This is a genomic window from Paenibacillus sp. FSL H7-689, assembly GCF_000517905.1.
Lineage (GTDB): Bacteria > Bacillota > Bacilli > Paenibacillales > Paenibacillaceae > Paenibacillus > Paenibacillus amylolyticus.
This window is the reverse complement of sequence record NZ_ASPU01000054.1, coordinates 1-371,150: the sequence shown is the minus strand read 5'-3', so window position 1 is coordinate 371,150 and position 371,150 is coordinate 1. Positions and strand designations below refer to the sequence as shown.

Sequence of the window (371,150 nt, the reverse complement as noted above, 5' to 3'; positions counted from 1 at the left end):
CAGGTATGACGGGTTTTTAGTTTGGTGTTTTTGTTCTATTATAGATAATAGAAGAGAAACTACTGAAGCGGAGAGGAGTGCATCATATGATCATTGACATCGTAGGAGCGGGAGCACTTGGTCTTTTGTATGGCGGGAAACTGCTGGCGTCAGGTAACCAGGTCAGGTTTTGGACGAGAACAGCAGCTCAGGCAGACCTCCTCAGCCATAATGGAGTAATCATTGTGGAACAAGACGAGGAAATACATATTCTACCGGATCAATTACAGGCGAAACCAATAAGTAAGCTGACTGACACATGGAAGAAAAAACCAGGAGAATGGTTATTGCTCATGGTTAAGCAGACAAGCATTGATGATTTCATTCATGAGATTAGTCCATTACAAGATCATGTGCTGAATGTCGCTTGTTTTCAGAATGGGATGGGCCATCTTACAAAACTTCAAGCAGCTTTGCCAAAGTCGCTTCTGTGTAGTGCGGTTACAACAGAAGGTGCGAAGCGAACACAAAGTCAGGTGACTCGTGCAGGTACAGGTGAAACTAGGCTGGGGAGGTACAACATACATATAGGAGCTTCTACCTCTATAGAGGAGAAGAGAACATTTACTCTGTCGGGATCGTTGCAGCAGGCAGGATTTGACTGTACAGTGTCGAATGAAATCGATAAGCTGATATACAGGAAACTATTGATTAATTCAGTCATTAACCCGCTCACGGCACTATGGCGAATCCCTAATGGAGAATTGATCGTCAAGGAAGAACGAAAGAGGCTAATGCGCCAGTTATATGATGAAGTATTGTTAATCTACTCTGCAAGTGGAATATGTTTGGATCAGGATATGTGGGATCAACTGATATCGGTCTGTCGTTCTACTGCCACGAATACTTCCTCCATGCTTGCAGATGTTCTCGCTGGACGTGGTACAGAAGTGAGGTCAATTAACGGTCATATTGTAAGAATGGCACAGAAGTTGGACCTTTTTGCACCTACACATGAAATACTGCTTCATCTGATTGAAGGAATGCAACCGGAAGGAGTGAATTAATGGGACTTTTTATTGTGTTGAGCATTTTGCCCTTTTTTCCGTTCTTTCTTGTCTATTGGGGCATGTACGTATGGAAAAAAGACAAACGTAAAGCATTGCGAATGGCAATGGATGTAACCACTTTTTTTCTTGTATTTTCAGTTTCAGCGTTATTCAACTTAACATTTGATTCGAATTTTGGTTTTTATCTGACATTAATACTCATACTAGTAGCACTTGGATTCATCGGGGGTGCGCAAAATCGACTAAAAGGGAAGGTCGATAGGGGTAGAATGTTCCGGGCCGTATGGCGCATGTCTTTCGTCATCATGAGTTTCGGGTATGTTTTGTTTACTTTATTTGGATTATTTAGATACTTCATGCAACAGATGTAAGGTTACATAACGCATAAGAGGCAAAAAATGTGTCGATTTTGTCGAAAACTGAAAAAAACATTACTTTCTGAAAAAGTAATGTAGATTTTTTTGACCGGTGGTTGTATAATCTATAAACATATAAACCATATCAATTTAGGGGGAACGTGTTAGATGAAAAGGAAAAGTCTATTAGTCCTTTTGACGCTGATTTTGGCGTTCGGTACCGTACTTGCAGCGTGCGGATCGAAAAACGAAGGCACAGGTAACACCGATACTGGTTCTGCAAACGAAGGAAATGGTCTTGCTAAAGATCAAATTCTGAAAATCAACCTGTCAGCTGAACCTCCTACGTTGGACCCGGCTCAAGCAAAAGACAGCCAAACCAACACAGTTCTGAAATTCTTGTATGAAGGTCTTGTACGCATCGATGCTGATGGTAAAGAACAAGCGGGCGTAGCTAAAGACTGGACAATCTCCGAAGATGGTTTGAAATATGTTTTCAACCTGAACCCGGAAGCTAAATGGAGCAACGGTGATGCAATCACTGCCGAAGACTTTGTTCGTTCTTGGGAACGTGCTTTGAAACCGGAAACAGCTTCTCCATATGCATACCAATTGTACTATATTAAAGGCGCTGAAGGTTACAACCTCAGCAAAGATGAAACATACAAAGGTACTAAAGTCACAGATTTCTCACAAGTAGGCGTTAAAGCTACTGATGAGCACACATTGGAAGTAACGTTGGAAAACCCAACACCTTACTTCTTGGGTCTGACAGCATTCTACACGTACTACCCAGTACATGCATCTGCAGACACAAATGACAAATTCTTCACAGACTACAAAAACATGATCGTTAACGGACCATTTGTAATGGATCAATACTCTAAAGGTCAAAAAATTGTTGTGAAGAAAAACGATGGTTACCATGCAGCTGCCGATATTAAATTGGCTGAAATCGATATGTCTCTGACAAACAGCAGTGCTTCCGAACTGCAAGCTTACAAATCAGGACAATTGGACTACACTGGTGCACCTAACGGTGAAATTCCATCCGACCAAATTCCTTCTGTAAAAGCGGAATTGCCGGACGAGTTCAAAGCTACTGGTATTGCAAGTACGTACTACTATCAGTTCAACGTAAACGAAGCACCATTTAACAACGTTAAAATCCGTAAAGCATTTGCAATGGCAATTCAGCGTCAGCTGATTGTTGACAAAGTTACACAAGGTGGACAAATTCCAGCATTCGGCTTTGTACCTCCAGGTATCCGTGGTGAAAACGGCGAATTCCGTGATGAGCACAAAGACGATTACTTCACTGAAAATGTTGAAGAAGCTAAAGCATTGCTTGCTGAAGGTATGAAAGAAGAAGGTTACACAACATTGCCAGCTGTTACGTTGATCTACAACACTAGTGATGGCCACGCAAAAATCGCTTTGGCGGTTGCTGACATGTGGAAACAAAATCTTGGTGTTGATGTGAAAACAGAAAACCAAGAGTGGGGCGTATTCCTTGAGAACCGTCAAAACCAAAACTTCCAAGTAGCTCGTGCAGGTTGGTCTGCTGACTACAACGATCCATACAACTTCTTGGAAATGTGGACTACTGGAAACACAAACAATGATTCCAAATTCAGCAACGAACAGTATGACAAAGATGTTAAAGAAACTGTAAAATCTGCTGATCCAGCTGCACGTATGGCTGCATTTGCTGACGCTGAGAAAATCCTGATTCAAGATGAAATGGGCGTTATGCCAATCTATTATTACACTAACGTATCTTTGACTAAGCCTTACCTGAAAGGTGTACAACTTGATTTCAGTGGAGCTATTGACTACACTCGTGCATATCTGGAAGAGAAATAAGTTGTTCTGAAGTCTAATATGAATACTTCGGGATATATATGTGGAATTCCATATATATCCCGATTTTTTGTATGTGCACCGATTTTCCTTATAATTCTTGAAATTTCCGATAAATGGATTGGACTTTATTTCTGTCTAATTCTACAATCGATTTGTATACAAAATATTGTTTGTGGAGGTGTGCAAGGGTTGGTTAAGTATGTGTTGAAAAAACTATTATTTATGCTGCTATCGCTTTTCATACTCGCATCTGCAACCTTCTTCCTGATGAAGGCTATTCCGGGTGACCCTTTTACATCTGAGAAAAAAGTATCGCCTGAAATTCGGGTCTTGCTGGAACAGAAGTATGGATTGGACAAACCGATGTATGAACAATACCTGAAGTATATGGGTGGAATCATTAAGGGAGATTTCGGAGTCTCAATGAAATATCTCAATCGAGATGTAGCCGGAATGATCGGCGAAACATTCACCGCTTCACTGAAGCTTGGAGTGTTTGCAATTGTTATCTCCATTATCGTGGGTGTTCTGCTGGGCCTTATTGCTGCAGTTTACCATCGTAAACTCATTGATGATATCACGATGATCCTGGCAGTCATAGGGATAGCTGTTCCGAGCTTCTTGCTTGCGTCACTATTGCAGTATCTCTTTGCTACTAAATTAGGCTGGTTTAACGTTATGGGCTTTGATGGTCCATTGGATTACGTTCTTCCGGTTGCAGCGCTATCTGCATCTCCGATTGCTTTTATCGCTCGTTTGACGCGTTCGAGCATGCTTGAAGTCTTACATGCAGATTATATCAAAACAGCTAAAGCCAAAGGTCTGAAATGGCCTGCAATTATGTTTAAACACGTTGTAAGAAACGGTATTCTACCAGTAGTAACTTATGTTGGTCCAATGACAGCGAATATCATCACAGGTTCCGTTGTAATTGAACAGATCTTTAACATCGGGGGAATTGGTAAAGTATTCGTAGAGAGTATCACAAACCGTGATTACACTATGATCATGGGGATCACAATTTTCTATGGTATCCTCCTGATGTTGGCTCGTTTCTTTACGGATATCGCTTACGTGCTGATTGATCCTAGAATTAAGCTGGAAAGCCGGAAGGGGGCATAACGTTGTCTGGCACGAATAATAAAAAGAATGAAACGGCGAACACGAACCTGACTAGTCAGGCAGCGGTTAAACCGCAAGAAAGTGTATCCCTTTTTAAAGATGCCATGTACAGACTTGCAACCAATAAGGCTGCAATGATCAGTCTGAGCGTGTTAGTTCTTGTCGTGATTTTCTCTTTGATTGGTCCAACTTCTTTGTTTACAAGTTATAATTATTATTCCAATGATTTGTTGAATGCCAATGCAGCACCGAGTGCGGAGCACTGGTTCGGCACGGACGAGCTTGGTCGCGACGTGTGGGTAAGAACTTGGGTAGGAGCACGTGTATCCCTTACTGTAGGTTTGGCCGCAGCCTTGATTGACCTTGTTATCGGGGTTATTTATGGAGCGATCATGGGTTTCTACGGTGGACGTGTAGATGGAATTATGAACAAGTTTTCCGAAATTCTCTACTCCTTGCCGTACATGCTTGTTGTAATTTTGTTGCTGGTTGTACTGGAACCAAGTCTGACAACGATTATCATTGCCCTCACCATCACAGGCTGGATCAGCATGTCATGGATTGTGCGTGGTGAAATTATGCAACTCAAAAACAGAGACTTTATTCTTGCTGCAAGGTCCATGGGAGCAAGCACAGGGCGTCAATTGTTCCGTCATTTGTTGCCCAATGCAATAGGACCGATTCTTGTAACATTGACGTTGTCCATTCCAAATGCAATCTTTGCTGAAGCGTTCCTGAGCTTCCTTGGATTGGGTGTATCAGCACCAAGATCTTCACTTGGTTCTATGATCAATGATGCACTTACAGGCTGGACGCTATTCCCGTGGCGGATGTGGTTCCCAGCAGGTCTAATGGTTCTTACAATGCTTGCATTTAACTTGCTCGGAGACGGTCTGCGTGACGCACTCGATCCGAAATTACGTAAATAGAAACAGGAGGTGGGATTATGGAGCCGATTTTAACTGTCAAAGACCTGAGTGTGTCGTTCTCAACACGTTCTGGTGAATTTGATGCCGTTAAACATGTGAGTTTTGAACTTGGCAAAGGAGAGACGCTGGGGATCGTAGGTGAATCGGGTAGTGGTAAGAGTGTTACCGCCCAAACCATCATGAAATTGATTCCCTCCCCGCCTTCGAAGGTCAAAAGCGGAGAAATTACTTTTCACGGGCAAGACCTGCTGAATAAGACAGACAAACAAATGGAAGCGATTCGTGGTAAAGATATCGGTATGATCTTCCAAGATCCAATGACTTCATTGAATCCTACCATTAAAATTGGTAAACAAATTACCGAAGTATTGCGCAAGCATCAGAACATGTCCAAACAAGCGGCGAATAAAGCGGCTTTGGAGATGCTTGAACTTGTAGGTATTAAAAATGCGGCTATTCGCATGAATCATTATCCTCACCAATTCTCTGGTGGTATGCGTCAGCGTGCCATGATTGCGATCGCGCTTGCATGTCGTCCATCCCTTCTGATTGCGGATGAACCGACAACTGCACTTGACGTTACAATTCAGGCTCAAATTCTGGATGTCATGAAAGACATGCAGCAAAAGCTAGGAACATCGATCATGCTGATTACACATGACCTTGGTGTCGTAGCGGGTATGTGTGACCGTGTTGTTGTTATGAAGGAAGGCGAAGTTGTTGAAACAGGAACAACTGCTGAAATCTTTAGTAACCCTCAACATCCATACACGATTAAATTGCTGAATGCTTTGCCACGTCTGGACGAGCCCAAAAAGGAAAAACCAGCTCCGGCTGGTATTATCAAAGGCAGCAATAAGCCTCTGGTACAAGTGAAAAACTTGAAACAGTACTTTAATTTGGGTAAAGGTAACATTCTCAAAGCGGTCAATGACGTAAGCTTTGATATCTTTGAAGGTGAAACACTTGGCGTTGTAGGCGAGTCTGGCTGTGGTAAATCCACAACAGGTCGCACCATTCTGCGTCTTTATGAGCCAACTGGCGGAAATGTTAACTTCAACGGAACGGATATCTACAAGTTGTCTCCGCGTAAAATGAAAGAAATGCGTAAAGATATGCAGATGATCTTCCAAGATCCATATGCATCTCTTAACCCGCGTTTCAATGTTATGGATATTATCGGGGAGTCACTCGATATTCATGGTCTGGCTTCCAGCTCTAAAGAGCGCAAGAGACGAGTGGAGGAACTGCTTGATCTGGTAGGTTTGAATCCAAGTCATGCACTTCGTTATCCACATGAATTCTCCGGTGGTCAAAGACAACGGATCGGGATTGCGCGTGCGCTTGCTGTAGACCCTAAATTCATCATCTGTGATGAGCCATTGTCTGCACTGGATGTATCCATTCAGGCGCAGGTCGTTAAATTGCTTGAAGAACTTCAGCAACGTCTCGGCTTGACATACCTGTTTATTGCGCATGACTTGTCAATGGTTAAACATATCAGTGACCGTGTAGCTGTAATGTACATGGGTAAAGTGGTTGAGCTCGCAGAAAGTGAAGAACTATATGCGAACCCTGTCCACCCTTACACCAAAACATTGCTTTCCGCGATCCCTGTACCTGATCCGGAAGTGGAAGCGAACAAACGTCGCATCTTGCTGCCGGAAGAGCATATGAGCCCGATTCAGAACGGATCTGGCGGTCCTGCAAATGATCCGTACAACCTGGAAAATTCTCAATTGATTGAGGTTTCCAAAGGTCACTGGGTTGCAGAACCTTACGTATAATAGGAATATTAAAGCGATATGCTATTATTGATGTATTAAATGCCGCCGACTCGTTCGGCGGTTTTTTTCGTATTTTAATTACTTTCTTTTGACGAAGCGGCCCTGAATTCGGTACAATCAAGAAAGGCTCTTTGAAGCAGAATAGGAGGCAGACCTCATGAACGGTATTACCGAGGCACTCCGCAGCGGATCAAGACTTGCAGAAGATTATATCTGTTCAAGAGATGCTGCGCGTGGCCTTTACGATTATGACATTCGCTGGGAATCAGGACTTCAGGCGCGTGCCGAGTGGCTGGACCAATCGGAAAACACACGTATTGATCGTCGTGATCTGGCAGAGTATTTACGTATATATAATAAGCGGGTGAACGACCATGGAGAGGTTCATACGTCCATCACACGTCTTGCAGAACAAGATGCACTAGTGGTTACAGGAGGACAGCAGAGCGGTCTGCTCACCGGACCACTGTTCGTCATATACAAAGCCGCTAGCGTAGTGGCAGCTGCGCGTGAAGCGGAAGAAAGACTTCAACGCCCGGTAGTCCCAGTATTTTGGATTGCCGGTGAAGACCATGACTGGGATGAGGTTAACCACACATATCTACCTGATTATCAGGGAGACATGAAGAAGGTTAAGTTACAAGGACGATTCGCAGGAAGGGATTCTGTGAGTAATGTTCATGTGGATTCGCAGCAGTGGGTGAATGTACTCGAACAGGTGGAACATCTTTTACCTGATACGATACATAAACCAGGACTGATGAAATGCATCTCAGAGATCCATCAATCCAGTTCAAATCTGAGTGATGCATTTGCCCGCATGATATCTGCCTTGTTTGCCAGTAGTGGACTTGTTCTAATGGATGCATCGGATCCAGATTTACGCAGGTTGGAACAGCCCGTGTTTGAGCGGTTGATACGAAAAAATGAAGTACTGCGCAGCGCATACACACAAGGTGCTGCGCTGGTACAACAAGCTGGTTATGTTATGCCTGCCGAAGTGGCGGAGGATGGAGCCAATCTGTTCTACATTCATGAAGGTACGCGTCTACTCTTGTTGTTGAAGGACGGTTTATATAGTGATCGCAAAGGTTTGGTTTCTTTCTCAGAGGAACGTTTGCTTCAGGAACTGGGAGAACATCCGGAGCGCTTCAGTAACAACGTATTGACACGACCATTAATGCAAGATTCCGTGTTGCCTGTAGCCGCTGTTATTTTGGGGCAAGGTGAAATTGCATATTGGGGTTTGACTCGGGAAGCATTCCGTCAGTTCGGCCTGCAAATGCCCATTTTGTTGCCGCGGTTGTCTTTCACCATCATGGAAGATATTCATCACAAACATATGAAACAATATGGACTTTCTTTTCAGGATGTTCAATATCATATGGAAGAAAAGAAGGAGCAATGGCTCGCACAGCAGGAGACGTTCAAGGTAGATGAACAGTTTGACAAGGTTCAGGAAGCGTTTCTTGATCTGTATGGACCGTTGCTAGATGAGATTGCGGAGATTCATCCTGGGCTGGAACGAATTGGTGACACCAATTTGAGTAAAATCAACGAGCAAATGCAGTATCTGAAACAGCAGACTCACAAAGCTATCGAAGATAAACATAATGTGAGTCTAAGGCACTGGAATGGCATTCAGAACTCCTTATTCCCAACGGGCAAACCACAGGAACGAGTACATAATGCACTCTTTTACCTGAATCGTTATGGCACCGAGTGGATCGATGAACTGATTAAGGCCTCAAGTGAATTCCTTGGAGAGCACAAGGTTATTGCACTATAGAGCCCTTTATAATAGAAGAAACACATAAACGAGGAGGATATGAAATGACTACACCTGCATTGCAAAACAGTATTGTTAAAGATATGGGACTCGCTTCAGAGGGTCACCTGAAAATTGATTGGGTAGAAGCGCATATGCCGGTACTAAACCGCATTCGTCGCCAGTTCGAACAGGATCTGCCCTTCAAAGGTTTGAAGGTTGCCATTTGTCTTCATCTGGAAGCGAAAACAGCTTACTTGGCAAAAGTGATCCAAGCGGGTGGTGCAGAAGTAACCATTACGCATAGCAATCCATTGTCTACACAAGATGATGTTTGCGCAGCATTGGTGGAAGACGGTGTTACGGTGTATGCGAAGTACAATCCGGAGCCTGCGGAATTCAAATCACTGCAACTGCGTGCGCTTGAGGTGAAGCCTGATCTCATTATTGATGATGGTGGAGACTTTGCAACCATTATTGCATCCGAGCGCCCTGACCTCGCAGCAACCATTCGCGGAGGAGCAGAAGAAACGACAACGGGTATTATTCGTTTGAAAGCATTGGCGAAAGAAGGCCAATTGAAGTTTCCGATGGTTGCGGTTAATGACGCATACTGCAAGTATCTGTTTGACAATCGCTACGGTACTGGACAATCTGCATTCGACGGGATTATTCGTACAACTAACTTGGTTATCGCTGGTAAAAACGTAGTGGTAGCAGGTTATGGCTGGTGTGGTAAAGGTGTAGCCATGCGCGCCAAAGGTCTTGGTGCCAATGTGATCGTAACCGAGATCGATCCAATCAAAGCGGTAGAAGCACACATGGATGGGTTCCGAGTCATGACGATGGTGGAAGCCGCCAAATTGGGAGATTTCTTTATCGCAGTTACAGGCAATAAGGATGTTATCACAGGTGAGCATTACGATGTGATGAAGGACGGAGCGATCCTGAGTAATGCAGGTCACTTTGATGTTGAAGTGAATAAACCTGAACTGGCTAAACGTTCCGAATCGATTCGCACAGTTCGTCGCAACATTGAGGAATATCGTTTCAAAGACGGTCGTAAAATGTATCTTCTTGCAGAAGGTCGTCTTGTGAACCTGGGTGCAGCAGATGGTCACCCTGCCGAAATCATGGATACGACGTTTGCTCTGCAGGCGCTTGGTCTGCGTTATGTAAGTGAGAATTATGAAAACTTGGGTAAAAACGTTGTTAATGTACCTTATGATATTGACCAGCAGGTTGCCAGCTATAAACTTGAAAGCCTGAATATTGGCATCGACTCCTTGTCAGCTGAGCAAGTGAAATACCTGGATAGCTGGAAATTTTAAGCACTATCCAATAATTACAAGCTGATGAAATGATTCAATAGGTATAGAATGGTTTATTGATGATATGGCTCATGTGCGGGTAGACATACGATTGCCCGTTTAAGGGAAGCGTCTTTGATCCTGAGTGACAGGATCAAGGACGTTTTTTTTATGCTGAAAAATTAAAAAATCAAGTCATGCAAGAAGGGTTTTGATTTTTTTGTGCGAATCTATTATGCTTAGGTGGTGGAAAGTGGGGCAAAGTGGGAGAAACGGGTGAGGAGTGAGTGGGCCAATGTTTATGGGGGAGTTCCAACATAGCATTGATGATAAGGGTCGGGTGATCATTCCGGCTAAATTCCGCGAATCTCTGGGACCGTCTTTCGTTGTCACACGGGGTTTGGACCAGTGTCTTTTCGTGTACCCCATGGAGGAGTGGGGGGTCATGGAACAGAAGCTCAAAGCACTGCCATTGATGAAATCTGATGCACGTGCGTTTACCCGGTTTTTTTTCTCGGGTGCAACCGAATGTGAACTGGACAAACAGGGCAGGGTAAATCTGCCGGGCAATTTAAGAGAGTATGCCAAGCTGGACAAGGATTGTGTTGTTCTTGGCGTGTCGAACCGGGTGGAGATTTGGAGCAAAGGCATATGGGAGAGTTATTTCAATCAATCCGAAGAAGCATTCAACGACATTGCCGAAAAGCTGGTCGATTTTAATTTTGATTTATAAAGTCAGGAGGGGTGCAGGTTGTTTCACCACATAACCGTACTCAAAGAAGAGGCAACAGAGGGATTAAACATCAAGCAGGACGGTATATACGTGGACTGCACTTTAGGCGGTGGCGGACATAGCTCCGTGATTGCTTCCAAGCTCGGTCCAGGGGGACGTCTGATCGCACTTGATCAGGATGATTGGGCTTTGGATAATGCTCGCGAGAAGCTCGCAGCTTATGGAGAACGTGTAACATTGGTGAAAACCAATTTTCGGGATCTGGAACAGGTACTCAAGGATCTGGATGTACCAATGAAGGATGGTGCACCACAGGTCGACGGTATTTTGTACGACTTGGGTGTGTCATCTCCGCAATTTGATGAAGGAGAACGTGGATTCAGTTACAATCACGATGCTCCGCTCGATATGCGAATGGACCAGGATGCAATGCTGACGGCCAAAGAGATTGTGAATGAGTGGCCAGAAGAAGAGATTGCTCGAATTTTGTATCGCTATGGTGAAGAGAAGTTTTCGAGAAGAATTGCCCGTGTTATCGTCGGAAAACGAGCGCAGTCTACCATTGAGACGACAGGTGAACTCGTGGAACTGATCAAGGAAGGCATCCCGGCGGCAGCTCGACGTACTGGTGGACATCCTGCCAAACGCAGCTTCCAGGCATTACGCATTGCCGTCAACGATGAGTTGGGTGCCTTTGAAGAAGGCTTGCATCAGGCTGTTCGTTGTCTGGCACCAGGAGGACGTGTATCTGTTATTACCTTCCACTCCCTTGAGGATCGGATATGTAAACAGATTTTCAGTAGTTATCTGGAAAAATGTACATGTCCACCCGATTTTCCGTTGTGTGTATGCGGCGGCAAGGGGACCCTGCGTTTAGTTAACAGAAAACCGTTGATTCCAACGGAAACGGAATTGACCGAAAATTCACGTGCTCGTTCAGCCAAGCTGCGCGTAGCCGAGAAATTGTAGATCAAGAGTGGAGGAGAGAATCGGAGTATGGCATATACACGTGGTAATCTCGCTGTAAAAGAAAAAGCGTCCCAGGAACGTGTGACCCAGCAACGATACAAAGAAACCACCAAAGTGGTGACCCGTCGTACGGGTCTTCCGGCACGCGAGAAGATTTTGTATCTGATTACCCTGGTTGCAGTTATCCTTGTTGGAGGAGCCTTGATGTCTCGTTATGCTCATATCTATGATCTGAACAAGCAGGCGCAGTCTACTATTTCGGATATCAAGGTGTATGAAAAGACGATTGCAGACCTGCAAGTGGAAAAAGAAACATTGAACAACCAGGTCATCGAAAATGCAAAACAACTTGGTTACGTTGAAGCTTCCGGTAAGGATGTCATTTATGTACCTCGCTCAACAAGTACGAAATCAACTGGCACTGAGTCGTCCTCGAATACAGCAAGCAGTAAGTAAAGAGGTGTTCCGATGATAAAAAGAATAAAGATGCGCACGTTGCTTATAGGGGGATGTATTACCCTCTTTTTTCTTGTACTCGTAACCCGAATCTTTTTCATTCAGGTTGTGAATGGCGGTGAATGGCAGGAACGGGCAGCCGGTTTGGTAGAGCGGGAACAGACGATTAAGGCTGCACGTGGAACGATTACGGATCGAAATGGTAATATTTTGGCTACCGATGCCCCTGCGTATACGGTTTCTGTTAATCCGTTATTAATTAATGAACTCGGAATTCAGGATGTTGTTACGGAGAAGCTCTCTGCCCTTCTTGGGAAAAATGAGAGTGAGATGCGTGCTCTAGTCACAGCGAAGAAAGAAAATGGCGATTTTTTTCAGCAACGTGAAGTACGCAGTGAAGGATATAAGATAAGTCCAGAGCTTGCGGAAAAAGTCAACGAACTGCGTGAGGAATTACAAGAAGAGTACAAGGCTCGTAATGCAATTGTGATGGCTCAGGAGTCGAAGCGTTTTTACCCTGAAGAAACACTTGCTTCTCACCTCTTGGGATATATGAGCCGGGATGGGAAAGCTGTCAATGGACTTGAAGTCTCATATGATGAAGCACTGACAGGTACAGATGGATATTTGAATTATCAGAAGGATGCCAAAGGCATTAAACTTCCGGATTCACAGGATAACTATCTGCCACCTCAGAACGGTAAGAACCTTACGCTGACCATCGATGATACGATCCAGTTCTACATTGAGGATGCAATGAAAGAAGCCGTTGCCAAGTATAACCCACTGAGCATGACGGTCATTGCCGCGGACCCAAACACGATGGAGATTCTAGGGATGGCGAACTGGCCAACCTTTAACCCGAATACGTATGGGAGTACACCTGATCAAAAGAATTTTATCAACCATGCTACTCAATCCATCTATGAGCCAGGTAGTACATTCAAAATAGTTACGCTAGCAGGGGCTGTTGAAGAAAAACTCTTCGATCCCAATGCAAGTTTTGAATCCAAACGCATGTATATCGGTGGTTTCCCGATTAGTGATAATGGTCATTCCTATGGTTGGATCTCGTATCTCGAAGGTGTCAAACGGTCAAGTAACATTGCTTTTGTTAACTTGGGTTACAACATGCTTGGCGGCGAACGTCTGCGTCATTACATAGACGAATTCGGCTTCGGCAAAAAGACGGGTATTGATCTGCCAAATGAGGCAGCCTCCCCGATCAAGCCACTGGTTTACAAATCCGAGATTGCTACTGCTGCTTACGGTCACGGTCTTGTACAGGTAACACCAATTCAACAGGTCGCAGCCATCTCTGCGATTGCCAACGGCGGCAAATTGCTGGAGCCACATCTAGTGAAGGAGATCAAGAACCCGAATGATGGAACAACGGAAGTCATCAAACCCAAAGTTGTTCGTCAGGTGATTTCCAAGGAATCTTCCAAACTGGTGAGCGGTTATCTGGAACAAGTGGTTGCAGACCAAACGATTGGTACCGGTCGTAACGCCTATATTGAAGGTTACCGTGTAGCTGGTAAGACAGGTACAGCAAGAAAGGTTGTTAACGGAGCATACAGCAAGTCAAAAGACGTTGTATCGTTTATTGGATTCGCGCCCGTGAATAATCCGAAGATTGCTATACTTGTTGTCATTGACCAACCGGATGGAACCAACATTGGGGGAGGAACCGCAGCTGCGCCGGTGTTCAAAAAGATTGTCAGCCAGACTCTTCAATACATGGGAATACCCAAAGATACAGCCAAAACTCCTGACAAAAAGTCAAAAGAAGTCTCTGTCGTGCAAGCCAAGGCGCCTGACTTAAGTGGCAAGACAGCCAAACAAGCCAGAAGCCAGCTTCTAAGCGCAGGTATTGCTTATGTGACTCTTGGTCAAGGTGATAATGTAATTCGGCAGTATCCGGTTGCTGGCGCCTCTATGAATCCAGGCCAACGAATCTATCTGCTAACGGAAGAAAGCAGCAAGATGAAGATTCCCGATCTAACAGGTGAATCTCTCCGGGATGCCCTAGAAGTACTTTCTCTCATGAAAGTGGGGGTTACGGTCAAGGGCGAGGGTTATGTCGTGAAGCAAACCGAGCAGGTCGCAGGTGAGCAGAGAACTGTGCAGTTGAACTTGCAAACTGCTAAAGCTGCAGTGACAGGTATAGCCGATGAGGCTCCAATCTCTTCTGATCCGTCATCAGAAGCTGAAGTGAAGGAACAAGAGGCTTCGGCCGGAGAAGCTAAAACCGACGAAACAGACGAAACAGATAACAGCAAGGCTCCTGCCAATGAATCCGAATCCTCTGACGATCCAGCAACAAACGGAGCTACGCTTCCTTAGGGAGCTCTGACAGCTTGTTCTAACCCCCGGTTGTCCTGAATATTCATGAATGGAACGAATGTCATGATTTTGGGACGAGTGGGGGGATCTTTTCGTGAAGGGATCAAGCGTAAATCTGCGGCGCAGGTTGCTATGGAGTTTAATGATTTTAGTTTTGTTATTTTCGGCTCTGATGATCAGGCTTGCTTATGTACAGCTCGGGGAAGGCCCTGAATTGTCAGCAAAAGCAGAAGAATCCTGGCGGCGTAATATTCCTTACTCAGCCAAGCGAGGGGAGATCCTGGATCGAAATGGAACCTCTCTGGCCTATAATGTGACAACACCAACCATTATGGCCATTCCGGCTCAGGTGAAAGAAGCTGAAACGACGGCTAAAGCGCTGGCCCCATTGCTTGGGATGACGGAAGAAAAAGTGCTCGCAACCATCAAGAAACGAGAACTCATTGTACGACTACAACCCGGCGGCCGCAAAATTACGATGGAGAAAGCTCAGCGCATCCGTGATTTGAAGCTTCCGGGTATCGTTGTTGCTGAAGACAATAAACGTTTTTATCCTTATGATGATTTGGCTGCCCATATTCTTGGTTTTACGGGCATTGATAATCAGGGCTTAACGGGTGTCGAGAAGAAATATGATGATAAGCTGAATGGTTTGAATGGCAGTGTGTCCTACTTGTCCGATGCGGCCGGAAGGCTAATGCCGGGCTCATCCGAGAAGTATGTGGAACCGAAGGACGGCCTTAACCTCAAGCTGACCATTGATAAATCCATTCAGTCCATCATGGAGAGAGAACTGGATCAGGCCATGGTGAAGTTCCAGGCGAACTCAGCATTGGCCATAGCGATGAATCCCAAAACGGGTGAAATTTTGGGGATGTCCAGCAGGCCGGGATACGAACCTGCCGATTATCAGCAATATCCCGCGGAGATATACAATCGAAATTTACCGATCTGGATGACCTACGAGCCGGGCTCCACATTTAAGATCATTACTTTGGCAGCAGCGCTTGAAGAGAAAAAGGTCAATCTGCAACAGGATCAATTTTTTGATCCCGGATATGTTGAGGTGGGTGGGGCCCGTCTGCGTTGCTGGAAAAAGGGCGGCCACGGAAGTCAGACCTTCTTACAAGTTGTGGAGAACTCATGTAACCCGGGCTTTGTGGCTTTGGGGCAGAGGCTGGGCAAAGAATCGCTCTTCTCCTATATTAAAGACTTTGGTTTCGGTACCAAGACAGGGATCGACCTTAGCGGAGAAGCCAGTGGAATTCTGTTCAAACTGTCCAGAGTGGGACCTGTCGAGCTTGCAACGACGGCTTTTGGTCAAGGTGTATCCGTAACGCCCATTCAGCAAGTAGCAGCTGTGTCAGCGGCCATCAATGGGGGGAAACTTTACAAGCCTTATGTTACGAAAGCGTGGGTCCATCCGGTCACAGGAGAAGTCATGGAAGAAGCCAAGCCGGAACTGGTTCGTCAGGTGATCTCGGAGAATACATCCAAACAAGTACGTGAAGCACTCGAGAGTGTTGTCGCAAAAGGTACCGGGCGTCCGGCATTCATTGATGGATACCGGGTCGGTGGCAAAACAGGTACAGCCCAGAAGGTTATCAACGGACGTTATTCCTCGACCGAGCATATCGTATCCTTTATCGGATTTGCACCAGCAGATGATCCACAGATTGTGGTCTATACCGCAGTTGATAATCCCAAAGGAATTCAGTTCGGAGGTGTGGTTGCCGCCCCGATTGTACAGAACATCCTTGAAGATGCTTTGCACTATATGAATGTACCTGTTCGGAAGGATCAGGTCGCCAAAGAATACAAGTATGGTGAAACCAAAATCGTGACAGTCCCAGACCTGACAGGAGCTACTGTTGAAGATCTGTACGAAGACCTGAACATGAATTTTATGCTGGCGAAGTCTGGCAGTGGTAAATACGTGATTAATCAGGCACCCAAACCTGGGGCGAGGGTAGATCAGGGATCAACTATCCGCATTTATATGGGGAATGTACTGAACGATGCACATGATCACACAAAGGATGAATAACGGGGCTTAGGGGTAGTTTGAGGCTTCTAGCGCAACAAAATTCATCCAAGTGCGTTTCATTATTGGGTTGTATTGACGATATTAATAAATACAGACATATGTTAAAACAGAAGTATAATTGGAAAAGTGAGGTTATTCATGTGCTTTTAAAACAATTTGCATCGATGCTGACCACCGCCCGCCTCGTGGGCGAATCAAATACAGAATGCCAAAACCTTCAGACAGATTCCCGGCAGGTAAAACCGGGTGATCTGTTTATCTGTCTTCCGGGACATACGGTAGATGGTCATGATTATGCAGAAAAAGCTGTAAATGCCGGTGCAGTTGCATTGGTGGTTGAACGGCAGCTGGATCTGCCTGTACCACAATTGCTGGTGAAGGACAGCCGATTTGCGATGGCTGTTCTGGCAGATTTCTTTTTTGACTCGCCAAGCCAGAAAATGAATATGATTGGTGTAACGGGAACGAACGGAAAAACAACGACCACCTATTTGATTGAAAAAATCATGAGTGATTACGGACGCAAGACGGGATTGATCGGTACTATTCAAATGCGGTATGACGGTCGCACCTACCCGATGTCAGGAACAACACCAGAGGCGCTTGATCTGCAGCGTAGTCTGCATGATATGGTTCAGAAGGGTACGGACTGCTGTGTTATGGAAGTTTCTTCTCACGCATTGGAACAAGGGCGAGTAAAGGGAACGAATTTCCGTACTGCGGTATTTACTAACCTGACGCAAGATCATCTGGACTACCACCATTCCATGGAGGAATATCGCGGGGCCAAAGGATTGTTCTTTGCACGTCTGGGTAACGGTTATACGGAAGATGTTACACAGCGTAAATATGCTGTCATCAATGCAGATGATCCGGCTGCGGCTTATTTCATCTCTGTGACTGCGGCTGAAGTGATTACATATGGCATGGGTGAAAAGGCGGATGTACGCGCATCCCAAATCTCAATCACGTCTCAGGGAACTTCTTTCCATGTGGATACATTTGCAGGTAGCACAGATATTCGCTTGCGCATGGTAGGCAAATTCAATGTGTACAATGCAATGGCAGCAATATCTGCAGCGCTGGTGGAAGGTATTCCGCTGGAAGAGATCAAGCGCAGTCTGGAGACGGTTCCGGGCGTGGATGGACGTGTTGAAGGAGTGGACGAAGGACAGCCATTTGCTGTTATTGTCGATTATGCCCATACACCGGATGGACTGGAGAATGTGTTGCGGACGGTGAAAGAATTTGCCGAAGGGCGTGTAATCTGCGTGTTTGGCTGTGGTGGTGACAGGGACCGTACCAAACGTCCTCTCATGGGGAAAATTGCTGCGAATTATAGTGATTTTGTACTGGTTACTTCCGATAATCCACGGACAGAAGATCCGGATCTCATTCTCAAAGACATTGAACAGGGCCTGATTGAAGAATCCGTTCCTGCTGAACGTTATACGATGATTGTGGATCGACGCCAGGCCATTCATGAAGCTATTGAAATGGCAAGCCCAGCCGATGTAGTATTGATTGCGGGTAAGGGTCACGAGACCTATCAGATTATCGGCACAACCAAAACCGATTTTGATGACCGAATCATAGCCAAAGAAGCGATAAGGGGCAAATCCAATTGATAAAAAGAACATTGGCACAATTGGCCGAGATGTGTGGAGGAACATTAAGTGACGTTGCCGCTCATGGCAATGTAATGGTCGAAGGGGTGTTTACCGATTCGCGTAAACCTCTGGAAGGCAGTTTGTTTATCCCGCTAGTGGGTGAAAGGTTTGACGGACACGAATTTGTGCAAGCCTGTCTAGAGAAGGGGGCTGCAGGGGCGATCTGGCAAAAGGATCATGGTATTCCGCCACAAGGAGCTGTCATTGTTGTTGACGACACACTTGTCGCACTGCAAGCACTCGCATCTGCTTATCTAACGGAGAATAAAGCGTCTGTGGTTGGCATTACAGGCAGCAACGGCAAGACAACAACAAAGGACATCGTGGATGCCATTCTCTCAACGACGTTCAAAGTGCATAAGACGCAAGGCAACTTCAATAATCACATTGGTTTACCGCTGACTGTACTAAGCATGGACCCGGATACCGAGATTATCATTTTGGAGATGGGTATGAGTGGTCGCGGGGAAATTAACGATTTGTCGGTTATTGCGCAGCCTGATGTAGCGGTCATTACCAATATTGGTGAATCACATCTGCTTCAGCTGGGGTCCAGACTGGAGATAGCCAGAGCCAAAGCCGAGATTGCTGCGGGATTGAAGCCTGGCGGGTTACTGATCTACAACGGAGACGAGCCTTTAATTGCACAAGTCCTTGAAGAACCCGCAACGAAACAACCCGATGGATTGCAGCGGTTTACATTTGGTCTGCAAACCGATAATGATGACTATCCTACCGGACTTATGAATGCGCAGAACGGGGTAGTTTTCACTACCAAACAGTCTGGAGAACATGCTTTTACGCTACCTCTGCTAGGAACGCATAATGTCGTTAACTGTCTGGCTGCTTTGGCAGTAGCCCGTCATTTTAAAGTGACGACGGAACAGATTGCCGCGGGATTGTCTCGCTTGAAACTGACAGGCATGCGTATTGAGGTTACGCAAGGCGTTAGTGGTCTAACCCTGCTGAATGATGCATACAATGCAAGTCCAACCTCCATGAAGGCCGCAATCGATGTACTAGAAGGTCTGAAAGGATACCGCATGAAAGTGGCTGTGCTTGGTGATATGCTTGAACTCGGTCCCCAAGAGCAGGATCTGCATTACGGAATCGGAGAGTATATCACATCGGCCAAAATGGACATGGTGCTGGTATATGGTCCGCTATCAGCCAAGATTGCTGAAGGAGCAAGCAAGCATATGCCTACAGAGGCTGTGCATGCTTTTATAGATAAAGAAGAAATGACCCGTTATCTACTGGAGAAACTACATCCCAGAGACGTTGTCTTGTTCAAAGCCTCAAGAGGCATGAAGCTGGAAGACGTGGTCGAAGCACTACAAATAGCACCATTACAGAATCGAGTAGACTAGAGGGGTGAACCCATGGATTTTCAGGTATTACTGTTAACAATCGGCGTTTCATTTATTCTGGCGGTGATTGCCGCACCGCTCCTGATTCCGCTGTTACGCCGGATGAAATTCGGACAGCAAGTTAGGGAAGATGGGCCTCAGAGCCATTTGAAAAAAAGCGGAACACCTACAATGGGTGGAGTCGTCATTTTAGTTGCGTTCACATTGGCCTTTTTGAAATTTTCGGCAGTCAAGAATACAGACTTTTATGTCTTGCTTGTGGCTACGCTGGGATTCGGGCTGATTGGCTTCCTGGATGATTACATCAAAATTGTGTTCAAACGTTCGCTGGGACTGACGGCCAGACAAAAAATGCTGGGCCAATTGTTCTTCAGTGCAGTGATGTGTTTCTTGCTGATCCAGAATGGACACAGCACAGCCATCTCTATTCCGGGAATGTCATTCTCGTTTGACTGGACCGGATGGTTCTATTATCCGTTTGTTGTATTCATGATGCTTGCCATTACCAATGCGGTTAACTTTACCGACGGTCTGGATGGTTTGCTGTCAGGGGTAAGTGCGATTGCCTTTGGCGCGTTTGCCATTGTGGCGATGCAAGCCACGTCGATGCCGGCAGCAGTGTGTGCAGCAGCGATGATCGGGGCCGTACTCGGTTTTCTGGTATATAACGCACATCCGGCCAAAGTGTTTATGGGAGACACCGGTTCTCTGGGGATTGGCGGTGCGATTGGTGCGGTAGCCATTGTAACCAAAACAGAGCTTCTATTTGTCATCATTGGCGGTATTTTTGTTATCGAGATCCTGTCTGTCATCATTCAAGTGGTATCATTCAAGACTCGTGGCAAGCGTGTATTCAAAATGAGCCCCATTCACCATCACTTTGAATTAAGTGGTTGGTCAGAATGGCGGGTTGTTATTACCTTTTGGGCGGTAGGCGCAATTTTGGCCGCTCTTGGACTTTATCTCAACAAGGGGTTGTAGATCATGAACCATCCTGAATCATATCGCGGACAACAAGTAGTCGTGCTCGGATTGGCCAAAAGCGGCGTACAGGTCGCCAAAGTGCTGGATCGCGCCGGAGCGAAGGTTACAGTAAATGATAAAAAAGAGAGAGATCAATGTCCCGAAGCTTCCGAATTGGAGGCTTTGGGAATTTCTGTTGTATGCGGAGGGCATCCGGATGATCTGATTCACAGTGGTGTGAAGCTGGTTGTCAAAAACCCGGGTATCCCCTACCATGCAGCTCCTGTGCAGCAAGCTTTGGCATTGGGCATTGAAGTGGTGACCGAAGTAGAGGTTGCTTATCATCTATGTGCTGCACCCATGATCGGGATTACGGGCTCCAACGGCAAAACAACAACCACCACTTGGGTGGGTAAAATGTTGGAGCATGCCGGCCTCAACCCGATCGTTGCCGGTAATATCGGAACACCTCTATGTGAAGCGGCAGAGCAAGCTTCTCCAGATAACTGGATGGTTGTTGAGCTTAGCAGTTTCCAGCTCAAAGGAACGGTTGATTTTCGTCCTCGGATTGCCAGCTTGCTTAACGTTGCAGAGACGCATCTGGATTATCACGGGAACATGGATGATTATGTGGCTTCCAAAGCCAAACTGTTCGCCAATCAGCAGCCTGACGACGTAGCCATCTTGAATTGGGATGATGCGGTATGTCGTGGTCTGGTTCCTTACATCAAAGGCAGATTGATCCCCTTCTCCGTGACAGAGAAATTGGATACAGGTGTGTATGCAGATCCTCCTTATGTGGATGGAGAAGAGGATGATGTGAAGCGTCAGATTATCTACGCGGATGAAAAGGGAAATCACCACACCATTATTGACATCGAGAACATTGGCATCGCTGGACGATTCAATGTGGAAAATGCAATGGCCGCTGTGGCCATTGCCGTAGCGGCAGGAGCTGATCCAGCAGTGCTGGCTGCTCCGCTTGCAGATTTCAAGGCGGTTGAACACCGACTTGAATATGTTCTAGAGCATAATGGTTCTGCGTACTACAACAACTCCAAAGCGACCAATTCAAAGGCTACGGTCATGGCCCTGAATTCGTTCAAGGAACCGGTCGTATTGATTGCAGGAGGGCTGGATCGTGGATCAGACATGATGGAGTTGTTACCCTTGTTCCAGGAACGGGTAAAAGCTGTCGTTGCAATTGGAGAGACACGGACAAAAATTGCCAAGGTCGCGGAACTTGCCGGATTAAAGCAAATTAAGGTCGTCGATAATGAGGAGGACGCTGCCCGGACGTTAACCGTTGCTGTGCAGGAAGCATCGAAGTTTGCCAGTGCCGGTGATGTCGTTTTGTTATCCCCGGCATGTGCAAGTTGGGACATGTTTCCTTCCTATGAAGAGCGGGGACGCATTTTTAAAGAGGCGGCGCATAACTTGTAAGTAGGGGGGTGGAAAAGCCCCTACTTACATGCAAGGGGTGGCCTCCTGATGAAACAGACGCGACCAGCACCAGATATTTGGTTGCTGATTTGTATTTTGGCATTGCTTGCCATCGGCATTATTATGGTATATAGTGCGGGCTCGGTGCTTGCCTTTCATGACTATGGCGATTCATTTTATTTTGTAAAAAGACAGGCCCTGTTTGCGGTGCTTGGGCTTGTAGCCATGTTCGTAACTGCTAATGTAGACTACCGGGTGTGGAGGAAATATGCCAAGCCTATATTGATTGCCTGTTTTATTATGCTCATTGCGGTGCTCATTCCAGGAATTGGTGTGGTTCGCGGTGGTGCACGAAGTTGGCTGGGCATTGGTTCGTTCGGTATTCAGCCCTCAGAATTCATGAAGCTGGGCATGATTCTGTTTCTCGCTCACTGGCTGAGCAAGGAACCGGGTAAAATCAAAACCTTCACAACGGGGCTTCTGCCACCGCTGGGATTGATCGGTTTGGCTTTTGGGATTATTATGCTGCAACCTGATTTGGGGACTGGCACCGTGATGATGGGCGCATCGATGCTTATTATTTTCACAGCCGGAGCGCGAATGAAACATCTGAGCTTGCTTGCTCTTGGCGGCGTAGCCGGGTTTGCAGCTTTGATTGCAGCAGCACCCTATCGGCTGCAGCGTATCACAGCGTTTTTGGACCCGTGGTCCGATCCGCTGGGTGCCGGATATCAGATCATTCAATCCTTATACGCAATTGGTCCTGGTGGACTGGCGGGATTGGGACTGGGTATGAGCCGGCAGAAGTACAGTTATGTACCTGAACCGCAAACGGACTTTATTTTTAGTATTTTGGCCGAAGAACTCGGCTTTATAGGTGGAATGATTGTATTATTGTTGTTTCTGGTGCTGGTGTGGAGAGGGATGCGTGTAGCCATGACCATTCCGGATGCCTTCGGCAGTCTGCTTGGTGTTGGTATCGTAGGTATGGTCGCCGTACAGGTCATTATTAACATTGGTGTTGTCATTGGCATGATGCCTGTTACGGGCATTACATTGCCTCTGATCAGTTACGGCGGGTCATCATTGACCCTCATGCTCACAGCACTGGGCATTTTAGTGAATTTATCCCGTTATGCGAGGTGACTATGCGATGCGAGTCGTTCTAAGCGGTGGCGGTACGGGTGGACATATCTATCCGGCCGTTGCCATAGCAAGACAATGCGAGGCGGAGAATCCGGACTCGACATTTCTATACATCGGAGGAACCAGAGGGCTGGAAAGTAAGCTGGTTCCCCAAGAAAATATTCCTTTTAAATCCATTGATATTACGGGCTTTCGACGGAAATTGTCCATCGAAAACCTGAAGACGGTCATGCGTTTCATTCAAGGAGTACGCAAGTCCAAAAAAATGCTGAAGGAATTCAAACCGGATGTTGTGATTGGTACAGGTGGATATGTGTGTGGACCTGTGGTATATGCAGCAACAAAACTGGGGATTCCGAGTATAATTCATGAACAGAACGCCATCCCTGGTCTGACGAACAAATTTTTGATGCGTTATGTGGACACGGTTGCCGTTAGCTTTGAAGGTTCTGAAAAATCGTTTTCCGGCGCAAAAAAGGTGATCTACACTGGTAATCCGCGAGCGACTACGGTAGCCCAAGCTAGCCGTGATCGTGGTTTTGCCACGTTAGGTGTACCGATGAACAGCCGTGTTGTTCTTGTGGTTGGTGGCAGTCGCGGGGCAAAAGCAATCAATCAGGCCATGGTGGACATGGCTCCATTGCTGGAACAACTGGATGATGTACATGTAGTTTACGTTACAGGGGATACCTATTTTGATGAAACGCGTGAAGCCATTCGCAGCTCATTGGGTACGATGCCAAACCACCTGCATGTCCTGCCTTACGTGCATAATATGCCTGAGGTGCTTGCCTGCACATCCTTGATTGTAAACCGCGCAGGTGCATCATTCCTTGCGGAGATTACATCACTGGGTATTCCTTCGATCCTGATTCCGTCACCTAACGTGACTAATAATCATCAGGAAGCCAATGCACGCACGCTTGAAGGTGGAGGCGCATCACTCACGATGCTGGAGAAGGATCTTACAGGCAAAGTCCTGTATGAAGCCATCGCCAAGATTATGAATGATGAATCGGGACGTAAACGAATGGCTGAAGCCTCCCGAAAACTGGGGAAACCCGATGCAGCTGAAGTGCTTGTTCATGAAATTCAGCGTCTTGCTGCACACCGATAAAGTGTGATTGTGGGCGATTGTCACACACGAGACGGGGCTGACATAAGATACCGTATAAATCGTGACCATCGTTCCATGGCGCCAGAACACGGTCTGTAACAACAGAACATACCGTGCTCATCGGTTTTGAAGCAAAGGAGGAAGCAAACATGCATCAGTGGATATCGTTACTATCCCAGAATAATGTTGGCAGAGTTCTTGAAAACGAATGGCTAGCCAAATACACCACATGGAAGATCGGCGGTCCTGCGGATGCACTGGTCATTCCGGAGAATAAAGAGCAGATGATGAATCTCGTTCAATTGCTTCACACGTATCAGATTCCGTGGATGCAACTAGGACGGGGCTCAAACATGCTGGTGTCAGACAAAGGAATACGTGGTGTTGTGGTGAAACCAGGCGAGGGCTTTGATTATGCCGAATTTCACGAAGGCGGTGTAACCGCCGGAGCGGCGCATTCTTTTGTTAAACTCAGTGTGGTTGCTGCCAAAAAGGAATGGACCGGTCTGGAATTCGGCAGCGGTATCCCCGGCACTGTCGGTGGAGCCGTATACATGAATGCAGGCGCGCATGGATCGGATGTGTCACGGATATTCAAATTCGCTGAGATTGTACTGGAGACAGGGGAATTGGTACGTTACAGCAAGGAGGACATGGATTTTGCCTACCGCCACTCTGTTCTGCATGATCGGAGAGGCATCGTGCTGGAAGCTACGTTTGAACTCCAGCATGGAGAGCGCAACGTCATTTCGGAAACGATGGCGGCTTACAAAGATCGCCGACGCCGCACACAGCCACTGCAGATGGCATGTGCAGGTAGTGTATTCCGAAATCCACCGGGTGATCATGCAGCCCGCCTGATTGAAGCAGCAGGGCTGAAAGGAATGACCCAGGGAGGCGCACAGGTATCCACCATGCATGCCAATTTCATTGTTAATACAGGCCAAGCAACAGCAGAGGACGTTATCACCCTAATGCAGCAGATACAGAGCACTATATCATCTCAAAACGGTATTAACCTGGTACCGGAAGTCTTCGTAGTGGGTGAGCGGTAAACCCCGGAGGTGATACATTGGACAAATTGGTGATTGAAGGCGGGAAACCCCTCTCAGGATCCATACGCATCCATGGAGCAAAAAATGCCGCTTTACCGATTATGGCCGCAAGTTTGTTGGCAGATGGAGAAGTTACACTGCATAACGTTCCACACTTGCTGGACATTGAAGTGATGCTGTATATCCTGGAACGGCTTGGATGCACGTGTCGGCATGAACAGGGAACAGTGACGATTAATACCTCGTCTATCCGGTCATATGATGTGCCAGAAGATCTAATGAAGCAGATGCGCTCTTCCATTTTTTTGATGGGACCATTGCTGGCTAAGTTTGGGCAAGTGTCAGTGTATCAGCCAGGCGGCTGTGCCATTGGAGAACGCAAAATTGATCTTCACCTCCGGGGCCTGGAAGCGCTCGGAGCTTTGATTGAAGAGCAGGACCAACAGATTATCTGTCATGGGCACAATCTGGTGGGTACAGATATTCATTTGGATTTCCCGAGTGTGGGAGCGACGGAGAATATCATGATGGCAGCCGTTATGGCTAAAGGGACGACAACCATCTGCAACGCCGCAAGAGAACCTGAAATCCAGGACCTGCAACACTTTTTGAATGCTATGGGTGCAAGCATTATTGGTGCAGGAACGGATACAATCACGATCAATGGCGTTGAGAAACTGAAACCTTGTTCCTATGAGATTATACCGGATCGAATCGTTGCCGGAACCGTGATGATTGCAGCAGCAGCAACACGAGGCAATGTTACGCTTACACACTGCAATCCTGCTCATCTTACTTCACTTATACATGTATTGAAGCGCACTGGTGTTCAAATCACAGTCTGCAATGATATAATGACGGTGAGCTGTATGAGCCGTCCCAAATCAGTAGACCGTATTGTGACTTCTCCGTATCCTTCGTTTCCGACAGATTTGCAATCGCAAATCATGGTGCTGCTCAGTTTGGCAGACGGATTCAGTGTGATGAAGGAAACGGTATTCGAGGGCCGGTTCAAACATGTGGATGAACTGAATGTGATGGGGGCTGATATTTCAGTCGATCTGAACGCAGCATTTATCCGTGGTGTTCCCCGTCTGTACGGGGCTACAGTAGAAGCAACCGATCTTCGTGCAGGTGCAGCTCTGGTCATTGCTGGTCTGGCTGCTCAAGGCAAAACGGTTGTGGAGCAAGTGCATCATATTGACCGGGGCTACGATCAGATCGAGAAGTTATTCCAAAGTCTTGGAGCATCGGTTGAGCGACAGTCGCCCGTTTCGAAACAGTTGGATTTTGCCAATTAACGTCCTTGGAGTCCCCTTCTTGAAGGGAGGGGACCTGAGGCTTTGTGGAGCGCTACTTATGCCTAAAAGTCAAATTCCGGTTCTGAAGAAGAATCGGCCAAAAGGAAACACAAGCCGCAAAATTGTAATTATTCTCTTATTATTATTTATTGTATTGCTGGCTGTATTATTCTTTCGTTCTTCCATGAGTCGGATTTCGGCAATTGAAATTACGGGTAATGTATATACAGCAACTTCAGAACTGCTGGAGAAAAGCGGGCTGAAAGAAGGCGAACAATTTTTTGGGACAAGTACTGCCGAGGTTATTGAGCGTCTCAAGACCATCAAGGCGATTTCCACCGTTACCGTGGACAAAAAGTTTCCGGGGATTATCCATATCAAGGTTCAGGAATATGCCACGGTTGCTTATGAGCTTGGTTCTGACGGTACGCTAAAAGCGATATTAGCCAGTGGGACAAGCTTGACGGTTCCGGCAACAATTGGTGTTGCTGTGGAGAAGCCCATATTGACCCAATGGAAGGCTGATGATCCACTCAAAGCCAAACTGAGCCAGACACTGGCTAAAATTCCGAATGAATTGACGACGGATATTTCGGAAATTATTCCGAATCCAACGCCTTCATTTCCGGATCAGATTCGGATGTATACCAAATCGCAGTTTGAAGTGATTACAACCGTCTCTCTTTTATCGGATAAAGTGGAGTATCTGAATCAGGTGATTGAGACCGAACGGCCTGGGAAAATCACCATGCTTGAGGCAGATACCTATGTCCCTTTCATCCCGGATGACCCGGAAGATGATGCTGAACCAGGAGCAAGCCCCTGATCTTTGCCATGATGAGGCTGGACTGAATATGAAAGCCTAGGCAGGTCGGGGTTTGACCCCGTCAGAGCAATGAAACTTGTTCTTTCTGAGATGAAGAAAAAATGATACACTTGAACTTATGGCACATGAGTTGCCTCCTTCTTTTTTCTTCAATGTTTTATGTCTGGCAACCAGATTTTGACACCCAAAAACATTGTAGAAAAAAGAGGGAAAGCCTGAAGTGTGTTGAATATGTTTTAAGAGTGTTTAAATTCGAACGTAATTTACTATTGGAGTCAGGAGGTGCCACAGACTTGAGCAACAATGACATCATTGTTAGTTTGGACATCGGTACATCCAAAATTCGCGCTATTATTGGGGAAATGAATAATGGAACCTTTAATATTATAGGAGTTGGATCTGCCGACTCGGAGGGAATTCGCAAAGGTGTAATCGTAGATATCGATCAGACGGTGCAGTCGATTCGCAACGCAGTGGATCATGCAGAACGTATGGTAGGTATTCAAATATCCGAAGTGTATGTTGGAATCTCGGGAAATCATATCGGACTGATGAGCAGTCACGGCGTCGTGGCTGTGTCTAACGAGGATCGTGAAATCGGAGAAGAAGACATGGAACGGGTGTTGAAAGCAGCCGAAGTCATTGCAGTTCCGCCGGAACGGGAAATTATTGATGTTGTCGCCAAGCAATATGTTGTGGATGGCTTGGAGGGCATACAGGACCCCCGTGGTATGATTGGTGTTCGTCTGGAAGTTGAAGCAACGATCATAACGGGTGCAAAAACCGCGATACATAATCTTTTGCGCTGCGTGGAAAAAGCGGGTCTGAAAGTAAGCGATCTGGTTCTCATGTCGCTTGGAGCGGGTCAACTGGCTTTGTCCAAAGATGAAAAAACGATGGGTTCAGTGCTTGTTGATATTGGAGCAGGTGCAACAACCATCGCCATTTTTGAAGAAGACAGTCTTGTTGCAACATCAACGTTGCCTATAGGTGGGGAATTCGTAACAAATGATATCGCCTATGGCTTACGCACGTTAACGGATCAGGCGGAGAAGGTGAAACTGAAATATGGCTGTGCCTGGTTGGATGATGCTGCTGCGGATGTGATGTTCAAAGTCACCCGAATTGGCAGTAATGTAGACAAGGAGTTTTCACAGGAGGATCTGGCAGCAATTATTGAACCTAGGGTTCAAGAAATATTCCAGATGATATCCCAAGAAGTGAAGCGTCTTGGTTACAACGAGCTTCCTGGAGGTTATATACTAACGGGAGGTACGGTCTCTATGCCGGGGGTTCTGCAGGTCGCTCAGCATGAGCTTGCTGCTTCGGTACGAGTTGCAGTTCCGGATTATATTGGTGTGCGTGACCCCGGGTTTACAAGCGGAGTCGGCATATTGCACAGTGTAATTCGCAGTTTGCGCATTCGTCCCTCGATCAATAACGGCGGTGGAAATAACAATAACAATAATAACAACAAGAAACCGACCAACCGTCCGAAGCCAAATACGGCACAGGAATCGGAGCAAAAACCCGGTCTGTTCGAGCGGCTGAAGAATATGTTCAGCGAATTTATATAACAGGTTGGATCCATTTCATACATTCTTGAAGCCGTCTGAATGCGCCGGTACTAAAATAAACGCTTTCGTTCGTCGATATATGAAATTGATTCGGTTCAAATCAAAAATTGGACGGGCCATCCATGCACATTGAGGGGGAGATGGAATAATATGTTGGAATTTGATTTCGAGATGGAGAGCTTGGCTCAAATTAAAGTCATCGGTGTAGGCGGCGGCGGAAGCAATGCAGTCAACCGTATGATTGAAAATGGTGTACAAGGTGTTGAATTTATTACGGTGAATACGGATGCTCAGGCGTTACACCTGGCGAAATCCGAGCATAAATTGCAAATCGGTGATAAATTGACTCGTGGTCTTGGTGCTGGCGCCAACCCGGATGTAGGTAAAAAAGCAGCGGAAGAGTCCCGCGATCTGATCATGAACACGTTGAAAGGTGCAGACATGGTATTTGTTACAGCCGGTATGGGCGGTGGTACAGGTACAGGTGCGGCTCCGGTTATTGCCGAAATCGCTAAAGAGTGTGGTGCACTTACCGTTGGTGTCGTAACTCGTCCATTTACATTTGAAGGACGCAAGCGTTCCAGCCATGCAGAGCAAGGTATTGAAGCTCTCAAGGAAAAAGTCGACACACTGATCGTGATTCCTAATGATCGTTTGCTCGAAATCGTAGACAAAAAGACTCCTATGCTTGAAGCATTCCGTCAAGCGGATAACGTACTTCGTCAAGCTGTACAAGGTATCTCTGATTTGATCGCTGTACCGGGTCTAATCAACCTTGACTTTGCTGACGTCAAAACGATTATGCACGAACGTGGTTCAGCCCTTATGGGGATTGGTGAATCAACTGGTGAGAATCGTGCCGCAGAAGCAGCACGGAAAGCCATTATGAGTCCTTTGCTGGAAACTTCTATTGAAGGTGCTCGCGGCGTAATCATGAATATTACGGGTGGCGTTAATCTGTCCCTGTATGAAGTGAACGAAGCGGCAGAGATCGTAACTTCTGCTTCCGACCCGGAAGTGAATATGATCTTTGGTGCCATCATTGACGAAGACCTGAAAGAGGAGATTAAGGTTACGGTTATTGCAACCGGTTTTGAAGATAAACCTGCTCCACCACCACCAGGACGTAAGCCAGCTCCAGCAACAGCGGAGACGACGGATACACGTTCGCCGAACCTGCGTCCTTTCGGAAATCAGCCGAGCAATGATCAGCTGGACATTCCGACATTTTTACGCAATCGTTCACGCAATAATAACAACGATTAATACGCAAATCAATTTATTGGAAACCCGGTACTCCTTATGGAGCGACCGGGTTTTTTCTGTTTATTTAGATATCATAGCATACAGCAATGAACAAATTCTGAACAAAGGGCCTGAGCAATTCCGACAAAAAAAGTTGGAACCACACCCCCATGATTAGACAGACTTTGAACAGGGGGCTCCGTATACTTGTGAATATGCTCATGAATATCAGGATATCGGGTACCGGTATTTCGATATGTTGCGCGCAGGCAGGTGAAGACTTTGGTTGTCTATGTGGATCTAATTTTTTTGACAAACCTGTGTATTGACGGTGCACTCATCGGAATGACCGCCTGGATGCGCAAGACAAAGCTGGTTTGGTGGCGATGGTTGCTGTCAGCCATTGTGGGTGCATTATACGTGGTCATGATGTTTGTACCGGAGTTTGATTTTATGTTCACCTTTCTGATCAAGTTCGGGTTTTCGCTGGTCATGCTTACGATTGCTTTTGGTTTTAAAGGTCTGCAGGCTTTTGCGAGGACGCTAGGTACCTTCTATGTGATTAATTTTGTCGCTGCCGGAGGTATTCTGGGTGTGCATTACATGCTTCAGAGCTCCGGTGAGTTGTTTAACGGCATTTGGTTCACGGCTTCTGGCGGTATGTCATTTGATCTGAAAATTGCTTTCTGGTTCACGTTTATCGTATTTTTTTCTGTCCTGTTTTTATTCAAAGCTGTGCAGAGCTCAAAACGGAAAACGGATCGCATGACGACCTATTTGGGTAAAGTTGAGGTCTGCATCGATGAGGTAGTCATTTCTTGTACAGGCCTTCTGGATACGGGCAATCAACTTACAGATCCCTTATCGCGCATGCCGGTCATGGTGATGGAGGTTTCGTTATGGCAAGACATGTTACCCGCTTCATGGAAGGGTAGACTCAAGGACGAGGCGCCGGACAACCTTATTCTGGAGCTTGATCAGGAAAGTTTTCAGTGGCAGGATCGACTGCGGCTGGTGCCTTATCGGGGCATTAACAAAGGGACTGCGTTTATGCTGGCAATGAAGCCGGACCGGGTGAAGGTGACGATGGAGGAAACATGTTATGAGACGACAAGGGTACTTATTGGGCTGGATGGAGGTGTTTTGTCGTCGGATGGGAAATACCAGGCCGTGATTCATCCTGAACTTGTGCAAGACGCTGCTTCTGCGCAGTCTACGGCTCTCTCTGCGGGAGCAACAGAAAAGCCGCTGAATGTGGTATAGGAGGAACGTACATGCTTGTGAAATGGAAACTGGTGGTGCAGCTGCAATATTACCGTCTGTTATTTTTATTGGGACTCAAAAGCGAAGAGATCTATTATATTGGGGGAAGTGAGGCACTTCCGCCGCCTTTGACAAGGGAAGAGGAGGAATTTTTGCTGCAAAAATTATCCTCGGGAGACTCGGCCATTCGCGCGATGCTCATTGAGCGCAACCTGCGTCTGGTGGTGTACATTGCACGAAAGTTTGAAAACACAGGAATCAATATTGAGGATTTGGTCTCCATTGGAGCGATCGGATTGATCAAGGCAGTTAATACATTTGACCCGGAAAAGAAAATCAAACTGGCAACCTATGCTTCACGTTGTATCGAAAATGAAATTTTGATGTACCTGAGACGTAATAGTAAGATCCGAACTGAAGTTTCTTTTGATGAACCGCTCAACATTGATTGGGATGGAAATGAACTATTATTATCCGATGTATTGGGTACAGAAAACGATACAATCTATCGGAATATTGAAGAGCAGGTAGACCGGAAACTTTTGCACAAGGCACTGGAGAAATTAACGGAGCGCGAGCGAATGATTATGGAGCTTCGTTTTGGCCTGACGGATGGGGAAGAAAAGACACAAAAAGATGTAGCCGATCTCCTCGGAATCTCCCAATCCTACATCTCTCGACTCGAAAAAAGAATCATTAAAAGACTTCGCAAGGAGTTCAATAAAATGGTCTGAAATACATCATTGGTCAGAATGGGTATTACTGGCAAGGGTGCCAAGTACGAATAAAAAAGCCTGCCCCGGAGATAATGTACATTAATGTTTCTCCTTGGGAGGTAAATCACGATGACCCGAAACAAAGTCGAGATTTGTGGCGTGGACACCGCAAAATTGCCTGTCCTCACCAACACTGAAATGCGGGAATTGTTTCATTCCCTTCAGCAACACCATGATCGCTCAGCAAGAGAGAAATTAGTGAATGGCAACCTGCGTCTGGTACTCAGTGTCATTCAGCGTTTTAACAATCGGGGGGAGTTTGTCGATGATCTGTTCCAGGTTGGTTGCATCGGCCTGATGAAAGCCATTGATAATTTTGATTTATCCCAGAATGTCAAATTTTCAACCTACGCGGTGCCGATGATTATCGGTGAAATCCGTCGATACCTGCGTGATAATAACCCAATTCGGGTATCTCGCTCCTTGAGGGACATTGCTTATAAAGCACTTCAGGTCCGTGACAGCCTGACGAATAAAAACTCCCGGGAACCGACGATATTCGAAATTGCGGAAGTGCTGAATGTGCCGAAGGAGGATGTTGTTTTTGCATTGGACGCCATTCAGGACCCGGTCTCGCTCTTCGAACCGATTTATCATGATGGTGGAGATCCGATCTATGTTATGGATCAGATCAGCGATGACAGAAACAAAGATGTGTCATGGATCGAGGAAATTGCACTTCGTGAAGCGATGCATCGTCTTGGTCAGCGGGAAAAAATGATTCTATCGATGCGGTTTTTCGAAGGGAAAACCCAGATGGAAGTGGCTGATGAAATTGGCATTTCCCAGGCTCAGGTATCACGTCTGGAGAAATCAGCGATACAGCAGATGCAAAAACATGTAAAGTCATAACACGATGCAAAGGCAGAAGGACGATCAATCGGGGCAGTGTATACCGTTGGTCGTCTTTTTGTTTTGGACCGTTTCCACATTCGATGAAAAACAGGACATTTTTCGCCCCTGAAACATATATTGTATAGAAGCGTGAAGAACGGGCAGAAGAGGAATAACAGGGGGCGGGAATGAATGAAAGTAAATACGAGCGAAGTAGCGGCACGAGGCATGAAAATCTCGGACTTTCAGACAAAGGATGTCATTAACATTACGGATGGTAAACGCCTCGGTCAGATCAGTGATTTGGAGTTAGATCTGAAGCAGGGACGAATTGAAGCGATTGTTGTGCCAGGGTACAGCCGTTTTATGGGTCTTTTTGGCGGGGGAACGGATCTGGTGATTCCCTGGAGAAACATTGTGAAGATTGGTTCAGATGTGATACTGGTGAAGATGGATGAGGTGAAGGAAAATACGTATGACGAGCGTGATCGCGAAGCGCGCCTGTATGATGAACAGCAGCATAACCGTACAGAGCGAGTGGAACGCATTGAACGGTCGGAACGTAATCAGCGTCGAACGATATAAATGAGACAGAATGTGGCTCATTTGGTACACTGGAAGTGGTGAGGTGAGATAATGGAACCCTTTGTATTGGATAAAGAATTACTTGAACGGACCAAAAAACCAAATCCAGATTTCGGTCCTGATCCGTTATTATTATATGTTGAGCCCTGGACACAACAATTTGAACAGTTGTCAGTCGGGTTTACAACGAGGCATGGTGGAGTTGGAAAAGTTCCGTATGCTACGCTCAATTGTGCTTATCATGTGGGGGATGACCCTGAAGTTGTACTTAACAACCGCAGGCTTGTAACCGAGAAGCTTGGCTTTGCAGCAGAAGCATGGACCTGTGGAGAGCAGGTGCATGGCAAACATGTGGCTGTAATTACCGCTGAAGATCGGAGCAGAGGATTACTTGATCGTCAATCTGCGTTGCAGGATACGGATGGCTTGGTCACGAATGCGCCTGGTGTGCTGTTGACTTCTTTCTACGCAGACTGTGTTCCGCTTTATTTCTATGACCCTGTGCAGCAGGCGGTAGGTCTTGCTCATGCCGGCTGGAAAGGTACAGTCGCGGGTATCGCTGTATCCATGGTGGAGACGATGGAACGGGAGTATGGCAGCCGTAGGCAGGACATTCGAGCTGCAATCGGTCCGTCGATCGGGGATTGCTGTTATGAAGTGGATGAGGCGGTCATGCAGCATGTACGGGTTTGGTTTGATGATTCCCCGGTTAATGATAAATACGAGGATTCTGCTTCTAAACAAGCATATCGAGCCGTGAATAACGGTAAAACGATGTTAAACTTGAAAGAATGTAATCGACACATTATGATGAAAGCAGGAATAATGCCGGATCATATCGAATGTACAACATGGTGTACAAGTTGTTATCCCGAACTATTTTTCTCCTATCGGAAGGAAAATGGTGTTACGGGGCGGATGGCGAGCTGGATTGGGCTGGAAGAGAGGTGACCCTCTGTGTCATTGGAGGAGCGTATTCAACAGGTAAATCAGAAGATCGAGGACGCATGTCGGCGCAGTAACCGTCATCGTGATGATGTGAATGTGATTGCGGTCACGAAATATGTCTCACTTGAAACAACGGGATCGGTGCTGGATCATGGTCTTGAGCATATTGGAGAAAACCGGTGGCAGGATGCACAGGCCAAATGGGAAGCTTTTGGTCAGCAGGGTACCTGGCACTTTATCGGTCATTTGCAGACAAACAAGGTGAAAGACGTGATTGGCAAGTTTCGTTACATACATTCACTGGATCGTTTGTCATTGGCGAAGGAGTTGGATAAAAAAGCAGCTTCACTTGGCATCCAAGTGGAAACGTTTTTGCAGGTGAATATTTCGGGTGAAGAGAGCAAGTATGGCTTACAGCCTGAACAGGCAAGTTCTTTTTTGCGTGATATTCGTTCGTTCAACAATCTCAAGGTCGTTGGCCTGATGACCATGGCACCTCATGAGGAAGATCCGGAGCTGACGCGTCCCGTATTTCGTGGATTGCGTGAGCTGAGAGATCAACTGAATGGACAAGCCCTTACAGCAGAACCATTGACTGAACTGTCGATGGGGATGTCCAATGATTTTGAAGTGGCCATTGAAGAAGGTGCAACCTGGGTACGGCTAGGATCGATTCTCGTAGGAAAAGAGGAGGGTTCACGATGGGCGTAATGAATAAATTTATGAATTTCCTCGGACTTCAGGAAGAGGAAGAGATTGTGGAACGTGAACGAATGGCTGCGCAGGAGGAAAATGAGGCTGAACATCAGGAAGCTGAAACCTCCAGTCTCGATAAACGTAGAAACCAAAGGGGGAATAATGTGGTGAGCATTCATTCCCAGAAAAATGTTAAAGTTGTCCTGTATGAACCGCGTTCTTATGACGAGGCTCAGGAAATTGCCGACCATCTGCGTTCGCATCGTACCGTTGTGGTGAACTTGCAACGAATTCGCCAGGACCAAGCGCTGCGCGTTATTGATTTTTTGAGTGGCACGGTATATGCATTGGGTGGCGGTATTTCCAAAATCGGCGGAAACATTTTTCTCTGTACGCCAGATACGGTTGAAATTCAGGGATCAATTACGGAAATACTGGCTGACAGCGAGCAAGATTATAACAGAATGAGGTGAGCCGTTTTTGGAGTCGTTAGTTAATATTTTGGGTTTTGCATATCAAATTTACTTTTACATGGTCATCGTCTACATATTGATGTCATGGCTTCCCAACGCACGGGAAAGCTTTATCGGTGAATGGCTGGGCAAATTAGTGGAACCATATCTAAGTCCGTTTCGCCGATTTATACCGCCTTTGTTCGGTGTGCTGGATATTTCCCCGATTGTGGCGTTGCTTGTTCTTCGACTTGCGCTTGTTGGGTTGATCTCTATACTTGGATATTTTGCATAATAGGGTAGGGTGACATAGATGAGCGGTGAAATTTACGAACATTTTAGCCATGATGAGCGGGATTTTGTAGATAAGGCTTCGGATTGGGTTGAGCAGGCGGGTAAGTATCATGACATGAAGCTAACTGACTTTCTTGATCCAAGACAGGTTTTTATATTACAGACTCTTGCCAATCGCCGTAACGACGTTCAGATTCGTCTGGATGGTGGTTACGAGGCTGCTGAACGCAAGCGTGCGCTGGTTGCACCTGATTATATGTATCTGGATGATGAGGATATGGGTATGCAGGTGCTCAGTATTACGTCTGATGATCAGAAAATCTCGGAGCTGGAGCATGGGGACTATATGGGTTCCCTGCTCGGGCTTGGGATGAAACGTGGAAAGATCGGGGATATCCAAGTGCTGGAGGACGGTTGCCATACAGTGGTGGCGGCGGAAACCGGCGCTTTTTTATCGCTTCAACTGAATCAGGTGCATCGGTTACATGTGTTCACAGAGTTACTTCCTTTGGATCAGATGCGATGGTCAGAGAGTAAACTGGAGACGATGGACATTACGGTCGCTTCGCTTCGTTTGGATGGAATCTGCGCAGATGTGTATCGGCTTAGTCGCAGTAAAGTGCTGGCTCCGATCAAAGCTGGTCGCTGCCGTGTGAACTGGAAAGTTGAGGAAGATCCCTCCAAATCGCTAAAAGCGGGTGATGTCGTATCCATTCAGGGATTTGGCCGCTTCAAGGTTATGGAACAGGATGGGATGACCAAAAAAGGGCGTTGCCGAGTGAAAATCGGCAAATTTGCCTGAGTCTGTTGCAGGAAAATCCGCTTTCTTGTCGAAATGTTTATCATAAAGGTGTAGAAAATACGCGGTGTATCCGATAAACATTAAGTCAAAGCTTTACATGAACGTTGGAGGATGCAATTCTGATCCTGCATTCCGTATACGTTGCCAAGGTTAGGCATCAACGATACGGCCCCTTGGGTGGTACCCATATGCTGCAAACCTTCTCTGGACGGGAAGGAACTTTAACAGGAGGTGGACAGCATGCCATTAACGCCGCTGGACATACACAACAAGGAATTTTCCCGACGTTTGCGCGGGTATGACGAGGATGAAGTCAATGAATTCCTGGATCAAGTCATCAAAGATTACGAAGGCGTCATTCGCGAGAACAAAGAGCTGAGCAATCAGTTGCTGTCCGTTCAGGAGAAACTGGATCATTTTTCTACAATTGAAGAGACGCTTAGCAAAACGATTATCATTGCGCAGGAAGCTGCTGATGATGTGAAGGGTAATGCGAAGAAAGAAGCGCAGTTGATCGTGAAGGAAGCAGAGAAAAATGCAGACCGGATCGTGAACGAATCGTTGGGCAAATCTCGCAAAATTGCTTTGGAAGTGGAAGAACTGAAAAAGCAGGCCTCGATTTATCGTGCCCGTTTCCGCACGCTTGTTGAAGCGCAGCTTGAACTGTTGACTCAGGATGGTTGGGAAGTGCTGGAGAGCCGGGAGCAGGAAGTGCGTGACCGTGAGCGGGAGATGAAAGAAATTTATTAGTCTGTCGCCTGGTTGACTTTTGTCTGCAAAGAGGCTATAACTATATTCATAATGAATAGTGATTCCATGACGGGTTCAGTACGTTATGATCTCATCCCTCAGAGAGTTGGTGGTTGGTGCAAACCAATGGATGAGTTATAGCCGAATATCTCCCCGGAGAAGTGACGCTGAAGCGGTGATTATGATTGCCGTGTGTAAGCCGAACCGTAAGCCGTACGTTATAACGGCACCCTGCAGTAGTTTAGCGGGGCATAAGCGCTGTTGATGACAGAGCATACCCAGGTTTGCCTGGATGTGGTTTGTGATGAACAGAATTAGGGTGGTAACGCGAGTATAGCCTCGTCCCTTTCCAGGGACGGGGCTTTTTTGTGTCCAAAAAAGGCGAACGTCCATGAGGCCCGAAGGGACCTCAAGGAGAGAGCCGCTCGCCGGGAAAGCGAAGCACCCGGCACACGGATTCGCTAAGGCGAACGTTCGTGAGGCCCGAAGGGACCTCAGGGAGAGAGCCGCCCGCCCGGGAAAGCAAAGCGCCCGGCACACGGGTTTCGCTAAGGCGAACGTCCATGAGGCCCGAAGGGACCTCAAGGAGAGAGCCGCCCGCCCGGGAAAGCAAAGCGCCCGGCAACACCCGCCTCGCGGTAAGGCCATGCGGCGTTCGCGCAGGGAACAGCCGCAAAATGGCCGCCACTACGCACATCCACCCCTCGCCCATAAGCGCCACCGTTCCCCCAACGACAACCCATCCCGGGTGTCCAGAGGGCGGAGCGCCTATGGGGTCCCCCTTGGCAAGGGGGATTTAGGGGGATTGAAACGCTTTTGTGGACGGTCCACAATCCAACCAAAGAAAGGGAAGTTGATCATCATGCAACGAGTTGACGTCAAAGAGAAGGCACGCGCCAGAGAATTACGCGTGTTAGATAAATGGAAAACGGAGAATACATTCAAAAGATCCATCGAAAACCGGGAGGGCAAGCCAAACTTCGTATTTTATGAAGGGCCGCCTACAGCAAACGGTAAACCGCATATCGGTCACGTGCTGGGACGGGTAATTAAGGATTTTGTTGGACGGTATAACACGATGAAGGGTTACCGTGTCGTTCGTAAAGCAGGTTGGGATACACATGGTCTGCCTGTAGAACTGGGTGTACAGAAGAAGCTTGGTATCTCCCACAAGTGGGAAATCGAAGATTACGGCGTGGAGAAATTCATCAACGAATGTAAAGCGAGCGTATTCGAGTATGAGCAACAATGGCGTGATTTGACAGAAGGCATCGGATATTGGACGGATATGGATAACCCGTATATCACCCTTGATAACAACTACATCGAGAGTGTATGGAACATCCTGGCGACGATCCACGAGAAAGGCCTGTTGTATCGTGGTCACCGTGTGAGCCCGTATTGTCCATCTTGTCAGACAACACTGAGTTCCCATGAAGTTGCACAAGGGTACAAAGACGTCAAAGATCTGAGTGCTACAGCGAAATTCAAACTGAATGACAGCGGAGAATTCGTACTGGCTTGGACGACAACACCTTGGACACTGCCTTCACACGTTGCACTTGCCGTGAATCCGGATATGGACTACTCCCGTGTTCGTCAAGGTGATGAAGTGTACATCATGGCAACCAATCTGGTGGAGAAAGTGATGAAAGATACCAAGGGTGAGTATGAGATCATCGGTGCACTGAAAGGTGCCGATCTGGTTGGCAAAACGTATGATCCTCCGTTCAACTACGTACAGGCTGAGAAAGCCAACATCATCCTGGGCGCAGGCTTTGTAACGGATGCAAGTGGTACGGGTATCGTACACATGGCTCCTGCCCATGGTGAAGATGACTACCGTGTATGCCGTGAGAATGGGATCAGCTTTGTGAACATGGTGGACCTGGAAGGTAAATTTGTCGCTGAGGTTACTGACTTTGCGGGACGTTTCGTGAAGGATTGTGACATTGATATCGTGAGATATCTGTCTGAGCATGGACGGTTGTTCAGCAAAGAAAAATATGAGCACAGCTATCCATTTTGCTGGCGTTGTGATACACCACTTCTGTACTATGCAATGGACAGCTGGTTTATCCAAACAACAGCCATCAAGGACCAACTGATTGCCAACAACAGTGAAGTGGATTGGTACCCGGGTCACGTTCGTGAAGGTCGCTTCGGGAAATTCCTTGAGGATCTGGTGGATTGGAACATCAGCCGTGATCGTTATTGGGGAACTCCGCTGAACATCTGGGTTTGCGAGGAGACTGGCGAACAATTTGCTCCACACAGCATTGCAGAATTGCGTGCTCGTGCGGTAGGTGATGTGCCTGAGAATCTTGAATTGCATAAACCATACGTGGATGACGTTAAAGTCATGAGCTCTTGTGGCAAATATGAAATGAAACGTACACCGGAAGTGATCGATGTCTGGTTCGACAGCGGCTCCATGCCGTTTGCCCAGCAGCACCATCCATTTGAAAATAAAGAAGTATTCGAACAGCAGTATCCTGCAGATATGATCTGTGAAGGGATTGACCAGACACGTGGCTGGTTCTACAGCTTGCTGGCGGTTTCCACCCTTTTGACAGGCAAAGCGCCTTACAAAGCGGTTATGGCTACAGGACACGTTCTTGACGAGAACGGACAGAAGATGTCCAAATCCAAAGGTAACGTTATCGATCCTTGGGAAGTGATTGAAGAATACGGTACAGATGCATTCCGCTGGGCTTTGTTGTCTGACAGTGCACCGTGGAACAGCAAACGTTTCTCCAAAGGTATCGTAGGCGAAGCAAAATCCAAAATGGTGGATACGCTGGTCAACACCCATGCATTCCTGACGCTTTATGCTACCATTGATGGATTTGATCCACAGGAGCACCCGTTCCAACTGTCCGCACACAAGCTGGATCGCTGGATTCTGTCGAGACTGAACAGCCTGATCCTGGTTGTAGAAAAAGCATTGCTGGTTAACGACTATCTGAACTCTTCCAAAGCGATTGAAGCATTTGTTGATGAGTTGAGTAACTGGTACATCCGTCGTTCCCGTGACCGGTTCTGGGGAAGTGGCCTGACAGAGGATAAACTGGACGCTTACCGCACATTGACTGAGGTGCTGGTGACTACCGCGAAGTTGGTTGCTCCGTTCACACCGATGCTGGCAGAAGACATCTATCTGAACCTTGCAACAGGTGAGAGTGTGCACATGGAAGACTATCCGGTAGCTAACGAAGCGCTGATTGATGCAGGACTGGAACAGGATATGGAGACGGCTCGCCGCGTGGTCGAACTTGCCCGTAACGTTCGTAACGAAACAGGCATCAAGACACGTCAGCCACTGTCCGAATTGATCGTTTCTCTGGATAAAGGGTTTGACCTGGCAAGTTATGAAGAGATCATCAAGGAAGAGATCAATGTAAAAGGAATCCGTACGGAGCATAATGACGCGGAATTCGTTGACTTTACATTGAAGCTGAACCTGAAGGTCGCAGGTAAAAAATACGGCAAAAACGTAGGATTCCTGCAAAACTTCTTCAAGGGAATGTCAGCCGATGAGACGCGTAAAGTGGTTTCGGAAGGTGTACTGAACATCGTTTCACCGGAAGGCGAAGAGCTGCAAGTAACGAGCGAAGAATTATTGGTTGATAAACAGGCCAAATCAGGCTTTGCTTCAGCATCAGGTTACGGTCTGACGGTTGCGCTCAATACCGAAATCACGCCAGCATTGGAACAGGAAGGCTGGGTCCGTGAAGTGGTTCGTGCTGTGCAGGATACCCGGAAACGACTGGATCTGCCAATTGAGAAAAGAGTACGTTTGACACTGGATGTGGATGCATCCCTTCAGGAAGCTATTCAGGCGTTTGATGATGTGTTGCGTGAAAATGTTCTCGTAACCGAAGTTACATTTGGTTCGAATGAGTCGATGGAACGTGTTGAAGCCGGAGGCAAATCGATCGGTATTTACATCGAAGCGTAATTCGGAGCATGTCCCATTCAACAGGGATAGAATATAGAGTATAAACAAACGAGCCGCAGAGGCAGGGACATATTCCCTGTATCTGGGCTCGTTTGTTTTTTAGGCAATAAGGCAATGATTCTATAGTGCAGTCAATCTATATTGATCAAAGGAACTGACCAAAACATGAGCGAACATGACAAGCAAACCGCATCCACTTCACAACAATCAACGTCAGATAATCTGAATTCGCATGACAAAATCGAAGAGTTACATACCCTGACGAACCGTCTGGCGAATGAACTCGAACGTTCACGAATAGCGCAATACACAGAATTGCTGAACAGGCCATGGAAATTGATAGGATTGAACCTGTTGTCTGGAGCCGCACGAGGTGTGGGGATTGCGATTGGGTTTACCTTTTTCGCAGCAACGATCATTTACGTTTTACAGCTACTTGGGGCGCTCAATCTTCCCATTGTTGGAGACTACATCGCTGATATTGTGCGCATTGTCCAGCGCCAGCTTGATATGAACACATACTAAGCGATTAGCAGCGATTAAAGGTGAAAGATATCAAAGTGCATTTAGTAAATGTCATCCGTCTCCATATCCGGTTCTAACAGACCCTCGCCCTCACGGTTCTCCAGGTACTGGCGATATTGCCGATTACGCACGATGGAGACGTCATGACCATAGATGTCCGTGGCAACAAAGCTTTCGTACGCTTCAACGCAGCCTTCCACTTCATCGGTGGCTTCAATCGCCATAACATCATAGCTGTCGATATCGCGTCCTTCAGCCATGGCTGGTGAGTTCGATGTGCCCCAGCTTTCAACAATCTGCCAAGTGTCTTCACCATCGAAGCCATTTTGATCATCACGCTCGTCCAGACTGGTTCGACCAAATGCCGGGGCGAGGAATTCTTCCTCTACAGGACGGTTCTCAGAGACAACGGTTTCCGGTTGATGTTTTTTGCAGTATTTGGTGTAGGGAACAGCTTCCATGCGTTCATAAGGGATGGGTTGCTGGCAGACCGCACATGTACCGTAATGTCCTTCTTCGATGGAGTGCAGTGCAGAATCGATTCGTTCCAATTGGAATTCATCATGTTCCAGCAGGGAAATATCTTTCTCGCGTTCATACACCTCCGTAGCTATGTCGCCAGGATGGTTATCAATTGGTGATAATTCACCTGTCTGTAGTTTAAGGGAATCTCCAAGGCCATAATGCTCGTTTTCCGAAAGTCTATGTTCAATATCGCGCTTATCGGACATCAGTTGGGAACGTAGAAATTGTAGTTGTTCGTTAGTAAAATGTGACATGATTTTCCCCTTTCTGCTTTCATGCTGGAATCCGGATTTTGACTCTATTGTAGGATGTGCCATTGAGGGCAAGATTACAGAAGGGAAATGTTATCGTTTTTGCCATAAGCATTGCGATGTAGCGCGTCGTGGACGATTTCCAAACAGCTGTGCTACAATAAACAAGTCTGGCGTAAGCCTGGTATCGTTTGGAAAAGACAAGAACGGAGTGACAAACAAACGTGGTGTATTATATCCTTGCTTTTATCGTATTTTTATTGGATCAGGGAACCAAGTATCTGATTGCAACCCGGATGGAACTCAGAGAAGAAATTCCGGTCATCGGCAATTTCTTTGTCATCACATCACATCGTAACTCAGGAGCAGCATTTGGCATTCTGCAAGACCAGCGTTGGTTCTTTATTGTGGTTACGTTGATTGTGGTCGTTGCCTTGATTTGGTATTTGCAAAAGGTAAAAGATACCCCGCACAAATTGCTGCCTGTGGCGCTTAGTTTGGTGCTTGGTGGAGCAATTGGCAACTTCCTTGACCGGGCATTGACCGGAGAAGTTGTAGATTTTGTACAACTTAATTTTGGAAGTTATACGTTTCCCATTTTTAACATCGCCGATTCGGCAATCTGCATCGGTGTAGGGTTGATCATAGTGGAGACATTGCTTGAAGGACGGCGCGAAAAAGCAGCCGCGAAGATTGAAGGGAATGAACATCATGAGTAATCCGAATAAGGAACAGATTAACGACGAAGAACTAATGAATGGCAATGAACGTATGGAATGGACCGTTGCCGCTGAACATAAAAAAGAACGAATTGACAAATATATTACGGAAGCCGTGGATAACGTATCTCGCTCCCAAGTTCAATTGTGGATCGGAGACGGAATGGTTACGGTAAATGGTGCTGTAGTCAAAGCCAATGCCAAGTTATCCGAAGGGGATCTGGTTGAGTTACAGATTCCAGAACCAGCTGCTGTAGAGATCATTGCCGAAGATATTCCGCTGGAAGTGGTATATGAAGATAGCGACCTGATCGTGATCAACAAACAGCGTGGTCTTGTGGTGCATCCGGCACCAGGACACACGTCGGGTACCCTCGTTAATGCACTTATGCATCACTGCAAAGACCTCTCGGGTATTAATGGGGAGTTGCGTCCTGGTATTGTGCATCGTATCGATAAGGATACATCTGGCCTGATTATGGCTGCCAAGAACGATCGTGCGCATGCATCACTGGCTGCTCAGTTGAAGGAACATACGGTGAATAGACGGTATATTGCGCTTGTTCATGGTCATCTTAATCATGATCAAGGGACCATTGATGCACCGATTGGACGGGATACCAATGACCGCAAAATGTATACGGTCACAGAACGTAACAGTAAACTTGCCGTTACGCATTTTACCGTTACAGAGCGGATTAATGATTACACCTTGCTGGAATTGAAACTGGAGACAGGACGTACTCACCAGATTCGGGTTCACATGAAATTTATTGGTCACCCGCTTGTAGGAGATCCAACTTATGGACGGAATAAAGGCATCAAAATGCAAGGACAGGCTCTTCATGCGGCCATTCTTGGATTTGTGCATCCAACAACGGGAGAATACCTTGAATTTTCAGCTCCGATTCCGCAAGATATGGAAGACGTGCTTGCCTCGCTGCGCAGTCGTTAACAGCTCCAAGAAAGTACAAATGTTCGGATACTTTGTCCATGGCTTTGATCACGCAAATGCTTCATATTAAAGTGTAGAAATTTGCGTCAAATGAGGAGATGAACAACGTTATGAGTATCGATAAATACCAAGAAACTTACATTCAGACTAATTTTGCCGACCGTATCGGTGGCTCCAACTATGGTAAAGACACGAACATTTATAAATTCGAGAAAATCAAACGTGCCAAAGCTTCGGCCAAAAAAGATTTTCCCGATGTGGAACTGATTGACCTTGGTGTAGGTGAACCGGACGAAATGGCTGATGCAGGCATTGTAACTGCACTTGCAGAAGAAGCTTCCAGACCTGAGAATCGTGGTTATGCTGACAATGGTATTCCTGAATTCAAAGCTGCTGCTGCTTCCTACCTGAAAAACGTATTCAACGTAGAAGGTATCGATGCAGATACTGAGATCGTACACTCCATTGGTTCAAAACCGGCTTTGGCGATGATGCCTTCATGCTTCATCAATCCAGGTGATGTGACAATCATGACCGTTCCAGGTTACCCGGTTATGGGAACACATACGAAGTATCTGGGTGGAGAAGTGTTCAACATCCAATTGACGAAAGAAAACAACTTCCTGCCTGATCTGACGGCTATCCCGGAAGACATCGCAAAACGTGCGAAGTTGCTCTACCTGAACTATCCGAACAACCCAACAGGCGCAAGCGCGACGGTGGAGTTCTTCACTGAAGTTGTGGAATGGGCTAAGAAATACAATGTTGTGGTTGTACATGATGCTCCATACGCAGCATTGACGTATGATGGCAAAAAACCGTTCAGCTTCCTGTCGGTACCTGGTGCAAAGGATGTCGGCGTAGAGCTACACTCTCTGTCCAAGTCCTACAACATGACGGGTTGGAGAATCGGATTTGTAGCGGGTAACCCGCTTGTAGTCAAAGCATTCAGTGATGTGAAGGACAACAATGACTCCGGTCAGTTCATCGCGATTCAAAAGGCTGCTGCTTATGGATTGAATCACCCTGAGATCACGGAAAAAATTGCAGAGAAATATTCCCGTCGTCACGACATGCTCGTTGCCGCATTGAACGAACTGGGCTTCCAGGCTGAAAAACCTAAAGGTTCATTCTTCCTGTATGTAGAAGCACCAAAAGGTGTCGTTGGCGGACGTCGCTTCGAATCAGGCGAAGATTTCTCCCAATTCCTGATCCGTGAGAAACTGATCTCATCCGTACCTTGGGATGATGCCGGTAACTTTGTTCGTTTCTCCGTAACCTTTGAAGCGAAGGGTGAAGAGGAAGAGAAACGTGTTATTGCTGAGATCAAACGTCGTCTGAGCGACGTACAATTTGAATTTTAATCGCATCACCCAATAGTTAAATCATGTACTAACGAAGAGACCGGAAACGGTCTCTTTTTTTATGCCCATATTAGATTTTTTTCATTTACTCCCTTTACAAAATTATACAAGCAACATATGATTAGATCTTTACGTTATTTGTTATATACAGAAGTTGTTGTTGAAGGGAGTTATTACAATTGTTATCATCACGAACAAGTACGGTGTCCTCACCGGCTACAGGAACAGGCAGTACAGTGTCAGGATTATTCAGATTGTTAAGACCCAAACAGTGGACTAAAAATCTGCTGTTATTTGCTGCGTTACTATTTTCTTTTGAGGAGATTCGGACTGAAACCATTCTTGCGACGTTGCTTGGTTTTATTCTATTTAGCCTTGTTGCAGGCTGTGTGTATATTTTAAATGACTTTGTAGACCGAGACAGGGATCGACAGCATCCGGTGAAAAGGTATCGTCCTATGGCTTCTGGGCAGGTGAATCCGAGTCATGCTTTGTTGTTTGGCATTATTCTATTAATCCTTTCCGTAGGAACGGCCTTCATGATGAACCCTCTATTCGGGGTGTTATGTATCGTCTATTTCCTGTTGAATGTATCTTATTCATTTGTGCTGAAACATCTCGTTATCCTGGATATGATGACCATTGCAGCCGGCTTTGTACTTCGTGCCATTGCAGGTGGTGTGCTGATCCATGTGCCATTCACGCCGTGGTTTTTGATCTGTACCATGCTGTTGTCGTTGTTTTTGGCCATTGGAAAACGTAGAAATGAACTCACGTTGCTTGAGGGAAATACGGGATCACATCGTAAGGTTTTGGATAACTACTCCATTACATTACTGGATCAATTCAATACAATTGTGACGACAGCTACGATTATCAGTTATTCCCTGTTCACATTCACTTCAGATCGAACCATTCATCTCATGTGGACGATTCCATTGGTCATTTACGGCATGTTCCGTTACCTGTATCTGATCCACATGAAGAACCAGGGAGGTTCGCCCGATCGTGTGCTGTTTGAGGACAAGCCTATATTAATTACGGTTATGTTGTATGTGATAAGTGTTGTTACAATCTTTGCAATCTTTGAATAAAGGCTGAGGGGGATCAGGGTGAAAAGCACGAAAGTCGCAATTTTTGATATTGATAAAACGATCATACGCAGTGATTCCATGTTTCAATTTGTGCATTACGGTGTTCGCCGTTACCCGTGGCAGGTATGGAGATTACCTGTCATTGCATTACATACCGTGTTATTCAAGGCAGGCTTCATGACGGTTGAACAAGTCAAACGATCCTACTTTCAAGAAATTGAGCGTATGTCTGAAAAAGATCTCGAACATTTCTTTGATACTCGCTTGCGTACGTCCATTTTTGCCGAGGCCAGTGTAGAGATGCAACATCGCAAAGAAGCAGGGTATCATGTCTTGCTGGTAACTGCATCTCCGCATGCCTATATGAAATACTTTAATAATTTTCCCTGGGTGGATCATGTAATTGGAACTGAACTTGTCCGTCATGAGAATGGTTACACATGCAGAGTTGACGGCAGCAACTGCAAAGGGGAAGAGAAGGTACGCCGAATTCAGGCTTATCTGAGTGAAAAGAATATGGTCATTGATTATGACCAGTCATGTTCCTACTCTGACTCCTTATCCGACCTTCCCGTCATGCAACTTGTGAGTCAACGATACTTTATTAACAAGCGTGTTCCGGACATGGAGGCATTAACGTGGGGGAAATAAAATCGCGTCATACTGGTAAATGGTTAATGCTCGTTTCCGCTTTTCTGACAGCAACGGGTCAATTGTTCTGGAAATGGGGACTAACCGAGTGGATTTACCTGGGTGTAGGTTTTCTGTGTTATGGACTTGGAGCGATTTTGATGATTAAAGCTTTTGCTCTGGAAAAACTCTCAGTTGCTTATCCTCTGATGTGTGCCAGCTATGTATTTGCCTTAATCTATGGGTATTTTTTGCTTGGGGAAGAAATTACGATGCAGAAGCTGGCAGCAGTTGTGTTGCTTGGAATCGGGGTGACACTAACCAGTGTTGATCGATAGCTGGATGGTTGCCGTATTAATTGTCATGACGTTGTGTGGTGCACTGGGTGGGGCCGGACTGAAAGCTTATGCTTCCAGTCGCAATCGTCTGCATGTACTCATGGGACTTGGATTCTACGGAACGGGCGCGTTGCTGAATATTGTATTGCTGAAGTTTCTTCCATTAACCGTAGTGTTGCCTGCAAACGCATTAACATATGTGTGGACTCTTATCATAGCTCGGCTGGTATTTAAAGAGACCGTGGGCCCTTTACGCTGGATAGGTGTGGCATGTATTATGGGTGGCCTATGTTTATTGGTATTTTAGAACTTAATTAATCAGGATGTGAAATGAAAGCATGAAATTTTTAGATCACTTATTTTATAATCGCAGAGCCAACTGGACAGCCTTTTACCTGTTTGCGGGATTTGCTCTGTTCTATGGTTTAATGAACGGCTCGTATGTTCTGTACATTGAAAATAATGCAGAGATGCTTGGGGCGTATACCCCATTTAATACAACGCTGTTTCCAATCAATTTATTCAACTTTGATCCTTCAATGTATTATGGGGACAACAGTTCTTCCGTGATCCATCCGCTGATTTCCTTTCTCGCAGTCACCCTTGCGGCTGTAGCGAAACTTCTGGGAGGCAACTGGTTCTTTCTAATTTTGCAATCGCTGGTGAATGCGGGTTCGGTGGTGCTGGCGTATCTGTTCCTGAGTCAAAAAGAAGATAAACCGACCATCGTACCGCTGCTGTTTACCTTACTGTTTGGTTTCAGTTCATACCTGATGTATACCGCGTTGATCCCGGATTCGTATCCTTATGTACAGTTCGTTATTCTGTTGTCTGTGGTTTACATGCAGTATACTCGTGAGCGTCAGGACGTACGTTATGTACCCAATGCATTGCTTGCATCGATTAACTTTGGACTAACCTCGACCAATATCGTACCATTTGCTGCTGCCACATTCTTTAATATGAATACATGGCGCAATAAGGCGAATTTGAAAAAATACATCGGCATCATGGCACTGGCGGTTCTGATCATCGTTGTATTAACTGGCATTCAGTATGTTGCCTTTGGGGGCCGTAGCTGGGTTAGTAACTGGCTGTTGGGCATTCAAAATGGTGGAACAAGCTATGCAACACCATTCCAGTTCGCTGTTCATTGGAAAGCATTGAACATGTTAACCATTAATCCGATGCTGACACCGAAGATGCATTTACTGGACCCGGGCATGGCAGCCTTTGTTACGGATCTATCACGTTCCAATCCAATCTATGTGCAGATGACAGGTATCTTTGTTTTACTACTGGCATTCATGGGCTTCATTAAGGGCATTCGTGAACGTGAAGTGTGGACCATTGTGCCATATATTCTGTTTGCCTTTTTGCTTCATGTCGTCGTGGGCTTTGGTCTGGCTGTATTTCAATATGATATGTACCTGTATGCGGGACATTATCTGTTTGCGTTCTTCCTGTTGGGTGGAGGTTTCGTCATCAGCCTTCGTCCGGGATTGGGGAAAAAAGTGGTTATAGGCTTGATCATGTTATGTGTTATCGTTACGGCAAGTAACAACATCTATCGCCATGTAGAAACATTAACAACAATCAAACAATCCTATAATCAGTTGGAACAGGAACGCTCAGTGAAATAGTCAAATAGTAAATGTATCGATTCATATAATGAAATAAGAAAAGGCTATTGGATGTAAAGTCCAATGGCCTTTTCTTAATTAGTGTTGAGCAAAGTGAGTTAAGCAATAATTTTGGTCTTCTTGGCATTCTCGGCTGAACGTTTGGTGAGACTGCTGAGTGGACGTTTCAAAGCGAGAGCAACAATGAGACTCAGCGCGATGAACATACATAACCACAGAATATCCTTGATGGCAGTAGACCACAATATGCCGCCGACCGACTCACGCAGCAGACTGATCGCATACGTGAAGGGCATGAACGGATTCAATGCTTGGAAAAAGGGTGATGTCATGCTGATTGGGAACGTACCGCCAGAGCTGGAGAACTGGAACACCATGAAGATAATGGCGATCCCTTTTCCGATATTTCCAAATACGGACAGCAGGGTGTACGTTATGGTGACAAATACGGCACTCACCAGCATGGCAAACAGGACAAACCACAGTTTATCTGCAACATAGGTACCCAGGATTAAGATATCTCCCAGGGTGACACATATCGCCTGAAGTAACCCAATGGTCAGAAAAGTAGCGAGACGTCCAAGATATAACTCATATCCCCGGAACTTGCCCCCTGGATTTTCAGCTTCGGCACGAAGCAGAGAAATCAACAGTGTTGAGCCAACCCACAGAGACAGCACGCCATAAAATGGTGACATGGCCGATCCATAATTCGGAATTGGGTAAAGCTGTTTTTCCTTAATTTGCACCGGACTTGCAAGGAAAGCACTCTCTTCTTCAATATCGCCGCGCAAAAGTTTGGCGAGCTCCGCAAACTGTTTATTACCTTCGACCTCCCGAAGTTTGTCAGCAGCCTTGCTGATGGCACTTTCCAATGCTGGCAGATCATCACGTACAAGCGCGGCAACACGGTGAACTCCTTTTTCGACCTCCGGCAGCTGATTCTGTACAAAATCGGATGCCTTGCCTATCTGTTTCTCGGCAGTAGGCAGATCATTACGAACAAAATCAGCTGCTTCGTTCAGTTTGTTTCCCAGCTTGGGCAGATCGTTTCGAATTAATGAAGACACTGTGTTCAGAGCTTGGATAAAACCTTCACTTTTGTTCGCGAGTGTTTCTGATATCTCATGGATCTTAGATTGTATTTGAGGCAGTTCGCTCTGGATTTTTGTCAACTCGGCCTGCCCAAACGTAATTCCTTCTTTGGCTGATGCAAGAATGTCCGCAATATCCGGAATACGATCTTTTGCTCCTTGCAGAGTTTCTGCTGAAGTGGAGAGGGTAGACCTGAGCTTATCCGCACCAGCTGCAAGTGCAGGCGATATTTCACTTTCATAGGTGTTTAAGATATTGCCAATCCCGCTGCTGATGTCCTTCGAGAGAGTATTTAACTGAGCGATGACCTCTGTTGGTGGAGTTGTATTACGACGCATGGCATCACTGATGATGCCAGCCAAGCGGATCTGCAACTGAAGTTTATCTGAAATGGAGTTCAGTTGTGTGATTTTATCGGCAAGTGGTTGGCTTGGAAGCAAGTTATTGATGTTGCCCAGTAGTTCTGCCATACTGTCCACGAGTTTTACCGCAACCCCTAAACGTGAAGCAATCCGGTCGAGATCTTCTACTGTAGGAAGGTTATTAAGATCCGAATTTTGCAATTGTGCAATTACGTCTCCTGCAGCGTTAGTAATCTGCTGCACCAGCAGCAGATTTTGGCGGATCGTCGGGCCAATTGTCTGAAACGCTTCTTCACTGGAATCCACGAACTGATTTAATCCCTCTGCAAGCTCAATCCCGTTGCCAGCGATTTGTGATACTTTGTCCAAATCTTGTTCTGCGGCCGTTACGATAGACAGAGCTTTGTTCGTTTTATCCAGCGCCGTTTGGATAACATCTGATACCTGTCCAAAGTTTTCATCCACTTCTCGAATGCGATCTACCGCTTTTTGTATATCCGGTATTCGCCCTTGAATAGCCAGCACTTCGGAAGCCGCCTCATTAATTTGTGGCCAATACTCCTGCACCTTGAGCACATACTGTGCTGCTTCATTGATTTCAGGCAGTTTTTTCTCGATTTCAACGATCTTTTGAGCATCTTTTACAATCTCGGGCATGGCTTTTTCTACTCCCAGAACCTTTTGACCTGCGGCTTGAATAGCCGGAAGATTTTTCTCCAGTGTAAAAATGCCTTTCTCCATTTTGCGTAATGTTGGAAGCTGGGAATTAATCTCAACCCCGGCTTCATTCAGCTTGGTTAGAACGGCCTCACTGACGGCTTCAGTGAAATTTTCATTGATTTGCGTTGTTATGGCAGATACACCAGAGCCTGTGATTTTAGGAGCAATGGCATTCACCTTCTCATTGACGGTATAGATTACTTCCGGTCGCTCCAGCTTCCCATCAACGATGCCTGTAATTTTGGATGAAAAGTCCCCCGGAATGAGCAGGCTTGCATAATACTCTCCAGTTTGCACACCCCGATTAGCCTCAGCCTGGTCCACAAAAGTCCAGCCCAGCTTTTCGTTGTGTTTGAGGCTGGATACCAGTTCGTCTCCGATATTAACATGGGTTCCTTCAACAGTCGCACCCTTGTCCTCAGTTGTCACCGCAATTTTGATCTCCTGGGTATTACTGTATGGGTCCCAGACGGACTTCACGTTGACCCAGTCATACACCCCGGGCAGTAGAATAATAGCCACAATTAGAAATATACCTGTGGGAACCTTCAGAATATGCAACCAGTCTGTTTTGTAAACGTGCCAAATGTGACGCATGACTTCCTCCTAAATGTACATAAATGTAGGGCGTAACTTATTTCTATGTCGTAAATTTGTGAATCTTATGTATATCGGCATTATTGCAGTATCTAATAATGGGTTCATGTTTATAAACTGTACCCATTTCACTTGGTACTAATTCAGAGCCTTCATATATTGCGTAAAATGAAACTCACCGTTTGTTCTAAAAAGAAGTGTTTTGTCTCTACTTGAGTACAGTAAGAGGTTTATTTTGGTTATATCAAATTTCTCATTTGCCTATGGATAAATATGCAGAAATGTTGTATAATTATGAATAACCAATGAGATGTATTGTGCATGGATGTTTTTCAGCCTAACTGCTGATTCTAAGAAGAACGTAGCAGAGGGTTTTCACCTGCGATGGTGAGGTGTTGACAGGGGGTTGTCTTTCTGTCATAATTCATGAAGACAAACGGACATATTGATTACAGAACCCTGTGAGGTTCTGCAATATGAACGACATGAATAGCACCTTTAAATCAGTCCCGTGAGACTGGCAAGGTAACGTGAACGATACATCGTTTTTTTGCTGCGGCAAATGAAGCGATGCATCCCCGAGAGTAAACTTTCTTCAGAGCGGTCTGAAGTTCGGAGACTCCTTGCCAATAAACACGGCAAGGAGTCTTTTTTTTTTCTCCTCGTCACGGGGCCATGATGCTGAAGGGAAATCCTGAGGAGGCTGAACGCATGAGCACAGAGACACATGTCATTATGGATGAGACGGCGATCCGCCGCGCATTAACACGGATTGCCCATGAGATATTGGAGAAAAACAAAGGAATCGACGATTGTGTGTTGGTTGGTATCCGTACACGCGGGGTTTACCTGGCAGAACGGATTGCCGCCAAGATTGAAGAAATCGAAGGCGCCAAAGTCCCCTGGGGAGAACTGGATGTGACTCCTTACCGCGATGACCGCTTGGACGAAAATAAAGCGAATCGCAAGGAAATGTTGATTATGACACCTGAATCACTTTCGATCCATAACAAAAAAGTGATTTTGTTCGATGATGTGCTCTATACCGGACGGACGATTCGCGCAGCGATGGATGCCCTGATGGACTGTGGAAGACCGCAGAACATTCAGCTGGCTGTACTCGCAGACCGCGGACACCGGGAACTTCCGATTCGACCTGATTTTATCGGCAAGAATGTGCCGACTTCCAAATCAGAGGAGATTGAAGTTGCACTCATGGAAACGGACGGACAGGACGAAGTCAAAATCACTCAGAACCGGGGGGAGCAAGCATAATGATTACACAGACAGCATTGAGAGACCGAAGCTTGCTTGGACTGAAGGAACTTAGTCGAGGAGAAATCGAGTCCATTCTGAACAGAGCGGCTCACTGGGAAGCGCAGAAAGAGAAACTGGCTCCTGTACTGGAATCACGCTTTGTTGCGAACATGTTCTTCGAGAACAGCACACGTACCCGCTTCTCCTTCGAAATGGCAGAGAAACGCCTGGGCGCACAAGTGTTGAACTTTACGGCAGCCGCATCCAGTGTGGAAAAAGGAGAGTCCATCTACGATACGGTACGAACACTTGAGTCGATGGGCATTGATGCAGGCGTGATCCGGTTGAAACCGGCAGGCGTTCTGCAACAACTGGCTCAGAAAGTGAATGTACCACTCGTGAACGCCGGAGACGGCAACAATGAGCATCCCACACAGGCGTTGCTGGATCTATACACGATGAGGAAAGCATTTGGCGAACTGAAAGGCTTGCGTGTCTCCATCATTGGTGACATCCTGCATAGCCGTGTAGCTCGTTCCAACCTGTGGGCACTGCAAAAGTTTGGTGCGGATGTACGCTTCTGTGCACCGCAAACGATGCAGGCACCGGAACTCGCAGAGCATGCTCCTTATGTCGGTCTTGAAGAAGCGCTGGATGCAGATGTAGTCATGATGCTTCGTGTTCAACTGGAACGTCATCAACATGGCTTAATTACTTCAGCTGAGGATTATCGCGAACACTACGGATTGACGGAAGAACGGGCATCACGCCTAAAACCAAGCACCATTATCATGCACCCTGCTCCAGTGAATCGCAACGTCGAGGTAGATGACGCGGTTGTGGAAAGTGAAGCATCGCGGATCTTCCCGCAGATGGCAAACGGCGTTCCAATCCGCATGGCGGTTATGGAACGTGCGATGAAACTGTAACAGGGTCTGGCTGTGGGTCATAGGCTGACGGTACGGTAGTTCTTATAGAGCAATAAGAGAGTACACGATAAAGAAAATCATCCGGCTTGCCTGGTAAGCCGGACAGAACCGAAGCGGAGGGCAATTATGCTACAGATTATAAAAAACGCAAACGTCTTGAACCAACAAGGGGAACTTGAACGGAAAACCATCATTATAGATGAAGGTAAAATTAAAAAGATCGCTGGTCTGGAAGACCAAGCCGTACTGGATGCCGAAAAGTCAGCTCAAAGTGTGACAGACGCATCAGGCAAACTGGTCATTCCGGGATTGATCGATATGCATGTGCATCTGCGTGAACCTGGATTCGAACACAAAGAGACGATCGAGACAGGTGCCCGTTCAGCAGCACAAGGTGGTTTTACAACAATCGCTTGCATGCCGAACACAAGACCAGTAACAGATACAGCGGAAGTTGTGAAGCTGGTATTGGATAAAGCCAAAGAAGCTGATCTGGTTAAAGTGTTGCCTTATGCAGCCATTACAAAAAATGAACTGGGTCGTGAACTTACCGATTTTGCCGCATTAAAAGAAGCAGGCGCTATTGGATTCACAGATGACGGTGTAGGCGTACAAAACGCTCAAATGATGAAAGATGCCATGAGCCTCGCAGCAAGCATGGATATGCCAGTGATCGCTCACTGTGAAGATGACTCACTGGTTGTTGGTGGATATGTGACGGAAGGTGAGTTTTCGAAGCGCCACGGCATCAAAGGCATTCCAAATGAATCCGAAGCCATTCACGTTGGCCGTGATATCCTACTGGCAGAAGCAACGGGAGTCCATTATCACGTTTGCCACGTAAGTACAGAGCAATCGGTTCGCTTGATTCGTCTAGCGAAGTCCATCGGCATTAAAGTAACTGCTGAGGTATGTCCACACCATCTGGTGTTGTCGGATGAAGATATCCCAGGCATGGACGCCAACTGGAAAATGAACCCGCCGCTACGCTCACCACGCGATGTGCAGGCTTGTATCGAAGGTTTGCTAGACGGCACGCTGGATATGATCGTAACTGATCACGCGCCACACAGTGAAGAAGAGAAAGCCAAAGGCATGGAGCTGGCACCTTTCGGAATCGTAGGATTCGAAACAGCCTTCCCGCTGCTGTACACCAAGTTTGTGGAAACAGGATTGTGGAGCTTGGATTTCCTGGTGAAACGCATGACAGCTGATCCGGCACGTGTATTCCGACTGGATACAGGCAAACTGGAAGAGGGAGCACCAGCCGATATCACTATGATTGACCTGAACGAGGAAAAAGCGGTTGATCCTGCAACGTTTGCAACCAAAGGAAGAAACACACCATTCACAGGTTGGAAGCTGAAAGGCTGGGCCGTACAAACTTGGGTGGATGGCAAAAGCGTGTGGAATAACACGGTACAACAGTAAAACGGTAACTCAGCAAATTAATAAAACAGTAACTCTATATCTTTAACTCTTTAAAACAGTAACAGTAATTCTTAACTTTTTTAAAACAACAAATCTTTTTAACTCTAAAACTTAATCTACAACTTTTACACCAGTAACATCTTTTCAACTAACTCGAGGCAAATCATGCCGAGAGTCTAACATACGAAACAAGCAAAGTTGAATGTCATGATTTTGAACTTGGACACCAACGTAACTGCGGAACGGACAGAAAAGACCCGAAGAAGCAAAGCGTTCGCCTTTATCACCGGATTACATCATTTGAAAAATGATAAAAATTAATCCGGGGATAACAGCGATCAAAGGGTTTTCTGTCAGCGGAGCCGCACGAAGTTTCCAGAAAGTTCAACCCCAATGCATTCAACGTTGATAAACACAGAGGAGTGAAATGGGATGCAGGCACAGGCAAGATTATTGTTGGAAGACGGCACACTGTTCACCGGGAAAGCATTTGGTGCTGAAGGTGAAACTACAGGTGAGGTCGTTTTTAATACGGGAATTACAGGCTATCAAGAGGTGCTTTCGGATCCTTCCTATTGCGGTCAAATCGTAACCATGACGTATCCTCTGATCGGAAACTACGGCATTACGCGTGATGACTTTGAGTCGATTCGTCCATACGTGCACGGTTTCGTTGTGCGTCGTCATGAGCCAACGCCAAGCAACTGGCGTGCGGAATATAGCGTAGACAATCTGCTCAAAGAATACGGCATCGTAGGAATCAGCGAAATTGATACACGCATGTTGACTCGCCGGATTCGTCACCACGGCACAATGAAGGGAATTCTCACAACAGGATCGAAACCTGTGGAAGAACTGCTGGAGATGATGGGAGACACCACCATTGCTGAGCTGCGTAACCAGGTGCCAATGACTTCTACAGAGCATGTCTACAACAGCCCGGGAACGGCTGAGCGTATTGTGCTCGTGGATTACGGTGCAAAAACAGGGATTTTGCGCGAACTCAGCAAACGTGACTGTGACGTAGTTGTTGTTCCACACGATGTAACAGCAGACGAGATTCGTCGCCTGAACCCGGACGGAATTCAACTGTCCAACGGCCCTGGGGACCCGAAAGACGTACCTCACGCGGTTAACATGATCAGTGAACTGCTTGGCGAATACCCGATCTTCGGCATCTGCTTGGGTCACCAGTTGTTCGCACTTGCAGCAGGAGCAGACACCGAAAAGCTCAAGTTTGGACATCGCGGAGGAAACCACCCGGTGAAAGAACTGGAGAGCGGACGTTGCTTCATCACATCCCAGAACCATGGATTTACTGTAAACGAAGAGTCTGTGAAGAGCACGGACCTGGAAGTTACACATATCAACAATAACGATAAGACCATTGAAGGTCTGAAACATAAATCATTCCCGGCATTCTCGGTTCAATATCACCCTGAAGCAGCCCCGGGTCCTTACGACAACAGCTATCTGTTCGACCGCTTCATCGAGATGATTCGCGAGCACAAGATCACTAACCCGCAAAAGCCGCGTCAAGCCGTATTGGCAGCCGCAGTGAAAGGAGCACAATAACATGCCGATTAACAAAGATCTCAAAAAAATCCTGGTGATTGGTTCCGGTCCAATCGTCATCGGTCAAGCGGCCGAGTTCGACTATGCCGGTACACAAGCTTGCCAGGCTCTGAAAGAAGAAGGCGTGGAAGTTGTACTTATCAACAGCAACCCGGCGACCATTATGACGGATACAAACATGGCTGACAAAGTCTACATTGAGCCAATTACACTGGATTTTGTAACCCAAATCATTCGTCAAGAGCGTCCAGATGGCTTGTTGCCAACACTGGGTGGTCAAACAGGTCTGAACATGGCTGTAGAGCTGGCTCGTGCTGGCGTGCTGGAACGTGAAAATGTGAAATTGCTCGGAACACAGCTGACATCCATCGAGAAAGCGGAAGATCGTGATCTGTTCCGTGACCTGATGCGTGAATTGGAACAACCTGTACCAGAGAGTGTCATCGTAACGACACTTGAAGAATCACTTGAATTTGCGAATGAGATTGGTTATCCAATCATCGTGCGTCCAGCCTATACACTGGGCGGAACTGGCGGCGGAATCTGTGCGAACGAAGAAGAGCTGCGTGAGACGGTGGCAGCGGGAATTCGTTACAGCCCGATTGGGCAATGTCTGGTCGAGAAGAGCATTGCAGGTATGAAAGAAGTCGAGTATGAGGTTATGCGAGACAAAAACGATAACTGTATCGTTGTCTGCAACATGGAAAACTTTGACCCGGTAGGTATTCATACAGGTGACAGTATCGTCGTAGCACCAAGCCAAACATTGTCGGACCGTGAATATCAAATGCTGCGTTCAGCTTCCCTGAAAATCATCCGTGCCCTGAACATCGAGGGTGGATGTAACGTACAGTTTGCACTGGACCCACACAGCTTCCAATACTATGTTATCGAAGTAAATCCACGGGTAAGCCGTTCATCGGCTCTGGCTTCCAAAGCAACGGGTTATCCGATTGCAAAAATGGCTGCCAAAATTGCCATGGGTTACACGTTGGATGAAATCGTGAACCCAGTAACAGGCCAAACGTATGCTTGCTTTGAGCCTACACTGGATTACATCGTGAGCAAAATCCCACGCTGGCCGTTCGACAAGTTCATCTCGGCGAACCGTAAACTGGGAACTCAGATGAAAGCAACAGGCGAAGTAATGGCTATTGGCCGGACATTCGAAGAGTCGATTCACAAAGCAGTTCGTTCCCTGGAAATTGGCGTACATCGTCTCTACCTGAAGGATGCCGAAACGCTGGACGAAGCGACCTTGAACGAACGTCTGATCAAAGCAGATGATGAGCGTATCTTCCTGATTGCCGAAGCATTCCGCAGAGGTTATACGTTGCAACAGCTGCAGGATCTGACCAAGATTGACTGGTGGTTCCTGGACAAAATCGAAGGTCTGATCGCATTTGAAGATCGCATTCGCGAAGAATCCGAATTGTCTTCCGACATTCTGTATCAAGCGAAACGCCTTGGATTTACAGACCGTGCCATTGCTGAACTGCGTGCGCAAGGTCAACCAGGAGGCACATTAACAACTGAAGCGGAAGTTAGAACTCGTCGGGAAGCAGAGAACCTGCGCCCAGTGTACAAAATGGTAGATACATGTGCGGCTGAGTTTGAAGCAACAACGCCATATTATTACTCAACTTACGAGACAGAGAATGAAGTTATCCCTTCAGACAAGAAAAAAGTTGTGGTGCTGGGTTCAGGACCAATCCGGATCGGTCAAGGGATCGAGTTCGACTACTCAACTGTACACGCAGTATGGGCATTGCAAAAAGCAGGCTATGAAGCAGTCATTATCAACAATAACCCGGAGACGGTGTCTACGGACTTTAATACATCGGATCGCCTTTACTTTGAACCGCTCTTCTTCGAAGATGTCATGAACGTGATTGAACAGGAGAAACCAGTAGGGGTTATCGTACAGTTCGGTGGTCAAACGGCCATCAACCTGGCAGCACCACTGCGTAATGCAGGTGTAACCATTCTCGGAACGGATCTGGAAAGCATTGATGAGGCGGAGGACCGTAAGAAGTTCGAACGTCTGCTCTCCCGTCTGGAGATTGCACAGCCAAAAGGTAAAACAGTCATTTCCGTTGATGATGCGGTAGAAACAGCTCAAAGTCTGGGCTACCCGGTACTGGTTCGTCCTTCCTATGTACTCGGCGGTCGTGCGATGGAGATTGTATACTCCGATGCTGAATTGCTGACATACATGGAACAGGCGGTTAAAATCAATCCGGAGCATCCGGTCCTGATCGACCGTTACATGATGGGTAAAGAAGTTGAGGTTGACGCCATCTGTGATGGTGAAACGGTATTGATTCCGGGAATCATGGAACATATCGAGCGTGCAGGGGTTCACTCTGGTGACTCCATCGCGGTATATCCTCCTCAACATCTGTCCCAGGATTTGAAAGAGAAAATTGTAGAGATTACAATCAAAATTGCGAAAGAACTGAAAACGGTTGGTCTGGTCAACATCCAGTTTGTTATCCATGATGGCCAAGTGTACATTATCGAGGTGAACCCACGTTCATCCCGTACCGTACCATTCCTGAGCAAAGTAACCAACATTCCGATGGCGAACTTGGCAACACAAGCCATTCTGGGTGTGAAACTAAAAGATCTTGGTTATGTTGACGGGCTGTGGCCTGAATCGGATCATGTATCTGTTAAAGTTCCGGTCTTCTCCTTCGCGAAGCTGCGTCGTGTAGAGCCAACCCTCGGACCTGAGATGAAGTCTACAGGTGAGGTTATGGGTCGTGACCCGAATTACGCTAAAGCGTTGTTCAAAGGTCTCATCGGCGCAGGAATGAAAATTCCGGCAACCGGAGCGATCGTAGTAACTGTAGCAGACAAAGACAAAGACGAAGCGGTTCCTTTGCTCGAAGGTTTCTACAGACTGGGTTACAAAATCATGGCTACCGGTGGAACAGCAGCTGCGCTTGAAGCAGCGAACATTCCGGTAACGACTGTTAACAAATTAAGTGAAGGTTCGCCGAACATTCTGGATATGATCCGTAGCGGCGAAGCAAACTTTGTCTTCAACACACTCACCAAAGGCAAAACACCGCAGCGTGATGGATTCCGTATCCGTCGTGAAGCGGTAGAAAACGGCATTGTATGTATGACTTCATTGGATACGATTCGTGCGCTGCTGATCATGCTGCAAACGATCAACTTCTCTTCGGAAGCAATGCCTGTCTTTGTAAAATAAATAACTCTCTGATGAAGGACATCAGTCAGCCTGCGGGCTGGCGGGATGTCCTTTATATCGGGCAAAAACGGAAAAAATGAGCAAGTGGAGGGAGCGCTGGTGATGAATCAAGCGAGTTTCAATGAAATGGCTGGCCGTCTGATGGTGGCACTGGATTATCCTGGAGCGGAAGAAGCTCAAGAATTGGTACAAGCTCTTGAGGGAATTCCCTGTTATCTCAAGGTGGGTATGCAGCTGTTCTACGCAGCGGGACCTGACTTTATTCGGGAGCTGAAATCCAAAGGTTACTCCGTTTTTCTGGATGTGAAAATGCATGACATTCCCAACACCGTTCGTGGCGGAGCTGAGAGTATCACACGTCTTGGCGTAGACATGTTCAATGTACATGCAGCGGGTGGAGCCCTTATGATGCGTGCTGCACGTGAAGGTGCTGAGGCAGCAATCGCTGCCGATCCTTCCCTTAGCAAGCCCGAGATCATTGCAGTCACCCAACTCACCAGTACAAGTCTGGAAACGATGAATAACGAGATTGGCATCCCGGGAAGTGTGGAAGCTGCTGTGGTACGTTATGCAGGACTAGCCCAAGAGGCCGGACTGGATGGAGTTGTTGCTTCTCCACTGGAAGTGCCCGCAATTCGGGCAGCGTGTGGCAGTGCTTTTCACACCGTTACTCCAGGAATTCGTCCAGCGGGTAGTGGTCTGGGAGATCAGACACGCGTCTTGACCCCAGGTGAAGCTATCGCCAGAGGCAGTCATTACATTGTTGTAGGCAGACCCATTACAGGCGCTCCCAATCCGCGAGAAGCGGTAGAAACCATTTTGAAGGAGATGTTGAACGCATGATCGAACTGAATGAGATTCCAAATCATATTGCTTCCCAACTTTTGAAAATTAAAGCCGTGGCGTTACGTCCGCAGCAGCCATTTACATGGACATCCGGCATCAAATCACCAATATACTGTGATAACCGCTTAACGATGTCCTATCCGGAGATTCGCAACGATATCGCTGAAGCATTTGCAACAATCATTCGGAACCAGTACCCGGATGCAGAAGTCATCGCAGGTACAGCAACCGCAGGTATTCCGCATGCTGCCTGGGTGGCTCAGAAGCTGGATCTGCCGATGGCCTACATTCGTGATAAAGCGAAAGGACACGGCAAGGAGAACCTGATCGAAGGTCTGATTACCGAAGGACAGAAAGTGGTTGTCATCGAAGATCTGATCTCTACAGGTGGAAGCTCGATCAAAGCAGCAGAAGCCGTACGTGTAGCAGGTGCAACACCTCTCGCCGTACTTGCCATTTTCAGCTACCAGCTGGATAAAGGTGTTAAAGCATTTGAAGATGCTGGAATTCCACTTCAGACGTTGTCCAATTACACGGCGCTGATGGATGTGGCTTTGGCTCAGGGAACGATTCAGGAGAGTGACTTTGAGTTGCTCAAATCCTGGCGTGAAGATCCTTCTTCATTTGGTAAATAATATCATTGATACCTCGAAAAAATGTTCAGGAATGAACGGTATCAAAATTGTAATGATTGCCGTCATAGCGGCAAAACCATCGAATATGCAAGAGGCATCCCGCACTTTGGGGTGCTTTTTTTGTTTGTTCATCAAAATATTAACTTTTTCTCTCTACCGTTGTAAAAAGCTTGTAACTTTTAGTTGTGATCGGTCGTTTATAATTCAGTGTAGGATGGAACAGATTTCTAATTTTAGGTTTTTTGAAGAAATGAACGGGATTTCAAGAAAGGATGAGCGTGATTGCTGGCATGAAGAATTTATTTCTCAGAAAAAGACCTGCCAAGAGCCAGTCAGGCGATGAACATCAACAGGGGGAAACACCGTTGGAGGCATCGACGGAGTCGGGGGAAAATACATACAACAATGAACACGATTACCCGACGAGTAAACCTCCGTTACCTGAAAGTGAAATCGCTTCAGATGAAGTGGCTGCAGCTGCTGTCATCACTGTTGATGAACCCCAGAAGAAGATCAAACCAAAGAAGGATATGCTGCCTCCATATGATGGACCTGTACTGGAGGTGCGTAACGTGCATCGCAGTTTCCAGACAGGCAGTCGCATTATCCATGTGCTCAAAGGCATTGATATGGAAGTGAATCCGCAACAACTGGTCATGCTGAAGGGGCGATCGGGCTCAGGCAAAACAACACTACTGAATATGCTCGGTGGACTGGATCAGCCTTCAAGTGGAGACATTCTGTTCTCTGGTCAGCCTCTTCAGGATTGGGGAGACCGGCGGCGGACCGCTTTGCGGCGCAAAGAGATCGGTTTTATTTTCCAGGCATATGCACTCATGCCCTTATTATCTGCTTGGGAAAATGTAGAACTGTCGCTGCGCATGGCGGACGTTCCGCGAGCGGAGTGGAAGGACAGGGTTGGTCACTGTCTGGATCTGGTTGGACTATCCAAACGGGTGAAGCACCGACCTTTCGAGATGTCCGGGGGAGAGCAGCAGCGGGTGGCTATAGCCAAGGCGATTGCCCATAGACCCAGATTGTTGCTTGCGGATGAACCTACAGCTGAACTGGATTCCAAGATGGGCGCTCAGGTCATGGCCGTATTCCGCAATATTATTGAAGTAGAACAAGTAACAATATGTATGACTACACACGATCCTACAATTTTGGAGGTTGCGGACCATGTTTATGAAATGGCGGACGGCAGATTTATCAAGTAAAGGGGCCGCTCCGAAGAGGGGGAAACGCGCAGCGATTATTGTACTCGGTGCGATAATGGTTGCAACGATGTCCGGCTGCTCATTGCTGCCGTCAGAAACAGAGGAAGAAGTGCTTCCGCCTATTACACCACCAACGATCTCCAAGAAACCGGAATATGAAGTCCGGACGGAAACGTTGGAGAAAAAAGTAAGTGGCAGCGGCAAGATGATGAGTCAGCGGGAAGAGAAGGTGTACTTCACGCTTGATGGCATGCATGTCAAAGAGTTAAATGTTAAACCAGGGGATAAAGTGAAAAAGGGTCAACTTCTTGCTGTCCTCGATGTGGAGAGTGTAGAAAAGGAGATCCGTGGCAAGAAACTGGCTATTCGCAAATCCGAAGTTCAAATGAAGGAAACACTCCGCAAGAAGGATGAGATGGACCCGGTAGAGTTCGAAGAATCAACGATTGCGTTTGAAGAACTACGCCAGGAACTCGCTGATCTGGAGGAACAACTGGGCAAAGCCACGTTGACCGCTCCGTTTGGCGGCACCGTTATTGCAGTGCAGGTAGAGAAGGGTGCAACCGTGAAAGCGTATGATCCGATTGCTACGATTGCGGATACATCGAATCTGGTTGTGGCAGCTACCTTTGCCAAGGAAGATCTGGAGAAGTTCTCGGCCGGTATGAAGGCAGAAGTAGATATTAATGGAGCTGGTAAAGTCGCTGGCAAAATTAAAGTTATGCCTATCGCGGAAGCATCGGGAAGCGGCAGTGGCGAAGGGACGGGTGAAGGCGGTACGCCTCCAACCAAGGAAACGCTGGATAAGTATGTCATCGTTACACTTGCAAAAATGCCAAAAGGCGTCGAACGTGGCACACCACTATCGGTCTCGATTGTAACGCAGCGTACCGAGAACGCAATTGTGATTCCTGTATCCGCTTTACGCTCCATCGGTTCAAGAACGTATGTACAAGTGGTGGAGAGTGATGGCAGCAAGCGTGAAGTGGACGTTGAAGTTGGACAGCAGACATCGACAGATGTCGAGATTCTGAAAGGTCTGACCGTAGGTCAGAAAGTAGTGGGACGCTAATGGGGCTGCCATTGCTTCGGCTGCTGTTCCGCAAAATGTGGAACACGCGCTGGATGACCTTCAGCACACTGATCGGATTGATTGTGGCGGTAGCGTTCACCGTCAGTATTCCAATGTATGCCGATGGTGCGTTGAAACGGGTCGTCGCGCAAACGCTGCAGGATAACAGTGAAGGGTTGCCAGCCGGTTCGTTGCTGATGAGTTATCAGGCACCTGGTGGCGTGAAGACAGACACACGGGGTCTGGATGAAGTAGATCGTTATATTCGTGAGGATGTCCCTCGCGACATAGGGTTTCCTTTTCATACTTATGTGAATTCGAGATCCATTCGCAGCACAGAAGTGAGCCCGGAAGATCCAACCAAAGTGGATGCCAGCAGGGCGCGCAGTATGAGTCTGGGCACGATGAGTGGACTGGATGCACAGGTGAATTACTCTGCCGGGGTGAAACCTGGAAACCAGGTCAAAGATGACACGATCGAGGCAGTCATGTTGGAAGAGGGTATGTACCGTAACGACCTGCATATCGGCGATATTCTGGAATATCCGGTGTATAGCGGTCTTGATATCACGTTACGTGTAAAGATTACGGGGTCCTTCAAGGCAGATGATCCAAACAGCCCTTACTGGGTACAAGGATTTGACGGCATGATGAATGGACTATATGTGGATGAATCGGTTTTTAATGATGTTTTACTGAAGGAAAAAGGGATTCCACTTCAAAATTCACGTTGGTATTATGCCTTTGATCTGAAAGAAATTCAAACCAGCCAGTTATCAGGTCTGACTTCCATGCTGGAAAGGCTGGATATCGATCTGTACCAGCGGCTGAAAGATACAAAAGTGGACATCACCTTTGGTGATCTGCTCAAGCAGTTCCGCAGTCAGAGTCTGCAACTGCAGACGATGTTGTTTACCTTGGCAGCACCGATGATTGCGATGGTCTTTTATTTTATTGCGATGAACGCCAGACAGTCATTACAGAAGCAAGAGAGTGATATTGCGGTATTGCGCAGTCGTGGAGCTTCAGCTCGGCAGATCTTCTCTCTCTACTTGCTTGAAGGTATATTCCTGGGCGCTATTGCGCTGGTTATTGGGCCGTTGCTTGGTTGGTTTATGGCCAAGAGTATTGGTTCAGCAAGTGGCTTTCTCTCGTTCGTAGATCGGAAGTCTATTCCGATCGGTGTTTCAAAAGAAGCTATTCTCCTGGGCGTAGCAGCGGTCCTTGTAGCGATCATCGCATCACTTATCCCTGCGATAACCTATGCACGGGCAACCATTGTATCTGCCAAACGGCGGCAAGCACGAACAGACCGTGCTCCAGTATGGCAGCGCTGGTTCCTGGACGTTGTGTTGTTGGGTCTGGCTGGATATGGATACTACCTGTTCTATGAACGTCAGATGTTGACCTTCCAGACCGGAATGACAACCGATCAGTTGCAGGTACAGCCGTTTCTATTCTTTGTACCCGCACTCGCGATCTTTGCGCTTGGACTATTCTTCCTGCGCTTGTTCCCGTGGATATTAAAGCTTATTCAGTTGATCGGTCGCAAGTTTCTCCCGGTCCCGTTGTATCTGACATTAACGCAGTTATCGCGTTCATCTTCTTCATATTATCCGCTGATGATCCTCCTTGTACTGACACTGGGACTTGGGGTGTACAACTCGGCTGCAGCTCGGACGATTGATCTGAATTCCACTGAGCGTACCTTGTACCGTTATGGTTCTGATGTGATTATGCAGACTGTGTGGGAAGGAACACCTGAGGTTAAACCCGGTGGTTCCGGACAGAATGGCGGTACGGGTGGAGGTCAACAAGGTGGTGGCAATGGAGGAGGAGGTTCTGCTGGTGGTGGTTCCGGCGGAGGCAACGGCGGTGGAGGTGCTCCAGGTGGTGGTGGCGGCGGTTCTTCGCAGCCATCCAAAGTCATCTACTCTGAACCTCCATTCGAAGTGTTCCGCAGATTAGACGGGGTTGAACATGCAGCACGAGTGCTACAGACCAAGGGCAATATTATCGTCTCTGGTAAATCGGGCGGACAGGGGATGCTGGTCGGAATTGATAATGTAGACTTTGCTCAAGTGGCATGGTTCCGCAACGATCTGTTCCCGGCACATCCCTACAAGTACCTTGACTTGCTTGGTAAATATGAAGGGGCTGTATTGATCTCTTCCAAATTTGCTGACAAGTTCAAACTCAAAACTGGAGATCTCGTCTCCATGGGTGTACAGGGACAGGCGATTGAATTCGTGGTGTTTGGGATCATACCTTACTGGCCAGCCCAGTATCCGGATCAGATGCCATTTTTCGTGGCGAATCTGGATTATATCTATGATCAGGTGCCTTTGATTCCTTATGAGGTGTGGCTGAAAATGGAACCGGATGCCAAAGTGGCTCCACTAATGGAGAAACTTGCAGCAGAAGGCATTGAGTTATCATCTGTACGTGACGTACGTACCGAATTGGTATCTCAGGCTAAACATCCGTCAAGAGGTGGCGTATTCGGGATACTGAGCCTTGGATTCCTGGTATCGGTTATTATCTCGTTGATCGGATACGTGCTGTACTGGTTCTTCAACCTGTCCGGACGTGTTGTGCAGTTTGGTGTATTACGAGCCATGGGGTTATCACGCGCACAACTAAGCGGCATGCTGCTGCTGGAGCAGGTGTTCACAGCAGGTCTATCGATCCTGCTAGGTATTGGGATTGGTCAGGTATCCAGTCGTTTATTCCTGCCATTCCTGCAAACGACGGATAATGTCTCTGCTCAGGTACCTCCGTTCCGGATTGTGTTTGAACAGCAGGATATGTTGCAACTGTATGGGGTCACCGTAGTGATGCTGGTCATTGGTGCAACGATGTTGCTCTGGCAGATTCGCAGATTGCGGGTTCACCAGGCAGTCAAAATGGGAGAGGAGAGGTAAACGTGATCCAATGCGAAGGACTTGTCAAAATATTTAAATCCAGCGATGTGGAAGTCGTTGCCCTTCAGGGCCTCAACCTGACTGTCAATCAAGGTGAAATGATGGCGATCATCGGTAACAGCGGTAGCGGTAAATCCACGCTGCTGAATATTCTGGGCGGGCTTGATCGTCCTACGGCTGGTACGGCTGTTGTGGGAGACTGGGATCTGCTGAAGATGACAGATGCCCAATTGGTCGAATACAAACGTCATACGGTAGGTTTTATTTGGCAAAATAACGGTCGTAACTTGCTGCCTTATCTCACTGCACTGGAAAATGTGGAGACTCCCATGATTCTGGGAGGCAAGCGTGATCGTGCTTACGCGAAACAGTTGCTCGAATGGGTAGGCCTTAAGGATCGGATGCATAACAAATTGCATCAATTGTCAGGAGGAGAGCAACAACGGGTAGCGATTGCGATCTCATTATCCAATCGTCCCAAAATTCTGCTTGCAGATGAACCAACCGGTTCGGTCGATTCCGAGACATGTGATACAATCATGGGCATTTTTCGAAGAATGAACAAGGAACTCGGCGTTACGATTGTCATCGTTACCCATGACTTGACGCTTGCTGGCAAGGTGGACCGGATCGTTGCGATTCGGGACGGCTTGACCAGTACCGAGTTTGTGAAGCGCAACCCGAATCTGGATGATGAGCATAACTTGTCCGAGGCGGGTATGCCAGATATCCATGAAGCATTTGTCATTATAGATCGTGCAGGACGACTTCAGGTGCCAAAAGAGTATCTGGAGGCCTTATCCATTGATAACCGGGCGACATTGGAATTTGACGGTGAACGTATTGTCATTACACCGCCAAGATAATTAAGAGGGGGAACTGGGATATGAAGAACAGTATGTGGGGAAAACGTGTTTTAGCCGTCATGGCTACAGCAACGCTGGCAATGCCGCTGATTGCCGGCTGTACGGCAAGTGAGGCGAAGGATACGGAGCAGCGTGTATTGCGTGTGGCTACGATGTGGGGCGGACAGGATGACAGTTACTTCCGTCAGCAATTTACCGATGCTTTTGAACTGACACACCCCAATGTAACGATCGAGATTGTGGCTGCCGTTGATCAGAGCAGCATGTATGGGTACGGTAACACAGAAGAACAGCAGGAAGCTCCGGATACGATGGAAAGTCTGAAGAAGATTATGACTGGGGATAATCCGGTTGACGTCATCGTGGCTGATACCTCTACAGTCAAATCATTAATTCAGGAGAATCTGGTCAAACAGCTGGACCCATTGATGCAGGAAGACAAGTTTGATACCAGTGATATCGTGCCTAGTGTACTGGAGGGAATTAAGGACCTTGGGGACCAGAGCATCTATGCATTGACACCAACGTTCTCCTCATCGGCTCTGTTCTATAACAAGGGTATGTTTGAAAAAGCAGGCGTGGAACCGCCAACGGACAACATGACATGGGACGATATTTTCAATCTGGGTACCCGACTTACAAAAGGTGAAGGTAAAGATCATGTATTTGGTTTCTCCTTCACGACATATCAGGGTGGTCCGCCGTACTACTCCATGCAGCAGTACTACAGCTCGTTGCAGCTGAAGACGTTTGATGATAAAGCAGAGAAGATGACAGTAGATTCTCCTCAATGGGAGAAAGTGTGGAGCACCATCAGCAAACTTGCGATTGACAAAGTTATTCCTAAAGGCGACGAGCCACAGGATCAGAATCCGAGTGGGCGTTATGATCCGGTACAGGGTGACCTATTCCTGAGTGGCAAGTCAGCCATGGTTATTGGTGATTACAGCTATATTAATCAATTAATTGATGCTAATAAAAATGCGGATAAAATGAAAGACTTTACGAAAGTGGATTGGGATGTGGTAACACCTCCAGTTCACCCGGAAGCTCCTGAAATTGGAGGCAGCATCTACTTGAGCAACCTTATGGCGATTAATAGTGCGGCTCAGAACCCGGATGATGCGTGGGAACTGATCAAGTACATGAACAGTGAGGACTGGGCTAAGATTAAAGCACGCAGCAGCTATGAGATGGTATCACGGAAGAGCTTCATCAAGCCCAAAGACGGCCTGGATTATAACATTCAAGCATTCTATTCGCTGAAGCCGATTCCGCCAACAAATACCAATCTGGATAAAATGTATCAAAAATCCCCAGGTTTATGGCAAGTCAATGAAAAAGGTATGGAATATTTCAACCAAGTACTAGAGAACAAAAAGACACCAAAAGAAGCACTTGGTGAGTGGGCAGCTAAAGGAAACGAGATGCTGGAGAAATTGAAAAAGGATCCTAAAGCTACGTTTCAATGAGATTTGATGAAGTAGTCACATCATAAGTTAAGGATAGCCGCTGAAGATTTTAATCTTTGGCGGCTATTTTTATGAAAATGGGGTATTCTACAAAAAGCAGGAATAAATGACGACTCCGGAAAGGACGAGCGGTATGCACTGGGTATATTTCAGCAAGTTGTATGCAACCAAATTTCAGGCAGGATGTCTGGCCAAACGTATGGAGCAGGATGGATGGATTTACGGTCATAATGAACCAGCGGAAGTGGAAGTTTATCGATCACGTAAAGGACGTTACGGTGTACGTTTTATTCCCTGACATTACCCCTTGACTTATTGGGATAGAATGGTGTATATTAATTAAGTCGCTGTTTTAATATTTCTTACTGACGCGGGGTGGAGCAGCCCGGTAGCTCGTCGGGCTCATAACCCGAAGGCCGCAGGTTCAAATCCTGCCCCCGCAATTTAGTTTCATTTGGATGATTCACAGCCATCATCTGCACGTTATACATTATGTCTAGGGCCCTTAGCTCAGTTGGTTAGAGCGGTCGGCTCATAACCGATTGGTCACAGGTTCGAGTCCTGTAGGGCCCATACTCTTAAAACCCTTGCCTAGCAAGGGTTTTTTTCTGTCTACATGTAAGCTTTGGAGGAAAAAGTATCTTGTTAATGGTGTCTTTCTAGTATGCCCTTTTTTTCGAATCACGATGTATGTCCATGCCATATCTCAAATCTCGCATATACTACCTTATCCCAACCCATAGGAGGTAGATTTCATGAGTCAATTTCTTGATGCAAGAACATCTCAGAATGCGAGTTTGGCTAACTCTATTGCAATACCAATCCTGGTTATTAATACACCACAATTATTCGGTCAGATTGGTCTTCAAACAGCAGGAGCAGGGGCAAACCCACGGGTACAATTCAAAGGAACGGTGTCTGTGCAACTTCCTTTGGCACTCGTTGGTGTAACCATTACAATTGTTAGGGGGACTTTGGCTACGGACCCTGTGATCTATTCCGCAACGTCTACGTTTAGCTTGAGTGTCCTTGCACCTCAGATTATTACGTTCTCTGCAGATGACTTCAACCCGCCTATCACACCTCAATTGACGTACACTGCATTTATCAGTTCCAACTTGCTCGGTACGATCCGTGTAGGCCCTGAGAACTTTGATGGAGCTGTATATTCCGACTAATGTTGAGCGTCCTTGCCTAAGTAAACTAGATCAATAGTCTTCTTAATTGAAAGGCCTCAAGGACCTGCCCTAAAAAGCAGGTTTTTTTCCTGTTGAAGGGGAAAACTGAACTTCATCGAGTAGCTAGGGTTCTATGATATAATGCATTACAGAGATTGAATGGTATTGGACATCAAATAATACGTGAACATCTGAGAAACGTATGAAATTAGTGATAGAAAGCAGGTTTCCGTTTAATGACGTCAAATGAAAGTCAACGTTTTCGTTACAGTGAAGCTCCGGTATGGGATTGGCAGAGAGCTTATTATGAGCAGAAGGGGCTACAAGCTTGGACAGAGAACCAAGTCCCTCAATATATTACGAGTAATCCGATGATTGCCACGGCGTATGCAGAGATGATCTTTGGCTTTCTTCAGGACCTTTCGAACAAAGGAAAGATTAACGAGACCGTAACCATTCTTGAACTTGGAGCGGGTGTAGGGCGTTTGGCACATCAAGTTCTCCTGAAATTGCTTGAGTTAAAGGAATTTGCTGGAATACCTTTACCGCCTTTCAGATATGTGATGACGGATCTCGTAGCGGAGAATGTGCTGGGTTGGCAGGAGCATCCATCCATGCAATCCTTTATTCAACAAGGTATAGTGGATTTTGCACGTTTTGACGCTGTAGCGGATACGGAATTGAATCTGGTCGTTGCAGGCACGGTTATTCAGCCCGGTGATCTGAAACAACCGTTGTTGTTGATTGCTAATTACTTTTTTGACAGCATTCCACAGGAATTAATCTACATTGGGGATGGCGAGATCTATGAGTGTGATCTGCTTGTACAGTCTCCGGATCGTCGTCTTGATCTTGAGCCCGCTGAGATGCTGAAGAACATGACACTGAGTTATGAGTATCGCCGAGCGCCGGAATACAGTGCGGATAACTATCCATATCAGGAGCTTATTACATTGTACAAAGAGGAACTGGAGGATTCGCACATTCTTTTCCCTGCAATCGGGTTGTCCTGTCTCGAACGGTTGAACAAGCTGTCACAGTCAGGTTATGTGTTGATTACCGCTGATAAAGGGGATCATCGCCTGGATAACTGGAAGTTCGCAGAGCCACCAGAATTTGTTCTTCACGGGAGTTTTTCTCTAACGGCTAACTACCATGCCATTCAATATGTTCTTGAACAGCAGGGCGCTCATACACGATTCACAACACATCATTATAAAGATCTGAATGTTGGGTGTATGTTGATGGTGGACGAACCCATCAGTTATGTGAACACACGTCTGGCCTACCATCGATTTGTTGAACGTTTTGGCCCGGATGACTTTTTCAGCATGAAACAATGGGTAGACTCTCGAATAGAGAGTATGGAGTTAAAGCATATTTTACCGTTTTGGCGTCTGGGCGGGTATGATGCGGAGTTCTTGATTCACAGTGCTACCCACATTTCCAGTCTTCTTCCTGATGCAAGTGATGAGGAAATGCTCGATATTCAGTCTGGTATTCATACGATGTGGTCGTCCTACTATGTGATGGAGCAGCAAGGGGGTCTCGCATTTCTGGCAGGGCAGCTGTTATATGAGATGTACATGTATGAGGATGCAAAACGGTTTCTGGAGATATCATTGGTTGCAGATCCGAGTAACCATAATCCAGCCGTCTTATACGATTTGGCTGTGTGCTGTTATGAACTTGAACTGGAAGAAGAAACCCTGTCATATACGCATAAAGTATTGGCTCTGGAACCTGATCATGAAGAGGCAGCAGCGTTGCTCCAGAGTTTTGAATTGATCTGAACGGAACAATTTTAGTATGTCTCCTGTATGTAAAATGTTGGTTATGGTTGTATATAAAATTGAAACTTATTTGGGGTGTAATCGTATTAATGGAATATTCAACCAATCATCTGTTTAAACAGAAAAGGAGACAGAATTATGAAGAAAATGTTATCCGTTGCATTATATCCACTTGCTTGGGTGCTGGGGGCACTGAGTATCTTATCTGGAAATGAAAACAGTGTCCTATTGGTGAAAGATATCGCTACAGATCGAAGCTATGATGGGCAGGCTATATATGATAGTATTGAACGTAGAAATGCCTAACTACATATCATTCAACTGTAAAGGTAATTGTGTCGTCGAGCGATAACATGAAAATCAATTACTCTTGAAGCGAAGTACGATGAGCAGGAGTTCTGTTCTGGCCGTACAACCTTTAAGCCGGTTTCGTACCTTATTCAGGTATGAACCGGCTTTTATTTATGAATGGGGGATACCAGATGAAGATTATTATTGGACAACCGAGGCTGGAACAGGATTTGCTGCAGCTTGAAGCCGAACTCAAGCAACATCCTGATGCAGATGTAGTATTCTTTCCTGAAGGTTATCTGAACCAGAATGTCGAAGACGCTTGCCGCCTGGCGGCTGAAAATGGAACCATGATTGTATCAGGTCATCGCAGGTTGGACGAACGTCCAAAGGACCGATCAATTATCATCAGTAAGGCTGGAGAGATTGTATTGGAAAAAGCTAAATATACACCTGCTGAGAGGGTTGAGGAACAGGGTTGGGTAATAAGCACTTTGTTGTGTGATGAGCTGGTCTTGCAAGGATTTCGCAATGAGAATATAGGGAATGTGGACATTGTGATGCATTCCATTGGTGTGGGCATGTTCAGTGAAGAGCAGTACAGTGAGTGGGTAGAAGAGGCTCGGCAGATCGCCTTGAAGCATCAATGTATTGTCATGGGGACAAGCCATGCGGATGGTTCGTACCGTGATAGCGAGATCTCCATTCCAATCGCCTATTGCATAACACCTGATGGAGAGGTTGTTCTGGCATCCCGAAGTGATACACGTACTCGTACAATCCTTCTGGACAGAGGAAATACAGACCCTTTACCTCAGGAGTCACAAGAAAAACAACTGAAAATTTCCATAGCCCCATCCGGTTAAATCAACGGGTATGAATCCCGGATGAATGGGCTGTTGAACTTGCCGATTCGCCCGGTCACTTGCACGGAATACGCATATGTTATGGCATACCTTGAAATTCAAAGGAGGCCAATCAAATGAGTCAAGTTGGATACGGTTGTTGTAATACTGGTGGCGGATGGACTTCTACAAGTGCAATTCTTGTGCTGTTCATCCTGCTCGTGATCATCACAAAATCTTTCTGGCTGTAAGTCACGTGTAGAAACGTGCAAACAGTGGCTCCGCTGAGACTTCAGCGGGGCTTTTCCTGTTTATAAGAAACAACATATGCCATCCATGACATTTGACAACTGAAAACAATGTGCTTAAAATCACATAAGAGACTATTAACAGAGATTGAAGGGATAGCAATGCCGTTTATTCGCTTTAAAGGATTCACAGGTCCTCAGCTAGAGGAAGTTGTACCCCAAATTACAGAGCAGATGGCCCTAATTACTCATATTCCAAGGGAGAGAATGAAGGCAGAGCGTCATGATGTACAAGCGCTAACACCTTCTCCGGCTTCTATAGAGATTCTGATGTTTCAACGTGACCAGGAGATTCATAATCGGATTGCATCGTCGGTGCAAGCTATTTTGGAAGAAGCATATATGCCGGATGTGCACATTTTCTTCAATATATTGTCACCTACTTTGTATTATAAAAAAGGCAAGCCGCTTACAGATTATCGATTGGATTGAGATTGTGAGGGACGAGCAGAATGTTGCTCGTCTCTTTTGATTTACATATTTTTCGTATGTTTAGCAATGGGATGGTTTCTGTGAACTCTGCTCAACGATAATGAGCATATCGCAGATACAATAAACAAGGCTGCACCGATAAGGTATACCCACCGAACGCCCAGTTGATCGGCGACTAGACCAAAGATAACTATGGATACACTCATAACCGTGGATATCAGGACGCCATGGGTGGCGTATACCTTGGTTAGGGATTCGACAGGTACACTGTTCTGAAGCGCTGTCTGCTGAGCCACATCACGAATCTGATGAACTGGACCCATCAGTATGCATAACACCAGAGCGAGCCATGGCAGGTTGTTTAGACCATAAACGACGGTCAGAAGGCTGAAGAGAAGAGAACCCATGGTCATACTAGCGATTAGATGCTTCTGAATACGTTTGGCTAGTGCAAGAGCCAGGATACCTCCAAGCATGGTTCCAGCAGCGTAACTCGAGTTCATGAGTCCCCACCAACCTTCTCCTCGTCCCAGAGTTTCTTTTGCAAAGGCCAGCGTAACAGCTCCGATCCAGATGGAACCCGCAAGTGCTTGGGCAATGTCCATAAGCGTAATCAGCCGTAAGGATGGATTCTTCCAAAGTATACTCCAACCTTCCCTCAATACATTCCGCGATACAGCAGATTTCTGAGGTTGTTCTACATTCCGTGTGAGCGAGCCCATGGCAATCATGAAGATCAGAACGGCCCAGGACAGGCTTGTAGCTGCCCAGAAGGTCTGTGACGCCCCCCAGTTCATCACGGCGAATCCCGTCATGGTGTAACCGACAATGGTTACAGTCTGATTGGAGAAAGATAGTAGGCTATTTGCTTTTATAAGGTCTTCACCTTGAACCAATCGTGGCGTTAAAGTCTTCAGTAACGGAGTTTCCCATCCGTCCAAGAAGGATAGTACAATCACTCCGAGCAATAGAAGCGGCAGTTGTGAAATCAAGTGATTCAACGAAATGGCTATACAGGTCATGATTAATGTTTTGGCTATGGAAATGCTGATCAATAGTCTGGAGAATGGGAAACGGTTCACAAGTAATGGCAAAGTGAGACCGGCTATTATGCGTGCAATGATCTGAATAAGTGGAAACATTGCAGCAGAGAGTACCGATCCAGTGAGACCGTATATAAATGTAGTAATGACCATGATATATATGACATTAATAAGCGAGAGCAGCGTTTTGGCGGCCCAGTACGGATAAAATGCGATGTTCATGCCAATGATGTCCTTTCCGAAACGATATATCTATATTACGGGCATTGTCATCATTGCACCACAAACAAAGTTATCATTTTCCCGTCATTTCATCACAAAAAAACTGCCCAACAGGGCAGTCATCTTCTAATGCCTATAGTTCATGCCATAGCAAGTGTGAAGGCGATAAGCAACATCAGCAGGCTGGTTGTTCTGACCATAGTCATATAAGGCCTGCTGGGTTCGGCTTCGCCCCGGGAAATCCAGCCATAGCGCAGATACCAGCCGAATTTTGGGAAACAGAGATTGATGATACAGAGTACCATGAATATAAAAAAGAGGGTTCTCATACCCATCTTCCTTTCTCACTTACATAACGGATCTTATTTTAACGTTTGCGTCTGGTAAAAAAGACTACAATCAAAATAATAATGATGATAATTAACAGAAATTTCATGTATGTTCCTCCTGGTGAGTAGTTAGGTTATTGTGGAATGTTAGTTATCAACTATTACCCATAAACCACATGACTTGAATAACTATGTTACAATTAAAATATATTGATTTAATATCAACACATTCCGACTGGTTAGTTTTCTCTCCTTATAATGTACGATTGCAGAATATATAAACATTAATGTGTGTGAGATGAAGGAGGAAGGCATGAGCCAACATAATCAACTCTCATTACAATGGGAATTTATCATCTCGAAAGTGAAATCCTCCGTGACGGTGGTCGATGCTACCTTGCCTGAGCTTCCGCTCATGTATGTAAACGAACACTTTACCCAACTGACAGGATACACGTATGAAGAGTCTGTCGGACACAATTGCCGATTTTTGCAAGGGCAGGATACAGACCCGGAAACGATAATGCAGATTCGTGATGCAATAAAGAAACAACAATCCATTAAGATTGATATTTTAAATTATACAAAAAGTGGTCAGAAGTTCTGGAACGAACTGAATATTGATCCGATCTTTAATGAATCCGGAGAGTGTTTATATTTTGTAGGCATTCAATACGATATTTCAGAACGGAAGTATGCTGAACAGCAGTTGAAGTTTGCAACTTCCATGGCTGAGATGAACAGCAGAGGGCAATTGGAATTCATCGGCAAGCTGAATCACGAGCTTCGTACCCCGCTTAACGGCATTATGGGCATGATCGAACTTGCCAGTATGGGTGAAACTACGGATGAGCAGACAGAATATCTGGAGCTAGCACGTCAATCAGGTGAGGCGCTCCTTAACATTATTAACAATAGCCTGGATATGGCGAAACTGGGCAGAGGCAAAATGGATGTTGAAAACATTGAATTTCAGCCGTTGAAGCTGATCCAACAGATTGTGAAGACACATGAACCTGCGGCACGGAATAAACAAATTCGTTTGCTCTGTCATGCTGATCTGAATGTTCCTGATGTGCTTATCGGTGATCCGCTAAGACTTCGGCAGGTACTGGATAATTTGCTGAGTAATGCAATTAAGTTCACGGAACAAGGTGAAGTGCAGTTACAGGTGGATGTGAGGCAACAACTGATGGATACCGTTGTATTGGTATTCTCTGTGCGTGATACGGGAATTGGCATTCCTCAGCATCAGATCGAACAATTGTTTGATGCATTTACCCAGACCGACATCTCCCATGCGCGCCGATTTGGCGGAAGCGGTCTTGGTCTGACCATCTGCAAAGAACTGCTGGAACTGATGAATGGTCAGATTTCGGTGGAGAGTACAGAGGGGAAAGGTACACAGTTTGAGGTGACACTGCCCTTGCTGCGCCAACAGGCCATTCCCAATGTAGGATAATCAATCAAGCAGAACAGCCGGGCGGTCTCGGCTGTTTTTTTATTGTATTGGATTGTTTTACGAACGGGCGTTCTGTTATAATGCAAGTGTTGAATGGGGGAGACACAGCATGAGTAAGAGACGCACAAGAAGAAAACGTAAAGGTAAGCAAGGTTTCAAAAAGCAGGTTCTGACGCTGGTAGCAATGCTGCTGGTAGCCCTCTATGCCTGGGCTGGGGGCGAATGGCCCGAGGAGATACCTAATCCATTCGGTGGGACTAATAAGAGTGTAGACCATACCATTACGTTCCCTTCAGAGCGTTATCCCGAAACAGCCAAACATATTAAAGCTGCTATCAAGGCAGGGCATTCGGATGTATGCACCATTAATCGTAATGGAGCGGAAGGCAATCGGGATCTATCACTTAAGGGTGTTCCGGTCAAAAAAGGTAAGGATCGTGACGAGTGGCCCATGGCGATGTGTGCTGAGGGAGGAACAGGTGCAGATATCCAGTACATTACCCCGAAGGATAATCGTGGTGCAGGTTCATGGGTAGGGAATCAGTTAAGTACATATCCGGATGGAACACGAGTGAAGTTTGTAGTGAAGTAACAACAGGATATGGTTGGGCAGAAATAAGGATTGTAAGGCCTTTGTTGTGAGGTCAGTGGCAGCGTGGTACAGGATAATTAGAAGAGAAAAACCAGACGTGCATGCGTCTGGTTTTTTGGTATAAAGTGCTGGAATAAATAGATCTAGTTAACGTATCTATACGGGAACTGGAGTTTCTAGGATTACATAGCCGGTTAAACGAGTTGCATTCCACTTAAATGATGAGAACGGATGCTTAACAGACGCGTAACATGTTCCACCTCATCAAACGGTATCCACAGACTGCCGTGGACCGTACGTAAGGAGAGAATGGATGAATCAGCGGTGCGCTCGGGAAAACCGGTTACCGTCTGACCGCTTGTATTACGAACCATGATCTGTTGCTTGCGCCGGATGGCAATTTCTACCTCTTTTTTCATAAGTCATTGCTCCTGATTATGAGATGTTAAATCCATATGTCAATGTTTTCAATGGTTAATTTGTCTTCTTTATCTAGTCTATCAGAACTAGGTATAGATTTCCAGAAGAGAAATCAACATTCTTCTAGGTGATTTGTCTTAGCTGTGGACGAACCGTTTTTGAATGGGGATTAAGGGGTTATATTAGGGTAAAAGGAGGGGAACGGAATGACACAATTGATTATTGGGCTGGCCCGTACCGAGAACGAGGCTATAATTATGCTGAATAAGGTGAAAGAGGAAGGCGTCAAGGATAAAAATTTAGGAGCGGTGGCCAAGGAGCAGCTTAATCTGGAGCTGGTGAGCGAAAAGACGGGGCTACCCAAACCTTTGAAGGGTGCCGGAACAGATGGTGCCTTTGGCGCTCTGAAAGGCATATTGGCTGGTCTGGGGAAGCGAATGGATCAGACGATGTCGATCGGAAATGCAGTGCGTAGACTCGCTGGTAATGAGATTGGGAGTGAGACCGATGATTTGGTGCTTACACTGACTGAAGCGGGGATCTCGGAGGAGGATGCGCGGTATTACGAAGATTGGCTGTTAAAGGACCATATCTTGGTTATCGTGGAGTGCAGTGAGGAAGAAGCGGCTCGTGTTCGACCTATTTTACTTTTTTAGTTTAATTTAAGGCTGATTTTAGGTTTCTTTAATGTTGGGGAGGTATTCTTATCTCACACCTCCCTTAATATAGATTGGTTTACCGGAAGTCCGGGACCGCAACTCGGACTTTCTAGGCACTGTGAGCTGACGCTTGCAGTGCCTGTTTCATTTTTTTAAGTTGAACTAAAGATTATTTACACTGACACTCCGATGACAGAATAACCTTCTAATCGCTGTTATCCCCAGATTTTTTCGATTCCCTCTTCTCAAGGGAAAATCCGGTGATAGCGTATGCTTCCGATGTAGCTTTCTTTCAGAAAGCTTTTAGGCGAACGATCCGCTCTTTCAGTTTTTTCTGTCCTCTCCGTTATCGGGTAAATCATTAGTTAAACTTATATAGTTGTATTATTTTTAATAAAAGTGTTGCAAAGTTAATTAGTTCATGGTAAGATATTTCTTGTCGCCAAGAAATACATAATCCTGCCGGGGTGGCGGAATTGGCAGACGCACAGGACTTAAAATCCTGCGGTAGGTGACTACCGTACCGGTTCGATCCCGGTCCTCGGCATCTTAAAAAGAAAGATCGTATGACGCTTGTTAACCAAGCTGCATGCGATCTTTTTTTGTGTTCTTTAATATCAATGTCACTTCATTGCAGACCACATCACCATGCAGCTCATAAACATAAACCCTGCATAATACATATCAGAAGGTACATTTATCTGACTTTTATGAAGAGACGGAACAATGGTGTATACTATCTGTAGGCATATATTACCTTTACCTTGCTGAACGATATAGGTTCAACTACACATGTACACGATAACGGAGAGGACACCTGTTGTTCTGTCATCGGAGTGCCCGTGTAAATAAACATATTTGAACTTATGTAGAGTCACAAAACCAATAAAACAATCTTATGGACGGAGGACTCAAGTTTATGTTGAAACAGCTTAAGCCATACAAGGTGTTACAGGAGCGCAGAATCGAAGAACTGAAATCGGATGCGTATCTATTGGAACATCAGAAATCCGGAGCCAAAATTGTACTTTTGTCCAATCAGGACGACAACAAAGTATTCAGTATCGGTTTCCGTACACCTCCGGAAGATGATACAGGGGTAGCCCATATCCTAGAACACTCCGTGCTCTGTGGGTCCAAGAAATTTCCGGCCAAGGATTCTTTTGTTGAGTTGCTGAAAGGTTCATTAAATACATTCCTTAACGCCATGACGTATCCCGATAAGACGATCTACCCGATCGCGAGTCGTAATGATCATGACTTCCATAACCTGATGGATATTTACCTGGATGCGGTATTAAATACAAATATTTATGAGAATGAAAAGATATTTCTACAAGAGGGCTGGAACTACAACCTGACCTCTGCAGATGATGAGTTAACCTACAACGGAGTTGTATATAACGAGATGAAAGGTGCCTTTTCTTCACCGGAACGAATGGTGCGCAGAGAAGTATTGAACTCCCTTTTCCCGGATACCACATACTCCTCTGAGTCTGGTGGATTCCCGGAAGCTATTCTGGATTTAACTTATCAGGGGCTGCTGGATTTCCACACGAGATACTACCATCCTTCCAACAGTTACATCTATCTCTACGGGGATATGGATATGGAAGAGAAGCTGCAATGGCTGGATGAGAACTATCTGAGTGGATATGATCGCATCGATATTGATTCGGCCATTCAACTACAACCTGCCTTTGCAGAACGGGTAGACACAGTTAAGACTTACTCTGCGGGAAGTACGGAATCGGAAGTGGATAACAGCTTTTTGACCTATAACGCGGTGATCGGCACAAGTCTGGACAAGGAACTGAACATTTCGTTTCAAATTTTGTTATACGCCCTGCTGAACGCTCCGGGAGCGGTACTGAAGCAGGCGTTGCTGGATAAAGGAATCGCGAAGGACGTCTACGGTTCCTATGATGACAGTCTGTATCAGCCTGTGTTCACTGTGGGACTGAAGAAGAGCAATCTGGCGAGCAAAGAGGATTTCCTGGGAACGGTCAAAGAAGTGCTTGAGCGTGTGGTAAAAGAAGGTTTTGATCCGAAAGCGCTGCTTGCTGGAATTAACTCGTATGAGTTCAATCACAGGGAAGCGGACTATGGCAGAATGCCGAAGGGCTTGATCTACGGATTCTCTTCCCTGCAAAGCTGGTTGTACGATGAAGAAGCACCTTTCACTCATTTAGAAGCCAATGACGTATTTGCTGAACTGCGGACAAAAATGAACGAAGGTTACTTCGAGCAACTGATTGAGAAATATATTTTGCAAAACACACATACTTCCTTTGTAGCCCTGACACCGGACAAAGGGTTGAATTCACGCAAAGAAGAAGCGTTGAAAGAACGTCTGAAAACCATTCAAGCCGGTCTTAGCGAGGAAGAAGTTCAGACGTTGATTCAGAAAACGGAGGCACTCGCTGAGTATCAGAATACACCTTCAACCAAAGAGCAGCAGCAGGTCATTCCGACGTTATCGATTGAAGATATTGAACCGAAGGCCTCTACGTTGCATCAAACGGTGAACCAGGTCGATGGCACAACCATTCTCCATCATAACCTTTACACCAACGGAATTGGTTATCTGAGACTGTTGTTTGATATCAAAGAAGTGCCACGTCATCTCCTGCCGTATGCAGGGTTGCTGAAAAATGTACTGGGTTACGTGGATACTCAAAACTACTCGTTCAATGAACTGTCCAATGAAATCCATATCCATTCGGGTGGTATTCATAGCGGGATAGGATCTTATGCTAACGCGCATAAGCACAATGAATTCAAGGCGACCTATGAGTTCAACGCAAAAGTGTTGTATGACAAGCTTGGATTTGCCTTTGATATGATCAAAGAAATCGTGTTCACATCCCGATTCGATAATTCGAAGCGGTTATATGAAATCATCTCCCAGATGAAAGGTAACCTGCAACGTAATCTGATCAATAGCGGACACTCTGCGGGAATCGGCCGGTCTTCGTCCAAACATTCAGCAGTTGCCGATTTCAGGGAAGCTGTAAGTGGCATTGCCTTTTACCAGTGGCTTGAGGATCTTCAGGCGAATTTTGAGGCGAGAAAAGAAGAGTTATCTTCCAGTCTGCAAGAGTTGACGGGGTATATTTTCAGACCGGAGAATTTGCTTGTTAGTTATACTGCCGATGAGCAGGGATATGAAGGACTGGAGCAACAGGTATCCGACCTGAAAGCGAAGCTGTTCACACATGAGGTTGCCAAGGAAGAGTTTACGTTCACACCGGCTACTCATAAGGAAGGATTCCGTTCCCCGTCAGAAGTGCAGTACGTGGTGCAAACGGGCAATTATATCGACAAAGGATACCAATACACCGGTTCTCTACGGGTCTTGCAGGGAATCCTGTCTCTGGATTACTTGTGGACCAATATCCGAGCCAAAGGTGGAGCTTATGGCTGTATGTCAGGATTCAGACGGAACGGAGACAGCTACGTTGCATCGTATCGTGATCCGAACCTGGATAAAACGTACAAAGTATATGAAGAGATACCGCAATATTTGACCGATTTCCGGGCAGACGAGCGGGAAATGACGCGTTATATCATTGGTGCGATTCAGGATCTCGATACGCCTAGAACGCCTTATGGCGAAGGAGCATTCTCTCTGGAGTGTTATCTGTCGAATGTGACTGAAGCGGATCTGCAACAGGAACGTGACGAAGTGTTAGGCACGAAGGAAAGCGACATTATCGGTTTTGCTGAGCTTTTATCGGCCGTACTTGAACAGCAACAGCGCTGCGTGATCGGTAATGAGAACAAGATTGAGGAACAGAAACAAATGTTTGACGAGACGCTGGATTTAATTAAAAACTAAGCGTTAGTCTCGTTTATTCCACGATCCAATAAGCGTCAAAGCGAAAGGCACTTTTATGAGCTGGTTTCAACAGCTTATAGAAGTGCCTTTTCTAATGGGGAGGGACTGTCTCCATCCCATATGAGAATGTGTGACACACTGCATTGTTCAGGTGACAGCGAGCATGTTGTATATTTTCAGGGTCCGCAGATCTTCCTTTGAGATTTTCAATTCATTATATAACTCCTGATTTTCGGGCAGAGGGGTTCTGGAGAATAACATTTTGAGCGCGATAGGCATGAAAGGTCTGAAGGAGACACCAGCCATCAGTCCCCATTTTTTCTCCGATTCCTGAAAAGACGCCAAAATATTAATATATAGGTTCTCCAGCGGCGTAGCCTGATTTTTCAAAATCAGCGTGGTGAGTGTATCATAATGCTCGGTGTGGCCCCAATACATATTCTCGCACTCCTGGTAGTTCTCAAAATCCTTCACATTCATATACATCACGGTGCGATAACGGTTGGCATCCGATTGAGCCATCATGTCAATGACACAACGAATGAGACTGTTGTTACGCCCGTCATAGAAGTAAGAATAGAAACGGGTGGAGTTCTTGAAAAAGCTGGACGGGACCGCATTCATCAGGGGAGATGCATGCCTTGGTTCTTGGTACAAGAGTTGCTCCACCTGGATGTTGAGCGCGTTCGCAATATGATGTAACGTGACTAGATCAAGTGTAATATCTCCGCTCTCATATTTGGACAGCGTACCCTTGCTCTTGAAGATCTGATCCGCAAGCTGTTGAATGGTCAGTCCCCGCCACTTCCGAAAGTTTCGTATTTTCTTGCCAACTTCCTGATTGATATTGTTCATAACCGGTTCTCCTTATGCCAATGTTTCTTGAGAGTACGTGAAAATGATGAAAGTCATTCATAAAAATGATGTTATATGAGAAATATATCACTTTTTCATCGAAATACCTATTTTGGAGAAACAATAAACTTCATTTGTTTCGTCAGAATAGATTGTATTGCATTTGATGCAATTCCTGCGTCATGAAATAATGGATGTAATACGACATGAAACGACAATGAAAAAGTAAAGCAGATAGAGGAGCAGAAGCTATGAAATATAACTTTGATGAGATTATAGACCGCACAGGAACAAATGCCATGAATACGGATGGTTTCCGTCAATATATTTTTAATGCCACAGAGGACATGACATTTCCATTCAAAGATGAAGAATTTATTCGCATGTGGATTGCAGATATGGAGTTTGCCACACCTCCCGAGATTCTGGATGCAGTTAAGGAGCGTCTGGACCGTAGAATTATGGGTTACTCCCAGGTGTTTGATCCGACGTATTACGAAGCTGTCTCAAATTGGATGGAAAGATACTATGATTGGTCCTTCCCGAAGGAACATTTGGAGACCTCAAACGGAATCATTCCCGCTTTGTATGAACTGGTGGAATATATCTGTCAGTCGGATGAGAAAGTACTGATTGTTACCCCATCCTATGGTTTCTTCAAGTCAGCTGCGGAGCATAATGATCTTGAACTGGTATGTTCGGATATGCTCAATGAGCAGGGGCGTTACTCGATTGATTTTGAGGATTTTGAAGCCAAGGCCAAGGATGAGAAGGTAAGGGTATGTATTTTCTGCAACCCGCATAATCCGTCTGGACGTGTCTGGACAACGGAAGAGTTACAACGTGTGGGTGAGATCTGCCTGCGGAACAACGTATGGATTATTTCGGATGAAATTCACTGTGATCTGCTGCGGACAGGCAAAAGACATACGCCACTCGCAAAGCTGTTCCCGGATACGGATCGAATCATTACATGTATGTCCCCGAGCAAAACATTCAACATGGCTGGTCTGATGTTCTCTAATGTCATCATTCCGAACAAAACACTTCGAGACATCTGGCAGGCACGCCATTATGGTTTCAAAAACCCACTGAGCATTGCTGCCACTCAAGCGGCATACGAAACGGGGGATGAATGGCTGAAACAATTAAAAGGGTATCTAGACGCCAATTTCGCCTGCGTAGAACAGTATGTGAAGCAGCATCTGCCACGGGCTGTTTTTCACATCCCGGAAGCCACGTATCTGGCCTGGATTGATATCTCGGCATATGCTCCACAAAATGTAAGTTTACCTTTATTCTTCGCTGAGCAAGCGGGTGTATTGCTTGAAGATGGTCATATGTTTGTAGCCAATGGTGAGGGTTGCATTCGGTTGAACCTGGCTTGTCCCCGTTCTGTCCTTCAGGAAGGGTTACGAAGAATCAGCAGTGTGCTTGTGAAAGAAGTCGAAGAGGTGCCCGTTCAAGTATAAAGTCATCAAGTCACCACGCAATAGCGAGGTGACTTTTTTGGATGAGTATACGGAATGTAGCGAGAATACGATTTATTTTGAGGTGAACGTATACCCTGATGCGCAATTCTGGTCTGCTGTCCCCGGTTATGTTAAAATGGTGGATAGTCTATGAGTTGCATGACATGCGGCTCTCAGAAGGAAGAGCCCAGTAGTCGGGCTGAACGAAACTGCATTCACCAGGGGAAAGGAGCCTATACATATGTTTGGAAACGATTGGGACAAGGTGCTTCAGGAAGAGACGGAAGCCGAATATTTTAACAAGATTCGTTACACTCTCGCCGCTGAGTACAAAACGCAGACGGTCTTTCCGCCCAAAGAAGACCTGTTCTCCGCATTGAAGCTGACGCCATATCATCAGGTTAAGGCTGTTATTATTGGGCAGGACCCTTATCACGGAGCGGGACAAGCTCATGGATTAAGTTTTTCGGTTAGACCGGGGGTACGTGTACCGCCTTCTCTAAAAAATATATATAAGGAACTTCAGGCGGATCTGGACCTGCCAATTCCGAATCATGGATCTCTGGTTCATTGGGCACAGCAGGGAGTCCTGCTATTAAATGCTGTTCTGACGGTCCGTGAAGGTCAGCCTAACTCTCATCAGGCACTAGGGTGGCAGACATTTACGGATGCTGTCATTCGCGCGCTGAATGAACGTTCAGAGCCGATGGTATATATGCTGTGGGGCAGTCATGCCCAGAAGAAAGGTGCATTTATTAACAGGGACAAGCACATGGTACTGGAGTCTACACATCCCAGTCCGCTGGCTGCGCATCGTGGATTCCTCGGCAGTCGTCCCTTTTCCAAAGCCAATGATTTCTTGACCTCCAAAGGTATTGAACCGATCGATTGGAAGATACCTGAAAACTAGACAGATGGAGGTGAGAACATTGCGACATTGGATAGGACGAAAAGTAGCGGTATATCGTGCAACAGGCATACGGGAGCCATTGAAGGGAACGCTGGTTGAGTGGGATGAAGAAGCGGAATGTGTGCGGATCGGACCGAAACGGATAAAGGTATCGTTTGACAATATCGCAATGATCAGACCTCTTCCCGAAGAGAGTCTTCCCTTAAAGAAAGCACGTTCTGAAGTGCACAAGGTTGGATATGTGATGAAAAAGGCGATTCAGTTCGAAAATGCGATCTATTTCAAGTCGCAGGTTATGATTTGGCGCCGGGCCAAAATTGTAGCGTTATCCACGACGATTCTGCGTCATGACGAGGATCAGGTTGAACTTGCAGATGGTCGGGTTCTTCGTAAAGACAAGCATATGTTTGTCGTACGTTCACGCCGTGGGATACGTTAGTTATACGAAGATTTAATATTCATTTCATGCAAAGATCATATGGATTTAATGTTTGGTCTGTATATTAGGTAATAACAACCCCTTCTAAATTGATGTGTATTGAAATGGGAGCCCGACCGGCTGCAAACGGTCGGGTATTTTTTTGCCCATTGGTTCTGTTAACCTGTTGTACATACCCATAACATTCATGTTATATATTATTAAAATAGATCATGAGAAGGAGTGAAACCCAATGAAACGTATAGCTGTTTTTGCAGGCTCCAATCCGGGAAATCACCCCGATTATACAGAGAAGGCTGTTCAACTGGGCAAACAGATTGCTGATAGTGGTTATGCACTGGTCTATGGTGGTTCTTGCATGGGCTTGATGGGTGCAGTAGCCGATGCTGCTCTTGAGCAAGGGGGAGAGGTAATCGGGGTTATGCCTACCGGATTGTTCCGGGGCGAGGTTGTTCACGGAGGGCTCACACAACTGATTGAAGTGGGAACCATGCATGAACGGAAGGCTACGATGGCTGAATTATCCGATGGATTCATTGCACTTCCCGGAGGCATGGGTACATTTGAAGAACTATTCGAGGTACTGTGCTGGGCACAGATCGGTATTCATCGTAAGCCTGTCGGTTTATTGAATGTCAACGGATATTATGGACCGCTGATGAAGATGGTAGAACACAGCGTACAGGAAGGATTCTCCAACACCTCCCATCTCAGCCTGTGGAGTCTGGAAGCTGATCCGGCTGAACTGATCAAACAAATGTCATCCTATATTCCTGCAGAACTGACTCAGAAGTGGTCACAACTCAACGGGAAATGAGTGTATAAGAAGACGGGCCTGTACCCACTCGTTCCTCGGGAGAATTTTCGATCTGCCCAAGCAAGTTGCGCTATCGGACATAGTCTATAGTGTACTTCGATGAAGAGGGGAGTGTCATTGATGAGCGAACTCAAAGGTACAGGTTACGGATATTGCGGAGGCTTCGGTGGTGGAGCATGGACATCAACAGGTGCAATTCTGGTATTGTTCATTCTGTTGGTTATTATCTCTCGCACATTCATTCTGTAATTCGGTCAGTATCCCGGGACGGGGATCACGCTGCAGAGGCAGCGCCCGAATAAAAAATGACCTTTCCAAAGAGACGCTGGTATATGCCGGCGTTTCAGGGGAACGGTTTTTTGACGTTTCCAGCATACGGTAAATAATTGAAAAAGCAAAAACCTGCCCCTGAATAAGGTCAGAAGCAGGAGAGAGCCTCCTGAGCCATTAGCTGCGCAACAAGCAGCTTACACCACAACAGCAGTTTGATCCGGATTACTTAACGATTTCCAGGCGATATATAGCCCGATGGCGGCTGCAATTAAGGAGAGTATTGCTGCAACAATAGCCAGCTGATCCAGTGTGTTGGGTGAACTGGAGTTAAGAGAACGCTGATTAGCCGTCTTGCCGGATTTGTTTTTGATATGGACAGATGATCTGGAAAGCCTGGAAGCCGACTGTAACTGGGATGTGTGAGGACGCGTAGGTATCGATTTTTTCTTTGAGGGATTCAATAGTCAACCTCCTTATAACGGAGTTCAGTGCTTCCATCGTTCATACTATGTTATGTCGATTTTCAGATTGAGTTCGCAAAAATGAGTGAATCCCCAGCCCGTTAGATGTTGAACCCGGTCGCTAGTATCAGCGGAACAGGCAACCCATTATACGCTCTGTTAATACAGGTCTAACAAACCGTGTTTATAGTAAGGATCATAGAGTGAAGCTTGAACACAGGAGGCGCTGGAATGAGGAACATGGAGATTATTGCCCATCGTGGTGCATCTGCCGTATGCCCGGAGAATACGATGAGCGCTTTTGAACGAAGTCTGGAGCTTGGAGCAACAGGTATTGAAACCGATGTGCAGATGACGAGTGATGGCAGACTGGTACTGATTCATGATGAGACGTTAAGTCGAACTGGCGGCGTAGAAGGTTGGGTTAAGGATACGACTTACGATCAATTGCGCACACGGGATGCGGGGTCCTGGTTCCATACTGATTTTACCGGGGAACGTATTCCTTCTCTGGAGGAGTTATTCAAGCTGGTACAGGGGAAAGGAACACTGCTTAATCTGGAATTGAAAAATGGTATTGTGAGTTATAAGGGGATGGAAGAGAAGGTCATACAGGCGATCCGGGATTGGAATCTGGAGCAACAGGTTGTGCTGTCGAGCTTCAATCATGCTTCTCTTGTGAGATGTAAACGTCTTGCCCCGGAGATTCGTACAGCACTTCTATATATGGAAAAGTTATATCGACCCTATGATTATGCCGCCAAACTCGAAGTTACCGGCCTTCATCCCTACAAGCTGGCAGTCACACAAGAGGATGTTGCTGCTGCACTGGCACATGGCGTTGTTACCTATCCATTTACGGTGAATGATCCTGCCGAGATGCAGGCCATGATTGATATGGGTGTGCAAGGGATCATTACCGATGTTCCGGATGTCCTGGCATCCTTACTTACGGTACATGCCCGTTAAACGAGTCTGTATTTTACATGTTCTACATATGCAATGATAAGGCTGTGTTCGAGCTTTTTGGCTCTTGCGCAGCCTTTTTGCGTGTAAAATTGTGTGCAAATATTCATATATGCAATAAACATGTCCTATTTGTCCATTGCCAGAGCCGGTGGATTCACTTACAATGGTCTATGGGAATGAGAATCAATATCATTAAAGTTCGGTATTTATAGAGAGGTGATTGTTATGTACATAGGTTTGAGCAGCTCCACTCATAACGAGGGTGGGCGCGTATGAGTTCACAAGCTTCACCAGAAAAACATAATCCGGATTCACCCACAGCGAAGATACACACTCGTCCGTGGGCGGCCACACTTATTCTTACAGGGGGAGTTTTGCTACTCGCTCTGGGTATGGCGTTGTCCATTTCTTTTGGCGCTGCTGATATTAAGCTTAGTGTAGTCTGGAAGGCTATCTTTGATTTCAATCCTGAGTTGACTCCACATCAGATCATATGGGAGATTCGGTTGCCACGTATCCTTGGAGGAGCAATGGTAGGTGCATGTTTCGCTGTAGCTGGTGCGATCATGCAGGGCATGACTCGTAACCCGCTGGCCGATTCAGGTCTGCTTGGGTTAAATGCAGGAGCTGGATTTGCGCTTGCAGTTTGTTTTGCCTTCTTCCCTGGCTTGCCATTTATGTATATCATCATGTATTCCTTCCTTGGTGCGGGGCTTGGTGTCCTGTTGGTGTATGGTTTTGGTGCAGCTTCTAAATCAGGCCTTACACCACTACGCCTTGTACTTGCAGGTGCGGCTGTATCAGCGATGTTGTCGGCACTCAGTGAAGGGATTGCATTATATTTCAGGATTGGACAAGATCTAGCTTTTTGGACGGCCGGTGGTGTAGCCGGAACGAAGTGGTCTCAACTTGAGGTCATGTTCCCATGGGTACTCGCGGCACTGATCGCAGGTCTTCTCATCTCCCGTTCCATTACTCTGCTTAGTCTCGGAGAAGATATTGCGGTGGGCTTGGGGCAACGTACTGGGCTGATCAAGCTCATAGGCCTGATTGTTGTACTGATTCTCGCGGGTACAGCTGTGTCCGTGGTGGGTGCGGTCGGTTTTGTTGGACTCATTATTCCCCATCTCACGCGGAAGCTGGTTGGGGTAGATTATCGCTGGATTATTCCATGTTCCGCTGTGATGGGCAGTCTGTTGCTTGTATTTGCGGATCTGGCTGCACGTATGATTAACCCGCCGTACGAGACGCCAATTGGCGCTTTGGTTGCCCTCATCGGGGTACCATTCTTCCTGTATCTGGCGCGTAAAGAAAGGAGGACTCTGTAACGATGGAATCCTCAACAATAGTTGGAGCAGAGCGCAAGAAGAGAACCAAGAGTACGATTGTCCTCATTGTGCTTGCCCTATTAATTATTACGGCTTTTGTGGTGAGCATGAACACAGGTTTTACCAAGCTTTCGCCGCTTGAGGTGATGCGAACCCTGTTTGGTGGAGGCACGGCGAAACAGGAATTGATCCTGTTTGAATTCCGTCTGCCACGGATTGTGATTTCGGTGCTGGTCGGGGCCGGACTTGCATTATCTGGTTGTATTTTGCAGGGAGTATCTCGGAATGCGCTGGCAGATCCGGGGATCCTGGGGATTAATGCAGGTGCTGGTCTGGTCGTCATGTTATTTGTTTCCTTTTTCCCGACAACGACAGCAGCGCCGGTATTTCTTTTGCCAATTCTGGCCCTGATCGGTTCTGGTTTTGCTGCATTTCTGATCTACATTCTCTCTTACAAAAAAGGAGAGGGCATTATGCCTACTCGTATGTTACTTACGGGGATCGGGGTAGCGGCGGGAATCAGTTCTGCCATGATCGTGCTTACGTTACGGCTTAGTCCGGAAAAATATCAATTTGTAGCTACCTGGATGGCAGGCAGCATCTGGGGTTCGAACTGGAAATTTGTAACGGCATTGCTACCGTTTCTGATCATTCTTGTACCGCTTGTCCTGTATAAGGCGCGTGTACTGAACGTGTTGAATCTGGGTGACCAGACTGCAAGTGGACTCGGGACTCCGGTTGAGCGTGAGCGACTGATTTTGCTTGCGGCTGCTGTAGGACTTGCCGGCTCATGTGTATCTGTGAGTGGGGGGATCGGTTTTGTTGGTCTAATCGGACCGCATTTGGCACGTCGTCTGGTGGGTCCAAAACATCAATTCCTGTTACCCGCATCTGCACTGATCGGTTCATTGCTTGTACTGGTTGCAGATACGCTGGGTCGTGTCATCCTGCAGCCTTCGGAGATTCCTGCGGGGATCCTGGTTGCCATTATTGGTGCGCCATACTTCCTGTACCTCTTAAGCAAGACGAAATAGAACGTAATCATCATTGTGTGATTGCATAAGGAGGACTTCAGTCCATGCTTCGCCGTTTCTTTGCCTATTATAGGCCTTACAAAAAGCTCTTTATTCTTGACTTCAGTTGTGCGATTTTAGTCGCCCTGCTGGAGCTGGCATTTCCACTGGCGGTCAACCGGGTAGTCGATGATCTGCTACCAGGCGGCCGCTGGGACTGGATTCTATGGGCGTGTCTGGCATTGCTGGGCATCTACTTATTGAATTCATTTCTCAACTTCGTGGTTACCTATTGGGGACACAAGCTCGGTATTAACATTGAGACGGATATGCGTAAAAGTCTTTTTAATCATGTGCAGAAGTTATCGTTCCGTTTCTTCGATAATACAAAAACAGGACACCTCGTGTCCCGCATGACTAACGACCTGATGGATATCGGTGAGATTGCCCATCATGGTCCAGAGGATGTATTTATCGCGGTGATGACGCTAATTGGTGCATTCAGCATCATGATGAGCATTAACGGGAATCTGGCAGTGTTAACCTTTATCATCGTTCCACTGATTATCTATCTGTCGCTCTACTTTGGTAGCAAAATGTCCAAGGCATTCAGCCGAATGTTTGGAGATATTGCGGACTTCAACGCTCGTGTAGAGAACAATATCACAGGTATCCGTGTTGTTCAGGCTTTTGCTAATGAAGAGCATGAAAAAGCACAATTCGCTGTGAACAACGGTCGTTTCCGTCAGACCAAACTGATCGCATACAAAATCATGGCCTGGAACTCTTCTGTCAGTTATATGCTGATGAAGCTGGTATCCCTCTTTGTCCTGGTATGTGGAACGTGGTTTGTCATTCAAGGCAGTATGACCTACGGTCAGTTCATTGCATTTATTATGTTATCCAATGTGTTCCTGACACCGATCCAGAAGATCAACTCGGTTATTGAGACGTATCCAAAAGGGATTGCAGGCTTCAAACGTTATACGGAGTTGCTTGATATGGAACCGGATGTGGAAGATCGTCCAGGAGCCGTTACGGTATCCCATTTGCGTGGAGATATCCGTTATGAGCAAGTGACCTTTGGTTATTCAGATCAGGAGCCTGTGCTCAAAGGTATTGATCTAAACGTATGTGCAGGTGAAACCGTAGCGCTTGTCGGTCCATCGGGGGCAGGTAAAACAACGCTATGCAGTCTGCTGCCACGGTTCTATGATGTGCTGGAAGGTCGCATCACAATCGATGGGCAGGAGATACAGGATATGACACTAGACTCGTTGCGTAGTCATATCGGAATTGTACAACAGGACGTGTTCCTCTTCGATGGAAGCATTCGGGAGAACATTGCCTACGGTAAGCTGGATGCATCCGAAGAAGAAATCTGGATGGCCGCTAGACGTGCCCAGATGGAACCTTTGATTCAATCGATGCCGGAAGGATTGGATACGTTAATTGGTGAACGCGGCGTGAAACTGTCCGGGGGACAGAAACAGCGCTTATCGATTGCCCGTATGTTCCTGAAAAACCCGCCAATTCTGATTCTGGACGAAGCCACATCCGCGCTGGATACAGAAACGGAAGCGGCGATTCAGCAATCCCTTGCTGAGCTGTCCGAGGGCCGGACCACACTGGTTATTGCCCACCGATTGGCTACGATCAAAAATGCAGACCGCATTATTGTCGTTGCTGAACAAGGGATTACGGAGCAGGGGCGTCATGAAGAATTACTCGCAGCAGGTGGGGTGTACAGCCGCCTTCACTATGCGCAGTTTGGCGCGTAACCTATTCGATGTGGATGTAACAATGTAAATACGAGAAGTAACGCCATCGTTCTTGACTTGGAAGGAGTCAGGACGTTGGCGTTTTTTTCTTTTTCATAATCAATTGTGGGTCAGGGGTACTGTGCTCATATCTGCCTGTGATCATGGATGTGGAAACGGGTAATATAGTAAAGAGAACACTTAACGTGTAAGATATGTTCATCATCTTGCAAGATATAGGAGGTACACGATATGCAGTTGAACAATATGCTGAAAATTCTTATAACCTGTCTATTATTTATTCTGATTTGGTGGCTACTGACTCAAGGGATTCGCAAACTTTCCAGTACTCGTGCAGGGTCCGGTTTCCGACTAGGGGGTGGATGGTCCATTGGACTTTTCGTTGTTGGCGCCGTGCCACTCGGTTTTTCGCTATACACAGAGATCTTTGATAAGCGCCTGGATGCCAACATCGGGTTGGGGCTTGCCATGTTTTTTGTATGGGCTTATTGTGTGATCTTGTTGTGTGCGGCGTTGGTGGTATGGGGAAGGTACGTGTACAAAAGGGATATGAAGAAGTGAATATTTGGGTTGATCGTGTTGAGCCCGTCAGGAAGTTAAGGGTGAGCTGACAGCTGTTGATCTCCATTGGCACATGGGCTTTACACTATTAGTTAATGACGTTCCTATGGATTTTCGAGGTCCTTCGATGCCTTCACTAGCCAAGAGAATTGCAAAAAGTGATTTGATTGATGCAAATATCATTGGTTCTGCAGCTATGGACTTGAAACGAAACCCAAGCCATTGGAGTGATAGAGGAACCTACATTGAAGTTCTACAAGAGTTAAAATTACTCTGGCATGTCTTAGTGAGATATGGAAAGCCAATGGAAGAGTGAATAGTACTCTAACGACCTTGAGCACCTAGCCATTCAAGGTTGTTTTTTATCATTCAAACGGATTACTGACTATACATTTATCTATGAATCTGCTGTCACAAAAACGAACGTATGTTTTATAATTAAATTGACTTTTTGTCCTGACAATAATATATTGTTGTCAGGACAAAAAAAGAGGTGAAGCAATGTCCGCCAAAAAGATGGGGCGGCCTAAATCTGACAAACCCAAAAGCAGAACGATTGAGATACGTGTTGACGAGGAAATTATGAACAAGCTCGATATTTCGGCTGAGAAGCTGAATACGAACCGATCAGACATCGTTCGCAAAGGGATTGAGAAGATTTACGACGAACTCCAAAAATGAAAAAAGGAAGCAGCGTAAGTCCCACGAAGAACACCGCTGCTTCCTATCCCGCAATCACTTAAATGAGCGACTGCATAAATATCCTACCATGTGCAGAACGTTCATTCAAGTGAGGTGCGAATTGATATACAGGAGGATGCACATGAATTCGATATTAGAAGCATTATATAATGGACGACTTCGACCGGATGAGATGATGATGCCGACACATCCTGAATACCAAGCGTTAGGACGGCAGATTGCAGCTCTGACAGAGCAGTGGAAGAATCGATTGAGCGAGGAAGAATTCCGTGAGCTTGAACAGTTATTTGACTTGTGTGGCAGATGTAAGGGCATGCATACGGAAGCAGCGTTTGCACAAGGTTTTCGTCTGGGTGCCAATATGCTGATTGAAGTCATGAGTCAGCGGGAGGAATCGGTGTTGGAGTTTGACTAAGTTTAACGATGTGAGCAGAGATCAGGGTTACTTTTACAGCTAAATTCTCAGGAAATGACGGCATACAAAATACTTATTTTGCATCATAAAATGGTATCAAAAATTGATTAGAACAAAGCCCTCAAATCCTCTCTGCATTCAGCAGCAGGGTTCGAGGGCTTCACTTAAACATAGAGTTAACAATATATATAGGGAAAGAAATTGTTAAAAAAATTGTTTCTTAATCCGCAATATTCCCTGCCATCTTCAGACGACGTGCAATTTCCTTAAAGTCTTCTTGCGATATGCCCGGTGCAAATTCTTCCTCGACCGCAGGAGCTTCTGGAATCGGGAATCCTTCAGGTATCCCTTGGATGACTTCAAGAGGTTGTCCATCTTCGGGGTGAGTTCCTTTCCAGATCTGTCCAATCGTGTTGAAATCTTTATCACTATAGGTGTACAGCTTGGTGTGTACCCCTTTTTCTTCATATTTGCGAGCCTCGTTGAAGGCTTTGTTGTTCAGTGAAGGAATAGGAACCAGCTTAGTCACATTTACGCCAGTTGCAATCTCAAGTGCTTTTGCATATGCCACGACATGCACACCGCCACGTACCAGCAGGAAACCAACCACTTCCCGGGCTGCCGGGTGATCCGTCATCTCATATACTTTCATCTTATGGGTACGAGCGCCACATTCTAGGAAGAAGTTATGCAGCAGATCCTCGACCAGATTGCCACTGTTGAAGACGTTTGCTCCCGTCCATGGATTACCCATAGAGTCAAAAGGCATTGCGCCTTGTGCACCTGCCAGGTAGTGATACGACAGACGAGCATCTTTCACGGAACCTAGCGGTGTGTCGTCGGGTTCTTTGTACTCGGTTGAACCTCTGAGGCATTTGTTAATACCATGAGACACGAGTTCAACATGACCCAATTCTTCGGCCGTAATGCTCATGACGAGGTCATAGAAGGGCTTCAGCTTTTCTTTGGATCGAAAATTAAACGATTGATAGAGGTAGTTGTTCAACGTTGACATTTCTCCGAATTTGCCGCCGAGTAATTCTTGTATAGCTGCCGCAGCATTCGGATCTGGCTTCTCGACATTGGGAATCTCAATCAGGATTTCATCCAAGCGTTTGAACATTCGGGTGTAACCTCCTCTTATTGGTATTGCAGATCGTGTAGAGTTTCAGATCGTGAAGTCACTCTGTCATGGCCTATTACACGTCTATTGGGTTTTTTAAACAAAAAATCAACCAAATGGGACTTAAGCATCGCATAACGCATGCCCCAACTCTTCTCCCATTTGTTATTTCCAATACGGTCAAATTTATGTATAATCAAACATTCAAACGAGTCTTCACGTACAAGAGAAGAGAGTCATGAATCCATAAAGGAGTAAGAGATGAACAAGCGTTGGATACAAATAGTTGGGATTGTGATGTTTCTAATGATCCAAATGTACATAAGCAGCGAGCCTGCCACAGCATATGTCGTTACGAATGAGGTTCAGGTGGATGAAGAAACACGGCAGTTACTTGAAAAGAAATACGGGTTGGATCGTCCTGAGGAGCCGAAGACACAACAACACTTTTTCTCGGGTGACTGGGGAATGAGTTTTCGGACGGAGCCTCCTGATTCGTTTGACCGGCTTGTTCATGTGGTTCCTTTTTCCCTACGGCCATTGGCCTGGATCTTTCGTTTATTCGTGTAAAATGAAACCCGGACGGGCAATATAACAGAAACATATTGTCCCAAGGAGTGAGTGAAATGAGAATGCTTATCGTTACCGTCATGTCGGTAGTTCTGAGTTTAGCCGGAATTACATCAGGAACAGGTGCCGCTATCCCTGATTATGCGAAGTGGGGAATTATTGCGGTCAAAGAAACACAGACCAAGTATAATGTGGATATTTTGGACTATAAGCATATCGGTCGCACCTCTCTAACAGCAGATCAATCACGGGAACAGTTCAAGCTATGGGTTCGTGCGAAAGACGGCAAACAATTTGCAGTTTATGTGAATGTCGATTTTAATCCATCTACACAGCAATTAAAGAAAGTACAATTTTCGGAATCGGATCGACACTGATCCGCTACTGAACTAGGTCATTACAAGTCACGTAGTTATATGAGCAGCATTATTAGAGAAACCAGACTGCCTTAATCATTAAGGTGAAAGTCTGGTTTTTTTTATTTTACAAAATCCTTTTTTTACTATTGAATAAAGAACTTATGTTCGCATATAATATGAAATACAAACAAACGTTCTTATCGGAGGGATGATTATGCTAGGGAAATATATTGGCCAGATGGTGGAGCTTGTCTACATGGATCGTGCAGGGCAGATTACGCAGCGACAGATTCGAATTAACAGTGTACGTGGTGGGATGATTAGAGCATCAGCGGGAAAAGAAGGCTCACCCCGAACATTTCTGGAGCAAGGTATTCTGGCATGGCGTCCTGTTACCGATCTGAATGGGGAGGTAAAGTATGCTGAACGACTTTGAACGCAAGATTTTGCGTATTATGGTGAACTATGCAGGACAACGGCGCAGGCTGCCGCGTATGGATGAACTGGAGAACAAGACGGGACGAAGCAGAGCATACATTCATGAGTCACTGCAGGAGCTGGAACGAACCGGGCACATCGCGTGGGAGAATCGGTCTACTCTCGAAGGGATACAGATTTTGCAGGCATGGGAACAGGTACAACAGCCGATTCGCAAAAGCCAACCTTCCGGTGATTCCGTAAAATATTTTACGGACTACTAATCATAATAAGAAAACGCCAACCCGGGTAACCGGATCGGCGCTTATTGTGTCACATGTACGACATGTGCATCTATTTTAGAAATGGGGGAGTTGGTCCAGGTTGTTGGTTGGGTCACCGTCGGCATCGCCGCGAATGTACATTTCGCCATCCTTGCCTTTAAATACATTCACACCGGCAATAGCGCCAGCTTTTACTTCTGCAAGTGCCTGCTGATAATCCAGTACGCGTCCTGCTGAAGTCTGAAAAGCTGTCAGGTCACCGTCACCATTTTTCTGTACTGCTGTGAAACTCTCGCGTGTCGTTTGATCCATGATGTCACACTCTCCTTATATGACGAGATAGGAATCTGCTTACCTGATTAGCCTATCCGAAATCATCGGAAGTATGCACCATATGCTGATGAGACCTTCCAACGACGAGGTTTTACAAGCTCTTTCTCATACGAACATGCAGAATATCTGCATCATAAAAAGGTTCTTCCGAAATCACTTCATAACCCAGTTTTTCATAGAATTTCTGTGCCTGACATTGCGCATCCAGTACAGAATAGGATAAGCCGAGTTCACGTGCCAGCTCCTCCATCGCGAGCAGAAGCACACGTCCATAACCAAATGAACGATGAGATTCAAGCACTGCGATCCGCTGCATTTTGGCCGTATCCTTGCTGTAATAGATCAGACGTCCTGTGGCTACAGCTTGGCCATCCGTACTTAACAATACATGATGCACATCCGGACTGATGACATCATATTGATCAATCTCAATCTCGGCAGGCACCTGTTGCTCGATCACAAAAACGTGATGGCGAATTCCCAGGGCTTGCTCCAGTTGTTCTTCTGTCGATACATAACTAATCTCAGCTGCCAATTCCATTCCTTCTTTCTGCTCTTGCGCGACATATCAGACTGAATTATACAAAAAAATGTTTTTCCTGTATAGTGAAGTCTGACACATATTGGGAGAGGAGGGGGTAGTGATGGGCATGACAGGCATCATGGTAATTACATTGCTAATGTCGGCGGGAATGATTACTCTGTTGTATTACGTTACGAAGAAAGCATACTCACGCAAGTGGGATGAAGATGAGTAATTCACCTGTTAACCTTCATGGCAAGACTTCACTGCTTCCTCGCGGAGAATACACATCTTGAATTACAGATTTGGAGTATACGTCCAGCCAAACGGGCAGAGATTCACCATTTTCATTGGGCTGTTGTAATTGTTGGAATTGAACTGTATGTTCATCCCTCTCTAAGCCGCAACCAGTAACGGTTGTAATGAGAATCATAAGCCCAGCAAAGAGAAAGAAGCATTTGGCGAATGTATGTTTATTGGATTTTGACCGTTTTGTTATGTTTCTCATAGAGAATTCACCTCGCTATAGAAATGGTAATCTTTCCTTTATTGTGCACCATTTCGGGTGAATTATAACCAAATAAATCATTGACAATGAACACGGTTACTTGATATGATACTGTTACTTGATTGGGAAACAATTATATATCATGATCTGTTAGCTCAGTTAAATTTAGTAGTACGACCGTGATTGATACATCATAATTATTACAGGGCGATAGCTCAGCGGGAGAGCATTATCTTGACAGGGTAAGGGTCGTGGGTTCGATCCCCACTCGTCCTATATGAAAAATTAAAACAACTTCTTTTGAGAATTATATCTCAAGAGGAGTTGTTTTTTTTATATAATAATATGGCTACCTCCAATAATATGTGTAGGTGGTTTTTGTTGATAATAAATTTAATGGCACAGTTTCTCTTCCTCTTTTTAAACAAAACTTAAATAAAACATAAATTCAGCGTAAGGTTCGTCTTCTATACTTGGTCATGAGGTCAACATAGAACAGGAGAAGGAGAGAACTAATGAATTATTCAAGTCCATTTACATCAAAGTTAGCCAGAGTAGGGATCGCGGGTACACTGGCTTTAATACTGGCAACAAGCCCACTTGCCAACATGGGGGTTGTTGCCGCGGAAGCAGGCCCAGCATCTGTATCTACGAAGATATATAACACACAGAAAGACTCTTTAGAGCAGACCCCGATTCAATACCAGATTCAGGCTCGATTAAATGAGAAGGACATGACGATCCAGGGGAGCGAGAAGGTAACGTATCACAACACAAGCAAGGATACCCTCCAGCAGCTGGTCCTTCATACATATGCTGACGCAAACCTCTCCAAGTCTACACAGGCGAGCATGTACCAACAGCATAATGAAAAGATTAGTGAAGATCATCCGGAGAAGACAGCGGCGGACTTTCTGGGTGGCATCGATATTCAGGCTGTAAGCGCAGATAGCCAATCGTTGGATTTCCATAAGGAAAACCAGGCGTTGACCGTACAGTTGAAGAAGCCCGTACAACCAGGTGAATCGGTATCATTCCAACTGGAGTTTCAGTTGAATATACCCTATGGCTCACAGCGAGTTTCCTACTACAAGGACATGATCAATGGTGCACACTGGTTCCCGGTGATGTCTGTATACGACGAGGTTAAGCATCAATGGAACAAGGCACCGTATAGTCGAACATTTGAGAGCGATTATTACACCTCATCGGACTTTGAAGTTCAATTCAATGTTCCCGATGAGTATCAGGTAGCTATGCCGGGTACGATCACTACTCAAAACAGTACAGAACATGGTCGTAAAGTTGTTTCTGCTGTGGCCGAGAATACAAGGGAGTTTGTTTTCTTTGCAAGTTCTAATCTTCAAGTGGAACGCGCTACTCGTAACGGTCTGACGGTGGAATACTATTATTACAACGATGATCCATACAAGAAAAAGATAGTTGACCGGTACATTAATCAGGCATTCAAGGTCATCGATTTCTATAGTGAGAAATATGGCAAGTATCCCTATCCAGAGTTCCGAATTGTCGAGACGTATGTACAAGGCGTTGCCGTGGAGTATGCGAGGCTCATTCAGATGGGACAGATTCAAAATGGTGCGGTTCCAGAAGAAGACACAACATTTGTTCATGAAATAGCGCATCAGTGGTTCCATGCATTGATCGGTAATAATTCGGAGACAGAATCCTTCCTGGATGAAGGCTTTGCTGATTTCTCCATGGTGTATTTTGCCGAGAAACAGGGAGACAAGCTAAATGGATTCAGATCCATACAGTTTGATACTGCGCCCGTAGATATGGCGATTGCGTCAACAAACGATGAAGCTGGGGATTTGGCAAGTTTGGTATATTATCAGAAGGGGCGACAAGCGATCTATCAGCTTTACCGTTCCGTCGGTGAAGAGAAATTTGACGAGTTGATGAGGACATATTTCAAACGCTACGTGTACCAAAATGCAACGGTAGAGGGGCTGCTTCAAACCATTGAAGATGTGCTTGGTAAAGAAATACGTTCAGAAATGCAGATGGCCCTATATCAGCCTGATTTTGTCTTAAACCCGGAATACCAACTATCACAAGAAGAGACCGCCGCCTATGTGCATGATGTCTTACAAGTGCAATATCAGGCTGTCATGGGTATGGTTCCTAATCTGCCTTATGAAGTGATGAATCGATTGATGTACAAAGCCCTTCAAGGCGAGGAATTAACCATTGTGCTCAGCGATCAGGTAAGTAAGCTTGCAACTAAACAGCAGGAAGATATGGTTAATCAGTTGACCGGATTCCTTGATATGACTGGTGTGAAATACGACGTTATACGGGATCGCAAGGAACTGAAGCAAAAGATGAAAAAAGAGATCGGCAACAGCAACCTTATTGTCATTGGCAATGCCAAGTCAAACGGATTGGTGCAGGCTTTAAAACTTAACATTATTGATCGAACGAAACAGACGGGTTTTACTTGGAAAAATACCATGAATCAACCTCTCGCCGCGGGTGCATATGTTATCAAACATCCCTATAACCAGAATCGATTGATGCTTCATTATTTCTGGAATGACGATCATCTGAGTGATGTGGCATTTGAAGCTTTTAAGCTGAAAATACAGGAGTCTATCGGATTCGCTAACGACTTTTACCAGTACTATGTATTGGATAACCAAGGCAAGGAGAAATCCAATAAAAAAGTTGCGAATCCCATATCTTCACTTTTTGCAGAGTAATAAGGAGTTGGTTTTGCAGTTTTTTCGTTCAAACAGGTTAGCCAATTTGTATTGGTTAGCCTGTTTATGTTTTATATGAGAACCAGTCTTAGAATAATAGGCTGCAAGATGGGCATAATGCTTTAACACAAAGGCAACTTCATGAATATACTTATCGGGAGAAAACAATAGGAGGGATTAATATGAAGGATCAACATTATCCGGGCGTACCAATGAAAGGGACAGTTGCTGATTACAACTGTAAAGGAAATAAAGGAATGAACAATATGAAAGCGTATTCATATAATGCTAGAATTTGTCCTATCATTTGTATTACTCTGGAGCCCGCTGCGAATGAGGGTAATGTTGTTGATTTTTCAATCCTATTAAAGGACACTTCGGATGTTTTATATTCGCGACCGGTACATGGTAATACCCTGCTCACGAAGGAGTTGAGTTCCCATGTCTATGACTGAAAATATTGCTCAGGCAGCACTCGATGCAGCGATGAAGGCAAACAGGGCCGTTGCGCCTTATGATTATTGCGATGCAGAAACCAGACGGATGTACACGCCTCAATTTGATAAAAAAATGGACAATCCTATGTATACCGCTGCAATGGCGGGTCTTCAATCGATCTATTGGTTTCGGGCGATCAAGGTAAAGGGGCTTATCCCTGATGCAAAAGCAGATTATTATGCTACGTATTCTACCAACCATAATCACATCGGAGGAATTGGACTAGCCTACTCGAACAGCCCTACAGGGCCATGGACCAAACACGGACAGGTGTATCTCGATACTGTGGTTGGGAATTCGACGGAAACTCCATTTGTGATCTGGAACGATGAAGAACAATTGTTCTTTATGTATTATCAACAAAACGGACTGGGGATCAATCAATCAACGGCACTTGCGACCTCTGTAGACATGATCAACTGGACAAGAGTGGGTTTGATTTTGGACAAACCTCCCGGGTTCCCAGGTGATGGTCATACCGGATATTTCTCGTGTTTCAGAAATGGTGGCAAATGGATCGGTTTCTCAGTGATGGGCGGTGGGGACTTTGGTCGTAAATGTATCTGGCATTCACATGACGGACGTAGCTGGTTAGCTGATCCAAGACCATTAATGGGTGGGAATGATGCCACTTTAAGTGCAGGAGAAAACATTTCGAGACCCAATGCTGGTGTATTTATGTACAAAGGGAGCATGTGGTGGCTGGGTATGTTATCAGCTTATGCTTCCGGTGGGGTTACGACGGTAGCTCGGCCTGCCATTGCCAAGATCAGTGCAGACTTTCGTCAACTGCTGGACAAACCTACAGATATATATTTTCCGGCATTGGATTGGGAAACGACCAACATGCAGTCCTTGATGGTGTCCGTTATGGACGGTGTAGTGTACGTGTATTACAATACCGATCATAATATCGGTGTAGCCTATTCGGTGGGGGTGTAGAGATGGTTATACGTGATGCAGCGGGTCAGATTGTGCCCTTTGGAAAGGTTCACAAACAGCTTGTGGCTGATTTTCTTTACGGAACGTTACCGGATTGGGTGGAGGTGGTGGGCACCCCTACGTTTGAGCCTTTGCCCGACAGAGGGACCATTACTGTTACAACTCCGACAACGGCAGGAGCCACGGCAGAGTTAAAAATGAAACATCTGATTGACAGCTCGAAAGTAACAGCAATTGCAATCACTTTGGAAGCGCTACAATTAAACGGGAACATTGGAATCTCAGTTCAGGTTGGCATTAAATCGAAGGATAGCAAGGCCGGAATCACTTTTTTTCAAAACGTAAATCAGAAATATGGTATGGTCCGTGCCTATAAAGCAGATGGAACGTACACGGATTTTAATCAAAACATGGTGTTCTTCACCACACATGGCGTAGCAGGAGATGAAGCACAGAACCGTAAGAATCTCACTGTGTTGCTCTGTACCGGATTACAGTTCTCAGCTGGGTTCGAGAGACCGTCGGTATGGCTTGGTGCGGATGATCAATATGGTGGTGTTGCTGCTGACCTTAGAGGTGGGTTGTTCCAACATGGAGAACTGCAATGTCTTTTGAAGCTGACTACAAGTAAGGCCGAGGCCAAGTATTTCAAATGTGCACAGATGAAAGTGGATATCTGGAGTAATTAATCAAACTGGGAAGACATCTGAAGATGAACAAGGTGCATGATTTGAATTGGAATGACTATGAGAATAAATAGATTATCTGTATGGATCGGTAAAAAGATATACGTGCAGTAATTTGGTACCTAAACACGGACGCTTTGAAAATGAAGTGCAGTGTTTGGGTACCATTTTTATTTAGAGAATGAAGTCAGGCCAAGTTTGGTGGATACAGCGAACAACTCAGAAAGTGCACTGACTTTAGGCTTGGGCTTGTCCGGGGTTAGAAAAGAATTATTCTCCAAACGTGTTTTAAACTATATTATTTTTTATATTAACTATTTACATACACAATTTAATTGTGTACAATGTAATTGTTAGCGATACAAGAGAGATCAAAATTTAGTCAAAATAAATCTAATCAACTAAAGGAGTTTTCACAAATGAAAACATTATATGAAACAACAGTAATCAATACAGGCGGACGTCAAGGCATCGTACAATCCCCAGATAACGTGTTTATGTTGGATGTTGCTGCACCACCTGAACTCGGAGGACAAGTGACGACAGCTACCAATCCGGAGCAGTTGTTTGCAGCAGGGTATAGTGCTTGTTTTAACTCCGCACTGGAGTTTCAATTGAAGAAACACAAAGTTGAGATTGAAAGAAGTACGGTAGCTGCAACCGTAATGTTGGTGACGGACTCTGAGGATAACGGCGTGAAGCTTCAAGTAGATTTGGAAGTTAAAATCCTTGGTCTGGATGAAGAAACAGCACAGAAGTTTGTGAAACTTGCCCATGACTACTGCCCATATTCCAAAGGAATCAAAGGGAACGTGAATGTTAACGTGGAACTCGCGTAATCACTGATACTATTTGTTGATAAGAAGCCTCCGAGAAATCGGAGGTTTTTTGGTGTTTTATGCATAAAAATCAATTTCACACTCAATTGTGGGTTATAATGGTAGTGAGTTTACACAAAACTGCTGAAAGGGGAATGTACTTATGATGGATTTTAGCAAACCACCCCATGGCTCTGAGACCGATACCCACCGTCAGCGTCATCAGGAGAATGAACAGAAATACCTGTCCGGAGGCAAGGGTATTTGGTATGAAATCAGCAACTGGCTCATTCTCGGAGGTATCCTCCTTGTCATATTTTTATTATTTAAATACGTTTTCTAAATAGACACACAACCGGGCGAATCCCCATATGATGCATTACATCAGTAAGCACTTGGGGAAATGGGGAATCCGGGATGGCAAAGGCAAAAGGTAAGAAAGCTCCCGCATTAAAGAGTGATAAAATACGTGTATCCATGAAGTTGGTCACATCGGATGTATGCGAGAGATGTAAGACACCATGTACACGAGGTATAAATTACGCTGCACGTATGAGAATTGAAGGGGCTTTAGGCAAGGGCGTTCCCTGTATATTGACCCGCCATACTTCTTCATAAACTCTTCGTATAATCCCGTATATATAACAATTATAGATCAGGGGCATCCTTTAATGAGGATCGCCTCTTTTTGTGCATTCCAAGGGGTGGAAAAAATTCTGGATAAAAAATGAAAAATGATGAAAAACAGCGCAACTTTGTGGATGAATCTGCAGTATAAATGTACAACAGCTAGCAGCAGGGGAGGGAATATTGACGGGATGAAATGGAAACGAATATTGCTTTGTGTCACGGTATTCTCCTTGCTCGGCGGGTCTTTATTGTTTGCAGATTCGGTGAACGAGAAGATTCGTGTTCTCATTAACGGCAAGGAAGCAGCTGATGGAGGTTATCTCATTGATGGAACGACCTATGTACCTGTCAGGGAAGCCGGAGGCGTCGTCAAATGGGACAGCAGTAACAAGAGAGTAACGGTGATCAAACCGAATGTACATATTTTTCTCTTCAAGGGAGACACTGTATTTGGCAACGTTAACGTAGGTAAGCTGAAATTCAATGTATTTTCACAAGTGGACAGTCTGACAGCAGATGTAGCTGCGGTGAAAGTAACGATTACCAATCCAAGCGGTCAGGTGAAGGATATCCAGTCACAGGAGCTTACGACCCAGAAGGATAACTTCTGGTTCCGCACATATGATTTTACGTATGATTTCAGTCGTGCCGGCAAGTATCAGGTCGGCTTTCATATTAAAGAAAATGCAAACAGCAGCTATGTCCTGGTAGCGGAGAAAATCATTACAGCGCTGAACGATTGAAGCGGAAATAACCCTGTGAGTTAAATTGACCTGTGTCATTGAACATGTTACGATATGCAAGGTTACACAATTTCTATTTATAAAGCGAGGTATTTCAATGAGCGATCACACACATGAACACGGCGATGGCTGCGGATGCGGGCAAGACCACGACCACGACCACGAGCATGAAGAAGTCCTTCTCACATTAACAGACGAGAACGGCCAAGACGTGGAGATGGTTTTGGTGGAGACGTTTGACGTGGAGAAGCATGTTTATGCGCTCCTGCTGGAACGTAACAATCCTGAAGCTGACGGCATCATCCTGCGTATGGAAGAAGAAGACGAGGAAATGGTGCTCTACAATATTGAAGACGAAGAAGAGTGGAACCGCGTTGAAGCGGCTTACAACGAACTCGTTGCATCACAAGAATAGTCATTCTTTTGGAACATAACATGAAGGCTCCTTGATCTCAGGGGGCCTTTTGTTTGTTTTTTAAGAGGTATACGAGCATTTACACCACTTGTTTGAACGACGAAATAGACGGGAAAATGCAAACTCGCTTGTCCCATAAAATAAAAACGGACCAAGCTAGGGCTTGGTCCTTTAAGTTTATCCCCTGCACAGCGCAAGGAGGTTGTTCTAGAAAATAGCATCGGCTTCCACGATCACTTTAACGTTGGTTACGCTGCGATCTTCGGGTCCTTTGACGGGTAATCCAACTTCGACATGATCGATGATGTAGTCGATATTTTCCTGGGTGATAACCTCACCCGGTAACAGGATCGGAATTCCTGGCGGATAGACATAGATGAATTCCGAGATAATACGTCCTGCGGATTCCTTAAACGGAATCACTTCGGTATCACCGTAGAATGCATCACGTGGAGTCAGCATCAACTGTGGAATATCCGGAACTTTTACGACCAGTTCATGGGCCGGGTTCACTTGATAATAGGTACGGGAGAGATCCTGCAAAGCGTTCAGCAAGATATCCACACTATTATCCGTATCTCCTGGCGTAATGAGACACAGAATATTGTACATATCACTAAGTTCGACCTCAATGTTGTAATGTTCACGCAGCCAGTTCTCTGTCTCATACCCTGTAATACCCAGATGGCGAACATGGATCGTTACCTTGGTTGGATCATAGTTGAAGGTCGCTTCTGTACCCAGCAGCTCTCTACCGAAGCAATACAGGCCATCCATATCGTTAATCGAACGTCTGGCAAACTCAGCTAGTTCAATCGCCTTCTGTGCAATCTCACGACCGTGGAGTGCCAGGTTACGTCTTGATGTATCGAGTGAAGCAAGCAAAATGTATGAAGTTGATGTTGAGGTGAGCAGACTCAGGATCGTCTGTACACGCTGTGGATTTACGAACCCATTCTTGGTATTCAGGTTGAGTATGGAACTCTGTGTCATGGAGCCACCAAGCTTGTGAACACTGGTTGCAGCCATATCGGCACCTGCTGCCATCGCAGACAGTGGCAGATCCTCATGGAAATGAATGAGTACGCCATGGGCTTCATCAACAAGCACAGGGACTTGATAACTGTGTGCCAGCTCAACAATCTCTTTCAGATCGGTAACCACGCCGTAATAAGTCGGGTTAATTACAAGCAATGCCTTGGCATCCGGATGACGCTCCAGTGCGCGACGGATAGACTGTGTGGTCACTCCGTGGTCAATGCCCAGATTGGGATCTTGTGAAGGAGAAACAAATACGGGTTTGGCGCCTGAGAAAATAATCGCGGACAGAACCGATTTATGCACATTACGGGGCACAATAATTTTGTCACCCGGTGAGCATACAGACAGAATCATGGTCATAATGGCACTGCTTGTGCCTTGTACACTAAAATAGGTATAATCGGCTCCGAAGGCATCTGCTGCCAAAATCTGTGCTTCCTGAATGACACCGGTTGGCTGATGCAGGTCATCCAACGGTGCGATGTTAATCAAATCTATGGAGAAGGCATTATCGCCAATAAATTCACGGAATTCGGTATCCGCTCCCAATCCTTTTTTATGGCCCGGAATATGAAACTGTACCGGATTGAGTGCCGCATGATTTTTTAAAGCGGTAAACAGCGGCGTACGGTGGTGATTCATCAGTGCTGTCACAACCCTTCCTAATAAAATTGGTAAACAAAGATGAGTATAGCAAATTAAGAACCGAATGCAACAGTATAAATCGACAATTTTTTAAATTGCCGAGATTTGCGCACATTCCCCACGGTTACACTAAGGATAGGGAATAGGCAAATGAACACCGAAAGGGGAAAAAGAATGCAAACCGACACAAAACCAGCCAAAATTTTGCGATCACCATTTTTTATCGCGATGTGGCTGACACTTTTTCTAGTTGAAATTATCAAAGGGGCCCTGTTGGTAGCTGTTCTGCCCGTGTATATGGACAATATACTGGGTCTGTCTGCAGGCGTCATTGGTGTGGCATTTGCTCTTCAATATTTGGGAGATAATCTGTTCCGGGCGCCTTCCGGCTGGGCAGCAGAACGGATCGGGTTCCGCGCAACGATGGTTACAGCATTAATCTGTACCTTAATCGCTGTTATTATGATCCTTTTTCTCAAAAGTGCCGTTGGACTGGCCATGGCCTGTCTGATTCTTGGCATTGGTACGTCACCGCTCTGGCCTTGCGCCATGACAGGCGTGACGGCGATGTCAGGCCCACAGAACAAAAATGGTACAGCAATGGGGGCGCTGGAGATGGCTGCTCTCGGCGGAACGGGGCTTGGACCTATAGGCATGAACTGGCTGCTGGAGCGCACGCATCATGATTATCGAACTATATTCCTCGTGCTGATGGGTTGTGCCATTCTCGTTATTCTGGTGGCCATGATTCTTCCTGGACGTGTCATTGTTGAAGGAGAGCATGCCGAGCAAGCAATGAAGAATAGTGATGTGAAATATCCAGCCAAACCGAATCTGCTCACGCCGTTCATCCGGCTGCAAAAGAGTGTGAAGGACACACTGCAACGGGTACGCAGCACGCTTAATGTTAATCCACTGGTGTATCCTGCCCTGTTTATGCAGTCGTTTGTCATCGGGCTGCTCAGTCCAGTAATCACGCTATATACACGCACAGATCTGCACATCTCGCCAAATCTTTACAGTTTGTTGCTGATTGCGGGTGGTGGAATAACTGTTATTGCCTTACTGCCTGTAGGTAAAATGGTAGACAGGTTTGGCACCAAGCCGTTCCTGAACGTTGGTTTTTTGATGGCGGCGGCGAGTCTGTTCGCATTCTCCTCCATAACATCCATTCCGGTGGTGTTTGGTGTTGTCATGCTGGTGGGCATCAGTTATGCCATGATTTTGCCCGCCTGGAATGCTTTTGTAGCCACGCTGATTCCCAAAGGGGAGCGGGGTGCGATCTGGGGATTCTTCCTTACATTGCAGGGATCAGGCATGGTTGTAGGCCCCATTGTTTCCGGACTGCTGTGGGACCACGTGAGCCATCCGGCTCCATTCATCGGCAGTGCCATCGTCATGGCAGGACTTGCCGTTGTGCACTTTGTGTTATCCCGCAATCCGTTTCGCACCGCTCCGGCCAAATAAGCAAAAGAAAAGGGAGTTCCACCAACCGTATTGGTTGTGGAGCTCCCTTTTTAGCGTCCAATATATCACGATAATCGGGGGCTTGCCCCTGTGCGTCTGCGGAAAGCTGCAATCCGGCGGTCCTTTCGGTGAAAAATAGTCAAATAACCAAGTACCCTTACATAAAATGAAGTATAAAATAGGGTAAGCCGATTGAGTAGAAGCGATTGAAGACGAGGGCCGGAGTTGATCCGGTACAGATGGAGGGAGTGCCGTGAATAAGAGTTATGAAGTTGAATATTGCAATCTGGAGCTGCGGTTCAACCGTCGGCATATCCAAAATTTGATCAGAGACCTTATTCGTGAGGGATATTCACTATATTGGAGCGAGGACGAATCCTTTTTTATCCTGTCAGTCCGGACCGGCCGCAAGCTGGTAAAGCTCCGCTTTCAACAGACACGCACGGGGAACTACAAGATGACTGGGGATTATATCATTAAGGATGCAAAACTTGCAGAGTGGCTGGAGAAGCTGATTGGAGATACACGCGGGCATGCAGTTGTGAAGCGTTTCAAGGATCAGCAGATGACTGTGGAGAACATTTTATTCGGTGAAGTCATTCGGCTCGTGGAAGTGTCTGGGTTCAAACAGCGTGTCATTTTTCAAAAGGAACCTGCGCCGACGGCGGAAGAGATGGAAGAAATGTTCCTCTCGCGTGAAGGCGAGGAAAGGCTCATGTTGTTGCGCATGGAAGTAGACGATGAACTGGAGCGCCTCTACACGGCCATGCAGATGGATAATATCGAAAAAGCAAATGCTTGCCGTCAAGTCTTAAAACAGTTGTCCGGACATCTGTTAATGTTGGAAGGATGACAAGATAAGGCCGTATTTATGAAAATACGATGAACACCTCAGCAGATTGGGGTGTTTTCTCGTTGCGTAGCTGTGCCACGGGGTTCACTTCTATACATAAAACCGTTAAAATGGGAGTATTGTTGAGAATTTATTTCAATAAAATTAATTGGAGCAAAGGATGGAGGACCAGATGACAAAACAACAAATTGGCGTAATTGGCCTGGCTGTCATGGGCAAAAATTTGGCCCTTAACATTGAAAGCAAAGGTTTCTCAGTATCGGTATTTAACCGTTCCCCGGAGAAAACCAATGATCTTCTGAAAGAAGCTGAAGGTAAAAACCTGACAGGCTCATTCTCCATTGAAGAGTTCGTAGCATCCCTGGAATCCCCGCGCAAAATTTTGATCATGGTACAAGCTGGTAAAGCGACCGACGCTACCATTGAACAACTGCTTCCTCACCTGGATGAGGGCGACATCATCATTGATGGAGGGAACGCATACTTCCCTGACACGCAACGTCGCAGCAAAGAGTTGGAAGACAAAGGCATTCGTTTCATCGGTACAGGTGTATCCGGTGGTGAAGAAGGCGCACTGAAAGGCCCTTCCATCATGCCAGGTGGACAGGAAAGTGCTTATAAACTGGTTGAACCGATCCTGACGGCAATCTCGGCCAAAGTCGGTGACGATCCATGTTGTACATATATTGGACCAGACGGTGCCGGACACTATGTGAAAATGGTGCATAACGGTATCGAGTACGGAGATATGCAGTTGATTGGTGAAGCGTACCATTTGCTCAAATCCGTATTGAACGTTTCCGTTGAAGAGCTGCATGCGATCTTTACGGAATGGAATCAAGGAGAGCTGGATAGCTACCTGATTGAAATCACAGCAGATATCTTCTCCAAATACGATCCAGAAACGGGCAAACCAATGGTTGACGTCATTCTGGATGCTGCTGGACAAAAAGGAACAGGTAAATGGACAAGCCAAAGCGCGCTGGATCTCGGTGTACCATTGTCCATGATTACAGAATCCGTATTCTCCCGTTTCCTGTCTGCGATGAAGGACGAGCGTGTAGCAGCTAGCAAAATCCTGAATGGACCAGCGACTGAAGCGTTCTCCGGCGACAAAAAAGCGTTCATCGAGAGCGTTCGTAAAGCCCTCTTTGCAAGTAAAATCGTATCCTACGCACAAGGATTTGCACAAATGCGTGCAGCTTCCGATGAGTATGGCTGGGATCTGAAATACGGCAACATTGCCATGATCTTCCGCGGTGGCTGCATCATCCGTTCGCAGTTCCTGCAAAACATCAAAGAAGCTTATGATAAAGACGCAGCACTGAAAAACCTGCTCTTGGATCCTTACTTCCAAAACATCGTTGAGTCTTATCAAGGCGCATGGCGTGAAGTTGTAGCGGCTGCTGTAAAACAAGGTGTTCCGGTACCTGGCTTCTCCAGCGCTCTTTCTTACTACGACAGCTACCGTACAGAGCGTTTGCCAGCAAACTTGCTGCAAGCTCAACGTGACTACTTCGGTGCTCACACGTTCAAACGTGTGGACAAAGAAGGCAGCTTCCACCACAATTGGATGGAGTAGTACCACATATACAATTCTATTATGATTTGGCTAGTGCCCCTTTAAGTGGCAGGTTTGGCCTGCTAAGGGGCTCAAAAGAGGTTTGGCGTTCCGGTGATTGCCGGTTAACGCTAGGCCTCTTTTTTACTGTGTTATACAGTAATAGTGTTTATGGAGAAGATATGTAGCTGGTTCTAGACCTAATGAACAGGAGACACTCTATTTTGGCAAAATGAGCCGGTTCTATTTTTTAACGAACTCAGAAGGCCTATTCAGATAATTCGTAGCGAGATGTCGAGGTTTTGACGGTGATTTTTTGAAATAAGTTTACTGAGATTCGTTAGAAGTTTAACTGCTCCTATTTTAGGTAAAAAAGCTCATAGGAGTTCGTTAGGTTGCTGGATGGTTACTATTTTAGGCGTTTGGGTGCTCAAAACTGCTTGAGGGTGATCTGACGTAGGCTCAGACGCCGGGAGTTACTTAATCTGTCTTGGAAGTACTTGCGGATGGTCGAAAGGAAGTCGGTAAGGAGATGGTCTTTCCCAGTCCGCAGGGCTGTGTTATGATAGGACAAAAGTGCTCACGAATTGCTTGAATTAAAGGAGTGTACACCTTGAGCAAGTCTAACAATATTATTCTCATTGGTATGATGGGAACCGGCAAATCAACCGTCGCTGACATGCTTGCACGCGAGCTTGGTTATCGATTGATTGATGTAGACGCCGCGGTGGAAAAAGAGGAAGGCTGTACGATTCCGGAATTGTTCACTGGCAAGGGAGAGACGTATTTCCGTGATGCCGAGAGCCGCATGTTATGCTCGGTGCTGGAGAAGAAGTCACAGGTCATAGCGACCGGAGGTGGCGTGGTGCTGCGTTCGGATAATTGTGACGTGATGTTGAAGAATGGTTGGGTTGTTGCCTTGACTGCTGATCCGGCAGTGATTGTAGAGCGTGTTAGTGGCTGTGACAATCGCCCACTCCTCGCAGGCAATGCAGAGGAACGCATTCAGGCAATTATGGAAGAACGGAAAGACGCATATCGGTTCGCACATTATACGGTGGATACAACCGAGTTATCCGCTGCTGAAGTGACTCGTTTAATTTTAGCGCATTACCGCGTCTAAGCTTGTTATCATCGAAGTTTGATGGTTGATAGGTGGTGGCAGATATAACAAAACGGGCCATATAGGCCCGTTTCTGGGAGTGGAGCAGAGCTGAGGTCACAAGGTTACAAATGACTTCGCTTCTCTCCGGGTTTCTCTAGTCTTCCTGTTGCCACTGGAGCATACCGCCGACCATGTTTGTACAGCCTTCATATCCCAGTTGCTGCAGATATTCACATGCACGCTCACTGCGGTAACCGCTACGACAGATGATCACGATCTCGCCTGATTTCTCAATCTCAGACAGTCGGTCCGGAATCTGTCCAAGCGGAATATGCTTGGCTCCTTCGATCATGCCTTGCGCGACTTCATCGTCCTCGCGGACGTCTATCATCTGCAGCTTCTCTCCCGCCTGTAAACGGCGGCGCAGCTCAGACGTTTCAATTTCAGCTATTTGTGTCATATTCAGGTCCTCTTTTCTGTATGGACTTAACGCTATAATGATACCCAAGCGATGCACGGAATGTCAATTTGGCCACAATATAATCAATGAAGGAGAATTTCATCCATGGACGTTATTGTTAAACCAACCCCCACTCTGAACGGGGAAATCGGGGCTCTGTCCTCTAAAAACTACACGACTCGCTATTTGCTGGCTGCTGCGCTGGCAGAAGGCACAAGTACTATTCATTTCCCGGCACACAGTGAAGACAGTGACGCCATGCGCAGATGTATTCGCGATCTGGGGGCAGTACTTGAAGAAGACGACAGCAAGATTGTGATCCAGGGTTTTGGCAGTCATCCCCGTGATGTGCGTGAATTGAATGTTGGGAATGCGGGTGCTGTACTTCGTTTCCTGATGGGCGTTACAGCGCTCTGCCCTGAAGTTACTTTTGTGAATACGTACCCGGATTCGCTGGGCAAACGTCCACATGATGACCTGATCGATGCGCTTGGTCAATTGGGTGTAGATGTACAGCATGAACAAGGACGCCTGCCGATTACAATCAAGGGTGGCAATGCCAAGGGTGGACACATTCGTGTATCCGGCTCCGTCAGCTCCCAATATCTGAGTGCGTTGTTGTTTGTAACTCCGTTGCTTGCAGAAGACAGCACCATTGAAGTACTGAATGACCTGAAGTCCAAGGTCGTTATCGGACAGACGCTGGAAGTGCTGGAGCAGGCAGGTATCGTTATCCATGCAAGTGATGATTATATGTCCTTCCGTGTACCAGGTGGACAGGCTTACCAACCAACGACCTACACAGTTCAAGGGGATTATCCCGGCTCAGCAGCGGTTCTTGCCGCAGCAGCGGTTACACAGTCCGATGTGAAAATTCTGCGCCTGATGGAGCAGAGCAAACAGGGTGAACGTGCCATCGTTGACGTGCTGCGCATGATGGAAGTGCCATTGACACATGAGAACGATGTTGTACATGTTCAAGGTAATGGCAGACTGAAAGCGATCGAATTCGACGGGGATGCCGCGACGGATGCCGTTTTGGCTATGGTAGCCGCAGCTGTGTTTGCGGAAGGCACGTCACGGTTCTATAATGTAGAGAACCTGCGTTACAAGGAATGTGACCGAATCACCGATTATTTGAACGAACTGCGGAAGGCAGGAGCCAACGTTGAAGAGCGTCAAGCTGAGATTATCGTACATGGACGTCCAGAAGGCGTTGAAGGCGGCGTTGAGATTAACGCTCACTACGATCATCGCGTAATTATGGCGCTCACTGTCGTTGGCCTGCGTTCCAAGGAACCACTTCGTATTCGGGATGCACACCATGTAGCCAAGTCTTATCCGCAATATTTCGATCATTTGCAGGCGCTTGGCGCCTCGGTTCAATGGGTAAAAGAGTAAATAACTGAAAACTTGTCTTTTGAACACGCACTTTAATCAGAAAAGGATGGTGCTTGAACATGGAATTTAACAACCCTACTCGTGAAGAAATTGGACAACTTTTGCGCAAGGCAGGCAACATCGCAGTCGTCGGCTTATCAGACAAATCAGATCGCACTTCCTATATGGTGGCAGAAGCCATGCAGAGCAGAGGTTATCGTATCATACCGGTTAATCCACAGGTGCAAGGTGAAATCCTGGGAGAGACGGTATATGCTACACTCGCGGATATCCCAGAGCCGGTAGACATTGTCAATGTGTTCCGTCGCGAAGAGTTTTGCGCGGATGTCGCTCGTGACGCCGCTGCCATCAAAGCCAATGTGCTGTGGCTGCAACTTGGCATCCATAGTGATGAAGCGGTCCAGATTGCTGCAGAGAACGGCATGACAGCGGTAACGAATCGTTGTATCAAGGTAGAGGATTCCATCGTTCTGCGCGGCGCTGGACGCGGCTGAGAGGCTCGTTCACCTGTGATCGAATGATCTCCTGATCTGTCCCAATTGAATGAACATAGGATGAATCCCGTTAACTTGAAGTTGACGGGATTTTTTCTGTTCTATTTTTGACGTATTAATTACCAATTGGTTACTGTTTTGCTTTGACAAAACGTTGCGTAAAGCTTACCATCTAGGATAGAAAGGAGAGGTCGCCATGAATTGGCTCGGATCCTTGCAGCAGCTCGGACGAGCGGTAATGCTGCCTACAATGGTCCTGCCCGCCGCCGCAATTTTGCTCAGTGTTGGCAGTCTGCCTTGGGACGCCTGGGGATTGGATATTGTCGGTGAAGTGTCTACCGTGGCCGGACACGGTATTTTTTATTTCTTACCGTATCTGTTCGCTGTCGGTGTAGCACTGGGACTCTCCAACCAGGCCGGACAAGCGGGACTTGCTGCTCTGGCTGGTATCGTGATATATGATCAGGTGACTCGGAACTTCGGGGATGGCACCGTTCAGCCCGCTTCCTTAATCGGAATCATACTCGGCGCGCTTGCCGGTGGGATGCATAATCGGTTTAAAAGCATTAAACTGCCTGAAATTTTACAATTTTTTGGAGGTTCAAGGTTTGTTTTGCTCATCGTCGGACTCTGTTCGGCATTGTTCTCCTGTTTTATGTTATGGCTCGCTCCGATCCTACAGCATGGATTGAACGGCATTGCTACCTGGGAATACAGTCTCGGGGGTTTTGGACTATTCATCTACGGAGTGTTATACAGGGTGCTGGTTGCTTTTGGGCTTCATCACCTGCTTAACAATGTGTTTTGGTTCCAGTTAGGGACGTTTGAAACGCCTGATGGTAACATTGTGCAAGGGGATTTGCCCCGATTTTTTGCAGGTGATCCAACAGCAGGGTTCTTTATGGCGGGTTTGTTTCCCATCATGATGTTTGCCATTCCGGCAATAGCCTTTGCTATTATTCAGGAAGCCAGGGAAGATCTGAAACCAAAAATCAAGAAAACTTTTCTGACATCGGCACTCGTTTGTTTTCTAACCGGGGTATCGGAACAGATTGAGTTTGCTTTTTTGTTCGCGGCACCATATCTGTTCATCGTGCATGCAGTGATGTCCGGCGTTGCCATGTGGATTAGTTACTGGCTTGATATCCGGCATGGATTTTCTTACTCCGCAGGTATTATTGATTACATACTCAATTTCCATCTATCGGAGAATGCTTGGAAGCTCATTCCGATTGGCATACTATATGGGCTGGTTTACTACTTCCTGTTCCGATGGGCAATTCGTACGTTCAAGATTCCAACACCAGGACGTGAAGAGGGCTCCATGCTGGAAGATTGGGTAGGTAACATTCCTTATCAGGCACCTTTAATCCTCGAAGCATTGGGTGGGAAGAGTAACATTGTACAGGTTGAAGCTTGTATTACACGTCTTCGCCTGACTGTGCATGATGACCGTCTGATCGACACGGGTGCCATGAAGAGTATGGGGTCCGCTGGACTGATCAAGTTGGGTGGCGGTAATGTACAGGTGGTATTCGGTACCTACTCGGAATTGATTCGGGAAGAAATCGCGAAGCTGCTGGAAAGAGATCTGCAACAGGTTCTGTTCTGTGCCCCCGTTCAGGGCAAAATGCTCCCGATTGAAGAGGTGCCGGATCAGATCTTTGCAGCCAAACTTGTCGGTGATGGTGTAGCCTTTGTTCCGGAAAAGGGAGAGCTGGTCTCACCCGTGTACGGAACGATTATGCACTTGTACCCGACCATGCATGCCTTGGGTATATCTACCCGTGAGGGGCTTGAAGTGTTACTGCATATCGGCATCGATACCTCTCAGTTGAAAGGCCATTTTGAAGCTTTTGTTCAGGAGGGCGATACGGTGGAGCCAGGGCAGTTGTTGATCAAGTTTGATCTGGCAGTACTCCGCGAGCAAGCGACGTCACTAACAACACCAATGGTAATTACTAATCCAGATCGTGTAAAATCATGGAGTTTTGCTCCATTTAAGCAAGTTAAGAAAGGTCAGGCATCCGTTATGTCCGTGGTGCTCTATGACAGGAACGTTGGAGGGGTAGAATGAAGATACAAGGCATCAACGGAGCTGCAGGCATAGCCATCGGCAAAGCATTTGTCCTGCCCAGTTGGGAATGGGATCTGCCGGATCAGAAGATGGATTCGGTGGATCTCGCCCAAGAGTTCGAACGGCTGTATGAGGGCATACGGACATCAAAGGATGAGATCGAATATATCAAAAATGAGTTCAAGGAAGTTGTTGGTCCAGAGGAGTCCAGTATCTTTGATGCACATCTGGCAATCCTCGAAGATCCGGTATTCATGAACGAAATTCGCGGTATTATTGAGCGTCAATATAAGGCAGCAGAAGTGGCGGTCAAAGAAGCCATAGACCATTTTGTCACGATGTTTGACTTGCTGGAAGACGAGTATATGAAGGAGCGGGCCATTGACATCAAGGATGTGGGTAACCGTCTGCTCAAGCATTTGCTCGGTGCACCGGAGATTACACTTCCTTCGGATACCCAGCCGTATGTACTCGTTGCCAAAGAACTGTCGCCATCTCAACTGGCGCATCTGAATCCCACCCATGTACTAGGCATTGTGACCTTGATTGGCGGGAAAACATCACATTCTGCGATTATGGCTCGTGCCCTTGGCATTCCTCTCGTTTCCGGTCTGGAAGCGAGTCTTGGCATGCCGGTAGAGACAGGGGATATGCTTGTGGTGGATGGTGACAATGGCTTGGTATTTACGGACCCGGATCGCAAGACAATTGAACGGTATACCATGCTTCGCAGCAAACAACTGAAGAAAAAGGAACAACTTCAAGTCCTTGCTACCGTGGATGCCGTAACCAAAGATGGGGCCGTTTTGCACTTGGCTTCCAATATCAGTTCGGTGAAGGAATTGGACCTTGCTTTGAAACAAGGAGCCAAAGGTGTGGGCTTGTTCCGAACAGAGTTTTTGTATATGGACCGTGCAACTTTCCCTGGTGAGCAAGAACAGTATGAGGTGTACCGTCTTGTGGCAGAGAAAACAGCAGGACAATCGGTTGTTATTCGTACACTGGATATCGGTGGTGACAAGCAACTCGATTACTTTGAATTGCCCGAGGAAGACAATCCGTTTCTGGGTTACCGTGCCATTCGGATTAGTCTCGACCGCAAAGATCTGTTCAAAACACAGCTTACAGCCATTCTGCGCGCCAGCGCTGCCGGAAATGTCAAAATCATGTACCCGATGATCTCTTCGGTGGAAGAACTTCAGCAGGCCAATGAGATTCTCCGTGAGGCGATGTCCGATCTGGACGAGCGGGGATTATCATACGACCCTCACATTCAGGTGGGAATTATGATTGAAGTTCCTGCAGCGGTGATGATTGCTGATCTGCTCGCAGAGGAAGCTGATTTCTTCAGCATTGGTACGAACGATCTGGTTCAATATGTACTTGCAGTAGATCGAATGAATGAGCAGATCGCTCATATGTATCACCCCTATCATCCGGCTGTTCTGCGGATGCTTCGTGCGACAGCAGATGCGGCTCATACGGCTGGAATTGATGTCAGTGTGTGCGGAGAGATGGCAGGGGACGAACGTGCCATTCCGCTTTGGTTGGAGCTTGGCATTCGCCACTTGAGTATGTCTCCGCAATCCCTGTTACGTGTGAAGCACAGAGTGCTGAACACAACAGCATCGGCCGCCAAAGAAGAAGCGCGAAAGTGCTTCGCCTTACGGACCAGCGGAGATATTGAGGAGCGACTGCAAGTCTTTAATGATTCCACGGGAAGTCCGGATGAACAAAGTGGTTCGAACGCATCGTAATTAGGGGAATTGGATATAAATACCTTTAAGTTAATATATTTACATTTGTGATAATTATTTATTGGAAAACTTGTTATATAAATAACCCCACTGTGCATGAGAGCACAATGGGGTTGTTTTTATTTGTTAGCGAGTGCATCACAGAATGCCTTGCCATAAGGTGGAAGGTCGGGCGGACGACGTGCTGAGATGATATGTCCATCAACAACAACCGCTTCATCTTTCCAGATAGCACCTGCATTTTCCATGTCATCCCGAATACCTGGTGTAGAGGTTACTGTAACCCCGTCCAGAATTTTGGCAGAAATTAGCACCCAGCCCGCATGACAGATCTGTCCAATCGGTTTTCGGTCTGCATTCATTTCCTTTACAAGCTCCAGTACTTTGGGATAACGACGCAGCTTGTCCGGCGCCCAGCCGCCTGGCACGAGAATGCCATCGTAATCTGAACTGTCGAGTTCATCGAAACTGTATTCGGCTTCAGCAGGCACACCATATTTGCCAATATAGGTTTTTCCTTTTTTCTCTCCGGCAAGATGCACTTCTGCACCTTCTTCACGAACCCGATGTACAGGGTACCACAATTCCAAATCCTCGAATTCTTCATCGACCAGAGCGATGACTTTTTTACCAGTTAATCTCATGTCCATCTCTCCTTTTTGCGGTGATTAGATCTGTTGCGTCTTTAATTGTAACAGATTCTCCAAGGGACTTCATGGAAGTGCATATTCAGTTTGGAGGAAGCGGTTACAAGTCAGTAACTGCCTGCATTCGACAACCTTCATCTGGAGGGAGTGGTAATTTGTGCAACCTTTCGTTTATAGCAGGATTTGAGCCGAAATAGGTCGAATGGTACTTATATAGAGTACAGAACGAATGAGGTGATGGTGGTGCGCAAGTCGTGCAGATGTGGACATGTAATGGAGTTGGAATTAAGAACAGTGGTATACGCCAAAAAAGTGGAGATTCGAAACGTACCCGTATTTGCGTGTACAGACTGTGTATCATATGAAGTGCTTCCGCCAGTCAAGCCGGACTTAACAGAATGCATTAACACATTGGGTGAACAGCCCGTGAAGCAAGACGTATCTTTTGGTGAACGCAATGAACTGGCAGACCTGTTTCATGAGCTACTGCTGGCCTGGCCGGATGCGACCGATCGGGAGATGGAATATCGAATGCAGCAAGCAGTGGAGGAGCGTATCAATCTGTTGCTGGACATTATGGGTTACGCAACGAAGTCAGGTGATGCAGCGTGGATTGAGACCACGGAGCGCAGATTGAGTCAATTATCCGGATTTGTGTGGCAAGAGTACTTCTCAAATGCTGTCTAATTTTGACGTGTAAAATGCTTGTTTTCATGAAAATTGGCTTTTTCGCGCACTTTTTGTTAAGATATCGAAGAGTGAAAACGCTCAACATAGCGGTATTCCTGGTAAAGGGGGATGTATATCTAATGGCTGACATGACTAAAATGACAAGTATTGAACAGCTAAACTCCGCAGTGGAGGCTACCAAGGATCAACCCTTGCTTCTGTTTAAGCATAGCACGCGCTGTCCGATCAGCTCGAACGCTTATCAGGAGATGAACGATTATTTGCTTAATAATGCCAATGAACAAGTGAAATATGGCATCATCTATGTTGTGGAAGATCGCCCGGTATCGAATGAAGTAGCAGACAAGTTGGGTGTTAAGCACGAATCTCCACAGGCGATCCTGATCAAAAAGGGAATTCCTGTATGGCATACTTCCCATTCAGATATTACTAGAACCACACTTACGAATGTTTTGAGTGAGTCCTAAAGCCTATTTTAATTGATTAATGCAAAAATTTGTCGTAATATAAATCTTAATGAAAATGGTATGAAAATTTACTGGTAATGGAGAGAAGTACTGTGACGGTAACCATTTATGATGTGGCACGTGAAGCTGGAGTGTCTATGGCAACGGTATCACGGGTAGTTAATAATAACCCTAATGTCAAACCGCAAACGCGGAAAAAAGTATATGAAGCCATCGAACGGTTGGGATATCGTCCAAATGCGGTAGCCAGAGGTCTGGCAAGCAAGAAGACAACCACGGTCGGGGTTGTTATTCCGGATATTTCGAACTCAACTTTCGCGGAGATTGCCCGCGGAATTGAAGATATTGCGAATATGTATCACTACAATATTATTTTGTGTAATGCAGACAAGAAGAAAGAAAAAGAAATTCGTGTTATCAACACGTTGCTCGAAAAACAAGTAGACGGACTGCTCTTCATGGGCGGAACAGTAACGGACGAACACATTCAGGCGTTCCAGTCTGCGGCTGTGCCGATTGTACTTTGTGCAACGAGTGATGAGAAGGGCACATTCCCTTCGGTGGATATTGACCATGAGGCGGCTGCGTTTGATGCGGTAAACACTCTGATTCGTCATGGACACAAGGAAATTGCGATGATCAGTGGTACACTGCAAGATCCGGCGAATGGATATGCCCGTTTCCAAGGATACAAAAAAGCACTGGAAGCAGCGGGGATTGAATACCAGGAGGATCTTGTTCGAATCGGTAACTATCGATATGAATCCGGTGTGGAAGCAATGAAATATTTCCTTGGACTCAAGAAAAAACCATCAGCTATCTTTGCTGCTACAGATGAAATGGCCATTGGTGCCATTCACAGCATTCAGGATGACGGTCTGAAGGTACCGGATGACTTCTCCATTATTAGTGTGGATAACATCCGTATGGCTTCCATGGTGCGTCCTCAGTTGACAACAGTGGCTCAGCCAATGTACGACCTTGGCGCAGTAGCGATGCGTTTGCTGACCAAGTTGATGAAGAAAGAAAATGTGGAGAACCCACGGGTTATTTTGCCGCATGAAACGATTCTTCGTCTGTCTGTAAGTCACGCAGATGTAGTTTAATCGGGATTATATACAGTAAGGGAGAAGTCATTCTCTCTACATAGTGGATATGCGAAAGCTCCGGAGACGGAGCTTTTGTGCTGAATTAGTTTAAAAATGAAAACAGGGGGTATCAGAAGATGAGTGAAACGATGGGGATTATCGGAGCGATGGATGAGGAAGTCGAGCTTTTGCTGGCAGGTATGAAGCAGCTTGAGACGGTTAAACAAACCGGCATTACATACGTTGCAGGCGAGTGGCTGGGCAAGCAAATTGTCGTGTGCAAATCCGGCGTAGGCAAAGTAAATGCAGCGGTTACAACGCAGATCTTGATTGATCGTTTTCAAGTTAATCGGATTATCTTCACAGGTGTTGCGGGTGCAGTTAACCCGGAGCTGAACATTGGAGATATGGTTATATCGTCTGTATGTGTTCAGCACGACATGGATGTAACGCCACTGGGGTTCGCACGCGGGGTTATTCCTTACCAGGAGACATCTGCATTCCCTGCCGAAGCTTCGCTTATTAAACTGGCTGAAGAAGCATGTAAAGCTCAGGGAGCCAATTACCTGATCGGTAAAGTGTTATCTGGAGACCAATTTATTGCGAATAAAGATACGGTTAACATGTTATATACTGAAATGGACGGTGCATGTGCCGAGATGGAAGGGGCAGCAGTTGCCCAGGTCTGTTACATGAATCGAGTACCGTTTGTTGTCCTGCGTGGGATGTCAGATAAAGCGGATGGTTCGGCGCATGTTAACTTTGCTGAATTTACCGTGGAATCTTCTCAGCGTTCACACCGTATTGTGGAGCATATGTTAGAAAATATGTAATGGCATAAATTACGATTGCAATGCCAACCCAAAATCAATGAAAAACCGCCTTTTGATTAGCTGTTCCATGAAGTATGGAGCAACGCTGCGAGAGGCGGTTTTTGTTATGTATATCGTTTTTCGAACAGATCATTGAATTAGTACATGAACCGATGGCGGAAGCGTACACGATCAAACTGTTCTTCCGATGTGATGGGCACCTGACTTCCGATACGTACCATTAAACAGTTCGCAGGATGTGAACAGATTTCGGGGTCGTCTGTTGCATACCAGGTCATGTCGATCGTTTCCATCAGCCTCTCCATCATTTTGCGATAATCCCATACGTTTAGTCCGCTGCCCTTCAAATCCCAATGCCAATAATATTCTGTGGTGAAAATAATGTAGTTCTCCATGCATTTATCTTCCAAAGCGGTAAGTAACATCTCACGTCCAATGCCAAGCGAGCGATAGTCGTCCGCAACCTCGATTGCCCCAAGCTCAATCAGATCAGTCATATTACCCTCGGACCAGCGCTCACAATCATCCGCATAGTGAAAGGTTACATAGCCAATAATCGTTTCATTTTCATGTGCGATGATAATTCGCCCTTCAGGCAATGCTGCGATCTCGGCCAGAGCTTCTTGCTGCTCCGTTGGGCGCCGAAAGGCATCCAGATCCGGATGGAAGGCAAGACGCGTTATGTCCTTGGCCTGCACGGGGCCTTCAACAGTAATTCGGTGGCCGGACTTGAAGATGGAACGCATATGATGTTCTTTGATATGTTCCATGGTTCATGCTCCTCTCTTTCCTACTTATAGAGGTTGTTCTTCAAAAGGAACGCTATAGCAAAAATCCAAAAAATTGAAAAGCCATAGACGACAATTGAAAAGATTTGCTATAATTGCGTAGACAAAAAATGTTCACAATTCAACACAGTATAATTAACATCTGTTTGGCCGAGCAAGTACATGATGAGAAGTTCTCTCTACTAATGTAAGCGCTAACTGGAAGTTCAGTCAACACAAAGGCAATGAGAAATGACCCCTAACGGGAATCGAAATGTCGAGTTGAAGGAGGCTGGCAAGCATGAGTCAAGCACATGGTGAGATGCTGCAAACGGTTGTGTCTGAATCTAATCTGGGCGATTACACGGAGGCGAGAAGCCGGTTCGATTGGGAATCGGTGGAAAGGCACTTTACGTGGCACGCCAGCGGAAAAGTAAACATGGCGCATGAAGCGATTGATCGTCATGTACTGGAAGGAAGGGGCGGAAAAACCGCTTTATTGTATAGCGATGCTTCACGTGAAGAGTCCTATACTTTCGCTGATCTGAGTGAACAGTCGAGTCGGTTCGGGAACGTTCTCCGCAAATATGGCATAGTCAAAGGGGAACGGGTGTTTATTTTTATGCCTCGAAGTCCTGAGCTGTATTTTAGTCTCTTGGGTATATTGAAAGCTGGAGCTATCGCGGGACCGTTGTTCGAGGCTTTTATGGAAACGGCTGTGAAGGATCGGCTGGAGGATAGCGGAGCAGTAGCACTGGTTACCACTCCGGAATTACTGAAGCGCATCAAACGTTCCGAATTGCCCGAACTCAAACATATATTTATTGTGGGTGGGGGCGTGCAGACTGAAGAAGGACTCATCGATTTTGATGCAGAGATGTCTGCCGCTTCGGATGAGATGGAAGTAGAGTGGCTGAATCGTGAGGATGGTTTGCTTATTCATTATACCTCAGGCTCTACGGGTAAACCCAAAGGGGTGTACCATGTTCAAAATGCCATGATTCAGCACTATTATACAGGTAAGGTTGTTCTGGATTTACGTGAGGATGATGTGTACTGGTGCACTGCTGACCCTGGTTGGGTGACAGGGACCTCTTACGGTATCTTTGCTCCATGGCTCAACGGAGTGACCAATGTGATACGGGGTGGGCGTTTCAGCCCTCAAGATTGGTACAGCACTATCCAGAAGAATAAAGTCACGATCTGGTACAGTGCACCAACGGCCTTTCGTATGCTGATGGGAGCGGGAGAAGAGACCATTGCCCAGCATGATCTGAGCAGTCTGCGTCATGTCATGTCTGTCGGTGAACCGCTCAATCCGGAGGTAGTTCGTTGGGGGTGGAAAGCCTATGGTCAGCGAATTCATGATACATGGTGGATGACAGAAACAGGTGCACAGCTGATCTGTAACTATCCCGGAATGCCGATCAAACCTGGCTCCATGGGACGTCCGTTGCCTGGAATCGAAGCAGCGATTATTGATGATCGCGGGCAGGAATTGCCGCCGTACAGTATGGGTAATCTGGCCATACGGACACCTTGGCCATCCATGATGGCGAAGATCTGGAATAACCCTGTGAAATACGAGGAGTATTTCAGGCTTACGGGCTGGTATGTATCCGGTGACTCCGCTTATATGGATGAAGAAGGATATTTCTGGTTCCAGGGACGTATTGATGATGTGATTAATTCGTCAGGCGAGCGTATCGGCCCCTTTGAGGTGGAGAGCAAGCTCGTGGAGCATCCTGCGGTAGCTGAGGCGGGTGTAATCGGTAAGCCGGATGTGACACGTGGGGAGATCATCAAAGCCTTTGTGGCGCTTCGTGAAGGATATGAGGCGACACCGGAGCTGAAAGAAGAGATCTATCGTTTTGTTAAAGAGGGCCTGTCTGCCCACGCTGCTCCGCGTGAGATTGAGTTTAAGGATAAACTGCCCAAGACTCGTTCCGGAAAGATCATGCGCCGTGTCCTGAAAGCCTGGGAGCTTGATCTGCCAACAGGAGATCTATCCACCATTGAAGACTAACGCGACAGTGCTAGGATCATCAATGTGGTGCTATCGATACCGATACATTGAGTAGTGGGGAGAAGTTAATACTCTACGAAGCCAAATATAGTGACTCTACCCATTAAAATGGATTGTAAAAGCCTGCTTTATGCCAATGGCATGAAGCAGGCTTTTTGGCTGCTGTAAATACAAATAAAAAGCCGCACACTCAGATACAGTCTGAGGATGCGGCTTGTTTTGGAACGCTATGCCTGAATCAGGGTTGAAAATGTAGGGCTGCAGAAGGTTCGGATTCACCCGCACTGTTGCTGGCAGATACCTTGAACCATCCACTGGTCGATGCGGGTACTCCATAATCCATGGTATTTCCCGCTGTTGTTCCAATTTTGGTATAAGGAGCCGAGCCTGTTTCACTGTAATATACAGTATAACTATCTGCGTTTGGACTGGCCGCCCATTGAATACGCAGTCCTTGAGTGAGGGCAGATACGCTGACTTGACCAGGTGTGCCTGGGGTTGTCGTTGTTGTATTATCGGTCTGCGTTTCTCCCGGCGTAACGACTGTACCTGGAACTTCAATCGGTTCATCAATCTCTTCTTCCACAGGAGGAGCTACACCAGCACTATTTACTGTAGCGCTAGGAGCAGATTCTCTGCCGGCAACATCCACTGCCGTTACATAGAAGGCGAAGTTACCGCCTTGCGCTGCATATGCAGAGAATGATCTGGATTCACCAGCTAAGACAACCTGACCCTGGTTCTGGAATCCTCCACCGTTTACTGAACGGTACAGACGATAACCCACGACATCATTTTCAGGTGTGGCATTAAATGTAATGACAGCTCTATCACCTGAGGTTGAGATGCGTACGTTGCCTGGTGCATCAGGAGCTTTGCCGTTATCTGTCCTTGGATCAATCTGTGTTGGCATGTCTGCACCAGCATCTTCAGGAAGATAATAAGCAAGTGACTCATGTCGACTCATACGTGAGAATGCATTTTGCAATTCTTTGATGAGATCCGAGATTGGTTTTTTACGCTTAATTACTGTTTTTTCCTTCAACATGTCCGAAGGTGTTCCGTCACGCGGAATATAGTTTACACCATTGTAAGTAATGTACCTAGCTTTGGAGACACCGTCATCGCTATCCTTCGGAACAAACTTGCTGTTGAAAATATCCGTAACAAATTTGTCAGTCATGGATGTTGGCAACTTGCCACTGTATGCAGACACCGTGCGCGTTTCGATGCCAGACGGTTTTTTGAACGAATCCGTAACGAACAGATCTTTTTGCGTATCGATCACTTCGTTCAGGATTTTCGACCACAGTTGCTGCGCACGTTTTCTCTGTGATTTACTTTCCAGCGTATTCACGGGCTGTTTGTATCCAACCCACACACCAAGTGTGACATCTGGTGTATAACCTTCAAACCACACATCTGCGTAGTTTTGAGTGGAACCCGTTTTACCTACGATTGGCACACTCTTGGAATATTTGTAATTTTCACGTACTTTATCTGCCGTTCCTTCTGTAATAACGGTCCGCAGCATATCGGTCATCAGGTATGCTGTCTGCTCCGAGAAGGCTTGGACAGGTTCAGTATCGTGTTTATAAACGATGTTTCCTTTGGAATCTACAATTTTGCTAATCATGTAAGAATCGTTATATACACCCTTATTGGCGATAGCACCATAGGCACTGGTTAATTCTTCAACCGTTACACCGTATTGGAGACCTCCGAGAACACCAGTCTGAGCCTGATAGTCTTCCTTCTGAATGGTGGTAATCCCCAGTTTCTTGGCGAAGGTCCAAGCCTTCTCGATCCCCACTTCTTCATTAAACAACTTCAGAGCTGGTATATTGAGAGAATAATTCAGTGCTCTGCGGGCAGTGACTAGTCCCTGATACCGGTTGTTGGCATTCTTGGCAATGTGGTATCCGCTCGGACCATTTTTGAGAATGATCGGTGAGTCATCAATAATTGAAGCAGGTTGGACCAGACCCTCATCCAGAGCTGGCAGATAAGCTGCAATAGGTTTCATCGTTGATCCTGGCTGACGTACCATCTGTGTTGCATAGTTCATCTGTTCGTCCTGGAAATCCCGACCCTCAATCATCCCTAGAATTGCACCGGTTTTGTGATTAATCAGCATAGCAGCAGTTTGTTCTTTCCCTTTGACAGGATCATCTGCTGAGAAATTGCTGTCATCTTCCGCAATGGTACGCATCGTTTTGTAAATACTTTTGTTGATGGTCGTGTATATACGATATCCACCTGTCCGCAGTTGCGTCTGAGCTTCCTCTAATAATGCACTGCTTTCCTTCTGAGGTGTGTCTGCATCCGTAGCTTTGTCTGTAGATTCAGCTGTGTCGGAATTCAACTGTTTCATCAAAATCTGTGCAGCTTGTCGTTCCGTTTCCATCATAAGATATGGATAAGTGTTGTAAGCCTTGATGGTCTTCGGAGCGAGTGCGCTTTTGATATCAAAAGCTAGAGCTTCGTCATGCTCGGACTGATTGATTTTGCCCAGTTCAAGCATACGGCGCAGTACCAGATGCTGACGGTTGATTGCGCGGTCAAAATTCTCCTCTACAAAATCACCTTTACCGTTAAAAGCAGAGTAAGAGGAGGGGAGTTGTGGCAATCCAGCAAGATAAGCAGCTTGAGCGATGTTGATTTTTTCCAGATCGTTAATATTGAACAATCCTTTGGCGGCTGCTTTGATTCCGTAAACGTTGTATCCGCTGGAACCATTACCAAAAGGAACTTTGTTCAGATAGGCTGTCATGATCTCATCTTTGGTCAGGAAACGTTCGAGTCGGAGTGAGAGCAAAATTTCTTTCACTTTCCGATCTTCTGTGCGATCCAGATTCAAAAACACACGACGCGCCAATTGCTGAGTCAGTGTACTACCGCCGGTTTGTACTGATTCTTTCAGCACTTTCTGTTTCACGGCACGTAGGGTTCCGCTCATGTCTACACCTTTATGTTCGTAAAAATGATTGTCTTCAATTGAAACGACAGCATCAATAACCTTCTGTGGGATCTGGTCCGTAGTGACCGGACGCCTGTCTTCTTCCGTACGTAATTGACCGATCGGACTGCCGTCGGCAAAGTAAGCAAAGCCTGTGATGGAGTTTTCGCTGACTTTTTGTTCAATCAGGGCCCTTGAACGGACAGGCTCGTCTTTCACAATGGAACTGACGTATCCCATCAAAGCACCGCCTACAAATAGTGCCCCCATAAAGCCAAGGACAACCATCCATTTGATGAAACTTCCCAGTCTGCGGGCAAAGCTACGCTTGCGTACAGGCTGTTCATCGGGCTTTTTCTTATTAACATCAACCATTCAGTGTCTTCCTCCTTTTAACAGCACTTATTATAGCATAAAAAGGCGGGTTTGCATGCCTGAGAAATACAAGTAATGGTCGAAATTTGCCATTCTGCCATGCATTATGCTATATATCATGCGATATTGAAGCACATTTCATGAGTTGTAAGCCAAAATAAGCAGGCCACCTCCATGCTGAGGTGCATAGGGTGACCTGAATGATGTGTCGTATTGGAGGTCTTCTACATTAGGTTTTAAAGCGTTGAATCAGCTCTAATAGTTCCTGGGTAAGATTAGCCAGTGAGGCAGATGCCGCCGTAATCTCTTCCATGGATGCGAGTTGTTCTTCAGAGGCAGAGGCGACACGAGTTGCGTGATCTGCTGTCTCATGACCAATGGTTTTGAGTTGCACTAACGTGGCATCAACCTGTTGTGATCCAGCTGACATCTGCTGCGCAATGGCTGAGACATGCTCAATCTGCTCATTAACATCTGAAATCTGTGATGAAATCGAGAGGAATAGTTCACCACTCTCATTAATCACTTCCGCTATATGGCTCACCTCGGCATTCCCATGCTCCATATTTTCAACGAGAGAAAGGACCTCTTGCTGAACACTATGAATTAACGCTGCAATCTGCGCTGCCGATACTCTGGATTGTTCAGCCAGATTACGAATCTCGGAAGCAACTACACCGAACCCGCGCCCGTGTTCACCTGCTCGCGATGCTTCAATGGAAGCATTAAGTGCAAGTAGGTTGGTTTGACGGCTAACTTCCGTGATCATGCCTGTAATATGGCCAATCTCTTCCGAACGTTGGCGGAAATTCTCCAGTGCGGTCATGGACGTCTGCACAGAAGAGGTGGTGCTATCAACCATACGCATGGCGGACTGAATCTTATCGGTCCCAACAGTTGTTCGCTCAGCCACAGTTCGCGATGAATCGGATACATCGGAGGCGGCCTTTGCAATTCTTCCGATCCCTGCAGATATTTCATTCATGGAACGGGAGGACTCTTGCAGCTCCTGCACCTGTTTACCTGCTTTATCTGCAAGTTCGACTCCTGTTAATGCAATCAGTTCGGCTGCTTTACCTGTTTCTTCGGCACCTGCGGTCAACTGTTGAGAGGTGGAGCCGACAGATAAAGCATGTTCGGATATAACCGATATGGTATGTCGCAGTGTATCCATCATCTGATTCATATGACCCGCCATAACGCCAAATTCATCTTTGGATCGTACAGGTAACTTTTGTGTCAAATCCCCGCCAGCCAGCTGTCCAGCGACGATATTAACTTGATTCAACTGCCTTACAATGGAGACGATGGTGTAGGTAACCACACTTGCAAGCAGAAGTACTGCCAGTGCGGCAATCAGTATGGACCAGTTCAAGCTGTCATAGAAGGGTTGAAGGATATGGCTCTTTGGCAGCGCCGATACAAGGTACCAGTTTGAATCTGTTCCTTGTAACCTGGCAGGCTCGGCAATAAATAGTTCTTCACCTACTTCAGGGTCTGTAGCGTAAAACTGAGACTCGCCAGACTGTATACGCTGAATGACTGTCTTCATCTCAGATGGAATTACGGCTCCTTCATTAGCCAGTTCCGGTTTGGAGCCGTGTGCAGCAATCTGTCCTTCACTAGTAATAAGCATGGCATAACCCTGATCGGGATTAAGTGATGCTATATTTTGCTGAAAACGATCAATGGTAAAGTCGGCCCCAACAATGCCTAGAAAATTTTTGTTTTCATCTAATAGAGGGAGGACAATCGAAACGAGCAGTGTTTCTTTTCCGCCAACCGTGTAGGTAACAGGTTCGGACCAATAGATGGATTTGGTTTTCTTTGGCTGCTGATAGTAAGTACTAGTTTCACCGCTTCCCTCATAAGTAGGCATAGGCTCAAAATGCAGGGAGTTGCCATCACGTATAACGTATGGAACGAATCGACCCGTAGCATCATCATATTCTTTTTTGTTGATGTGCTCCGCATCGTTTCCATCAAAGGCATTTGGTTCCCAGCCCGTATAAAAGCCAAAAACTTTCTCGTCCTTCTTCAGATATTGTTCAAGGAGTCTGACGACTTCTTCACGGTTGAGTGATCCGTTCTGAGCTGCATCCAATAACGTGGTACTCATGGTGTCCAACGTGTTTTTCACCTGATTAATGTCAGTCATAAACTCATTCGTAGCCCGGTTTGCTGCCTGTCCAGCAACGGTTTCGCCGTACTGGAGGCTTTTGTCGTAAATGGATTTGGTATTAAATGCAATCAGGGCTCCAATACAACAGAGTAATACGATCCCGAGTAAAAGTCCAAGCTTAACAGCGAGCTTGCGATTGCGAAAAAAATGCATGTTTTAATCCCCCTCGATGTCATTCTTGTGATGTATATATGGATGTGTGCTTCTCCTGAAGGGAGTCTATATTTTATATCGTTATTTACGTTCCTATAATGAAGATAATTAAAAAAAAGCATAGAAAAACAGCTGTCGAGAAAATCTCGACAGCTGTTTGGGTTGAAACTTTAATGTGATTGCAACGATTAACGGTTGTAGAACTCGACGATTTGTTTTTCATCGATGTCTTGGGACAATTCAGCACGCTCAGGCAAGCGGATGAATTTACCTTCTACAGCTGCTTCGTTGTATTCAACGTATGCTGGAAGATGCGAACGGCCTTCCAAAGCTTCTTTAATGGAAGAAAGAGCGCGGCTCTTCTCACGCAAGCCGATTACATCGCCAGTGCTTACTTGGTAAGAAGCGATATCGACTTTTTTACCGTTTACAGTTACGTGACCGTGTGCTACCAACTGACGCGCTCCAGCGCGGGAGTTAGCAAACCCAAGGCGGTAAACGAGGTTGTCAAGGCGGCACTCAAGCAAGAACATGAAGTTCTCACCGGCAATACCTTGCATTTTTTGAGCTTTAGAGAACAGTGTGCGGAATTGCTTCTCGCCCAAACCGTACATGTGACGCAATTTTTGTTTTTCTTGCAATTGCATACCGTAGTTGCTGATTTTTCTGCGTTGGTTAGCTCCGTGCTGACCTGGAGGGAAAGGACGTTTCAATTCTTTGCCTGTTCCGCTAAGGGAAATGCCGAGGCGACGGCTCAATTTAAATTTAGGACCAGTGTAACGTGCCATGTTTAAAGTAGCTCCTTTTTAGTTAAAGTTCATATTAGGGCTCTGTTTGCGCTCCAATTTGTTGATGCGGGCTTGGCCACGCATAGAACGATCAGGAAAGTTCAGCCGCTGTCCTGAAAGCAACAAAAAGAATGAGGGTGACACAACCGGTAATGCCCAAATTTAAAGACCCATTAGTAGTCTTCATCAACAATTTATATTACAGTTTAAGAGAAACAAAGTCAAGCGCAGAATAAAAGCAAAAAAACGTCTAAATTTGTCGATAGGTCATTGGGCCTAAAATAATGGGACAATTTTCTGAAATATGGATGCAAAAATGGTTTAAACAGAGTAAAATAGATTGTATCTTAACTTTAAATCATCTTTATGTAACAAGGTTATCGCAACGAATTTGCAGGTTTGCGATAACGTCTGCAGATTAATGCATCCTGGCGGATGCAAAAACGGTGCAAAGGAGCGCCTGACATGTTAGAACATCTAAGAAGTTTACCTGCCAGCTTGAATTCACGAAGTTCGGGCGATTCCGCATCTTTTGCCGCTCCTCGTTCTCATGAAGAGCATGTGTTGTGGATGCAAAAAATGGATATCACACCTTTTGATTTTTCATATTTGGGCAGCTTGCTAGAGCAGGCATACAGTGACTGGAACTCCAGAGTGGGTTCAAGGCTGGCCAGACCATCAACCTTTTACAGCGTGTGGAACACGGAAGGTGATTGCATAGGATTCGATAGCGATCATGAAGCTGATCCGGGCGTAAATGCACGCAGGCTGGTATTGGAATGTTTGGATAAGAGACAGGCCCTGTCCCTTAAAGGGACAAGCGAACACGGAGAATATCTTATAATAACACATCCCTTATTCTCCAGAACTAACAAGGATATGTTTGCCGTATTCACTGCTGTGATCTATGAATCCAATGGATATGAAACGTCTGAAGCTGTGGTTCAATCTGAGGCATTGCATTATCACACCTGCTTTTACCGAAGATTCGAATACATATTTATGACGGACCTGTTACATGCTCATGAACAAACAGCTCGTGAGGAACACCGGAGGTCCATCCTCTTTCAGATTGTTCAGCGAATGCATGACAAAATGGATGTCGAGGCCATATTGGATGAGGTATTTGACAGTATGGATTACTTGTACCCGGCCACTTATATCAAATTGTATATGTCTCAGGATCAGAGCAACTCTGATCCACGGATTAAACCGTTGCTTGTCCACGAGCGAGGAGAAGATATTTGTGTGCGTTCATTTATGGAAGGTAAGCTGATCGTTGCTCGCTCACATGATGCAGAGAACCGCATTGTAGATGTAGGGATTCCGCTGAAAGGCAAACAAGGCATATACGGTGTGTTCCATATCGAAATGAATGAAGAGATTATGGAAGAATCGGACTTGCAATTGATTACGATGATGGTAGACACTGCAGGAACGGCCTTTGAGAACGCCAAGTTGCATGAACAATCCAATATGTTAATTCAGGAACTTCGTTTAATTAATGATCTTACACAGCGGTTGAACAAGAGTCTGCATCTTTCGGAGATTTATCAACTATCCGAACAAGAGTTAAAGGAAATATTCCAGGCTGAAACGTGTTGCATTCTTCAACTCAATGACAGTACAAATGACTTCGAAGTCATGTCATCTAACGTGAAAGATGTTTTTCACCAATCCTTTTCTGTAGACTACGGTATCGCAGGTTTGGTCTATCGAACAGAGGAACCGCTTATTATAGCCAATTATGCGCAATTTGATAAAGTGTCCTCCTTTTTCATGGAAGATACTGGATCAATGTCACTGATTGCATCACCGATCAGAGTCAATGGTGAAGTGAAGGGTGCCATTTTGCTGGGACACAGTAGAGAGCACTACTTTTCATATGATAACTATAGGCTCTTGCAGATGTTATCTATTCATATCGGGCTTGCCCTGTCAAATGCCACGCTGCATGCCGAGGTTCGGCGCTTGGCTAATCTGGATATGTTGACAGGTCTGTACGTGAGGCATTATCTGGACAGTGTGATTCACGAGCGACAGGCTCATGAATTCTGTGGCTCCCTCATTGTGGTGGATATTGATCAGTTCAAACAGGTGAATGACACGTTCGGACACCAGACGGGGGATCAAGTATTGAAGCAAGTGAGTGAGATCGTCACCAGCTCTGTTCGCTCGGAGGATGTCTGCGCCAGATGGGGTGGAGAAGAACTGGCGATCTATATGCCACAGGTGAGTGTAAGGCAGGCGTTAGATTATGCGGAAGTGATTCGAAAGAGAGTCGCAGAAGAGACCAGACCGCCCGTTACGGTATCCAGTGGCATCGCAGAGTGGAGTTGGATGGATGAAAAGGTCAGTGTAGAGTCCTTGTTTTATCGGGCTGATATGGCTTTGTACAGCGCCAAGAATGGTGGTCGGAACAGAATCGTTGTAGAGGAACAGGAAGTAACACGTTAAGAGAGAACAATTCCAATTGCGGAGTCGTTCTCTTTTTTTTGTGCATCGCAGATCAAGATGTGTATAGAAGAAGTATAAGCGTATACGGGCGGGGCAATCTATGGAGAAAGTTCACGGAAGGGTGAAGATAGACATGTTTAATCGCCATTCGGTACGTACATTATGGTTATTTGTGAGCATCGTGATTATTGGTGTTCCGGGTTGTGGATTAATGCAGCGAGATCAAACGCCTGAGGAGGTTTTTTCCTTGGCTTTATCGGGGATAGCGGGAAAAGAAACGTTGAGTTTTGAAGGAGAGGCAGGACTTCGACGGGAGAACAGTGGGCTGTTTGAAAATCAGTTCAAATTTGAAGGCAAGCTGGAGAATCATGATCGTCTGACCCTTCAGACCCGCTTACCTGGAGAAGTAACTGCTGTGGGGACAGGCATTCAAACAACTGCCGTAAAAAATAATGGACAGCCCAGTGGGTTTAGCGCCTCTTTTGAGCGGAAACAAGGGCAATGGACGGCATTGTCAGCGCAGCATGAGCCGCTGCGTGGGTCTCTTTCTCGATTTAACCCAATCGCCCAATTGGAGAAGATTGATGGGATGCACAAAACCATTCAATCCGAGTATGGGGCCGGTCGTCGAACCAGAACATTACGGATTGAACTTGCACCGGAAGACGCCAAATCATGGGCTGTAACCCAGCTAAACGACGAGATGAACGCCATTCGGGCAGAATATATGCATAAGGCAGCTACGGTGAAAGGGGCGCGTAAGGAGAAGCTTGAGAAGGATCTGGAGAAAGTTTGGAAACAGGGCGAAACAACGATGCAACAGATGATGAAACAAGCGAGCGTGCAGACGGTATATCATCTCACGGTAGATCGGAAGAGCAGTCTGCCTCTTCGCTTATCCTCTGAAAGTCAGATGAGTTACACGGACAACAACCGTAAAAGTAACAAAGAAGCCCTTGTCACCGATGTTAACTTCAAGTCATATCAATAAACGAAGTGAGGGACTGCCTGCTGACGGGATGACTGTTCGCGTGCTACAATAGTATCGTAATTTACCGTTGTTCAATTCAAGTATGGCAGATGACAGGAGGATTTTACCAAGATGAAAGACCCAAGAATTCAAAAGCTTGCAACAAACCTGGTGGGCTATTCAGTAGATGTACAGCCTGGTGAAAATGTTTTGGTTGAGATGATTGGATCGGAACGTGATCTGATTAACGCCATTATTGAAGAGGTAGGCAAAAAAGGTGGTAACGTCTTTGTACAGTTGACCGATAAAACCGTACAGCGTGCGATGCTGAAAAATGCCACAGAAGAAATGATGAAAACATGGGCAGAGATTGATCTAAACCGTATGAAACAGATGGATTGTTATATCGGTATTCGTGCGGGAGAAAATGTGAATGATCTGTCCGATGTGCCGGAAGAAAAAATGAAAATGTACAATTCATTGTACTCCCACCCGGTACATAGTGAACAACGTGTCAAACATACGAAATGGGTTGTACTGCGTTACCCTAACGCAAGTATGGCGCAACTCGCCAATACAAGTACAGAAGCGTTCGAAGATTTCTACTTCGACGTATGTAACCTGGATTACGCCAAAATGGACAAAGCGCAGGACTCGCTTGCTAACCTGATGAAGCGGACGGACAAAGTTCGTATCACCGGACCAGGAACAGAGCTGAGCTTCTCCATTAAAGATATCGGTGCAGAGAAATGTTCTGGCCAAAAAAATATCCCGGATGGCGAAGTGTACAGTGCCCCTGTGCGTAATTCCGTGAACGGAACGATTAGTTATAACTCGCCAACCCTGTATAACGGAGTGACTTTTGAAAATATCAAGTTCACCTTCAAGGATGGCAAAATTGTTGAAGCGACAAGTAACGATACAGAGCGTCTGAATGAAATCCTGAATTCGGATGAGGGTGCTCGTCATATCGGTGAATTCGCGATTGGATTTAACCCTCATATTCTGCATCCGATGAAAGATATCCTGTTCGATGAAAAAATCGCAGGCAGCTTACACTTTACGCCAGGTCAGGCGTATGAAGAAACCGACAATGGCAACCGCTCGTCCATCCACTGGGATCTCGTATTGATCCAGCGTCCGGATTATGGCGGCGGGGAGATTTATTTTGACGATGTGCTGATTCGTAAAGACGGTATCTTTGTCATTCCTGAGCTGGAATGCTTGAATCCGGACCGTTTGAAGTAGGAACAGGATTTTGCTGTTGCTAGGAAAGCGGATTCACGGTATCATGTAGTGGTAATTAATAGATGATACCAATAGTAAAAAGACGGAGGGATTCCTATGTCGAGTAATAACGCGGCTGTAGTAGAAATTGCTCAAACAGCAGGCAAGTTTACTTCTTCAATCGTGCTTCATTCGGAGAACAAGTATATCGATGTAAAAAGTATTCTCGGATTGTTTACAACGCTGATCAGCACGCACAGCTATGAACTGCATGTTCATGGTCCAGATGCAGTTGAAGCGAAAGCAGCCATGTCAGAAGTATTTGCCAAGCATGGACTGAATGTAAGCATCGCATCTGAGTAATAGCTCTCAAGAAGCACCTTTGCCTTTTTTGGCAGGGGTGTTTTTTGGCATGGAATGATCTGAATACTCGTCTGGACGTGACTGGAACAGGTGGATTAAGCTTCAACAAAAGGCTTAACTTTGCGGGCTTATTTTGGTCAGGTTCTTGTATTAGCTCTTCATTTCGTCTAATATTAGAGGTAGAACGTCTTTACGCGATTTTTGGGACATAGGGGGGAAAAATGCATGACTTCATCTGATCTGCAGGACCAGCTGAGTTTGAAAGCGATCAGTCTTCTTCAAGAAGATGCAGATAAAATACAGAAGCTTATTGAAGTACAGATGGAGAATCTGGCTACCCGCTACTGCCCTCTCTATGAGGAAGTATTGGATACACAGATGTATGGGTTCTCCAAAGAAGTTGATTTTGCTGTTCGTGCAGGGCTCCTTCCAGAAGGTGCAGGTAAGCAGCTGGTTAGCGCGCTTGAGCGGAATTTGGCAATTTTATATGAAGCCTTGAACAAAAAGAATGAGCAATAGCCTGCAAATGCGCGGGTCAGAATAGAAGGCATGCAGGCGTTTATGCATGCTTTTTTTGTGCGTCTGAACGGGATGGGGATACAACCAGCCGGAAGGCGTATACAAACAAAGAGACAGCACCGAATGTAAATTCGGACTGCCTCTTGTGGCTTGTATATTTTAGTGTTATATAAATTAAACTAAACATTTACACAAAACGGAGAGGACAGAAATAACCTGAAGAAGCGGAGCGTTCGCCTTTATCCCCGGATTTACCCCTTTATAAAAGGAATCAAAAAAATCAGGGGATAACAGCGATCGGAAGGTTGTTCTGTCATCGTAGTGGCCAGTGTAAATATTCTTTAGTTCAACTTATATCGCTACGTGAGGGCCTAGTTACACCAGGAAGAAGGATACACCGAGTATGATATATACCACGAGCAGGAGTAAACCTTCGTACCAATTCGTTGAACCATCTTGGGTGATGGACTTCGCAATAAATACGGATACGCCGATGGCGACCAACTCAATCGTTGTGAATACGATATCCATGGTTCTGCCTGTGAAGTAGCTGACAAAAATCAGTACAGGAGCAACGAAGAGTGCGATCTGCAAGCTGCTGCCAACCGCAATTTCAACGGCGGCTCCAATTTTATTTTTCATGGCAAGCATGATGGCTGCACTGTGTTCGGCCGCATTACCGATGATGGCCACAAGGAATGCACCGACAAACAGTTCGCTAAGTCCAAATTCCGAAGTGAAGACTTCGAGCGTGCCCACCAGCCATTCACTGACGAAGGCAACCATGACTGTTGCGAGCACCAGATAGAGGATTGATTTTTTCTTGGACCATCCCGGAGCATGCTCATGAGGTAGCTCTTCATCGCGATCCTCAGTGACGTCTGCGAGGTAGTTCTTATGTGTCACCATGGAGAATAGTAACCACGCAATATACGCGAGGATGAGCAATCCGGCCACGATGAGACTAAGTGTATTGGTGTCTTTCTGTGTAATGGAATGTGTATTGAGAAAGACTGCCGGAATAAACAGGGCAATGATGGCAACAATCATCAGGGAACCATTCAGACCTGCAAGTGAAACATTATAATTCTGAATTTTGAACTTGAGTCCTCCCGCAAAAATACTTAACCCGAGCACTAATAGCAGATTTCCGATGATAGAACCTGTCAGACTAGCTTTGACCATGTCGAAGAGTCCCTCTTTGACGAGGAAAATGGCGATGATCAATTCGGCAGCATTGCCGAAGGTGGCATTCAAGAATCCACCTAGCCGCTGTCCGGCGTAGTGGGCTACATTTTCGGTGGCTTTGCCTAAAAAACCGGCCACAAAAATAACCGAAATGGCTGATATCACGAACTGTAGAATCGAATCCCATTTCAAGTAGTGGGCGATGGCACTGAGTGCAAAGAACGCAATCAGCAAAATGGATGAAATCCGGTTTCTCACAACAAACACCTCGGTTATAAATTATTTTGTTTTTGAATTACACTGTAAATCGCTTATGAGATTATTTTCATATTTCAATATAACCAAATGGTGGTAGGTTGTAAACGCATCTTTTTGAGTTTAATTTGCTTTTTGGGGTGGAAAGGATTTAAAATACGAGTAACGAAGTGAAGGAGGATGTGGCATGGCAGAACAACTTCAACTGGAGAGCGGAAACATCCGGATTGCCGATGACGTGGTTGCAAAAATTGCCGGAATGGCTGCAATGGAAACACCCGGAATTGCCGCAATGTCTGGAGGATTGTCAGAGGGCTGGGCGAAGCGACTCAGCGGTAAAAACGTACAGAAAGGCGTGAGCGTTGAGGTCGGCCAGCTGGAAGCAGCCATTGACCTGCGCATCATCGTCCTGTACGAAACCCCGATTCATGAAGTTTCCCGTATGCTTCAGCAGAATGTAAGAGAAGCGGTAGAGACCATGACCGGATTACGCGTGGTTGAAGTCAATGTAAAGGTAGAAGGCGTATCTTTCAAAGGCGACGATCTGTAGAAATCGCAATCCGCAATGGAGGACAGAACGATATTGACCTGTTCTTCATCTTGATAGACAGAATTGTACCGAGTACACAGAAAAAGGCTGCGCATCCATTAGGTGCACAGCCTTTTTTGTGTTGTTTTTTATCGAATCCGACGGATGGACTCCCGTGAACGAAGAGCAGGAGAGGTACGAGTCTGTGTCTGTACAGTTACGGACTTCGTTTTCTCTTCCTTGATCACGTCCAGATTGTTGGTGCGTGAGATACTGAGCAGAATGCCCATGGCAACCATCATCACAAAGAGTGAGGTACCCCCATAACTGATAAACGGAAGCGTGACCCCCGTCACCGGAATGGTCTGAGTTACACCACCGATGTTGATAAATGCCTGAATCGCGATTAGTCCCATGATACCTATGCCGACCAATGTTCCGAATGGATCGGGACAGCGGAGAGAGACAATAATTCCGCGCCAGATGAAGTACAGGTAAACAAGCAGGAATAAGGCACTTCCGATGAATCCGAGTTCTTCCCCGATTACGGAGAAAATAAAGTCATTATACGCGTTTGGCAAATAGTGCAGCTTCATCGTACCTTGTCCAATCCCTGAACCTGTCATGCCGCCATCACCAATGGCAACAAGAGAACGGTAGAGGTTAAGACTTCCGCCATTAATATCGGACATTGGATCAAGGAAAGCCTGAATACGTCCGATCTTGTAGTTCTGCTCCGCAGTGACTGCTGTTGTAGCAGTCGTTGTGTCGGAAGGAGACATGGAAGAAAACAGGGAATTCGCTCCGAACGCCAGTGCCCCACCGAGTACAACCAGGAGAATCGAACCCAGGATATGTTTCATACTGGCTCCACCGGCATAGATCAAGAGACCACAGGTGGACACCAGAATGAAGGTGGTACCGAAGTCTGGTTGCAGCATAATCAGCCCTGCGATGAATCCAACGATGAACAAGACGGGAACGTACCCTGTCTTGAAAACCCTGAATTTCTCACCTTTTTTGGTAATAAGAGCAGAGAGATAGAGAATGATAGCAATTTTCGCGAACTCTGCAGGCTGAAGACTGAAACCAAAAATGTGAATCCAGCTTCGTGCACCGTTCAATACTGCACCTGAGATCAAAACAATCACCAGCATGACCGTAGTGAGCAGGAAAAAGGGTGCATAGAGCTTTTTGTACTTGTTGAAGCGGATATTCATGGCAAAAAACATGCCAAATAGACCGATAATCGCCCACATAAGTTGTTTTTTCGTGAAGTAAAGGGCATCATTGTTAAATTTATCGCTTGCGATTGCAATGCTGGAACTGGAGCTGAATACCATCACCAGTCCAAAGCCCACCAACAATAAAGTGAGGATTAGCAGTTGAAAATCCGGCGTGCCTCTCTTCGTTTTCGTTTGGGCCGTTTGTTGTTTCATCGTTTGGCCCAGCCTATGCTTCCAGCAGTTCTTTAAGCTGCTGTAATTTTTGGGCTGCCAGCTTCACGACTGGTTGCGGAACGGAAGAGTCATAATCCAGGCCGTGAGGGAAAGTGGCTTTGCCAAGGTATACTGCTTCAACAGCAAGAACGGTATCCGGTTTTTCCAATTTGCCTTCCACAGCGCGGGTATTAATGCGTACAAAGTATTCTGAGTTGGTTAGTTCATCTTCAATTTTGTAGTCATATGTAGCACGGTAATATTCCCATTGCCACCGGACAAATCCGACTTTCTCGGCGCTCTCATCCAGGTATGCCAAGTCGCTCTTCAAGCCATCCAAGCCTGTATTCTCAAAAATCATAAGCGTTTGATCCTCCTCATAAGCTTCCGAGTATAATTTCTCGAGTATTTCTCTAGTTCATGATAGTATGTTTCCCCTTCCCGTGCAAGCTTTCCGAAGGCGTTTCGTATCGGTTTTCTTCCAATTCTGCTACAATATACAGCAATAGGTTTGAAGAGGCAGGTTCGGGCTTGATCCAAGTCCCGTTCAAGATTGAAAGGGTGGAGAGACATGACTAATAATATATGGTGGGAAGATCTGCAGATCCACATGGTGGAATGGCGGCGTCACCTTCATCGCAATCCAGAGGTTTCCTTTCATGAGGAGAAGACATCCTCTTTTGTAGCGGATATGTTGGAGAGTTTTGGCGTTGAAGTGAGGCGTCATGTTGGTGGTCACGGGGTCATCGGTACCATTCGTGGGGACAAGCCGGGTCCTGTCGTCATGCTGCGAGCTGATATGGACGCACTGCCAATTCAGGATGAGAAGAATATCGAGTATGCGTCACAACAAGCAGGAGCGATGCATGCATGCGGCCACGATGGTCATATCTCGATCTTGCTCGGTACGGCGTTGTATTTTAGCCGTCACAAGCAGGAGGTCCAAGGAGAGATTCGCTTTTTGTTCCAGCCAGCAGAAGAACTGCTTCCGGGTGGTGCAGTTCAGGTCATTGCGGATGGTGCGCTTGAAGGCGTGGATGTCATATATGGCATTCATCTGTGGACCCCGTTGCCTATAGGTGTTGTTGCCAGTAAAGCAGGACCGATGATGGCGGCGGCGGACGATTTTTACATTGAGATCAAAGGCAAAGGTGGACATGGCGGGATGCCACAATCCACGATAGATAGTCTTATCGCGGGTTCTGCGCTTGTGATGCAGCTTCAGACCGTTGTCAGTCGTTCGGTGGATCCATTGCAACCCGCGGTGCTGACCATTGGTACAATACAGGCGGGCTCGGCTCAGAATGTAATTGCAGAGCAATGCAAAATGAGCGGTACGGTAAGAACGTTTGATGAAGAGACCCGAAACGGGATGAAAGAGCGCGTGCTTACCATGGTAGCCCAGACAGGGGCAGCTTATGGGGCAGAGACGCAAGTGAAATATATTATGGGATATCCGCCTGTGGTGAACGATGAACAGGAGACAGCACGTTTCTTCAGAGAAGCTACAGAATTATTTGGGGCAGAACGAGTGCAAGCTTCCCCAATGCTGATGCCAGCGGAAGATTTTGCGTATTATCTGCAGAAGGTTCCAGGGTGCTTTATGTTTGTTGGAGCAGGCAATCCGGATAAAAATGCGATCTATCCGCATCATCATCCGATGTTTGATTTTGATGAAGACGCAATGCAGACGGCCGTTAGATTGTTCATAGCTATGGCCAAGGGTTACACAGCCGAATGACTTTATAGCTAGTTGGGCATCCTGTTCATACCGAGGTATGGGCAGGATGTTTTTTTGTGGATTTTATAGATGTTGTTCAAAAAGTCCACTTCTCGGTACTGAAAACTAGACTTTTTGAACGTGCACTTAAAGTGGTTCATTTTCGGAAGCTGCCGGAACTGGACTTTTTTGTGATAGGAGGAAGGCTCCAAATGGAAGAAACAGAACATACGGTAAGGACAGATGCTTGTATCGTTCAGCGAGATTTTACAGTTTTGCTGGAAGTTGGTCACCCCGGATTCGAAAGAGCAAGAGAGCAGCTTGGGATGTATTCAGAACTGGTTAAGACACCAGCAGCGTTTCATACCTACCGAATCACTCCGTTATCCCTCTGGAATGCGGCTGCGCTGGGATGGAATGCAGATCAGGTTATCGCAAGTCTGGAGCTGGTATCCCGCTGGAACGTGCCTGCTGCACTCATACAGGATGTTCGGAGAATCATGGATCAGTATGGCAAATTAAAGCTGCATTCCGAAGCAGATCACACTAGAATGCGCCTTTACAGTGAGGATGAGCGGTTGCTGGATGAATTAAGTGGATTGAAATCGATAGCTGCCTTTCGCATGGAACGCAAGGACGCTCATGAACTTCTGCTCCCAGGAGAACAGCGAGGGTTATTGAAAAGGGAATTAACACGATTGGGTTACCCCGTACTTGATTACGTGGGGTATCGGGAGGGAACCCAGCTTTCATTTGATTGGCGGTCTAATGATCCAGGGGACCACTCTGAGCGGTTTGCGTTGCGTTCTTACCAGAGAGAGGCTGTGGATGCATTCGAAGGCAGTGAGGGCATGGGAGGAAGCGGTTTACTCGTACTTCCTTGCGGGGCAGGAAAAACGGTCATTGGCATGGCCGTGCTGGAGCGGCTTCAATGTGAATGCCTTATTTTGACGTCCAATACAACGTCTGTGCGACAGTGGATTCAGGAAATTCAAGACAAAACCACGATTACCAGCGAACAGATTGGTGAGTATTCAGGTCAGAAAAAACAGGTGAAACCTGTGACTGTAGCTACATATCAGATTCTTACACACCGGAAATCAAAGGATGCTGATTTTACCCACATCAAACTGCTCAGTGAGCGGCAATGGGGGCTGATCATATATGATGAAGTACATTTGCTGCCAGCACCAGTGTTTCGTGCAACTGCGGATATTCAAGCTACGCGAAGGCTGGGATTAACGGCCACATTGGTTCGAGAGGATGGCTGTGAACAGGATGTGTTTTCGTTGATTGGTCCAAAGCTCTATGATATGCCGTGGAAACAACTGGAGCAGCAAGGGTGGATTGCTGATGTACAATGTCAAGAGATACGTATTCCGTTTTCCCCGGAACTAAGATCAAATTATCTGCAAGCCGAGGTTAAACATCAATTTCGATTGGCTGCCGAGAATCCGGCGAAGGTACATGTAGTTAAGCGTTTGCTGGAACGTCATCGGGATATGCCTGCGCTAGTGATTGGACAATATCTGGATCAACTTGAGTTGATTGCCCGGGAAATTGAAGCACCTTTGATCTCGGGTAACATGTCACAGCAAGAGCGAATCAAGTGGTTTGCCGCTTTTCGACGTGGAGAGATTAAAACAATTGTGGTATCCAAGGTTGCCAATTTTGCTGTGGATTTGCCTGATGCTGCTGTTGCGCTTGAGATATCCGGAAGTTTCGGGTCAAGGCAGGAAGAGGCACAGCGTTTGGGAAGAATTCTGAGACCAAAAGCTGGAGAAAACAAAGCATATTTCTATGCGTTGGTATCAGAGGATAGTAAGGAACAGGAGTTTGCATTAAACCGTCAGATGTTCTTGGTCGAGCAGGGATATGAATATGCCATCGTTCATGAGAACGAATAGTCCATTTATACTCGCGAAAAGAGGAGGGATTGGGATATGTCTTCATTTGAAGCAATAGATGAGCCTGTGGTACTGAACCTTGATTCATGGTCAAAGCTTGCTTTGGTGGAACAAAAAGTGCTTGGTGCAATTTTTCACAAACATGCCGGTCAGCCTTTTTCCTCCCTCCTGCCACGAGAACAATGGGCCATCGAAGGACTAAGTGTCGCAGAAGCCAATTCTTCATTCGCCAGCCTTAGGCAGCAAAGATGGATTGAATCTGTATATAAGAGTTGGGGAGAGCGATTATTCTATATTCCTGCTTCGCTGATGGAGACATTGACGATTGCTTACGCACAAAGAGTGGGTATAACCGTTAAACAGATGGCACAGCATGCTCATGTATTACAGGAAGGAAAGCCGGATACTGCTGCGGAACTTCTTCATCTGATCGCGTGGATTGAAAGAGAAGGACTTCCTTTGACAGGGAAGGGCACTATACATAAGAAAAGTGTTCAAAAATTAAGTGTGATCACGGTGTTATCTTCGACAGACTTTGAAGGTCTGGGCATCCGATATGATCATTCGGATTTGTATCCGACCCACGTAGCGATCCTTCTCGATCTACTGCTCAGTCTGAATCTCGTTCAGAAGTCAGATGGCCAAATTCAGATTGTAGATCATCGATTACAAAAATGGTTGCAGCTCTCGTGGAGACAGATGCATCGGGAAATATATCAAGCGTGTATGGAAAGATACGGAGAAGCTGAACCCGCGTTGCAGCATTTCCGTTATCAATTGGCAGTGTTGGCTCCAGAAAAAAACATATGGTGCCATATAGAGAATTTGGAATTGAAACCACGGATCAGGGGCTGGCTATACGCACTGGCTGGCTGGGGTTATGGTGAAGTAGGAGAAGATCAGTCGGGAGCGCTGGCATTCCGTTGGCTGATCGAACCGCATAGCCTGTTATATCGAGAACAAGAGATGGTAAGTGGGGCGGAGCCGTGTGGATTTTACATGCAGCCTGATTTCGAAGTGTTGGTACCGCCGGAAGCAGGGCCTGATGTAATCTGGATGCTGGAGCAATACGCAGAACGGGTGACGCGTGATCGAATGTCGATCTACCGTTTGACAAGAGAACGATTCATTTCGGCCATAGCCAGAGGGTATGCATTACATGAAGTGATAGAGTTTCTGGATCAATATGCGCTGACAGGCATACCAGAGAATGTACGTATTGCGTTAGCAGATTGGGGCAAGGAGACGGATGCTGCACCGTTGACTGTAGATAGAAGTATGGAGGTAATGGAGGAAAGTACAGGCTCCGCAGATGATCCGAAGTTATTAGAAAAAGATATGTTGAGCGGTGTATATTCTTCTTTCTACACACCCGATAATCAAGGTCTGGTTGATGTCCCTGCATCTCTGCATGGGTTGGAGCGTGATCATTCTGTCATTGAGAAGAAGTTCTCTCTGTTGGGATTTGAGGAGATACCGGAGACCTGGTACAAGGAGTGGCGTCGATATCATAGTTCAACCGCCCGACAGATTGCTGCCCAAGCCATTGAGTGGCAGACCAAGCTGGGGATACAACAGGAAAATCGTACGCAATACCTCATTCCACATCAGGTAGAGGGTCATGAACAATGGACTTTAAGCGGTTGGTGCATGTTGGATTCAAGTGAAAATAGATCAGAGACGGAATGGCGTACATTCTCCCCGTCAGAGTGGGATACAATGCGTCTTATCCTGCCAGATGATGTCATAACCTGACTATTTCACGTGAATATCAGGTTGAAAGGCGAATTTTCGAGTTCCCCCTATTTCTAATTGCAGGAAAAACTCTTCTTAACTATTCATGGATATGCTATGATGAGGTAGTCTACGTTAAGTAGAACTTTATATATAGATAGGATGAATATTTCATGAGCGTAGCGGAAATGAACACGGTCGATATGGCCCAAGTGTTAACGGGCGCATATGAACTGGGCGACATGATTAACCAATCTGCCGAAGTATCGGATTATTTATATTGGAAGCAGCAAGTCGAGACTACCCCTGAGATTCAGATGGGGATTCGGAAGCTGAATGCCAAGAAGGAATTGTTTGAAGAAACACAGCGTTTCGGTCATTTTCACCCGGATTATCATGCAGCAAAAGACCAGGTGAAGGCTCTGGAACAGGAGTTGGAAAATTTCGAGGCGGTAATCCGCTTCAAACAGGCAGAGAAGTCCCTGGATGATATGTTATTCCAGATGTCAGAGACCATTGCATTTGCAGTGTCAACGACCATTAAGGTACCGAGCAATGATCCGAATCCGAAGGGCGGCTGCGGTAGTGGCGGCAAATGTGGTTGCAGTTAAGTAATCATTATAGAAGGGCGGGGAACGATGATGTTTGCGGAAAGGACAGGATTCATTATTTGGGTCAGTGATTTGAAAGCTGCCCGTAATCTCGAAAAATATGGCACCGTGCATTATATCTCCCGCCGTATGCATTATGTAGTCATGTATGTTAATGCAGAACGGGCAGATGATACGATGAAAAATGTGAAGCGGCTTTCCTATGTGCGCAAGATCGAACGCTCGTATCGTAATGAGATCAAAACCGAGTATGCCAGCAAAACGATAGACAAAACGAGCTTTTACGGAATATAGAAGAGAAACTAGAGGGACCCTTTGGGGTCGCTCTTTTCTTGAATTATACACAAATTGGCTATTGTGAAAAAAAGTTAAACTTACGCCTTGAGGTTGCGGGACTAATGTTGTAATATATTTGGTAATAAATAGATAGAAAGTCCTATCTGGTGGAGAGTGATTCCCATGCGTGATAAGGTGATGCAACGTTGGAGCACCTACGAGCCGTTTTTCGTGGCTCTTGGAGACAAGAAAGTGGCCGACATCGTCATTACCCATCATGCCAAGATGCGGTATGCAGACCGTATTGAGCCTGCACGTAGTGATGATGACCATATTGCGGCGTGGTTATGGGAGTGTCTGAAGCAGGACCGTATAACACCATACTACCGTAATGAACAGGACGTCTACCTGATTGATGAGGATCTGGTGGTGGTCGCCGAATTTTCCGAACTCGAAGGAGAATATGATATTGCGGGCAACCCGCTGCACAAAATGATTGTAGTTACGTTTCTGGGACGTATGTCGGAGACCATTGAATTAAGGGACCTGAAGTCATATTATTCATGGTTAAGACATTCAAGAAGAATGACGCTGGTCAAAAATAGTCGCAAGCATAAGTAAGCCTGAGTAGATTCAATATGTTGAAATCATAGATTCAAGTATTATCGCATGCAGACAAGCTGCATGCTTTTTTTGTTGCTAAGCGGGAAATCGGCTACAATGTAGAGAGTGTAATCGAAGAGGGGCGAAGATATGAATTTTCACCAATTGCATATTTTTTATACGGTAGCAGAGAAGGGGAGTTTCTCGGCGGCTGCACAAGCATTACATATGACTCAACCGGCAGTAACGATGCAGATTCAATCATTGGAGGACTATTTTGGCACCAAGTTATTGCATCGTTCCACCAAAAAAATAGAATTATCCGAGGCTGGCCGAACTTTATTACCTCATGCGAAACGGAGTGTAGAGTTGGTCAGACAGACGGACGAAGCGATGTCGGCGTTTACTCAGATGTTACAGGGCAGACTCCAGCTGGGAGCCAGCTTAACGATCGGGGAATATGTGCTTCCACGCATGCTCGGACCATTTGCACTTCAATATCCGGATATTTCAATTGTCATGAAAGTGATGAATACAACGCAAATTATGGATGATATATTGAAGCACCAGCTTAATTTTGGTCTGATTGAAGCGCCAGTGCACCACCCGGACATGATTGTGGAGCCTGTCATGCAGGACGAGCTGAAACTGATTGTACCTGCCGGACATGATTTGGCTAAGCGTAGCAAAGTGAATATTGAGGATGTAATGAATTATCCTTTTGTGCTGCGTGAGAAGGGCTCGGGTACTCGTCAGGTGATGGAAGACCAATTGCAAAAGAAAAAGATTGATCCACAAGATATGAATGTAGTGATGGAACTTGGCAGTACAGGAGCGGTAAAATCGGCCGTGGAGGCAGGGGTAGGTATTACGATGTTATCTCCTTCTTCGGTGCAGCATGAACTGGCTCTGGGACTCGTTCATATTGTGGATATCCGCGGACTCGAATTCAAAAGGCAGTTCTATGCCATCCATCTAAAATCGTCCTTGTTGCCCCTGTCAGCAGTCGCTTTCCTGAATTATCTGCGTCAGCAGGAGCAGCCTAAGTCGGTACATAAAACGGGGAAGGCATAATCGTTGGCAACATCAATGGTAGATAAGATTAAATCATAATCAATTTACACAAAGGAGCTGTTGATCATGGATCAGCGCCAAGGACGCTGTGATCTTCATACGCATAGTCAGGCTTCCGATGGAATGCAGCCACCTGCTGATAATGTGAAGCTTGCCAAACAAAAAGGGCTATCTGCGGTTGCCCTAACGGACCATGATACAGTAGCTGGTGTAGCGGAAGCACAGCAAGCGGGAAAAGAGTACGATATTGATGTTGTTGCCGGAGTGGAGATCAGCACCCGGGCTGGCGGCAAAGATATTCATGTACTGGGCTATTACGTTAATACGGAGGATGAGATATTCCTGCAACGGTTGGCCGGATTACGAGAAGCGCGAGATGAGCGGAATCATCTGATTATCGCCAAGCTGCAAGAACTCGGGCTTGATATAAGCTGGCAGGAGGTACTGGATGAGCTGGGACGACCGTTAGAGCCGGATGAGAGTATTGGCAGACCTCATATGGCCGATGTGCTGGTGAAAAAAGGCTACGCTGTTGACATGCGGGATGCATTTGATCAGTATCTTGCTGAAGGCAAGCCAGGCTTCGTATCTGTACCCCGCGTTGCACCAGAGGATGCGTGTGAGTGGATCAGAGCCGCAGGTGGAGCCGCTGTGATTGCCCATCCGGGTCTCTATAACGATGATGAATTGGTGCGACGTATCATCGAAGACTCTCGTCCAGATGGCATTGAGGTGTTTCATTCGGACCATGGCCCAGAAGAGGAACGCAGGTATGGTAAGCTGGCCAAGGAATACGACCTCATTGAAACAGGTGGATCTGATTATCATGGTAAACGGCAAGGTGTTGTTTTCCACGGGGATCTTGGTAGCAAGACCGTAACGGTTGATGTGTTGGAAAGGCTGAAGGCAGCTGCTTCACAGCAAAGGGGAGAGTAAGCGAGACGTTGCAACGCTCTATCTGACTATAATAAATTCTGTATTACTGGATACATTTTAAGATCGAAGGAGTAAGAGACATGCAAGCATGATAGGGCTGAACCTTCATGTTTGCATGTCCCTTTTTTTGTTCTGAAAATAGTCTATGTAATGGAATAGTTTACCCAAGCGCCACGTGTAGCCCCGAGACGTTCGAATAATTGCTGTGCCCGCTCATTGGTCACTGCTGTGATCCAAGACATATATGCACATCCATGGTCACGCGTATATTGCTGACAGTGTGCAAATAATTTGGCTTCTGCTTCGCCTTCTCTGAATGTTTCCGTAACAAATAGGTCATTCATGATGGCGATACGCTCTGCTTTCATCGTGCTGTATGTAAAGAACAGGGTAGAAAATCCGATAAGCTTCCCGTCCTCTTCTGCCACGAATTGAGCACCGATCTGCTGATTAAGCAGGTTGTTGATCAAAAGCTGGATGGATTGATCACCAGGCCAGGGGTTGTTGTAGAATCCCACCACATAGTCATGCATTAATGCCATCAGTGGTTTCAAATCATCAGGTTGCGTTTCTCGAATATGTATGGTCATGGTACACTTCCTTTAACTATAAATTTTATTCATTATAATTGAATTATTATACATAATATTGAATTAATATTCAATGAGGTGATACATAAGCTGAACTTCAGGTATCATTCAAACAAGTAATGCAACCGCAAAAATCCCCTGAACCGTTAATGGTCAGGGGATTCTGTCTTTGTTGCTTTTACATCTATATAAGTTGAACTACTCATTTACACGATAACGGAGAGGACAGAAAAAACCTGAAAAAGCGGAGCTAAAAGCTTTCTGCAAGAAAGCTACTTCGGAAGCATAAGCTTCGCCTTTATCCCCGGATTTTCCCTTGAAAAAGGGGATCAAAAAAATCTGGGGATAACAGCGATTGGAAGGTTGTTCTGTCATCGTAGTGTCAGTGTAAATAATCTTTAGTTCAACTTATATAGCCTTATCCATTTTTAATCGTGGATGGCAGACTCTTGATCAATTCATCATTTGGCGTGACAAACAAGGTCTTCTGATGATCATAGATCACAAAACCAGGCTTCGCACCACTTGGTTTGCGCACATGACGGATAAACGTGTAATCCACAGGCACACTGCTGGACTCCTTGGCCTGGCTGAAATAGGCAGCAAGCTGTGCTGCTTCTTCCAATGTAGCTTCACCAAAGTCCGTACTGCGAATAACGACATGTGAACCTGGAATGTCTTTGGTATGCAACCAGGTGTCGTTGGAAGAAGCGAGACGGTTGGTCACGTACTCATTCTGCAGGTTGTTTTTGCCCACAAGAATATCAATTCCCTCCGAGGAGGTGAACTGGTGTACGGTTGGACGGTCACTTTTCTTCTTCTTTTTACCCTTTTTATTACGGTCACGAAGGTATCCTTGCTGTACAAGCTCGTCCCGTATTTCCTCAATATCGTTCATCGATGCAATGGAGAGCTGCTGTAACAGGTTATCGAGGTAGTCAATCTCGTCTTTGGTTTTGCCAAGCTGCTCATGAATGACAGCCAGACTGTTCTTGTATTTGTTATACCGCTTGAAATAACGTTGTGCGTTGTCAGATGGTGTAAGCAGTGGATCAAGCTGAATGGTAATGTTGGCTTGGTCTTCATCGTAGAAGTTCACAAGCTCCACGCTCTTGTCCCCTTTGTGGACCTGATGCAGGGAGGCAAACAGCAACTCACCCCATAGTCTGAACTTGTCCGCATCGTCCGCTTCCAGCAGATCCTTGTTCAGGTTGTCCAGCTTTTTGATGTTTTTGCTTCGCTCATTCTGCAGAAAACGGAGCAGATCACTTACTCTCTGTTTAACCGTGTCTCGTTCAGCCTTATCTCCGTAATAATCTTCCATGCACTTGCTCATCGTGTCATAGGTTTTCTCCAAATCCTGAATGCTCTGAAGATGAACGGCTGAGAAAATCATTTTGCCTTTGGCGTTCATTCCGGTTACAGGTGTGTAGATATGATCTCTGACAGGTCCCATCACGGCTTCAAAAGCGTTCCAGAGTGCACCAGCCTCAACTCGGCTTTCACCCTCAACCACAGCTGGAGTGCTCAGGGTGCCTTCAGCAGCAATTCCACGAGTAGCAATCTCTCCCGCAATTAACGGGCTAAGACCGCTAAAGGAGTTCACAAGCCAGCGTGATGCATCTTCTTCAGCGGCATGATAGCTGTCCTCGAATGCTGTACGACTCACTTCGAGCGGATTACTTTTATGTTGCTCGGGTGGGGCAGTATACGCGAATCCAGGCATGATTACCCGGTAGCTACTGATGGAAGGAGTCACATGATGAATGCCATCCAGAATCGTTCCAGTTACAGGATCAAGCAAAATAATATTACTGTGACGCCCCATCAATTCAATGATGATCCGTTTAACCGAAACATCCCCCAGTTCGTCGCGCTGGCGCACATTGATGTGGATAATACGCTCCATGCCAATCTGACGGATCTCCTCAATGATTGCACCTTCACAGTGCTTGCGGAGCAACATACAGAACATGGGTGCTTCCGTAGGGTTAAGGAATGTCTTTTCCGTATAATGCACACGGGGATAGGTTGGGCTTGCCGAAACAAGCAATTTACTATTTCCGCGCTGAGCACGCAGGGTGAGAACTACGTCATGGCCATTCGGCTGATGGATTTTGCTGATACGTCCACCAATGCAGCCTTGCAGTTCATGAACAATGGCCCGTGTTACAATGCCGTCCAATGCCATTTTTTCCACTTCCTCTCTCTATCGAGCATCTGCATTTATCATGCCAAATGCTTCATCTATATAACTGAAATGTGCAACCAGGTATGTAAAAAAACAAGGACTGGCTACAGATTCTTCGTTGGTTGCCTGTTGAACGCTGGAATTGGTACTGCGCAGAACATCGCAGACTTTTATTTTAGCCTATTCTGTCCATCAGGGAAAGGATTCACCTTCCGGGTGCTAATCACAGACCTGTCCGAATACATATAGAGCAGGTAGTTTGTCCGGCATAGTGTACAGCCTGTCGACCAGCGCGCCGGTGAGTCATGTGAGCTTATTTTGCAGATGAAATACAGACTGGGAGGGAAACTTGAAGCATGGAACATACCAAGTGGCATCAACTTAGTGATGAAGAGCTTCGTAACACTCTTGGCGTCAGCCCGCAGGAAGGATTGACGGATGAAGCTGTAGCAGAGAAGAGGAAAGTGGTCGGTTCGAATGAGCTGAGCGAGGGGAAACGCATTTCTCCAATTACATTGCTCTTGAATCAGTTCAAGGATTTTATGGTGCTGGTGTTGATGGGAGCAACGTTGGTATCCGGATTACTGGGTGAGTATCTGGATGCGGTAACGATTGTGGCTATTATCGTACTGAATGCGATTCTGGGGTTTGTACAGGAATTCCGGGCTGAACGATCTCTTCGTGCATTGAAACAGTTGTCTGCACCTCTTGCCAAAGTGCTTCGTTCAGGCCAGGAAGTACACCTTGCCGCCAAACAACTTGTCCCCGGGGATATTGTCATGGTGGAGAGTGGGGACCGTATACCCGCGGATGTGCGCTGGCTGCAAACGAACAGTCTGGATGTCGAGGAGTCGGCACTTACCGGGGAATCGGTTCCTGTAAGCAAACATTGCCTTCCGATTGCGGACGAGGACGTTCCGCTGGGTGATCAGAAGAATATTGGTTTTATGGGTACCATGGTCACTCGTGGCACAGCTAAAGGTGTAGTCATTCGTACTGGGATGGAGACGGAGATGGGCAAAATCGCCGATCTGATCCAGAATACGGAGGAGCAGGAAACACCGTTACAGCACAGGCTGGAACAACTGGGCAAAATTCTGATTTTTGTCGCATTGGGATTAACCATTATGGTTGTCGTCGCAGGGATATTGCACGGACAACCAGCCGTTGGCATGTTTCTGGCGGGGGTCAGCCTCGCGGTGGCTGCCATACCGGAGGGTCTGCCGGCTATTGTAACCATTGCACTCGCACTAGGCGTGCAGCGTATGATCAAACGTAAAGCCATTGTACGCAAACTGCCTTCTGTCGAAACTCTGGGCTGTGCATCTGTAATCTGTTCGGATAAGACTGGCACGCTCACTCAGAACAAGATGACGGTAACGGATGTGTGGTTGGAGGGACGTAACATCAAGGTTACCGGGGATGGTTATGCACCTGAAGGGCAGATGCTGGAGAACGGTCGTACGGTGGAACTGAAGAGTGACCAGTCGCTACGCAGAATGCTTCAGATCAGCGCGCTTTGCAACAATGCGAGTATTGTGGAAAGTGCTTCAAGCGAGGTGGGGAGCAAGAAAAAGGGCAAGGATACCAAAAAGGAAAGCAAGAAAAACACGAAAAAAGGTGAACTCCAAGAAGAAACCGTTCAACGAGATAATGTATTTTGGGAGCTGAAAGGCGATCCGACGGAAGGGGCACTCGTCACACTGGCCTCCAAAATGGGGCTTACTCCTGCCGGACTTAAAGAGTTGTATGCCCGCCAGCAGGAATTCCCGTTTGATTCGGAGCGAAAACGCATGTCGGTCCTGGTTCATCATCAGGGGGGCCGAATGATCTATACCAAAGGTGCACCGGATGTGTTGATCGGACACTGTAGTTATATTTTGTGGGAAGGCAAGGTTGTACCTTTCACTGGAACACTGCGACAGAAAGTAATGGCAGCAAATGAGAGCATGGCCGGAGCAGCACTACGTGTCCTCGGAATGGCCTACCGTGAAGTGCGGCCGGAAGAAAAAGTGGCTGACGAACACGCCGCCGAAAGTCAGCTAGTTTTCGTAGGACTTGCAGGTATGATTGATCCGCCGCGTCGTGAAGTGCGAGATGCGATTGCCACATGCCGCAAAGCGGGCATTCGTACCGTCATGATCACAGGTGATCATGGAACAACGGCAGAAGCCATTGCGCATCAACTCGGGATTCTTCCACGTGGAGGGGCTTCGTTAAGTGGTCAGCAACTGGCAGGCATGACAGACGAGCAACTGGATAAACAGGTAGAGGGCATATATGTGTTCTCAAGGGTATCTCCGGAACACAAGCTTCGCATCGTGAAATCGTTACAGCGCAAAGGGCATGTCGTCGCGATGACGGGTGATGGAGTCAATGATGCTCCGGCGATCAAAGCTGCAGATATCGGCATAGCGATGGGCATTACAGGAACGGATGTCACGAAGGAAGCTTCGGCACTCATTCTGAGTGATGATAACTTCTCAACCATTGTGGCTGCCATTGAAGAAGGCCGTAATATTTATGAGAACATTCGCAAGTTTATCCGTTATTTGCTGGCATCAAACGTGGGCGAAATATTGACAATGTTCTTTGCAATGATGATGGGCCTGCCGCTACCACTCGTACCTATTCAAATTCTGTGGGTTAACCTGGTGACGGATGGTTTGCCTGCAATGGCGCTCGGGGTAGATCAGCCTGAGAAAGATTTGATGGAACACAAACCCCGTGGTGCCAAGGAAAATATTTTTGCGCGGAGACTGGGTTGGAAAATCGTTAGCCGGGGTGTGTTGATTGGATTATGTACACTCGGCGCGTTCTGGCTTACCCTTCAGGCTGCGCCGGATAATCCGGGTCAACTGATCAAGGCACAGTCTGTGGCTTTTGCTACACTCGTTTTGGCGCAACTCATTCATGTCTTTGATTGCCGTAGTTCGCGGTCCATCTTCCACCGGAATCCTTTACAGAACAAATATCTGGTTCTTGCGGTGATTTCATCGGTTGTACTGATGCTGGTTGTCATGTACGTTGAACCGTTACAGCCGATCTTCAAAACCGTACCTCTGGGATTGCGTGAATGGGCGATCTGTATCGTTGCTGCAGGCATTCCAACGTTTCTTATGGGCGCAGGCAGCGTCTGGGGTGGTCGGCGTAACCGCCGCCGTATGGGGGGTTCTGGCCGCTTCGTACCGAAAAGTACAAAGTTTTCAGCATAAAATCAATACCTTTTCCTTACCTATTTCGGTATGCTATCCTCAAAATGATTCAAAGCGGCAGCTTTGGCATTTTGCAGGATAGCTTTTTTGTGTAAATGTTGAATATGAATTTCTATGGTAATCCTGTAGAAGAGCAAGAATATAGCTTTGGCAGCAGACTGCCAAAAGGAGTGGGCAAGATTATGGAATTTACGAAAATGCATGGACTTGGTAACGATTTTATCGTTGTATTTGGTGAAAAGGAGCTTCCGGCAGATGCAGCAGAGTTGGCTGTGAAATGGTGCAACCGTTTCTTCGGCATCGGTGCGGACGGCCTGGTTTATATACTGCCTTCGGAGAAGGCGGACTTTCAGATGCGTATCATGAATTCGGACGGTTCGGAAGCAGAACAGTGCGGTAATGCCATTCGCTGTGTGTCCAAATATGTATACGATCATGGTCACGTGAACCAGGAGCAGATCACCATTGAAACGATTGGTGCAGGGGTACAACCTGTGAGTCTCAACATTCGTGATGGTAAAGTAGAGACGGTTCGTGTGGATATGGGCGAACCAATCCTGAATGGCCTTCAAGTGCCTACAACGGTGGATGCCAACCCAGTGGTTGATCACTACATTGAAGCAAATGGACATGCGTTCAAATTCACTGCCGTATCCATGGGTAACCCGCATGCGGTTATCTATGTAGATGACGCTGTAAATTTTGACCTCACAACTTGGGGACCCCTTCTTGAAGTGCATCCGATGTTTCCAAAAAAAATCAATGTGGAATTCGCCACAGTTCGTGACCGTGGATATGTGGACATGCGTGTATGGGAACGCGGAGCGGGTCCAACACTAGCTTGTGGAACCGGAGCTTGTGCGACACTGGTATCCTCTGTCCTGAATGGTCATACAGATCGTACAGCAGTCATCAGCCTCAAGGGTGGGGATCTCCACATTGAGTGGAATGAAGCTGACAATCATGTGTACATGACTGGACCTGCTGAAGTTGTTTTTAAAGGAATCACTTCATAAAAAGTGAAAGGTTTAACCAAAGGGGCCTGCGGGCCTCTTTTTTTGTCAAAAAGGATAGGTCGTGTCTCCTGTACAGAGACATATTGGGGGCTGTATGGCAAGAAAGTCCATATGAGCTGGATACTCATTAAAAACCTGTGTTTTTCTTCGTTTTTTAGCGTTTTTTGTGTTACATTAGTATGTAAATGATCGCAGCTAGGCGGGGGGAAATGGGATGAAGGCGGATTTGCGGAAAGTTATGCAGGAACGGGTTCTCGTTGGAGATGGGGCCATGGGAACATTTCTGTACCAAATGGGGTTCCCGGTGGGGATTTCATATGAAGAATTAAACTTGATTTCACCTGAAGTAGTGGCGGATGTACATCGCAGTTATCGGGATGCAGGTACAGAAATATTTGAAACAAATACGTATTCTGCCAATTACGACAAGTTGTCCAAGTTCGGTCTGGAGTCCAAGGTGGAGGACGTGAACCGTGCCGGTGTACGCATTGCCAAAGAGGTAGCTGGAGATACCGGTTATGTGCTTGGTGCAGTTGGTTCCATTCGAGGTGGCAAGCGGACAAACGTGTCAACGAGTGAACTGAAACGCTTTTATCAACAACAGATCTCTGCACTGCTAGATGAAGGCGTGGATGGCATTTTGCTTGAGACCTTCTATGATATCGAGGAAATGGATATTGCCCTTTTGCAAGCGCGCAAGCTAAGTGATCTGCCCGTAATTGGACAGTTCGCGGTAGAGGATGTAGGACACACACTGGACGGATATACAATGCCTGAAGCCTTCCGGATTATGCGGGAGCAGGGCGCGGATGTCATTGGATTTAACTGTCGCTCAGGTCCAAACGGGATTATGCGTGCCATGGAAACCGTCTCGGGACGAATTGGTATTCCAATGTCCGTCTACCCGAATGCGGGTGCAGCAGATTATGTAGATGGTGAGTTCCGTTATGGTGCGACTCCGGAGTACTTTGGTCAGACGGCAGTGCAATTTGCTGAACTGGGCGCTCGTATTATCGGTGGTTGCTGTGGTACGACACCTGATCATATCACCGCTATGAAAGAGGCGCTTGCTGACTATGTGCCTTCGCCTATTCTGGAGCCTGATCCGTCAGAATCCAAACCGCGTATTGTGTTGCATGAAAATGTGGATGAGCGTTCCGGACGTGGCGGACAGCCTACGATCGTTGATCTGGTCAAGCATCGTCACACCGTTATCGTTGAACTTGACCCGCCACGTGACTTGGACATTGCCAAGTTCATGAAAGGTGCCGAGACACTGAAAGCAGCCGGAGCCGATGCCCTGACACTGGCAGATAATTCACTCGCGGTTACACGCATGAGCAACATGGCGCTGGGTCACCTCGTTCAGGATCGCACGGGCCTTCGTCCACTGGTGCATATTGCTTGCCGTGACCGGAATCTGATTGGAACGCAGTCCCACATGATGGGGTTTGATGCTTTGAGTATTAATCATGTACTGGCTGTAACAGGAGATCCTGCAAGATTTGGCGATCTGCCGGGTTCAAGCTCGGTATACGATCTGACTTCTTTTGAAATCATACGCATGATCAAACAGTTGAACGATGGAGTGGCTTTCTCAGGTAAACCGCTGAAGCAAAAAGCTGGTTTTGTCATCGGAGCGGCATTTAATCCTAATGTGAAATATTTGGAGAAAGCTGTACAACGTCTGGAGAAGAAGATTGCCTCTGGCGCTGATTACATCATGACACAACCGATCTATGATCCTGAGTTGATTGTAGCAATGCACGAAGCGACCAAACATCTGGATGTGCCCATTTTTGTAGGTGTAATGCCGCTAGCGAGTGGACGGAATGCAGAGTATCTACACAACGAGGTTCCCGGGATCCAGCTTTCGGATCAAGTGCGTTCCCGTATGGCAGGTCTGGAAGGCGAAGAAGGCCGTGCGATGGGAGTAAAAATTGCCAAAGAACTGCTGGACGTAGCAACAGCGCATTTCAAAGGCATCTATCTCATGACACCGTTTATGTTCTACGGCATGACGGCCGAACTGACTCAATACGTATGGGAGAAGTCGGAGCATCAATGTCCTACTTGTTTCAACCCTAATAATCAATTACAATAGTAAAACGGATGTGATGCCGATGTCATTCAGTATGACCGGATACGGTCAATCCGCCTTTCATTTTGGCGGCTATAAGGTACAATTAGAGATCAAATCTGTTAATCATCGTTATTGCGAAGTGATGATGCGTCTGCCAAGAGAGTGGACGTATTATGAAGACGGTTTGAGGAAGATCGTACAGAGTCGTTTGAAACGTGGGCGGATTGATGTTTATGTAATGAAAGAAAAAGAGGAAGACCAGGCTCTTCCCGCTGTTCTGAATGAACAGACGGTCAGGGCCTATCTGCAGGCTGCAGAGCAACTGGAGACCCAATATGGATTGCAGGGCAAACCAAGTATTGTGGATATGCTTGGGCTGCCAGACGTCATGGTTCATTCGGATGGGACAAGTTCCATTCCCGAAGAGCAGAAGGACGAATGGGAGCGAGTTCTGCAGGAAGGATTGAAAGAGGCTCTGTCCAGCCTTGAACAGATGCGCGCTCGCGAGGGTCTTCATCTGGCCAGTGATCTGGAACGGCGGATTACCCGTCTGGAGTCACTGCATACCGAAATGCTTGATCTTGCACCGACTGTGGTAAGTGATTATCGCAACAAGCTAAGACAAAGGCTTACGGAAATGCAGGAAGAAGGCTCTTTCCCTTTTGATGAGCATAAATTGGGTATGGAAATTGCAATGTTTGCCGATCGTTCTAACATAGAAGAGGAGCTTACGCGTCTACAGAGTCACTTTGGACAGAGCAGGGAACTGCTGAAGAGTGATGAGCCCGTAGGTCGTAAGTTGGACTTTCTAATTCAAGAGATGAATCGGGAAGTCAATACGATTGGATCAAAAGCCAACCATTTGGCTCTGGTGAATCGTGTTGTCGAGATGAAGGCGGAGCTGGAGAAGATTCGTGAGCAAGCTGCGAATATCGAATGAACGGCCACATTTCGGCAAAAGAGTCGCATGTATAGGGGGAAGAACCTGATTATGGCAATCAAACTCATTAACATTGGATTCGGTAACATCGTATCGGCGAACCGGATTATATCCATCGTGAGTCCGGAATCGGCGCCGATCAAGAGAATTATACAAGAGGCAAGAGATCGTCACATGCTGATTGATGCAACGTACGGAAGACGTACTCGTGCCGTAATTATTACGGATAGCGATCATGTCATTTTGTCTGCAGTTCAGCCTGAGACGGTCGCCCATCGTCTTTCTTCGAAAGATGATGATAACGACGAATAAAATGGAGTGTAATATGTCTAAGGGATTACTGGTAGTGTTGTCCGGCCCATCTGGGGTCGGGAAGGGTACTGTATGCAGCGCTTTGCGCAAACGGGTGCCGGAATTGATCTATTCCGTATCGGCAACAACCCGTCAGCCTCGTCTTGGTGAAGAACATGGTGTGAACTATTTCTTCAGAAGTCATGAAGAGTTCCAGAACATGATTGCTGAAGATCAATTGTTGGAACATGCGGAGTATGTTGGTAATTATTACGGAACACCGCGTGATTTTGTAGAGAAAACGATTAACGAAGGCCGCGACATCATTCTGGAGATTGAGGTTCAAGGCGCGTTAAAAGTGAAAGAGAAATTCCCGGAAGGGATCTTTGTTTTCCTGCTTCCTCCTTCATTGGACGAGCTGAAAGATCGCATTCAGGGCCGTGGTACCGAAAGCCAAGCGACCATTGATCACCGGATGTCTGTGGCGGTTGATGAGATCAGTCTGCTGGAGCAGTATGATTACGCTGTTGTTAATGATGAAATTGATTTGGCGTGCAAGAGAATAGAAAGCATCATAATCGCCGAACATTGTAAGATCAATAAATAATCCCTTTTGCCGCTGCAGAATGCGATATAAGTGGGGCAGTTGTCATATCATATACTGAAGCACTCCTTCTCGGAATGCCCGGGTGTGAAGACATGCCACATCAGTTCTGTCAGGCGGCAACTTGTGATTATACTAATGCGAAGAGGTGTTTGTTAATATGCTGTATCCTTCTATTGATGAAATGATGAACAAAGTCGACAGCAAGTATTCCCTTGTTGTTGCTGCTTCCCGCCGGGCTAGACAGCTACGTGAAGGTGAAAAAACGGATTTAAGAGGTGCGAGATCCCATAAACAAGTTGGCGTTGCACTGGAAGAAATCTATGGAGACCTGCTCGTTGTCATCAAAGGACAGGACGAAGAAGAAGAGTAAGCCGCCTGCGGCTGCTCTTCAACTGCATACGGCGTAAGCCGGATTAATTGACAACCGCGAGGTTGTTATTTTTTTACGAATAAGCATATTTTAACGGAATCTTACTTAGACGTCGTATAAATATCGGGGGAAATAAACATGTTGAACGGTAAAAAAATCGTGCTTGGTGTGACTGGCGGCATAGCCGCTTACAAAGCGGCAACATTATGCAGCAGACTGGTGCAAAAGGGAGCGGATGTTCATGTGATTATGACAGCTTCCGCTACACAGTTTATTACCGAATTGACGCTGCAAACGTTGACCCGAAACACCGTATATACCGATACATTTGATGAGCGTGAGCCAGCAGTCGTATCTCATATTCATCTGGCCGATCTGGCGGATCTTGTTCTGGTTGCTCCGGCAACAGCCAATGTAATTGCCAAGATGGCGCATGGCATGGCAGATGATATGCTCTCAACAACTCTTCTTGCCACGACAGCCCCTGTCATGATTGCTCCAGCGATGAATGTACATATGTATGATCATCCAGCTGTAAAGCATAATATGAACCTGCTTGTTGAACGGGGCGCCATGATGATTGAACCGGGTGAAGGTCTGCTTGCGTGTGGATATGTGGGCAAGGGACGTCTGGAAGAACCGGAGAGCATTGTGGATGTGGTAGAACGTTTCTTTGAACAGCGAGAGTCTGCAGGCATTAGTCGGCAGGGACAAGCTCCATTGTTACAAGGCAAGAAGGTTGTTGTTACGGCTGGAGGTACGATTGAGCGCATTGACCCAGTACGATACATTACGAACGATTCATCTGGCAAAATGGGATTTGCCATAGCCGCAGCTGCGCGTGATCTGGGGGCAGATGTGAAATTGGTTATGGGCAGTACCCAATCCAAGCCACCGGAGAACGTGGAGTTGATCCCTGTACAGTCTGCACAGGATATGTATGAAGCGGTAACACGCGAGTGGGACGATGCTGATATCGTGGTTAAGGCGGCGGCAGTTGCCGATTATCGTCCAAAGGAAGTTTACACCGAGAAGATCAAGAAGAAAGGCGACACGTTGTCGCTCGAACTTGTTAAAAATATAGATATTCTTGAAACACTGGGCAAACAGAAAACCCATCAGTTTTTGATTGGTTTTGCTGCGGAGACTCAGTCAGTTGAGATGTATGCACGTGAGAAATTGGAACGGAAAAACTGTGATCTGATCGTAGCCAATGATGTAACCCGCACGGGTGCAGGATTTGGAACAGACACCAACGCGGTACATATCTATGACCGGGAAGGTTTGGTGGAGGAGCTTCCAGTGATAGCCAAGGACGATGTGGCTCATCGGTTGCTCCGGATTGCGGCGGAGCGCATTGCCGGGAGGAATTAGGATATGGAGATTGCCAAGGTCATAGTCGATGTTCCCGTGAAGGAAACAGACCGGCCGTTTGATTACCTGGTACCTGAATCGATGAGAGAATGGATCGAGATTGGCAGCCGGGTGGGTGTGCCTTTTGGTCATCGGACGGTGCAGGGATTCGTGATTGATCTTGTGCCGCGTACCGGAGAGGAAACATTCAAACTTAAGCAGATTCAGGAGTTACTGGACATTGTTCCCCCGTTGTCAAAGGATTTGGTTGAGTTGGCCGAATGGATGAGTGGACGTTATGCCAGTAACCGGATTTTGTCATTGCAGGTCATGGTGCCGACGGCATTGAAAGGGAAAGCAGAGCGATACATCTCGCTGGGAGATGCACTTGATGGACAGATGGCGGGTGCACAACCGGATGATGAGGTGTTATTTGTTTGGGGAGAAGAGTCTACGACCGAGAAAGTACAGCAGGATATCATCCGTTTTGTCAAAAGTCGGGGTCAGGTACCGCTGCAACAACTGAGTCGAAAATATCCCAATCATGCTGCACTAATTAAGAAATTATTGCTTGGTGGCGTGCTGCTGGAAAGTCAGGCCATCAAGGACAAGTTAAATAAAAAAACGATGAAGTCCGTTGATCTGGCTGTAGATATTGCTGCTGCTCAGGAAGCACTTGCTTCATTCCCGGCGAAAGCACAGCGGCAGAAGGAGATTCTGACTTTTTTGCTGGAAATGAAAGAACTGCTGCCCATGCCGATGAAAGAAGTGTTATCTACACTACAGGTATCGGCCGCAACGATTAAAGGGCTTGAGGAAAAGGGATTGATTGTCACCGAGGACGTTGAGGTCTTCCGTGACCCTTATCAGGGCAGGACGTTCAAAGCGACTGAACCGCTGGTTCTGACCGATGAGCAAAAACTTGTCTACGACAATATCAATGGCCGATTGCAGGAACAACGCCATGGGGTGTTTTTGTTACATGGTGTTACGGGAAGTGGCAAGACGGAAGTCTATCTTCAAACCATTCAACAATGCATCGAACAGGATCGGCAGGCTATCGTACTGGTGCCCGAGATTGCGCTCACACCACAGATGGTAGAACGTTTTAAAGGGCGATTTGGAGACCAAGTTGCTGTTATGCACAGTCGTCTGTCTGGCGGTGAACGTTATGATGAATGGCGCAAGATTCGTGAGGGTCAGGTGAAGGTTGCAATTGGAGCACGTTCAGCTGTATTTGCTCCATTCAGTCGGCTTGGGTTGATCATTATGGATGAAGAACACGAGACTTCCTACAAACAGGAGGAAACTCCGAAATATCATGCTCGTGATGTAGCGGTAAAAAGAGCACAGCAGCATCAGGCGGTGGTTGTTCTTGGTTCAGCGACACCTTCGCTGGAAAGTTATTATGCAGCACGCTCGCAGAGTAATGATGATTTTGCACCACTCTTGCTGGAGATGCCAACGCGGGCACTGGGTAACAAGCTGCCTGAAGTGCGGATCGTTGATATGCGTGAAGAGTTGAAGGATGGAAACCGCTCCATGTTCAGCAGGGCTTTGCACAAAGGGCTGGAGGAACGCTTGGAACGTGGTGAACAGACGGTGCTTCTGCTGAATCGCCGTGGTTATTCGACCTTTGTTATGTGCCGAAGTTGTGGATATGTGGCAGGTTGTCCTGAATGTGATATTTCATTGACGTATCATCAGCGCTCGAATAATCTCCGTTGTCATTACTGCGGGTATGCGGAAGCGGCTCCGGAAGTGTGTCCGGACTGTGGAAGTGAGCATATTCGATACTTTGGTACAGGTACACAGCGAGTCGAGGAAGAGCTTGCCAAGCTCTTCCCGGGTATTCGGGTCATTCGGATGGATGTGGATACAACAACGGAAAAAGGGGCTCACGAGAAGCTACTGAAGCAGTTTCGTGAGAAAAAGGCGGATGTATTGCTGGGCACCCAGATGGTTGCGAAGGGTCTTGATTTCCCGGATGTAACCCTGGTTGGCGTGATAACAGCGGACTCAGCGTTGAATTTACCTGATTTCCGTGCTGCGGAAAAAACGTTTCAGTTATTAACACAGGTAGCTGGCCGAGCGGGCCGGCACCAATTGCCTGGTGAAGTGTTTGTTCAGTCCTATACGCCGGAACACTACTCAATCGGGCATGCGAGTCAGCATGACTATGTGTCGTTTGTACGTGAGGAATTGCTGCATCGTCGCAATTTGCAATATCCGCCATACTGTCGCCTGATTCTGGTGACCTTTTCGCATGAGCAGCTTCCGGTATTGATTCGTCTTGCCGAGAACTACACGCGGATACTGAAAGAGAAGGCTAATGCAGCCGGATGGCTCGGCAGTCTGGATCGATTCAGCAATGATGCCTTTGATGTACTAGGGCCGGTAGCGTCTCCGATTCCTCGTATCAAGAATAGATACAGATTCCAATGTATGATAAAATGGCGGGGGGATGTAGACGCCATAGGACTTGCTCTGGCTACGGCCCGGCGCATGGACGATGATGTTCAGGCGCAAAAATTGCTTATTAGTCTGGATGTAGACCCGCAAATGTTAATGTAAGCATTTTGCAGCAATGCGGATGTAAACAAGCGGTATAAACATAGATTAAAATGAATACCCCAAAAATACAGATATCGTCCTGAAATTATGATGAGGATTAGGAAGGTGCTTACAACATGTCGATTCGCATTATTGTGCAAGAACCAGATGAGGTGCTCCACAAGAGAGCCAAAGAAGTAACCAAAATTACACCAAATGTACAAAAATTGCTGGATGATATGGCTGATACCATGTACGATGCGGAAGGTGTGGGTCTTGCTGCGCCACAGGTTGGTATTTTGAAACGTCTGATTGTTATCGACGCAGGTGATGAGCAAGGGCTGATCAAGATGATTAACCCGGAGATCATTGCAAGTGAGGGAGAACAATTTGGACCGGAAGGTTGTCTGAGTATCCCTGGAATTAATGGTGATGTTCGCCGTTTCGAGACCGTTACAGTTAAAGGTCTGGATCGTGAAGGTAAAGAGCTGATTATTACGGGTAGTGGCTTGCTGTCCCGTGCATTCCAGCATGAGATTGATCATCTGGATGGCGTACTCTTTACGGATGTCGCCGAGAAAGTGTACGAAATTGCAGCCGACCAAACGGGACCGCGTCGTAATTAAGGAGTGATCGATTTGAATATTGTTTTTATGGGAACACCTGAATTTGCAGTTCCTTCTCTCGATATGCTGATTGCAGAGGGGTACAATGTGGTGGGTGTGGTGACTCAACCTGATAAACCACAGGGACGCAAAAAAGTACTTACGCCAACACCGGTTAAGGCCGCGGCAGAACGCCACGGTCTGCCGGTGTTTCAACCTGTTAAATTGCGTGATCCGGAAGCCGTAGCCCGCTTAGCTGAATGGAAGCCGGATCTGATCGTAACCGCGGCCTTTGGACAGATTCTGCCCAAAGCTGTGCTGGATATGCCTGTTCGTGGTTGTGTGAACGTGCATGGCTCTCTTTTACCGAAATATCGGGGAGGAGCACCGATTCAACGTTCCATTATTAACGGGGAATCCGTGACAGGAGTCACATTGATGTATATGGCTGAAGGCTTGGACACCGGAGATATGATCTCGCGTGTGGAACTGCCAATTACGGATGAAGATACATCAGGATCGATGTTTGATAAATTAAGTGAGGCTGGTTCCAAACTGCTTCAGGCAGAAATGCCACGATTGATTACAGGCGAGACAACGGCGGTCCCTCAGGATGATGCTGAGGCTTCGTATGCTCGCAATCTGACTCGGGATGACGAGAAAATGGACTGGAGTCGTACTTCACGTGAACTGTTCAATCAGATTCGTGGTCTTGTGCCGTTCTCCGGTGCATTTACGATGTGGGATGATCAGGTCTTCAAAGTTTGGGCTGCGGCTAATCCCGATCAGGTGGACCTAGAAACTTCTTCAGATGCTGGACAAGCAGAGCCGGGAACGGTGCTGCAATTGAATAAGGCAGGGATTGAAGTCCGCACAGGCAATGGATCTCTCTGGTTGACTGAAGTGCAGCCAGCAGGTAAAAAGGTGATGCAGGCCGCTGACTTTGCTCGCGGTGGTACACTGAAACCTGGAACGGTGCTGCGATGAGCGGTAATATACCAGGTCGTTCGTCAGGAAAAGGCCAGAAAGCTAATGGAAATTCATCCGGACGTGAAGGAAACCGTCGTCCGAATTCGGGTAAATCGGGTGGTGCATCGCGCTCCCAGCAACCCAAAACATCTGCTCGAACATTGGCAGTCAAGGTTCTGAGTGCTGTTGAGCAAGATGGAGCATACAGTAATCTGGAGTTGAACCGCCGTCTGAAAGAGGCGGATTTAAGCCCCGCAGATGCTGGACTAGCTACCGAATTGGTGTATGGAACAATCGCCAGAATGAATACACTTGATTATTTTCTGGAACGTTACGTCGCCAAAGGAGTATCCAAACTGCAACCATGGGTTCGTAGCCTGCTGCGAATCAGCGTATATCAGATGATATACCTGGATCGTATTCCGGAGCATGCCGTGGTGAGCGAAGCGGTTAATCTGGCGAAGAAACTGGGCCATCAGGGAATCTCGGGTATGGTGAATGGAGTGCTCCGCAATATGATCCGCAATCGGGATGAACTTCGTATTCCAGAACATCTGCCCGCTGCAGAACGTATTTCACTGGAGCATTCCCACCCGTTATGGATGGTTGAACGCTGGATTGCCCAGTACGGCGAAGAGACAGCGGAAGCGATCTGTCGTGCGAATAATGAGCCGCCAGCGGTGAGTGTCCGGGTCAACACAACAATGACCACACGGGAGAAACTGATGCATGAGATGACCAGTACAGGTGCAGTCGTTGAAGCTTCTCAGCTGAGTTCCGATGGAATTCTTGTACGTAGTGGCGGAAACATGGCTCTAACGTCCTGGTATCGGGACGGGTTGTTCTCTGTACAGGACGAAAGTTCCATGCTTGTCGCTGAAGCAGTTGCGCCAGAAGTAGACCAACTTGTATTGGATTGCTGCGCAGCTCCAGGTGGTAAAACAGCTCATATGGCTGAGAAAATGCAGGATCGCGGTCGTATTGTCGCGAATGATGTACATGCTCACAAGCGCCAGCTGATCCTGGATCAGGCGGAGCGTCTCGGTCTGACTTGTATCGATGCTGTAACTGGAGATGCACTAGACCTGAATGAACGGTACCCGGAAGCGTCGTTTGACCGCATTTTGCTGGATGCACCATGTTCAGGTCTCGGTGTTATTCGCCGCAAGCCAGATGTGAAATGGACCAAAACCGTAGAAGATATCGAAGATATCTCCAACCTGCAGCGTGAACTGCTTGATCGAGTTGCGCCGTTGTTAAAACCAGGTGGTATTCTGGTTTATAGCACGTGTACGATTGAGCCTGCTGAGAATGAGGATATGGTTGCAGACTTCTTGAATCGACATCCGGAATATAGTCCAGCAGAAGCATCTGTCTGGTCCGAATCGGAGACAGTGAATTTGAAGGCCGTGAACGGTGGTATTCAGATTTTGCCACAATACGCTCACAGCGACGGATTTTTCATCGCACGGTTGACAAAAACAGCGGAATAACAGTTTAATAGAGCACGGAAGCATGACCGCCGAGGGGAACTTCGGCGGATTTCTTTGTGATGGGACTTCGATATAATTGTCAGAGAAAAGTGATGACAGGGTGCGATGGCGGCATTGAGGTGTTATAATGCATGAAGTACAGATATCAAGGGTATACATGGATGTAACGTGGTCTTTGTGATAGAATAGGACGAATGGAACGAAAAGAAGGAAGCCAACGAAAAGAAAAGAAGGAATAGGTGTTGACAACAAAATGAAACCTTTTATATATGATTATTCTCTGGAACAACTGCAGCAATGGGCTGTGGAGAATGGGGAGCCGGCGTTTCGCGGTGGCCAAATCTTTGACTGGATTTATGTAAAACGCGTGAATGATTTCAGTGAAATGACCAATCTTTCCAAGCCATTGCGTGAAAAACTAACAGAGCAATTTGAATTCGTAACGCTTAAGGAAATTACCAAGTTTGAATCCAAGGATGGAACGGTTAAATTCCTCTTTGGTCTTCATGATGATCATGCCATTGAGACAGTAATCATGAAGCATAACTACGGGAACAGCATCTGTGTAACCACACAGGTTGGTTGTCGTATTGGTTGTACGTTCTGTGCATCCACATTGGGTGGACTCAAGCGTAACCTTACGGCTGGGGAGATTGTTGCCCAGGTTGTGCAGGCTCAGAAAATTTTGGATGAACGCGGCGAGCGTGTCAGCAGCATTGTAATCATGGGTTCAGGTGAACCTTTCGAAAACTATGAAGCTACGATGACTTTCCTACGCATTATGATTCATGAAAAAGGGCTGAATATCGGTCAGCGTCACATCACGGTATCCACGAGCGGAATCGTTCCGAACATCTACAAGTTTGCAGATGAAGATACACAGATTAACCTCGCAATTTCGATTCATGCACCAAATGATGCACTGCGTTCGAAATTGATGCCGGTTAACCGTCGTTTTCCTTTTGAAGACGTGATGGAGTCCCTTCGTTATTATCTGGCCAAAACAGGTCGGAGAATTACGTTTGAGTATGCACTTATTGGTGGGGTAAACGATCAGCCAGAGCATGCAGCAGAACTGGCAAGTGTGCTTAAGAACATGTTGTGCCACGTGAACCTGATTCCGGTTAACCATGTACCTGAACGCAAATACGTAAGAACATCGAGAAGCGACATTTTCAATTTTCAGAAGATTCTCTCGGAACAGGGTGTTAATGTAACCATTCGTCGTGAACAGGGACATGATATTGCTGCCGCTTGCGGTCAGCTTCGTGCAAAGCATATGGAGTTGAGGTGAGAACGTTTTGATCAAAACAGTTCATGTGAGCCATATCGGACGAGTGCGTTCGGTGAATGAAGATTCAGCCTGGATTCGTAATCTCGATACAGGATATATTCTGGGTATTGTTGCCGATGGCATGGGTGGACATCTTGCAGGGGATACGGCAAGCCGCTTGGCAGTAGAGACGTTGGTGAAAGATCTGGGAACACTGGAACCAGGTCTGTCACATGCGTCTCTGTCTGCGGCTCTCAGCGATGCTATTTTGCATGCCAACGAAGTTATCTTCCGCACGGCATCAACAGATGACAAGTATCACAACATGGGAACAACGGTAGTTGCGGCTTTATTGAACGATACGGAAGGTGTTATTGGACACATCGGTGATAGCAGAGCCTACAAAATTGCGAACAAAGCTGTGATCCAGCTAACCGAGGACCATACACTGGTGAATGAATTGTTCAAAAATGGTCAGATTAGCAAAGAGGATGTGTCCCATCATCCACGTCGCAACGTACTAACTCGTGCGCTTGGAACAGATGCCGAGGTGAAGGTAGATCTGGATACCGTCAAGCTGGAGGAAGGCGAAGTTCTTCTCCTGTGCAGTGATGGTCTCAGTAACCTGGTCAGCAATGAGCAGATTATTCAGGTTGCCGGCAATCTGGAACTGGCATTGGAAGATCGTGCAGACCGACTGCTTCAGTTGGCTTTACTTGCTGGGGGAGACGACAACATCACGGTTGCTTTGTTCGAGTTGCAGAGGGAAGGTTCCGTGGATACGGAAACGGGGTGTGAGTCATGATTGGGCACCAGCTAGGCGGACGCTATGAAGTGATTGAGCGTGTCGGTGGTGGCGGCATGGCTCTTGTGTACAAAGCCCAGGATCTTCTGTTGAACCGGAATGTAGCGATCAAAGTTCTTAGACAACAGTTTGTGCATGACGAAGAGTTTATTCGCCGTTTCCGCAGGGAAGCACAGTCGGCAGCATCGCTGTCTCATCCGAATGTAGTCAGCATTTATGACGTGGGGCAGGAAGATGACGTTCATTATATTGTCATGGAGTATGTGGAAGGCAAAAACCTGAATGAAATTATTAAAGAACGCGCCCCTCTGCAGGTGGACGAATCGGTGCGAATCGCTTCCCAGATTGCAGATGCTCTTGATCATGCACATCATAATCAAATCATTCATCGGGATATCAAACCCCACAATATATTAATTGGCCGGAATGGCCGTGTGAAAGTTACGGATTTCGGGATTGCCCGTGCGGTTACATCTACAACGATTACGCAGACCGGTTCCGTAGTTGGTTCTGTACATTACTTCTCACCAGAGCATGCCAAAGGCATCGTTACTGGTGAAAAATCGGACTTATATTCTCTTGGGATTGTACTTTACCAAATGCTTACCGGGCAACTTCCGTTTCTCGGTGAAAGTCCAATCAGTGTGGCATTGAAGCATTTGCAGGAAGAGTTCGATGAACCACGCAAATTCAATCCATTGATTCCGCAAAGTGTGGAAAATGTCATCTTAAAATCCATGCGTAAGAATCCGCAGGAACGTTATCAGTCGGCCAAAGAAATGCAGACCGATCTGGAAACTTGCCTGATGCCGGAGAGACGAAATGAAACGAAGATTGATTTTCCGGATGAGGATGATATAGACCAGACTCGCGTAATGCCAGCGATCAAGCCTGAACCGCGTGGAGTTACATCGACGGGTGCGGTGCCTGTGATGGAGTCTGACGAAGAAACTGGCAAGGGTAAAGCGAAATCGAAGAGCTGGAAGAAGCCAGCACTACTCATCTCATTAACCGTTCTTATTCTAATCGCCATGGTGGGCGTTGTATGGTATGTCAAGGGTATGCTGGTTGTACCTGAAGTAACCGTGCCTAACGTAATCACCCAGACAGAAGAAAAAGCTCGGGAAATGCTTGAGGAGAAAGGACTCGTCGTCAGTGATGAGGTCATCCGTCTGTACCAGGAAGGTGTCGAACCCGGTATCGTCTATGAACAGAGCAGAAAAGAAGGCGATGTTGTCAAAGAAGGTTCCGAGGTCCAGATCAGTGTTGGTGCGGAAAAAGAACTGGTGAAGATGATTGATGTCAAACAAGTAACTTATGATGAGGCTGTCAAGAAGTTGACTGCGCTTGGCATTAAGGAAGATCAGATTCAGCGGAAAGATGACTTCTCCAATGATGTGGCTTCAGGTTCTGTTATTTCCCAGACGCCGGGTGTGAATGAGGAATTCGATCCTGTGACAGTTCAGATTGAGTTAACCGTAAGTAAAGGCACTGAAACGGTCAAAATGCCTGATCTGAAAAATCATACCCGCAGTGAAGCCGAAGAAAAACTTAAATCTGCTGGACTTGTGCTTGCTCAGGTGCAGGAAGAACAAAGTTATACGGTAGAAAAGGGCAAAGTGACGCAGCAATGGCCTGTGGAAGCGGGCGCAGATGTGAGTCCTGGCGATAAGATTACGATCTTTATCAGCACAGGGTATCCACCTGAAGCGCTGCAATATCCTTTTGATATCAATGTATCACCCAAAGAAGAGGGCAAAAACAGTAAAATCCGTATCACATATGAAGATGCACGTGGCAAGAATCAGGAATGGGGAACTCGCACCGTGAACTCAACCCAGATCTTGACCATTCCACTTGTACTCGCTCCAAATGAAAATGGGGCTGTGTCCGTCTATCGTGATGGACAGTTCCTGGATACGTATCTTGTCTCCTACAGTGAAGCCAAAAACGGAACAGTAAACGTACCTTCCATTGACCCGGAACAAAGCACTGAGACGCCGCCAGAAAATGAGCCTGATCCAGGTGAAGGTAGCGTTGATGAGGGAAGTGTTGATTCCAATCAGGAAGGTGAACCTGAGTCCACACCGGCAGACGGTGAGGGTGAAAGCGTAGATGAGGACACTTCTGCCATGAATAATGGTAAGGGGCACGGCAAGGAAAAAGAGAAGAAAAAGGAAGTCATTAACGCATCAAGCCGTCCATAAGGGCGGCTTATGCTGGCGTCTGGAGTAAATGTACCACCATCTAAAGGAGGGCGTCGGAGCTATGCCAGAAGGTATCATCGTTAAAGCGCTAAGCGGTTACTATTATGTCATGCCAGTGGAAGACAACGGGGTTCCTTCGGTTGAAGGTTCCGCCGTTCAATGTCGAGCCAGAGGTATCTTCAGAAAGCGGGGAACATCACCGCTTGTAGGTGATCGCGTCAGCTACATGTTGACTGAGAACGGAGAAGGAACGGTTGATGAAATTCGGAAGCGTGAGACGGAACTTATCCGTCCTCCTGTAGCCAATGTAAGTTTGGCTGTTCTCGTGTTCTCTGTGAAGGAACCGGATATGAACCTGAACCTGTTGGACAAGTTCCTTGTTCACATCGAGCAGGCGGGGTTGGATGCACTCATTGTGTTGACCAAACTGGATTTGGCAGATCCAGCCAAAGACACTGTTGCTGAAGTGAAAGCATTGTATGAACAGGTTGGTTATGAAGTGATCTCCACAAGTTCACGTACCGGTGAAGGCAGTGAATTGCTCAGAGACCGTCTGGCTGGTAAGATCAGCGTATTCTCCGGACAATCCGGTGTAGGCAAGTCTTCGATGTTAAATGCATTGATGCCGGGCCTGACGCTGGAGACAAATGCGATCAGCATGCGTCTAGGACGAGGGAAACACACCACCAGGCACGTGGAGCTTATTCCGTTGGATAATGGTGGATTTGTTGCGGATACGCCAGGATTCAGCCAACTGGACTTTCTGGAGATCGGTGTGGAGGAACTCTCCACTTGTTTCCGGGAATTCGCCCAGTTTGCAGATCAGTGCAAATTCCGAGGTTGTACCCATACACATGAACCAGGCTGTCGTGTGCTTGCAGCCAAGGAGGAAGGTCTGATCTCCGAAAGCCGATATCAGCACTATGTGCTGTTCCTGACCGAAATGAAAGATAAGAAGCGGAGGTATTAACATGATTAAAATTGCCCCATCGATATTATCAGCTGATTTTGCCCGCCTTGGTGCGGAAGTTGCAGAAGCTCAAGCTGCAGGAGGAGACTGGATTCATGTTGACGTTATGGACGGTCATTTCGTCCCTAATATTACGCTTGGACCTGCGATTGTGAAGGCAATCGCTCCACATACAAGCTTGCCGCTCGATGTGCATTTGATGATTGAGAATCCGGAGCGTTATGTTGAGGAATTTGCCAAAGCGGGTGCAGCGGTAATTACCGTTCATGCTGAGGCTTGTGTGCATTTGCACCGCGTTATTCATCTAATTAAGGAGCAAGGAGTGAAGGCAGGAGTTGCCCTTAATCCAGGAACGCCAGCATCTGCCATTCTCGAAGTTCTGGATGATGTGGACATGGTTCTTGTCATGACGGTCAATCCTGGCTTTGGCGGACAGGCATTTATCTCGGGTACCATGAACAAAATCAAGCAGATTCGTACCTGGTTAAACGAAAAGGGACGCCATGATGTACATATCGAAGTAGATGGCGGAATTGCTGCCGATACAGCCCCGCTTGTGGTGGAAGCTGGAGCAGATGTGCTCGTTGCCGGGAGTGCCGTATTTGGCCGTGAGGATCGTGCTGCCGCGATTACTGAAATACGCCGTAGCTACGGAGGCTGATCTATGAACCTCAAGGAGACACTGTGGACGATGGCTGCGAGTCTCGTGACGGGACTTGTGCTTGCTTTGTTTGCGGTTATTCAATCCCCGTTTAATGCCATCACGTCATTAATCGGGGTAGGCGTTGTTATTATGTATTTCCGCAAATTTGATCGTACGGGACATCGGGTTACTTTTGTCATATTCGGCATACTGTATTATTTACTGAGTGTTTTCATGATCGCTGCCTATCAATATATTCCTGCCCAAACATAAATGACCTGATCTTCGGGCTTGTCATTGTGGAATAGGGATCGAAGGTTCCGCATAAATATGGTTACATGAGCAGGTTTCTCATGTAGCCTTTTTTGTCGTGTTTGAGGTAAAGAAGGCCTGAAGCATAGGATACGGCGGACGCATGAGCATGATGGGGAGGGTGAATTATGAAATTTTACACATTCAAACTGCCGAAGTTTTTGGGAGGGTTTGTAAAGGCGATTCTTAATACGTTTCAAAAGCACTGATCCGATTGATAAGGTAACAGGGAATACCGCCGCTTTGGCTCAGTCTTATCTGGAATTCGTACCTGCGAAGCGTCATGCGGCGGCCATTCACATGTTAATGAGCGTATTCAAGAATCCCTTTTTTGAATACCAAAAAAGCACCTGCAAGGAACAAGGTGCTTTTTGCTTACCCGATTTATAGTAGCTTTGCGTGATTATACGCGAGTCACTTTACCGGCTTTCAGTGCACGGGTGCTTACGTATACACGTTTTGGTTTGCCGTCAACGAGAATGCGGACCTTCTGAACGTTTACGCCCCAAGTACGACGGTTACGGTTGTTAGCGTGGGATACGTGGTTACCGGTGCCCGGTTTCTTACCTGTCACATAACATTTGCGAGACATAGATTACACCTCCTATCCTAAAATAACCAGTTGCCTTCAGAAACGAAAAGTCATTCCATAAGGACTAAATTGTTCTTCCTGATCATAAAGATCAGGTTTCAGTAGCTAATGGCGTTGTTTAAGCCGGCATGAACCGGATCATTTCCATTACTTAACCTGCATAAAACAATACTTGAATATAATATCATAATTAAAAAAGCTTCGTCAACTGATCCAAAAACTTTATTTATTTCTCCTGTCTAATATAGTACAATGTTGAGTAGTCCATAATACAGTGGTGAACAGGCTGTTGCCGCGAGGAAGTCGGAGAATAAACCGTACTTAGAGGTCGGTGGTCTGCTTTTTTGGCAACGCTGTGAGCTGCGGCATTCCATCATTGGCACCAGTCTCCATGCGGCATTCATGCCGGCTCTTGATACCGGTGCATATCCGTATGCCCCGAAGTTAGGGGTGCAGAGAGTGCAGGATATTGGTAGCCCGGCCGCCCAGACCGTTAATCCGGCTGACATGTTGTATTGTATGCCTGTGCCGGACAAGGTATGGACGAAGAATAACGCAGTCCGCGTTAGCGCATGAACAGACCAGACACATCTTGGTGCAAGGTGTTCGTGTATCAAGCTAGGAAGGGGAATTCTCACTTGAGTATACGTTCTTTAAATGGAACAGATTTCACCGCAATGGTACTTGCCGGAGCGGAACAACTTGGACAGCATGCAGAGCACGTCAATTCCCTGAATGTTTTCCCTGTGCCGGATGGTGACACGGGAACGAACATGAATTTGACAATGAGTGCAGGAGTCGCAGAGATTAAAAGAAAAAGTTCTGCCTCCATCGGCGAAGCTGCCGGTATTCTATCGAAAGGCCTGCTTATGGGCGCACGGGGGAATTCAGGAGTTATTCTGTCGCAATTGTTCCGTGGTTTTAGTCGTTCAGCTGCTCCCTATGAGGAACTGAATACGCTCCAATTTGCAGCAGCCCTGCAGAACGGTGTTGACGCAGCTTACAAAGCAGTCGTAAAGCCCGTTGAAGGGACCATTCTTACCGTAGCCAAGGAAGCGGCGAAACATGCCAACTACTATGCAAGACGGACGAATGATATTACTGAATTAATGAATGAAGTTTTGTTAAAAGCAAAAGAAGCACTGGCAATGACTCCGGAATTACTGCCTGTACTGAAACAGGTTGGTGTTGTGGATTCAGGTGGTCAGGGGCTTGTATATATCTACGAGGGCTTTATGGAAGTATTGCTGCAAAGTGACGGAGGGAGTCGTACTTCGCTGAACAAAGAAGTAACCCCATCCGTGGCAGCATCTGCTTTGAAATCGGCTGCACCGACAGAAGTGGATATCAAGAAGCCTGCACAGCAGCAGGTGATTGCACCAGAGATGCCATTGTCTGCTCAGGCGAGACTGGAAACGGAAGATATTGAATTCCTGTATGATATGGAATTCTTCATTAATCGTGAGCTTGGAGAGAACGCAGGAGTGGCATTTGATGACGAAGCATTCCGGAAAGCGTTGTCAGTTAATGGGGATTCGATCATCATCATTGCCGATGATGAAGTCATCAAAGTTCATGTCCATTCCAAGACACCAGGCGATGTATTAAACTTGGCGCTGCATTATGGTGAGATTACACAGATTCATATTCTCAATATGCGTGAACAGCATCGGGATCTCCTGACAGCAGGCATGGACATTGCTCCATCACCTGAATTGTTTGCAGAGATTCCACCTGAGGCAGCGCGCAGTATGGAAGAGGCTGTACTTCCTGCAGATGAGATGGCACCGTATGGTTTTATTGCGGTATCCTCCGGTGACGGTATTGCAGAGATTTTCCAAAGTCTTGGTGTTGATGTTGTTCTGTCCGGTGGACAGACGATGAATCCGAGTACTGAGGATTTTGTAAAAGCCGTTCGTTCCATTGCTGCGGAGCAGGTATTTATACTCCCGAATAACTCGAATATTGTACTGGCTGCCGAGCAGGCTCGTGAATTGCTTGAAGATGAGCGCCGGATTACGGTTATTCCAAGCAAGACCATTCCACAGGGAATGGCTGCTGCTTTTGCTTTCCAAGAAGATGAGTCTGCGGAAACAAACCGTGACCAAATGTTGGAGGCCATCAGCCGGGTACAGTCCGGTCAAGTGACTCATGCGGTTCGTGATACGCAATATGATGAATTAGATATTAAGGCGGGGCACTATATCGGTATTCATAACTCCAAAATTGTAGCGACGGATGAAACCATGCTTCAAGCATGTGAAGGTCTGCTCAAACAGATGATGGAGAGTGGAGATGAAGTGGTGACGATCCTTGAAGGGGAAGAAGCTGACCCTGAGGTTACTGCTGCCCTCGCTGCATGGCTTGAAGTACAGTATCCTGATGCTGAGGTAGAGGTACATCTTGGAGGACAGCCTGTGTATTATTATTTGTTCTCCGTAGAGTCCTAATAGCACTCTAGCGAAGAGGAGGAGAGTCATGAGCCACAAGGTTACGATAGTAACAGACAGTACGGCAGATATTCCCGAAGAACTCATTCGCAAATACGGGATTCATATTGTTCCGCTACGTGTTCTGTTCGGTGAAGAGACCTATGCAGATGGCGTTGATCTGACTTCGGAACAGTTCTACGAAAAGTTGAAGAAAGTATCTGTGTTGCCTACAACCTCACAGCCATCTCCAACCGATTTCATGGATGTGTACCAAGCATTGCTTGATGAGAACCCGGAACGCCCGATTGTATCGATCCACCTGTCATCCGGCATGAGTGGTACCTATCAATCGGCCATGCTTGGCAAGTCTTTGCTGGAGCGTGAGGGTGACATCACCGTGCTGGATTCGAAGTCAGCATCGTATGGATACGGTCTAATGGTAGTACAGGCTGCTGAACTTGCCGAACAGGGCAAGTCAGCAGTCGAGATCACTGCTGCTATTGAAGGTATGCAACAATCTCGCAAGTTGTTCTTTCTTGTAGATACTTTGGAGTATCTGCAAAAGGGCGGTCGGATTGGCAAAGCTTCAGCCATCTTGGGAACGTTGCTTAACATTAAGCCGATCCTGTCTATTGATGAAGAAGGCGTTATCTACGCAGTTGAGAAAGTCAGAGGTCATAAAAAAGCAATGGCACGCATTATTGAGCTGTTCCAGAAGGATCTTGCAGGCAAACGGGTTAACCTGGCGGTAGGTCATACCGCTGACCCTGGATCAGCGATCGCTTGTGCAGAGCAGCTACGGGGTCATTTTACACTGAATGAAGTGATCTATACCAATATTGGAGCCGTAATAGGCAGTCATGTTGGACCTGGTGTCATTGCGATCTTTATGTGGCCTGTTCCGGAATGAGGGATTAGACATGAAATTGGAAGAAATATCAGTTAAGCAAATTAACGGCGTGAGTGCTCTCAAAGAGGGAGAGCTTCACGCCTTTGGCATCTCTACTGTTAAAGACCTGCTTGAGTACTATCCGTTCCGTTACGAGGATTATCGTCTGCGTTCACTTAGTGAAGTGAAGGATGGGGACAAGATTACGGTCCAGGGACAGGTAATGGGTATTCCTGTATTACAACGATACGGTAAAAAGTCCCGTCTTACCTGTAAGATCATGACGGAAGAGTGGATGATTACAGCCACCTGGTTCAATCGCCATTTCCTCAAAGAACAACTTACACCCAATCGGGAGATTGTGATTACGGGAAAATGGGAACAAAAACGCATGCAGATGACCGTGACTGACTCGGAGTTCCCTGATAAAGGCGATGGGCGTTCAGGTACACTGCAACCTGTATATTCGGTAACCGGCAAACTGACGCAACAATGGATGCGGAAAACGATCAATCAGGGATTAATTCAATTCGGAGATATGATTCCTGAGATTCTGCCTCAGTCCTTGATGAGGAAATACAGCTTGATGCCTCGTAAACAAGCGATTGCGGGAATTCATCATCCACAGGACAACCGGGAAGGTCAGCAGGCCAGACAGCGGATGGTGTATGAAGAGCTGTTTCTGTTCCAGTTGAAAATGCAGGCGTATCGTGCGCTCAACCGAAATCGCATGGATGGTGTAGTGCATACCACGGATAATACGACGATTCGTGAGTTTGTACGCAGTTTACCTTTTGAATTGACAGATGCTCAGAAAAAGGTGGAGCTTGAAATTCTGCATGATATGCGTTCGCCCTATGCAATGAATCGGTTATTGCAGGGTGATGTGGGATCGGGTAAAACGGTTATTGCGGCAATTGCGCTATACACGACTGTTCGATCCGGTTTCCAAGGGGCTCTGATGGTGCCTACAGAGATTCTGGCGGAGCAGCATATGCGCTCACTGCAAAAGCTGTTTGAACCGTTCGGGGTAACCGTAGGGCTGTTAACGGGCAGTGTAAATGGACGCAAACGTAAAGATCTGATCGCCTCGTTGCAAATGGGCATGATTGATATCGTGGTGGGTACACACGCCCTGATTCAGGAAGATGTTTTCTTCCGTGATCTGGGTCTTGTGGTGACGGACGAGCAGCATCGCTTCGGCGTGAACCAGCGCAGCGTTTTACGACGCAAAGGTTATAATCCGGATGTGTTAACGATGACGGCTACGCCAATTCCACGGACACTTGCGATTACGGCTTTTGGGGATATTGAGGTATCCACGATCTCAGAGCGTCCGAAAGGACGGATTCCAATCTCTACGTATTGGGTCAAACACGATATGATGGAGCGGGTGCTCGGGTTTATCTCCAGAGAAGTAGATCAGGGCCGGCAGGCCTATCTGATCTGTCCACTCATTGAAGAGTCGGAGAAGCTGGATGTGCAGAATGCTATTGATCTGCATGTGCAGATGCAGCAGAACTTTCCGAAATATCGTGTAGGTCTGCTGCATGGACGGATGACGGCTGCGGAGAAAGAAGAGATGATGCGGGACTTCTACAGCAATGATATTCAGTTGCTTGTCTCCACCACCGTTGTCGAGGTTGGGGTCGATGTGCCAAATGCCACGTTGATGGTCATTATGGACGCGGATCGTTTCGGTCTCTCCCAGCTGCATCAGCTTCGTGGTCGTGTTGGTCGTGGTGCGCATGCTTCCTATTGTGTACTCATTGCTGATCCCAAGACGGAGGTTGGACAGGAACGCATGAAGGTCATGACGGAAACGGAGGATGGATTCGAGGTATCCCGGCGGGATCTGGATCTCCGGGGTCCGGGTGATTTCTTTGGTACCAAACAGAGCGGACTACCCGAGTTCCGTCTTGCCGATATGGTTGCCGATTTTGCTGTGCTGGAACAGGCCAGAGATGACGTGACCCACTTAATTGAGGATGCGACCTTCTGGACCTCTATGGACTATGCACCTCTGCGTGATTTCCTACAGCAACAGCAAGTATTCAAGGGTGATCTGATTGACTAAAGCTTGCCTTGATAGCTGGTTTTTCGTATTACCTTTGTAAAAAAAGACAAGTGTACAAGCCCTCCCGACATATGAATAAGAAGTGAGTTCATTCTTTTGGGAGGTGCTATACGTTTTGGGTTATCAACAATATGGAATTAGTCCGCAGCTGGTGGAGCGGATCAAATTAAAGATGAAAAATCCCGCTGTCAAAGAGCGTATCAAAAAGTTGATTGATGGCGTGACCAAGTCTGATTTGCAAGATAAGGCCAAGGTCAGAAGGTTGGTCAAGTCTTCCGCTGTCATTATGAATGAGAATTTCTCTCCGGCGCAGGAGGAGCAGTTTGTTGCGTTTGTGCTCGCGCAGAAGATTGATCCGAACAATACGTTTCATTTGATTAAGCTGTGGGGGATGTTTAGGTAGGGATTCGATGTAATGTGGGTGGAAAAAACATTCGTTTACACGAGGGCACTACGATGACAGAATAACCTTCCGAGCGCTGTTATCCCCGGATTTTCTGATTGACCCTTTCCAAAGGTAAAATCTGGGGATAAAGGCGCACGCTTCGCTTCTTTAGGTTATTTCTGTCCTCTCCGTTGTTGTGTAAATTGATTTATTTTACAAAACCAAATTACATCGAATGTTTATGAAGTAATTTTAGTGGGTGGGGCGTTCCATAAGTCAGGAAGATGACTTATGGAACGCCCTTTTGATTGTTATAACTAGAGACAAGCCTTGTGGCATTACTTGGTTGAACATTCGTTGTAGTTATCGAATGACCCATGACCTGGCTTGTATTACCACGAAAACAAAGTTTTCAATGAGTAGTTATGTTGGTTAAATCGAGCATCTTAGTACAGTGATGGGTGGAGTATGAGGCTTATATTTAATATGAATCCAAATTTATCCTTTAACGATACATAACCGTAATATCTAAAAATACTGTACCTCAACCCATAAACAAAATGTACCATTCCTCCAACTATAATGAGTGAGTACCAAATTGTAAGCGATTACAAATAAAGGAGGGGTAACATTGACTTTGACTAGAGGTTTCAAGCAGAAGATTAGCGGCAAAGTGATTGCGGTCATCACCGTGGTCAGTCTGACATGGGGGTCCTGGGGAGCCACGCCACTATCAGCATCTACGACAAGTACGTTAAAGTTCCAAACTCAGCAGGGAGGTGTCTTTGACGGGATGCCATTATTTGATGGCGTGCCAGCGCATCTGGATGCATACGTAGACACCTATTTCGAATACACTGGCCTCGAAGGTCCAGCCGTTTATGTGACGGGTTCGCGAAACCATTACACATTGAAGCAGGGGAAACATGCGGGCAAGGTCATTCCCGGTGCATTATCTGCTGCAGATAATGTTCAGGGTGTCTCGACCGATTTTCCTGCTCTGATTGGCATGGGACAGAGCTGGAACAAAGAACTTTTGTCCGATATCGGTGAAGTGATGGGGAACGAGAAAATCAGCAAATTAAAGGTCAAGCAGGGCGAATCCAACATTCATGGGGGCAATGATCCTTCCCTCAGCGTGGCGTTCAGTGTGGTCAGTGATATGCGTATCAATCCGCTTAGCGGTCGCTTCGATGAAGGGTTCTCTGAAGATCCCAATATGGCCGGAGTCTTGATCGACAAGATGGCTTCGGGTCTTAGCGGAATTGATCAGTCCACCAGCGAAGATGGGTTCTGGATGAGGGCTGCGGTGGGGACAAAGCATTACTCCGTATATAACGCGCAGTGGTTCAGGCAGACAGCGAATAACAGTGCAAGCGCGCGTTCATTGTTTGAGTACCAAACCAGAGCCGCGCTCCCTGGATTTGAATCAGGTGCGCTGGCGGGCACAATGACATCTTATGGCCGGACTAACGGCATTCCAAACATCCTTTCCCCGCTACAATTATTAGCCAATTTGGACGCCAAATATGGCGTATACAGCTCGCCCGATTTCAATGGAGATGCAATTGTATCCAACGCGAACCAACTCGGAAATGGATATGACGACCGCTATGCCGTGGACCGCGGTCATGCAACCGTTCTCATGGCGCTTGCTCAGGCGAATGCGGGTCGGCCATCAGGGACGACACCTGCGGATGTGACCGATCTCGTGGCGCTCGTAGAGCAAGGGGAATATGGAATTACCGAGGAAGAACTTATAGAAGCAGCCAGACCACATGTAAACCAGCTGGTGCGCTTGGGGATTTTTAATGAAACTGATGAGCAGGGCATACCGAAAAACTATCTTTTTGCCCAGGAAGCAAGGGATGTCAGGACGTCTCCGCCTTCCGATTATAACCAAGTGAACCATCAGAAAATAGCACTTCAAGCGGCACAGGAGAGCGTTGTTTTGTTGAAAAATGACGGCACACTTCCGCTGGAAAAAGGAAATGACGCTGCTGTTTCTGGGGTGTATGCCGACGCACGCTTCAAGACGACGTATTCAGTTGGCGCGACACCTGCGCTGGAAAACTCCGGTGAATCTCCACTGCTCTCAATCATTAAAATGAATGGCAGCAGTAACGTAAACTATGCCCCAGGAAATGAAGTCATTTCACTAACCTCTAAAGCGAATCAACAAACGGTCACAGCGGACGTGTATAGTCCAAATGCAGGCACGGAGGGAGCGCAGCTCATCACAACGTCGGATGCCCCAGATGAGACCAGTTTCTCCCACTTGTTCCGAGTGTACGATTGGGGTCAGGCGGGTTCAAGTTTATTGTCGCTGTATAACCAGCGTTGGGTGACTTCCCCTGCGACAAATCATGCAGCAGTTGGCAATACGGATCGTACCAGCCTCAATCTGACGAACAATGATTGGAACCTTCCTGAGATGATGGGTGATACGAGTGCCATACCCCCAACATTACGAATGGAAACGAACGAGGATGGCTCAATGTCTATTGTTACCAATGGGTACCGTACAGGATTCTCTGGTGACTTTACAAATTGGTATTATGCCAACGGACGCTTTATCAAGGTAGATGATGCTGGTAAGCTCGTGACAACATCATCTCCACTGGGAAGCAAGGATAACGCTGCGAATCGCCCGGACGAGGTGAAGTTTGAGAAGGCCGTGGTGAAGAACGTGGGCGAAGAGGTAGCAGCAAGAGCCACGGAAGACGATTATGCCATCGTCTTTGTCGGCGCAATTCCACGACATAGCGCAGGAGAAGGTAACGACCGGTCTACCCTCGATATGTGCGAGGCAGATTATGAACTGGTCGACAAAGTATCTGCTGCCTTTGCAACCCAGGGTAAGAAAACCATTGTCGTGGTTAAATCGAGCTTCCCTGTAAACATGGAGCGCATTCAGAACAACCCTAACGTCTCGGCGATCGTTTACCAGCCATATGGGGGTCAATACGATTCGTATGCTCTGGCTCAGGTGTTGTACGGAGATTACGCGCCGACAGGCCGCCTGACGTCCACATGGTATGCAGGCATGGATGCTTTTCCATCTATTAGTTCTTATGTCGTACCAGAAGGGAATTCTACTGGTCTTGACGACATCGACCCCCGATTTACGGTTGATATGACGAATGCAGACCCCATTGAATCTGAGTTGACTTATATGTATACAGATGCCACAGTGACCTATCCGTTTGGTTACGGGTTATCATATGCTGATTTTACGTACGATTCCCTGACCGTATCGTCTTCTGTAACGGGAGATGAACCATTCACGGTGTCGGTCCGCGTAACCAATACAGGAGACGTAGCCACTTCCGAGGTTGTGCAGCTGTACACCCGTAACAGCAACTCTGCATACGGCGCACATGCGCCTAAAAAGAAGCTGGTTTCATTTGAGAAGATTCATCTCACTCCGGGTGAAACAAAAGAAGTCCTGTTGCAAGTTGATCCACAAACGCTGGCATTATGGGATGTGAATCGGAGTGAATGGATCGTTGAACAGGGCAGTTATGAATTCATGATTGGGACCTCGGCAGCGGATGCAGACGTGCAAGTATCGAAGGCATTAAGCATTGGTGGGAAGTCGATTGCGACCTTACCCCTTACCCAACCCATAAATGTATTTGATCATGCGTTTGCTTCAAATGAAGTCGTTTACCACGAAGTGTCCAAGGAACGCACGGCAGCTCAATTAAAAGCCAAAGCGATTGTTGGAGGTTATTACGCAGTTCGGTCCAAACAAAATGGATCGTGGATCGCGTTGCCTAAGGCTGACCTGACAGGTGCGCAGAAGGTTAGGGCAACTGTCGCATCTAATGTGCAAGGTGGCACGATCTCGTTGCATGCGGATGCGCTCGATACCGCACCGCTTGCTGTATGGAACGTACCGGTGACAGAACCTGTCTCCTACAAGATTAGCAATGCTAACGTAACGGTCAAAGAATTAGGGTACGTTGACGTAGAGGCGGATATTTCTGCTGCCGTGAGCGGCGTACATGATCTGTATCTGGTGTTTCATGAACCAGATCTTCGGATTGACGGTTTGTCATTTACGTTGAAAGAGCCGGGAACAAATCCAGGAAATCCAGGAACGAATCCTGATTCGCCAAGCACGCCTGGATCAGGTAGTGTTGGAACTCCTGCCAAGCCACCAGCATCCGGGTCCAAGACTGAAGGAGAAACGGATTCGGAGGGCAATGTTTCTGCTGTCGTGACCGTGCAAACGGGGGATGTTGCTGATCAAGCTAAGGCAGCAAGTATCCGCTCATCTGGCATCCGGGTCATCGGTGATCCATGGAACGTATCCATCAAAGATAAGCAGAACACGTATGTCATTGCAGCGCTGCCTGTTAACGATGTCGTAGCTGCAAACTCCACAGCAATCGCATATGTTGGAGCAGGAGGCCAACTTACGCCGGTGCCTGGCGTGTTGACCAAAGACACAAACGGAAACAAGGTATGGAAAGTACTGCTAAACCAAGGAGGCACGTACGTTGCGATTCACTCGCTCCGCGAATTTGTTGATGTTAAACCTTCAGCTTGGTATGCCAAAGATATAGCCAAAGCCAACAGCTTGCTGTTGATCAATGGCGTATCGGAACGCTGCATGCAACCCCAGGGTACGACAACATCAGCTCAAACGTTGATGGCTGCATTGAATGCGTTAGGAATTGAGCCGGGGGGAGCGGCAGCAAACGAGAAATGGTTTGATCCGATTTTGCGAGCCTCCAAGGAATATGGCCTGATGGAAGAAGGGCAGTACCTGCCAAATGCCCCAATGTCACGTGAGGATATGGCAATGGTGCTCATTCGTGCGCTGAACTTGTCTGGGGTGGATACGAAACTGCCGAAAGCAGAGGTTGAATCATGGCTGGAAGATTTTAAGGATCAGGCCCAGCTGACACCAAATAACCGGGCAGTCATGGCAACGGCCATTCAGCTTGGTATATTTCAAGGTACGCCGGATAAACTGTTACAACCACAGAGCACCCTTACACGGGCACAACTTGCAACTGTTATTGTCCGTGTGCATGACCGGATAATAGAACGGCTGGATCACTAAGAACCAGAACAACGAAAACAAGGAACTGGGCCATCATACATGGCCTGGTTCCTTGTTGTTTGCGGTGAAGGATTTGTGTTGCTTTCGGTATTCCTCTGGAGTCCAACCGGTCAATTTTTTAAACACCCGAAAAAAATATTTTGGATTGTCGTAACCCAACTGTTTGGCAACCCGGTAGATTTTATCGTCTGTGCTCGTTAAGAGCTGCTTGGCTTGCCTTATCCGTAGTCTGTTTACGTAATCAGTGAAGTTCTCGGATGTCTTTTCTTTAAATAAATGACTGAGGTAACTCGGGTTCAGGTAGAACAGGGACGATACCCATTCCAGCGTTAAATCCTTGGTATAGTGATTATCGATATATGTCCTGACGTTGTCGATCACTTGATCTGATGCGTAGGGATTGTCTTCCTTAAGCAGAAGAGCTGTTCCCGTCAGCACCTTTACCATGTAATGCCTAATGCACTCCATATCGAATGAGACGTTCAGGACGGCCTCCAAGCTGGAAGAGACGCTACTGTTACCTCCGTTCTGGATATAGTTACTCAGCAGCCGTTTGGTTTCCGTAATAATGTCTCTGCACTGCTCTTTCAGGTGGGCAAGCAAAGCGTCAGGCTGGCGTATGTAGAAAGCAAAGAAATCGGTGATGAGCTCTTCCACCTTCGGTACATTTCCGCTCTCTATAAAAAATAACAGTTCATACATTCGAGCCCACTTCAGTTGATGTAAAGGAATTTGCTCCCGTGAGAATACGTAACATTTGCCAAAATCGGTAATGGCTCGTTCGTCCAACGCAAGGATCGTTTGATGATGAGCTTCTCTGACCCCACCAATGCCTGTATGAGGCAAGCTGATCCCCACACAACAATCCGTAGTTTTGGTCAAAATGATACTCGCAGTTTGTTCCGCCATTTTCTGCAAATCAAGCTGGCCTGAGCAGTCCAGATCATGCATCAGGAAAAACAGTACCTGATCCGTTTGTGGATGAGGAATGTACAGGCCATTCGAAAAGGTAGGCAGTTGCTGTGCTGTAAGCGGTTGAGGACCATAAATCGTCAATAAAATGAACTGGTCAGATGCCATGATAGCGGCAAATTCCGCAGAGCGGAACACAGGTGTTTTGATGGATGAATGGGGAGCAAGCACATAATTCAGGAAGGCTTGCATGTCTGCATCCCTTTTCATCTGCTCTGTTTCTACTTCTCTTAGAACGACTTCCCGCTGAAGAGTGCGCTCCTGTTCGATGGCTTGGATGGCTTGGTGAAGCGTACCGTGGATCTCGTCCCGGCTAAAAGGCTTCAGCAGGTAATTTACAACTTTCGCAGAGATGGCCTCCTGCATATAATCAAAATCGGTATGCCCGCTAATGACAATTAACTTGATGCGCGGATATTGCTGGCATACTGTCCTGATCAGCAACTTGCCGTCGACCTCAGGCATGCGCATGTCCGTAAAGATAATGTCCGGCTTGAAGGATTCAATCAAAGCCAAGGCATCTGCCCCGTTATCTGCTTCGCCTAAGAGTTCAAGCGAGTGCTCAAAAGTCCCGATTTTTTTCAACAAACCTTTGCGGATCAAGGGTTCATCGTCCACAACGATATACGTGTACATCTCTTTGGTCACCTCTTTTCCCAATTGGACGGAATTTCGAGTGTAATTCGAGTTCCTGTATTCAAATCGGTATGAAACGAAAGGCCGTAACCCTCTCCGTAATACAAAGCAATTCGTGAATGCACGTTTTTGATGCCGATGCTTTGTTTATGCCTTTGACCAACGGCGACGAATTCAGGTGGCTGCTGGAGCAATTGTCGAAGTTCCTCCGCTTGTGTTGAGGACATGCCCACGCCATCGTCCCAGATCTCGAACACGATGCTGTCCCCCTGAAACAAACCGGTAATGGTAACGGAACCCTTCCCACGTTTGTTCTCCAACCCGTGATAGATGGCATTTTCCACGAGTGGTTGCAACAGAAGTTTCAGCATGCGACGACTCCGAAGTTCCGGGTCCACATTGAGGTTGAACGCGAACTTGTCACCATACCGAATCTGCTGGATGGCCATGTAGTTTTCTACATGTTGAAGTTCTTCGCTGACCGCGACCAGCTCGCTGTCCGTTTTGATGCTGTAGCGGAACATGTCCCCGAGTGACTTGGTCATCACCACAATACTCTCAACTTCTTCGATCTCGGCAATGCTATTAATCGACTCCAGCGTATTGTAGAGGAAATGGGAGTTGATCTGTGCTTCCAATGCCTTCATCTGGGAGTCCAGCATGAGGATTTTATTCTGGTAACTCTCTCGGATATGTGTATCGATATCTTTCATCATTTTGTTGAACTCGTGGTAAAGGATGCCTATTTCATCGACTTGCCTTGTTACTTGAGGCTTGATGGTCACAAAACGATGAGATTTGGTTTTGCGCATCAGTTTGGTCAATTCGATGATGGGTTTGGTGATCAGGTTGGACAAGAAAAAGGAAAGTAGAAGGAAAATGACGGCACAGCTTACGGCCACGTATAACAGCAACTTTTGTGAGATGTTGTACTCCTCATACAACCGATCCATAGAGATGTTGGCAATCACGTTCCAATTGCGACCAGGAACTTTCTGGATTACCGTCATCATGTTATCTTGGATTGATTTGTACTGTGAACTGTTTCCGACTTGATGCGTTGCCGCAGCCAGAGTATCGGAGAGAGGAGTGCCAACTCTACTTCCGTCGCTGGAGTACAGGATCTCGCCAGCGTCGTTCGCCAGATATAGATTGGACAAGCTTGGTGCCGGATTACGTTTTAGACCGTCAAAAATGTTCATACTGCAATCCAGCATAAACACGCCTAGGAACTCGTTGTTGTTGGGATCGTAGAGGGCTCTGGAGAAGCCAATGGATTCCTTGGCGTTAATGATGTAAGGTTTGACGCCTACTTCACCAATATACAAATCGCCTTTACGCTGGATCGTATCCAGATACCACTCATCCCGAAGTGCTACATAATCGAGGCGTAGGTCTGTACCGCTACTGCCATAGCTTATCCATTTGCCATCAGGTGTGAAAAGGTACAAACCATTGATGTAATTGTAACCAAGCAGAATGTTTTCAAAGATCAATTTCAATTTGCTGCGGATCATGAAGATTTCATATTGATCGTTGGTACCGTTCAACTTGATTAGTTCATCACTCACAGTGCTGTAAGCGGTTGCATTGGAAGACTGCTGAAGGAGTGTGACAGAGATCCGGTCGATGTTCTGCAAAATTTCCTCCATGCTCTTGACCGAATTGCCTATAGTTGTCGACGTCACGAGAGAGGTCTGCTCATTCACCAGCTTCGTGTAACTGCGATAGGAACTGACAGACACAACGATAATTGGCACGATTGATACGAGGACGAGGACCAGAAAAAGTTTAGTTTTGATGTTGAACAGAATCATACGTGCTCCTCCCGCCATTTGTCAATTCTAAAAATAGTGCACCATAGGAGCCAAAGCAAATGCACTTTTGCCCACCGTATGATGAGAATGTGCACAAAGCAAGAATAAACATGAATTGGGGGAATGACAAGATGAAAAAAAGAAAACGACTGTGGTCCCTAACTTTGGTACTGCTCTTGATGTTTCTGAGCGCATGCAGCTCCAGTAGCGAGGAGGGGGGCGGTACGGATACCAATAACGGGAGTACAGATGAGTCAGGAAAGCCAATTACGTTGACGATGATGCTTTCGGGAAACAAGGCATCCGAGGGAGAGGATTTCGAGCTGGAGACCTTGCCGCGCCTAGTCAAAGAGAAGTTCCCGAACATTAACTTGGAAGTACAAAAGTTGCCTGATGATCAATACAATACATCTGTTCGAACCAAGCTTGCGGCTGGACAGGGACCGGACATTTTCTGGATTTTCCCGAAAAATGCGGCTGGCGGTGTCATTGATTTTGCAAAGGCAGGCTTCGCTGCGGATCTGTCAGATCTAAAGTTCTGGGACAACATCAGCCAAGGAGCGAAGGAAGATATGTCCTATGAGGGTAAACCTTACGGCGTGGCCGAAGGGTTGGACTTCTTGGGCGTTTACTACAATAAGGAGTTGTTACAACAAGCGGGATATTCCGAGTTTCCGAAGGATTGGCCTTCGTTTCTGGATTTGTGTCAAAAGTTGCAGGCAGCGGGCGTAACGCCAATTGCGATGGGAGACAAGGACCCTTGGATGATCCAATTCGGAATGTATCCGATTGCAGCGAATGTCGTGTATCCGAATGAGCTGGATTTTGATGTCAAATTGCAGAACGGTGAAAAATCGCTGACTGATCCAAAGTGGATTCAAACCATATCCAAATACAAAGAGCTCTATGATAACAACTACGTCGTCAAAAACTCACTAGGCATTGGTAGTGCCCAATCTGCGCAGTTGTTTATCGACGGGAAAGCAGCAATGACCTTTACGGGAACATGGGATTATGCCTCCATGACGTCCAAAGGCGCTGCCGAATTTACTCGCGGATTCGCTTCATTACCAGGTAACGAGCCGGAACAGCCGGTGTTTGTATCTGCTGCAACATCTGCCGGATACGCTTTGAACGCCAAATCGGCAAACCTGGATGCAGCCAAGGAAGTACTGAACTACCTGTTTGATGGTGAATCCGATCTGTTCAAAGCATTTGTGGAAGCCAACAGTTCCATCAGCGTCTATAAGGACGTAGAACTTGAAAATGAATTGTTTAAGGAAGTGAATGACAACTATCAACAAACTGGAAATTCCATCTACTTTAGCAACCAGATGTGGCCAGCCGGAGTATCGGACGTCATGCAGGCTAAGTTTGCCGAAATTATTGCTGGACAGAAAACAACACCAGAAGATGTGGCAAACGCCATGGAAACCAAGTTTAGAGAGCTATGGAAAAACTAGAACCAAACGATGCTGTCTGCTGTAAAGGGGAGAATGATTGTCCTTCTTCCCTTGCCGCAGGCCCCTTGGAAAGGATGGAGCAGGATGAGCTCTACTGTAATGAAAAAGTCCATGTACTGGTTTGCTTTGCCGGCATTGATCTTCTACCTGACCTTCTGGATCTTCCCGATCCTGCGGTTGTTCCAGTACAGTATAACGGACTATAACGGGTACGCCCAAGCCTATAACTATATCGGTTTCGACAACTATAAGGAATTGTTCCGGAGCGACATCCTAGGCATTTCTTTAAAAAATACACTGATCTATACGTTTGTCACCGTCATAGCTGGCAATATCATCGGTTTGGCAATGGCATTACTGTTAAACATGAAAATAAGAGGAACCGGGATTTACCGTTCCCTGGCGTATATTCCCACTTTGTTCAGTGCGATTGTCGTCGGCTTTTTGTGGAGTTACGTCTATATGCCGGATTACGGGCTGATTTCTTCCTTTCTCGATAAACTGGGTATCGCAAATGAACTGAATTTCCTGGGTGATTACTCGACCGCACTGTATTCTATTATCTTCGTGGAAATCTGGAAGACGATCGGAACGACAATGATTATCTTCCTTGCAGGACTACAGACTGTTCCGAGCGACCTTTTGGAAGCCGGACGGATTGATGGCTGCGGCTCATGGAGATTGCTGCGACATGTGAAGATTCCATTACTGGCAACAGCGATTACAATCAACGTGACGTTAAGTTTGATCAATGGACTCAAAGCGTTCGACTTCCCGTTTATCATGACAAATGGCGGTCCCGGCACGGCTACCAACACGCTGATTTATACCATCTACAAGATGGCATTTACCGAACAACTCTTTGGTAAAGCTTCGGCTCTTGGCGTTATTTCCTTTGCCGTGATTATCGTCATTACCGCTGTTTTTGTCCTGAAAATGAACAAACGGGAGGTGTCGGCATGATGCTTCGTAAAGTTTTGGGGAAAGGGTCCGTTCAGGTTGTTGTGTTGTTGGTGATGGCGTTAAACCTGATTCCGTTAATTATTGCCTTTTCGACATCACTCCGCGATCCAAGCAACAACACAAATCCGCTGGTCCTGTTCCGGGAGATGTCTTTTGCAAGTTACAAGGCTGCCTTCGATAGCATGCACTTTCCGGAAGCGCTATGGAACAGCGTGGTGTTAACCGGCGTATCGGTCGTGTTTGTTGTCCTGTTTGCGGCAATGGCGTCCTACCCGATGGCCCGTTTGAAGACAAAGCTAAGTAAGTTCATGTATTTGTTTTTTTTGTCCGGACTTGTGGTACCTGCGCAAATGGTATTGATACCGATCGTGCAAATGATTAATGCGCTTCATATCCCAACGAATCAATATACGCCTATTTTCATGTTCATTACGTGCAGTCTGCCGTTTTCAACTTTCCTGTACACGGGCTTCATTCGAAGCGGTGTGCCTGAGGAGGTAGAAGAAGCGGCGCACATCGACGGGGCGGGATTATTCCAACGGTTCTGGACCGTCGTGTTCCCCTTACTCATTCCGGTAACGGTTTCTGTCATTATTACACAAGGTGTCTGGATCTGGAACGATTATTTCTTCAATATGATCTTTATTTCCAGCGCAGGAGATTCACCGTTACCGCTGGCCATGCTTGGATTTTTGGGCGATCAGCAAAATCCCACGCAGTGGAATGTCCTGTTTGCAGCGTGCTTTCTGTGCGCGCTACCGTTGCTGCTGGCGTTTCTGTTCCTGCAAAAATATTTTATCGGTGGTATGACCGTTGGGGCGGTCAAAGGATAAGGAGGGCACTGCAATGAGTGAAAAAGTGATAAACACAGCCTGGCTGGAAAAAGCGCAGGGTCTGATGCCGGAGCTTCGCCAGCAAAAGGTCTATCCGGAACATATCGTGAGCGCAGTTCCGGATGCGTCAGCTTTTCAGGGATGGCGTATCGAACCAATAGGCTTAGCAGAACACTTATCGGATCAAGTGCTGTGCAAGGGAGACCGTGTTACGCTGGATTTCGGGGAGCATCTCGTCGGTTATCTGACCTTGTCGCTTCTTAACGAGCGCAGTAATGCAGATGCACCTCTCAGGTTGAAGCTCACATTTGGAGAAATGCCCTGTGAGGTCGGTGAGGATTTTGCAGAATATTCGGGTTGGCTTAGCCGTTCATGGCTTCAAGATGAGATCGTGAATGTGGACGTGTTACCTGGCACGCTAACACTGGACCGTCGGTATGCCTTTCGGTATCTGAAAATCGAGGTGGTAGAAACGTCGATCCGTTACGATATTCGAATTAACGATATATATTGCTTGACGGTGACCTCAGCAGACATAGGGGGGGCAGTACCTCAATTGCCTGAAGGTATCGACACGGAGCTGCTGGAAATAGATCGCGTGTCCGTGAAGACACTCCGGGATTGCATGCAGACGGTATTCGAAGATGGACCGAAGCGCGATCGACGTTTATGGATCGGAGATCTTCGCCTTCAGGCCCTCGTCAATTATGAAACATTCGGCTGTAATGATCTCGTCAAGCGCTGTCTCTATCTCTTTGCCGGAACGAGATTAGAGGGAGGCCAGGTAGGAGCCTGTTTGTACGAACAACCGGAACCGTACGTGGACGACATTTACCTATATGACTATGCGTTGTTCTTTATTGCGACATTATGGGACTATTTTGAAGCTACCAAGGACAGGGAAACGTTGGAAGAACTTTGGACGGTGGCTAGAGAACAGATTGAGATTGGGCTTAAACGACTTGATGAGCGGGGCATCGTAAGGGATGACGATACATGGTATTGTTTTCTGGACTGGCATGAAGAATTAAATAAACAGGCCGGTGCTCAGGCAGTTCTCATCTATAGTATGAAAAGGGGAAGGTCGATTGCCAAAGAACTAGGGCTGCCGGAGTATGAGGAATGGATTAACGCACACATCAAAGACGCTGAGCAAGCAGCCCTCACATATCTGTGGGATGGTGAACAGGGCTTTTTCGTCAGTGGTGAGAAGAGACAGATATCCTGGGCATCGCAAGTATGGATGGTACTGGCTGAGATCATGGATGCTCCAGCGGCCCGGCAATTACTTGATCGGTTAACGAGTAACGGAGAAGCTATTAGCATGACCACACCGTACATGGTTCATCATTATGTTGATGCATTAATAATGTGCGGGGAAGAGGAGAAGGCACTGGAGCAGATCCGAAGGTATTGGGGCGGTATGCTGAAGGATGGAGCGGACACCTTCTGGGAGCTCTACGACCCGGACGACAAAACGTATTCTCCTTATGGTAGCAATTTGGTCAACAGTTATTGCCATGCTTGGAGCTGCACACCAAGTTATTTTATCAGGCGAAATTTTTCATGAATTTTGGACTTGAGGTCAACCAGGTACGTCTGGTTGGCCTTTTTGGATTAGTTTCAGATCGTATAGAGCCTGCCATGGCCTATTGTTTTTATTTTTATCTGTTTTTGTTCGTACCGATAAAAGAACGAGTGGCTATTAATGAAGCGATAAATACGAATATTAAAATAAAGTTATATGGGTTTCCTTTAAGTATGTAGACTTGAACGATGAGTGTCAGAGTTGAGATGCTTAAGATTATTCGCAGGACAATCGCCGATGAGCGATCGGGAATAATTGGAATAACATGACAACTAATTATAACATAGGTTTTTTTGGAGTCGGACATTTTCATAGAAGTTAAGGGACGAACTATGGTGTGCTTGGTGCAATATAGTTGATGTATTTTCACAGGATGGACTTTGCTTTCCTCCGGGGAGAGCGGTAAACTGTTGCATACGAGCGTACTAGCCTTATGGATTAATGTCCTGGATTTTACGTCAAAAAAGGCGTGGCTGTGCTGATATGCATTTTATTTTTCAAACAGATGTGGAGGAAGTACGATTGGAAATGTTTACGATGCTGCTGGGTTTATTTGAACGGGCGGCGCTGTTGATTATATTTTTATTCTTTCTGTCGAGGGTGCCAAGGTTTAGGCAGATTCTGCAAAAGGGGAAATTAAGGTGGCAGGAGTCTATTGCGGTTACCTTGTTATTCTGTGCTTTTGCCATTTTCGGGACATATACGGGCATTAATGTTGAAGGTTCACTGGTGAATGTGCGGATCATCGCCGTGTTATCGGGTGGTATTTTGTTCGGAGCGCCTGTGGGTATTATTACGGGTATTGTCTCCGGGGTGCATCGGTATCTGATTGATATGGATGGAGTCACAGCTATACCGTGTCTAATCACGAGTATCTTGGCAGGTCTGGTCTCTGGATATATACATAAGTACACGCCCAAGCCTAAGCGATGGATTATCGGTATTGGTGCTGGAATGATCTGTGAAGCGCTCACGATGTTATTGATCCTGCTATTTTCCTATCCCGATCCACTGGGTGCCGACATTGTTTCGAAGATTGCGCTGCCTATGATTCTGGGTGAAGTCAACATTGGGCTAATTGTGCTCTTGGTGCAGAGTGTCGAAGGGGAAAAAGAGATGATTGCGGCTCGTCAGGCGAAGCTGGCACTGGAGATTGCAAACAAAACCTTGCCGTATTTCCGTTCGATTGATGAGGATTCTCTGCGCAAAATTTGCCGGATTATTCAGGAGGATATTCAGGCCGATGCGGTTGCAATTACGGATACCCGGAATGTACTGGCTTATGTAGGATTTGGTGAGGAACGATATCATATCGGTAATGAAATTATAAGTGAGATGACCAAGAAGACGATATCCAGCGGGGAGATTACGATCAGTAATGATGTTATTGATGAAAAAACACCCGATATCCACTCGCTGTTAATCATTCCGCTCAAAGAACGAGGAGACATTACAGGTGCGCTCAAAATCTATTATCGCAAAGCGTACAAAATTACGTATCCATTACAAACGATGGCTGTAGGTCTATCGCAGATTATCTCGACCCAGATGGAGGTATCGCGGGTAGAAGAAATCAAGGCTGCTGCCAACAAAGCAGAGCTGCGTGCATTACAGACAACCATTCATCCTCATTTTTTGTTTAATGCGCTAAATGCGATTGCATCGTCCATCCGAACCAAACCGGATCGTGCTCGGGAGCTGATTGTGAATCTATCCGGGTACATGCGTTACAATCTGGAGCTGTCGGATGAGTTAATTGATATTCATAAGGAACTGGAGCAGGTCCGTAATTATGTAGAGATTGAGAAAGCTCGCTTTGGCAGCCGACTTAACGTGATCTATGACATTGATGAGGTCGCGGTGCATATTCCGAGTCTTGTTATCCAGCCGCTCGTCGAAAATGCAATTATTCATGGCATTCTCAAGGTCAAAGGACCCGGGACTGTTCGAATTCGGGTACAGGATTATCCGGAGTTTGTGCGAATCAGTGTCAGTGATACAGGAGCAGGAATCAGTGCAGATATAATTGAACGTGTTTACCATGACCGCATGCCTGGTAACCAGATCGGGCTATATAATGTGCATCGCCGGGTCAAGCTTATCTACGGACAAGGTGTAACCATTACAAGGCTGGAACAAGGAACGGATATTTTATTTGATGTGCCCAAAGGAGATGTCGTAACAAGGTGATGATGGATCAATGAGAGCTCTTATTGTGGAAGACGAGATTCTGGCGAGTGAGGAATTGAATTATTTAATCCAGGAACATAGTCAGATTGAAGTGGTGGACCGCCTTGAAGACGGGCTAGATGTACTGAAATTTTTACAGGAACAAGAAGTAGATGTCATTTTCCTTGATATCAATATTCCCTCGCTGGACGGTATGATGCTGGCCCATCATATTGGGAAATTTGCAACGAAACCCTACATTGTATTTACTACGGCGTATAAGGAACATGCAGCGGAAGCCTTTGAGTTGGAGGCGTTTGATTATATTCTGAAACCGTATGACGAGAAACGAATTGCTGCAATGCTCCATAAGCTGGAGCTCGCATTCAAACGTGATCATGCGCCGGTGGAGCAACATGTTGAGGATGGACCAGCCACTACGGCGGACGGATCTGCTGCGCATGGTGAACTGGTACGAGAACGAGATACGAATTCCCATACAGACAGAAGAATTAATTTGCTGCGGAATGACAATATTATTGTTACGGATACGGCAGATATCTACTATGCGGAAGCACAAGAGAAAGTGACGAAGGTATATACCAAAAATGGGGAGTTCACCATGCCAGTGAGCATATCGGATTTTCACAGCCGTCTGCCACAGGATACGTTCTTTCGCTGCCACCGTTCGTACGTTGTAAATCTGTCGCAAATCCGTGAAATAGTACCTTGGTTCAACAATACGTATCTGCTCCGTCTGCGCGATTTGGAAGCTGAAGTGCCTGTGAGTCGCGGGAAGGTCAAAGAATTCAGGCAACTCATGCGCATCTAGAAGCATTTCATTCCGCATCTGATGCAACTCATGCTCAAAACGGTGTGATGAATCCCCTTTCATGTATGATTAGCTTGTGAACGCATTCATGTATATGACATCGGCAAAGGGGAGATCACGATGAAAGCAACCATTTCATCCGTTTCATCAACACCTGAATCAACATCTGCACCTACAAAAATGAATCGCTGGCTTATTGTTTTGGGGACCATCATTGTACAAATGGGTCTTGGAACCATCTATACTTGGAGTTTATTTAATCAGCCGTTGTCTGATCGTTTCGGATGGGACGTCAGCTCGGTCGCGATAACTTTTTCAATTACCAGTTTTGCTCTGGCTTTTGCCACATTGTTTGCAGGACGATTGCAGGAACGTTGGGGTCTTCAGCGTCTGATCCGTGTAGCCGGGGTTGTGCTTGGGCTGGGTCTTATTCTGAGTTCTCAAGTCACCTCGTTAACACTGCTGTACATTTTGGCTGGATTTGTCGTTGGTTTTGCAGATGGTACGGCGTATATTACGTCGCTGTCTAATCTGATCAAATGGTTCCCGGAGCGTAAAGGTCTGATCTCGGGGATCTCGGTCGGCGCATTCGGTACCGGTAGTTTATTGTTCAAATATGTGAACACGGCATTGATTGGTGCCGTTGGTCCTGCTCAGGCATTTATGTACTGGGGCATTATTGTTCTTGTTCTGGTCGTTGCGGGATCATTCCTGATCCGTGAAGCGGTTGTTCGTGAACAGGCTCCTACAAGCAAGGAAGGATCCAAACAAGTCGTAGCACGTCATGATTACACGGTGAAAGAGATGCTGCGTACAAAAGAAGCGTACATGCTGTTTGTTATTTTCTTCACGGCGTGTATGAGCGGTCTGTACCTGATCGGTATTGTTAAAGATATCGGTGTACAACTCGCTGGACTTGATGTAGCTACCGCTGCGAACGCAGTGGCCATGGTTGCAATCTTTAACACGGCAGGACGTATTATTCTCGGTGCGCTGTCGGATAAAGTAGGACGAATGAAGGTCATCGCTGGTGCGCTGCTAGTTACAGCCGTAGCTGTCATGACACTTAGTCTGGTTCCACTGACCTTCGGGATATTCTTCGCCTGTGTGGCGGCCGTTGCATTCTGCTTTGGCGGTAACATTACGGTATTCCCGGCGATTGTGGCCGATTACTTCGGACTGAAAAATCAGAGCAAAAACTATGGTGTGATCTATCAGGGATTTGGATTTGGTGCCTTGGCAGGATCATTCATCAGCGCCCTGCTGGGCGGATTCCATCTAACCTTCATCGTGATTGCTGTACTCTGCGCTGTCTCGCTGTTGCTCGCACTGATCATCACCCCTCCAGGTGAAGGTCGTCGTGCTCGTCAACGTGAAAAACAGATGAACCTTAACCCTTCATCACGGGCAAGCTAACAACATGCACTGGAAGTACGGAACTGAGGATATTTCTTCATCTTAAAAAGCAAATTAAAAAACAAAGTAAACAAAGCGGTCTCCAGTTGAGGCCGCTTTTTGGTATCTACAGTGTTCAGATTGCTGACTTAGTTGGCCTATCGGACCATCTGGCTGCCTGCAAGCGTGGTGCCTTGTGTGCATTCCATCATTCGCATCTGTTATACTCTAGGTGAATTCAACAAGACCAAGACAAGTTATGTACCCCAGAGGAGGCATATCATGAAGTTCATTAAATACACACAACCTGATTTTGATGATTATTATGCATTGGTTTCCAATATGGAAGTAATGAAACAGATTACAGAACGTGCAATACTGGAGCAAGAGGCGAGAACGCAATTTGAGTCCATGCTGGAGTTTAATGAGCGTTCCACTTGCGGACATTACCGAGTATATAGTGAAGATGGTGCCGGTGTGGCGTATGCCAAATTGATTCCGGATCAGGAGGACCCGACCAAGGCTGAGATAGGTTACATGATCCTACCTGAACATTGGGGCAAAGGTCAAGGCACATCCATAGCGTCACGGTTGATTATTCAGGCACAAGCCGCAGGGATTGGATCACTCTATGCAGTTATCGATCCGGGTAACGCTGCTTCCCGGCGGATCTTGACCAGACAGAACTTTGTATCCACCTGGACAGGTGATTACGATGGTCTTCCCGGTGAGATTTTGGAGTTAAATCTTCAAATGAAGCGGTAAAGGTACTATTCTGAGGGTAATCAGATAATACAGGGCATCTTGCATGAGATGGCTGGAGCTCATTATCATCATGGTGCATGGGTTCACCCATGTACATTTCATGCAAGATGCTTGCTTATATAGAGATGTGGAGGAGATGACATATGAGCAATTCAACCATGGAACGTCTGAATGCATTACTGCCGGAGTGGCTGGAGACCAGTCGTTTGCACACCGGGCAAGGTAAGGTGGCTTCTTATATCCCGGAGCTTGTCAAAGCCTCTCAGGATGAGCTCGGTATACATATCATGGACGCCGAAGGGAACTATGTGTCGGCAGGGGATTGCGGTGTCCCATTTACGATGCAAAGTATCTCCAAAGTATTTACCCTTATTCTGGCCCTGATGGATCATGGGGAAGAAGCGGTTTTCTTTAATGTAGGAAAAGAACCGACAGGCGACGATTACGATTCGATGATCAAACTTGAATTGGTTGAACCCGGAATCCCATTTAATCCATTAATCAATGCGGGTGCGATTACGGTGTCTTCTCTTGTTGGAGGAGATTGTAAGGAAGAGAAATCACGCCGCATTCTGGAGTTTTTCCGCAAACTGGCGAATAATGATCAGTTGGGCTATAACGAAGAGGTATTCCAGTCCGAATCGGAGAGCGGTCATATGAATCGTTCACTTGGCTACTTTTTGAAGCACAACGGGGTCATTAAGGATGACGTTGAAGACGTGCTTGCCGTGTATTTCCGTCATTGCTCCATTGAAGTGACGTGTGCAGATCTGTCTCGAATGTCACTCGTTCTGGCCTATAATGGAACAGATCCAATTACGGGAGAAGAACTCATCCCTCGTCGCTATGTTCAGATTGCCAAAACCTTCATGACCACCTGTGGTATGTATAATGCATCAGGCGAATTTGCCATCGAGGTCGGCTTGCCCGCCAAAAGTGGAGTATCCGGAGGGATATTGACCCTTGTACCGGGACAATTCGGCATAGGTCTTGTTGGCCCGGCTCTGAATCGCAAAGGCAACAGTATTGCCGGCGTGCATCTGCTCGAGCGTCTGTCCAAGGAGTTCGACTGGAGCTTTTTCTAAGAAGTTTTTTAAAAAAAGAAACTATACCCTCATATGTAGCCGATGAATCACGTATCCGATATTTTGCTTCTTTAGAACGAAGTGAATGGTCTGGATATGTCTCGTCGGCTACTTTTGGTATTCACCAGGGAGTGTAGGAAGACAGTCCTGCATGGCAACGGCAATGCTGCACCTATCATGGAACATCCGCAACATCGGGGTGGGTATATCTCCCTTCAGTCATCGGCTAGGGCCACATCTGTAATGAGGTTCATCTGAATATCCCGGGACCCATCTTCCATCAGCAGTCTGAGGGTACGAGCCGGACGGTCCAGTCGAAGCACTTGCCCCGTGTAACGAATATCATCATGTTCGTGAAACAACGTAATAATGACCCTATCTCCAAGCATCATCGAGTTGCTGAGCAAACGGGACATTTCTTCCGCGGCCTGGGCATCCAGAGATGGGCGGGTACGAGGAGCAAGTTGTTCCTGATGAAGAATGTAAGCTTCCCGGTGTTCGGGGAGCATCATGCGTGAGGACTCGAAGATACCGTTTTGCTGCAATTTTTTACTCATTTATAATGACCTCCAATTTTATGAGAACGCTCATGGGCTTGCGCGGACGAGCAGAGGGAAGATGCCCGCATAATGGCAGTATCTCCGTACCTGCGCTTGATATCATCCGTGGCACGTTCCAGTTCTCTTTTGCGTTCGCGGTCATCAAACCAGGACAGCTGCACTTCGGAATCGGGTACAAGTCCGGTCAATGACACGCTGATGCGGCGGATGGGTAATCCGTCCCAATGGCGCAGGAACAGAGCTGCTGCCGCATCGTATACTTCATCCGTAATGTTGGTGGGTTCATTCACCTTCATCTGGCGGGAGAAACCGGTTGGCCGATCATAATCCTGTCCGCGACATCCAACCGAGACCACATGGCCCATGAGTGATTTGTCACGGGAACGTCGACTGACGAGTTCCGCCAGTTCAAGCAGTACCACTTTGATATCTTCCCAGGAGTCATAGTCCCGGGGCAGCGTCATTTGATGTCCGATCCCCTGCTGCTGATGAGCATAGGTCCCGGGTTTGACCGGGGAATCGTCAATACCACGGGCGATACGCCACAGTACCTCGCCATTCACACCCCAACGTTCTCTCAGTCGGGACAGAGGGGTCTGGGCCAGATCACCAATCGTATGCACGCCCATCTTGTAGAGATGTTGCGCCATGCGGGAACCTACCATGAACATGTCTCGTACAGGCTTCTGCCAGATGGTGGACGGCAGATCTTTGCGAGGCAACGTGCAGATGCCTCCGGGGACTTTTTTGGCATACAGATCGCAGGCCATCTTGCTAACGACTTTGGTATCACTGATGCCGATCCGAATGTATACACCCGTCTCATCCATCACCCTCGATTGAATGCTGCGCGCAATCGTCTCGGGACTGCCGAACAGATCCAGGCTTCCGGTGACATCGAGAAACTGTTCATCAATACTATAGGGTTCCACCAGATCGGTGTAAGACTGAAGGATACGCGTAATATGAAGGGATACCCGAATGTACTCGGCCATCCGGGGGCGAACAACAACAACATCTGGACATTTGGCGAGCGCTTCGCCCAGTCGTTCTGCTGTCGTAATTCCATAGGACTTGGCGAGTGGACAGGCCGCAAGAATAATACCCGAACGGCGCGCCGGATCTCCCGCGACTACGAGGGGGCGGTCCTTGTATTCGGGATGTGCAGACTTCTCCACACTGGCATAGAATGACTGGCAGTCTGCCAGCATGATGACACGTCTGTCTTGGCGAGGCATAAGACTTCTCTCCTTATCCGTGATGCTAAGCTCATCTGTTAAGCATCAATGATCTTCATTTGAACATCGATAATTAACAGTTTATTTACAGTATGGAACAAGTGTTCTTGTTTTATAAGCATATCTGACAATTCGAAATGCGGCAACCGGAATTATTTTGCAAATTGGACACAATTATGGGTTAGCCATATTAGAGGCAGAAATTAGGAAATAAGATGTGCTTTTTTACATTTAATGTGAGAGATCCATGACCTACGGTTGATGACCGGGCGTTCATTTGGGTTTTTGTAAAAGGGTTATAAATGGGTACAGTCCTATAGAGGGGGACTGATGTCCTTTTTTGATTTTCTGCATTTTTCAGAAAACCTTGATGTGACGCGGAATATCGCTGATGCGTTATCGGACTATAGTATCAATTTTGTAATCTTTATGGTTAATACTGTAAAAAGGTCCGCAACTTTAACATATGACTCGCGTTTAATGGGGTATGTGTTCAAACGGCAAACGTTGCCTGTACCCGCGTTGCACATAACAATAAAGGTTCCAGAAGTGCAAGATCAGCAGGCCATTTAATCCATGCGGTTCCAGCAAATATTAGCGTTTGGGAATCAGTCGTATCCTGGAGGCTTTCGGGTGCTAGTTGATGGCGCTTTTTACGAATTATGGGCAGAATGTTCCATTTCATGTTTGCTTCCATCAGCCTAGTTACAAATGCAGAGTCTTAGCGCTATAGTGAGAACTACACCGCTGACATCTCTACCAAGCGGACATCCGAAGCGGAAAGATTCGTAAACTTCATGTTGGACCATTCGATGTTGAAGCAGGATGCATATTAGAGAGGTGAGCAATCTAAAGACATGAGCAGACAAAGACGAAGACGCTGGTTATTAACGGTGTTGACAGGAGCAGTGGTGGTGACCGGTGGAATATTTGCCGGATGGCACTATATGCAACCCAAGCTCGTTACGTACACAGCGGAGAACGGCACGGAGATGAAATTCAAGACCGATGGAGACCGGTTCATGGAATACGGGCCAGATGGAACGTGGAGGGAGATGTTCGTCAAAGGTGTCAACCTGGGCGCAACTTCACCGGGGTATTACCCGGGAGAATTCCCGCTGACCAAAGAGGATTACTTGCGGTGGTTCCAGCAGATCGAGGATCTGGGAGCCAATGTAATCCGGGTATACACGGTTCACGAACCGATTTTCTACTCCGCATTAGTCGAATATAACCGCGGCCGGGAGCAACCGTTATATTTTATACAGGGCATATGGTCACCTGAAGAAGAGCTGATTGAGAAACAGGATGCCTACGCGGCCCATATTGAGCAGACGTTCAAGCAGGAGATTGAAAAGGCCGTATCTGCTGTCTATGGCGATGCGGACATTCCTGCCAAGCAGGGAGAGTCCAGCGGCAAATACAAAACGAATGCAGGAAAATACCTGATGGCCTGGCATGTGGGGACGGAATGGGACCCGGCAATGGTAGACAACACAAACGCAAAACATGCGGACGTGCCGCAGTACAAGGGAGTTCATTTCTCGGCGAGTCCAGAAGCGTCACCGTTCGAGAACTGGCTGGCAGAGCTGCTGGATCATACGGCGGTCCTGGAGAAGAAGTATGGGTGGGAACATCCGATGACTTTCACCAACTGGGTAACTACCGATGTGCTGGATCATCCTGGCGAGCCGCTGTATGAAGAGGATCTCGTGAGTGTGGATGCCCGACATATTCAGCCGGAGGCATGGCAGGGAGGTTATTTTGCAGCCTACCATGTGTACCCATATTACCCGGATCTGTTCCATATCGATAAAACGCTCCAAACCATCAAGGATGAGAACGGTGAGTACAACACGTACAAAAGTTATCTGCGCAAGCTGAAAGCCGAGTTTTCCGATATGCCTGTAATGATTACAGAGTATGGCGTACCCTCTTCTCTTGGTATTTCCCATCTGGGTATGGGAGGACGGAATCAGGGTGGACATAACGAAGTAGAGCAGGGAGATATTGACGCGTCACTGACGCAGGATATCTATGATGAAGGATACTCGGGAGCGATTGTGTTCATGTGGCAGGATGAATGGTTCAAAAAAACATGGAACACGATGCCACTGGAAATCCCGGCTGATCGCCGTGCATATTGGCTGAACGTACTGACAAACGAGAAGATGTTTGGCCTGCTTGCCATGGACCCGGGTAAACAGGAACAGTTGACCATCGACGGATCACTGGATGACTGGGATGATCTGAAGGTTGAAGAGGTCACGACCTGGCAGGGCCAAGTGGACGGCATTCAGGAAATGAAGATGACTCATGATGAAGCCTATCTGTATATTGGGCTGACCTTGGATCAACCGTTTGACCCGGAGAAGACAGTGCTGCGAATTGGCACAGATACACTTGTTGGAGGCAGTCAGCCTGACAAGTTACTCCCGGGCCGGACACTCAGTGATGGTCTTGAGACAGTGATTACACTGGGGCAGGATGAAGAATCACAGGTGGAGATTGCCAAGGATTATGACTTTAATCAGCGTCTGTACGGCAAAGAAGGATACGATATGCTGCCAGATCAGCAGTCAGATTCCGCAGATAATCCGTTCCACCCATGGAATCTGGCAGTCAGCCTGAGGATGACACCGCCGGATACCCGATCTGCTCAACCGTTCATGAATGAAAAGGTCGGAACATTGAAGCGAGGAACGACGGCTCCCGGCCAGCCTGATACGGATTCATTAACGGCATGGCAGTATAATGGCAATCAAGTGGAGATGCGAATTCCCTGGATGCTGCTTGGGTTCGGTGATCCGAGTTCGCTGCAAGCGATCGACTATGGACCGCTCAAGAATAGACGTGAGTTCTCCACAGTTGCTGTGGAAGGCGTTACCCCCATTCCGTGGTTAACGGACCGCGCCACGAAGAAAGTATCTTGGCCTGGGGGTGAACAGACGACCCTGGATCTGAATACATTGCCGGTATATAGCTGGCAGCCTTGGGAGCAGGTGCAGTATAGTGAACGCCTGAAGCTAAGCTACGAAAAAATGAAGAAGAGTTATGAAAAAATTCCTAGTTTTCAGATCGAATAAATGAGTATAAAGGAGGACCTTTTCACATGTTTCCAAGTTTGGCTTTGGCCTATCTGTTTTTGTACATCTGTATCGCACTTGTTGTTGTAGGCGTCATCGTATTGTTTGCCATGAAAATGTCCCACAATGGCAAACGACGTAAGACGGCATTTTATGAATTGAAGCAACGTGACTATTTCACCTATCTGCAAACAGCCTTGACTGAGAATAGTCCACTCAGATTGCCACCAGGCAAACTGGCTCCGCTGGAACGCAGAGTCATTCAGGACAGACTGATTGAATGGATCGACCAGTTCAAGGGTGAGTATCGCGACAAATTAATCGCACTGTGCCGTGAAGCAGGATTCGTAGAGCATGATCTGAAGGAACTGGGCCGTCTGCGTTATGGTCGCCAGATTGATGCAGCTTATCGCTTGGGTGGCATGCGTTGTCCCGAAGCCGTTCCGGGTTTGATGGAATTACTGAAGGATGAGAAACCGGGCCCGATGGCCATTATGATTGGTCGATCCATCTCCAGATGTACGACTCGGCAAGGTGAACTGAAAGACATGCTCGCTTTGCTGTTAACCAAAGGTAAGTCCATTCACCATCTGGCAGCAGATATTCTGCTCGAAACGAGTCTGGATACGAGCAGAATTCTAATTGAATTGCTGGAAGACCGGAATCCTGATTTTGTCAAAGTCGGACTGGTTGCCATGTGGGGACAGGCTGTACCTGAAGTGATGCCTGCACTCGACAGACTGGTAGGCGCAGAACATCAGGATGTACGTGCCGAGGCGGTGAAGCTGTATCTTAGCGCAAGTCCGGCACTCCGGGATGAGACAATCCTGAAGCTGATCCAGGACCCCGATCCGGAAGTTCGCGCCGAAGTGGTACAAGCGCTTGGTTACAAGCATGCATCTGGCAGCATTCCATTGCTGCGCAAAGCGCTTCGGGATGAAGACTGGAGAGTTCGATATAACAGTGCGGAGAGTCTGAGCAAGCTCGGTGAACCGGGATTCGAAGCGCTGTGTCAGGCTGCGGTGCAAGGTACAGTTGCTGAGCGCGAGATTGCGATGCAGCAGATTGAGAGTACCATGCAGCACACGAGAACCGATGACAGAGCTGTAGAGCAGATGATTGCACATAACAAAAAAAGACTGCTGTACGATCGCTATTTTGGCCCTGTACGAGAGAACAGAACCAGCAAGAAGCGCACAGGTGTCGCTACGGTAGGAGGGGATTACACTGCTTAGGGATCTACTATTAATCTACGGCATGGTCGCAATCTACTATGTTGTTTTTGTAAATACGCTCTACTTCTCCATTCTGGCCTTATCGTTCCGTAACATCTGGACGATCTTCCGGCGGTCGCATTATTCCAAATACAATACATTGTCAGGCTCGGAACTGGTACCTTCCGTTTCTCTGCTGGTACCGGCATACAACGAGGAACTGACGATTATTGAAAATGTGAACTGCCTGATGACGCTGAATTATCCAACGTATGAAGTCATTGTTGTGAATGATGGCTCCAGTGATGCGACACTGAATATCCTGTTGAAAGAATATCGTCTGAAGCCAGTACCCAATACGAAGATTCGGGGCAAGATCGCCTGTCAGAAAATTCGTGGGATCTACCATAATCCAGAGTTCCCGGATCTGTATGTCATTGACAAAGAAAACGGCGGTAAGGCCGATTCCCTCAATGCCGGGATCAACCTGTCTCATTATCCGCTAATCTCATCCATCGATGCCGATTCTTTGCTGGAGAAGGATGCCCTGATCCGCATGGCACGCATGTATATGGAGAATCCGGAAGAGACGGTAGCCATCGGTGGAGATGTAAGGATCGCCAATGGCTGCAAAATTGAAAACGGGGCAGTGCAAGATGTATCGCTGCCACGCAAGATCTGGCCCATGTTCCAGTCGATTGAATATCTCAAAGCCTTTCTGGGTGGACGGATTGGCTGGAGTCACATGAACGGTCTGATCATTGTCTCCGGTGCCTTCGGCATGTTCCGTAAGGACGCTGTAATCGCCGTGGGTGGATACCGGGATGGTTATCCTGGGGAAGACATGAACATCATCATCAAACTTCACCGTTACATGCTGGAAAACAAATTGAAGTACCGCATTGCCTTCTGTCCTGAGGCCGTATGTTGGACGCAGGCACCGGATTCCTACCGGATCTTGTCCAGTCAGCGTAAGCGCTGGGGCCGCGGGAATCTGAAGAACATGATCGAGAATCGTGGCATGTTGTTCAATCCGAAATATAAGGTTATGGGTATGGTGACCATGCCATATAACGTCCTTTTTGAAGCGCTCAACCCGTATTTCAGGATTACCGGACTTCTGGCTCTCGCTGGATATGTCCTTCTGGATATGACGCAATGGCCGATTCTGGTTCTGTTCGGACTGCTGAACTTTGTGAGTGGTTATCTGCTGAGTGTAGGCGCACTTGTCCTGGAGGAGATTGCTTTCAAGCGTTACAACAAACTCTCCGATCTGGTCAAAATGCTGGTCTACTCCGCGCTGAAATTCGTGGGTTACCACCAGCTCGGCGTATTGTGGAGGTTGCAGGGACATGTGCAGTTCATGCAAAACAACAACTCATGGGGTACCATGACACGTCAAAGCTGGTCCGAGGATGAGAAGAAAACAAGCGAAGCCGCTTGATTAAAGAATAATCAAAGCAATTATATGTCCAACTAGACATTTACACGATAACGGAGAGGGCAGAAAAAGCCTGAAGAAGCGAAGCGTGCGCCTAAAAGCTTTCCGAAAGAAAGCTGCATCGAAAGCATACGCTTATTCCCGGATTTCCCCTTGTATAAAGGAATCAACAAATCTGGGAATAACAGTGATCGAAAGGCTGTTCTGTCATCGGAGTGTCAGTGTAAATAATATTTTTGGACTTATATAGATAATCGAGGAGAAGGGTGGAAAAGAACATGCCAAATACGGCGACATTGCAGCGTGAGGCTGCCGTTAATGTGTACCGAAGTGTAGAACAGGGATTGAAGGAAACGGGTGCCGAAACATGCGGCTTAATGTTCATCCATTGTGCAGGAAACTCTCAACCTGAGCAGCAGGTCAGGACACATCTGGAACAAACGAGTGAGTCTGCCTTCCAGGTGTGGAAGGATGGGGCTACCCAAGCGATTGCCGTCCTGTTGCCAGGTTTGTCACTGGATGAAGTTCATTATGAAGGACTTCGGATCAAACATGAGTTGCAAGAGACTGTACCCGGTGCCGATCCACAGATTACACTGGCCAGTTTCCCGGAAGGGGAGCGCCCTTCGAAGGCAACTATTCAGCATATGGCTGAGTCCTCGAAACTCGTAGATTCGTCGGAAATTCATATCTACACGCTGGACAATACGGTGGACGAGCCGGAACGAATTTTGATTGTGGACAACGATCCGACGGTACGCGAATTCCTGCAATTGCGGTTGAAGATGCAGGGATACGAAACCTATGAAGCCGTTGATGGACTGGCTGCACTGGAGTTGATCGAGAAAGTTACACCAGATCTGGTGCTCACCGAACTGAATCTGTATGGCATCGATGGTCTGCCGTTCATCCATCATATTCAGAATCTGGAGATGGAGCAGCCACCCAAAATTGTCGTGTTGACCGAACAACGTGTCGAGCAGACGATTAGTCAATGTTTCCGCAGCGGAGTCGATGATTACATGACCAAACCGTTCTCACCTGTAGAGCTGGATGCCCGAATCAGACGCTGCCTGCATTAGAAGACGGCTTGAATAAGCTGATTGTGTGAAGTGCAAAGTAAGAGCTTTTTTTACACTATGAATCAGATAGATTAGAGCAACATTTAGAGCACAGACACTCATCTATTTATATGGATTTTAAGCACCACCAAATACACTGCCCGGAGGGAATATCATGGAGAATCAACAATTCCACACATTACTGAATGCGATTGAAAATAAAGAAGCTGTACTCGGCGTCGTCGGGCTCGGTTACGTAGGACTTCCACTTGCCGTGGAAATGGTCAATCAAGGTTTCACGGTAATCGGAATTGATTTGGATGCGTCCAAAGTAGAAAGTATCTATCAAGGAGATTCCTATATTCACGATATTTCGTCCGATGAGTTGAAAAAAGTAATGCAAAGCGGTCGTTTCCAGCCAACGACAGATTACAGTATGCTGCGCGTGATTGACGCACTCAGTATCTGCGTACCGACACCGCTTAGTGAGAATCAGGACCCGGATACGTCTTACATCGAGACCGTTGTAGATCAGATCAAACTGCACATGAAACCAGGCATGCTGATTACGCTGGAGAGCACCACTTATCCAGGTACAACCGAAGAACTGATCCAGCAGCAGCTGGACAAGATCGGACAAGAAGCAGGTAAAGACTATTTCCTCTGCTTCTCGCCTGAGCGTGTGGACCCGTCGAACGGACGTTTCACAACATTTAATACGCCGAAAGTAATCGGGGGCACAACTGAAGCTTGCTTGAAGCTCGGAACAGCGCTATATGGAAAATATGTAGAAACCGTAGTACCGGTATCTTCACCAAAAGTGGCTGAGATGTCCAAACTGCTGGAGAACACATTCCGCAGTGTGAACATTGCCTTTGTAAATGAAATGGCGATGATGTGCGACCGTATGGGCATTGATATCTGGGAAGTTATTGATGCGGCGGCGACGAAACCATTTGGTTTCATGCCATTCTATCCAGGCCCAGGCATCGGTGGACACTGCATTCCGCTTGATCCGATGTACCTGTCATGGAAGGCCAAAGGTTTCCGTTTCTATAGCAAATTCATTGAGCTGGCGCAATCCACCAATGACAACATGCCATATTATGTGTTGAACAAAACGTCAACGATTCTGAACGAATACGCTAAATCCGTACGTAAATCCAATATTCTGCTCCTCGGTATGTCGTATAAACCAAATATTGCCGACCTGCGTGAATCACCAGGACTGGAAGTATATGAACTGTTCAAGGAAAGTGGAGCTAACGTTAGCTACTACGATCCACATGCGGATTCCTTCCAGGACAAACATGGCGAGACCGTACACAGCGAACCGTTCAATCTGGAGCAGTTCAAGAAGTACGATTGCATCGTGCTGATCACCAACCACAGCGATTTGCCTTACTTTGATATTGCCGAGATGGGTGTACCGATTCTGGATACACGTAATGCGTTCCGTTCATACACGCATCCGCATATTTACAAGATTGGTCACTCGGTACAGCATCCTGTGCTTGAGCCAAGTGAAGCGTTGCTCGTCTGAGGAAATATATGAGGCAACGGGGCAAACTGATGGGTATGGCGAAATGGGCCATTCTGGCTGTGGTGTTGTGCCTGCTGCTTCTGTCCTGGATGTTCAAATGGTTCTCGGCAGAGGAACACAAAGCGACCTGGCTGTGGGACGCGTCCATTATTGCAGAGCAGACACCTGAGATTATTGCTTTCTCCAAAGAACAGGGCGTGGATACCATCTTCCTGCAAATCCAGGATGAGTTGCCTGACGCAACATACCGCAAATTCATTGCGGCTGCCCGACAGGCTGAGATTGAAGTGCATGGACTTAACGGTCATGCAGACTGGGCCTATGAGGAGAAGCGGGATGAAGGACTTGCTTTTATCGAGCGAGTACGAGCATACAATGCAGCTTCGGCCAAGAATGAACGCTTCCAAGGTATTCAACTGGATGTGGAGCCGTATCAGTTGAAGCGCTGGGAGAACGACGAGAGCAGCGTCATTGCAGAGTGGCAGAACAACATGAAGGCCTGGACAAAAGCCGGCGAGGATGCCGGACTGTACATGAGTGCTGCCATCCCGTTCTGGCTTGATGCCCGTCAGTCGGCTGAAGGAGGTACATTCAGTCGCTGGGTGATCTCCCACTTTGATGCGGTGGCCATTATGGCTTACCGGGATAGTGGGCAGCAGATGTATGATCTGTCCAAGGAAGAACTGGACGAAGCGGATGATCTCGGCAAGAAAGTCTGGATCGGAGCGGAACTCGCGGATACACACGAGGGGGATCACCTGACCTTTTTCCGTAAACCGGTTAGCAATATGAATGAAGAGATGGCAAAGGTGTTTGATCTCGGTACCTCTCATTCTTCTTTTGCAGGTGTAGCTGTGCATCATTATGAAGCATGGTATGCGAAGGAGAACGGTATTCCACTTGCGCGCAAGGATGAGAAGAAGGAATAGCGTTAGGTCAACGTAAAAAAGTTTCTGGTTTCGGGTACGTACGGTCAAGACTATAGTATAGAAAAAAGGCAAGTCCCGGGTAGATGGGGCTTGCCTTTTTGGTGGTGGATTTCGTAATGGGTTTGGCAGCACTATGATGTGCAGGATATGAAACTCAGGAGTCCGTTGTACTTTGGTAGAGGCAGCATCTTACCACAGCACACAAGGCGTGGTGTATGAGGCATGGAGTATAGGCTGAGGAGCGAAAGTCGCTCCCTCATTCTTTCGTGCTCTCCGCTGTGCGATAGCGATTGGGCGGCAAACCGACTTGCTTTTTGAACGCTTTAGAGAAGGAGAACAAGTCCGGGTAACCTACGGAATGAGCCACTTCAGTTAAGCTTAGCGGCGTCTGCACGAGTAGACGTTTGGCTTGGGTCATTTTCAATTGCTGGATATATTGCACAGGGGACAGACCATAGGCTTTGCGGAACTGTTTGGCAAAATGGGTTCGATCCACACCCGCATGAGCGGACACACCTTCCACGGAGATGCCGCCTGCAAAATGAATGTCCATGTATTCCTTGCCTTTCTGGAGCCAAGGTGTAGCTGAATCCGGTTGCAATCCTTTGGTTGCAGGGGAACGGGCTATCCGGTCGAAGAGGCTCAGAAATCGGGTGAGTCGTCCCAGATCACTCGCTCCATCCTGCGGTTTGCGAACATCCTCCATGAACGAGCGCATGGCACTTGCAGTCTCCGGGGTAAGTACACCTGAACGGTAAGGTGAGTCGGGTGTAAGTCCAATTCGGGAAAGCAGTTCGGCTGCATGTGCGCCGTCAAAGGCAATAAATATTTTCTGCAACGTATCCTCGGGGTCCGTCCAATACTCATGGGTAACATGTGGAAATAGACAGAACGCATCCCTGGCACAAAGGGTATGACGCTGTCCGTTCTGTATGAATGTACCTTCCCCCTCCAGCACAAATAGCAAATAATGATAAGGCGTAGTACGCGGGCCAATATGATAGTTGGTCTTGGCTATATTACGGCCGATGCGAATCGGCCAGGCGCCACCAGCTTTCTCGAATTCAGATGGAGTGAAGAAAATAATATCCAAAAACTCATGGTGGTCCTCCTTCATGCTCTCGGTCATCAGGAACACCTCTTTATTGTATAAGTATCGTTTGTACATTCTAAAAGTTTCACTTATAGATGTAGTTCAAAAAGTCCACTTTTGATTACGAATCATGCCTAGTGGCATCATCAACATCGAAGCTGAAATTCAGCCGACCATCTACTCGGTACTGAAAACTAGACTTTTTGAACATGTATTTAAACCTATTATACAGGTGGGTTTTATATATATTCAAGATCAGGAAGACCTAAATCTGAGAAAAGACCACAAAATGACAAAATAAAATTGCCGCGAAATGACATTGCTCACAGACAAATCAATTGATATGATGTCCATACCTATTAAACCAAGTTAATTAATCGGCATTTGGATATGTGCTTTGAAAATGAATTAGAAATTAGGCACACTTTAAAAATCAATTTCAACCAGTGCAAACGTAGTGGAGGGGACGAAATCGATTCTGAAGAAACGTAGTGTTCACCTGAAAGCTTTCTGAAAGAAAGCTACATCGGAAGCATAAGCTATCTCCGGATTTCACCTTAGAAAAGGGGATCAAAAAATCTGGAGATAACAGTGATCGTAAGAACGATTCGTAACCGGAACGGCCAAGTTGCAGAACAGTGATCTTTTTTTAACATGAGACTTTATTTATTCATAGAAGGGATTGACTTTTGTGAGCGAACACGAAGAGATGAAGTTTGGATGGTTTTTGCCTACAGCAGGGGATGGTAAGTATGTAGGGGTTGCCCCGGAGCGGGAGCCAAGTTTGGATTATCTGATCGATGTGGCACAGACGGCGGAGAAGGCAGGATTCGAATTTGTACTGATTCCGACTGGGGGAGCCTGTCTGGACGCATGGGTGGTTGGCTCGGCTGTGATGAGTCACACGAAGACATTGCGTCCCCTTGTCGCCATTCGCCCGGGATTGGTTACGCCCGTACTCGCTGCACGAATGGGAGCGGCACTGGATCAGCTCTCTGGTGGTCGCGCCATGATCAATGTGGTGACGGGCAGTTCCGTTCGCGATCTGGAGGAACTTGGCGATCCACTGGCACATGCGCATGATGAACGGTATGTGCGGGCGAGCGAGTATATGGAAGTCATGAAGCGTTCATGGACCCAATCGACGGGACTGAATCTGACGGAGTTTGCAGGAAGTGATTCAAAATCTGGTGTAGACGTACCCAGCGATCCCAATCCTGAATTCAACGGCCAGTATTATAATTTCAAAGGACCGGTAGGCATGCCGGAGACGGTGCAAAATCCGCATCCACCATTTTATCTGGGAGGAAGTTCTCCGATTGCCAAGAAGGTCGCTGTTGAACATGCGGATACGTTCCTCATGTGGGGCGAGCCTCATGACTGGATTCAGGAGCAGATCGAAGAGATTGAGGTCATCCGTCAGCAGGTGAAAGAGGAAACAGGACAAGATCGTCAGCTCCGTTACGGCATGCGTGCTCAGGTACTCATTCGGGATACCGAGGAAGAAGCATGGGCAGCAGCTTGGGAGATTATTAGCAAAGTACCACCAGAAGCGATCGAGAAAGCCAAAGCCGCTTTTGCCGAGACGGATGCAACCAACCAACGCAGACAGAACGAGCTACGGGAGCTGTCCGAGAAGCAACAGTTTGTTGTAGGTCCTAACCTGTGGACAGGCTTGTCCGTTGTGCGTTCCGGCGGTGCGATCCTTATTGTAGGTACAGCCGAACAGGTGGCAGAGCGTTTGATGGAGTATGGAGATCTCGGCGTTATGACTTTTATTCTGTCCGGTTACCCACATCTGGAAGAGGCCGAAATCTTCGGCCGGACCGTGATGCCTATCATTCGCGAGAAATGGAAAACAAGACAGAAGCAGCATCAAGTTACTACTAACTAAGTTACTACCAACTAAAGTAAGAGCCCTTTTTTTACACTTTAACGGAGAGGGCAGAACCGATCTGAAGAAGCGGAGCGCTCGCCTTTATACCCGGATTTTAACCATTGAAAGAAATGATTCAAAGAAATCCGGGGATAACAGCGATCGGAAGATGGTACTGCACTCGGAGTGCCCCGTGTAAAAACTTTCGTGCAACTTACATTAATCATCCTCAGGAGGTCGTCTTTCATGAAAAAAAATAAAAAATTAATCCTGCCGCTTGTCAGTATGCTGGTGATGTCCATCCTGCTGTCAGCTTGCGGCGGTGGGGATAACACGTCATCTGGAGAGAACGGCTCCTCGGGTTCAGGTAAAGTTACAATCAGCTTCATGCACTGGCGTGGAGAAGATGTGGAAGCACTGAACAAAACCATTGACGCTTTTGAGACAGCAAATCCGAACATTAAAGTGGAGATGCAGACGCTGCCTTCCGATCAATATCAGTCCACCGTACAATCCAAAATCAGTGACGGTTCGGTAGGAGATGTATTTGCCTCCTTCCCGGGTGCACAGTTCGAAGCTTTCACCAAAGCCGGCTTGTTCACGGACCTGACCGGATCATCGTTTCTGTCGGCCTACAATTCCAAGCTGATTGAATCAGGACAGCACGATGGCAAGCAATATGCGATCCCGTATCAACTCGTATATAACGATCCAATCTATAACGTAAAACTGTTTGAACAATACGGCTTGACGCCGCCGACCGATTGGGAAGGCTTCCTGGCACTTTGCCAGAAGCTGAAAGACAATGGCATCATTCCGATTGCCTTTGCCGGAGCGGACATTGGCCCAGGACAATTCATGAATACGATGGTGATGAACAATGCACCGAGTGACGACATTTTTACCAAAGTAGAAGCGGGCGAAGCCAAACTGACGGATGAGTTTTGGGTGAAAACATTGACTCAAATCAAGGAACTGAACGATAAAGGTTACTTCCAGCAGGATGCACTGGGTACGAAAGACCCTGCGGCGGGCGCACTGTTTATTCAAGAGAAAGCAGCCATGCTGGCGAGCGGATCATATCAATTGGCACAGAACAAGCAGCAGAATCCTAATCTGGAGCAAAAACTGCTTGCACCGATTACAGTAAGTGCAGATCAAGCGAAGTATGAAGGAGTGCATACTACTACGTTCATGCTCGCGGTGAACAGCAAGTCAAAACATCCGGAAGAAGCGAAGAAGTTCCTCGAATTCCTGAGCAATCCCGATGTAGCGAGTGACTATGCCAACCAAACGGGACAAAATGTAACGGTGAATGATGTGAAGTACGATACGCCTGAGCTTCAGGTAGCCGGAGAATGGGCAACCAAAAAGACCGTGTTCCAGCCACGGTTCACCATCCTGAACGGAGATAATCAAAAAGCAGTAACCAACTCCATTCAGGCTGTACTGAGCGGCACTTCTCCGGAAGAAGCAGCACAGCAGGCACAAGCGATCATTGATCAGCATATCGGGAAATAAACGATGAAAAACCGTCTTCAGCTATCCCTGTTTCTGATCCCCGGGTTGTTGCTGTACGTTGGATTGTTCGTATTTCCTACATTGACGGGGCTGTTCTATTCCTTTACGGACTGGGATGGGGTATCCCCGTCGTATGCATTTGTAGGGCTGGATAATTACAAGGACAGTCTCAGCAGCATCGTATTCCGCAAAGCCTTTGGCAACAACGTGGAGTTCATGTTAACAGTTGTTATTGCACAAACCTTTATTTCACTTGTCCTGGCTCTACTCTTGGTACGTAATACCAAGACACGCATCGTGCTTCGGGCATTGTATTTCCTGCCTGCGATTCTGTCCTCCGTATCGGTTGGACTGATCTGGGCATTTATGTATGATCCATCTATCGGACTAATCAACTATGGACTTAATGAAGCTGGGATGAGCAGCATTGCTCGTAACTGGATTGGAGATCCCAAAATCGCCATCTATTCCATCGCTGCGGTACAGGTATGGGCCCATGCCGGCCAGATGATGATCGTATTCATCGCAGGTCTGCAAGGTATTCCGGCAGAACTGTATGAAGCGGCTCGTATGGACGGCGGCAGCAAATGGCAGGTATTCCGTACCGTGACCTGGCCACTGCTGGCACCTTCGGCAACGATTGTTGTGGCCTATACGACCATTCAGTCGTTCAAGGCATTTGACCTCATTTTCACAATGACGGACGGAGGGCCGAACTACGCAACTGAAATTTTGACAACATATATCTATCATACCGCCTTTGGCAGCTATTCATTTGGTCTGGCTTCTGCCGGTTCCATGATCTTCCTGGTGTTGCTCGCGCTCTTGACGCTGTTGCAGTTCAAGGCACTGCGTGCCGACCGGGTAAGTTATTGAGGTTGATGTTGGAGCATTCATCCTGCAATCGAGGCAGAAGGGAGTTCACATGTTTCTAAAATGGTTCAATCGCCTGATCTTATTGGTGTACGCGCTGCTGATTCTGGTGCCGCTGTACTTTGTATTTGTATCCTCGTTCAAAACAAGCAGCAACTTCTTCACCAGTCCATTCAGCTGGCCGGACCCGTTTACGTGGGATAACATCACTGGCATGTTCCGCAATCAGCCGATGTGGCAATATTTCGGAAACAGTCTGGTCGTGACGCTTGGTACGGTTGCCATTGAGTTATTGCTGAGTAGCATGATTGCTTACGCCATTGTCCGCTGGGGCGGAAGTGTAGGCAAAATTGTATTTGCTCTGTTCGTAGCAGGGTTGATCGTTCCATCCCAGGTGAGTATGCTACCGATCTATTCTCTCACGCGTACACTCGGGTGGTCGGACAGTCTCACGGGCCTGATTGTCGTATCCGCGGCTATGCTGATGCCTGTCTCTGTATTTATGCTGACAGGTTTCATGCGCATGCTCAATTCGGAGATTCTGGAAGCGGGTAGTATGGATGGAGCAAGCGAATGGAGACTCTATACGCGAATTGCACTGCCACTGGCTGCACCTTCGCTGGCGGCAACGGCTACGTTCCTGCTCGTCATGGTATGGAACGACTTGCTTATTCCGATGCTGATGCTCAGCAGTAAGTCCAAGCTCACTTTACCGCTCGCACTTATGCAGTTCCGCGGGGAATACGTGACGAACTATCCGATGATGCTTACGGGTGTGCTGGTAACGGCCATTCCGATGATCGCGTTGTTCCTTGTGCTCCAGCGTTACTTTGTTGCAGGTCTGACAGCGGGTTCACTCAAGGGGTAAGGTATCGCAGAAATCGGAAGGAAAAGCTTATTTTGCATTGATTTCTGGAGCATTCTGCATAATAATGATTTAGTGTCAGAATGACTACATAGAGATCAAGGGAGCTATAAGTGATGAGCAAACTGGAAGTATTGCGGAATCCCAAGCAGCGCAAGCTGCTGTTCAGTGCCGGCATGAGCTGGCTGTTTGATGCGATGGAAGTGGGCATGATCTCCTTTATCGTGGCTGCACTCGCCAAGGAATGGAGTCTAAGTCCCGGACAAGTCGGGGTGCTTACGAGTATTAACTCGATCGGTATGGCGCTAGGTGCTTTGCTTGCAGGTGCACTTGCGGACCGTTTTGGACGGAAGGCCATACTGATGTGGACCTTGTTAATCTTTACGATTGCAAGCGGTCTGTCTGCATTGGCGACTGGATTCGCCGTATTGTGTGCACTGCGTCTGGTTGCGGGTATTGGACTTGGCGGAGAGCTGCCCGTGGCATCCACACTGGTATCGGAGTCGATGCCTACAGCGGAACGGGGACGTGCCGTTGTATTATTGGAAAGTTTCTGGGCAGGGGGCTGGATTGTATCCGCGCTCATTGCCAACTTTGTCATCCCGGAGTACGGATGGAGAATTGCTTTTGCCATTGGTGCGCTTCCGGCGTTCTATGCACTGTATCTGCGTCGTGCTATTCAGGACCCGCCGCGGTACAAGAATCATACCAAGCTTCATAAAATCACGTTCCGCGAAAAAGTGGCTACCGTCTGGTCAGCACCACATCGCCGTACAACGTTGATGCTCTGGATTTTGTGGTTTACCGTCATTTTCTCTTATTATGGAATGTTCCTGTGGCTACCTTCGGTTGTGATGGCAAAAGGATTCACGTTGGTTAAAAGCTTCCAGTACGTGCTGATCATGACGATCGCGCAGTTGCCAGGTTACTTCACCGCGGCGTACTTCATTGAACGTTACGGACGCAAGTTCGTACTTGTTGTGTATCTTACCTTGACTGCATTCAGTGCGATTGCGTTTGGATTGGCAACAACGGAAGCGACGATCCTGACCGCAGGAATCTGTCTTTCCTTCTTCAATCTGGGAGCCTGGGGTGGTCTGTACGCCTACAGCCCGGAATTGTATCCGACTTCCGTTCGTTCGACAGGTGTTGGACTTGCCACATCGGTTGGCCGAATCGGTGGGGTGCTTGCTCCATTAATGGTCGGCATGCTTGTTCAGCGCGAAGTGGCAATCAGCCTGATTTTCACGATTTTCTTCGTGACAATCCTCATTGGCGCAGCGGCTGTACTGTTCTGGGGCCGGGAAACGAAGGGTCAGGAACTTGCTGAGTAATTGTCAATAAATACAACGCAACTTTTGTACAGGTCTGCCAGCCTACGGAAATAACGGGTTGGACAAGCGGTATATGGTTGATACAAGAAGGGGCATGACCATGGTGTGACCATGGGCTCATGCCTCTTTTTGTTATGTTCAGTGTCGTTTTTTCACTGCGTCATCGGTCCGATAGACTTCATTTTTTCTATATCCTATAATGACACTCGGGATGTCCAACTGTGAGGATTCAGGGGAAAGAAGTGGGATCTGGATTCAGAAAAGTGGAGGTTAATGGAATGATGAAGAATAATATTGGAATGGATCAACCGAATGAAATCAATGAAAAGAATATGATAAGTGAATTAGATAGCGTGAGTGAGATGAAAGAGATGAAGGTGGTTAGCCATATGAACAGTAATGAACGCACTACAGTTGATAGCACGAATGAGGGGTTAGATCTGTTAACGTTTGCTGACAACATGGAACCTATCACTGTCAGTCGGAAAGTCACTCATGGGAAGGGGAACATGGCTGGCAAAAGAGCGGGGCGGGTCAGCATGCTTCTCGGTGCCTGCGCATTGACGCTGGGATTAACCGTGGCAGCTCCTTCTGCGGGAGCACAGAAGTTGGAACAGGGCGTTCGTAGCGAGCATGTGCTGCAATTGCAGGAGCAATTAAGCGATCTGGGGTACTTTGACGCAGGATTGACCGGTTATTACGGTACGATTACCAAAGGTGCTGTCCGCAAGTTCCAACAGGCGCAGGGGCTGAGTGCAGACGGCGTTGCAGGTCCAGCGACGCTGAACAGGCTGAACAAAAAGGCCAAAGCCGAAGGCGAGACACTGCGCCAGTTGGCGAAGCTGATCCATGGCGAAGCGCGCGGAGAATCTTTTGAAGGGCAAGTCGCTGTAGGAGCGGTTGTGTTGAATCGGGTACATTCGAGTGAATTCCCGTCGTCTATCTCGAAGGTTATTTTCCAGAAAGGGCAATTCACGGCTATAGATGATGGGCAGTTTAATACCAAGCCAACCCAGACCTCTTACAGGGCTGCTCGCAAGGCTTTGAATGGCGCTGATCCGACGAACGGAGCGCTGTATTATTACAATCCGAAGATTGCCACTTCAGTGTGGAGTAAGAGCAGGCCGACGCTGCTGACTATTGGGCAGCATGATTTTACGAGATAAGATAGTTTGAGTTTATAGATAGAACAAATGTATTTTCTTAATACAACAAGGAACCCCGGCTGTATGCTGCTCATCTGCAGGTACATGGCCGGGGTTTAATAATTATTATATCGTGGAAAAATGGTATCTTAAAATTAAAGCAAATATAAGTTTAATATTACTTCTGGACCGTGAAAGGGATATTCAATGAAGTAGGCTCTACAATGGTTTCTCCAGTATCATAGTCATAGATTCTATTGAAAACCAATTCAATGGATTCCAGCTTGTCGGGGTCATCTGTGTATACTAAACCATAGCCCATATTATCCATGACTACGCCGTCATATTGATGATAAACATAGGGTTTTCTCATGAAATTACGATCCGCTGAGATAGGTTTACCTGTGTTCGGATGGATCGAATTCAAACCGTAAAATCCGATATTTTGATCCGTTGTATTTTCCACACTGTAGATGATTTTGATATAAGTTATATCAGGACCAACATCTTCATGATTCAGAATAGAAATGTTTTTACGGGTATCATCTGGAATATCACTAGCCTCTAATAACTGAGCATCCATCATATGAATAGTTAAAGGACCGAATTCAATACTTTGCTTCAGAGGGACAGTTTTCAACAATTTTAATTGTCCGCCGTAATCAAATGTACCTGTATCTCCGGATTTGGATAGAAGCGGTGGTAGTGCGCTTTCCAAAAGCTTGTCCTGAAGAATTTTAGCGGCCTGCTCAAATTGATTATAGTCTGGTTCAAGTCCTTTGTATGTTAGTTCAGAACGGAAAGGCTTTAAACCGGATTCCAAGACAAGTTCAGAATAAGCAGGGTGAGGCAGTAACGGATTTACTTCCAGTTGTGTAGATGTGGTATCATTGGAGCTGTCTGAACCGCCCAAAAGTGCGAGAGCGAGCAGTAGTTGAACAATAAACATAAGAAGCGGCACCCTTTCTCTTAGACTCTATTAATTTAAATGTATTTTATTTATAATCATAACAAAACAGATCATGGTGACTCATGAGAATATCGACCCAACTTCAGGTAATAGCATATTGACAAGTTTTGATCTGATATAGTAGCAAGGGCCTATTCCAAATAAGCGGGTTCAATCAGTTTGTTAAAATTTAGGATCATTAGAATATAAATTAAAGTCAGGGTGAGTAAAATGAAGTTGCTAAAGACCTCATTAGTTATAATTGCACTAGTTGTCATCGCTTCTTTATCATGGTATGGCTCTTATAAGAGTGACATGAAGAAGCTGGAGGATGATTTGAGAACATATTTAACCGCCGAAAAAGGAATAGATGGGAATACGATTATAAGCATCACCGCTCGTCGAAGCAAAATGCCGATGTATCCTGTTGTCGTCAAATTCAAGGACAATCCGCAGGAATATATCTACAACTTTACAGATGAATGGATTCAGCTGACGCCTAATCCGAATGAATAAAGCAATCATACTTACTAAGACAAAAGAAGATATTATGCTTCACCATTGGATTCGCCTGTCCAATCCTGGAAAATGGATAACGATAAAAAAAACGGTAGATTAAGGATGGATTAACACGATGAGAATTATCATATTACCAGCTAAATGATGAAGATCGACACCGATCTTATGGCTATCGCGCAGATGCCGCAATTTATAAATTACTTATATTCAAACACGAAAAATACCTCAGCAGATCAAAGATTGGCTAACTAAAAAAGGGATTGGATTCAAGGGATTTTTAGATTAAAGATAAGGGGGATTTTGCATGTCTGTTTCAATATCCATTGAAATAAGTTTATCAAAGCAAATCTCAAGAATGACTATTCTTCGCAAACTCGAAGATTTCGGTTGGTCTTATAACGATCAAGGAAAAGTAACTTATCTACCAATTGGAGACGATAATGACTTTAATTGGCGGAGCAAATCAATTCCTCTAGAGGAGTTACTAAAGATTTTAGTCATAAAGGATAATAAAAGAGAATTAATTGGAGTGGCAATGACTTGGAAAGATACTGATGTAGGGGGAACATTTTTAATTGAAGAGAATGGTACCATACTTATGAGTCCTGATATCAATCGAAAAGTCCTTGATGTAGAAAGTTATAACAAAATAACTGACGTAAATTGGTATGCAACTAAACTAATACCTGTATTTGGTCAATTATTTGAGTCTATTTCTTATAATGAACATGTATAATTTCCTACGCTTAAACCTTGGGGCAATGTCCTTAAGGTTTTTTCTTTTTGGCCGATAGAATAGAAGTTTCTAAAAGGATCACTGATTGTACTTATATTAGTTGTCATAGCTTCTGTCACATGGTACGGCTCATATAAAAAGGATATGAAGGAGCTTGAAGATGGTTTAAGAAACGTATTTAATCGTTGAAAAGAGTATGGATGAAGATGATATCATTAGCATCGCTGCTCGTCGCAGTAAAATGCCACAGTATCCTGTAGTCGTCCAATTTAAGGACAATCCGCAGGAATATGTCTACACCCAGAGAGAAGAGCAATGGGTGCAACTATGGCCTGATCCATAATACCCAGATGAATGGATGATCACTTTCTTTTATCGGAATAAGCGGATATAGGACGTCACTGACTCACCATTTTCTTCACTACTTAACCTAATAGTACTTCAAGCGATGAATATCCTTGAAACCTAATACGAATTTACAAAGTATATATAAAGGAGGATATAATTAGTTACCATTTATAAATTTGTACTCGGTTACATCCATAGAGGGGAGGACGGATATGCCATTTATTGGGGGAATCATTTTAATTTTTATCCTAGCATTTATTCTATGGTCATTAATGTTCCCGTTATTCAATAAAATAGGTAGTAGAATTTTGAAGAAATACAATAAATTCAAACAAGAGGAGAATGGTGATGAAAAATTCAAAGACGTTTAGGGTAGGGGCAATTGCGGTTGCATTAGTTATTATTGTGGGAGTGCTAATGGTGACCTTCTTTTTAACACGAATTCCTAATGGATATGTTGGGGTCGTTTATTCACCAAATGGAGGCGTAAAAGATAGCACACTGAGTCAAGGGTGGAAACTCGTTGGAGCGTTTGATAAAGTGACGAAATATCCGATCCGAATTCAAACGGTGGAATACAGAGATATTCAGATTGCTACTTCTGACGGGAAAAATATCACAATCGATTTTGCTTACAACTACCAAGTAGAACCAAGTAAAGTATCTTCTATCTTTAATACATTTGGGCCAATTAGCATTCAAGAAATTGAGGATACATATCTCAAAACACGTTTCCGTGACGCAGCTCGTAAGGGGATTTCCAAGTTTACAGTCATTGATGTGTATGGTGAAAAGTCATCCGAAGCAGGAGTAGACGTGCAACAACGTTTTTCTGATGACGTTAAAGAGTTAGGCTTTATTGTATCCAACGTTACTGTAGGTGTTCCTCAACCTGACGCCAAGACTCAGGAAGCAATCGATAAGCGTGTCGAAGCTTCTCAAGAACTGGAACGTAAAACGACTGAACTTGAGATCGCCAAGAAAGAAGCAGATCGCAAGCGCGTGGAAGCGCAAGGTAATGCAGACAAACTATTGATCGAAGCAGAAGGTCAGGCTAAAGCAAATAAAGAACTTCAACAATCATTATCGAGTCAACTCGTTGAATATGAAACCATCAAGAAATGGGATGGAGCCCTTCCATATGTAAGTGGGTCAAATACGCCAATGATTCAATTGCCGACTACAAAAACAGAGCAAAATAGCGGCGCGGGGAGCGTATCTCCCTAATAGCGGTTTGAAATGCATCCCTTGCTTTCTCACCAATTGAATGTGTTGAATTCTAATGAACAAGCCGGTCCAATCGTGGGCTGACTTGTTCATTTTGAGTCTTTTCAGAGGTACTATGAGGGGTTTAGTTAAGCCTTGGCATTGGATTCGCCTGTCCAATCCTGTACAATGGATAACGACAAAAACAACGGTAGATTAAGGATGGATCAGCACGATGAGAATTATCATATCACCAGCTAAAAAGATGAAGATTGATACCGATCTTATGGCTATCGCGCAGATGCCGCATTTTATAAACGAGTCAGAACAGCTATTGAGTCTGCTTCAAGAGTTATCCTATGAGGAACTCAAAGCGATGTGGAAGTGTAACGATGCAATCGCCGAACAGAACGAGGAGCGGATTCAGAATATGAATATTAAAGCAAATCTGACACCAGCCATATATTCCTACGAGGGCATTCAGTATCAATATATGGCTCCGGGTGTTTTTCAAAATGAGGAACTGGCGTATCTTCAACAGCATTTACGTATATTATCCGGCTTTTATGGCATGTTGCGGCCTTTGGATGGGGTAACCCCTTATCGGTTGGAAATGCAGGGCAAGCTGCAAGGTCCAGGTTTCAAATCGCTCTATCAATTCTGGGGTAGCAAGCTGGCAGATCAGCTTCAATCGGAAAGCAACTGTATTCTGAATCTAGCTTCCAAAGAGTATAGCAAAAATATTTTGCCGTTTCTGAAGGAGGAGACGCGCTTTATAACTTGTGTATTCGGACAAATAGTTAATGGTAAGCAGGTTGAAAAGGCAACATGGGCTAAAATGGCCAGAGGTGAGATGGTACGGTATATGGCAGAGCACAAGATTACAGATGTGAAGGACGTAAGAAACTTTGATCGGTTGAATTTTGGCTTTTCAGAAGAGCGTTCCGATGAGAGTACGTATGTATTCATACAAGCAGAGGTACAGTAGCTGCTGTGCGCTGATCATGTACCAGAATGATACCTATTTGATTCACTTGAAGTCGCCAACTGGCGGCTTTTTTTAGTGCGCCCAGCATGGGCGCTATCTATAGGGTTAAAGTCCCGAGTGGTGCAGGCAGTAGAGCCATTAGCTTAAGGCAAGGGTGTCCACCGTGAGTTGGAATCTGAAGGAAGTCGGCCGCAAATCTCTGGTCTGAGGAACACGAACTTCATATCAGGCTAGCGTACGTTGGATGAGGTTGCTAAACAAGCCAAAGCCCATACTGCCAAAGGCGTGCGAGAGTAAATGAAGCAGATGGATGGAGAGGAAGATAGCGTTCTTACCTGGGGAGATCTGTACGAAAAAGCGAAGGCAACTTCGTAACCCTTTCCGTAAGGATAGGCTGAACGTACAGAAGTCAGCAGACTCCATAGTACACTACGTGTTGCAACACGAGCGGAAGGGCTGAACATGAAATAGGCTTTGTATCTCCAGGCGTTCAAGATGAGTGTTGACAGCAGAAAAAAAACCTAACCGAGGAAGGAAACGGTGAATTCCGTGGGGGGCTTCGGTAGGACTGAATTCATCTCTGGCACAAGAGGAAGATACAAATCACGTAAAGAGAGGTAAAAAAATGTTGGAGCAGTTGCTGTCACGGGAAAATCTTCTGCAAGCATTAAAGCGCGTTGAAGCCAATAAAAGAAGTCATGGCGTCGATGGCATGTCCGTAAAATCCTTACGAGAACACATCGTACAAAATTGGCAAACCTTGCGGCAAGCCATAGAAGAAGGGAGCTATGAACCGAGCCCTGTACGACGGGGCGAAATCCCGAAACCGAACGGCGGAGGTGTCCGGATGTTAGGGATTCCCACCGTGACAGATCGAATGCTTCAGCAAGCCATTACGCAGGTGCTAACCCCCTGGTTCGATCCACAGTTTTCGGAGCATAGTTATGGATTTCGTCCGAAAAGGCGAGGACATGATGCGGTAAGGAAAGCCAGAATGTTCATGAAAGAAGGATACCGATACGTCGTCGATCTGGACTTGGAGAAATTCTTTGATCGCGTGAACCATGACCGCCTGATGATGAAAATATCGGAGAAAGTGAAGGACAAGAAAGTCCTGTTACTGATTCGAAGATATCTGGAGTCGGGTGTGATGGAGAACGGAGTAGTCAAACCAACCCGAGAAGGATCACCACAAGATGGCCCTATAAGTCCGTTATTATCTAACATTGTCCTGGATGAGCTGGACAAGGAACTCGAGAAACGTGGACACCGATTTGTCCGCTACGCGGACGATTGTAATATCTACGTGAAAACAGGAAGAGCAGGTGAGCGAGTGAAGGGCTCGGTCACCCGGTTCATCGAGACCAGACTAAAACTAAAGGTGAACCAGGTGAAGAGCGCAGTAGACCGCCCATGGAAACGGAAATTTCTTGAATTTAGTTTGAGTGAGGATGAGAACCCAAGGTGAGAATCACAAAGCAGTCGCTACAGAAGGCGAAGGCCAGAATTCGAGAGATAACCTCTCGAAAAAAGGCGATGAAACTAGAAGAGCGAATCAAGGAACTAAACCAATACCTCATGGGATGGTGTGGATGCTTCTCGCTAGCGGACACGCGAAGTAGCTTTCGAGAGATAGACAAGTGGATACGAAGAAGATTAAGGATGTGTCTCTGAAGCAATGGAAGAACCCGAGAACCAAAATCAAAAGGCTTATATCCTTAGGGATGCCTAAGGATATAAGCCTATGAGTGGGGAAATACGCGAAAAGGGTACTGGCGAATTGCAGGGAGTCCCATCTTATCACGAGCATTGAATAACCAATACTGGGAAACCAATGGACTGAAGAGCTTAATGGACAGATACAACTCCATACGGAATATTTCATGAACCGCCGTACACCGAACGGTACGTACGGTGGTGTGAGAGGTCGGGGGCTCGCCGCCCCCCTCCTACTCGATTTTTTTAGATATTTAAATCTAATTCCTAATCAAAATAGGAAAGACGATAACTCAACTAAAATAGTATTTGAACTACATTTAATCTATTATTTTATTTCAAATCAAGATAATTACAGGTTTATTTTGAATTGTTATCTGAAATATAAAAGAAAAAAAGCTCCTTGATTCAGTGAATAATTTACTATGTCCTAAAATAAGGGAAAATAAGGTAATGATCTATTATGCTCCATTTATACATCTGTTAAGGGAGGAAATGGATAAAAAACATAAAGGAGGAATATGAACTCCATGAGTTTAAGAAAAGGTTTTATTGTTTTTCTGATGGCTTTGTTGTTGATTGGAACCATATATCCGACTAGCGGTTATGCGCTTTCGGATCAATCGGATGCCATAATAACAACTGAGAGTAACGCGGAGAATGTTGATGTTTCTATGGAGGAATCAGCTTTAACAGACGACGAGTATCTGGATATTATTGATCGGGATGTCTACGAAGAACCAGAAGATGAAACGGCGGTAACTGATGATACATACGGGGAAAACTCTTTCTCTCCTCAAGCAATGGCCATGGCAGACGGAACTTTGACCATGAGTCCTGGAGATTCCTATACGTTCACGAATAACGGAAGTGCAACAAGATCGTTGAGCACCAATGCGGCGACCTCAAGAAGCAGTGCATACGATTACGTTATTTATAGACCGGATGGCAGCATCATGAGCGAAACATGAACTCAATTAGCAGTTTGTCAGTAGGTTCGGGATATACAGCCGGGGTGACATCCACGGGTCAAGCGGCTCACAGCCTGTTAGTGTTGAATTTCCCTATGAAGTCTATACCGGTGAGTGGAGCGATGAGCCAGCCTAAACGCGTACAATACTATATCAGGGCGAAAGCTATCAATTCACCAACATCAGTTCCAAATCGGATGCGCTCCAAACTGATGGAACGACCAAAGATAAGCATGATTACGTTGTTTTATCTTCCGGATGGAACGGAAAGTTCTACAGGGACGAATACGACCACTAAGCCTACGGTAGTAGCAGGAAGAACGGCCGTTGTAACCTTGGTTACAGCAACGCTGTAACATATGGTGTGCCTTATCGGACATTTAATGTCCAAAAAGCAGGTGGTGATGCGATTACTCGAATCACTGTATATCCTGGATAATCTATGATATTCAGTAATAATGGTTCGTTGGCCAATCCGATAAAAAACTATGCAAGCAGTACCAATGGAGCCGTTTTTGACTATGTTCTTTATACAACAGAAAACGTCGTTCATTCGGATGGTTTCAATAAAAATACAAATCCAATCATTCGCTCACAAGGTTACGCAGTCGTGACCGTAGTTGGGCAAGTCCCAATTGAGTTTAGTTACACGGATGAATTTTTCTGTAGTGGACAGCCAGGAACCGGCTTATCTGCGCGTTACGTTGGACAAGGGGGAGAGCTATGGGTCTACGATTAAGAATTCTAACTCCTTGGAACCGAATTGATTTAGAAGACTTACGATTATCGAATATAGAAACACTGTTTTTCCTGATCCGGTTTTTCCCGCTATTAGCATATGAGGGGCCTTCGATAAATCAATGAATTGGAAGCTCCCATCAGGTGCCTGACCCGCCAGAACATTATGGAGCAGTGGGCGATTTCCCAGCTCACGTTAAAGCGCCAACCCAATACGGTGATGGGTTTACGGCATGGACAGCCTATCTTCATGCTTACCAGATGCTGCCCCTTGAGCGAATCGCAGCACTGTTTGAAGACTTGACTGGTCTGCGGCCAAGTGAAGCTACACTGCTTTCCATGCTGGGTCGGATGCACCGGCAGTTGGAACAAGCGGAACAAGATATTCGAAAGATTCTGTTTCAGAAACCGCTCGTTCATGCAGATGAAACCGGAGTTCCAGTGAAAGAAAAATTGCACTGGATGCATACCGTATGCACCTCAGACTATACATGGCTCGCCATTCACGATCGTCGCGGGAGTAAAGGTATGAATGCGCTTGGTGGTTGCCGTTCTATCTGGGGACGGTCGTACATGACTGCTTCACGAGTTATTTTGTGAACGAGTATCGATTTACTCTGCGCTTTGCAATGCGCATCTGTTACGCGAATGTAAGGCATTGCTGAACATAATTGACATCAATGTGCAGCGAGTATGGTGGAGCTCCTTCAAGAATCCTGGCAACTTGCACGCGAGTATCGCCAATGGGTAAAGCCGATACCCGCGGAAGTAGTAGATGCCATCTGCTCCCATTATGATGAGATCTTGAAGGATGCTCCGTATGAATGGGCAAAGATCTCGAAGGGAAAAGCCAAAAGCAAATCTGAAAATCTAGCAGTCCGACTGGCGAAGTACAAGCCGGAAATTCTCCGGTTTCTTTGAGATGCCCACACCCCATTTGACAACAACCAAGCTGAGAGAGATTTGAGGATGGTGAAGGTAAAACAGAAGATTTCCGGCTGCTTCCGTACACTTGAAGGTGTCACACAATTTGCTCGGATGCGGAGAGTGATTTCGACCCTGATTAAGCAGAAGCTAGATGTGCTTCCAGCATTAGGTGCGTCACTTTCAGGAAAGTTGCGATTCGGGTAGACCTAAGTAGTAAAAAATCTAAAATGAAAAGGGATAGATACCAAAAAAAAGAATTATAAACCTTATTTGACAATATAAAAAATAATGTTAAAATATTGAATTATATCCTAAATCTATTTGTGTGACTGAGCAATTCTGTCTTGTATGAAACAGGATCGATGTTTTTTGTTACGTTATGTCCAAAGACACTAGTTCACATTAATAGTTTGTGAAGATATCTTTATTACATGCTTGTACTTGAAAAAACACATGATGGAAAGGAGAATTCATAAATGTACAGAATCGGCCAGGAGGAAATAGATGCAGTTGCTAGAGTTATAAAAAGCAAGCAGTTTTTTCGATTTAACAGTGAAGGCAAAGAGGTTCAAAATTTTGAAAGTGAACTGTCGCAAAAGTTTGAGTCAGACTACGTACTAGCTTTATCAGGTGGTGGAACAAGTGCATTGATAGCAGCTCTGGTAGGGCTTGGAGTCGGACCTGGTGATGAAGTTCTTGTTCCCTCCTATACCTTCATCGCAACGCCAGCTGCAGTACTTGCGGTAGGAGCAATCCCAGTAATTGTAGAAGTTGACGAATCATTGACTATGGATGTAGAAGATATGACCCGCAAAATGTCTAATATGACAAAGGTCGCAATTCCGGTACATATGTGTGGTTTTCCTTGCGATATGGAACATATTAAAACTATTTGTTCAGAAAGGGATATCAAAATCATTGAGGATGCATGTCAAGCGATTGGTGGTACGTATCAGGGCCAAAGTCTCGGGACAATTGGTGATGCTGGAACATTTAGCTTTAATCATTTTAAAACAATCGGTTGTGGAGAAGGGGGCGCACTTATCACCTCCAACAAAACAATCTACGAAAGAGCTTTTGTATATCATGATATTGGAAGCGTATACAGGGAGGTTTTGAATCCACTTGATTCACCCAATATCGTTGGTGTGCAGTACCGAGCAAGCGAAATTATGGGGGCTATCTTAAGAGAACAGTTGAAACGTTTGGATGGTATTTTGGACGATCTCAGGAGAATTAAAGGCAAATTTGTGGATGAGCTGAGTCAAGTGGACGGTATACGTTTCAATAAATCCTATGATATTGATGGTGATTGTGGAACCAGCATTGCATTTATTTTCGATGATGAGACTTCGGCTAAAGCATTTGCTGCTTTCGAAGGTGTACAAGGGATGCGCCCTATTGAGTCTGATAAGCATGTTTATTTAACTTGGGGGCCGATATTGGAGCATATAGGCAGTCATCATCCTTCCTTAAATCCATTTCATCTTACCCAAAATAGACATTTGAACATGAGTTATTCTAAAGACATGTGTCCACAAACTATAGATATTTTAAGCAGAACCGTTATTCTGCATCTAGATCCCAATATGACAGAAGAAGATGTGGATCAAAGAATAAGCAGTTGCAAGTCTGCTGTATATATCAGGGGAGAAATTGAAGAACATGTACAATCGTAAATTGCTGCGCCAAGATTCACATTTCTATTTCGACTGTATGAAAACAAAAACCTATCACTACTTTCAGCACATTGGTGCCCCGATTGACTGGTTATTATATAACTCCTATGAATCAACCCGCAGCATTAAAGAGCAGATTGTCATGAATCGAAATCATAACTGGGCTTATTTAACATCTTGCCTTGAACCTGAAGATTTGGATTTTGTAGGAGGAAAGCAGGAAAGCATTATCATCAATAATTTCCAGAATGCTATGGAGCATATAAAGAAGAAGTCTGAAGAGAGAAAAGTGCTTGTTTTTAAATGTGATGAATATCATATCCCTCATAGAGAGTGGACTTATTTACAGAGACATGCCTATCACTACATGTACATCATCGGCTATGATGACTCCGGTGGGTCAACAACGCTGCAAATGATCGATGATGGTTATCCTGATTTCAACTATGTGAACTATGACGTTGCTATCTTTAACGAGATGTACGAGAAGGAAATCATTGAATATTTTTTCGATTCTGCTCTCATCGATCCTCAGCTTTCGGAGCAAATCGGATGGAAATATCGTGAATATATATCCGGTCTAGATGATGATTTCTCTTTGTTTGACGATGCGATAGTTTTTATGGAAACGAATGATTACGAGTCGATGATTGCAAACAGAGGATTGTACTTTTTAGAGCATGCCTTTTCCAAGCTATCCGCTTCTAGAATTATCTTCACTCGGTTCCTTACCTTACTGGATGCCAAACTATATTCTGAAATAATAAAAAAACTCATCGATTGTAGTAAAGCATTGGACATGCTGCAGCATCTGATGAAAAAACATAGCCTGCTGAACGAAAAAAATGATGCTGAAGAAATCATATCCCTGTGTCGTAAAATTAAAAAAATGGAAATTGAACAACTAGATAAACTCAAGACTTTTGTCTAAAGGAGAGAGTTCACATTACAAAAATCAAGCTTTTTTGTATTCCATACTCAGGATCCTCCTCGATGTATTATTATCAATGGCAAAGGGAAATCCACCCAGACATTATGATCATTCCAATTGAATTGGCGGGCAAGGGGGTAAGGCAAGGGGAGCCTGGCTATGACACCTTTGACGATATGGTCGATGACGTTTACACCATGATAGCTTCGTTTCTTAATGACAGCCCGATTGCTTTCTACGGTCATAGTATGGGAGCGTTAGTATTGTATGAATTATGCCGTCGATATAAAGTAGATCAACGTCATACGAAAGCTGTTATTTTCTCCGGTATTGCTACCCCTTTATACTATAATCATTCTAAATCACACAAGTTGCCGGATAATCCTTTTTACGAATACATTGTTTCCTTGGGAGGTGTGTCGGAGGACGTAGACCGTAAGGAGTTTATAACCCATTTCATGCCACTCATCCGGCACGATTTTCAATTAATTGAAACGCAAGGCTTCCAAACTCTAGAACGAATCATTGAGTCAGAGGTGGCAGTCTTTTCTGGTAGGGAAGATGAGTTTACAATAATGGTGAATGAATGGAAACATTGTCTGAGTGTTATTCCTTTTTCAAGAGTGTTTCCAGGCGGGCACTTTTTTCTTCACAGTGAGCGATACAACGTAATTAAAGAAATCGAAGCTTTCATTCTCAAATGAGTTCCTGGCGAATCAACATGAATGAAAAGACGGAAGGTGAACATTATGAAGGATATTGCCAAAAAAGCTATTTATTTCGGCGAAGCCATAGCAACCGAAATGACTTATCCCTTTACGCTACCTGAGCTTTTAGCTTATACAGCACAGATGCATCCCCAAAGAGGGATCACATTTATAGATGAACTTGGTAAACAACAACGCATCTCCTATTCTACGTTGCTTACTGAAGCGCATGGATATTTGGATGGGTTAAGAAGTAGTGGATTAAAACGTGGAGATCAGGTCGTTATTCAACTGAGCGATAACTATGCGTTTATTATCATTTTTTGGGCCTGTATCCTTGGTGGGTTCGTACCTGTATTACTCAATGTCTCAGATAACTTCGAATTTCCGAATTCTGATAACCAGGCACTACTGAATGTTCTGAAGCTTATGCCTGGAGCAGTGGTGTTTACTAACGCCTTGTTAAAGGGATATCTAGCTGCTTTCTTGTCAAAACACGATGCTAACCATAATCTAATAGTGTTTGAGGAGCTTGCGAAAGGAAAAGAAACAGTTGCTTCAACGGAAGTAGATGCTGCCGAGGATGCAGTCATTCTTTTTTCATCAGGTAGCACGGGGATGCCAAAAGGTATTAGGCTTACCCATGGTAATATTGTTAACATGGAAAAGGCGACCGTTCAGATAAACGGTTTTCATGCAAATGATGTTTCTTTGAATTGGATGCCACTTGAACATGTTGGTGGAATCGTGATGTTTCACATACGAGACGTTTACTGCGGAGCAGAGCAAATCATTATCCGCAAAGATTATATACTTGCCAAGCCACTCCGATGGATTGAGGCGATATCCAATTACAAGGCAACTGTAACTTGGGCGCCTAATTTTGCCTTCTCATTAATTAATAAAGCATTCAGCCAAAACCATACTGTTAGCGAATGGGACTTAACGAGCATGCGTTTTATACTAAACGGTGGTGAGGCAATTAATGCGGCAACTGCAAGAACGTTTTTAAATTTATTATCCCCATACGGATTATCGGATGATTGCATCTTTCCTTCATGGGGGATGTCAGAGACAAGTTCAGGCACTGTTTACGCGCATCGCTTTAATAGCAATACAGGAGTTTACGGGCTAGAAAAATATAATTATGGCGAAGTGGTAAAACAGGGTTTATCTACGGAAAATGGAACCCAATTTGTTTGCTTAGGTCGCCCTATACCCGGGGCGGCAATAAGAATTGTCAATTCAGAAGGTGAGATAGTAAAAGAAAATGTCGTAGCTAGGATACAAATTAAAGGGAAAAATGTAACCCCGGGTTACTACAAAAATGACGAAGTGAACCGTCAAGCTTTCACGGTTGATAACTGGTTTGATACAGGGGATATTGGTTTTTTGCGCGATAACGAGTTGACGATAACCGGCCGATTGAAAGAGGTTGTGATTGTAAACGGTAAAAATTATAATGCCTCGGAGATTGAGTATATAGTTGAATCGATAAGGGGAGTTATTCCGTCCTACACTGCTGCCGTAAGTGTGAGAAAACAGAACGCCGATACGGATGAGCTTATTGTCTTTTACTGTTCCGAAACAACAGATCCTGAGAACTTGTACGTTCAGACCCAACAGATCCAGTCACAACTTTTAGCGACTTTGAGACTGAGAGCCAGCAATATTATACCTATTAATAAAGAAGAAGTCGGGAAAACATCTATTGGTAAAATTAAAAGAGTGGAGTTAGCTTCTAGGTATTTGAACGGGATGTATGACAAAAGAATAAAACGCATACATGAGTATTCAACTTACCAAAAGGAGGTTAGACGAGACGAAGAGGTATTAACTGCTACCCAGCAAAAATTAGTAGATATTTCCATAGAGATAATCGGTATATCTACTCTAAAAATTCAAGATTCATTTTTTGAAACTGGAGGAAACTCTATAGATGTAATTAGACTCACTGCCGAAGTGAATCGGAGTTTCGAAGTTGACATATCGATCGGAGAAGTATTTGCACTTCAAACCCTTGAAAAAATTGCAGAAAGTATTGAAAGACGCGAAAGAAAAACTATGCCCCCTATTTCGAGGACAGGTAAGAAAAAACACTATGCTGTGTCTTCTGCTCAGAAAAGAATGTTGCTGGTTCATGAGATGGATGGTGTTGGGTGTGCCTACAATAACGTTACAATGGTTAGATTTGAGGGAGAGCTTGATACAGTTCGGTTGGAAAGTGCTTTCCGAAGGCTTATCCAAAAGTACGATATTCTTAGAACTTCGTTCCATTTTCAGTATGGGGAGTATGTTCAGAAAGTTCATGAATCCGTAAGCATTAAGCTGGAGATTGTTAAGCTACAAGCTCATGAAAGTATGGATTCGACCCATTGGTTGGGGCAATTCGTTCGTCCATTTCAGCTAGATAAACCAGAGCTTATGCGGTGCATGCTCGTTCAATCTCATGAGAATCAATTTCTTTTACTTGTTGATCTTCACCACATTATAACTGATGGAATCTCACAGGTGTTATTACTTAATGAGGTTTTTGATATATATGACAAGGATACTGCATTGGTTCCGCTCGTACAATACAGGGATTTTGCAGAATGGGAGCAGGGTATATTGTATTCTGAACACATGCTACCCAAAGAAGAATTCTGGCTGAGTATGCATGCTTCCTTGGCTTCAGAATTGAACTTGCCTTACGATTACAAACGTGGTGAACTCCAGAGCTTCAATGGGAATGCGCTGACGCAAAGGATTCCGGAGCATTTGACAGTTATATTAAGGAAGCGGGCTCAGGAAGTTGGTACGACAGCATTTACATTATTATTTATGACATTTAAATTACTAATGGCGAAATATTCGGGGAACGATGACTTAATTGTTGGTACCCTTGTCAATGGCAGAACAAAAGCTGAAACCGAGACGATGCTAGGGCTGTTTGCAAATATATTACCTATCAAATCGTATCCTAATAAATTAAAACCCATTAATGCGTATTTAAACGAGATGAAGGACCTACTCATCCAAGCATTGAGCCATCACGAATATCCCTTTGAGAAGCTAGTGCATAAGCTGGACTTCGTTAATCAAGTTAATCGCAACCCAATGTTTGATACCATGTTTATTTATCAGAACTTTAATAGCGATATTAAAATTGGGACAGAGAGTGGACTTAAATTCGTGTCTCATAATAGTTTGATGGTAGGTTCGAAAGTTGATCTTACTTTGTACGGGATCGAGAGGAAAAGTCAAATTGAATTAGTTCTGGAATATAATGAAGCACTATTCAAAAAAACAACGGCACAAAGATTTTTGAATCATTATTTGCAAATTCTTACACAGGTTTTGGATAATAGCGAGTCTATTATTGGGAGTATTAAATTAACCGATGAAATTACTTCACGGCTTACTTCCGATGCCGTCCTACCTTCTGCATATCCAATGTCTAAGACAATTCATGAGTTGTTTTGGGAGAGAGCTGAACGAACACCGCAGTATCCCGCTGTAAGTTTTGAAGGTGTGCAATGGTCCTTCGCAGAGCTCCAAGCATATTCCACAGCCATTGCATTGAGGCTGCGGGAGATGAATGTGGGACGGAACAATATTGTTGCTATCCTACTTAAGCGTTCGTCTGACATGGTCTCGGCAATGATGGGGATTATTGGGGCCGGAGCTGCTTTCCTGCCAATAGACCGAGAATTGCCTAAGGAACGAATACAATATATGCTGCAAGATAGTCAGGCATCTGTAATCATTACGACTTCGGAAATGCTGATTCACCGAGAACTAGCGGGTGTAAAAGTGTTGGATTTATCTACTGTTCGCTATGAAATACCTGCTGCATCCATTACCAATATTAACAATCCCGACGATTCAATATACGTTTATTACACATCTGGATCGACAGGAAGACCAAAAGGAGTTGTTGTCAGTCACAAAGCTGTAAACAATTTTATTCATGGTTTCAGTAAACAACTTCAGATTGAAGAAGGTAATAAGATATTGTCCATTACCACAGTATCATTCGATATTATTATTGTAGAAACGTTTTTAGCGCTTGTGTTCGGTGTTCATATCTTTATGACCAGTCAAACAGTTCAAAAAGATGTTAACGAAATTGCTCGTTTGACAAAGAAACATCACATTGACATTTTGCAAATTACACCATCAAGGCTTCAACTTCTTCTGAAAAATGAGGCGAATAAAGAAAGCCTAAAACAATTAAAAAAGCTCATAGTTGGTGGAGAAGCCTTCAGCAAGTCTTTACTTCGAACCCTCGGAGATTTGAACCACACAGAAGTATATAATGTATATGGCCCTACCGAGGCAACAGTATGGACAACAGTCAAAAAATTAGAACCGGATAGTGAACTGTCAATCGGTTTTCCTATTGATAATACGGAAATATATATTTTGGATGAAAACTTAAATATGCAGCCAATCGGCATTCCGGGGAACATTTATATTTCTGGTGATGGCCTCGCTAAATCATACTTGAACCAACCAGAGTTGACCGATTCCCTTTTCGTTCAGAATCCTTTCCGATCAGGACAAAAAATGTACGCGTCTGGAGACCGAGGGAAATGGTTAGAAAATGGGGAAATCGTATGTTTGGGAAGATCCGACAATCAAGTTAAAATTCGTGGATTCCGAATCGAGTTAGATGAAATTAAAAGCTTGTTGCTGCAGGCGAACTTCGTAAATGATGCAGTTGCAGTCGTTTTAGGTAAAGGGGAGAATGCATCACTCGGTCTGTATTTCATATCGGAGGCAAATGCATCTATTGTTGATATGGAACAGTACCTGAAGAGAAAGTTGCCAGCTTATATGGTGCCACAACATTTCGTTCAAGTAGAACATATGCCTTTAACTCTTAGCGGAAAAATTGACATAAAAGCATTGCCTGAACCGGCGGAACAGAAAAAACGAGTCTCTAATGTTGTAGAGGTTTCCAAAACTCAGCTCCAGCAATTTCTCGTTGATATGTGGGAGGATATTCTTGGCGTCAATCCAGTGGGTATTCGAGATCATTTCTTTGAACTAGGGGGAAACTCTTTCAAGGGAACGATTTTCATTTACCGTCTTCGTGATACCATTGGGAAACTACTCCCTTTGAGTATGGTCTATAAACATCCCACGATAGAAGCTATCAGTCAAGAACTGGAGCGGGTGGTTTCGAACACTATGGAGTCGATTCAGCCTGTACAGCAACAAGAATGGTACCCACTTTCATTCGAACAGAGAATGATATATGGAGCATCCAGTTTTGACGACAGTAACTTGACTTATAACTTACCAGTGGTATTTGCAGTCAAAGGTTACGTCGATATAGCCAAAATGAAACGGGCCATTGAGACGGTTGTGCGGCGACATTCCATATTCCAAACATATTTCGAATGGTGGGAAGGAAGGGTTGTTCAAAAAATAGATCCAGATGTATGCTTTGAGGTTCATCTACAACATCATGAATTTTGGAAACAAGAAGATATTATAGCTTCGTTCATAAAGCCATTTGATTTGAATGCGGCACCTTTAGTCAGATCGGAAATTCATTTTGCAAACTCTGAAGTGCTTATTATGTTAGACGCCCATCATATTGTGCTTGATGGAGTCTCTTTAAAGATACTTTTTGATGAAATTAATACGGTGTACGAGGGCAATGTATTGTCGAGAGTGCGGCTACAATATGTTGACTACTGCTGCTGGGTCACCGAAAAATTTCCATATAATCAGAAGGATGAAGACTACTGGCTTTCTCAATTCGCAGACACCATACCTCAGCTTGAGTTACAAACGGATTATGTCCGTCCGCACGAACGTCAGTTTTACGCTGGTAGTATCTCTGTCAATCTTGAGCAAGATTGGCTGATGAAGCTTAATAGAAGTTTAAGTCATCATAATCAAACGTTATTTGTTGGACTGGTTTCCGCTTTATATCTCCTGCTGTATACATATAGCGGACAGCGAGATATCGTCATTGGTACTCCTGTAACATCAAGACCACATAATGATTTGGAAAAAGTGGTAGGGATGTTTACGAATACATTGGCTTTAAGACAAAAAATTGAAGATGATATGACGGTAAATCAATTGTTGAAGGTTGTAAATCAAAACTTAATTGAAGCATTTGATCATCAAAATTATCCTTTTCTAAAATTATTAGATAAATTGGGGTATAAAAACAATTTAAGTAGATCACCCCTATTTGATGTCATGCTTGTTCTGCAAGATTTTGAGTTCGAGGGCATTCACATCGAAGGGAATGAAGTCTGCTATGTTCAACCACAGTTACAGCGGGCTCAATTTGATCTTGTATTTAATGTACAGCCTCATACATCTGGTCTCTCTTTAACCGTTAACTACGCATCTACTCTCTGGAAACAAGAGTCTATTGCGGAATTAGTAGAAAGTTATATCGAGGCTTTGAAGTTCATCGTTACAGAGGATGAAAACTCAATAGTCGCTTATCGCCCAGTCGGAAAGGTTTTGAAACAACGTATGGAGACTTATCATTCCATCGATTTTCAATTTTAGTGTGGAGGATTTTATGTTGAATGTAGAAATAATGAATGGACGTTATGACGCCGATGACCAAAATAAGAATTTTAGTTTGTTTCCTCCCGATCGACATGTGGAAACTACAGAAGGATATAAACGCCACGTAACACGAATGGATAATTCAACAAGTGAGGTGTTGAATAACATAACCAACCAATCTATTCGATCTTTACAGGTTGCAGCATGCGCGGCGGTCGTCTACTTACTGTATCGGTACACAGAAGAAGCGGAGCTCTGCATCGGGTTGATAGATGGGGACTCTTCGTTTCCAGTAAGCTGTAAGGTTGAGAGAGATGTCACATACAAGGAAATGATTTTCCAAGTAAGAGATAATATTCTTAAGCCTTATGTTGAAAGTAAATTGGCCTACAGTATTTTGGTGGAGGCCACCGAGGAAGCTGAGCTGATTAGGCAAGTGGAGCAAGAAGATTATAGAATTAAATTTATGTTTGTTAAAAAAGAAAAAGAAATTGAACTAGTTATTACGTATAGTTCAGATTGGTACAGTCATACTTATATATCTAGAATTGCCGAAAATTTTGTCTATCTAATGCAACAATCCGCCAGTAACTATGATGTTAAAATGAGTGACTTGGAGATCGTTTCTTCGGAAGAACGACAGGTCATATTAAATACGTTTAATGATACAACGGCTCGTTTTGATGAAAATATGACGCTCGTTCAGTTGTTCGAACGGCAGGTTAAAGTCAACGCTCAACGAACCGCTGTTGTATATAATGGCGAAAGCATGACTTATATGGAACTCGATGCAAGAGTAAAGCAATTGGCTCATCTGCTTCACAGGAAAGGAATTGTAAGCGGTGATATTATAGGGCTTATGTTACCACGTTCTCTTAACATGATTATAAGTGTATTGGCTGTATTAAGAGCGGGAGCTGCCTATATGCCTATTGATCCGAACTTACCTGACGAGCGTGTTCGCTATATGGTGACAGACAGCCATGCACAATTGACGCTTACGAGTGCGGACCTTGTCCAACGTTTAAACGGAATAGTGCGAATTGAATGTGTTGATGATTGCTTTAAGCGACCATTAAGTATCACTGCTCATGCAACTATTACTGAGGTCAATGCTCATGATTTGGCTTATATCATTTATACGTCAGGTACAACAGGAAATCCTAAAGGAGTGCAAATTAGTCACCGCAATGTAGTGAGACTGCTTTTTAATGACCAAGCCAGATTTAATTTCAATGAGCAAGATGTATGGACAATGTTTCATTCATTCTCATTTGATTTTTCTGTATGGGAGATATATGGAGCGCTATTGAACGGTGGTAAACTTGTCATTGTCCCTGAAGACATCACTCGTGAACCGGCTGAATTCATTAATCTACTACTGAGTGAAAAAGTAACTATTCTTAATCAGACACCAACATTTTTTTATCGCTTATTGAATTATATAGTGAATGAAACCAACCAGGATCTTTCTTTACGATATGTTATTTTTGGGGGAGAGGCACTCAACCCATCACTAATTAAGTCTTTTATGGATACTTCCCCACACGTCAAGTTTATTAACATGTATGGCATTACAGAAACAACCGTGCATGTAACTAGCAAAGTGCTCGATGCAGAAGCAATAAAAAGTAATGTGAGCAATATTGGAGTTCCCCTTCCAACTTTGCAAGTTTATGTTCTTGATCAGAATGACAAGCTGTGTCCTGTTCAAGTTGTTGGTGAACTGTTTGTGTCGGGGGAAGGCGTATCAGTGGGGTACCTGAACCGCCCCGAGCTTACTGCAGAATCTTTCTTGCCTGATCCGTTTCAGCCGGGCAAACGGATGTATCGGACAGGAGATCTAGTAAAGTGGTTGCCAACAGGAGAGCTTCAATATATAGGAAGGAAAGACCTTCAGGTTAAAATAAGAGGTTATCGGATTGAACTTGGAGAAATTGAGCAAGCTCTTGCAACATATGAAGCTATTCGAGATGCTGCTGTGGTCGCTAAAGAAGATAAAGTTGGCGACAAATTGTTATATTGTTACTATGTATCCGCGGCAAAGGTGGAGCGATTGGAACTTAAACATTATTTGCAGACCCAAGTGCCATCTTATATGATTCCATCCTACTTTATTGAAGTTGACAAACTTCCACTAACGAATAATGGAAAAGTAGACCGCAGGCAGCTCCTTGCTATCGATGTGGAAGAGAGTAGCGGGGACAACGTATATGAAGTTACCTATAATGATGATGTTTTATACAAGCTTGAAAACATTTGGAGGGAAATTTTGCAGTTGAAAAAGGTACGTCTTGAGGCTAGTTTTTTTGACTGTGGTGGTGATTCCATACGCGTCATCGGCTTGGTCACTTTAATTAATAAATCGTTTGGTTGCCGAATTGGGGTCAAAGATGTATATCGTAATCATCGATTTGCAGAACTAGCCAATTTTTTACGTGAGAAACAAGTAGAACTCAAGACGGAGAAAATCGACATCCCGCAAAATGCTGATGCTTACAACGAGGTGGATTGGAATTTAAGTGCTAATCTTCCTGCTAATTTCGTTGAATATTATCCGATGAGCACTATCCAACAAAGTATGGTGTACTACAGTTTGCTTAAAAAGGATGAAGCTATATACCATGATCAATTCGTCTTCCCGGTCGATGTTGTTGAATTTAAATTTGAGACACTGAAAGACGTAGTACTCAAATTGTTAGATAAGCACGAAATCTTACGAACTACCTTCAATGTTAAGGATCAAATGCAACTTGTGCACCGCCATATATTGCCCGTTATTAGTTTTGACAATATAACTGATCTGAAACTCGAGCAGCAGCAACAAATAATTGAATCTTTTTTACAGGAAGATTTGAATCTGAAATATTGTTTTACTGGGCTTGAGTTGCTGTGGCGAATGAAAGTATACCAATTATCAGCAGGCAAAGTAATTATTATTTTATCTTGTCATCATGCCATTCTGGATGGCTGGAGCATTGCTTCGTTGTATGCAGAATTAATGGAGAAATACAATGAAATGCATTTGAAAGGTGAGATCACTTTACGAAGGCTAAAGTCTACGTATAAGGACTATGTATTAGGAAGCTATTCTGATCTTAATCGTAGAGAAACGGAAGCTTTCTGGATGAGATATATGGATGGCTATTCAAGAAATAAGCTTCCATTCAATTACTTTGGTAGACCGATTAGGGGTAAGCAAGGACGTACTATTAAAGAATTCTCATTGGGAAGCGAGTTGTATGATCGTGTGGTTCAATTCGGAGCAGCCAATGAGTGCTCCGTCCAAGAAGTTTGTCTCGGTGCTTACTTATACTTGCTTAGAGTCATTAGTACGGAAAAAGATGTTGTCACCGGAGTTGTTACCCATAATCGTCCTGCTGTGGAAGATGGTGAGAAACTGCTAGGTTGTTTTTTAAACACTGTGCCTATTCGAACCACAGTCGATAAGAGTTTAAACAAACAAAGCTTCTTGAGATCGATTAGAAGTACACTTACCGAAATGAAAAGCAACGAACTATTTTTAGCGGATATTGCTTCCCTCCTCGGTGAGTCTGGTAATGGTCAAGAAAATCCTGTATTTGATACGTTGTTTAACTTCATGGACTTTCATGTATTAGGCTCCTTGTATGATAACGCTGCAATGCGTCGTTCGACTGTTGAGTTCGAATTGACACGTAATGAAATGACGAATACACTATTTGATTTTGAAATTTTGAAAACCCCCAACTATTTTGGTATGCAAATCAAATATGCACCTGCTTACTTCTATGATGAGGATATTGATAAAGCAGCAGCTCTTTATGAAAAAATACTAGCTGAGTTCATTGATCAAGAATCAGGAAATATCAAGTATTCTAAGCTGTTATTGCAGAGTGAGATAGCTGAACTGCTTAAAGAGCGAAATGGTCCGGTAATTTCTTATGATAATCAAAGCACATTGCATCAGTTAATTGAACGACAGGCTTCACGAACACCATATGCAACCGCGATCATATGTGCCGGGAAAAAGTTGATGTATGTCGAGCTTAATGATCGTGCCAACAAACTGGCAAGACTGTTGCAGAGCCGTGACGTTGGTTGTGGCGATAAAGTGGGTATTTGCCTTGAACGTAATGAACAACTCATCGTAGCGTTGTTAGCCGTTCTGAAGATAGGAGCAGCCTACGTACCTATGGAGCCAGACTACCCGCTTGCCAGGAAGCAACACATTATTGAGGATGCTGATGTTAAATATTTGATTTCCAAGGAGGCTATAGGAGATCTACCCTTTACGAATGAAAATGAGAGTGAAATAAGTTCGTATCCTGCTATTAATTTGGATATTCCTGTAGCTGCTGATCAACTTGCCTATGTAATCTATACATCCGGTTCTACTGGTCGTCCAAAAGGAGTAATGATAGAGCATCACTCCGTCATCAATTTAATAAATTGGGTGAATCGAACGTTTACTGTGAACAACCGAGATGTCTTGCTGTTTGTTACTTCAGTATGTTTTGATTTATCAGTTTACGATATATTTGGAATGCTCTCGGCAGGGGGGCAGGTGGTCATAGCAACCAAAGAAGAAAGTCGTGATGTATTGCGAGTGAAACAGATGCTTACAGAGCATCGAATTACATTTTGGGATTCTACACCGAGCACATTGAATCAAATCATACAATTGGCTGAAGAAGATGAGACGGAGGGTCAACAACATTATTTGCGACTAGTCTTTTTGAGTGGCGATTGGGTTCCAGTGAAACTACCTAGACGAGCTCAAATGTATTTCCCAAATGCTGAAGTGGTCTGTCTGGGAGGGGCAACAGAGTGTACAATATGGTCAAATTATTATAAAGTCAGTATGGAAATGGTATATACTGGAAGTATACCATACGGTAAGCCTATCGATAATAGTAGTTTTTTTATTCTGGACAACGATAAAGAACTCGTGCCGACAGGAGTGCCAGGAGAGCTATATATTGGAGGAGTCGGAGTAGGTCGTGGCTACTATGGGGATGCAGCTAAAACTAATGAGGCGTTCCTGCCTAATCATATATTGAATGGAATGGGGAGGATATATAAAACAGGAGACATGGGAAGATACCTGCCAAACGGAGAAATAGAGTTTCTTGGGAGACGGGATAACCAGGTGAAAATACGAGGATTTCGAGTAGAAATAGGTGAAGTAGAAAACGTTATAAGCAAGTATGAAGGAATAACTGATGTTGTCGTAGTAGATCAAATGGATGAAACAGGCGTCAAATATCTATGTGCGTATTATGCCCATAGAAAAGATATAACCCGAGATTTAAGGGAGTTTCTACTTGAGCACCTGCCCAACTATATGATTCCTTCTTTCCTTATTCGATTGGATAAATTACCATTAACATCAAATGGAAAAGTGGATCGTGCAAATCTGCCTCTGCCTTCTTTATCTGAGAAGGTTGCTTCACCAAGGTCCGAGCACTCCGAGACGAAAGTGCAACAAAAGATTAAGGAGATATGGAAGTCTACATTAAAGGTGGATGATGTACAATTAACTGACAACTTTTTCCTTGATTTAGGAGGACATTCGTTGAGTGCCACAACGGTTATGAACAGAATTCATAAAGAGTTTGATGTAGAGTTGGAGCTGAAAGATATCTTCAGAGATCCAACAATACAGAAATTGTCACTGGTCGTAGAAGGCCTATTGCGACGCTCAAAGGTTTGATTTTGCTTTCGTTTTCAAGCAAAAGTCAAGGGGGATGGGATGAAAAGCATTAAAGTAATGTACAAGAACCTAATGTGGTTCGCTAAGCCGCATATTCATTGGTTGTTCCTCGCTATAGCGGGCCTTATTTTTATCATATTCATTGAAATGTTCGTCGCGTACTCCATTAATAACATGATTAATGAGGCTCTGACGAGCGATAATCAGAACATGCTACTTCGTTATGCTCTCATTTTATTTGCAATCATTATTTTTGGTGGAGCGGGAAAATATGTTGTCAAAAGTTCAAATGAGAAGTTTGGCGCATTGGCCATAGGAAATTTAAAAAGACAGTTATCACATACCATTCAACGAATTACAATAGATAGCTTGGAGAAAAAGCATTCGGGAGAGTTGGCCTCGAAATTTACAATGGACGTTGGAGAAGTAGACAATTTTATTAAGAGAAATTTGGCCGATCTTATTTATCAACCGATTGTCTTCCTTGTATCCTCTGTGTTTTTCATTTATTTGAATTGGCAATTGTACGTTGTTGGTGTCATTCTCATTCCTTTGTTTCTAAAAATTGCGGATGCGATCACGGCTCCGTTAAAAAAAAATAGCGAAGAGATTCAAAAGCATTTCGGGCAAATGAATTCAGTTTTATTAGAAACGATTAACGGTGCTACTGTCATCAAATCATTTAACCAACAGGAACTGCAGTTGGTAAAGTTCGATACGATGCTTCAACAAACCTTGCACAAGAGCATGAAGATGGAGAAGAGACTGTCGTTCATACCGCCCTTGCAGCTTGTACTGCAGGCTGTTCCTTACGGATTATGTATCCTGTTCGGAGGATATTTAAGCGTAAACGAACAAATATCGCCTTCTGAATTACTGACGTGTATTTATTTGATGCAGTTTCTCGTAGGTCCAGCCGTTAGAATTCCTTCCTTATTCATGGGATTCAAGACGACTTTGGCATCTATAGCCAGAATCGAAGAAATTTTGACGGCTCCGCGGGAATCTTCCAATGGATCGAGTCCCAGAGAGCTGGTTACCCATTACGCTGTTGAGTTTGATCGCGTATCGTTCGGTTACCCGGACAAACCGCTATTATTTGAAAACCTTAGTTTCCGAGTCGAAAAGAATCAAACTGTAGCACTTGTTGGTGCAAGCGGCTGTGGGAAAAGTTCAATTCTAAAGTTGATTTGTGGATTTTATACCTTGCAATCTGGGGAAATACGAATCAATGGAAACCCCCTGTCCGATACGAACCTAGATGAAATAAGAAGCTTGATGGCGATCGTCTCGCAAGAAACGTTTCTTTTCCCTGAGACCGTTATGCAAAATATCGCTTACGGAAGATTGGATGCCACTTTGGATGAGATTGTGGAAGCAGCAAAAGCTGCGAACGCTCATGAGTTTATTTCCGATTTGCCTGAGCAATACCTAACACCAGTGGTCGAGAGAGGGGGCAACCTATCTGGCGGACAAAAGCAAAGAATTAACATTGCTCGTGCATTGTTGAAGGATGCGCCTGTGCTCCTGTTAGACGAGCCTACGTCAGCTCTTGACCAGCAATCTGAGGCGCTCATTCATGAATCGTTAACCCGCATCTTTAAGAACAGGACGGTACTGGTCGTCGCTCATCGCTTATCCACAATCATTAATGCGGACAACATTCTCGTATTAGGAGAAGGTGGCATCATTGCTCAGGGAACCCACTTTGACTTAATGGAGAATAGCCGTGAGTATTTCGAGCTGTATAACAAACAGTTTCAAGTCTCGATATAAGAGGAGAATGATATTGATCAGGTTAAAGAGTGAATATATTTCCTTGTACCATTTTATGAAGCCCAAGATCATTCGATATACTATTGGTCTTATAGGCTCGTGCACAATTACGGCCAGTCTAATTATTATGCAGGCTTTTGCGTGGAAATATATGTTTAATTCTGCTGTGGAGTTGGATTTTAATTTATTGTACAAAAGTATGATTGTATTTTTTATACCTGTATTACTGCTCGTCTTTGTTTCCCCTTTTTTTGTATATCTTTATAATTCTGCTGTAAAAGAGGTCATGTTCGAAATCAGACACAAGCTGTTCTCCAAATTAGTCAGGCTGCCGATCGGTTTTTATGATAAACGCCACAGCGGCGAGCTTTATTCCTTGATGACGAATGACGTTCGACTAATCGAATCAGCTTATTCCGAACATCTTCGCACCATTCTTTATCAGTTTGTGTTGATCGTGGCTTCGTTGTTCTCTATGTTTGTGATTAGTTGGAAAATGGCGATTCCTCTGTTTTTGGTTTGTGTTTCGTTTGCCCTTCTTACCTCGAGGTTCTCGAAGTCGTTAAGTCGGCTTAGCGGGTTGATGCAAGGTCGGAGAAGTAAGGAAACACAAAGGTTAATTGATATCATCGGTGGTTCGCACATCATCCGGATGTTTAATCTCTACAAAGTAATCGGACGTAAGCACGAGAGAAGCATTAAACAAGTTACTAAGCTGGGGCTGATGTTAGGCCGCAAGGAAGGACAAATGGAGGGGGTCGCTTTTTTTATCGGATTCCTGAACCATGGAGGCATTTATGTACTAGGCGCATTTTTATTGATGAACGGGGCAATTGAATTAGGTATTTTGACAGCGCTCGTTTCCCTTCAGATCAATGTGTCGTTCGCATTTTTGCAGATAGGAAGCAACATATCACAACTCCAAATTTCACTAGTCGGCATCACTAGACTCGATCAACTTCATAAGGAGCAAGAGGAGACACAGACTCTACATGCCTCTGAAAGAACGACAACATTGCCAGATAAGATGGGAATCCGATTAGAAGATGTATGTTTTCGTTACAAACAGGATGTGCCCCTATTTGATCGTGTAAACTTGGTCATTGAAAAAGGAAGCCATGTTGCTTTTGTTGGTGCGAGTGGAAGTGGTAAAACTACGATTGCCAAATTGATAATGGGTTTGTATCCACTTGAAGGTGGAAATATCTACATCGATGGCCAATCGATGTATGCTCTATCATTAGAAGAACGGAGAAGTCTGATCGCCTATGTTCCGCAGGATGTCACGCTGTTCGAAGGTACGATTATGGAGAATATAAGGTTTGGAAACGGACAGGCAACGGAAGACGAGGTGAGAGCCGCTGCAGAAGCTGCCAACGCGCACGAGTTTATTCGTCGCTTGCCTGAAGGTTATCAAACAAGGATCGGTGAAACGGGTAAAGGCCTTTCCGGTGGGGAAAGACAACGAATCGCGATCGCCAGAGCCGTATTGAAAAATGCCCCGTTCTTAATTTTGGATGAGGCGACTTCATCCTTAGATACGAGATCGGAACATCTGGTTCAAGAAGCGTTGGATAGACTCGTCAAGGATCGTACAACTATAGTCATTGCGCATCGATTATCAACAATTGAACATGCAGATATGATCGTGGTGATGCACAAGGGAGTTATTGCAGAACAGGGAACCCATCAGGAGTTAATTCATCAAAATGGACTGTATCATAAGCTTGTAAAAACCAAGTTGACGAAAGATCTGTATGTCTAAAAATAATCGACAGGAGAGGTTATTAATATGATATCGAAAGCAAAAATGCAATCGTACAAAGAGCAGTTCGATGATCAGGGATTTGTAATTATTAAAGGCCTATATGAGTTTAATGAAATTGATGAGATACGTGATAGTTTTAAGTCAATCGACTTCTCGAAAAAGGGCGGACCGAATGCCGATATTTTCAGCTCCTATCCAAGAGTAATGGAACCACATAAAAACAATACGGTTGCTTTTAAGTATATGGTCCACTCCAGGGTGAATACCATTTTAAAAAGCTTGTTTCTGGAGGAAGCCCTTGCCTGCCACAGCATGTTTTATTATAAGCCCCCGGGAGCTTTGGGACAGGCACTGCACCAGGATAATTTTTATTTGAAGATGGAGCCTGACCCTTGCATTGGAGTATGGGTGGCATTGGACGATTCCGATGCGGAGAACGGCGCACTCGTGGTTGTTCCTACATCTCACCGCACGCAGATACAGTGCCCTCATTTATCGGACCCTAACTTATCATTTACGAAAGAGGAAGTAGATGTGCCAGAGGGCATGGAGATTGTAACCGTAGAGCTGAGGACAGGCGATGCTATCTTTTTTAGTGGGAATATAATTCACGGGTCTTATCCTAATCGCTCCAATGAACGTTTTCGTAGAGCTTTTATAACACATTATGCCTCCATTTCTACGGAAAAAGCCGGAGATGTCTACGCTAGCATGTATACGATGAGCGGCGAGGAAGTGAAAATAGAAAATAACAGTAAGGCGGACCCGTGTGGTAATGAATATGACTAGATTGAAGTGGGAGGACTTATGAAAAAAATACTGGTTATTGGGGGAACTCGCTTTGTTGGTAATCGGCTTGTTGAAAAACTAATATCTGCAGGATATGATGTAACGATTGCTAATCGAGGACTTACAGGTGATTCTTTTGGAGACGGAGTAAAGAGAATCATTATCAATCGTTGGGAGTCTGTATCTATGCAGCAGTTGAAGAATAATGATTGGGATATTGTTGTTGATTTTATCTGTTTTAATGCGATGGATGCATTGGATGCTGTAAGGGCGTTCGCTGGGAATATAGGTAGGTACATTCAAATTTCTTCGCAAGCTGTTTATGAGTTCTCAGATGCTCCGCTAATGGAATCTGATTTTAACTCAGCTAATTTTGAATTGGTTTGGAAGATGCGTTCAGATTATGAGTATGCGGAGGGTAAGAGGTTTGCGGAAGCAGTAATTAATCAAATGGCAGATTTTCCATCGATTTTCGTAAGATTTCCTTATATTCTTGGTAATGATGATTACACGCGACGGCTTGACTTTTATGTTCATCATATCCTGAATAAGATACCTATCAAAGTATCGAATTTTCAATCTGTGATTTCCCTTATTTCTTCAGATGAAGCAGCAAGATTTCTTTTCTGGACGGTAGAGAATGATTCTATAGAAGGAGCAATGAATGCGTGCTCCAACGGCAATATGACTACCAGCCAATTTTTAAATACTGTTGCAGCAGCATGTGGTCATGATTTTGTCTTCTCACCTGAGCATAGCTCAGAACATCAAAAAGGCTCGTATGACAGTGAGCACTCGTGGTGCATGAGTAATACTCTTGCAACAATAAAAGGTTTTAAATTTGATTCTATTAGTGATTGGCTTACTGCTCTAGTGGAGCATTCTCGAAATAATATTCCCAATTAACGCTCTAGTTCCTCCAAACGAAGACTCTTACAAAGCAACTAGTACTCTGAGCATAGCTGTGTGCTAGGCTCTAGGGATGGACGCGCCGCACCAGTGTTGTACTATCACGTCCATCCCTAGAGCGATCATTGCAATAAGTTATTAAACTCTCCCTTTAAGCAGCTCCCACCGATACACATATACAAATAAAAACTCGAATGCCTCCAAATGGCGCTTGGCCTCAAATGCATTGGCGCCCCAGGCGTAAATGCCATGCTTGCGCAGCAGGACGCCGGGTAGGGTTCAGACTGTCCGTAATCTCCGGTACGATGCGTGGAATATCTGCATAGTTGGAGACGATCGGAATATTCGATCTTCGCCTCCTCCTCCCAGGTATTGAACGCCGTGATCAACTCGACACCCTCGACAGGCACCGCTCTACGCTCCCAGAACCATTCAGAGATAACATTGTTGAACACGGTGTGGGTGTGGAAGATAGCGCCGCAGCTGGTAAGACGGTAAATCTCGCAGTGAATCAGCGTCTCTGCGGAAGGCTTCAGCCGCGTATGCTCGAAGGGCTTGCCCTGCTGGTCAACGAACAGGAAATCCTCCGGCGTGCGCAGCGATTTGTCCTTGCCACTTGCAGTGATGGCAAAATGAAACTGCTCCGGGTCAAAGTCGCCCACCTGGATCGACAGATTGCCGCTGGTGCCCGCGAACCAGCCTTTGGCGGCGAACAGCGACTAGATGTCGCTCAGCTCGGCGCCCTCAAAGTCGGTCACGCTGTCGTCAATCAGAATACGCTCATACTGCTCGGAGGGGAAACGGCGCATGACGGTTGTCTTGCACATGCCGCAGTCATTCGTGCACTGGTTATCGCATGGATGGGGCCATGTAATTTGGATGCGTTCGCCTGTAAAGTCACTGCCGTTGCAGTAGATGTGCTCCTTCGGAATCGCAAAGGCGGACACGATGGGGTAGACAAAGAAGTCGATGCCGCCGCTCGTGACATAGAATCCAATCTCCCGTTCCCTGCAGTAGGTCAGCAGCTCAGCAAAGCCATCGCGAATCCGGGCATTATGGATGGCATAGTTCACTACCTCCTCCTGCATGGAGCAGGGGAGGAGGCGGAACATCTCGGCGACTCCCTGACGAATCGACTTGCGCTCGGCTATAACATCGGTCGCAATCTGTTCCCAGCCGTCCGGGTTGAAATGCTTGATGATCGCGATAATATTATCATTGACCATAATCGTCCCGTCAAAGTCGCAAAAGATGACCTGCTTGCGTGATGCGTTGTGATTCATTGCTTCAATCCCCATAGCTCGATTGCCTGCTTCAGCTCTGGATGTCGCTCTGCCCTCTCATGCAGTGATTCACGCGTCATTACCGCCTCGATCGCTTGGCGGAACGCTCGTCCGCCTGCTGCTGTGCCAAGTGGATGACCATGTAGCGCTGCCTTGACCGCCATATTTTCCGCCTTGGGCATCACGACGGAGCCATAGGGGGAAGGGGAATAGCGACAGGTCAGCTCCGGCAATCCGCATCAGCTTGACCAGCAGCAGCGATGCTCATCAGCAGCGGACGATCATGGACGCCTAGCAGCTCGCGTATGCCTGGAGCCCGAACTTGGGGCCTGGGAATGCGGACAGGAGACCGTCGCTGAAGTCGACATCCAGCAGCTTGATCTTGCCGTCCATCGACAGCTTGCCGAAGATGGTGACGAGCAACGCGGGAATGTCGCGGCTGAAGTTGATGTCCGGGTATGTGATCTGAATATCGGCATAGCGCTCGCCAGCAGCATCCGCTTCATGCACCTCGACGCTCTTAACAACGCCCAGATGCTTCTCCATATTTGCCTTTTGCGCCTCCGGTAGATCTGTCCAGCTTCCTACGGTTAGTCCGACAGCGATCGATTGGGCTTTCTTCGCGAAGTCAGCCTTATCGTCAAAGCAGCGGTACGTTGCGGTGCAATAGCCGCTCATGGCTTGACGCCTCCTTCGATCATCGCACCCAGCTCCCCGGCTCGCTCTGCTGCCCTTGCGATGGCCTTGACGAACGATTCACCGACTTGATGGCTGGCTAGCAGCTCCAGCGCAGCCTGCGTGGTGCCGTTCGGGGAGGTCACCTTGCGGCGCAGCTCCGCTGCTCCTCGCCGGTGGACTGTACCATATGGGCAGCGCCCAGCACCGTCTGCACGGTCAGGATGCGCGCGGCTTCATCGCCCAGACCAAGCTGCCTTCCAGCCTAGATCATGGATTCCATCAAGTAGTACACATAGGCCGGGCCTGTGCCGGATAAGCCTGTAACAGCATCGAGAAGCTGCTCCTCGCCGACGATGGCCGTAATGCCGACCTAACGGAAAATTTCCTCCGACAGCTTGCGTAGATGCTCGGTTACCTTGGTGGAGAAGCAGAGGCCGGTTGCGCCTAGGCCAATCGTGCTGGAGGTGTTCGGCATCGTGCGCACAACAGGCACATCAATCTCCAGCAGCCGTTCGATTATGCGAATCGACAGCCCCGCTACAAGCGATACGACGAGCTAATGCGGCTGAATGAACTGCTTGAGGTGTCGAAGCGCCGCTTCGGCATCCTTCGGCTTCATGGTGAGTAAGATCAGATCGGCCTGCTTCAAGCTGCTCTGCTTCGCCTCCTCCGTGAATGGAGTAATGACATGATAGCGTTCATGCAGCTCCTTCAGACGTTCCTGATCTTGGCGGTTAACCATGGCGATCTGACCAGGCATCGTAAGCCTGCGGTCCAGCAGTCCAGGGACGATCGCTTCGGTCATCGAGCCCGCGCCGAAGAAGGATAGGCTTCTAGGACATGTGTTTTTTGGAGATGAAGTGTCTACCTATGTTGAAGGATTGCTTCGTGAAAATGATGACATAGAACAAATTGAAAAGTTCTTCAATTTTTTTGAATGGATGGCGACTCAAACGAGTCTTTATATCGTACAAGTGTTATTTACTACAATATTGTATAATCTTGGTAGGCATACGGATATTCTTAAAAAAGTTATATGAAGCCATATACTAAAAAACTCTCTCAAGAAATAGAAGATTTAAATTCAGGGAAATACTTTTCATAAAATAATCGACTGGAGTTTATTTGGTATTTTTTGTTTAATTGCAGATCAACGTGATTTTAATCATTGGGGAATTCTGATGGATTCCCTTCTTTTTAGGTAATATATACAGAAATTTAAGGATACATGTACGACAAGCAACCAAGTAAATAGTATTGGAACAAGTCATCATCAAATACATACAGAGGACAAGTATCAGAATAATCAGACCTTGGGGATGGTAGTGTAGCATGTATCTAGCTTCATGTCTGGTGTGAAGGTGAAGGAGTGTCGACTTGGATTAAATTTATATGGATTGCAACTACATTAATTAATTTATCAGTACTTATTTGGTTTTTAGTTGGGGCAACGTCTTATTTTCAAAGATCACTAGATGTGGTTGGTATGTGGATCATGCTTTTCTATGGAATACCTTCTCTTATTGTTAATATGATTTTGATTGTAATTCTCATGAATAAATGGAATTATAAGTTAAGTGTAAGTACCATGATTGTGGGGGGGAGTGTTTATCTTTATACTGTTGTTCTGTACTCCGGCTTTTGTGACTGCATTACAAAATACGGTGAAATCATATCAAGCAGAAAGTGATCCGGTTAGTTACACATTTGATCTGAAATACCAGTACAATATCGAATTAATCAACATGTCACAGAGAAATAATCAGGTTAATTTAATTGTGAAAGATGTTTCTGGTGAAGCTGAAAAGAAAGTCATTCCATTAGATCTGGACACTGAAGAGATAATAGCTTTAACCACTGGACCGGGATCCAATTGGCAGTGGGCTTTATTAGAACCTACAAAAAACTGAATTATATAAGCTCACCACTACCGAAAAGTTAGGCATGGATAAGGTCTATATGATTGATATTGTAGAAGGGTCTTCGCAAGAAATTAAGTGAGCAGACAAACAGCATTTGAATTGCTCCCTGTTTGGTGATGTCCAAGTTTTAAGCTAATCAATATTTTGAATGATTTGTTTTAATCGCTCTGCAGAGAATTGAAACATCTCAAAAAATATTAATTCGCTAACAACAATAAATTGATGATGCGTTCTTTAATTTTTGATGAACAAGCCAGTCCGGTAGTGGGCTGGCTTGTTCATTTTTGTAGTTCTTTTTGAAGCACCACGATAAAAAAATACCCTTCAAATTGGAATTATAAAACTTTGCTGAAGAATGAAAAAGTCTAAATTATAACGGTTGATTAAAGGATGAATCAGCATGGTAAGGATTATTATTTCACCTGCTAGCGAGGAGAGCTGAACTCAATCGATGTGGAAGTGTAACGATGTAATCGCCGAACAGAACGTGGAGCGGATTCAGAATATGAATATAAAAGCAAATCTGACACCAGCAATCTATGCCTATGAGGGCATTCAGTATCAGTATATGGCTCCAGGTGTTTTTCAAAATGAGGAACTGGCGTATCTTCAGCAGCATTTACGCATATTATCCGTTTTTTATGGCATGTTACGGCCTTTGGATGGGGTTACCCCTTATCGGTTGGAGATGCAGGGCAAGTTGCAAGGTCCAGGCTTCAAATCGCTCTATCAATTCTGGGGTAGCAAACTCGCAGATCAGCTTCAATCAGAAAGCAACTACATCCTAAATCTGGCTTCCAAAGAGTATAGCAAAAATATTTTGCCTTTTCTGAGTGAGGAAACCCGGTTCATTACATGTGTATTCGGACAAATGGTCAATGGGAAGCTTGTTGAAAAGGCAACCTGGGCCAAGATGGCCAGAGGTGAGATGGTACGGTACCTGGCAGAGCGTAAGATTACAGATGTGGAAGATGTAAGAAACTTTGATCGGTTGAATTTCGCTTTTTCAGAAGAAAGATCCGATGAGAGTACTTATGTATTCATACAAGCAGAGGGCAAGTAGCCTGCTGTGCAACGGTGGGTTCCTATACAAAGTCGGCCCTTTAAGGTCACAATGAGAAAAGACGCAGGGGATGTATATCCCTGCGCCTGATCAAGAATTAAATCCATGTCCAAAGCTGATGAGCTTTTGGGCTTATTTCCCGTATTCCTCAGGATAGAACCAGGATAGCCAATTCCTCCAATATTCATATTACATCCTTCCTGTTAACGAACATTAATCCAAGCGGTCCACTGTGTTGGAATATTAATGGAATAGACCGTTCCTACAAATTGTCCGCCTGTAGTAGGCGCTTCATAAACCCAAGAATAGGCCCAAGCATCTACGACACGGTCACCGTCCAGATCAATAGCTTCAGACCAGTTGTTAGTCATTGTATTGCCGGCGAGTGTGCCGTAGTGACTGCTGTCATAACCGATCTGGAAAGTAATACACTGAATCCAAGCCCCACCATGATCATTGGTCGTGGAGAGCGGGTTGTTATTGAAGCCGTAAATTTCTTGGCCGCCATTCGGAGATACGACACCATATACATTAATGTGAGATACTTTCGGAGCAGGCGCAAACAGAACTGGACCACCCGCATTATCTGCCTTCTGCGATTCAAATTCAGCCTTAGCCGCTTTCACAGCTTCACGGAATTCTTTGGAATTAATAATTTCTTCCTTTGTCATAGGTTTGGCTTGAGTCACATCACCGTCTGCATAGGCAGCTACATTAAATGAAAGCATTAGAACAAGAATAAGAGCTAAACTAATCAATTTTCTCATAGCAATAAATTCCACCTTTCTTGATATGGGTATTCTTTTACAAAAACATGTGGTTACGACAAATAGACCTGCTTGCAGCTTAAAGCCTCTTGCCCTCCTCTCTTATGAAAATGGTTCTTCCCTTTTTTCTTTACTGAAAAAGAAATTAAGGAGGTAGAACTCTACAGGCTAGAAAACTCTATGAAGTAGGAATGTATATGTAAAATGAATGCCTGCCAATGATTATGTGTTGCAGACAAAATGTAAAACTCATTTATACGCATTGATATCTTAGTTATGATAGGCTCTGATACCCATCTTGATAATATAAGATTCCAAAATAAATATTTAAATTGTAATATATTCCATTTATACAAACATATAGTACACCTAATCATCCGCACGAGTCAAGTTTCTTCATTAATACTATGATTTGTTAAAGTTTTCGGCTTGTCGTAGTAAAATGCCACAGTATCCTGTAGTCGTAAAAGGAAAACCCTCTGGAACATGTATACACCTACATAGAGATCGTATGGGGCTGAGGGACGGATATAAATCATTCTGAGCGTGGATTCATGCAGTGAAATCAGGAGGTTAGCAGGATATAATTGCCATTAAATTTCTGCTAACATAGTTTTATCATATATTAGATGAGCGGTGAAAATGGATGAATACCATTAAAGTTACCCCTGAACAGTTACATCACGTATCGAATCAGGTGGATCAGGCGAGACAACAATTGGAACATATACGGGAGGATCTCACAAGACAGATCATGTTCCTTCAGCAGATGTGGCTAGGTGTGACGCAGGAGCGTTTTTATGATGAGTTTGTACGGTCACGTCCTTTATTGCAGAGGGCGCTGGAAAGTATGGTGAACACCTCTAAGGAATTAAAGGATATTGCCACGCGATTTGAGAATGTCGATGCTGAAAAAGTGAGTCTTGGCAGTGCTGTTGGTGCTCTAGGTGCGGGAGTAATGATGGAGACCTCAAGATATTATGCCGGTTCGGATGATAAGGGCTACCGGATGGCACAAGTCAATATGTTTGGGAAGCTGATGTGGATGCCTGTGAATGAGAATGGTGTTACGGATCAGGCAGCCCTTCAGGCATATAAGAAGGATCAGGGGCATTTGGATTTTAATCGGATGCAAGCTACGGATGCTGAAGCGCCAGGGGAAGATATTTATGCGATGCAGATCAAAGCTTTTGAAAATGGAATTCATCCCTTCACAGGCGAGCCTGTATCCGATAAATATGCTCAGATGATGTTGACTTCTCTGAAGTTCAGTCAGCTATTTATGGCATTTCAGATGGTTCGCGGGAGTATGCCGGGTGGCAAAGGGCCGTTTCGCGTACCTTCTTCTCATCCAGCTGTGGCGAAGATTAAAAAGAATATGGAAGCGGCTGAAGCGAGGAAAGCGAATGAGCAAAAGAGGGCTACTGAGAGTAAGGGGCAAGGTAATGGGTCTAACCTTTATGACAAGGACGGAAAATATACGGGAGGTAGAACACAAAAGGAATTGGATGTTTTGGCAGGCGATCCTTCACATGGCGGAAAAATTAGAGATCAAGGTTTGAAAGAAAGAGAGATAGGACTAGATTTAGAGCAACAAGGTAAATTAGGAAAGATCATGCGTGATCCTGAAGAAAATAAAGGCGCTGAATTTATTGACGTCACTACTGGTCAAAAGTGGGACGTGAAAAGTTTTGAGTCTTATCCTCATGGTCATACGTCACCGAGAAAGGGAGCATTTACAGTCGTAAAATCTATGGATAAAATAAACGAGGAGTTTGATCGTGGTCATAATGTTGTTATTGATACACGGGAGTTAGTTCCTGAACATATCAAGCAGCTAAAAGAGGCAGTAAAAGATGCGGGAGTTACAGAACGAATCATCTGGTATCCATAATAAAGGTGGTGTAGTAATGAAATCAACTAACCAACAAGAACTGATAGAGCAATTAAATTCACATCGAGTGTGGATTGAAACCATTGGAGAAAAGGGTGAAAAATTAGGTGTAGATGAAATAGACTTTCGTCATGTCGATTTATCGGGATATCCTTTGGATCAAGCTTATTTGACCGAATGTGCATTTGATGGCATGAATTTGGAACATATGGACATGTCATCATCGTTGTTATGTTCATCCAGCTTTACTAACACCAACGTAGTAAATGCTGATTTCTATAAGGCAGATTTGTCTTATGCCGATTTTACAGATGCCGATGCCCAAGGTGCAAGGTTTGCCAAAGCGGATCTTTCTGAGTCGATCTTTACAAATGCGAATTTGTCAAATGCAAAGCTAATTTCCAGCTCCCTGTACCTTACAGATTTTCGAGATGCTAATATGAATCAGGTAGATGTCAGTTCAGCGTCGTTTAAAGGAACTTTGTTGCACGGTGCTAACTTAACAGGGCTTAGGGGAATAGAAGAAGCTTTTATAAAAAGCATCAATATCGGAACGCCAGAAGAACCAAATATTCTGGTGGGTGAAGAAGCTATAAAGTGGTTGCAGGACAAAAGTTTGAGTAAGGAATAGATTCTATGCTCAACTTGCCTGTAATGTGGTCTCACCAGATAAACTGCAATTCGGAATAGGGAGAAATGAAAATGGGGACTTCAGCTGTTATTTTAGCAAAGAAAGATAAATATTCTCCAGAGCAGCTTCTAGCTGATACTATTGTTGCAGCTTTTCATTCGGACGCAGCTCTTTATTTCTATAACAATAAAACATATACAAATGAAGGAGAATTTTTGTATACAACGCTGAATATTAATCATAAGTCATTTACAGGGGACAATGAATCTTCATTGATTTTCCATATTCACAGCATTAGTAGCCCAAGCACTGAATTTTATTATCACGAAGATTTAGGTTTAGATCCTAACGAATCACTATGCCAGGTCGGGCACATTGAGGATATCTATGATAATCAAGAGTTAATACTTCATTTTATTTATGAATATCTCAAGCTGAATCCTGATGATTATTTTTGGATTGCATACAATGATTGGGTATACAGCCGGGAGGACATACAAAAACTGAAATCTTTACCGTATAACCCGGATTGGTGTTATAAAAATCCCAAAGACTAACTTCTAAATGATGACAAAGGGAACATAAAGCATTTTGATCCTGCATTCCGATTAATATTAAGGAAGAGATAATTGATGTACAAAATACTGACAACAAAAACTGAAATAGATCAATTAGTCGAATCTTATTTCTGGATTATTGATTTTCCCAGAGCATTAAAATACTTTGGAGACCATGAGAGACATGGTTGTGGTTCAGGTCCACTGGAAGTACAATTGTCATCCTATCCATGCCAGAAGAGGAAGGGTGCATTGGCGATCAGAAAGTGTGTTTTATTGGGGAGCCTCCAGTATATGATGAAGATGTAATGGCGGTTATAGAATATGATGAATTTTATAACTACTTAGAAATTTGCAGTGAGAGATACCTTCAGGAACACCCAAAAGAAAAAGAGAAAATTTTCAATTTATTAGACGGCGTGAGAAATAGACTGAATTTAATGAAGAGAACGGACGATAACCTTGACTATACAAAAGAAAGTGGAAGAGCTGCATCAGTTGATTGACCAGGATTGGTCGAAATTTAATCAGCCAGAATTAAAAACAACGAGAGAGAACGTAGACTCTCTGTCCATTCAACTCATATCCGAGATAGATCATACGAACGACTCCGATCATTTATTAGAAGCGATAAAATGTTGAGCTTACTCATTTCTTTCTACCGATCCCTTGTGTGATGATGATGTATCAAAGATTGATTCTGTTGAATCCAACTACCCGGTCCTACTATGAATGGTTCACAGATTACCTTTTACAGTATGGTCCTGATTGGCAGGAAGAGGCGAATGTTTTAACTGAACTTTACACGAGTGAAGATTTTCAAAATCCGCAATTTTGGACAAAAAATTGAGCGTGTTAAGAATTCGGAAGTAAATAAATACCCAGACGTCATCTCACCTTGTTACATTAAAATAACATAGTACCCGTAGGCGTTAAATTTAAGATAACCCATTGGGACATGAATACTCCTAAAGAGGTAAACAATGGATTTGGAGACCATAGGAGGGAATCTAATGGCTTCATTTGTATTATTATTGAAAGATTAAGAATATGATGAGAAGGTTATCTATTATTTTTGCCCCAATGAACAAGTTATGGGAAAGATTGAACTAAATAAAAAGAAGGAAACCATTCAAGAAGTGGAGCTAGTAGTAAACGCCAACCACGAATCGAAGTTTTATTTCGATAGAGCGGCTCAAAGGTTGGCAAGATGTCTGTATAGTGAAGATGGACAATATCCAGATAGAACAACATTTGAATCGTAAGAGAAATGCAAGGCCTCGGCTGGTTATCTCACTTTCGGGGGGTTATTTTTTGATGGGATTGGGTTGATCTACAGAGTTGTTGGTGAGTTAGCTACTTAGTCCTCTGAAAATAAGGCGAAAATTCATGAGGCTGTTAGTAGATAGATATAACACTTCAAAAAGCGATAATGAAATAGAATATCAAAATTTAAAATAAGAACCCTTACAGCAACATGAGGATGGTTCCTACTTGGGACAAATCATGGGTGAAATAAAATTAATCCAAAATTAGTTGAGAGAAGAGCTCTGTAGGAGCTCTCCTCTCAACAATATTGTCTCTAATTAAGACTAATTTTCTCTATGGGAGAATTTTGGTGTAGCAATCACATCAAGAATTTCTTTGAAATTTGAAACTGTTTCATCCGAGAGTATTGTAATCTCGTTATTATGCATACGCTCATTAAATTTCTTTGAGACTAAAACCTTATCAAATTTGTTCGTATCTAATGTATCAAGAATAATTTCACTAAAATCTTTTTGCGAAAACATATCTTCAATTACTGAGGTATTCTTGCTTTTTACCGGCGTAAATAGTATTTTATTTTCGTCAATACCACACTCAGCCTTCAATTTCTTTTCAGTTTGCCTCCCTGCCTTATCATTATCTAATAAAATAAAGTATTCCGTTTCAGAATCAACTAATAATGTAAGAACATTAATTATTTGTGCAGAGCCTAAACACGGATATATTTTAAAATTTTTAATTTTTATTCCCAATATTTCCTGAAAATAATATCGCATTGCTTCTAGGTAATAATAATCTGAATAGCCCTCAACCAAAATTAATCTTTCTCCAAAAGTACTGATGTCATTGTTCAACCCCAAGCCTATTGCTGAGAAAATAGGCTTCATGGTGTAAGCATCAGCCCCTTTATGGATTTTGTTTTCTACTTGAGTCTGATCATTCACTTTTAGGACTAATCTGATTCTTTCTAATCTGTTGGGGTCCATCAACCAATGGCTATGTGTGGAAATAACGATGGGACTTTTATCAGAAAGGTTATTAAGCATACCTAAAAGGTCTTCTTGAGCTGAAGCATGTAAATATAAACCTGGTTCGTCAATTAGTAAGACGCTGCCTGTTTTCATTTCCGCCTGAAGCGTCAAATAAAAGGATAGGAACCATTGTAAACCTTGACTTCTCTGTCTTGGCTGAAATGGTTTCTGGGTATCTGTTCCATATACAAAAAAGTTAAGGTCGTCACCGTCTAAGTTAATTTTAAGAGAAACGCTGTCTTGAGAGTAGTAATCCATAAAGTCACCCGAAATCCCTGCCGATATCTTGTCAGATAAAAGTCTCCTTCTCTGAGGGTTGGACTCATCGAACAAAAGTTTCGGATTTTGATTAACGACTTTGAAGAACCTGTTTACAATAGGGGTTATTTCTTCATTGCTTGAAATTGAATCGGGAATAATATCTTCAAAAGAACTAAAATATATAAAATTAGGGATCGTTGCTTTAAATTTTTTGTCAGAGATATAATCAGAAAATCCATTCAACATCTCTAAATGCGAAACAACTTCCTCAATTATTGAATTTAACTTGTTAGATTGTTCTTCATTAAAAAATTCTTTGATAGTTAAGAGGTAACTATCAATTTTTTCAATTAAATCAGACAGCAAATAAGATGATTTAGAATTTATATCAAGTTTAAACGTTCTTTTGAGTTCTCTATTGATTACTTTAATAGCCTCACCTACTGCATCAATAACATACTCAAGGGTGTCTTTAAAGATGTCTACTTCAATTGATTCTAAAAATTCAGATGTTCTAGTTACTGTAACACCACTAATTTTGTGTGCATTTTCTTTATTTATTTTAAGTGTATCGCAAAGGTCAATCACTATATCTTCTTCTAATTGATAATGAACAATAACTTCTGGATATTCTTCTTCTATGTAGTCAATAGGGAAATCAGTATCTTTATTAAATTTATCAAGAGAAAAACATTCCAAAGCTTTCAAAATATTGGATTTTCCTGATTCGTTTTTACCAGCGAGAATTGTTAAATTGGGATTAAAATATATTTTTCCAGAGTCCTTAATTGATCTGAAGTTTTTAATTTGAGTCCACACTAATTTCACTTAAAATGCCCCCAATTGTTATAATTTCCATAAAGTCATTATATCTTTATCTTGTATCTAATACTACAAGTTAATTACAAGACTTCATCTAATAAAAAAAATCCAACTTCTCTGTAACTAAACTTTAATTCATCTCCAAATCGTTAGTGCCTTGCCAAGGAAATTTTGTTTTTAATCTTTACTTAGCGGATTTCCCGCTAAATTCCCATCTAACCTCATCCCTTGAGTTACAATCTTCCTGAGGTGACCTTACCATGAAGGATAACATGTCAAACCTTATCGAGGATTTGTTTCACGGAAACCTGCGGTTGGACGAGTCGATTCATCCTGAGCAAGAAGAGTATCAGGAGATCAATCGCCAGATATCGGACCTGATGCAGGACTACAAAACACAGCTTAGCGAGAACGAATACGATGCTTTGGAACAACTGATCGACTTGATCGGACAGTCCACATCCATGTATGTGGAAGCAGCGTTTGAGCAAGGTTTTCGCACAGGCGGCAGACTGATGATTGAGGTTTTAGCTAAACCGTGAGTATTTACCTACTTCATAAGCCAGCGGCAGACAATACACAACAATTCAAAAATCCCCTCCTCCATTACCACCTATCAGGCTGGCATGGGGGAGGGGATTTTGCTTTTAAATTATTTTTTTATTTTATTACCTACCACTTACCGCGCACCAATATTCTTACCCGCTGGTGTACCCGAGCCAATCAGATCACTACCACCCGCAAGCTTGAGGAAATTGCCCAGGACAGGCGTTCCATCTGCGCTACGTGTTACTGAAGGGACGAGGGAGACAAAGTCGGCTGCGCTGGCGAGCAGGCCTTTGGCGTTCTCACTTTTTTTGTTCTTCCACCAGACGTTGGTGCTGCTGACGTCGGTTCCGCTTGTTTTGTCACTGGCGCCGCCTTGGAAGGACAGGTTGTTGGTGAAGATGTGGGTGCCTACATCAAAGGCAAAGTTGCTTTGCCCATTGTTCCAGGAGGTGTTATTTTTCATCTGGATCGAACCGGGATTGCTGTTGTAGGTGAAGCCATGCTTTTTATTATTAAACGCAATGCTGTTCTCAACGATATGATTCACTGCAATCTTCTCGCCGCCTAGCTTGAAGCCGTTACCATCACTGTTGGAGGTAGAAGTGCCGTCTGCGGTTGCGCCATTGGCGTAGGCGATGCTGTTGCGGATCGTGACCGCGCCGATGGCGCCTGTGTCCGTTTTGCTATACAGATCCCAACCATCGTCCACGTTATAGGCCGCAATACAACCGTCGAAGACATTGCCCGGGCCTACGGTCAGTTTGGCCGCAAAACCGTCGGCATCCTCGCCGTCATCCGGGTCATAGTTGTTGTGGGAGTAAGAACGAATCACCTCATTATATGCAGGCCATTCACTCTTGGCGGCTGTAGAAGCATAACGTCCCATTTGAATACCCGTATCCCGGTTGTGATGAGCCTCGATCTGCTCCAGGCGGTTGTAGCTGCCTCCGATGAAGATGCCGTTGTCGCCCGCACCCTTCACCTCAAGCCCTTTGACGAACCAGTAGTCTCCGAACATTTGCAGCCCGCGGTTGGTGGAAGCGAAGGCTTGAGCGGAGAAATCAAAGACCGGTTTTTCCGATCCATACGCCACCAGGTTTTTACGTTGGCTCGATGTGCCGCTGTTGCCACGTTCAATGGTAATGGTCTGGGAGAAGTTATAGGTACCGCCGCGTAGATAGATCGTTTTGCCCGGTGCGATCTGGGTCAATGCGTTAGCCAGTGACGTTGGACTGTTGATCGTACCCGGATTGCTGGCTGAGCCGTTAGGAGACACATACAGATCACCCGCAGCAAGTGCGATATTAGAAGTCGCCACCGATTCAGAGGGATTTTGCAAGCTGCTCTCGATCAGTTCTGCTGCACCGGCCGATCCACCACCAATTAATAATAGAGGGAACGCGGCACTCAGACAGATATGGGCCATTTTGGATTTGAGGGAGCGTTCCTTCAGAGAACGTGCAGATCGTGCAGATACATGAGTGGATGTGGATGGGAATAATTTCATTACGTAAGCCTCCTTGGTTAATTGGGAATAGAATGAAGAGCATGTGGTAGCCGTGTACCAGACCGTTACCTATGAGATAGGTCATGCCGGCTGGTTAGATGTAATCTCTAGGACACAGCTTTATGGTAAATGTTGTAAGCGTTATCATCAATAATCATCTGATCAGATGGAGGTACATGCAGGCAGGTCAGGCCTGCAAGCTTCCAATGCCTGTAATATCACGTGAATTATGTAATCTTTCCATTGGGTGATAGCTCTCATTTAACGAAGAATCATCTGAAATGAACGTAGAGAAGTACGCTTTTCCATCCCACGAGCACAAGTCTTACCTTCGATCCACTCATATGAACTTCTTTTAATTTAAAATACATAGCTGCATGCATCCTGAAGTGGAGATTACACTCAAGCTAGTCATGAAAAAGCCCTGATAGCAGCTGCAATTGGCAACTTGACGATCAGGGCTATGTTTAATCCAGAACGTAATCTCCTTACTCAAAATACCCAAATGTACCAACAGTGTCAGACTCAGCGATCCAAACGCTGTCCATCCACCTTAATATCCGTCCGTCTCACGACTCTGTTTCTTCGCTTGCTCCACGCTTGGTTCATGTTTCGGTTGGACCGTTGTACTATCATCGGTTGGAACAGAGGCCAGCCCTTCAGCCACACGACGACCATAATCGGCATCGGCTTGGGTAAAATGAGAGATCATGCGCTCCCGGATATCCGGTTTGCATTGCGCCAAAGCCCCGACCATGTTGCTGACCAACTCATCCCGCTCCCAATCTTCGAACGCCCGGTACGTATCACCCGCTTGTCCAAAGTCATTGGTACGCTCAATCTTCTCGCGGACAAGTCGGCCTTCCACCAGTGGTTCATGTTCCTTACCACGTGGGGGTGCTTCTTTTAACCCACCGAGCGATGAAGGCTCATAGTTCACATGCGGATTCTGCCCCGGTGCACGATCCACTTGATACTGCATCTGTCCGCCGCTCTGATTCGTGGCTACCCGATTTTTCGGTGCATTCACAGGCAGTTGCAGATAGTTCGCACCCACCCGGTGACGCTGGGTATCCGAATAGGAGAAGGTGCGTCCTTGCAGCAGTTTGTCATCTGAGAAATCCAGCCCGTCCACCAAGACACCTGTGCCGAACGCCGCTTGCTCCACTTCATTGAAATAATCTTCGGGATTACGATTCAACGTCATTTTGCCCACAGGTAGAAAAGGGAACTGATCCTGCGGCCATAGCTTGGTTGGGTCCAGCGGGTCGAAATCCAACTCCGGATGCTCGCCGTCCTCCATCACTTGAACGCACAGCTCCCATTCGGGATACTCCCCTTTTTCAATAGCGTGATACAGGTCCAATGTCGCATGATTGAAGTTCTGTCCTTGAATCTCGCTCGCGTCTTTTTGCAGCAGGTTGCGTATCCCTTGATTGAGCGGTTCCCAGTGGTATTTGATGAGTACGCCCGTGCCTTCCTGATTGACCCATTTATATGTATTGACGCCCGAGCCTTGCATCTGCCGATAATTCGCTGGAATGCCCCATGGAGAGAAGAGGAATGTCACCATATGGGTAGCTTCAGGACTTAGCGATACAAAGTCGAAAAACCGCTCCATATCCTGTGCATTGGTCAACGGGTCTGGCTTGAAGGCGTGTACCATATCCGGGAATTTGAGCGGGTCACGAATGAAAAAGATTTTCAGATTGTTACCCACCAGATCCCAGTTGCCATCTTCGGTATAGAATTTTACAGCAAATCCGCGCGGGTCCCGCAGGGTCTCCGGTGAATGTCCACCATGTATAACGGTAGAGAAGCGAACGAACACGGGCGTTAGTTTGCCTTTTTCCTGAAATAGACGTGCACGTGTGTACTTCGATACCGGTTCATCCCCGGCCGTTCCATACGCTTCAAATACGCCATGAGCACCAGCACCACGGGCATGGACCACACGTTCCGGAATACGTTCACGGTCGAAGTGAGTAATTTTTTCGAGAAAATGATAGTTCTCCAGCGTAGTCGGTCCCCGGCTGCCAACGGTTCGTACATTCTGATTGTCCGTAATGGGATGCCCTTGTCGATCCGTTAATGTCTCAGCTGATTTGTCTGAGGAATGCTCTGGTTGTGAAGACTGATGATTCATGGAGTGGAGCACCGCCTTTCCTTAAAGTGGATTCCTGTATATATTTTCCCTGAAAATTGGTTCTATACATTAAACCTCGCAAATAATCTCGTAAAAAAAGCTTGTCACCCGCTTCATCGCGTGAGATAATTAACTTTTGCCCTGCGGCCTTTTTTGAACGGAAAATGAAAGAGGACCGCGTCTAAGAATGGAGGCTGACCTAGGATTGTCTACACAACGTTATCCTTTTGCATATGATCCGGCTGAACCTTTTGTATCCCGTCTCGGGGAATGGGTTGCCGATGTTTTTTACGATATTTTGCCAGAGTTCGGCTTCGAGGTACGGGATGAACAGATTTTTATGGCGTACCAGCTCGAACGGGCCTATGGAGATAAAAAGACCATTATGGCGGAGGCCGGTGTCGGAACAGGCAAGACGTTAGTCTATCTGCTCTACGCGGTCTGTTATGCACGTTATACGGGCAAACCGGCGGTGATCGCCTGTGCCGATGAGTCCTTGATTGAACAGCTTGTGAAGCCCGGTGGAGATATTGCGAAGCTGGCTGCACATCTGGACTTGGAAGTGGACGCACGTCTGGGCAAATCACCGGACCAATACGTTTGCTTGAACAAATTAAGTGCAATGCGATTTGCGGATGAGGATGCGCCTGTTATTGAAGAAGTGCATGAGAGCCTTCCGGATTTTGTGAATACCCCGGGTACACTTCAGGCCTTCCATCCGTATGGTGACCGCAAACAGTATCCACATCTGAACGATCGTCAGTGGAATAAGATCAACTGGGACCCGTTCCAGGATTGTTTTGTTTGTCCTAAAAGACAACGCTGCGGCCTGACGCTGTCGCGTGACCATTACCGTCGTTCTAAAGACATCATCATCTGTTCCCATGATTATTACATGGAGCATGTGTGGACCTATGATGCGCGCAAACGCGAGGGCCAACTGCCACTCCTGCCTGATCACAGTTCAGTTGTATTTGATGAAGGACATTTGCTGGAAGAAGCAGCCCTGAACGCACTGAGCTACAAGCTGAAACACCGCATTTTCGAGGAACTCGTCACTCGCCTGTTAGAAGGAGAGATTCGTGAATCCCTCGCGGAGTGTGTGGATGAAGCGATTGAGAGCAGTGAGCGACTGTTTGCGTTGCTGGATACGTATACGGTCGCGATCCCTGGTTCGGAACGGAAAGAAGTTCGGGTAGAGCCGCCACTGCTACGTGAGATTGAACGTCTGACGAGTGTGCTGGATGCGATCGGTGAGGAACTGGTATTTGAGAGCGGATTGTTCTCGCTGGATGGTTACCAGATGCGTGTTGTGGAAGAACATCTCGATATGATTCAGTCTGCGCTTGCCTTGTTCCGCAAGGAAGATGGTTACATCTGTTGGGCGGAAGAGAGCGAGGATGAGACGACCTTATCGATCATGCCGCGCACCGTGAAGGAAATGCTGAACGAGCGTGTGTTCAACACAGGTATTCCAATCGTGTTCTCCTCTGCCACGTTATCTGTGGACAGTTCATTCCGTTATGTGGCGGACAGCCTGGGCATTGATGATTTTGTATCATTCTCGGTGGCTTCTCCGTATGATTATGCGGACAAAATGAAGATGAAAATTACCGATGAAGCTATACCGGGTCACCCGGAGAACGAAAATCGCATGCGTGATGCGGTGTCGTTACTTCAGGAGAGTGGAGGACGTGCGCTGGTTCTGTTCCGTACGATGGAAGAGCTACGTGCGTTCAAGCAGGACATCGTTCATGTACCTGAAGCAGAAGGTTTGCGCTTTATGTATGAGGGCGACCGGGAGATCAGTGATCTGATTGCGGCGTTCCAGCAGGATGAGGAGAGTGTGCTATGCTCCGTTAATCTGTGGGAAGGACTGGACGTTCCAGGTCCGTCATTATCCAATGTCATGATCTGGTCGCTTCCGTATCCACCACAGGACCCTGTCTTCAATGCAAAACGCAGTGCGTCGGCAGCACCATACGAAGAGATCGATCTTCCGTATATGCTCCTGCGTGTGAAGCAAGGTCTTGGACGTCTGATTCGGACAAGCACCGATTCCGGTTCTGCGGTCATTCTCGATGAATCGCTGTATACCAAAAAGGAAGCCAAAGACCGCATTGCGGCCCTGCTTCCCGAAGGTGTGGAATGGACAACCCTGACACACTAACTAGCTTACGTTAAATGTTCTTGCTTTATTTTTGATGATAAGGTTTCTTGCCAAAATAAGTTCTTGTTCTCTGCGGATTCACCATCCGTATGTGAGCAAGAGCTTATTTTTTGTTTTGATGGTTCCTTCAATGTACTTCTCTTCCCTTTTTTTCGAGGGGTTTTCCCTCGCTCCTCGCTACCAATCGCTCCAACATTCTAACGAACCTACCGCACCTTATTAGGGTGATAATGAAGAGATGTAAATTCTAACGAATCTCAGTAACGTTATCCCGCCGAAAATAGCTCTTAAGCCTGTAAATCGACCGAATTTGGAGAAATAACGTCGCTGTGATTCGTTACACGTCAGACCTGCGCAAATAGGAGCGAATAGCGTGTGTCAGGTTCATTAGAACCAATGACCAATGAGCGCTAATAAGGGAGGGCCTCTGTCATGCTAATGACTTATGGGAGATGGAAGCCCCTTTTTGATGTGTACAGATTTTTGCTGTGTTAAAAAATACCCATGCTAAGATACCGTTCCCCGGTATCCGGCGCAATGCAGAGCACCCGGTGCCCCGGCCCCAGTTCCTTCGCAATGCGAAGGGAGGCCCACACCGAAGCGCCAGAGGAAGGGCCGAGCAACAGCCCTTCCCGGGCAGCAAGCTGCCGCATCGTATCCAGTGCGTCCTCATCGGACACCTGGATGATGGCATCCCATACGTCGGTATTCAGGATGTCCGGAATGAACCCCGGACTTGTACCGACGAGCTTGTGTGGTCCGGGCTCGCCACCGGACAACACCGGAGAACCTTTGGGCTCCACCGCATAGATGCGGATGTCAGGTAACTGCTTACGCAGTTCTTCCCCGGTGCCAGTAATGGTTCCGCCGGTTCCCGCCGTAGCGATGAAGGCGTCCAGCCTGCCATCCATCTGCTGCATAATCTCGGGAGCCGTCGTGATCCGGTGAATGTCCGGGTTCGCCGGATTCTCGAATTGCTGCGGAATGAAACTTCCTGGAATGTCTGCTTGAAGTTCTTTCGCTTTGCGAATCGCACCAGGCATCCGCTCCGCAGCAGGGGTGAGCACCACATCTGCGCCATAGGCTTTCAGAATGTTGATGCGCTCCTTGGACATATTGTCCGGCATAATCAGAATGGCTTTATATCCTTTGGCGGCGGCATTCATCGCAAGACCAATACCGGTATTTCCGCTCGTCGGTTCAATAATGGTAGCACCAGGGAGCAAGTGTCCCGCAAGTTCAGCCTGAACGATCAGATTGTATGCGGCACGGTCTTTGACGCTGCCACTCGGGTTAAAGTATTCCAGTTTCACGTATACGTCAGCGGAGTCGCTGCCTGTGAGTCTGTTCAGTTTAACGGCAGGTGTCTGGCCGATCAGTTTTGTTACATCTGCGGCAATGCCTGTATGTGCGGGTGTTTGTTTAATCGAATGTGTATTCAAATCCATGAAGTACAACTCCTTGATTGATAAGACGTTGAGAGTATATCCGGTTGAAATCAATTCATGCCTTATTGGAACGGTTGGATATATCTATTCCATCTTAATGAACGTAACCTTCCGTGGTCAACTTGTTTTGCTGGGGAATGGGTTCTATATTGTCAGAGTTGTATCAAGTCTGCGCCAAGTCCATCTGCAGATGCCGACTGAGTTCTTTTTTGACTTCATTACGTGCGAATGTCCACAGCATATAGAACCGTTGCCGATACCCTCTGCACATATACAGAGTTTCGATACCCTCGGCTTCCCGTTTCTCTTCCAGTACTTTGACACCGCGGGTTCTCATCTGTTTACGAAGGGCCAACATCTCCTTGAGCACATTGTTTTGAATGCGGGTCAGCGACAGAATGTAGACTTCGGGCATCTTCAGCAGCAACGTATCCAGTGTGTGAATATCTCGTTCAAGTACATCCAGCAATAGCGTGCGCACAACCAGACCTTTAATCAGACGATGGTCTTCATCCGCAGGGGATGGGGCGGAAGTTGAGGATGTCATATGTTCACTTCCTTAACCTTTAATTGGAATTTTATATTTACAGAACATGTGTTCCTATATTATAATCAATATATGTAATGGAGATACACAATACAACCGAGAAATATTGGAAGCACACATTATCGCATTTTCCTAAAGGTACAGATAGTGAGTGAGGCTAGGGATTTAGGGACAAGCCTGCTCCAAAATAAGGTATAATTTATGGGTTTTGCAGGAAACCTAAGGCCATAAACCAAATAAACCTTATGCAATGCAGTCTGCTACAGAAGTAATTACAAGCAATGAATTACTGCAATGAATTGCTATTACGATTATGATCATGATTTAAGGATGTCTTGCCTTAACACAATGGCACCAGGTCAACGAGTAGAAGCAGTTTTATTTTAGCGAAAATGAGCAACAAAAAAGCCCCTGCCTTGGGCGGCGGGGCCTATGGAATACTGCCGATTCAGCGGCAGGTTTGATGATGTGTTCAGGAATTATGCAAGATATTGAGGCTTTTCGTAGAACGCCTCTTTTTCAAGGATGACCTTATAAGGTCTTTCCTTGCCCTTCAGGGAGGGCCCAATGGTAGTTAGCGGTACGGCCGGCTTGTGGAAACGATCTTCTTCCTTGGGTTCCGGAACCGGTCGTGATGATTCGGGCGCAGAACTGAGGCGTACCTTTTTTTCGCTGCCCCAGCGCTTGCTTATTTTTTTCGTTTCCGGTTTCATTCCGGTTCGCCTCCTAACAAATCGTTGATGGCGTTGAACAGTTGACGATTCTGTAGGTCAATCTGCTGAAATACCGCCTCATCCGCTTCAATATGTCCAATAATGTGAACGGTGATAACATACCTCTTGGCTACAGGATAGCATAGCAGATACTCTTTCTCAAGGTAATCATCATACAGGTTAATCTTGATTTTATTCTCCCGGTAAGAATCAATCACCAGGATGCGCTTGGGATCATCCGGTTGTTTGTCGTCGTTAGCGGACAAGTCATACTTTCTCCCCGGTTCTCCAACATTACCACATAATTGCTCGATGTAACCACTGTCATCTGTACGGTATATGGCTGTGCCACGTACAGCGAATGGAGGATGAGAGACAAAGGCAGTACGTAAGGCATCGCTCATTCGCTCCAGCATCTTGGCATCTGCTTTGCGGGTACGCAGCAATTCCCTAAAGAACCGCAGCAACTTAAGCAGTTGTAACCTTGCTTCTCCCTCAGTGCGTTTATGCTTCTCAATGATGTTCTCCAATTCTGGATCACTCCAGCGTCCTTGTTCCTCAATACTGTCTGCGATTTTGGAACATGCCACGGACACGGCTGGTGCCCACTTTCCGTCAGAACGGATTTCATATACGAGTGGATTTAACCCCAGCAGATCTGTGGGCATACGCAATCCTTCGACCTTGGTTGTGTCCTTGATGTCTGTAATATCCTCAGGAAGAATGAAAAAAATACGTTTTCGTCCCAGACGACCCATAAACAGACCCATTTCCAGCATTGTATTATCCCGGACTGACGCGTAGTACTTCCCGCGAATTTTGGATATATCATCCGGATGAAAAATAAAAATGGCAAAGTCAGTCGTACGGACCTCTACTTCCAGATCGTCCATGGTATAGCTACTTGGATTAAAAACCCCGGAATACCAAGGGGTAACTTCGGCTGAAAAACGTAAGTTTTCGTGTACTGCGGCTGCAATCGGCTTCGCTTCCAGCGAGCAGCCAATAAAGACTCTTGGCTTTAACGTTTTCATCAATCCGCCTCGCTTAAACGGTAGTGGGATTCAATTGTTATATTATACCATAAACAGCAGAGTAAGTCTGGAAACGTCTGAACTGGACAAAGAATAAGCCGATTACGTTTGCTATAGTGTATGTGTGAAAGGAAAATGATTCCTTTAAAAAGCGCAAGAAAATAAAAAAAGGCCCCAATTTGTCACAGTTGGGTGACTGACAGTTATTTTTGGAAGCTTTGGTCATAGAATAAAGGAGCAGGTTGCACCATTAGCAAGCATTGCTTATCCTGGTGTTGCCGTATGACTGCTGGAGCAGTCCAAAGGCTGCTTTATGCCTGTTTTTGAGGGGTCTACTGTTTAGACCCGGTCACGTTGGTGTTATATAATAGAAGAACAAGCAAGTTAGCTTTGGTGTTTAAACTGAATGAACTTGCAACTGCTGTAAGTTGGATTTACAATTTACACAGGAACGAAGAGTGCAGAACCCATCTGTAGAAGCGAAGCGTTCGTCTGAAAGCTTTTTGAATGAAAGCAGCTTCGGAAGCATAAGCTATCACCGGATTTTCCCCAGAGGGAAAATGGAATTCCAAAAATCCGGGGATAACCGCGATCAAAAGAGGGTACTGTAATCCAAGTGTAAGTGTACAATTAAATGTTCAAGCTTACGCATTGTAGTTATTTTTCAGTTTAACTGAGCACAGCTAACCACAACAGAACAGAAAGGATCAGGATACCATGAGTTCCCGAAGGACAATCTCCCCAAGGACGATCTGGAAACGTTACGATCTCTCATACACATAGCGCCCCTTGTAGAGTACACCAACCGGTTTCAAAAAAACGGCTGACTCTGCGAAAGAGGGGATTGGAATGAATATTCGAAGGACGTACACGATGATTTCTTCCAGGCTTACCTTTTGCAGGGTACGGTCGGTCTAAAAAACCAACCTACAAACTGCGAGGGAACCTGAATGAAGAGAACATCGTTAACCTTACAACACGTTAAAACAGAGGCGATCAAATTCGCCATTATGCTACTCGGTACATTTATTTTAGCTTTTGCTTATTATCACATTAACTTTCAGAATCATTTATCGGAGGGCGGATTTGTTGGTCTGGCCCTGCTCGGAAAATACGCAACAGGCTTATCACCTGCTATCGGTATGTTGTTACTGGACATTCCGGTCATGATCCTGGCTTGGTTCCTTAAAGGCTGGAAATTCATGATTCAGGCATTGCTTGGCGTCGGTGCATTTTCCCTATTCTATGACGGCTTTGAACGATACTCCACACTGGTATTGTCGTTTAACGGAAATCTGTGGATTCCGGCAGTTCTATCCGGTATATTGACAGGGGTAGGCGCTGGGATCGTGCTTCGATTCGGTGGAGCGACAGGTGGAGACGATATTCTCGCCGTGCTGGTTAGCCGCTGGAAGGGATGGAAGCTGGGAACAGTTTTCTTTGTCAGCGATGCTTTTGTATTGGGATTGTCGCTTTTCTTTCTTCCGGTAAAAGAAACTTTATATACGATTCTGGCCGTATGGATTGCCAGCAAAGTCATCACGTACGTCGTTAGTGTTCCGGCTCGCGGAACCGTGGTTACAACTTCGGCGGTGAAATTGCCGATGCCATCGGCTGCAGCCAAGGCAGTTAACGCTGCTGCTATTTCACAACGGACTACGGTGGCTAGAGGGGTATCCAATTAACCATACGTCTCAGAACAACCATAACCTGCATGCATCATATTCAGGTCTTGATAGTTAAAGTTCATACAAAAATCCCTTTTGACTGCTCTTCAGCAGCAAAAGGGATTTTGTTGTTTTCCGATTCATTCAGGGCTTGACCGAAGAAGCAATCTGACCATCCTGATTATGGATAATCGCTCGAATATTTTGTTTGCTACTCAGTTCTTTGGCCTTATCTACAGCTTCTGCCTTAGTATCAAATGTGGACAGATAGGTAGACTTTCCTTCTTCTTTGATCGCCCAACCGGAGTCGGTAGGCACGACATGGATGTTATCATGACTTTTGGACGAAGAGACGGGCTCGGAATGACGGCGCTCCCCAGAAGATGACTTGTTACGGTTGGAATTATCAGAAGAAGATGTGGAGTCCGATTTCGAATTTTCCGGTGCGGGATGATTTTCATCCCATTCTTCCGCCTTAGCTGTCGCTATAGCAATCGAGCGCCCTTCCTCATACCCGTCATCGAGCAGAGCATTGGCAATCTCAATTGCTTTATGTCTGACACGTGGTTCCAGATTCTTCATGGATACCGGATAATCCTGTTTGTTCCAAGGCATATGAACCCCTCCTGTACAATAATGGATTAGTTGTATATTACCCTGTGAGGAGAGGGATAAACGATGAACATCCGAGGTCGTAAGTGCATTTACCGATGATCTATATAAATTGAAATAAACATTTACACGAAACGGAGAGGACAGAAAAAACCTGAAGAAACGAAGTGTTCGCCTTTATCCCCGGATTTATCCCTTTATAAAAGGAATCAAAAAAATCTGGGGATAACAGCGATCGGAAGGTTGTTCTGTCATCGGAGTGTCCAGTGTAAATATTCTTTAGTTCAACTCATATAGAAGGATCTCGTTCCTATACTTTTGCAAGCCAGAGGAGTATAATGCTGTCCATGAAAGAAATAAGTTCAATAACAGGAATATAAAGGAGTACATACATATGTTTAGTCTTAGTCTGGCAATCCCTATGCTGTTCACTATGCTGATTCATGCCGCAGACAGCTTGTCATACGCGCTCCGCCTTGGTGGACTACGCACCCGCAGAATCGCGTTGGCCATTTCATTGGCAGGTATCTTGTTGTTGGTTTCTCGAACCTCGAATATGGCCCAGGGTCCGATGGTAGGTAATCTAGTGGATACTGCAACACGTGGAACCAATCCACACTTTGCGGCGCAGCTGCACTGGTTAATGGGTGCGGCAACAATTGGAACGGCATTAGCCATATTGTGTTTTCCAACTATGGTGAAGCTCTCATCAAGAATGGTTGTACATTTTGAAGCAGCCGGTTCCATCCCTGCGATGGTTCGCGGTATGCTGAAGCGAAGCAAGATTAGAAATGCAACGTATTACATCACCCCGCCATCCTGGAAGATGGCCAAACGATTGGTACAACATGGGATGCCAAGACGGTTAATGCTGCTTAATGTAGCGGTAACCGCAATCTATACCACAGGTGTCCTGTCCAGCTTATACGCAGCGTACCTTTACCCAGGGCAGGCTGTAGCTGCATCCCAATCAACCGGGTTAATTAACGGAATAGCGACTATTTTGTTAACCATCCTGATTGATCCGCGGATTTCCCTGCTTAGTGACAAATCATTACGTGGCGAGATCCGTTTGGATCGCATGAATCAGATTTATGGTTGCATGCTCGTATCCCGTTTATTCGGTACACTGTTGGCACAGTTGTTATTAATTCCATTTGCGTATTGGATCGGTTGGATTGTAAGTATGATGTGACTTCTTCTTTCCTGAATTGTAGCCAGGCACTCTCTTGTACCCCCTTTTGAAACAGCAAATGAGAGGGTGCCTGTGCAAAATGAATTGACGGAGTATTTGTGTTGTGATACTATTAGACCGAATAGTCGGTTTAATTTATGGAGGTTTTTCCAATCGAAGTTAAACGAAGAAAAGATGTTGCCCAGATAAAAAAAGACATTGCACGTAATACCAAGGAACTGTTTGCCCAAAAGGGATATAGTGCAACTTCCATGGAAGACATATGTACGATTAACAATCGGAGTAAAGGCAGCATCTATTATCATTTCAAAAGCAAAGAAGAGTTATTCATGTATCTAATCAAGCTTAACAATGAAGATTGGATGGATGCTTGGTTGGACAAAGAATCCGGGTATAAGACTGCCATAGACAAACTGTACGGACTTGCTGACCATTATGTAGATGATTTGGCTAACCCGCTGAATCACGCCATTAACGAGTTTGTCTCGGGTCAGGTCGTCAGTCAGGAGATGCTTGATGAGATGCTTTCCCTGATCCGAATTCCGTATGCGACATACGAGTCCATTATTACTAAAGGGATGGAAGATGGAGAGTTAAAACCGGATGACCCACAGGATGTAATGCACATCATCTACGGTCTGTTTAGCGGATTGACTACACTCTATTATGAGAAGGACCTGACAGATATTCGTCGTATTTACCACAAAGGCATGGCCAGTCTGCTGGCAGGTATTCAACAAGGTTAACCATGAAAAGCTGATGTAACGTCAGTTTTTCTTTTTAAATATTAATAAACCGGACAGTCGGTTTAAAAGAGGAGATGGCGAATGAACACATTGTTCAGAAACAAAGCTTTTTTAATCGTGACAGGGTCTGATCTGCTGCAAAATCTGGCGATATGGATCCGGAATATGGCGATCCTCTATTATGTGATGGATAGAACTCAGGGAAGTCCAATAGCCGTCTCGCTGATTACCGTACTTGAATATGCTCCGATTTTTGTTTTCTCCATCATTGGTGGTGCACTTGCTGATCGCTGGAATCCCAAACGTACGATGATACTGGGGGATATTCTGAGTGCGTTGTCTATTGTCATGATTATCGGTGTTTTATCTTCCGGGTATTGGCAGATTCTATACGTAGCCACGTTTGTATCCTCTATCGTTAGCCAGTTTTCTCAACCATCCTCTCTAAAGATTGTGAGGCGAAATGTAAAGGGAGAACATTTGCAGTCTGCAATTGCTATTACACAGAGTGGTCAATCGTTGTTTTTAATTCTCGGACCAATCGTTGGAACGTTTATATACACTGCAATGGGAATTCAGGCATCCATGTACGCATTACTCATTCTATTCCTGATCTCTGCGCTTCTACTCACATTGCTTCCTAAAGACGCCACCCAGCGGGAAACAAATACCTCATTATTAGCGGATATCAAAGAGTGGTGGCAATATGTTGCTCGATCTCGCTCGTTAAAAATGCTTAGTTTGGTATTCATCTGTATAGGGCTTTCTGCGGGTCTCATCAGCCCACTTGGAATATTTCTGATCACCGAACGTCTGGGACTTGAAGCAACGTCGTTACAGTTTCTCTCTGGAGCGTCCGGAATAGGTTTATTGATTGGAGGAGGTATTGCGGCTGCTGTAAGTGCCAAGCTGAACCAGACCTTAACTCTGCTTGTAGGTGTGCTGTGTCTGGCTGTAGCCACGATGGGGGAAGTGTTATCCAGTTGGTTCTGGTTGACCCTTTTGATCAGCTTCTTAAGCTCAATCAGTATGGCATTCATCAACGTCATCATCTCCACATACTTGGTCACTCGGATCGATGAGCATTTGATCGGGAGAGTGAATGGCACCATCACACCTTTATTCATAGGAAGTATGCTTCTTGGATCTTCCATGGCAGGTGTACTGATGAACAGCACATCCATTTTTATCGTCTACGCAATCTCGGTTACCGTGATGATCCTGGGTATTGTTCCAGCGATGCGAATTCAATTTCGTAATGATCAGACGGCTCCTGCCAATCAATTGAATTCGGAAATCTCTTCGAGCCAAACCTAATCAATGCATTCTTGTGCAACAATAGTTCGTCTATTAAAAACAAGAATGTACGACAAAAAAGCAGCGGGATCATCCCACTGCTTTTTTGTATTTGTATTATAACTTATTGGAAAAGGACGGCGTACTCACCGTAACCTTCTTTTTGCAAGTCTTCTTTGGGTACAAAACGAAGTGCAGCAGAGTTGATGCAATAACGCATTCCACCTGCTTCGGCAGGACCATCGTTGAACAGGTGACCCAGATGGGAATCACCCTCACGACTTCTCACTTCGGTACGAATCATGAAGTGGCTGAGATCGGTTTTTTCCTTCACGTTGTGGTCACGCAATGGACGTGTGAAGCTCGGCCAGCCGCAGCCGGAGTCGTATTTGTCGGTAGAACTGAACAATGGCTCGCCAGATACGATGTCCACATAGATACCATCACCGTGGTGATCCCAGAATTCGTTATGGAATGCAGGCTCGGTCGCGCTGTTCTGCGTAACTTCATATTGAAGCGGCGTCAAACGCTCTTTCAGCCCGTCTTTATCCACGTTACCGGTCCAGTTACGTTCGATGAAATCTACACGTCCAGAACCTTTGCTGTAGCGTTTGTAATGGGCAGGGTTCTTCCGGTGATAATTTTGATGATGTTCTTCCGCTTCATAGAACGGTTTGGCTGGCAAAATGGGTGTGAAGATTGGTTTGTCAAAACGTCCACTTTGTCCCAGCTCCGCTTTGGAAGCTTCCGCAATCTGGCGCTGCTCTTCACTGTGATAGAAGATAGCCGTCTGATAGGAAGATCCGCGGTCATGGAATTGTCCGCCTGTATCCGTAGGATCAATCTGCTGCCAGAACAGTTCAACCAGTTTCTTATAAGGGAAGATGGCAGGGTCAAACGTAATTTGTACAGCCTCTACATGTCCTGTTGTCTCCGAGCAGACCTCTTCATATGTTGGATTCTCGGTATGTCCTCCTGTATAACCCGATACGATCTTATGAATACCGGGCAGTTCTTCAAAGGGGGATACCATACACCAGAAGCATCCGCCTGCAAAAGTTGCTAACTCACTTGAATGTTGTTCCATGCTATAGTCACTCCATTTCTGATGAAGATTTAGCGCTCGTGTTCGAGCTCCAGCAATCTACCGTTTTATTAAAACTTGTTACACAAGCATTAGGCTTGCTCTTCTATTATATCCTGAATTGGCAAGCCAACCAAGCCGGAATGAAAACAAGCTGAATCTGAACGGTTTGCTAATTCTGAATTCAGGCTTTGTTGCGTGACCGAAAGCGAAATAAGAGCAATACAATGGCCATGAACACCAGATATCCGGCAAGGATGGCCAAGCTCAACCAGATTGAGGTTTCAGCTTGTGCACCTGCATAGGCAAATACAAAAATCGCTGGCATTTTCCCAATGGCCGTGGCAAGCATGAAGACCCAGAATGGCGTGTACGTTATACCTGCGTAGATATTAACGGCCATCTGAGGCACGATCGGCAACAGTCGCATCGACATGACACCCATGAACGGATGTGCTTCCATCCATGTGGTAAAACGGTTCAGACCCCGAATACGTTCGAGGTACGATCTCGCCTGATGTCTGAAGATGGTTCTTGCTCCGCCGTAAACGAGCATGGCTGCAAGTGTGGTGCCAAGCCAGCATATCCAGGCTGCTGTGGTGGTACCGTAACTGTAACCAAAGGCGATAATAACAAACTTATAAGGAATTACAGGCACAAGAGCAAACAATGTTGCCATGGCGAGTAACAGCGGAATGGACTGATGAAGATCGGTCCAGGCCAGCAGTTCATATCTGTAAATAAACGTGACTCCTGCAAGTAAAACATATAACAGAAGCCATAACCATTTTCGCAAAATCCCAAACGCTCCTTTCAGATCAGGCAGGTCTGGTCGTGTCCCGATCTGTACTGCTGTTCCTCCTAAGTTTACCACGTTCGCCCATTGTCTGAACAATTCGTGCGAAGTCTGCTGCAATCACTGGCAAGTTGCTGTCCGAAGGGTTACACTATAGGACGTGGAAATATAGAACCGAACTGAAGGTGGAATGATCATCATGGAAACAACCCAACGTAAACGAGTTGCAATTATCGGCCTCGGCGATATTGCACGTAAAGTATATTTGCCGCTGTTAACAGCTCATCCGAACGTGGAGATTGTAGGCATTATGAATCGATCTCCGGAGCCGGTCAAAGCCGTTCAGGAGGCGTATCGATTAGAACGGGGAACAACGGATCTGAAAGAACTGTTGTCCTGGGACTTGGATGCGGTGTTTGTACATACAGCAACGGAAGCGCACTTTGACATTGTCATGCAATGTCTGGAACAGGGATTAGCCGTGTACGTAGACAAACCGTTATCCTATACGATTCGGGAGTCGGAAGAGATGACTGCTTTTGCCGAGGCACAAGGGCTGCTACTGGCCGTGGGCTTCAACCGCAGATTCGCACCGATGTACCAAAAAGCGAAAGAATGGATGCAGGGTGGAAAAGGTTTTGAATCCTTGACAGTGACCAAACATCGTACAGGCATTCAGGATCGTCCTGCGGCAGAAACCATCTATGATGATCTCATCCATATACTGGATCTGATGTTGTGGTACTCGGATCATAATGTGGAGTTGCTTCATCAATGGATTCGGAAGAATGATCGGGACAGACTGCTGCATGCAACGGGAACGGCCAAGCTGGGCAGAACAGCCTACGGTCGATTCGATATGGTGCGTGAAGCTGGGACAGATCTGGAGAAGATCGAATTGCATGGTGGTGGACGATCTGTTGAAGTGGTGAACATGGACATTATCAGCTACATGGAACAGGGGAGTCTGGAAACCAAAGAAACGTTCGGGAGCTGGGACACCGTGTTAACACGCAGAGGTTTTAGCGGAGCAGTTGATAATTTCCTGGCTTGTCTGGACTCACCTGATGATTGCCTGATCAGTGCAAGTCATGTCATGGACAGTCATGAACTGGCGGAACAATTGATTCGCAAATAATTGCAGAATACACATACGGAGGAATACAAGTCATGGATGAATATGAAAAGGAACGTAATAAACAGATCGAGGAAGCTGTTGTAGAAACCTATAAACAGGAAGAAGAGATGATGATCCTCGTATTTGCCCAGTGGTGTGTCAATAATGGTTTGGATCCGGAAGAGATGTACCGGCAAGCCTACCCGAATCAGCAGAGCAACGAGCGTTTGCAGCAGGTGCAGAAGCTGATTGTATCCAAGGAGGAAGCCGGTGAAATCCCGGATGATACGGTACTTGGCGTGTTGTCCATGTTTGGCAATGAAGATCTGGCGATGGTTGTATCCGAGGCCATAGCCGCGCGCAAATAAGTTCAACTTACGTATACTGGTATGATTACATCTGTTCCCGGTGAATGACACGGAATTCCTTCGGAGACATGCCGAACCGGGAACGGAATACCCGATGAAAATAGGTATAGTTGTTAAAGCCGGAAGACTCAGACACTTGCTCCAGGGTCATTGGACTGAAAATAATTCGTTCCCTGGCCATATTCAGCCGTACGTCAAGCGTGTATTGCATGATGCTTTTGCCAAACGCTTCTTTGAAGAGATGTACACCCCGTGAGACACTAATGCCAATATGTGTTGCCACATCATCGAGCTTGAATAAAGAGGAAGCGTTTTCTTCAATGTAGTTTTTGATCTCATAAGCCACATAATTGGTGTTGGTTATCGTTGGATGCTCCGCGAGCAGACGATCCACTTCCAGACATAAAATTCGCATATAATAACTTGAAATTTCCGGATAAGGATTGGAGATGCGGCGCTGTTCCAGTACGAGCTGTCGAAACAGGACCAAAAGACTTTCCGTCAGTTCGACTTTGATCCGGGTCGGCCGTTTGTGCCGTTTCCACCACTCATCCACCCAGGAACCATTAAAGAAGATGTGATAGTCACCACTCTCCACCAGTCGTTCTCCCATCGGATTGGTTTCATTGTCTATTCTCAGCTCATAGGGTTCGTCAGGATCAAAAAGAAGCAGATCGCCCGCATCCACCAGGGACATGTCCCCGTCTATGCGTGCACGGCAACGTCCGTCTGTTTGCAGTCTTAACAGGTAGTTCTTCACCCCTTCAGGCTGCACCATAGCGTAGGGTTTACGATGAAATGAAAAGCCTGCTGTAAGAACTTGGCAGGATTGATCTGTCGGCATGGGCATACTCCTTGCAATTTGAAAATTATGACCAGATAGTTCATGTTTCAATCATATTATTCATTTTAATTGAAGCTGAAACGGAATACCATAGTATTAGATTTAAGGAACAGGAAACATCCAACAAAACATATGTATCTCAACCATTCAAACGCAGATTTTCACCATGCGTAAGGAGATGAACGTCACAGTGGAGAAAATGAAAGCAGGCATCATCGGGTGTGGTAACATCAGCGCCATCTACTTGGAAAATCTCAAAAACAACCCGGTCATTGAAGTCGTGGCTGTTGCGGATTTGATTCGTGAACGCGCTCAGGAACGGGCAGATGAATTTAATATCGCAAACGTTTACAATGTAGATGAGTTGCTGCAAAATAACGAAATTGAACTTGTGTTGAACCTTACGGTTCCTGGCAGTCATGCCATGACCGATCTGGCTGCACTCGAAGCAGGCAAACATGTGTATGCCGAGAAGCCGCTGGCAATTTCTCTTGAGGATGGTCGCAAAGTTGTTGAGTTGGCTGAGGAAAAGGGATTGTATGTTGGTTCTGCACCGGATACCTTCCTTGGTTCAGGCATACAGACAGCTCGTAAAGCCATTGAGGATGGGCTGATTGGTAAGCCGGTTGCAGCGACTTCATTCTTCATGGGTGGAGGACCAGAGGCTTGGCATCCTAATCCGGAGTTCTTTTATGTCGCAGGTGGCGGACCGATGTTTGATATGGGACCTTACTACCTGACTGCTCTGATTACGCTGCTTGGACCGATACGCAGAATCAGCGCCTCGGCAGGCATACAGATTGCAGATCGCAAGATTGGCTCTGGGCCAAAGGAAGGCACAGCGCTTCAAGTAGAGACGCCTACTCACTTGGCAGGAACCATTGATTTTGCAGAAGGTGCCATTGCAACCATGATTACCAGTTTCGATATTCGCGGAGCTTCGGATCTGCCACGTATTGAAATCTATGGTACAGAAGGTACGCTTAGTGTACCGGACCCCAATTATTTCAACGGGGAAGTGAAGGTTCGCAGATACGGTCAAGACACTTGGGAGACAGTCAAACCAGTCTTCGAAAGTGGACAAAACGAACGAGGCATCGGCGTAACGGAAATGGTTGAATCCATTCGTGCCGGAAGGGAACACAAAGCCAGTGGCAAGCTAGCTTATCACGTTCTGGAAGCCATGCATTCATTCCAGCGTTCTTCACTTGAAGGCAAGCACATACATCTGGAGAGCAGCTATGATTCTTTTGCAGTAACTCGCACAGTTCAAACTGAGATTGAAACCGTGGAATCCCACTAGTCTGAGTAATAAGTGTTCGAAGCTTGATGCTCTTACGAGTGAAGCAGAATAACCAGTATTCTTACGTTCAATTTCAGGATAGAAACACTCTCGATTTTCCACACTAATCAAACAGGCATGTGATCTGAACGGTAATTGTATACAGTTCAATATTCATGAATTCAGCAATCATACGATATCTAATCCAGGGAGGAATCGCACTTGAAACTCGGCGTATTTTTGGTACTATTCGGAGGACGTAAATTGGAGGATGCTCTTGATTATGTAGCATCCAAGGGATTAAAAGCAGTAGAGATCGGAACAGGCGGACATCCAGGCAATGCACATTGTAAGCCAGATGAGTTGTTAAGCAATCCTACAGCCTTGAAAAACTTCAAAAATGCAGTGGAATCACGTGGTTTGACGATCAGTGCACTTAGCTGTCACGGTAACCCGCTACATCCGCAAAAGGATATTGCCAAAGAGTTTCACGATGATTTTGTTAAATCGGTAGAACTGGCTGAGAAGCTGGAAGTACCTGTAGTGAATACATTCTCCGGTTGTCCGGGAGACCATGAGGATGCCAAATATCCGAACTGGCCTGTTGCACCATGGCCAAATGACTTCCAGGAGATCCTGAAGTGGCAGTGGGAGAACAAAGTGATCCCTTACTGGACAGAGTGGGGTAAATTTGCAGCAGATCGTAACGTAAAAGTTGGATTGGAGCTGCACGGTGGATTCTCCGTTCATACACCAGCAACCTTGCTGAGACTGCGTGAAGCAGCAGGTGAAGTGATCGGAGCCAATCTGGACCCAAGTCACATGTGGTGGCAAGGTATTGATCCGGTTCAGGCAATTCACATCTTGGGACGTGAAGGAGCTATCCATCACTTCCATGCAAAAGATACAACGATTGATCCGGTAAACGTGAACAAACACGGTGTAACGGATATGCAGGACTATACCAATATGCTGGATCGGGCTTGGCAGTTCCGCTCGGTCGGTTATGGACATGATAACAAGACTTGGGCAGATATTATGAGTGCCTTGCGTCTAGTCGGATATGATTATGTAGTAAGTATTGAGCACGAAGACGGTCTGATGTCGGTTGAAGAAGGATTCTCTAAAGCCGTGCAAAATCTCCAGCAAGTATTGATCGAAGAACCGCTGGGCGACATGTGGTGGGTTTAGAGCTACACTAGGGGGAAATTGAATATGATCAACGTCACCATTTGGAATGAATTTGTCCATGAGAAAATTCACGATGAAGTAAGGGAAGTCTACCCGGATGGTCTGCATCGAGCACTGGCTGACGGACTTGGCGGCGAAGGCTTTGCTATTCGTACAGCTACACTTGATCAGCCTGAACATGGATTAAGTGATGAAGTGCTGAATTCCACAGATGTGCTCATATGGTGGGGACATATGGCACATGATCGCGTAAGCGATGAGATCTCACAGAAGGTTGCGCAGCGAGTGCTGAACGGGATGGGAATGATTGTGCTCCATTCAGGTCATTTCTCCAAACCATTCAAAGCGCTGATGGGAACAAGTTGCGATCTGAAGTGGCGTGTAGCTGACGAGCAGGAAATTGTATGGTGTGTTAACCCATCTCATCCGATTGCGGATGGCATCGAAGGCAAGATTGTATTGGAAAAAGAAGAGATGTACGGTGAATTCTTCGATATTCCAGTACCGGATGAACTGGTGTTTGTGAGCAACTTCCAGGGTGGGGAAGTATTCCGGAGCGGATGTACGTTCCGGCGTGGTGAAGGTAAAATCTTTTATTTCCGACCAGGTCATGAGACGTATCCGACCTATTACAAACCGGAAATATTAAGAGTGATCAGCAATGCTGTGAAATGGGCATATCCTGCCCGCAGCTTTAAGCCGGAATTTGGCAAGAGCGAACCTGTAAGACCATTTGGTGGCGTGCTGGTCTAATTCACTAACTCAATCGTGTAATGGAAATTATAAGTTTTATTCAAAAAGAACCCTTCTCCGAGTCATTGATGACTGTGGCAGCTGGGTTCTTTTTGGGTAAGATAGTACTATGGGGAAGTTATACGATATTTCCCATGGTGACGACGTAGCGTGTAATGTATACTGGGATGTATGATCCATTTTGGATGATATGCTTCTAAAATTTAAACTTTTTAGTTGCAGGCGTTTTCTTTGAAGCTTAAATATGTTATTATGAAATATACTAACAAAATGTAAGTTGATTTGAGTGATCTCTAAAGAGGTGATTAATGTGGAAGGTCAAGACTTGCGGATGTGTCCGCGTTTTGAGACGGCGTTTTCTTTTTTGGGCAAGCGCTGGAATGGTTTAATTATTCAAACATTGATGAGTGGTTCGAAGCGATTCAAGGATATCTCCAATCTGATTCCATCCATGAGTGATAAGATGTTATCCGAACGGATGAAAGATCTGGAGAGTGAAGGTATTCTGGTTCGTCACGTCTATCCCGAGACGCCAGTTCGTATTGAATATGAACTGACGGATAAAGGTAGAGCGCTCCAGCCTGTTATGAATCAAATTCAAGACTGGGCTGAGCAGTGGGTTGACTAACGCATAAGCAATATCACCCACTTTTGTTGCATGAATGACATAGACTCCTGATTTCTGTGGAAATCAGGGGTTTTTGTCTTAAGTACTATGTTGATCGGCGTTTTTCTCTTGGGCTATGCACATGTTGTCATGAGTTGTAGTATAATCTATAGAAAATGGCCACAGACGGCCGGAGCGAAGGAGGCCCACTTGTCATGAGAGAAGAAAGCTTATCCCGTGAAGTACGCTACGGCAAAAAAGATATTGCAGAACTTGAGAGCGCATCCATTCAGGTCCATCTAATTTACAAAAAAGCTGCAGAGTTGTTTAAGCGCACAGCATATTCCCGTTCGGTTAAGGATGATCTTGCCGAAGTGAATACGCATTCTGTGAACAGCGATGGTCCGAAATTAGCTCCGGCGGTGCTGCAAAAATGGATTCAAACGTCCAGGGGCTGGAAGTGTATCGGATGTGAGCTGGGACAACCTGATTCAACGATGTCTCAGATGGAAGAAACTATCCGTGGTAAGCAATTGGCTTTAGATGTGGGAGAAGGTCGGCTGGTTCAGGCAGAAATGCTGATTCAGGCGGTTGTCTGGTCACAATATGAGAAGATTCGAATGTTTGCGCCATGGCTTGGTGATGAACCCTTTTATAGCGTGCAGGAGCTGGATGTCATTGCCCGTTATATTGTGCCTACCTATTTCTCGGAACGGCCTTTGCATGAGCAAGGCAAGGTATTCAAGGTCCATCAACAATATGGGCAGATTCCGTTGTATCAGGAGTATGTAGACGCACCTTCATGTTGCGTGCAGGTTGACGGTGGATTGCTTGAAGGGCGATTGCTGACAGGTGTATACGTATCTGAGGAGCAGTTCTTCGGGCTTAATCCATATCTGAAAGATGGCGATGGAGGACGGACATACATGCAGGCTAGTGTCCAATGATAACGTAACCAATGAGAACATAAAAATGATATCGATTGGAGAGCCTGTGTGCAGGCTCTCTTTCTTGTACAAGCCTTATTTGCAGGCGGTAGCCTATAAAAGTAACGGCTTTGACACTTTTTTTTGCCGAAGGTTGTGCCATAATAGAGGTTATGGACAACAGGGTGAATGATTTTACGCAGGGTGGTGTTACCTACATGATGAAGAAAATCCCCGGTTACATAGGTGTATGTTTGCTCCTACTGGCGATCTTGGCTGGTTGTAGTGAGACACAGCCTTCTGAGCAGCCAATTGTCAAGGAGACAGAAACAGCGAATACAATCACAGTGGCTGTAGATGGCAGTACGTTTTTGCCTGATGCAACAAAGTCCATTAAGCGAGATTTTAGTGAGGGTTTGACACTCAAAAAAGCATTACTCAATAGCGGACTGGTTGATTTTACGGCAGATGGCAAACGGATTCAATCCGTCGGTGAAGTTTCTCTGGATTCTTCGCTTAGCTGGGCTGTCAAATTAAACGGCAAGGATATTGAACAGGAAGATTGGGACATGGAGCTTCATGCCAAAGATGAAGTGATCATTTACGTGAAAGCCGCTGACAGTGGGGGGGATGGCGTTGCATATCAGACAACGTTACTCAAGGTTAGCGGTGGAAACATTATGCCAACCCTTAATCGTCAATATGCCGGCGTCTACGTTCAAGAGTGCACAGTTCGTGATGTGTTGAAGTCCAGCGGCATTGTAAGAATGTCGGAGAATAACAAATTTGTCGTTTCGGTCGAGAATGTCACGCCTCGTATGAATGAGCGGTGGGTCATTATGGTGAATGACAAAGAATTAATGGAAAATGGTCTGGACATGAAATTGAATCCACGTGATGCGGTTAAGCTTGAATTAACCAATGCATCCTAAGTATACCAAGAAGCCCAATCTCTTTTTAGAAAACTGGGCTTTTTTTCATTAAATATATAAGCAAGATCCGATCAGCATAGTCAAGTATTAAATACGACAGATCTCGTTCGGGCAAAGCTCACAGTGACAGATTCCTTGTAGCATCTTCAGATCTTTGATGACAATCATGCCATTGTCATATTCAATCCCGTCTTTCTTACGCAGGTCGCTTAACATGCGGTTTACACTTTCACGAGTGGCTCCAATCATATTGGATAGATCCGTGTGGGTAATTTTTTTGTGAATAATGACATGCTCTCCATGAGGCTCACCATACGAATTCGACAACCGAATGAGGGTGGAGCAGAGTGCACCCGGTTTGCCGTATAACATGAGATCCCGGAATTTGGTCTGTGTCAACCGGTGGTGGATGCCCATCCATTTCATAAAATCGATCGCGAAGTCACAATGCTGGCAGATTAACATTTCCAGGTCTTTATGTTCCAGTACACCGATCTCACTGTCCTCCAATACTTCCGCTGAGAAGCTGTGTTTAGAGCCAAAGAAGGGATCAGCCTGCCCAATCATATCACCGGATTGATACATGTACATGATCAGTTCCTTGCCTTCATCCGTGGATTTGGTGATCTGGGCACGGCCCCGTTTCATATAATAAAGTTTGTCAGAGATGTCGCCTTCCCAGTACAGATGTGTACCTTCCGGATAGGTTCTATCTTTCATGGTAACCAGCAGATGGTTGAAATTTGCTTCCGAGAAACAGTTAGTATTACCGCGCTTTTCCAGTACAGTTGTTAGTTCTCTCATAAGTCTATCTCCCCTTTATGTCCATCGGACGACCTTCTGTAGTAAGCAGTAGCCTCCGAGGTTCGCCGCAAACCGTTGCCGTCCTGATCAGGGTCATCTCGGCCGGGAGGAAGGACGGTACAAATTGCGGTGGTTCAATTTTTAAGTTCAGTATATACCTAATCTTACCGTTTGAGGGGGAAGGAAAGGGGGCAAAAATGACGAAATTTCAAACATTGTGATAAAATTCACTTTTAATGGAGAGGATGAATTTTACAGCTCTATATTTTAAATAGGAAGTGAAAATGGTCGTATGAAGGACACTACAAAACTTAAATTAAATTTGTTATACTTTGTGAAAAAAATCACATAATTAAGTTTATTGTCATGTTACGATGTGAATGTAAACGAGAGAGACAAACTAATACGAACCTTTAGGAGGATGAGGGAGATGGCTGTAAAGAACGAAGTCGCCCCAGCAAAAGAACCGACAGCAGGTCAGTATATTCAAACGTTAATCGACAAAGCGAATAAAGCACACGCCGCATTCATGAAGATGGACCAGAAGCAGATTGACCGGATTGTGCAAGCGATGGCACTTGCGGGTCTGGATAAACACATGATGCTCGCCAAGATGGCCGTAGAAGAAACAGGCCGCGGAGTGTATGAGGATAAAATCACCAAAAATATATTTGCAACAGAATATGTGTACCACAGCATCAAGTACGATAAAACCGTAGGTGTGATTGAAGATAACGAGTATGAAAGCTTCCAGAAAATTGCGGAGCCGGTCGGCATCATCATGGGTATTACACCAGTTACCAACCCAACATCAACGACGATGTTTAAAGCATTGATTTCCATCAAGACGCGTAACCCAATCATCTTTGGCTTCCACCCATCTGCACAGAATTGTAGCCGGGAAGCTGCAAAAATCCTGCTGGAAGCGGCTGTGAAACATGGTGCACCAGCAGATTGCATTCAATGGATTGATGATCCTTCCATGGATCGTACAAACGAACTGATGAATCACAATGATGTGGCTCTCATTCTGGCAACAGGCGGATCAGGCATGGTACGTGCAGCGTACAGCTGTGGTAAACCTGCACTGGGCGTAGGACCGGGTAACGTACCTTGCTTTATCGAGAAAAGCGCGGATATCAATCAGGCAGTAACGGATTTGATTCTGTCCAAGTCTTTCGACAACGGCATGATCTGTGCTTCCGAGCAAGCGGTCATCATTGAAGAACCGATCTTTGATCAAGTGAAGAAAAAAATGATTGCAAATGGCTGTTACTTTGTTAACAAAGATGAAGCAGCAAAATTGACAGCAGGTGCGATTAATGCCGAGAAATGTGCGGTGAACCCGGCGATTGTTGGTCAATCTGCGGTGAGTATTGCGAAGTTGTGCGGTATTGAAGTTCCGGCAGGCACCAAAATTCTCGTGGCCGAGATTGAAGGGGTAGGTACCAAATTCCCATTGTCGGCTGAGAAATTAAGCCCGGTACTGGCTTGTTACAAAGTTAAAACGGCAGCAGAGGGCATTGAACGTGCAGCAGAAGTGGTTGCTTTTGGCGGTATGGGTCACTCTTCGGTTATCCATTCAACAAATGAAGAAGTGATCGGCAAATTCGCAGATCGTCTGCAAACTGGACGGATTATTGTGAACTCACCATCCACACACGGTGCCATCGGGGATATCTACAACACAAACATGCCGTCATTGACACTGGGATGCGGATCATACGGACGTAACTCGACTTCTTCCAACGTAACCGCTGTGAACTTAATCAATGTGAAAAGGGTGGCTCGCCGTACCGTGAATATGCAATGGTTCAAAGTGCCGAACAAAGTCTACTTCGAAAAAGGCGCAACGCAGTATCTTGCCAAAATGCCTGACATCACACGTGTTGCGATTATTACGGATGCCATGATGGTGAAACTTGGATATGTTGAAAAGGTAGAACACTATCTGCGTCAACGCCAAATGCCGGTAGCAATCGAAGTATTCTCCGATGTTGAGCCAGATCCATCCACAACAACGGTAGATCGCGGAACCGAAATGATGCGCCGCTTCCAACCGGACTGCATTATCGCACTCGGCGGTGGATCACCGATGGATGCTGCCAAAGCCATGTGGTTGTTCTATGAATACCCGGACACGGACTTCAACGATCTGAAACAGAAATTCATGGATATCCGCAAACGGATCTACAAATATCCACGTCTCGGTGTAAAAGCGAAATTTGTAGCGATCCCAACCACATCCGGTACAGGTTCTGAAGTGACATCGTTCGCGGTTATCACAGATAAAAATCAAGGTAACACCAAATATCCATTGGCTGACTATGAGCTGACTCCAGACGTAGCGATTGTCGATCCGGAGTTCGTGTACTCCCTGCCGAGAACAGCCGTTGCCGATACAGGTATGGACGTACTGACTCATGCCATTGAAGCTTATGTATCTGTCATGGCAAATGATTACACGGATGGACTTGCGATCAAAGCAATCCAACTGGTATTCCAATACCTGGAGCAATCGGCACTGCAAGGCGACAAACTGGCACGTGAGAAAATGCATAATGCTTCCACAATTGCTGGTATGGCGTTTGCAAATGCATTCCTGGGCATTAACCACAGCTTGGCGCACAAATGGGGCGGTCAGTATCACACCGCACACGGACGCACCAATGCCATTCTGATGCCACACGTCATTCGTTACAACGCGAAAAAACCGACCAAATTTGCATCGTTCCCGAAATATTCACACTTTATAGCGGATGAGCGCTATGCCGAAATCGCCCGCATCTTGGGATTGCCTGCACGTACGACAGAAGAAGGCGTAACCAGTCTCATCAATGCCATCCGTAACCTGAACAAAATCTTGGGTATTGAAGAATCGTTCCAGGAGATCGGATTCGATGCCAAAGACTTTGAAGCACATGTCGATTATCTGGCTGACCGTGCCTTCGAAGACCAATGTACAACTGCCAATCCGAAGTTGCCGCTGGTAACTGAACTGGCTGATGTATACCGCAACGCTTTCTACGGAAAGTTTGAATAATAAATTTAGAACGAAGCGTGCCTTACGGCAAGAAGATCAGGGTTCCCCGAGAGGGGAGCCCCGATTGCCGTCTTTCACACCATGCTGAAGAGGGCAGAAAAACAGAAGAGCGAAGCGTATGTTTTTCAGGGTTTATTCTAAGATTTGATTTGCTCCGAGCATAGAGGAGCAAAGGGTTCTAGAGAGGTTACACGTAATCCGTGACGTGGCTGTTTGAGCCAGATGTTCACACAATAACGGAGTGGGCAGAAAAACAGAAGAGCGAGCATCTGTTTTTCAGGATTTATTCTAAGATTTGATTTGCTCCGAGCATAGAGGAGCAAAAGGGTTCTAGAGAGGTTACACGGAATCCGTGACGTGGCTGTTTGAGCCAGGTGGTCACCAATAACGAGAGGGCAGAAAAACAGAAGAGCGAGCATCTGTTTTTCAGGGTATATTCTAAGATTTGATTTGCACCAAGTATAGAGGAGCAATAGTTCTTATAGAGGTTACACGGAATCCGTGATGTGGCCGTTTGAACATCCCTTTACACAATAACGGAGTGGGCAGAAAAAACTGAAGAAGCGGAGCGTTCGCCTTTATCCCCGGATTTTCCCCTTTGAAATATAAAATTGAAAAAATCCGGGGATAACAGCGATCGGAAGTTGTTCTGCCCGCGCAGTGGCTAAGTGTGAATTTACAGGGGTCAATGGGACACAGCGCAGGTGGAGTGAGTTAGTTCACTGGCTTTGTGACAAAAATCACAGATGATGAAAGCCCCAAGTCGTATACTGAAAATGTAAGAAAAACATTCATCCCGCGGTTCCGGTTCCCAAGTAGAGAGAACATGTTCCGGTTTATGTGAAACAATTCACATTAATCGCGGCTCTGGGCACACAATGCTACGAATGAAGCAAGATGTTATGTGTCCAGAAATCCAAATTAGTGGAGGGATTACGATGTCGGTGATTGAAAAAGATGTCAAACAACAAACAGGCTGGAGAAACTTTACCAAAGGAACATGGACCAAATCCGTAGATGTGAATGATTTTCTGGCACACAACTTGTCTCCGTATTACGGTGACGAAGCATTTCTCGCAGGTGCAACCCAGAATACCAAAGAATTGTGGGAGATCGTATCTGATCTGACCAAAAAAGAACGGGATAACGGCGGTGTCCTTGACGTTGACGTGAACACACCAGGTACTATTATTTCTCACCAACCCGGTTATCTGGATCAATCCAAAGAGCAGATTGTCGGCGTTCAGACCGATGCTCCGTTCAAACGTTCCATTCAACCAACAGGCGGAATTCGCATGATGATTGACGCATGTGAGGCATATGGCTTTGAAATGCCACAGGGCGTCATTGATATATTTACAAACATTCGCAAAACACATAACCAAGGTGTATTCGATGCTTATACTTCCGACATGCGTGCAGCGCGTAAAGCAGGAATTATTACAGGTCTGCCAGATGCTTACGGCCGTGGCCGGATCATCGGTGACTATCGTCGTGTAGCTTTGTACGGGGTAGACTTCCTGATTCGTAACAAAAAAGGCGAACTGAATGCACTCGAAGTTGATGTTATTGATGAAGATGTCATTCGTCTGCGGGAAGAATTGTCTGAACAGATTCGTGCATTGCAAGAATTGAAACAATTGGGCGATATGCACGGGTTCGATATTTCCTTGCCAGCGACAACAGCAAAAGAAGCATTCCAATGGTTGTACTTCGGTTATCTGGCTGCGATCAAAGAACAAAACGGTGCTGCGATGTCACTGGGACGTGTATCTTCTTTCCTGGATATCTACATTGAACGTGACCTGCAAGAGGGCATTTTGTCCGAAGAACAGGCTCAGGAATTGGTTGACCATTTTGTAATGAAACTGCGGATTGTCAAATTCCTGCGTACACCGGATTACAACGAACTATTCAGTGGAGATCCAACATGGGTGACTGAGTCCATCGGTGGTATGTCCGTGAATGGTGAAACACGTGTAACCAAAAACAGCTTCCGGTTCCTGCATACACTGCACAACTTGGGTCCTGCACCAGAACCGAACTTGACTGTTCTCTGGTCCACGAAACTTCCAGAAGCTTTCAAAGATTATTGCAGTAAAGTATCCATCGAAACCAGCTCAATCCAGTATGAAAATGATGATCTGATGCGTCCAATCTACGGTGACGATTACGGTATTGCTTGCTGTGTGTCGGCGATGAAGATCGGGAAACAAATGCAATTCTTCGGCGCTCGTGCCAACCTGGCAAAAGCTCTCCTGTATGCGATCAACGGTGGTCGTGACGAGAAATCCGGAGCACAAGTTGGACCTGAGTATCCTGCCATCACTAGCGAAGTGCTGGATTACAATGAGGTTATGAAACGCTTCAAACCAATGATGGAGTGGCTGGCTAAGCTGTATATGAACACCCTCAACGTCATTCACTACATGCACGATAAATACAGCTATGAGCGTATCGAAATGGCATTACATGACCGTGATATTGTACGTACGATGGCTTGTGGTATCGCTGGTCTGTCGGTTACAGCAGATTCACTGAGTGCGATCAAATATGCCAAAGTAAAACCAATTCGTAACGAACAAGGCATCGCTGTTGATTTCGAAATCGAAGGAGACTTCCCTTGTTACGGTAACAATGAAGACAGCGTAGACAGCATTGCTGTTGAACTGGTCGAGAACTTCATGGGCATGATTCGCAAGCACAAAGCTTACCGTAACGCAGTTCCAACACAATCCGTTCTGACGATCACTTCCAACGTGGTATATGGTAAGAAAACAGGGACTACACCGGATGGTCGTAAAGCAGGTGAACCATTTGCTCCAGGTGCAAACCCAATGCATGGTCGTGACAAAAAAGGTGCACTGGCATCCCTTGGCTCGGTAGCCAAATTGCCTTATGAACACAGTCTTGACGGGATTTCCAATACCTTCTCCATCGTGCCAAAAGCACTGGGTAAAGAGGAAACTACACGTAAATCCAATCTGACTGCGATGATGGATGGTTACTTCGGTCAAAACGCTCATCACCTGAACGTTAACGTATTTGATCGTCAGCAATTGATTGATGCGATGGATCACCCGGAAAACTATCCACAACTGACTATACGGGTATCCGGATATGCCGTTAACTTCATTAAATTGACTCGTGAACAACAGTTGGATGTCATCAACCGTACGTTCCATGGCTCGATGTAAGTAATTTGCTAGTAGAAGACCGCTAGAGCAAGGTATTCCAAATCATATTAAACGCACAGCGGATGCGGATACAGAAAGGAAGAGGCAGCATGGTTAACGGACATATTCATTCACTCGAAACTTTCGGGACGGTTGACGGCCCAGGCATCCGCTTTGTGCTTTTTATGCAAGGATGTCTACTCAAATGTCAGTATTGCCACAACCCTGATACTTGGGCGCTGGATGGCGGAAAAGAAATGACGCTTGAGGAGGTATTGGCTGAAATTGAGCCGTATCTATCCTACTACCGCAGCTCCGGAGGCGGGCTCACGATATCTGGCGGAGAACCAACGTTACAGGCCCACTTTGTAGCTGAGATCTTCAAGGAAGTGAAGCGGCGCTGGGGATTGCATACGACACTGGATAGCAACGGTTTTAACGAACCGGAACGGATTCACGATCTGTTGGATCACACAGACCTGGTTCTGCTGGACCTCAAACATATTGATGATGAGAAACATATCAAGTTGACAGGCAAATCCAACGAGAGAACGTTGAAAACGGCCAAGTGGTTATCGGAGCAAGGTCGGAAAATGTGGATACGCCACGTGTATGTGCCTGGCATTCATAACGAGGAAGAGGATTTGCTTAACCTCGGACGGTTTATCGGAACATTGAATGGCGTCGAGAAGTTCGAAATTCTTCCATACCATCAGATGGGGATCTACAAATGGGAGGCGCTCGGTAAAGTATATCCACTGGATGGAGTTCCTTCACCAAGTGAAGAAGAAGTGGAGCGGGCGTATCGCCTGATCGAACAAGGTCGCCAGGAAACGGCTGGCATGGCTTGTTCAGGTAAGTAATCTGACCTTTATATAGTAAAAACAATCAACCAAGCAGTCCTTGCGAACATGTTTCGCAGGGGCTGTTTTTTGTCTAGTGAAGGATTTTATCCCTCCATTGATGAATTGTCATCCTTACGATGTAAGCTCCGGCTTTTTATAATCAGAGTGTAAAGCCAAACGCTCAATATCTTGAGGAGGGTCAACCAGATGAAAAAAAGAATGACATTACTGCTTTCATTATTGCTTATCACTTCATGGACTTTGGCGGGATGTGCAAGCTCAAGTAACGAGCCACAGCAAGGCGCAGGCAATACACCTGTGGAGGAAACAAGTAAGGAACCGGTTGAAATGCTTCTCCGCCACACACAGGTGGGAGCCGATAAACAGAAAAGACTGGCCATTCTGCAGGATGTTGTGGACAAAGTGGAGGGTGAGGTACCCAATCTGACCTTTACGCTGGATGGCGTCGAATCCGATGTGAATCGTAAGGAAAAGCTTCGCGGAGAGATGGCGGCAGGCAACCCGCCGGATATATTTGAACTGTTCGGTAGCCCGGATTCCAAAGTTTATGCCAAGGAAGGTATGCTGCTTGATCTGACCCCAATCCTGCAAGAGCTAGGCATTCAGGACCAGTTTACATCCCTTGAACCGTTTACGTATGAAGGCAAAGTATATGGACTGCCGATTGGCGGTTCGGGCGAAGGTTTTTTCTATAATAAAGAGTACTTCGAACAAAAAGGATGGAAAGCCCCAACTACCATGGCTGAACTGGACAATATACTGGCTGAGATCAAGGCTGATGGCAAAGTGCCGCTTGCTTCCGCATCCAAGGCGGGCTGGGTGCCACTTATGTTAACCAACCATCTGTGGTCCCGGTATGCCGGGCCGGAGATTACCGCAAAGTTTGCAACAGGTGAAGCGAAGTGGACCGATCCGGGTGTTGTGCAAGGTTTTGCCAAACATAAGGAATGGGTGGATAAGGGTTATTTCAAAAAAGGTGAACTGGGCTTTGAGTATGCCGAATATACCACCCAATTTACAAGTGGAGAAGTGGTATTAATGTATGACGGAACATGGAAATCATCTGTATTTAAGGAAGGTCAGAGCGGTGAATCGCTCATTGGCAAGGTTGGATTCTTCAATATGCCTCCGGTAGAGAACGGAGCAGGAGATCAGACGTCTTTGATGCGTGATGTGAACAATGGATATGGATTCTCGGCAGCAGTGGCGGATGACCCGCAGAAGCTGGACGCAGTGAAAGCTTTTATCAAAAATTTCTACAATGAAGATATGCAGATCCGCGGCCTTGTGGAAGATGGTGTGTTGCCTGCCATGAAGCTGGACGAGAAAGTGCTGACCGATAGCATTACCGATGATCTGATGAAAGAAATTGTGGCTGTGCTTAATGCGTCCAAGACGTCGTTCCCGGCATTTGATGCACTCGTTCAGGCCGATGTGACGACAGAGATCAGCAATCTGCAGATTCAGAAGTTGATTGGTGGGCAGACCATCCCAGAGAAAATGGCAGAAGAGTTGCAAAAGGTGCAAGAGGAAGCAAACGCTTCCGTGGAATAAACCAATTCAAGTCGAAACTGCGATCGTTGAAGTGACTGAAGGAGGCTGACCATGAATACTTCACTCCGCAGCCCGTTAATCTATACGTTGTTTGTAATGCCAGCCCTAATTCTGTTTGTAATGTTCTTCTTATACCCTATTGGTAGCTCCCTGTATTACAGTCTGACGAGTTGGAATGGGGTATCGGCTGAGCCACGTTTTGTGGGTTTATCCAATTATGTGAAAGCACTGACCGATGAACGGTTTTGGATTTCCACACGGAATAACGGCTTTTTCATCGGATTTTCGGTACTGATTCAGGTACCCCTGATCGTCCTGTTTTCGCTTCTGATTGCCAATGTGAAAAGACTGAAAGGTCTGTATAAAACCGCTGTTTTTTTACCATCCATTATGTCGACTGCCGTTATCGGTATCTTATGGGGGTTTATCTATGAACCCAATATCGGACTATTAAACAAAATACTTCATGTGCTTGGTATCGATCCAATCTACTGGTTATCGGATAACCGATTTGCCATGTTGTCCATCTTGGTGACCAATGCCTGGCAGTGGACGGGATTTTACATTGTCATGGTGCTGGCGGCCATACTGGCGATTCCCCGTGATCTGGATGAAGCGGCCGCAATCGATGGTGCAACGGCGGTACAACGTGCAATGCGAATTACGTTGCCGCTGATACGGCCGATCATTTCGGTGGTGATCATGTTGTCCATCGCAGGTGCCATGAAAGCAGCAGACATCGTGATTGTCATGACCAAAGGTGGGCCCGCCGGGTCCACCGAGGTTCTGGCCACATACATGATCAAATACGCGATTACCAACTTCAAATATGGCTATGGCAATACCATTGCAGTGCTGATCTTTGCTCTGACGCTTGTGCTCACTGCGGTGTATCAACTGCTGGTGGCGAGGCGGAGCGAGAAGGTGGAATATTGATGCCGAAAAGCATAAAAAGTAGTATACCTCATGTGTTGTTAATGTTGTACTTGATAGCGATTTTGTTTCCCTTTTTATTTGTAATTTTCTCTTCCTTCAAGCAGGATAACAATGAAATCGCCCTGAATCCATTCGGTTTGCCTACAACATGGGAGTTTAACAATTACGTGGAGGCTTGGGTGAATGCCAAGATTGGCACGTATTTCTGGAACAGCCTGTACATTTCGGTTTTATCGTCGGCGTGTACGATTGTCCTCGGCGCCATGTTTGCTTTTGCCGTAACCCGGATGAGACACCGGAGATGGAGCCTGTTTCTGTACAGTTTAATTCTGGCGGGCATGCTTATTCCCAACAATGCACTTATGCTTCCGATCTATCTGCTTGTTCGCAAAATGGGCATATTGGATACACATCTGGCATTGATCGTGCCCTATGTGGCCAATGCGATCCCCTTTACAATTATTATCCTGGCGGCTTTTATGCGTTCTCTGCCTGGGGAGATTGAGGAAGCGGCGGTCATGGACGGCTTGAGGGCCCCGGGTATCTTTGCTAAAATAGTGATACCTCTTACAGTTCCAGCCATTGTTACGGTTTTTATCGTTAATTTCCTCGGCAACTGGAACGAATTTTTACTCGCCAACTATTTTTTATCCACCGATAAATTGCGTACGCTGCCAGTGGGCATGGTCCAGTTTCGGGATCAATATCAGATGAACTATGCTCAGATGTCGGCAGGTATTGTATACAGCGTTGTACCTGTACTTGTGATCTACGCTATACTCCAGGAGAAAATTATAGAAGGAGTAACTGCAGGTGGTGTCAAAGGTTAATACCATGAACCAGTTAATAGGGAGAACGGGATATGAACTTGCGAATGAAGCTGGCCTTGGCATTTCTGCTGCTGATTATTGTACCGATGTGTGCGCTGGGCATTGGCATGTTTCTGGTCACATCACATACGATTGAGAAAAAATACAATCAACAGGCCGAATATGCGCTTCAGGCCATCAGCTACAATATCGAGAATGTATTTCAGCAGATTAATAATGTGACCGACAACGGGATAGCGACATCGGTTTTTCAAATGGCGTTGAATGCCAAAGATCCGACCAAGCAGGATCTGGGAACCGGTAATCAGTTATCCCTGAATGCCAGCCAGCGCAATTTCCGTTCCCTTCTATATAATTATCCGTTCATTAGTTATGCCTTTTTATATGATTTGCGTTCTTCCGAGAATAACCAGATTGTCTCCATTTTCACCAAAGAAAATTTTCAAGCCCTTCCTTTTCAGCAATTCAAAGTGCATCCCTTATTCAACGAAATTCAGCAACTTAATGGCGTGCCTAAATGGCTCGCACCTCTGGAATATCCCGAATTAACCGGGGTAGAGCCTGTCTTCACCCAGATCAGACTGGTCAAAGAACTCAGTTATTTTCAAAATATCGGCGTGCTTGTTGTTCAGATCAAAAAAGGAGAGATCGACCGGATCTTCCGTCACCTACAAATCAGCGATTCGGCACAGGATACATCATTCCTGTTAATTAATGAAGAAGGGCTGATCGTCTATGATCCTGCAGGTATATATAACGGTGAGAACATGCAAAACCTTGGTGCTGAATCCAGCCGTTACGGTCCCGGTTTTAGCAGTGTCAGAACGGTCTTTGACGGCAAAGAGAGCATCATTTCGCAATATCATCTGAAGAACTATAACTGGAGCCTCGTCAGTGTGACTTCATGGGAAGCCTTATCTGCGGAAACCAATGCCTTTGCAGGTTGGTCTGTCATCATTATTCTGTCATGTCTGCTCGCAGCGATGATCTTTAATCTTTTTTTCATGAATCGCATTACGGGTAACATTGCTGTACTTGTAAGGTTTATGCGTCGTGTGGATGATGGTGACTTTAATGCGAGGGTGGAAGGAAAAGGATTCGATGAAATGCAGCTGCTTGCGCAAGGGTTCAATGAACTATTGGATCGGATCGGGGGATTATTCCGTCGCGTTCGGGCAGAGCAAGATCAGAAGGCCCAAGCGGAACTGCGTGTACTACAGGCCCAGATCAAACCTCATTTTCTGTTTAACACATTGGAATCCATTAATGGGTTAGCGCTGCGAGGGGAGGGCCGCAAAGTAAGCGAGATGGTGACCAGACTTGGCAATATGCTTCGTATCAGCATTCAGGATCAGGAGGAGATTCCGCTGGGTGAGGAAATAAGACATTTGCAGAGTTATCTGGAGATTCAACAGTACAGGTTCAGTGATTTGTTCACCTATGAGATTGACATTCCACCCCATCTATACAGCTCAATTCTGCTTAAGCTTACCCTTCAGCCTCTGGTGGAAAATAGTATTCAACATGGGTTTGAGGGGATCACCTATCCAGGTGTATTGCGGATAAGCGCATATGCAGAACGGGGTCATCTGGTGTTATGTGTTGAGGATAATGGGATCGGTATTCCCCAGGAAATGCTCGCACGATTTGAGTATATGGCAGAAGATCCACCGGAAGATATGCTCGCGGAAGGGGCGGAATCATTATCGTCCATAACGGAACGCAGGGGATTGGGATTACGAAGTGTGGCAGATCGAATTCGTATTCAATACGGGGCCGGGTATGGCATATTTATATGTTCAGCACCGGGGTATGGCACAGTTATTCGATGCATTATTCCATTATATGAGCAGGAGGAAGCCGGATGAATCTGACTGCAATGCTGGTTGACGATGAGCTGCCGATTCTGGAGAATCTGAACTACATTTTACCCTGGGAAGAGATGGGGATTGAAATCACAGGTACAGCGAGAAGTGGTGTAGAAGCGCTGGGGAAAGTAACAGAAAGTCATCCGGACATTCTCTTGTGTGATATTCGGATGCCGTCTATGGATGGATTGGAACTTATTCGTTTGCTGCGAGAGCAGGGTGAAACGTGTGAGATTATTTTGCTGACCGGGTATCAGCAGTTTGAATATGCTCGAACCGCTATCAAGTATAACGTACATGAATACATATGTAAGCCCATTGATTATCTGAATCTTGAACATAAACTGCGTGAACTTGCCGGGCAGATCCAGAAGAGACGTCAGGAAAACGAATCGCAACTTTATCGCAGCCAAGAGATGGAAAGCTGGATCAGACACAAACAGTTGATTGACCTTTTGCGAGGAGAAGCACCATTGAAGGTTGCCTATCCTGCCTCTGTTCCTGAATTCATAACAACTGCTACACCGTATACGTTGCTGCTGGTGGATGCGGTCGGTTATTTTCGCCATTCTATCGGCTGGTCCGAGCTTCAGCATCAACGATGGCATGAGACCATAAGTTCCAGACTTAGGGAAGTGGCAGATCGAATTACGGAGGACTGTCAGATTCTTGCGACCCGCAAAGGGGAGTGGTGCATCCTGCTGGAGGCATCAGGTGAGTGGAAACGTCGCTCAGAGGAACTGGCCCATCAACTGTGTCTCGAATTAAATGCGATATTATCCTTGGATTCAAGTGTGAAGTTCAGGGTTGTTCAGGATGCTGTGCCCGTGAACCTGGAAAGTCAAATTCTGGAGCGATACCGGCATTGTCAAAAAATACTGATGTCCCATTCGGAGAGTGAAGACAAGGTGCTGAAGGCGAGTTGTCCCGAAACCACCTTATCGTATGATCATACGGCCTCCAAAGGGGCTAACTCATGGATTACAAGAGAAGATCTGGAGTTTGTTACTCGGTGGATTCGTCAAGGGAACAAGCAGGGGTTACGTGATGTATTGGAGCGGCTTAAACAGCAAATGGGGAATTCAGGACAATCCTTCAACAGGATAGATGAAACCAATCTTCGGTTTATGCTTGTACACATGCTTCGGGAACTGCGTGAAGTACAGGCCCTCGCTGAAGAACACGAAGTGAACTTTTGGAATGCACTGCAAGGGGCTGTATCCATGAGGGAACTCCTTGAACTTGCAGAGGTTGTTACCCATGCCTCTCAGGGCAAACAAACGCAACCACGTCCTTCTGTATCGGAACTGATCCTCTCTGCATGTGAGTATATGGACGCACGGCTGCAACAGGACTTGGGAATAGATGAAGTCTCAGATTGGCTTGGAATCAGCCCGGGATACTTTTGCCAACTATTTAAAACCCAAATGGGTGTTACTTTTGTGGAATATATGACGCAGAAACGGATGGAAAGTGCCGCTTTATTGTTGAGTACAACCGAATGGAGCATTACAGCGATTGGGGAAGCCACAGGTTTCAAGGAGCGCCGGTACTTCTCCAAGGTGTTTCATAAACACTTCCACATGAAACCCTCCGAGTACAGGCAGAGTAAACAATTGGGTTTGTAGTAGCAAGGGAAACGGGAGGAGAGGTCGAATGAAACCCTTGAATGATCTGACATTGGGGCAAAAGGTAGGACAATTGTTGATGTGTGGATTTCACAGTCAGCACGCAGATGAACAGATTACTCGCTTAATCCGTGACTATCACGTCGGGGGTGTCATTTATTTCCGGCGTAATGTCGAAAGTGTAGATCAATTGACACGGCTGTCCGCCGAACTGCAAGATATGGCTGCTGAAGCAGGGGCCCTACCACTCATGATTTCGGTGGACCAGGAAGGTGGCATGGTTGCACGGATTGACCAAGAGGGAATGACCCAAGTGCCGGGTAATATGGCGCTTGGTGCGACAGGCAATGCGGAATATACTCTGGAGTGTGCTCAAATTCTGGGTCGTGAGTTAAAAAACATCGGTATTGATATGAATCTTGCGCCAGTGGTCGACGTGAATAACAACCCGCTTAACCCGGTTATCGGTGTGCGTTCGTATGGTGAACATGCTGAAAGTGTGGCCGCTCATGGCGTAGCAGCCATCACCGGATATCAATCACAGGGCATAGCTGCTACTGCCAAACATTTTCCGGGGCACGGAGATACCGCCGTAGATTCTCATCTTGGTATGGTTACGGTACCTCATGATCGAAACAGGCTGGAACAGATGGAGTTGTTGCCGTTCCGCAAGGCGATTGAGGCCGGAGTTGATGCTATTATGACAGCTCATGTGATGTTCCCTTCGATTGAGCCAGAGCCCATTCCGGCAACGTTGTCACATAAGGTGTTAACGGGTCTGCTACGTGAGGAAATGGGTTTTGAAGGCATTATTATTACAGACTGTCTTGAAATGCATGCGATATCCAAGCCATATGGGGTAGCTGAAGCTGCCGTTCGTGCTGTGGAAGCAGGAGCAGATCTGATTCTGGTGAGTCATACCTTGCAAGATCAGGTTGCTGCGCTGGAAGGCATATATGAAGCAGTTCGAACGGGGCGCATTTCGGAAGAGGTTATTCATCAGGCGGTTGAACGCATTATGACATGGAAAAGAAAGCGCTGTGGCCAGCAGAATGATCTTCTTGTTTCGCCGAAAGCGAGTGAACCGGTCGAAGCAACCGATGTCGAACCTGTTGATTGCACTGAATCCACTAAACCCAGTGTGCCCAACGAATTGACGTTGTTCAAGATTGCTTCAAGCAGTATTACCATCGTTCATAATGATGGGCTGCTGCCCTTGGACCCAGAGAAGGGCGTATATGTCATCTGGCCTGAGGTTGTGCAACGGACAGAGGTGGATGAACCATGGTCCCATACAGAATCGCTGGGTATGGCGCTATCGCAGCTGCGAGGCAGAGTTCGTGAGCACAAAATTACTACTCAGCCCACTTATGATGAAGCAGATCGGATATTGGCTGATGTGTCGGATAATGAACAAGTTATCGTATGTACGTACACATCGGCAGGTCATCTTCCGAAAGGGCAACAGTATTTGGTTGAAAAGCTTAGTAAGAATCATTCGCTGATTGTAATTGCTCTGCGCAATCCATATGATCTGCTGGAGATTTCGAGGCCGGGTAGTTATGTGTGTACGTATGAGAATACACCTGCAGTTGTTCGGGTACTGTCCCATGTGTTAACCGGTGGACTGCAGCCAACAGGAAGTCTGCCTGTCCGTTTGCGCTAGACCTATTCAATCCTTACATCTCTCTGCGATATGGTGCTGATTGACCATCTCCCGGAGAGATTTTTTTGTTGGAATTTTCTATTGGTTAATTTTGGGATACGAATGCCAAAAAGATAATTAATAGATAACTATTTTCATAGTATTTTCCTTCTATTAAAAGTTTACAATTCTCCTCTTAACTTTTTAGCAACTTTTCCCGGTTCCAAGCGTCTAATAATATGACTTTTTGAGGGGGATATTTATAAAATGGGAGCAGAAGGAGCCAAAGACAAAGAATGAATTTGAAGAAGAAATTGTCCATACTTACCGCTTTTGCTGTGTTTCAGGCGTTTGCAGTGATTCCTGCCAATGCACAATCAGCAGATCAGAGCGATACTACATCAGTGAATACAGCCAAAGTTAAATCCGTGGAGGTTGTGAAGAAAGAACAGACCATCGCGGAATCCGAAGTGAAATCCGGAACAAACACTCCAACATCAAATAATGAAACAACTGAAGAAGTGAACCCTCCTGAGACAGATGTTCCTACAGGAACAGACGCGACTCCTGTTGAGCCGGTAATTGAACCTATGGACGAAGAAGGTACAGCTGAGGAAACACCAGCACCTGCACCAGTAGAAGTGGAGCAACCATCTACAGGCGGTTCATCTGTTGCTGGAGGCCGGGGTGGAGACCTCACTCTTTATATGAACAGTAATAAAATGATGCAAGATGGCAAAACATATCTTGCTGGACAGCCGATGGCTGTAAAAAATGGTGTATCCTATGTAGCGATCCGTGCTCTCGTTGATCGGGTTGGCTATGATGTCAAATATGATAACACAACTAAAGAAACGATCATTATTAGTGGTGAAGATGAGTTGCGTTTCAAAACAAACAGCAAGATCTATACCGTTAATGGTGTGTCCAGAACGATGAAGGGCGCGGCTTATCAACAAAAAAATACGTTCATGGTGCCGTTGACTTCAATTACACAGGCTCTGGACATTACGTATAAAGTAAATCAATCTGCCAAAACGGTTGTATTGAATCTGAGTACCAAACCGGTGGCAAGCTTCACGGTACAAAAAGAGGTTTTTGCCGGAGACCAGGTAACCTACACAACCAGATCCAGCTCTCCCAAGGGACTCAGCATTGTAGATGAGCGTTGGACAGGCCGTCAGGATTCATTCGACCAACCAGGTGTATACACAGTAACCTATGCGGTCCAGGATTCAAGTGGTCAATGGAGCGATCCGTATTCGGTTACGATTAAGGTTGAAAGACCGAATCTGCCACCTGTCGCAATGTTTACGACAGATAAAGAAGAATACAAAATGGGTGAGAAAATCACTTATATTGATCAAAGCACAGATGATGAGAATGCAATTGTAAAAACCGAATGGGATAACAATGCACTTGCATTCTTTGTTCCAGGACCGAAGACCGTAACGATTACAGTTACCGATAAACATGGTGCTAGCGATAGCTATACCAAGATGATCAATATTACGGGAGAAACACTTTATAGTGTGACTGACTTCAATCAATTGTTCACACCAGTCGGTGAGAAGTTCACTTTTGACGGTGGTGGAGTACCGGCATTGGAGAAAGTACCTTTCACTTATTATGATGAACCAAGTCTGCTGATCCGCAGTAACAGCCCTGAAACCGTGAATACGGAAGGCATTGTGTACAAGGAATCTTCCTTTGGACAGACACGCTTCATGATTCACCATGTGAACAACACGGGCAAAAGCGTAAAAATGTATGTTGTAGCGACAAACAACAATGCATACACGGCATCCATTGACCAGCAAAACATGGGTTTTGCAGGACCGTCTCCTTTTGCAACGGTAGCTGGAAAGCTGTCCATTGACCGTTGGTTCCAGTCGATGCAGAATGGTACCGGACAAAAGAAAGTGTACATCCAGCCAGGAGAAAGCAAGCTGATTCTTAATGATCTGAGCGTTCTTCCGATGAAACAGGGACAAGTCATTTCCTTGTATTCGGATGTATTCAGTGACTATGAACTGGATTACAACATTATCATGATCGAAGAAAACAAGGACCCGATGGAAGTGTTATCGAGCCTGCCGGTTCTGGATCGTGATGGAGTTCACAACCGTGGTACCTATCCAAATGCAACACGGATCATTACGTATGACCAAGAAGTAGGGTCGAAACCTGCACGTCTTCCACTTGGAGACAATGCAAGTGATCCAAACCTTGTGGGAACGGACCCTATGGCTTTCACTGAAGCGTCCAACGCAGGTAACTTCGGTGTATTGTACAAAATTACATTGAATAATGTTGCTCCGCGCACGTTGATTTCTTTCAACCCTCGTGGAGGCAGATATTCAGGTGTGGCACTCGTGAATGGACAGGTCGTTCAGATTTCCACAGGTAAATCTGTAACTGCACCTAATGAGCAAAGCGTTATGTATCGCACAGGTTCGTACGGCGAGAGTGTAACCATTCTCTTCTCGGCGGCACCAGGAAGTAACTTGCCTGTTAACCTGCTGTTCACGCCGCTTCCGGCTGAAAAGTAATACCATGAACATGCACGGACGGTTTGGAGTGAAAGCTTATATCATATATACCCGTTCACCCCAAAAGTCGCCCGAACGATTGATCATCTGAACCGTCAGGAAGGGACTCCATCAAAATGTACTGTCATTAGCTCAAGCTAGACTAATGGCAATGCATGTGCATGGAGTCCTTTTTATGTGATGTTGGAATGACCTAACCCGGTGTCTTCGTTGACTCTAATCGTAATTTGATGCATTATTAGAGGTATACAAGAAAGCAAAAGTTTTCGCTTTTGCCGAATAAACTGTCGCTCTATGAATGATGCAAAATGCTCGTATGACAGGAGGTGCTTTAGATCATGCTGTCGACAGAACAGATTATTTCGACCATGTCCTCACAGGGGCTTCGCATTACCGATCAGCGGAAAACACTGGCCCGGTTATTTGCCGAGTCTCCCGGGTATCTTACACCCAAGGACGTCTATGAATATATGGGTAAGACTTACAGTGGACTGAGTTTTGACACAGTATATCGTAATTTGCGGGTGATGCAGGAACTGGGTGTACTGGAACAGGTCATCTTCGAAGATGGCGTTAAATTCAAAGCGCACTGTAGTGAAGATCATCATCACCATCATATGATCTGTCTGAAGTGTCAGAAGACATATCCTATTATTTTTTGCCCGATGCAGCTTGCAGATGCGCCTGAGCAATTTCAGGTTGTAGACCACAAGTTCGAGGTATTTGGATATTGTAAGGACTGTGCAGAGCATGCTCCGGCCAAAGCGGCATCGGGACATACACACGCTCATGGGAAGCACTGACCATGAAGTTATCGCGCAGAATTGCTCAGGCACCCATTCGGGTGTACCGCAACTATATCTCTCCATTAACACCGCCAACATGTCGGTTCTATCCGAGCTGTTCGGCTTACGCCATGGAGGCGATTGAAGTACACGGTGCGCTCAAAGGTTCGTTGTTAACAGCGAAACGTATTGCCAAATGCCACCCGTTTCATCCAGGCGGTGTAGATCTGGTGCCACCAAAGGCGGAGAAATCCATGATGGTATCAGAGTAACGATGTAACTTGAAGTATTCGGGTGGCCTGGAAGCAGGCCAGGATTGAACTTGAGTATGCTGTCCACTTGACAAAGGGGTCCGCATTTCAGTATATTTTCCTATATATGCGAGTTCAAAAAGTCTAGTTTTCAGTACCAAGAAGATGGGATGAAGTTAGAAAGGGAGTAGCGGAGCGTAGGAAACCTACGTGAGCAACGGACATTTCGGCTGAATTTCAACTTCGATGCTGATGATGCCGGTAGGCATGATTCGTAATCAAAAGTGGACTTTTTGAACAACTTCTATATGATTTCCAGTGAAGGGATAAGTACAGACACACCCCCAGTGCAGAGAGCCGGATGAGCTGAGAACCGGTCTGGGAGGAGGATGGAATATGGTCCCGGAGGAACCTCTTTCGAGCGTGCAGACAGTGATTTCAGAGCTGCTGTCGTAAGGCTGAGGCGTGATCCAGCGTTAATGGGCGGTCGAAGGACCGACAGAGCCTGTGTTTTGCGAAAAACATGGGGAATTTGGGTGGTAACACGTGAGAGCAACTCTCGTCCCATAGGGGCGGGAGTTTTTTGTGTTCTTTTTTAGTTGTTTTGGACGAAGGGATCACATGAAGCAGGAACATTTGAAGGAGGAGAAGTTATTCATGGCTGACCAAAAAACATTTTATCTGACAACCCCGATTTATTATCCGAGTGACAAATTGCATATTGGGCATGCGTATACAACTGTGGCGGGAGATGCGATGGTTCGTTACAAGCGTCTACGCGGTTACGATGCTCATTATCTGACAGGAACCGATGAACATGGCCAGAAGATTGAGCGCAAGGCACAAGAGAAAGGACAGACACCGCAAGCTTTTATCGACGATATCGTTGTGGGGATCAAGGAACTGTGGAACAAGTTGGACATTTCCAATGACGACTTTATCCGTACAACCGAAGAACGTCACAAAACCATTGTTCAGGATATCTTTGACCGTTTGCTGAAACAGGGAGATATCTACAAAGGTGAGTACGAAGGCTGGTACAGCATTCCGGATGAGACGTATTACACGGAGACTCAACTGGTGGATGTAGAGAAGAATGAGAATGGTGAGATTATCTCGGCCAAGAGCCCGGATAGCGGACACCCAGTTGAATTGGTCAAAGAAGAATCTTACTTCTTCCGTATGAGCAAATATGCAGATCGTTTGTTGAAATATTATGAAGAGAACCCGGGCTTTATTCAGCCGGAATCCCGTAAGAACGAGATGATCAACAATTTCATCAAGCCAGGTCTTGAAGATTTGGCCGTATCGCGGACTACATTTGAATGGGGCGTTAAAGTTAAAGGTGATCCAAAACACGTGGTTTACGTGTGGATTGATGCGTTGTCCAACTATATTACAGCACTGGGCTACGGTTCATCCGATGCATCCCTGTATAACAAGTTCTGGCCTGCGGATGTTCATCTGGTAGGGAAAGAAATTGTTCGTTTCCATACGATCTACTGGCCAATTATGTTGATGGCGCTGGACTTGCCTTTGCCGAAGAAAGTGTTTGCACATGGCTGGTTGTTGATGAAGGACGGCAAAATGTCCAAATCCAAAGGTAATGTCGTTGATCCAGTGACTCTGATTGACCGTTACGGTCTTGATGCACTGCGTTATTACCTGCTGCGTGAAGTACCGTTTGGTTCCGATGGTACGTTTACACCGGAGAGCTTCGTAGAGCGTGTTAACTCCGACCTCGCAAACGATCTGGGTAACCTGTTGAATCGTACCGTTGCCATGGTAGACAAATATTTTGAAGGCAAAGCCCCTGCGTTTGCATCGAATGTAACGGAATTTGATGCTTCGCTGGAAGAAGCAGGCCATGCTACGGTGGAAAAAGTGGAACAGGCGATGGAAAACCTGCAGTTTTCCGTAGCACTGACAGCGATCAGCCAGTTTGTCAGCCGCACCAACAAATATATTGATGAGACGCAGCCATGGGCGTTGGCTCGTGATGAAGCAAAACGTGATGAATTGGCATCCGTTATGGCTCACCTGATCGAAAGCTTGCGAATTGCTTCCATCTTGTTGCAACCGTTCCTGACACGTGCTCCTCATAAAATCTGGGCACAGCTCGGCATTCAGGAAGGTGAACTTACAGCTTGGGATACAGCTAAGCAATGGGGTCTGGTTCCAACTGGAAACGCATTGCAAAAAGGTGATCCAATCTTCCCACGTTTGGATTCCGAACAGGAAATTGCTTATATCTCCGAAGCAATGACTGGTGGCCAAAAAGCAGCACAGCCTGAAGCAAGTCAAGCAGATGCTGGAGCTTCAGCACCTGTTGAACCGGTAACCGCACCTGAAGGTACGGAAGAGATCGGTATTGACGATTTTGCCAAAGTTGAACTGCGTGTCGCGCAAGTCATTGCCTGTGAACCGGTCAAAAAAGCGGATAAGTTGCTGAAATTGCAGCTCGATCTGGGTTATGAGCAGCGCCAGGTCGTATCTGGAATTGCGAAGTTCTATTCGCCAGAAGAGATGGTTGGACGCAAAGTCATCTGTGTGACCAACCTCAAACCGGTGAAACTTCGTGGTGAACTGTCCCAGGGTATGATCCTTGCAGCATCGCATGGCGACCAGCTTACACTTGCTACAGTACCGGACAACATGCCTAATGGCGCACAAGTGAAATAAGAAATCAAATTCTGTCATAAAAATGACTCAAGGTGGCCCGATGTAATTCGGGCCCCTTTTTTTGTTGATATAAATCGCATCTTAAGGGAAGAGAACAAGCATATACTGTTATGAACTCCGTACTTCAGGAAAGAATGAATAGGACGGGATAGCTTGACAAGTAGGTTCAGGTTACCTATAATTCTTTCAGTAATGTTTACGATTAAGAGATGCGGAGTGAATCATAATGACATTTTATAAAGTGCAACATCAAGCTCAGGATAACCGGATAGGGAAGACGAGCAAAAGAGGCAACATGAAGTTACTGTGGACGGGTTTGCTTATTCTCACTTTGCTGGTATTGTCAGCGTGTGGGCAGGATAGTTCCAATAATGCGAAGATTGTGGAAGGCAAGGTAAACGTCGTGACGACATTTTATCCTGTATATGCTTTTACGACTGCAATTGGTGGTGAGGATGCCAATGTTATTAACCTGCTGCCAACGGGAGTAGAGCCACATGACTGGACTCCGAAGAGTCAGGATATCGTTAATACGTCCAAGGCACAGCTGTTTCTCTATAATGGAGCTGGACTGGAAGGATGGGTTCCGAATTTCCTGAAGTCGCTGAATAGCGATACACAGGTGAAGTCTGTTGCCGTCAGTGAAGGTGTTAAGCTGTTAACTGCTGAGGGTGATGATGGGCACGGTCACGGCGAAGAGCACGAAGACGAGCATGCAGATGAACATACTGATGAGGCTGCAAGTGAAGATGTCGCTGATCATCATATTGATCCACATACGTGGGTTAGTCCGAAATCAGCCATGATCATGGCTGAAAACATCAAAAATAGTCTGGTCGAGGCAGATCCTGATCACAAAGCAGGTTACGAACAACGTTATGAAGAGCTTCGTACCAAGCTTGAGACGCTGGATCAGCGTTTTACAGATGAATTGGCTAACGTACCAAACAACGAAATTGTTGTCTCGCACCAAGCGTTTGGCTACCTTGCACGTGATTATGGATTAACCCAGCATGCCATTATGGGACTTTCCCCGGATGCTGAACCGACAGGACAGGATATTGTGAAGCTTGCGAAACTCGTTAAAGATGAAGGCATTAAATACATTTTCTTCGAAGAGCTGGTATCTGACAAATTGGCGAAAACATTGGCAAGTGAAGCAGGAGTGGAGACCATGGTCCTTAATCCGGTTGAGGGATTGACCAAGGAGCAGGCAACAAACGGGGATGATTATTTCACCCTCATGGAGAAAAATTTGCAAAATCTGCTGATCGCATTAAAATAAGATATAATGAAGAATTCAGAGCGAAGAGTCTTTACCGTTCACGGTGAAGGCTCTTAGGACGCTATGGGATTCTTATATATAATGAAGGGCGGCTTTGCCATGCAGCAAATCATGCCACTATGTCATGATCCAATTATAGAGATCGAGAAACTATCATTTTCCTATGGGGACCAGCGAGTGATTGAGAATCTCGATTTTATGGCCCAGGAACGGGACTTTGTCGGGATTATCGGTTCCAATGGGGCTGGTAAAACGACATTGCTGCGCATGCTGGTAGGACTTCTTCCTCCTGCGCAGGGAGATATCAAACTATTCGGACAGTCGATCCGGAGGTTCAAGGACTGGGACCGAATCGGGTATGTGCCTCAAAAGAATGCATTTAACCCGTTGTTCCCTGCGACCGTTCGTGAAGTGGTCATGTCAGGCTTGTATAATAACAAAAACATGTTCCGTCGTATGTCTCGCAAATGTCAGCAACAGTGCACGGATGCGATGCAGGTCATGCGGATCGAGGATCTGGCGAACAAACGTATTGGTCAATTGTCCGGCGGACAGCAGCAGCGTGTATTTTTGGCACGAGCGCTTATCAATCACCCGGATCTGTTGATTCTGGATGAACCTACCGTAGGTATTGATGCTGAATCACAGGCCAGTTTCTTTGAACTGATTACCCATATGCATGAACATCACCGAATGACTTTTCTAATGGTGTCTCATGATATGGATCGGATGGAGAGTTATCTGGGCTCTGAAGCTGTGGTAACGAATGGCAAAATTAATTTTCATGTCCGTCATTCGCATGAGGTACAGGATTGTGCTGAGACCAATCTGCAACATACCACTGCACAGGTACGCTAGCCGTATTCCATTAGATTAGAGTAAGGCCGAAGGAGTCGTGTTTGTTTTGGAAATATTAATGAGTGATTTTTTTCAGCGTGCCCTGGCGGGTGGGTTGTTAATTGGCATTACCGCTCCGTTAATCGGACTGTTCCTCGTCTTACGGCGGTTATCCATGATTGGAGACACCTTGTCTCATGTGACCATTGCCGGTGTTGCACTTGGATTCCTGATTGAAGTGTATCCCATTGCGGTAGGCTTGATATTTGCCGTGCTTGCTTCATTTGCGATAGAGAAATTGCGCAAAGCGTACAAGAGTTACGCCGAATTATCGATTGCCATTATCATGTCCGGTGGCGTGGCCCTTGCTTCCTTGTTCTTCACGCTGGGCAAAGGATATAATGCAGATGTCATGAGTTATTTGTTCGGCAGTATATATACGTTAGACGCTACGGATCTGAAGCTTGTAGGTGTGGTTACGCTGATCGTGGTGATTGTAGTGGCATTGTTACATAAGGAATTTTTCCTGCTTAGCTTTGAGGAAGATGCGGCAGCGGTTACAGGGTTGCCTGTGAGAATTCTGAACATGTTGATCACTGTGATGACAGCACTTGTCATAAGCACGGCGATCAAGATTGTCGGTGCGCTTCTGGTGTCAGCGCTATTGACGATTCCGGTAGCAGTCAGCCTGTTGATGGCCCGAAGTTTCAAATCCGCTATTATTTTGTCCGTGGTGATTGGCGAAATTGCCGTAGTCCTTGGACTGGTTGTAGCAGGTATCTGGAACCTCGCACCTGGAGCAACGATTGTATTATTGCTGATCATGATGCTGATTCTGACGATGATTGGAAAAAAAGGGTTCCGAGCCTGACGACTGAACGAGAAAGCACGTGAGCCCGGGGAAGGGAGACATCCGCTTCATGCCTGATGTTAATGTATGGATGGCTTTTGTAGCAGGTTTAGTCTCATTTATATCACCATGTTGTCTTCCGCTGTATCCATCATACCTCTCCTACATTACAGGTATGACGGTGCAACAATTGAAGGATGACCGCAATCAGCGCGAAGTCCGCTTTAAGACCATGACGCATACGCTGGCATTTATTTTAGGCTTCTCGGCTGTATTTTATTCGCTTGGCCTGGGTGCAGGACTGTTTGGCCAATTTTTCAATGATAACCGTGAACTGATTCGGCAATTGTCTGCGATTTTGATTATGCTTATGGGGTTGTTTTTGCTTGGTGTGTTCAAGCCACAGTTTCTGATGAAGGAACGCAAGCTGGATATGAAATGGAAACCAGCAGGCTATCTGGGCTCTTTTATATTTGGTATCGGTTTCTCAGCAGGGTGGTCGCCGTGTATTGGCCCTATTCTAACAGCAATCATTGCTATGGCTGCAAGTGAGCCCACAACCTGGCTGGCGCTGATTACAGGTTATACGGCAGGGTTTGCAATCCCGTTCTTCATTTTGGCCTTTTTCATTGGTTCGACACGTTGGATCTTACGGTATTCCAATGTCATGATGAAAGTTGGGGGAGCATTAATGTTGTTCCTTGGGGTATTGCTTTTTACAGATCAGATGACGAAGATTACGATCTGGTTGCAGCAGATTACACCAGACTGGATGATCATTTAAGCGGATGAACTGAATTTGAATTAAAAAATGCATGACAAAGCAGGCTACATGTCACCAGAGTCACTCTGGGTCATGTAACCTGCTTTTTAATCGTTTGTTAGGAATGCTTTTAACTGAATATGATTTTGGGCAATCCTGTTGTTCGTTTAGGTGAAGTAATCAATACTGGCTAGTGGGAAATGTTCAAAGATCCGTTCCGTAATGAATTCGCGCAGCGCATCTTGCTGGTCATCCTTATACACATACTTGTACTGACCCCAGCGGCCCCATTTCATCTTACGTTTCTCGATATCCATCTCCAGCTTGGTTTTAGGATAACGTTTCTCAATGGTTGCTTTGGCCGTTTTGGTAAAACGGTGCTGGATCATCTCAAAGGTAAGATCCTTGGTTGCTTCCTCTGGAAGCGTATCTGCCAGCTTCTGCAACAGATCCGAGTATCCTTCTTCCCAGCCTTCATACCACATGATCGGAGCGATAATGAATCCCAGGGGATAACCGGCGTGTGCAATTTTGCCAGCAGCTTCAATGCGTTCCTCAAATCTGGAGGTAGCCGGTTCAAAGTTTTTGATGACATAATCCGAATTGACACTAAACCGGATACGGGTGTGGCCGTTATGTTTAAGGTTCAGCAACGGATCAACGTGATGATATTTGGTTACAAATCGCAAGCGCCCATATTCTTCTTCCGCCATAAAACGAATCAGGTCACTTAAATTCTCCGTGATATGCTCGAGTCCTACGGGATCAGACGTACAGGCAGCTTCAAATCGTGTAATTTCAGGCGCGCGTTCTTCAATGTATCCTTTGGCAGCCTGAATGATCTCCTCGGTATTGACATAGACACGGACATAAGGTTTCGCACCAAGTGTAGTTTGAAGATAACAATAATGGCAGTGCCCCATACAGCCTGTAGAGATGGGAATGGCATATTCCGCTGAAGGTTTCGACTGGTCAAACTTGAGTGTTTTGCGCACACCGACGACCAGAGTACGCTTTGCCATCCGATATTTTTCTTGTTCGGTTTCACCCGGCAAGTTTGTGATTCGGTTATGGGATGTGGTCATCTGATAAGGTATGTTTTTGGATGTCACCCATTCCATAATCCGTTTGCCCTTATCATATTCCAACGCACCGGGTTCAAAATACACCAAATCGGGAATAAAGGGTTTAGTACCTTTTGCTTTACGAACTGGCGGTGAGGCTACACTTGTACTCACGAAATCACTCCTTTCGATGCGGAACTTTGCTTAGTTTGCCTCATTTGGGGAGAAGTCACGCCTGCCAATTACTTGTGTAACAGCGCGCTCCGAACTGTACAGGACTTGCCAATGCGTATTGATAACATGTATCATTATAAGATAGGGACCAGGCACGAATAGGGGCCGGTCAGAGAGAAAAGAGGGAAGCAGATGCCAACGCCCAGTATGGAAGATTATTTGGAGCGTATATACAAATTAATTGATGAAAAGGGCTATGCTCGTGTGTCTGATATAGCTGAAGGACTGGAAGTACATCCTTCATCGGTGACGAAGATGATCCAAAAGCTGGACAAAGACGAGTACCTGATCTATGAAAAGTACCGCGGACTGGTGCTTACGCCAAAAGGCAAAAAGATGGGCAAACGTTTGATGGAGCGCCATCATCTGCTTGAACAATTTTTGACAACGATTGGTGTTCAGGAACAAAATATCTACAATGATGTTGAAGGCATTGAACATCATCTGAGCTGGGACTCCATTACATGCATCGAGTCCTTGGTTGAATACTTCCGTCAGGATGAGAGTCGGTTGCGTGACCTCAAAAACCTTCAGGACGTCATGAGTAATACGGAGTCTTAAGTTTCAGCAGTGGAATACACATGGTGATCTACAATGAATTGTATCCTGTGATCAAAGGATGCTTCTTGCCGTTTCAATGGCAGGAAGCATTTTTTTGTGTGCAATCACACCATAATTTGGTGATTTTCGCAACTAAACGAACGGTAGGAGCGTCTATTAAACTAGTAGAATTTACCGCAAATTTATAATGATTTTGGAGGATTGCACTAATGAACGTTCGTAAAGGATTGATGCTGCTGCTCATTTTTGTACTTGGATTACAGACAGCAGGCATGACGGCACAAGCAGCCGGGCAGAAGGAAATCGCTATTTTTCTAGACGGAAACCGTTTGGAATCGGATGTATCACCCTACATCTTGCCCAAAGTAAATGTAACGATGGTGCCTCTGCGTGTTATTAGCGAAGGACTGGGTGCGTCTGTTCTATGGTCTCAAGCCACTCGTACCGTGACCATTCAGAAATCCGATTCGGTCATCTCTATGACAAGCGGACGCCAACAGGCGACTGTGGATAACGCTGTAGTTGGTCTGGATGCATCGGTTGAATTGAAACAAGGTCGGGTCATGGTACCCATTCGTTTCGTCAGTGAGAACCTGGGCATTCGAGTGAACTGGAATCAGTCAGCCCAGACTATTGATCTGTACACAGGAGACGAATCAGGCCCAACTCCTGAACCAACCCCGGCAACCCCAGCGGAGCCTGGAGGCACGGGCACTGTACCAGCTTCTGAAGAGATGCGGGGAGCCTGGATTTCCACTGTGAATGGAGACTGGCCTACATCCGGTGCCAAGGGAAATGTAGAGAAGCAAAAACAGGAGTATACAAAACAGCTAGATACGTTGCAAGGTATGGGCATTAATGCCGTATTTGTCCAAGTGAGAGCTAATGGGGATGCCATCTATCCTTCAGGTCTGGTACCTTGGAACAGCGTATTGACAGGAACACAAGGTAAAGATCCTGGTTATGATCCCCTCGCCTTTATGGTTGAGGAAGCACACAAACGGGGCCTGGAGTTCCACGCCTGGTTTAATCCGTTCAGAGCAACGAACTCAGCGAGTACGTCAAACTTGGCTGCAAACCACATCTCCAAGCTTCATCCAGACTGGATTGTGAATGCGTCTGGCAAAATGTACATTAACCCGGGTATCCCGGAAGCCAGACAGCATATTATCGATACGATCATGGAAGTGGTCAATCAGTATGATATTGATGGCGTACATCTGGATGATTATTTCTATCCGTCCAATGTGACTTTTAATGATGATGCAGCCTTCAAAACCTATAACACATTGAATACCAAAGACCGTGCTGAATGGCGTCGGGACAATATCAATCAGTTCGTTAAGCAGCTCGGGCAGAGCATTCACAGCGTGAAAGCTAACGTTGAATATGGAATTAGTCCATTTGGTGTGTGGCGTAACAAATCTGTTGATCTGACAGGTTCTGATACCAAAGCAGGAGTAACCGCGTATGACAGCATGAATGCAGATGTGCGGACATGGATTAATCAGGAGTGGATTGACTATGTTGCTCCTCAGGTATATTGGAGTATGACATTGAACGTAGCCCGATACGACAAAGTTGTCGACTGGTGGGCGAATGAAGTGGCTAACACAAATGTAAAATTGTATATCGGTCACTCTCCTTATAAGTTAGGTACGCCAGAGATCGGCTGGCAGACATCACAGGAGATCATCGATCAGCTGAACTACAACAAGAAGTATTCTTCGGTTAAAGGGGATATATTCTTCAGTTCACAGTACCTGACGAAGAACCCTCTCGGCTTGATTGCCAGATTAAAAGCCTACTATGGTCTATAAAACATTTTAACAATACAGTGATAAGACAAACCCTTGTTCTCATAGAGTGGCAGTAGAAACGTGGCTGCCTGGAGAACGGGGGTTTTTTGTTATGTTAATTAACGCGGTGTTTGAAGGTGGAGGCGTCAAAGGGATCTCGCTTGCAGGTGCTGTGCAGGGTGCTCAAGACTGCGGCATTCAGTTTAATCGAGTGGCAGGCACATCATCCGGTTCCATTGTAGCTGCTCTGCTAGCGGCCGGTTACAGGGCCGAAGAGATGAAAGTCATTATTGAGAATACCCCCTTTGTTTCATTGCTGCGTCGTTCCCCCATATTTAATACCCGATGGATCGGACCCGCGGCAAGGCTGTTCTTGAAGAAAGGACTATATTCGGGAGAAGCGCTGGAATCATGGATTCGCAAGATGTTGGAGCAGAAAGGGATTCGCACATTCGCTGACTTGCCACAAGGTAAGTTGCTTATTACCGCATCCGATATATCCAATGGGACCATTCTGGTGTTGCCAGACGATATTCGGCGGTTCGGCATTGACCCTGCGAAGCTGGATGTTGCAAAGGCGGTTCGTATGAGTTGCAGTATCCCGTATTTTTTCGATCCGGTAGTCATACGCAAATCACCAGTATTCTCCAAAGGACTTCCTTTTCAAGATCAGTTTGTGTATGTCGTGGATGGTGGATTGCTTAGCAATTTTCCGTTGTGGCTCTTCGATGGTGATCGTTCCGAACGAGGAGGAGACGTCATTCCGGTTGTCGGATTCAAAATGGTGGGGAAGACGGAAGTGGAACCTGCCCGGATTAAAGGACCGCTAAGCATGCTTCAGGCCCTTGTAGAGACGATGCTCACAGCACATGATGAACGCTACATCGAACAGATTAACCGGTTTCGCACAGTGAAGATACCAACGCTTGGCATTAAACCGACGCAATTTCATTTATCGTTACAGGATAGCACAGCCTTATATCGATCAGGCGCAACCGCAGGGAACGAGTTTTTCAATGGGTGGAATATGAAAATGTATGATGAACAGCTGGACAAACAAAGAAAAGAATTGCGCAAGAAACAGGCAGAAGCTCCACCTCTGATTCCTGTATAAACGTGAAAAAAGCAATTCTCCGCATGTTGGGAGAATTGCTTTTTTGGTTGTTCAGTACCTTTTAGTGAAATTTCGGTATATCTTCATCGCTTTTCCCTTTTTGTCCCTGAATCACTTGGAAAGGATAATCCTTGCGTTTCTTTGAAGAGCCGCTGCTCTTTCTGGCACTGGACTGTGCATTGACTTTTGCCATGGTTCGTGCCGATGGCTTAATCTTTGGTGATTTGGTTTTGCTTGCCCAGCGACGAGGCGGATATTTGTACAGCAGGAATACGGCTCCGAACACGACCAGAGGAATAATGATCCTGGATGGACTAGCGTTCCCCAGCCAAGTCAAGACTCCAACAGCAGCTAGTGCGATGAACGTCCAAAATAAGATTGCCTGCTTGTTCATATCATTCACCCTTTCACAGGATCGAGTGTTGCAACAGGTACTTCTGACGTAGCAGAGACATTGGCAAGCTTGGCATCCAACTCACGCATGCGGTTAAACGAAGCAATGGATACTTCTACCTGTTCGTTGGTCGGCTCTTTTGTTGTCAGCAATTGCAGCCACAATCCCGGGTATCCGAGATAACGCAGTACAGGAATATCACGTACTGAATTCGTGAGCTTTAACAGTTCAAAAGAAATGCCTAGCACAACTGGCAATAACAACAGACGCTGACCCATCCGTTCCCAGAGGTTATCGTACGTGAAGAGGGAGTATAGAAACACTCCAATAATGACAGTCAACATAATGAAACTGCTTCCGCAGCGGTAGTGCAGTCGGCTGTACTTTTGCACGTTCTCCGGTGTCAGTTCTTCACCAGCTTCATGTGCGCTGATTACTTTGTGTTCCGCTCCATGATACTGGAAGAGACGTTTAATCATCGGCGTCTGTGAGATTAACCACAGATAAGCGAGTAACAGGATCAGCTTAATGCCGCCTTCCAGTAAATTATGCAAAAACTGATTGTCGAATGCATTTTTGAATAGAAAATTCTCGATAACAACAGGAAGCAATGTGAGCACAACTTTACCAAAAAGGAATGAAAGGATGGCAACGGCGGTCACACCAATGATCATGCTAAGGCTCCAGCCCGAACCTTCTTTCTCTTTTTGATTGGCTTTCTCTTCCGGTTCCAGTTCATCATCAGCATAGGCGTCAGCAGAATAATTGAGATGTCTGCTACCTTTGACACTTGAATCTATAATGCTGACAATTCCGCGTAATAAAGGAATCCGCCGCAATTTCGTGACCCAGGACTTGTCTTGCTTGGGAACTTCCAGATACGTAATTTCGCCGTCTTTTCTACGAACAGCTGTAACGTTGACATGTTTCCCACCGAACATTACGCCTTCAATGACAGCTTGCCCCCCATAGCTGACAGGCTTGGATTGTTGAGGCAAATTATTCACCTTCCTATTCTGTTCTAGGCCTTCGCGATCAAAGGCAGTTTAATAACCCTATTGTATCGAATTTTGAGACCAATTTCTAGTTTGTGAGTCAAACCTTGAAGGATGTTGTTAAGATTGTCCTGTTTTGAACATACTACCTCGTAGAATCGGAGCGGAAATTCGAGGCATAATGCGGGATTATCAACTGAATGAAGGAGAATATCGATGACAGAACGTAAGCATGAAGATACATCACAAGATGAAGGTCAACGTAAGAAAGAACGGCAGCCAAAAGACAAGGGCAGGCGCCCTACCCAGAGGCAAGGTCAAGCACACTACTATACGAAGCCATTTTCCTTTGCATTAGAGCTTGGCTTCTTTGCCGGTTTTATCTGGGGTGGGCTACATTGGCTATTCTATCTGTTGCATTTTACGATTGTACCTGTCGGATTTCTGGCCGAGCCTTTTTTCAAACATGAATATATATATACCGCAGCAGGACATTTGACAGGCTGGCTGTTTTTTATCGTCTTTTCCATCTTGGCATCCTTACTCTACACGTTCACGATTAGAAAACTGAAAGGACCGTTACCCGGCATGGTATATGGAATCGTCTGGTGGCTGATTCTCTTTATACTGGTCGGACCAAAACTGGGGATGATGAAACCTTTGAACGGTTTAACGTGGGATTCAATCATCACGGAACTCTGTTTCTTTTTGTTATGGGGGCTGTTCATTGGTTACACGGTAGCCATGGAGTACACGGACGAACGCAAACGCGAGCCGGAGCAAGCGGGGGCATAGCGCAAAAAAGCTTCTCAATCCGGCAATGGCTGTGTTAAAATAGCAGATGGTTATTTGCAGAGAGGGTGGAGCAGCGATGAAACGAATTATTGTGATCAATGGTCCGAACCTGAACATGCTTGGTGTACGCGAACCGGGCATCTATGGAACGCTTAGTCTGAAGGATATTGAGGACAAAATTCGCAGACAGGCTGATGAAATTGGCGTCTCCATCGCTTTTTATCAATCGAACCATGAAGGGGACATCATTGACCGCATTCATGCAGCGATGGGTGAGGCAGACGGAATAATACTGAATGCCGGAGCATTTACCCATTATAGCTATGCTATACGTGATGCAATCAATGCTGTAAAAGTCCCTACAGTGGAAGTACATCTATCCAACATTCATGCACGCGAAGCGTTCAGACATCATTCAGTGATTGCAGCGGAAACAATCGGGCAGATTGCCGGATTTGGCGAAGTAAGCTATGAACTGGGATTGCTGGCTCTTGTGCGTCATCTGGACAAACAAACCTGAGCCGGGAACCCGGGAATGTGAGAGAAAGAAGGGTTACCGATGGAAAACAAACGAGTAAATAAGTTGCGTGAAGCCATGCGTGAGCATGAACTCACTGCAATGCTGATTACAAACCCGATTAACCGTCGTTATATGACGGGTTTTACAGGCTCGGCGGGATATGTGCTAATTACGGAACAGGATGCATATCTGCTGACTGATTTCCGTTATATGTCACAAGCGCCTCAACAAGCCAAAGGATTCACCGTTGTGGAGCATGGAGCCAAGCCGATGGATACAGTGCGTGAACTACTGGCATCCGCAAATATCAAAGAAGTGGGCTTCGAGCAGGATAGTGTCACATTTGGCACGCATTCCGCTTATGCTGAAGCACTTCAATCTATCGAACTGAAAGCTGTATCCGGGATCGTGGAACAACTTCGTATGTTCAAGGATGAAGATGAGATCGCGGTTATGCAGAGAGCAGCAGATCTGGCGGATGCCACGTTCAGCCACGTTTTGCAGTTTGCAAAACCAGGTATGACGGAGCGTGAAGTGGATCTGGAGATGGAGTTTTTCATGCGCAAGCATGGAGCAACGTCCTCTTCGTTTGACACCATTGTAGCATCGGGTGAACGTTCTGCTATGCCTCACGGTGTAGCGAGCAGCAAGGTCATCGGACAGAATGAGTTAATTACATTTGACTTTGGTGCACTTTTGGACGGATACTGTTCAGATCTGACACGTACCATTGCAACAGGTACACCTGTACCTGAACTGCGCAAAATTTATGACATTGTACTGGAAGCTCAGTTACATACGCTGGAGAACCTGAAACCGGGCATGACCGGACGGGAAGCAGATGCATTGGCTCGTGATATCATTGCAGGTCACGGATATGGAGATCAATTCGGACACAGCACAGGCCACGGTCTGGGTATGGAAGTTCACGAAGCTCCTCGCTTGTCCAAGCTTAGCGACGATGTATTGAAACCGGGTATGGTCGTTACCGTTGAACCGGGTATATATATTGACGGGCTTGGCGGCGTGCGTATCGAGGATGACGTAGTGATTACCGAGACGGGTATTCATATTCTCACGAAGTCGGACAAGAAGTTCACCGTAATCGGCTAAATTACAGCCACAGGGATATAAGACGATTTTTAATGTGTTATTTAAATTGAAAATAAGAAATTTCACCATAACAGAGAGTGCAGAACCAATCTGAAGAAGCGAAGCGTTCGCCTTTATCACCGGATTTTCCCATTGATAATGGGATCAAAAAAATCTGGGGATAACAGCGATCAGAGGATGGTACTGCAATCGAAGTGAACGAGGTGGCCATTCTTGGGCTCATTTTACATATAACATTAACCCATCGTCTTATATCACCTACTTTTTAACCATATCAGGAGGGATTTTTTGTGATTTCAGTAAACGATTTTAAAACAGGCTTGACCGTGCAAGTAGATAACGATATCTATACCGTACTTGATTTCCAACACGTTAAACCAGGTAAAGGCGCTGCCTTTGTACGTTCCAAATTGAAAAACCTGCGTAACGGTAACACTGTTGAAAAAACATTCCGTGCAGGCGAAACGATTGGTCGTGCCATTATTGAAAACCGTGGCGTATCCTACCTGTATGCAAGCGGTACAGAGCACACGTTCATGGATAACGAAACATATGATCAGTTCACATTGACTAGTGAACAACTGGAATGGGAATTGAACTTCCTGAAAGAAAACATGGTCGTTAAGATTGTTAGCTACCAAGGTGAAATTCTCGGAATTGACTTGCCAACAAGCGTTGAGTTGAAAGTCATCGAGACTGAGCCAAGTGTTAAAGGTAACACTGCACAAGGCGCTACCAAAAATGCAAAAGTGGAAACAGGCTTGAACGTACAGGTTCCTTTGTTCATTAACGAAGGTGACGTTCTCCTGATTGACACACGTGAAGGTAAATACTCTTCCCGTGCGTAACTTTCACAGCTTGTAAGCTAAAAAAGGTTATTAACAACCCTTTGCCATTCCTTTGGCAGAGGGTTTTTTCGAAAAAAGATTAGCCTATCAGGCGCTTTCGTAATATACTGGGTTAAAGTCATTTCTCGTAGAGAATAATGACGATGGACATTAATTATGCATACTGCACAAGGTAGGGAGTGGATTTGCGTTGTCATTGTACGTCATGAAATTTGGGGGTAGCTCGGTCGGAGATACAGAACGCATGAAGCGTGTGGCCGGACGTGTTGTAGAAAAAGCTGATGAAGGACATCGGTGTGTAGTTGTGGTTTCGGCCATGGGGGATACAACAGATGATTTGATTGATCAGGCAAAACAACTGAATAGTGAACTGCCTGCTCGTGAGATGGATATGCTCTTAACGACAGGAGAACAGATTTCGATCTCTTTGTTATCGATGGCTATTCAAGCGCTTGGACGTAAGGCAGTATCGTTTACGGGCTGGCAAGCGGGATTCCGCACAGAGCCGGTTCACGGAAAAGCACGTATTCATGATATTCAACCTGACCGTGTGAATGCAGCACTTGCCGAGGGCAACATTGTTATTGTTGCAGGCTTCCAGGGCATGACGGAAGACGGCGAGATCACAACGCTCGGTCGTGGTGGTTCGGATACAACAGCTGTAGCGCTGGCGGCAGCGATTAAGGCTGATGCGTGTGAGATCTATACGGATGTAGACGGAATCTATTCTACGGACCCGCGGATCGTTAAGGTTGCGCGCAAGCTGAAGGAAATATCGTATGACGAAATGCTAGAACTTGCTAATTTGGGAGCAGCGGTGTTGCATCCGCGTGCAGTAGAGTACGCGAAGCATTCCGGTGTACCTTTAATCGTAAGATCCAGCTTTAACCATAATGAAGGAACGGTTGTGAAGGAGGAAGCAGCAATGGAACAAGGCGTAGTGGTTAGTGGTATTGCCTATGACAAAAACGTGGCTCGCATCAGTATTCTGGGTGTGCCGGATGTACCAGGAGTTCTGGCCGAAGTATTTGGTGCGCTTGCATCCAATCAGCTGGATGTGGACATTATCGTTCAGAGCGGAGTGATGGATGGCAAAGCGGACTTCTCGTTCTCTGTGGCGCTGTCTGATCGTGAGAACGCATTACGTGTCATTGAAGGCCTTCACAGCCGCTTGCCTTACCGTGAAGTTACATCTGAGGAGAACCTCGTTAAAATCTCCATTGTTGGCGCAGGCATGGTCAGTCATCCTGGTGTAGCTGCGAAGATGTTCAAAGTCATTTCCGCTGAAGGCGTGAGTATCAAGATGGTGAGCACTTCCGAGATCAAAGTATCTTGTGTTATTGACGGAGATAAGCTGCATGACGTCATTAAGGCATTGCATACAGCATATGATCTCGACACTGCCGAGCAAGCCGTTATCGGTGGACCTCAAGATCGCAGATAAGTATCTTCAATGTATGTAAATTAGCAAAGGTGTACTGTTGCCAACGGGCAGCAGTACACCTTTTTTTGTTTTTCTCATGGCAATTCTCACATCAACTTGAACATCTTTCCCCCGCGTATGCCTCTATAAGGCTGCATGCGGTTCCCCTCCCCCATCTCGGGAACACAATCCAGCAGGTTTAATTGAGAACAATACGAAATATCATGAACTCTGCCTAACTTTTCAAGCCTCCGCCCGCTAACAGACCCCTGCACCAACTCCGGGATGCTCTCCTTACATTGGGATACCGCCTGATGAAGTACTATGCCGAGATCGTTAAGCTGGAGGGGAGAACAGGATTGACGGTGCAGTTCATCGATGATACATCCAGCACACAAGCCGTCCTCCAGAGCAAATTCATCCTGGTTCCCCGCACATAACAGCAATACATCTCGTTGAAGTTCACATAGAGCTGCTGCAACAGCCTGCACATTGAGAAATGAACCAGCAAATACATGTTTCCCCTTGGAAGCCTTGATCAAAGCTCGGGTTCCATCGGTTGTGGTTAGAATGATTGTTTTATCTGCAATGCCTGCAGTCATATATTCATAGGGGGAATTCCCCACTTCGAATCCGGTGATTTTTTTGTCAAAACGCTCCCCGCCTCGAATGCAATCTTTCACTTCCATTTGTTTGGCTTGTGGAACGGTCTCTACGGCAATCACAGCCGAAGCGTCATACGCCAGAGCCGTAACAATCGTACTGGTCGTACATAATACATCAATGACAACTGCACTTCGCCCTGCAATATCAATGGTACGTACTTCATTCACATTGCCAACGACATCAACTCGCACTCCCCACAACTCCTTTCTGTATCTGGGGATCGGTAGTTCTGTTTTGAACCGGAATGGAACTTACCTATCTGCAATTACTATATGCAAGCACATCTAGACGGGTGCCTAGAACAGAAGGTGCATCTATGGTTTCAACTCTCAACCGTATTCTGAAGAATTGATAGATTTCAGCGTCATAAATTAAATGTACAGGCATAAACTTGAGATATGAACAAGCGCCAGAAGTGTGAACCAAATGATCTCAAGGTTGGAGGAGCCTACTCATGAAGGTGAACTGGAGGGAACTTTTTCCGGAACCGATCCGAACCATTCTCGGAAGAATGCCACCCGCTCTATTGGAACAAGTGGAGGAAGTACGTATTCGAGAAGGCAGACCCCTGGAGATTAATGCAGGCAACACATACCACTTCCTGACACCTCAAGGTTGTCCGACCGGGAATCCTGAAGAAGCGTATGTTCCTCAGAAAGAAGTGACGCACAGGTTGCTGGACCTGATCAGTAACCATTCACTTTATACATTGGAAGAGGAACTGCGCAAAGGGTTCATCACCATACCTGGGGGACATCGAATCGGGCTTGCTGGACGAACGGTACTAAGCGGTGGGCGTGTCGAATACCTGCGTGACATCAACGGGTTTAACGTTCGGGTAGCCCGTGAGGTACATGGAGTGGCTGATCGTATTCTTCCTTATCTTCTCGATATGAAGAGCGGACAGGTCCTGCACACGTTGATCCTATCACCACCACAACAAGGGAAAACGACGTTGCTGCGAGATCTGGCGAGACAAATTAGCAGTGGTACAAAGCTTACAGGGGGAACTGAACTGGTTCAGGGAATACGTCCGCGTCTGAAAGTGGGCATTGTGGATGAAAGGTCCGAAATCGCTGGTAGCTACAAAGGAGTACCTGGCTTCGACGTAGGACCCCGAACAGATGTGATGGACGGTTGTCCGAAGGCTGAGGGCATGATGATGATGCTTCGCTCCATGTCGCCCGATGTCCTGATTGTGGACGAGATCGGTCGTCCGGAGGATGCCGAGGCGGTGATGGAAGCCCTGCATGCAGGAGTCTCAGTGATTGCGACTGCGCATGGCCGTGACCTATCGGAGCTGTCGGCCAGACCCGCCCTCAGAACCTTAATTACGGAGCAGATGTTTCAACGTTATGTCCAGCTGCAACGGACGAGCCGGGGCATGACCTTTCGGCTGGCTGATGGCAAAATGCGTGGGTTGCAGCTGACCGGGGCAGGAGGTGAAGCCTTTGGTTAACATGTTTGGTGCGGTAATTATTCTGTTAGCCAGCACCCTCGCCGGATTTTACAAGGCCAGACAGTATGCATTAAGACCGAGACAGTTGCGAGAACTCATTGCAGCCCTCCAGCGACTAATGACGGAGATTAACTATGGGCTCACTCCACTTCCCGATGCCATGGGCAAGATGGGAGCACAGACCAAAGAACCTGTAAAGACGTTGTTTCTTCATGCAGCTACACAAATGGAACCTCCTCATGGACTCACTGCCCGGGAAAGTCTGCAGTCAGGCGTGGATCTGGCGTGGGGAAGATCGGCCATGAAGGCTGACGAGAAGGAAGTGATGCTGCAATTAAGCTTCAGCCTTGGCACAAGTGACCGTCAGGATCAGACCAAACATATATCGTTAGCCATTCAACAACTAATGCATGAGGAATCCCGCGCCCAGGCCGATCAAATGAAATATGAACGAATGAGCCGAAGCCTCGGGATGCTTGTCGGAGCGTTAATCGTCATTCTGATCTTCTGAAATAGCCGGGATAGTGAGGTGCCAAGGTCATGAATCTAGAAGTGAACGCAATCTTTCAAATTGCGGGTATCGGAATCATCATCGCCATGATTCACACGGTACTGAAACAAATGGGAAAGGAAGATATGGCTCACTGGGTGACCGTAATCGGATTTGTCGTTGTATTGTTCATGGTGGTCCGTATGCTGGACAGCCTGCTACAAGAGATCAAATCGATATTTCTTTTTCAATGAAAACGGTCATGAAGCCGGATGGTGGTGACCTGTGGAAATTATCCAAGTTGTAGGTTTGGCGCTCATTGCAACAGTGCTTATTCTGGTCATTAAGGAACAGAAACCGATGTTTGCCTTTCTGATTGCTGCCGCGACCGGCATTGTCATCTTCATGTTGTTGATTGGCAAAATTGGAGCAGTCATCGAAGTGTTGAAGCGGCTTGCCGAGAATTCAGGCATGGAAAGTATTTATCTGAAAACGGTGCTGAAAATTATTGGCATAGCGTACATCGCTGAATTTGGCGCACAGATTGTCAGGGATGCAGGCCAGGAAAGCATTGCGTCCAAGATCGAATTGGCTGGTAAGGTACTGATCCTTGTACTTGCTATACCGATCATCAGCATTATTATCGAAACCGTCATGAAGCTGATGCCGGTGTAGAAAGGGCGTGCGGACTTCATATGAAATCAATGCATCATAAGCCGCAGTGGCGCCTTACGGTTGTGCTGATGCTCTGTTTTCTGTTTGGTATCCTGGGACAGGTTACTGCAACCTCGCCTTCCGGTGAGTGGATGGAGCAGCAGGCCGATCAGCTTCCCAAGGATCAGGTGGAGAAATACTGGGATCAACTGATGCAACAATACGGTGGTTTCTTCCCGGATGGGAAGACCCCTTCCTTCATGGATATGTTAATCCCCGGCAATGAAGGGTTCAGCCTGAAATCGGTGTTTGTAGCGATCGGAACCTTCATGCTGCATGAAATTTTATATAATGGCAAACTTCTGGTCACGATTGTGATGTTAAGTGTACTCAGCATGATTCTGGAGACACTTCAGACCGCATTTGAGAAAAATAATATTAGCAAAATCGCCTATTCCATCTGTTATATGGTCATCATCATCATTGCGATCAACAGCTTCAGTGTAGCGATTGGATACGCCAAGGATGCCATAACCGGCATGATCAACTTCATGATGGCCATGGTTCCCTTGTTATTCACACTGCTTGCGTCCATGGGTAATGTCATCACCGTCTCGGTGACACATCCACTCATCATTTTCATGATTCATCTGGTGAGTACGTTGATTCACTTGCTGGTATTCCCGTTACTCTTCTTCTCAGCTGTTCTGCATCTCGTCAGTTCATTGTCTGACAAGTACAAGCTGACACAGCTGGCAGACCTCCTGCGCAATATTAGTGTAGCACTGCTGGGTATCCTGCTGACGATGTTTTTGGGTGTAATCTCGGTGCAGGGAGCATCGGGCTCCGTAGCGGATGGAGTTAGCCTGAAGGCCGCCAAATACATCGCAGGCAACTTTGTCCCTGTCGTGGGCAGAACATTTGCGGATGCGACGGATACGGTAATTACAGCTTCTTTACTTGTCAAAAATGCAATTGGACTCACCGGAGTGATCATCATTTTGTTTCTATGTGCCTTTCCGGCACTCAAGATCCTGGCTCTTGCCTTGATATACAACGTAACTGGTGCCATCATGCAACCACTAGGAGACACCCCGATTGTAGGATGCCTCCAGGCCATCGGCAAGAGCATGATCTACGTATTTGCGGCGCTCGCAGCCGTCGGACTGATGTTTTTCCTGGCCATTACCATCCTGCTGACCGCGGGCAATCTGACTGTCATGATGCGCTGAATGTATGTTGGCAAGAAAGGGGGTGGAAAGGATGGGGTGGCTGAGCAACTGGCTCCAGGAATTGATTATGATCGTTCTGCTGGCGACTTTTGTGGATATGTTGTTGCCCAATCGATCCATGGAACGTTATGTCAAGCTTGTGCTGAGCCTTCTCATCCTGCTGACCCTTTTATCACCCATAACCAAGCTGCTTAAAAGTGATCCGGTTGGCGAACTGAAACGGGCAATGTCTGCAATGGATGCTCCATCGAATGGGAAAGCGACACTCGAACAGATATTAGCTCAGGGCAAACGGCTGCAATCCAATGAACAGGAACAATCCTTACAATGGACAGCCAAAGAACTGGCTAATGTCATGAAAGGTCAGATTGAAGAAACAACAGGAGCCAAGGTGCGGTCCGTAGAGGTACAGCTGACCATGAGTAAATATGAAACCGAGATGGAAGCTGCCTCATCAGTCGAACTGCCTGTGATCCAGCGTGTGTTGGTCGAGATGGCCGGAGAGAGTGCAGAAGGAGAAGTGAAGGCAGGGCAGCAAGAAGTCGCTGCTAACACACAACCCATATTTGGAACAGACACAGAAGTCGAGAAGGATAAATCACATCAAATACAGCAGCCCATCCAGATCGGTCAGATTGAAGTGCCTGATGTTCAGATTGATGTGAGTAAAGGGCAACGTGATGGAAATGAAGCGTCTTCCGAGCCTGTTATACGTGATCAAGCAGATGAGACGAAGCAGCAAGTTGAGACATCCACAAGGTCCGAACATGCGGTGCAGATTATTACATTGTTGACTGAAAAGTGGGATGTTGATGCAAACAACGTTCAAGTGACAGAACCAAAAAGTGCTGGAGTGCTCTGAGAAGGAGGGTGTCCGAAATGAAACAATGGTTCAAAAAGATGGAAACCTGGATGGGTGGCGGAGAGGGTGGGGCAAGGCGAAGTCAAACCTTCCGCTGGCTGATTATCCTGGGTTTGATCGGGGTGGGAATCATGCTGTTCAATTCCTTCGTCAATGTCAAAAAAATTGATTCCGAAAATATCGGTCGGGAACCACCGGACCCGGCAACATCCATGGCATCCATACAGAGTGATCCGTCGGAACAGAATCCTTTTCAGGCGATCGAAATTGCATTTGAAGACAAAATCAAAGGTGTGCTGGAAAACATTGTTGGTGTGGGAACGGTTGATGTGATGGTTACCGTGGATTCCACAGAAGAATTGGTCGTTCAGCGGAACGTGAAGGATTCTCAGCAACTTACCGAAGAAACCGATGCTAGCGGGGGCAAACGGCATATGACGCAATATACCCGTGATGGCGAGATTATTACTTACGAAATAGCAGGGGATCAGACACCTATAGTGACCAAAAAGCTCAAACCGCAGATCCGTGGGGTGCTTGTGGTTGCGAGGGGTGCAGAGAACAAGGTTGTGAAGGACCTGATAACCGATGCTGTGGAAAAAGGACTGAATGTGGCAGCCTACCGGATCTCGGTTGTACCGCGCAAACAAGACTAATCTGATGTGTTGAATCACAAGATTCAATTCTCATAAGATTGAAGCCAATTTGAGGAGGAAGTTCTAATGAATAACAAACGTCAAACGGTATGGCTCGTTTCCATGCTGAGTCTGATGGTCATTTTGTCCGCGTATTATCTGTTCACTGAGGATTCCGGTCCAGTTAACGCGCCGGTGGCTGACAGTCAACAAGTGGATGGAATCAAGCAGGGGGAAGCAAAGGAGACGGCAGGCATTCTTGATCCTACAGAAGGTTTGGTTGTGAATGAAGTGGTGAATAGCGGCGAAGTTGAAAGTGATCCAAGCGCGGCTGGCGCTGTGGAAGAACCAGCGGCTACGGAAGGTAAAGAAGCTGGAAATACAGAGAAAACACCTGCTGTCGAACCAGGCGAGAATAAGGGCGAGGCAGGCAAGGAAACCAACAAAGAGACCGACAAAGGGGCAACAACTACACCGGAGACAGACGGTCAGGCAGGCAGCACTGCAACCAAGACAGATGAGGAAGTCCTCAAGGAAATGGAAGAGCAGAATACGACAGCATCTGCGAGCAGCCAGTTCCAGAACTACCAGTGGCAACGTGAGGAAAGCAACAATCGTAAGTATGAGGAACTGATGACCGTGGCAGGTGATCTGAGCAAAACGCCAGAGGAGAATGCCAAAGCAACCGAGCAACTCCGTACACTGGAAGAAAAAGAAGCTAAAATCACTGGCATTGAGGAGACGCTCTCTCAACAGTACGCTAATGCGATCGTTCAAGAAGATTCCGACAAGTATAAAGTTGTGGTCCTCAGTGACAAACTGGATGTAAAACAGGCGGTATCCATTGTGGATCTGGTCATGAAAGAATTGGCGGTTTCACAGAACAAAATCAGCGTGCAATACGTCACAGAACAGTAATCCAAATCATGGAAATGCAGTCCCGGGAGCTGGTTGTACTCTCGGGCTCTTTCCATTTTTAATGATTATGATATAATACATAAAGCCATATGACCGTCCTAGTGAGACTGGCATGATGCCGAAGGAGTGAATAATGGAAATGTTTAAATTGAGTGAAATCAAAGAACTGATTAAACTGGTAGATGAAAGTTCCGTTCAAGAGTTGGAAATTGAAAATGAAGGATCACGGTTATCAATCCGCAAACCGGGCAAAACGGAGTATGTTCAAGCAGCTGCTGTGCAACCGCAAATGATTGCTGCTCCGCAAGTACAGCCGGCAGCAGTGGTAAGTGAAGCTGCACCGCAGGTCGATACTACAAGTCATTTACATAAAATTGTATCTCCGATGGTAGGTACTTTTTACAGAGCTTCCTCGCCGGAAGCGGGTCCTTTTGTGAGCGCTGGTGATAAAGTTGTTGAGAAAACAACGGTATGTATCATCGAAGCTATGAAGCTGATGAACGAGCTTGATGCGGACATCAAGGGAGAAATCGTTGAAGTGCTGGTTGAGAACGGACAGCTGGTCGAGTATGGGCAGCCCCTTTTCCTGGTGAAACCGGAATAACCGTTATAGCTGGTTAACAGCTAACCGCATGAGCTTCGAAGGAGGACAAAACGAAATGAAATTTCAAAAAATACTGATTGCGAACCGTGGAGAGATTGCGGTACGTATTATTCGTGCCTGCCGTGAAATCGGTATCTCAACGGTAGCCGTCTACTCGGAAGCGGACAAGGATTCTCTGCATGTTCGTCTTGCAGATGAGGCTTATTGTATCGGACCGACACTGTCTAAGGACAGTTACCTCAACTTCACAAACCTGATGAGTGTAGCTACGCTGACGGAATGTGATGCAATCCACCCTGGATATGGTTTTTTGGCGGAGAATGCTGATTTTGCGGAAATTTGTGAGTCTTGCAATATTACGTTTATTGGACCTTCTCCTGAAGCCATCACTAAAATGGGTGACAAGGCTGTTGCCAAACAGACGATGAAAGATGCAGGAGTACCTGTTATTCCTGGATCAGACGGCCTTGTTGAAAATATGGATGAAGCAATCATGATTGCTAGAGATATCGGGTATCCTATTATTATCAAAGCTACTGCTGGTGGCGGAGGTAAGGGAATTCGTATTGCCGAAGATGAAGAAACGCTGATTAAGCAGATTACCGCTGCTCAGCAGGAAGCACAAAAGGCATTTGGCAATGCAGGTGTATATCTGGAGAAATTCCTGACAGGTATGAAACACGTGGAAATTCAGATCATTGCTGATAAACACGGAAATGCAGCACATTTGGGAGAGCGTGATTGCTCGGTTCAGCGTCGTCGCCAGAAATTGGTAGAAGAAGCTCCGTGTCCGATTCTCTCCGAAGATGTGCGCACACTGATGGGTGAAGCTGCGGTACGGGCTGCCCTTGCTGTGGATTACTCGGGAGCGGGTACATTGGAGTTCCTGCTCAGCCCGAATGGCGAGTTCTATTTCATGGAGATGAATACGCGTATTCAGGTAGAGCACCCGGTGACTGAGATGGTTACTGGCGTGGATCTGATCCGTGAGATGATCTCGGTAGCTGAAGGGAACCCACTCTCATTCCGTCAGGAAGACGTGGTTATCAATGGCTGGTCCATTGAATGTCGTATCAATGCAGAAGATCCGGACCGTAACTTTATGCCCTCACCAGGCAAAATCGGATTCTACCTTGCACCGGGAGGACCTGGCGTTCGTGTAGATAGTGCTGCTTATCCGGGTTATACCATTTCACCTTTCTATGACTCCATGATCGCAAAATTGATCGTGTGGGGAGCGAATCGTGAAGAGGCGATTGCCAAGATGAAACGTGCGCTTGGGGAATTTGCGATTGAAGGCATATCTACAACTATTCCTTTCCATCAGAAATTGCTGGAGCACCCAACGTTCATTCGTGGTGACTTTGATATCAAATTTCTTGAGGAAAACGAGATTTAAAAGGTATATTGGGCTTGTTTGTCATAATGTAGCCCAAATGATATAGTATGAATAATAAGAGCGCATGTCTCCTGCAAAGGATAAGCCCGCACCTCGCGGATGTTTGCAGGAGTTCCGGTAAAGCCGGACCGGAAGGGTTCTGAAGGTTGATTAACCTGAGTCCAGCGCCCTGACGGATGGCCGCAAACTTATCTCGCGAAAGGTGTGTTGAACAGTTATGAGTACACTACCGACTGAATTTGAACGAACGGATATCGGTGAAATCCAGATCGCACCTGAAGTTATTGAAGTGATTGCTGGATTGGCGACCCTTGAAGTGAAAGGTGTTGCAGGCATGAGTGGCGGATTCGCTGGCGGATTTGCTGAATTGCTTGGTCGCAAAAACCTTTCCAAAGGCGTTAAAGTTGAAGTGGGCCAACGTGAAGCTGCAGTTGATGTTTCCGTAATTATCGAGTACGGATACCGTCTGCCACAAGTAGCTACGGAGATTCAACAGAACGTGAAACGTTCCATCGAGAACATGACAGGATTGAATGTGAATGAAGTGAATGTGCACATTCATGACGTTCAGTTCAAGAGCACCGAGAAAGTGGAAGAGATCGACCTGAACAGTCAGCGCGTAAAATAAAAGAAGACAGATTCCCCCGGCATCATCTGCCGGGGGTTATCCCGTCTTGGACAGGTCTTCATTATAGCGAAAGCTAGATGAGGATCTGATTTTTTGCTAGTGAACAGGTTAAGTCATGTTAGTGAGCAAGGGAGGCTGTGCAGTTCGTGGCTAAAATACTGGATCGGCTTCTGTTGTTTATATACAGCATAAGCGTTGGAGCAATATCGGCAGCCGTCATTCTTCTGATTAGCGGTGTGCTGCCTTACGAATTGAATTACCAGCAGGAACAGAACGTTATTGTTGCGTCGGTTATTGCAGCAGCGATTTTGTTTATCCTGAGTTTGCGATTTTTCTACATCTCGGTTCGGCGTGAGCGTGCATCGTTGCCGTCTGTAGATCAACGTACTGAGTTTGGTGATGTACAGATTTCGATGGAGACGATTGAGAATCTCTGTTTGAAGGCAACTTCCCGTTTCCGGGGAGTACGTGATGTCAAGGCACGCATACGTGTGGTTGAGTCAGGACTGGAGATTATGATCCGTGCAGTAGTGGATGGTGAGACACCTATTCCTGCGCTGACTTCTGATCTGCAAAAGGCGATACATGATCATGTGCAAGAGATTACGGGCATCCCGGTTTCTTTTGTCACGGTGTATATCGCTAATGTAACCCAGTCGCCTAACTACAAGAGTCGAGTGGAATGAGGTGAGTTTCACTGATGCTGTGGAAAGAGATTTGGGATAGTCACAGAGGCCGAATTACCGGAATTATCGGCGGCATCTTTTTTGGATTTCTTTATGTATGGATCGGTTTTTGGGATATGTTGTTCTTTGCACTCTTGGTGTTCATCGGTTATACGTTAGGCAGACGAAGCGATTCGAAGCCGGATTCGTCCATTCCCTGGAGGGAGTGGGGGCAATGGCTGGGCGATCGCTGGCGTCCGTTTAAGTGACCTACCTGAACCCTGCAATATGTTTCTTCCGAAAATAGAGCTGTAGTTTGGGTTGCCCGTTTTTTGGAGGAAACGTATTGCAGGTTTTTTTGTGAAAAGGGATAACAATAACAATACCGTGGAAGTCATCGATCAATCCAATACAGGATTTGATGAGATGGTTGCATGGATTATAAAATAAGCATGATGACGCTCCAGACGGAGCGCTGCAGGAGGCAGGACATGAAAAGACGTTTGGCAAGGGAAATTGCAGTACAAAGTCTGTATCAGATGGAAATGAATGAGGTAGGTGCAGCAGAAGCTGTGAACATGTTGATCAATGAAGCTGCTGAAGATAATGAAACCGAAGTAGTTATCCGCGATGCAGATGTAATGCGTACTTATGTTACTGAGATTGTACAAGGAGCCTGGAACAATAAGGAAGCCATTGACGGTTTGCTTGTGGATTATTTGAAAGGTTGGCAGATCAGCCGTCTGTCACGTGTAGATCGCCAGATTCTACGACTGTCCACGTATGAAATGGTGTTTCGTGATGACATTCCGGCTAAGGTATCGGTCAATGAAGCAATTGAACTGTCCAAATATTTTGGTACAGAAGAATCCGGCAAGTTCGTCAATGGTGTACTTGGACGCATGATTCAGGAAGTTGACGCGATTAAAGCAAAATTATCTTAAGTTATGATTAATTATAGTGTGTGTTCAAAAAGACCGGTTTTCAGTATCCTTCGTAATCAAAAGCGGGCTTTTTGAACAACCTCTAAATTTATATTCACATAAGGGAGAGAGAGTACAATGACAGCATCTATTATTAACGGTAAAGAAGTATCCCAAGAGATCCGCGCAAGCATGACAACAGAAGTAAAACAGCTTAGCGAACAGGGGGTAGTACCTGGTCTGGCTGTTGTGCTCGTCGGGGAAGATCCGGCATCCCAAGTCTATGTGCGTAATAAAGAAAAAGCTTGTCACGACCTCGGTTTCTACTCCGAAGTGCATCGCTTGGATGCAGATACGTCCCAAGAAGATCTGCTTGCGCTGGTGGACAAGCTGAACAATCAACAATCCATTAACGGAATTTTGGTTCAACTCCCACTGCCAAAACATATCGAAGAGAAAGCGGTCATTGATGCGATTGCCGTGGATAAAGACGTAGACGGATTCCATCCAGTCAATGTTGGTAATCTCGTAATTGGAGACGATAGTCTGCTTCCATGTACCCCAGCGGGTGTAATTGAACTGATCAAACGTACTGGACTGGAAATGTCCGGTAAACATGCAGTGGTTATCGGAAGAAGCAACATCGTTGGCAAACCGGTATCGCTGTTGCTCCAACGTGAGAATGCGACGGTAACCATGTGTCATTCCCGTACAGCCAACATGAAAGAAATTACACGTCAGGCGGACATTTTAGTTGTAGCCATCGGCCGTGCTAATTTTGTGGATGCTGATTTTGTGAAACCAGGTGCTGTTGTTATCGATGTCGGCATGAACCGTTTGGAGAATGGCAAACTGGCAGGAGACGTTGATTTCGAGAGTGTGAAAGAAGTTTCTGGTCCAATTACACCCGTTCCTGGCGGTGTTGGTCCGATGACAATCACAATGCTGATGAAAAATACATTGATCGCTGCCAAGCGCGCTCACGGATTGGCCTAGGGTTTTGTCTGTGGCAGATCAAAAGATCTACTCCATCAAAGACCTGAACCGATACATCCGGATGAAACTGGAATCGGATCAGGTCCTGTCGGACGTCTGGCTGCGCGGGGAGATTTCGAATTTCACACATCACTCCAGCGGCCATATGTATTTTACATTGAAGGACAAGGACAGCCGGATCAAGTCAATTATGTTTGCGTCCCATAACCAGCGATTACCCTTTGTACCGAAGGAGGGTGCAAGGGTTATTGCCCGTGGTAATGTCTCGGTGTATGAACGGGATGGGCAGTATCAATTCTATGCTACCCATATGCAACCGGACGGAATTGGAAGTCTGTATCTAGCTTACGAACAGCTGAAGAAAAAGCTTGAGGATGAAGGGTTATTTTCACCTTCTCGAAAAAGACAGATCCCTCGTTATCCACAGACCATCGGGGTTGTAACTTCACCGACGGGAGCGGCGGTGCGAGACATTATGATCACACTCCAGCGCAGATACCCTTCTGCCAAAGTTGTTTTATATCCTGTTCTGGTTCAAGGGAAGGGTGCTGCACCTTCCATTGTCAAAGCGATTGGCAACCTGAACCGGATGGGAGAAGCCGATGTACTTATCGTTGGACGCGGAGGCGGTTCACTGGAGGAGTTGTGGGCCTTTAATGAGGAGATTGTGGCAAGAGCAATAGTTGCTTCGGATATTCCTGTCATTTCTGCGGTTGGGCACGAAACGGACTTCACTATTGCTGATTTTGCAGCCGATTTGCGTGCGGCTACACCTACAGCAGCTGCTGAATTAGCTGTACCTAATAGAGCTGAGTTGCTTGATCAGATCGGACAACGTCAGCGCCAGTTACAGCACAGCTTACGTCAGCGTGCTGTACATAATCGTGAACGGCTCGCAAGATTACAGCGTTCGCCAGTGCTGGTGCATCCAAGACGTACCTTGATGCAGCACACCGAACGACTTGATATGATGCATCAACGGCTTTTGAGAACAGTGGATACGCGTATGAAATGGACAGGAGAGAAGCAGGAGCGTCTGCGGGCAGCACTGCAACGATTCAATCCTCGTGAGCAGGTCAATGCAGCACGCCGTGAGAATGCGGCAGCACGCAGACAACTGGAACTTGCGATCAGGTCTATAGCCAGATCGAAGCAGCAACAGTGGAAATCATCTGTGCGGCATCTGGATGCGCTTAGCCCGCTTAAAGTCATGTCACGGGGATACAGCCTTGTCTATGACGAGCAAGAACAGCGATTGCTCAAGTCAACGAAAGATGTACAGCCTGGAGATTCAATTAAGATTAAATTAACAGACGGACAGCTGGACTGTCAGGTTTGGGGAATGAAGGAGGACGACAATACCCATGGCGAATGAACCGGAATTGAATTTTGAAGAGGCAATGGCGGCATTGGAAGACATCGTAGGTCAGCTGGAACATGGTGATGTTCCGTTGGAACAGGCCATCGATCTGTTTCAACGCGGGATGAAACTTTCGCAACTTTGCGGTCTGAAGCTGGAACAAGTGGAACGCAAGATCGAGATGATCGTAGAAGAAGATGGAGAGCTTCGCAAGAAACCTTTCGGAACTGCTGACGATGAGAGCGGTGAAGTCCATGAGTAATCGTCCTTCGTTTCAAGCATATCTCGAAGAGGTCACAGCTGAGGTGACAGAAGCGTTGAAACACACGCTTCCCGATCACTGGGATGTACCCCAGTCGCTGACGGATGCGATGCAGTACTCACTTATGGCCGGAGGCAAACGCCTTCGTCCTCTTCTGGTCGTTGCTGCGGCGGAAGCCTTCGGTGCACAGCGTACAGCTGCAATGCCGGTAGCCTGCGCCGTGGAGATGGTTCATACGTATTCACTGATCCACGACGACCTGCCTGCTATGGATAATGATGATTACCGCAGGGGAAAATTAACGAATCATAAGGTATATGGTGAAGCAACAGCCATATTGGCGGGCGATGCGCTGTTAACTCATGCTTTTTATAGCATTGTTCAAGCTGGTCGTCGCAGCGGTGTAGCGGCAGATGCGTTGCTGTCCATCGTAGAGGACATGTCCGAACTTGCTGGAGCAAGAGGTATGGTCGGCGGTCAAGTCGCGGATATGGAAGGCGAGCAAGGCATGACCGATCTTTCACAGCTCCAATATATCCATTTGCACAAAACGGGTGATCTGATTGTTTTCTCACTCATTGCTGGAGCACGAATTGGTGGAGCAACGGAAGGACAATTGGAAGCCTTACGTGTGTTTGGACGTGATCTGGGGCTGGCGTTCCAGATTCAGGATGATATTCTCGACCTGACGGGTGACGAGCAGAAGATGGGCAAGAAAACACAGAGCGATGTGAATCAGCAGAAGGTAACATATCCTTATTTTATTGGCATGGAGGCTTCTGTAGATGAAGTGAAATCCCTTACCCAATCTGCAAAAGACGCACTTGAAAGAGCCGAGTTACCTGATGCATCCAGATTGTTGGAAATTGCAGATTATCTGATGGGTCGAGACCATTAGATTCTGACGGAGCGGTCTGTTTCAAAACCTGTATAGCCGTGTAATGAATGTAATGTCCTTTTTCCGAGTAGATGGAAAGAGCTGTCCCGAGTGGATGCGGGAATACATATGGAGAAGAATTTTAAATAACTTGCTGGCGAGAATGCTCGTTATCGGGAGTATAGTGCAGTAAATTATGATTCTTGTTCTTTTATGTTATAATGATTTAATGTCATTTGATTCATAATGTATATATCGATTTACAACAATAACTAAACAATCTAGGAAAGCGGGGAGATTCTCGTGCTGCTTCCACAAATTAAACAACCCAGTGATCTAAAGTCGATGTCTCAGGATGATCTTGCCCTTTTGTCGGCAGAGATCCGGCAGTTTCTGATTGAGAAACTGTCTGTTACAGGTGGGCATCTCGCACCCAACTTAGGCGTGGTTGAGCTCACGGTAGCCCTGCATTACTGTTATAACAGTCCAGCAGACAAAATGATTTTTGATGTAGGGCATCAGGCTTATGTGCATAAAGTCCTGACAGGACGTATGGATCGCTTTGATACATTGCGTCAACATAACGGTCTGTGCGGGTTTGTCAAACGCAACGAAAGTGAACATGATGTATGGGAAGCTGGACACAGCAGTACTTCATTGTCCGCTGCGATGGGGATGGCCCTTGCACGTGATCTGAAAGGTGAGGACAACCAAGTCATCGCGATGATTGGTGATGGAGCGCTTACAGGTGGTATGGCTTTTGAGGCTCTCAATCATATTGGTCATGAGCAGAGAAAACTGATGGTTATTCTGAATGATAATGAAATGTCCATTGCTCCAAACGTTGGGGCCATGCATAAATATTTGAGCAAGATTCGTTCGGATCGTCATTATCTGAAAGCAAAAGATGATGTCGAGGGGATGCTTAAAAAAATCCCAGCTATTGGGGACCGTTTGGCCAAATCGGCAAGCTGGATCAAAGATAGTGTCAAATATATGATGGTACCAGGTGTTCTTTTCGAAGAACTGGGCTTCACGTATTTGGGACCGATTGATGGGCACGATATTCCCAAATTGATCGAAACCTTCAAACAGGCAGATAACGTTGATGGTCCTGTACTCGTTCACGTGCTCACGACCAAAGGCAAAGGTTATCAGCCAGCAGAAGCCGATTCGCACAAGTGGCACGGGATTTCTCCGTACAAAATTGAATCCGGTCAAGTGCTGAAGGCAGTCGGAAAACCGATGTACACGGAAGTGTTCGGTCAAACGTTAATTGATCTTGCGAAGCAGGATAAGCGGGTCGTAGCGGTAACGCCAGCAATGCCTACAGGATCAGGTCTTATTCCGTTCAGTAAGGAATTTCCCGATCGCATGATTGACGTAGGTATTGCAGAACAGCACGCGGCGACCATGTGTGCTGCACTGGCTATGGAAGGTTTGAAGCCGGTCTTTGCCGTGTATTCTACGTTTATGCAACGTGCTTATGATCAGATTGTACATGATATTTGCCGTCATAACGCCAACGTGATGTTTGCCATTGACCGTGCCGGGTTTGTTGGTCCGGATGGGGAAACACATCAAGGGGTATACGATGTGGCATTTATGCGCCATATTCCAAATATCGTTCTGATGATGCCAAAAGACGAAAATGAATTGCGTCATATGATGAAAACGGCGCTTGATTATAATGAAGGTCCAATTGCCTACCGTTATCCACGAAACAATGTGGTCGGTGTACCTTTGGATGATGTACTTGTTCCGATTCCGATCGGATCATGGGAGCAACTGCGTCCATCCGAGGGATATGCTGTCATCGCTTCAGGGTCAATGGTGCAGCTTGCAGAAGAAGCAGCAGAGATGGTGAAGCGGGAAGGGATCACAGCAGGCGTAATCAACGCTCGCTTCTTGAAACCTCTTGACGAGCAAATGTTGCGTGATTTAGCTGTTCGAGGCACCAAATTGATTGTACTTGAAGAAACATCCCAAGCAGGCAGCATGGGTAGTGCAGTGCTGGAGTTTTATGCAGAACAGGGACTACATGATGTTCATGTACAATTGATGGGGATTCCGGATCGCTTCATCGAGCATGGCAGTATTAAGGAACAACGTGAGGAAGTGGGTCTTACCGTTGAAAATGTATGTGCTGAACTGCGCAAGATGGCTGTTCAATCATCTTACGGCATACCCAAAACACGTTTTCCTTCGTAAATTTACATGATAGGAGACAGACATGTCACTCCCGAAAGAACGAATTGATGTTCTGCTGGTTGAGCAGGGCTATTATGAAAGTCGTGAGAAGGCAAAAGCTGCCATCATGGCTGGACTGGTATATGCCAATAATGAGCCGATCGAAAAGGCGGGCATGAAAATTCCAAGGGAAGCCGAGCTGAAAGTTAAAGGCTCGGTACATCCCTACGTCGGCAGAGGCGGATTGAAGCTCGAAAAAGCGATCCGTCATTTCGACCTTGATATGAATGGACTTGTCATGCTCGACATTGGTTCATCCACCGGTGGATTTACGGATTGTGCACTTCAGCATGGCGCATCTCACGTCTACGCTATTGATGTGGGCTATAATCAGCTCGATTGGTCTTTGCGTAATGATGAGCGGGTTACTGTTATGGAACGAACTAATTTCCGCTATGTGACTCCTGAAGATCTGACGGGACCCGTGCCGAACTTTGCGAGCATTGATGTGTCGTTCATTTCACTGCGAATCATATTGCCGCCACTTCTGGCTCTTTTGAAACAACCTGCAGATATCGTTGCATTGATTAAACCTCAATTTGAGGCAGGGCGTGAAAAAGTAGGCAAGTCCGGTGTGGTACGTGATACGAAGGTACACAAGGATGTATTGCAGACAATGCTTCATTTTTCCAGTCAACTTGGTTTACATCTGCAGAGTTTAACTTTTTCACCGATAACGGGTGGAGAAGGTAATATAGAATTTCTCGCACATTGGCGTCTGGAAGCACCAGAGGCAACACAACCAGAGATCGATCCAGCTTCACTTGACGCACTTGCGGAGCAAGTTGCAAAGGAAGCAGCTCATACATTTACGGGAAACTCATCATAAGATGGGTTTCTTTTCGCTGGAAAGGTGATTGACGTAAAGGGAAATCATTACTGAACCTCGAATATGTCTTCGAGGTGAGCGATAATGGATGGTCAATATGACACAATCTTTATAGGTGTACTTGCTGTCTGTTTGATCTTGTGGCTGTTCTTTGGCTTGCGTAATTGGGTGAACCGACCGACGCCGGTAAGCTTGTCTGGAATGCAACTGAACGTTAAGATTCAAGATTCCCCGGCCTTGGATTTGCTTGAAGCACAGGGCTACGAAGTCATCGGTGGGAAAATGAAAGTCCCTCTGGCTTTTGAGGCCAATGAATCCGTTTATTACAGCAGATTATTCATTGATTATGTTGCAGAACGTGAGGATCTCAGATACCTCGTGAAAACGTCTCGTCGCAGACAGCCAATCGATATGACCGGCCCTGCGCTAAGGGATCGCTTCCTCAATTATTTGTTGTTATATCCTGGCTGTGAAGGATTGCTGTATGTTGACGTGGAGGATTCCGATATTAAGTTAATCAGGCTCATGGACTATCAGGAAGATGTGTATGATGGAGATGATCTGGACTAATATAAAAGAATGAACATTGCAGGGCAAAGTCTGCGGCGAATTACAAATGCTGCTTTATTGCAATACATCTAACTGGAGGCATATATGAAAGGACAAAGGCACATCAAGATTCGTGAAATCATTAGTCAAAATGAAATTGAGACCCAGGATGATCTGGTTGAAGCACTACGCAAATCAGGTTTTCAGGTGACTCAGGCGACGGTATCCCGGGATATCAAGGAACTTCTGTTAATCAAGATTCCGATGGATGATGGAAGATACAAGTACTCTTTACCGACAGATCAACGATATAATCCGATTCAAAAGTTGAAGCGTGCACTCGTTGACAACTTCTTGCACATTGATCACACAAACAATCTGGTTGTGATGAAATGTTTGCCAGGAACAGCCAACTCCATTGCAGCTTTGCTTGATAATATTGAGTGGAATGAAGTCATGGGCACGATCTGTGGAGATGACACCATTCTGATTATCTGCCGGACTGAAGGTAACAGTGTGACCGTTATTGAGCGGATCATGGGTTACATTGCTTAAAGTGCGTGTTCAAAAAGATTGGTTTTCAGTACCGAGAAGATGGGATGAAGCTAGAAATGGAGTAGCGGAGCGTAGGGAAACTACGTGAGCAACTGCAATGTTTCCGAAGGAAACATACTTCGTAAGCATCCCACTTATTTCGGCTGAATTCCATATACGATGCTGATGATGCCAACAGGCATCCTTCGTAATCAAAAGCGGACTTTTTTGAACAACCTCTTGAATCAATGGTTCAAAAACATAATATCTGAGTTAGTCATCCGGAGGTGTTTTTGCAGATGTTAGTTACGTTATCGATTCGTAATCTGGCTGTGGTGGAAGAAGTGGACGTTGTATTCCATCCGGGATTCCATGTACTTTCAGGGGAAACGGGTGCAGGTAAGTCGATTATTATAGATGCACTTGGCTTAATTGCTGGTGGACGAAGTTCAGCTGATCTGATCCGGTACGGATGTGAGAAGGCAGAGATGGAAGCCTTGTTCGAGATGGAGCAGAGTCATCCGGTATGGCAGACATTAGAGAAATTGGGTATCCATTGTGAGCCTGAAGAGCATTTGGTTATACGACGTGAGTTGAATACTCAAGGGAAGAGTACGTCCCGCATTAATGGGCAATTGGTCAATCTGACCATGCTGCGGGAAGTAGGCGAGAAGCTAATCAATATTCATGGACAACATGAACATCAGAGTTTGCTACGCGCTGAGAGCCATCTGGGGCTTCTCGATACTTATGGCTCGGAAGTCATCGGACCGATCAAAGCGAAGTACCAGGAGCGCTACAGCAAGTTTATCACGGCGGAAAAAGAACTGCGTGCCCTTCAGGAGTCCAGTCAGCGGGCATATCAACTCTTGGACATGTATCGCTTTCAGCTTGAGGAGATCGCAGCAGCAAGCCTTACACAAGGCGAGGATGAATTACTCGGGGAAGAACGGGTCAAACTATCCCATAGTGAGAAAATGATGGACAGTGTTGCTGGTGCATATGATCTCCTCAGTGGTCAACGCGGACTTGAAGCTGTGAGCATTGCTCTTTCAAGAATTGAAGACATTTCTGGATATGATAGCAAAGGACTGCAACCAATCGTAGAACAGCTGCAATCTGCATTTTATCAATTGGAAGATGCGACATTTCAGTTAAGGGATTACCGGGAGAAGATTGAATTTAATCCGGCAAGGCTGGAAGAAGTGGAGCAAAGGCTGAATCTGATTTCTGGCCTCAGACGGAAATACGGGGACAGTGTTGAACTTATTCTGAGTTATTATGATCAGATTAGCCATGAAACCGACCAACTGGAGAACAAGGACGAACGGCTGGAGAAATTGCGAGCTGAACGTGACAAAATGCTTAACCTTGTGATGGAGTCTGCTGAAGAGCTCAGCAAGGTTCGCAAACAATGCGCCGAGGAACTTGCTGCACAGGTGGAAAGCGAACTCAAGGATCTGCAAATGGAGCGGACTACACTGCGTGTTCAAATTACTCCTTTCGAAGATCCAAAGGGGATTGAATGGAATGGACGTCGTATTCGTCTGAATCGTCATGGTGCGGACAATGCGGAATTCCTAATCTCACCAAACCCGGGCGAGCCATTACGACCACTTGGCAAAATTGCTTCAGGTGGTGAGTTGTCGAGAATGATGCTGGCGATGAAGAGTATCTTTGCGCGACATGACCGGATACCTGTGTTGATTTTTGATGAAGTTGATACCGGAGTTAGCGGTAGAGCAGCTCAATCCATTGCGGAAAAACTGTTCCGTTTGTCTTCGACTTGTCAGGTTTTCTCAATAACTCACTTACCACAAGTGGCTTGTATGGCAGATCATCAGTATCTCATTGAGAAACATGTCTACGATGGACGGACAATGACGCAGGTGGAATCGCTGTCAGACGAAGGCAGAGTGAAGGAATTGGCACGTATGCTGGGCGGCGTGGAAATTACAGAAAAAACGCTGCATCACGCACAGGAAATGCTGAATTTGGCGGAAGCCAAAAAAGGGTGAAACGGACGGCTGGCGTAATGATTGACAGTAATAAAAGCCTGGGGGCGAGGTTATCTTATAGGTACGCAATTGGCGACCACCTTTCGTCAAGCGAAAGAAGCAAAGGGAGTGTGACAGCCATTGAATTCCCCCCTCAGGAAGAAATTGCTAGGTCTTTTATTTGCCTTCTTTCTTTGTGTGATTAGCCAGGCCATTCAGCCTGTGCAAAGTTATGCTTCACTGCCGGATGAATTGCAGGTGTTTGCTGGCAGGCAAGCGGATGTCCGGCTCGCTGTACCTGCTGCTTCAAGCGCCGTTGTAGATCGTCCTGATATCGTTGGTTTGGATGATCAGGCAGCGATGCATGTTACCAGGCAACAACCTTTGCATCTTCACCCTCAACAGACGGGACATGCCAAATTAACGTTGAAGTTGTGGGGTAAAATTCCGGTCAAAACAGTCCATGTGAATGTGATACCGGATTTGCGTGTTGTACCCGGGGGACAAACGATTGGCGTCAAGGTTAAATCGGCAGGCATTCTGGTGGTTGGACATCATCTGGTCCGTTCCGGTCAGGATGAGCGTGTATCGCCCGGAGAAACAGCGGGCATTAAGCTCGGAGATCTGATTACGCATATGGATGGAAAACGTCTGGATGGCGTAGCAGGTGTCTCTGAAGCCGTTGAACTTGCAGGGAAAAGTAAAAAAGGTATTGATGTTGTGTTAAAACGTGGTAAGGAAACGGTGAAGACACGATTAACTCCGGCGTATGACTCCGAGGATCAAGCGTGGAGGCTTGGATTGTACATTCGTGATTCTGCAGCCGGTGTTGGCACACTTACCTTCTATGCTCCCGATCAGGGCGTATATGGCGCACTGGGCCATGTCATTACAGATATGAACACACAGACATCTATTGTTGTGGGTAGTGGTCAGATTGTTCAGTCCAATGTAACGTCAATTTCGAAGAGCGAGACCGGTGATCCGGGTGAAAAACGTGCTCATTTCCTCAAGGAAAGCAAAATTTTGGGCAATATTGAACGTAATACGGCTTTTGGTATCTTTGGTAAAATGTCTGGAAATCCTGAGCACAGTTTGTATTCGAAAGGCATTCCCGTCGCTTTTTCTCATGAAGTAAAGGAAGGACCGGCCGAAATACTTACCGTGGTTGACGGTCAACAAGTTGAACGCTTCTCCATTGACATTGTTCATGTGGCAGATCAAACTGAACCAGCAACAAAAGGTCTGGTACTTCGAATTACGGACCCGAAACTGCTGGATAAGACCGGAGGTATCGTTCAAGGGATGAGTGGCAGCCCCATTGTACAAAATGGTAAATTGATCGGTGCAGTTACTCATGTATTCGTGAATGATCCAAAATCGGGTTACGGTTGCTTCATTGAATGGATGTTACAAGATGCTGGCGTTATGATGAAAAAGGAAAACGATAAGAACCTCAAGGCTGGCTAAACAGCCCTGAGGTTCTTTTTTGTCGAAAGCAAACATAATATATCGGATAATGAAATAAATTATTTATTATATAGGATCAAGAAAAAAAAATAAAGAAAAATAATTTTCGACAGGAGGAATTTAACTGGCTGTGTCGAAAATTAAACGTGTAAGGAAATGTACGAAACGATGTTTAATTTAAAGGAGGATACCGTTTTGCAAAAAATTGAGGTATTGCTGGCCGATGATAATCGTGAATTTACGAATTTGCTTGCCGAATATATATCTGAGCAGGAAGATATGGAAGTAACCGGTATTGCATACAATGGAGAAGAAGTACTGCAATTGCTGGAGCAAACTCGGGATGTGCCGGATGTATTGATTCTGGATATTATCATGCCTCACCTGGACGGACTGGGTGTGCTTGAGCGCTTGCGCGACCTGAACCTGTCTCCACAGCCTAAAGTCATTATGCTTACGGCATTCGGACAAGAGAATATCACACAGCGTGCCGTGCAACTCGGAGCTTCTTATTATATTCTCAAGCCGTTTGACATGGAAGTGCTTGCGAATCGTGTGCGTCAACTGGTGGGAACACAGACGGCGATGTCCACAAGCAGCGGATCATCCATGTTCATGAAATCATCCAATGTTGTGCCAATGGGCAAACACAAAAATCTGGATGCAAATATTACGTCCATCATACATGAAATCGGCGTTCCTGCGCATATTAAAGGATATCAGTATTTGCGCGAAGCGATTACGATGGTGTATAACAATATCGAAATTTTGGGAGCCATCACCAAAACACTGTATCCGGCAATTGCCGAAAAATTCAAAACCACGCCGTCCCGCGTCGAACGTGCCATCCGTCATGCCATTGAAGTGGCATGGACTCGCGGTAACATCGACAGCATCAGCCACTTGTTTGGTTACACGATCAACATCAGCAAGTCGAAACCAACAAATAGCGAGTTCATCGCGATGGTTGCTGACAAGCTGAGAATTGAGCATAAGGTAAGCTGAAAGGGTCAGGAGTAGTGAGCTGGCAAGAATAGTTTGGATTCAAGTTTGATTCTAACCAAGGCGGCCTATATCTGAATTCGTTCATTTCATGCCAATAAACTTTTGTAATATATGCCAACGAATACCGTCAATTATTGGATTAAAGATATCCAGTAAATGACGGTATTTTTATGAATGATATTGAATTTCAGTTATATAACTTTATGCTGAACTGTTCACCCAAAAATCTTTCTCTTAAGACCTTGTCAAGCTACGAGCAAAAGCTGAAGGTACAGTCAGGGCATATCCGTCTTATAAAAGAAGCAAAGATGGTTTAAAACAATATTCTGATGCAGTTTAATTTGATTTATGTGAAGTATGCTAAATATAGTTGGTACTTTAAGTTTTAATGAATAAATATGAAAAATAGAATTATATCAGGTGTTTCAAAAGATTTATTTATATAATATGGTCATTATAGGGCCCTTAGTATCGTCTAATCCATATTAGACAACACTTTTGAGGGACTAGGGGAGGGGGTAGATTAGATCGAGGAAGCTAAATAATACCACATTTTGCCAAATACACTTCCACCGCGACGGGTTGCTAGTTTTGAAAACCGTATTCTGGATACCATAAGCCTAGGCAGCAGTTATAGAACAATCTATAAATTAGTTTAAAGGAAGCCCCCATTTTCCTCATAGAAAATAGCCCTTCCTAGTGAAAGAGCATGCTACATTTTCTATTTAATTATTTTCATTTGTATAGATATTCAAAACCATCCTGTATTCCAAAGTGACGAAGATAATATCCATCCCGATAACGAGCTATAACTTTATCAATTAGTGGATCATCATCAAAACTGATATATCCTAAAATATAGAGAGCAATCAAATACTCCTCAAAAAGAAGGTTACCAATAAACATTTCCTCTTCTGCGATTCCGTGGAATATACTGATTTCAAGATTTAATAAAAAGGACATCCCCGATACTGTTGAACCAATTACCCAACTAAATTCTAAAGGCTCATGAATGTGTTCATCTTTGTTTAACTTAATTAATTCATTAATTCCTCGTTTATCTGGAAACGTATAAGCTGCAATAGCTCGATCAAAATGTGCTTCGGGATCGTTACGTAAATCTGCAAACACTTCTAGATCAACCTTTTTGGCATAATACTTTTGAGTCAAACGATCATGAATTTGCTCAAGTGTAAATGGATTAGCAATTTCTAAGGTTAAATACTTCTGATATAATTTTTGAACATCAATTTCCAATCTTAATCCCACCTTCTGTTGGATAGTTAAGTTACTGTGATTTAGTTTAGGTTTTGGAGAGAGCACACACAATACGTATCTAAGACTTAATCATAAATATCAGCGTTTTCTTAATCCTAGTAGGCTACCTGTTCCATAAAATATATGACCGGTACGGTAAGTAGGTGATACGCCATGGAAATGATACCAGTACCGAGTATCATTGTAACCAGTATCATTATGAGCTTTAGGACCATCAACTGTACCAAATTTGGCAGCAATAATTCTAGCACTATTATAATCCGGTGTCCAAATGTCATTAAATGGGGTTTTTGCTAAATAATCATAAGCTTCTTGATCTGTCATAGGTTTGCCGACATACATGTGCGTTTTATTAAATTTAACTCTATAATATTTAGGTTTATTTTGCTGTTTGCTCTTAGAGAGTTCCTTAACAAATGCCTGAGCTTCTACAAAGCCTTCGACAACTGTTACTCCAACAGCGGCTCCAGCAGCCAGCCAAACTATAACTTTTCCAATTTCCCAACCAACCCAAGGGAGTACCCATACTGCTTTCGATTCTTCAATTGGAAAATCTTCTCCAATAATATCAAAGTCGCCGATATTTACATTATGGTAGTTCTCATTAGAAGGTGTTTCTTCAACGTTATTCTGACTTTGACTCTGGTCATCTGTCTGGGGTTGGTTTGTGTTAAATGTTGTTTCATCAGTTATAGTTCCTGGATTAGTATTCTCGACTGAGCTAGTCACAGCTTCTTGATCTCTTTGCAGAGTTTCTGCGCCTGCGGCTAATGAATAGGATTGAGCACCAGTGACAGCGAAAATTAAGAAAGCCATAGTTAGAGCGGTAATGCGGTATAATGATTTAATTGATGTTTTCTTTAACAAAATGTTTCCCTCCGAATTTATATTTTTACACCCTCTCCAATAACTAAACGATGATCCTATATAGCGAGTTTAGAACCAATGTTTACCATAGTAATTTAATTTATATCAACAAGCAAGTATGTACATTTTTGTATATTAATATTAATATAAAGTTATTATTAGGTATAGTTCCATATTCCTACAGTTAAATCTCTAATATTTAGGCTTAAAGGTGGAGAGTTTGTTTGGAATGATGATATTTGATCAGAAAAGATACTAGATGGAAATGGTAGAGAGGTGTGTTTGATGAGAGGAACTTGTCTCGGAGTCTTTGTCTTGATATAATTCAATAAGGTGAGCAGTCCTCTGTATACTTTAATTAACGGAGGAATATTATATTATGAATACTGATTTGATTTTTTCTATATCGCTTGTATCATTATCAATAGGTTTGCTTGGCAAGAAGATAAAGCTTCAATACAAAAAGGAAACAACTGAGATTATATCTAAAAATGGACGAAGAAGACGACGTAAACGAAAACGAAAACACTGGTTCTTTAAGGCAGGCTAAAACACTACTTTGATATATGAGGTTGCTCACCTGTAACTCTCTTCTCAGAGAAGCTACAGGTGAGTAATAAAATAAAAATAATACTTGGGAAAAGATCGCTGATGGTACTATGGCGATCTTTTTTTATTTAAGTGTGCATGTAGATCTAAATGAAAGAAATGAATGTAAAACAATGAATAACATTAATGTTGACAAATGGATTAATGATGTGATATAATAATTTCAGGAGTGATACAATTAATTAAAAATGAAAACGCTTACGAAAATAAAATGTAAAAAGGAGCTATTGCATTGACATGTAACAAAAAGAAACACCACATTAGTAAAGAGAGGCAGCTCAAGAAGACGAAGGGATCGTATTGGACGAGGAGAAACGAGGTCTTCTGTAAAGAGATGTTAGAATCCATCCAATTTCAGCAAGATAAGCTATCCTTAACAACTAATGATTTGATGATAACGCTAGTATTACTTTTGAATTCGTGTAAAATTCCATTTCCAGAGTAAAGGATAAGAGTAAAAAAACTTATTTTGGTAAGGAGCACGATTTCAATAACCCCAGAGAGATGGCAGTAGCTTTGATCGAAAAGGAGAATTTCCTACAAGGATGGTTTAGATGTTGCGAGTTGTACAGTAATAATAACTTTAAGCTAGAACATAGACCAACACTGGGAAGAATAGATCATGATCTTGGCTATACATTAGAAAATCTTGAGGTGCAAGGGTATTCGCATAATACATCGTCGAGAACAAGACAGCGTTTCTCTAAAGAATGTGTAGCTATTGTAGTGTTGAAGGAATCCGAGAAGCTGATTCTATTGGAGAGTTCAAGTGGTAAGAATGCGATTCAAAGGATCAATGAAGTTACTGGTTTAGGAATAACAAGGGTCATGCTAAAAGGAAATCTATCAAATGGACAAAGGTTTGATAATGAAAAGTATTCTGTTTTGATCATAGGTAAAGAAATGATAGTGGGCACACCAGAAATCATGGAACTTTCGTTTCCAGTTATCGAGATCCACGATGAGAAACATAATTGTCTTATTGCTCGCCCAAATGATAGCGCTACCAAAATCAGTGTCTACATAGATGAAAAGGATACTATACGTATCGATTGGATAGATGAAGAAAAGACAATCAATTATGTGAATATAATACAAGGAGATAAAAAAGACACATGGCAACAGTAAACATAAATGCAAATAGTGCAAGCTATAACTATATTTCGGTTTCTGCTAGTTTCCAAACTGGTGGAGGACTAGCGAAATACTATAGTTTTTTTAAGAATGGAGTGGGAGATTCAGGGCTTGAAGCATTTAGTAGCCCAGTAGGATCAACAACCAAGTACTGGACGTACTCAGGGCTGTCAGAGAACACGTACTACAGTCTGAGCGTCACGTTCTATGACTCGAATAGGAATGTTCTTGGAAGCGCATCTACAGGTCAGAGAACGACTATAGCGCCCGACACAACGCCGCCATCAATCAATAGCTGGTACATGAATGGTAGCGCTTCAAGGAACTCCATCCCAATGTATGCATCAGCATCAGACAACAGGGGAGTCAGCGGATTCTACTTTTATCGTGATGGTGTATATGATGGCTCTATGTATGGTTCAAGTGGTGGATATACATTTACAGGACTTAATCCTGGTACGAGATATTCTCTTGGAGTAAAGGCTTTTGATACCAGTGGGAATACATCAATTATGACGCAGTACGGAGCCACTACAGCGTATGATTTTGCTCCTAGCATCTTGTCTTGGTCTGAATCAAACACGGGCGTAAACGCTGTTCAGATGTATTACTCAGCGTCAGATGACTATGGTGTAGGGTATGTACAATTTTATGTCAATGGTGTTCAAACAGGGACGAGTTATAGTTCGAGTGGTTATTACACCTTTGCATCCTTGCAAGCAGATACGAATTATACGCTGGGGATCAAAGCAGTGGATACAGCAGGACAAAGCTCTACAATGAGGACGTTGGCTGTCAGAACAAAGAAAACACGACCAGCCAATTTTGAATGGGATACGGCAAAGAATGCTGGTGCAGATTTTAATATCACTGCTGCTGAATGGAACAGGTTGACTGCCCAAGTTAACGAGTTCAGGTTGTATAAGGGGATATCGAGTTACACATTTACAAGAGCAGTATCAGGATCGGATTTTAAGGCGACTTACTACAATGATGTCATCAGCATTATAGGATCGATGAGTCCGACAACTGCAAAACCAAGAAGCAAGGTAGCTGGAGACAGCATTCTTGCAAGTGACATCAATCGAATCCGCAATTCATTAAATTCAATAAGCTGAATTTGTGTGTTGGGTGAGGATCAGCAAACATTCTTACTTGCGGTACTAACGCATGTAGATAAGAAGAAATAACCACTCTGAGGTTCGCGCCAAAAGTGTGTTAGTTGTGTTCCCACCCAACAACAAACTGTGGAGACGATGTGGCGTCATCGTTAGCGCTCTCCATATAGATATTATATACCTAAAGTTAGAGGGTTTATATGTTAACATTAAAATTATTTACTATAAAAGGAGTTTCTGAGACAATGTCCTTTGTGAACTATACTGTCTTTTGATACCCATGTATAAACGTAGATTGTGTATAGAGGAGATGAAGTATGAGTAGCTACATAATCAAATCATTGAAGTTGAATAATGAAAGATACAAGCGTAGTGGGGCTAATTCTAGTCTTGAATGGCTAGAAAATTTATCGAAGATCAACATTTTTGTAGGGTCGAATAACTCTGGAAAGAGTCAGATGCTTAGAAATATTTTCAAAACTCCTACACTTGAATTTGTACCTAATGATTTAGAGTTAGTACAGTTAAACGCTTTACAAACAGAATTAGTTGGAGAAGTTGAAGCGGTAATATTAAGAAATAGTGTTACAGATTACGGTGATATTATGGAAACAGCCAGAACGCTAATTGATGTAAACTCATTAGTTGAAGATTGCGATGCTTTGGAGAGAATAAGTTTAATATTGGAAAGGTTAATTAACATCACAAATAACGAGATTACGACAAATCTCAGATTTGGTGGGAGTGAGAGTAACTATGAAGAAGCCTTTAAACAACCTCTGCAGGGAATCGGTAAAAGATACATGCAAAGATTAAGATTAATTGTTGGTGATGAAACAGAACGAAAGTATCGTTTTGAAAGAGTATACATTCCTACTTTGAGAGGTTTACGACCATACAACGAGGGTGGTTCTGATTTCTATTCTCAAAGGACATTAAAGGATTATTTTTCAGACGCACCTAACGGTAGCATATTCTCTGGATTAGGCTTGTATGTCCAACTAAGGGATATGCTTCTTGGGGATTTAGAAGATAGGGAGAAAGTAGCTAAGTATCAAGAATTTTTAGGTGATACATTTTTTAATGGAGAGAAGGTTGTCTTAATTCCCGGCAAAAACTCTGATGTAGTTATCGTAAAAATAGGCGATGAAAAAGAAATGCCAATATATAACCTTGGTGATGGGATACAATCAATTATCATCCTCACATTCCCCCTATACGCCCATTTGGGTGAAAATTTGCTGGTGTTTATTGAAGAACCAGAGCTGTATCTCCATCCAGGGTTACAACGGAAGTTGATAGAAACGTTTCTTAGAGATGAGTTTTCAGGTTATCAGTTTTTTTTAACAACTCATTCAAATCATTTTTTAGATATAACACTAGATGTAAACCAGATTTCAATTTATTCCTTCAAGAAAGAACTTGTCAATTCTGAAGCGAAGGAGAAACAAGCTTCGTTTGTGATTGAAAATGTAAGCAATGAAGATAATAGCTTGCTGGAGATGCTTGGAGTGAAGAACTCATCTGTTTATCTGTCCAATTGTACTGTTTGGGTTGAAGGCATAACTGACAGGTTCTATGTACGTAGATATTTAAAGCTATATCAAGATCATCTTGCAATTCCAGAAAAGGATCGTTTCAAAGAAGATTATCATTATTCTTTTATTGAATACAGTGGTAACAATATAACACACTGGTCGTTTCTAGACGATAATGAGGCTGAAGCATTTAAAAATATGAATGTAGATAGAGTATGTTCTCGTTTGTTTCTTATTACTGATAAAGATAGTGAAAAGAAGTTGGATAGGCAAGAAAAGTTACAAGCTAAACTTGGAGAACGATTCTATTGTCTTGACTCTAAGGAGATAGAAAATACTCTGTCAGCAGATATAGTGAAAAAGGTTATAGCTGATTACGAGAAATGTGACGTGAATTCATTAAAATTTAAAGAGGACTTTGAAACTAGTTGCTACCAGGATATATATCTTGGGAAATTCATTGATGGTGTTTTAATAGGTAGTAAAAGAAGAGCTAGCTATGGATACGGTTCTGGAACGATTAGAGATAAACGTATATTTAGCGAAAAAGCCATAACGCATCTAGAAGAGTATTCAGATTTAAGTGAGGATGCTAAGAAGCTAGCCGAGCGTTTGTTTCAATTTATCCGCCAAAATAATATCAGCTTATTATAAGCTGTAGGTAACTTGGCGCAAGTTGGGATAAGCCCAGAAATGTGGCGCGTTGAGCGACTGCGAAGGCAGTGATGCTGTGTAGCAACTTTCATAGGACGATCATGGAAAAGAAGATATAAAAGTGGAAGAACTGTCTCAACTAATCAAAGCCCATGTACATTGGCAACTTTTTTGTAGTAACCCTCCTTATAAGAAGAAGAAGAAGAAGAAATAACCCACTGTTAGCCGCCTAACAGTGGGTTATTTCCGTCTTTGTCGTTATTTTGAAGATGGGATTCCCTACTCAACAAAAATCGTGCACGAGACGATCTGGCGGATCGTGTAACTCTCCATAAGGATATTATATACCTGAAATTGGAGAATTAAAACGATTTGTTGAAGTCATTTTAAGTCAATGATCTTTTGTATCCAATATAACTTCTTCTCTAAAAGACTGTTTTGTTTGCCTAAATTTCTTCGATACTCTTTGGATGAGATGGCATACTTGCTTAGTTCTATTTCGAGCTTGTCAATTTGTGCCTCTAGCTGACCAATCTTCTTTTGATAATAAGCGATTTTCTCTTTTTTTGTTGATGAAGTCTTCTTTGCAATGGTAACCAGTTCTGCTTTTGAACTTGTTGATTCTGCAGGATGTTGTTGTTGTGCTGAGATTGCTGGAGTCAATAGGCTTGCAGCGATAATCGAAGCAGAAAGCAGAATACATACTTTTTTGTTCATTAAGTATCCTCCTTATTGGTTAAAACACTAGTTCCAGGGATATGGGTATATGTATCTTTCGATAGACCTGAATACCTATGCTATCATAATTCCTATTTACTATAAAGGAAAAATTTGAGACAATTGTTTGAGTAGCTTCTAGCTCTACCTCAATATCAAATGTTTTGGAAAATGGGGGATGGATATGGCAAGTCTAATGATAAAGTACATTCAACCTGATAAGATCAATGATCATATTGATCCTAATTTTACTTTTCTTACCTATGGGGACAGTGATCCAAAGAAGATTCAAGCCATCGAGCGCCACATAAGCCAAGGTTCTTACGTTTTTTTCCACACTTCTTATAAAGATCAAGCATTTATTACAGCATATTTTTATGTTGAGAAGGTACTTACTAGAAATGAGAATGCAAATGAAATTGATTGTTTACGTACAGACTCAAGTAATGATCAAATTGTGATTTTAGGGAATCGAGAACATTCCAAAATCCTTACGTTTCCACTGCCCTTTGACAAACGTGTTGTAGATAACCTTCCTTCATTAAATATAAATTGGAATCATGTGACCAGCGGGAGGCAATCAGAAAGTTAACTGTTTCGAATCCTACAAGAGCACACCGTGAACTGTCCGCAGCGGAGGTTGATTGGCTACTGGGAGAATGCAAATATCGAGGCTGAAGATTGCGTGGAATCATTTTAAACGCTTTATTTTAGCGCTAATTGGATTCGCTTTGTTAAAGTACCGAAGTGGAAACAACTCCTACGACTTTTATTGTGGCACTACTTATGTACGGTGAAAGAAAGAAAACAACCCACTTGAGGTCGCCAAAGTGGGTTGTTTTCTTTCTGAATATTACATGTTACTGGAAATGAGAGTCCCAGCTTATAGCTAATTATCTAAAGATGATTTGGCTGAACAGTCTGCTCAGTGTACAGCATGTAGTTAGGTTCGAAACAATCACTACGAGTTGATCACTGATTTTTCTCTTTCTTTCTTTGCTTTCGCTTCTTGTTCTTCAAGGACTTTTCTTGAAACTAGATCATCAAAAAATAGCGAATAATCTGCCTCGTTGATAATTTGCTTGAAACCAGAATGCAAAGTTTTGTTTTTGTCGTCTCGATTAATTATCAGCTCGAAGAAGTTTTCGACTGTTTCTCTCGCTGCAACTAAATGTGCTGATTCAGAAGATTCTTGTGCATGTAGTATTTCGTAAATCATTTCCGTTTTTTTATGGTTAGGTACGTCTCCAATACCGATAGCATTTTCGAAGTTAGAAATTGAACAAAAGACACGAATATCTCCGCTAGTCTTCAGGCTGTGTATTTTTTTGCAGTTTGTCCATTGAGCCTTTAATGTAGTTGAAGTATGTTTCTCGTGATTATCCACATCATGTAATACAACATAATGAGAATTGAACTGGTTAAGAACCTTCATTATAGTTGCGATTGTAGATTTACCTCTTGCACGAATGATATGAACGTTATATTGCTTTTGTCTAGCTAGATGTTTAAAAGCTATGTACTCGGTGTCTCCCTCAACAATTATTATTTTATTTGCAAAGAAGAACTCGTTAACATAGGAGTCAATATAGTTTAAAATTTTCATGTTTTTAATGTCATTGGCATCGAATTGGTCATTTACAGATTTGTATAATTGAATTGCTTTTGATCTGCCGACCCGAAACACTTGTATTGATGTATGTTTTTCGGATAAATCTATAAGAACTGGTGAATGAGTAGAAATCATAAGTGGCATTTTCTGACCGATCTTATAAAGTGAACTACTTAACGCTCTTACAGCTTCGGGATGTAAAAAGGCTTCTGGTTCATCTATGAGTAACAATTTATTGTCGTTTTCACCTAATAACTTCTTCTCTATCATATTTTGAATAAGATAAATTAAGCTCATGCGCTGTAACCCAGTTCCTTGATTTGCTAGAGGCATGTTAGACTGATTGTTACTGTCAATATGAACGCTTGAATTGGTAGACTTGAGTATATCAGCCGATGAGAAACCTTCACTTTCTCCACCGACTACATTTAAGGACAAGGCTTGATTTGAAAAAAGAACTCGTAGATTGGCTGAAACATCATTACTTACCGTAGATAAAATTTTATCCGTATTCTGTTTGATTTTTCTTAAAAATTCGGGATAAGCTTTTTGGAGACTTGCATACTCTTCTGCTAATTTGTATGTTGATTCATCGTCTTCAAGGCTTCCGTTAAAGTCTTCCAAATTTTTCAAATCGTTTTTTATTATGTCGGAGTATATGTTCTGAATTAAATCGTTTATATCGTCTGGTAACATTGATGGGGTTATGTAGAATGGCTTATTGTCTAAAATCTCATTTAAAGTATTGGACAGTTTGTGTGAACCTTTTATCTCTGTATTGTTTTCATCAAGGAAACGTGGTGCTGTTTCTTCTTTGTATTGCTTGGTTATGGTGATATTTTCTTCGTCTGACTCAAAGACTGCTCTTAAAAGTATCTCTTTTGACCGTACAGAGAAACAATCGTTAGAAATGGTTTTTGCTTTACTTTCTTTTTGAAAGAAGCAATTAATAGCTTCTAGGATAGTTGATTTACCTGTGTTGTTTCTGCCTGTTAAAATAACGATAGTATCATGTGAAAAATCGATGGTAAATGGTTCTTTAAAAACTTTGTAGTTTGTTACACTGAAGTTTGTTAATCTCATTATGCTCCTCCTTGGGGGTTAAACATATTTATTGTGTGAGTAGGTGAAAAGACATGTCCTTTTTTAGCGTTCTTCTTGAGTACTTGTCATTTTGTGTGCGATACAACAGTTTGCCAGTTGCTCTTAACAGTTCATTATTATAGGGATAGTGACAGAACAATGTACTATCTCCTGAACGGGGACCCATGCTGTCTCACCTTGGGTTGGTACTTTAACATGGGATTTACTACTTGTTAATGATATGTTTCCAGAAAAACTTGTTCCATCCATGAATCGTAGATGAACTGAATAATTGTTCTTCTCAGCCAGGATGAGGTCTTTAGTCATGTTTTTTCTCCAATAAGTCTTTAGTCATATACAAGTATAATTCTTATTTACTATAAAGGGAATATTTGAGATAATTATTTTGTTGTAAATATATTTAATAGGAGGAGATAAAGGGAAAGTGAAAAAAATTAGTATGATTCTTTTAGCCTGCTTGCTAGTGGGCGGAACGGCAACATACGTAGCAACTAAAAGTAAGACGGTTCAAGCAACAGTCAGTAGTTTCAAATATGCATTAAATGGAGCTAATTGGAATCCGAAAACCACAACAGCACCTGTAGTGATCAATGGTCAAACATACATACCAGTACTTAGCTAAGGAAGCAACGAAGACGAATATAACTGTTGACTCCAAATCAGGTAAAATGAACTTTGGAGAAAAGCTTGCTGAGACACCAATAGACAAAGAAAAGATTTCATACGGCTACGGCAACTATGCTGCGCTTTCCAAAAATACAAAGTACACTCAAGCAACAGAGGTGGCTTACAAAGAAGTGATGGTTGGAAAGAATCTTGCCAAAATTACCTTTTACCCTGATAACAAATATCAAACCATGGTTCTTGATTTGAAAGCTTTTGATGGTTCGGCAAAGGTGTCAGTATTGATAATGGGACAAAAGAAGAATTAAAGGCATTGTTCCTTGATGTGGATTCTCCAGTAGAAGAGTTAGATTTTAGTGTTGTTGGGCGGAAGTCTATAGTTGTTAAATTCGAGGCAGATAATTATTCTAAAGGTACAAACGTAGCAATATTCCCAAGTTCGTACTACAAATAAGATTAAAGAAATGCTGTCGGCTCGTTGCTGGCAGCATTTTTATGTGCAGTTTGATCGTCACAATTAATAGTGCAGGGATAAGGTATTTTCTTATGCAGTGTGGTTGGCATGGCTGATGATCAGTAAGGCAATGTGTGAACAAGTGTCTCTAGAATTGCATTAGGTTATCTGTTCGTTTTTCAATGGAATGAAAAATGTCGAGGATATGAGGTGGAGATTTGGCTGTTGTGGTCGATGATGGTGTCACAGTCTGTGATTGTGATGCGGAAGTCCTCTCCACCAAAAAGAAAGAGCCGAGGGGTTCGTAACTAGCAATATTTATTATTCCATAATTTAGTTTTCGCATGTATACTGTAAAGTGGACAAGAGCGGACTATAACTGACCTCCATATGAGGGGAGGTGGTAATATGTCTACTTATGAGGCACTTATCCTTATGATCTAGTTTGCTACACTTGTAGTGTTAATTATTCGTAACAGACAGAAATAACCGCGCAGTCTTTGGCGAGAGGGCGGTTATTTCATAGAAAAACTATTACCGCTCTTGTCCTTTGTAAAATAAAATTTACTGCAACAAGTGGCAATTCAATTTTAACTTCAAATGTAACGCATTACAATAACTAAAATAGTTATTTTTATTCTTAAAATGAAATGTAACACACTACATATAATCACACCATTGACCTACACGTTGGGTAAGTGTGTTCCTCTTTCAAAAAAGAGAATTGGCAAGTTAGTAGTACTCACGATGTTCAACAGCCATTCTCATTCTTAGAATAATTGAATTTATACATAATAGAGGTGAGTATCTTGGATTTAAAAACTAACATACAACAAGAATTATGGGATTCTATAGAAAAGAACTATGACAATGAGAGCTATTCGAGTGCTATTTTAGATGCTATCCATTTACTTACGGAAACAATCAGGAATAAGACTGGTCTTGAAGGTGATGGCTCTAGTTTGGTTGGACAAGCTTTTGGTAGTAGCTCTCCCATGATTCAGCTTAACAAAGGGCAGACTGAGTCAGAGAAAAACGTTCAGAAAGGAATGGTAGATTTACTTCGAGGTGTGTATACAACAATTAGGAACCCTAGGAGCCATGATAAACATAGCGATAGCAAAAGTGATGCTGATTCTATAATTCTGTTTCTCGACTACATACTAAAACTCATTGATAAGTCTAAGATACAGTTCGAATTAACAACGTTTCTGAACAGAGTATTTGATAAACACTTTGTCCGTAGCAATGAATACTCAGATTTGTTAACTGATGAAATACCAAAAAGACAGAGGCTTGATGTTGCAATTGAAGTTATTTTAAGAAGAAAGAGTGCAGATGCGATTTTGAACAACTTACATTTTTTCATGCGAGCATTAATAGAAAAAATGGAAGAGAGAGAAATTAGGCAATTATATCACGTAATTAGTGATGAATTAAAATATACTTCTGAAGCTGGTGAAATCAGTACAATCCTAAAGGTTGCTCCCGCCAAATATTGGGAGTTTATTAACAAGGCAGTGAGAATGAGGATTGAGAACATGTTGTTTGAAGATGCGAATTCTGGATATTTTAATAAAAATGAACAGAAATGCGTTAGAGGAGCCTTAAGTACCTGGATTGAATCAGAGCATTTGAAGAGGTTTGAAAATTATATTGGTTGGTCTCACATGCTTGTTAGAAAATTGTCAAGTAACGAGGAGTACGAGAGAGCTTATATAGAAAAATACTTTTGGGATAAATTATGTTTTGCTAATAAGGATCAAATAAGTTATTCACTAGAAAAATATTTTTTGAAAGGATTTAAGGAGCAGGATACTCTTATCTTGGAGAGATTAAAAGAGCAGATACAGTATTTTGAGGATCATCCTTGGTGGGATGTGTTCGAAGAAGAATTAAAGGGAAACCCTGAGATTCAGTATATCGACTTCCCGTTTTGATTACTCGGCTCACTTAGAAACTGATGTGTTTAAATTCTATTTTAAGTTCATTTTCAAATTGACAATAAACCAGGGGTATAGTATGTTTCTCGTGAACAATTTTGGCAACTAATTGTTCGCCTCGAACCCGATAAATGATGAATAGTTGAACAAAATCATAGAAGATTTAAGAACACTGTATCCGGCGATTGCCGAAAAATTCAAAACGACGCCGTCCCGCGTCGAACGTGCCATCCGCCATGCCATTGAAGTGGCATGGACTCGCGGTAACATCGACAGCATCAGCCACTTGTTTGGTTATACAATCAACATCAGCAAGTCGAAACCAACAAATAGCGAGTTCATCGCGATGGTTGCTGACAAGCTGAGAATTGAGCATAAGGTAAGCTGAAAGGGTCAGGAGTAGTGAGCTGGCAAGAATAGTTTGGATTCAAGTTTGATTCTAACCAAGGCGGCCTATATCTGAATTCGTTCATTTCATGCCAATAAACTTCTGTAATATATGCCAACGAATACCGTCATTTATTGGATTAAAGATATCCAGTAAATGACGGTATTTTTGCATAACGAAATAACACAGAACATGATGATGAAATTTGGTGTTGCATGTTGCCTCTGAATTTTGAGATCAAGCATTAAAATAAGCTCCCTATAGCAAAATTTAGAAAAGTAAATATTTCATAAACTTTTACCCTCAGTTAACGCTTTTTCAAGTAGAAAGTGGTACGATGTGACCATTGACAAAGACCTACATATATATTTGAAAAGTTCGGATTAGATGCTACGAACAGAGGAGTAGAATAGTATGTTTACGCAAATAGGCGAGATTGCTGAACCAATTCCTGTAGTAAAATCTGATACAAAATGTGATATCGTCTATCATCTTTTCAAGTCCAGTCCTAGTCTGGAAGGTATAGCTGTTATGGGGGAGCAGGGAGTGTCATTAATGATGAGGCCCCGATTCTTTCAGCAGATTGGCACCCAGTATGGCTATAATCTGTATATGGGACGTCCTGTAGAACTGGTGATGAACACACAGGCACTGGTCGTGGATTATTCAGAACAGATTACAGATGTCAGTGTTCTAGCCATGGACCGAGATGAAGGGGAAATATATGATCTTGTGTTGGTCACGTCAGGAGAAAGTTTCTTTGGAGCTGTGAGTATTCGGCGTTTGCTACTCGCTGTTGCTGATGTACGGGCCGAAATGGCGATTTTTATGAACCCGCTAACTGGTCTTCCAGGTAATCATATTATAGATGAAAGGCTGTCTCAGGCTCTTCAGATGGACCAATTTAGCGTACTGTACGTTGATCTCGATCAATTCAAATCCTACAATGATAGCTACGGCTTCAAAATGGGGGATCAGCTTATTCAGGCGACAGCTAACTTGCTTCGCAAGCTATTTGTTCCCCCTGAAGCTTTTCTTGGACATATCGGTGGTGATGATTTTATTACGATCCTGAATCACCATGATTACAAATATTTTAGTGAGGAAGTCATCTCAGGTTTTGAGGAAATGAAAAAGACATTTTACAACGAACATGATTGGCATCATCAATATGTTCTGGGGGAAGGACGTTCCGGGCTAAATCGGCCCATTCCTCTGGTGTCGGTATCCATCGCCGTTGTAACCAATAGGAAGCGAAAATATGAAAACATAGATCAGATTATTGATGAGGCCACACGCATCAAAAAAGGTTGTAAAGCGATTGCTGGAAGTATCATCTGTGCAAATGATACCGCCACTACTCCGTGCTAGAAATAAAATTACGAGAACGTAGAGGACAGAGAGAACCTAAAGATGTGGGTCTAAAAGCTTTCTGTAAGAAAGCTTCTTCGGAAGCTGAGGCTTCGCCTCTATACCCATAACGTTAAAAATACAAGAAAAACCGCTACTTATCAGGAGTTAGTCACCTGTAATAGCGGTTCTATCATTGGATGCGAGTCGAAGGTTGTGTAGCAAACGAGCCACTTTAATCTTTAAGCTCATTATGTATACATAAAATTATGTTTGATCAATGCGTACTCAGATTCGAATATCGACGGATGGATATGAAGCAGCAGGAGATGTAGAAGCCGTAGTTTGCGGACCATTTCCTGATTCCTGATCTGTGGTTCCGCCATCTGATGGGTGCTCCTTACTTCCCGTTTTCATTCCTTCATTTACTTCCTGATTGTCTTCTCCAGATGTTGCAGAGATGGGAGGTTGTGCCGATTCTTTAGGCGCGGATTGATGGATCTCTTCCACCAGTTCCCCAATCTTCTGATTAACCTTGTTTAACTGGGAGTTGATGTCCAGGACGGTCTCTCGCTTTGCCTGAAAGACAGTGCGCTCTGAGTTTTCCAGCATCATTGATTTGCCGAGATCGAGATCATTTGTGGGAGGATTGATCTCCAGAACAAGTCGGTCGAAGCGGGTTTCTCCTTCGGTGGTCTGAATGGAGCTCTGCATGCGATCACGCAAACCGACCAGCTTACCCAATTGATCATAAGTTTGACTATGCTTGATCAGGTGATCGAGTGAAGGGGCTTGTGTCTCGTCGGTTGGTTTGGGTTGTTGCTGTTGAGTCTTTTCGGGCTGTCTTAATTTGTTCATTTCTTGCAATTCTTCAGCTTTAATTTGGGCAATCTGGCTATCGATCTGGGAAATGGAGCTTGTTAAGGATTTAATTCGCTGAGCTTTGGTTTTGGTATCCAACTCCTCATTGGTTTTTACACCTTGCATTTCTTCATTGAGCCGGATCTTCTGCTGCATAAGTCCCTGAATTTCTTTATCCCGATTGGAGACTTGATTCCCGGGAGTGAAACTGCTTTTGGTTGCAGATGAGATTGAATTCATATCCTCTGTTCTCCTTCTACTCTTTATCATGGTTCTATTTACATATATCGGATGTTAAGAGAAGGATTTGAATAGCTCTTGTTTCATTGCAATGGATTCATTTTGCGTCGGTTGTATTGCGTACTTCATCATAATAATTGATAATGGTTATCAATAAGTGAGTGGAAGTTTAGACACAATTTATGTAGACGGAGATGGGTTAGCAAAATGTGGAATGATTATTATATCCTCTGGAACTATGCTGCGGTGAGTATAACAGATATCCGTTACATGGAACTCGGGGCATATGAAGAGGTGGAATATAAATTTCCGACAAGTACCTTTGTACTCACCATTCAGGGTTATGCTGGAGTGACGATTGACAACCAAACGTATGAAGTGAGTCGCTTTTATATTCTCCATGGGGGAAAAGGGAGTAAGTTGGTGATTCAAGCAGGCGAATCCGGATTGCGCTTATATTACTTGATGTACAAAGCAAACCTGCCTAGTGGAGGGAGAAATGATCTGGGAAGGTTAATGGAGCGTATCAATCCGTTCCAAATGAACTATGGCTTTACCCCCGATATGCCAACCATTCTATATGAGCAATTGAAACAGATGCACTTTTTGTGGGATCAAAAGAACCCTATTCAGCACTTTCAGGCCAAGAGTTTGTTCTATGCATTTGTGGAGCAGATCTCATCACAGATTCCTCGTATATCTAATCGTTATCCAAGTATTATTGATCAGGTCAGCAAAGTCATTGAAATTGTAGAGTCTTCCTACACCCAGCCACTTACACTTCATGTTTTGGCAGAAATGATTGGCACCAGCCCAAGAAGTTTGTCACGCAAGTTCAAACAGTCGACTGGAACCAGTCCGATCGATTATCTGCTTCAGTTTCGTTTGTTCAAAGCTAAGGAGATGTTGCTGCAAACGGACGCCACGTTGGATGAGATTGCAGCCGGCATCGGTTATCCGGATGGATATTATTTGGGACGTATGTTCAAGAAACATACAGGTCTTTCTCCTTTGCAATTTAAAGAAAAGACCTCAGCACCCCTATATTGGCCTGATCTGACATTAGGCATGGCGCGAAATGACATTTTCAGAGGTGGAAGTGGAAGGTATGTTTATACTGATGGTGATAATCATTATCAATATGAGCATGGAGGGTCAATAAATATGAACAGACAGACAAGAACGGGAATGCTACTTAGTATTCTATTAAGTCTTACATTACTGTTAAGTGCCTGCTCTACAGGTGTTGCCAGTAATTCGAGCGGGGATGCTTCCGGAAGCAATAGTACGTCAAGTTCTACGAAGACAGTAACAGCTGAGAATCAAAGCAAAACATCGGAACCACGTACAATCTCAACGGTTAAGGGAGATATTACAATCCCGGCTGAACCTAAACGGATTGTGGTTGACTTGTATCTGGGAAGTCTGATCGCCCTGGGAATCAAACCTGTGGGTACACCGGAGATGAACCTCAAAAATCCTTATTTTATCAAATCACTTGAGGGCGTGCAGAATATTGGTGAATATGAAACCATTTCTCTCGAAAAGGTGTTGGAACTTGAACCGGATCTCATAGTGACAGGTAATCCTGATTTATTTGATTCCTTTAGCAAAATTGCACCTACCTTGGTTGTACCTTATGGCGAATTGAAAAACACCCACGAAGAAATTGCCTATTTCGGTGAAGTCCTGAATAAAGAAAAAGAATCTGAGGCATGGTTAACCGATTATGACGCAAGAATTGCAGATGCCAAGAAGCGCGTTCATGAGGCGATTGATCCGCAGGCCGAGGTGTCGGTCATGCAGTTCTATGATAAAGCACCGTTGGCCTTTGGTGATAATTTTGGTCGGGGAGGTCAGGCAGTCTACAGCGCGCTTGGGCTGAATCCTCCTGCAGATAAAAAAGAGATTTTAATGAAGGATCAACTGGTTGAAGTTTCATCGGAAGCGATTCCTGAGTTCGCCGGAGACTACATTATTCTAACAGCAGATAATCTGACCCTGGAAGAGTTGAAATCCAAACCGGTCTGGAGTTCACTGGATGCGGTTAAAAATGATCGTGTGTTTATCTGGAGCCCGGATCGTTCATGGTACTTTGACCCGATTGCAACATTGGATCAAACAGAGGAATTGGCCGAGTGGTTTACGAAGATCTCTGAACCAAATTAAGTCTAACAAGTGATGGATGAGATGAAATCCAATTCCACTCTAAATTTCAGTTGATAATGAAAATTATTATCATTTATAATAAAGGTATATTAGTGAACCTCTGCTACACATATGTTATCGGATGTGTGGCAGAATGATGACCTTGTAAGGACTTTATTCCGGATGAGGTTGGGATTGGAGAGTATTCGATGCAATTAGACGAACAGATGAAATGCTGGAATCATGCCGCTGTTAAGGTTCTGGATATACGCCGAATCGTTATTGAGGCAGGGGCACAACTGAGTTCCTACACACTTCCGGCAAACGGTTTTATATATACGATTCGAGGATCAGCTGTGCTTCAGTTGGATGGACAAACATACAAGGCAGAGCGGTTCTACATGCTTCATGGGGCCAAAGGATCTTCACTGGATATCCAAACCAACGAAGATTTCGAATATATTCTGCTCTATTACAGAGCATTCCTTGCCTTTCCTAGTTATCGTAAAAAGTGGTTATTGGCACAGCCGGAAGTTGCACCGTTCTCTTTGCAATATGGATTTGCACCGAGTAGTCCGCTGGGGTTGTTACGTTACCTTGATGAGCTTGAGGGTGCATGGAGTCAATCTGGCAGTCTGGATCTGCTTCATACAAAAAGTTTATTTTACCAGTTCATTCATGAAATGATGGTTCAATTGGCAGAGCAGGAGATCAAAACAGAGCTTGCTGACCCGGTGAAACAAACACTTCGTTATATACAGAATCATTATAGGGAACAGGTCACGCTTGATTTCCTGGCTGAACAGTTCAACTACAGTTCCCGACATTTATCCATGCAATTCAAACGACAGACGGGTTACAGTCCCATTGATTATTTAATTCAGACTCGAATCGCCAAGGCTCGAAATCTGCTTGTACGATCTGATGCAACGCTGAGTGAAATTGCAGCAGAAGTGGGTTATTCGGATGTGTATTATTTTAGTCGTATCTTCAAAAAACATGTGGGGATCTCTCCGATTCAGTATCAACGAAAGATGAGAGAAGAAGCGAGAGCAGAGGATCGTCCATTGGTAATCTCTGAATCGTCCATTGGCCGAAGATGGAAGTCGGGATATATTGATTATGAGAATCATTATCAATATATAGACGGAGGGTCTACACCAATGAAAAGAAGAAAAACAAGTTCCAGTATGATTATGGTTGCATTATTGAGCATAACGATGCTCCTCGCAGCCTGCTCTTCAGGTACAGCAACAACACCAGCAGCTGGCGAAGGAACGGGTGCCAGTTCCAATAACAGCAGTACGGCAGTATCATCCGACACAGGAAGCCAGACGAACAAAGACAATGAAACACGCACGGTCTCGACGGTTAAGGGTGACGTAGTTGTTCCAGCAAATCCTAAACGGGTTGTTGTACTATATCTCCAGGGAGACGTCGTTGCGCTTGGAATTAAGCCAATTGCTACATCTGAAGTATTCAACGGGGCTGCCTACAAGAGTGAACTTGAAGGTGTAAATTCACTAGGTACCTGGTTCGAACCGAATCCTGAAGCTGTCATTGACCTTGATCCGGATCTAATCATTGTTCCTTCTGAAGAGACGTATACGTTGTTAAAGGATATCGCACCTACGGTATATATTCCATACGAGAAAATGACAACAGAAGAAAGACTCCAGAGTATAGCGAGTATTTTTGGCAAAGAACAGGAAGCTGAGACATTAATCAATAATCTTAATAGCAAAGTCGAAGAGAGTAAGCAAACACTAGCAGATGCAGGCATATTGGACAAAACGGTTTCCATTGTGGAGGGCGGTTTGAAAGGTATGGTCGTTGTAGAGAGCAAGCAATATGGCCGAGGATCTCAGGCACTATATGAATACTTGGGGATGAAAGCACCTGAAGTGGTACAAAAGAAAATTGATGTAGTTTCGGAAGCGGGAGGCTCTAATCTATCCATGGAAGTACTGCCTGAATATATCGGGGACTACGTGTTTCGTTCGGTGTATGAAGGGGCAGATAACCTTACGGATGATCCAATATGGAGCAGCATCCCGGCTGTTAAAGAAGGTCGCCTAATTGAAATTGATTTTGATTTCTTCTACTATTCGGATATCTATTCAATCAATAAACAAATTGATTTTGTCGTTGAAAAGCTGTTGGCGGCTCCAAGAGCCCAATAGTAAAGAGCGGATTTGTTCGTAAAATTTTTGTACAAGAAATGTTTGTTTTTTAGCCATTGTAATTTGATAAGATTACCATTACACTAGGATTTAAGTGATAATGAGAATCGATATCAAATACTCGATGTTCTGGATCGAATTAACGGAGGTATTTTTAATATGAATCAGCAGTTGGAACTTTATGATGTAACCATTATCGGCGGTGGCCCTGCGGGCATGTACTCTGCCTTTTATAGCGGCATGCGAGATATGAAGACCAAGTTGATTGAGGCACGTGACAAATTGGGAGGTCGCATGCTCTTTTATCCGGAGAAAATGATCTGGGATGTCGGGGGTGTGACGCCAATTCTGTGTGAAGATCTGATTAAACAATTGGAAGAACAGGCAAGAACTTTTGAGCCAACCCTCGTATTTGAACAACAGATCGAAGGATTCGAGCGTCAACCTGATGGCACGATTCTGTTAACTTCTGCAACAGGTGAACAACACTGGACACGTACCGTCATTATGGCAATCGGATATGGTATATATAAAATGGCCAAGCTGGAGCTTGAAGGTGCAGACCGTTACGAGGTTAGCAATCTCCACTATACCGTGCAGGAACTGGAGCCATTCCGTGGTAAACGCGTGTTGATCTCGGGTGGAGGCGACTCTGCTGTGGACTGGGCGAATGAACTAGAAGCACTGGCAGAGCAAGTTACGGTTGTGCATCGTCGTGACCGCTTTGGCGGGTTGGAGCGTAATGTACTGCGTATGAGAGAATCCTCTGTAGATGTCCGTACACCATATGCGGTAGAGACACTGCATAGTATGAGTGGTGATGTGATTGAACAGGTGACCATCTCACACGTGGATACAGGTGAAACTGAACTGCTTGAAGTCGATGCTGTCATTGTAAACCATGGCATGAAGAGTGACTTTGGTCCAATCCGGGATTGGGGACTTGATCTTGGCGAATGGCATGTCACTACAACAGAGAGATTGCAAACCAATATTCCCGGCGTGTTTGGCGCAGGCGATTTTGTAGATTATGGTAGCAAACTGTACCTGATTGCGGGTACTTTCACAGATGCAGCCCTAGCGGTAAACAGTGCGAAGCTATACATGGACCCTGAAGCGGAAAAAGTGGCTTATGTTTCTTCCCATAACAGTCGCTTTAAAGAGAAAAATAAAGCCCTTGGCGTTGTAGAAGAATAAAGGTCTTCGATCGGTTATATTAAGATGACTTCGGGTTCATTCGAGGCCACTGAAAAAGTCCAACATCTATAAACAGATATCCCTCCTCATTTTTTTGAGGAGGGATATCTGTTTTCCTG

General features: G+C 45.5%; 318 protein-coding genes, 4 tRNA genes, 7 pseudogenes and 1 other annotated feature. Of the genes and pseudogenes, 270 read left to right on the top strand and 59 right to left on the bottom strand.

From position 1 onward, the window contains the following. Positions 1-86 precede the first annotated feature (86 nt). The 36 genes from C170_RS24125 (at position 87) to C170_RS23950 (ending at position 42,337) form a co-directional block, all read left to right on the top strand. A complete protein-coding gene (locus C170_RS24125; protein ID WP_036614900.1) occupies positions 87-1,046 on the top strand; it encodes a ketopantoate reductase family protein in 960 nt (319 codons plus the stop codon). After that, positions 1,046-1,420, top strand: coding sequence for a DUF3397 domain-containing protein (locus C170_RS24120; RefSeq protein WP_036614898.1), 375 nt, complete (start codon positions 1,046-1,048; stop codon positions 1,418-1,420). The genes C170_RS24125 and C170_RS24120 overlap by 1 nt, the downstream gene beginning before the upstream one ends. 153 nt (positions 1,421-1,573) lie before the next feature. Then, positions 1,574-3,271 carry a peptide ABC transporter substrate-binding protein gene (locus C170_RS24115; protein WP_036614896.1) on the top strand — a complete coding sequence of 566 codons (1,698 nt, stop codon included), beginning with the start codon at positions 1,574-1,576 and terminating at the stop codon, positions 3,269-3,271. Between the two features lie 189 nt (positions 3,272-3,460). Then, on the top strand, positions 3,461-4,393 hold the full coding sequence (locus tag C170_RS24110; RefSeq protein ID WP_036614893.1) for an ABC transporter permease: 933 nt from the start codon (positions 3,461-3,463) through the stop codon (positions 4,391-4,393). 47 nt (positions 4,394-4,440) lie between these two features. Continuing rightward, complete coding sequence (locus tag C170_RS24105) at positions 4,441-5,322, top strand: ABC transporter permease (protein ID WP_370511422.1); 882 nt, start codon at positions 4,441-4,443, stop codon at positions 5,320-5,322. A gap of 17 nt (positions 5,323-5,339) precedes the next feature. Beyond that, entirely contained in the window at positions 5,340-7,109 is a 1,770-nt protein-coding gene (locus C170_RS31620) for an ABC transporter ATP-binding protein (RefSeq protein ID WP_036614890.1), read from the top strand. Positions 7,110-7,266: 157 nt separating this feature from the next. Continuing rightward, positions 7,267-8,898: a bacillithiol biosynthesis cysteine-adding enzyme BshC gene (gene bshC / locus C170_RS24095; protein WP_036614888.1), complete on the top strand. Its 1,632-nt coding sequence runs from the start codon at positions 7,267-7,269 to the stop codon at positions 8,896-8,898. 44 nt (positions 8,899-8,942) lie between these two features. Then, positions 8,943-10,208, top strand: a complete 1,266-nt coding sequence (locus tag C170_RS24090; protein WP_036614885.1) for an adenosylhomocysteinase — start codon at positions 8,943-8,945, stop codon at positions 10,206-10,208. Positions 10,209-10,482: 274 nt separating this feature from the next. Further along, positions 10,483-10,920, top strand: coding sequence for a division/cell wall cluster transcriptional repressor MraZ (mraZ, locus tag C170_RS24085; protein ID WP_017687291.1), 438 nt, complete (start codon positions 10,483-10,485; stop codon positions 10,918-10,920). A gap of 18 nt (positions 10,921-10,938) precedes the next feature. Beyond that, entirely contained in the window at positions 10,939-11,889 is a 951-nt protein-coding gene (gene rsmH / locus C170_RS24080) for a 16S rRNA (cytosine(1402)-N(4))-methyltransferase RsmH (protein WP_036614882.1), read from the top strand. Positions 11,890-11,916: 27 nt separating this feature from the next. Beyond that, positions 11,917-12,345 (top strand): hypothetical protein, encoded by a 429-nt coding sequence (locus tag C170_RS24075; protein ID WP_036614881.1) that lies wholly within the window; start codon positions 11,917-11,919, stop codon positions 12,343-12,345. A gap of 12 nt (positions 12,346-12,357) precedes the next feature. Beyond that, entirely contained in the window at positions 12,358-14,691 is a 2,334-nt protein-coding gene (locus tag C170_RS24070) for a penicillin-binding transpeptidase domain-containing protein (protein WP_036614880.1), read from the top strand. Between the two features lie 94 nt (positions 14,692-14,785). Then, positions 14,786-16,738, top strand: coding sequence for a stage V sporulation protein D (locus C170_RS24065; RefSeq protein ID WP_036614879.1), 1,953 nt, complete (start codon positions 14,786-14,788; stop codon positions 16,736-16,738). A 140-nt stretch (positions 16,739-16,878) separates the two neighbouring features. Then, a complete protein-coding gene (locus C170_RS24060) occupies positions 16,879-18,366 on the top strand; it encodes a UDP-N-acetylmuramoyl-L-alanyl-D-glutamate--2,6-diaminopimelate ligase (protein ID WP_036614878.1) in 1,488 nt (495 codons plus the stop codon). Further along, entirely contained in the window at positions 18,366-19,778 is a 1,413-nt protein-coding gene (locus C170_RS24055) for a UDP-N-acetylmuramoyl-tripeptide--D-alanyl-D-alanine ligase (protein WP_036614967.1), read from the top strand. The genes C170_RS24060 and C170_RS24055 overlap by 1 nt, the downstream gene beginning before the upstream one ends. A 12-nt stretch (positions 19,779-19,790) precedes the next feature. Then, positions 19,791-20,759 (top strand): phospho-N-acetylmuramoyl-pentapeptide-transferase, encoded by a 969-nt coding sequence (mraY, locus tag C170_RS24050; RefSeq protein ID WP_036614877.1) that lies wholly within the window; start codon positions 19,791-19,793, stop codon positions 20,757-20,759. A gap of 3 nt (positions 20,760-20,762) precedes the next feature. After that, positions 20,763-22,184 (top strand): UDP-N-acetylmuramoyl-L-alanine--D-glutamate ligase, encoded by a 1,422-nt coding sequence (gene murD / locus C170_RS24045; protein ID WP_036614876.1) that lies wholly within the window; start codon positions 20,763-20,765, stop codon positions 22,182-22,184. A 48-nt stretch (positions 22,185-22,232) separates the two neighbouring features. After that, positions 22,233-23,330, top strand: a complete 1,098-nt coding sequence (gene spoVE / locus C170_RS24040; RefSeq protein ID WP_036614875.1) for a stage V sporulation protein E — start codon at positions 22,233-22,235, stop codon at positions 23,328-23,330. A gap of 7 nt (positions 23,331-23,337) precedes the next feature. Then, entirely contained in the window at positions 23,338-24,447 is a 1,110-nt protein-coding gene (murG, locus tag C170_RS24035; protein WP_036614872.1) for an undecaprenyldiphospho-muramoylpentapeptide beta-N-acetylglucosaminyltransferase, read from the top strand. 149 nt (positions 24,448-24,596) lie between these two features. After that, positions 24,597-25,502, top strand: coding sequence for a UDP-N-acetylmuramate dehydrogenase (gene murB, locus C170_RS24030; RefSeq protein ID WP_036614869.1), 906 nt, complete (start codon positions 24,597-24,599; stop codon positions 25,500-25,502). 17 nt (positions 25,503-25,519) lie between these two features. Further along, positions 25,520-26,803: a UDP-N-acetylglucosamine 1-carboxyvinyltransferase gene (gene murA / locus C170_RS24025; protein WP_036614867.1), complete on the top strand. Its 1,284-nt coding sequence runs from the start codon at positions 25,520-25,522 to the stop codon at positions 26,801-26,803. A 58-nt stretch (positions 26,804-26,861) separates the two neighbouring features. Further along, complete coding sequence (locus C170_RS24020; protein WP_036614865.1) at positions 26,862-27,629, top strand: cell division protein FtsQ/DivIB; 768 nt, start codon at positions 26,862-26,864, stop codon at positions 27,627-27,629. Positions 27,630-27,922: 293 nt separating this feature from the next. Further along, the gene (ftsA, locus tag C170_RS24015) at positions 27,923-29,206 is read left to right on the top strand and encodes a cell division protein FtsA (RefSeq protein WP_036614863.1); all 1,284 of its coding nucleotides are present in this window, start codon (positions 27,923-27,925) and stop codon (positions 29,204-29,206) included. Between the two features lie 150 nt (positions 29,207-29,356). Then, positions 29,357-30,472, top strand: coding sequence for a cell division protein FtsZ (gene ftsZ / locus C170_RS24010; RefSeq protein ID WP_017687306.1), 1,116 nt, complete (start codon positions 29,357-29,359; stop codon positions 30,470-30,472). Between the two features lie 261 nt (positions 30,473-30,733). Continuing rightward, on the top strand, positions 30,734-31,714 hold the full coding sequence (gene spoIIGA / locus C170_RS24005; protein WP_036614861.1) for a sigma-E processing peptidase SpoIIGA: 981 nt from the start codon (positions 30,734-30,736) through the stop codon (positions 31,712-31,714). Between the two features lie 11 nt (positions 31,715-31,725). Further along, positions 31,726-32,448, top strand: a complete 723-nt coding sequence (sigE, locus tag C170_RS24000) for an RNA polymerase sporulation sigma factor SigE (protein ID WP_036614858.1) — start codon at positions 31,726-31,728, stop codon at positions 32,446-32,448. A gap of 111 nt (positions 32,449-32,559) precedes the next feature. Next, positions 32,560-33,342, top strand: coding sequence for an RNA polymerase sporulation sigma factor SigG (gene sigG, locus C170_RS23995; protein WP_017687309.1), 783 nt, complete (start codon positions 32,560-32,562; stop codon positions 33,340-33,342). Positions 33,343-33,516: 174 nt separating this feature from the next. After that, the gene (locus C170_RS23990) at positions 33,517-33,909 is read left to right on the top strand and encodes a YlmC/YmxH family sporulation protein (RefSeq protein ID WP_017687310.1); all 393 of its coding nucleotides are present in this window, start codon (positions 33,517-33,519) and stop codon (positions 33,907-33,909) included. Positions 33,910-33,960: 51 nt separating this feature from the next. Then, positions 33,961-34,860 carry a peptidoglycan editing factor PgeF gene (pgeF, locus tag C170_RS23985; protein ID WP_036614856.1) on the top strand — a complete coding sequence of 300 codons (900 nt, stop codon included), beginning with the start codon at positions 33,961-33,963 and terminating at the stop codon, positions 34,858-34,860. Between the two features lie 6 nt (positions 34,861-34,866). Further along, positions 34,867-35,568 carry a YggS family pyridoxal phosphate-dependent enzyme gene (locus C170_RS23980; RefSeq protein WP_036614854.1) on the top strand — a complete coding sequence of 234 codons (702 nt, stop codon included), beginning with the start codon at positions 34,867-34,869 and terminating at the stop codon, positions 35,566-35,568. After that, on the top strand, positions 35,559-36,026 hold the full coding sequence (locus C170_RS23975) for a cell division protein SepF (protein WP_036614853.1): 468 nt from the start codon (positions 35,559-35,561) through the stop codon (positions 36,024-36,026). The genes C170_RS23980 and C170_RS23975 overlap by 10 nt, the downstream gene beginning before the upstream one ends. 7 nt (positions 36,027-36,033) lie before the next feature. Further along, a complete protein-coding gene (locus tag C170_RS23970) occupies positions 36,034-36,300 on the top strand; it encodes a YggT family protein (protein WP_036614851.1) in 267 nt (88 codons plus the stop codon). 18 nt (positions 36,301-36,318) lie between these two features. Next, on the top strand, positions 36,319-37,101 hold the full coding sequence (locus C170_RS23965; RefSeq protein WP_036614847.1) for a YlmH family RNA-binding protein: 783 nt from the start codon (positions 36,319-36,321) through the stop codon (positions 37,099-37,101). A 240-nt stretch (positions 37,102-37,341) separates the two neighbouring features. Then, complete coding sequence (locus C170_RS23960; protein WP_017687316.1) at positions 37,342-37,851, top strand: DivIVA domain-containing protein; 510 nt, start codon at positions 37,342-37,344, stop codon at positions 37,849-37,851. Positions 37,852-37,908: 57 nt separating this feature from the next. Next, positions 37,909-38,201, top strand: a binding site (T-box leader). A gap of 512 nt (positions 38,202-38,713) precedes the next feature. Next, the gene (gene ileS, locus C170_RS23955) at positions 38,714-41,812 is read left to right on the top strand and encodes an isoleucine--tRNA ligase (RefSeq protein ID WP_036614965.1); all 3,099 of its coding nucleotides are present in this window, start codon (positions 38,714-38,716) and stop codon (positions 41,810-41,812) included. Positions 41,813-41,977: 165 nt separating this feature from the next. Further along, on the top strand, positions 41,978-42,337 hold the full coding sequence (locus C170_RS23950; RefSeq protein WP_017687319.1) for a DUF5665 domain-containing protein: 360 nt from the start codon (positions 41,978-41,980) through the stop codon (positions 42,335-42,337). 41 nt (positions 42,338-42,378) lie between these two features. On the opposite strand, the gene C170_RS23945 is transcribed toward C170_RS23950, so the two are convergent. Next, positions 42,379-43,116 (bottom strand): TraR/DksA C4-type zinc finger protein, encoded by a 738-nt coding sequence (locus C170_RS23945; protein WP_036614837.1) that lies wholly within the window; start codon positions 43,114-43,116, stop codon positions 42,379-42,381. A gap of 221 nt (positions 43,117-43,337) precedes the next feature. On the opposite strand from C170_RS23945, the gene lspA reads away from it, so the two are divergent. From lspA to C170_RS23905, 8 genes are all read left to right on the top strand, one after another. Further along, complete coding sequence (gene lspA / locus C170_RS23940) at positions 43,338-43,832, top strand: signal peptidase II (RefSeq protein WP_017687321.1); 495 nt, start codon at positions 43,338-43,340, stop codon at positions 43,830-43,832. Next, entirely contained in the window at positions 43,825-44,787 is a 963-nt protein-coding gene (locus tag C170_RS23935) for an RluA family pseudouridine synthase (protein WP_442789466.1), read from the top strand. The genes lspA and C170_RS23935 overlap by 8 nt, the downstream gene beginning before the upstream one ends. Before the next feature lie 110 nt (positions 44,788-44,897). After that, positions 44,898-46,151, top strand: coding sequence for an LL-diaminopimelate aminotransferase (locus C170_RS23930; protein WP_036614832.1), 1,254 nt, complete (start codon positions 44,898-44,900; stop codon positions 46,149-46,151). Between the two features lie 203 nt (positions 46,152-46,354). Continuing rightward, the gene (locus C170_RS23925) at positions 46,355-47,245 is read left to right on the top strand and encodes a decaprenyl-phosphate phosphoribosyltransferase (protein WP_047844436.1); all 891 of its coding nucleotides are present in this window, start codon (positions 46,355-46,357) and stop codon (positions 47,243-47,245) included. An 18-nt stretch (positions 47,246-47,263) separates the two neighbouring features. Next, positions 47,264-47,896: an HAD-IB family hydrolase gene (locus C170_RS23920; protein WP_036614827.1), complete on the top strand. Its 633-nt coding sequence runs from the start codon at positions 47,264-47,266 to the stop codon at positions 47,894-47,896. Positions 47,897-47,922: 26 nt separating this feature from the next. After that, complete coding sequence (locus tag C170_RS23915) at positions 47,923-48,213, top strand: EamA family transporter (RefSeq protein WP_301291408.1); 291 nt, start codon at positions 47,923-47,925, stop codon at positions 48,211-48,213. After that, entirely contained in the window at positions 48,200-48,520 is a 321-nt protein-coding gene (locus C170_RS23910) for an EamA family transporter (RefSeq protein WP_327196662.1), read from the top strand. The genes C170_RS23915 and C170_RS23910 overlap by 14 nt, the downstream gene beginning before the upstream one ends. Positions 48,521-48,551: 31 nt before the next feature. Next, positions 48,552-49,856 carry a DUF6080 domain-containing protein gene (locus C170_RS23905; RefSeq protein WP_036614820.1) on the top strand — a complete coding sequence of 435 codons (1,305 nt, stop codon included), beginning with the start codon at positions 48,552-48,554 and terminating at the stop codon, positions 49,854-49,856. A gap of 98 nt (positions 49,857-49,954) precedes the next feature. On the opposite strand, the gene C170_RS23900 is transcribed toward C170_RS23905, so the two are convergent. Continuing rightward, positions 49,955-52,630 (bottom strand): YhgE/Pip domain-containing protein, encoded by a 2,676-nt coding sequence (locus C170_RS23900; RefSeq protein ID WP_036614818.1) that lies wholly within the window; start codon positions 52,628-52,630, stop codon positions 49,955-49,957. A 711-nt stretch (positions 52,631-53,341) separates the two neighbouring features. On the opposite strand from C170_RS23900, the gene pyrR reads away from it, so the two are divergent. From pyrR to C170_RS23810, 21 genes are all read left to right on the top strand, one after another. Continuing rightward, positions 53,342-53,905, top strand: a complete 564-nt coding sequence (pyrR, locus tag C170_RS23895; RefSeq protein WP_017687330.1) for a bifunctional pyr operon transcriptional regulator/uracil phosphoribosyltransferase PyrR — start codon at positions 53,342-53,344, stop codon at positions 53,903-53,905. After that, entirely contained in the window at positions 53,905-54,816 is a 912-nt protein-coding gene (locus C170_RS23890) for an aspartate carbamoyltransferase catalytic subunit (protein WP_036614815.1), read from the top strand. The genes pyrR and C170_RS23890 overlap by 1 nt, the downstream gene beginning before the upstream one ends. A 126-nt stretch (positions 54,817-54,942) precedes the next feature. Then, positions 54,943-56,247, top strand: a complete 1,305-nt coding sequence (locus tag C170_RS23885; RefSeq protein ID WP_036614813.1) for a dihydroorotase — start codon at positions 54,943-54,945, stop codon at positions 56,245-56,247. 432 nt (positions 56,248-56,679) lie between these two features. Then, complete coding sequence (carA, locus tag C170_RS23880) at positions 56,680-57,822, top strand: glutamine-hydrolyzing carbamoyl-phosphate synthase small subunit (protein WP_017687333.1); 1,143 nt, start codon at positions 56,680-56,682, stop codon at positions 57,820-57,822. A 1-nt stretch (position 57,823) separates the two neighbouring features. Beyond that, positions 57,824-61,042 (top strand): carbamoyl-phosphate synthase large subunit, encoded by a 3,219-nt coding sequence (gene carB / locus C170_RS23875; RefSeq protein WP_036614808.1) that lies wholly within the window; start codon positions 57,824-57,826, stop codon positions 61,040-61,042. A 102-nt stretch (positions 61,043-61,144) separates the two neighbouring features. After that, complete coding sequence (gene pyrF, locus C170_RS23870; RefSeq protein ID WP_036614806.1) at positions 61,145-61,885, top strand: orotidine-5'-phosphate decarboxylase; 741 nt, start codon at positions 61,145-61,147, stop codon at positions 61,883-61,885. Further along, a complete protein-coding gene (gene pyrE / locus C170_RS23865; RefSeq protein WP_036614805.1) occupies positions 61,882-62,523 on the top strand; it encodes an orotate phosphoribosyltransferase in 642 nt (213 codons plus the stop codon). The genes pyrF and pyrE overlap by 4 nt, the downstream gene beginning before the upstream one ends. Before the next feature lie 272 nt (positions 62,524-62,795). Continuing rightward, positions 62,796-63,743, top strand: coding sequence for an ABC transporter ATP-binding protein (locus C170_RS23860; protein WP_081746034.1), 948 nt, complete (start codon positions 62,796-62,798; stop codon positions 63,741-63,743). Continuing rightward, the gene (locus tag C170_RS23855; RefSeq protein WP_036614803.1) at positions 63,706-64,815 is read left to right on the top strand and encodes an efflux RND transporter periplasmic adaptor subunit; all 1,110 of its coding nucleotides are present in this window, start codon (positions 63,706-63,708) and stop codon (positions 64,813-64,815) included. Before C170_RS23860 ends, C170_RS23855 begins: the two co-directional genes overlap by 38 nt. After that, on the top strand, positions 64,815-67,739 hold the full coding sequence (locus C170_RS23850; protein WP_036614801.1) for an ABC transporter permease: 2,925 nt from the start codon (positions 64,815-64,817) through the stop codon (positions 67,737-67,739). The genes C170_RS23855 and C170_RS23850 overlap by 1 nt, the downstream gene beginning before the upstream one ends. A 2-nt stretch (positions 67,740-67,741) precedes the next feature. After that, positions 67,742-68,605: an ABC transporter ATP-binding protein gene (locus tag C170_RS23845; RefSeq protein WP_036614799.1), complete on the top strand. Its 864-nt coding sequence runs from the start codon at positions 67,742-67,744 to the stop codon at positions 68,603-68,605. A gap of 20 nt (positions 68,606-68,625) precedes the next feature. Further along, positions 68,626-70,077: an ABC transporter substrate-binding protein gene (locus C170_RS23840; protein ID WP_036614797.1), complete on the top strand. Its 1,452-nt coding sequence runs from the start codon at positions 68,626-68,628 to the stop codon at positions 70,075-70,077. A 106-nt stretch (positions 70,078-70,183) separates the two neighbouring features. Continuing rightward, complete coding sequence (locus tag C170_RS30925; protein WP_047843730.1) at positions 70,184-70,375, top strand: hypothetical protein; 192 nt, start codon at positions 70,184-70,186, stop codon at positions 70,373-70,375. Between the two features lie 71 nt (positions 70,376-70,446). Next, positions 70,447-70,520: transfer RNA gene (locus tag C170_RS23835), tRNA-Met, on the top strand. Between the two features lie 56 nt (positions 70,521-70,576). Next, positions 70,577-70,650 (top strand) — tRNA-Ile (locus C170_RS23830). Between the two features lie 182 nt (positions 70,651-70,832). Further along, positions 70,833-71,255: a hypothetical protein gene (locus C170_RS23825; RefSeq protein WP_036614795.1), complete on the top strand. Its 423-nt coding sequence runs from the start codon at positions 70,833-70,835 to the stop codon at positions 71,253-71,255. A gap of 236 nt (positions 71,256-71,491) precedes the next feature. Then, positions 71,492-73,048 (top strand): hypothetical protein, encoded by a 1,557-nt coding sequence (locus tag C170_RS23820; RefSeq protein WP_036614792.1) that lies wholly within the window; start codon positions 71,492-71,494, stop codon positions 73,046-73,048. A 138-nt stretch (positions 73,049-73,186) separates the two neighbouring features. Further along, the gene (locus tag C170_RS30920) at positions 73,187-73,354 is read left to right on the top strand and encodes a hypothetical protein (protein ID WP_155985131.1); all 168 of its coding nucleotides are present in this window, start codon (positions 73,187-73,189) and stop codon (positions 73,352-73,354) included. 176 nt (positions 73,355-73,530) lie between these two features. After that, the gene (locus C170_RS23815; protein WP_036614788.1) at positions 73,531-74,205 is read left to right on the top strand and encodes a hypothetical protein; all 675 of its coding nucleotides are present in this window, start codon (positions 73,531-73,533) and stop codon (positions 74,203-74,205) included. 116 nt (positions 74,206-74,321) lie between these two features. Beyond that, on the top strand, positions 74,322-74,435 hold the full coding sequence (locus C170_RS30560; RefSeq protein WP_081746033.1) for a YjcZ family sporulation protein: 114 nt from the start codon (positions 74,322-74,324) through the stop codon (positions 74,433-74,435). Between the two features lie 159 nt (positions 74,436-74,594). Then, positions 74,595-74,924 carry a DUF1904 family protein gene (locus tag C170_RS23810; protein ID WP_036614785.1) on the top strand — a complete coding sequence of 110 codons (330 nt, stop codon included), beginning with the start codon at positions 74,595-74,597 and terminating at the stop codon, positions 74,922-74,924. Between the two features lie 41 nt (positions 74,925-74,965). On the opposite strand, the gene C170_RS23805 is transcribed toward C170_RS23810, so the two are convergent. Next, entirely contained in the window at positions 74,966-76,189 is a 1,224-nt protein-coding gene (locus C170_RS23805) for an MFS transporter (RefSeq protein WP_036614782.1), read from the bottom strand. Positions 76,190-76,329: 140 nt separating this feature from the next. After that, positions 76,330-76,518 (bottom strand): DUF6199 family natural product biosynthesis protein, encoded by a 189-nt coding sequence (locus tag C170_RS31615; RefSeq protein ID WP_051447369.1) that lies wholly within the window; start codon positions 76,516-76,518, stop codon positions 76,330-76,332. Between the two features lie 313 nt (positions 76,519-76,831). Between C170_RS31615 and C170_RS23795 the strand changes: the two genes are divergently transcribed. After that, a complete protein-coding gene (locus tag C170_RS23795) occupies positions 76,832-77,980 on the top strand; it encodes a sensor histidine kinase (protein WP_051447368.1) in 1,149 nt (382 codons plus the stop codon). 109 nt (positions 77,981-78,089) lie between these two features. Then, a complete protein-coding gene (locus C170_RS23790) occupies positions 78,090-78,572 on the top strand; it encodes a NucA/NucB deoxyribonuclease domain-containing protein (RefSeq protein ID WP_047843725.1) in 483 nt (160 codons plus the stop codon). Between the two features lie 194 nt (positions 78,573-78,766). Here C170_RS23790 and C170_RS23785 read toward each other — a convergent pair whose 3' ends face one another. Beyond that, positions 78,767-78,991, bottom strand: a complete 225-nt coding sequence (locus tag C170_RS23785; RefSeq protein ID WP_036614778.1) for a hypothetical protein — start codon at positions 78,989-78,991, stop codon at positions 78,767-78,769. Positions 78,992-79,198: 207 nt separating this feature from the next. Between C170_RS23785 and C170_RS23780 the strand changes: the two genes are divergently transcribed. The 3 genes from C170_RS23780 to C170_RS23770 all read left to right on the top strand — a co-directional run bounded on the left by C170_RS23780 (position 79,199) and on the right by C170_RS23770 (position 83,492). Then, the gene (locus tag C170_RS23780) at positions 79,199-79,648 is read left to right on the top strand and encodes a general stress protein (RefSeq protein ID WP_036614776.1); all 450 of its coding nucleotides are present in this window, start codon (positions 79,199-79,201) and stop codon (positions 79,646-79,648) included. A gap of 464 nt (positions 79,649-80,112) precedes the next feature. Next, positions 80,113-80,198 (top strand) — tRNA-Leu (locus tag C170_RS23775). 372 nt (positions 80,199-80,570) lie between these two features. Continuing rightward, the gene (locus C170_RS23770) at positions 80,571-83,492 is read left to right on the top strand and encodes an insulinase family protein (RefSeq protein ID WP_036614770.1); all 2,922 of its coding nucleotides are present in this window, start codon (positions 80,571-80,573) and stop codon (positions 83,490-83,492) included. Between the two features lie 147 nt (positions 83,493-83,639). Here C170_RS23770 and C170_RS23765 read toward each other — a convergent pair whose 3' ends face one another. Then, positions 83,640-84,347 (bottom strand): helix-turn-helix domain-containing protein, encoded by a 708-nt coding sequence (locus C170_RS23765; protein WP_017687366.1) that lies wholly within the window; start codon positions 84,345-84,347, stop codon positions 83,640-83,642. A gap of 251 nt (positions 84,348-84,598) precedes the next feature. On the opposite strand from C170_RS23765, the gene C170_RS23760 reads away from it, so the two are divergent. The 5 genes from C170_RS23760 to C170_RS31530 all read left to right on the top strand — a co-directional run bounded on the left by C170_RS23760 (position 84,599) and on the right by C170_RS31530 (position 88,234). Beyond that, entirely contained in the window at positions 84,599-85,819 is a 1,221-nt protein-coding gene (locus tag C170_RS23760) for a MalY/PatB family protein (protein ID WP_036614767.1), read from the top strand. Between the two features lie 241 nt (positions 85,820-86,060). Further along, a complete protein-coding gene (ung, locus tag C170_RS23755) occupies positions 86,061-86,729 on the top strand; it encodes a uracil-DNA glycosylase (RefSeq protein WP_036614765.1) in 669 nt (222 codons plus the stop codon). Positions 86,730-86,748: 19 nt separating this feature from the next. Continuing rightward, positions 86,749-87,168: a hypothetical protein gene (locus C170_RS23750; protein ID WP_017687369.1), complete on the top strand. Its 420-nt coding sequence runs from the start codon at positions 86,749-86,751 to the stop codon at positions 87,166-87,168. Between the two features lie 232 nt (positions 87,169-87,400). Continuing rightward, positions 87,401-87,985 carry a TIGR00730 family Rossman fold protein gene (locus C170_RS23745; RefSeq protein ID WP_017687370.1) on the top strand — a complete coding sequence of 195 codons (585 nt, stop codon included), beginning with the start codon at positions 87,401-87,403 and terminating at the stop codon, positions 87,983-87,985. Positions 87,986-88,105: 120 nt separating this feature from the next. After that, on the top strand, positions 88,106-88,234 hold the full coding sequence (locus C170_RS31530; RefSeq protein ID WP_255319930.1) for a hypothetical protein: 129 nt from the start codon (positions 88,106-88,108) through the stop codon (positions 88,232-88,234). 218 nt (positions 88,235-88,452) lie between these two features. On the opposite strand, the gene C170_RS23740 is transcribed toward C170_RS31530, so the two are convergent. Continuing rightward, a complete protein-coding gene (locus tag C170_RS23740; protein ID WP_036614763.1) occupies positions 88,453-88,719 on the bottom strand; it encodes a hypothetical protein in 267 nt (88 codons plus the stop codon). 231 nt (positions 88,720-88,950) lie between these two features. Here C170_RS23740 and C170_RS23735 point away from each other — a divergent pair, with 231 nt between their 5' ends. From C170_RS23735 to C170_RS23700, 8 genes and pseudogenes are all read left to right on the top strand, one after another. Further along, positions 88,951-89,688: a glycerophosphodiester phosphodiesterase gene (locus C170_RS23735; protein ID WP_036614762.1), complete on the top strand. Its 738-nt coding sequence runs from the start codon at positions 88,951-88,953 to the stop codon at positions 89,686-89,688. Positions 89,689-89,960: 272 nt separating this feature from the next. Next, on the top strand, positions 89,961-91,016 hold the full coding sequence (locus C170_RS23730) for a FecCD family ABC transporter permease (RefSeq protein ID WP_036614761.1): 1,056 nt from the start codon (positions 89,961-89,963) through the stop codon (positions 91,014-91,016). A gap of 2 nt (positions 91,017-91,018) precedes the next feature. Continuing rightward, the gene (locus tag C170_RS23725) at positions 91,019-92,050 is read left to right on the top strand and encodes a FecCD family ABC transporter permease (protein WP_036614760.1); all 1,032 of its coding nucleotides are present in this window, start codon (positions 91,019-91,021) and stop codon (positions 92,048-92,050) included. A 44-nt stretch (positions 92,051-92,094) separates the two neighbouring features. Beyond that, positions 92,095-93,810: an ABC transporter ATP-binding protein gene (locus C170_RS23720; protein WP_036614759.1), complete on the top strand. Its 1,716-nt coding sequence runs from the start codon at positions 92,095-92,097 to the stop codon at positions 93,808-93,810. A 231-nt stretch (positions 93,811-94,041) separates the two neighbouring features. Continuing rightward, a complete protein-coding gene (locus C170_RS23715; RefSeq protein WP_036614757.1) occupies positions 94,042-94,371 on the top strand; it encodes a hypothetical protein in 330 nt (109 codons plus the stop codon). Positions 94,372-94,423: 52 nt separating this feature from the next. Next, a pseudogene (locus C170_RS23710) lies at positions 94,424-94,687 on the top strand (DUF3626 domain-containing protein); the annotation flags it as partial. Between the two features lie 185 nt (positions 94,688-94,872). After that, the gene (locus tag C170_RS23705) at positions 94,873-95,052 is read left to right on the top strand and encodes a ribbon-helix-helix domain-containing protein (protein WP_017687382.1); all 180 of its coding nucleotides are present in this window, start codon (positions 94,873-94,875) and stop codon (positions 95,050-95,052) included. Positions 95,053-95,194: 142 nt separating this feature from the next. Then, entirely contained in the window at positions 95,195-95,488 is a 294-nt protein-coding gene (locus C170_RS23700) for a DUF6809 family protein (protein WP_036614752.1), read from the top strand. A 220-nt stretch (positions 95,489-95,708) separates the two neighbouring features. Here the strand turns inward: C170_RS23700 and C170_RS23695 are convergent, their stop codons facing one another. After that, positions 95,709-96,611: a manganese catalase family protein gene (locus tag C170_RS23695; protein WP_036614750.1), complete on the bottom strand. Its 903-nt coding sequence runs from the start codon at positions 96,609-96,611 to the stop codon at positions 95,709-95,711. 261 nt (positions 96,612-96,872) lie between these two features. Here C170_RS23695 and C170_RS23690 point away from each other — a divergent pair, with 261 nt between their 5' ends. From C170_RS23690 to C170_RS23675, 4 genes are all read left to right on the top strand, one after another. Further along, positions 96,873-97,181: a hypothetical protein gene (locus C170_RS23690; protein ID WP_036614747.1), complete on the top strand. Its 309-nt coding sequence runs from the start codon at positions 96,873-96,875 to the stop codon at positions 97,179-97,181. A 56-nt stretch (positions 97,182-97,237) separates the two neighbouring features. Then, positions 97,238-97,558: a DUF3889 domain-containing protein gene (locus tag C170_RS23685; RefSeq protein ID WP_036614744.1), complete on the top strand. Its 321-nt coding sequence runs from the start codon at positions 97,238-97,240 to the stop codon at positions 97,556-97,558. 196 nt (positions 97,559-97,754) lie between these two features. Next, positions 97,755-97,976 (top strand): hypothetical protein, encoded by a 222-nt coding sequence (locus C170_RS23680; RefSeq protein ID WP_017687387.1) that lies wholly within the window; start codon positions 97,755-97,757, stop codon positions 97,974-97,976. Further along, the gene (locus tag C170_RS23675) at positions 97,960-98,241 is read left to right on the top strand and encodes a hypothetical protein (protein WP_036614741.1); all 282 of its coding nucleotides are present in this window, start codon (positions 97,960-97,962) and stop codon (positions 98,239-98,241) included. Before C170_RS23680 ends, C170_RS23675 begins: the two co-directional genes overlap by 17 nt. A gap of 75 nt (positions 98,242-98,316) precedes the next feature. On the opposite strand, the gene C170_RS23670 is transcribed toward C170_RS23675, so the two are convergent. Both C170_RS23670 and C170_RS23665 read right to left on the bottom strand, forming a co-directional pair. Continuing rightward, positions 98,317-98,553: a DUF3892 domain-containing protein gene (locus tag C170_RS23670; protein WP_017687389.1), complete on the bottom strand. Its 237-nt coding sequence runs from the start codon at positions 98,551-98,553 to the stop codon at positions 98,317-98,319. 112 nt (positions 98,554-98,665) lie between these two features. Next, on the bottom strand, positions 98,666-99,109 hold the full coding sequence (locus tag C170_RS23665) for a GNAT family N-acetyltransferase (RefSeq protein ID WP_036614958.1): 444 nt from the start codon (positions 99,107-99,109) through the stop codon (positions 98,666-98,668). Between the two features lie 700 nt (positions 99,110-99,809). Between C170_RS23665 and C170_RS23655 the strand changes: the two genes are divergently transcribed. The 9 genes from C170_RS23655 (at position 99,810) to C170_RS23615 (ending at position 107,063) form a co-directional block, all read left to right on the top strand. Next, positions 99,810-99,881, top strand: a tRNA-Val gene (locus C170_RS23655). 239 nt (positions 99,882-100,120) lie between these two features. After that, a complete protein-coding gene (locus tag C170_RS23650) occupies positions 100,121-102,331 on the top strand; it encodes a M1 family metallopeptidase (RefSeq protein ID WP_036614735.1) in 2,211 nt (736 codons plus the stop codon). A gap of 182 nt (positions 102,332-102,513) precedes the next feature. Further along, the gene (locus C170_RS23645) at positions 102,514-102,786 is read left to right on the top strand and encodes a hypothetical protein (protein WP_036614732.1); all 273 of its coding nucleotides are present in this window, start codon (positions 102,514-102,516) and stop codon (positions 102,784-102,786) included. Next, positions 102,773-103,771: a hypothetical protein gene (locus C170_RS23640; RefSeq protein ID WP_036614730.1), complete on the top strand. Its 999-nt coding sequence runs from the start codon at positions 102,773-102,775 to the stop codon at positions 103,769-103,771. Before C170_RS23645 ends, C170_RS23640 begins: the two co-directional genes overlap by 14 nt. 2 nt (positions 103,772-103,773) lie before the next feature. Beyond that, positions 103,774-104,460: a hypothetical protein gene (locus C170_RS23635; protein ID WP_036614727.1), complete on the top strand. Its 687-nt coding sequence runs from the start codon at positions 103,774-103,776 to the stop codon at positions 104,458-104,460. Between the two features lie 416 nt (positions 104,461-104,876). After that, entirely contained in the window at positions 104,877-105,296 is a 420-nt protein-coding gene (locus C170_RS23630) for an organic hydroperoxide resistance protein (protein WP_017687397.1), read from the top strand. A gap of 142 nt (positions 105,297-105,438) precedes the next feature. Further along, a complete protein-coding gene (locus C170_RS23625) occupies positions 105,439-105,618 on the top strand; it encodes a hypothetical protein (protein WP_036614724.1) in 180 nt (59 codons plus the stop codon). Between the two features lie 475 nt (positions 105,619-106,093). Then, on the top strand, positions 106,094-106,648 hold the full coding sequence (locus tag C170_RS23620) for a copper amine oxidase (protein WP_036614723.1): 555 nt from the start codon (positions 106,094-106,096) through the stop codon (positions 106,646-106,648). A 97-nt stretch (positions 106,649-106,745) separates the two neighbouring features. Beyond that, positions 106,746-107,063 (top strand): DUF1292 domain-containing protein, encoded by a 318-nt coding sequence (locus C170_RS23615; protein ID WP_036614722.1) that lies wholly within the window; start codon positions 106,746-106,748, stop codon positions 107,061-107,063. Between the two features lie 207 nt (positions 107,064-107,270). Here the strand turns inward: C170_RS23615 and C170_RS23610 are convergent, their stop codons facing one another. Further along, on the bottom strand, positions 107,271-108,746 hold the full coding sequence (locus C170_RS23610; RefSeq protein WP_036614955.1) for an aminotransferase class I/II-fold pyridoxal phosphate-dependent enzyme: 1,476 nt from the start codon (positions 108,744-108,746) through the stop codon (positions 107,271-107,273). Positions 108,747-108,923: 177 nt separating this feature from the next. Here C170_RS23610 and C170_RS23605 point away from each other — a divergent pair, with 177 nt between their 5' ends. From C170_RS23605 to C170_RS23590, 4 genes are all read left to right on the top strand, one after another. Beyond that, positions 108,924-110,216 carry an MFS transporter gene (locus tag C170_RS23605; RefSeq protein WP_036614720.1) on the top strand — a complete coding sequence of 431 codons (1,293 nt, stop codon included), beginning with the start codon at positions 108,924-108,926 and terminating at the stop codon, positions 110,214-110,216. A gap of 253 nt (positions 110,217-110,469) precedes the next feature. Further along, positions 110,470-111,069, top strand: a complete 600-nt coding sequence (locus tag C170_RS23600) for a hypothetical protein (protein ID WP_036614719.1) — start codon at positions 110,470-110,472, stop codon at positions 111,067-111,069. 172 nt (positions 111,070-111,241) lie between these two features. Further along, entirely contained in the window at positions 111,242-112,651 is a 1,410-nt protein-coding gene (gene gndA / locus C170_RS23595) for an NADP-dependent phosphogluconate dehydrogenase (protein WP_036614715.1), read from the top strand. Positions 112,652-113,243: 592 nt separating this feature from the next. After that, a complete protein-coding gene (locus C170_RS23590) occupies positions 113,244-113,753 on the top strand; it encodes a shikimate kinase (RefSeq protein ID WP_036614703.1) in 510 nt (169 codons plus the stop codon). 136 nt (positions 113,754-113,889) lie between these two features. Here the strand turns inward: C170_RS23590 and C170_RS23585 are convergent, their stop codons facing one another. Then, on the bottom strand, positions 113,890-114,195 hold the full coding sequence (locus tag C170_RS23585) for a rhodanese-like domain-containing protein (protein WP_017687407.1): 306 nt from the start codon (positions 114,193-114,195) through the stop codon (positions 113,890-113,892). A 105-nt stretch (positions 114,196-114,300) separates the two neighbouring features. Between C170_RS23585 and aroA the strand changes: the two genes are divergently transcribed. From aroA to ptsP, 4 genes are all read left to right on the top strand, one after another. Then, the gene (gene aroA / locus C170_RS23580) at positions 114,301-115,596 is read left to right on the top strand and encodes a 3-phosphoshikimate 1-carboxyvinyltransferase (RefSeq protein WP_017687408.1); all 1,296 of its coding nucleotides are present in this window, start codon (positions 114,301-114,303) and stop codon (positions 115,594-115,596) included. A 59-nt stretch (positions 115,597-115,655) separates the two neighbouring features. Further along, positions 115,656-116,090 carry a CoA-binding protein gene (locus C170_RS23575; RefSeq protein ID WP_017687409.1) on the top strand — a complete coding sequence of 145 codons (435 nt, stop codon included), beginning with the start codon at positions 115,656-115,658 and terminating at the stop codon, positions 116,088-116,090. Positions 116,091-116,286: 196 nt separating this feature from the next. Then, positions 116,287-118,167: a glucose PTS transporter subunit IIA gene (locus C170_RS23570; protein WP_036614701.1), complete on the top strand. Its 1,881-nt coding sequence runs from the start codon at positions 116,287-116,289 to the stop codon at positions 118,165-118,167. Further along, positions 118,164-119,924, top strand: a complete 1,761-nt coding sequence (ptsP, locus tag C170_RS23565) for a phosphoenolpyruvate--protein phosphotransferase (RefSeq protein WP_036614699.1) — start codon at positions 118,164-118,166, stop codon at positions 119,922-119,924. Before C170_RS23570 ends, ptsP begins: the two co-directional genes overlap by 4 nt. 119 nt (positions 119,925-120,043) lie before the next feature. Here the strand turns inward: ptsP and C170_RS23560 are convergent, their stop codons facing one another. Then, positions 120,044-120,568 (bottom strand): type 1 glutamine amidotransferase domain-containing protein, encoded by a 525-nt coding sequence (locus C170_RS23560; protein ID WP_036614696.1) that lies wholly within the window; start codon positions 120,566-120,568, stop codon positions 120,044-120,046. A gap of 276 nt (positions 120,569-120,844) precedes the next feature. Between C170_RS23560 and C170_RS23555 the strand changes: the two genes are divergently transcribed. From C170_RS23555 to C170_RS23540, 4 genes are all read left to right on the top strand, one after another. Next, a complete protein-coding gene (locus C170_RS23555; protein WP_017687413.1) occupies positions 120,845-121,258 on the top strand; it encodes a hypothetical protein in 414 nt (137 codons plus the stop codon). A gap of 122 nt (positions 121,259-121,380) precedes the next feature. Further along, positions 121,381-121,728 carry a bacillithiol system redox-active protein YtxJ gene (gene ytxJ / locus C170_RS23550; protein ID WP_036614693.1) on the top strand — a complete coding sequence of 116 codons (348 nt, stop codon included), beginning with the start codon at positions 121,381-121,383 and terminating at the stop codon, positions 121,726-121,728. A 92-nt stretch (positions 121,729-121,820) separates the two neighbouring features. Further along, positions 121,821-122,834 carry a catabolite control protein A gene (gene ccpA / locus C170_RS23545; RefSeq protein ID WP_036614690.1) on the top strand — a complete coding sequence of 338 codons (1,014 nt, stop codon included), beginning with the start codon at positions 121,821-121,823 and terminating at the stop codon, positions 122,832-122,834. 119 nt (positions 122,835-122,953) lie between these two features. Continuing rightward, entirely contained in the window at positions 122,954-123,649 is a 696-nt protein-coding gene (locus C170_RS23540; protein ID WP_036614687.1) for a 5'-methylthioadenosine/adenosylhomocysteine nucleosidase, read from the top strand. A gap of 137 nt (positions 123,650-123,786) precedes the next feature. On the opposite strand, the gene C170_RS23535 is transcribed toward C170_RS23540, so the two are convergent. Further along, positions 123,787-124,419: a GNAT family N-acetyltransferase gene (locus tag C170_RS23535; RefSeq protein ID WP_036614684.1), complete on the bottom strand. Its 633-nt coding sequence runs from the start codon at positions 124,417-124,419 to the stop codon at positions 123,787-123,789. 298 nt (positions 124,420-124,717) lie between these two features. On the opposite strand from C170_RS23535, the gene acsA reads away from it, so the two are divergent. Next, complete coding sequence (acsA, locus tag C170_RS23530) at positions 124,718-126,442, top strand: acetate--CoA ligase (RefSeq protein ID WP_036614682.1); 1,725 nt, start codon at positions 124,718-124,720, stop codon at positions 126,440-126,442. A gap of 238 nt (positions 126,443-126,680) precedes the next feature. Here acsA and C170_RS23525 read toward each other — a convergent pair whose 3' ends face one another. From C170_RS23525 to rpsD, 3 genes are all read right to left on the bottom strand, one after another. Continuing rightward, entirely contained in the window at positions 126,681-129,776 is a 3,096-nt protein-coding gene (locus C170_RS23525; protein ID WP_036614680.1) for a transglycosylase domain-containing protein, read from the bottom strand. Positions 129,777-130,005: 229 nt separating this feature from the next. Continuing rightward, positions 130,006-132,111 carry a methyl-accepting chemotaxis protein gene (locus C170_RS23520; RefSeq protein WP_036614678.1) on the bottom strand — a complete coding sequence of 702 codons (2,106 nt, stop codon included), beginning with the start codon at positions 132,109-132,111 and terminating at the stop codon, positions 130,006-130,008. Positions 132,112-132,299: 188 nt separating this feature from the next. Next, entirely contained in the window at positions 132,300-132,899 is a 600-nt protein-coding gene (gene rpsD, locus C170_RS23515; protein ID WP_017687421.1) for a 30S ribosomal protein S4, read from the bottom strand. 465 nt (positions 132,900-133,364) lie between these two features. Between rpsD and C170_RS23510 the strand changes: the two genes are divergently transcribed. The 5 genes from C170_RS23510 (at position 133,365) to C170_RS23490 (ending at position 138,435) form a co-directional block, all read left to right on the top strand. Then, positions 133,365-135,356: a sensor domain-containing diguanylate cyclase gene (locus C170_RS23510; protein ID WP_036614676.1), complete on the top strand. Its 1,992-nt coding sequence runs from the start codon at positions 133,365-133,367 to the stop codon at positions 135,354-135,356. 133 nt (positions 135,357-135,489) lie between these two features. Beyond that, on the top strand, positions 135,490-136,347 hold the full coding sequence (locus C170_RS23505) for a hypothetical protein (protein ID WP_036614661.1): 858 nt from the start codon (positions 135,490-135,492) through the stop codon (positions 136,345-136,347). 111 nt (positions 136,348-136,458) lie between these two features. Beyond that, a complete protein-coding gene (locus C170_RS23500) occupies positions 136,459-137,574 on the top strand; it encodes an aminopeptidase (RefSeq protein WP_036614660.1) in 1,116 nt (371 codons plus the stop codon). A gap of 96 nt (positions 137,575-137,670) precedes the next feature. Next, the gene (locus C170_RS23495) at positions 137,671-137,916 is read left to right on the top strand and encodes an HPr family phosphocarrier protein (RefSeq protein ID WP_036614658.1); all 246 of its coding nucleotides are present in this window, start codon (positions 137,671-137,673) and stop codon (positions 137,914-137,916) included. A 225-nt stretch (positions 137,917-138,141) separates the two neighbouring features. Further along, the gene (locus C170_RS23490; RefSeq protein ID WP_036614657.1) at positions 138,142-138,435 is read left to right on the top strand and encodes a YlaN family protein; all 294 of its coding nucleotides are present in this window, start codon (positions 138,142-138,144) and stop codon (positions 138,433-138,435) included. A 375-nt stretch (positions 138,436-138,810) separates the two neighbouring features. Here C170_RS23490 and cax read toward each other — a convergent pair whose 3' ends face one another. After that, a complete protein-coding gene (gene cax / locus C170_RS23485; RefSeq protein ID WP_036614655.1) occupies positions 138,811-139,881 on the bottom strand; it encodes a calcium/proton exchanger in 1,071 nt (356 codons plus the stop codon). Between the two features lie 184 nt (positions 139,882-140,065). Between cax and C170_RS23480 the strand changes: the two genes are divergently transcribed. Continuing rightward, positions 140,066-140,428: an Asp23/Gls24 family envelope stress response protein gene (locus C170_RS23480; protein ID WP_017687428.1), complete on the top strand. Its 363-nt coding sequence runs from the start codon at positions 140,066-140,068 to the stop codon at positions 140,426-140,428. Between the two features lie 128 nt (positions 140,429-140,556). On the opposite strand, the gene ftsW is transcribed toward C170_RS23480, so the two are convergent. Further along, the gene (gene ftsW, locus C170_RS23475; RefSeq protein WP_036614653.1) at positions 140,557-141,846 is read right to left on the bottom strand and encodes a putative lipid II flippase FtsW; all 1,290 of its coding nucleotides are present in this window, start codon (positions 141,844-141,846) and stop codon (positions 140,557-140,559) included. 13 nt (positions 141,847-141,859) lie between these two features. Next, positions 141,860-142,207: a YugN family protein gene (locus C170_RS23470; RefSeq protein ID WP_036614650.1), complete on the bottom strand. Its 348-nt coding sequence runs from the start codon at positions 142,205-142,207 to the stop codon at positions 141,860-141,862. 210 nt (positions 142,208-142,417) lie between these two features. Here C170_RS23470 and C170_RS23465 point away from each other — a divergent pair, with 210 nt between their 5' ends. The 8 genes from C170_RS23465 (at position 142,418) to C170_RS23430 (ending at position 150,707) form a co-directional block, all read left to right on the top strand. Next, complete coding sequence (locus tag C170_RS23465) at positions 142,418-143,587, top strand: M20 family metallopeptidase (protein WP_036614645.1); 1,170 nt, start codon at positions 142,418-142,420, stop codon at positions 143,585-143,587. Between the two features lie 191 nt (positions 143,588-143,778). Beyond that, positions 143,779-145,473 (top strand): DNA repair helicase XPB, encoded by a 1,695-nt coding sequence (locus C170_RS23460; RefSeq protein ID WP_051447367.1) that lies wholly within the window; start codon positions 143,779-143,781, stop codon positions 145,471-145,473. A gap of 36 nt (positions 145,474-145,509) precedes the next feature. Continuing rightward, the gene (locus C170_RS23455) at positions 145,510-147,228 is read left to right on the top strand and encodes a helicase-associated domain-containing protein (protein WP_036614644.1); all 1,719 of its coding nucleotides are present in this window, start codon (positions 145,510-145,512) and stop codon (positions 147,226-147,228) included. Positions 147,229-147,380: 152 nt separating this feature from the next. Beyond that, positions 147,381-147,818 (top strand): YlbF family regulator, encoded by a 438-nt coding sequence (locus C170_RS23450; RefSeq protein WP_036614642.1) that lies wholly within the window; start codon positions 147,381-147,383, stop codon positions 147,816-147,818. A 30-nt stretch (positions 147,819-147,848) separates the two neighbouring features. After that, positions 147,849-148,112 carry a YlbG family protein gene (locus C170_RS23445; RefSeq protein WP_036614951.1) on the top strand — a complete coding sequence of 88 codons (264 nt, stop codon included), beginning with the start codon at positions 147,849-147,851 and terminating at the stop codon, positions 148,110-148,112. Positions 148,113-148,277: 165 nt separating this feature from the next. Then, positions 148,278-148,715 carry a hypothetical protein gene (locus tag C170_RS23440; RefSeq protein WP_017687436.1) on the top strand — a complete coding sequence of 146 codons (438 nt, stop codon included), beginning with the start codon at positions 148,278-148,280 and terminating at the stop codon, positions 148,713-148,715. Positions 148,716-148,847: 132 nt separating this feature from the next. Further along, the gene (locus C170_RS23435; RefSeq protein ID WP_036614641.1) at positions 148,848-149,771 is read left to right on the top strand and encodes a selenium metabolism-associated LysR family transcriptional regulator; all 924 of its coding nucleotides are present in this window, start codon (positions 148,848-148,850) and stop codon (positions 149,769-149,771) included. 66 nt (positions 149,772-149,837) lie between these two features. Beyond that, positions 149,838-150,707 carry a PHP domain-containing protein gene (locus C170_RS23430; RefSeq protein ID WP_036614639.1) on the top strand — a complete coding sequence of 290 codons (870 nt, stop codon included), beginning with the start codon at positions 149,838-149,840 and terminating at the stop codon, positions 150,705-150,707. A 143-nt stretch (positions 150,708-150,850) separates the two neighbouring features. Here C170_RS23430 and C170_RS23425 read toward each other — a convergent pair whose 3' ends face one another. Beyond that, a complete protein-coding gene (locus C170_RS23425; RefSeq protein ID WP_036614636.1) occupies positions 150,851-151,297 on the bottom strand; it encodes a GNAT family N-acetyltransferase in 447 nt (148 codons plus the stop codon). 418 nt (positions 151,298-151,715) lie between these two features. Beyond that, positions 151,716-153,488: an Rqc2 family fibronectin-binding protein gene (locus C170_RS23420; protein ID WP_036614634.1), complete on the bottom strand. Its 1,773-nt coding sequence runs from the start codon at positions 153,486-153,488 to the stop codon at positions 151,716-151,718. A gap of 356 nt (positions 153,489-153,844) precedes the next feature. Between C170_RS23420 and C170_RS23415 the strand changes: the two genes are divergently transcribed. From C170_RS23415 to spoVM, 19 genes are all read left to right on the top strand, one after another. Then, positions 153,845-156,703, top strand: coding sequence for a calcium-translocating P-type ATPase, SERCA-type (locus C170_RS23415; RefSeq protein ID WP_036614632.1), 2,859 nt, complete (start codon positions 153,845-153,847; stop codon positions 156,701-156,703). Positions 156,704-156,885: 182 nt separating this feature from the next. Then, positions 156,886-157,719, top strand: a complete 834-nt coding sequence (gene dapF, locus C170_RS23410; RefSeq protein WP_036614947.1) for a diaminopimelate epimerase — start codon at positions 156,886-156,888, stop codon at positions 157,717-157,719. A 214-nt stretch (positions 157,720-157,933) separates the two neighbouring features. Continuing rightward, positions 157,934-159,823, top strand: coding sequence for a bifunctional homocysteine S-methyltransferase/methylenetetrahydrofolate reductase (locus C170_RS23405; RefSeq protein ID WP_036614629.1), 1,890 nt, complete (start codon positions 157,934-157,936; stop codon positions 159,821-159,823). A gap of 19 nt (positions 159,824-159,842) precedes the next feature. Continuing rightward, entirely contained in the window at positions 159,843-160,742 is a 900-nt protein-coding gene (locus C170_RS23400) for a YicC/YloC family endoribonuclease (RefSeq protein WP_036614623.1), read from the top strand. A gap of 51 nt (positions 160,743-160,793) precedes the next feature. Next, the gene (remA, locus tag C170_RS23395) at positions 160,794-161,054 is read left to right on the top strand and encodes an extracellular matrix/biofilm regulator RemA (protein ID WP_006209218.1); all 261 of its coding nucleotides are present in this window, start codon (positions 160,794-160,796) and stop codon (positions 161,052-161,054) included. Between the two features lie 13 nt (positions 161,055-161,067). Then, complete coding sequence (gene gmk, locus C170_RS23390; protein ID WP_017687445.1) at positions 161,068-161,640, top strand: guanylate kinase; 573 nt, start codon at positions 161,068-161,070, stop codon at positions 161,638-161,640. Positions 161,641-161,797: 157 nt separating this feature from the next. Next, positions 161,798-162,010, top strand: a complete 213-nt coding sequence (gene rpoZ / locus C170_RS23385; protein WP_036614619.1) for a DNA-directed RNA polymerase subunit omega — start codon at positions 161,798-161,800, stop codon at positions 162,008-162,010. 138 nt (positions 162,011-162,148) lie between these two features. Beyond that, positions 162,149-163,384 carry a bifunctional phosphopantothenoylcysteine decarboxylase/phosphopantothenate--cysteine ligase CoaBC gene (gene coaBC / locus C170_RS23380; RefSeq protein WP_036614617.1) on the top strand — a complete coding sequence of 412 codons (1,236 nt, stop codon included), beginning with the start codon at positions 162,149-162,151 and terminating at the stop codon, positions 163,382-163,384. Between the two features lie 3 nt (positions 163,385-163,387). Beyond that, entirely contained in the window at positions 163,388-165,937 is a 2,550-nt protein-coding gene (priA, locus tag C170_RS23375; RefSeq protein ID WP_036614614.1) for a primosomal protein N', read from the top strand. A 116-nt stretch (positions 165,938-166,053) separates the two neighbouring features. Continuing rightward, positions 166,054-166,542 carry a peptide deformylase gene (gene def / locus C170_RS23370; protein ID WP_017687449.1) on the top strand — a complete coding sequence of 163 codons (489 nt, stop codon included), beginning with the start codon at positions 166,054-166,056 and terminating at the stop codon, positions 166,540-166,542. Positions 166,543-166,554: 12 nt separating this feature from the next. Beyond that, positions 166,555-167,508: a methionyl-tRNA formyltransferase gene (gene fmt, locus C170_RS23365; protein WP_036614612.1), complete on the top strand. Its 954-nt coding sequence runs from the start codon at positions 166,555-166,557 to the stop codon at positions 167,506-167,508. Further along, positions 167,505-168,983 carry a 16S rRNA (cytosine(967)-C(5))-methyltransferase RsmB gene (gene rsmB / locus C170_RS23360; RefSeq protein ID WP_051447366.1) on the top strand — a complete coding sequence of 493 codons (1,479 nt, stop codon included), beginning with the start codon at positions 167,505-167,507 and terminating at the stop codon, positions 168,981-168,983. The genes fmt and rsmB overlap by 4 nt, the downstream gene beginning before the upstream one ends. A gap of 253 nt (positions 168,984-169,236) precedes the next feature. Beyond that, positions 169,237-170,277, top strand: coding sequence for a 23S rRNA (adenine(2503)-C(2))-methyltransferase RlmN (gene rlmN / locus C170_RS23355; protein ID WP_036614609.1), 1,041 nt, complete (start codon positions 169,237-169,239; stop codon positions 170,275-170,277). Between the two features lie 7 nt (positions 170,278-170,284). Next, on the top strand, positions 170,285-171,061 hold the full coding sequence (locus tag C170_RS23350; RefSeq protein WP_036614606.1) for a Stp1/IreP family PP2C-type Ser/Thr phosphatase: 777 nt from the start codon (positions 170,285-170,287) through the stop codon (positions 171,059-171,061). Continuing rightward, positions 171,058-173,268 carry a Stk1 family PASTA domain-containing Ser/Thr kinase gene (pknB, locus tag C170_RS23345; protein ID WP_036614603.1) on the top strand — a complete coding sequence of 737 codons (2,211 nt, stop codon included), beginning with the start codon at positions 171,058-171,060 and terminating at the stop codon, positions 173,266-173,268. Before C170_RS23350 ends, pknB begins: the two co-directional genes overlap by 4 nt. Positions 173,269-173,329: 61 nt before the next feature. Continuing rightward, positions 173,330-174,238 (top strand): ribosome small subunit-dependent GTPase A, encoded by a 909-nt coding sequence (rsgA, locus tag C170_RS23340; protein ID WP_017687455.1) that lies wholly within the window; start codon positions 173,330-173,332, stop codon positions 174,236-174,238. A 1-nt stretch (position 174,239) separates the two neighbouring features. After that, the gene (rpe, locus tag C170_RS23335) at positions 174,240-174,899 is read left to right on the top strand and encodes a ribulose-phosphate 3-epimerase (protein WP_017687456.1); all 660 of its coding nucleotides are present in this window, start codon (positions 174,240-174,242) and stop codon (positions 174,897-174,899) included. A gap of 3 nt (positions 174,900-174,902) precedes the next feature. Further along, positions 174,903-175,154 (top strand): hypothetical protein, encoded by a 252-nt coding sequence (locus C170_RS23330; protein WP_036614600.1) that lies wholly within the window; start codon positions 174,903-174,905, stop codon positions 175,152-175,154. 167 nt (positions 175,155-175,321) lie between these two features. After that, the gene (gene spoVM, locus C170_RS23325) at positions 175,322-175,402 is read left to right on the top strand and encodes a stage V sporulation protein SpoVM (RefSeq protein ID WP_017687458.1); all 81 of its coding nucleotides are present in this window, start codon (positions 175,322-175,324) and stop codon (positions 175,400-175,402) included. Between the two features lie 194 nt (positions 175,403-175,596). Here spoVM and rpmB read toward each other — a convergent pair whose 3' ends face one another. Further along, positions 175,597-175,785, bottom strand: a complete 189-nt coding sequence (gene rpmB, locus C170_RS23320) for a 50S ribosomal protein L28 (RefSeq protein WP_017687459.1) — start codon at positions 175,783-175,785, stop codon at positions 175,597-175,599. Between the two features lie 638 nt (positions 175,786-176,423). Between rpmB and C170_RS23315 the strand changes: the two genes are divergently transcribed. The 5 genes from C170_RS23315 (at position 176,424) to C170_RS23295 (ending at position 186,645) form a co-directional block, all read left to right on the top strand. Further along, positions 176,424-178,235, top strand: a complete 1,812-nt coding sequence (locus C170_RS23315) for a DAK2 domain-containing protein (RefSeq protein WP_036614598.1) — start codon at positions 176,424-176,426, stop codon at positions 178,233-178,235. A gap of 28 nt (positions 178,236-178,263) precedes the next feature. Next, a complete protein-coding gene (locus tag C170_RS23310) occupies positions 178,264-179,127 on the top strand; it encodes a DegV family protein (protein WP_036614594.1) in 864 nt (287 codons plus the stop codon). Positions 179,128-179,137: 10 nt separating this feature from the next. Beyond that, complete coding sequence (gene recG / locus C170_RS23305; RefSeq protein ID WP_036614592.1) at positions 179,138-181,183, top strand: ATP-dependent DNA helicase RecG; 2,046 nt, start codon at positions 179,138-179,140, stop codon at positions 181,181-181,183. 115 nt (positions 181,184-181,298) lie between these two features. Next, a complete protein-coding gene (locus C170_RS23300) occupies positions 181,299-181,586 on the top strand; it encodes a stage VI sporulation protein F (RefSeq protein ID WP_036614589.1) in 288 nt (95 codons plus the stop codon). A 613-nt stretch (positions 181,587-182,199) separates the two neighbouring features. Then, positions 182,200-186,645: a glycoside hydrolase family 3 C-terminal domain-containing protein gene (locus C170_RS23295; RefSeq protein ID WP_036614586.1), complete on the top strand. Its 4,446-nt coding sequence runs from the start codon at positions 182,200-182,202 to the stop codon at positions 186,643-186,645. Positions 186,646-186,678: 33 nt separating this feature from the next. On the opposite strand, the gene C170_RS23290 is transcribed toward C170_RS23295, so the two are convergent. After that, complete coding sequence (locus tag C170_RS23290) at positions 186,679-188,253, bottom strand: response regulator transcription factor (protein WP_036614584.1); 1,575 nt, start codon at positions 188,251-188,253, stop codon at positions 186,679-186,681. Positions 188,254-188,261: 8 nt separating this feature from the next. Then, positions 188,262-190,070, bottom strand: a complete 1,809-nt coding sequence (locus tag C170_RS23285; RefSeq protein ID WP_036614582.1) for a sensor histidine kinase — start codon at positions 190,068-190,070, stop codon at positions 188,262-188,264. A 131-nt stretch (positions 190,071-190,201) separates the two neighbouring features. On the opposite strand from C170_RS23285, the gene C170_RS23280 reads away from it, so the two are divergent. The 9 genes from C170_RS23280 (at position 190,202) to glsA (ending at position 201,163) form a co-directional block, all read left to right on the top strand. After that, entirely contained in the window at positions 190,202-191,533 is a 1,332-nt protein-coding gene (locus C170_RS23280) for an ABC transporter substrate-binding protein (protein ID WP_036614581.1), read from the top strand. An 84-nt stretch (positions 191,534-191,617) separates the two neighbouring features. Continuing rightward, positions 191,618-192,496 carry a carbohydrate ABC transporter permease gene (locus C170_RS23275; protein WP_036614579.1) on the top strand — a complete coding sequence of 293 codons (879 nt, stop codon included), beginning with the start codon at positions 191,618-191,620 and terminating at the stop codon, positions 192,494-192,496. Then, positions 192,493-193,329 (top strand): carbohydrate ABC transporter permease, encoded by an 837-nt coding sequence (locus tag C170_RS23270; protein ID WP_036614576.1) that lies wholly within the window; start codon positions 192,493-192,495, stop codon positions 193,327-193,329. Before C170_RS23275 ends, C170_RS23270 begins: the two co-directional genes overlap by 4 nt. Before the next feature lie 13 nt (positions 193,330-193,342). Then, entirely contained in the window at positions 193,343-194,899 is a 1,557-nt protein-coding gene (locus C170_RS23265; protein WP_036614573.1) for an alpha-L-rhamnosidase-related protein, read from the top strand. Between the two features lie 555 nt (positions 194,900-195,454). Then, entirely contained in the window at positions 195,455-197,107 is a 1,653-nt protein-coding gene (locus C170_RS23255; RefSeq protein WP_036614944.1) for a sensor histidine kinase, read from the top strand. Positions 197,108-197,117: 10 nt separating this feature from the next. Beyond that, entirely contained in the window at positions 197,118-197,918 is an 801-nt protein-coding gene (locus C170_RS23250; RefSeq protein ID WP_036614570.1) for a LytR/AlgR family response regulator transcription factor, read from the top strand. A 180-nt stretch (positions 197,919-198,098) separates the two neighbouring features. Further along, the gene (locus C170_RS23245) at positions 198,099-199,334 is read left to right on the top strand and encodes an L-lactate MFS transporter (protein ID WP_036614939.1); all 1,236 of its coding nucleotides are present in this window, start codon (positions 198,099-198,101) and stop codon (positions 199,332-199,334) included. A 261-nt stretch (positions 199,335-199,595) separates the two neighbouring features. Next, positions 199,596-200,078: a GNAT family N-acetyltransferase gene (locus tag C170_RS23240; RefSeq protein WP_036614567.1), complete on the top strand. Its 483-nt coding sequence runs from the start codon at positions 199,596-199,598 to the stop codon at positions 200,076-200,078. A 143-nt stretch (positions 200,079-200,221) separates the two neighbouring features. Continuing rightward, positions 200,222-201,163, top strand: coding sequence for a glutaminase A (glsA, locus tag C170_RS23235; RefSeq protein WP_036614565.1), 942 nt, complete (start codon positions 200,222-200,224; stop codon positions 201,161-201,163). Positions 201,164-201,378: 215 nt separating this feature from the next. On the opposite strand, the gene C170_RS23230 is transcribed toward glsA, so the two are convergent. Both C170_RS23230 and C170_RS23225 read right to left on the bottom strand, forming a co-directional pair. After that, the gene (locus C170_RS23230) at positions 201,379-201,720 is read right to left on the bottom strand and encodes a YolD-like family protein (protein ID WP_036614562.1); all 342 of its coding nucleotides are present in this window, start codon (positions 201,718-201,720) and stop codon (positions 201,379-201,381) included. Next, complete coding sequence (locus tag C170_RS23225; protein ID WP_036614560.1) at positions 201,717-202,961, bottom strand: DNA polymerase IV; 1,245 nt, start codon at positions 202,959-202,961, stop codon at positions 201,717-201,719. Before C170_RS23225 ends, C170_RS23230 begins: the two co-directional genes overlap by 4 nt. Positions 202,962-203,818: 857 nt before the next feature. Here C170_RS23225 and C170_RS23215 point away from each other — a divergent pair. The 6 genes from C170_RS23215 (at position 203,819) to C170_RS23190 (ending at position 212,235) form a co-directional block, all read left to right on the top strand. Then, positions 203,819-206,047 carry a hypothetical protein gene (locus C170_RS23215; protein WP_036614557.1) on the top strand — a complete coding sequence of 743 codons (2,229 nt, stop codon included), beginning with the start codon at positions 203,819-203,821 and terminating at the stop codon, positions 206,045-206,047. A gap of 26 nt (positions 206,048-206,073) precedes the next feature. Continuing rightward, complete coding sequence (locus C170_RS23210) at positions 206,074-207,282, top strand: HEAT repeat domain-containing protein (protein WP_036614555.1); 1,209 nt, start codon at positions 206,074-206,076, stop codon at positions 207,280-207,282. 22 nt (positions 207,283-207,304) lie between these two features. Beyond that, positions 207,305-208,705, top strand: a complete 1,401-nt coding sequence (locus C170_RS23205; RefSeq protein ID WP_179088526.1) for a glycosyltransferase family 2 protein — start codon at positions 207,305-207,307, stop codon at positions 208,703-208,705. Positions 208,706-208,980: 275 nt separating this feature from the next. Further along, complete coding sequence (locus C170_RS23200; RefSeq protein WP_036614553.1) at positions 208,981-209,784, top strand: response regulator transcription factor; 804 nt, start codon at positions 208,981-208,983, stop codon at positions 209,782-209,784. A 154-nt stretch (positions 209,785-209,938) separates the two neighbouring features. Continuing rightward, complete coding sequence (locus C170_RS23195) at positions 209,939-211,306, top strand: nucleotide sugar dehydrogenase (RefSeq protein WP_036614552.1); 1,368 nt, start codon at positions 209,939-209,941, stop codon at positions 211,304-211,306. A gap of 29 nt (positions 211,307-211,335) precedes the next feature. Continuing rightward, entirely contained in the window at positions 211,336-212,235 is a 900-nt protein-coding gene (locus C170_RS23190; RefSeq protein ID WP_235200825.1) for a hypothetical protein, read from the top strand. Between the two features lie 256 nt (positions 212,236-212,491). On the opposite strand, the gene C170_RS23185 is transcribed toward C170_RS23190, so the two are convergent. After that, on the bottom strand, positions 212,492-213,364 hold the full coding sequence (locus C170_RS23185) for a helix-turn-helix transcriptional regulator (protein WP_036614547.1): 873 nt from the start codon (positions 213,362-213,364) through the stop codon (positions 212,492-212,494). A gap of 673 nt (positions 213,365-214,037) precedes the next feature. Between C170_RS23185 and C170_RS23180 the strand changes: the two genes are divergently transcribed. The 6 genes from C170_RS23180 (at position 214,038) to C170_RS23155 (ending at position 220,963) form a co-directional block, all read left to right on the top strand. Beyond that, entirely contained in the window at positions 214,038-215,222 is a 1,185-nt protein-coding gene (locus C170_RS23180; RefSeq protein WP_051447372.1) for an LLM class flavin-dependent oxidoreductase, read from the top strand. A gap of 228 nt (positions 215,223-215,450) precedes the next feature. Next, positions 215,451-216,725 carry an ABC transporter substrate-binding protein gene (locus C170_RS23175; RefSeq protein ID WP_036614543.1) on the top strand — a complete coding sequence of 425 codons (1,275 nt, stop codon included), beginning with the start codon at positions 215,451-215,453 and terminating at the stop codon, positions 216,723-216,725. A gap of 3 nt (positions 216,726-216,728) precedes the next feature. Continuing rightward, a complete protein-coding gene (locus C170_RS23170) occupies positions 216,729-217,601 on the top strand; it encodes a carbohydrate ABC transporter permease (RefSeq protein WP_017687487.1) in 873 nt (290 codons plus the stop codon). Between the two features lie 49 nt (positions 217,602-217,650). Further along, positions 217,651-218,466 (top strand): carbohydrate ABC transporter permease, encoded by an 816-nt coding sequence (locus tag C170_RS23165; RefSeq protein WP_036614540.1) that lies wholly within the window; start codon positions 217,651-217,653, stop codon positions 218,464-218,466. 113 nt (positions 218,467-218,579) lie between these two features. Beyond that, positions 218,580-219,797 carry an MFS transporter gene (locus C170_RS23160; RefSeq protein WP_036614537.1) on the top strand — a complete coding sequence of 406 codons (1,218 nt, stop codon included), beginning with the start codon at positions 218,580-218,582 and terminating at the stop codon, positions 219,795-219,797. A 278-nt stretch (positions 219,798-220,075) separates the two neighbouring features. Then, positions 220,076-220,963, top strand: a complete 888-nt coding sequence (locus C170_RS23155) for a cell wall hydrolase (RefSeq protein ID WP_235200824.1) — start codon at positions 220,076-220,078, stop codon at positions 220,961-220,963. 157 nt (positions 220,964-221,120) lie between these two features. Here the strand turns inward: C170_RS23155 and C170_RS23150 are convergent, their stop codons facing one another. Beyond that, complete coding sequence (locus C170_RS23150; protein WP_036614535.1) at positions 221,121-221,891, bottom strand: hypothetical protein; 771 nt, start codon at positions 221,889-221,891, stop codon at positions 221,121-221,123. Between the two features lie 336 nt (positions 221,892-222,227). Between C170_RS23150 and C170_RS31705 the strand changes: the two genes are divergently transcribed. From C170_RS31705 to C170_RS30900, 9 genes and pseudogenes are all read left to right on the top strand, one after another. Further along, positions 222,228-222,407 carry a hypothetical protein gene (locus C170_RS31705; protein ID WP_370739102.1) on the top strand — a complete coding sequence of 60 codons (180 nt, stop codon included), beginning with the start codon at positions 222,228-222,230 and terminating at the stop codon, positions 222,405-222,407. 307 nt (positions 222,408-222,714) lie between these two features. Continuing rightward, positions 222,715-223,146, top strand: a complete 432-nt coding sequence (locus C170_RS23140) for a hypothetical protein (RefSeq protein WP_036614532.1) — start codon at positions 222,715-222,717, stop codon at positions 223,144-223,146. Positions 223,147-223,342: 196 nt separating this feature from the next. Beyond that, a complete protein-coding gene (locus C170_RS30905; RefSeq protein WP_155985127.1) occupies positions 223,343-223,489 on the top strand; it encodes a hypothetical protein in 147 nt (48 codons plus the stop codon). Positions 223,490-223,842: 353 nt separating this feature from the next. Continuing rightward, positions 223,843-224,721, top strand: coding sequence for a prohibitin family protein (locus tag C170_RS23135; RefSeq protein ID WP_081746030.1), 879 nt, complete (start codon positions 223,843-223,845; stop codon positions 224,719-224,721). Between the two features lie 214 nt (positions 224,722-224,935). After that, entirely contained in the window at positions 224,936-225,688 is a 753-nt protein-coding gene (gene yaaA / locus C170_RS23130) for a peroxide stress protein YaaA (protein ID WP_036614527.1), read from the top strand. Positions 225,689-226,313: 625 nt separating this feature from the next. After that, positions 226,314-227,575, top strand: a pseudogene (gene ltrA, locus C170_RS23125) (group II intron reverse transcriptase/maturase). Between the two features lie 359 nt (positions 227,576-227,934). Continuing rightward, on the top strand, positions 227,935-228,375 hold the full coding sequence (locus C170_RS23120) for a hypothetical protein (protein WP_036614525.1): 441 nt from the start codon (positions 227,935-227,937) through the stop codon (positions 228,373-228,375). After that, complete coding sequence (locus C170_RS23115; protein ID WP_036614522.1) at positions 228,372-228,731, top strand: hypothetical protein; 360 nt, start codon at positions 228,372-228,374, stop codon at positions 228,729-228,731. Before C170_RS23120 ends, C170_RS23115 begins: the two co-directional genes overlap by 4 nt. An 86-nt stretch (positions 228,732-228,817) precedes the next feature. After that, entirely contained in the window at positions 228,818-229,114 is a 297-nt protein-coding gene (locus C170_RS30900) for a hypothetical protein (RefSeq protein ID WP_036614521.1), read from the top strand. Here C170_RS30900 and C170_RS31700 read toward each other — a convergent pair. Then, positions 229,097-229,237, bottom strand: a complete 141-nt coding sequence (locus tag C170_RS31700) for an FtsK/SpoIIIE domain-containing protein (RefSeq protein ID WP_442789467.1) — start codon at positions 229,235-229,237, stop codon at positions 229,097-229,099. The two genes, C170_RS30900 and C170_RS31700, sit on opposite strands and share 18 nt — an antisense overlap. A gap of 20 nt (positions 229,238-229,257) precedes the next feature. Between C170_RS31700 and C170_RS23105 the strand changes: the two genes are divergently transcribed. The 11 genes and pseudogenes from C170_RS23105 to C170_RS23055 all read left to right on the top strand — a co-directional run bounded on the left by C170_RS23105 (position 229,258) and on the right by C170_RS23055 (position 250,822). Beyond that, positions 229,258-229,713: an IS66 family transposase gene (locus tag C170_RS23105; protein ID WP_036614518.1), complete on the top strand. Its 456-nt coding sequence runs from the start codon at positions 229,258-229,260 to the stop codon at positions 229,711-229,713. A gap of 333 nt (positions 229,714-230,046) precedes the next feature. Beyond that, positions 230,047-230,244 (top strand): annotated as a pseudogene (locus C170_RS31695) (IS66 family transposase); the annotation flags it as partial. A 272-nt stretch (positions 230,245-230,516) separates the two neighbouring features. Next, the gene (locus C170_RS23095) at positions 230,517-231,719 is read left to right on the top strand and encodes a DegT/DnrJ/EryC1/StrS family aminotransferase (protein WP_051447364.1); all 1,203 of its coding nucleotides are present in this window, start codon (positions 230,517-230,519) and stop codon (positions 231,717-231,719) included. Beyond that, entirely contained in the window at positions 231,706-232,650 is a 945-nt protein-coding gene (locus C170_RS23090; RefSeq protein WP_036614514.1) for a hypothetical protein, read from the top strand. The genes C170_RS23095 and C170_RS23090 overlap by 14 nt, the downstream gene beginning before the upstream one ends. 14 nt (positions 232,651-232,664) lie before the next feature. Next, entirely contained in the window at positions 232,665-233,354 is a 690-nt protein-coding gene (locus C170_RS23085) for a thioesterase II family protein (RefSeq protein WP_327196664.1), read from the top strand. Positions 233,355-233,399: 45 nt separating this feature from the next. Beyond that, positions 233,400-239,885, top strand: a complete 6,486-nt coding sequence (locus C170_RS23080; protein WP_036614510.1) for a non-ribosomal peptide synthetase — start codon at positions 233,400-233,402, stop codon at positions 239,883-239,885. A 13-nt stretch (positions 239,886-239,898) separates the two neighbouring features. Next, on the top strand, positions 239,899-245,583 hold the full coding sequence (locus C170_RS23075) for a non-ribosomal peptide synthetase (RefSeq protein WP_036614507.1): 5,685 nt from the start codon (positions 239,899-239,901) through the stop codon (positions 245,581-245,583). Positions 245,584-245,622: 39 nt separating this feature from the next. After that, positions 245,623-247,359, top strand: a complete 1,737-nt coding sequence (locus C170_RS23070; RefSeq protein ID WP_036614505.1) for an ABC transporter ATP-binding protein — start codon at positions 245,623-245,625, stop codon at positions 247,357-247,359. A gap of 13 nt (positions 247,360-247,372) precedes the next feature. Then, on the top strand, positions 247,373-249,124 hold the full coding sequence (locus C170_RS30895; RefSeq protein WP_162158992.1) for an ABC transporter ATP-binding protein: 1,752 nt from the start codon (positions 247,373-247,375) through the stop codon (positions 249,122-249,124). A gap of 27 nt (positions 249,125-249,151) precedes the next feature. After that, positions 249,152-249,916 (top strand): phytanoyl-CoA dioxygenase family protein, encoded by a 765-nt coding sequence (locus tag C170_RS23060; RefSeq protein WP_036614501.1) that lies wholly within the window; start codon positions 249,152-249,154, stop codon positions 249,914-249,916. Positions 249,917-249,934: 18 nt separating this feature from the next. Continuing rightward, positions 249,935-250,822 (top strand): NAD-dependent epimerase/dehydratase family protein, encoded by an 888-nt coding sequence (locus C170_RS23055; protein ID WP_036614499.1) that lies wholly within the window; start codon positions 249,935-249,937, stop codon positions 250,820-250,822. A gap of 141 nt (positions 250,823-250,963) precedes the next feature. Here the strand turns inward: C170_RS23055 and mtnB are convergent. The 7 genes and pseudogenes from mtnB to C170_RS31595 all read right to left on the bottom strand — a co-directional run bounded on the left by mtnB (position 250,964) and on the right by C170_RS31595 (position 253,591). Continuing rightward, positions 250,964-251,541: pseudogene (gene mtnB / locus C170_RS30530) on the bottom strand (methylthioribulose 1-phosphate dehydratase). A gap of 6 nt (positions 251,542-251,547) precedes the next feature. Beyond that, positions 251,548-252,108: pseudogene (locus C170_RS30525) on the bottom strand (MtnX-like HAD-IB family phosphatase); the annotation flags it as partial. After that, positions 252,105-252,786 (bottom strand): annotated as a pseudogene (locus C170_RS30520) (RuBisCO large subunit C-terminal-like domain-containing protein). The pseudogenes C170_RS30520 and C170_RS30525, both read right to left, overlap by 4 nt. After that, positions 252,783-252,929 carry a pyrroline-5-carboxylate reductase dimerization domain-containing protein gene (locus C170_RS31610; RefSeq protein ID WP_327196660.1) on the bottom strand — a complete coding sequence of 49 codons (147 nt, stop codon included), beginning with the start codon at positions 252,927-252,929 and terminating at the stop codon, positions 252,783-252,785. Before C170_RS31610 ends, C170_RS30520 begins: the two are co-directional and overlap by 4 nt. A 119-nt stretch (positions 252,930-253,048) precedes the next feature. Beyond that, positions 253,049-253,141, bottom strand: coding sequence for a pyrroline-5-carboxylate reductase dimerization domain-containing protein (locus C170_RS31605; protein WP_327196663.1), 93 nt, complete (start codon positions 253,139-253,141; stop codon positions 253,049-253,051). Positions 253,142-253,156: 15 nt separating this feature from the next. Beyond that, positions 253,157-253,279, bottom strand: a complete 123-nt coding sequence (locus C170_RS31600) for a pyrroline-5-carboxylate reductase family protein (protein WP_327196659.1) — start codon at positions 253,277-253,279, stop codon at positions 253,157-253,159. Between the two features lie 63 nt (positions 253,280-253,342). After that, a complete protein-coding gene (locus tag C170_RS31595; RefSeq protein ID WP_327196658.1) occupies positions 253,343-253,591 on the bottom strand; it encodes an NAD(P)-binding domain-containing protein in 249 nt (82 codons plus the stop codon). 37 nt (positions 253,592-253,628) lie between these two features. On the opposite strand from C170_RS31595, the gene C170_RS31690 reads away from it, so the two are divergent. The 3 genes from C170_RS31690 to yaaA (C170_RS23025) all read left to right on the top strand — a co-directional run bounded on the left by C170_RS31690 (position 253,629) and on the right by yaaA (C170_RS23025) (position 255,771). After that, positions 253,629-253,826 carry a DUF7674 family protein gene (locus C170_RS31690; RefSeq protein ID WP_036614493.1) on the top strand — a complete coding sequence of 66 codons (198 nt, stop codon included), beginning with the start codon at positions 253,629-253,631 and terminating at the stop codon, positions 253,824-253,826. A 564-nt stretch (positions 253,827-254,390) separates the two neighbouring features. After that, entirely contained in the window at positions 254,391-254,696 is a 306-nt protein-coding gene (locus tag C170_RS23030) for a hypothetical protein (RefSeq protein WP_036614489.1), read from the top strand. A 463-nt stretch (positions 254,697-255,159) separates the two neighbouring features. After that, entirely contained in the window at positions 255,160-255,771 is a 612-nt protein-coding gene (gene yaaA / locus C170_RS23025; RefSeq protein WP_235200823.1) for a peroxide stress protein YaaA, read from the top strand. 203 nt (positions 255,772-255,974) lie between these two features. Here yaaA (C170_RS23025) and C170_RS23020 read toward each other — a convergent pair whose 3' ends face one another. Then, positions 255,975-256,538 (bottom strand): DUF4879 domain-containing protein, encoded by a 564-nt coding sequence (locus C170_RS23020; RefSeq protein WP_036614488.1) that lies wholly within the window; start codon positions 256,536-256,538, stop codon positions 255,975-255,977. Positions 256,539-257,184: 646 nt separating this feature from the next. Here C170_RS23020 and C170_RS23015 point away from each other — a divergent pair. The 4 genes from C170_RS23015 (at position 257,185) to cdiI (ending at position 260,126) form a co-directional block, all read left to right on the top strand. Continuing rightward, the gene (locus tag C170_RS23015) at positions 257,185-258,432 is read left to right on the top strand and encodes a WXG100 family type VII secretion target (protein WP_036614486.1); all 1,248 of its coding nucleotides are present in this window, start codon (positions 257,185-257,187) and stop codon (positions 258,430-258,432) included. 16 nt (positions 258,433-258,448) lie between these two features. Beyond that, positions 258,449-259,063: a pentapeptide repeat-containing protein gene (locus tag C170_RS23010; RefSeq protein WP_051447371.1), complete on the top strand. Its 615-nt coding sequence runs from the start codon at positions 258,449-258,451 to the stop codon at positions 259,061-259,063. A gap of 71 nt (positions 259,064-259,134) precedes the next feature. Further along, positions 259,135-259,620 (top strand): hypothetical protein, encoded by a 486-nt coding sequence (locus tag C170_RS23005; protein WP_036614484.1) that lies wholly within the window; start codon positions 259,135-259,137, stop codon positions 259,618-259,620. A 188-nt stretch (positions 259,621-259,808) separates the two neighbouring features. After that, positions 259,809-260,126, top strand: a complete 318-nt coding sequence (cdiI, locus tag C170_RS23000) for a ribonuclease toxin immunity protein CdiI (RefSeq protein WP_036614483.1) — start codon at positions 259,809-259,811, stop codon at positions 260,124-260,126. A gap of 1,086 nt (positions 260,127-261,212) precedes the next feature. Here the strand turns inward: cdiI and C170_RS22990 are convergent. Further along, on the bottom strand, positions 261,213-263,009 hold the full coding sequence (locus C170_RS22990; RefSeq protein WP_036614482.1) for an ATP-dependent nuclease: 1,797 nt from the start codon (positions 263,007-263,009) through the stop codon (positions 261,213-261,215). Positions 263,010-263,263: 254 nt separating this feature from the next. On the opposite strand from C170_RS22990, the gene C170_RS22985 reads away from it, so the two are divergent. Continuing rightward, complete coding sequence (locus C170_RS22985; RefSeq protein ID WP_051447362.1) at positions 263,264-263,545, top strand: DUF6809 family protein; 282 nt, start codon at positions 263,264-263,266, stop codon at positions 263,543-263,545. Positions 263,546-263,682: 137 nt separating this feature from the next. On the opposite strand, the gene C170_RS22980 is transcribed toward C170_RS22985, so the two are convergent. After that, complete coding sequence (locus C170_RS22980) at positions 263,683-265,059, bottom strand: right-handed parallel beta-helix repeat-containing protein (protein ID WP_036614480.1); 1,377 nt, start codon at positions 265,057-265,059, stop codon at positions 263,683-263,685. 553 nt (positions 265,060-265,612) lie between these two features. Further along, positions 265,613-267,205: a catalase gene (locus C170_RS22975; RefSeq protein ID WP_036614478.1), complete on the bottom strand. Its 1,593-nt coding sequence runs from the start codon at positions 267,203-267,205 to the stop codon at positions 265,613-265,615. Positions 267,206-267,392: 187 nt separating this feature from the next. Between C170_RS22975 and C170_RS22970 the strand changes: the two genes are divergently transcribed. After that, a complete protein-coding gene (locus C170_RS22970; RefSeq protein WP_036614475.1) occupies positions 267,393-269,375 on the top strand; it encodes an ATP-dependent DNA helicase in 1,983 nt (660 codons plus the stop codon). Positions 269,376-269,866: 491 nt separating this feature from the next. Here the strand turns inward: C170_RS22970 and cysK are convergent, their stop codons facing one another. From cysK to C170_RS22950, 4 genes are all read right to left on the bottom strand, one after another. Next, the gene (cysK, locus tag C170_RS22965) at positions 269,867-270,823 is read right to left on the bottom strand and encodes a cysteine synthase A (RefSeq protein ID WP_051447361.1); all 957 of its coding nucleotides are present in this window, start codon (positions 270,821-270,823) and stop codon (positions 269,867-269,869) included. A gap of 163 nt (positions 270,824-270,986) precedes the next feature. Beyond that, positions 270,987-271,370, bottom strand: coding sequence for a hypothetical protein (locus C170_RS22960; RefSeq protein ID WP_036614473.1), 384 nt, complete (start codon positions 271,368-271,370; stop codon positions 270,987-270,989). Positions 271,371-271,849: 479 nt separating this feature from the next. Next, entirely contained in the window at positions 271,850-272,083 is a 234-nt protein-coding gene (locus C170_RS22955) for a hypothetical protein (RefSeq protein WP_017687536.1), read from the bottom strand. Beyond that, positions 272,080-273,117: a nucleotide-binding protein gene (locus C170_RS22950; protein WP_051447360.1), complete on the bottom strand. Its 1,038-nt coding sequence runs from the start codon at positions 273,115-273,117 to the stop codon at positions 272,080-272,082. Before C170_RS22950 ends, C170_RS22955 begins: the two co-directional genes overlap by 4 nt. 950 nt (positions 273,118-274,067) lie before the next feature. On the opposite strand from C170_RS22950, the gene C170_RS22945 reads away from it, so the two are divergent. Then, a complete protein-coding gene (locus C170_RS22945; protein ID WP_036614465.1) occupies positions 274,068-274,802 on the top strand; it encodes a YitT family protein in 735 nt (244 codons plus the stop codon). 126 nt (positions 274,803-274,928) lie between these two features. On the opposite strand, the gene C170_RS22940 is transcribed toward C170_RS22945, so the two are convergent. Next, the gene (locus tag C170_RS22940) at positions 274,929-275,399 is read right to left on the bottom strand and encodes a DUF2188 domain-containing protein (RefSeq protein WP_036614463.1); all 471 of its coding nucleotides are present in this window, start codon (positions 275,397-275,399) and stop codon (positions 274,929-274,931) included. Positions 275,400-275,790: 391 nt separating this feature from the next. Between C170_RS22940 and C170_RS22935 the strand changes: the two genes are divergently transcribed. From C170_RS22935 to C170_RS22925, 3 genes are all read left to right on the top strand, one after another. Continuing rightward, the gene (locus C170_RS22935; protein WP_036614460.1) at positions 275,791-276,591 is read left to right on the top strand and encodes a lipid II flippase Amj family protein; all 801 of its coding nucleotides are present in this window, start codon (positions 275,791-275,793) and stop codon (positions 276,589-276,591) included. Between the two features lie 137 nt (positions 276,592-276,728). Then, entirely contained in the window at positions 276,729-277,337 is a 609-nt protein-coding gene (locus C170_RS22930) for a TetR/AcrR family transcriptional regulator (RefSeq protein WP_036614459.1), read from the top strand. Between the two features lie 81 nt (positions 277,338-277,418). Beyond that, positions 277,419-278,654, top strand: a complete 1,236-nt coding sequence (locus C170_RS22925; RefSeq protein WP_036614456.1) for an MFS transporter — start codon at positions 277,419-277,421, stop codon at positions 278,652-278,654. A gap of 103 nt (positions 278,655-278,757) precedes the next feature. Here C170_RS22925 and msrA read toward each other — a convergent pair whose 3' ends face one another. Next, positions 278,758-279,720: a peptide-methionine (S)-S-oxide reductase MsrA gene (gene msrA / locus C170_RS22920; protein WP_036614455.1), complete on the bottom strand. Its 963-nt coding sequence runs from the start codon at positions 279,718-279,720 to the stop codon at positions 278,758-278,760. A gap of 181 nt (positions 279,721-279,901) precedes the next feature. After that, positions 279,902-280,612 carry a TVP38/TMEM64 family protein gene (locus tag C170_RS22915; protein WP_162158991.1) on the bottom strand — a complete coding sequence of 237 codons (711 nt, stop codon included), beginning with the start codon at positions 280,610-280,612 and terminating at the stop codon, positions 279,902-279,904. 100 nt (positions 280,613-280,712) lie between these two features. On the opposite strand from C170_RS22915, the gene C170_RS22910 reads away from it, so the two are divergent. Both C170_RS22910 and C170_RS22905 read left to right on the top strand, forming a co-directional pair. Further along, complete coding sequence (locus tag C170_RS22910) at positions 280,713-281,651, top strand: Gfo/Idh/MocA family protein (protein WP_036614452.1); 939 nt, start codon at positions 280,713-280,715, stop codon at positions 281,649-281,651. 32 nt (positions 281,652-281,683) lie between these two features. Further along, positions 281,684-281,998: a hypothetical protein gene (locus C170_RS22905; RefSeq protein ID WP_036614451.1), complete on the top strand. Its 315-nt coding sequence runs from the start codon at positions 281,684-281,686 to the stop codon at positions 281,996-281,998. 25 nt (positions 281,999-282,023) lie between these two features. On the opposite strand, the gene C170_RS22900 is transcribed toward C170_RS22905, so the two are convergent. Then, positions 282,024-282,842 (bottom strand): AraC family transcriptional regulator, encoded by an 819-nt coding sequence (locus tag C170_RS22900; RefSeq protein ID WP_017687546.1) that lies wholly within the window; start codon positions 282,840-282,842, stop codon positions 282,024-282,026. A gap of 190 nt (positions 282,843-283,032) precedes the next feature. Between C170_RS22900 and C170_RS22895 the strand changes: the two genes are divergently transcribed. The 6 genes from C170_RS22895 (at position 283,033) to C170_RS22870 (ending at position 288,533) form a co-directional block, all read left to right on the top strand. Continuing rightward, positions 283,033-284,145, top strand: a complete 1,113-nt coding sequence (locus C170_RS22895; RefSeq protein WP_036614448.1) for a Gfo/Idh/MocA family protein — start codon at positions 283,033-283,035, stop codon at positions 284,143-284,145. A 201-nt stretch (positions 284,146-284,346) separates the two neighbouring features. After that, entirely contained in the window at positions 284,347-285,315 is a 969-nt protein-coding gene (locus tag C170_RS22890; protein ID WP_036614447.1) for a sugar phosphate isomerase/epimerase family protein, read from the top strand. A gap of 24 nt (positions 285,316-285,339) precedes the next feature. Then, positions 285,340-286,068 (top strand): ThuA domain-containing protein, encoded by a 729-nt coding sequence (locus tag C170_RS22885; protein ID WP_017687549.1) that lies wholly within the window; start codon positions 285,340-285,342, stop codon positions 286,066-286,068. Between the two features lie 331 nt (positions 286,069-286,399). Further along, a complete protein-coding gene (locus C170_RS22880) occupies positions 286,400-286,696 on the top strand; it encodes a winged helix-turn-helix transcriptional regulator (protein ID WP_074096966.1) in 297 nt (98 codons plus the stop codon). Between the two features lie 194 nt (positions 286,697-286,890). Further along, positions 286,891-287,622 (top strand): hypothetical protein, encoded by a 732-nt coding sequence (locus C170_RS22875; RefSeq protein WP_051447359.1) that lies wholly within the window; start codon positions 286,891-286,893, stop codon positions 287,620-287,622. Positions 287,623-287,819: 197 nt separating this feature from the next. After that, positions 287,820-288,533 carry a hypothetical protein gene (locus C170_RS22870; RefSeq protein WP_017687552.1) on the top strand — a complete coding sequence of 238 codons (714 nt, stop codon included), beginning with the start codon at positions 287,820-287,822 and terminating at the stop codon, positions 288,531-288,533. An 87-nt stretch (positions 288,534-288,620) separates the two neighbouring features. Here C170_RS22870 and C170_RS22865 read toward each other — a convergent pair whose 3' ends face one another. Continuing rightward, positions 288,621-289,337, bottom strand: a complete 717-nt coding sequence (locus tag C170_RS22865) for a Crp/Fnr family transcriptional regulator (RefSeq protein WP_036614443.1) — start codon at positions 289,335-289,337, stop codon at positions 288,621-288,623. Between the two features lie 430 nt (positions 289,338-289,767). Between C170_RS22865 and adhE the strand changes: the two genes are divergently transcribed. From adhE to C170_RS22780, 17 genes are all read left to right on the top strand, one after another. Further along, a complete protein-coding gene (gene adhE / locus C170_RS22860; RefSeq protein ID WP_036614441.1) occupies positions 289,768-292,380 on the top strand; it encodes a bifunctional acetaldehyde-CoA/alcohol dehydrogenase in 2,613 nt (870 codons plus the stop codon). A 938-nt stretch (positions 292,381-293,318) separates the two neighbouring features. Continuing rightward, entirely contained in the window at positions 293,319-295,577 is a 2,259-nt protein-coding gene (pflB, locus tag C170_RS22855) for a formate C-acetyltransferase (RefSeq protein ID WP_036614438.1), read from the top strand. Positions 295,578-295,666: 89 nt separating this feature from the next. Beyond that, entirely contained in the window at positions 295,667-296,419 is a 753-nt protein-coding gene (gene pflA / locus C170_RS22850) for a pyruvate formate-lyase-activating protein (protein ID WP_036614436.1), read from the top strand. Between the two features lie 189 nt (positions 296,420-296,608). After that, positions 296,609-297,976 carry an ABC transporter substrate-binding protein gene (locus tag C170_RS22845; RefSeq protein ID WP_036614434.1) on the top strand — a complete coding sequence of 456 codons (1,368 nt, stop codon included), beginning with the start codon at positions 296,609-296,611 and terminating at the stop codon, positions 297,974-297,976. Between the two features lie 51 nt (positions 297,977-298,027). Further along, on the top strand, positions 298,028-298,912 hold the full coding sequence (locus tag C170_RS22840) for a carbohydrate ABC transporter permease (RefSeq protein ID WP_036614432.1): 885 nt from the start codon (positions 298,028-298,030) through the stop codon (positions 298,910-298,912). Then, complete coding sequence (locus C170_RS22835; protein ID WP_036614430.1) at positions 298,912-299,742, top strand: carbohydrate ABC transporter permease; 831 nt, start codon at positions 298,912-298,914, stop codon at positions 299,740-299,742. Before C170_RS22840 ends, C170_RS22835 begins: the two co-directional genes overlap by 1 nt. Positions 299,743-299,774: 32 nt before the next feature. Next, positions 299,775-301,610, top strand: a complete 1,836-nt coding sequence (locus C170_RS22830; RefSeq protein WP_036614428.1) for a cache domain-containing sensor histidine kinase — start codon at positions 299,775-299,777, stop codon at positions 301,608-301,610. Then, positions 301,607-303,238 (top strand): response regulator transcription factor, encoded by a 1,632-nt coding sequence (locus C170_RS22825; RefSeq protein ID WP_036614425.1) that lies wholly within the window; start codon positions 301,607-301,609, stop codon positions 303,236-303,238. The genes C170_RS22830 and C170_RS22825 overlap by 4 nt, the downstream gene beginning before the upstream one ends. 28 nt (positions 303,239-303,266) lie before the next feature. Next, positions 303,267-304,904 (top strand): beta-N-acetylhexosaminidase, encoded by a 1,638-nt coding sequence (gene nagZ / locus C170_RS22820; RefSeq protein WP_036614424.1) that lies wholly within the window; start codon positions 303,267-303,269, stop codon positions 304,902-304,904. A gap of 275 nt (positions 304,905-305,179) precedes the next feature. Further along, positions 305,180-307,435 (top strand): stalk domain-containing protein, encoded by a 2,256-nt coding sequence (locus tag C170_RS22815; RefSeq protein ID WP_036614422.1) that lies wholly within the window; start codon positions 305,180-305,182, stop codon positions 307,433-307,435. A gap of 338 nt (positions 307,436-307,773) precedes the next feature. After that, positions 307,774-308,238 carry a Fur family transcriptional regulator gene (locus C170_RS22810; RefSeq protein ID WP_017687564.1) on the top strand — a complete coding sequence of 155 codons (465 nt, stop codon included), beginning with the start codon at positions 307,774-307,776 and terminating at the stop codon, positions 308,236-308,238. Between the two features lie 2 nt (positions 308,239-308,240). After that, on the top strand, positions 308,241-308,492 hold the full coding sequence (gene yidD / locus C170_RS22805) for a membrane protein insertion efficiency factor YidD (RefSeq protein ID WP_017687565.1): 252 nt from the start codon (positions 308,241-308,243) through the stop codon (positions 308,490-308,492). 636 nt (positions 308,493-309,128) lie between these two features. Beyond that, the gene (gene metG, locus C170_RS22800) at positions 309,129-311,153 is read left to right on the top strand and encodes a methionine--tRNA ligase (RefSeq protein WP_036614420.1); all 2,025 of its coding nucleotides are present in this window, start codon (positions 309,129-309,131) and stop codon (positions 311,151-311,153) included. A 226-nt stretch (positions 311,154-311,379) separates the two neighbouring features. After that, positions 311,380-312,438, top strand: coding sequence for a metal ABC transporter solute-binding protein, Zn/Mn family (locus C170_RS22795; protein WP_081746024.1), 1,059 nt, complete (start codon positions 311,380-311,382; stop codon positions 312,436-312,438). A gap of 99 nt (positions 312,439-312,537) precedes the next feature. Further along, positions 312,538-313,296, top strand: coding sequence for a metal ABC transporter ATP-binding protein (locus C170_RS22790; RefSeq protein WP_036614907.1), 759 nt, complete (start codon positions 312,538-312,540; stop codon positions 313,294-313,296). 46 nt (positions 313,297-313,342) lie between these two features. Then, complete coding sequence (locus C170_RS22785; protein WP_017687569.1) at positions 313,343-314,146, top strand: metal ABC transporter permease; 804 nt, start codon at positions 313,343-313,345, stop codon at positions 314,144-314,146. Positions 314,147-314,195: 49 nt separating this feature from the next. Beyond that, positions 314,196-314,909 (top strand): cytochrome c biogenesis CcdA family protein, encoded by a 714-nt coding sequence (locus tag C170_RS22780; protein ID WP_036614418.1) that lies wholly within the window; start codon positions 314,196-314,198, stop codon positions 314,907-314,909. A gap of 146 nt (positions 314,910-315,055) precedes the next feature. On the opposite strand, the gene splB is transcribed toward C170_RS22780, so the two are convergent. After that, positions 315,056-316,126, bottom strand: coding sequence for a spore photoproduct lyase (gene splB / locus C170_RS22775; protein ID WP_036614416.1), 1,071 nt, complete (start codon positions 316,124-316,126; stop codon positions 315,056-315,058). 192 nt (positions 316,127-316,318) lie between these two features. On the opposite strand from splB, the gene mntR reads away from it, so the two are divergent. The 3 genes from mntR (at position 316,319) to C170_RS22760 (ending at position 319,660) form a co-directional block, all read left to right on the top strand. Beyond that, positions 316,319-316,747 (top strand): transcriptional regulator MntR, encoded by a 429-nt coding sequence (gene mntR / locus C170_RS22770; protein ID WP_036614415.1) that lies wholly within the window; start codon positions 316,319-316,321, stop codon positions 316,745-316,747. Between the two features lie 209 nt (positions 316,748-316,956). Continuing rightward, entirely contained in the window at positions 316,957-318,567 is a 1,611-nt protein-coding gene (locus tag C170_RS22765) for a family 10 glycosylhydrolase (protein WP_036614413.1), read from the top strand. A gap of 91 nt (positions 318,568-318,658) precedes the next feature. Then, on the top strand, positions 318,659-319,660 hold the full coding sequence (locus C170_RS22760; RefSeq protein WP_036614410.1) for a patatin-like phospholipase family protein: 1,002 nt from the start codon (positions 318,659-318,661) through the stop codon (positions 319,658-319,660). Between the two features lie 61 nt (positions 319,661-319,721). Here the strand turns inward: C170_RS22760 and C170_RS22755 are convergent, their stop codons facing one another. Then, positions 319,722-320,054, bottom strand: a complete 333-nt coding sequence (locus C170_RS22755; RefSeq protein ID WP_036614407.1) for a hypothetical protein — start codon at positions 320,052-320,054, stop codon at positions 319,722-319,724. A 5-nt stretch (positions 320,055-320,059) separates the two neighbouring features. After that, the gene (locus tag C170_RS22750) at positions 320,060-321,052 is read right to left on the bottom strand and encodes a DUF1385 domain-containing protein (protein ID WP_036614405.1); all 993 of its coding nucleotides are present in this window, start codon (positions 321,050-321,052) and stop codon (positions 320,060-320,062) included. A gap of 213 nt (positions 321,053-321,265) precedes the next feature. Here C170_RS22750 and C170_RS22745 point away from each other — a divergent pair, with 213 nt between their 5' ends. The 5 genes from C170_RS22745 to C170_RS22725 all read left to right on the top strand — a co-directional run bounded on the left by C170_RS22745 (position 321,266) and on the right by C170_RS22725 (position 325,769). Beyond that, positions 321,266-321,844 (top strand): YqhR family membrane protein, encoded by a 579-nt coding sequence (locus tag C170_RS22745; protein ID WP_036614402.1) that lies wholly within the window; start codon positions 321,266-321,268, stop codon positions 321,842-321,844. A gap of 76 nt (positions 321,845-321,920) precedes the next feature. Next, on the top strand, positions 321,921-322,364 hold the full coding sequence (gene aroQ, locus C170_RS22740; protein WP_036614400.1) for a type II 3-dehydroquinate dehydratase: 444 nt from the start codon (positions 321,921-321,923) through the stop codon (positions 322,362-322,364). A gap of 39 nt (positions 322,365-322,403) precedes the next feature. Then, positions 322,404-323,477 carry a M24 family metallopeptidase gene (locus C170_RS22735; protein ID WP_036614396.1) on the top strand — a complete coding sequence of 358 codons (1,074 nt, stop codon included), beginning with the start codon at positions 322,404-322,406 and terminating at the stop codon, positions 323,475-323,477. Between the two features lie 290 nt (positions 323,478-323,767). Next, positions 323,768-324,325: an elongation factor P gene (gene efp, locus C170_RS22730; RefSeq protein WP_036614394.1), complete on the top strand. Its 558-nt coding sequence runs from the start codon at positions 323,768-323,770 to the stop codon at positions 324,323-324,325. A 190-nt stretch (positions 324,326-324,515) separates the two neighbouring features. Continuing rightward, entirely contained in the window at positions 324,516-325,769 is a 1,254-nt protein-coding gene (locus tag C170_RS22725; protein ID WP_036614392.1) for an aspartate kinase, read from the top strand. Between the two features lie 86 nt (positions 325,770-325,855). Here the strand turns inward: C170_RS22725 and C170_RS22720 are convergent, their stop codons facing one another. Then, on the bottom strand, positions 325,856-326,605 hold the full coding sequence (locus C170_RS22720) for a 2-phosphosulfolactate phosphatase (RefSeq protein ID WP_051447358.1): 750 nt from the start codon (positions 326,603-326,605) through the stop codon (positions 325,856-325,858). A gap of 263 nt (positions 326,606-326,868) precedes the next feature. On the opposite strand from C170_RS22720, the gene spoIIIAA reads away from it, so the two are divergent. The 25 genes from spoIIIAA to spo0A all read left to right on the top strand — a co-directional run bounded on the left by spoIIIAA (position 326,869) and on the right by spo0A (position 349,012). After that, positions 326,869-327,873, top strand: coding sequence for a stage III sporulation protein AA (spoIIIAA, locus tag C170_RS22715; RefSeq protein WP_036614390.1), 1,005 nt, complete (start codon positions 326,869-326,871; stop codon positions 327,871-327,873). Continuing rightward, positions 327,866-328,384, top strand: a complete 519-nt coding sequence (spoIIIAB, locus tag C170_RS22710; RefSeq protein WP_036614389.1) for a stage III sporulation protein SpoIIIAB — start codon at positions 327,866-327,868, stop codon at positions 328,382-328,384. Before spoIIIAA ends, spoIIIAB begins: the two co-directional genes overlap by 8 nt. Positions 328,385-328,413: 29 nt before the next feature. Then, on the top strand, positions 328,414-328,617 hold the full coding sequence (gene spoIIIAC, locus C170_RS22705; protein ID WP_017687585.1) for a stage III sporulation protein AC: 204 nt from the start codon (positions 328,414-328,416) through the stop codon (positions 328,615-328,617). A 31-nt stretch (positions 328,618-328,648) separates the two neighbouring features. Then, entirely contained in the window at positions 328,649-329,038 is a 390-nt protein-coding gene (gene spoIIIAD, locus C170_RS22700) for a stage III sporulation protein AD (protein WP_017687586.1), read from the top strand. 68 nt (positions 329,039-329,106) lie between these two features. Continuing rightward, positions 329,107-330,249 carry a stage III sporulation protein AE gene (gene spoIIIAE / locus C170_RS22695; protein ID WP_397376270.1) on the top strand — a complete coding sequence of 381 codons (1,143 nt, stop codon included), beginning with the start codon at positions 329,107-329,109 and terminating at the stop codon, positions 330,247-330,249. A gap of 31 nt (positions 330,250-330,280) precedes the next feature. Beyond that, positions 330,281-331,111 carry a stage III sporulation protein AF gene (gene spoIIIAF, locus C170_RS22690; protein ID WP_036614384.1) on the top strand — a complete coding sequence of 277 codons (831 nt, stop codon included), beginning with the start codon at positions 330,281-330,283 and terminating at the stop codon, positions 331,109-331,111. Positions 331,112-331,128: 17 nt separating this feature from the next. Then, a complete protein-coding gene (gene spoIIIAG / locus C170_RS22685) occupies positions 331,129-331,767 on the top strand; it encodes a stage III sporulation protein AG (protein WP_036614381.1) in 639 nt (212 codons plus the stop codon). Between the two features lie 66 nt (positions 331,768-331,833). Beyond that, positions 331,834-332,664 carry a SpoIIIAH-like family protein gene (locus C170_RS22680; protein ID WP_036614378.1) on the top strand — a complete coding sequence of 277 codons (831 nt, stop codon included), beginning with the start codon at positions 331,834-331,836 and terminating at the stop codon, positions 332,662-332,664. A gap of 139 nt (positions 332,665-332,803) precedes the next feature. Next, the gene (gene accB / locus C170_RS22675; protein WP_036614903.1) at positions 332,804-333,268 is read left to right on the top strand and encodes an acetyl-CoA carboxylase biotin carboxyl carrier protein; all 465 of its coding nucleotides are present in this window, start codon (positions 332,804-332,806) and stop codon (positions 333,266-333,268) included. A 55-nt stretch (positions 333,269-333,323) separates the two neighbouring features. Then, positions 333,324-334,667, top strand: a complete 1,344-nt coding sequence (accC, locus tag C170_RS22670) for an acetyl-CoA carboxylase biotin carboxylase subunit (RefSeq protein WP_036614375.1) — start codon at positions 333,324-333,326, stop codon at positions 334,665-334,667. Between the two features lie 217 nt (positions 334,668-334,884). Beyond that, positions 334,885-335,295 carry an Asp23/Gls24 family envelope stress response protein gene (locus tag C170_RS22665; RefSeq protein ID WP_017687593.1) on the top strand — a complete coding sequence of 137 codons (411 nt, stop codon included), beginning with the start codon at positions 334,885-334,887 and terminating at the stop codon, positions 335,293-335,295. 146 nt (positions 335,296-335,441) lie between these two features. Further along, complete coding sequence (gene amaP, locus C170_RS22660) at positions 335,442-335,981, top strand: alkaline shock response membrane anchor protein AmaP (protein WP_017687594.1); 540 nt, start codon at positions 335,442-335,444, stop codon at positions 335,979-335,981. Between the two features lie 14 nt (positions 335,982-335,995). After that, entirely contained in the window at positions 335,996-336,229 is a 234-nt protein-coding gene (locus C170_RS22655) for a DUF2273 domain-containing protein (protein ID WP_036614372.1), read from the top strand. Between the two features lie 222 nt (positions 336,230-336,451). Continuing rightward, positions 336,452-336,904 (top strand): transcription antitermination factor NusB, encoded by a 453-nt coding sequence (gene nusB / locus C170_RS22650; RefSeq protein WP_017687596.1) that lies wholly within the window; start codon positions 336,452-336,454, stop codon positions 336,902-336,904. Positions 336,905-337,021: 117 nt separating this feature from the next. Continuing rightward, positions 337,022-337,879 carry a bifunctional methylenetetrahydrofolate dehydrogenase/methenyltetrahydrofolate cyclohydrolase FolD gene (gene folD / locus C170_RS22645; protein WP_036614369.1) on the top strand — a complete coding sequence of 286 codons (858 nt, stop codon included), beginning with the start codon at positions 337,022-337,024 and terminating at the stop codon, positions 337,877-337,879. Positions 337,880-337,889: 10 nt separating this feature from the next. Then, positions 337,890-339,254, top strand: a complete 1,365-nt coding sequence (gene xseA, locus C170_RS22640) for an exodeoxyribonuclease VII large subunit (protein ID WP_036614367.1) — start codon at positions 337,890-337,892, stop codon at positions 339,252-339,254. Further along, positions 339,244-339,501 (top strand): exodeoxyribonuclease VII small subunit, encoded by a 258-nt coding sequence (gene xseB, locus C170_RS22635; RefSeq protein WP_017687599.1) that lies wholly within the window; start codon positions 339,244-339,246, stop codon positions 339,499-339,501. Before xseA ends, xseB begins: the two co-directional genes overlap by 11 nt. After that, positions 339,494-340,399 (top strand): polyprenyl synthetase family protein, encoded by a 906-nt coding sequence (locus C170_RS22630; protein WP_036614364.1) that lies wholly within the window; start codon positions 339,494-339,496, stop codon positions 340,397-340,399. Before xseB ends, C170_RS22630 begins: the two co-directional genes overlap by 8 nt. 282 nt (positions 340,400-340,681) lie before the next feature. Next, the gene (gene dxs / locus C170_RS22625) at positions 340,682-342,589 is read left to right on the top strand and encodes a 1-deoxy-D-xylulose-5-phosphate synthase (RefSeq protein ID WP_036614362.1); all 1,908 of its coding nucleotides are present in this window, start codon (positions 340,682-340,684) and stop codon (positions 342,587-342,589) included. A gap of 22 nt (positions 342,590-342,611) precedes the next feature. After that, a complete protein-coding gene (locus C170_RS22620; protein ID WP_036614359.1) occupies positions 342,612-343,457 on the top strand; it encodes a TlyA family RNA methyltransferase in 846 nt (281 codons plus the stop codon). Positions 343,458-343,541: 84 nt separating this feature from the next. Continuing rightward, positions 343,542-344,027 carry a hypothetical protein gene (locus C170_RS22615; protein ID WP_036614357.1) on the top strand — a complete coding sequence of 162 codons (486 nt, stop codon included), beginning with the start codon at positions 343,542-343,544 and terminating at the stop codon, positions 344,025-344,027. Positions 344,028-344,111: 84 nt separating this feature from the next. Beyond that, a complete protein-coding gene (gene ahrC, locus C170_RS22610) occupies positions 344,112-344,561 on the top strand; it encodes a transcriptional regulator AhrC/ArgR (protein WP_017687604.1) in 450 nt (149 codons plus the stop codon). A 278-nt stretch (positions 344,562-344,839) separates the two neighbouring features. Next, entirely contained in the window at positions 344,840-346,558 is a 1,719-nt protein-coding gene (gene recN, locus C170_RS22605) for a DNA repair protein RecN (protein WP_036614354.1), read from the top strand. Positions 346,559-346,678: 120 nt separating this feature from the next. Next, positions 346,679-348,007, top strand: a complete 1,329-nt coding sequence (gene spoIVB / locus C170_RS22600; RefSeq protein WP_036614352.1) for a SpoIVB peptidase — start codon at positions 346,679-346,681, stop codon at positions 348,005-348,007. Between the two features lie 195 nt (positions 348,008-348,202). Beyond that, on the top strand, positions 348,203-349,012 hold the full coding sequence (spo0A, locus tag C170_RS22595) for a sporulation transcription factor Spo0A (protein ID WP_036614349.1): 810 nt from the start codon (positions 348,203-348,205) through the stop codon (positions 349,010-349,012). 735 nt (positions 349,013-349,747) lie between these two features. Here spo0A and C170_RS22590 read toward each other — a convergent pair. Further along, a complete protein-coding gene (locus C170_RS22590; protein WP_036614345.1) occupies positions 349,748-350,269 on the bottom strand; it encodes a hypothetical protein in 522 nt (173 codons plus the stop codon). A gap of 99 nt (positions 350,270-350,368) precedes the next feature. Then, the gene (locus C170_RS22585) at positions 350,369-351,157 is read right to left on the bottom strand and encodes a hypothetical protein (RefSeq protein WP_036614343.1); all 789 of its coding nucleotides are present in this window, start codon (positions 351,155-351,157) and stop codon (positions 350,369-350,371) included. A 1,125-nt stretch (positions 351,158-352,282) separates the two neighbouring features. Here C170_RS22585 and C170_RS22575 point away from each other — a divergent pair. From C170_RS22575 to C170_RS22565, 3 genes are all read left to right on the top strand, one after another. Next, positions 352,283-352,894, top strand: coding sequence for a hypothetical protein (locus tag C170_RS22575; RefSeq protein ID WP_162158990.1), 612 nt, complete (start codon positions 352,283-352,285; stop codon positions 352,892-352,894). After that, positions 352,882-354,018: a hypothetical protein gene (locus C170_RS22570; RefSeq protein WP_155985124.1), complete on the top strand. Its 1,137-nt coding sequence runs from the start codon at positions 352,882-352,884 to the stop codon at positions 354,016-354,018. The genes C170_RS22575 and C170_RS22570 overlap by 13 nt, the downstream gene beginning before the upstream one ends. Positions 354,019-354,335: 317 nt before the next feature. Continuing rightward, positions 354,336-356,210 carry an AAA family ATPase gene (locus C170_RS22565; protein ID WP_051447357.1) on the top strand — a complete coding sequence of 625 codons (1,875 nt, stop codon included), beginning with the start codon at positions 354,336-354,338 and terminating at the stop codon, positions 356,208-356,210. A gap of 381 nt (positions 356,211-356,591) precedes the next feature. Here the strand turns inward: C170_RS22565 and C170_RS22560 are convergent, their stop codons facing one another. Beyond that, positions 356,592-356,927 carry a hypothetical protein gene (locus C170_RS22560; RefSeq protein ID WP_036614332.1) on the bottom strand — a complete coding sequence of 112 codons (336 nt, stop codon included), beginning with the start codon at positions 356,925-356,927 and terminating at the stop codon, positions 356,592-356,594. 184 nt (positions 356,928-357,111) lie between these two features. On the opposite strand from C170_RS22560, the gene C170_RS22555 reads away from it, so the two are divergent. Continuing rightward, complete coding sequence (locus tag C170_RS22555; RefSeq protein ID WP_051447356.1) at positions 357,112-357,519, top strand: hypothetical protein; 408 nt, start codon at positions 357,112-357,114, stop codon at positions 357,517-357,519. Positions 357,520-357,888: 369 nt separating this feature from the next. Here the strand turns inward: C170_RS22555 and C170_RS22550 are convergent, their stop codons facing one another. Continuing rightward, complete coding sequence (locus C170_RS22550) at positions 357,889-359,622, bottom strand: ATP-dependent nuclease (protein ID WP_036614329.1); 1,734 nt, start codon at positions 359,620-359,622, stop codon at positions 357,889-357,891. A gap of 611 nt (positions 359,623-360,233) precedes the next feature. On the opposite strand from C170_RS22550, the gene C170_RS22545 reads away from it, so the two are divergent. The 4 genes and pseudogenes from C170_RS22545 (at position 360,234) to C170_RS22530 (ending at position 364,423) form a co-directional block, all read left to right on the top strand. After that, the gene (locus C170_RS22545; protein WP_036614326.1) at positions 360,234-360,575 is read left to right on the top strand and encodes a hypothetical protein; all 342 of its coding nucleotides are present in this window, start codon (positions 360,234-360,236) and stop codon (positions 360,573-360,575) included. A gap of 955 nt (positions 360,576-361,530) precedes the next feature. Further along, on the top strand, positions 361,531-362,661 hold the full coding sequence (locus C170_RS22540) for a TIGR02391 family protein (RefSeq protein WP_036614323.1): 1,131 nt from the start codon (positions 361,531-361,533) through the stop codon (positions 362,659-362,661). Positions 362,662-362,830: 169 nt separating this feature from the next. Further along, positions 362,831-363,052, top strand: a pseudogene (locus tag C170_RS22535) (sporulation initiation factor Spo0A C-terminal domain-containing protein); the annotation flags it as partial. Between the two features lie 414 nt (positions 363,053-363,466). Next, entirely contained in the window at positions 363,467-364,423 is a 957-nt protein-coding gene (locus C170_RS22530; RefSeq protein ID WP_036614317.1) for a GGDEF domain-containing protein, read from the top strand. A gap of 267 nt (positions 364,424-364,690) precedes the next feature. Here the strand turns inward: C170_RS22530 and C170_RS22525 are convergent, their stop codons facing one another. Then, a complete protein-coding gene (locus C170_RS22525) occupies positions 364,691-365,503 on the bottom strand; it encodes a hypothetical protein (protein WP_036614314.1) in 813 nt (270 codons plus the stop codon). Between the two features lie 207 nt (positions 365,504-365,710). On the opposite strand from C170_RS22525, the gene C170_RS22520 reads away from it, so the two are divergent. From C170_RS22520 to C170_RS22510, 3 genes are all read left to right on the top strand, one after another. Further along, positions 365,711-367,672 (top strand): AraC family transcriptional regulator, encoded by a 1,962-nt coding sequence (locus C170_RS22520; RefSeq protein ID WP_036614311.1) that lies wholly within the window; start codon positions 365,711-365,713, stop codon positions 367,670-367,672. A gap of 188 nt (positions 367,673-367,860) precedes the next feature. After that, positions 367,861-369,834, top strand: coding sequence for an AraC family transcriptional regulator (locus C170_RS22515; RefSeq protein WP_036614308.1), 1,974 nt, complete (start codon positions 367,861-367,863; stop codon positions 369,832-369,834). Positions 369,835-369,993: 159 nt separating this feature from the next. Continuing rightward, on the top strand, positions 369,994-371,031 hold the full coding sequence (locus tag C170_RS22510) for an NAD(P)/FAD-dependent oxidoreductase (RefSeq protein ID WP_036614305.1): 1,038 nt from the start codon (positions 369,994-369,996) through the stop codon (positions 371,029-371,031). Positions 371,032-371,150: the final 119 nt, after the last annotated feature.

Coding starts and splice junctions, on each gene's coding strand:
- C170_RS24125 (WP_036614900.1), top strand. CDS start 87: ATGATCATTGACATCGTAGGAGCGGGAGCACTTGGTCTTTTGTATGGC.
- C170_RS24120 (WP_036614898.1), top strand. CDS start 1,046: ATGGGACTTTTTATTGTGTTGAGCATTTTGCCCTTTTTTCCGTTCTTT.
- C170_RS24115 (WP_036614896.1), top strand. CDS start 1,574: ATGAAAAGGAAAAGTCTATTAGTCCTTTTGACGCTGATTTTGGCGTTC.
- C170_RS31620 (WP_036614890.1), top strand. CDS start 5,340: ATGGAGCCGATTTTAACTGTCAAAGACCTGAGTGTGTCGTTCTCAACA.
- bshC (WP_036614888.1), top strand. CDS start 7,267: ATGAACGGTATTACCGAGGCACTCCGCAGCGGATCAAGACTTGCAGAA.
- C170_RS24090 (WP_036614885.1), top strand. CDS start 8,943: ATGACTACACCTGCATTGCAAAACAGTATTGTTAAAGATATGGGACTC.
- mraZ (WP_017687291.1), top strand. CDS start 10,483: ATGTTTATGGGGGAGTTCCAACATAGCATTGATGATAAGGGTCGGGTG.
- C170_RS24075 (WP_036614881.1), top strand. CDS start 11,917: ATGGCATATACACGTGGTAATCTCGCTGTAAAAGAAAAAGCGTCCCAG.
- C170_RS24070 (WP_036614880.1), top strand. CDS start 12,358: ATGATAAAAAGAATAAAGATGCGCACGTTGCTTATAGGGGGATGTATT.
- mraY (WP_036614877.1), top strand. CDS start 19,791: ATGGATTTTCAGGTATTACTGTTAACAATCGGCGTTTCATTTATTCTG.
- murD (WP_036614876.1), top strand. CDS start 20,763: ATGAACCATCCTGAATCATATCGCGGACAACAAGTAGTCGTGCTCGGA.
- spoVE (WP_036614875.1), top strand. CDS start 22,233: ATGAAACAGACGCGACCAGCACCAGATATTTGGTTGCTGATTTGTATT.
- murG (WP_036614872.1), top strand. CDS start 23,338: ATGCGAGTCGTTCTAAGCGGTGGCGGTACGGGTGGACATATCTATCCG.
- murB (WP_036614869.1), top strand. CDS start 24,597: ATGCATCAGTGGATATCGTTACTATCCCAGAATAATGTTGGCAGAGTT.
- C170_RS24020 (WP_036614865.1), top strand. CDS start 26,862: ATGCCTAAAAGTCAAATTCCGGTTCTGAAGAAGAATCGGCCAAAAGGA.
- ftsZ (WP_017687306.1), top strand. CDS start 29,357: ATGTTGGAATTTGATTTCGAGATGGAGAGCTTGGCTCAAATTAAAGTC.
- sigE (WP_036614858.1), top strand. CDS start 31,726: ATGCTTGTGAAATGGAAACTGGTGGTGCAGCTGCAATATTACCGTCTG.
- sigG (WP_017687309.1), top strand. CDS start 32,560: ATGACCCGAAACAAAGTCGAGATTTGTGGCGTGGACACCGCAAAATTG.
- C170_RS23990 (WP_017687310.1), top strand. CDS start 33,517: ATGAAAGTAAATACGAGCGAAGTAGCGGCACGAGGCATGAAAATCTCG.
- pgeF (WP_036614856.1), top strand. CDS start 33,961: ATGGAACCCTTTGTATTGGATAAAGAATTACTTGAACGGACCAAAAAA.
- C170_RS23975 (WP_036614853.1), top strand. CDS start 35,559: ATGGGCGTAATGAATAAATTTATGAATTTCCTCGGACTTCAGGAAGAG.
- C170_RS23965 (WP_036614847.1), top strand. CDS start 36,319: ATGAGCGGTGAAATTTACGAACATTTTAGCCATGATGAGCGGGATTTT.
- C170_RS23960 (WP_017687316.1), top strand. CDS start 37,342: ATGCCATTAACGCCGCTGGACATACACAACAAGGAATTTTCCCGACGT.
- ileS (WP_036614965.1), top strand. CDS start 38,714: ATGCAACGAGTTGACGTCAAAGAGAAGGCACGCGCCAGAGAATTACGC.
- C170_RS23950 (WP_017687319.1), top strand. CDS start 41,978: ATGAGCGAACATGACAAGCAAACCGCATCCACTTCACAACAATCAACG.
- C170_RS23945 (WP_036614837.1), bottom strand. CDS start 43,116: ATGTCACATTTTACTAACGAACAACTACAATTTCTACGTTCCCAACTG.
- C170_RS23935 (WP_442789466.1), top strand. CDS start 43,825: ATGAGTAATCCGAATAAGGAACAGATTAACGACGAAGAACTAATGAAT.
- C170_RS23930 (WP_036614832.1), top strand. CDS start 44,898: ATGAGTATCGATAAATACCAAGAAACTTACATTCAGACTAATTTTGCC.
- C170_RS23915 (WP_301291408.1), top strand. CDS start 47,923: ATGCTCGTTTCCGCTTTTCTGACAGCAACGGGTCAATTGTTCTGGAAA.
- C170_RS23905 (WP_036614820.1), top strand. CDS start 48,552: ATGAAATTTTTAGATCACTTATTTTATAATCGCAGAGCCAACTGGACA.
- C170_RS23900 (WP_036614818.1), bottom strand. CDS start 52,630: ATGCGTCACATTTGGCACGTTTACAAAACAGACTGGTTGCATATTCTG.
- pyrR (WP_017687330.1), top strand. CDS start 53,342: ATGAGCACAGAGACACATGTCATTATGGATGAGACGGCGATCCGCCGC.
- C170_RS23890 (WP_036614815.1), top strand. CDS start 53,905: ATGATTACACAGACAGCATTGAGAGACCGAAGCTTGCTTGGACTGAAG.
- C170_RS23885 (WP_036614813.1), top strand. CDS start 54,943: ATGCTACAGATTATAAAAAACGCAAACGTCTTGAACCAACAAGGGGAA.
- carA (WP_017687333.1), top strand. CDS start 56,680: ATGCAGGCACAGGCAAGATTATTGTTGGAAGACGGCACACTGTTCACC.
- carB (WP_036614808.1), top strand. CDS start 57,824: ATGCCGATTAACAAAGATCTCAAAAAAATCCTGGTGATTGGTTCCGGT.
- pyrF (WP_036614806.1), top strand. CDS start 61,145: ATGAATCAAGCGAGTTTCAATGAAATGGCTGGCCGTCTGATGGTGGCA.
- pyrE (WP_036614805.1), top strand. CDS start 61,882: ATGATCGAACTGAATGAGATTCCAAATCATATTGCTTCCCAACTTTTG.
- C170_RS23860 (WP_081746034.1), top strand. CDS start 62,796: ATGAGCGTGATTGCTGGCATGAAGAATTTATTTCTCAGAAAAAGACCT.
- C170_RS23855 (WP_036614803.1), top strand. CDS start 63,706: ATGTTTATGAAATGGCGGACGGCAGATTTATCAAGTAAAGGGGCCGCT.
- C170_RS23850 (WP_036614801.1), top strand. CDS start 64,815: ATGGGGCTGCCATTGCTTCGGCTGCTGTTCCGCAAAATGTGGAACACG.
- C170_RS23840 (WP_036614797.1), top strand. CDS start 68,626: ATGAAGAACAGTATGTGGGGAAAACGTGTTTTAGCCGTCATGGCTACA.
- C170_RS30925 (WP_047843730.1), top strand. CDS start 70,184: ATGACGACTCCGGAAAGGACGAGCGGTATGCACTGGGTATATTTCAGC.
- C170_RS23825 (WP_036614795.1), top strand. CDS start 70,833: ATGAGTCAATTTCTTGATGCAAGAACATCTCAGAATGCGAGTTTGGCT.
- C170_RS23820 (WP_036614792.1), top strand. CDS start 71,492: ATGACGTCAAATGAAAGTCAACGTTTTCGTTACAGTGAAGCTCCGGTA.
- C170_RS30920 (WP_155985131.1), top strand. CDS start 73,187: ATGAAGAAAATGTTATCCGTTGCATTATATCCACTTGCTTGGGTGCTG.
- C170_RS23815 (WP_036614788.1), top strand. CDS start 73,531: ATGAAGATTATTATTGGACAACCGAGGCTGGAACAGGATTTGCTGCAG.
- C170_RS30560 (WP_081746033.1), top strand. CDS start 74,322: ATGAGTCAAGTTGGATACGGTTGTTGTAATACTGGTGGCGGATGGACT.
- C170_RS23810 (WP_036614785.1), top strand. CDS start 74,595: ATGCCGTTTATTCGCTTTAAAGGATTCACAGGTCCTCAGCTAGAGGAA.
- C170_RS23805 (WP_036614782.1), bottom strand. CDS start 76,189: ATGAACATCGCATTTTATCCGTACTGGGCCGCCAAAACGCTGCTCTCG.
- C170_RS31615 (WP_051447369.1), bottom strand. CDS start 76,518: ATGAGAACCCTCTTTTTTATATTCATGGTACTCTGTATCATCAATCTC.
- C170_RS23795 (WP_051447368.1), top strand. CDS start 76,832: ATGAGCCAACATAATCAACTCTCATTACAATGGGAATTTATCATCTCG.
- C170_RS23790 (WP_047843725.1), top strand. CDS start 78,090: ATGAGTAAGAGACGCACAAGAAGAAAACGTAAAGGTAAGCAAGGTTTC.
- C170_RS23785 (WP_036614778.1), bottom strand. CDS start 78,991: ATGAAAAAAGAGGTAGAAATTGCCATCCGGCGCAAGCAACAGATCATG.
- C170_RS23780 (WP_036614776.1), top strand. CDS start 79,199: ATGACACAATTGATTATTGGGCTGGCCCGTACCGAGAACGAGGCTATA.
- C170_RS23770 (WP_036614770.1), top strand. CDS start 80,571: ATGTTGAAACAGCTTAAGCCATACAAGGTGTTACAGGAGCGCAGAATC.
- C170_RS23765 (WP_017687366.1), bottom strand. CDS start 84,347: ATGAACAATATCAATCAGGAAGTTGGCAAGAAAATACGAAACTTTCGG.
- C170_RS23760 (WP_036614767.1), top strand. CDS start 84,599: ATGAAATATAACTTTGATGAGATTATAGACCGCACAGGAACAAATGCC.
- ung (WP_036614765.1), top strand. CDS start 86,061: ATGTTTGGAAACGATTGGGACAAGGTGCTTCAGGAAGAGACGGAAGCC.
- C170_RS23745 (WP_017687370.1), top strand. CDS start 87,401: ATGAAACGTATAGCTGTTTTTGCAGGCTCCAATCCGGGAAATCACCCC.
- C170_RS31530 (WP_255319930.1), top strand. CDS start 88,106: ATGAGCGAACTCAAAGGTACAGGTTACGGATATTGCGGAGGCTTCGGT.
- C170_RS23735 (WP_036614762.1), top strand. CDS start 88,951: ATGAGGAACATGGAGATTATTGCCCATCGTGGTGCATCTGCCGTATGC.
- C170_RS23730 (WP_036614761.1), top strand. CDS start 89,961: ATGAGTTCACAAGCTTCACCAGAAAAACATAATCCGGATTCACCCACA.
- C170_RS23725 (WP_036614760.1), top strand. CDS start 91,019: ATGGAATCCTCAACAATAGTTGGAGCAGAGCGCAAGAAGAGAACCAAG.
- C170_RS23720 (WP_036614759.1), top strand. CDS start 92,095: ATGCTTCGCCGTTTCTTTGCCTATTATAGGCCTTACAAAAAGCTCTTT.
- C170_RS23715 (WP_036614757.1), top strand. CDS start 94,042: ATGCAGTTGAACAATATGCTGAAAATTCTTATAACCTGTCTATTATTT.
- C170_RS23705 (WP_017687382.1), top strand. CDS start 94,873: ATGTCCGCCAAAAAGATGGGGCGGCCTAAATCTGACAAACCCAAAAGC.
- C170_RS23700 (WP_036614752.1), top strand. CDS start 95,195: ATGAATTCGATATTAGAAGCATTATATAATGGACGACTTCGACCGGAT.
- C170_RS23695 (WP_036614750.1), bottom strand. CDS start 96,611: ATGTTCAAACGCTTGGATGAAATCCTGATTGAGATTCCCAATGTCGAG.
- C170_RS23690 (WP_036614747.1), top strand. CDS start 96,873: ATGAACAAGCGTTGGATACAAATAGTTGGGATTGTGATGTTTCTAATG.
- C170_RS23685 (WP_036614744.1), top strand. CDS start 97,238: ATGAGAATGCTTATCGTTACCGTCATGTCGGTAGTTCTGAGTTTAGCC.
- C170_RS23680 (WP_017687387.1), top strand. CDS start 97,755: ATGCTAGGGAAATATATTGGCCAGATGGTGGAGCTTGTCTACATGGAT.
- C170_RS23675 (WP_036614741.1), top strand. CDS start 97,960: ATGCTGAACGACTTTGAACGCAAGATTTTGCGTATTATGGTGAACTAT.
- C170_RS23670 (WP_017687389.1), bottom strand. CDS start 98,553: ATGGATCAAACGACACGCGAGAGTTTCACAGCAGTACAGAAAAATGGT.
- C170_RS23650 (WP_036614735.1), top strand. CDS start 100,121: ATGAATTATTCAAGTCCATTTACATCAAAGTTAGCCAGAGTAGGGATC.
- C170_RS23645 (WP_036614732.1), top strand. CDS start 102,514: ATGAAGGATCAACATTATCCGGGCGTACCAATGAAAGGGACAGTTGCT.
- C170_RS23640 (WP_036614730.1), top strand. CDS start 102,773: ATGTCTATGACTGAAAATATTGCTCAGGCAGCACTCGATGCAGCGATG.
- C170_RS23635 (WP_036614727.1), top strand. CDS start 103,774: ATGGTTATACGTGATGCAGCGGGTCAGATTGTGCCCTTTGGAAAGGTT.
- C170_RS23630 (WP_017687397.1), top strand. CDS start 104,877: ATGAAAACATTATATGAAACAACAGTAATCAATACAGGCGGACGTCAA.
- C170_RS23625 (WP_036614724.1), top strand. CDS start 105,439: ATGATGGATTTTAGCAAACCACCCCATGGCTCTGAGACCGATACCCAC.
- C170_RS23620 (WP_036614723.1), top strand. CDS start 106,094: ATGAAATGGAAACGAATATTGCTTTGTGTCACGGTATTCTCCTTGCTC.
- C170_RS23615 (WP_036614722.1), top strand. CDS start 106,746: ATGAGCGATCACACACATGAACACGGCGATGGCTGCGGATGCGGGCAA.
- C170_RS23610 (WP_036614955.1), bottom strand. CDS start 108,746: ATGAATCACCACCGTACGCCGCTGTTTACCGCTTTAAAAAATCATGCG.
- C170_RS23605 (WP_036614720.1), top strand. CDS start 108,924: ATGCAAACCGACACAAAACCAGCCAAAATTTTGCGATCACCATTTTTT.
- gndA (WP_036614715.1), top strand. CDS start 111,242: ATGACAAAACAACAAATTGGCGTAATTGGCCTGGCTGTCATGGGCAAA.
- C170_RS23585 (WP_017687407.1), bottom strand. CDS start 114,195: ATGACACAAATAGCTGAAATTGAAACGTCTGAGCTGCGCCGCCGTTTA.
- aroA (WP_017687408.1), top strand. CDS start 114,301: ATGGACGTTATTGTTAAACCAACCCCCACTCTGAACGGGGAAATCGGG.
- C170_RS23575 (WP_017687409.1), top strand. CDS start 115,656: ATGGAATTTAACAACCCTACTCGTGAAGAAATTGGACAACTTTTGCGC.
- C170_RS23570 (WP_036614701.1), top strand. CDS start 116,287: ATGAATTGGCTCGGATCCTTGCAGCAGCTCGGACGAGCGGTAATGCTG.
- ptsP (WP_036614699.1), top strand. CDS start 118,164: ATGAAGATACAAGGCATCAACGGAGCTGCAGGCATAGCCATCGGCAAA.
- C170_RS23560 (WP_036614696.1), bottom strand. CDS start 120,568: ATGAGATTAACTGGTAAAAAAGTCATCGCTCTGGTCGATGAAGAATTC.
- C170_RS23555 (WP_017687413.1), top strand. CDS start 120,845: ATGGAGTTGGAATTAAGAACAGTGGTATACGCCAAAAAAGTGGAGATT.
- ytxJ (WP_036614693.1), top strand. CDS start 121,381: ATGGCTGACATGACTAAAATGACAAGTATTGAACAGCTAAACTCCGCA.
- C170_RS23540 (WP_036614687.1), top strand. CDS start 122,954: ATGAGTGAAACGATGGGGATTATCGGAGCGATGGATGAGGAAGTCGAG.
- C170_RS23535 (WP_036614684.1), bottom strand. CDS start 124,419: ATGGAACATATCAAAGAACATCATATGCGTTCCATCTTCAAGTCCGGC.
- acsA (WP_036614682.1), top strand. CDS start 124,718: ATGAGTCAAGCACATGGTGAGATGCTGCAAACGGTTGTGTCTGAATCT.
- C170_RS23525 (WP_036614680.1), bottom strand. CDS start 129,776: ATGGTTGATGTTAATAAGAAAAAGCCCGATGAACAGCCTGTACGCAAG.
- C170_RS23520 (WP_036614678.1), bottom strand. CDS start 132,111: ATGCATTTTTTTCGCAATCGCAAGCTCGCTGTTAAGCTTGGACTTTTA.
- rpsD (WP_017687421.1), bottom strand. CDS start 132,899: ATGGCACGTTACACTGGTCCTAAATTTAAATTGAGCCGTCGCCTCGGC.
- C170_RS23510 (WP_036614676.1), top strand. CDS start 133,365: ATGTTAGAACATCTAAGAAGTTTACCTGCCAGCTTGAATTCACGAAGT.
- C170_RS23505 (WP_036614661.1), top strand. CDS start 135,490: ATGTTTAATCGCCATTCGGTACGTACATTATGGTTATTTGTGAGCATC.
- C170_RS23500 (WP_036614660.1), top strand. CDS start 136,459: ATGAAAGACCCAAGAATTCAAAAGCTTGCAACAAACCTGGTGGGCTAT.
- C170_RS23495 (WP_036614658.1), top strand. CDS start 137,671: ATGTCGAGTAATAACGCGGCTGTAGTAGAAATTGCTCAAACAGCAGGC.
- C170_RS23490 (WP_036614657.1), top strand. CDS start 138,142: ATGACTTCATCTGATCTGCAGGACCAGCTGAGTTTGAAAGCGATCAGT.
- C170_RS23480 (WP_017687428.1), top strand. CDS start 140,066: ATGGCAGAACAACTTCAACTGGAGAGCGGAAACATCCGGATTGCCGAT.
- ftsW (WP_036614653.1), bottom strand. CDS start 141,846: ATGAAACAACAAACGGCCCAAACGAAAACGAAGAGAGGCACGCCGGAT.
- C170_RS23470 (WP_036614650.1), bottom strand. CDS start 142,207: ATGATTTTTGAGAATACAGGCTTGGATGGCTTGAAGAGCGACTTGGCA.
- C170_RS23465 (WP_036614645.1), top strand. CDS start 142,418: ATGACTAATAATATATGGTGGGAAGATCTGCAGATCCACATGGTGGAA.
- C170_RS23460 (WP_051447367.1), top strand. CDS start 143,779: ATGGAAGAAACAGAACATACGGTAAGGACAGATGCTTGTATCGTTCAG.
- C170_RS23455 (WP_036614644.1), top strand. CDS start 145,510: ATGTCTTCATTTGAAGCAATAGATGAGCCTGTGGTACTGAACCTTGAT.
- C170_RS23450 (WP_036614642.1), top strand. CDS start 147,381: ATGAGCGTAGCGGAAATGAACACGGTCGATATGGCCCAAGTGTTAACG.
- C170_RS23445 (WP_036614951.1), top strand. CDS start 147,849: ATGTTTGCGGAAAGGACAGGATTCATTATTTGGGTCAGTGATTTGAAA.
- C170_RS23440 (WP_017687436.1), top strand. CDS start 148,278: ATGCGTGATAAGGTGATGCAACGTTGGAGCACCTACGAGCCGTTTTTC.
- C170_RS23435 (WP_036614641.1), top strand. CDS start 148,848: ATGAATTTTCACCAATTGCATATTTTTTATACGGTAGCAGAGAAGGGG.
- C170_RS23430 (WP_036614639.1), top strand. CDS start 149,838: ATGGATCAGCGCCAAGGACGCTGTGATCTTCATACGCATAGTCAGGCT.
- C170_RS23425 (WP_036614636.1), bottom strand. CDS start 151,297: ATGACCATACATATTCGAGAAACGCAACCTGATGATTTGAAACCACTG.
- C170_RS23420 (WP_036614634.1), bottom strand. CDS start 153,488: ATGGCATTGGACGGCATTGTAACACGGGCCATTGTTCATGAACTGCAA.
- C170_RS23415 (WP_036614632.1), top strand. CDS start 153,845: ATGGAACATACCAAGTGGCATCAACTTAGTGATGAAGAGCTTCGTAAC.
- dapF (WP_036614947.1), top strand. CDS start 156,886: ATGGAATTTACGAAAATGCATGGACTTGGTAACGATTTTATCGTTGTA.
- C170_RS23405 (WP_036614629.1), top strand. CDS start 157,934: ATGAAGGCGGATTTGCGGAAAGTTATGCAGGAACGGGTTCTCGTTGGA.
- C170_RS23400 (WP_036614623.1), top strand. CDS start 159,843: ATGTCATTCAGTATGACCGGATACGGTCAATCCGCCTTTCATTTTGGC.
- remA (WP_006209218.1), top strand. CDS start 160,794: ATGGCAATCAAACTCATTAACATTGGATTCGGTAACATCGTATCGGCG.
- gmk (WP_017687445.1), top strand. CDS start 161,068: ATGTCTAAGGGATTACTGGTAGTGTTGTCCGGCCCATCTGGGGTCGGG.
- rpoZ (WP_036614619.1), top strand. CDS start 161,798: ATGCTGTATCCTTCTATTGATGAAATGATGAACAAAGTCGACAGCAAG.
- coaBC (WP_036614617.1), top strand. CDS start 162,149: ATGTTGAACGGTAAAAAAATCGTGCTTGGTGTGACTGGCGGCATAGCC.
- priA (WP_036614614.1), top strand. CDS start 163,388: ATGGAGATTGCCAAGGTCATAGTCGATGTTCCCGTGAAGGAAACAGAC.
- def (WP_017687449.1), top strand. CDS start 166,054: ATGTCGATTCGCATTATTGTGCAAGAACCAGATGAGGTGCTCCACAAG.
- rsmB (WP_051447366.1), top strand. CDS start 167,505: ATGAGCGGTAATATACCAGGTCGTTCGTCAGGAAAAGGCCAGAAAGCT.
- rlmN (WP_036614609.1), top strand. CDS start 169,237: ATGAAACCTTTTATATATGATTATTCTCTGGAACAACTGCAGCAATGG.
- pknB (WP_036614603.1), top strand. CDS start 171,058: ATGATTGGGCACCAGCTAGGCGGACGCTATGAAGTGATTGAGCGTGTC.
- rsgA (WP_017687455.1), top strand. CDS start 173,330: ATGCCAGAAGGTATCATCGTTAAAGCGCTAAGCGGTTACTATTATGTC.
- rpe (WP_017687456.1), top strand. CDS start 174,240: ATGATTAAAATTGCCCCATCGATATTATCAGCTGATTTTGCCCGCCTT.
- C170_RS23330 (WP_036614600.1), top strand. CDS start 174,903: ATGAACCTCAAGGAGACACTGTGGACGATGGCTGCGAGTCTCGTGACG.
- spoVM (WP_017687458.1), top strand. CDS start 175,322: ATGAAATTTTACACATTCAAACTGCCGAAGTTTTTGGGAGGGTTTGTA.
- rpmB (WP_017687459.1), bottom strand. CDS start 175,785: ATGTCTCGCAAATGTTATGTGACAGGTAAGAAACCGGGCACCGGTAAC.
- C170_RS23310 (WP_036614594.1), top strand. CDS start 178,264: ATGAGCCACAAGGTTACGATAGTAACAGACAGTACGGCAGATATTCCC.
- recG (WP_036614592.1), top strand. CDS start 179,138: ATGAAATTGGAAGAAATATCAGTTAAGCAAATTAACGGCGTGAGTGCT.
- C170_RS23290 (WP_036614584.1), bottom strand. CDS start 188,253: ATGTACACGTATATCGTTGTGGACGATGAACCCTTGATCCGCAAAGGT.
- C170_RS23285 (WP_036614582.1), bottom strand. CDS start 190,070: ATGATTCTGTTCAACATCAAAACTAAACTTTTTCTGGTCCTCGTCCTC.
- C170_RS23280 (WP_036614581.1), top strand. CDS start 190,202: ATGAAAAAAAGAAAACGACTGTGGTCCCTAACTTTGGTACTGCTCTTG.
- C170_RS23275 (WP_036614579.1), top strand. CDS start 191,618: ATGAGCTCTACTGTAATGAAAAAGTCCATGTACTGGTTTGCTTTGCCG.
- C170_RS23270 (WP_036614576.1), top strand. CDS start 192,493: ATGATGCTTCGTAAAGTTTTGGGGAAAGGGTCCGTTCAGGTTGTTGTG.
- C170_RS23265 (WP_036614573.1), top strand. CDS start 193,343: ATGAGTGAAAAAGTGATAAACACAGCCTGGCTGGAAAAAGCGCAGGGT.
- C170_RS23255 (WP_036614944.1), top strand. CDS start 195,455: ATGCTGCTGGGTTTATTTGAACGGGCGGCGCTGTTGATTATATTTTTA.
- C170_RS23250 (WP_036614570.1), top strand. CDS start 197,118: ATGAGAGCTCTTATTGTGGAAGACGAGATTCTGGCGAGTGAGGAATTG.
- C170_RS23245 (WP_036614939.1), top strand. CDS start 198,099: ATGAATCGCTGGCTTATTGTTTTGGGGACCATCATTGTACAAATGGGT.
- C170_RS23240 (WP_036614567.1), top strand. CDS start 199,596: ATGAAGTTCATTAAATACACACAACCTGATTTTGATGATTATTATGCA.
- glsA (WP_036614565.1), top strand. CDS start 200,222: ATGAGCAATTCAACCATGGAACGTCTGAATGCATTACTGCCGGAGTGG.
- C170_RS23230 (WP_036614562.1), bottom strand. CDS start 201,720: ATGAGTAAAAAATTGCAGCAAAACGGTATCTTCGAGTCCTCACGCATG.
- C170_RS23225 (WP_036614560.1), bottom strand. CDS start 202,961: ATGCCTCGCCAAGACAGACGTGTCATCATGCTGGCAGACTGCCAGTCA.
- C170_RS23215 (WP_036614557.1), top strand. CDS start 203,819: ATGAGCAGACAAAGACGAAGACGCTGGTTATTAACGGTGTTGACAGGA.
- C170_RS23210 (WP_036614555.1), top strand. CDS start 206,074: ATGTTTCCAAGTTTGGCTTTGGCCTATCTGTTTTTGTACATCTGTATC.
- C170_RS23205 (WP_179088526.1), top strand. CDS start 207,305: ATGGTCGCAATCTACTATGTTGTTTTTGTAAATACGCTCTACTTCTCC.
- C170_RS23200 (WP_036614553.1), top strand. CDS start 208,981: ATGCCAAATACGGCGACATTGCAGCGTGAGGCTGCCGTTAATGTGTAC.
- C170_RS23195 (WP_036614552.1), top strand. CDS start 209,939: ATGGAGAATCAACAATTCCACACATTACTGAATGCGATTGAAAATAAA.
- C170_RS23190 (WP_235200825.1), top strand. CDS start 211,336: ATGGGTATGGCGAAATGGGCCATTCTGGCTGTGGTGTTGTGCCTGCTG.
- C170_RS23185 (WP_036614547.1), bottom strand. CDS start 213,364: ATGACCGAGAGCATGAAGGAGGACCACCATGAGTTTTTGGATATTATT.
- C170_RS23180 (WP_051447372.1), top strand. CDS start 214,038: ATGAAGTTTGGATGGTTTTTGCCTACAGCAGGGGATGGTAAGTATGTA.
- C170_RS23175 (WP_036614543.1), top strand. CDS start 215,451: ATGAAAAAAAATAAAAAATTAATCCTGCCGCTTGTCAGTATGCTGGTG.
- C170_RS23170 (WP_017687487.1), top strand. CDS start 216,729: ATGAAAAACCGTCTTCAGCTATCCCTGTTTCTGATCCCCGGGTTGTTG.
- C170_RS23165 (WP_036614540.1), top strand. CDS start 217,651: ATGTTTCTAAAATGGTTCAATCGCCTGATCTTATTGGTGTACGCGCTG.
- C170_RS23160 (WP_036614537.1), top strand. CDS start 218,580: ATGAGCAAACTGGAAGTATTGCGGAATCCCAAGCAGCGCAAGCTGCTG.
- C170_RS23155 (WP_235200824.1), top strand. CDS start 220,076: ATGATGAAGAATAATATTGGAATGGATCAACCGAATGAAATCAATGAA.
- C170_RS23150 (WP_036614535.1), bottom strand. CDS start 221,891: ATGTTTATTGTTCAACTACTGCTCGCTCTCGCACTTTTGGGCGGTTCA.
- C170_RS23140 (WP_036614532.1), top strand. CDS start 222,715: ATGTCTGTTTCAATATCCATTGAAATAAGTTTATCAAAGCAAATCTCA.
- C170_RS30905 (WP_155985127.1), top strand. CDS start 223,343: ATGGATGAAGATGATATCATTAGCATCGCTGCTCGTCGCAGTAAAATG.
- C170_RS23135 (WP_081746030.1), top strand. CDS start 223,843: ATGAAAAATTCAAAGACGTTTAGGGTAGGGGCAATTGCGGTTGCATTA.
- yaaA (WP_036614527.1), top strand. CDS start 224,936: ATGAGAATTATCATATCACCAGCTAAAAAGATGAAGATTGATACCGAT.
- C170_RS23120 (WP_036614525.1), top strand. CDS start 227,935: ATGAGTTTAAGAAAAGGTTTTATTGTTTTTCTGATGGCTTTGTTGTTG.
- C170_RS23115 (WP_036614522.1), top strand. CDS start 228,372: ATGAACTCAATTAGCAGTTTGTCAGTAGGTTCGGGATATACAGCCGGG.
- C170_RS30900 (WP_036614521.1), top strand. CDS start 228,818: ATGATATTCAGTAATAATGGTTCGTTGGCCAATCCGATAAAAAACTAT.
- C170_RS23095 (WP_051447364.1), top strand. CDS start 230,517: ATGTACAGAATCGGCCAGGAGGAAATAGATGCAGTTGCTAGAGTTATA.
- C170_RS23090 (WP_036614514.1), top strand. CDS start 231,706: ATGTACAATCGTAAATTGCTGCGCCAAGATTCACATTTCTATTTCGAC.
- C170_RS23080 (WP_036614510.1), top strand. CDS start 233,400: ATGAAGGATATTGCCAAAAAAGCTATTTATTTCGGCGAAGCCATAGCA.
- C170_RS23075 (WP_036614507.1), top strand. CDS start 239,899: ATGTTGAATGTAGAAATAATGAATGGACGTTATGACGCCGATGACCAA.
- C170_RS23070 (WP_036614505.1), top strand. CDS start 245,623: ATGAAAAGCATTAAAGTAATGTACAAGAACCTAATGTGGTTCGCTAAG.
- C170_RS23060 (WP_036614501.1), top strand. CDS start 249,152: ATGATATCGAAAGCAAAAATGCAATCGTACAAAGAGCAGTTCGATGAT.
- C170_RS23055 (WP_036614499.1), top strand. CDS start 249,935: ATGAAAAAAATACTGGTTATTGGGGGAACTCGCTTTGTTGGTAATCGG.
- C170_RS31595 (WP_327196658.1), bottom strand. CDS start 253,591: ATGACCGAAGCGATCGTCCCTGGACTGCTGGACCGCAGGCTTACGATG.
- yaaA (WP_235200823.1), top strand. CDS start 255,160: ATGTGGAAGTGTAACGATGTAATCGCCGAACAGAACGTGGAGCGGATT.
- C170_RS23020 (WP_036614488.1), bottom strand. CDS start 256,538: ATGAGAAAATTGATTAGTTTAGCTCTTATTCTTGTTCTAATGCTTTCA.
- C170_RS23015 (WP_036614486.1), top strand. CDS start 257,185: ATGAATACCATTAAAGTTACCCCTGAACAGTTACATCACGTATCGAAT.
- C170_RS23010 (WP_051447371.1), top strand. CDS start 258,449: ATGAAATCAACTAACCAACAAGAACTGATAGAGCAATTAAATTCACAT.
- C170_RS23005 (WP_036614484.1), top strand. CDS start 259,135: ATGGGGACTTCAGCTGTTATTTTAGCAAAGAAAGATAAATATTCTCCA.
- C170_RS22985 (WP_051447362.1), top strand. CDS start 263,264: ATGAAGGATAACATGTCAAACCTTATCGAGGATTTGTTTCACGGAAAC.
- C170_RS22980 (WP_036614480.1), bottom strand. CDS start 265,059: ATGAAATTATTCCCATCCACATCCACTCATGTATCTGCACGATCTGCA.
- C170_RS22975 (WP_036614478.1), bottom strand. CDS start 267,205: ATGAATCATCAGTCTTCACAACCAGAGCATTCCTCAGACAAATCAGCT.
- C170_RS22970 (WP_036614475.1), top strand. CDS start 267,393: ATGGAGGCTGACCTAGGATTGTCTACACAACGTTATCCTTTTGCATAT.
- cysK (WP_051447361.1), bottom strand. CDS start 270,823: ATGGATTTGAATACACATTCGATTAAACAAACACCCGCACATACAGGC.
- C170_RS22960 (WP_036614473.1), bottom strand. CDS start 271,370: ATGACATCCTCAACTTCCGCCCCATCCCCTGCGGATGAAGACCATCGT.
- C170_RS22955 (WP_017687536.1), bottom strand. CDS start 272,083: ATGAAACCGGAAACGAAAAAAATAAGCAAGCGCTGGGGCAGCGAAAAA.
- C170_RS22950 (WP_051447360.1), bottom strand. CDS start 273,117: ATGAAAACGTTAAAGCCAAGAGTCTTTATTGGCTGCTCGCTGGAAGCG.
- C170_RS22945 (WP_036614465.1), top strand. CDS start 274,068: ATGAAGAGAACATCGTTAACCTTACAACACGTTAAAACAGAGGCGATC.
- C170_RS22940 (WP_036614463.1), bottom strand. CDS start 275,399: ATGCCTTGGAACAAACAGGATTATCCGGTATCCATGAAGAATCTGGAA.
- C170_RS22935 (WP_036614460.1), top strand. CDS start 275,791: ATGTTTAGTCTTAGTCTGGCAATCCCTATGCTGTTCACTATGCTGATT.
- C170_RS22930 (WP_036614459.1), top strand. CDS start 276,729: ATGGAGGTTTTTCCAATCGAAGTTAAACGAAGAAAAGATGTTGCCCAG.
- C170_RS22925 (WP_036614456.1), top strand. CDS start 277,419: ATGAACACATTGTTCAGAAACAAAGCTTTTTTAATCGTGACAGGGTCT.
- msrA (WP_036614455.1), bottom strand. CDS start 279,720: ATGGAACAACATTCAAGTGAGTTAGCAACTTTTGCAGGCGGATGCTTC.
- C170_RS22910 (WP_036614452.1), top strand. CDS start 280,713: ATGGAAACAACCCAACGTAAACGAGTTGCAATTATCGGCCTCGGCGAT.
- C170_RS22905 (WP_036614451.1), top strand. CDS start 281,684: ATGGATGAATATGAAAAGGAACGTAATAAACAGATCGAGGAAGCTGTT.
- C170_RS22900 (WP_017687546.1), bottom strand. CDS start 282,842: ATGCCGACAGATCAATCCTGCCAAGTTCTTACAGCAGGCTTTTCATTT.
- C170_RS22885 (WP_017687549.1), top strand. CDS start 285,340: ATGATCAACGTCACCATTTGGAATGAATTTGTCCATGAGAAAATTCAC.
- C170_RS22880 (WP_074096966.1), top strand. CDS start 286,400: ATGTGTCCGCGTTTTGAGACGGCGTTTTCTTTTTTGGGCAAGCGCTGG.
- C170_RS22875 (WP_051447359.1), top strand. CDS start 286,891: ATGAGAGAAGAAAGCTTATCCCGTGAAGTACGCTACGGCAAAAAAGAT.
- C170_RS22870 (WP_017687552.1), top strand. CDS start 287,820: ATGATGAAGAAAATCCCCGGTTACATAGGTGTATGTTTGCTCCTACTG.
- C170_RS22865 (WP_036614443.1), bottom strand. CDS start 289,337: ATGAGAGAACTAACAACTGTACTGGAAAAGCGCGGTAATACTAACTGT.
- adhE (WP_036614441.1), top strand. CDS start 289,768: ATGGCTGTAAAGAACGAAGTCGCCCCAGCAAAAGAACCGACAGCAGGT.
- pflB (WP_036614438.1), top strand. CDS start 293,319: ATGTCGGTGATTGAAAAAGATGTCAAACAACAAACAGGCTGGAGAAAC.
- pflA (WP_036614436.1), top strand. CDS start 295,667: ATGGTTAACGGACATATTCATTCACTCGAAACTTTCGGGACGGTTGAC.
- C170_RS22845 (WP_036614434.1), top strand. CDS start 296,609: ATGAAAAAAAGAATGACATTACTGCTTTCATTATTGCTTATCACTTCA.
- C170_RS22840 (WP_036614432.1), top strand. CDS start 298,028: ATGAATACTTCACTCCGCAGCCCGTTAATCTATACGTTGTTTGTAATG.
- C170_RS22835 (WP_036614430.1), top strand. CDS start 298,912: ATGCCGAAAAGCATAAAAAGTAGTATACCTCATGTGTTGTTAATGTTG.
- C170_RS22830 (WP_036614428.1), top strand. CDS start 299,775: ATGAACTTGCGAATGAAGCTGGCCTTGGCATTTCTGCTGCTGATTATT.
- C170_RS22825 (WP_036614425.1), top strand. CDS start 301,607: ATGAATCTGACTGCAATGCTGGTTGACGATGAGCTGCCGATTCTGGAG.
- nagZ (WP_036614424.1), top strand. CDS start 303,267: ATGAAACCCTTGAATGATCTGACATTGGGGCAAAAGGTAGGACAATTG.
- C170_RS22815 (WP_036614422.1), top strand. CDS start 305,180: ATGAATTTGAAGAAGAAATTGTCCATACTTACCGCTTTTGCTGTGTTT.
- C170_RS22810 (WP_017687564.1), top strand. CDS start 307,774: ATGCTGTCGACAGAACAGATTATTTCGACCATGTCCTCACAGGGGCTT.
- yidD (WP_017687565.1), top strand. CDS start 308,241: ATGAAGTTATCGCGCAGAATTGCTCAGGCACCCATTCGGGTGTACCGC.
- metG (WP_036614420.1), top strand. CDS start 309,129: ATGGCTGACCAAAAAACATTTTATCTGACAACCCCGATTTATTATCCG.
- C170_RS22795 (WP_081746024.1), top strand. CDS start 311,380: ATGACATTTTATAAAGTGCAACATCAAGCTCAGGATAACCGGATAGGG.
- C170_RS22790 (WP_036614907.1), top strand. CDS start 312,538: ATGCAGCAAATCATGCCACTATGTCATGATCCAATTATAGAGATCGAG.
- C170_RS22780 (WP_036614418.1), top strand. CDS start 314,196: ATGCCTGATGTTAATGTATGGATGGCTTTTGTAGCAGGTTTAGTCTCA.
- mntR (WP_036614415.1), top strand. CDS start 316,319: ATGCCAACGCCCAGTATGGAAGATTATTTGGAGCGTATATACAAATTA.
- C170_RS22765 (WP_036614413.1), top strand. CDS start 316,957: ATGAACGTTCGTAAAGGATTGATGCTGCTGCTCATTTTTGTACTTGGA.
- C170_RS22760 (WP_036614410.1), top strand. CDS start 318,659: ATGTTAATTAACGCGGTGTTTGAAGGTGGAGGCGTCAAAGGGATCTCG.
- C170_RS22755 (WP_036614407.1), bottom strand. CDS start 320,054: ATGAACAAGCAGGCAATCTTATTTTGGACGTTCATCGCACTAGCTGCT.
- C170_RS22745 (WP_036614402.1), top strand. CDS start 321,266: ATGACAGAACGTAAGCATGAAGATACATCACAAGATGAAGGTCAACGT.
- aroQ (WP_036614400.1), top strand. CDS start 321,921: ATGAAACGAATTATTGTGATCAATGGTCCGAACCTGAACATGCTTGGT.
- C170_RS22735 (WP_036614396.1), top strand. CDS start 322,404: ATGGAAAACAAACGAGTAAATAAGTTGCGTGAAGCCATGCGTGAGCAT.
- spoIIIAA (WP_036614390.1), top strand. CDS start 326,869: ATGAAGGTGAACTGGAGGGAACTTTTTCCGGAACCGATCCGAACCATT.
- spoIIIAC (WP_017687585.1), top strand. CDS start 328,414: ATGAATCTAGAAGTGAACGCAATCTTTCAAATTGCGGGTATCGGAATC.
- spoIIIAE (WP_397376270.1), top strand. CDS start 329,107: ATGCTCTGTTTTCTGTTTGGTATCCTGGGACAGGTTACTGCAACCTCG.
- spoIIIAF (WP_036614384.1), top strand. CDS start 330,281: ATGGGGTGGCTGAGCAACTGGCTCCAGGAATTGATTATGATCGTTCTG.
- spoIIIAG (WP_036614381.1), top strand. CDS start 331,129: ATGAAACAATGGTTCAAAAAGATGGAAACCTGGATGGGTGGCGGAGAG.
- C170_RS22680 (WP_036614378.1), top strand. CDS start 331,834: ATGAATAACAAACGTCAAACGGTATGGCTCGTTTCCATGCTGAGTCTG.
- accB (WP_036614903.1), top strand. CDS start 332,804: ATGTTTAAATTGAGTGAAATCAAAGAACTGATTAAACTGGTAGATGAA.
- accC (WP_036614375.1), top strand. CDS start 333,324: ATGAAATTTCAAAAAATACTGATTGCGAACCGTGGAGAGATTGCGGTA.
- C170_RS22665 (WP_017687593.1), top strand. CDS start 334,885: ATGAGTACACTACCGACTGAATTTGAACGAACGGATATCGGTGAAATC.
- C170_RS22655 (WP_036614372.1), top strand. CDS start 335,996: ATGCTGTGGAAAGAGATTTGGGATAGTCACAGAGGCCGAATTACCGGA.
- nusB (WP_017687596.1), top strand. CDS start 336,452: ATGAAAAGACGTTTGGCAAGGGAAATTGCAGTACAAAGTCTGTATCAG.
- folD (WP_036614369.1), top strand. CDS start 337,022: ATGACAGCATCTATTATTAACGGTAAAGAAGTATCCCAAGAGATCCGC.
- xseB (WP_017687599.1), top strand. CDS start 339,244: ATGGCGAATGAACCGGAATTGAATTTTGAAGAGGCAATGGCGGCATTG.
- C170_RS22630 (WP_036614364.1), top strand. CDS start 339,494: ATGAGTAATCGTCCTTCGTTTCAAGCATATCTCGAAGAGGTCACAGCT.
- C170_RS22620 (WP_036614359.1), top strand. CDS start 342,612: ATGTCACTCCCGAAAGAACGAATTGATGTTCTGCTGGTTGAGCAGGGC.
- C170_RS22615 (WP_036614357.1), top strand. CDS start 343,542: ATGGATGGTCAATATGACACAATCTTTATAGGTGTACTTGCTGTCTGT.
- ahrC (WP_017687604.1), top strand. CDS start 344,112: ATGAAAGGACAAAGGCACATCAAGATTCGTGAAATCATTAGTCAAAAT.
- recN (WP_036614354.1), top strand. CDS start 344,840: ATGTTAGTTACGTTATCGATTCGTAATCTGGCTGTGGTGGAAGAAGTG.
- C170_RS22570 (WP_155985124.1), top strand. CDS start 352,882: ATGGCAACAGTAAACATAAATGCAAATAGTGCAAGCTATAACTATATT.
- C170_RS22565 (WP_051447357.1), top strand. CDS start 354,336: ATGAGTAGCTACATAATCAAATCATTGAAGTTGAATAATGAAAGATAC.
- C170_RS22560 (WP_036614332.1), bottom strand. CDS start 356,927: ATGAACAAAAAAGTATGTATTCTGCTTTCTGCTTCGATTATCGCTGCA.
- C170_RS22555 (WP_051447356.1), top strand. CDS start 357,112: ATGGCAAGTCTAATGATAAAGTACATTCAACCTGATAAGATCAATGAT.
- C170_RS22550 (WP_036614329.1), bottom strand. CDS start 359,622: ATGAGATTAACAAACTTCAGTGTAACAAACTACAAAGTTTTTAAAGAA.
- C170_RS22545 (WP_036614326.1), top strand. CDS start 360,234: ATGGTCAAACATACATACCAGTACTTAGCTAAGGAAGCAACGAAGACG.
- C170_RS22530 (WP_036614317.1), top strand. CDS start 363,467: ATGTTTACGCAAATAGGCGAGATTGCTGAACCAATTCCTGTAGTAAAA.
- C170_RS22525 (WP_036614314.1), bottom strand. CDS start 365,503: ATGAATTCAATCTCATCTGCAACCAAAAGCAGTTTCACTCCCGGGAAT.
- C170_RS22520 (WP_036614311.1), top strand. CDS start 365,711: ATGTGGAATGATTATTATATCCTCTGGAACTATGCTGCGGTGAGTATA.
- C170_RS22515 (WP_036614308.1), top strand. CDS start 367,861: ATGCAATTAGACGAACAGATGAAATGCTGGAATCATGCCGCTGTTAAG.
- C170_RS22510 (WP_036614305.1), top strand. CDS start 369,994: ATGAATCAGCAGTTGGAACTTTATGATGTAACCATTATCGGCGGTGGC.